At 63.4% G+C, this 461,373-nt stretch carries 410 protein-coding genes, 3 tRNA genes, 2 other RNA genes and 7 pseudogenes (1 of these 422 only partly in view); 225 read left to right on the forward strand and 197 right to left on the reverse strand.

What is annotated here, in order from left to right:
* The coding region (locus B9A15_RS00005; protein ID WP_139798124.1) for a cupin domain-containing protein at positions 1-123 on the forward strand (123 nt) is incomplete at its 5' end.
* 81 nt (positions 124-204) lie between these two features.
* Here the strand turns inward: B9A15_RS00005 and B9A15_RS00010 are convergent.
* The 3 pseudogenes from B9A15_RS00010 to B9A15_RS00020 all read right to left on the reverse strand — a co-directional run.
* Positions 205-447, reverse strand: a pseudogene (locus B9A15_RS00010) (transposase); the annotation flags it as partial.
* Between the two features lie 34 nt (positions 448-481).
* Positions 482-1,870 (reverse strand): annotated as a pseudogene (locus tag B9A15_RS00015) (IS256 family transposase).
* Positions 1,871-1,948: 78 nt separating this feature from the next.
* Positions 1,949-2,499: pseudogene (locus B9A15_RS00020) on the reverse strand (transposase); the annotation flags it as partial.
* Between the two features lie 44 nt (positions 2,500-2,543).
* On the opposite strand from B9A15_RS00020, the pseudogene B9A15_RS00025 reads away from it, so the two are divergent.
* The 3 genes and pseudogenes from B9A15_RS00025 to B9A15_RS00035 form a co-directional block, all read left to right on the forward strand.
* A pseudogene (locus tag B9A15_RS00025) lies at positions 2,544-2,720 on the forward strand (integrase core domain-containing protein); the annotation flags it as partial.
* Between the two features lie 69 nt (positions 2,721-2,789).
* Positions 2,790-3,199, forward strand: a pseudogene (locus tag B9A15_RS00030) (ATP-binding protein); the annotation flags it as partial.
* A 517-nt stretch (positions 3,200-3,716) separates the two neighbouring features.
* Entirely contained in the window at positions 3,717-4,634 is a 918-nt protein-coding gene (locus tag B9A15_RS00035; RefSeq protein ID WP_084407735.1) for a site-specific integrase, read from the forward strand.
* Between the two features lie 85 nt (positions 4,635-4,719).
* On the opposite strand, the gene B9A15_RS00040 is transcribed toward B9A15_RS00035, so the two are convergent.
* Positions 4,720-4,794 (reverse strand) — tRNA-Val (locus B9A15_RS00040).
* Positions 4,795-5,017: 223 nt separating this feature from the next.
* On the opposite strand from B9A15_RS00040, the gene B9A15_RS00045 reads away from it, so the two are divergent.
* From B9A15_RS00045 to B9A15_RS00065, 6 genes are all read left to right on the forward strand, one after another.
* Positions 5,018-5,362, forward strand: a complete 345-nt coding sequence (locus B9A15_RS00045) for a hypothetical protein (RefSeq protein WP_084407737.1) — start codon at positions 5,018-5,020, stop codon at positions 5,360-5,362.
* 91 nt (positions 5,363-5,453) lie between these two features.
* Entirely contained in the window at positions 5,454-7,439 is a 1,986-nt protein-coding gene (locus tag B9A15_RS00050) for an AAA family ATPase (protein ID WP_084407738.1), read from the forward strand.
* Positions 7,436-7,603 (forward strand): hypothetical protein, encoded by a 168-nt coding sequence (locus tag B9A15_RS22770; protein WP_170923113.1) that lies wholly within the window; start codon positions 7,436-7,438, stop codon positions 7,601-7,603. Before B9A15_RS00050 ends, B9A15_RS22770 begins: the two co-directional genes overlap by 4 nt.
* 10 nt (positions 7,604-7,613) lie before the next feature.
* Positions 7,614-7,889: a hypothetical protein gene (locus B9A15_RS00055; RefSeq protein ID WP_084407740.1), complete on the forward strand. Its 276-nt coding sequence runs from the start codon at positions 7,614-7,616 to the stop codon at positions 7,887-7,889.
* Complete coding sequence (locus tag B9A15_RS00060; protein ID WP_084407742.1) at positions 7,870-8,061, forward strand: hypothetical protein; 192 nt, start codon at positions 7,870-7,872, stop codon at positions 8,059-8,061. The genes B9A15_RS00055 and B9A15_RS00060 overlap by 20 nt, the downstream gene beginning before the upstream one ends.
* Before the next feature lie 50 nt (positions 8,062-8,111).
* A complete protein-coding gene (locus tag B9A15_RS00065) occupies positions 8,112-9,065 on the forward strand; it encodes a metallophosphoesterase (protein WP_084407744.1) in 954 nt (317 codons plus the stop codon).
* A gap of 62 nt (positions 9,066-9,127) precedes the next feature.
* Here the strand turns inward: B9A15_RS00065 and B9A15_RS00070 are convergent, their stop codons facing one another.
* Genes B9A15_RS00070 through B9A15_RS22775 form a run of 3 tightly spaced genes read right to left on the reverse strand, consistent with a single transcriptional unit; the run spans position 9,128 to position 10,243 of the window.
* The gene (locus B9A15_RS00070; RefSeq protein ID WP_139798125.1) at positions 9,128-9,397 is read right to left on the reverse strand and encodes a hypothetical protein; all 270 of its coding nucleotides are present in this window, start codon (positions 9,395-9,397) and stop codon (positions 9,128-9,130) included.
* Between the two features lie 53 nt (positions 9,398-9,450).
* Positions 9,451-9,642 carry a hypothetical protein gene (locus tag B9A15_RS00075; RefSeq protein ID WP_139798126.1) on the reverse strand — a complete coding sequence of 64 codons (192 nt, stop codon included), beginning with the start codon at positions 9,640-9,642 and terminating at the stop codon, positions 9,451-9,453.
* Positions 9,643-9,667: 25 nt separating this feature from the next.
* The gene (locus tag B9A15_RS22775) at positions 9,668-10,243 is read right to left on the reverse strand and encodes an AcrIF11 family anti-CRISPR ADP-ribosyltransferase (protein WP_170923114.1); all 576 of its coding nucleotides are present in this window, start codon (positions 10,241-10,243) and stop codon (positions 9,668-9,670) included.
* A 97-nt stretch (positions 10,244-10,340) separates the two neighbouring features.
* Here B9A15_RS22775 and B9A15_RS22780 point away from each other — a divergent pair, with 97 nt between their 5' ends.
* Positions 10,341-10,496: a hypothetical protein gene (locus B9A15_RS22780; RefSeq protein ID WP_170923115.1), complete on the forward strand. Its 156-nt coding sequence runs from the start codon at positions 10,341-10,343 to the stop codon at positions 10,494-10,496.
* Between the two features lie 119 nt (positions 10,497-10,615).
* Here the strand turns inward: B9A15_RS22780 and B9A15_RS00085 are convergent, their stop codons facing one another.
* The 12 genes from B9A15_RS00085 to B9A15_RS00140 form a co-directional block, all read right to left on the reverse strand.
* On the reverse strand, positions 10,616-11,392 hold the full coding sequence (locus tag B9A15_RS00085; RefSeq protein WP_084407750.1) for a Rha family transcriptional regulator: 777 nt from the start codon (positions 11,390-11,392) through the stop codon (positions 10,616-10,618).
* Positions 11,393-11,598: 206 nt separating this feature from the next.
* Positions 11,599-12,738, reverse strand: a complete 1,140-nt coding sequence (locus tag B9A15_RS00090) for a GGDEF domain-containing protein (protein WP_244556743.1) — start codon at positions 12,736-12,738, stop codon at positions 11,599-11,601.
* An 83-nt stretch (positions 12,739-12,821) separates the two neighbouring features.
* Entirely contained in the window at positions 12,822-13,166 is a 345-nt protein-coding gene (locus B9A15_RS00095; RefSeq protein ID WP_084407754.1) for a hypothetical protein, read from the reverse strand.
* Positions 13,163-13,717 carry a hypothetical protein gene (locus B9A15_RS00100; RefSeq protein ID WP_084407756.1) on the reverse strand — a complete coding sequence of 185 codons (555 nt, stop codon included), beginning with the start codon at positions 13,715-13,717 and terminating at the stop codon, positions 13,163-13,165. The genes B9A15_RS00095 and B9A15_RS00100 overlap by 4 nt, the downstream gene beginning before the upstream one ends.
* Positions 13,717-14,106: a hypothetical protein gene (locus B9A15_RS00105; RefSeq protein WP_084407758.1), complete on the reverse strand. Its 390-nt coding sequence runs from the start codon at positions 14,104-14,106 to the stop codon at positions 13,717-13,719. Before B9A15_RS00105 ends, B9A15_RS00100 begins: the two co-directional genes overlap by 1 nt.
* A gap of 106 nt (positions 14,107-14,212) precedes the next feature.
* Positions 14,213-14,602, reverse strand: coding sequence for a hypothetical protein (locus B9A15_RS00110; RefSeq protein WP_139798128.1), 390 nt, complete (start codon positions 14,600-14,602; stop codon positions 14,213-14,215).
* Positions 14,602-14,964, reverse strand: coding sequence for a hypothetical protein (locus tag B9A15_RS00115; RefSeq protein ID WP_084407761.1), 363 nt, complete (start codon positions 14,962-14,964; stop codon positions 14,602-14,604). Before B9A15_RS00115 ends, B9A15_RS00110 begins: the two co-directional genes overlap by 1 nt.
* Before the next feature lie 2 nt (positions 14,965-14,966).
* Positions 14,967-15,242, reverse strand: a complete 276-nt coding sequence (locus tag B9A15_RS00120) for a hypothetical protein (RefSeq protein ID WP_084407763.1) — start codon at positions 15,240-15,242, stop codon at positions 14,967-14,969.
* On the reverse strand, positions 15,239-15,535 hold the full coding sequence (locus B9A15_RS00125) for a hypothetical protein (RefSeq protein ID WP_139798129.1): 297 nt from the start codon (positions 15,533-15,535) through the stop codon (positions 15,239-15,241). Before B9A15_RS00125 ends, B9A15_RS00120 begins: the two co-directional genes overlap by 4 nt.
* 229 nt (positions 15,536-15,764) lie before the next feature.
* Positions 15,765-16,322: a hypothetical protein gene (locus B9A15_RS00130; protein WP_084407767.1), complete on the reverse strand. Its 558-nt coding sequence runs from the start codon at positions 16,320-16,322 to the stop codon at positions 15,765-15,767.
* Between the two features lie 84 nt (positions 16,323-16,406).
* Positions 16,407-16,619, reverse strand: a complete 213-nt coding sequence (locus B9A15_RS00135) for a hypothetical protein (RefSeq protein ID WP_084407769.1) — start codon at positions 16,617-16,619, stop codon at positions 16,407-16,409.
* Positions 16,616-17,674 carry an N-acetylmuramidase domain-containing protein gene (locus tag B9A15_RS00140; RefSeq protein ID WP_084407771.1) on the reverse strand — a complete coding sequence of 353 codons (1,059 nt, stop codon included), beginning with the start codon at positions 17,672-17,674 and terminating at the stop codon, positions 16,616-16,618. The genes B9A15_RS00135 and B9A15_RS00140 overlap by 4 nt, the downstream gene beginning before the upstream one ends.
* Before the next feature lie 624 nt (positions 17,675-18,298).
* Here B9A15_RS00140 and B9A15_RS00150 point away from each other — a divergent pair.
* Complete coding sequence (locus B9A15_RS00150) at positions 18,299-22,192, forward strand: bifunctional DNA primase/polymerase (RefSeq protein WP_084407775.1); 3,894 nt, start codon at positions 18,299-18,301, stop codon at positions 22,190-22,192.
* Between the two features lie 39 nt (positions 22,193-22,231).
* Here the strand turns inward: B9A15_RS00150 and B9A15_RS00155 are convergent, their stop codons facing one another.
* The 27 genes from B9A15_RS00155 to B9A15_RS00280 form a co-directional block, all read right to left on the reverse strand.
* Positions 22,232-23,278: a hypothetical protein gene (locus tag B9A15_RS00155; RefSeq protein ID WP_084407777.1), complete on the reverse strand. Its 1,047-nt coding sequence runs from the start codon at positions 23,276-23,278 to the stop codon at positions 22,232-22,234.
* 12 nt (positions 23,279-23,290) lie between these two features.
* On the reverse strand, positions 23,291-23,728 hold the full coding sequence (locus B9A15_RS00160; protein ID WP_084407779.1) for a hypothetical protein: 438 nt from the start codon (positions 23,726-23,728) through the stop codon (positions 23,291-23,293).
* Positions 23,725-25,677: a hypothetical protein gene (locus tag B9A15_RS00165; RefSeq protein ID WP_084407781.1), complete on the reverse strand. Its 1,953-nt coding sequence runs from the start codon at positions 25,675-25,677 to the stop codon at positions 23,725-23,727. The genes B9A15_RS00160 and B9A15_RS00165 overlap by 4 nt, the downstream gene beginning before the upstream one ends.
* Positions 25,678-25,681: 4 nt before the next feature.
* A complete protein-coding gene (locus B9A15_RS00170; protein ID WP_084407783.1) occupies positions 25,682-26,212 on the reverse strand; it encodes a hypothetical protein in 531 nt (176 codons plus the stop codon).
* Positions 26,212-28,797: a phage tail tape measure protein gene (locus B9A15_RS00175; RefSeq protein WP_084407785.1), complete on the reverse strand. Its 2,586-nt coding sequence runs from the start codon at positions 28,795-28,797 to the stop codon at positions 26,212-26,214. The genes B9A15_RS00170 and B9A15_RS00175 overlap by 1 nt, the downstream gene beginning before the upstream one ends.
* Before the next feature lie 3 nt (positions 28,798-28,800).
* Positions 28,801-28,941, reverse strand: a complete 141-nt coding sequence (locus B9A15_RS22785; protein ID WP_170923116.1) for a hypothetical protein — start codon at positions 28,939-28,941, stop codon at positions 28,801-28,803.
* A gap of 74 nt (positions 28,942-29,015) precedes the next feature.
* Complete coding sequence (locus B9A15_RS00180; RefSeq protein WP_084407787.1) at positions 29,016-29,543, reverse strand: phage pre-tape measure protein; 528 nt, start codon at positions 29,541-29,543, stop codon at positions 29,016-29,018.
* A 65-nt stretch (positions 29,544-29,608) separates the two neighbouring features.
* The gene (locus B9A15_RS00185) at positions 29,609-30,430 is read right to left on the reverse strand and encodes a phage tail tube protein (RefSeq protein WP_084407788.1); all 822 of its coding nucleotides are present in this window, start codon (positions 30,428-30,430) and stop codon (positions 29,609-29,611) included.
* 105 nt (positions 30,431-30,535) lie between these two features.
* A complete protein-coding gene (locus B9A15_RS00190) occupies positions 30,536-31,006 on the reverse strand; it encodes a hypothetical protein (protein WP_084407790.1) in 471 nt (156 codons plus the stop codon).
* Entirely contained in the window at positions 31,003-31,326 is a 324-nt protein-coding gene (locus B9A15_RS00195) for a head-tail joining protein (RefSeq protein ID WP_084407791.1), read from the reverse strand. Before B9A15_RS00195 ends, B9A15_RS00190 begins: the two co-directional genes overlap by 4 nt.
* Positions 31,323-31,511, reverse strand: coding sequence for a hypothetical protein (locus B9A15_RS00200; RefSeq protein ID WP_084407793.1), 189 nt, complete (start codon positions 31,509-31,511; stop codon positions 31,323-31,325). The genes B9A15_RS00195 and B9A15_RS00200 overlap by 4 nt, the downstream gene beginning before the upstream one ends.
* 2 nt (positions 31,512-31,513) lie before the next feature.
* A complete protein-coding gene (locus tag B9A15_RS00205; protein WP_084407795.1) occupies positions 31,514-32,671 on the reverse strand; it encodes a hypothetical protein in 1,158 nt (385 codons plus the stop codon).
* The gene (locus tag B9A15_RS00210; RefSeq protein WP_084407796.1) at positions 32,668-33,072 is read right to left on the reverse strand and encodes a hypothetical protein; all 405 of its coding nucleotides are present in this window, start codon (positions 33,070-33,072) and stop codon (positions 32,668-32,670) included. The genes B9A15_RS00205 and B9A15_RS00210 overlap by 4 nt, the downstream gene beginning before the upstream one ends.
* A 113-nt stretch (positions 33,073-33,185) precedes the next feature.
* Positions 33,186-34,154 carry a major capsid protein gene (locus B9A15_RS00215; RefSeq protein ID WP_084407798.1) on the reverse strand — a complete coding sequence of 323 codons (969 nt, stop codon included), beginning with the start codon at positions 34,152-34,154 and terminating at the stop codon, positions 33,186-33,188.
* Between the two features lie 67 nt (positions 34,155-34,221).
* Positions 34,222-34,596, reverse strand: coding sequence for a head decoration protein (locus B9A15_RS00220; protein WP_084407800.1), 375 nt, complete (start codon positions 34,594-34,596; stop codon positions 34,222-34,224).
* A 35-nt stretch (positions 34,597-34,631) separates the two neighbouring features.
* Positions 34,632-35,708, reverse strand: a complete 1,077-nt coding sequence (locus B9A15_RS00225; protein WP_084407801.1) for an HK97 family phage prohead protease — start codon at positions 35,706-35,708, stop codon at positions 34,632-34,634.
* A gap of 146 nt (positions 35,709-35,854) precedes the next feature.
* Entirely contained in the window at positions 35,855-36,862 is a 1,008-nt protein-coding gene (locus B9A15_RS00230; RefSeq protein ID WP_084407803.1) for a hypothetical protein, read from the reverse strand.
* Positions 36,863-36,910: 48 nt separating this feature from the next.
* Positions 36,911-38,473, reverse strand: a complete 1,563-nt coding sequence (locus tag B9A15_RS00235; protein ID WP_084407805.1) for a phage portal protein — start codon at positions 38,471-38,473, stop codon at positions 36,911-36,913.
* Positions 38,470-38,730 carry a hypothetical protein gene (locus tag B9A15_RS00240; RefSeq protein ID WP_084407806.1) on the reverse strand — a complete coding sequence of 87 codons (261 nt, stop codon included), beginning with the start codon at positions 38,728-38,730 and terminating at the stop codon, positions 38,470-38,472. Before B9A15_RS00240 ends, B9A15_RS00235 begins: the two co-directional genes overlap by 4 nt.
* Positions 38,730-41,054 (reverse strand): terminase gpA endonuclease subunit, encoded by a 2,325-nt coding sequence (locus tag B9A15_RS00245; RefSeq protein ID WP_170923117.1) that lies wholly within the window; start codon positions 41,052-41,054, stop codon positions 38,730-38,732. Before B9A15_RS00245 ends, B9A15_RS00240 begins: the two co-directional genes overlap by 1 nt.
* Positions 41,051-41,662, reverse strand: a complete 612-nt coding sequence (locus tag B9A15_RS00250) for a hypothetical protein (protein WP_084407808.1) — start codon at positions 41,660-41,662, stop codon at positions 41,051-41,053. The genes B9A15_RS00245 and B9A15_RS00250 overlap by 4 nt, the downstream gene beginning before the upstream one ends.
* 367 nt (positions 41,663-42,029) lie before the next feature.
* A complete protein-coding gene (locus B9A15_RS00255) occupies positions 42,030-42,434 on the reverse strand; it encodes a hypothetical protein (RefSeq protein ID WP_084407809.1) in 405 nt (134 codons plus the stop codon).
* The gene (locus B9A15_RS00260; protein ID WP_139798131.1) at positions 42,431-43,363 is read right to left on the reverse strand and encodes a hypothetical protein; all 933 of its coding nucleotides are present in this window, start codon (positions 43,361-43,363) and stop codon (positions 42,431-42,433) included. Before B9A15_RS00260 ends, B9A15_RS00255 begins: the two co-directional genes overlap by 4 nt.
* 144 nt (positions 43,364-43,507) lie before the next feature.
* On the reverse strand, positions 43,508-44,242 hold the full coding sequence (locus B9A15_RS00265) for a hypothetical protein (protein ID WP_084407812.1): 735 nt from the start codon (positions 44,240-44,242) through the stop codon (positions 43,508-43,510).
* A gap of 316 nt (positions 44,243-44,558) precedes the next feature.
* Entirely contained in the window at positions 44,559-45,143 is a 585-nt protein-coding gene (locus B9A15_RS00270; protein ID WP_139798132.1) for a hypothetical protein, read from the reverse strand.
* Positions 45,140-45,502, reverse strand: coding sequence for a hypothetical protein (locus tag B9A15_RS00275; protein WP_084407816.1), 363 nt, complete (start codon positions 45,500-45,502; stop codon positions 45,140-45,142). Before B9A15_RS00275 ends, B9A15_RS00270 begins: the two co-directional genes overlap by 4 nt.
* Before the next feature lie 308 nt (positions 45,503-45,810).
* Entirely contained in the window at positions 45,811-46,152 is a 342-nt protein-coding gene (locus B9A15_RS00280) for a hypothetical protein (RefSeq protein WP_084407818.1), read from the reverse strand.
* 55 nt (positions 46,153-46,207) lie between these two features.
* Here B9A15_RS00280 and B9A15_RS00285 point away from each other — a divergent pair, with 55 nt between their 5' ends.
* On the forward strand, positions 46,208-46,471 hold the full coding sequence (locus B9A15_RS00285; RefSeq protein WP_139798133.1) for a hypothetical protein: 264 nt from the start codon (positions 46,208-46,210) through the stop codon (positions 46,469-46,471).
* Here the strand turns inward: B9A15_RS00285 and B9A15_RS23580 are convergent.
* Entirely contained in the window at positions 46,428-47,081 is a 654-nt protein-coding gene (locus tag B9A15_RS23580; protein ID WP_084407821.1) for a hypothetical protein, read from the reverse strand. The genes B9A15_RS00285 and B9A15_RS23580 overlap by 44 nt on opposite strands.
* Positions 47,082-47,388: 307 nt before the next feature.
* On the opposite strand from B9A15_RS23580, the gene B9A15_RS00295 reads away from it, so the two are divergent.
* The 13 genes from B9A15_RS00295 to B9A15_RS00350 all read left to right on the forward strand — a co-directional run bounded on the left by B9A15_RS00295 (position 47,389) and on the right by B9A15_RS00350 (position 54,477).
* Positions 47,389-48,096: a hypothetical protein gene (locus B9A15_RS00295; protein WP_084407823.1), complete on the forward strand. Its 708-nt coding sequence runs from the start codon at positions 47,389-47,391 to the stop codon at positions 48,094-48,096.
* Complete coding sequence (locus B9A15_RS00300) at positions 48,093-48,524, forward strand: hypothetical protein (RefSeq protein WP_084407825.1); 432 nt, start codon at positions 48,093-48,095, stop codon at positions 48,522-48,524. The genes B9A15_RS00295 and B9A15_RS00300 overlap by 4 nt, the downstream gene beginning before the upstream one ends.
* A gap of 83 nt (positions 48,525-48,607) precedes the next feature.
* Positions 48,608-49,258, forward strand: a complete 651-nt coding sequence (locus B9A15_RS22790) for a hypothetical protein (RefSeq protein WP_170923118.1) — start codon at positions 48,608-48,610, stop codon at positions 49,256-49,258.
* Between the two features lie 133 nt (positions 49,259-49,391).
* A complete protein-coding gene (locus B9A15_RS22795) occupies positions 49,392-49,730 on the forward strand; it encodes a helix-turn-helix domain-containing protein (protein ID WP_170923119.1) in 339 nt (112 codons plus the stop codon).
* A gap of 91 nt (positions 49,731-49,821) precedes the next feature.
* Positions 49,822-50,544: a hypothetical protein gene (locus tag B9A15_RS00310; protein WP_084407829.1), complete on the forward strand. Its 723-nt coding sequence runs from the start codon at positions 49,822-49,824 to the stop codon at positions 50,542-50,544.
* Positions 50,541-50,939, forward strand: a complete 399-nt coding sequence (locus B9A15_RS00315) for a hypothetical protein (protein WP_084407831.1) — start codon at positions 50,541-50,543, stop codon at positions 50,937-50,939. Before B9A15_RS00310 ends, B9A15_RS00315 begins: the two co-directional genes overlap by 4 nt.
* Before the next feature lie 35 nt (positions 50,940-50,974).
* Positions 50,975-51,286: a hypothetical protein gene (locus B9A15_RS00320; protein WP_084407832.1), complete on the forward strand. Its 312-nt coding sequence runs from the start codon at positions 50,975-50,977 to the stop codon at positions 51,284-51,286.
* Positions 51,287-51,354: 68 nt separating this feature from the next.
* Positions 51,355-52,548: an HAD domain-containing protein gene (locus B9A15_RS00325; RefSeq protein WP_084407833.1), complete on the forward strand. Its 1,194-nt coding sequence runs from the start codon at positions 51,355-51,357 to the stop codon at positions 52,546-52,548.
* A 110-nt stretch (positions 52,549-52,658) separates the two neighbouring features.
* On the forward strand, positions 52,659-53,069 hold the full coding sequence (locus tag B9A15_RS00330; protein WP_084407834.1) for a hypothetical protein: 411 nt from the start codon (positions 52,659-52,661) through the stop codon (positions 53,067-53,069).
* Between the two features lie 50 nt (positions 53,070-53,119).
* Positions 53,120-53,566 carry a hypothetical protein gene (locus B9A15_RS00335; RefSeq protein ID WP_139798134.1) on the forward strand — a complete coding sequence of 149 codons (447 nt, stop codon included), beginning with the start codon at positions 53,120-53,122 and terminating at the stop codon, positions 53,564-53,566.
* A complete protein-coding gene (locus tag B9A15_RS00340) occupies positions 53,563-53,814 on the forward strand; it encodes a hypothetical protein (RefSeq protein ID WP_084407836.1) in 252 nt (83 codons plus the stop codon). Before B9A15_RS00335 ends, B9A15_RS00340 begins: the two co-directional genes overlap by 4 nt.
* A gap of 181 nt (positions 53,815-53,995) precedes the next feature.
* The gene (locus tag B9A15_RS22350; RefSeq protein WP_139798135.1) at positions 53,996-54,232 is read left to right on the forward strand and encodes a hypothetical protein; all 237 of its coding nucleotides are present in this window, start codon (positions 53,996-53,998) and stop codon (positions 54,230-54,232) included.
* On the forward strand, positions 54,229-54,477 hold the full coding sequence (locus B9A15_RS00350; protein ID WP_084407839.1) for a hypothetical protein: 249 nt from the start codon (positions 54,229-54,231) through the stop codon (positions 54,475-54,477). Before B9A15_RS22350 ends, B9A15_RS00350 begins: the two co-directional genes overlap by 4 nt.
* Positions 54,478-54,544: 67 nt before the next feature.
* On the opposite strand, the gene B9A15_RS00355 is transcribed toward B9A15_RS00350, so the two are convergent.
* Complete coding sequence (locus B9A15_RS00355) at positions 54,545-55,807, reverse strand: DNA cytosine methyltransferase (RefSeq protein ID WP_139798136.1); 1,263 nt, start codon at positions 55,805-55,807, stop codon at positions 54,545-54,547.
* A 77-nt stretch (positions 55,808-55,884) separates the two neighbouring features.
* Between B9A15_RS00355 and B9A15_RS00360 the strand changes: the two genes are divergently transcribed.
* From B9A15_RS00360 to B9A15_RS00370, 3 genes are all read left to right on the forward strand, one after another.
* A complete protein-coding gene (locus tag B9A15_RS00360; RefSeq protein WP_084407843.1) occupies positions 55,885-57,012 on the forward strand; it encodes a restriction endonuclease, SacI family in 1,128 nt (375 codons plus the stop codon).
* A 337-nt stretch (positions 57,013-57,349) separates the two neighbouring features.
* Positions 57,350-57,694: a hypothetical protein gene (locus tag B9A15_RS00365; RefSeq protein WP_084407844.1), complete on the forward strand. Its 345-nt coding sequence runs from the start codon at positions 57,350-57,352 to the stop codon at positions 57,692-57,694.
* The gene (locus B9A15_RS00370) at positions 57,694-58,809 is read left to right on the forward strand and encodes a site-specific integrase (RefSeq protein WP_084407846.1); all 1,116 of its coding nucleotides are present in this window, start codon (positions 57,694-57,696) and stop codon (positions 58,807-58,809) included. Before B9A15_RS00365 ends, B9A15_RS00370 begins: the two co-directional genes overlap by 1 nt.
* An 11-nt stretch (positions 58,810-58,820) precedes the next feature.
* On the opposite strand, the gene B9A15_RS00375 is transcribed toward B9A15_RS00370, so the two are convergent.
* From B9A15_RS00375 to B9A15_RS00385, 3 genes are all read right to left on the reverse strand, one after another.
* Positions 58,821-59,432, reverse strand: a complete 612-nt coding sequence (locus tag B9A15_RS00375; protein WP_084407848.1) for a GTP pyrophosphokinase — start codon at positions 59,430-59,432, stop codon at positions 58,821-58,823.
* On the reverse strand, positions 59,429-60,448 hold the full coding sequence (locus B9A15_RS00380; RefSeq protein WP_084407850.1) for a hypothetical protein: 1,020 nt from the start codon (positions 60,446-60,448) through the stop codon (positions 59,429-59,431). The genes B9A15_RS00375 and B9A15_RS00380 overlap by 4 nt, the downstream gene beginning before the upstream one ends.
* Positions 60,449-60,787: 339 nt before the next feature.
* The gene (locus B9A15_RS00385; protein ID WP_084407852.1) at positions 60,788-61,411 is read right to left on the reverse strand and encodes a DUF922 domain-containing Zn-dependent protease; all 624 of its coding nucleotides are present in this window, start codon (positions 61,409-61,411) and stop codon (positions 60,788-60,790) included.
* Between the two features lie 264 nt (positions 61,412-61,675).
* Between B9A15_RS00385 and folP the strand changes: the two genes are divergently transcribed.
* The 13 genes from folP (at position 61,676) to guaD (ending at position 75,742) form a co-directional block, all read left to right on the forward strand.
* The gene (gene folP, locus B9A15_RS00390) at positions 61,676-62,572 is read left to right on the forward strand and encodes a dihydropteroate synthase (protein ID WP_084407854.1); all 897 of its coding nucleotides are present in this window, start codon (positions 61,676-61,678) and stop codon (positions 62,570-62,572) included.
* A complete protein-coding gene (gene folK / locus B9A15_RS00395; RefSeq protein WP_084407856.1) occupies positions 62,566-63,093 on the forward strand; it encodes a 2-amino-4-hydroxy-6-hydroxymethyldihydropteridine diphosphokinase in 528 nt (175 codons plus the stop codon). Before folP ends, folK begins: the two co-directional genes overlap by 7 nt.
* 267 nt (positions 63,094-63,360) lie before the next feature.
* On the forward strand, positions 63,361-63,729 hold the full coding sequence (gene uraH / locus B9A15_RS00400) for a hydroxyisourate hydrolase (RefSeq protein WP_084407857.1): 369 nt from the start codon (positions 63,361-63,363) through the stop codon (positions 63,727-63,729).
* A gap of 2 nt (positions 63,730-63,731) precedes the next feature.
* Positions 63,732-65,234 (forward strand): xanthine dehydrogenase small subunit, encoded by a 1,503-nt coding sequence (gene xdhA, locus B9A15_RS00405; RefSeq protein ID WP_084407859.1) that lies wholly within the window; start codon positions 63,732-63,734, stop codon positions 65,232-65,234.
* Positions 65,234-67,636, forward strand: coding sequence for a xanthine dehydrogenase molybdopterin binding subunit (xdhB, locus tag B9A15_RS00410; RefSeq protein WP_084407861.1), 2,403 nt, complete (start codon positions 65,234-65,236; stop codon positions 67,634-67,636). Before xdhA ends, xdhB begins: the two co-directional genes overlap by 1 nt.
* Positions 67,637-67,700: 64 nt before the next feature.
* On the forward strand, positions 67,701-67,958 hold the full coding sequence (locus tag B9A15_RS00415) for a type II toxin-antitoxin system HicA family toxin (protein ID WP_084407863.1): 258 nt from the start codon (positions 67,701-67,703) through the stop codon (positions 67,956-67,958).
* Complete coding sequence (locus B9A15_RS00420; RefSeq protein WP_084407865.1) at positions 67,955-68,293, forward strand: type II toxin-antitoxin system HicB family antitoxin; 339 nt, start codon at positions 67,955-67,957, stop codon at positions 68,291-68,293. Before B9A15_RS00415 ends, B9A15_RS00420 begins: the two co-directional genes overlap by 4 nt.
* Before the next feature lie 9 nt (positions 68,294-68,302).
* Positions 68,303-69,136 (forward strand): xanthine dehydrogenase accessory protein XdhC, encoded by an 834-nt coding sequence (gene xdhC, locus B9A15_RS00425; protein WP_084407867.1) that lies wholly within the window; start codon positions 68,303-68,305, stop codon positions 69,134-69,136.
* 41 nt (positions 69,137-69,177) lie between these two features.
* Positions 69,178-70,731 carry an ABC transporter ATP-binding protein gene (locus B9A15_RS00430; protein ID WP_210190456.1) on the forward strand — a complete coding sequence of 518 codons (1,554 nt, stop codon included), beginning with the start codon at positions 69,178-69,180 and terminating at the stop codon, positions 70,729-70,731.
* Complete coding sequence (locus B9A15_RS00435; protein ID WP_084407870.1) at positions 70,731-71,849, forward strand: ABC transporter permease; 1,119 nt, start codon at positions 70,731-70,733, stop codon at positions 71,847-71,849. The genes B9A15_RS00430 and B9A15_RS00435 overlap by 1 nt, the downstream gene beginning before the upstream one ends.
* Before the next feature lie 2 nt (positions 71,850-71,851).
* Positions 71,852-72,769 (forward strand): ABC transporter permease, encoded by a 918-nt coding sequence (locus B9A15_RS00440; protein WP_170923137.1) that lies wholly within the window; start codon positions 71,852-71,854, stop codon positions 72,767-72,769.
* Between the two features lie 139 nt (positions 72,770-72,908).
* Complete coding sequence (locus B9A15_RS00445) at positions 72,909-74,018, forward strand: BMP family ABC transporter substrate-binding protein (protein WP_084407874.1); 1,110 nt, start codon at positions 72,909-72,911, stop codon at positions 74,016-74,018.
* A 320-nt stretch (positions 74,019-74,338) separates the two neighbouring features.
* Entirely contained in the window at positions 74,339-75,742 is a 1,404-nt protein-coding gene (gene guaD, locus B9A15_RS00450) for a guanine deaminase (protein WP_425292937.1), read from the forward strand.
* Positions 75,743-75,866: 124 nt separating this feature from the next.
* On the opposite strand, the gene B9A15_RS00455 is transcribed toward guaD, so the two are convergent.
* The 8 genes from B9A15_RS00455 to groES form a co-directional block, all read right to left on the reverse strand.
* Positions 75,867-76,559, reverse strand: a complete 693-nt coding sequence (locus B9A15_RS00455; RefSeq protein WP_170923120.1) for an Isoquinoline 1-oxidoreductase subunit — start codon at positions 76,557-76,559, stop codon at positions 75,867-75,869.
* A 211-nt stretch (positions 76,560-76,770) separates the two neighbouring features.
* Positions 76,771-78,936: a xanthine dehydrogenase family protein molybdopterin-binding subunit gene (locus tag B9A15_RS00460; RefSeq protein WP_084407876.1), complete on the reverse strand. Its 2,166-nt coding sequence runs from the start codon at positions 78,934-78,936 to the stop codon at positions 76,771-76,773.
* Between the two features lie 5 nt (positions 78,937-78,941).
* On the reverse strand, positions 78,942-79,400 hold the full coding sequence (locus B9A15_RS00465; RefSeq protein WP_084407878.1) for a (2Fe-2S)-binding protein: 459 nt from the start codon (positions 79,398-79,400) through the stop codon (positions 78,942-78,944).
* Positions 79,401-79,722: 322 nt separating this feature from the next.
* The gene (locus tag B9A15_RS00470; protein WP_084407880.1) at positions 79,723-79,905 is read right to left on the reverse strand and encodes a CsbD family protein; all 183 of its coding nucleotides are present in this window, start codon (positions 79,903-79,905) and stop codon (positions 79,723-79,725) included.
* A gap of 190 nt (positions 79,906-80,095) precedes the next feature.
* Positions 80,096-82,132, reverse strand: a complete 2,037-nt coding sequence (locus B9A15_RS00475; RefSeq protein WP_084407882.1) for a sensor histidine kinase — start codon at positions 82,130-82,132, stop codon at positions 80,096-80,098.
* 198 nt (positions 82,133-82,330) lie between these two features.
* Positions 82,331-83,101 carry a sulfite exporter TauE/SafE family protein gene (locus B9A15_RS00480; RefSeq protein WP_084407884.1) on the reverse strand — a complete coding sequence of 257 codons (771 nt, stop codon included), beginning with the start codon at positions 83,099-83,101 and terminating at the stop codon, positions 82,331-82,333.
* Positions 83,102-83,389: 288 nt separating this feature from the next.
* Entirely contained in the window at positions 83,390-85,042 is a 1,653-nt protein-coding gene (gene groL, locus B9A15_RS00485; RefSeq protein WP_084407886.1) for a chaperonin GroEL, read from the reverse strand.
* An 89-nt stretch (positions 85,043-85,131) separates the two neighbouring features.
* Positions 85,132-85,428 carry a co-chaperone GroES gene (gene groES / locus B9A15_RS00490; RefSeq protein WP_084407888.1) on the reverse strand — a complete coding sequence of 99 codons (297 nt, stop codon included), beginning with the start codon at positions 85,426-85,428 and terminating at the stop codon, positions 85,132-85,134.
* A gap of 515 nt (positions 85,429-85,943) precedes the next feature.
* Here groES and B9A15_RS00495 point away from each other — a divergent pair.
* Entirely contained in the window at positions 85,944-86,813 is an 870-nt protein-coding gene (locus B9A15_RS00495) for a TIGR01459 family HAD-type hydrolase (RefSeq protein ID WP_084407890.1), read from the forward strand.
* A 16-nt stretch (positions 86,814-86,829) separates the two neighbouring features.
* A complete protein-coding gene (locus B9A15_RS00500; RefSeq protein ID WP_084407892.1) occupies positions 86,830-87,816 on the forward strand; it encodes a bifunctional riboflavin kinase/FAD synthetase in 987 nt (328 codons plus the stop codon).
* Between the two features lie 13 nt (positions 87,817-87,829).
* Here B9A15_RS00500 and B9A15_RS00505 read toward each other — a convergent pair whose 3' ends face one another.
* Positions 87,830-88,087, reverse strand: coding sequence for a hypothetical protein (locus tag B9A15_RS00505; RefSeq protein WP_084407894.1), 258 nt, complete (start codon positions 88,085-88,087; stop codon positions 87,830-87,832).
* A 361-nt stretch (positions 88,088-88,448) separates the two neighbouring features.
* On the opposite strand from B9A15_RS00505, the gene ileS reads away from it, so the two are divergent.
* A complete protein-coding gene (gene ileS, locus B9A15_RS00510; protein WP_084407896.1) occupies positions 88,449-91,529 on the forward strand; it encodes an isoleucine--tRNA ligase in 3,081 nt (1,026 codons plus the stop codon).
* Between the two features lie 283 nt (positions 91,530-91,812).
* Positions 91,813-92,490 carry a hypothetical protein gene (locus B9A15_RS00515; RefSeq protein WP_084407898.1) on the forward strand — a complete coding sequence of 226 codons (678 nt, stop codon included), beginning with the start codon at positions 91,813-91,815 and terminating at the stop codon, positions 92,488-92,490.
* Positions 92,491-92,859: 369 nt separating this feature from the next.
* On the opposite strand, the gene B9A15_RS00520 is transcribed toward B9A15_RS00515, so the two are convergent.
* Together B9A15_RS00520 and B9A15_RS00525 are read right to left on the reverse strand one after the other, a co-directional pair.
* The gene (locus B9A15_RS00520; protein WP_084408384.1) at positions 92,860-94,437 is read right to left on the reverse strand and encodes a gamma-glutamyltransferase; all 1,578 of its coding nucleotides are present in this window, start codon (positions 94,435-94,437) and stop codon (positions 92,860-92,862) included.
* A gap of 14 nt (positions 94,438-94,451) precedes the next feature.
* Positions 94,452-95,213 carry an IclR family transcriptional regulator gene (locus B9A15_RS00525; protein ID WP_244556744.1) on the reverse strand — a complete coding sequence of 254 codons (762 nt, stop codon included), beginning with the start codon at positions 95,211-95,213 and terminating at the stop codon, positions 94,452-94,454.
* Between the two features lie 218 nt (positions 95,214-95,431).
* On the opposite strand from B9A15_RS00525, the gene B9A15_RS00530 reads away from it, so the two are divergent.
* The 8 genes from B9A15_RS00530 (at position 95,432) to B9A15_RS00565 (ending at position 106,060) form a co-directional block, all read left to right on the forward strand.
* A complete protein-coding gene (locus tag B9A15_RS00530; RefSeq protein WP_244556758.1) occupies positions 95,432-96,988 on the forward strand; it encodes an ABC transporter substrate-binding protein in 1,557 nt (518 codons plus the stop codon).
* 106 nt (positions 96,989-97,094) lie between these two features.
* The gene (locus tag B9A15_RS00535) at positions 97,095-98,036 is read left to right on the forward strand and encodes an ABC transporter permease (protein ID WP_084407904.1); all 942 of its coding nucleotides are present in this window, start codon (positions 97,095-97,097) and stop codon (positions 98,034-98,036) included.
* Entirely contained in the window at positions 98,036-98,938 is a 903-nt protein-coding gene (locus B9A15_RS00540) for an ABC transporter permease (RefSeq protein WP_084407906.1), read from the forward strand. Before B9A15_RS00535 ends, B9A15_RS00540 begins: the two co-directional genes overlap by 1 nt.
* Positions 98,938-100,623, forward strand: a complete 1,686-nt coding sequence (locus B9A15_RS00545; protein ID WP_084407908.1) for an ABC transporter ATP-binding protein — start codon at positions 98,938-98,940, stop codon at positions 100,621-100,623. The genes B9A15_RS00540 and B9A15_RS00545 overlap by 1 nt, the downstream gene beginning before the upstream one ends.
* On the forward strand, positions 100,620-102,146 hold the full coding sequence (locus tag B9A15_RS00550) for a M81 family metallopeptidase (RefSeq protein WP_280173769.1): 1,527 nt from the start codon (positions 100,620-100,622) through the stop codon (positions 102,144-102,146). Before B9A15_RS00545 ends, B9A15_RS00550 begins: the two co-directional genes overlap by 4 nt.
* A gap of 55 nt (positions 102,147-102,201) precedes the next feature.
* The gene (locus B9A15_RS00555) at positions 102,202-103,365 is read left to right on the forward strand and encodes a M20 aminoacylase family protein (RefSeq protein WP_084407910.1); all 1,164 of its coding nucleotides are present in this window, start codon (positions 102,202-102,204) and stop codon (positions 103,363-103,365) included.
* Between the two features lie 110 nt (positions 103,366-103,475).
* Positions 103,476-104,618: a M20/M25/M40 family metallo-hydrolase gene (locus B9A15_RS00560; protein WP_425292938.1), complete on the forward strand. Its 1,143-nt coding sequence runs from the start codon at positions 103,476-103,478 to the stop codon at positions 104,616-104,618.
* Positions 104,615-106,060, forward strand: coding sequence for an amidase (locus tag B9A15_RS00565; RefSeq protein ID WP_244556745.1), 1,446 nt, complete (start codon positions 104,615-104,617; stop codon positions 106,058-106,060). The genes B9A15_RS00560 and B9A15_RS00565 overlap by 4 nt, the downstream gene beginning before the upstream one ends.
* Position 106,061: 1 nt before the next feature.
* On the opposite strand, the gene B9A15_RS00570 is transcribed toward B9A15_RS00565, so the two are convergent.
* Complete coding sequence (locus tag B9A15_RS00570) at positions 106,062-107,201, reverse strand: aromatic ring-hydroxylating oxygenase subunit alpha (protein WP_084407912.1); 1,140 nt, start codon at positions 107,199-107,201, stop codon at positions 106,062-106,064.
* A gap of 72 nt (positions 107,202-107,273) precedes the next feature.
* Positions 107,274-108,251 (reverse strand): agmatinase, encoded by a 978-nt coding sequence (gene speB / locus B9A15_RS00575; protein WP_084407914.1) that lies wholly within the window; start codon positions 108,249-108,251, stop codon positions 107,274-107,276.
* Between the two features lie 176 nt (positions 108,252-108,427).
* On the opposite strand from speB (B9A15_RS00575), the gene speB (B9A15_RS00580) reads away from it, so the two are divergent.
* A complete protein-coding gene (gene speB, locus B9A15_RS00580) occupies positions 108,428-109,480 on the forward strand; it encodes an agmatinase (RefSeq protein WP_084407916.1) in 1,053 nt (350 codons plus the stop codon).
* Positions 109,481-109,528: 48 nt separating this feature from the next.
* Here the strand turns inward: speB (B9A15_RS00580) and B9A15_RS00585 are convergent, their stop codons facing one another.
* From B9A15_RS00585 to B9A15_RS00610, 6 genes are all read right to left on the reverse strand, one after another.
* On the reverse strand, positions 109,529-110,275 hold the full coding sequence (locus B9A15_RS00585; RefSeq protein ID WP_084407917.1) for a histidine utilization transcriptional repressor HutC: 747 nt from the start codon (positions 110,273-110,275) through the stop codon (positions 109,529-109,531).
* Between the two features lie 47 nt (positions 110,276-110,322).
* Complete coding sequence (locus B9A15_RS00590) at positions 110,323-111,114, reverse strand: amino acid ABC transporter ATP-binding protein (RefSeq protein ID WP_084407919.1); 792 nt, start codon at positions 111,112-111,114, stop codon at positions 110,323-110,325.
* Positions 111,111-111,779, reverse strand: coding sequence for an amino acid ABC transporter permease (locus B9A15_RS00595; protein WP_084407921.1), 669 nt, complete (start codon positions 111,777-111,779; stop codon positions 111,111-111,113). Before B9A15_RS00595 ends, B9A15_RS00590 begins: the two co-directional genes overlap by 4 nt.
* Positions 111,776-112,420, reverse strand: a complete 645-nt coding sequence (locus B9A15_RS00600; protein WP_084407923.1) for an amino acid ABC transporter permease — start codon at positions 112,418-112,420, stop codon at positions 111,776-111,778. Before B9A15_RS00600 ends, B9A15_RS00595 begins: the two co-directional genes overlap by 4 nt.
* A 359-nt stretch (positions 112,421-112,779) precedes the next feature.
* Positions 112,780-113,622, reverse strand: coding sequence for a transporter substrate-binding domain-containing protein (locus tag B9A15_RS00605; protein WP_084407924.1), 843 nt, complete (start codon positions 113,620-113,622; stop codon positions 112,780-112,782).
* Positions 113,623-113,816: 194 nt separating this feature from the next.
* Positions 113,817-115,193: a formimidoylglutamate deiminase gene (locus tag B9A15_RS00610; RefSeq protein ID WP_084407926.1), complete on the reverse strand. Its 1,377-nt coding sequence runs from the start codon at positions 115,191-115,193 to the stop codon at positions 113,817-113,819.
* Between the two features lie 106 nt (positions 115,194-115,299).
* On the opposite strand from B9A15_RS00610, the gene hutI reads away from it, so the two are divergent.
* From hutI to B9A15_RS00645, 7 genes are all read left to right on the forward strand, one after another.
* Positions 115,300-116,559, forward strand: a complete 1,260-nt coding sequence (gene hutI / locus B9A15_RS00615) for an imidazolonepropionase (RefSeq protein WP_084407928.1) — start codon at positions 115,300-115,302, stop codon at positions 116,557-116,559.
* 8 nt (positions 116,560-116,567) lie between these two features.
* Positions 116,568-118,097 (forward strand): histidine ammonia-lyase, encoded by a 1,530-nt coding sequence (hutH, locus tag B9A15_RS00620; RefSeq protein WP_425292939.1) that lies wholly within the window; start codon positions 116,568-116,570, stop codon positions 118,095-118,097.
* Positions 118,097-118,912, forward strand: coding sequence for an N-formylglutamate deformylase (gene hutG / locus B9A15_RS00625; protein ID WP_084407931.1), 816 nt, complete (start codon positions 118,097-118,099; stop codon positions 118,910-118,912). The genes hutH and hutG overlap by 1 nt, the downstream gene beginning before the upstream one ends.
* Positions 118,913-119,008: 96 nt before the next feature.
* Complete coding sequence (gene hutU / locus B9A15_RS00630; RefSeq protein ID WP_084408392.1) at positions 119,009-120,676, forward strand: urocanate hydratase; 1,668 nt, start codon at positions 119,009-119,011, stop codon at positions 120,674-120,676.
* Between the two features lie 615 nt (positions 120,677-121,291).
* Positions 121,292-123,478 (forward strand): methyl-accepting chemotaxis protein, encoded by a 2,187-nt coding sequence (locus tag B9A15_RS00635; RefSeq protein ID WP_170923121.1) that lies wholly within the window; start codon positions 121,292-121,294, stop codon positions 123,476-123,478.
* Positions 123,479-123,788: 310 nt separating this feature from the next.
* Positions 123,789-124,547, forward strand: a complete 759-nt coding sequence (locus tag B9A15_RS00640) for a Bax inhibitor-1/YccA family protein (protein WP_084407935.1) — start codon at positions 123,789-123,791, stop codon at positions 124,545-124,547.
* Positions 124,548-124,769: 222 nt separating this feature from the next.
* On the forward strand, positions 124,770-125,333 hold the full coding sequence (locus B9A15_RS00645) for a GNAT family N-acetyltransferase (protein ID WP_084408393.1): 564 nt from the start codon (positions 124,770-124,772) through the stop codon (positions 125,331-125,333).
* A 117-nt stretch (positions 125,334-125,450) separates the two neighbouring features.
* Here the strand turns inward: B9A15_RS00645 and leuD are convergent, their stop codons facing one another.
* Positions 125,451-126,056, reverse strand: coding sequence for a 3-isopropylmalate dehydratase small subunit (gene leuD, locus B9A15_RS00650; RefSeq protein WP_084407937.1), 606 nt, complete (start codon positions 126,054-126,056; stop codon positions 125,451-125,453).
* Positions 126,057-126,186: 130 nt separating this feature from the next.
* Here leuD and B9A15_RS00655 point away from each other — a divergent pair, with 130 nt between their 5' ends.
* The 3 genes from B9A15_RS00655 (at position 126,187) to B9A15_RS00665 (ending at position 128,608) form a co-directional block, all read left to right on the forward strand.
* Entirely contained in the window at positions 126,187-127,059 is an 873-nt protein-coding gene (locus B9A15_RS00655; RefSeq protein ID WP_084407938.1) for an HpcH/HpaI aldolase/citrate lyase family protein, read from the forward strand.
* Positions 127,060-127,102: 43 nt separating this feature from the next.
* On the forward strand, positions 127,103-127,309 hold the full coding sequence (locus B9A15_RS00660) for a DUF1737 domain-containing protein (RefSeq protein WP_084408395.1): 207 nt from the start codon (positions 127,103-127,105) through the stop codon (positions 127,307-127,309).
* Positions 127,310-127,444: 135 nt separating this feature from the next.
* Positions 127,445-128,608 carry a fumarylacetoacetate hydrolase family protein gene (locus B9A15_RS00665; protein WP_084407940.1) on the forward strand — a complete coding sequence of 388 codons (1,164 nt, stop codon included), beginning with the start codon at positions 127,445-127,447 and terminating at the stop codon, positions 128,606-128,608.
* Positions 128,609-129,075: 467 nt separating this feature from the next.
* On the opposite strand, the gene B9A15_RS00670 is transcribed toward B9A15_RS00665, so the two are convergent.
* Positions 129,076-138,153 (reverse strand): apolipoprotein A-IV repeat region-like domain-containing protein, encoded by a 9,078-nt coding sequence (locus B9A15_RS00670; RefSeq protein WP_170923122.1) that lies wholly within the window; start codon positions 138,151-138,153, stop codon positions 129,076-129,078.
* 528 nt (positions 138,154-138,681) lie between these two features.
* On the opposite strand from B9A15_RS00670, the gene B9A15_RS00675 reads away from it, so the two are divergent.
* Positions 138,682-139,089, forward strand: a complete 408-nt coding sequence (locus tag B9A15_RS00675; RefSeq protein ID WP_170923123.1) for an Hpt domain-containing protein — start codon at positions 138,682-138,684, stop codon at positions 139,087-139,089.
* Positions 139,090-139,321: 232 nt separating this feature from the next.
* On the forward strand, positions 139,322-139,642 hold the full coding sequence (locus tag B9A15_RS00680) for a 2Fe-2S iron-sulfur cluster-binding protein (RefSeq protein ID WP_084407946.1): 321 nt from the start codon (positions 139,322-139,324) through the stop codon (positions 139,640-139,642).
* 68 nt (positions 139,643-139,710) lie between these two features.
* Here B9A15_RS00680 and B9A15_RS00685 read toward each other — a convergent pair whose 3' ends face one another.
* Positions 139,711-140,385 (reverse strand): HAD family hydrolase, encoded by a 675-nt coding sequence (locus B9A15_RS00685; RefSeq protein ID WP_084407947.1) that lies wholly within the window; start codon positions 140,383-140,385, stop codon positions 139,711-139,713.
* A 181-nt stretch (positions 140,386-140,566) separates the two neighbouring features.
* Here B9A15_RS00685 and rpiA point away from each other — a divergent pair, with 181 nt between their 5' ends.
* The 6 genes from rpiA to dusA all read left to right on the forward strand — a co-directional run bounded on the left by rpiA (position 140,567) and on the right by dusA (position 147,139).
* Positions 140,567-141,262, forward strand: coding sequence for a ribose-5-phosphate isomerase RpiA (rpiA, locus tag B9A15_RS00690; RefSeq protein ID WP_084407949.1), 696 nt, complete (start codon positions 140,567-140,569; stop codon positions 141,260-141,262).
* Positions 141,263-141,424: 162 nt separating this feature from the next.
* Complete coding sequence (locus B9A15_RS00695) at positions 141,425-142,033, forward strand: DUF2059 domain-containing protein (protein WP_244556746.1); 609 nt, start codon at positions 141,425-141,427, stop codon at positions 142,031-142,033.
* 219 nt (positions 142,034-142,252) lie between these two features.
* Entirely contained in the window at positions 142,253-143,647 is a 1,395-nt protein-coding gene (gene gor / locus B9A15_RS00700) for a glutathione-disulfide reductase (protein ID WP_084407953.1), read from the forward strand.
* A gap of 70 nt (positions 143,648-143,717) precedes the next feature.
* A complete protein-coding gene (locus B9A15_RS00705) occupies positions 143,718-144,356 on the forward strand; it encodes a gamma-glutamylcyclotransferase family protein (protein WP_084407955.1) in 639 nt (212 codons plus the stop codon).
* Positions 144,357-144,523: 167 nt separating this feature from the next.
* Positions 144,524-145,903, forward strand: a complete 1,380-nt coding sequence (locus B9A15_RS00710) for a class II 3-deoxy-7-phosphoheptulonate synthase (protein WP_084408397.1) — start codon at positions 144,524-144,526, stop codon at positions 145,901-145,903.
* 189 nt (positions 145,904-146,092) lie between these two features.
* Positions 146,093-147,139 carry a tRNA dihydrouridine(20/20a) synthase DusA gene (gene dusA, locus B9A15_RS00715; protein WP_084407957.1) on the forward strand — a complete coding sequence of 349 codons (1,047 nt, stop codon included), beginning with the start codon at positions 146,093-146,095 and terminating at the stop codon, positions 147,137-147,139.
* A gap of 3 nt (positions 147,140-147,142) precedes the next feature.
* Here dusA and B9A15_RS23100 read toward each other — a convergent pair whose 3' ends face one another.
* Positions 147,143-147,862: a helix-turn-helix transcriptional regulator gene (locus B9A15_RS23100; RefSeq protein ID WP_210190457.1), complete on the reverse strand. Its 720-nt coding sequence runs from the start codon at positions 147,860-147,862 to the stop codon at positions 147,143-147,145.
* Positions 147,863-148,170: 308 nt separating this feature from the next.
* Here B9A15_RS23100 and B9A15_RS00725 point away from each other — a divergent pair, with 308 nt between their 5' ends.
* Positions 148,171-148,998, forward strand: a complete 828-nt coding sequence (locus tag B9A15_RS00725; RefSeq protein WP_084408401.1) for a sulfite exporter TauE/SafE family protein — start codon at positions 148,171-148,173, stop codon at positions 148,996-148,998.
* A gap of 9 nt (positions 148,999-149,007) precedes the next feature.
* On the opposite strand, the gene B9A15_RS00730 is transcribed toward B9A15_RS00725, so the two are convergent.
* The 3 genes from B9A15_RS00730 to B9A15_RS00740 all read right to left on the reverse strand — a co-directional run bounded on the left by B9A15_RS00730 (position 149,008) and on the right by B9A15_RS00740 (position 151,579).
* A complete protein-coding gene (locus B9A15_RS00730) occupies positions 149,008-149,718 on the reverse strand; it encodes a retropepsin-like aspartic protease family protein (RefSeq protein WP_084407959.1) in 711 nt (236 codons plus the stop codon).
* A complete protein-coding gene (locus B9A15_RS00735; protein ID WP_084407961.1) occupies positions 149,708-149,908 on the reverse strand; it encodes a DUF1289 domain-containing protein in 201 nt (66 codons plus the stop codon). The genes B9A15_RS00730 and B9A15_RS00735 overlap by 11 nt, the downstream gene beginning before the upstream one ends.
* Before the next feature lie 156 nt (positions 149,909-150,064).
* Positions 150,065-151,579 carry a sensor histidine kinase gene (locus B9A15_RS00740; protein ID WP_084407963.1) on the reverse strand — a complete coding sequence of 505 codons (1,515 nt, stop codon included), beginning with the start codon at positions 151,577-151,579 and terminating at the stop codon, positions 150,065-150,067.
* Positions 151,580-151,850: 271 nt separating this feature from the next.
* Between B9A15_RS00740 and B9A15_RS00745 the strand changes: the two genes are divergently transcribed.
* On the forward strand, positions 151,851-152,462 hold the full coding sequence (locus B9A15_RS00745) for a glutathione S-transferase family protein (protein WP_084408402.1): 612 nt from the start codon (positions 151,851-151,853) through the stop codon (positions 152,460-152,462).
* Positions 152,459-153,106: a uracil-DNA glycosylase family protein gene (locus B9A15_RS00750; RefSeq protein WP_084407965.1), complete on the forward strand. Its 648-nt coding sequence runs from the start codon at positions 152,459-152,461 to the stop codon at positions 153,104-153,106. Before B9A15_RS00745 ends, B9A15_RS00750 begins: the two co-directional genes overlap by 4 nt.
* A gap of 37 nt (positions 153,107-153,143) precedes the next feature.
* On the opposite strand, the gene tlpA is transcribed toward B9A15_RS00750, so the two are convergent.
* Positions 153,144-153,818 (reverse strand): thiol:disulfide interchange protein TlpA, encoded by a 675-nt coding sequence (tlpA, locus tag B9A15_RS00755; protein WP_084407967.1) that lies wholly within the window; start codon positions 153,816-153,818, stop codon positions 153,144-153,146.
* A gap of 30 nt (positions 153,819-153,848) precedes the next feature.
* On the opposite strand from tlpA, the gene argH reads away from it, so the two are divergent.
* From argH to B9A15_RS00775, 4 genes are all read left to right on the forward strand, one after another.
* Positions 153,849-155,249 carry an argininosuccinate lyase gene (gene argH / locus B9A15_RS00760; protein ID WP_084407969.1) on the forward strand — a complete coding sequence of 467 codons (1,401 nt, stop codon included), beginning with the start codon at positions 153,849-153,851 and terminating at the stop codon, positions 155,247-155,249.
* A 106-nt stretch (positions 155,250-155,355) separates the two neighbouring features.
* Positions 155,356-155,658: a hypothetical protein gene (locus tag B9A15_RS00765; protein WP_084407971.1), complete on the forward strand. Its 303-nt coding sequence runs from the start codon at positions 155,356-155,358 to the stop codon at positions 155,656-155,658.
* A gap of 155 nt (positions 155,659-155,813) precedes the next feature.
* The gene (gene lysA, locus B9A15_RS00770) at positions 155,814-157,091 is read left to right on the forward strand and encodes a diaminopimelate decarboxylase (protein ID WP_084407973.1); all 1,278 of its coding nucleotides are present in this window, start codon (positions 155,814-155,816) and stop codon (positions 157,089-157,091) included.
* Positions 157,092-157,209: 118 nt separating this feature from the next.
* A complete protein-coding gene (locus B9A15_RS00775; RefSeq protein ID WP_084407975.1) occupies positions 157,210-159,879 on the forward strand; it encodes a TIGR02302 family protein in 2,670 nt (889 codons plus the stop codon).
* A 507-nt stretch (positions 159,880-160,386) separates the two neighbouring features.
* Here B9A15_RS00775 and B9A15_RS00780 read toward each other — a convergent pair.
* The 5 genes from B9A15_RS00780 to secA form a co-directional block, all read right to left on the reverse strand.
* Positions 160,387-161,136 carry an ABC transporter ATP-binding protein gene (locus B9A15_RS00780; RefSeq protein WP_084407977.1) on the reverse strand — a complete coding sequence of 250 codons (750 nt, stop codon included), beginning with the start codon at positions 161,134-161,136 and terminating at the stop codon, positions 160,387-160,389.
* On the reverse strand, positions 161,133-161,939 hold the full coding sequence (gene cysW / locus B9A15_RS00785) for a sulfate ABC transporter permease subunit CysW (protein ID WP_084407979.1): 807 nt from the start codon (positions 161,937-161,939) through the stop codon (positions 161,133-161,135). The genes B9A15_RS00780 and cysW overlap by 4 nt, the downstream gene beginning before the upstream one ends.
* Positions 161,936-162,796, reverse strand: coding sequence for a sulfate ABC transporter permease subunit CysT (cysT, locus tag B9A15_RS00790; protein WP_084407981.1), 861 nt, complete (start codon positions 162,794-162,796; stop codon positions 161,936-161,938). Before cysT ends, cysW begins: the two co-directional genes overlap by 4 nt.
* 78 nt (positions 162,797-162,874) lie before the next feature.
* Positions 162,875-163,864 carry a thiosulfate ABC transporter substrate-binding protein CysP gene (gene cysP / locus B9A15_RS00795; protein ID WP_084407983.1) on the reverse strand — a complete coding sequence of 330 codons (990 nt, stop codon included), beginning with the start codon at positions 163,862-163,864 and terminating at the stop codon, positions 162,875-162,877.
* Positions 163,865-164,319: 455 nt separating this feature from the next.
* Entirely contained in the window at positions 164,320-167,055 is a 2,736-nt protein-coding gene (gene secA / locus B9A15_RS00800) for a preprotein translocase subunit SecA (protein WP_084407985.1), read from the reverse strand.
* A 332-nt stretch (positions 167,056-167,387) separates the two neighbouring features.
* Between secA and B9A15_RS00805 the strand changes: the two genes are divergently transcribed.
* The 6 genes from B9A15_RS00805 to B9A15_RS00830 all read left to right on the forward strand — a co-directional run bounded on the left by B9A15_RS00805 (position 167,388) and on the right by B9A15_RS00830 (position 171,513).
* A complete protein-coding gene (locus B9A15_RS00805) occupies positions 167,388-168,260 on the forward strand; it encodes a peptidylprolyl isomerase (protein WP_084407987.1) in 873 nt (290 codons plus the stop codon).
* 174 nt (positions 168,261-168,434) lie between these two features.
* Positions 168,435-169,676 carry a bifunctional glutamate N-acetyltransferase/amino-acid acetyltransferase ArgJ gene (gene argJ, locus B9A15_RS00810; RefSeq protein ID WP_084407989.1) on the forward strand — a complete coding sequence of 414 codons (1,242 nt, stop codon included), beginning with the start codon at positions 168,435-168,437 and terminating at the stop codon, positions 169,674-169,676.
* Positions 169,657-170,448 (forward strand): GNAT family N-acetyltransferase, encoded by a 792-nt coding sequence (locus B9A15_RS00815; protein ID WP_084407991.1) that lies wholly within the window; start codon positions 169,657-169,659, stop codon positions 170,446-170,448. The genes argJ and B9A15_RS00815 overlap by 20 nt, the downstream gene beginning before the upstream one ends.
* On the forward strand, positions 170,445-170,861 hold the full coding sequence (gene mutT, locus B9A15_RS00820; protein WP_084407993.1) for an 8-oxo-dGTP diphosphatase MutT: 417 nt from the start codon (positions 170,445-170,447) through the stop codon (positions 170,859-170,861). The genes B9A15_RS00815 and mutT overlap by 4 nt, the downstream gene beginning before the upstream one ends.
* 128 nt (positions 170,862-170,989) lie before the next feature.
* The gene (locus tag B9A15_RS00825) at positions 170,990-171,310 is read left to right on the forward strand and encodes a hypothetical protein (protein ID WP_084407995.1); all 321 of its coding nucleotides are present in this window, start codon (positions 170,990-170,992) and stop codon (positions 171,308-171,310) included.
* The gene (locus tag B9A15_RS00830) at positions 171,304-171,513 is read left to right on the forward strand and encodes a Flp family type IVb pilin (protein WP_084407997.1); all 210 of its coding nucleotides are present in this window, start codon (positions 171,304-171,306) and stop codon (positions 171,511-171,513) included. Before B9A15_RS00825 ends, B9A15_RS00830 begins: the two co-directional genes overlap by 7 nt.
* Positions 171,514-171,549: 36 nt before the next feature.
* Here the strand turns inward: B9A15_RS00830 and B9A15_RS00835 are convergent, their stop codons facing one another.
* Positions 171,550-172,461, reverse strand: a complete 912-nt coding sequence (locus B9A15_RS00835) for a methyltransferase domain-containing protein (protein ID WP_244556748.1) — start codon at positions 172,459-172,461, stop codon at positions 171,550-171,552.
* A 215-nt stretch (positions 172,462-172,676) separates the two neighbouring features.
* On the opposite strand from B9A15_RS00835, the gene B9A15_RS00840 reads away from it, so the two are divergent.
* The 4 genes from B9A15_RS00840 to B9A15_RS00855 are packed head-to-tail and all read left to right on the forward strand — an operon-like array spanning position 172,677 to position 175,201.
* Positions 172,677-173,426: a ComF family protein gene (locus tag B9A15_RS00840; RefSeq protein ID WP_084407999.1), complete on the forward strand. Its 750-nt coding sequence runs from the start codon at positions 172,677-172,679 to the stop codon at positions 173,424-173,426.
* A 48-nt stretch (positions 173,427-173,474) separates the two neighbouring features.
* The gene (grxC, locus tag B9A15_RS00845) at positions 173,475-173,732 is read left to right on the forward strand and encodes a glutaredoxin 3 (protein ID WP_084408001.1); all 258 of its coding nucleotides are present in this window, start codon (positions 173,475-173,477) and stop codon (positions 173,730-173,732) included.
* 33 nt (positions 173,733-173,765) lie between these two features.
* The gene (locus B9A15_RS00850; RefSeq protein WP_084408002.1) at positions 173,766-174,680 is read left to right on the forward strand and encodes a carbon-nitrogen hydrolase family protein; all 915 of its coding nucleotides are present in this window, start codon (positions 173,766-173,768) and stop codon (positions 174,678-174,680) included.
* Complete coding sequence (locus tag B9A15_RS00855) at positions 174,677-175,201, forward strand: DUF1178 family protein (protein WP_084408004.1); 525 nt, start codon at positions 174,677-174,679, stop codon at positions 175,199-175,201. Before B9A15_RS00850 ends, B9A15_RS00855 begins: the two co-directional genes overlap by 4 nt.
* Positions 175,202-175,461: 260 nt before the next feature.
* On the opposite strand, the gene B9A15_RS00860 is transcribed toward B9A15_RS00855, so the two are convergent.
* Both B9A15_RS00860 and B9A15_RS00865 read right to left on the reverse strand, forming a co-directional pair.
* Entirely contained in the window at positions 175,462-176,298 is an 837-nt protein-coding gene (locus B9A15_RS00860; protein WP_084408006.1) for a PhzF family phenazine biosynthesis protein, read from the reverse strand.
* A 137-nt stretch (positions 176,299-176,435) separates the two neighbouring features.
* On the reverse strand, positions 176,436-176,888 hold the full coding sequence (locus B9A15_RS00865; RefSeq protein ID WP_084408008.1) for a GNAT family N-acetyltransferase: 453 nt from the start codon (positions 176,886-176,888) through the stop codon (positions 176,436-176,438).
* A gap of 126 nt (positions 176,889-177,014) precedes the next feature.
* On the opposite strand from B9A15_RS00865, the gene B9A15_RS00870 reads away from it, so the two are divergent.
* A complete protein-coding gene (locus tag B9A15_RS00870) occupies positions 177,015-178,226 on the forward strand; it encodes an MFS transporter (RefSeq protein WP_084408406.1) in 1,212 nt (403 codons plus the stop codon).
* On the opposite strand, the gene B9A15_RS00875 is transcribed toward B9A15_RS00870, so the two are convergent.
* Entirely contained in the window at positions 178,193-178,879 is a 687-nt protein-coding gene (locus B9A15_RS00875) for a DapH/DapD/GlmU-related protein (RefSeq protein ID WP_084408010.1), read from the reverse strand. The two genes, B9A15_RS00870 and B9A15_RS00875, sit on opposite strands and share 34 nt — an antisense overlap.
* Positions 178,880-179,114: 235 nt before the next feature.
* Between B9A15_RS00875 and B9A15_RS00880 the strand changes: the two genes are divergently transcribed.
* From B9A15_RS00880 to B9A15_RS00895, 4 genes are all read left to right on the forward strand, one after another.
* Entirely contained in the window at positions 179,115-179,288 is a 174-nt protein-coding gene (locus B9A15_RS00880) for a hypothetical protein (RefSeq protein WP_210190458.1), read from the forward strand.
* 138 nt (positions 179,289-179,426) lie between these two features.
* Complete coding sequence (locus B9A15_RS00885) at positions 179,427-180,014, forward strand: SCO family protein (protein ID WP_084408014.1); 588 nt, start codon at positions 179,427-179,429, stop codon at positions 180,012-180,014.
* Positions 180,015-180,246: 232 nt separating this feature from the next.
* Positions 180,247-182,139, forward strand: coding sequence for a cation:proton antiporter (locus tag B9A15_RS00890; protein ID WP_084408016.1), 1,893 nt, complete (start codon positions 180,247-180,249; stop codon positions 182,137-182,139).
* Between the two features lie 3 nt (positions 182,140-182,142).
* A complete protein-coding gene (locus B9A15_RS00895) occupies positions 182,143-183,009 on the forward strand; it encodes a 50S ribosomal protein L11 methyltransferase (protein WP_084408018.1) in 867 nt (288 codons plus the stop codon).
* A 149-nt stretch (positions 183,010-183,158) separates the two neighbouring features.
* On the opposite strand, the gene B9A15_RS00900 is transcribed toward B9A15_RS00895, so the two are convergent.
* On the reverse strand, positions 183,159-183,362 hold the full coding sequence (locus tag B9A15_RS00900) for a hypothetical protein (RefSeq protein WP_084408020.1): 204 nt from the start codon (positions 183,360-183,362) through the stop codon (positions 183,159-183,161).
* A 328-nt stretch (positions 183,363-183,690) separates the two neighbouring features.
* Here B9A15_RS00900 and B9A15_RS00905 point away from each other — a divergent pair, with 328 nt between their 5' ends.
* Positions 183,691-185,511 (forward strand): aminopeptidase P family protein, encoded by a 1,821-nt coding sequence (locus B9A15_RS00905; protein ID WP_084408022.1) that lies wholly within the window; start codon positions 183,691-183,693, stop codon positions 185,509-185,511.
* Between the two features lie 30 nt (positions 185,512-185,541).
* On the opposite strand, the gene B9A15_RS00910 is transcribed toward B9A15_RS00905, so the two are convergent.
* Positions 185,542-186,030, reverse strand: a complete 489-nt coding sequence (locus B9A15_RS00910; RefSeq protein ID WP_084408024.1) for a BA14K family protein — start codon at positions 186,028-186,030, stop codon at positions 185,542-185,544.
* Positions 186,031-186,381: 351 nt separating this feature from the next.
* Here B9A15_RS00910 and B9A15_RS00915 point away from each other — a divergent pair, with 351 nt between their 5' ends.
* The 5 genes from B9A15_RS00915 to thiD all read left to right on the forward strand — a co-directional run bounded on the left by B9A15_RS00915 (position 186,382) and on the right by thiD (position 196,243).
* Positions 186,382-187,230, forward strand: coding sequence for a fumarylacetoacetate hydrolase family protein (locus tag B9A15_RS00915; protein ID WP_084408408.1), 849 nt, complete (start codon positions 186,382-186,384; stop codon positions 187,228-187,230).
* A 299-nt stretch (positions 187,231-187,529) separates the two neighbouring features.
* Positions 187,530-189,575 carry an alpha-1,4-glucan--maltose-1-phosphate maltosyltransferase gene (locus B9A15_RS00920; RefSeq protein ID WP_139798139.1) on the forward strand — a complete coding sequence of 682 codons (2,046 nt, stop codon included), beginning with the start codon at positions 187,530-187,532 and terminating at the stop codon, positions 189,573-189,575.
* 64 nt (positions 189,576-189,639) lie between these two features.
* Positions 189,640-192,972, forward strand: a complete 3,333-nt coding sequence (gene treS, locus B9A15_RS00925; RefSeq protein WP_084408026.1) for a maltose alpha-D-glucosyltransferase — start codon at positions 189,640-189,642, stop codon at positions 192,970-192,972.
* A complete protein-coding gene (glgB, locus tag B9A15_RS00930) occupies positions 192,969-195,200 on the forward strand; it encodes a 1,4-alpha-glucan branching protein GlgB (RefSeq protein WP_084408027.1) in 2,232 nt (743 codons plus the stop codon). The genes treS and glgB overlap by 4 nt, the downstream gene beginning before the upstream one ends.
* A gap of 221 nt (positions 195,201-195,421) precedes the next feature.
* Positions 195,422-196,243, forward strand: a complete 822-nt coding sequence (gene thiD / locus B9A15_RS00935; protein ID WP_139798140.1) for a bifunctional hydroxymethylpyrimidine kinase/phosphomethylpyrimidine kinase — start codon at positions 195,422-195,424, stop codon at positions 196,241-196,243.
* Here thiD and B9A15_RS00940 read toward each other — a convergent pair.
* Both B9A15_RS00940 and ubiG read right to left on the reverse strand, forming a co-directional pair.
* A complete protein-coding gene (locus B9A15_RS00940; protein ID WP_139798141.1) occupies positions 196,221-197,510 on the reverse strand; it encodes a DUF3095 domain-containing protein in 1,290 nt (429 codons plus the stop codon). The genes thiD and B9A15_RS00940 overlap by 23 nt on opposite strands.
* Positions 197,511-197,669: 159 nt before the next feature.
* Positions 197,670-198,422, reverse strand: a complete 753-nt coding sequence (gene ubiG, locus B9A15_RS00945; protein ID WP_084408029.1) for a bifunctional 2-polyprenyl-6-hydroxyphenol methylase/3-demethylubiquinol 3-O-methyltransferase UbiG — start codon at positions 198,420-198,422, stop codon at positions 197,670-197,672.
* A gap of 342 nt (positions 198,423-198,764) precedes the next feature.
* Between ubiG and B9A15_RS00950 the strand changes: the two genes are divergently transcribed.
* The 5 genes from B9A15_RS00950 to B9A15_RS00970 all read left to right on the forward strand — a co-directional run bounded on the left by B9A15_RS00950 (position 198,765) and on the right by B9A15_RS00970 (position 206,146).
* Positions 198,765-200,018 (forward strand): aspartate kinase, encoded by a 1,254-nt coding sequence (locus B9A15_RS00950; protein ID WP_084408031.1) that lies wholly within the window; start codon positions 198,765-198,767, stop codon positions 200,016-200,018.
* Positions 200,019-200,307: 289 nt separating this feature from the next.
* Positions 200,308-202,569 (forward strand): phosphoenolpyruvate--protein phosphotransferase, encoded by a 2,262-nt coding sequence (ptsP, locus tag B9A15_RS00955; RefSeq protein ID WP_425292941.1) that lies wholly within the window; start codon positions 200,308-200,310, stop codon positions 202,567-202,569.
* A 154-nt stretch (positions 202,570-202,723) separates the two neighbouring features.
* A complete protein-coding gene (prfA, locus tag B9A15_RS00960) occupies positions 202,724-203,800 on the forward strand; it encodes a peptide chain release factor 1 (RefSeq protein WP_084408033.1) in 1,077 nt (358 codons plus the stop codon).
* Positions 203,793-204,674: a peptide chain release factor N(5)-glutamine methyltransferase gene (gene prmC, locus B9A15_RS00965; protein WP_084408035.1), complete on the forward strand. Its 882-nt coding sequence runs from the start codon at positions 203,793-203,795 to the stop codon at positions 204,672-204,674. Before prfA ends, prmC begins: the two co-directional genes overlap by 8 nt.
* Before the next feature lie 380 nt (positions 204,675-205,054).
* On the forward strand, positions 205,055-206,146 hold the full coding sequence (locus B9A15_RS00970; protein WP_084408037.1) for a DUF4167 domain-containing protein: 1,092 nt from the start codon (positions 205,055-205,057) through the stop codon (positions 206,144-206,146).
* A 180-nt stretch (positions 206,147-206,326) separates the two neighbouring features.
* On the opposite strand, the gene B9A15_RS00975 is transcribed toward B9A15_RS00970, so the two are convergent.
* Positions 206,327-207,022: an SGNH/GDSL hydrolase family protein gene (locus B9A15_RS00975; RefSeq protein ID WP_170923124.1), complete on the reverse strand. Its 696-nt coding sequence runs from the start codon at positions 207,020-207,022 to the stop codon at positions 206,327-206,329.
* A gap of 218 nt (positions 207,023-207,240) precedes the next feature.
* Between B9A15_RS00975 and B9A15_RS00980 the strand changes: the two genes are divergently transcribed.
* The 4 genes from B9A15_RS00980 (at position 207,241) to rpsD (ending at position 213,354) form a co-directional block, all read left to right on the forward strand.
* Positions 207,241-207,855, forward strand: coding sequence for a GNAT family N-acetyltransferase (locus B9A15_RS00980; protein WP_084408041.1), 615 nt, complete (start codon positions 207,241-207,243; stop codon positions 207,853-207,855).
* A 272-nt stretch (positions 207,856-208,127) separates the two neighbouring features.
* Positions 208,128-210,752, forward strand: a complete 2,625-nt coding sequence (gene clpB / locus B9A15_RS00985) for an ATP-dependent chaperone ClpB (RefSeq protein WP_084408043.1) — start codon at positions 208,128-208,130, stop codon at positions 210,750-210,752.
* Between the two features lie 786 nt (positions 210,753-211,538).
* Positions 211,539-212,378 carry an aldo/keto reductase gene (locus B9A15_RS00990; RefSeq protein WP_084408045.1) on the forward strand — a complete coding sequence of 280 codons (840 nt, stop codon included), beginning with the start codon at positions 211,539-211,541 and terminating at the stop codon, positions 212,376-212,378.
* 358 nt (positions 212,379-212,736) lie between these two features.
* Positions 212,737-213,354: a 30S ribosomal protein S4 gene (rpsD, locus tag B9A15_RS00995; RefSeq protein WP_084408047.1), complete on the forward strand. Its 618-nt coding sequence runs from the start codon at positions 212,737-212,739 to the stop codon at positions 213,352-213,354.
* Positions 213,355-214,105: 751 nt separating this feature from the next.
* Here rpsD and B9A15_RS01000 read toward each other — a convergent pair.
* The 10 genes from B9A15_RS01000 to B9A15_RS01045 all read right to left on the reverse strand — a co-directional run bounded on the left by B9A15_RS01000 (position 214,106) and on the right by B9A15_RS01045 (position 226,020).
* The gene (locus B9A15_RS01000; protein WP_084408049.1) at positions 214,106-214,453 is read right to left on the reverse strand and encodes a response regulator; all 348 of its coding nucleotides are present in this window, start codon (positions 214,451-214,453) and stop codon (positions 214,106-214,108) included.
* 304 nt (positions 214,454-214,757) lie between these two features.
* Positions 214,758-216,413 (reverse strand): ABC transporter ATP-binding protein, encoded by a 1,656-nt coding sequence (locus B9A15_RS01005; RefSeq protein ID WP_084408051.1) that lies wholly within the window; start codon positions 216,411-216,413, stop codon positions 214,758-214,760.
* Between the two features lie 25 nt (positions 216,414-216,438).
* Complete coding sequence (locus tag B9A15_RS01010; protein ID WP_084408053.1) at positions 216,439-217,467, reverse strand: cation diffusion facilitator family transporter; 1,029 nt, start codon at positions 217,465-217,467, stop codon at positions 216,439-216,441.
* Positions 217,464-217,892 carry a type II toxin-antitoxin system VapC family toxin gene (locus tag B9A15_RS01015; RefSeq protein WP_139798142.1) on the reverse strand — a complete coding sequence of 143 codons (429 nt, stop codon included), beginning with the start codon at positions 217,890-217,892 and terminating at the stop codon, positions 217,464-217,466. Before B9A15_RS01015 ends, B9A15_RS01010 begins: the two co-directional genes overlap by 4 nt.
* Positions 217,889-218,143 carry a hypothetical protein gene (locus tag B9A15_RS01020; protein ID WP_084408057.1) on the reverse strand — a complete coding sequence of 85 codons (255 nt, stop codon included), beginning with the start codon at positions 218,141-218,143 and terminating at the stop codon, positions 217,889-217,891. The genes B9A15_RS01015 and B9A15_RS01020 overlap by 4 nt, the downstream gene beginning before the upstream one ends.
* 21 nt (positions 218,144-218,164) lie before the next feature.
* Positions 218,165-219,400 (reverse strand): ABC transporter permease, encoded by a 1,236-nt coding sequence (locus tag B9A15_RS01025; RefSeq protein ID WP_084408059.1) that lies wholly within the window; start codon positions 219,398-219,400, stop codon positions 218,165-218,167.
* A 2-nt stretch (positions 219,401-219,402) separates the two neighbouring features.
* On the reverse strand, positions 219,403-220,530 hold the full coding sequence (locus B9A15_RS01030) for a microcin C ABC transporter permease YejB (RefSeq protein ID WP_084408060.1): 1,128 nt from the start codon (positions 220,528-220,530) through the stop codon (positions 219,403-219,405).
* 181 nt (positions 220,531-220,711) lie between these two features.
* Positions 220,712-222,592 (reverse strand): extracellular solute-binding protein, encoded by a 1,881-nt coding sequence (locus B9A15_RS01035; RefSeq protein WP_084408062.1) that lies wholly within the window; start codon positions 222,590-222,592, stop codon positions 220,712-220,714.
* The gene (locus B9A15_RS01040) at positions 222,592-224,532 is read right to left on the reverse strand and encodes an extracellular solute-binding protein (RefSeq protein WP_244556749.1); all 1,941 of its coding nucleotides are present in this window, start codon (positions 224,530-224,532) and stop codon (positions 222,592-222,594) included. Before B9A15_RS01040 ends, B9A15_RS01035 begins: the two co-directional genes overlap by 1 nt.
* Before the next feature lie 249 nt (positions 224,533-224,781).
* Positions 224,782-226,020 (reverse strand): c-type cytochrome, encoded by a 1,239-nt coding sequence (locus B9A15_RS01045; protein WP_084408063.1) that lies wholly within the window; start codon positions 226,018-226,020, stop codon positions 224,782-224,784.
* 203 nt (positions 226,021-226,223) lie between these two features.
* Here B9A15_RS01045 and B9A15_RS01050 point away from each other — a divergent pair, with 203 nt between their 5' ends.
* Both B9A15_RS01050 and B9A15_RS01055 read left to right on the forward strand, forming a co-directional pair.
* A complete protein-coding gene (locus tag B9A15_RS01050; protein ID WP_084408065.1) occupies positions 226,224-226,952 on the forward strand; it encodes a 3-deoxy-manno-octulosonate cytidylyltransferase in 729 nt (242 codons plus the stop codon).
* 3 nt (positions 226,953-226,955) lie between these two features.
* Positions 226,956-227,951, forward strand: coding sequence for a prephenate dehydratase (locus tag B9A15_RS01055; protein ID WP_084408067.1), 996 nt, complete (start codon positions 226,956-226,958; stop codon positions 227,949-227,951).
* A 66-nt stretch (positions 227,952-228,017) separates the two neighbouring features.
* Here the strand turns inward: B9A15_RS01055 and B9A15_RS01060 are convergent, their stop codons facing one another.
* Positions 228,018-229,235, reverse strand: a complete 1,218-nt coding sequence (locus B9A15_RS01060) for an ABC transporter substrate-binding protein (protein ID WP_084408069.1) — start codon at positions 229,233-229,235, stop codon at positions 228,018-228,020.
* 198 nt (positions 229,236-229,433) lie between these two features.
* On the opposite strand from B9A15_RS01060, the gene B9A15_RS01065 reads away from it, so the two are divergent.
* Positions 229,434-230,189, forward strand: a complete 756-nt coding sequence (locus B9A15_RS01065; protein WP_084408071.1) for an SDR family NAD(P)-dependent oxidoreductase — start codon at positions 229,434-229,436, stop codon at positions 230,187-230,189.
* 16 nt (positions 230,190-230,205) lie between these two features.
* Here the strand turns inward: B9A15_RS01065 and recR are convergent, their stop codons facing one another.
* The 5 genes and pseudogenes from recR to ffs form a co-directional block, all read right to left on the reverse strand.
* Complete coding sequence (gene recR, locus B9A15_RS01070) at positions 230,206-230,811, reverse strand: recombination mediator RecR (RefSeq protein ID WP_084408073.1); 606 nt, start codon at positions 230,809-230,811, stop codon at positions 230,206-230,208.
* Positions 230,812-231,341: 530 nt separating this feature from the next.
* Positions 231,342-231,665: a YbaB/EbfC family nucleoid-associated protein gene (locus B9A15_RS01075; RefSeq protein WP_084408075.1), complete on the reverse strand. Its 324-nt coding sequence runs from the start codon at positions 231,663-231,665 to the stop codon at positions 231,342-231,344.
* 6 nt (positions 231,666-231,671) lie between these two features.
* Positions 231,672-232,307, reverse strand: a complete 636-nt coding sequence (locus B9A15_RS23710) for a hypothetical protein (protein ID WP_139798163.1) — start codon at positions 232,305-232,307, stop codon at positions 231,672-231,674.
* Positions 232,308-232,589: 282 nt separating this feature from the next.
* Positions 232,590-233,969: pseudogene (locus B9A15_RS23715) on the reverse strand (DNA polymerase III subunit gamma/tau); the annotation flags it as partial.
* Between the two features lie 243 nt (positions 233,970-234,212).
* Positions 234,213-234,310: signal recognition particle sRNA small type (gene ffs / locus B9A15_RS01085), an RNA gene on the reverse strand.
* A 112-nt stretch (positions 234,311-234,422) separates the two neighbouring features.
* Here ffs and B9A15_RS01090 point away from each other — a divergent pair.
* The 3 genes from B9A15_RS01090 (at position 234,423) to B9A15_RS01100 (ending at position 236,811) form a co-directional block, all read left to right on the forward strand.
* Positions 234,423-234,845 (forward strand): HIT domain-containing protein, encoded by a 423-nt coding sequence (locus B9A15_RS01090; protein WP_084408078.1) that lies wholly within the window; start codon positions 234,423-234,425, stop codon positions 234,843-234,845.
* Between the two features lie 34 nt (positions 234,846-234,879).
* Positions 234,880-235,806, forward strand: coding sequence for an NAD(+) diphosphatase (gene nudC, locus B9A15_RS01095; RefSeq protein ID WP_084408080.1), 927 nt, complete (start codon positions 234,880-234,882; stop codon positions 235,804-235,806).
* A gap of 402 nt (positions 235,807-236,208) precedes the next feature.
* A complete protein-coding gene (locus B9A15_RS01100) occupies positions 236,209-236,811 on the forward strand; it encodes a hypothetical protein (RefSeq protein WP_084408082.1) in 603 nt (200 codons plus the stop codon).
* A 230-nt stretch (positions 236,812-237,041) separates the two neighbouring features.
* Here the strand turns inward: B9A15_RS01100 and B9A15_RS01105 are convergent, their stop codons facing one another.
* Positions 237,042-237,764: a hypothetical protein gene (locus tag B9A15_RS01105; protein ID WP_139798143.1), complete on the reverse strand. Its 723-nt coding sequence runs from the start codon at positions 237,762-237,764 to the stop codon at positions 237,042-237,044.
* A 384-nt stretch (positions 237,765-238,148) separates the two neighbouring features.
* A tRNA-Ile gene (locus tag B9A15_RS01110) sits at positions 238,149-238,225 on the reverse strand.
* A gap of 394 nt (positions 238,226-238,619) precedes the next feature.
* On the opposite strand from B9A15_RS01110, the gene metH reads away from it, so the two are divergent.
* Both metH and B9A15_RS01120 read left to right on the forward strand, forming a co-directional pair.
* Positions 238,620-242,408: a methionine synthase gene (gene metH / locus B9A15_RS01115; RefSeq protein ID WP_084408086.1), complete on the forward strand. Its 3,789-nt coding sequence runs from the start codon at positions 238,620-238,622 to the stop codon at positions 242,406-242,408.
* Positions 242,409-242,458: 50 nt separating this feature from the next.
* Entirely contained in the window at positions 242,459-243,289 is an 831-nt protein-coding gene (locus B9A15_RS01120; protein WP_084408088.1) for a 3'(2'),5'-bisphosphate nucleotidase CysQ family protein, read from the forward strand.
* A 13-nt stretch (positions 243,290-243,302) separates the two neighbouring features.
* On the opposite strand, the gene B9A15_RS01125 is transcribed toward B9A15_RS01120, so the two are convergent.
* From B9A15_RS01125 to pepN, 4 genes are all read right to left on the reverse strand, one after another.
* Positions 243,303-244,085: a GGDEF domain-containing protein gene (locus tag B9A15_RS01125; RefSeq protein ID WP_084408090.1), complete on the reverse strand. Its 783-nt coding sequence runs from the start codon at positions 244,083-244,085 to the stop codon at positions 243,303-243,305.
* Between the two features lie 205 nt (positions 244,086-244,290).
* Positions 244,291-245,835, reverse strand: coding sequence for an undecaprenyl-phosphate glucose phosphotransferase (locus B9A15_RS01130; protein WP_084408092.1), 1,545 nt, complete (start codon positions 245,833-245,835; stop codon positions 244,291-244,293).
* Positions 245,836-246,054: 219 nt separating this feature from the next.
* The gene (locus tag B9A15_RS01135) at positions 246,055-248,409 is read right to left on the reverse strand and encodes a sensor histidine kinase (protein ID WP_084408094.1); all 2,355 of its coding nucleotides are present in this window, start codon (positions 248,407-248,409) and stop codon (positions 246,055-246,057) included.
* A gap of 133 nt (positions 248,410-248,542) precedes the next feature.
* Positions 248,543-251,191: an aminopeptidase N gene (gene pepN / locus B9A15_RS01140; protein WP_084408096.1), complete on the reverse strand. Its 2,649-nt coding sequence runs from the start codon at positions 251,189-251,191 to the stop codon at positions 248,543-248,545.
* Between the two features lie 214 nt (positions 251,192-251,405).
* Here pepN and B9A15_RS01145 point away from each other — a divergent pair, with 214 nt between their 5' ends.
* Positions 251,406-252,353 (forward strand): DMT family transporter, encoded by a 948-nt coding sequence (locus B9A15_RS01145; RefSeq protein WP_244556751.1) that lies wholly within the window; start codon positions 251,406-251,408, stop codon positions 252,351-252,353.
* Positions 252,354-252,357: 4 nt separating this feature from the next.
* On the opposite strand, the gene B9A15_RS01150 is transcribed toward B9A15_RS01145, so the two are convergent.
* Positions 252,358-253,236 (reverse strand): DUF1028 domain-containing protein, encoded by an 879-nt coding sequence (locus B9A15_RS01150; RefSeq protein ID WP_084408100.1) that lies wholly within the window; start codon positions 253,234-253,236, stop codon positions 252,358-252,360.
* A gap of 140 nt (positions 253,237-253,376) precedes the next feature.
* Here B9A15_RS01150 and B9A15_RS01155 point away from each other — a divergent pair, with 140 nt between their 5' ends.
* Positions 253,377-253,859 (forward strand): TspO/MBR family protein, encoded by a 483-nt coding sequence (locus B9A15_RS01155; protein ID WP_084408102.1) that lies wholly within the window; start codon positions 253,377-253,379, stop codon positions 253,857-253,859.
* Between the two features lie 49 nt (positions 253,860-253,908).
* Here the strand turns inward: B9A15_RS01155 and B9A15_RS01160 are convergent, their stop codons facing one another.
* Positions 253,909-254,118 (reverse strand): DUF2842 domain-containing protein, encoded by a 210-nt coding sequence (locus B9A15_RS01160; protein ID WP_084408104.1) that lies wholly within the window; start codon positions 254,116-254,118, stop codon positions 253,909-253,911.
* Between the two features lie 202 nt (positions 254,119-254,320).
* Between B9A15_RS01160 and B9A15_RS01165 the strand changes: the two genes are divergently transcribed.
* Positions 254,321-255,409, forward strand: coding sequence for a COX15/CtaA family protein (locus B9A15_RS01165; protein WP_084408106.1), 1,089 nt, complete (start codon positions 254,321-254,323; stop codon positions 255,407-255,409).
* A 132-nt stretch (positions 255,410-255,541) separates the two neighbouring features.
* The gene (locus tag B9A15_RS01170; protein ID WP_084408107.1) at positions 255,542-256,315 is read left to right on the forward strand and encodes a dienelactone hydrolase family protein; all 774 of its coding nucleotides are present in this window, start codon (positions 255,542-255,544) and stop codon (positions 256,313-256,315) included.
* Positions 256,316-256,374: 59 nt separating this feature from the next.
* On the opposite strand, the gene argC is transcribed toward B9A15_RS01170, so the two are convergent.
* Together argC and B9A15_RS01180 are read right to left on the reverse strand one after the other, a co-directional pair.
* On the reverse strand, positions 256,375-257,430 hold the full coding sequence (gene argC / locus B9A15_RS01175; RefSeq protein WP_084408419.1) for an N-acetyl-gamma-glutamyl-phosphate reductase: 1,056 nt from the start codon (positions 257,428-257,430) through the stop codon (positions 256,375-256,377).
* Between the two features lie 117 nt (positions 257,431-257,547).
* Positions 257,548-258,693 (reverse strand): DegT/DnrJ/EryC1/StrS family aminotransferase, encoded by a 1,146-nt coding sequence (locus B9A15_RS01180; RefSeq protein WP_084408109.1) that lies wholly within the window; start codon positions 258,691-258,693, stop codon positions 257,548-257,550.
* 194 nt (positions 258,694-258,887) lie between these two features.
* Between B9A15_RS01180 and B9A15_RS01185 the strand changes: the two genes are divergently transcribed.
* The gene (locus tag B9A15_RS01185; protein ID WP_084408421.1) at positions 258,888-259,145 is read left to right on the forward strand and encodes a type II toxin-antitoxin system ParD family antitoxin; all 258 of its coding nucleotides are present in this window, start codon (positions 258,888-258,890) and stop codon (positions 259,143-259,145) included.
* A gap of 5 nt (positions 259,146-259,150) precedes the next feature.
* Positions 259,151-259,438, forward strand: coding sequence for a type II toxin-antitoxin system RelE/ParE family toxin (locus B9A15_RS01190; RefSeq protein WP_084408111.1), 288 nt, complete (start codon positions 259,151-259,153; stop codon positions 259,436-259,438).
* A gap of 32 nt (positions 259,439-259,470) precedes the next feature.
* Here the strand turns inward: B9A15_RS01190 and speB (B9A15_RS01195) are convergent, their stop codons facing one another.
* Positions 259,471-260,433: an agmatinase gene (gene speB, locus B9A15_RS01195; protein WP_084408113.1), complete on the reverse strand. Its 963-nt coding sequence runs from the start codon at positions 260,431-260,433 to the stop codon at positions 259,471-259,473.
* A 294-nt stretch (positions 260,434-260,727) separates the two neighbouring features.
* On the opposite strand from speB (B9A15_RS01195), the gene dinB reads away from it, so the two are divergent.
* On the forward strand, positions 260,728-261,780 hold the full coding sequence (dinB, locus tag B9A15_RS01200) for a DNA polymerase IV (RefSeq protein ID WP_244556761.1): 1,053 nt from the start codon (positions 260,728-260,730) through the stop codon (positions 261,778-261,780).
* 57 nt (positions 261,781-261,837) lie between these two features.
* Here the strand turns inward: dinB and B9A15_RS01205 are convergent, their stop codons facing one another.
* Positions 261,838-262,866, reverse strand: coding sequence for a PAS domain S-box protein (locus B9A15_RS01205; RefSeq protein WP_280173770.1), 1,029 nt, complete (start codon positions 262,864-262,866; stop codon positions 261,838-261,840).
* 362 nt (positions 262,867-263,228) lie between these two features.
* On the reverse strand, positions 263,229-263,825 hold the full coding sequence (locus tag B9A15_RS01210; protein WP_244556752.1) for a TetR/AcrR family transcriptional regulator: 597 nt from the start codon (positions 263,823-263,825) through the stop codon (positions 263,229-263,231).
* Between the two features lie 103 nt (positions 263,826-263,928).
* On the opposite strand from B9A15_RS01210, the gene B9A15_RS01215 reads away from it, so the two are divergent.
* The 4 genes from B9A15_RS01215 to B9A15_RS01230 all read left to right on the forward strand — a co-directional run bounded on the left by B9A15_RS01215 (position 263,929) and on the right by B9A15_RS01230 (position 266,154).
* On the forward strand, positions 263,929-264,624 hold the full coding sequence (locus B9A15_RS01215; protein WP_084408118.1) for a PspA/IM30 family protein: 696 nt from the start codon (positions 263,929-263,931) through the stop codon (positions 264,622-264,624).
* Between the two features lie 57 nt (positions 264,625-264,681).
* On the forward strand, positions 264,682-264,972 hold the full coding sequence (locus B9A15_RS01220) for a YiaA/YiaB family inner membrane protein (RefSeq protein WP_084408119.1): 291 nt from the start codon (positions 264,682-264,684) through the stop codon (positions 264,970-264,972).
* A gap of 337 nt (positions 264,973-265,309) precedes the next feature.
* Positions 265,310-265,489: a 50S ribosomal protein L32 gene (rpmF, locus tag B9A15_RS01225; RefSeq protein WP_084408121.1), complete on the forward strand. Its 180-nt coding sequence runs from the start codon at positions 265,310-265,312 to the stop codon at positions 265,487-265,489.
* A gap of 143 nt (positions 265,490-265,632) precedes the next feature.
* The gene (locus B9A15_RS01230) at positions 265,633-266,154 is read left to right on the forward strand and encodes a GNAT family N-acetyltransferase (RefSeq protein WP_084408123.1); all 522 of its coding nucleotides are present in this window, start codon (positions 265,633-265,635) and stop codon (positions 266,152-266,154) included.
* 113 nt (positions 266,155-266,267) lie between these two features.
* On the opposite strand, the gene phaR is transcribed toward B9A15_RS01230, so the two are convergent.
* Positions 266,268-266,867 carry a polyhydroxyalkanoate synthesis repressor PhaR gene (phaR, locus tag B9A15_RS01235; RefSeq protein WP_084408125.1) on the reverse strand — a complete coding sequence of 200 codons (600 nt, stop codon included), beginning with the start codon at positions 266,865-266,867 and terminating at the stop codon, positions 266,268-266,270.
* A 321-nt stretch (positions 266,868-267,188) separates the two neighbouring features.
* Between phaR and B9A15_RS01240 the strand changes: the two genes are divergently transcribed.
* The 3 genes from B9A15_RS01240 (at position 267,189) to phbB (ending at position 270,286) form a co-directional block, all read left to right on the forward strand.
* Positions 267,189-268,373 carry an acetyl-CoA C-acetyltransferase gene (locus tag B9A15_RS01240; protein WP_084408126.1) on the forward strand — a complete coding sequence of 395 codons (1,185 nt, stop codon included), beginning with the start codon at positions 267,189-267,191 and terminating at the stop codon, positions 268,371-268,373.
* A gap of 87 nt (positions 268,374-268,460) precedes the next feature.
* The gene (locus B9A15_RS01245; RefSeq protein ID WP_084408128.1) at positions 268,461-269,351 is read left to right on the forward strand and encodes a patatin-like phospholipase family protein; all 891 of its coding nucleotides are present in this window, start codon (positions 268,461-268,463) and stop codon (positions 269,349-269,351) included.
* Between the two features lie 209 nt (positions 269,352-269,560).
* Positions 269,561-270,286 (forward strand): acetoacetyl-CoA reductase, encoded by a 726-nt coding sequence (gene phbB, locus B9A15_RS01250; protein WP_084408130.1) that lies wholly within the window; start codon positions 269,561-269,563, stop codon positions 270,284-270,286.
* 124 nt (positions 270,287-270,410) lie between these two features.
* Here phbB and B9A15_RS01255 read toward each other — a convergent pair whose 3' ends face one another.
* The 5 genes from B9A15_RS01255 to purL all read right to left on the reverse strand — a co-directional run bounded on the left by B9A15_RS01255 (position 270,411) and on the right by purL (position 275,309).
* Entirely contained in the window at positions 270,411-271,682 is a 1,272-nt protein-coding gene (locus B9A15_RS01255) for a multidrug effflux MFS transporter (protein WP_084408132.1), read from the reverse strand.
* A gap of 314 nt (positions 271,683-271,996) precedes the next feature.
* Positions 271,997-272,344 carry a Grx4 family monothiol glutaredoxin gene (gene grxD, locus B9A15_RS01260; RefSeq protein WP_084408134.1) on the reverse strand — a complete coding sequence of 116 codons (348 nt, stop codon included), beginning with the start codon at positions 272,342-272,344 and terminating at the stop codon, positions 271,997-271,999.
* Between the two features lie 69 nt (positions 272,345-272,413).
* Positions 272,414-272,632: a hypothetical protein gene (locus tag B9A15_RS01265; protein WP_084408136.1), complete on the reverse strand. Its 219-nt coding sequence runs from the start codon at positions 272,630-272,632 to the stop codon at positions 272,414-272,416.
* 94 nt (positions 272,633-272,726) lie between these two features.
* The gene (locus B9A15_RS01270) at positions 272,727-272,963 is read right to left on the reverse strand and encodes a BolA family protein (RefSeq protein ID WP_084408138.1); all 237 of its coding nucleotides are present in this window, start codon (positions 272,961-272,963) and stop codon (positions 272,727-272,729) included.
* Positions 272,964-273,065: 102 nt separating this feature from the next.
* The gene (gene purL / locus B9A15_RS01275; RefSeq protein ID WP_425292940.1) at positions 273,066-275,309 is read right to left on the reverse strand and encodes a phosphoribosylformylglycinamidine synthase subunit PurL; all 2,244 of its coding nucleotides are present in this window, start codon (positions 275,307-275,309) and stop codon (positions 273,066-273,068) included.
* Between the two features lie 209 nt (positions 275,310-275,518).
* Between purL and B9A15_RS01280 the strand changes: the two genes are divergently transcribed.
* The 4 genes from B9A15_RS01280 to B9A15_RS01295 all read left to right on the forward strand — a co-directional run bounded on the left by B9A15_RS01280 (position 275,519) and on the right by B9A15_RS01295 (position 280,894).
* Positions 275,519-276,067, forward strand: coding sequence for a tetratricopeptide repeat protein (locus B9A15_RS01280; protein WP_084408141.1), 549 nt, complete (start codon positions 275,519-275,521; stop codon positions 276,065-276,067).
* 154 nt (positions 276,068-276,221) lie between these two features.
* Positions 276,222-278,399, forward strand: a complete 2,178-nt coding sequence (locus tag B9A15_RS01285) for a DUF1217 domain-containing protein (protein ID WP_084408143.1) — start codon at positions 276,222-276,224, stop codon at positions 278,397-278,399.
* Positions 278,400-278,571: 172 nt separating this feature from the next.
* Entirely contained in the window at positions 278,572-280,362 is a 1,791-nt protein-coding gene (recJ, locus tag B9A15_RS01290; protein WP_084408145.1) for a single-stranded-DNA-specific exonuclease RecJ, read from the forward strand.
* 130 nt (positions 280,363-280,492) lie between these two features.
* Complete coding sequence (locus B9A15_RS01295) at positions 280,493-280,894, forward strand: tautomerase family protein (RefSeq protein WP_084408147.1); 402 nt, start codon at positions 280,493-280,495, stop codon at positions 280,892-280,894.
* Positions 280,895-280,911: 17 nt separating this feature from the next.
* On the opposite strand, the gene B9A15_RS01300 is transcribed toward B9A15_RS01295, so the two are convergent.
* The 4 genes from B9A15_RS01300 to B9A15_RS01315 all read right to left on the reverse strand — a co-directional run bounded on the left by B9A15_RS01300 (position 280,912) and on the right by B9A15_RS01315 (position 286,666).
* Positions 280,912-281,880 (reverse strand): ABC transporter ATP-binding protein, encoded by a 969-nt coding sequence (locus B9A15_RS01300; protein ID WP_084408149.1) that lies wholly within the window; start codon positions 281,878-281,880, stop codon positions 280,912-280,914.
* Entirely contained in the window at positions 281,877-283,841 is a 1,965-nt protein-coding gene (locus B9A15_RS01305) for a dipeptide/oligopeptide/nickel ABC transporter permease/ATP-binding protein (protein WP_084408151.1), read from the reverse strand. The genes B9A15_RS01300 and B9A15_RS01305 overlap by 4 nt, the downstream gene beginning before the upstream one ends.
* Entirely contained in the window at positions 283,838-284,782 is a 945-nt protein-coding gene (locus tag B9A15_RS01310) for an ABC transporter permease (protein ID WP_084408152.1), read from the reverse strand. Before B9A15_RS01310 ends, B9A15_RS01305 begins: the two co-directional genes overlap by 4 nt.
* Before the next feature lie 327 nt (positions 284,783-285,109).
* On the reverse strand, positions 285,110-286,666 hold the full coding sequence (locus B9A15_RS01315) for an ABC transporter substrate-binding protein (RefSeq protein ID WP_084408153.1): 1,557 nt from the start codon (positions 286,664-286,666) through the stop codon (positions 285,110-285,112).
* 432 nt (positions 286,667-287,098) lie between these two features.
* On the opposite strand from B9A15_RS01315, the gene B9A15_RS01320 reads away from it, so the two are divergent.
* Both B9A15_RS01320 and B9A15_RS01325 read left to right on the forward strand, forming a co-directional pair.
* Entirely contained in the window at positions 287,099-288,010 is a 912-nt protein-coding gene (locus B9A15_RS01320; protein ID WP_084408154.1) for a class I fructose-bisphosphate aldolase, read from the forward strand.
* Between the two features lie 172 nt (positions 288,011-288,182).
* On the forward strand, positions 288,183-288,629 hold the full coding sequence (locus B9A15_RS01325) for a thioredoxin family protein (protein ID WP_210190460.1): 447 nt from the start codon (positions 288,183-288,185) through the stop codon (positions 288,627-288,629).
* Between the two features lie 16 nt (positions 288,630-288,645).
* On the opposite strand, the gene B9A15_RS01330 is transcribed toward B9A15_RS01325, so the two are convergent.
* From B9A15_RS01330 to B9A15_RS01350, 5 genes are all read right to left on the reverse strand, one after another.
* Entirely contained in the window at positions 288,646-289,050 is a 405-nt protein-coding gene (locus B9A15_RS01330; RefSeq protein ID WP_084408155.1) for a c-type cytochrome, read from the reverse strand.
* A gap of 319 nt (positions 289,051-289,369) precedes the next feature.
* Positions 289,370-290,317: a carbohydrate kinase family protein gene (locus tag B9A15_RS01335; RefSeq protein ID WP_084408156.1), complete on the reverse strand. Its 948-nt coding sequence runs from the start codon at positions 290,315-290,317 to the stop codon at positions 289,370-289,372.
* A gap of 123 nt (positions 290,318-290,440) precedes the next feature.
* Complete coding sequence (locus B9A15_RS01340; protein WP_084408425.1) at positions 290,441-291,685, reverse strand: saccharopine dehydrogenase family protein; 1,245 nt, start codon at positions 291,683-291,685, stop codon at positions 290,441-290,443.
* 45 nt (positions 291,686-291,730) lie between these two features.
* The gene (gene nspC, locus B9A15_RS01345; RefSeq protein ID WP_084408157.1) at positions 291,731-292,834 is read right to left on the reverse strand and encodes a carboxynorspermidine decarboxylase; all 1,104 of its coding nucleotides are present in this window, start codon (positions 292,832-292,834) and stop codon (positions 291,731-291,733) included.
* 149 nt (positions 292,835-292,983) lie between these two features.
* On the reverse strand, positions 292,984-293,712 hold the full coding sequence (locus B9A15_RS01350; protein WP_342170041.1) for a DUF3750 domain-containing protein: 729 nt from the start codon (positions 293,710-293,712) through the stop codon (positions 292,984-292,986).
* Positions 293,713-293,832: 120 nt separating this feature from the next.
* Here B9A15_RS01350 and B9A15_RS01355 point away from each other — a divergent pair, with 120 nt between their 5' ends.
* Entirely contained in the window at positions 293,833-294,837 is a 1,005-nt protein-coding gene (locus B9A15_RS01355; RefSeq protein ID WP_084408159.1) for an asparaginase, read from the forward strand.
* A gap of 440 nt (positions 294,838-295,277) precedes the next feature.
* Positions 295,278-296,054: a histidinol-phosphatase gene (gene hisN / locus B9A15_RS01360; protein WP_084408427.1), complete on the forward strand. Its 777-nt coding sequence runs from the start codon at positions 295,278-295,280 to the stop codon at positions 296,052-296,054.
* A gap of 18 nt (positions 296,055-296,072) precedes the next feature.
* Here hisN and B9A15_RS01365 read toward each other — a convergent pair whose 3' ends face one another.
* Entirely contained in the window at positions 296,073-297,158 is a 1,086-nt protein-coding gene (locus B9A15_RS01365) for an alpha/beta fold hydrolase (RefSeq protein WP_084408160.1), read from the reverse strand.
* A 595-nt stretch (positions 297,159-297,753) separates the two neighbouring features.
* On the opposite strand from B9A15_RS01365, the gene B9A15_RS01370 reads away from it, so the two are divergent.
* Positions 297,754-298,224 (forward strand): Hsp20 family protein, encoded by a 471-nt coding sequence (locus B9A15_RS01370; RefSeq protein WP_084408429.1) that lies wholly within the window; start codon positions 297,754-297,756, stop codon positions 298,222-298,224.
* Positions 298,225-298,745: 521 nt separating this feature from the next.
* Here the strand turns inward: B9A15_RS01370 and B9A15_RS01375 are convergent.
* Both B9A15_RS01375 and B9A15_RS01380 read right to left on the reverse strand, forming a co-directional pair.
* Complete coding sequence (locus tag B9A15_RS01375; RefSeq protein ID WP_084408161.1) at positions 298,746-298,973, reverse strand: Rmf/CrpP family protein; 228 nt, start codon at positions 298,971-298,973, stop codon at positions 298,746-298,748.
* Positions 298,974-299,042: 69 nt separating this feature from the next.
* Positions 299,043-300,101, reverse strand: coding sequence for a threonine aldolase family protein (locus B9A15_RS01380; protein ID WP_084408162.1), 1,059 nt, complete (start codon positions 300,099-300,101; stop codon positions 299,043-299,045).
* Between the two features lie 525 nt (positions 300,102-300,626).
* Between B9A15_RS01380 and gltB the strand changes: the two genes are divergently transcribed.
* From gltB to B9A15_RS01410, 6 genes are all read left to right on the forward strand, one after another.
* Positions 300,627-305,348: a glutamate synthase large subunit gene (gene gltB, locus B9A15_RS01385; RefSeq protein WP_084408163.1), complete on the forward strand. Its 4,722-nt coding sequence runs from the start codon at positions 300,627-300,629 to the stop codon at positions 305,346-305,348.
* A complete protein-coding gene (locus B9A15_RS01390; protein WP_084408164.1) occupies positions 305,345-305,674 on the forward strand; it encodes a heavy metal-binding domain-containing protein in 330 nt (109 codons plus the stop codon). Before gltB ends, B9A15_RS01390 begins: the two co-directional genes overlap by 4 nt.
* 133 nt (positions 305,675-305,807) lie before the next feature.
* Complete coding sequence (locus B9A15_RS01395; protein WP_084408165.1) at positions 305,808-306,440, forward strand: glutathione S-transferase family protein; 633 nt, start codon at positions 305,808-305,810, stop codon at positions 306,438-306,440.
* 122 nt (positions 306,441-306,562) lie between these two features.
* Positions 306,563-306,868, forward strand: coding sequence for an antitoxin (locus tag B9A15_RS01400; protein WP_084408166.1), 306 nt, complete (start codon positions 306,563-306,565; stop codon positions 306,866-306,868).
* Positions 306,865-307,269, forward strand: coding sequence for a type II toxin-antitoxin system VapC family toxin (locus tag B9A15_RS01405; RefSeq protein WP_084408167.1), 405 nt, complete (start codon positions 306,865-306,867; stop codon positions 307,267-307,269). Before B9A15_RS01400 ends, B9A15_RS01405 begins: the two co-directional genes overlap by 4 nt.
* A gap of 105 nt (positions 307,270-307,374) precedes the next feature.
* Positions 307,375-308,829 carry a glutamate synthase subunit beta gene (locus B9A15_RS01410; protein ID WP_084408168.1) on the forward strand — a complete coding sequence of 485 codons (1,455 nt, stop codon included), beginning with the start codon at positions 307,375-307,377 and terminating at the stop codon, positions 308,827-308,829.
* Positions 308,830-308,900: 71 nt separating this feature from the next.
* On the opposite strand, the gene B9A15_RS01415 is transcribed toward B9A15_RS01410, so the two are convergent.
* Entirely contained in the window at positions 308,901-309,791 is an 891-nt protein-coding gene (locus tag B9A15_RS01415) for a MurR/RpiR family transcriptional regulator (protein ID WP_084408169.1), read from the reverse strand.
* A gap of 135 nt (positions 309,792-309,926) precedes the next feature.
* On the opposite strand from B9A15_RS01415, the gene B9A15_RS01420 reads away from it, so the two are divergent.
* The 7 genes from B9A15_RS01420 to B9A15_RS01450 all read left to right on the forward strand — a co-directional run bounded on the left by B9A15_RS01420 (position 309,927) and on the right by B9A15_RS01450 (position 317,726).
* Positions 309,927-310,754, forward strand: a complete 828-nt coding sequence (locus B9A15_RS01420) for an N-formylglutamate amidohydrolase (protein ID WP_084408170.1) — start codon at positions 309,927-309,929, stop codon at positions 310,752-310,754.
* A complete protein-coding gene (locus B9A15_RS01425) occupies positions 310,751-311,323 on the forward strand; it encodes a TRAP transporter small permease subunit (protein WP_342170048.1) in 573 nt (190 codons plus the stop codon). Before B9A15_RS01420 ends, B9A15_RS01425 begins: the two co-directional genes overlap by 4 nt.
* The gene (locus tag B9A15_RS01430; protein ID WP_084408172.1) at positions 311,320-312,648 is read left to right on the forward strand and encodes a TRAP transporter large permease; all 1,329 of its coding nucleotides are present in this window, start codon (positions 311,320-311,322) and stop codon (positions 312,646-312,648) included. Before B9A15_RS01425 ends, B9A15_RS01430 begins: the two co-directional genes overlap by 4 nt.
* A 53-nt stretch (positions 312,649-312,701) precedes the next feature.
* Positions 312,702-313,739, forward strand: a complete 1,038-nt coding sequence (locus tag B9A15_RS01435; RefSeq protein ID WP_084408173.1) for a TRAP transporter substrate-binding protein — start codon at positions 312,702-312,704, stop codon at positions 313,737-313,739.
* Between the two features lie 80 nt (positions 313,740-313,819).
* On the forward strand, positions 313,820-315,184 hold the full coding sequence (locus tag B9A15_RS01440) for a glutamine synthetase family protein (RefSeq protein ID WP_084408174.1): 1,365 nt from the start codon (positions 313,820-313,822) through the stop codon (positions 315,182-315,184).
* A gap of 8 nt (positions 315,185-315,192) precedes the next feature.
* Positions 315,193-316,566, forward strand: a complete 1,374-nt coding sequence (locus B9A15_RS01445) for an aldehyde dehydrogenase family protein (RefSeq protein WP_084408175.1) — start codon at positions 315,193-315,195, stop codon at positions 316,564-316,566.
* A gap of 14 nt (positions 316,567-316,580) precedes the next feature.
* A complete protein-coding gene (locus tag B9A15_RS01450; RefSeq protein WP_084408176.1) occupies positions 316,581-317,726 on the forward strand; it encodes an iron-containing alcohol dehydrogenase in 1,146 nt (381 codons plus the stop codon).
* 49 nt (positions 317,727-317,775) lie between these two features.
* Here B9A15_RS01450 and B9A15_RS01455 read toward each other — a convergent pair whose 3' ends face one another.
* Positions 317,776-319,866: a S9 family peptidase gene (locus B9A15_RS01455; RefSeq protein WP_084408177.1), complete on the reverse strand. Its 2,091-nt coding sequence runs from the start codon at positions 319,864-319,866 to the stop codon at positions 317,776-317,778.
* A 343-nt stretch (positions 319,867-320,209) separates the two neighbouring features.
* Here B9A15_RS01455 and B9A15_RS01460 point away from each other — a divergent pair, with 343 nt between their 5' ends.
* The 11 genes from B9A15_RS01460 (at position 320,210) to pcaD (ending at position 328,934) form a co-directional block, all read left to right on the forward strand.
* On the forward strand, positions 320,210-322,576 hold the full coding sequence (locus B9A15_RS01460; protein WP_084408178.1) for a putative monovalent cation/H+ antiporter subunit A: 2,367 nt from the start codon (positions 320,210-320,212) through the stop codon (positions 322,574-322,576).
* Complete coding sequence (locus tag B9A15_RS01465) at positions 322,573-322,992, forward strand: Na+/H+ antiporter subunit B (protein WP_084408179.1); 420 nt, start codon at positions 322,573-322,575, stop codon at positions 322,990-322,992. The genes B9A15_RS01460 and B9A15_RS01465 overlap by 4 nt, the downstream gene beginning before the upstream one ends.
* Positions 322,992-323,369, forward strand: a complete 378-nt coding sequence (locus B9A15_RS01470) for a Na+/H+ antiporter subunit C (RefSeq protein ID WP_084408180.1) — start codon at positions 322,992-322,994, stop codon at positions 323,367-323,369. The genes B9A15_RS01465 and B9A15_RS01470 overlap by 1 nt, the downstream gene beginning before the upstream one ends.
* Positions 323,370-323,374: 5 nt before the next feature.
* Positions 323,375-325,003, forward strand: a complete 1,629-nt coding sequence (locus B9A15_RS01475) for a Na+/H+ antiporter subunit D (protein ID WP_084408181.1) — start codon at positions 323,375-323,377, stop codon at positions 325,001-325,003.
* A complete protein-coding gene (locus tag B9A15_RS01480; RefSeq protein WP_084408182.1) occupies positions 325,000-325,473 on the forward strand; it encodes a Na+/H+ antiporter subunit E in 474 nt (157 codons plus the stop codon). The genes B9A15_RS01475 and B9A15_RS01480 overlap by 4 nt, the downstream gene beginning before the upstream one ends.
* A 2-nt stretch (positions 325,474-325,475) precedes the next feature.
* On the forward strand, positions 325,476-325,844 hold the full coding sequence (locus B9A15_RS01485) for a cation:proton antiporter (RefSeq protein WP_084408431.1): 369 nt from the start codon (positions 325,476-325,478) through the stop codon (positions 325,842-325,844).
* Complete coding sequence (gene mnhG, locus B9A15_RS01490; RefSeq protein ID WP_084408183.1) at positions 325,841-326,302, forward strand: monovalent cation/H(+) antiporter subunit G; 462 nt, start codon at positions 325,841-325,843, stop codon at positions 326,300-326,302. The genes B9A15_RS01485 and mnhG overlap by 4 nt, the downstream gene beginning before the upstream one ends.
* Positions 326,299-326,670 (forward strand): DUF423 domain-containing protein, encoded by a 372-nt coding sequence (locus tag B9A15_RS01495; protein WP_084408184.1) that lies wholly within the window; start codon positions 326,299-326,301, stop codon positions 326,668-326,670. The genes mnhG and B9A15_RS01495 overlap by 4 nt, the downstream gene beginning before the upstream one ends.
* Before the next feature lie 42 nt (positions 326,671-326,712).
* Positions 326,713-327,498: an SDR family NAD(P)-dependent oxidoreductase gene (locus tag B9A15_RS01500; protein WP_084408433.1), complete on the forward strand. Its 786-nt coding sequence runs from the start codon at positions 326,713-326,715 to the stop codon at positions 327,496-327,498.
* A gap of 34 nt (positions 327,499-327,532) precedes the next feature.
* The gene (locus tag B9A15_RS01505) at positions 327,533-328,015 is read left to right on the forward strand and encodes an NUDIX hydrolase (protein ID WP_084408185.1); all 483 of its coding nucleotides are present in this window, start codon (positions 327,533-327,535) and stop codon (positions 328,013-328,015) included.
* Between the two features lie 118 nt (positions 328,016-328,133).
* Positions 328,134-328,934, forward strand: coding sequence for a 3-oxoadipate enol-lactonase (gene pcaD / locus B9A15_RS01510; RefSeq protein ID WP_084408186.1), 801 nt, complete (start codon positions 328,134-328,136; stop codon positions 328,932-328,934).
* A 10-nt stretch (positions 328,935-328,944) separates the two neighbouring features.
* Here the strand turns inward: pcaD and B9A15_RS01515 are convergent, their stop codons facing one another.
* The 5 genes from B9A15_RS01515 to B9A15_RS01535 all read right to left on the reverse strand — a co-directional run bounded on the left by B9A15_RS01515 (position 328,945) and on the right by B9A15_RS01535 (position 332,808).
* On the reverse strand, positions 328,945-329,508 hold the full coding sequence (locus B9A15_RS01515; protein ID WP_084408187.1) for an NUDIX hydrolase: 564 nt from the start codon (positions 329,506-329,508) through the stop codon (positions 328,945-328,947).
* 4 nt (positions 329,509-329,512) lie between these two features.
* On the reverse strand, positions 329,513-329,812 hold the full coding sequence (locus tag B9A15_RS23720) for a type II toxin-antitoxin system RelE/ParE family toxin (protein WP_084408188.1): 300 nt from the start codon (positions 329,810-329,812) through the stop codon (positions 329,513-329,515).
* Positions 329,809-330,147 (reverse strand): type II toxin-antitoxin system ParD family antitoxin, encoded by a 339-nt coding sequence (locus tag B9A15_RS01525; RefSeq protein ID WP_170923125.1) that lies wholly within the window; start codon positions 330,145-330,147, stop codon positions 329,809-329,811. Before B9A15_RS01525 ends, B9A15_RS23720 begins: the two co-directional genes overlap by 4 nt.
* A gap of 111 nt (positions 330,148-330,258) precedes the next feature.
* Positions 330,259-330,993: a crotonase/enoyl-CoA hydratase family protein gene (locus B9A15_RS01530; RefSeq protein WP_084408190.1), complete on the reverse strand. Its 735-nt coding sequence runs from the start codon at positions 330,991-330,993 to the stop codon at positions 330,259-330,261.
* A 6-nt stretch (positions 330,994-330,999) separates the two neighbouring features.
* Positions 331,000-332,808, reverse strand: a complete 1,809-nt coding sequence (locus B9A15_RS01535) for an acyl-CoA dehydrogenase family protein (protein WP_084408191.1) — start codon at positions 332,806-332,808, stop codon at positions 331,000-331,002.
* Positions 332,809-333,075: 267 nt separating this feature from the next.
* On the opposite strand from B9A15_RS01535, the gene B9A15_RS01540 reads away from it, so the two are divergent.
* On the forward strand, positions 333,076-333,918 hold the full coding sequence (locus tag B9A15_RS01540) for a fumarylacetoacetate hydrolase family protein (RefSeq protein ID WP_084408192.1): 843 nt from the start codon (positions 333,076-333,078) through the stop codon (positions 333,916-333,918).
* Between the two features lie 176 nt (positions 333,919-334,094).
* Here the strand turns inward: B9A15_RS01540 and gcvP are convergent, their stop codons facing one another.
* The 4 genes from gcvP to B9A15_RS01560 all read right to left on the reverse strand — a co-directional run bounded on the left by gcvP (position 334,095) and on the right by B9A15_RS01560 (position 341,605).
* Positions 334,095-336,947 carry an aminomethyl-transferring glycine dehydrogenase gene (gene gcvP, locus B9A15_RS01545; protein ID WP_084408193.1) on the reverse strand — a complete coding sequence of 951 codons (2,853 nt, stop codon included), beginning with the start codon at positions 336,945-336,947 and terminating at the stop codon, positions 334,095-334,097.
* 144 nt (positions 336,948-337,091) lie between these two features.
* Positions 337,092-337,454, reverse strand: coding sequence for a glycine cleavage system protein GcvH (gcvH, locus tag B9A15_RS01550; protein ID WP_084408194.1), 363 nt, complete (start codon positions 337,452-337,454; stop codon positions 337,092-337,094).
* Positions 337,455-337,543: 89 nt separating this feature from the next.
* A complete protein-coding gene (gene gcvT / locus B9A15_RS01555; RefSeq protein WP_084408195.1) occupies positions 337,544-338,686 on the reverse strand; it encodes a glycine cleavage system aminomethyltransferase GcvT in 1,143 nt (380 codons plus the stop codon).
* Between the two features lie 636 nt (positions 338,687-339,322).
* Positions 339,323-341,605: a transglycosylase domain-containing protein gene (locus tag B9A15_RS01560; RefSeq protein WP_084408196.1), complete on the reverse strand. Its 2,283-nt coding sequence runs from the start codon at positions 341,603-341,605 to the stop codon at positions 339,323-339,325.
* A 369-nt stretch (positions 341,606-341,974) separates the two neighbouring features.
* Between B9A15_RS01560 and B9A15_RS01565 the strand changes: the two genes are divergently transcribed.
* On the forward strand, positions 341,975-342,772 hold the full coding sequence (locus B9A15_RS01565; RefSeq protein WP_084408197.1) for an SDR family NAD(P)-dependent oxidoreductase: 798 nt from the start codon (positions 341,975-341,977) through the stop codon (positions 342,770-342,772).
* A 48-nt stretch (positions 342,773-342,820) separates the two neighbouring features.
* On the opposite strand, the gene B9A15_RS01570 is transcribed toward B9A15_RS01565, so the two are convergent.
* Positions 342,821-343,642, reverse strand: coding sequence for an alpha/beta fold hydrolase (locus B9A15_RS01570; protein WP_084408198.1), 822 nt, complete (start codon positions 343,640-343,642; stop codon positions 342,821-342,823).
* A 145-nt stretch (positions 343,643-343,787) separates the two neighbouring features.
* Positions 343,788-344,612: a MipA/OmpV family protein gene (locus B9A15_RS01575; RefSeq protein WP_084408199.1), complete on the reverse strand. Its 825-nt coding sequence runs from the start codon at positions 344,610-344,612 to the stop codon at positions 343,788-343,790.
* A 480-nt stretch (positions 344,613-345,092) separates the two neighbouring features.
* Here B9A15_RS01575 and pyc point away from each other — a divergent pair, with 480 nt between their 5' ends.
* Positions 345,093-348,554 carry a pyruvate carboxylase gene (gene pyc, locus B9A15_RS01580; RefSeq protein WP_084408200.1) on the forward strand — a complete coding sequence of 1,154 codons (3,462 nt, stop codon included), beginning with the start codon at positions 345,093-345,095 and terminating at the stop codon, positions 348,552-348,554.
* Positions 348,555-348,715: 161 nt separating this feature from the next.
* On the opposite strand, the gene B9A15_RS01585 is transcribed toward pyc, so the two are convergent.
* Positions 348,716-349,075, reverse strand: coding sequence for a DUF2147 domain-containing protein (locus tag B9A15_RS01585; protein WP_084408201.1), 360 nt, complete (start codon positions 349,073-349,075; stop codon positions 348,716-348,718).
* A 423-nt stretch (positions 349,076-349,498) separates the two neighbouring features.
* On the opposite strand from B9A15_RS01585, the gene dnaG reads away from it, so the two are divergent.
* The 8 genes from dnaG (at position 349,499) to B9A15_RS01625 (ending at position 363,446) form a co-directional block, all read left to right on the forward strand.
* On the forward strand, positions 349,499-351,451 hold the full coding sequence (gene dnaG / locus B9A15_RS01590; RefSeq protein WP_084408202.1) for a DNA primase: 1,953 nt from the start codon (positions 349,499-349,501) through the stop codon (positions 351,449-351,451).
* A gap of 401 nt (positions 351,452-351,852) precedes the next feature.
* Positions 351,853-353,856 (forward strand): RNA polymerase sigma factor RpoD, encoded by a 2,004-nt coding sequence (gene rpoD / locus B9A15_RS01595; protein ID WP_084408435.1) that lies wholly within the window; start codon positions 351,853-351,855, stop codon positions 353,854-353,856.
* A 282-nt stretch (positions 353,857-354,138) separates the two neighbouring features.
* A complete protein-coding gene (locus B9A15_RS01600) occupies positions 354,139-354,564 on the forward strand; it encodes a YbjN domain-containing protein (RefSeq protein WP_170923126.1) in 426 nt (141 codons plus the stop codon).
* A gap of 155 nt (positions 354,565-354,719) precedes the next feature.
* Positions 354,720-355,031: an HlyU family transcriptional regulator gene (locus tag B9A15_RS01605; RefSeq protein ID WP_244556753.1), complete on the forward strand. Its 312-nt coding sequence runs from the start codon at positions 354,720-354,722 to the stop codon at positions 355,029-355,031.
* Positions 355,032-355,230: 199 nt separating this feature from the next.
* Positions 355,231-357,042, forward strand: coding sequence for a chloride channel protein (locus B9A15_RS01610; RefSeq protein WP_084408204.1), 1,812 nt, complete (start codon positions 355,231-355,233; stop codon positions 357,040-357,042).
* Between the two features lie 83 nt (positions 357,043-357,125).
* Positions 357,126-357,710 carry a Uma2 family endonuclease gene (locus B9A15_RS01615; protein ID WP_210190461.1) on the forward strand — a complete coding sequence of 195 codons (585 nt, stop codon included), beginning with the start codon at positions 357,126-357,128 and terminating at the stop codon, positions 357,708-357,710.
* A gap of 247 nt (positions 357,711-357,957) precedes the next feature.
* Positions 357,958-359,373: an FAD-binding oxidoreductase gene (locus tag B9A15_RS01620; protein ID WP_084408206.1), complete on the forward strand. Its 1,416-nt coding sequence runs from the start codon at positions 357,958-357,960 to the stop codon at positions 359,371-359,373.
* A gap of 116 nt (positions 359,374-359,489) precedes the next feature.
* The gene (locus B9A15_RS01625; protein WP_280173773.1) at positions 359,490-363,446 is read left to right on the forward strand and encodes an AsmA family protein; all 3,957 of its coding nucleotides are present in this window, start codon (positions 359,490-359,492) and stop codon (positions 363,444-363,446) included.
* Between the two features lie 239 nt (positions 363,447-363,685).
* On the opposite strand, the gene B9A15_RS01630 is transcribed toward B9A15_RS01625, so the two are convergent.
* From B9A15_RS01630 to ssrA, 4 genes are all read right to left on the reverse strand, one after another.
* Positions 363,686-363,925: a ribbon-helix-helix domain-containing protein gene (locus tag B9A15_RS01630; RefSeq protein WP_084408208.1), complete on the reverse strand. Its 240-nt coding sequence runs from the start codon at positions 363,923-363,925 to the stop codon at positions 363,686-363,688.
* A 46-nt stretch (positions 363,926-363,971) separates the two neighbouring features.
* Positions 363,972-364,178: a DUF4169 family protein gene (locus tag B9A15_RS01635; RefSeq protein WP_170923128.1), complete on the reverse strand. Its 207-nt coding sequence runs from the start codon at positions 364,176-364,178 to the stop codon at positions 363,972-363,974.
* Between the two features lie 14 nt (positions 364,179-364,192).
* On the reverse strand, positions 364,193-364,771 hold the full coding sequence (locus tag B9A15_RS01640; RefSeq protein ID WP_084408209.1) for an SspB family protein: 579 nt from the start codon (positions 364,769-364,771) through the stop codon (positions 364,193-364,195).
* 56 nt (positions 364,772-364,827) lie between these two features.
* Positions 364,828-365,200: a transfer-messenger RNA gene (ssrA, locus tag B9A15_RS01645) on the reverse strand.
* Positions 365,201-365,582: 382 nt separating this feature from the next.
* On the opposite strand from ssrA, the gene B9A15_RS01650 reads away from it, so the two are divergent.
* From B9A15_RS01650 to B9A15_RS01675, 6 genes and pseudogenes are all read left to right on the forward strand, one after another.
* On the forward strand, positions 365,583-366,377 hold the full coding sequence (locus tag B9A15_RS01650) for a thymidylate synthase (RefSeq protein WP_084408210.1): 795 nt from the start codon (positions 365,583-365,585) through the stop codon (positions 366,375-366,377).
* A complete protein-coding gene (locus B9A15_RS01655; protein ID WP_084408211.1) occupies positions 366,374-366,895 on the forward strand; it encodes a dihydrofolate reductase in 522 nt (173 codons plus the stop codon). Before B9A15_RS01650 ends, B9A15_RS01655 begins: the two co-directional genes overlap by 4 nt.
* Positions 366,896-367,132: 237 nt before the next feature.
* Positions 367,133-368,314 (forward strand): FtsH protease activity modulator HflK, encoded by a 1,182-nt coding sequence (gene hflK / locus B9A15_RS01660; RefSeq protein ID WP_084408212.1) that lies wholly within the window; start codon positions 367,133-367,135, stop codon positions 368,312-368,314.
* Positions 368,314-369,279: pseudogene (gene hflC, locus B9A15_RS01665) on the forward strand (protease modulator HflC); the annotation flags it as partial. The gene hflK and the pseudogene hflC, both read left to right, overlap by 1 nt.
* A gap of 260 nt (positions 369,280-369,539) precedes the next feature.
* The gene (locus tag B9A15_RS01670; RefSeq protein WP_084408214.1) at positions 369,540-369,725 is read left to right on the forward strand and encodes a DUF2065 domain-containing protein; all 186 of its coding nucleotides are present in this window, start codon (positions 369,540-369,542) and stop codon (positions 369,723-369,725) included.
* A 199-nt stretch (positions 369,726-369,924) separates the two neighbouring features.
* Positions 369,925-371,748, forward strand: coding sequence for a Do family serine endopeptidase (locus B9A15_RS01675; RefSeq protein WP_084408215.1), 1,824 nt, complete (start codon positions 369,925-369,927; stop codon positions 371,746-371,748).
* An 89-nt stretch (positions 371,749-371,837) separates the two neighbouring features.
* On the opposite strand, the gene B9A15_RS01680 is transcribed toward B9A15_RS01675, so the two are convergent.
* From B9A15_RS01680 to B9A15_RS01700, 5 genes are all read right to left on the reverse strand, one after another.
* Positions 371,838-372,776 (reverse strand): lipid A biosynthesis lauroyl acyltransferase, encoded by a 939-nt coding sequence (locus B9A15_RS01680; protein WP_084408216.1) that lies wholly within the window; start codon positions 372,774-372,776, stop codon positions 371,838-371,840.
* 37 nt (positions 372,777-372,813) lie between these two features.
* The gene (locus B9A15_RS01685; protein WP_084408217.1) at positions 372,814-373,848 is read right to left on the reverse strand and encodes a zinc-binding dehydrogenase; all 1,035 of its coding nucleotides are present in this window, start codon (positions 373,846-373,848) and stop codon (positions 372,814-372,816) included.
* 37 nt (positions 373,849-373,885) lie between these two features.
* The gene (locus tag B9A15_RS01690) at positions 373,886-375,166 is read right to left on the reverse strand and encodes a beta-ketoacyl-ACP synthase (protein ID WP_084408441.1); all 1,281 of its coding nucleotides are present in this window, start codon (positions 375,164-375,166) and stop codon (positions 373,886-373,888) included.
* A gap of 88 nt (positions 375,167-375,254) precedes the next feature.
* Positions 375,255-376,454 carry a beta-ketoacyl-ACP synthase gene (locus tag B9A15_RS01695; protein WP_084408218.1) on the reverse strand — a complete coding sequence of 400 codons (1,200 nt, stop codon included), beginning with the start codon at positions 376,452-376,454 and terminating at the stop codon, positions 375,255-375,257.
* Between the two features lie 177 nt (positions 376,455-376,631).
* The gene (locus B9A15_RS01700; protein ID WP_084408219.1) at positions 376,632-376,913 is read right to left on the reverse strand and encodes an acyl carrier protein; all 282 of its coding nucleotides are present in this window, start codon (positions 376,911-376,913) and stop codon (positions 376,632-376,634) included.
* 426 nt (positions 376,914-377,339) lie between these two features.
* On the opposite strand from B9A15_RS01700, the gene B9A15_RS01705 reads away from it, so the two are divergent.
* Entirely contained in the window at positions 377,340-377,831 is a 492-nt protein-coding gene (locus B9A15_RS01705; RefSeq protein WP_170923129.1) for a MarR family winged helix-turn-helix transcriptional regulator, read from the forward strand.
* 92 nt (positions 377,832-377,923) lie between these two features.
* On the opposite strand, the gene B9A15_RS01710 is transcribed toward B9A15_RS01705, so the two are convergent.
* From B9A15_RS01710 to lgt, 7 genes are all read right to left on the reverse strand, one after another.
* Positions 377,924-379,867, reverse strand: a complete 1,944-nt coding sequence (locus B9A15_RS01710) for a M23 family metallopeptidase (protein ID WP_084408221.1) — start codon at positions 379,865-379,867, stop codon at positions 377,924-377,926.
* Positions 379,868-380,141: 274 nt separating this feature from the next.
* Entirely contained in the window at positions 380,142-381,074 is a 933-nt protein-coding gene (locus B9A15_RS01715) for a ribose-phosphate pyrophosphokinase (protein ID WP_084408222.1), read from the reverse strand.
* 268 nt (positions 381,075-381,342) lie between these two features.
* On the reverse strand, positions 381,343-382,284 hold the full coding sequence (locus tag B9A15_RS01720) for a hypothetical protein (protein WP_084408223.1): 942 nt from the start codon (positions 382,282-382,284) through the stop codon (positions 381,343-381,345).
* 405 nt (positions 382,285-382,689) lie between these two features.
* The gene (locus tag B9A15_RS01725) at positions 382,690-383,841 is read right to left on the reverse strand and encodes a M24 family metallopeptidase (RefSeq protein ID WP_084408224.1); all 1,152 of its coding nucleotides are present in this window, start codon (positions 383,839-383,841) and stop codon (positions 382,690-382,692) included.
* A gap of 6 nt (positions 383,842-383,847) precedes the next feature.
* On the reverse strand, positions 383,848-384,651 hold the full coding sequence (pgeF, locus tag B9A15_RS01730; protein WP_084408225.1) for a peptidoglycan editing factor PgeF: 804 nt from the start codon (positions 384,649-384,651) through the stop codon (positions 383,848-383,850).
* A gap of 31 nt (positions 384,652-384,682) precedes the next feature.
* A complete protein-coding gene (locus B9A15_RS01735; protein ID WP_084408226.1) occupies positions 384,683-385,825 on the reverse strand; it encodes a class I SAM-dependent methyltransferase in 1,143 nt (380 codons plus the stop codon).
* A complete protein-coding gene (lgt, locus tag B9A15_RS01740; protein WP_084408227.1) occupies positions 385,822-386,712 on the reverse strand; it encodes a prolipoprotein diacylglyceryl transferase in 891 nt (296 codons plus the stop codon). The genes B9A15_RS01735 and lgt overlap by 4 nt, the downstream gene beginning before the upstream one ends.
* 360 nt (positions 386,713-387,072) lie before the next feature.
* Between lgt and B9A15_RS01745 the strand changes: the two genes are divergently transcribed.
* From B9A15_RS01745 to B9A15_RS01760, 4 genes are all read left to right on the forward strand, one after another.
* On the forward strand, positions 387,073-387,345 hold the full coding sequence (locus tag B9A15_RS01745; RefSeq protein WP_084408228.1) for an accessory factor UbiK family protein: 273 nt from the start codon (positions 387,073-387,075) through the stop codon (positions 387,343-387,345).
* A 265-nt stretch (positions 387,346-387,610) separates the two neighbouring features.
* Positions 387,611-388,114: a type III secretion system chaperone family protein gene (locus tag B9A15_RS01750; protein WP_084408229.1), complete on the forward strand. Its 504-nt coding sequence runs from the start codon at positions 387,611-387,613 to the stop codon at positions 388,112-388,114.
* A 4-nt stretch (positions 388,115-388,118) separates the two neighbouring features.
* Positions 388,119-388,955 carry a pyrroline-5-carboxylate reductase gene (proC, locus tag B9A15_RS01755; RefSeq protein ID WP_084408230.1) on the forward strand — a complete coding sequence of 279 codons (837 nt, stop codon included), beginning with the start codon at positions 388,119-388,121 and terminating at the stop codon, positions 388,953-388,955.
* 219 nt (positions 388,956-389,174) lie between these two features.
* The gene (locus B9A15_RS01760) at positions 389,175-389,531 is read left to right on the forward strand and encodes a tRNA-binding protein (RefSeq protein ID WP_244556754.1); all 357 of its coding nucleotides are present in this window, start codon (positions 389,175-389,177) and stop codon (positions 389,529-389,531) included.
* A gap of 46 nt (positions 389,532-389,577) precedes the next feature.
* Here B9A15_RS01760 and B9A15_RS01765 read toward each other — a convergent pair whose 3' ends face one another.
* The 13 genes from B9A15_RS01765 to B9A15_RS01825 all read right to left on the reverse strand — a co-directional run bounded on the left by B9A15_RS01765 (position 389,578) and on the right by B9A15_RS01825 (position 407,654).
* Positions 389,578-392,286 carry a nitrate reductase gene (locus B9A15_RS01765; RefSeq protein WP_084408232.1) on the reverse strand — a complete coding sequence of 903 codons (2,709 nt, stop codon included), beginning with the start codon at positions 392,284-392,286 and terminating at the stop codon, positions 389,578-389,580.
* Positions 392,287-392,325: 39 nt separating this feature from the next.
* Positions 392,326-394,083 (reverse strand): bifunctional protein-serine/threonine kinase/phosphatase, encoded by a 1,758-nt coding sequence (locus tag B9A15_RS01770; RefSeq protein ID WP_084408233.1) that lies wholly within the window; start codon positions 394,081-394,083, stop codon positions 392,326-392,328.
* Positions 394,084-394,179: 96 nt separating this feature from the next.
* Positions 394,180-395,028, reverse strand: a complete 849-nt coding sequence (locus B9A15_RS01775) for a formate/nitrite transporter family protein (protein ID WP_084408234.1) — start codon at positions 395,026-395,028, stop codon at positions 394,180-394,182.
* A gap of 52 nt (positions 395,029-395,080) precedes the next feature.
* Positions 395,081-395,446, reverse strand: coding sequence for a nitrite reductase small subunit NirD (nirD, locus tag B9A15_RS01780; RefSeq protein WP_084408235.1), 366 nt, complete (start codon positions 395,444-395,446; stop codon positions 395,081-395,083).
* The gene (nirB, locus tag B9A15_RS01785; protein ID WP_084408236.1) at positions 395,443-397,893 is read right to left on the reverse strand and encodes a nitrite reductase large subunit NirB; all 2,451 of its coding nucleotides are present in this window, start codon (positions 397,891-397,893) and stop codon (positions 395,443-395,445) included. The genes nirD and nirB overlap by 4 nt, the downstream gene beginning before the upstream one ends.
* Positions 397,894-397,970: 77 nt before the next feature.
* Positions 397,971-399,740, reverse strand: coding sequence for an ABC transporter ATP-binding protein (locus tag B9A15_RS01790; RefSeq protein WP_084408237.1), 1,770 nt, complete (start codon positions 399,738-399,740; stop codon positions 397,971-397,973).
* Between the two features lie 20 nt (positions 399,741-399,760).
* The gene (locus tag B9A15_RS01795; RefSeq protein ID WP_084408238.1) at positions 399,761-400,855 is read right to left on the reverse strand and encodes an ABC transporter permease; all 1,095 of its coding nucleotides are present in this window, start codon (positions 400,853-400,855) and stop codon (positions 399,761-399,763) included.
* Positions 400,856-400,941: 86 nt separating this feature from the next.
* Positions 400,942-402,330 (reverse strand): CmpA/NrtA family ABC transporter substrate-binding protein, encoded by a 1,389-nt coding sequence (locus tag B9A15_RS01800; protein ID WP_210190462.1) that lies wholly within the window; start codon positions 402,328-402,330, stop codon positions 400,942-400,944.
* A 353-nt stretch (positions 402,331-402,683) separates the two neighbouring features.
* The gene (locus B9A15_RS01805; protein WP_084408239.1) at positions 402,684-403,817 is read right to left on the reverse strand and encodes a CmpA/NrtA family ABC transporter substrate-binding protein; all 1,134 of its coding nucleotides are present in this window, start codon (positions 403,815-403,817) and stop codon (positions 402,684-402,686) included.
* Between the two features lies 1 nt (position 403,818).
* Positions 403,819-404,409 (reverse strand): ANTAR domain-containing response regulator, encoded by a 591-nt coding sequence (locus tag B9A15_RS01810; protein WP_084408240.1) that lies wholly within the window; start codon positions 404,407-404,409, stop codon positions 403,819-403,821.
* Positions 404,410-404,464: 55 nt separating this feature from the next.
* Complete coding sequence (locus B9A15_RS01815) at positions 404,465-404,926, reverse strand: MarR family winged helix-turn-helix transcriptional regulator (protein WP_170923130.1); 462 nt, start codon at positions 404,924-404,926, stop codon at positions 404,465-404,467.
* A gap of 304 nt (positions 404,927-405,230) precedes the next feature.
* Positions 405,231-405,728: an ureidoglycolate lyase gene (locus tag B9A15_RS01820; RefSeq protein WP_084408242.1), complete on the reverse strand. Its 498-nt coding sequence runs from the start codon at positions 405,726-405,728 to the stop codon at positions 405,231-405,233.
* 420 nt (positions 405,729-406,148) lie between these two features.
* On the reverse strand, positions 406,149-407,654 hold the full coding sequence (locus tag B9A15_RS01825) for a hypothetical protein (RefSeq protein WP_084408243.1): 1,506 nt from the start codon (positions 407,652-407,654) through the stop codon (positions 406,149-406,151).
* Positions 407,655-408,281: 627 nt separating this feature from the next.
* Here B9A15_RS01825 and B9A15_RS01830 point away from each other — a divergent pair.
* Positions 408,282-408,767, forward strand: a complete 486-nt coding sequence (locus tag B9A15_RS01830; protein ID WP_084408244.1) for a Pycsar system effector family protein — start codon at positions 408,282-408,284, stop codon at positions 408,765-408,767.
* A 97-nt stretch (positions 408,768-408,864) separates the two neighbouring features.
* On the opposite strand, the gene B9A15_RS01835 is transcribed toward B9A15_RS01830, so the two are convergent.
* The 4 genes from B9A15_RS01835 to B9A15_RS01850 all read right to left on the reverse strand — a co-directional run bounded on the left by B9A15_RS01835 (position 408,865) and on the right by B9A15_RS01850 (position 416,518).
* A complete protein-coding gene (locus B9A15_RS01835; protein WP_170923131.1) occupies positions 408,865-410,844 on the reverse strand; it encodes a TadE/TadG family type IV pilus assembly protein in 1,980 nt (659 codons plus the stop codon).
* 319 nt (positions 410,845-411,163) lie between these two features.
* On the reverse strand, positions 411,164-414,370 hold the full coding sequence (locus B9A15_RS01840; RefSeq protein WP_084408246.1) for an efflux RND transporter permease subunit: 3,207 nt from the start codon (positions 414,368-414,370) through the stop codon (positions 411,164-411,166).
* 4 nt (positions 414,371-414,374) lie between these two features.
* Positions 414,375-415,997: an efflux RND transporter periplasmic adaptor subunit gene (locus B9A15_RS01845; RefSeq protein ID WP_084408247.1), complete on the reverse strand. Its 1,623-nt coding sequence runs from the start codon at positions 415,995-415,997 to the stop codon at positions 414,375-414,377.
* A complete protein-coding gene (locus B9A15_RS01850) occupies positions 415,994-416,518 on the reverse strand; it encodes a GbsR/MarR family transcriptional regulator (RefSeq protein ID WP_084408248.1) in 525 nt (174 codons plus the stop codon). The genes B9A15_RS01845 and B9A15_RS01850 overlap by 4 nt, the downstream gene beginning before the upstream one ends.
* Before the next feature lie 226 nt (positions 416,519-416,744).
* On the opposite strand from B9A15_RS01850, the gene B9A15_RS01855 reads away from it, so the two are divergent.
* The 3 genes from B9A15_RS01855 to B9A15_RS01865 are packed head-to-tail and all read left to right on the forward strand — an operon-like array spanning position 416,745 to position 418,448.
* On the forward strand, positions 416,745-417,356 hold the full coding sequence (locus B9A15_RS01855; RefSeq protein ID WP_084408249.1) for a hypothetical protein: 612 nt from the start codon (positions 416,745-416,747) through the stop codon (positions 417,354-417,356).
* On the forward strand, positions 417,346-417,708 hold the full coding sequence (locus tag B9A15_RS01860) for a winged helix-turn-helix domain-containing protein (protein ID WP_084408250.1): 363 nt from the start codon (positions 417,346-417,348) through the stop codon (positions 417,706-417,708). Before B9A15_RS01855 ends, B9A15_RS01860 begins: the two co-directional genes overlap by 11 nt.
* A 38-nt stretch (positions 417,709-417,746) precedes the next feature.
* Positions 417,747-418,448 carry a di-trans,poly-cis-decaprenylcistransferase gene (locus B9A15_RS01865; RefSeq protein WP_084408445.1) on the forward strand — a complete coding sequence of 234 codons (702 nt, stop codon included), beginning with the start codon at positions 417,747-417,749 and terminating at the stop codon, positions 418,446-418,448.
* 114 nt (positions 418,449-418,562) lie between these two features.
* Here B9A15_RS01865 and fliI read toward each other — a convergent pair whose 3' ends face one another.
* Together fliI and flgF are read right to left on the reverse strand one after the other, a co-directional pair.
* Positions 418,563-419,912: a flagellar protein export ATPase FliI gene (fliI, locus tag B9A15_RS01870; RefSeq protein ID WP_084408251.1), complete on the reverse strand. Its 1,350-nt coding sequence runs from the start codon at positions 419,910-419,912 to the stop codon at positions 418,563-418,565.
* A complete protein-coding gene (flgF, locus tag B9A15_RS01875) occupies positions 419,909-420,634 on the reverse strand; it encodes a flagellar basal-body rod protein FlgF (protein ID WP_084408252.1) in 726 nt (241 codons plus the stop codon). Before flgF ends, fliI begins: the two co-directional genes overlap by 4 nt.
* 267 nt (positions 420,635-420,901) lie before the next feature.
* On the opposite strand from flgF, the gene motA reads away from it, so the two are divergent.
* The 18 genes from motA (at position 420,902) to B9A15_RS01965 (ending at position 436,824) form a co-directional block, all read left to right on the forward strand.
* Entirely contained in the window at positions 420,902-421,765 is an 864-nt protein-coding gene (motA, locus tag B9A15_RS01880; RefSeq protein WP_084408253.1) for a flagellar motor stator protein MotA, read from the forward strand.
* A 24-nt stretch (positions 421,766-421,789) separates the two neighbouring features.
* Positions 421,790-422,728, forward strand: a complete 939-nt coding sequence (locus B9A15_RS01885; protein WP_084408254.1) for a FliM/FliN family flagellar motor switch protein — start codon at positions 421,790-421,792, stop codon at positions 422,726-422,728.
* The gene (locus tag B9A15_RS01890) at positions 422,709-423,056 is read left to right on the forward strand and encodes a hypothetical protein (RefSeq protein WP_139798148.1); all 348 of its coding nucleotides are present in this window, start codon (positions 422,709-422,711) and stop codon (positions 423,054-423,056) included. Before B9A15_RS01885 ends, B9A15_RS01890 begins: the two co-directional genes overlap by 20 nt.
* 118 nt (positions 423,057-423,174) lie before the next feature.
* Positions 423,175-423,585: a flagellar motor switch protein FliN gene (fliN, locus tag B9A15_RS01895; RefSeq protein WP_084408256.1), complete on the forward strand. Its 411-nt coding sequence runs from the start codon at positions 423,175-423,177 to the stop codon at positions 423,583-423,585.
* Positions 423,586-423,592: 7 nt separating this feature from the next.
* Positions 423,593-424,639 carry a FliG C-terminal domain-containing protein gene (locus tag B9A15_RS01900; RefSeq protein WP_084408257.1) on the forward strand — a complete coding sequence of 349 codons (1,047 nt, stop codon included), beginning with the start codon at positions 423,593-423,595 and terminating at the stop codon, positions 424,637-424,639.
* Positions 424,640-424,716: 77 nt separating this feature from the next.
* Positions 424,717-425,805: a flagellar biosynthesis protein FlhB gene (gene flhB / locus B9A15_RS01905; RefSeq protein ID WP_084408258.1), complete on the forward strand. Its 1,089-nt coding sequence runs from the start codon at positions 424,717-424,719 to the stop codon at positions 425,803-425,805.
* A gap of 329 nt (positions 425,806-426,134) precedes the next feature.
* Positions 426,135-426,437 (forward strand): hypothetical protein, encoded by a 303-nt coding sequence (locus B9A15_RS22360; protein WP_139798149.1) that lies wholly within the window; start codon positions 426,135-426,137, stop codon positions 426,435-426,437.
* 1 nt (position 426,438) lies between these two features.
* Positions 426,439-426,888 carry a hypothetical protein gene (locus B9A15_RS01910; protein WP_084408259.1) on the forward strand — a complete coding sequence of 150 codons (450 nt, stop codon included), beginning with the start codon at positions 426,439-426,441 and terminating at the stop codon, positions 426,886-426,888.
* Between the two features lie 528 nt (positions 426,889-427,416).
* Positions 427,417-427,809 (forward strand): flagellar basal body rod protein FlgB, encoded by a 393-nt coding sequence (gene flgB / locus B9A15_RS01915; protein ID WP_084408260.1) that lies wholly within the window; start codon positions 427,417-427,419, stop codon positions 427,807-427,809.
* Between the two features lie 5 nt (positions 427,810-427,814).
* Positions 427,815-428,231: a flagellar basal body rod protein FlgC gene (gene flgC, locus B9A15_RS01920; RefSeq protein WP_084408261.1), complete on the forward strand. Its 417-nt coding sequence runs from the start codon at positions 427,815-427,817 to the stop codon at positions 428,229-428,231.
* 4 nt (positions 428,232-428,235) lie between these two features.
* A complete protein-coding gene (gene fliE, locus B9A15_RS01925; protein WP_084408262.1) occupies positions 428,236-428,565 on the forward strand; it encodes a flagellar hook-basal body complex protein FliE in 330 nt (109 codons plus the stop codon).
* Positions 428,566-428,921: 356 nt separating this feature from the next.
* On the forward strand, positions 428,922-429,704 hold the full coding sequence (flgG, locus tag B9A15_RS01935; RefSeq protein WP_084408264.1) for a flagellar basal-body rod protein FlgG: 783 nt from the start codon (positions 428,922-428,924) through the stop codon (positions 429,702-429,704).
* Between the two features lie 2 nt (positions 429,705-429,706).
* A complete protein-coding gene (gene flgA, locus B9A15_RS01940) occupies positions 429,707-430,162 on the forward strand; it encodes a flagellar basal body P-ring formation chaperone FlgA (RefSeq protein WP_084408265.1) in 456 nt (151 codons plus the stop codon).
* A gap of 8 nt (positions 430,163-430,170) precedes the next feature.
* Entirely contained in the window at positions 430,171-431,349 is a 1,179-nt protein-coding gene (gene flgI / locus B9A15_RS01945; protein WP_244556755.1) for a flagellar basal body P-ring protein FlgI, read from the forward strand.
* On the forward strand, positions 431,346-431,969 hold the full coding sequence (locus B9A15_RS01950) for a MotE family protein (RefSeq protein ID WP_084408267.1): 624 nt from the start codon (positions 431,346-431,348) through the stop codon (positions 431,967-431,969). The genes flgI and B9A15_RS01950 overlap by 4 nt, the downstream gene beginning before the upstream one ends.
* Complete coding sequence (gene flgH / locus B9A15_RS01955; protein ID WP_084408268.1) at positions 431,969-432,685, forward strand: flagellar basal body L-ring protein FlgH; 717 nt, start codon at positions 431,969-431,971, stop codon at positions 432,683-432,685. The genes B9A15_RS01950 and flgH overlap by 1 nt, the downstream gene beginning before the upstream one ends.
* Before the next feature lie 334 nt (positions 432,686-433,019).
* Positions 433,020-434,825: an acetolactate synthase 3 large subunit gene (locus B9A15_RS01960; RefSeq protein WP_244556764.1), complete on the forward strand. Its 1,806-nt coding sequence runs from the start codon at positions 433,020-433,022 to the stop codon at positions 434,823-434,825.
* A gap of 682 nt (positions 434,826-435,507) precedes the next feature.
* On the forward strand, positions 435,508-436,824 hold the full coding sequence (locus B9A15_RS01965; protein ID WP_084408269.1) for an MFS transporter: 1,317 nt from the start codon (positions 435,508-435,510) through the stop codon (positions 436,822-436,824).
* Between the two features lie 31 nt (positions 436,825-436,855).
* Here the strand turns inward: B9A15_RS01965 and B9A15_RS01970 are convergent, their stop codons facing one another.
* Together B9A15_RS01970 and B9A15_RS01975 are read right to left on the reverse strand one after the other, a co-directional pair.
* Positions 436,856-440,137 (reverse strand): DEAD/DEAH box helicase, encoded by a 3,282-nt coding sequence (locus tag B9A15_RS01970; protein ID WP_139798150.1) that lies wholly within the window; start codon positions 440,135-440,137, stop codon positions 436,856-436,858.
* A gap of 236 nt (positions 440,138-440,373) precedes the next feature.
* On the reverse strand, positions 440,374-440,832 hold the full coding sequence (locus B9A15_RS01975) for a nucleoside deaminase (protein WP_084408449.1): 459 nt from the start codon (positions 440,830-440,832) through the stop codon (positions 440,374-440,376).
* Between the two features lie 210 nt (positions 440,833-441,042).
* Between B9A15_RS01975 and B9A15_RS01980 the strand changes: the two genes are divergently transcribed.
* The 6 genes from B9A15_RS01980 (at position 441,043) to B9A15_RS02005 (ending at position 448,456) form a co-directional block, all read left to right on the forward strand.
* Positions 441,043-443,007, forward strand: a complete 1,965-nt coding sequence (locus B9A15_RS01980; protein ID WP_084408271.1) for a pseudouridine synthase — start codon at positions 441,043-441,045, stop codon at positions 443,005-443,007.
* 6 nt (positions 443,008-443,013) lie between these two features.
* Complete coding sequence (gene rsmD, locus B9A15_RS01985) at positions 443,014-443,568, forward strand: 16S rRNA (guanine(966)-N(2))-methyltransferase RsmD (RefSeq protein ID WP_084408272.1); 555 nt, start codon at positions 443,014-443,016, stop codon at positions 443,566-443,568.
* Between the two features lie 127 nt (positions 443,569-443,695).
* Positions 443,696-444,523, forward strand: coding sequence for a DUF3800 domain-containing protein (locus B9A15_RS01990; protein WP_210190463.1), 828 nt, complete (start codon positions 443,696-443,698; stop codon positions 444,521-444,523).
* A gap of 123 nt (positions 444,524-444,646) precedes the next feature.
* Positions 444,647-446,194: a M16 family metallopeptidase gene (locus tag B9A15_RS01995; protein WP_342170095.1), complete on the forward strand. Its 1,548-nt coding sequence runs from the start codon at positions 444,647-444,649 to the stop codon at positions 446,192-446,194.
* A 1-nt stretch (position 446,195) separates the two neighbouring features.
* A complete protein-coding gene (locus B9A15_RS02000; protein ID WP_084408452.1) occupies positions 446,196-447,533 on the forward strand; it encodes a M16 family metallopeptidase in 1,338 nt (445 codons plus the stop codon).
* 5 nt (positions 447,534-447,538) lie between these two features.
* On the forward strand, positions 447,539-448,456 hold the full coding sequence (locus B9A15_RS02005) for a patatin-like phospholipase family protein (protein WP_084408274.1): 918 nt from the start codon (positions 447,539-447,541) through the stop codon (positions 448,454-448,456).
* A gap of 37 nt (positions 448,457-448,493) precedes the next feature.
* On the opposite strand, the gene B9A15_RS22365 is transcribed toward B9A15_RS02005, so the two are convergent.
* Both B9A15_RS22365 and B9A15_RS02015 read right to left on the reverse strand, forming a co-directional pair.
* Positions 448,494-449,051, reverse strand: a complete 558-nt coding sequence (locus B9A15_RS22365) for a hypothetical protein (RefSeq protein WP_139798151.1) — start codon at positions 449,049-449,051, stop codon at positions 448,494-448,496.
* Between the two features lie 131 nt (positions 449,052-449,182).
* Positions 449,183-449,659 carry a hypothetical protein gene (locus tag B9A15_RS02015; RefSeq protein ID WP_139798152.1) on the reverse strand — a complete coding sequence of 159 codons (477 nt, stop codon included), beginning with the start codon at positions 449,657-449,659 and terminating at the stop codon, positions 449,183-449,185.
* A gap of 164 nt (positions 449,660-449,823) precedes the next feature.
* Between B9A15_RS02015 and ureC the strand changes: the two genes are divergently transcribed.
* Genes ureC through B9A15_RS22800 form a run of 3 tightly spaced genes read left to right on the forward strand, consistent with a single transcriptional unit; the run spans position 449,824 to position 452,509 of the window.
* Positions 449,824-451,536, forward strand: coding sequence for an urease subunit alpha (gene ureC, locus B9A15_RS02020; protein ID WP_084408454.1), 1,713 nt, complete (start codon positions 449,824-449,826; stop codon positions 451,534-451,536).
* A 21-nt stretch (positions 451,537-451,557) separates the two neighbouring features.
* On the forward strand, positions 451,558-452,094 hold the full coding sequence (locus B9A15_RS02025; RefSeq protein ID WP_244556756.1) for a DUF29 domain-containing protein: 537 nt from the start codon (positions 451,558-451,560) through the stop codon (positions 452,092-452,094).
* 13 nt (positions 452,095-452,107) lie between these two features.
* Positions 452,108-452,509 (forward strand): MliC family protein, encoded by a 402-nt coding sequence (locus B9A15_RS22800; RefSeq protein WP_210190464.1) that lies wholly within the window; start codon positions 452,108-452,110, stop codon positions 452,507-452,509.
* Between the two features lie 42 nt (positions 452,510-452,551).
* Here B9A15_RS22800 and B9A15_RS02035 read toward each other — a convergent pair whose 3' ends face one another.
* Positions 452,552-453,178 carry a hypothetical protein gene (locus B9A15_RS02035; RefSeq protein ID WP_084408278.1) on the reverse strand — a complete coding sequence of 209 codons (627 nt, stop codon included), beginning with the start codon at positions 453,176-453,178 and terminating at the stop codon, positions 452,552-452,554.
* Positions 453,179-453,605: 427 nt separating this feature from the next.
* Here B9A15_RS02035 and B9A15_RS02040 point away from each other — a divergent pair, with 427 nt between their 5' ends.
* The 3 genes from B9A15_RS02040 (at position 453,606) to B9A15_RS02045 (ending at position 454,649) form a co-directional block, all read left to right on the forward strand.
* Positions 453,606-454,352 (forward strand): Crp/Fnr family transcriptional regulator, encoded by a 747-nt coding sequence (locus B9A15_RS02040; protein ID WP_170923133.1) that lies wholly within the window; start codon positions 453,606-453,608, stop codon positions 454,350-454,352.
* Positions 454,339-454,470, forward strand: coding sequence for a hypothetical protein (locus B9A15_RS23585; RefSeq protein WP_280173771.1), 132 nt, complete (start codon positions 454,339-454,341; stop codon positions 454,468-454,470). Before B9A15_RS02040 ends, B9A15_RS23585 begins: the two co-directional genes overlap by 14 nt.
* A 94-nt stretch (positions 454,471-454,564) precedes the next feature.
* Positions 454,565-454,649, forward strand: a tRNA-Leu gene (locus B9A15_RS02045).
* Positions 454,650-454,690: 41 nt separating this feature from the next.
* Here the strand turns inward: B9A15_RS02045 and B9A15_RS02050 are convergent.
* The 4 genes from B9A15_RS02050 to B9A15_RS02065 form a co-directional block, all read right to left on the reverse strand.
* Positions 454,691-455,113, reverse strand: a complete 423-nt coding sequence (locus B9A15_RS02050; RefSeq protein WP_084408280.1) for an HIT family protein — start codon at positions 455,111-455,113, stop codon at positions 454,691-454,693.
* Positions 455,114-455,235: 122 nt separating this feature from the next.
* Positions 455,236-456,438, reverse strand: coding sequence for a GNAT family N-acetyltransferase (locus tag B9A15_RS02055; protein ID WP_139798154.1), 1,203 nt, complete (start codon positions 456,436-456,438; stop codon positions 455,236-455,238).
* A gap of 57 nt (positions 456,439-456,495) precedes the next feature.
* Positions 456,496-457,233, reverse strand: a complete 738-nt coding sequence (locus B9A15_RS02060) for a glycerophosphodiester phosphodiesterase family protein (protein ID WP_084408281.1) — start codon at positions 457,231-457,233, stop codon at positions 456,496-456,498.
* Positions 457,230-457,697, reverse strand: coding sequence for a RidA family protein (locus B9A15_RS02065; RefSeq protein ID WP_084408282.1), 468 nt, complete (start codon positions 457,695-457,697; stop codon positions 457,230-457,232). The genes B9A15_RS02060 and B9A15_RS02065 overlap by 4 nt, the downstream gene beginning before the upstream one ends.
* A 140-nt stretch (positions 457,698-457,837) precedes the next feature.
* On the opposite strand from B9A15_RS02065, the gene B9A15_RS02070 reads away from it, so the two are divergent.
* The 4 genes from B9A15_RS02070 to pyrH form a co-directional block, all read left to right on the forward strand.
* Complete coding sequence (locus B9A15_RS02070) at positions 457,838-458,680, forward strand: EipB family protein (protein ID WP_084408283.1); 843 nt, start codon at positions 457,838-457,840, stop codon at positions 458,678-458,680.
* A 187-nt stretch (positions 458,681-458,867) separates the two neighbouring features.
* Positions 458,868-459,653 carry a 30S ribosomal protein S2 gene (rpsB, locus tag B9A15_RS02075; RefSeq protein WP_084408284.1) on the forward strand — a complete coding sequence of 262 codons (786 nt, stop codon included), beginning with the start codon at positions 458,868-458,870 and terminating at the stop codon, positions 459,651-459,653.
* Positions 459,654-459,944: 291 nt separating this feature from the next.
* The gene (gene tsf, locus B9A15_RS02080) at positions 459,945-460,868 is read left to right on the forward strand and encodes a translation elongation factor Ts (RefSeq protein ID WP_084408285.1); all 924 of its coding nucleotides are present in this window, start codon (positions 459,945-459,947) and stop codon (positions 460,866-460,868) included.
* A gap of 185 nt (positions 460,869-461,053) precedes the next feature.
* Positions 461,054-461,373: the 5' end (the start) of a UMP kinase gene (gene pyrH / locus B9A15_RS02085; protein WP_084408286.1), read on the forward strand. The gene runs 400 nt beyond the window's last position; the window shows 320 of its 720 coding nt (coding positions 1-320); its start codon is at positions 461,054-461,056; its stop codon lies beyond the right edge, outside the window.

Consider the following 461,373-nt stretch of genomic DNA (forward strand, 5'->3'; position numbering starts at 1 on the left):
GGCTGCGTCCACCGGCTGCACAATCCCGGCAAGATCGACCTGAAGCTCATCGAGGTCCAGGTCGGCAGCTATACGGGCGAGGACGACATCGTGCGGATCGAGGATGTCTACGCGCGGAGTTAAAGTGCGTCGGAGATAGCTAGGAGCAGCTGCTAGAGCCTGCCATGGACCGGCGGCGAGTAGAGTGGTCTGTTTTAGCATGATTCAAACAAATGCGACCATGTGTAAACCTGTAAGTGTGCTTGCATAGCGTTCGTAATCCTTGACGAGGCGGCGAAAACGGGTCGCCCATGCGAAGGATCGCTCTACCACCCAGCGGCGGGGTAGGACGACGAAGCCCCGCTTGGCCTCCGGCAGACGGACAACCTAGAGTTCGACGCCGTTCTGGCTTGCTGCCGCGGTGGCCTTCTTTCCGGTGTAGCCCTGATCGACGAACGCCTTCTCGACGCGAGCTATGGCCGAAATTGGGTGATGGAGCCGATCAGGCGACGCGTTGATTTGCATCGGGAATGATCGCGACACCGTCGGCGAATTTGACGCCTGCGATGACCATCGGCAAGCGATTTTCGCCTTTCAGCCTTCGCCAGGTCTTCGAAGCCGCCATGACGAGCTTGAAGACCATGAGCTTGGCGGTCTTGTGCGACAGGGCGCCTTTCGTTCGCACGGTTCGGTGCCGGACAGTGGCGAAGACGCTCTCGATCGGGTTGGCCGTGCGCAAATGATCCCAATGTTCCGCCGGGAAGTCGAAGAAGGCGAGGAGCGCCTCGCGATCTTTCGTCAGGCAGTGGACGGCCTTCGGATATTTGACGCTGTTCGGCGGGAGAACAGTCCACTGGACTGTTCTCGTTCACCGCCTCACTCTCCTCGAACATCGCGATGGCAGCCTCGGCGCTGGCACGATCCGGCGCATCACGGACCTCTCGCAGATCGGCCTTCATATTCGGCTGCACCGACTTTGGGACCTTGTTCAGGACGTTCGTGACCTTGTGAACCCAACACCTCTGGTGCTTCGTTCCTGGAAAAATCTCATCGAGCGCCTTCCAAAAGCCCATGGCGCCATCACCGACTGCGACTTCAGGCGCGATGGCAAGTCCGCGAGCCTTCAGATCGACGAGGAGTTCGCGCCAGCTTTGAGTGCTCTCGCGCACGCCCATCTGGAAGCCGACGAGTTCTTTCTTTCCCTCCGGCGTCGCGCCGATGATCACCAGCATGCAGGCGGCGGCGTCTTCCATGCGTGCCTGGCGGTAGACGCCGTCAGCCCAGACGTAGACGTAATGGCGGGCGGAGAGATCGCGTCGCTGCCAGCGGTCGTAATCGCCCTGCCAGTCGTCCTTCAGCCGAGAGATCACCGACGGCGAAAGGTTCGGCGCGTCCTTGCCGAGCAAGGCTGTGAGCGCCTCTTGGAAGTCTCCCGTCGAAGGCCCCGCAGGTAAAGGACCGGCAGCAAGGCATCGAGGCTCGTCGTGCGGCGCACCCGTGAGGAGCGTTCGCGAAGCGAACGGATCGCACGTCGATCCGAGCGAGGAACGCATCGAGCGACATCGCGAGAGGCCGGCAGGACCGCAGAGGTGAAGGTGACGCGTTCGCTGCCGACGCCATCGCCGGCGCCACGATCGCGAACCTTCGCCCGCTTGACCGGAACCGGGCCGATGCCGGTCTGGATCGCTCGCTTCGGGCCGTGGCCATGGCGAACGAAACGAGCGCCACCATCGGAAAGTCGCTTCTCCTGCATCGCGGCGAGGAAGGCAGCGGCTTCCGCCTCGATCGCCTCGGCAAGAAGACGCCGGGCGCCGTCGCGCAGGACTGTGGTCAGGGGATCATCAATCGTGTCGGGATGTCGAAAGGCGGAAACGGTGCTATCCGCCGTCATGGGCGTATCGCTCCTACGGGAGGTTCTAGCAGGCTTGATCACCCGCCTCGATACGCCGCCTCTCTCAGACCGTCATCACCCAGCTTCCGCCATAGCTCTCTCGACGCTGCCGTCGGTCTCTGTCTTGATCGCTGGCGTTAATCGCGCGACCACATCCCGATTCCCCACATTGGCCGGCGTTGTCTCCAAGCCGATCGGATATCCGATCGTATCGGTGCCAAGATGGATCTTCGAGCCGTTCTTGCGTTTGGCACCGTCGTATCCGGCCCGCTCGCCGCTTTCGGGGAGGAGCGGAGCGTGCGACTGTCCAGAACCGCCGCCGACGGACCGGGTTCGCGTTCCGCGGTCATGCGCAGGACCGCGCGAAGATCGTCGGCGATGTCGACAAAGCAGTCCGCCGCGAGCCAGCGCTGCATCTGCTGATAGACAGCCGCCCAAAGCGGCAGGTCATGCGGCAAGAAGCGCCATGGGATGCCCGTCTTCACCACGTATCGCAACCCGTTGAAGACCTCGCGAAGGTCATGGTCGCGCTGACCGGCTTCTTCGTCGAGAAGCCGAAGATAGGACGCGACTAAAGCCCACTCTTCATCGGAAACGTCGGTCGGATCGGAGAAGCGACGGTCTGACATGATCAATCAACGCAAAACCATCAAAACCGATTCATAACAGGCTCTATGACAACGCTCTCGCTGAGACGATCAATGGCCTCTACAAGGCTGAGGTCATTCACCGACGCGGACCATGGCGCAGCTTCGAAGCGGTCGAATTCGCTACCTTGTCCTGGGTCGACTGGTTCAACAATCGCCGGCTGCTGGAGCCCATCGGCAACATCCCGCCGGCGGAAGCCTAGGAACGCTACTACGCCATGCTGGAGCAGCAAAACATAGCAGCGTAACTTAAACCAAACGGCCTCCGGCAAACCCGGGGCGGTTCAACCCATCTGGCGATCGCCATCGCCCGAGCCCGCATCCGCTCAGGCGCCTGGGGCCGCTTCTTCAACGTCGTCGACCTCGTCAACAAGCTCGAGGCGAAAGGACGGGCGGGCCGGCAGGGACGCATGGCGGACTACCTCACACGGTGGACTTCATCGTCCTCGACGAACTCGGCTATCTGCCGTTCGCCCAGTCCGGCGGCCAGCTCCTGTTCCACCTGATCAGCTGGCTCTACGAGCAGACGTCGGTGATCGTCACCACCAATCTCGCCTTCGGCGAATGGCCCTCGGTCTTTGGTGACGCCAAGATGACGACGGCACTCCTCGATCGGCTGACCCACCACTGCGACATCATCGAGACCGGCAACGAGAGTTGGCGCTTCAAGAACCGCCTCTGATCGACTGCCCTAGCGCCGTACGCAACGGCCTCGTCATCGCTTCGCCTATGGCTTCGCGATCACGAGGCCGTTGCGCATCCGACACCCGCGGAGGGGTCCCGTTTGAACGCCGATGAGGGGTCCCATTTCAAAGCCGTTTGCCAGCCCGCGTCCGTATGGCGGAAAGGGCGCCCGATCGACCCCGGCTTCCCAAGGTCGGAAACACGGCTGCGGCACTGGCCGCACTCGATCGCATCGGGAAGCGATCACACACATCCCGCTAATTAGCCCATCGGGATTGGCCGAGGGCATAGCGGAGAAGACCGCTAATACCGAGAAAACGTGAGCCCGCCCGCCTGTGGCTCGACGCTACACGCCGCAATCAGGATGGATCTATCCGCCAGGCCGCCCGCTGGGTCATCAAGGACGGTAAGAAGGCCGTTACGACGGGCTTCCTGGAAGCCGAGCGGGAGAGGCCGAAGAGGCCCTATCCGCATACCTCTACGACAGGCAGCGGGCGGCGCCCGAGAAGAACCGTATGGCGGAGGACGTCGGCTGCGCCGAGGTGATCCTGTCCTATGTCGAAGCCGCACTGCGTCGCGTCGCCGTTCCTGACGATCTTCGGATGCGGGCGAAGAAGCTGATCGAGTTCTGGGGCGACAAGCAGCTTTCGGATATTGGCGTGGACACCTGTGAGGCTTATGTCGAATGGCGGGGTAAGCTACCCTTTGCCCGCCGAGAGCTGGACGAGTTCCGAGCGGCGATCGCCAGGGCGCATGCACGCAAGCTCTGTCGCGACAAGCCGACCGTCACGATCCCGCAGAAGGGCAAGAGCCGTCGCGACTATCTGACGAGGGATCAGGCAGCCGCGCTTTTCTGGCATCTCTACAAGACCCGCAAGGTGCAGCACGAACACACGACGAAGCGCTTCCCAATGCGGCATATCGTGCCCTTCGTCCTGGCACCTCTCTACACTGGAACGCGCTCGCGTCGGATCTGGCAGGCCAGTCTGGTTCGCCAGGAAGGCCGGCCCTTTCTCGATCCGGAGTCCGGCGTCTTCTACTGCGCCTTTCCGGGCAAAGACGTGTCGGAGACGAAGCAAGCCGGGTCGATCCGCATCCCTGATCGTCTGAGGACTAACGCTCGTCGGTCGGCGAAGACGAAGACATATGTCTGCGAATATCGGGGCAAGCCATCGGACCCGAAGAAGGCTTTGGCCAAGGCATTCGATCAGGTCTTCGGCGAGGGGCATCCCTTCGTCCGACACTCCCTCCGCCACACCCGCGCGACATGGCTGCTCTGGGCCGGCGAGGATGTGGGCGACATCACGGCCTATCTATCAATGACTCGCGAGATGCTGATGAAAGTCTACGGGCACCAGCACCCAGATGCCAACAAAAACGTCGGGAAGGCGCTTTCGACGGGCAGGGCGGGAAGGCGCCGACCATCGATTTAGTTCGTTTCGCTGGCCGAAAAGGTGGTTGGCTTCTCAAGAGCCGATCACCATATCAGAAATAATCCAATGAAATCAGGCCAGTAAATGGTGGGCGCGACAGGGATTGAACCTGTGACCCCCTCGGTGTGAACGAGGTGCTCTCCCGCTGAGCTACGCGCCCGGTGCCTGCTCTGTAGGGGTTTGCGTGTTTCGGCGCAAGTCCCGATTTCACCGTCCGTTCCCGGTGATTTCCGACGTTTCGGTAAACATCGGTGGACGCGATCCCGGTTCGTTCGCCGATGGCGAATGTCACGCACGGCTGCCATAGCGCCACGAAATGTCACCCGTGTGCGACATTCCCCGACACCCGCCTCGCGCCAGCCGCCACCGCTATTCCGGAAGACATGACCGAAGACCGCGACCCCGACATCCGGACTGACGATCCCACGCACTACAGATTCCTGGCGCTCGTGAAACGCCTCGCCGGTGGGATCTATGTCGAGGAGACGATGTACGTCCTGGGCGTCGCGAAGCGCACCGCCGAGAGGTGGCTCGGCGGCAAACCGGTCCCTGATCCCGTGATTGAGCGCATGGAAGAGGCCGCGCCTCTCGTCGAGGACTTCCAGCGCGATCTCCACGCGCTCGTCGGCAGGCACCGGGAAGCGGGTCTGAGCGAACACCTGATGCGCCTCCGGATGCGCCAGTACTCGAAGACGCTCGCAGAGACCCCGGAAAAAGACGACGGGTAAGGACTTCTTAAGAAGTTCGCGCTAGCGTCCGAATTCCTTTGACCTCTCGCAGGGCCGGCTACGTCGGCAGGCGGGGAACCGGAGACCACCGATGGCCAAGAACCTCCGCCTCCTGGGCGGTGGGCGCGACGACGCGCCCGATGCCCTCATCCTCGACGACATCCACGACCTCGCGTCGGACATCCTCCACGCCGACGAAGACGATGACGACGATCCGGATCCCGGTCCCGATCTCCGTCCGTCGCAGCGCGTCGCGCGGATCGTGCTCGAGCGTTCCGGCCTGATGCATGCATTCCGCGACCGGATCGTTCTGGGCGTCCCCGGCGTCTGGCTCGTCGAGTGCGGCGCGGACGGCTGGACTAACACCGTTATCCGGACGATCGGGAAGTCGCTTCACCTCTCGTTCGACCACTACCAGTGGGGGCGCGGCTTCGACCTGTCGCTGCTCGCTCGCGCGGCCGATCTCGGCCGCCATATCATCATGACGCGGGATGACGACGACGATCCGTTCGACGACGAGATCCGGCTCTTCGCGCTCGCGGAATTCGACCTTCGCGACGACCGCCATGAAGACGTCGCACAGATCGTTTCCGATCATTTCGGGCGTCAGATCGACTGGCCGGCCGACCTTCCGGCGCGTCGGATGCCTTACCACGCCCTCGATTACGCTCTCGTCTATGGCGCCGACGAGGCGGCCGCCGAACGCCTGGTCCGCGTCCAGATCGCCGTCGAGGAGCGGAAGCGGGCCGAGTCGGCTATCAGGCGTGTGGAAGAGCAGGAGAAGGAAGCTGCCCGGAACGCCTCGCGGCGCGGCAGCGGCGGCAAGGTCGACATTCTGCGGCCGACTTCACCCCGCGTCGAGGACCTCGCGGGCTACGGTGACGCGGCACGCTGGGCGGCTGATCTCGTTGCGGACATCGCGGCATATCGCGCCGGCGAGATCGCGTGGAGTGAGGTTGACACGGGCGCACTCCTCGTCGGCCCGCCCGGCACGGGGAAGACCTTGTTCGCAAGCGCGTTGGCGGCATCCTGCGACCTGCCCATGATTTCCAGTTCTTTTGCTCAGTGGGCGGCGACGGGCGCGTCATATCAGTCAGACACGATCCGCGCGATGCGTCAGACGTTCGAAGCCGCCGCCGCGAACATCCCGCTTTTGCTCTTCATCGACGAAATCGATTCTCTGCCTCGCCGAGGCGTGTCGCCGAGGCACGACGACTACTGGCGCCCGATCGTCAACACCGCTCTCGAATGTTTTGACGGCACGCTTCGCACGGAAGGCATCGTCGTCATCGCGGCCTGCAACGACGCGTCCGGCCTCGACCCCGCGCTCCTGCGTTCGGGCCGCCTGGACCGTCGATTCGAGATCGCGTTACCGGATGCGGCCGCGCTCGCTCGGATCTTCGCGCACCACGCGCCCGATCTGCCGTCGTCGGCGATCGAACCGGTCGCGACGGCGCTCGCGGGTACGGCGTCGGGCGCAGACGTCGCGAGGTTCGCCAGGGAGGCGAAGAGGATCGCTCGGCGCGAGCGGCGTACCGTGTCTGGGGCCGATATCCTGAAGGTCGCGCTGCCGGCTGAGACGCGGACGCGGGAACTCGTCCTCAGGACTGCGATCCACGAAGCGGGGCATGCGATCGCGCTCATGCTGTCGGGTCATGTCCCGCGCGCCCTCTCGATCGTCGTGGACAGCCTGTCGGCGGGCCATGTCTCGTTCGATGTCGATAGCACCGCCGGCCGCCTCGCGGACGTCTACAGGATCGCTCTGCCCGCGCTCGCCGGCCGGGCGGCGGAAGACGTCCTTCTCGGCGAGCCCACGATCGGCGCGGCCGGCGACCTCGAGACCGCTTCCGGCCTCGTCGCCGGCCTGGACCGCGGAGGCCTCGGCGGGTTCCTTACGCCGGCGCAGCCGGACGGAGATCGCGTCGAGGCGAGGATGAGGAGGCTCTACGCGGAAGCCGTCATGCTCGTCATCCGGAACCGCGGGGCGATCATGGAGCTAGCGCACCTGGCCGTCGAACGCCGGGTTCTCGGAGAGGCTGCACTTCGCGAATTCGCGACGAAGAGGGGGCTGGCATGATCCTCCGTTTCGCCGTCGACTTACCGGACGACATCGAACCCCGCCTTCGCGAGATCGCGGAGCGCCGCGAAGTCCCGATCGAGCGCGTCATCGGCGAGGCGCTTATTCTCTATGTCGTGCACGCGTCACTCGATGAGACGCTGCGTGAGCGCAAGATCAACTGAGGGCATCGTCATGAAGATCACTCATAACGCCGGTGCTCGCGGGCGCCGCCAGGACGCCTTCACGATGGCATGCGAGGAGATCGCGGTCGATCCCGTCGATGCCGCTGCGGCGCTGACCGAACTCTTCGCCGCGCTCACCGAGCCCGGCCGGCGGGCGCTCCTTCACCTCGTCGTCGAAGGACTGCCGACGCGCGTCGACGAGGTCGTCGGAAACGACGTCAGCGCGTCACTACTCCAGATATATGACCGACGGATGGAGGCGCGCGATGCAGATCGAGATTCCTGAGGCCACGCTTGCCCGCCTCGCGGACATCCAGTCGCGCGAGGGCACGTCACCGGAAGAATTCGCGCAGACCGCTGTCGAAGTATGGAGCCAGTTTTCCATTGAAGACCGCAGGTATCTCGGCCTTGTCGGCATGAAGATATTGCTCGCGAAGATGCGGGTCCATTCTTGCTGAATGCCCGCGTATCGTCTCGTCGTCCGACACTCAAATAGGAATCATGTCGTATGACTAAGCTCCATATCCTTTCCGATCTGCACGACGACATCTGTGCTCCGGCCCTCCAGGTGCCCTTCGAGATCGAGGACGCCGGCGCGGACGTGATCGTCGTCGCCGGCGACATCGACGGCCGTCTTTCGACGCGCGGACGTCTCCTCCTGGAGGGCATTCGCCGGCGGCTGCCGAACACGCCCATCGTCGCCGTCGCCGGGAATCACGATTTCTGGCGCGGCTCTATCGACCGCGAGATCGAACGGACCCGCGAACGCCTGCACGACGACGGGATCCACATTCTCGACGGCGACACGGTCGTTCTCGCCGGCGTCAGGTTCGTCGGCGCGACGCTCTGGACGGACTACTGCGTTGCCGGCGACGATTTCGTCGCGAAGCGGCAGGCGGCCGCCGTCATGAACGACTTCCGCTACATCCGGACGGGCTCCGGCGCTGATCGCGGCCGCCTGCGCCCGGACCGGCTCCAGTCGCTGCACGCCCGCCATCGGAGGTACATCGAAGGTGTACTGGCCCAGCCCTTCTACGGCCCGACGGTCGTCGTCACGCACCACGCGCCGCTTGCGACGAGCCTGCAGCACGCCAAGGTCACGGAGCCCGAAGACGGGGCGTATGCGTCCGATCTCGGCGAGACGATCGCGCGCTACAAGCCGGACGTCTGGGTGCATGGGCATGTCCACGTCGCCCGCGATTATGACGTCGGCGAAACGAGGATCGTCGCGAATCCGAGGGGCTACACCTGGCGAGCGGGTGCGAGGTTCGGCGGCGGGCTGCAGTCTGAAGACACGGGTTTCGACCCGCGGAAGACGATCGATCTTCCGACCCCGGCGCCGCGCGAGGACCGAGCCGAGAAGCCCGAGGATCCGATGGCGGCGTTCAAGGCACTCGGAGACGACATCTCCTCCCGGCGATCGTCGCCGTCTTCGAGCGCGTCGCCGGGCTTCAGGCGCTGACGCTTACGCGCACCCTGGCGACGGTTTCGGCCGCCGCCCGGGGCCTTACGCGCACTTTAGCTTCAGCCGTGCCCTCCAGCAGCACCCGGCCGGCCGTACTCGCACTGAACGATCGCGCGAATCCGGACGACGAGATGCTCCGCGATCTCGCGCCTCGCGGCGTCGTAATCCTGTGGGCTGATCTTCGGACGGCCGGCAGAAATCCTTTGCAGGAGGTCAGGCGGGAGTTCGAGGATCGCCATCTGGATGATCGTCCGCATGTGCGTCGAGGTGTTGTCGGCCTTCTCGTCGAGGCGGCCGAGAGGACGGCGTGGGCGGGCGCGGCGTGACATGAAGAAGCCTCCGATTCGGTGAACCGGAGGCTAAACAATGTTCTTGTTTTGATCTAGCGGGTGGCAGCGCGGATGAGGGCGTCGCCGGCGGGCGTGAGGAAGTGCCGGCAGGAGCGAGGGTCGTATTTCGTCAATCCGCGGGCTTCGAGTTCGATCATGACCCGTGTCCGCTGCGCCGGCATAATGAAGTCGCCTAGGAAGCGTCTGAGCATGATGGCGTCTGCCTGTTCGTCGGTCATCGTCACCTCGAATCTTGAGCCATTCACGTTTTCAGCCGCAGATCTCAGAGTATCGGCCAACGTAGCGCCAGCCGGCATTCAGTTCGTTCTCGCGTTCGGCGAAGTCGACGATGTAGACGTCGCCCTGCTCATCCCAGTCCTTCACCGCCGTGTAGCCGGCACGACGTGCGGTCTGGGCGCGGATGCGCTGGAGTGCCCACGACGCCTTGCCGTCCTCGTCGACGAAGGCCTCCTCGTCGCCGCGAAGGATGTCGGTCGGATCGAACTCGCGCCGGACGAAGGCCCTGTCGTCGCCCTCGCACTCCATCTCGCGGCGGTCCTCGGCGGCTTCCCATGCCTGCGAGAAAATCTTCCGTATGTCGCGTTCGGCCTGCTCGTCGAGGTCGAGGCCGCGAGCGGCGATGTAGTCCCACTCGACGTCGAGGACGTGAATATGATCGCCGTCGATCGAGGTGACGTAAGCGCCTTCGCAGATAGCCTCCGCATCGTCGAGATCGGCTTCGACGCCAGTGAAGAAAAGGCAGCAATCGAAGGCCGCGTGAGCGTGGGCTTTCGTGACCTTGAGATCGGCGACCGGGGAGCAGTGGACGAGGTGGAGGGCGGTCATCTTGGGCGGTTTCCGTATTCGCGTCTTGATGTCCCCTTATATAAACGGTATCGTTTATCCGGTCAATAAGCGATATCGTTTATTTGAGGAGAATCGTATGGGAAGACCGGCACTGGACGTCTCGCCGACGGTCGTGCGGCTGACGACCGATCAGCGGGCGCGGATCGAGGCTCTCGTCGGAAAGCGGGGGCTGGCGGGGTTCATTCGTGCGGCGGTAGAGGCCGAACTCGAGCGCCGCGAGACCGGGAAATGAAAAGGCTCCCCGGAGGGAGCCTTCCGACCGCCTGTCCGGCGGCGACCGCTTGTGCAGCGGCTAACCTGTTCGATATGGGGCGGCGCGGGCGAGGTCGCAAGCGCCGCCGGTCTGGATCGTTAACCCGCCAGCCTCGCGTGGCCGAACAGGTCGGGCCAGCGTTCGATCACCTTCGCGAAATACTGCATCCCGGACGGCGTCACGAACGTCTGAAAGCGGGCCTTGTCGTCGACCATCGTGCACTTCACGTCGAAGATGCCCATCTTCTTATAGTGCGCCCGCGGGACCAGTGAGCCACCCTGGTAGAACAGGAAGTCGCGCTTCAGGTACTGGATGAACTTGTTCGGGCTCTGGTCGAGGATGCGAGCGGCGTTCTGCAGACCGTACAGGCCGTCGGCGCCAGCGAAGTCGTCGTAGAACTCGGTCTTCGGCGCGGCGACCTCGATCGCCTTCGCCTGCTGAGACACGGTCGCTTCGAGCGCGATGACTTTTTCGGTGTAGCCGAGAAGCAGGTTCCGGAGCGCGGTCGGATCGGAAAGGTCGGTCGGTCGACAGCGAAGTTCCTCCTCCATGCGGTTGAACGCCTCGATGTAGCCCATCTTCCACCGTAGGGCCTTCTGCCCCGTGAACCCCATGACGAGCAGCGAGAAACCGTCGCGGTTCATGTCGAAGTAGCGGTGGCGCTGGGCACCCGTATTCTCGTTCGCGTAGCACCCCTGCACAAAATGGTGCAGGGCCAGAGAGGGCTCGCTCGCGATCAGCGCGTCGATCGCGCGGAGGACGGTGCGATGCTCGCGATCGAAAACCTCGGCAACGACGCGCGAGTCCGCGAAAACTGCTCCGTCCCGGATGAAAACGACGGGCTCTTGCGATATGGTGAGGGCATCCTTGGTCATGGCTTACTCCATGGTTCGAGGTCAGGCCCGGATCCGGTGTTGACGCACCGCCCGGGCCGTTTCGTTTGCCTCTTCAGGATGCCCGATTCCCCGCACGAATCAAGCGCAACTCCCTGCAAAATATAGGGTTTCGCCGCCCGCTAGTTGCGTGCATGAAAAGCGAACGCTAACGCGATAGCGTTCCGTTGATGTGCTCAGTGAGCTAATCAGGCGGCCAATGCGATGGCGGACGATCCGGTGATCTCAGTCCGATCGCGACCGTTCTCCTTCGCCAGATAGACGGCTTCGTCCGCAGATGCGAAGAGCGCGTCGAAAGAGACGGATGACCCTGCGGCCGTGGCGACGCCGATGCTCACGGTGACCTGGCACGCCTTCCCGCCGATGTCGAAGGACGTCTGCCCGATCGTCCGGCGGATGCGCTCCGCGGCGGCGACCGCTTCCGGAGCATCCGTCTCCGGCAGCGCGACGAGGATCTCTTCGCCGCCGAAGCGGGCTACCAGATCGACGGAACGAACCGAGCGGGCGACGATGTCCGCGACGCCTTGCAGAACCGCGTCTCCGGCCGAATGTCCGTGGCGATCGTTGACGACCTTGAAGTGATCGATATCGAGGAGAAGGACCGACACCGGCGTGCGCGCGACTCGCGCCGTCGCGATCATTTCGGTGATCGTCGAGCGCATCTTCCGGCGGTTGACCAGACCCGTCAGCGGATCGGTGCTGGCCTGTCGCTCGAGGTGTGACGCCCGAGCGACTCTGTAATGCTCTTTCGCCAGGAATGTCCCGAAGATCACGACTCCGAGCGTGTCTATCGCCGCCATCGGCCCGATCGTGCGCATGAATACCGCCACGGCGTCAGGGTTCGGGACGGTAAGGATGAAAAGGAGCGGCACGTTGCTCGCGAGGCCGAGAAGCGCCAGCCGCCGCATGGAATAAGCCCTGCCGTTCCGAAAGACCAGCCAGGCGAACAGGACGCCGACGAGCGCCGTCGCCCAGATGTTGGCGATGCCGGGCCACATGCCCGCGCCGCCGGCGATGGCGCGGACGATCGAGGTCATGACCGAAGAGACGATCGCCGCCATCGTTCCGCCGAACGGTGCCGCGAGGACGAGCATGACGGCTCTAGGGTCGACCCGCAGCCCGGGCGCGAGTTCGACGGCGTTCGCTATGGAAAGAGAGGCGCCCGCACCAAATACCGCCCCGATCGCGAAGCTGCGGACGAGGGGCGTCGGCACGCGCCTGAGAAGCGTCCCGTACGACATCGTCAGGAGCGCGAATATTCCGATCGCGTTCACGACGCCGAGAAGAAAACTGGGAAGCACGTAACCCTCCATCTTATCGGAAGCCACGATACGTCCGGGACTGTTACGAAATCCTCCTCGTCCACTGAATTCGTATTGTAGATCGGCGACTTGATGATCCCGAGATCCGCTCAGCGGAGGTCATAGACCCCGCACATGTGCAGATCGCCGCCGCCCTGACGCAACCTCGGCGGCCGCCGTCGCTTCTCCGCGACTGTCGTCGTCACGACGGTCCGGCCGTCGCAGACGAGGCGATAGCCGTCCACGGTGACCGCGCTCGCGCCCCTCCGGATCCACCTGTGCAGCCTCGGCGGACAGACGAGGTCGCGGGCTTCCCGGACGGAGATCTCCAACGCGGCGCAGACCGCGAGAAGGCGGGCGCGGTCGTCGGCGGCGCCGGGGCAGAGGGCCGAGAAATCGACGTGGTGCACGCGCTCGAAGAAACGGACCGCGGCGTGATCGGTGACGGGGCTCATCGCAGGTCTCCGAGCGGGATGCCGAGGCCTCGATCGGTCGCGACGGCGCCCGGCGGTGGCAGCGGCAGCGGACCGAACGAGGCCACGACTTTCCGCCCCCAGACCCGGTTCCCCGCGTCGTCCAGCGTCCAGAGTTGGCAGGGCACGCGGACCGTCCAGGACCCGTCGCCGTCGGCGAGCTTGCTCGGGACAAGAGCGTAGTAGCCACGGATCGGGATCGTGTCGCCGGCCGCGCCCATGGTCTTGCCGGCTTGCGTCCCGTCCGGCCGGAAGAACGGCGAAGGCGGAGGAACGCCGACGTCGTCCGGATCCGAGAAGTCGACCCAGACCGGGCCCCGGCCGCTTTCGAGGTCGCAGGACAGAAGCTTAAGGACGTCGACGTCGACCACGACGCGATCGTGGCCGCTCTCGTCGACGAGGCGGCTGACCGTGTAGCCGGCCGGATCGGCATAGACCTGCGCCGGCGTCTGCGCGACGACGATGCCGGCGATCAGCGCGCCGGCGGCGACCAGGTAGGAGACGGGCGAGATGTGCTTAGCCTTCGCGCGCATCAGCCTTCCCCCCGCATCGCATCGACGAGGACGCGCAGGTGGATCAGTTGCCGCTCGAGTTCCCGCTGGCTCTGGCGGAGTTCGGAGACGTCCTGCCCGGCACGCTGCGCCTCGACGATGCGCGTCTTCATGTCGTCCGACAGACGCTCGGCCGTCGCACGAACTGCCTCGATCTGAGGCACGATCTCCTCGACGATCTTCAGCCGCTGATCGATCGTGTCGATCTGCGCAGACGACTGGCTCCCGGTGTCCCAGGCGTCGGAAATGTTGCTGACGAAGCCCCCGGTCGACGCGACGAGCGCGGCGATCGCCGTCAGAACGGCCGCGACCGTGCCCCACGCGAATGCGCGAGGCGCCGGCGGCGGCTGGTTGTTAGGATCCCCGCTCACTCTTCATATCCCCTCGTCGGGAACCGGACCGCGCCCCCGCGCATTGATCCGACACCCCTCCAGAATTCTCGAAGCCCGGCTTTCCCCTCAGCCGGGCTTCCTCGTTTCAGGCCTCGCGCTGCCAGCGCTGCCAGATGTTCATCGACGGTCGGACAAGCGTCGGCTTCTCGACGACCCCCGCCCGCCGGAGCTTCTCGTCCCGGAGATCATCTTCCGCGTTCCGCAGGTCGCGCTTCGCCCGATCGACGGCGCCGAGATATCCGGCGTCGCGGCCGCCATTGCGTTCGAGCCGCCGGCGGACCTGGCGGGAAGCGCCGGCCGGAGCGACTGCTCCGCGCGAGCGGATCTCGTTGAGCGTGGCCTTGGACGTCGCGGCGGCGGCCTCGAGATCGGCGATCGCGCGAATGGCGCGCCATTCGGGAGCGCCAGCCTCGTCCGTGAAGAGGCCGAACTCCATTCGTGGAAGCGGGCGATTGCTCCAAGACGCATCAACCATCACACGGCCTCCTGGAGCCCGGCTAGGCGACGAGCCTCGGCGTGGAGATCGTCCGCGGTCCGGGCCATCCTCGCCGCGTCCTTGCCGTCTCCGCCGATATCGCGCGACAGCCGATATGCGGCTGCCGCGGTCTCGAGCATCTCGCGGATGCGGGTATGGAGATCGATCGGGTCCTCGGTGGCTTCGGGTTCCGCCTGCTCGCGCTTCACGACCTCTTCGATCCCGCGCACGGTGAAGCGATCGTCGAATTCGAACTCGATGGACGAGACCGGCCGCGGCGGCAGCACGTAGCCCTCGGCGTCCGTGAACCCGACGAGCGGATGCTGCCCGTCGCGGTGTTCGACCGTGAATATCGTCTTCATGCTCACTCTCCTTCTGTCTGACGGCCGTCGCGCTCGACGATCGACCGGATTGCTGAAACCTTGCGCCGACAGTCCTCCCCGGCGGCATCCATCTCCACGACCCACCGCGCGACGTCGCTCTGCCTCGCGAGATCGCCCGCGGCCGGCCGGTCGCGGCACGCGAGAAGCTGAGGCGGGATCCGATCGGCGAGAGACGGCGGCGGCACCAGAACGGTCCGCGTCGTCGTGCAGCCGGAGATCGCGAGCGCGGTCGCGAGGGCGGCTAGGGCGCGGATCATGCTGCTTCCCACGCGTATCGCGCCGTCACCTCCGTCGAGATGAAGCAGTCGTCGGACGCCTGGTCGTAGACTGCCCGACGGACGACGACATCGCCCCCGGTATCCACCGCGACGAGAGTGCCCGGGGGGCTCTCGAACCAGTCTTCGCAATCCTCGGCTCTCGCGTTCCGACGGCATGCATAGTCGTCGGCGATCTCGCTTACGTCCTCGCCGAACGCGACGAGTTCGGGCTCGCTCTCGGTCGACAGGTCGGTGAAGAGCGCGTAGCCCATGATCCCCTCGAACTTCTTCATCGCGTTCCTTTCGATGTCGGCCGCCACGGCGGCATTGCGTGCGCGGAAAGCGAACGATACGGGCGTCTTCGCGTCGTTCATCCAAGAAACCATCCCAATATCAATGAGATAGCCGCCGTTATCGCGTAGCCTCCGATGGCGAGACAGGCGCCGCCGGCGCATAGACGGAGCCAGACGCGGCTCCACTCCGCGAGGTCGGAATCGGGGCGGCAGGTACAGCAGCGGCGGGTCATGCGGACCTCCTCGGGGCCGTCGGTGCGCATGTCAGAGAGACGCGGCCGCGCAGACGCTCTTCGAATTCCGGGCGTCCGAAGATGTCGGCGATCGCGACGTTGACGAGCGCGAGGCAGAGGCTTTCGCTCGGGATCTCGATGACCTTCTCGACGCGGCCTGCGACGACGCTGACGAACGTCCAGACTTCCGTGACGCCTTCGAACGTAGTCCTCGTCAGGCCGCGGATCGTGTCACGGAGCACGGGCGCGGTCGGCGCGTCGCGGTCCGTCCCCGCATCCTTGGCAATCCGGTCGCGAAGGCGGGCGATCTCGTCCTGCGCGGCGTCGGCGGCCGCTCTTTCGTCGGCGAGGATCATCAGCGTCTCGCGATGCGCGGATTCTGCGCCTCGACGGCGGGCTTCGGAGACCACGAGGCCGGCGCGAGCGTCGGCGAGGTCGGCTTCCGTCTCGACGAGGGAGACGCGGAGCGCGGCGGCGGCTGCCTGCTGGTAGACCGCGTAGCCACAGCACGCGAGAGCAGCGGCCGCGAGGGCGGCGATGACGTACTTGCTCACCAGTCGATCCCTTTCGAGGGGGCGCATTTGCGCATGAAGAGGAACCCGGCGACGGCCGGGGCGAGGACGACGAACGCGACGAACTCAGGCAGCATCGTCGGTCTCCCCATTCGCGATCGCGCGGTAGAAGCGGTGCGCCGGGATCCGGGTCGCTGCGGCGTCGGCGATCTCATCGAGGTCGTTCCAGGTGATCAGCGCGTCGTGGTCGACGATGCGGATACCGGATCGACTGTCGATAACGGACAGGTCGCCGTTGCCGAATGAGAGGTCCTCATCGTCTTCGAGACGGCGCGTCACGCGGACACCCCCTCGAACGTCCGGTTCGAGCGGATCCACTGCCAGGCGGCGTACCCCGCGGCCGCGACCCCGATCAGCCCGGCGACGGCGACTAGTCCGGATGCCGCGGTTTCGAAAACCGACGAATAGCCGGCCAAGGCGCCGATCTGGCCGGCGGCCGCCTCGATCGAGTCCTTCAGGCCGCCGATCGTCGCCGCCCCGCCGATCGCGCCGGCGACGGGCTCGACGTGCGGGATGTCCGTGAGCGATGCCTTGCCGACGTTTTCCTCCGGCGAAACCTTCAGCGCGGACAGCGACCGCAAGGTTTCTGGCCCGGCGACGCCGTCGACCGATAGGTTTCGGGACCGCTGGAACGCTCGGACGGCGGACCGGGTCGTCGGGCCGAAATCCCCGTCGACCCGGACGGCGTAACCGGCGCGGGCGAGCAATCCCTGAAGCTCGCGGACGCGGGCGCCCTTCGCTCCCATCCGGAGCATGCCGTCGGCGGACGCGACCTGGCCGCCGTAGCGCCGGGCGGCGGCCGCCATCTTCTCGTCGTAGCGGTTCGCGCGATAGCCGGGGCCGTTGTAGCCGCGGGCGAACGGCGACCACGCGCCGGTCGAGAGTTCATCGAGGAGGCCGAAGACGCGAACGTACCGCATCATGAGACGCGCCTGACCCTCGAGACCCGAGAGCGCTTCGCGGCGAAGAGCGTCCGCGGACGCAAAGCCGAGGCGCTGCCAATGGGCACCCATGACCTGCCCGACGCCCCACGACGTGCTTTCGATCGCGGCGTCGCGGTCGATCGCGATCGCGCGGTCGAGCATCTTGTAGCGGGCGGACATCGAGCGCGGGTTTTTCACCCGACCGGCCTTCGGATGTGCGAGGCCGACGGCCACGGCGCGATCGCGAGCGGCACCGGAGAGAAGCCGGTAGAGATAATGGCCTTCGAAGCGGATCGAACATGGGTCGTAGACGCCGGCGGATTCAACTTCGATGATCGCGGCGACATGGGCGGCCGGGACGCCGTATTCCTGGGCGAGTGCGGACGCGACTTCGTAGACACGGAAGTTCATGCCGCGACCCGCCGATCCGGAAGCGGCGGCCGCCCCACGCTGAGCACGACGGGCACGCCCAGAGTCTGCGAGACGCGCATTGCCGCCTCGACGCCGAGCGCTCGCGTATCGCCGTCGACGAACGCCCTCAAGTCATGCGTCCGCTGCCGCGTCCACCGCAGCCGCCTCGCGACGTCGGCATACGTCATCCCTCGACGGCGAATCTCGTCCCCAAGAGCCACCGACAAAGTCTCCAGAAGCGTCTCGACGGACGCCGGTCGTGCACGCATTCCCCAATTCACCCCTTCGCCGCCGGTCCCCACCGGCGCCGGACGAACCCGAGCGAATCGGAATTTCGTCCTATCGATCATGAGGATGCAGGTCCGCGAGCAAGGCGCAACCGGTTTATGTGCAATTCGATAGATTTTCTTCGTTAATACATGCCAACCGCCCATCGGATGGGGCGTCCGGCGTATTGGAACACGCCGTTGTTGATGTTGACAGCACTCAGAAGCGATGTTGACAAGCGTTTTTCTTGAAGACGGCTATTGCGGCAAGCCGAATCGCGGAGCATCTTGACGATAACGACGACCGGCAAACGGTCGCGCCGAATACAAGCTTCAGTTGTGTACCCCGCGGATCGAGATGTACGACGAACACGACCCCCGATATCTTCTAGGCGACCTCGTTGACCTCGACCCGATGGCCGAGCAGCCCCGTGCACCGCGCAAGCCGAGGTACCGGAGCGAGAGAGAGATTGCCGAAGAGGCCGCCACCGAGGAGGCCGCTCGCGCATATGCTCGCGATGCTCTCTCGATTCTCAAAGCGGCCGCCGGCGACGATTTTCCGGCCGACATCGAGATCGATCCGACGCCCGCAGACCAGGCGACTCCGAAGGAAAGCGCCGCCTCGGCGCCGAAGCCCACGCTGCCCGTCCGCCGCCCGGTCGATCTCGACGACGATGATGACGATTATGACGACGACGACTTCGGCGCTTTCGGCGCCGTCGCCGCGCTCGACGGCGAGGAGATCGTCTCGACGCGCTTCGGCGAAGTCATCTTCGGCTATCTCGGGCCGTTGATCGCGAAGAAGGGTTGGGCGGTCATCCCTCAGGAGCAGGATGGCAGGCGCCCGGCGAAAGTCGACGGCGAACGCCTGTCGTGGAAGAAGTTCCAGAACGAGGCTCCCGACGTCAAAACGGTCCGTCGCTGGGCGCGCCAGGCGATCGGCATGAACGCCGCGGTCGTTCTCGGTCGCGCGAGCGCGTGCACCTTCGTCGTCGATATCGACGTCACGGACGAGATGCTTTCGTGGTCGATCCAGAGTGCGGCCGACGAGCATCTCGGCAGAACGGAGTTCGTACGCGTCGGCAACTATCCTAAAGCCGCGATCTTCTACCGCGTCGCGTCTCCTGACCTCATTCCGCCGAATCGTTCGTTCCGTCTTCTCGAAGATGACGGCGAGACGCTTTCGGAGCATCAGATCGAGATACTCGGGCAGGGGCGCGTTCAGACCGTCAACGGCCGGCATCACAAGACCGAAGACCGCTTCTCATGGATGCGCGGCGCTTCGCCGTCGACGCACGGTCCCGAATCGGCGCCTCTCGTCACACCCGAGCAGATCGAGGCGTTCCTCGCGGCCGTCCAGGAGATCAGGCGGGTCAAAGGTCCGGCGTCCATGAAGCTCGATCCCGGCGTCGAGATCGAGTGGACCGCCGCGGCGGGCGACGTCGCGGTGCCGCGCATGCGGTCGCTGTCCGATGAATGGACGACCGACGCGGACGGGATCGTGGTCGACGGGCGCGAGAAATACCTGTTCGCGCTGGCACAGAGGACGTGCCTCGCGAACGCGCTGCTCTGCCGGACCCCGGAAGGGCGGCAGGCGCTGGTTGTGGCGGTGACGGCCGAAGCGGTTGCGAGGATCAAGACCGATCACAAGCGGCATTCCGGGTGGGTGCGGACCGAGGCGCGCAGGAAGACCTTGGCGGCCGCCGAGTTCGTCACGAACAACGGCATCATGCCGCGTCCGGTCGTTCCGGGACGCATGATCGAAAGGGCGCGGTCCGGGCCGAAGGGAATGACGTGGGCGGCGGAGAAGCGCGAGGTCGTCGAGCCGACGAAGGACGAGCGGAACGAGAAGCGCACGGAGGCGAGCGAGATCGTGTCGTCGACGATCCTCGACTTCCTGCTCGCATCGGCGGCATGGAACGCACTTCCGGAAGACGAGCGGCTCGACCCGATGAAGCTCCCGGCGTGGCTACTCAAGGCGAGCGCGTCGCTCGGTAAGACCACGAATCTTCTGAAGACGGCGCGCCGGAACGAGGTGCTGGAAGCGATCGTCTCGCTCAAGAACGAGCACGGGCGGTATCCGATCCTCATGATCCTTCCGCATCACCGGGTCGCGGCCGAGGTCGCTCAGAAGGCCGAGGACTTGGGCCTCGACGTCATCCACCACTATGGGCGCGCTCACGAACTCGGGGGATGCGCGAAGGATTACCGGGAGCGTGCCGAAGTCCTTCAGAGTGCCGGCATCTCCGCCTCGGGCGGGTGTCATACCGAACTCGTCGACATCCGAGGGGAGAAGCGCGACGTCTGGTGCCGCTTTCACCCAGAGAACCCCGATCGGCCGGCCGACGTACGGTCGTGCGCGTTCATCGAGCGCCTCGAAAAGCTCGACCGCTTCGACCTCATAGTGACCGTGCACGCGTACGGCACGTCGCCCGTACCCGAGAAGATGAAGAACGTCCGCGCGGTGGTCGTCGACGAGAGCATCGCCGGCAACCTCCTCGTCGAGCGGACGTTCGACCGAAAGGTCCTGCTCCGCGATCGCGCGACGCCGAGGCTGACGAAAGCCGAGAGGAAGGCGCTCTGCGGAGACGAGAACGCCGGCGAGAACGCGACGCTGAAGATCACGGCGGGCTGGCGCGACCAGCGCCGGCGGCTGGTGAAATCGGTCATCGAGGCTTGGGACGCACGCCGGGACGCGGCGGAGACGATCGCGTCCTCCCCGGAGCGTCTCGCCGATCTCGAGATCGCGCTCCGGATCTGCTCCCGCGCCCGGCAGTCGCCGGCGAAGGTCACGCCGCAGACGTCGCTTCGCGAAGCCATCGAGATGGCGGCCGCCGAGACCGGCGATATCGCGGAGTCGCTGGCAGAGGAACACCGGATGTGGAAGCTCCTCGACGAGCGCGTCCGGGAGATCCTGCAGCACCGCGGCGGAAACGAGATCGAGGACCTTCGATCCGACAACCGAGTCTGGCCGCTCGCGGACGGGAAGGTCCAGATTTCTTGGATCCGCGACTTCCGCTTCGCGGACAAGCCGGTCCTCTTCCTCGACGCGTCGGGCGACGAGGAGACGATGCGCGTCATACTCGGGGAGGATCGGACGTTGATCTGCAAGGACGCGTCGGTCCAGGCCGACTTCAGGACGACGCTGGTTCCGTCCCTCCGTCCGCTCGACGAGAACGGGCGATCGGCGAGAACGTGCACGTTCACCAAGTCCCGATACGTCGTGAAGGACAAGGATTCAGAATCCGTCCGCAAGGACAAGGCCGCGCTCCTCGCCGACACCCGCCGCGAGATCGTCGGGAAGGCGGCCGCATTCGGCGAAGGGCGGATCCTCGTCGTGACGCCGAAAGCGGTTCGCGAACTTCTGATCGACGGTTGGGCGGCCCCAGCGAACGTGGATTTCCTGCATTTCGGCGCGTTAAGAGGCGAGGACTGGGCCAAGCGCCACGCAGCGTGCCTGATCTTCGGCGTCCAGTATCCCAACCCCGTGTCGATCGACGGTCAGGTAGCGGCACTGGCGCATGCCGCGAGGTGCGATGAGGACCGCATAGATCCGAACGGCACCGGCACGATCGATGGCGAGCCGATCCCGTATCTGACGGAGAGCCGCCGGATTGCCATGCGGGACGGGAGCGACGTTTATCTCCCGACGATGACATATTCCGGAACGATCGGAAGACGTCTTCTCGGAGCGATCGCGGACGAGGAACTGACCCAGGCTGCGGCTCGCCTGCGCCCGATCTGGCGCGACGACCGCCCCTCCCTCTACATCTACGGCGACCGCGTCCCGGAAGGCATCGTTGTCGATGAGATCTCGTCGCTACAAGAGGAACTGGAGAAGGGCGCGGCCGCCACGCTCGAGGTCGCGATCGCCAAGGGCGGCTTGATAGCCGAGGACACCGTCGGCGAGAAGGATTTCTCGGCGTTCGTCCGAAGGATTTCCGGCAATGGGATCGTCAGCGCCGCCTTCTTCCGCCTCGCGGCTTCCGACGGCACGCAGGCATTCGTGCCTGGCTGGATGTCGGACGAGGAAGTCGAGGCCATCGCACGCGCGAGGTCCTCGACGATCGAGCACACCCCGAGGCGCCGGCCGGCCGACAAACCGCCCAAACCTCCGAAGCCACGCGAGCGGTCGAAGATGCTGGACGCGTTCCTCGGCTCGCGAGGATCCGGAGGCGACCCACCGGACGACTTCGACGACGACGAGGACTTCAACATTCACCCGCCGGAACTCGACGAGATCCCGTTCTGAAGTCAGGAGGCGGCGTATACGCCGTCTCCTGACCCCGGATCACGCGTTCTCGAGCGCGGCGATCCGGGTTTCGAGAGCGCGGATGTACGTGCGCAGGTCGACCACCGAGCCGTCGGCCTTCGAATGGAAAAGCAGGTGACTGATTCCCTTGGCCTGGGCGGCGTTGATGCCGACGCCCTGGTAGGGAAATCCGAAGGGCGTCCACACGCCGTTCATGACCGCGTTCCACGACGGGCGAGATGCGGTGTTCGAGGTGTGCGGATAGACGCATACCCAGAGCCCGTCGTTAATGCCGACCTGGTCGCCGCCGACGATGTCGCCGGCGCGATAGTCGACGCCCGTCGCCCATGCATCCCGGTAGGCCTCGTCCCACCAGTGGCCGGCAGCACCGCCGCCGCCGGACGCCTCCGGGTGGACGATCTCTTCCCAGCCCAGACTCTTGCGGCCGTAGACCTTTCCGTCGTCCGGAGCGTCAGGAATTCCGCCCGCGCCGCCCTCGGCATCGTCGCCCGGCTCGCCCTTGGCCGCCGACACCTGCCACCGGCCGGCCGCGAGGTCGTCCGCGAATACGCCGGCGACGTGGTCCGCGGCCGCGACGTAGGACGAGCCTTCGTGCGAAACGAGATCGAGGACGGAATAGTCCGTGCCGACCGTCCACGCACCGGCCAGCCGCAAGGATTTCCCCGGATCGCCGGGGTCTCCGTCGTTGCCGTCCTCGCCTCGACCGGCGAGCAAGACGAGCCTGCCCGCCGCGACGTCCGCAGCGAGATCACCGGCGACGTGAGCCGTCTTGACGACATACGACTCGCCGGCGGCTTGAACGAGATCGCCGGGGACATACGGAAGTCCGGGGGACCACGCTCCCCGGATGGACAGGGGCTTCGTCGGAAGGGTGATCGGCCCGATTTCCGTGCCGTCGGAATAGACGAACGTGACGTCCCCGCTCTCCGGATCCTGCAGGTATCCGCTGGCGTAGACGCCGCCGGCGGCCGCCTCGATCGCTGCCTTCAAGTTCGTAAGGTTCGTGTCCATTTCCGCAAAGGTCAGCGGAGCGCCCTTGGCGGTTCGCGTAAGAACTTCAACCATTTACCTACTCCTTCAGAACTCGTCGCTCGCCTCGAAGCCTTCGACCTCGAACACGCGGTCGAGCATGCTTTTCTCTTCCGGCTCGAGCTTCGTCTCGACCGTTCCGGCCAGCAGGCCGCCGGAGCCCTCGGTCGCTATGCCGGCATAGTCGACGCCGCGCTCGAGGCGGACGATCAGCCCCGTCGTGTCGACGGCGGATCCGATCCAGGCGCCCTCGGCATCGGTGATCCGGCGCAGGTGCTGTCGGGTCGCGGCAGGCAGTGGCGGCGAGATGTCGTAGCGATTCATCTCCGCCGCCGAGCCCTGCGTCTGCGGCGCATCCTCGAGCCCTGCGACAAGTGCTTTCACCGTCCGCGGCCGCGCGATCGATTTCGTTCGCCCCCGCACGGCGCGTTCTTCGGCGATACGGGCGACCAGGCGGCCGAGGCGTTTGCTCGTCGATGCACTCATGTCAGCAATACCCCCTGCGGGCCGCCGGCGAGCGCGCCCACGACATCGATCTCGCGGCGGATGGTATCCGTCGCTTCGAGCGGTTTCATGCGGACGACACCCCAGGTCGGCCGGATCACCGGCGCGTCCCGGATTTCTTTGCCATTGATCGCGAGCAGATTGGCGGCGGCGGTCTGCTCTTCACGCTGGCCGCCCTTTCGGACGGACTGCACGGACCACGTCGTTCTGAGGGCATTGACGGGCACCCGGCTTTCGACGGGGTCCGCATCGACGTACCATTCCATGCCCGATCGCGCCGAGAACCCGGAAGCGCCATAGCCGTCCGCGATGTAGCCGTCGTCCACGAAGGATTCGTCGTCGCCGCGTTCGGAGCCGTCGCCGAAGGACACGCCGACCTCGAGCGTGATCATCGGCGCGGACCGCTCGGGCCACGTCCATATCTTCGAGGTGACCCTGCCGATCATCGCGCGGTCTTCGACTTCGGACCATTTGCCGGGGAAGACGACGCTGTCGGCGCGGGTGACATGTGCCGCGTCCTGCCACCGGAATTGCAGGCTGACCCGCCTCGCGCGGAGACGCCGGAGCCCCTCTTTCCGGAGCCGGCACATCATGTGAGCGACGCACGCCTGGCCGCGGACGGCATCGATGAACGACGACATTGAGGGATAGACCGCCCACTCCTCCTCGATGCGCTCCCAGTAGGTACCGCCGGGCACGATGGCAGTCCGAAAGGATTTCCAGCCCGTGACGGACGCTGCCTTCCGCATGCCGAAGCCCGTCGAATAGTGAGCCTCGCGGCACCGCCAGATCTCGCCGTTGTAGCGGCGGACGGCTCCCTTTTCGTATTCCTGGCCGGGTTCGTATTCGGCGATCGTCGGGTCGCTGAACAAATCTTTCAGGGCGTACTCGACGACCTCGTCCTCGTCGTCCTCGATGCCGGTCTGCTGAATCGGCAGGTCGAGCGCCGCGTAGACGACCTCCTCGCGTTCCTGCGAGAAATCATACGACATGGCAAACGACTGCACTTCGACGCGCCACGCCCTCAGCGTGACGTCGCATTCGTGCTCGATCCGGACGATATCGCCCTCGTTCGCGGAATACGATTTCGACGCGGTCACGCCGGAGCGGTCGAGATGCTCCGATTCGTAGCGGGCGGCAAAGAAAACCCGGGGGCCCGAGATCTCGCGGATGTCGGACCTTACGCCGCCGTCGCCGGTGCTCCAGCCGGCGGCCGGCAACACCTGGATCGCCGACCCGATGTTGTTCGCGAACGAGGGATCGAGCGTGGTGAACGCGCCGATCGCCCAGCCGATGTCGCACGACCCAGACGCAGTCTGCTGCCACGACGCGACCAGCCGGCCCCTGATCGTCTTGCACGGCCGCCCGAACTCGCCGAGCCCGTCGCTGACCCGGCCGCCGGAGACGAGCGCCGTCGAGGTCATGTCGAGCACGCGCTCGCCCTCGACCTCGCCGACCGCGGCGATCGCGTGGGTCGCGGCGTCCACGTGCCAGACCTCGGACCGGCCGAGGAGGTATGCGGCAGGATCTTCAGGGTCCGCGTCCGAGAACAGAAGGTCCGTCTCCGGACCCTGCGATTTCGTGTCCTTGGCGAGCGCAAGGACGCGGTCGTCGATATCCTTCGGCGCGCAGAGAAAGGTCAAGGATTGCCGGGTGCCGAACAGGTCGGACGGCATTTCGGTCATGCGACCGCGAGCGAAAAGCATGGCGTCCGTCGGCAGACCGGTCGGGCTCCAGGAGGCAAGGATGCACTTCGGCGCGGTCGCGGCGAGGATGGAATACCCGGTCTGCCGTCGCTCGATCGTGAGTTCCGCATACTGGCCTTCGACCTCGCGGAGTTCGAGGCTGAAGCCGTCGTTCTGGGTCTCGCAGTGGACGGCCGGGTCGAACACAGTGTCTAGGTCTCGGACGTAGGCGACGAAGAGCCTCATCGGGTCAGCGCTCCGTCAATTCGAGGGTCCACGACTGCCCCGGTGCCGTCGTCTCAGCGCCCATTTCCGTGATGCCGAGGACCATGCAGTCGTAGGCCGGCCGATAGGAAACCGTCGTCCACCCGCCTCGGAACGGGATCGTAGCGATCCGGCCATTGACCGCGCTCTCGACTTCGATCCGGGGATCCATGGCGTCCGTCGCGTGGACGGTTCCCGGGACGGGATCGCGCGCGAGGGTGGCCGCATACTGACCGGGCGGGATGGTGACCGTCCGCCAGACGGACGACCACAGCGTCAGTTGCTGGCCGACGACGAGGTTGTCCGTGCTCGGGGTCCAGACGCGCTCGCCGTCGTTCGAGATGGAGATGTTGACCTTCTCGCCCCACGACGGCGCGAGACTGACCGCGGCGCCGTTCCAGGTGCGGGCGGTTTCGTATTCCCCGTCACGCGAATGCCGTTCGCGGGCGCCGACGAGGGCGCGGCGCGGGATGCGGAGGCCTGGAAAAAGGATGGAGATCTCGGGAAGGGCCTGCATCAGATTCCCCCGATCAGAAGCGACGTCGAGCGTAGAAGCTTGTCGGCCTCATCCTCGGTCGCTTCGAGGTTGACCGAAGCGTCCGGGAGGTTGAGCACGATGGGCGTCTTGTCGGACTTCACGGGCTTGTCGGCGACGGCTTTCGCCGCGTCTTCGACGGCCTGCTCGACCTTTCCGGAGTTGTCGAGCGCGGCGAGGAGGTCGGCGTTGCGCAGCGATTCCGACGACATCGAGTCCCGTTCGAAGCCCTCGCGCCCCATGAACCAGTCCGCGATACCGCGGCCCGCGACGCGAACGGGGTTGCTCTCCCCCTTCGCCTCGGTCAGGTACGATCCGCCGGGGATGTACTCGATCCACCCCCCGAGAGTGTCGCGCCAGTTCTTTACGAAATCGGCAACATATTGAAACTGCGGCAGGATATCCTTCAAGAGGTCGGCGATCCACTGCAGCCCGCTCGCGAGGTTGTCGATCCCCCAGTAGATGGCCGCCACCGCGGCGGCGATGACGAGCATCCATTTGCCGGCCGTCATCAGCGCGCCGCCGATCGCCACGTTTCGGAGGCCGAGCGCCGTCCTGAGCCACCGCCACTGGCGGCGGAACGCACGGATGCCGTCCAGAAGCTTGTTGATGCCCTGGATCATGCCGCCGATGGCGCCGATGACCTTCCTGAGAATGCCGAAGCCGAACAGCGCGAGGAAGAACGCCGCCGCCGCGTTGACGCCCAACCATTCCTTCGCGAGATCGTCCAGTTTCGGGATCGTTTCCTTGACCCACGTGCTGAACAACGCGAGCTTCTGAAGGAGAAAAGTGAACGCCTCGCCGAGTTCGAGGTTGGTGAAGATCGTGCGGATGTCTTCCATCCACTGGAAGCCTTCGGACGGTGCCTTCTCGCCTAGGAAGAAGACCTGCCTGATCGCCTCCGCGAACGCGCCGATCGCCGGCCACGTCTGCGCGAAAAGCATCAGGATTTGGCCCAGCGAGGTCTCCAGATTCGCGAAGCCGGTGCCGTCCGCGAGGCCCTTGTCGACTTCCTTCATGGCTCGATCGATGTACATCGCGACGTTGTAGATCGTGTCGAAAACCTGCTTGAAACGGGCCGCGACGCGGTCCTCGAGGTAAATCAAGAAGTCGTCGAACGTCTGCCGGAGAATTGCGACGCCGCGGCCAGCCGCTTGCCCGAGAGGCGTCTCGAGCGAGGCGGGATCGATGAAGTCCTGCTTGAACAAATTCCGGAAGATCATGCCGAGGTCGCGTGAGAACCCGGCGATATCGTCCGCGCTGCCGCCGGCGAGCCACTGGCTGATCGAGAAGCCAGTGGATTTCCGGATGAACTCGTCGATGATTCGCGAGAGGTCGAGGAGCGCCCAGCCGACCGAGATGAAGAGAAAGGCCAGCCCTTTGCCCACGATCCACGCCTGCCCGAGCCACCATTTTAGCGTGTAAAGCCAGTCGTTGACGACGCGAAGTTTCGTGGCTCCCTGACCAAACAGGGGCCCGTAGATGTCGAAGCCCGTGAAGACCTTGACGAAATCGCGCAGAAGCATCAGCGCCCGGATGAACGGCGACACGAAATACTTCTGGATGACTTTCGCGCGGTTCTGGGGGTTCCGAAAGAAAACCTCAAAGGATTTCATCAACCGTTCGAAGAACGGCGCGAACGTGAGAAAAAGCTCCCTCGCGAAGGCCTTGAAGACGAGAATCAAGTCGCTCATGTTCGAGCGGAATTTCATGATCGCGTCGATCTGCTCGCGGCTCACGAAAAGCTTGTCCCGCTTCCGGGCCTCGAACTCCTTTTGAAGCTTGCCGTAATCCTTACCGACCTTGTCGAAGAGTTCCGTCAGCTTCAGCGCGTCGCCCTCGCCGAAGATCTGGCTGAGCACGAAGAAGCGCTGCCCCTTGGACAGGCCCTGCATGCGCCTCGCGAGGTCGGTCATGACGTGAGAGACGTTGCGCAGCCGGCCGGATCCGTCCTTCGCCGAGACCCCCAATTTTTTGAAGATGGCAGCCATGTCCGACGAGGGATCAAGCGAATCTATCATCGCCTGGCCGAGGCCCTGCATCGAGCCCAAGACGTCGCCGAATGCTAAGCCCACGGTATCGCCCAGGTACTGCCATTCCGACGCGACCGCAGGATCTACGCCGAGCAGGCTCGAGGCCTGCCGAATTTCTTTCGTGTCTTGAAAAGTCAGGACACCGGCCAATCCCGCCGCACCGAGGGCGCCGAACCCCGGCACGAGCGGAAACGCGCCGTATGCCGCGCCGCCGGCAGCACCGAGCGCGGCCGCGATGGCTCCTTTCTTACTGAAAACCTGTCGGCCGACCGCGGCCACGGCTCTGCCGGCACCCCGCATGACGCTAGTGATCTGACGACCTGCGGCGCGGGCTTCCGTGCCTAGGCGGCGCATTCCGCGCGAGGCGGCCTGGAGACCCGTGCGCAACCCGTTGAAGGCGCGGCGGCCCATATTGCGGTCGGTGTCGCGCGAGACGCGGCGAGTCTCGTCCGAGAGGCGGCGCAGAGCGGCACGCACTTCTCCAAGGCCTTCCGCCCTGAATTTCGTGACAATGTCCGCAATGCGCTTTTTCACGGTCTACTCCCGGTCCCGGAAGAATTTCTTCCAGCCTTTCTCGTCGGCCTGCCCGAGCCGGGCCGCGAGGGCCGCGAGATCGAGGTCGCGATCGTCGTCCTCGCCGTCGATCAAGGAGGCGAAGAACACCTCGCCGATCGTCATCTCCGCGACCGGGTGCCCGCGCGCCCGCAGGCGGATCAGCGACTTCGCGAGGACGACTTCCGGCGACTTTCGCGTCAGGCCGCGGCCGGGACTTCCGCGGCTTCCGCCGGCTCTTCCGGCTTCAGCCCGAGTCGCGCCGCGATCCGGGCGAACCGGCCGAAAAAATCCGAGATACCGTTCGGCATCGTGAGCCCGATCACGGCTTCCAGCGCGAGGATGAGATCGTCGTCCGGCAATTCGGCGATCTTCGCGACCACTCGTTCGTCCCTCTCGCCGCCCATCGCCTTGGCGACGAGCACGCTGATCGCTTCCGGCCCCTCGTCGAGAAGCGCGGTGAAGAGAGCGGTCATGAGCTTCGCGTTGTCGTCGCGATCCTCGTCCTCTTCCTCGTCGCCGTCCTCGGTCACCATCATGCCGACCCACGACAGGATCAGGCTGCGAGCCGACGGGAAGCGACGGAGGAGGTTGATGAACTCCATGACCGTGATGCCGCGGACGATGATCGAGCCCCCGGACGAGAGTTTGACTTCCTCGCTCCTGCGGGCGCCGACGGCGGCGGTGAGAGCATCGTACGACGTCTGGAGAGCAGTCTTCTCGGACATGCGGTTTTCCTTCGGAGGGGGCGTGGGAAAGGACGGCGGAGCGGACCCCGCCGAAAGGATCGGGATCAGACGCCGCGCGTGATGCGGTCGATCGCGTAGCCGATCTCGAGGCCGGCCGGCTGGGACGTGTCGGGCAGGCATTTGCCGGTGAACGTGATGCTCGCGTTGTCTTCGCCGTCGGCCGCGAGAGGCACGTCGCCGTCCACGCGGATCTGGACGCGATTGAGCACGATCTCGGACTGCGGGCCGCGGCGCATGTTCTGCAGGAACTCGATGCGCACGACGATCGACGGGTTGGACAGGATCCCGAAGACCGGCGCGTCGGTGATCGCGTCGGCGTCATACGTGATCTGCACCGCAGCGGTCTCGCGGCCGTCCGGCTCGATCGTCACGGTGGCGCCGACCGGATGCGCGAGGATCTCGACGAAACCGCCCTCGCGGTCACACTTGTAGTGCGTGCCTTCGACGTACGTGATCGCGCCGGCGGCGTCCGTGACGAGGCAGTCCGTGATCTTGCGATGGGCGAGCCGGGCGATCTCGTCGACCGCGATCTTCGCGACGTCGACGACCTCGGCAGCGGCGGCCGCCTGCGAGATGGTCAGTCCGGAGGCCGATCCGTACATGAGTTGGCGGATGAGGCGCGGAAGCATGCGCGAGGCGAACGAGACGGAGACGTCGGCCTGGGTGACCTCGGAACCGGTCTTCGTGCGGATGGGATACTCGTTGCTGTAGTCGTCCGTCTCTTCGATCTCGAACGACAGATTCAGGCTTTCGTAGTCGCCGACCTTCTGCCTGATGTCGCTCCCCTCGATCGTGAAGAGCGCCTGGCCCTTGGGCCGGTACCGGAGGCTTTCGGAGAGCGGGCGAAAAGTCGGCGTGCCGGCCATGTGCGGGATCCCTCGTCGCGGTGGGACGGCCGCATCCTGCGACCGACGGACTGCATCGGGCGCACGCTCTCACGCGAGGCGCAGGGATATACCTGACGATCGGGGCTAGCGGACGAGCGCGGTCGCGTCCCCGCGGACGGTCCGGTACGCGACGTCGGCGGTCAGGACCTCGACGACGAGCAGTTCGTCGACGCCTTCGGCGAAGTCGTCGACGTTCGAATCGCCGATGATCGACATCAGGACGGGGATATCCTCGTCCCGGTCCATCGCGTCGATCGCAGACTCGATCTTGGCCGCGAGATCGCCCATGCGATCCTTCAGGTCCTGGGCGGACGTCTGGGCGTCAGCGCGATCCACGAACACGATCTCGACCGTCGTCGACCTGATCTCGCGTTCGTAGTCCGAGCCTCCCTCGGCCGGCTCGATCCGAGTCTGCTTCGGCATGACGAGGCAGACAGGGAAGGATTTCTCGTCCCACCCGAAGACGAAATCGCGGTGGACCGCGCGGAATTCCGGCACGGCCGTCCGGATGCCGGCGCAGACGATGTCGCAGACCTGATCGCGGACGTGCGTCATGCGGGTCGTCTCTCCGTCAGTTCGGCTTGCCAGAGTTCGTGCCGCCGGCGGATCTTCCGGATCCAGTAGCTCTTGCCGTCGACGCGGACCTCGTCGTGCGCGGAGGGCTCGCCGGCGACGTCGGCGACGGGGAACGAGACGCGCAGCGCGGACGACGTGAACGAGATGTCGGAGAGGTCCTTTTCCTGGTCCTCTGGCCCGCCCGTCAGGCCGGTCGGATACTCGACGCCGGCGACGACGACGATCGCGGGCGTCGCGAGGGCGGACGCGGAGACGGTCTGGGCGACCATATCGAAGAGGGGGTTGCGGAGCACGATCACTCCTCCGCAGGCGCTTCGAATGGGCCGGGGTGGAAGGTTCCGTCGGGGTGCCGGTACCAGCCGATCGCGACGCCGTCGAGGTCGCCGGTCTGCTCGACAGCGGCCGGGTTTTCGGAGCCGTAATCGTCGCGACCGACAATGATATTCGAAACGGCCTCGTCTTCGACGAGCAGGAAGAGTTTCATCTTCAGTAGTCCTTCAGGCGGCAGTAGTAGATATCGACGCATCCGTTGCCGCCCGCTCCGGATGGCGCGTTCGCCGTCGCGGTCGTGCTCGCCGATACGGCTCCGGCGGCAGCTCCGCCGCCGCCGCCGGGAAATCCGCCGGCTCCACCGTTTCGAGCGCTATTGTTGCTGTCCATCGAGACGCCGCCTCCGCCGCCTCCGCCGTAGTAGCCGGGATCGCTACTGCTGCCCGCACCACCCGCGGACGCATACCCGAAACCCATGCCGACGGACGGATACCCGCCGTCCTTGGAATAGGGCGAGGTATCGTTCCGGTGATCCTTGTCCTCGCGGCGGTATCCGCGGCCGCCGTACCCGCCGATCCCGTCGTATCTGGAATTGGCGTTCAGCGAGTAGCCGGCACCGCCGCCAGCACCGGGACCTTCGCCCCACGACCCGGACTGACCGACCGCCGGCGTGTTCGTGGCGACCTCCGCGCCCCGGCCGGGGATCGAGCGAGGATACGGACTCGGCATCTGCTGTTCGGAAATCGCGCGCGGGTCAGCACGGACCGTGGTGCCGCCGTAACCGTCGATCGTGTTCGCGTTCGGCGGCGTATTCCGGCCGCCGAGCGCTCGAAGCGTGCCGTAGGCGGGAGACGATACCGTCGTGTCGCCGCCGGCGTTCGAGACGACGCGATCCGAGGTTCCGGACGAGGCGGTCGCGGCCGCACCGCCGGCACCGATCGTCAGCGCGAATTTCGTCTGGGCTGCCGCCACCTCGACAAGAGGGATCATCCTCGACCGCGCGACCCGTCCGGGTGCGCCGCCGGAGGGCTGCCTGCTGCCGGGCGCCGTCGTGCCGATCGTCGCGCAGCCGCTCGCGCCGCCGCTGACTGCTACGAAGTAAACGTGCGTGGCGTTGGCGGGTGCGGCGGGCAGGACATCATAGTTGGTCGCCGACGCGGAGACGCGCACTGCGGAAATGACGGCAGGGGCCAGCGTGACGAGGTCGACCACGTCTTCCTTCAGGAGACGGGTGAAGACGTTCGATTGCAGCGACTCGATGCGCGTCGGGATCGCGCCCGGACCGTCGCCGTTGACCGTCTCGTCGAGCGCCTCGACGTTCGCGGCGAGCGCGGGATCGACCCCGGCGGCCGCTCTCGGCGGAATACCTCTCATCGACCGACTCCCGGCAGCAGGACACGGACAAGCGCGACCGCCGCAAGATCGGGCGTGGCGTCGGTCGGGTCGATCGCGAGCCAGTAGCGCGTGCGCGAGGCCTCCGACACGTCGCGATCCGTCCCCCAGGGCACGGTCCCCGGATCGACGGGGAACGAGGTGTCCATCTGCTCTTCCGTCGCCGGCGTGCCCGCGAGGTCGGCGCCGTCGGATGTCGAGCGGTAGACGACGCGGCGAGCATCGGAAGGCACGCGGACGAGGACGACGTCGTAGCCCTGCGAGTCGAGTTCGACCCAGTTCGCTCCGACCTCGAGGACGAACGCCGCGCCACCGAGCGGGAACACGTCGGCGGCCGCGCCCGCGGAGCCGATCGGCTGGCTGAAGATGCGTCGTCCGGACACTGGTCACCTCGTCGTCGGAAGGATTACTGGAAGGAAAAAGGCGCCGGACCGTAAAGCCCGACGCCCCACACGGCGGCCGTCCCCTCCCGACCGCCGGGCGTCGGCGTCGTCGATCAGGCGACGTTGAGCTTGATGATCGCTTCCGGGCGATCGAAGTAGTGAAGGAAGAACGACCACAGTTCGACCTCGAGGCCCTTGCCGTGAGGCAGTTCGTGTCGGGTCACGTATCGGTCGAGAACGTTGCCGAGATACTCTTTCGAGTCGCTCGGACCGTAGACCGTCTTCATGTGACCGTCGTAGATCGGCACCGCGTAGCAGTCGTCGGCGTCGAAGAATCCGCGGTGATACGGCACGATGTCGACGTTCGAGTTGATGCGGACGCCGGTGCGGCCGTCTTCCTGGGACGTCCAGTTGTTCCGGGCGTCGGAGGTCATGGCCTTGCGGTAGTCGCCGTTCTCGCTGAACGCGTGAGCGACGTCGGAACCGGAGACGATGGCGACGGAGGAGAGTGTGTCCCCGCCGAGCGCCTTCTCCATCGCGAGCTTCAGCTTCTCCAACTGCGGCGCGAGCGGCTTCGAAAGGTCGAGGTCGGCCTGCTGCTGCTGGACCTTCATCATGTCGTAGAGGTCGATCTCGAGTTCGCCGGACGAGTCGACGATCAGGCCTTTCATCGCGTTGGCGAGTTGGTGCTCGACAGTGACGTCCAGGTCGTCGTTACAGCCGGCGAGATACTGGTCGATCAGCGTCTGCGCGGCCATCTGCTGAGCCTGCCCGGTGAGGCCGCCGACGACGTTGAGGACCTCGTTGTAGCTCATGGTGAAACCCTCGGAATAACCGGGGATCTCCACCTTCACGGCCGAGCGCTTGGTGAGCGAACGCTGCGGGGCCGGTGCGCCGCGAGGCGTCGAGGGCAGCACCTTCACGCGCCCGTTGGACGAATTGATCTGAACGTCCGTGGTCGGCGAGCGCAGGGGCGTGCCGGCACGGAACGTCTTCGTCAGGACGTTCGGCTTGAACGGGCGCTTGATGACGGCCGCAGCCATCGTCAGCATGGTGAACGGAGCGAGTTCGAAAACGTCCATCTGAAGATCCCCCTCGGATCGGAATTACGGGCGGACGGCGATCCCCATCGCCGGCTGCGCGGTGTCGTTAGAGAACGATCTCGTTGCCGCCTTCGGGCTCGACGCGGATGTCCTTGGTTTCGAGATCGGCGATCAGGGTCGCGCGAAGAGCGTCCGTCGCGGCGACGTCGCCGGTGACGATCGGGAACGTCAGCAGGTTCTCGTTGACGATCGCCGGCCCACTCTTGATGATCGAGGTCACCTTCGTGCGGCCGCGATTGACTTCGTAGATCGTGACGCCGGCAGCGACGTCCGGATCGTTCGGATCCTGGACGACGGTTCCGGGCTGAACCGGCTTGTCGGCCGGCGCGGTGACCTCGATTTTGCCGCGGGTCCAGCGCGGATCGACTTCCCAGACGATGAACTCGCCGGCGCGCTTGCCTTCGTTGAGCCTGGTGAACATGACGCTCTTCCTTCGTTAGAGTTCGTTGCCGACGATCAGGCGCGAGCCTGCGAGCCGCGGAACGCGGCCGAATCCTCCCAGCGGAGATCCGCCAGGGTCATCTCGCGCGGCGAGCCGAGGTTGTGCCCGGAAGTCTCCGTCGAGTTGGACTTCGCCCGCATGCCGTTCATCGCGATCCCGCGAAGTTCGGCCAGGTCGGCGCCTGCCTTCTCGAACTCGTCGAAGGTGTCCTCGACGCCGTAGCGTTTCGCGGTCGTCCGGAGCCCGGCGATGGTCGCCTTCTCGGCGTCGGACCGTCCCGCCGGCTGACCGGCGACGGGCTGGTTCTGCGGAGCCGGAAGCGGGTTGCCGGCCGGCTTGCCGCGGGTGCCCTCGATGGCCTCGCGAGCGGCCTTGTCCTCAGGCGTCTCCGTCTTCGCGGCTTCGGCGAGAGCGGAACGGACGGACTCGGCGACGAGTGCCTTGATCTGGTCTTCGGTCATGTCGGACCTCTTCTGGTTCGGCTTGGGTTTCGCGGCGCGATGGGCTGCGACGATGTCGTGAGCGGACCGCATGATCTGGCTCGCCCCGTCGGCGGGAACGGGCACGACGGACATCTCCAGGAGTGTCCAGCGGGTGGCGGTGACGGTGAGACGGCCGGCGACTTCGGCGACCGCGTACTCGTCGATCGTGTAGCCGCAGGAGCCGTTAGCGATGACGCCCTCGCGGATGCCCTCGACGATGTCTGCGACGCTCTCGCGGGCGGACAACCCGAAGCGAGCGCGGATCTGCTCGCCCTCGACCTTGAAAGTGTCGGTCAGGCCGATGCCGATGATGGACTTGCAAGACCACCACTGATGAGAGTCGAGGAGATTGACGGTGCGGCCGGATTCCGCCGGCAAACGGCAGTTCGCGACGGGCAGGACCTCGTCGTACTCGACGACCTCGTCCTTGTCCCAGTCGTAGTAGTGGCGGACGACGGCGGTGGAAGTCGCGACGACCATCTCGATCGAGCCGTCGTTTTCGTCGAGCGTGTCGGGCTTGACCTCGGCAGCACGAAGGGCACGCGAGGTCGTCGGGGCGAATTTCTCGCCGCCACGCTTTTCGAGTGCTCTCTTCAGTGCCTTGGACACGCCGATATCCGTCGGAGAATTCCTATTCCGACGAAACGTCCCACGATCGGCGCAGGGATATACCTGACGGCGCTCAGGATCCTGCGAACGCCTTCTTCACGGCTCCGATAACCTCGGACCTCCGGGCGAGAAGAACGAACCCGAAGTTAGTGTGAGCCACCGTTCGAACGGAATTCGTAGTCCGGCAATACGAAACCACCCTCGTTCGAATAGCGCACTTCGTCGAGAAATTGCCCGAGGGAATTGGATAGAAACCAGTGCAACCTTACCGAGCCCACCAGATTACGGATCGCGGAAGGGGAATGAAGCCAATGGTCCGGGGCGTCGAAGTTTAGATTGTCTTTCACACCCAGAAGCCAGAAGGCGAAAGAATTCGGGAAACGATACATCCAGACCGGGTTATTCTCCGGGTCTCTCTCGGAGTTCTCTATGAACTCGTTGAGGCGCGCACCAGCCCATTCGGATGCCGCCTTATGGTCTTCGTTGGTAGGAAGTATCGCGCTCTCGTTCTGAAGGAAACATACGGAAGCGACGGCCGCATCAACGACATCGTCCAGATCACTGTAGGTTTCGTAAAGGGTTTTCGCGAATTCGAAATTATCGAGCGCGTCCTCCCGGGTCATTTCGAGATGCCAACTTTCGAGTTCCGGGCGCGTTCCACGCAAGCATCGATCCAGCAGTCGTTGAGCGATCATCCCATTAGCGCATTTTCGATAGGATTGATCGGTATGGCATGACCAAGCCAGCGCCTCGCAAGAGGATAGGAGAAATTCACGCGCACGATCGAGTTGATCGTCGTCTCTTGTCGGGGGCAGTATCAGGTAAGCTTCGTGCAGGGCGTGCATGTATCGATGTCGCTCATCCTGTTCGGATGGAAAGGATCGCAACAGTCGTTCGAGGAAGACTGATTCGTCTTCTATCTCGATCTCCTGATTCTTTATCGTACCCGACATCTCTGCAATCCTGCGCGAAAGTTCTTCGTTCTGCTCAGCGAGGTCGATATTGCGCATCTTCCGGCGTTGTAGGTCTTTCCGCAGGCTGAAGGCCCAGCGACTCATGCCGATGGCACTGCCTCCGGTCAGCGTGACGATCGCCGCCAGAGCGCTAACCGTCTGATTTTCACCGATCGTGGCAAGGAATTCCGAAGCCCACATAGACCCTCCTAGATTTAACCAAGAGGAACCTTAGATTGCATCAATAGATCAGTCCAGTTCGAGCACCGACGTATCTGCCTTAGCCGCCTCGACGACTTCCCGCTCGTGCTTTTCCTCGTCAGCCGTTTCTTTCGCGATCGACTGCGAGGTCGGAGTGCGGGTGGGATCCCATTTATCATCGGCGTCGAGTAGGCCGTTCTCGCGCCGGCGGCTGTAATCCTTGGCAGACAGTCGCGCGACCTCTTCGGACCGCTTCCCGAAATAGGACTTCGAGACGTAGGACGGCTCGACGATGCCGCGATCGGCGGCGTCCATCATAATCTTGAGTTCCTGCGTCAGGGCGGCGTGCTGGATGACCGGCCAGTCCCAGCCGTGATCGTAGATCTCCCAAGGCTTCGCGCCGGCCGGGGGCGTCCACATGCCCGACGCCATGGCGGCATCCACCCAGGACGCGAACATCGGGCGGAGCACCTGGTGTTCGGTTCCGTCCCGGCCGATCCCGGCCTCGCGCGAGACCGCCGCTGCCGCGATGCGCATGGCGCGTTCGGGCGCGTCCCGCCAGTCGCCGGTGACTTCGTAGACTGGAGCGCCGACCGAAGCCGAGATGGCGAGAAGCTGGAAGCGCAGCGCCTTCTCGAAATTCATCGGCTCGTCCTTGGGCTGGACTGTCTCGACGTCGAAACCGGCCGGCAGTTCGTGTCCGACGCCTGTGCCGAACGTGACGTCGCCGATCATGCGCTCGACGGTCTCCGCGTCCGGGAGCATGTCGTCGTCGAGATTCTCGTCGGAGCGCTTGAAAAAAACGGTCATGATTGACGCGATCTGCTTCCGCCGGCGCTCGGCGTCCTCAAGCGTCGACATCGCGATCGCGCGAAGGAAGGCGCTGGCGAGCATGACCTCGCCCCGAGGGCTGCCGGTCGGGCCGTCGAACAGATGAAAGACCTCGTCCGCCGGCACGACGATCGGCCGGCGCATGCGGAACCCCTCGGAGAGCGGGTGCTCCGTATGCATCGCGTAAGCGACCGGGCGGTCGAGATCGGTCATGATGCCGGCGGCGAACCGCTTGTCGTCGAACGCGAAGGATTCGTGGTCGACCGGTACGTAGTCGGACGTGAGCGTCTGGAACTGGATCGGCACGACCAGGCGTCTGGAGACCTCGGGATAGTCGAACCGGAAGCGCCGGCGGACGAAAGCTTCACCGTCTACGATCTTGTTGCCGTAGATATCGTCGCGGAGCATAGCACCGAACGACTTCGAGCCCGTCGTCGAGAAGCCGCTGCAGGACGCCTGCCAGAGTTCCTCGAGTTCCCGGAATTTCGACACGGGTCTCGGCCCGGTGCCGATATGGAGGCCTTTGAGGACGCGGACGAGCGACCGGATCCAGGCGTCGTTCCGGACGAGGTGCCTGGCGATCGCCTGCTGCTCGCGAAGGTACCGGATGCCGCCTTCGGGCGGGATCCGCGGAACGTTCGGGACGGCTGGATGATTCGCCGAGGCCTCGAACGGCGCGACCCGGCGGCCGCCGCCGAACGAGCGGACGAGGCCGTTCGACGGACGGCGAGACGACGGCTTCATCCCGACGGAGCGGCGAAGGAAATCCATGGCGCTCATTCGTAGTAATCCTTCTCCACGTTGATCCGGAAGGTCTTCATCTTCGTCTGCGGCCGCGCCCGGTCGAGCGTCTGACCGGTCTTCTGCTCATAGGCGCGGTAAAGGCGGTCGAGCGTCCGCATGGCGACGGCCGGCCTTTGCAGAGACACCGAGCCGCCGCCGCCGGGAGCGGAGATCTGGCTCGCTCCGGAGGAGATCTGCTTCTCGATCGCCACGATCGCGCGCTTCAGGTCGTCGGGGGTCCAGAAAACGTACATCACCAAAGTCCTTCCACTCGCGAGGCGGCCGGCCGACGAACGGCACGGACGCTCGAATTCTTCGGTTCGTCGATCAGCCCGGCCCGGCGACGGCGTTCAGCGCGATCGACAATGCGGATCGTCGGACCGGACGACTTCGGTACGCGAGGATCGGGCAGATCATTCGTCTCCACACGCTTGATGATCCGCTCCGCGACGCGCTGGGCGCGATCGACGACGCGGGCAACCCGAGATTCCTCGCGGGGAGGCAATGCCGTGTCCGTCGTATGCTCGGTCGACGGAGGATCGCCGGCTTCCTCCTCGTCGGGCGCAGGATCCTCGACCGCGGCGCGGGCGGCGAGCGCGGCCGCTACGGCGTCGGCCTCGACGCGTCCGATGGACTCGCGGATGCGGCGGTTGTTCTGCATCTCGAACATCGCGGCCGCGAGCGCGTAGACGCTGCAGTCGAGGGCCTCGCCGGTCTCGGTCTCCGAGATGCGCATCCAGCGGCTGAAGCCGGGGCGGACCTCGACTTCGTGCTCGGCGAGGAACGACGGGTAGAAGTCGGCGCCGAGTTTCGCCGAGAACTCCCAGCTTTCCGGCGCCGGCGACGGGATCGAGATCGTGCGGCCGATCGTATCCTTGATGCTCTGGGTGCCCAGGAACAGGAAAGGCCGCTTCTTCCGCAAGGAGATCGACTCCTTCGGCGGCAAGGCCTTCTTGCGGCTCAATCCTTCAGCGGCGCCGCGGACGGCGGTGACCGTCCGGGACCTGGGATGGGACGCGAACTCGAGGGCCTCACTGTTGAGATAACCGCAGTCGATGAACGTCCGTCTGGCCTTCAGGACCTCGCCTGAGGCCATCGTCCATTCGCGATCGAGATACTGCCAGATGATCTCGCAGCACTCCGGCGACATGGGTCGGATTTCGTAGACCCGCGGCCGGCCGGTGTGCTCATCGCGCTCGACGATCTCGGAGATGACCTCGCGGTGCAGCACGGCGATACGGCGGTTCCGGCCCATGCCGATCGTCACGATCTCGACGCGGGGCGGCTTGTCCGGGCGATGCAGATTGCCCTCCTGGACGTCCACGCCGTTGAAGACGTGCTCGACCCAGTCAGGGCCGTCGAACTCGCCGTAGTCGACGGCGCGGGCTTCGAGTTCGGAAGGCTCCGTCGTGCGGTTGACGCGAGGCTCCCACTCCTGCGCGAGCACCAGATTGACGAAATCCTGTTCGTATTTCTCCGGGTCCCGCTCCGCCTTGAGGTGGTCGGCAGCGATCGCCTTCCAGTGGCTCTGCGGATCCGTCGAGTAGGCCGCCCATGCGAAGAAGCCGACGTGCCCCGGTTCGGGCTTCGGGTTCGTCGCCCGGAACCGGCCCTTCTCCATCATGGAGACCTTGTCGATCTCTTCGATGTGGCCGTGGCACTCGCCGCATTCGTACCATGCGTCGTCGATCAGATCGTCTTCGTCGAGCGTGTAGCGGATGCCGGCGCCCCACTGACCCTCGCGGGACATCGCGCGGCGGACGTCCGGTTCGAACGCGATCTCGGTCTCGCAGTGCGGGCACGGCATGACGTAGATCCGCTTGTCCGACCGTTCGAATTCCATCGAGATCGAGCACGCGCCCTTCCGCGTCGGCGTCGAGCCGGCATAGAGAAGCGGCGCGGCATACTGCTGGAGACGCCGGCGCGCGAGCCCGAGTTTGTTGCCCTCGGAGTTCTTGGAGCGGTCGAGCCATTCCTTCGACGAGATCTCGTCCGCGAGGACGACGGAGCCCTTGATCGCGCGGAACGAGCCGTTGTTGCTCGCGGAGCGAAGCTGGATCGAGGCGCCGTTCGTCAGAATGATGTCGGACCACGCGTCCTGGACGCCGGCCTTCGTCCGCGGGCGCATCAGCGCACGGATCTTCGGCGACGCGAGCATGATCGGCATCAGCACCTTGTCGTGCAGGTCCTGCGCCGCGTCGTCCGAGCGTTCGTAGTAGATGACCGACTGTCCGAGATGGACGGCGACGTAGAGGATGATGATCGCCGACATCAGGGACGACCCGAATCTCGGCGGCTTCTTGAACGTGCCCTGCCGGACCATGAGCATGAACAGGGCGAGCAGGATCGCCGCCTGGACCGGCGACCATTCGATCTTTCCGGAGCGCTCGGAGACCTCGGTCGGCAGCACGATCCAGCCGTCCTCGCCGCTCGACCACTCGACGATATCGACCGGCTCGTTCGGGACGAGCGCGACCTCGGCCGCGAACGCCAGCGCGGACAGGAATATCTCGGCGCCGGGAGCGGCGAGGTCCTCGCATGCGCGTCGGTCGTCCGGAGTGATCTCGAATCGGCTCATGGCTGCGGCGGATCGAATCCCGGAAGCGTGTCCTGGATCGCCTTCGCGCCCTCCGCGAGCGCCGTCCGGCACTGCTTCAGAGCCTTCTCGCGCCATTCCAGCCGCTGCTTCTCCGGATAGCCGGCCATGTCGCGCACCAGACGCTCCGGAATGGCCATGATCGTCTGCCGGATCAGGCCGAGCGCGAGTTCGAAGGCGCCCTCGACAACGTAGCGCGGGACAAGGACCTCCGCCTTCTGCCCGACGGCGAGGCGCTTGATCTTGAGGTCCTCGAGTTTCACCAGGTCGGACGGCTTCATCGGTGCGCCGCCGGCAGTCTCGCCGGAAGCGACCTTGGCTGCCTCCTCGTCGCGGACGAACCGCTCACGCCAGCGGAAGACCTCAGCCGGATCGAGAAGCGTCGCCTCTCCGGACGAACCGTGATCCGCGACCGGACAGCCCTTGTCACCGATCCAGTCCGCGATCGTGCCGCGGTCACGACCGATGATCTCAGCGAGACGCGAGATCGAGACCCAATGCTGGGAGCGATCCGCGCCTGCCTCGGCGCGCTCGACGGCTTCCTCCTGCGTGCGGGACGGGCGCTTGAACGGGCGGTGGCGACGGGACACGGGACGGGCTCCGGGCGGACGGATGAATACCGCCGGAGCCTACGGTCGCGGGAGCAGGGATATCCCTGACGATGCAGACCTGCGGGGTCGGGAGCCGTCCGTTCGGGAAGCTAATCCAGCAGGTTCGCGCGCACGCGCACGCGCGAGTATTACCACGTCCCGAGGATTTTCATGCTCCGAACCTGCGGGTGCTGCGGGGTCGTTTGGAAAATTTTCGTAAGCGAAAACGCGTCTTGCCCCGCAAACCCCCCGCGTGGGGGCCTCCCCCCGTGGGGTCCCCCGGCGCTACAGGCGCCTGTTTCCGGGCCTTCCGCGCCCCACGACGCTCGTACGATGCCACGCATGCAGGGTCGGTGGGTCGCACTCATTATATATGCGCGTTCGCGTTCGTAGAATAATTTTGCTTTCGGCTATGCCCCGAAACCCATGCCCGGATGGCCGTCTCCCACGCATCGATGTAGACTTCAGGTTGTGCGGGCGCGGTGCCCCATGCCCGGTTCGACCGGATCCGCTCCCGGTTCTCGTCGTCCGTCAGGCCCGTGTCCCAGACGCCCATGACCTCGACCCTGAGATCGCCCGGCCAGAGTTTCCGGATCCTCTCCCGGGCGACGAGGTGCGACGAGTAGGTCCTGCGGGAATCGCGCCCGGTCGCCAGTACCCGGTGCCGGCATATGGCCTCGTCGCTTCCGAACTTCTTCCAGATGTCCCACCGATCGGTCGCCACACCCGAGGCGTCGTATCGATGCCAGGTCTCTCTCCACCCCGTCGTCATGACCCGCTCCTCGCGGCCGCGCGAGCCGCACGACGGGCCGCCGTCCTCATGGCCCCGATATCGGAGACATTCGCGCCCGACGCCCGCTCGACCATCCTGACCGCTCGGAAGATCCGAGTGCGCACCCTCATCGGCAGATACGATGCAGCATGGGTATGGCCGTCGTTCCAGTGCGGCGTCAGGTAGAGAGAGGGATATCGGCTCTTCTCGGCCGCCCAGACGACCAGTTTCAGGCCGCCTTTCTCCTGCCCCTCGCGGCGAGCCAGACGAAGCCAGAAGCCCGTCTTCTCCGACGATCGACCGTTCGGCTTTCCGAAGAACAAACCGTCGTAGCCCGTCTTGTCGCGCTCGTTCCGCCGTCTCGTCTTCAGACGCTTCTCCAAGGTGTCGGCCTGCTCCGTGGTCTTGCCGGCTTTCTCGTACTCCTCGCGCCGGCGCTTCTCGGTGCGGGCCTGTTTGAAGAGGCGCTTGAGATCGCGCCGCTTGAACGTCCCCTGCGGCGTCAGGCTGAGCCCGAGGCGGCGCATCCCGTCTTCGGTCGGGATGTAGTTGTAGGTCTCCGCGAACCCGACGTCTCCGGGCTCGCGTACGCCGTCGCTCTCGTCGAGCATGTACTTGAGATACGACGACTGGAGCCGCTGAACGGCGGTCGCCGCCTCGGGCTCGCGGCCGGCGCGGAATTTGCGATCGCGGGCGAAGACCGAGGACCGCTTCGATCCGGGGTTGATCTCGGTGAAGCGCGACGGACCTCCTTCGATAGCCGTCTTGAAGCGCCGGCCGGTCTGCCTCTGCGCGTCGATCGCGGTATCGTTGAGCGCGCCCTGCAGGGCCTGACCGAAGACCTTCTCCCCGAGGGCCTCATAAGCGGCCGCCGCCGCCTCGACGCTATCCTCGTCGATCTCGACGATGTTCTCCGTCCGCCTCGCCATCGTCAGCCCCCCGACGAAAAGAAAGCCGGCGCGAGACATGCTCGGCCGGCCGGAATTTGCTTCAGTTGCCAATACTCGCGGAGAGGATTGACGACACGCGGAATATAGGCGTTCGGGCCGCGAAAGTCGAGAGTCCGCAGCATCTTAGGCCGCTTCTTTCGGACGATTTCGGAGGGCCTCGATGCCCGCCCGGATGATCGCGGCTTCCTGTTCGTCCGGCACCGCGCTCCCGCACATGAACGACCCCGCCCACCGGCCGCGCCAGTAGCGTTCCTCGACGTCGAGGCGGGCGCTCTCGGGGACGAGCCACTCCAGGGCCTCGCGGATCCCCTTGAACCGTCCGTCGGCTGCGATCGCGGTCGACAGTTCGTCCCGAAGCGGCTTCCACGACCGGAGCGCTTCGTGCCTCGCATCGACGACCTCGACGAACGCCTCCCGCCACGCGGCCTCGCGATCGGCAGGACCGGAGCCGTCGAGGCGGCGGACGCGGCGTGTCGCGGTCGCGGAATTGATCTGCATGAACATGAGGGTCTCGCCGGCCGCGAGAGGAGGCTCGCCACGGGTCTCGAGGACGCGGACGCTGACCTTCGGGGTGAAGCCCCGGTAGACGAAGAACGGCGGCGAGGAGTTCCTCTGAACGGTCGGCATCAGCGCCTCCACGATGCCGTGGACGTGCCTCTTCGACGTCAGCGGCTTGCCGTCGGCGCCCTTGGCCTTGACGCGGCGTCCGAGAGCATCGCGAGCGGAATCGTCGCGGAGGGCGACGGTCTCCGTGATCGCCACTTCGTCGCCGGGCAGAAGCCGCAGGCAGTGCTCGTCCGTCCAGACCCGGTCGCGGCGGCTTTCGCCCTGGCTCGACGCTTCAACCCTCTCCGTCATCCTCAGCATCTCCGTTGACCCGCCCTGACAGCCCGAAGGGCCCGATACCCCTTGCAACGCCGAAACCGCCGCAGACCGTCGCCCTACATGCGCACAGCGAGCAAACTGCGAGCGTCGTATATAGTATCTCTTTCTCTTCGCAATTTGCTCAGAGAATAAAGTGAATGCGCGGGCGCAATTATATCGAGGGTCGGAAAAGCGTCAAGCGGATTCTGTCGCGACCCTCGAATAACGCCGCCCGGACCTGTCAGGATGCCCGCCGGAGCCATGTTCGACGCCGCCGCGACCCGAGACGATCCGGCGGCGTCCGTGCCCGTCAGGAGGCTCCCGGCGAGCCATGGGCGAGCGCGGCTCTCCGGTCCGACAGTGCGTCCCAGACCTTCGCTGCCCGCGTCATCGGGCGGCGGCCGCCGGGCTCGAAACCCGTCGCGTCCGCGATCATCCGGAGCCGGTCCCAGTGCCTGACCTCGAATCCTTCGGACCCGAGGTCGAGGTCGATCCCGATGAACTCGACCGCCGCCGCGACCTGCGCCGCCGTCATCGTCTCGACCGTGGCGCCGGCCGCGATCTCCGCCGCCCATTCCGCGGTCCTGTCGTCGGGTACCTCCCTGACCGGCTTCCGGTCGCGCTTCGAGGCCCGCTGCTCGCCGATGCCCTCGGAGCCCCGCAGCAGCCTCAAAGCCCTGGACGCGTCCGCCGCGCCCGCATGGAGGCCCTCGACGCGCCCGCGAGAGAGCGCGTCGTAGATGGCCCGCAGGCGCGTCAGATCGGCGTCCGCGTGCTTCCACGGGCGGCGGCCGGACGAGATCGACCGCAGGGTCTCGCGCGGCCGGCCGAGCAGGCTCGCGGCATCGTCTATGGACATTCCGAGTGTACGGAGGATAGGTCCGAGGTCGCTCACGCCGGGAACCTCCCTTCCACCCGACCGCGCTCCATCGCCTGTCCGGCGAGGGCGATGACGCGAGCGACGGAGGCGAGAGACGTGTCGACAGGCAGACCACCCATTGGCCAGCCGTCGGCGGTCTCGATCAACGAGCAGAGACCGCCGAATTCGAGGATGTGGAGCCTGATATCGGGATGATCGCGATGCGCGATGAACGTTCCCGTGTCGTCGCTAGAAGCGATCGTGAGCACGCCTTCTTCCGCAGCCCCGACGATCAATCGGGCCGCTTCTTCCGTCGCGATCGGCACTCGCTTGCCGATCGCGACGCTATCGTCCCAGTAGAGATCCCTTACAGTCCCGATAACCCGCTCACCCATATCGCTCGTCCTCGTTTCCCGCGATGACCTGTCCACCGCTGACGTACATAATATGTACATCATAAATGTACATATCAAGAGGCCAAGCGAAGAATATTCGACGGCGATCGCGAGGCGGCGTAATGCGGCGCCGACCTCGCGCGGACTCGGCGCCGAGGTCTGGATCGGCGATTCGATATTCCGGACCTGATACGGCGTATGAAGAAGTAACGGGGGCGAACCGCGTGAAGGACGATCACGCCGTATACGAAAAGACCCCGGCTCATTTCTAAGCCGGGGTCAGAACATTCAGTCGAGGAGGGCGTCGCTCAGAGCGAGAGCGGGCAGGCCTTTTCGTAGCGCCGCCGGTCCAGGGCGCCGCGGACCGTGCCGCTGGCGATCCCGGCGGGGGTCGTCAGGTAGCGCAGACGCCTCGCGACTTCTCTCCGTGCCTCGGCCTCGGGGTACTCTTGAAGGACGAGCCCGGCGACGGCGTGATCGACGATCTCTCGCATGAGACCTTCGCTGCCTGGCGTCTGCCTCAGGTGCTCGACGACGGCTTCGACGATGACCCGGTCGCATCTCCGGGTGTCCGGCCGACGCCAGTTAGCTTCCCGCCAGAGGCGGGTCTTTTCGGCTGCGAGAGCGCGTTTCCGGAGCGATGTTGACACGATTTTAACTCCTTCCGTGCTAGTAGAAGTAATTCAGATTTTAAGGAGTCCGCCGATGAGCATGGAAACGAAGATGATCGCCGGCGGCATCGGTCTCGCGTCGGCTCTCCACTCCGCGATGGTCACCGGTCAGGCCAATGCGGCCGCCCGCCGTCTGGCGGAGATCGATCAGAGCGGCGAGGAAGCCGTAGCGATCCTGACCGCCGGCCTCCGTCGCGAGCACGCCCGCCGCCTTCGGACGGAGGCCGCGCTCGCCGAGGCCCATGAGGAGATCGTCATGCTGCGTCAGATGCTGCGCTCGCGCGGCGTGCCTGCGTGATGAAGTCCTCGAGGCTGTAGTTGTCCCTCGCGAGGGACTTCGCCTGCTTATAGATCCGGTCGGGGTCCGGGTCGGAGTTGCCGCGCTCGCGCTCCCACCGCTGGAGCAGCGCGGCCCATTCCGGAACGTCGAGGGGCACCCCACGCTGCGGCTCGTCCATCGCCGGCAGCGTCGGGTGGCGCCGCTCGCCGGTGACATGCATCTGGAGCATGCTCGCGGGCGTCGAGGCGATCATGTCGAGGGCGTCGAGCCTATTCCGGAAGAGCCAATCGAGGATCCGCTTTTCCTCCGGATCCGCCGGGTCCAATAGCCCGGTCCCGACCCGGCGGTCCTGGCGCATCGCGTCTGCGGCCATGCGCACGCGATTGCCGAGAGAGGGCGGCAGGATCGGCATCCGTCGCACCGGCAGGTCGTCCTCTTCCTCCTCGGCCACCTCCTCACGCTCGATCCGCCCGACCTCAGCGGCCGCCCGGTCCGCCATCGGCGCCGGCACATACTCGCCCCCGGTCAGCCACGCGATCAGCATCCTGATCCGCTCCGCGAACGCCTCCACCAGGCTCCGCACCCTGTTCCGCGTCTCCTCGACGACGTCTTTCATTCCCTCGCGCATCCCGATTTCTCCTCGTTCCGACGCCCGATCGGCGCCTCGAAAAAAAAATATCGCGCGGGCCAGCAAGAAACCTCCCGTCCTACCGCAAGGAATCTACACCGCCCTGTTTATGGGGGCGGTAAAGGAATACGGTTTTCTGTCCGCAAGGATTAGAACTCAGGTCTAGATCGCCGTATACGACTTTTACGGGGCGGTATTCGCGATGTTGACAAGAGGCCAGGTACTTGAACGGTGAACACTGAATCTGCATTCTGTTTTCGAGGCCCTGTGAAAGGGGGTCGGAAATACGGTGCATGAGGGTGCGCATATGAAGATGCCAAGGTACACGGAAGCGGAACTGGCGCTGCTTGCTGAGCGGTGGGGTGCTGGCGACAGCGCGGACGAGATCGCTCTTGCGATGGGCCGGACGACCGGCGCCATCGCCTCGGCGGCATCGAAGCGCGGGTTCGTCGGCGCCGCTTCCCTGGGCGAGGCCGCCGTCGAACTCATAGTCGAGCGCGCCGCCGGCGGCTGGTCCCCGACACGTCTCGCACGTCAACACGGCGTCCACGTCGCCGTCATTCTCCGCGTTCTCGCGCTCGACGCGCGGAGGCAGGCCGGCGCGGGTCGGAAGTGGAAGCGCCTGACGAAGTCCGAAATCGAGGAATTCGTCCGTCTATCGCGCGAAGGGCTGGCGCCGGAGGAGATCGCCCGGCTCACGGGTCGCTGCGCGAAGACGGTTCAGATCCATCTGCGGGCGAAAGGCTCGAAAGGCTCAGTTGCTCCCGCGCTTCGTCCGGACATCGCCGCTGTCCAGTCCGGCATCGTCGAGATGCTCGTCCGCTTCCCCGGCGCGTGGACGACGGTCGATCGTATCGCGGCACGCCTCGGCGATCGCGGCCTCGACGGCTACTCCGTGGAGAGCGTCAGGCGCTGCGTGCGCCGGCTCCGCGACGAGGATGCGGCGATTCTGCCGGAAGGGTACGTCGTCGAGTCGAAGAAAAGGCTCGGCACGCGGCTCAGGAGGGCGGCATGACCGAAGCCCGTACGCCCCGGATCGCGAACTTCCGCGGCGTCCTGCCGTGCAACAACTTCCTCTACCCGACCGAATCCTGGAACGCCCAGCATGAGGTTCCGGAGGTCAAGTTCCATGACTGGCGGATGTTCGTGATCCATCTCGAAGACGGCCGCTGGGCGACGAACGGCTTCGTCTGGAACATTGCCGCAGGCGTCGATCAGCACGGCGATCCCTGCGTCTTCCCGAACCGCTCGAAGGCGATCCGTGCGTCTGCCGCCGCCCTCGTCGCTCGCGCCCGTTACCGGATGGGCCTCGAGCCCGGCATGACCTATCACGCGTCGTCCGAGCAGGGCGCGCTCGTCATCGACTGGGCTCGACGCGTCGTCGAGCGCGAGACGAAGGGGCGGACGCGGCAAATGGACCTGTTCGGAGGCGTCGCCGCATGATCCGGACCACCGACCCTCGCCAGATGTCCTTTTCGTTCGACCCGCCGAAGTCGATCCTCGCCGTTCTCGTCGACGCCGGTATCGTGCGCAGCGAGACCGAACTGATGTGGCAAGGCATCCCGAACGAGATCGACGCTCCGGCCCCGTCCCGCGCCTACACCGCGCCGATCCTCGTCTACGCCGGCCGTATGAAGTTATCCTACGGCGGCGACGGGCGCGACCATCTCTATCGCCTCCCTGCCGCTCATGTCGGGGCCACGACCCGGCGGGTGATGGACCTCCTCGGCAGCCGGATCGAGGAGAATCGTTCGGGCGCCGTAGTCGATCACCGACCGTGGTGGCACGCCGTCGACCTGATGTCGGACGAATGGCTTCCGCATCTGCTGACGACGCGGCACATGACCGAGGACCCGTGCATCGAGCGCGCCGTCGTGATCTCGCTCGAGTGCGGACCGAACCGCATCCGAGGCGACATCAGCCTCGCGACCGCGAGGACCGCGCTTGCGGAGATCGGTTCTGAAGAGCCCGATGACCGGTCGGTCGAACTGCTGCTCGATAAGAAGCGCTTCGGCGTCCACTACGCCGACGGATGGGTGATCAATCCGCACCATGCGCCGGGAACGGGCTGGGCCATGGTCCACGGGCTTGAAGACAAATGGATCCAGCGCGGCCGCGACGGGTTCCTGCGGCCGGCGAAGAAGCTCCTCGAGGCTCGCGGCGAGGTGCTGCAATGACGTGGACGCCCCTTACCATCCGCCGCCTCGTCCTCCTCGCGGACTGCGGCTTCAGCATTCGCGAGATCGCTTTCCTCACGGGTCTCCGGCGCACGCAGGTCGCCGGCAAGCTTCACCGAATTCGGAGGTCCTCATGAGCATCCTCGCTGACCGCCTCCGCACCGTCCGCGAAGCGCGCGACCTGACGCAAGCCGACGTCGCCCGCGCCACGAACCTCGATCTCAGGACCGTGCGGGCATACGAAGCCGCCGCGAAGACGCCGTCCGCCGGCACTCTCGTCCGCCTCGCGTCCGTCCTGGGCGTCTCTGTCGATTACCTTCTGGGCCTCGTCGACGAGCATTGCGCGCACGCTTCGGCCGAGCGGTTGGTGCCCGGTTTGTCGAGGCTGGACAGCCGCGATCTGGAGACGGTCGCGGACCTCGTCGGGAGGTTCCTCGCCGCCGCGGAGAGACGCCGCGATCGAGCCGCCTGAGAACATAACGATAGAGCCGGGCAGCCGGCCGAACTGTCCAGAAATGTCAGCAACTTAGAAACGCGCAGGATCGCGCGAACGGAGAGACTATATGAAAATGACACCCGATCAGCAGAGCCGGTACACGCCGTTCGCGGCGCGCGTCGTGCTCTTCTTCTTCAAGCATGCCGATCCGACACGGAGCCACTTTTTCGCTCCGTGCGTGCGCTCCGACGATCCTCATTCGACGACCTACGACGATGCGCTCGCACTCGGGATGACCTATGACGAGCGTAGCGGGGACCTCGGCACGAAGGATTTCGAGATCGCCGCCGCGTTCGCCCGGCGCGACGATGTCTTCGTCACCCAAGCGGCGGCGGAGGCTCTCGCCAAAGCGGGCCATCCAGTCGAATTCGATCTCACGAACGACGAAGGGCTCGAGATCTCGCGGGGAGATCGGGGTCGTATCCGGCGCCTCGCCGTCTCGACCCAGAAGGCGATCGTCGAACTGCGGACCGCGACCGAGGACGAGATCCGGGCCTGCTATCGCGGCTGTTGGGACCTTTCCGTTCTCGATTTCGACTTGGGGAAGACCAGGAACGACGAAGGGTTCTCGCCCGCCCACACGTGGATCGGGCATTTCATCACGTCGGTCGCGGGTCACCGCTATCCCAGGACGCTGAAAACGGACGCGTGGGCCGTTCGCCTCGGGCGGCACTATCGGAATCAGCTTTCCGAGGATCTCCAGTCCCGGATCCTGAGCAATCGTAAGAAAGACCGCGAGGTCAGGGAACGCGAACTGGCGGCCGTCGCCCTCGCGGAGGCTGCCGCATGACCACGTACCGCTACGACCTCTCCGTCGACGGCCGCGAGCACGTCGTCCTCGACCGCTCCTCTTGGCGCCTGACCGCGCCCGGCCTGCTGATCGCCAGCACCATGGAGGACGGCCGCCCGGCCGTCACTCTGGAGATCGATCCGGATCATAAGCACGCCGCCGTCTTCGAGCAGTTCCGCGGCCTGCGCCTGCCGACCGATCTCAGCGACACCAGGTTGCTCGACGGCGTCGTGTCCGTCCTACGCGGGCTTCCGGTCGCGTGGTGGGATCTTACCGCCCGGATCATCGGCGGCCGCGTGCCCGAGGATCCTGACCGCGAATTCCATCTCGACCTGTGGGCGCGGTGCGCGATCGTCGACCGCGTCTACCCGACAAGCGACCTACTGGCTGCCTGAAAATTCCCTCAACTCCCCAGAACAGGAAGAACACCATGAACGCCTCCATGCACGCACACTACGGCAATCGGATCGCTATCTGCGAGACCGCGTCCTCCGGCCGCCTTCGCGCCGTCGTCGTTCCGGCCGAGGACGTAGATCTCATGTCCCAGGTTGCCGAAGCGCTCGGCCACGGTGTCGAGGAATGCTCGTACTGCGCAGCCGGCGACACCGGACTTGTCCTCTTTGTCATTGCTCATGACTATGCCGGGCCCCTCGGCGACGGCTCCGACGAGGAGTTTCGGCAAGCCGCGACCGAATGGCTGATCGCAGGATACGTCCGCCGCGCGAGCGATCGTGCGGCCTGACCGGCCTGAATTTTCTCAAACGCCTGAACTGAAGACCGGCATGCGCCGGCAATCTGAAAGGAAGACCAATGGCAAAGCGCAAACTCATCAGCCTCGATTTCGACGGCGTCCTCCACGCTTACACATCGGGCTGGCAGGGCGCCGGCCTCGCGAACGACGCCCCCGTTCCCGGCGCTCTCGATTTCCTCCGCCGCATCGTCGAGGACGACCGCTTCGACACCGTCATCTCCAGCAGCCGCTGCGACCGCGAAGAGGGGCGCGAGGCAATCCGGACGTTCCTCGATCGGCACCTCGTCGAGGAGTTCGGCGAGGTCGTCGGGCTGACGGTCTCGGCCGGGATCAGGGTCGGCGACGGCACGAAGCCGCCGGCTTACCTGCATGTCGACGACAGGTGCATGCGGTTCGACGGGACGTGGCCGTCGCTGGACGAGATCGACGCCTTCAAGCCTTGGAACAAGCGTGACGACATCGTCGCGGCGGCCGCGGCTGCGGGCTGGAAGGCAAGCCCGGCGCCGCTCCACGCCGTCGTCTGCGGCATTCCGGAGACCACCTCGTCCGACCCGGACCTCGCCGCCCGCGTCCGTGAGGTCCTCGAGCCCTTCGCCGCGGTCGCGGACTACCATGACGGTCAGATGCTCGATGACGACCACGTGGTCCACGGCGTCAAACCCCACGACGGCGTGCCCACCTATATCCGCCTGCGGGACGTCCGGGCTGCGCAAGCGCTCCTTCGCGATCTCGCGCAGGAAGACGACGGCCACTCCGACGACCTCGCGGAGATCTCCTCCCGCGTGATTGAGACCGCCACCGCTCAGACCGTCGCCGACGTCCCTGCCACCCGGCCGATGGCCCTCCACGCCTGCGACTGCGGAAAGCCGTATTTCGCGCCCGAGCCGAGGGAGGCGTGCCCGGAATGCGCGGCGGCGGCTTCTGTTAAGAGGCGCTACGCGTTCGGGACGAATGCCGACGGGAGCGGCCTCGAACTCTTCTTCATCGAGAAGCATACGGACGACGCGTCCGCGAAGAGCGCTGCGCTCTCACTGCTGCAGAACGAGGTCTATCGCGAGGAGGGTCTCCGGTTCTGCGAGATCGAGAGCGACGCGGAGTTCGATCTCGAGGATGTGCCGGCCGGACTGGACGTTCTCGTCGAGGTCGGCCCGGAGGTGATCGACGGCTCCTACCGTCTGCGACCGAACCAGATCGTGCGCGTCGTCGCCGTCTTCGAGGAAGACCAGGAGACAAACGCGGAAGCGGCCGCGTAGGCGTCGTCTCTTTCTACCGCATCCCGCACTGTGAATGAGCGGGTCGCCGTCGGCGGCCCGTCCGCAACCGGACCGGCAAGGAAAACGCCGGCAGCGCAAAGGAATTCCCGATGGCGAAAATCGAAAAGCGGCGGCATCTCGCGGTCTTCGGCGAGGCCTTCTGTCTCATGAAATACCGCGAGCCCGTCGAGGGCGGACGCGTCGAGTGGATCTGGAACTCGCGAGACGGGATCACCCCGTTCTGCGTCCTCGACCCGGAGCAGGCCGGCCGCTCCCCCCGCGAAGGCGAGAAGCCGATCCTCTGGCAGCACATAGACTGGAAGGAGGACGTCTGCGTTCCGAACTGGATCCCGGCGGTCGGGTCACGGGTCTTCGCGAATATTCCCGATTACGATCCACAGAGGGACGGCCCGCATAACGTCGAGACCGTCGTCGTGGACGAGGAGATGCACGATCGGTTCCGGCAGCGGGCCGAATGGTTCCCGATCGTGGTCTCGCGCCGAGCCGGGAGGGTCGCATGACCCATCCCTTCAAGAAGCAGGCCTTCCGGCATGATAGGGCCTCCGGCGTCATGGGCGACTGCTACCGTACCGCTCTGGCCTGCGTCCTCGGCCTCGACCGGGACGAGATCCCGCATCTTTTCCAAGACAACCAGAACTGCGAAGGATTGGAATTCGATGCCCTCTACAACCGCGAACTCGCGAAGCGCGGGCTGACGACCGCGCAGTTCTGTATGGGGACCGACCTCGACCTCGCGCTCGAATGCATGTCGAAGTGGGTCGAGCCCGACACGTGGTGGATCCTGTCGGCGACGTCCGGCAACGACGAGAATCACGCGTTCGTCTGCCGCGGCGATGTCGTCGTGTTCGATCCGAGCCAGAACGACGCCGGCATCAAGGGCCCGACCTCGACCGGGCATTACTGGGCGACCGTCGTGACGGTGCGCGGTCCGGACCTTCCGGCCGACGCCTTCGCCGGCGTCGAGGTCTACCGGCGACGGGAAAGGAGCGCGGCATGAAGACCACCTCAATGTCGATCGCCGAATTTCTCGACCTCGACGACGAGGTCGAACGGTTTCTCGCCACCGATCCGGATCATCATGTGATCAAGCGCGGCATGTGCACCCTGACGATGCCTGGCAGCGACGAGCCGCTCTGGAAGGGCACCGTTCGAAACGTCGTGATCAGCCACGAAGACCCGGATCGCGAGATCCGCAAGGAGAAAGAGGACGGCCTGAAGGTCACGATCTTCAGGAGGATTTCATGACCGGGCCGCGCGACACCACCGGCCGGCCGTCGCCGACGTTCACCGTCCGGAGCGCTCGCCGTGGCGTGGTCGACTTTCCCACGCTCGACGAGGCGGTGGCGTCCGCGAGGCGGGCACTGCTGACAGAGATGCTCTGTGGCCGGCCGTCCGAGGTAACGATCTCGACGACGGGGAGGACGGCATGACCGATCGGAACTACCACGAATTCCACATACGCTTCTTCTGCGACTGCGGATGGAGCGTGGCGCCCTGGAAGGGCGACATCTTCTTCAGCCGGCACGAAGTCTGTCCGAAATGCGGCAGCGACCAAAGCGCATGGAAGAAGAAGGTCGTCCGTTTCGTCTACGTACGCACGGAGGAGCGCGGGTTCCTCGGGATCCCGAAGACGCGGACCATCTTCGAGGAGGCGTCGTCATGACCTTGCCTCCACTCCGCGCTCACCACCTCGTCCTCGACGTCCAGGCCGACGACGCCGAATCCCTCGCGCGGTCTCTGGAAACGATCGCTTTCGAGATCCGCACCGGGCGACTGACGATCGGCATGTCCGGCGGCCACGACTCGGGATGGATGCATTCATACGCGGTCGACGGAACGCGGACGCATGCCGACTGGGCGAGAGAACTCGATCGGTGGCTCGCGGAACGGAATGTCGAAGACGCCTGAAGACGAAACGGCTCCGCGTGGTGCGTCCGGAGCCGTTGCCATTCTTTCGCTATGCAACCGAAATCGCTCAGGTGGATGCACGGTTCGCGCGGGACTCGGTCCTGAAAGCCGTCGGAAGCCCCTGAGCGCCGCGTCCTTTCCCCGTTCCGGGGTGCGGCGCGTGATCGCCGACCATGTCGTGGTACGCTGCGGGGACATCGGCAAGGCGTTCGGGCGCAGGAACAGGAAGCTTCCTCGTCGGCATGAGTCGCAGCGGCGAGCGCGCGGCGTCGCCGAAGATCTGCCTACGGATCTCTCTCGCAAGGATCTCAGCGATTAGGGACGGCACCGCGTTGCCGAGCATCTTCTGCATCTCGGTGCGGCCGAACTCCATATGCAGATCGTCCGGGAACGTCTGCAGCCGGCATAACTCCTGGAACGTCAGTTTCCGGCTGTTCCAGTGAAAGGGGCCGATCGCCGATCCCGGCTGAGCCTGGATCGTCCATGACGGCATCCGCTTCGACAGCTTCAGGAGGAACGACCAGTACCGGGTCCGCCACCCGAAAAGAGGCATCCCTCCGCCTCGCGGGGTGTGATGCAGATAGTTCTCGCCCTCTGGGATGGTCGGAAGGAGATCACCCCACTTGCCGCCGACCTTCAGTCCCGTGAGATCGTTCGGCTCCGGCAGGTCGCCGATCGCGTCCCACGCCGTCATCACCGGCTCGCGCGGCTCGGCGAAGAGGTCTCCCTTGCCGCCGACGCTCGCATGTGTCGGCTCGGGGAATCGGAACTGCCTGCCGTCGCGCGCACCGACAAGGAACACGCGTTCCCGGATCTGCGGAACGCCGTACTCGACGCATTTGATGACGCGCCAGGTGGGCTGGTAATTCGTGCCGACGGCCTCGTTGACCTGTCGGATCCCCTCGAGAAGAAGTTGAAGGCCCTCGTCCTTTCCTTCGTAGGCGAGACCGCCGACGTTCTCGAGCAGGAACGCCTTGGGGCGCGTGTCCCGCAGGACACGAAGGTATTGCGCCAGCGTCTCCGCCCGAGGGTCGTCGAGGCGCAGGGTGTCGCCCCGGACCCAGTAGCTGGATTTCGAGAAAGGCTGGCATGGAGGCCCGCCGATAAGCATGTCCGGTTCGCCCGCCGCCAGACCGGCGTTCGCGAGTATGTCCTCGGACGACATCGTCGCGATATCGCCTTCCATCACGTTCCAGGAAGGGCGATTCGAACGCATCGTCCGGCAGGCGAAGCGGTCAAGTTCGAGTGCGACGCGGGTCTCGAAACCGGCTTCCTCGAAACCGAAGTCCAATCCGCCGATGCCGCTGAATAGACTGATCGTACTGAACACGCCGGACAATCTCCCTCCGGTAGGAATTCCTTAACCATGTCGGAGGAACGTGCCCCTGGACACGGGGGACGATCGACATGCTACGAATCGACAAGAAGGTTGCGGAAAGCATTCTTCGCCAACAAGCAGCCCTATCGGAAAACGATCCGGGAGACGAGGGCTGGGTCGACCGTGTCGAGGAGTTATCCAGACTTTGCGAAGAGGGCGGCGCCCGGACGCACGTCGCCTTCCTCGGGACCGCGCTGCTGGCCAAATCGGTCGATCGGCGCGCCGATCTGAAATGGATCAAGCCGAAGCTCGCCCAGGAGGGCGAGGCGCCCTTCGCATTCTCCGCCCGTACCCTTTCGGAGCGCGTTCTCGTTCCCGTATCGGCGGACCTCGGTATCCATATCGGCATGACGTCTCCGCAGCCGCTGAACAATCAGCCGTACTTCAGAATGTCCTACCTCGGCGACGGCACTCCGATCTCCGCGGCCGGCCGCCCCGCGTTCGATTACATGCTCGGGCTGATCGACGAACTCGGCAACCTCGACGAGAACGCTTCCCGCAACGCCCTGCGTGCCTTCGTTGGTGTCCGCAGGCGATATCAGCCGCGATACACGGAGCGAGAGGGCGAACTGGTCTTGACCCCGCGCGTGCTGTCCGAGACGATCGCCACGTTCGTCGGGCGCAGATCGGAAAACGGAAAGCGGGCTCAAGCGTGCGTGGCCGCGCTGTTCGACGTGGCGTTCGGACCGGAAAACGTCGACTCCGGTCGGATCAACGACCCGTCCCGCGACAAGCCCGGCGACGTGAGCGTCATGGACGGGGACCGGGCATTCAAGGCGATCGAGGTCAAGGACAAGCCGGTCTCGTTCAACGACGTGCAGATCTTCGGAAAGAAGGTTGTCGATATGGGCCTCGTCGACGCGGCCTACGTCATGGTCGCTCAGCGGCAGGAAGTTCTCGACCTTCCCGCCCTGGAGCGGTGGGCGGATGGCTTCGGATTGTCGCTACGTCTGTTCTACGACTGGGACGAACTCGTCGAGGAGGCTTTATACTGGTCGAGGTTGCCTGCCCGCGAGGCCGCGAAGGTCGCGGTCGAAAGGATTCGGATTCGCCTCATCAATGTCGAAGTCGAGCCCGCAAGTCTCGAAGAGTGGTACGACGATCTCGCGGAGCATTCCGCTCCAGAAGAGGCACCCGCCGCTGGCCCCCGGTTCTGAAGGTTTTCCCACACCACGTCTGCCTGGAACTGGGGTGAAATCCTTCCTGCAAGGGGGGAAACCATAAACCATCCGCTCGATGAACGCCTTGCGCGTTGCCGGCCGCAGGCATAGTCTTCGGATGTCGCGTCCTCGACGTGACCTCTAGATCGAGGGCAGTGCCCCACAAACCGGTTCTTCCGGTTACGAAGTCGGCCCCTCCGCAGGATCCTGCGCGAGGGGCTTTCGTTTACCTTCTTTCCGCTCTGCCGTTGAATGCCGCGCCGCTCAAGGAATAGAATCAGAATCAGCGAGGCAAGGGCCGGTTCCGCCGGCATGCCCGTACCGGAGACTCCGCATGACTTATCGCCTGGTCGTCGAGACGATGACGCTCCCCGATCTTTCGAACGCGATGCCTGACGAGCCGTTGCGCCTTTCCGAAGCCGTCTGGCTGCCGTCGCTCGGCAGAAGGATTTCAGAGAAGATTTTTCGGACCGCTATCGCGAACGGTGACCTTCGAGCCGAGAGGCTCGGCCGCACGCTCTACGTGACGCCGGCCGCGATCGCCGAATGGCGCGAGAACGCCGCGGTGACGCCGGCCGAACGTTCCCGAGCGCCGGAACCTCGACGCGACGACGGCAGGGCGGCCGCGTCCCGAGCGAAGGCGCGTTCGGCTCTCGCCGCTCTGAAGGACGCCCGCTGATGCCTCGCCGTAGCGCTCCCGCCCGGCTCTGGCTTTTCCGACCGAAGACCCGCGCCGGCGTCGTCCGCCAGGCGACATGGTACGTCAAGCACGGCGACAAGCGATTCTCCACCGGTTGCCTCGAGGACGATCGGGCGGGCGCCGAGGCGGCGCTGGCGGACTATCTCGTCCGGGCGGCCGCCGAGGAGGACGAGGTCCGCGATCGGCGCGCCGGCGAGGTCCGGATCGACGACGTGATCTCGCACTATGCCGCGGAGAAGGCCTCAGTCGCCAGGCCGCGCGAACTCGGCGCCCGGCTCGGACGTCTGTTGGACTACTGGGGCGAGATGACGCTCGACGAGGTGAACGCGAGAACGTGCAAGGCCTACGCTCGGCAGCGATCGACGGTGCAGGCGGCGAGGCGGGAACTCGAGGACCTCCGGGCGGCGATCCGGCTGTACGCGAGCGAGGGTCTGTGCCGCGAGATCGTCGTCGTCTGGGTACCGGAGAAGGCCCAGGCGCGGGAAGGATACCTGACCCGCGACCAGGCGGCGTCCCTTTTGTGGCACCTGTGGAAGACCCGGGCGAAGCAGGGGAACAAGAAGACGACGACAAGGACGCTCAAGCACGTCGCTCCGTTTGTTCTCATGGGAATCTACACCGGGACGAGGTCGAGCCGGATCTGGAAAGCGTCTTTCGTGCGCCAGCCAGGTCATCCCTGGATCGACGTCGAGAACGGTGTCTACTACCGAGCAGCACCGAGAGAGATCGTCGCCCGGAACAAGCGTGCCGGCGCGATCCGGATCCCGGGCCGGCTGCTCGTTCATCTTCGGCGGTGGGCCCGCGAGCGGGACTATCTGGTGGAATACCGTGGCAAGCCGGCGAACCCGAAAAAAGCGTTGTACCGCGCCTTCGACGACGTTTTCGGCGACGACCACGATTTCGTCGTCCACAGCCTGAGGCACACTTGTGCGACCTGGCTCATGTGGTCCGGAGGGAACGTCGACGACATCGCGAGCTTCCTCTCAATGTCCCGGAAGATCCTTTTGGAGGTCTACGGTCACCACCATCCCGACGCCCATCGGCTCGTCGGCGACCTTTTCATGAAGAAGCCGGGTGATAGAAAAGCAAGCTAGACACGAAGGCCCTAACCTTGCATTCGCTTCTCAAAAAGCTCGTTAAAAATGCGGTCCGCCCCCCAAGCTTGTGCAGAAGTGAAAGCTAGTTGCCGGTTTTCGTCGGGGTTCAATGGTTCAGCACCGGGCTTGTAGCCGAGATCGTGGTTTGCCTCGGACCATGCATGTTGAAATAGCGTCTTGATCTGAAGTTCGAAACATGCAGGGCGCATCGAGTCATCGACGTCCTCACTAACAACATCCATCGGCAACAACAGAATATGGTGTTTTCCGAAATATCCAAACTCCCATTCTTTCTGCGGTACAACGTTGCGCGACTCAATGGGACGAAAATACTTGAGGACAATTTCAGCAATACGTTCTACATCTGAAGTGTAGAACGTAATTATACGCGCTCCAATCTGGTCTTGTATCTGATGCAGCGGCTCATCGTACTTAAGCTTCCCATCTTTCATGATCTCAGCTTTTGCCACGAAGCGATCGATGCTCTTCGGTCTGGTTGAAATGCGGTCGACGCGCTCAACATCCACCAGTAAAGACCGTAGATATTCATCAAGTTTATTTGCTATCGGACCCAGCGCTTCATCGTGGCGTTTCGTGTATTCCGTTCTGACAGACGTCATCTGGTCTTCGCCAATTTCTCAGATACAATTTTCCCGGTCGTCGAGAACCTCGTTTCATCTTCGGATCCATCAACGGGTTCGATCGAAAAGATGTCGTTGAACTTGGCAGACTCCGCTGTCAGGACCGCGCCGCTATCCAACTCGATTGATTTGTAGGGCAAAACGCGGGCAAACTCGTCGCCACTGAAGACGAAAGTCTCTGCGGCTAAGTCGGATCTGCTGAACTGCGATCGCACGACTTCCGCAGTCCGTTCGTCAAAGCCATATCGATCAAAGAACGTTTCAGCGCTGGTGGACTGCCCATTGATTCCGCTTGCCAGTGTGGCGGCAGCGGTGATCTTCTGTTTGACATCGAGGTCCTTGGTACTCTTGACTGCGTCCTTTAATGCCAATGCAAGACGCCTCGTGCCTAAAGCAGGGGTGGTCAAAAGATCTGAAGCCAAGAATTCCTTCACCCAGTAATCCGATGTCTCGGCATCACGGCTGTTAATCTGTTTATCGACAGCAATACCACTCCAAAATCCAGCGGCCAACGAGGCATGTCGATATGCGACAGCCTTGTAGGAATGCGCATTCTTCATGAAGACGCGGTCAATGAATTCCACCGTTAATTCTTCTGCAGCTTCGTCAACGAGAACGCCGTTATTGGCTCGAAACCTCGAGACTACGACCTTATGATCGCTCCCTTCCTTTCCGCGGATAAGAAACATGAGGCCAAGGCCAGACCGCTTCGTAGTCACACCGGCTAGCCTCTCCGCCAGTGACCGGCCCTTCTCAATATCCGGAGCGGTAACGTAATCGACTAAGAGGGTTCGGCAGGGATTCTCCTGCTGACCGTCCTCCGCTTGTCTGAAAGCGATCCCGATGCTGCATTCGGTTTCCGCTCGATCGTAGATCTCATTCAACAGCGAGAACATCTTGCCCTCCTGCGGGACCGCGTTCCCTGTGATCGGGGCTGCGTCCTCTACTCCCTTGTTGGGATAAACAAGATAGGTGTGAATATTCTCGATCGGCATCGTTCCTCCCGAAGCTGTCGGGCACGTTACTAGCAGATCGGCTCGCTTGACCAGCGGTTGAAAGCATTTCGGTTTACATATCGGTGGACACGCCGGCCGCCCGTCGTCCGACATTACAGAAAGTTCATGTTTTTCAAGGGGTTTGGGGCTGAGATCTTGCCGTCGTCCGCGAGACTGTCCCTCGGTGTGAACGAGGTGCTCTCCCGCTGAGCTACGCGCCCATTGGCCGGTGAACGGCCGAATGTCGGCGGCTTATAGGCGTGCTGGGCGCGCCGCGTCAAGCGGCAACGGACCCGTAAAACGGCTTGTCACAGAACGGTGCTGAGTCCAGCCCGATCGTCAGCGCATTCCGGCTTCTTCCATGGACCTATTGAAGGCCCGGCGCAGGCGAAAATCGACCTCGCGTCCTTCGATCGTGTCGAATTCGATCTGTTTGCGCTCGTGTTCGGCGAGATAGCGCGACATCACCGTATTGGCCATCCGCTCCATGGTGGCGCAATCGCGTTCGGGCCTCAGATTGCGCAGGGCGCTTTCCATCCGCTTCTGGAAGTTGATCGCGATCTCGGCATGACGGCGCTCGTGGCGCGTGATGTCTTTCTCCAGCGTCTGCCAGATGAGCGCGGTGCGCGAATCGACGCGCTTGGGTCGGGCCCATTTCGGCAGTGTGATGTCGAGGGCGAGCGAGATCGTCGCGTCCTTGACCGCGCAGCCTTCTGGCACCCGCTTATAAGTCACCTCTCCATCGAATTTGACGGAGGTTGCGCCCGGATGGCGGCGCCCGGTCTGTTCGATGACCGGCCCGGCCCGGCTCAGGCTGTCGTCGAGTTCACTCAAGGTGGAGCCGCGAACGGCGAAATAGCGGGTCGATTGCTCGACCGAGCCGGCCATGGCTGGGCCGAGCCCGGCGATGGCGAGGCTCAGCATCCCGATGCCGCCGAGGGCGATGGCGAGAGGCCTTCCCATCTATGTCTCCTCCTGTCGCTGATCGCCAGATTTTACGCCTGCCGCCAGGATGCTATGCCGCGTACCGAAACTTCACAATGGCCGACGGCTTCTTCTTTTCGTGAAAGCGGAACAGGTTGCGCTTCTCGGCAACGCCCATTCTCGCTAAGCGGTCCGATACGCTATCGGGGCGGTGTCCTGTAAGATCGCGGGCGGCGTGTAAGCGTCTGGAACTCCGATCAAACGGATTCCCCAACAGAAGTCGAAAGAGGAAAGGGCAGTTCCATGACGGAGCTTTCGGGCGAGACGGGACGCTCGCCTTTATCGGTGATCGAGCCGCGCGGCGGGCGCTGGAAGGTCGGCCATGGCCGCTCCGTCGAGCTTGGCGAGACCGCCTGTATCATGGGCATCCTCAATGCGACGCCGGACAGCTTTTCCGATGGGGGGCGCTATGCCAGCGTCGAAGCGGCCGTCTCGCAATCCTTGAAGATGGTCGAGGCCGGCGCGACCATCATCGATATTGGCGGTGAATCGACGCGGCCAGGCGCGACCCCGGTCGATGCGGCCGAGGAGCAGCGGCGCATTCTCCCGGTCATCGAGGAACTGGTGCGCTGCTCCGATTGCCTGATCTCGGTCGATACCTATCGCTCAGAGACCGCGAGGCTCGCCGTTTCGGCCGGGGCGCATATCGTCAACGATATCTGGGGCGCTCAAAAGGACCCGGCGATCGCGAAAGTGGCGGCGGAGACCGGGGCAGGGCTCTGCCTTATGCATAATGGGCGCGAGCGCGAGACGTTGAAGGACGTCATCGAGGACCAGTTCCTCTTCCTCAGCCGGTCGATCGAGATCGCGCAGGAGGCTGGTGTGCCCAAGGCGGCGATCGTCATCGATCCGGGTTTCGGCTTTGCCAAGGACGGCCCGGAAAACATGATCCTGATGGCGCGGCTCCATGAAATCCGGGCGCTCGGCTATCCCATTCTCGTCGGCACCTCGCGCAAGCGCTTCGTGCGCACCGACCCCTCCGGTCGCCTGCCGGACCCGGATTTCGCGACGGCTGCGACGACAGCCTTCTTGCGTGAGCGCGGGGCCGATATCTTCCGGGTCCATGAGATCGCGATCAATCGCGACGCGCTTTTCATCGCCGATGCCATGCGCCGAGCGCTGAAAGGTGAGACATGGTGAGCTTGGCGCGCGCCGCACTTGGCCTCGGCGGCAATGTGGGCGACGTGCCGGCCTCCATGGCGTCGGCTTTGAAGGCGCTCGATGCAAGACCGGACCTGTCCGTCGCCAAAGTTTCACGGCTTTACCGCACACCCCCCTGGGGCAAGCTCGATCAGCCGGATTTCGTCAATGCTTGCGCGCTTATCGAAACCACACTATCGCCCCATGCGCTGCTCGATCTCTGCCTGCAGACGGAGCGCGCCCATTTGCGCGAGCGCGGAGAGCGATGGGGGCCGAGGACGCTCGACATTGATCTTCTCGACTATGACGGCGAGGCGATTTCGGACGAGAGGCTGACGCTTCCCCATCCGCGGGCCGGCGAGCGGGCTTTCGTTCTCGTGCCGCTTGCCGAAATCGCGCCCGATCTGCGGCTCGGTGGGCGCCCTGTCGGCGAAACGGCGCTCGCCATCGAACCTGAGGGTATCGAGCCGATGAGTTCGGACGGAGAATGGTGGCGCGTCGATGCTCGGTCGGTGGGCTAAGTGTTTACTTCAACAGACCGCGATCCCAAACGGCGGAACGCGGTCGCGAAGACGCAGCCGGACGCTTTGGAATCGCTTGCGGTTCTGCGCGATTGCGGTGCATCATCACCCGATTGATCGCGGCCTAACGGCTTTGGCCAAAGCTGCAAACAGCTTCCTGGGCAAGCTTTTGGGTCAAGAGTTTCATAAGGCCGGGGACGTGGCCGGCAGTCGGCGCCTCGCATGATTGTCGAAGACCCTTCCCCTTAGAGAATGGATGGCTGATCGATGGCGGAGAGCTCTTCGGGCACCCTGACGACCCATGTCCTCGATACGGCGACGGGTAAGCCGGCAGCCAAGCTGTCGCTTGCGCTCTATAAGCTGGACGAGGCGGGCAAGCGGCAAAAGATCCTGGAGACGCTCACCAATGACGATGGGCGGTGCGACGGGCCGCTTCTTTCGGGCACCGCGTTCGAAACCGGTGTCTACGAACTCGTCTTCGAAGCTGGCGCTTACTTCGAGACCCTCGGCCTCCAATTGCCGGAGCCGAAATTTCTGGACGAGGTCGTGCTGCGCTTCGGCATGGCCGAGCCGATCCATTATCACGTGCCGCTTCTCATCTCGCCCTTCGGCTATTCGACCTATCGGGGGAGCTGATCATGACGAGCGAAGCCCGGCCGATCCGCTTTCTTCTCAATGGCTCCGAGCGTTCCGTCTCAGGCGTTTCGCCGACGACCACTGTCCTGCAATATCTGCGCGAGAGCGAGCGGCTGACCGGCACCAAGGAAGGCTGCGCGGAAGGTGATTGCGGCGCCTGCACCGTGATGCTTGCAGAACCGGATGGTGTCGGCGGGATCGAGCGGCGCGCGGTCAATGCCTGCATCCAGTTTCTCCCCGCCATGAACGGGCGGGCGATCGAGACGGTGGAAGGTCTTGGCACCCATGGCGGCGCGGAAGGCGCCGAACGGCTCCGACAGGAGATGGTCGAGCGCCATGCGAGCCAATGCGGCTTCTGCACGCCGGGTTTCGTGGTCCAGCTCTTCTCCGGCTGGATGACCGGCGCGATGAAGGATCGGCAGTCGGTCAAGGATCTCGTTTCGGGTAATCTCTGCCGCTGCACCGGTTATGGTCCGATCATCGATGCCGGCGAGGCGCTGGCTGCAAGCGGTGCGCCAAGCGGTCAGACCGGCGATGCGGCGCTTGCCAAGACGCTTTCCGATCTCGAAGGGTCGGGGGTCTTTTCCTATTCAGCGCCCGGCACGGCCGGCGAAATGCGCTGGTTCGCGCCGACCAATGTGGACGATCTCGCCGACACCTATGCGGCCCATCCGGAGGCCGTGCTCGTTGCGGGCGCGACCGATGTCGGGCTTTGGGTCACGAAACAGCATCGCGACCTGCCGATCCTGATCGATGTCTCCAAGGTTCGCGACCTTACAATGGTCGAGGAGCGGCTCGGTAAGGTCTATCTCGGGGCCGGTGTCACCCATCGCAAGGCGAGAGAGGCGCTGGGCGACATCCATCCCGACCTGTCCGAAATGCTGCGCCGCTTCGCCGGATATCAGATCCGCAATGCCGGCACGGTCGGCGGCAATATCGCCAATGGCTCGCCCATCGGCGACCTGCCCCCTTGCCTGATCGCGCTGGGGGCCCGCCTGTTCCTACGCAAGGGCGACGACGTCCGGCTGATCGATCTCGAGAACTTCTTCATCGATTACGGCAAGCAGGACCGCGCGAAGGGCGAATTCGTCGTCGCCGTCGAAGTGCCGCGCCTTGAAGACGATCAGCGCTTCTTCGCCCACAAGATTTCGAAACGCTTCGATTCCGACATTTCCGCCGTCATGGCCGCCTTCCGGCTGACCTTCGATGGCGATGTCGTGCGCGAGGCACGCTTGGCCTTTGGCGGCATGGCGGGCGTGCCAAAACGGTCGAAGGCTGCGGAAGCCGCTCTCGTCGGCCGGCCCTTCGATGCGAGCGCGGTTGCGGATGCTCAGGTAGCGATGGAGAGCGATTTCAGCCCGCTCACCGACATGCGGGCGACGAGTGCCTATCGCCTGACGAGCGCGAAGAACCTCCTGAAACGGTTCCAGCTGGAATCGTCTGGCTCGGTCACCGGGCGTACCGCCGGGCCCGATGCGGCCCTTGATCTGGCGGGAGCGATCTGATGGACGAAACGCGCATTCAGGATCGCGGCCCGGCCGGAGAGCCCACGATTGCCGAGCTTCACGAAGGGGCCCCCGGAGACAAGCGCCCGATAAGGGGCGGGGTTCGTCAGAGACACGCCCATGACAGCGGTTTCAAACATGTCACTGGCTCCGCTCGCTATACGGACGACGAGCCGGACCTGCCGGGCACGCTGCAGGTCTATCTGGCCCCGAGCGAGAGGGCCCATGCGCGCATTCGGGCGATGGATCTGTCGGCGGTCCGCGCCGCGCCGGGCGTCGTTCTCGTCCTGACCGCCGAGGATATTCCCGGCCAGAACGACTATTCGCCGGTCTTCGGCGACGATCCGATCTTTGCCGAGGGTCATGTCTTCTTCGTCGGTCAACCGCTTTTCGCGGTCGCCGCCGAGACGATCGATGCGGCGCGCCGGGCCGCGCGGCTCGCCAAGATCGACTATGAGGACTTGCCCGCCGCGATCGGTTTCGATGCAGCGCTGAACTTTGCGGATGAGGTGGGCAAAGACCTTCTGCCGCCGCACACTATGCGGCTCGGCGATGTGGACGCGGCGCTGGAGACGGCGTCGAGGACCGTTTCGGGCCGGATCGAGGTCGGCGGCCAGGACCATTTCTATCTCGAAGGCCAGATCGCGGTCGCCCATCCCCTGGAGGATGGCGACGTCTTCGTGCGCTCCTCCACCCAGCACCCCTCCGAGGTGCAGCACAATGTGGCCAAGATGCTCGGCGTGCCCGACCATGCGGTGACGGTCGAGCTTCGGCGCATGGGCGGCGGGTTCGGCGGCAAGGAAAGCCAGCCGGCGCTGTTTGCGGCCGCTGCCGCGCTCGTTGCGGTGAAGACCGGACGGCCGGCCAAATGCCGGCTCGACCGGGACGACGACATGATCATGACCGGCAAGCGCCACGAGGTGCGGATCGACTATCGCGCTGGCTTCGACGCGGCCGGTCGGCTTCAGGGCGTTGCCTTCGACCAATTCGTTCGCTGCGGCTATTCCTCCGATCTCTCTGCGGCGATCGCCGACCGGGCGATGTTCCACGCCGACAATGCCTATGATCTGAAGGCGGCCTGCATTCATTCGCGTCGCCTCCAGACCCATACCGTCTCGAACACCGCCTTTCGCGGCTTTGGCGGGCCGCAGGGCATGGTCGGCATTGAACGGCTGATGGATCGCATCGCCTTCGAGACCGGTCTCGATCCCCTCGATGTGCGCAAGGCCAATCTCTATGCCGGCATCGGCGGAGAGCCCGGCGTCACGCCCTATGGCATGAAGGTCGAGGATTCGGTCGCGGGCGAGATCATCGAGGTCCTCGAAGTCTCGTCCGACTATCGCGCCCGGCGCGAGGCAGTGAAGGCGTTCAATGTCAGAAGCCCGATCCTGAAAAAGGGTCTGGCGCTGACGCCCGTCAAATTCGGCATCTCCTTCACCACCTCCCATCTCAATCAGGCGGGCGCGCTGGTCCATGTCTATAAGGACGGCTCGGTTCATCTGAACCATGGCGGCACGGAGATGGGGCAGGGGCTCTTCGTCAAGGTCGCCCAGGTCGTCGCCGAGGAATTCCAGATCGACATCGACAAGGTGAAGATCACCGCGACGACGACGGCCAAGGTGCCGAACACCTCGGCGACGGCCGCCTCCTCGGGCTCGGACCTCAACGGTATGGCGGCCCAGGCGGCGGCCCGCACGATCAAGACGCGGCTGATCGACTATGCCGCCGAGCGCTATCATGTGCCGAAGGACCAGATCGTCTTCGAGGCGAACCGGGTTCGGATCGGCAATGAGGAGAAGCGTTTTTCCGATCTCGTGGGCGAGGCCTATCTCGCACGGGTCTCGCTGTCCTCGACCGGTTTCTACGCAACGCCCGATATCCATTACGACCGGGAGAGCGCGAGCGGCAAACCCTTCTATTATTTCGCCTATGGCGCCGCCTGTTCGGAAGTCGTCATCGATACGCTGACCGGCGAATACAAGCTCACCCGCGTCGATATTCTCCACGACGTGGGCAAGTCGCTCAATCCGGCGATCGATCTTGGTCAAATCGAGGGCGGTTTCATCCAGGGCTTCGGTTGGCTGACCATGGAAGAGCTCTGGTGGGACGACAAGGGCCGGCTGAAGACCCATGCCCCCTCGACCTACAAGATCCCGACCGCCAACGACCGCCCGGACGATATGCGCATCGCGATCTGGGACAAGGGCGAAAACCGCGCCGAGACGATCTATCGCTCGAAAGCAGTCGGCGAGCCACCCTTCATGCTGGCGATCTCGGCCTTCAGCGCTCTGACCGACGCCGTCATCGCGGCGGGCGAGGGCCGGGCGTTTCCCCATCTCGACGCGCCCGCGACGCCCGAACGGGTGTTGCGGGCGGTGGAGGAGGTGCGGGCGAGATCGTGACGAGTGTTGTTGTGTCGATTCTGGTCTTTGCTTTGAAATGGTACTGTTTTATAGTACCAAATAGATGAGGAAGCGCCATCAACGGACCCTTGAGGCGATTTTTGCGCGGCCGGTCAGCGGGACTGTCCGATGGAGCGACATTGAAGCTTTGTTCGTCGAGCTCGGGGCCGTTGTGGAAGAGCGCGCGGGGTCTCGGATCGGCGTGCGCCTTTTCGGCGAAGTTCGCGTCTTTCATCGTCCACATCCTCGGCCGGAAACCGACAAAGGGGCGATCGTAAGCGTCAGACAGTGGCTGGAGTCTCAAGGGGTTAAGCCGTCATGAGCAATGTCATGGACATCGAAGGGCATAAGGCTGTGGTGACATTCGACTCAGAGATCGGAATGTTCAGGGGCGAGTTCATTGGCTTGACCGGCGGCGCTGATTTTTACGCGACGAGTGTCGACGGATTGCGAGAGGAGGGTCGTCTCTCCCTCGAAACTTATCTCGAAATGTGCGCGGAAGAAGGGATCGAGCCATTCCGCCAATTTTCGGGCCGGTTCAATGTTCGAATCGATGCTGGGTTGCATAAAGCCGCGGTCTCGGCGGCGAAGGCCCAAGCGAAGAGCTTGAACGAATGGGTCGGCGATGCCATTCAACGGGCCACCCGTGAGGGGTGAACGGCTTCCATGATAGGCCTCGCAGCCACGGCACAAGGTCTTCTGGAGAGAAGCACGCCGACGATCCTCGTGACCGTCTCGCAGGCGCTCGGCTCGACACCGCGTGAGGTGGGCGCATGGATGCTGGTCGGCGCGGACGACGTCGTCGGCACCATCGGCGGCGGCCGGCTGGAATTCGATGCGATCGATCGGGCGCGAGACATGCTCCAAAGCGGGGAAAGCGAGGCACAGACGGATGTGCCGCTCGGTCCCGAAATCGGGCAATGCTGCGGGGGCCGGGTGTCCTTGTCCTTTCGTCTTGAGGATGCGGCGGGCCTTGCCGCACTCCAGGCGAAGGCCGAGCGGGAAAGGGCCGGCCAACCGGCCGTCTTTATTTTCGGGGCCGGCCATACGGGGCGGGCCTTGGCGAAGGCACTCGCCGCTCTGCCGCTGGCCGTCACGCTGATCGATCAGCGTCCCGAGACGCTCAACGCTCTTCCGCACGCCATTCGATGCGAAGCGGCCGCCATGCCCGAGGCGTTGATTGAGACCGCGCCGCCGTCCTCGGGCTTCATCGTGATGACCCATGATCATGGGCTCGATTTCCTGATCACAGCGGCAGCCCTCGCACGCGAGGACGCCGCCTATGTCGGAATGATCGGTTCCGCGACCAAGAAGGCGCGTTTCGCCTCTTACCTCCGCGATCTCGGCCGCCCGTCCGATATCGAGCGTCTCACCCTGCCGATCGGGGCGAGCGCTCTGCGCGACAAGCGGCCGGAGGTCATCGCGGCACTGACCGCATCGGAGCTCCTCACGTGCCTCCTTTCCGCTCAACAGAAATCGCTGCCTCTTCGCTTGGCATGAGGCTCTTCGCAGTGCCATACTGTCCCTAAGACGGTTTGAGGATGATTCCGAACGCGATGACGCCGCGCCTGCAACTCTCCGGCATTACCAAGCGATTTCCAGGCGTCGTCGCCAACGAAGCCGTATCCTTTTCCGTGGCGCCCGGTGAAATTCACGCTCTTCTCGGCGAGAACGGCGCCGGCAAGTCGACCCTCGTGAAGATCATCTATGGCGTGCAGAAAGCCGATGAGGGGACGATTGCCTTCGACGGCCAACCCGTTTCGATCGGCTCGCCCAAGGAGGCGCGCGCGCTTGGCATCGGCATGGTTTTTCAGCATTTCTCGCTGTTCGAGGCGATGACGGTGCTGGAGAATATCGCTCTTGGCATGGACCATCCGCCGCCGCGGCGGGAGCTGGAAGCCAAGGTCCGCGAGGTTCTGAAGACCTATGATCTTGCGCTCGATCCCCATCGCGACGTCCACACGCTGTCGGTCGGCGAGCGCCAGAGGATCGAGATCGTTCGGGCGCTGATCCAGTCCCCGAAACTTCTGATCATGGACGAACCGACTTCGGTTCTGACGCCCCAGGAGGTGGAAAAGCTCTTCACTATTCTGCGTCAGCTGAAGCGCGAAGGTTGCTCGATCCTCTATATCTCCCACAAGCTGCACGAGATTCAGGCGCTTTGTGACGGCGCAACCATCCTGCGCGGCGGCAAGGTGGTGGGCACTTGCGATCCGACGCGTGAGTCCCCTCGCTCGATGGCCGAGATGATGATCGGCGGCAGTTTGAAGGATCTGTCGGGCAAGGACAATTGCGTCTATGGCGAGGAGCGTTTCGCCGTATCCCATCTCTCGGCGCCAGGCGAACCGCCCTTCGGGACAAGTCTCAAGGACATTTCATTCTCGGTCCGCTCCGGCGAGATCTTCGGCATTGCCGGCGTTGCGGGCAATGGTCAGAACGAGCTTCTCTCGGTTCTGTCGGGTGAGCGCAGCGATGACGTCGACGGTTCGATCCGCATGGACGGCCGCGAATTGACGGAGCTAGGTGTCGGCGCCCGGCGCAGGGCTGGGCTCGCCAGCGTTCCCGAAGAGCGGAACGGCCATGCGGCGGTGCCCACCATGACGCTCACCGACAACGCGATCCTCTCGGCGCGCGGACCGAAGGCTCTCGCCAGTGGCGGTATTCTGCGCACCGGACAGGCCCGCGACTATGCGAAGTCGGTGATCGATGCCTTTTCCGTCAAGGCGGTCGGTCCTCAGGCGCTTGCCGGCAGTCTATCCGGCGGAAACCTGCAAAAATTCATCATGGGCCGCGAGATCATGACCGCGCCGGCCGTCCTTGTCGTCTCCCAGCCCACATGGGGTGTCGATGCGGGCGCGGCCGGTTTCATTCGTCAGGCCATGATCGACCTCGTCGACAAGGGGGCTTCGGTCGTCGTGGTCAGCCAGGATCTCGACGAGCTTCTCGAACTCTGCGACCGTCTTGCGGTCATCAATGAGGGGCGCCTGTCGGAGGCGATGGATGTGGAGGGCATTTCCATCGATCGGATCGGCCTTCTGATGGGTGGTGTCCATGGCGAGACCCGTGGAGATCAGGCTCGGGAGAGCGCGGCATGATGGGATTTGCGCTCGAACCGAGACGGCAGGAAAGCCGGCTTGCTAACATCGCCGCGCCGGTCATCGCGGTGGCCGCGACGCTCATCGTCGGTGCGATCCTCTTCACCCTCTTAGGCCATGACGGCCTCGCGGCGGTCTGGCATATCTTCATCGCGCCGCTCTTCAATCCCTATCGTTGGCAGGATCTTCTGGTGAAGGCCGCGCCGCTCGCCATGATTGCGACCGGGCTTGCCATCGGCTTCAAGGCGAATGTCTGGAATATCGGCGGCGAGGGACAATACATTCTCGGCGGGCTGGCGGGCACCGGCGTCGCCTTGGCGACACTCGACATGTCCGGCGCCTGGATCCTTCCGGCGATGATCCTTGGCGGCATTTTCGGGGGCATGGCCTATGCGGCGATCCCGGCCTTTCTGAAGGTGAAGCTCGGCGTCAACGAGATCCTCTCCTCCTTGATGCTGAACTATGTCGCGATCCAGCTGCTCTATTATTTGATGCGCGGGCCGTGGAAGGACCCGATGGGGTTCAACTTCCCCCAGACGGCGATGTTTTCCGGCGATCAAACGCTGCCCTATGTGGTGCCGGGAACGCTCATCCATCTCGGCGTTCCAATCGCGGCCGCGCTGGCGCTGACGGCCTGGGGCGTCATGACCCGGACCGTTGCCGGGTTCCAGTTCCGCACGGTGGGCGCCGCCCCCAAAGCGGCGCGCTTCGGCGGCTTCTCTGCCTCCTCCACGGTCTGGCTGGCGCTTCTCATCGGCGGCGGCATGGCTGGGCTCGCCGGAATTCTGGAAGCGGCCGGACCCTTCGGACAGATGGTGCCGCAATTTCCGACCGGCTACGGCTATACGGCGATCATCGTCGCCTTTCTCGGCCGGCTCAATCCGCTTGGAATCCTCGTCGCGAGCCTGGTTCTGGCGCTCACCTATGTGGGGGGCGAGAGCGCTCAGACGGTGATCGGTCTGCCCTCGGCGGCGACGGGCGTCTTCCAGGCGCTCATGCTGTTTTTCCTTCTCGGCGTCGACATCCTGGTGCGCTATCGTCTGGTCCGGTTGGAGCCGGCGAAGAAGACGGAGACGGCGGAGGTCTCGGCGCCGAAGACCGGAGTTGCCCGCGCATGAACATCGATCTCTTGGTGGCGATCCTCATGACGATCGCGGGAGCGGCGACGCCGCTTCTCATCGCCGCGCTCGGCGAGCTGGTGGTCGAAAAGTCCGGCGTTCTCAATCTCGGTGTCGAGGGCATGATGCTGATCGGCGCGGTGACGGGCTTTGCCATCGCCGTATCGACGGGCATCCCGGCCCTTGGCGCGCTCGGCGCGATGATTGCCGCCGCGCTCGCCTCGGCGATCTTCGCTTTCCTCACTTTGTCCCTGATGGCCAATCAGGTGGCGACGGGCCTTGCCCTGACGATCTTCGGCACCGGCGTCTCGGCGCTGATCGGCGCGCCTTTCGTCGGCATCACCACCTCGACGCTCGGACCAATCTTTCCCGCCGCATTGGCGAATGATCCGATAGGCCGGCTCATTTTCGGCCATTCGCCGCTCGTCTATATCGGGCTCATCCTCACATTCGCGGTCTGGTGGTTCCTCAAGCACAGCAGGGCCGGGCTGATCCTGCGCGCCGTCGGCGAATCGGATTCGGCCGCCCATGCGATCGGGTATCCGGTCCTGAAGGTGCGCTATCTCGCCGTCCTGTTCGGTGGCGCGATGGCCGGGCTCGCCGGGTCCTATTATTCGCTGGTGCTCACCCCGATGTGGGCCGAGCGCCTGACGGCGGGACGCGGCTGGATCGCGATCGCCCTTGTCGTCTTCGCGTCCTGGCGCCCCGGGCGGGTGCTTCTCGGCGCCTATCTCTTCGGCCTCGTCATCACCATGGAGTTGCAGGCCAAGGCGGCCGGCTTCAACATGTTCGCGCCCGAATTCCTGGCAGCCCTTCCCTATCTCGCGACGATCGCAGTGCTCGCCGTCATCTCGGTCGCCAAGCGCGGCGGTGTCGCCGCGCCCGCCTGTCTCGGCAAGCCGTTTCGTGCGGCAGCCTGAAGGTCCGGGCTGGAAGAATGGGTCTCGGTTCTATGCCTGTCGGCGGCGCTTCACGAAACGATCGAGAGCATCGAGCGATGCGGTCTCGTCGCCAGGTGCTTTCATCCATCAGATCATCCGAATGAAGAGGAGCTCTCCCATGTTCGACATCACCAGACGCCGCCTTCTGTCGGCCAGCGCTGCCATCGCCTTCACGGCTGGTTCGGTCCTGCCGGCCGCCGCACAGAGCGGGACGAATGGCGAGGGCGTCGAGCCGCCGGTCAAGGCCGCCTTCGTCTATGTCGGCCCGGTCGGCGATTTCGGCTGGACCTATGCCCATGACCAGGCGCGCCAGTGCCTGGAAAAGAATCTCGGCGACAAGGTCGAGACGAGCTATGTGGAGAATGTCGCCGAGGGGCCGGACGCCGAGCGCGTGATCCGCCAGCTCGCCCAGGAAGGCAACGACATCGTCTTCACCACCTCGTTCGGCTTCATGAATCCGACCATCAAGGTCGCCAAGCAGTTTCCCGACGTGAAGTTCGAACATGCCACCGGCTACACCACCGGCGGCAATGAGAATATGGGGCTTTACAACTCGAAGTTCTATCAGGGCCGCGCCGTTCTGGGCACGATCGCCGCAATGATGTCGAAGAGCGGTAAGGCCGGCTATATCGCTTCCTTCCCGATCCCCGAAGTCGTCATGGGCATCAACGCCTTCCAGCTCGCGGCCCAGAAGGTGAACCCGGACTTCGAGACCCAGGTCGTCTGGGTCAATTCCTGGTACGATCCCGCCAAGGAGGCCGACGCCACCAACGCGCTCCTGTCCCAGGGCGCCGACGTGATCACCCAGCACACCGATTCCCCGGCGCCGCTCCAGGCCGCCGAAAAGGCTGGCGCCATCGCCTTCGGCCAGGCCTGGGACATGACGAGCTTCGCGCCGAACGCCCATATGACCGCGATCGTCGACCAGTGGTGCCCCTATTACACCAAGCGCGTCCAGGCGCTGCTCGACGGCACCTGGGAAGCCGACAATGTCTGGCTCGGCATGGCCGAAGGCGAAGTCGAAATGGCACCCTTCAACGACAAGATGCCCGCTGAGGTGAAGGAAGCCGCCCAGAAGATCGTCGATGAGACGAAGGCCGGCGAATACGAGATCTTCACCGGCCCGATCAAGGACCAGTCCGGCGAGGTGAAGATCCCGGAGGGTGAGGTGATCCCCGAAGGCGACCTTCTGAAGATGGACTGGTATGTCGAAGGCGTGAAGAGCTAAGACGAAGCTTAGCGTGGGGGCTCCGTCGACCGGAGCCCCTCGCTTCTGGATCGTCCACGGCAACCGTCCATCGTCGTCATCCGACCGATCCCATTCGAGGGGTGAACTCTTACGCCGCCTAGGCTCTTGCGCTCCATGTCCCGAGCTGGAAAGCTTCGACCACATCGTCCACAATGGGTCTTGGATGGAACGGCAACCGTGGCGCATTCACGGGAACAGGCCGGGTCACTGTCACCTGAGATGGAACCGGAGACGCGTGAGATGCTGGCCTTTTGGCTGAAGGCGGGGGAGGGTGTTCGGTTAACGAGCGCCGCAAGGCATTGATCGAGGCCGTCAAGACGGCCGGGCGACATCTGGCTTTGCGCGGGCGTATCCTGTCCTTCGAAGCCGATCCGGCGAGGGAGGGGCGGGGCGCCCTGCGCTATCATTCGGATGGTCTGATCCTGATCCGCGACGGCATTATTCGGGCTGTCGGCCCGGCGGCGGAGCTGTCGAGCCTGCTCGATCCCGAAACGCCGGTCCGCAACCACCATCCGCATCTCATCCTGCCAGGCTTCATCGACCCGCATCTGCATCTGCCCCAGACCCAGGTGATCGCCTCCTATGGGGCCGAACTTCTGGAATGGCTGCAGAAATACACCTTCCCGGAAGAGAGCCGCTACGGCAATCCGCGCATCGCCTCGGATGCGTCTCGCTGGTTGCTCGATACGCTTGCCATGAACGGGACGACCACGGCGGCGGTCTATTGCACCAGCCATCCGGTCAGTCTCGACGCCTTCATGGGCGAGTCCGAGCGGCGCGGCTATCGCATGATCGCCGGCAAGGTGATGATGGATCGCGGCGCGCCGCAAGCGCTCCTCGATACACCCCAGCGGGCCTATGACGAGACCAGGGAGGCCATCGCCCGCTGGCATGGAAAAGGCCGGCTCGAAGTCGCGATCACGCCGCGTTTCGCGCCGACCTCGACGGAAGCGCAATTGGAGGCGGCCGGCAGCCTGGCGGCGGACTATCCTGGCCTGCCGATCCAGACGCATCTGTCTGAAAACCAAGCCGAAATCGCCTATGTTGCCGAGCTCTTTCCCTGGAGCGCGGATTATACGGCCGTCTATGAGCGCTACGGCCTCGTGCGGGAGCGTGCGCTCTTCGGCCATTGCATCCATCTGAGCGAGCGCGAACGCGGCGCATTGGCCGAGGCCAAGGCGACGGCCGTCTTCTGTCCCACCTCGAACCTCTTTCTCGGTTCGGGCCTCTTCGACCGTGCGGGACTTCGGAAGGCCGGCATCCCCATCGGGATCGCGAGCGATATCGGCGGCGGCACCAGCTATTCCATGCTGACGACGGCGGCCGAAGGCTACAAGGTGCTGGCTTTGAGAGGCGAGAGGCTACCGGCTCTCGAAGCCTTCCACATGATGACGCGCGGCAATGCCGAAGCGATGGGGCTCGGTGCCGTCATCGGCCAGATCGCGGAAGGCTTCGAGGCGGATATCACCGTCCTCGACAGTCGCGCCACAGGACCGCTCTGCCGGCGCATGGACCGGGCCGAAACGCTGGAGGAAGAGCTCTTCGCCCTGATGATGCTCGGCGACGAGCGGTCGACGGTCGCCACCTATGTGGCGGGGCGGGCGATTTATCTCCGGCCTGAAACCGAACGGATCGGCACGGGTCTACAGGAGCATCCCTTCCGGCCCTCGAATGCTGGCGGGCTCGGAAGCGATCAGCAATAGGTCGCGAGCAGCGCCGATCGGACGAGCCGATCGACGCTCTTCGTGAGGGCATGATGTGATCGGAAAAGTCATATGACTTTTCCGATCACATCATGCAGCAAAACAAAGGTTAGAAGCGACGTCCTCACGGCGCCGGGCAGTGGGCGCCAGTCGCCGCCCAGGCCTTGTAGAGATCGCCGAAGGCTTCTTGCGTGCCAGGAACCGGCTCGCGGCCTTCGCCCGGGTTCCAGCCCCAGCCGACGAGGTCGTCTTCGGCCATATGCTCGATCAACTCGGCCAGGGTCTTGCCGCCATTGCGGTCGGTGTCTTTGATCTGCTCGCAGATCTCGCCGAGCGAACGACCTTGCCACGCCATCTCGATCGGCGCCAAGTGCCAGTTGGGGTTGCCCGGGATCGACAGGATATCCTCGGTCTGGCCGACGACCTTGACGTTCTCCGGTCCATGGCAGGTGTTGCACATCAGGCCGGGCACGCCGAAATTGGCGTCCCCCCGCACGACCGGCGGTTGATGCGGCGTCATCGCCATGGTCTGAAGCGGGACATTGCCGGCCGGATGGCAGTTCACGCATCGCGGATGGAGGAGCACCTTGCCGGTCTCCTCGAAGATCGCGATCGAGCGTTCCGTCTCGTCCTCGATGGCGTCGAAGTCGGATACGGGTCGCAGCTGAACGGTTTCGGCCTTTTTCTGCACGACGGGTTGTGAGGGCTCGGGCGCGGCGGGTGCCCGGTCCTGGGACCAGCCGGCGACCGGCGCCGCCGAGAGAAGCGCGCAGGCCGAAGCAAGAAGGCAGAAACGGGTGAGGGTCGTCTTGGTCAAGGCGCGAGCTCGCTCATTCGCGTCATGGGATCGGCCGGCACACCGGCGAGGCTGTCGATGCCATGACGCTGACGGTAAGGGAGTGGGCGGATCGGCAATTCCCCGCCCAGACATATTTGTGAGGCATTGGTCGGCCGGTTCCGTGCCGGACCTGAACGTCCAACCCTTGAAAGGTTTTGGTCCGTACCGGCACGTCACCGACCGATCGAGATCACACGCCGGCGGCCGACATGATCGGCAGCCGCGTCACCGGCTGACCGGTCAGGCGGCGCCAGGCATTGGCGACGGCCGGGCCGATCGGCGGCGTGCCCGGCTCGCCGACACCGGTCGGGGCCGCGCTCGATTCGATGATCGCCACCTCGACCTGCGGCATTTCGGAGATGCGCAGCGAGCGATAGTCGTGGAAATTCGACTGAACCACGCGTCCGCCGTCGCCAAGGGTCACCTCGTCATAGAGGATCGCACCAAGGCCGTAGCCGATGCCGCCTTCCATCTGCGCCCGGATGATGTTGGGATTGACGGCGACGCCGCAATCCACCGCGCACCAGACCTTATGGACCTTCGGACCGCCATCCTCGCCGATCGAGACTTCGGCGATTTCGGCCACATAGGTCGAGAAGCTCTTGTGGACGGCGACGCCGCGCCGGCGGCCATCGGGCAAGGGCGAGCCCCAATCGGCCATCTCCGCGACCTTTTCGAGCACGGCGCGTTCGCGCGCGTCGTCGGGCAGAAGCGCGAGCCGGCCTGAAACCGGGTCCTTGCCGGCCTTGTCGAGCAGCTGGTCGATGAAGGTCTCGACAGCAAAGCCGGTATGGGTGTGGCCGACCGAGCGCCACCACAGGATCGGCACGCCGAGCTTGGGCTGATGCGCCGTCACCCGCCGATTGGCGATCCGATAGGGCATGTCGGAGGCGCCCTCGACGCTGGTCGTGTCGAGCTCGTCCTTGTTCATGATCGACTGGCCGACGATCGACTGATCCCAGGCGACGATATTGCCCGCCCCGTCGATCGCGCCGCGCAGGGAGTGGACATAGATCGGACGATAGAAGCCGCCGCGAATGTCGTCCTCACGCGTCCACATATGCTTGACCGGGCGGGTCATGCCGGAGGCTTTGAAGACCTCGGCGGCCTCGCGCATATAGGGCGAGCCGAATTGGGCGCGGCGCCCGAAGGAACCGCCGGCCAGCTGCGTGTTGACGCGCACATTGGCCGGATCGACGCCGCACACCTCGGCGATCGCCGCCTTGTCCTGGCCGGGGAACTGCGCGCCATTATAGCAGTCGATCGAGCCGTCGGCCTGACGCATCAGAACGGCATCGAGCGGCTCCATCGGCGCATGGGCGAGGAAGGGGAAGACAAGATCGACCGACAGCGTGGTGATGCCGTCGCCATTCATCGCGCCGTCCACATCGCCCTCATTGGCCGCTTCCAGCCCTTGGGCGCCGCCGATCATCTGGCGATATTCCTCGTAGATCTCCTCGCTCGAGCGGGTTTCCGCCGCATCGAGATTCCAGTCGATCTTCAGGGCCGCCCGGCCCTTGAGGGCGGCGAAGGTGTTTTCGGCATAGACGGCGACCCCTTGCGGGATCGTCTTAATGTCGACGACGCCCGGCACCTTGCGCGCCTCCGTCTCGTCGACGCTCGCAACCGTCGCGCCGAACCGGTCGGGATGAGCGACAACCGCGATCAGCATGTCGTCGGCCAGGACGTCGAGCGTGAAGACGGCCGTCCCGTCGACCTTCGACGGCGTATCGAGCCTCGGCCGGTCCTTCCCGATCAGGACAAAGTCCTTGGGGTCCTTGAGGGTCGGCTCCGATGGCGCATCCATCGTCGCGGCCTTGTCGGCCAGCGAGCCGAAATCGCTCGAATGGCCGGATGCCTGATGGCTGATCACACCCTTGGAGACGGTGATCTCCTCGGCGGGGACTCCCCATTCGTCGGCTGCGGCGGCGACCAGCATGGCGCGCGCGGTCGCGCCCGCCTTGCGCATCTGATCGTAGGAATTGGCGATCGCCGTCGAGCCGCCGGTGCCCTGCAGACCGAAGGCGAGATTCTTGTAGATTTCGTCATCGGCAGGCGCCGCCTCGACGCGCATCTGGCTCCAGTCGGCGTCGAGTTCCTCGGCGACCAGGGTGGTGAGGCCCGTATAGGGGCCCTGGCCGAATTCGATATGCTTCGACAGCACGGTGACCGACGAGTCGGGCGCGATCCGCACGAAGGCGTTGAACGCCTTGGCCTCAGGGTTCTGCACATCCGCCGGTTCGCCCTGGATGAGATTGGCGGCCATGCCGCGCCCGGCGAGGGTGACGCCGATGACGAGGCCTGCCCCTTGCAGAAAGGCGCGCCGGCTCGGACGCAGGATTTCGTGACGACCCATAATCCTCAACCTTCCAGGCTCGAAGCCGCGTCGTGAATGGCCTGACGGATGCGCTGATAGGTGGCGCATCGACAGATATTGCCGGCCATGGCCGCGTCGATGTCGGCGTCGCTCGGCGCTGGATTCATCTGGAGAAGCGAGACCGCCGACATGATCTGGCCGCTCTGGCAATAGCCGCATTGCGGAACGTCGATTGCTGTCCAGGCGGTCTGCACAGCTTCGGCCTCGCGACCCGATACGGCCTCGATCGTCGTGACGCTCGATCCTTCGAGATCGGCGATCGGCGTGATGCATGAGCGGCGGGTCATGCCGTCCACATGGACGGTACAGGCGCCGCATTGGGCGATGCCGCAGCCATATTTGGTACCGGTAAGACGCTCAGCGTCGCGAATGACCCAGAGAAGCGGCGTCTCCGGATCGCCGTCGAAGCGACGCTCCTCGCCATTGAGTGTGAATGAAACCATGAAGCTGGTCCTCCCGAGCGAATGTCGGCTGTCGAGCCTCGGATAATCGGGCCCGATCAGTTTGGATGGCTTCTAGGGTAAAGATTTGTGGGGCAAGAGCAAGTGAGCCGGGCGAACCGTCGTGGGCGGGCCTTCGCGGTCCAAGTGCCTGTGCCGCAGGGGAGGAATCCCACGGGTCTTCCGGCCTTGCCTCGCTGGCGCCGGGTCAAATCGTTCCCCGACTGGAGGCAGGAAAGCATATCGAAAGCTGAAATATGAGCGAATGCTCAGAAACAAAAAGGGCCGCCCTTTTGGGGGCAGCCCTATCACCGAGCTTCAGAAATCAGTGCGTCTGGTCGTGGACGGCGTCCTTGACTTTGCCGTAATTCTTCTGGGTCTTGCCTTCGGCCTGATCGACGCGGCCTTCGGCTTCAAGGTCATGATTGTTGGTCATCTTGCCAACGGCTTCCTTGACCGAGCCACCCAATTCCTTGGCTGCACCCTTGATCTCGTTTTTATCGACCATGACTTTTAGCCTCCTTCAAAATCCTGCATTCTATCTTCGCAGGACTTGTGATCTTGTTCGGGTACAAAACGGCATTCGTGGCGATTCGTTCCCGACCAAGGAATGTCATTCATGGAATTTTCATACGCGTTTTCTCTGACCCATTGATCATCGTCGAGGCCAATGCCGGTGACGGACCGCGCCCGGCGCTCTATGGGGAAGCCTCACCGTCTTGCTCGGTGCGATCGGCCTCTTTCGAGGGGAATGAGAGGAGTATGCGAATGCCTCCCTCGGCAAGGTCGTGCTTGTCGAGGCTAGCCCCCAGGCTTGTCGTCATCGCATCGATGAGTTGGGAGCCGAAACCGGAGGAGGCCGCAGCGTGTTCGGCCTCGTGTGAAGCTGGCTCGTCATCCTCGCCCGTATTCGGCGACCGTTCGTAAGCCTTCGCGCCGTTGCGCATGGTTTCCGTCCAAACGAGATGGACGACGCCGTCATCGCTCTTCGACCAATCGACCGCCAAGCGCCCACCGTCTTTCGCCAGGGCGCCGTATTTCGCCGCATTGGTCGCCAGTTCGTAAAGGATGAGGCTGAGCGATCCCGCCTCGCCGCGGTCGAGGACAAGAGCCGGCCCGTCGAGCGTGACCTCGACCGAATCGAGATCGGCGAAGGGACGCACGATCGCTTCGACGATATCGCGCAATGGGGCGGTGGTCGGGTTCTTGGAGGTCGAATGAGCCCGCGACAGGGCGGCGATGCGGTCGCAGGCGATGCGTTTCAATTCCCGCGCCGAGCCCGCTTCGCGCGCCGAAAGCGTCACCAAGGCGCTGGTCATCGCGAATAGATTCTTGACCCGGTGGTCGAGTTCCTGGGCCAGAAGCCGCGAGGCTTCATTTGCCTCGGCGAGTTCCGCATTGACCTTGGCGAGTTCGCTCGTGCGTTCGTCCACCCGTCTTTCGAGGGCTTCCCCGGCCTGCCGCAATTCTGAGGTGAGCGCTTCATTGCGCGCCATGAATTCGCGCAGCCAGCGGGTCGCGCGCCGGACGGCGCGTTTGGTCCGTTCCAGCTCGGTGAAATACATCGAGGGAATCGCAACATCCTCGAAGCGGCCATCGGCGATCCGATCGGCCTGGGCGGCGAGCGCCTTGATGGGTCTGGTGACGGCGCGGGCAAAGAGCGCTCCGGCAATCGCCGTTAGGACCAGGACGAGCAGGGAGACGCCGAGGCCGAGATCGCGCACGCGCTTCAAGGGCGCGAGGATTTCGTCCTCTGGCAGATAGGTGACCACCGCCCAGGGAGTGCGTGAGCCTCGCAATCGCTGCACCGCGCCGCGCCACCAGCTGCCGTCGACCTCCACCCGGGCCAAACGGGCCTCGCCGGGTGCAAGGCTTTCGATGCCGCTCGGCAGGCTTTCGAAGACGGCGACGAGGGTCGGATCGCCGATCTCGTCGAAGCGCGCAAAGCGCGGCTCTTCGTCAGCCGTGCCCTCGACGATCACGGACGCATCGCGATGGGCGATGATGTCGCCATCCTCCGAGATGACGGCGGCCGAGCCATTCTCGCCGATTTCCAGGCTGTCCAGAAAATGGGATACCGCGTCGATCTCGATATCGATCCCGACGACACCGGCGAGCTTAGCGCTGGATGGATCGGTCACCGGGGTCGCGACCGTGATGCCGGGCCGTCTGGCGGAGAAAAAAACATAGGGCTTCGTCCAGACGACGGTGCCCGCCTTGACGGCGTCCTCGTACCAGATGCGTTGTCTTGGATCGAAGCTGTCGGCCGGGTCGTCGCGTTTCACGATCGGCTCGAACAAGGCGTTGTAATATGTCAGCTCGACCCTGCGGGTCGGCTGGGTGACGATGCGCTTCGATCGATAGGTGGCGCCGTCGACGCTGTGATCGCGGTTGACGAAGATGAAGGATCCGTCGCTGGCGCCGTAATAAATGCCGGAAAAATCGCTCTTGGAGCGAAGGATTTCATAGAAATAGCGGATCAGGCGATCGGGATCGGTCGCCGTCACGACCGCGCTTTCCGCCAGCCGCTGGGACAGGGCGGCCGCATCGTCGGCCGGGTCCAGAAAGCTCTCGGTGAAAGCCGTCGTATCCTGCGCGAATTTCTGCGTCAGCCGATCGCCATAGGAGAGGAGGACATCCTCGGAGGCGAATGTGGTGAGGCCGAAGATGACGACGATCGCGATAGCCTGCAGCGCAACGAGCATCAAAGGCAGAACGACGCGTAAGGACCGCATCTGTCGCTCTCCTTTCTACCCATCCGTCTGACGCACGCGCGACTCCTACGGCGAATCAGTTGCTCTCGGCAACAGATCAGTTTCCCGGTTTCGCCATTCATTACAGAATCGAAGCGCCGGCTCGCGAGACTTGGGATCATCCGTCATCGGTCTGGCCGCCCAATGAGATGAGGGCGGCCGGACGCGCGGTGCGTTCGGTCACGCCAGAAGCTGGAACACCTGGACGAGACCGAGACCGGTGATCAGCCCGCCGACGAGCCGCAGAAGAACCCGCTCGGGTAGGCGCTTGACGATATAGCCCGCAAAGGGCGCAGCCGCGACGCCGCCGACCACGAGGCCGAGAATGGCGATGCCGTGGGATGCCAGATCGCCGGCTTCATCCCAATGGCCGCTGAGGAGCGCGACGAGGAAAGTCAGTGACACCGAAAGCGTGACGACGAATTCGGCCGTGTTGACCGTTCCGATGACGTAACGTGGCGCACCGCCGGCTCCGAGAAGGCCGGTGGTGACGACCGGCCCCCATCCGCCGCCGCCGACCGAGTCGAGAAAGCCGCCGGCGAGGCCCAGCGGGGGAACGACCGGAGCCGGGACCGGCCGGCTCGGGATTTTCCGAAAAGAGCGGGTGATGAGATAGATCCCGATCAGCGAGAGATAGGCGGCCACATAGGGGCGCATGACCGAGCCGGAAAAGCTGGTCAGCACATAGGTGCCGGCGACCCCGCCCAGCACACCGAAGGGAACGAGCCGCCAGAACAGCTTCCAGTCGATATTGCGGTGAATCGCATGGGCGGTGCCCGAGGCGGCCGTGGTGAAGAGTTCGGCCGTATGAACCGAGGCAGAGGCCGTTGCAGGCGGGACGCCGAAGGACAGAAGGACCGTCGAGGAGACGACGCCATAGGCCATGCCGAGAGCTCCGTCGACGAGCTGGGCCAGACCACCGACGAGGAGAAAGAGAAGGAATTCAGCCATAACGGCCTCCAAGGGACGAAACGGCGCAAGTCAGCCTGAAGACGGTCTGACTTTATAGGAAATTTCGTTCGACCTTCGGGCCATCGGCAACGCGATTATCGCGTTTTTCCGCCGTTTGAGAGTGCGCGGGGGGGAGCCCTTCCTGGCCGGCCTCTGGGCGAAGGGTGATCGATGCGTTTTACCCTTCGAAGCGCTGGACGTCACAACACGATCTCCCGCGCACAAAAAAGGGCGGCCCCGAAGGACCGCCCCGATCGATGTGCTTCTTTGGGGAAGCGGGAGACGGACTTAGAAGTCCATGCCACCCATGCCGCCCATTCCACCCATGCCGCCCGGCATGCCACCGGCACCGGCCGACTCCTTCTTCGGAGCCTCGGAGATCATCGCCTCGGTGGTAACGAGCAGGCCGGCGACCGAAGCCGCGTCCTGGAGAGCCGAACGGACGACCTTCACTGGATCGACGATGCCCATCTGGATCATGTCGCCATACTCGCCCGTCGCGGCGTTGTAGCCGTAGGAGAGGGACTCGTTCTCGAGGATCTTGCCGACGACGATCGAGCCTTCCGCACCGGCGTTCTGTACGATCTGACGGATCGGAGCCTGAAGCGCACGGCGGACGATGGCGATACCGGCGTCCTGATCGGCGTTGTCGCCCTTCAGGTCAACAGCGTTGGAAGCGCGCAGCAGCGCGACGCCACCACCGGCCACGATGCCTTCTTCAACGGCCGCGCGGGTCGCGTTGAGGGCGTCGTCGACGCGGTCCTTCTTCTCCTTCACCTCGACCTCGGTCGCACCGCCGACGCGGATGACGGCAACACCGCCGGCGAGCTTGGCCAAGCGCTCCTGGAGCTTCTCGCGGTCGTAGTCCGAGGTGGTCTCCTCGATCTGCGCCTTGATCTGACCGACGCGGGCCTTGATCTGCTCGCCTTCACCGGCACCATCGACGATGGTGGTGTTCTCCTTGGTGATGGAGACCTTCTTGGCGCGGCCGAGCATGTCGAGGGTGACGTTCTCGAGCTTGATGCCGACGTCCTCGGAGATGACCGTGCCGCCGGTGAGGATCGCGATGTCCTCGAGCATGGCCTTGCGGCGATCGCCGAAGCCCGGAGCCTTGACGGCCGCGATCTTCAGGCCGCCACGCAGCTTGTTGACGACGAGCGTGGCAAGAGCCTCGCCCTCGACGTCCTCGGCGATGATCACCAGCGGCTTGGACGACTGGACGACCGATTCGAGAACCGGCAGCATCGCCTGCAGGTTGGAGAGCTTCTTCTCGTGGAGAAGGATGTAGGCGTCCTCGAGCTCGGCGACCATCTTCTCGGCGTTGGTCACGAAGTAAGGCGACAGGTAGCCGCGGTCGAACTGCATGCCTTCGACGACTTCGAGCTCGGTCTCGGCGGTCTTGGCTTCCTCGACGGTGATGACACCCTCGTTGCCGACCTTCTGCATGGCGCCGGCGATCATCTCGCCGATTTCCTTCTCGCCATTGGCCGAGATGGTGCCGACCTGAGCGACTTCGTCGGAGGTGTCGATGGAGCGAGCGGCGGTGCCGAGCGCGTCGACGACCTTGGCGACGGCCTTGTCGATGCCGCGCTTGACGTCCATCGGGTTCATGCCGGCGGCAACGGCCTTGGCGCCTTCCTTGACGATCGACTGGGCGAGAACGGTTGCCGTGGTCGTGCCGTCACCGGCCTTGTCGTTGGTTTTCGAGGCCACTTCGCGCACCATCTGGGCGCCCATGTTCTCGAACTTGTCCTCGAGCTCGATCTCTTTGGCGACCGAGACACCGTCCTTGGTGATGCGCGGAGCGCCGAAGGACTTGTCGATGACGACGTTACGACCCTTCGGGCCGAGGGTCACCTTCACCGCGTCGGCGAGGATGTCGACGCCGCGCAGCATGCGCTCACGCGCGTCGCGGCCGAACTTTACGTCTTTTGCTGCCATGTTGAATTCTCCCAAGCGCGCCTTTCGAGGCCTGCGCCGTCTAGAGTTTTCGTCTGTGCTGGAATGCGAATTCGACGATCGGGGTGGCGTTAGGCCACGACGCCCATGATGTCGGATTCCTTCATGATCAGAAGGTCTTCGCCATTGAGCTTGACCTCAGTGCCGGACCACTTGCCGAAGAGCACGCGATCGCCAGCCTTGACATCCAGAGGGACGACCTTGCCGGCCTCGTCGCGAGCACCGGAACCGACGGCGATGATCTCGCCTTCCTGCGGCTTTTCCTTCGCGGTGTCCGGGATGATGATGCCGCCAGCGGTCTTCTCCTCGGATTCCACCCGGCGAACAACCACGCGGTCATGCAGGGGACGGAAGTTCACAGCTGCCATATTCGTTGAACCCTTGTTGACGGTTTGGCCGGGTCCGATCTCGGCACCCGGCGGAACAGCTTTTAGCACTCATCTTCGGTGAGTGCTAACGAGCGCTGAGATAGGAGATGGGGAGACGGGCCGTCAAGAAGTCGAGAGCGAAAAATTTCGTGCCCTCTTCCCTTCACGTGGCGACGCGAAGGGGGCTTTGCAATGGGCTTTCGGTAAGCCCTTGATCGGGTTGAATGCAGCGGTATCGAGTCATCGCCCCGCCGCCGAAAAGCCCATCCTTTTCAGCTCATGACCAGCCTCCTCCCCGAAGCCAACATGGCCGGAGATGCCCCACCGAAGGGCAAAGCGGACAGCATTCGATCGGCGGTTTCAGCTTTGCCCGCGCGGCCCACGCTTGACCATGGCGGTCGGCTGCCCCTAATCGCAAGAAGACCAGCGAGTGGGCCGGACGTGACGCGACCGTCTGCTTTAAAGACGAATCGTCGACGGAGCAGACCCTCGGCGCCAAGCAAGGGAAGCGGCCAATGCGCGAAAGCGACACCGGAGCGGACGAGACGCGCGGCACCTGCCGAAAAATCGAGAGGCTCGACGAATTCGTCGGCTCCTACGGAGCTGTCTTCTGCGATGTCTGGGGCGTCGTCCACAACGGCGTCGCGAAGCACCCGGCTGCCGAGACGGCCCTTTCGGCCTTTCGCAAGCAGGGCGGCAAGGTGGTGCTTCTCACCAATTCGCCACGGCCGAGCAGCGGCGTGATCACACAGCTCGATGCGCTCGGCTTCGATCGCGAGGCCTATGACGGCGTGGTCACCTCGGGCGATGCGACCCGTGCCTTGATCGCGCGCAGTGAAGGGCCGTTCTATCATATCGGTCCCGAGCGCGACCTCGATCTCTTCGCCGATCTCGACATCAAGCTGACCGGTTCCGACGAGGCGCGCGCCGTGATCGTCACAGGTCTTTTCGACGACACGGTCGAAAGTCCTGACGACTATCGCGACAGTCTTCGCGCGATCCGTGAGCGCGATCTCACCATGATCTGCGCCAATCCCGATATCGTCGTTCATCGGGGCGAGGACCTCATCTATTGCGCCGGAGCGCTCGCCCGCGAATATGCTGCGATCGGCGGTCATGTGGATCTCGCCGGGAAGCCGCATCGGCCGATCTATGAATTGGCCGCCGAGAGCCTTGGCGAAGGCATAGGTCCGATCCTGGCGATCGGCGACGGCATGATGACCGATATCAAGGGCGCCGGTGCCTTCGGGATCGACGCGCTTTTCGTCACCGAGGGCATCCATGGCGACGAGCTTGGCATGGCCGATCCGACGCCCGCCCGCGTCGCCGAACTGCTGGCCGCCAACGGCGTCTCGGCGCGCGCCTTCATCCCGACTCTGCGTTGAGACTACGGCGCGCTCCATGACGGCTTCGAATTTCCTGCGTATCGGCCAGCTTTCGGATCTTCCCGACGAGCTTGTCGGCGGCGTTGTCGCCATCGGCAATTTCGACGGGGTGCATCGCGGCCATCAGGCGGTGCTCGGCAAGGCCGAGGAAATCGCCAATGCGGAAGGCCTGCCGCTTCTGTGCCTGACCTTCGAGCCCCATCCGCGAACGGTCTTTGCGCCCGACAAGCCCGTCGCCCGCCTGACGCCGGCCCCGATGAAGGCGCGGCTCTTGCAGCATCTCGGCTTCGACGGCGTCTTGGAGCAGCCTTTCACCCGTGAATTCGCCGGGCAGGAGCCTGACGCCTTCGTGCGGACCATCATCGTCGATTCGCTGCGCGCCGCCCATGTGGTGGCCGGCTTCGACTTTCATTATGGCGCCAAGCGCGGCGGAACGCCGGTAACGCTTGCCGAAGCGGGCCTCGCCTATGGCTTCGGCGCGACGCTCGTCCCAGCCTTTCACGACGAAGCCGGCACCGTCATATCGTCGAGCCGGATCCGAGCCGCTTTGCGGGAGGGGAAGGTCGAGGAGGCAGCCGGGCTCTTCGGCTACCGGTTCACCATTGCCGGCGAAATCGTCCATGGCCGCAAAGTCGGCCGGACCTTGAACTATCCGACCGCCAATCTCGTCCTTGCCGACGATCTGCTGGCCCATGGCATTTATGCGGTGCGTTTTCGGCGGGCCGATGGCAGTTTCTATGACGGCGTTGCAAGCTATGGCCGTCGCCCGACCTTCGACGACGGGGCGGCTCTCTTCGAGACCTTCCTCTTCGACTTTTCCGGCGACCTCTATGGTGAGATGGTCGATGTTTCGATTGTCTCGCGTCTTCGGGGCGAGGAGAAATTCGACAGTGTCGAGGCCTTGATCGCCCAGATGGATCGCGACGCGGAAGAAGCGAGGGCGGTTCTATCGGCCGCAAAACCGCTTTCCGCGCTCGATCGGGCGGTTGCCTTCGAAGGCTGAGGCTAAATTCTGATCAGGTCCTGCGCTGCGGTGGTCGACGCTCGTCCGGCGTGTCCCAGCCCAGCATCAGGACGATGCCCATCTGCGCCGACGAGAATGTCAGCCCGAGGGCCGCGACGGGCAAAAGATATATTGCCGGGGCAAGGTCGGAGCGGGACAGCAACCCGCCGAAGCCGTTCAGGTCGAGAAGGCAGAGGCCCGCGACGAAAAGGGCGGCGGCGCTGAAGCCGACGATCGAATGGCGTAGAAGAAAGCGCATGAGGTCGGCCATGACGTTTCGTCCCTTCGTCCAACGGATGATGCCTGGACAAGTCTGCCGGTGTTGGCCGGTTCCGGTCGATGTGGTTGGTCGTCACTGGTCGAGCATGCCCCTTGACGCCGCGTTCTTCCCATTAGCGCCGTGACTTGATAAAGGCCGGCCCCATGAGCAAGCTTCGGCGCCTTGGCGCAACGACCATACGAATTAGCCGCCCGGCCTTCCGTCCGCTCGCCTTGAGGGCTTGAGCGGGGAGGGACCGGGCTTGACCGCGCCGCGCGACCCGGCCAGGCGGCCTCGTCGTGCTTTTTCATTTAAAAGCCGCCGAGTTCGGGCGAGAAGCGCCCGCTGCGGCCCATCCGACGGTTGATTGACGATGAGCGAGACCAAGACGCCTGAAACGGGTAGCGTCGACTATTCCAAGACCCTGTTTCTGCCCGAGACGGATTTTCCGATGCGCGCCGGCCTGCCCAAGGCCGAGCCCCAATGGATCGAGACCTGGGACAAGACCGGGCTCTATAAGCGCTTGCGCCAAGAGAGCGCGGGCCGGCCGAAATACGTCCTTCACGACGGCCCGCCTTATGCCAATGGCAATCTCCATATCGGCCATGCGCTCAACAAGATCCTGAAGGACGTCATCACCCGCTCCTTTCAGATGCGCGGCTATGACGCCAATTACGTGCCCGGCTGGGACTGCCACGGCCTGCCGATCGAGTGGAAGATCGAGGAGCAGTATCGCGCCAAGGGGAAGAACAAGGACGAGATCCCGGTCAACGAATTCCGTCAGGAATGCCGCGACTTCGCCGAGCATTGGGTGAAGGTCCAGACGGACGAGTTCCGCCGCCTTGGCGTCGAGGGCGATTTCGAGAAGCCCTATCTCACCATGGCCTATGACGCGGAAGCCGTCATCGCCGGCGAGCTTCTGAAATTCGCCATGAGCGGGCAGCTCTATCGCGGATCCAAGCCGGTGATGTGGTCGGTGGTCGAGCGCACGGCGCTGGCGGAAGCAGAGGTCGAATATCACGACCATGAGTCCGATACGATCTGGGCGGCGTTTCCGGTTCGCTTCGCAGTGCGCGACGGCGCTGAAATGTCGCCGCTCAGCAATGCCTCTGTCGTCATCTGGACCACGACGCCCTGGACGATCCCCGGCAACCGGGCGATCGCCTATTCGCCGCGCATCGCCTATGGCCTTTATGAAGTGACGGCGGCCGAGAACGACTTTGGTCCCCAGGCCGGCGCGAAATATATCCTGGCGGACGCGCTTGCCGCGAGTGTCTTCGAAAAGGCGAAGCTTCAGGCGACCCGCATTTCCGATGTCTCGGTCTCCGATCTGGAAGGCCTTGTCTGCGACCATCCGCTCAAGGGCCTTGGCGGCGGCTACGAATTCGCCGTCCCGCTCATCGCCGGCGACCACGTCACCGACGATGCCGGTACCGGTTTCGTCCACACCGCGCCCGGCCATGGCCGCGAGGATTTCGACGCCTGGATGGACATGCGCCGCGATCTGGAAAAGCGTGGCATCGAGACGGCGATCCCCTTCACCGTCGACGATGACGGCTTCTACACCAAGGACGCGCCGGGCTTCGGGCCGGATGCCGAGGGCGGGCCTGCGCGCGTCATCGACGACAAGGGCAAGAAGGGCGATGCCAACAAGCGCGTCATCGAGGCGCTGATCGCTCGTGACAATCTCGTCGCCCGAGGCCGGCTGAAGCATTCCTATCCCCATTCCTGGCGCTCCAAGAAGCCGGTCATCTTCCGCAATACGCCGCAATGGTTCGTCCATATGGACAAGGACCTTGGCGGATACGGGATGGAAGGCGGCTCGCCGCACCCGGCCGAAGGCCGCGAGCCCGAACGGGCGTCGGCCGGTCAGGCCGCCCCCGCGGAGCGAAGCCGCGCAAGCGGCGACAGCGTGAGCGAAGAAAACTCGGACACGCTGCGCAACCGCGCCTTGAAGGCCATCGACGAGACGCGCTTCGTGCCCGCCTCCGGCCAGAACCGCCTGCGCGGGATGATCGCCGACCGGCCGGATTGGGTCCTCTCGCGTCAGCGCGCCTGGGGCGTGCCGATCTGCGTCTTTGTCGACGAGGATGGCGAGGTCTTGAAGGACGAGGCGGTCAATGATCGCATCCTGGAAGCCTTCCGCGAGGAGGGCGCCGACGCCTGGTTCGCCGACGGGGCCAAGGAGCGCTTCCTCGGCAACGGGCACGATGCGTCGAAATGGACCATGGTCCGGGACATTCTCGACGTCTGGTTCGATTCCGGCTCGACCCATGCCTTCTGCCTGGAAAAGCGGCCCGACCTGAAATGGCCGGCCGATCTCTATCTCGAAGGCTCTGACCAGCATCGCGGCTGGTTCCATTCCTCGCTTCTGGAATCCTGCGGCACGCGCGGTCGGGCGCCGTATGACGCCGTCCTCACCCATGGTTTCGTCATGGACGAGGAAGGGCGCAAGATGTCGAAGTCCCTCGGCAACACGGTGACGCCTCAGGATGTCATCAAGGAATCGGGCGCCGATATCCTTCGTCTCTGGGTCGTCTCGTCCGATTATTCGGAGGATCTGAGGCTCGGCAAGACGATCCTGCAGACCAATGTCGACAGCTATCGCAAGCTGCGCAACACGATCCGCTGGATGCTCGGCACGCTCGCCCATGACGAGGGGGAGAGCGTTCCCTTTGCCGAGATGCCGGAACTCGAACGGCTGATGCTGAACCGGATCGCCGAGCTCGATGAGCTGGTCCGCAAGGGCTACGACGCCTTCGACTTCAAGCGCATCTCGCGGGCGCTGCTCGATTTCGTCGTGGTGGAGCTTTCGGCCTTCTATTTCGACATCCGCAAGGACGCGCTTTATTGCGACGCGCCGTCTTCGATGCGGCGCAAGGCGGCGCTGCAGGTGGTGCGCACGATCTTCGATCATCTGGTGACCTGGTTCGCTCCCATGCTGCCCTTCACCATGGAAGAGGCCTGGCTGTCGCGCTATCCCCAGGCGGAATCTGTCCATCTGGAACAGTTCCGCGACGTGGACCCGGCCTGGAAGGACACCAAACTCGCCGAGCGCTGGCAGGCGCTGCGCCGGGTTCGCCGGGTCGTGATGGGAGCCCTGGAAGAAAAGCGCCGGGAGAAGGTGATCGGCTCCTCGCTGGAAGCCTGGCCGACGATCTATCTCGCCGACGAGAGCGTCGAAGCGCTGGTGCGCGAGCGAGACTTTGCCGAGATCGCCATCACGTCTGGCGTTCGTATCGAGGCGGGCGAAGGGCCGGCCGATGCCTTCCGGCTGCCGGACGTGGCCGGTGTCGCGGTCGTCTTCGACAAGGCGCATGGGGCCAAATGCGCCCGCTCCTGGAAGATCACCGGCGATGTCGGGTCCGATCCGGACTATCCAGAAGTCTCCAAGCGCGATGCGGCCGCCTTGCGTGAGCTGAAGGCGCTCGGTCGGCTCGAAAGCGTCTCCTGATCTTGAGCGTTAACAAAGTTACCGATTTGTTGCCCAGTGGCCGCAAGCGGCTTCTTTGCAACAGGCTTCGAAAGCCTTAAGCCTTCTCCCAATCTCGCCTGATTTCTCTGTCAGGCGAGATTGGAGCCGGGTTCGACGAGGGGTGGCCGGCGTCAAGGATCTGCAGCAGTGGCCAGAATTGGCGGGATGGCCGCCGCGCTGCATCGATACGAAATGACCGGACGGGGCCGATGATCGGCGATACGTCCGGCCCGGGGACCAGGCCGAGGGGGCTTTTCGCGAGATGATCTCGACCACCATTCGCATGGGAGCGGCGATGGCGTTCCTTCTGGGCGCTGCCAGCCTCTCCGGCTGCATGGGGCCGACCTATGGCACCGGCAAGAGCCAGGGCGAGACGCTCTTCGACGATCTCAACAATATGGTCTCTCTAGGCGGATCATCCGACGCGCAGCCGGTCTCCTATTCGCCGCGCTCCGAATTGGTGACCCCCGAGAACACAAAGGTTTTGCCGGCGCCCCAGGCGGCGCGCGCCGATTCCTCCGGCGTCGAATCGCCCGAGCAGCGCTCGGCGCGGATCCAGGCCGAGGCCTATCAGGGTGATGGGCCGATCCCGGCCGACGTGGCGACGAGCCGTAAGGCAAACGTCCCCGACGGCTATCTCGATCGCACGCGCGGCGACGGATCGTCCTTTATGCGCCGCCGAGAGCGCGACATTGAGGAGCCTTTGTCGCCCACCGAGCTGCGCAGCCGCGGCGAACTGATCCGCGAGCGGATCACTCAGCGCTATCAAGGCTCGCCCCAGAACCGTCGCTTCCTGTCCGAGCCGCCGACGACCTATCGCAAGCCGGCCGAGTCGGCTCCGATCGGGGATCCGGGCGTCGACGAGGAGGTGAAGGCGCGCCGTCTGAGAGGCAATTCCTCCTCGCTTGGCTCCAAGATCAGCGATCTTCTGCCCTGGTAAGCGGGGTCGGTGCGCCTGACCCGGCCACTATCGACTTGATCGCCATCGGTCGGTCGAGCCCGTAGGCGGCCGGCGGGCCATCTTTGGGCTTGCTGGGTCACGTGAATGCATAAGAGGTTTGGTCGCAGCCATTGAGACCGGTCGTCATCCTCGGCCCACCAGGGCTTAGGACCCATGCCTCGAACGCGGCTTACATCCACAGACGATTGCGGTCCGCTTCGTGATATCCTTAGGCGGAATGCCGTTCTGACGGTGATGGCATGGGGCCCCGCTCTCTTGCGAGAGCGAGGATGACGAAGCGTCGGAGGAATCGGTCTCACCTTCGAACTCTGCAGGCCCGAACATGACTTCCGAACTGACGCAGCAGGACTAAACGAACCGCTCCACGGACCTCTCCGCCACCGCGTCTCCCCATGGTGAGGTCGGTTCGGCAGCGCCGAAATTGATGTCTGCGCGCCGCATGACCCCGGCCGGGCAAGCGAACGCGTAGGGGAAGGGGAGTCGGGGCACGGCTTTGACCGTATGATCCTTTCCGAGTTCGGCCAGGATATCCGGTCCCAGCGCCTCGTCGGCGATCACTGTCTTTCCGCCGGAGACGTCGATGCGCGGCGCATGGAAGGCCGTGTCGAGGTCGTTATCGAGCGCCAGCATGCGAAAAGCGAGCTGGGCGACGGCCGGAAGGATCTTGCGGCCACCCGAAGCGCCGATGGCAAAGCGGGTCCCGTCCTTCTCGCCGATCGCCGGGCAGACATTCATCAGGCAGCTCTTTCCGGGGCTGAGAGAATTCGGCCGGCCCTGTTCGGGGTCGAACCACATGATGCCGTTGTTGAGGAGAAGCCCGGTCGAGGGCGAGACCACTTTAGAGCCGAAGATCGACAGAAGCGTCTGTGTCATCGCGACCATGTTGCCCTGCCGGTCGACGATGGAAAAATGCGTTGTCGAACCCGGCGCTGCCGGGCTTTCGTGATCGCCCATGGTCGCAAGCCTGTGTTCATAGGCGCCGGACAGCGCCGTGGCCATCGCCGATAGACGCTCGCCCTCGCTTGGTTTCGACCCAAGCGCCTCCAGCCGCGCGAAACTGTCGGCGAGGGTCGGTCCCGCCGTCAGCCTCGGCGTCATATGGCAGCGCCCGCCAAAGGCCTCGATCGAAAGCGGATCACCGAGTTCGGCGCGATAATCCCGCAAATCCTCATAGCGCAGCGAGCCGCCTTTCTCCGTCACGTCCTTGGCAAGTGCCCGCGCGACGTCGCCATCCTGCATTTCGCCAGGCCCATTGGCGGCGATCGTCGCCAGCGTATCGGCCATACGAGCGTTTGGCAGGCGCAGATCGGTGAGGGCGGTCCAGGCGCCGACCGGCGGCCAGGTACCGTCTTCGAGAAAGAGCGCTGCGGCGTCGGGATCCTTTGCGAGGGCGCGCGCTGCCGATGCAATGATCAGGCCGGCATACCAGTCGACGCTCAGCCCCTTGCGCGCCAGATCGGCCGAAGGCGCGACGAGATCGCGCCAGGGCATCCGGCCCCAGCGCCCATGGGCTGTCCCGATCCCCGCCACGACGCCGGGGACGGCTACAGCGCTCGCCCCTTCCAGATTGCGGTCGTCCACCACGCGCTTCCAGGGAAAGAGATCGCCGGCGATCCCTTCGCCGGAGAGGGGAAAGTCGCGGATGTCGAGGCCCTTCGGGGCGCGCATTCCATATGAAAGGGCATAGGGGCGCTCCTCGTCGGCCCGCCAGACCATCATCGCGCCGCCCCCGGCCGGGCCGCTCATCCAGGGTTCGAGAACACCGATCGAGAAACTGACAGCGACGGCCGCGTCGATCGCATCGCCGCCGGCGGCGAGCACCTCAACGCCGATCTCCGAGGCGATGCGATGTTGCGAGGCGACGATCCCGCCTTGCGAGGAAACGGCCGGCTTTCGGACGATCTGAGATTGGGAGAAGTTGTTCATGGTCGTCCTCTGCTTCATCCGATTGCGTTCGCCACATCGCGCAGGCGCGGCATGACGTCCTCCCGCAGCCTTTCGCGGGTCCAGACCGTGCCGCTGACCGAACAGTGAATGGCGCCGCCGGGCTCGCCATTGCGATTGACGGCGACAGCCAGCGCGAGTTCGTTCATCTGCAATTCGTTCTCCGCGATCGAGTAACCGGTCTCGGCCGCCTCCTCGACAAGTCGTTTCACCGCCTCGCGGTCCATGGTCGTTTGCGAAGTGAAGCGTTGCATCGGCCATTCTTCGATGGCGCGCTGGCGCTCGCCGGGCTCGCGCAAGGCCAGCATGACGCGCCCGCTCGACGTGTTGAGCGCTGGCACGCGGCGTCCGATGATCATCGCGGCATAGCTGGTGCGAGAGCTCGGGAGGCGCGCCGTATAGACGATGTCGGTACCATCAAGGCGGGAGAAGTTGATCGTCTCGCCCAGCGCCTGACGCAAATCGATGAGGCGCGGCATCGCGCTCTTCACCAAGTCGTCGGACCAGAGATAGCGGTTAGCGAGCTCGGTCATGCGGATCGAGGGGCTGAAGCGCTTGGTCGTCGCGTCCTTGTCCAGATAGCCCAGCTGATGCAGCGTCGTCGTCAGCCGCTGCACGCTGGAGCGGTCGAGGCCGGTCTCGATCGATAATTCCGTCAGGCCCAGCCGGGCCTGTTCAGGTCCGAAAGCTTCCAGAACGCGCATCGCCTTTTCGAGCGAAGCGACGAAATGGCTGTCTGTTCGCCGCGCTGGTTTCACATCCATTCCGCATTGCACAAAAATTGGTCGGAGAAGGCGGTTGACGTTATCGTAGACATGTTTTTAGGATATCTCAATCCGCAAACGATTATCGCATTGCGCTAATTGTCCCCGCTTCCGCCCACTGGCCGCTTTGGCCATCTCACCTGGAGAAGCCTTGCATGTCGTATCTTCCCACAGCTTCCGCCTTTAAGCCGTCCCGGCTTTTCCGGGCGGCCATGTTGGCATCCTGCGTCGCATTTGCGGGGCTGTCCGCGGCTCCAGTTGACGCGCAGGAGATTCGCGCTGTCATGCATTCGGGAATTCGCGTCCTCGATCCGGTGATCACCACGGCGCATATCACCCGCAATCACGGCTACATGATCTACGACACGCTGCTCGGCATGGACGAGAATCTGAAGCCGCAGCCGCAAATGGCGTCATGGGAGGTGTCCGACGACGGCCTGACCTACACCTTCACCCTGCGCGACGGGCTGAAATGGCATGACGGCGCGCCGGTGACGGCGAAGGACGTGGTCGCCTCGTTGAAGCGCTGGGGCCAGAAGGACGGCGGCGCCCAGATGATGTTCAAGTCGGTCGACAGCCTCGAGGCGACCGACGACAAGACCGCTGTGCTGAAGCTCAAGGAGCCGTTCAACTACGTGCTCGAACTGATGGCCAAGCCTTCAGGGCTGCCGACCTTCATCATGCCGGAACGCGTCGCCAACACCCCGGCGGGCGAGACGATCACGGACTATACGGGCTCGGGCCCCTTCAAATTCGTCGAGGCTGAATACGAGCCGGGCGTGAAGGCGGTCTATGAGAAGAACGAAGACTACGTCCCACGCGACGAGCCGCCGAGCTGGACCTCGGGCGGGAAGGTCGTGAATGTCGACAAGGTCACCTGGGTCACGATGCCCGACGTGCAGACGGCCGTGAACGCGGTCAATGGCGGCGAGATCGACTATCTCGAACAGGTGCCCTTCGATCTTCTTCCGATCCTCCAGTCGAATCCCGAGCTCACTGTCGAAGTGGTGAGCCCGCTCGGCTATCAGACGATGGGGCGGCTGAACTGGTTGAACCCGCCTTTCGACAATGTGAAAATTCGCCAGGCGGCGATGCTCGCCCTGGGCCAGCAGCCGATCCTTGCGGCGCTTGTCGGCAACCCGGAATATATGGACGAATGCGGCTCGATGTATGGCTGCGGCACGCCCTTCGCTACCGATGCGGGCGACGAGATGATCATGGACGGCCCGCAACCGGAAAAGGCCAAGGCTCTGCTCGACGAGGCCGGCTATGACGGAACGCCCATCCTTCTAATGCAGCCGACCGACGTCGCCGCGCTGACGGCCCAGCCCGTTGTCGCCGCGCAACAGCTCCGCGAGGCCGGCTTCACCGTCGATATGCAGCCGATGGACTGGCAGACCCTCGTCACCCGCCGCGCCAGCCAGGCCCCGGTCTCGGAAGGCGGCTGGAACATGTTCTTCACCAACTGGATCATCCCGGAGGTGTGGAGCCCGATCAACAACCCGATGCTGAACGGCGGCGGCAAGGAGGCTGCCTGGTTCGGCTGGCCGGACGATCCCAAGCTCGACGAGTTGCGCACCGAGTTCGCCCAGGCGACGGACGAGGCCGAGCAGAAGAGGATCGCGGCCGAGATCCAGAAACACGCCTATGAGGTCGTGAACTACATCCCCGTCGGCGAATACAAGATTCCGTCCGCCATCAGCACAAAGCTGACGGATATGGTCAAAATGCCCGTCCCGGTGTTCTGGAACGTGAAGAAGGCCGAATAGGCCTGCCTCGAGCCGAAACGCGCATGTCCTCGCCGCCCTGCGGCGGGGACATCGACAAGGGTGCCTGACAAGGGTGCCCCCTAAGCATTTGAGCGGGGCCCTGATAATGCTTGCTTACATCATCCGACGCATCCTCGCCTCGATCCCGGTGATGATCGTCGTCGCGCTCTTCGTCTTCCTCCTGTTGCGGCTGACGCCGGGCGACCCGGCCGCGATCATTGCCGGCGATATGGCAACGCCCGCCCAGCTCGAACAGATCCGCCAAAATCTCGGCCTCAACGAGCCGCTCGTCACCCAATTCATTACCTGGAGCGGTCAGCTTCTATCCGGTGATTTTGGCCGTTCGCTGATCTCCAAGACGCCGGTGCTGACGCTGATCCACCAGCGCCTCGAGCCGACGCTCAGCCTTGCGATCGTCACCATGCTCTTCACGCTTCTTCTGTCGATTCCGATGGGCGTGGTAGCGGCGTGGCGGCATGGGACGCTGACGGACAGCGCGATCATGGCGATTTCGGTTCTCGGCTTCTCCATTCCGGTTTTCGTGACCGGCTATATCCTGATCCAGATTTTCGCGATCGACATGCGCGTCTTCCCGATCCAGGGCTTCCGGAGCATCTTTGACGGCTTCTGGCCCTTCTTCGAGAGGATCGTCCTGCCGGCCCTGACGCTCGCGACGATCTATATTGCGCTGATCGCCCGCATGACCCGCGCGGCCATGCTCGATGTTCTCGGCGAGGACTATATCCGTACCGCCCGCGCCAAGGGATTGTCCGAGCGTATCGTCTTATTCCGCCACGCGCTGCGCAATGCCGCCGTGCCGATCCTGACCGTGGTCGGCACTGGCTTCGCGCTGATGATCTCGGGCGTCGTCGTCACCGAAAGCGTCTTCAACCTGCCCGGCCTCGGCCGCCTCACCGTCGATGCGATTCTTGCCCGCGACTATCCGGTGATCCAGGCGCTCATTCTCCTGACCAGCGGCATCTATGTCGTCATCAACCTCCTGATCGACATCTCCTACGCGTTCATGGACCCGAGGATCCGCTACTGATGGCTGACGAAACGACCACAGCGGCTACGGGACCGGGGGCAAAGCCGGTAGTCCGCCGCAACCTCTTGCCGAGGATCGATCTGGCTTCCCTCAAATTTGCCCCGACGCTTGCCGCCATCATTCTCGGCCTTATCGTTCTCGCTGCCGTTTTCGCGCCGCTGATCGCGCCCTATGATCCGATCAAGATGGACCCGATGGCCCGTCTCGGCGCGGCGAGCTTCGCCCATCCCTTCGGCACCGATGGTTATGGCCGGGACGTCTTGTCGCGAACCCTCTATGGCGCGCAAACCTCGCTGATCGTCGGGCTCGGCGCCGCTTTCGTGGCAGTTCTGGTCGGTCTGCCGCTCGGCCTGTTGTCCGGCTTCTTCCGCGTGCTCGACGCCGTGCTGATGCGCGTCATGGACGGGCTAATGGCGATACCGGCGATCCTGCTTGCGATCGCCATCGTCGCGCTCGTCGGATCGAGCCTCTGGACCGTGCTCGTCGCGATCACGATCCCCGAAATTCCCCGCGTCGTGCGCCTGGTGCGCTCGGTCGTCCTGTCGGCCCGCGAGGAGCCTTATGTGGAGGCCGCGATCGCCGTCGGCTCCAGCCTGCCGAAGATCATGTGGCGGCATCTGACGCCGAACACCATCGCCCCGCTCATCGTTCAGGCGACGTATGTCTGCGCCTCGGCGATCCTGACCGAGGCGATCCTTTCCTTCCTCGGCGCGGGCATCGGCACCGAGACCCCGTCCTGGGGCAACATCATGTCGGAGGGGCGGCTCTATTTCCAATTGAAGCCGGGCCTCATCTTCTGGCCGGGCCTCTTCCTCTCTCTCTGCATCCTCTCGATCAACATTCTCGGCGACACCGCCCGCGATGTCATGGACCCGAAGCTCGGAAAGAAGAGGAAGGCCTGATGACAGGACAGGAGACGAACGATCGGAAGGGCGATGTCCTCGTGGTCGAGAATCTCGTCGTCGAGACGGGAGGACGCAGGCCGGCCCCTATCCTCAACGGCGTGTCGCTTCGGGTCGCGCCCGGCGAGACGGTCTGTCTCGTCGGCGAAAGCGGCTCCGGCAAATCGGTGACGTCGCTGGCCACGATGGGGCTCTTGCCCAAGGGCGCGCTCGCGGTCAGTTCCGGGCGGATTCTCGTCGAAGGCGAGGATGTCGTCTCGGCTTCCCCGTCCCGGCTTCGCCAGTTGCGGGCCACGCGCATGTCGATGATCTTCCAGGAGCCGATGACCGCGCTCAATCCGGTGCTGACCATTGAACGGCAGTTGGAAGAGGTCTTGAGCGCCCATTCGCAAATGAGCGGCGCAGAGCGGCGCAGTCGCATTCGCGACATTCTCTCCCTCGTTCGCCTGCCGGATGTCGAGCGCATGTGCCGCTCCTATCCGCACCAATTGTCGGGCGGCCAGCGCCAGCGCGTGATGATCGCCATGGCGCTCGTCCTCGAGCCGAAGCTTCTGATTGCCGACGAGCCGACGACCGCCCTCGACGTGACGACCCAGAAGGAAATCCTGAAGCTCGTCGCCGACATTCAGAAGCGGCTCGGTACCTCGGTCCTCTTCATCACCCATGACATGGGCGTCGTCGCGGATATCGCGGACCGCGTCTATGTCATGCGCCATGGTAATATCGTCGAGGACGGGCCGATCGGGGACATTCTCAAGGACCCCAAGCGCGATTACACGCGCAATCTCCTCACCGCCGTTCCGGCATTGCATCCGCGCGAGGCAAGGGCCCGGATCTCGAACGAAGTCGTGCTGTCCACCACCGAACTCGGCATGACCTACGGCGCTTCGTCGCTGTTCAGAAAGCGCGCGGGAACGGTCGCGGCGAAGGACGTCAATCTGACCCTGACGCGGGGGCGCACGCTCGGCGTCGTCGGCGAGAGCGGCTCGGGCAAATCCACGGTCGCGCGCTGCGTCATGCGGCTGATCGATCCGACCGAGGGCAGCATCCGCCTGCGCAATCAGGAGATCGCGGGGCTTTCGCGCCGGGCCTTGCGGCCGGCTCGCAAGCGCATTCAGATGATCTTTCAGGACCCCAATCGCTCGCTCAATCCGCGCCTGACCGTGGGGGACAGCATCACCGAGGGGCCGATCAATTATGGCGCCTCGCCGGATGCGGCGCGCACGCGGGCCAAGGAGCTTCTCGAACTGGTCGGGCTGCCGGCCGACGCCATCGACCGGCATCCGCATCAATTTTCCGGCGGCCAGCGCCAGCGCATCGCGATCGCCCGCGCGCTCGCCATGGAGCCGGATGTTCTCGTCGCCGACGAAGCGGTGTCGGCGCTCGACGTCTCGGTCCAGGCCCAGGTGCTCGACCTTCTCGACGACATCCAGGCAAGGCTCGGTGTCGCGCTGCTCTTTATCACCCATGATCTGCGCGTGGCGGCCCAGATCTGCGACGATGTCGTCGTCATGCAGCACGGGCGCATCGTCGAATATGGGCCGACAGCCGAAGTCCTCGGCCATCCACGCGAGGCCTATACGCGCGAACTGATCGAGGCTGCGCCCGGTCGTCACTGGGATTTCCCGAACTTCCGCCCGCTTCCGACGCCAAGCGGCGGGCCCGTCGACGGAGCCACCCTGTGACGGATCGCGAGGATGTCCGTCCGCCGCGCATCGCCGTCGGCGGTTTCATGCACGAGACCAATACCTTCGCGCCGAGCAAGGCGGGGCTTGCCGCTTTCGAACATGGCGGTGGCTGGCCGACCATGGTTGAAGGGGCCGCAGTCTTCGAAGCGCTTCGCGGCGTCAATATGGGCCTTTGCGGCTTCATGGCGGAAGCCGAGCGGTGCGGCTGGTCGCTCGTGCCCACCCTCTGGACGGCCGCTAGCCCCTCGGCCCATGTAACCGAAGAAGCCTTCGAGACAATCGCGGAGACGATCGTTGCGGGGATCAAGGCGGCACTCCCCGTCGATGCCGTCTATCTCGATCTCCATGGGGCGATGGTGACCGAGCATCTCGACGACGGGGAGGGCGAGCTGCTGTCGCGGGTGAGGGCGGTTCTCGGCCCCGACATTCCGCTCGTCGCGAGCCTCGATCTTCATGGCAATGTCACGCCGCAAATGGTCGAGACGGCCGACGCGCTGATCGCCTATCGCACCTATCCCCATGTGGATATGGCCGAGACGGGGCGAAGGACTGCGGTTCATCTCGCACGCCTCCTCAAGGGCGAGCGGCACGAAAAGGCCTTCCGCCAGATCCCCTTCCTCATCCCGATCGCCTGGCAGTCGACGGATATGGAGCCCAACGCCTCGATCTATGGCGGCTTGCCCGGGATCGAGACCGCCGACGTCGCCTCCGTCTCCTTCCTCTGCGGCTTTCCGGCGGCCGATATTCCCGATTGCGGACCGTCGGTGCTGGCCTATGCGTCGACAAGGCAAGCGGCCGAAAGCGCGGCGCAACGGATCGCCAGTCAGGTGGAGGCGAAGCGCTCCGCCTTCGCCGGCACCTCTTTCGAGCCGCTGGAGGCGGTGCGTGAGGCGATGCGGATCGCGAAAGATACCAAACGGCCGGTCGTCATCGCCGACACCCAGGACAATCCTGGCGCCGGTGGGGATTCCAACACGACAGGCATGCTTCGCGCTCTCATGGAAGCCGGCGCGAGCCGCGCGGCGATCGGCGTCCTTTGCGACCCGGCGGCTGCGAAAGCCGCTCATGAGGCTGGTCTCGGCGCGCGGTTGACGCTGTCACTCGGCGGCACGTCGGGCGTTCCGGGCGATGCGCCTTTTTCAGGCACATTCGACGTGACGGCGCTCTCCGATGGGGCGTTCGTCGCGCCCGGCCCCTTTTATGGCGGCGCGCGGATGATGCTCGGACCTTCCGCCTGCCTGTCGATCAGCGGGGTGAGTGTCGTCGTCGCCTCGGCCAAGGCTCAAGCCGCCGATCGCGAGATGTTCCGCTTTGTCGGGGTGGAGCCCGAAGCTCAGGCGATCCTGGTCGTCAAAAGCTCTGTCCATTTCCGCGCCGATTTCGCGCCGATTGCCGAGACCATCCTGACGGCGACGGCACCGGGGCCGATGCCCCTGTCGCCCGCCTCTTTGCCCTTCACCAAATTGCGGCCCGGCGTCGCCCTGACGCCGGACGCTTCGGTCGCCAACGCTGCCGGCTGACGAACACCAAGACAAGGCGGGCCCGCCGTCGATGCAGCTCGCGAGGAGACGAACCATGACCATCATCCCCGAAATCGAAAGCTTCAAGGCCGATCTGACCGCGATCCGTCACGACCTCCACGCCCATCCCGAAATCGGCTTCGAGGAGACGCGCACCGCCGCGATCGTCGCCGAAGCGTTGAAATCCTATGGCCTCGACGAGGTTCATACGGGGCTCGGCGGGACCGGCGTCGTCGGCATCCTGAAGGGCGAGGGCGGAGCGGGGCGGCGCATCGGCCTTCGCGCCGACATGGACGCCTTGCCCATGGACGAACTCACCAATCTTCCCTACCGCTCGACAAATCCCGGCCGGTTCCATGGCTGCGGCCATGATGGACACACGACCATGCTGCTCGGCGCGGCGCGCTATCTTGCCCGCAATCGCGATTTCACCGGTACGGTCGTCTTCGTCTTCCAGCCGGCGGAGGAGGGCCTTGGCGGCGCAAGGGCGATGCTCGCCGACGGGCTCTTCGAGCGCTTTCCCTGCGACGAGATCTATGGGCTTCACAACATGCCCGATCTCGACATCGGCGAGGTCGCGGTGTTTCCGGGCAAGGCGATGGCCGGCGCGAGCTTCTTCGACATTGCGATCAAGGCGCGAGGGAGCCATGCGGCCATGCCGCACAATTCCAAGGACGCCATCGTCATCGCCATGGCGCTCGCCCAGAACCTTCAGACCATCGTCAGCCGCAATGTCGAACCCTTGAAGCCGGCGGTTCTGTCGATCACCAAGATGAATTCGGGCTCCGCCTATAACGTGATCCCGGAGGAAGCCTCGCTCGCCGGCACGATCCGCTTCTTCCACGACGATGTGGGCGAGTTGGTGCGGACCAGGATGCGCGAGATCGCGGCGGGCGTCGCCCAATCCTATGACTGCCAGATCGATGTCGACATTCGCGACGTCTTCACGGTTCTCGAAAACGACGAGGCGGCGACCGAGGCCTTGCGCGAGGCGGCCGCCGAGATCGTCGGCACCGACCACGTCATCACCGAGCCGCGCCCGACCATGGGCAGCGAGGACTTCGCCGACATGCTGAAGGCCGTTCCCGGCTCCTATTGCTGGGTCGGCCATGGCGGCACGGTGCCGCTCCACAATCCCGGCTTCATCCTCGACGACGAGATCCTGCCTATCGGGGCGAGCCTTCTCGCCCGGATCGCTGAGAAGCGGCTTGCGGCTTAATGAGCGGGCGAGGCATCGGCCCGTCCTGCGGCGCGCTCAATGAAGCGCTCGACTTCGAAATCTTTCGAACGGTAGCCGGTGCAGGCTGAATTGATCAAACGAGGACTGACATGACGATCGACGTAAATACCGTGCCCCTCGATCCCGAAGCCATGCTGACGGGGCTGAAGCGCTGGGTCGAACTCGAAAGCCCGACCTATGACAAGCCTTCGGTCGACAGGATGACGGCGATGGCGGCCGAGGACATGGAGGCGATGGGCTTCAATGTCGAGGTCATTCCCGGCCCGGAAGGGCTCGGCGATTGCGCGAAGGCGTCTTTTCCCCATCCGAAAGCGGGCGAGCCCGGCGTCTTGATCATGGGCCATCTCGATACGGTCCATCCGCTTGGCACGCTGGAGAAACTGCCCTTCCGCCGCGAGGGCAACATCTGCTGGGGACCGGGCATCTGCGACATGAAGGGCGGCAACTATGCCGCGATCAGCGCCATCAAGGCGCTGGCGGAGATGGGCGTCGAGACGCCGCTCCCGGTTCATGTGCTTCTGACCTCGGACGAGGAGATCGGCACGCCGGGCACCCGCGCCTTGATCGAGGCGGAAGCGGCCAAGCACAAATATATCCTCGTGCCCGAGCCTGCCTGGGGCCGCAACACGGTGGTGACCGGCCGCTATGCCATTGCCCGCTATCATCTGACCGCCATGGGCCGCCCGAGCCATGCCGGGGCGGCGCTGAAAGCCGGCCAGTCGGCCGTCAAGATGATGGCCCGTCAGCTTCTCGCCATCGAGGACATGACGGACGACGACTGCACCTTCTCCGTTTCGGTCGTCCATGGCGGCCAATGGGTGAACTGCGTGCCGACGATCTGCCGTGCCGAATGCCTGTCCATGGCCAAGCGCCAAAAGGATCTCGATCGCGGCACGGAGCGAATCCTGGCCTTCGACAAGCGCGAGGCCGACGGCACCGGCTTCTTCGTCGAAAAGAGCGTCGTGCGGCCGGTCTGGGAGGCAAGCGCGGGGACGATGGATCTCTTCGAGCGCGCCAAGCGCATTGCCGGAACCATCGGCTTCCCGCTCGCCAATGCTAGCGAAGGTGGCGGCTCGGACGGCAATTTCACCGGGGCGATGGGCCTGCCGACCCTTGACGGGCTCGGCGTCGTCGGCGCCGACGTTCATACGCTGAATGAGCATATCGAGGTGGACAGCCTCGCCTCGCGCGGCCGGCTGATCGCCGGGCTCCTGGCCGAGCTCGGCGCGTGACGCCCTTCGGCGCGGACGGTCGGCTGATCGGCCCTCAGGGCGCGCCCGTCCCGGCGATCTGCGCGATGGATGCCGGCGAACTCGTGCGCCAAATCAAGGCGCGCGCGCTTTCGGTCGAGGAGGTGGTGACTGCCTTTCTCGATCGGATCGAGGCATTGAACCCGACCTATAACGCGATCGTCTCGCTGCGACCGCGCGAGGCGATCCTGGCGGAGGCGCATGAGGCCGACCGGCGCCTTGCTGCCGGCGAGGCCGATGGCGCGCTCTACGGTCTGCCCGTCGCCATCAAGGATCTCTCGCCAACCAAGGGGCTGACGACCACCTTCGGCTCGCCAATCTTTCGCGATTTCGTGCCGGATGAGGATGGGCTTGCCACCGCCCGCATGCGCGCGGCGGGCGCGATCATCATCGGCAAGACCAACACGCCGGAATTCGGCCTCGGCTCACACAGTTTCAACGAGGTGTTCGGCGCGACCGGCAATGCGTTCGATCCCGCCCGCTCGGCCGGCGGGTCGAGCGGCGGCGCGGCCGTCGCGCTCGCCTTGCGCATGCTCCCGATCGCCGATGGCTCGGATATGGGCGGCTCCTTGCGCAACCCGGCCGCCTTCAACAATGTCTATGGCCTGCGACCTTCCTTCGGCCGGGTGCCGAGCCTGCCGGCGGGCGATGTCTTTTCCGCCTCGCTCGCGACCGACGGCCCGATGGCGAGAAGCGCGGACGATCTTGCCCTACTGCTCGACGTCCAGGCTGGGCCCGATGCGCGTCAGCCTTTGTCCTCGGGCCTGTCGCCGATCGATGGCGTTTCGAACTTTGACGCCGGAGTGGTCCGGATCGGCTGGCTTGGCGATCTTCAAGGGCATCTCGCCATGGAGGCGGGCATTCTCGAGACCTGCGAGGCGGCGCTGGGACGTATTCCTCGCAGCACTGTCGAGACGGCCGAACTCGGTCTTGATCCAGAACGCCTTTGGCAGAGCTTTTCCGCCCAGCGCCATGGCGTCATCGCCGCCCGCTATGGCGATCTCTTCGCCGACCCGGATAAGCGGGAGTTACTGAAGCCGGAAATGCAGTGGGAGATCGAGAACGGCCTGAAGATGTCAGCCATGGCGCTGCACCGGGCCTACGACACCCGCACGGCCTGGCATTTGCGGCTGCTGGCTCTCTTCGAGCGCTTCGATGTCCTCGCGCTTCCGGCCGCGCAGGTCTGGCCGTTCCCGATCGAATGGCGCTGGCCTCCGGAGATCGCGGGGCGATCCATGGACAGCTATCATCGCTGGATGGAATGCGTTGCCCCGGGCACCTTGTCGGGATGCCCGGTTCTTGCGCTGCCGGCAGGCTTGCGCGGCGGTCTTTCCACCGGCGTCCAACTGATCGCGCCGTTTGGGCGCGAGGCCGATCTTCTGGCTTTGGCGAAACGCTACGAGAGGCGGGACATGACGGGTTGATCTACCGCCCGTTCACCCGGCGCGAGATATATTGCGCGAAGTCGAAATTCGGGCGCTCCAGATGGGAGAGCGGGCCGGCTTCGGCGAGGCGTCCGAGCAGGCCGCGATAGACGCGTTCGGTGCAGCCACGATCCTCGTCATTGACCTTTTCAAGCATAGCCTTGACGGTTTCGAGCTGGGCCGGCGCGCTCGGATCGGCCATATAATGCGGAGACATGCCGCCGCCCCAGAGGATGCGCACCTGGCCCGGGCCTTCCGGGTGGAGGCTGAGATACCAGAAATAGCCCGGCGTGATGGAGATCATCAGCGAGGGATAGATCGCAAAGAGCCAGGTCGTGCGGCGCTCGTCGCCCTGAAGCCGCGTGTCGTTGGGGTGAGCCAGCGCGAGCGGCACCGCGTCGTTGCGCAGGATCGTGTGCCAATTGAAGGCGTCCTTGCCCTCCGGCAGAACCATCTCGTTGATGTCCGTCGAACCGCCGATCGTGGCGCGGTGGCAGATCGGAAGGTGGTAGCTCTCCATGAAATTCTCGGCGAGCACCTTCCAGTTCGTGTCCCAGAGGTGATGCTCACGGAAGGTCTCCGAATAGCTCGCGAGATCGAGATGTTCGATCATCGCCGCGGCCTCGGCGAGTGTCTCGGAGGGCGGCGGCGTGTCCGGATCGAGCGTCACCATGATGAAGCCGAGCCATTCCTCGCAGCGCACTTCCGGCAGCCTGACGTCCGACTTGCAGAAACTGTCGTTGCGGGTCATGGCCGGGGCGCCGCGCAGCGAGCCGTCGAGATTGTAGGTCCAGGCGTGATAAGGGCAGACGATCGCGCGGGTGTTGCCGCGCCCTTCGAGCAGCACCGACATGCGATGGCGGCAGACATTGGACATGGCGCGCAGGGCGCCGTCCTTGTCGCGCAGGACGATGATCGGCTCGCCAGCAATCTCCAGGGTCAGATAGTCGCCCGGCTCCTTCAAAGCATCGACGCGGCCGGCGCAGATCCAGTCTTTCGAGAAGATGTGTTCGAGCTCGAGCTGCAGGAACTCGTCGGACATATAGACCGAACGCGGCATCGCCCGCGCGCTCTCGAAGGGGACCGAGACATTGGCCGCAAGCTCGTCCGCCGCCGTTCGAACAGGCGCATGGATGTTCATGGCCGAACTCCTTCGACTGGAATAGGTCTATGCATAATGATGCATCGCATGGCTGATTTGCGCAATGGGCGATCAGACATCCAGCGGCGCTCTACCCGACTTCTGAGCGTTCATCGTCTCCGCCATGACGCAGAGGAGCTCGAATATCATCGTCGCCCCCGTCAGCGCCGTCAGGCCGCTCGGATCGAGCGGCGGCGAGACTTCGACGATATCGGCGCCGACGATGTTGACGCCCGACAGCATGCGCACGAGGCTTTGGGCTTCGAAACTCGTAATGCCGCCGATTTCCGGGGTGCCGGTTCCGGGCGCGAAAGCGGGATCGATGACGTCGATGTCGAAGGAGACGTAGGTCTCGTCCGCGCCCGCCAGCGCTTTCGCCTCGGCCATGACATCGGCGAGGCCGCGCTCGCGCAGCTCCTCGATGAAGATGAGGCGGATGCCCACGTCTCGCGCCCAGTCGTAATTGGTGGCGTGCGAAATCGCGCCGCGCAGGCCGATCTGGATCATGCGTTTGGGGTCGAGAAGCCCCTCTTCGACGGCGCGGCGAAAGGGTGTGCCGTGATTGTATTTCGTGCCGAAGATTTCGTCATACGTATCGGTATGGGCGTCGAAATGGATGAGTGCACGTGGGTAGCCCTTATGGAGCCCCCGCAGGATCGGGAGCGTGACCAGATGATCGCCGCCCGCCGTCAAGGGCCGGGCGCCGTTCTTACGAATGTCCTCGAAAAAGAGGGCGATCGAAGCGAGGCTTGCATCCTTGTCCACCGGGTTCACCGGCGCATCGCCGCAATCGGCAACGCGCAACAGGTCGAAAGGCGAGGTCAGGCTGGCATGGTGAACCCGGCGGCAGAGGCTCGACTGGTTGCGGATTTCGCGCGGCCCGTGGCGCGCGCCGGTGCGGTTGGTCGTGCCGCCGTCGAAGGGCACGCCGACCAGCGCGATGTCGACCTCGGCCGGCGTCGCGGCGGGAAGCCGCATGAAGGTCGAGGTGCCGGCAAAGCGGGGAATGGCGCCGGCATCGAGAGGCTGGAAGCGGGAGAGTTCTGACATGGGGCGGGGGCCTCGATGAAGGGAACGGGGCTGAGATCGGGGGCGCGAAGGTGCTTATGAGGCTCAGCGCGGCCAAGGGGACTCATCTTGCAAGAATGCCGGCTTTGCCGTTCAAGTCGATGGTGCGACGCGAAAGCGTCTTGCGCTGCAATTTGTGTGAAAGGGATCGGGCACTCATGGACGAGACGAAGCTGAGCGACCTTCGCAAACGCTATGCGGGCGAGAATGAGCGCGCGATCTACGATCCCGGCTTTGCCGCCGTCGCCGACCGCCTCTTCGACAAGAAGGGCACGCGCGTCGCCCCCTATGCCGGTCTGCCGACGCTGCTCGACGTGCCTTATCGCGCGGTCGATTGGTCGGCCCTGGATCTTCCCGGCCTCGATGTGGCGCTGATCGGCGTGCCAATGGATCTCGGCGTCACCAATCGCAACGGCTCGCGCTTCGGGCCGCGCGCCTTGCGCTCGATCGAGCGCGTCGGACCTTATAATCATGTCCTGAAAACCATGCCGACCCATGAACTCACCGTCGCCGATATTGGCGACGTGCCGTTCCGCTCGCGTTTCGACGTGGCCCTTTCTCATGCCGATATCGAGGACGCGACGAAGAAGATCCTGTCGACGGGCGCCATGCCGCTCTTCGTCGGGGGCGATCATTCCATCTCGCTGCCGATCCTGAAGGCGATCGGCGCCGAGCGGCCGGTGGGCATGATCCATATCGATGCCCATTGCGATACGTCGGGCCCCTATGAAGGCTGCAAGTTCCATCATGGAGGCCCGTTCCGGCAAGCCGTTCTCGACGGGGTTCTCGATCCCGAGCGCACCACCCAGATCGGCATTCGCGGCTCCTCCGAATATCTTTGGGAATTCTCCTATGAGAGCGGGATGACGGTCATCCATGCCGAGGAGATCGCCGCACTCGGCATTCCTGCCATCGTCGAAAAGGCGCGGGCGGTCGTGGGTGACGGCCCGGTCTATCTCTCCTTCGATATCGACAGTCTCGATCCGGCCTTTGCGCCCGGCACCGGCACGCCCGAGATCGGCGGTCTGACGACGCGCGAGGCGCAAGCGATCCTGCGCGGCCTTGCCGGGCTCGACATGGTCGGCGGCGATGTGGTCGAGGTCGCGCCCCAATATGATGCGACGACGAACACCGCTCATGCCGGGGCGCAGATGTTGTTCGAACTCCTGAGCCTCGCGCGGCTGTCCAAGCGGTTCCAAAACAAAAGCTGAACCAACCCGCCCCGATCCGCCGTTCGCCATAGCCTCGCAGGCCATTCCTCAGATTGCCTGCGAGGCAAAACGAGCCGAGACTTCATGATCGGTGCCGGGATAGGTCAGACTGACGGCCGTCACCGGGACGGCATCGATCGTCGTGCGACGGAAAATCGTCAGGCAGGGGTCGCCGGGTTTGATCAAGAGGCGATCGGCGATGTCCTCGTCGGCAGCGATCGCCCGAATGCGATATTCTGCGTCTGACCAGGGAACCTTCGAGACAAGCCACGCACCGGGCGACAAGGTCTCGAAACTCTCGGTTTCAGCTTCCGGCACGGTGCCGAGATTGATCAGCCGATCCTCGAAACAGAAGGGCTGGCGAGCCGCGAAATGACGGCAGATCACGGCGAGGACGCGGGCTTCCGTGCCCAGCCGTTTCGCCTCGAAGGGCTCGGGCAGGCGGACCTCGCGCGAGAGAATCTCGTAGTGATAGGGCAGGCCCAGCGCTTCGACCTCGGAGCGGATGTCGACGATGGTCATGATCGCCGTGTGGGACTGCGGCCGCTTGACGAAGGTGCCGGCCTTGCGCCTCCGTTCCACGAGGCCGGCCGCTGCGAGTTGGGTCATGACCTTGTTGACGGTCATGCGCGAGCAGCCAAAGTCCTTTGCGAGATCCTGTTCGAAGGGCACCTGCGTTCCCGGCGGCCACTCCCCGGACAGGATATGGCCTTTCAGCTCGTCGAGAATCGTCTGATGCAGGGAGCGTCGCAGCGACTTGGGCTCGTCTTGTTCGGGATTCTGGGCTGCAGCCATGGACTGGATTCTATCATCTCCGGCTGCGATTCGTCCTTCCATCTTCATTAGACGAGGGTCGCCGCGCCACGATCGAGATAGGTTTCGAGGAATTGCTGCAGCCGGGGATGGCGCGGGGTTCCGAAAATCTCCGAAGGCGGGCCATCGAGCAGCAGCTTGCCTTCGTCGAGGAAGACGATCTTTTCGCCGACGCTGGCCGCAAAGCCGATTTCATGGGTGACGACGATCATCGTCATGCCGCCACCGGCGAGCTCCCGCATGACGTTGAGGACTTCGCCGGTCAGCTCGGGATCGAGCGAGGAGGTGGGTTCGTCGAAGAGGAGGATGTCCGGCTCCAGCGCCAGCGCGCGAGCGATGGCGACGCGTTGTTGCTGGCCGCCGGAGAGTTCGGACGGGTAGTGATGGCCGCGATCGTCGAGCCCGACGCGGGCGAGCTGCGCCTCGCCGATCGCATTGGCCTCCTTGCGTTTCATGCCGCGCACCGTGACCAGCGCTTCCGTCACATTGCCGAGCGCGGTCATATGCGGCCAGAGATTGAATTGCTGAAACACCATGCCGATGCGCGAGCGCACCTTGCGGATGTCGCTCTGGGGCAGGCGCGTGCGCTTGCCGTCGCCAGTCTCGGCAAAGCCGAGCGGCTGGCCGTTGATCTCGATGGTCCCCGACGTCGTCTCTTCGAGAAAGGCGATGCAGCGCAGAAGCGTCGACTTGCCGGAGCCGGAGGGGCCGAGCAGGCAGGTGGTCGAGCCCTGCGGCACGGAAAGGTCGATCCCCTTCAGAACCTCGGTCTTTCCGAACGATTTGTGGACGTCGCGGACCGTGACGGCGGATCGGGTCATGAATGGGCGAACCTGAATTTGGACAATCTGGCCTCGGCGATCCGCCCGAGAAAGCCGGACAGTTCGACCAGGAACCAGTAGAAGAGCGCGAGCAGAAGCATCGCCTCGACGAAGGCATATTGCTGCGAGCCGATCGCCCCGACAACGAGGGTGAGTTCGGGCACGGTGATGATCGAGAGGATTGCGGTCTCCTTCATCATCAGGATCGCCATGTTCACGCATTGGGGCAGGACGAGCATGGTCATTTCCGGCACGAGAATGCGCCGGATGATCTGGCCGCGCGTCAGCCCGACGCATTCTGCCGCCTCGATATGGCCGACGGGAATGGCGTTATAGCCGGCGCGAAAGATCTCGCTGTAATAGGCGGTGGAATAGACCGTCATGCCGAGAAGACCGGCCGGGATCGGATCAAGCGACAGGCCGATGAAGGGGCCACCGAAGTAGAGAAGAAAGAGCTGCACGAGAAAGGGCGTGCCGCGGATGATCTCGACGAGAAGCCGCAAGAGAAGGTCGAGCCAGAGCGGGCCGTAGCGCCGCAAGGTCGCGACGCCGAAGCCGAGAAAGACGGCGAGGACGTTCGAGACGATCCAGATCCAGACCGTGACCCAGAAGGCGGCGAGGATCTCCGGCATCCGGGCAAAGATGAGGCCGAAATCGATACTCATGCGCGGCCCTCCGTCTTCAGCATGCGCTCGGCGAGCGAGCCGCCCCCTGCGATCGTCCAGCAGATGACGAGATAGATCCCGCCGGCCACCGAATAGAAGAGGAGCGGTCGGAAGGAGGAGGCCGAAAGGTTCTGCGCCATGCGCGTCAGCTCGATGACGCCGACCACGGAGACGAGGGAGGAGGCTTTGAGGATCAGGATCGCTTCATTGACGAGGGCGGGCAGGGTCAGGCGGAAGGCGATCGGGGCGCGGATTCGCGTCAGCTGCTTCCAAGGGCTCATGCCGACCATGTCGGCGGCTTCCAGAAGACCGCGCGGGACGGACTGGAATCCGCCGCGCAAATTCTCCGCCTGATAGGCGGCGGTGCAGAGGGAAAGACCAGCGATCGCCGCAACGACGCTCGGCACCATGATACCAAGGGCCGGCAGCAGATTGTAGATGAGAAGAAGCTGGACCAGCAGAGGCACGCCGCGAAACAGGCTCACATAGAGCCTTCCCGGGATGCTGAGGAGTTTGTTCGGCGAGAGCTTCGCCGCACAGACCATGAGGCCGATCGCAAAACCGATCATGATCGAGACTGCGCTGAGAAGAACGGTCTTGCCTGCCGCCCACAGCATCAGTTCGAAGAGGCGCATCGACATGGGGGATCAGCTCATCCTGTGTGGTGTCGGCCAGGAGCTTGGAGACGGCGGGGCGTCAAGCACATTGGGGCATTCTATGTGCCGAGGCCGTCCAGAATGGACACGAACTCCGGAACTTCGCCAGTATCGGGACGGCGCCCGAGAATGGCGAAGCGGAGAGGCAAGCGCCTGGGATGCCCGCGATTGCGGACGCTGATAACCGGTTAAGATAGAAGTCCAACGAGCTTGTGCGATACAAGCGAGTCTCGTTAGGGAAGCTCAAGGAAGGCGCCTTGTTTCGAATATTCGGCGCCGTCCGGTAGCGCGGGGCAGGAGAGCCCTCGCGCATGGCGAGACGAAGTCCCGCACCTCCTATCCGATCACACGTTTGGATCGGTCACTTCGTCCGGCGTCTCGAAGGACTGGCCGAACCACTTCTCCTGAAGCTTGGCGAGGCGTCCATCTTCCTTGATCTTCATCAGCGCGGCGTTGACGGCGTCGAGGAGGGACTGATCTTCCGGCTTCTTGGTGCCGATATAACCAAAATAGGTCTTGAGGCCGAAGGGCGGCAGGACGGTCGCGAAGACTTCCGGCTGTTGTTGGGCGAGATAGGCGATGTTCGGCAGCGAATTGGCGACGGCGGCGATGCGGCCGGCGGCGAGATCGGCATAGGCCTCGTTATAACCGACATATTCGCGCGTTTCGATGGGCTCGGGCAGTGTCTTGCCGAATTCCTGGACCTGAGCAAGCTGCGCGGTCGCCTTGCCGGCGCCGACGAGTTTGCCGGCAATGTCTTCCGGCTTCTCGATCGAATCGTCTCCGGCCTTCTTCAGGATCGCGACGGTCGCTTCGGCGATCGGGGTCAGGAAACGATAGCGCTCCATGCGCGCCTTGGTGATGGTGGCGGGGCCGGCGACCATGTCGAACTGGCCGGCTTCGAGGCCCGGAAACACGCCTTCCCAGGGCAATTCGACCCATTTGATCTCGACGCCCATCTCCTTGCCGATCTCCTCGAAGAGATCGACATTCAGTCCGGCATGGGTGCCAGTCTCGTCAATGAAATCGAAGGGGGCGAAGGCCGTCTCGGTGCCGACGGACAGGACGCCAGCGGACTTGACCCGCTCCAGCGAATCCTGGGCGAAGGCGGAGACGCTTCCGGCCAGCGAGACGCCGACGGCGAGGGACAGGCCGAGGGCCGCTTTCAGGAACAGGCGCTTTTGCATGGAATCGACCTCTTGGGTTTCAATCTCGGAGCGCCCTCATCGGCCATTCGGTTCGGCGGAAGCGGGCTGGCGATATGCCTAGACATATCGAAACGCGTCTCTTTCAGAATGTCAATTCATGTGCAGCTTGCAAAGAGGCTAGTTTTTCATCAGCCGCAGATTTTTGGGGATCGAGCGAGCAAAGCGCGATCAGATTACAGCCGGTGCGACAGCCGCTCGATGGCTGAGCGGAAACGCACGAAGATCGCGTCACTCGCGAGGTGCCGGCCAGCCTCCACCTGTTTGCGGCCGAGAGCCCAGACCTTGTCGATCGGCGAGCGACTGGCCCCGAAGATGAAGGCGTCGAGAAGCGAGTCGCCTTTGCGCCCGATAAGGGCCGGGTGATTGGCATCGAGCGAGACGAGATCGGCGAGGGCGCCGGGCTGGATGCCCGCTTTGCCTTCGATGCCCGTTGCCCGCGCCGCGCCCTTCAAGGCCGCTTCGAAAAGCGTGCGCCCATTGGAGGCGCCATGGGGAGCGATGATGTTTCGAGCGCGATGGAAGAGCCGCTGGGCATATTCCAGCTGCCGCAATTCGTCGGCGACGCCGATCAGGATGTTGGAATCGCTTCCCGTCCCGAACTGTCCGCCAGCCGCCAGAAAGTCCGGCGCGTTGAAGACCCCGTCGCCGAGATTGGCTTCGGTAACGGGGCAGAGGCCGGCGACGGCTCCGCTTTGCGCCAATGAGACTGTTTCATCCGCCGTCATATGGGTGGCATGGATCAGGCACCAGCGTTGATCGACGGTCTCGTTTTCCAGGAGCCATTCGACGGGCCGCTGGCCGCTCCAGGCGATGCAATCCTCGACCTCTTTCACCTGTTCCGAAATATGCATGTGAAAGGGCGCGTGCGGACGGAGGCTCGCGGCAAAGCTTACCTCTTCAGGCGTTGCCGCGCGCAGGCTGTGAGCCGCGACGCCGAGACACGCGCCTTCGAGCCCGGAAAGCTTGGCTTCGCTGGCGTCGAGAAGATGAGCGAAGCCTTCGCGATCATTGATGAACCGGCGTTGGCCGTCGCTTGGCCGCGCGCCGCCGAAATCGGAATGGGCATAGAGAACCGGAATGAGCGTCAGGCCGAGACCGGCCGTCTGGCTGGCCTCGACGATCGAACCTGCAAGCTCGGCCCGATCGGCATAGGGCGATCCATCCGGCGCGTGGTGGAGATAATGAAATTCGCCGACGCGGGTGAAGCCGCCTTCGAGCATCTCGGCATAAAGCTGGGCAGCCACCGCCGAAACATCGTCTGGATCGAGCGTCAGCGCGACGCGATACATGAGATCGCGCCAGGTCCAGAAGGTGTCGCGCCCCGGCCCGCGCACCTCCGCAAGTCCGGCCATGGCGCGCTGGAAGGCATGGCTGTGAAGATTGGCCATGCCCGGCAGTAGGATATCGACCCTTTCGTCGCCCGGTGCCGGCTGGCAGCCGGTTTCGACGGCCGCGATTGTTGGGCCTGAGAGCATCACCCGCACATTGTCGGCAAAGCCATCCTCCAGGAGGGCCCTTTTCGCGTGGATCGCCGTCGGCTTGCTGCTCATGGATTCTTCGTCCTTCTCCGGTTTCGGCGGCTGACCGACTTGCGCGTCAATCTAATATGTCTATACATAGAAAGAAGAGTGAGCGATCCGCAAGGGAGGCTTCAACATGGCCGATCAGCGAAGCGATCCAAATGGGATTGTTGGGGACGGCGCGGCCGAGACGGTGACCCTTTGGCGCGATCTCAATCTAGCGACCATGGCCGGCCCCGAGGGTGGCATCGGCCGGATCGAAGCGGGGGCGATCGTCACCAAGGGCGGGAGCATCGTCTATGCCGGACCTGAAGCCGATCTCCCGGAAATGGCGGGTGAGGCGATGCGGATCGTCGAAGGTGAGGGGCGTTGGGCAACGCCCGGTCTCGTCGACTGCCATACCCATCTCGTCTTTGCCGGAAATCGGGCGAAAGAATTCGAGCAGCGTCTTGCGGGCGCCTCCTATGAGGAGATCGCGCGGGCAGGCGGCGGTATCGTCTCGTCCGTGCGGGGTGTTCGCGCAGCGAGTGAGGATGACCTCGTCACTGCAACTCTGCCGCGTCTCGATGCCCTGATCGCTGAAGGTGTGACGACGATCGAAGTCAAATCAGGCTATGGGCTCGACACGGCAAGCGAGCTGAAATCCCTGCGCGCCGCCCGCCGCTTGGCGAAGGCACGCGATGTCGAGGTTCTGACGACATTTCTCGGCGCCCACGCCCTGCCGCCGGAGGCGAGAGGCGACAAGGGCGCCTATATCGAGACCGTTTGCCGCGACATGCTTCCGGCGGTCGCTGCCGAAGGTCTGGCGGATGCCGTCGACGGCTTCTGCGAAGGTATCGCCTTTTCGCCCGACGAAATTGCCCGGGTCTTCGCTGCCGCCAAAGCCCATAACCTTCCGATCAAGCTCCACGCCGAACAGCTGTCGGATCTCGGCGGCGCGGCACTCGCCGCCCGTCATGGCGCGCTTTCGGCCGATCACCTTGAATATCTGTCGGAGGAGGGGGCGCGGGAGATGGCGAAGGCCGGAACCATTGCCGTTCTTCTCCCCGGCGCCTTCTACTTCATCCGCGAGACGCGCGTGCCGCCAATCGATCTGATGCGCCGACATGGCGTTGCGATCGCACTCGCCACCGACTGCAATCCCGGCACCTCGCCGCTCACCTCGCTTCTCCTGACCATGAACATGGCGGCGACCTTCTTCCGCATGACGGTGGACGAATGCCTTCTCGCTGTCACCCGAAATGGGGCGAGGGCGCTGGGGCTCCTGGCCGAGATCGGCACATTGGAGGCCGGCAAGCGGGCCGACTTCTGCCTTTGGGACATCGATGACCCGGCCGAGCTGGTCTACCGGATCGGCTTCAATCCGCTTTACCGACGCGTTCGAGGTGGCAAATGAGCGAGGCGATGCAACTGACCCCTGGCCATGTGTCGCTTGCCGACTGGCGCGCGATCTATCGTGGTGCGATCCCGCATCTCGTCCATAGCGCCTGGAGCGTCGTCGAGGCGAGCGAAAGAGCCGTCTCGCGCATCCTGCAAAAGGGCGAGCCGGTCTATGGCATCAATACGGGCTTTGGAAAGCTCGCTTCGGTGCGGATCGGCGACGAGGATCTCGAAGTCCTGCAGCGCAATATCGTGCTCAGCCATGCGGCCGGCGTCGGTGCGCCTGTGCCCCTGCCCATTGCCCGGCTGATGATGGCGCTGAAGCTTGCCAGCCTTGGACGTGGCGCGTCCGGCATCAGCATTCAGACCCTGTCATTGCTCGAGGCGATGCTCGCCCATGATCTCATCCCCGTGATCCCCTGTCAGGGCTCGGTCGGTGCGTCGGGCGATCTCGCGCCGCTCTCCCATCTGGCGGCGGCGATGATCGGCGTCGGCGAGATCGTCGTGAATGGGCGGACGCTGCCGGCTGCGGACGCCTTGCGCGAGGTGGGTTTGGAGCCGGTCGTTCTGAAGGCCAAGGAAGGGCTCGCCCTTTTGAACGGCACCCAGTTTTCCACTGCCAATGCCCTGGCGGGGCTGTTCGACGCCGAGACGCTGTTTCAAGCCGCTCTCGTCACCGGCGCGCTCTCGACCGATGCGGCCAAGGGCTCCGATACCCCTTTCGATCCGCGCATTCATGCCTTGCGCGGCCATCGCGGCCAGGCGGAAACGGCGGTGATCCTTCACGATCTGATGGCCGGATCGGCGATCCGCGCCTCCCACCGCATCGACGATCCGCGCATCCAGGACCCCTATTGCCTGCGCTGCCAGCCCCAGGTGATGGGCGCCGCGCTCGATCTCTTGCGCCAGGCGGCAGTCACGCTTCTCACCGAGGCAAATGGCGTCTCCGACAATCCGCTGATCTTCGCGGAAACCGACGAAGCCTTGTCGGGCGGTAATTTCCACGCCGAGCCCGTCGCCTTTGCCGCCGACATGATCGCTTTGGCGATCTGCGAGATCGGATCGATCTCAGAGCGTCGTGTCGCCATGTTGGTCGATCCCGCTTTGTCGGGCCTGCCGGCCTTCCTGACGCCGAAGCCGGGGCTGAATTCCGGCTTCATGATCCCCCAGGTGACCGCTGCCGCCCTTGTTTCGGAAAACAAGCAGAAGGCCTATCCAGCGAGCGTCGATTCCATCCCGACCTCGGCGAACCAGGAGGATCACGTCTCCATGGCCGCCCATGGCGCAAGGCGCCTGCCGGACATGGCCGAAAACGCCATGAAGGTCATCGCGATCGAGCTTCTGGCAGCGGCCCAAGGCTGCGATCTTCTCGGCGGTCTGGCGTCGAGCGAACCATTGGAACGCGTGCGCGCGCGTCTTCGCAAAGAGGTTCCGACGCTTGTCGAGGATCGGCATTTCTCGCCCGATATCGAGGCAGCTGGCGCGTTGGTGGCGAGCGGTGCGTTGGCGGAAGCGGTCCGCCCGATCGTGCTTCCCGCCCTGGAGGCGGCGTGATGGCGGATTGGCTGACAATCCGGCGGGGGGCGGCGCCGCTTGTTGTGTCGCTGCCGCATACGGGCACCGAAATCCCCGAGGATTGCCAAACTGGGCTGGTCTCCCTGTGGCTCGCCCGGCGGGACGCCGATTGGTGGATCGACACGCTCTACGACTTTGCCGCCGAAATGGACGCCACCGTCGTTCACACGGCGATCTCCCGCACGGTGATCGACGTCAATCGCGACCCTTCCGGCGTCTCGCTCTATCCCGGTCAGGCGACGACCGAGCTTTGCCCGACGACCACCTTCGATGGCGAGCTGCTTTATGAGGAAGGCCGCGAGCCTTCGACCGAAGAGATCGAGCGGCGCAAGGCGCGCTATCATGCGCCCTATCACGAGGCGCTGAAGGTCGAGATCGCCCGGCTGCGCGCGATCCATCCAACGGTCGTGGTCTATGACTGCCACTCGATCCGCTCGCGCATTCCGCGTCTCTTCGAGGGTGAGTTGCCTGTCTTCAATATCGGCACCAATTCGGGGCTCTCATGTGCTCCCGACTTACAAGCGCGGATCGAAGCCATCACGGCGGCGAGCGGTTTTCCCAGCGTCTCGAATGGCCGCTTCAAGGGTGGCTACATCACCCGTTCGCTCGGTGCTCCCGAAGCCGGTATTCATACCGTCCAGATGGAGCTCGCCTGCCGGGCCTATATGCCGGAGCCCGAGAGCATGCCGACGCCGGAGACTTGGCCGACGCCCTACGACGCGGCTTATGCCGACCCTTTGCGAGAGAATCTGAAAGCCATTCTGACCGCATGTCTCGGCTTTGCCGAGGCCTGATTGCGGCGTGCAAAATGCGCTTTGAGCGAGGCGAAGAGGGATCGATCGCCTCGTCATTGACCCGACCTAATGCTGCCATCCGAGGACGCCCGACCCATGACCCGCATCGACAATTCCCGCACGATCCGCAGCCCGCATGGCACCGAGCTTACGGCCAAGAGCTGGCTGACCGAAGCGCCAATGCGCATGCTCATGAACAATCTCGACCCGGATGTGGCGGAAAAGCCCGGCGAACTCGTCGTCTATGGCGGTATCGGCCGGGCGGCACGCGACTGGCAGAGTTTCGATAAGATCGTCGAGAGCCTGAGGGGTCTCGAAGCCGACGAGACGCTTCTCGTCCAATCCGGCAAGCCGGTCGGCGTCTTCAAGACCCACAAGGACGCGCCGCGCGTCCTCATCGCCAATTCCAACCTCGTGCCCCATTGGGCGACATGGGACCATTTCCACGAATTGGACCAGAAGGGCCTTGCGATGTACGGCCAGATGACGGCCGGCTCCTGGATCTATATCGGCAGCCAGGGCATCGTGCAGGGCACCTATGAGACCTTTGTCGAGATGGGGCGCCAGCACTTTTCCGGCGATCTCTCCGGCAAATGGATCCTGACCGCGGGGCTTGGCGGCATGGGCGGGGCGCAGACCCTGGCCGCCACCATGGCCGGCGCCTCTTGCCTCGCCGTCGAATGCCGGCCCTCCTCGATCGAGTTTCGCCTGCGCACCCGCTATGTGGACGTTCAGGCCAAGGATCTCGACGACGCTCTGGCGATCATCGAACAAGCGACCAAGGATAGGAAGCCGGTCTCCGTCGCCCTTCTCGGCAATATGGCGGAGGTGTTGCCCGAACTCGTCCGGCGCGGCGTCAAGCCGGACATCCTGACCGACCAGACTTCGGCCCATGATCCGGTCAATGGCTATCTCCCCGCTGGCTGGAGCCTGGCCGAATGGGAGGAGAAGCGTGAGCGTGACCCCAAGGCCGTCGCAAGGGCAGCCAAGGCCTCGATGGCCCTTCATGTGAAGGCGATGCTCGATCTCTATAAGGCGGGCGTGCCGACGGTCGATTATGGCAACAATATCCGTCAGATGGCGCTGGAGGAGGGGGTTGCCGACGCCTTCGCCTTTCCCGGCTTCGTGCCGGCTTATATCCGCCCGCTTTTCTGCCGCGGCATCGGCCCCTTCCGCTGGGCGGCGCTGTCGGGCGACCCGGAGGACATCTATCGTACCGATGAAAAGGTGAAGGAGCTTCTGCCCGACAACGCCCATCTTCATCGCTGGCTGGACATGGCGAGGGAGCGGATTTCCTTCCAGGGCCTGCCGGCCCGCATCTGCTGGGTCGGTCTCGGCGATCGCCATCGCTTGGGCCTGGCTTTCAACGAGATGGTCGCCAAGGGCGAGTTGAAGGCGCCGATCGTGATCGGCCGCGATCATCTCGATTCCGGCTCGGTCGCTTCGCCGAACCGCGAGACGGAGGCGATGAAGGATGGCTCGGATGCCGTTTCCGACTGGCCGCTCCTCAACGCCCTTCTCAACACGGCCTCCGGCGCGACCTGGGTCTCGCTCCATCATGGCGGCGGCGTAGGAATGGGCTTTTCCCAGCATTCCGGCATGGTTGTCGTCTGCGACGGCAGCGAGGAGGCGGCAGCGCGGGTCGGCCGTGTTCTGTGGAACGACCCTGCCACCGGCGTCATGCGCCATGCCGACGCCGGCTACGAAGAGGCGATCGACTGTGCCCGCGACAAGGGCCTCGACCTGCCGGGAATCTTGGGGTGAGAGCTGGGCGAAAACGCCGAGAATGGCGGGGATTGGTGACGATCCCCGTGTCTGGCTGGTGACACTCGCTATAGGGTCGTCCAGCTGAATACGGGGCCGGGCGTTCCTGAGGTCACTTGTCGCGCCCGGACCAAGCAGCTTTTGGCTGCGTTTCTGGCGCGGGTTCTCATGCTCCCGGAGGAGTGACTTTCGTGCGGCTTCCAGCTCCACCTGTCGATCGGCAGGAAGAGCTTCAAGTCCTTTTATCGGCGCTTGTCGAACCATCGACATGGCGTCGACGGGCAATCCTGAGAAACTTGGCAAGGTCCTTTCGCCCCCCGGCGGCTCGTCTCCACCAAGCGGACCGCGTCATCTGCGAATTGCTCGACAAACCGGCGCTGCCGTCTGCCCGCCAAATGCTCCTCTGTCAGCCTAAAGAGTCTCCATTTTCCTGACCCAACCCCTGTGGCTGAAGGGATTCAACCAGCCTGTGGATTTCCCCGTAGCGCGGAAAACGAACAACTCCGGGTAAAGCAATTTTAATAAAACGAGCTTCAAATATGCGTTACTTATCATAGTTCAAAAACGCCCAGATGGTCTGGTGTGGAATGGGCGATGGCATCCAAGGAAAAATCGATGCGCCTGAAAGATGTTCCTGTCGGCCTGCGCCTTGTCGCGACGCTTCTCATACCGACGGTCCTGCTCGTCCTGGTCGCTCAGGATCAACTTAGAGCGTCCTGGGGCCGCTATACCCATATGTACGAGCTCCGTGACGCGGCCAAGGAGATCGAGATCGTTTCGAACTTCATCCATGCCTTGCAGATCGAGCGCGGCACTACGGCCGGCTTCCTTGGAAGCGGCGGCACGATGATGGCCGACGCCATGCGCAAGGCGCGGATGACAAGCCACGACATCCATGAGGTCTTCGAAAGCGTCGAGGATCGGATCGAACAGGCCGGCGACCAATATGCCACGCCGCTCATGCAGCGCGTCGATCCCATGACGCATGAAGGCTTGGCGAATATTCGCAAAAACGTCGATGCGTTAGCGGCAACGCCGCAAGAGGCCTTCACCTTCTACAGCGAACTCATCGAGGGTCTCTTGGCCATGGCCGTCTCCCTCCATCATGGTGTGGACGACATGGCGATCGCGACGCCGCTTTCCGATTTTACGATGCTGCTGCATGCGAAGGAATTCGCGGGCCAGGAGCGGGGTCTTGGGGCCGGCGCCATTGCAGCCGGGCACTTTTCCTTGGAGCACTATTTCCTGTTCGCCGAGTTGGGTGGCAAGGAAGACGCGCTTATCGATCTTTATTATGAAGGCGTTGAGCCGGTATTCGCCGATGATGCGAGAAAGCGTCTCGCAGCCTCACGCGAGGCGATGGTCGAGATGCGCCACGCCATGATTCGAAATGGCGAAATGACAGACCTGTCCCGATTCGATCCCGGCGAGTGGTTCGAAATCGCGACGACCCGCATCTCGGTCCTGAGGGACCTGGCTCAGGAAACCATCCACCGCATCGAGGACAAAGCCGCCGCTCTTGGCGACGAAGCCTATGCCAACTTCGTGCAACGGGCATTGATCGCTCTTTTCGTGACGATTCTCGTCGGGGGCGTCACATTTGTTCTCGCCAGATCGATATCGAACCCCTTGCGCGCCTTGTCGCAGAGCCTGAAGGCTCTGCTGGAGGAAAGCAGCGAGCTGACGGGCGTCGACGGGACGCGGAAGGACGAGTTCGGCGAGATGGCTCGTACCGTGCAGGACATCATTGCCCAGACCGAGGAGCGTGTCCTGCGCGAGGCCGAGGAAGAGGCCGGGCGCCTTGCCGAACGTGAGCGCGTCCGAGCGGCGACGGATGCCGAACGAGCGGAGACCGCAGCCGCGTCTCTGAAGGCGGTGAACGAGCTCGGAAAGGCGCTTCAGAGCTTGTCGGAGGGCGATCTCAGCTATCGGATAAAGACCCATTTCGCCGAGATGTTCGAGCCTCTCCGCCTGAACTTCAATCGCTCGCTCGATGCGCTTGAGAACGCGATGGGCGGGGTGGCCGAAGTCTCCGGTGCGCTTCGCTCGAATACCGACGAACTGCATGTTGCGGCCGATGATCTTGCCTGGCGTACCGAACAACAGGCCGCTTCCTTGGAAGAGACCGCTGCGGCGCTCGCGGAGATCACACAAACCGTTTCCGAAAGCACGAAACGAGCCGAACATGCCGGGCAACTCATCGCCCAGACCGCTTCGCAGGCTGAGCAGTCCAGCGCGATCGTTCGTGCGACGGTCGAGGCGATCCAGGCCATCGCGGCCTCGTCGGAAGACATTACCCGCTTCGTCGTCGTCATCGACGAAATCGCCTTCCAGACCAATCTTCTGGCGCTGAATGCCGGCGTCGAGGCCGCGCGGGCGGGCGAATCCGGCCGGGGCTTCGCCGTCGTCGCGAGCGAGGTTCGCGAACTGGCTCAACGCTCGGCCGATGCGGCCAAGCAAATCAAGGACCTTACCAGCCGGTCCGTCACCGAAGTCTCGAACGGTGTGTCCTTGTCGGAGAAAACCGGATCGGCGCTTTCCGGCATTTTGGAGCGTGTCGAAACCGTCCACAACGAGATGGAGGCCTTGGTGTCGTCCGCGAGATCACAGGCAACCGCGCTCGTCGAAACCAAGCAAGCCATCTTCCAGATGGATCAGACGACACAACAAAATGCGGCGATGGTCGAACAAACGACTGCGGCAACCACCAATCTCGCCGAACAGACCAGGATGCTCGACGCGAGAGTCGCAGGGTTCAAATTGTCCCGCAGACAGTCCCTCGGCCGCGATATGGCCGCTTGACGGCCTCATCGTATGACCGAGACATCCGGTCCCGAACGTGTCAGGCGCGGTGCCCTGTCAAACAGAGGGCGCCCCGTTCCGGCGCATCGCTGATCCTGTCGACGCGGCGTTAACGAAACTCACGTCGAAGTCATCTTTCAGGGCGCGAAAAGGCCGGTTTTGCTCGGGCTCATATCTTGTTCCATGCGGATTGAAACCGCATATTACACTTGGATCGCTGGGCGTCCCGCCAGCGGCGCCACCGCCACCGAGGGTCCAAGCTTGGAGGGCGGACACCGGACGGGACACTCGAGATAAGGATTTCACGAATATGGCTGACTATCGGAATTCCAGCATGCGCTCGGTGCCTGCTGCCGGTACGAGAGCGGACATCGATCAGGGCCTGCGCAGCTACATGCTGAAGGTCTACAATCTGATGGCAGGTGGTGTCGCTCTGACCGGCGTCGCGGCCTATGCCATGTATATGTTGTCCTTCGTAACCAACGATGCAGGCGATATCGTCGGGCTGACGCAGCTCGGCAATACCCTGTTCAACACGCCGCTGAAGTGGGTCGTCATGCTCGCTCCGCTCGGCATGGTGTTCTTCCTGTCGTTCCGCATCAATAAGATGAGCGTTGCGGCTGCGCAGGCGACCTTCTGGGTCTATGCCGGTTTGGTGGGCGTGTCGCTCGCCTCGATCTTCGCCGTCTATACCGGCGAATCGATCACCCAGGTCTTCTTCATCACGGCGGCCACCTTCGGTGCCCTGTCGCTCTTCGGCTATACGACCAAGCGCGACATTTCGGGCTGGGGCTCGTTCCTCTTCATGGGTGTGATCGGCATCGTGATCGCCATGGTGGTGAACATCTTCCTGGCGTCTCCGGCGCTGCAATTCGCCATTTCGGTCATCGGCGTTCTCGTCTTCGCCGGCCTGACAGCCTATGACACGCAGCAGATCAAGGAAATGTACTATGAGGGCGACGGGTCTGCCGTTGCTGGCCGCAAGGCCGTGATGGGCGCCCTGCGCCTCTATCTCGACTTCCTCAACATGTTCCTCATGCTGCTGCAGCTCTTCGGCAACCGCGAGTAGTCGCGGCTCCCGACAGGGATCGAGAGATGAATGATCGGGGCGGCCTTCGGGTCGCCCTTTTCGTTTGGGCGCCGGTTCCTCGACGTGGCGAATGTCGAAGGGGAACGCAGCGGGATCGGCTCTGGCGATCGGAGCGGCCAATCCGGCTCTTTCGCCCAAGCCATGGCTCGGCTAATCGAAGAGCAACGCCATCGATGAAGGCTGCGAGAAGCGCCCATGAGTTTGACCTTGACCGTCCGTGCGGCAACGCTGACCGATCTCTCGGCGATCACAGCGATCTATGAGGACGAGGTGCTCAATGGCACCGCCACCTACGAGCTGACACCGCCGGACGAGGCGGAAATGACCAAGCGTTTCGAGGGTCTCGTCGCGGCCGGTTATCCCTATCTCGTTGCTGTGGACGAAGGCGGCGCGATCCTAGGCTATGCCTATGCGGGCCCGTTCCGCACCAGGCCGGCTTATAATTGGTTCGTGGAGGATTCGATCTATCTGGCTCGAGAGGCGCGCGGACAGGGAGTGGGCAGCCAGCTCCTTTCCGAGCTTCTCACCCAATCGCAGGCCAAGGGCTTTCGCCAGATGCTCGCCGTCATCGGCGGGGCGGAGAATGCCGGCTCGATCCGTCTCCATGCCAAGGCCGGTTTCGAGATGATCGGCACGATGAAGGCGACGGGGCTGAAATTCGGACGCTGGGTGGACACGGTTCTCATGCAGCGCCCGCTTGGCGACGGCGCGACGACGATCCCCAATCCGGACGTGTTTCCAGGACCCATCGGACGACAGGCCTGATGCGCGGCTCAACCGACGCCTGATCGCGGGCTCACTGGCGATGTCTTGCAAGGCGGATCGGGCATCATGAAAGATGCCCGATCATATCTCGATCGTCTGGACGCGGACGGCCCTAATTCACGCCCAGGGGCGGCGCTCGGCGAGCTTGTCCTCATAGGATGAGATGACGTCGGCGCGCTCCAGCGTCAGGCCGATCTCATCGAGACCGTTCAAAAGGCAATGCTTGCGGAAGGGGTCGATCTCGAAGCTGATCTCGCCGCCATCGGGGCCGCTGATCGTCTGGTTTTCCAGATCGACGGTCAGGCGCGCATTGGCGCCGCGCTCGGCATCGTCCATCAAAAGCGCCAGCTGCTCGGGCGTCACCCGGATCGGCAGAATGCCGTTCTTGAAGCAGTTGTTGTAGAAGATGTCGGCAAAGGAGGTGGAGATCACGCAGCGAATGCCGAAGTCGAGAAGCGCCCAGGGCGCGTGCTCGCGCGAGGAGCCGCAGCCGAAATTGTCTCCGGCGACCAGGATCTCGGCCTGGCGATAGGCCGGCTTGTTAAGCACGAAATCGGTGTTCTCGGACCCGTCCTCATTGTAGCGCAGCTCCGCGAAGAGGCCGGTGCCGAGACCGGTGCGCTTGATGGTCTTCAGATAATCCTTCGGGATGATCATATCCGTGTCGACATTGACGATCGGCAGCGGCGCGGCGATGCCGGTCAGGGTCGTGAACTTCTGCATAGGTCTGGCTCCTCGCGTCCCGTCTCTTTGCCAGAGCGATTAGCATCTCGGCGATCGGAGGCAAAGTCGAAGGCGAGGGGAGGCGTCCGCCCGGATTGTCATCGCCGCATCCTTCAGCCATGAACCGGCCATGCAAAGCACCATTCGACCCCGCCGATCCGTCCTCTTCGTGCCCGCCGCCAATTCCCGCGCGCTGGAGAAATCCGACGGGCTGAGACCCGACGGTTTGATCTATGACCTTGAGGATTCCGTCAGTCCCGAGGAGAAGCCCGCCGCGCGCGAGCGATTGCGCGATCATCTCGAGGGAAGCGCTTTCTCAGGCGAACGGATCGTGCGCATCAACGGTCTCGACACACCCTGGGGTACCGAGGATTTCCTGATGGCGCGGGGCGCCGGCGTCGATGCAATCCTCTTGCCCAAGGTGGAAACGGCGCGTGTGGTGCGCCAGCTCGTCGATGCGCTGAAGGACACCGATGCGCCGGACAGTCTGAAACTCTGGGCGATGATCGAGACGCCGCTCGGCATTCTCGATGCCGGCTCGATCGCCGCCGAGGGCCAGGGACGGCTGGGCGCTCTCGTCGTCGGGCCGAACGATATCAAGCTCGCCACCGGCATCCGGCCGGATGCCGCCCGCAGTGAGATGCTCCCCTGGCTCATGCAGATCGTGCTGGCGGCCAAGGCTCACGGCCTTTCGGTTCTCGATGGCATCTACGGCGATTTCCGCGACACGGACGGCTTTGCCGACGAATGCGCGAGCGCCCGGCGCATGGGCTTCGATGGCAAGACGCTGATCCATCCGTCCCAGATCGAACCTGCGGAAGTAGCCTTTTCTCCCTTGCCCGAAGCGGTGCGCTGGGCCGAAACCGTCATTGCGGCCTTCGAGCGGGAGGAAAATCAGGGCAAGGGCGTGATTGGCCTCGACGGGCGGATGGTGGAGCGCCTTCATCTCGTCGAGGCGACGCGACTGATCGCCTTGCGCGATGCGATCGCCCACCGGGCTTGATCTCGCCTGCTCGCAGGCTTCCCTTCAAACGGATGATACGACCATGAAACTCTATCGCTTTCTCTCAGGGCCGGACGATTCCAGCTTTTGTCATAAGGTCTCGCTCGCCCTGTCCAAGGGCTGGGAGCTTCATGGCTCGCCGACTTATGCCTTCGATGCCGCCGCCGGCGTCATGCGCTGCGGTCAGGCGGTGACCAAGGTGGTCGAGGGCAAGGACTACGATCCTGAGATGAAGCTCGGCGAGCAATAGGCCTGATGATAGGACCACGGGCCCGACCAAGGGCTTACGGGCTGCGAAAGGATCGGCCGTCGCCATTGTCAGCATCCGTTATCTTCGCTAACCGGCAGGCAAAGGCCGGGCAACGGCGAAGGAGAGGACAGAAGCATGGCGAACGAATCGATTTTGCCGGAGACGGGCCAAGGCCATTTCGTGGGGCGCGTCTTTCGGTCCGACATGGCGGGTCCGTCGGTCGTCACGATCCGCGACGGTCGGGTGATCGACGTCACGTCGAAGCAGATCGCGACAACGCGCGACCTTCTGGAACACGCCGACCCGGCTGCGGTTCTGGACGCCGCGAAGGGCGAGGATATCGGTAGCCTGGACGAGATCGCCTCGGCCTCGATCGAGCCCCAGGGCGAAGGCGATCTTCCCCGGCTTCTGGCTCCTTGCGATCTGCAATCGGTGAAGGCCTGCGGCGTCACCTTTGCGCGCTCCATGCTGGAGCGTGTGATCGAGGAGCGTGCGGCCGGCAATGCCGACCTTGCCGCCGAAATCCGCGAAAAGGTCTCCGGCATCATCGGCGAGAGCCTGCGCGACATCAAAGCCGGCTCCGATGAGGCGGGCCGGATCAAGACGATTCTCGTAAAAGAGGGTCTCTGGTCGCAATATCTGGAAGTCGGCATCGGTCCCGATGCCGAGGTCTTCACCAAGGCGCCGGTTCTGGCTTCGGTCGGCTGGGGCGCCTCGGTCGGTCTCAACCGCATCTCGCGCTGGAACAATCCCGAGCCCGAAATCGTCCTTGCCGTCGACAGCCATGGCAAGGTCAAGGGCGCCGCGCTCGGCAACGACGTCAATCTGCGCGACGTGGAAGGCCGCTCGGCGCTTCTTCTCGGCAAGGCCAAGGACAACAACGCCTCTTCGTCCATCGGCCCCTTCATCCGCCTCTTCGACGAGACTTATGAGATCGAAGACGTGCGCTCGGCGGAACTCTCGATGACCGTCAAGGGCGAGGATGGGTTCGTGCTCAAGGGGCGCAGCTCCATGAAGGAGATCAGTCGCGATCCGCTCGATCTCGTCCGCCAGACGATCGGTGGCCACCATCAATATCCCGATGGTTTCCTTCTCTATCTCGGCACGCTCTTTGCCCCGGTCGAGGATCGCGGCGAGACGGGGCAGGGCTTCACCCATCATATCGGCGATGTTGTCACGATCGCCGAGGCCAAGCTCGGCAGTCTGCGCAACACCGTCCGCTATGCCGACGAGTGCCCGCCTTGGACCTTCGGGACCGCGAGCCTGATGCGCAATCTCGCCGCGCGGGCGCTCCTCTAGAGCACGATGCCGAGAAGTCGCATGACTTTTCGCGTCACATCATGCGGCAAAACAAAGACTTAGAGCGAAATCACGATTCCGATTTATCGCATTTCGCTCTAGTCCCTTTGCGCCGTTTCATAGATGAGCGCGGAGTCTTCAGGGCTTAAAAGAAAAAGTGAGGCCCCCGACGCTTCGTCAGTCTCGGCCACCGTGCCTCCGAAAACCTCACATTGTCTCGCGAAAATAAAACAGTCGGGGTGACATAGACGCTCCGACCTATCCCCATGGGGAGACGTGCGGCCCTTATACCTCTTTGGGAGGCGACGAGGGTTTCGCCGCTTTTGGTATCGTGCCGTTTGCGGTGGGACGGGAGCCGATTCCCTCTGGGACGCCAAGCGCTTGAATGAGCAGGCGTCGTCGTTCACCGCTCGGGCAGCCGAAGGGCCCAGGAGACCGATGGTTTCCTGGGCCCGTCCGTTTAAGCATCAACCGTCCAGGCGACCCGAAGCATGGGCAAGCATCGTATAGACCTTGCCCCGTTCCGACAGCAGATAGTTGCGCGTCAGATCCACATTGGGGTCGCGGCGAGCCGTCTCGGCCATCAGGCTCTCGAAATCCGCCACATAGCGATCGACGACCGACTTGAACTCCGGATCGCGCTGATAACGACGACGGACAGTGTCGAAGGTCTGTTGGCCCTGAAGGGTGTAGAGGCGACGGGTGAAGACGTTGCGCTCGCCGCGGCGATAGCGCTGCCAGAGATCGGTGGCCGACGCGGTATCGACGGCGCGAGCCATCTCGACGCTCAGCGAACCGAGCTGTTCCCGGGCGGCCGAGCTGGCTTGGCCTTGGGACCCAGGTGGGCTTGTTTCGGCCGGCGATGCGGCGTTGCGAGCGGCTTCCTCTTCCTCCTGCGAAGCGCGGCGTAAGAGATCGGATACCCAACCGCGTCCCTGAGGCTCGGGCGGGCGATCCGCGGTCTCTTCCGGCGATGTCTGCATCACCGGCCGTTGCGGCGCGCCTTGCGGCTCGCGCAACGGTGCGGCTGGCTGCGCGGCGGGGGCTCGCGTTCCATAGGTCGACGCGGTGCCCGAAGAGCGCGGCGCCGGCGGCGGACCCTGAAGCGGGCGAGACGAGGTGGCGCCGCCTCCGTAAGCTGACGAACCCCGATCGGCCGTCGGCTGCTGGGGCCGCGGCGCCTCCCTGCTAGGTGTCGGCTGCTGGGGCCGGCTCATCGAGGTGTCGCTGCCACGCAGATCCCGGGCAAGATTCCCATCGGTCAGGAAGGAGGCCGCGAGCTGCTCCTCGAAATCGCCTTCGTCGAACTCGCCCTGCGAAGCGACACCCCGATCCGCCGCCGGCCGTTCATCCACAGGCGGCTCGTTTCGCGACGGGGTCCGAGCGGGAGCAGGGCTTTCCATACGCGGTTCCGCCTCACGGCGCGGGGGCTGGCTCGGCCGCTGCGATTGCGGTTGGGCCGGGCGCGAGGCGGCCGGAGCGGACGATGCGCGCGACGGCGCGGGGGCGACGTCGATCGCACTGCCGGTCCGCTGAACGATCTCCGAAAGATCCCGCAGGGCGCGGATCTGATCGGACACGGCGCGGCGCATGGCCTCCGTGCTTTCGCGGGTCTCCTCGGGCAGCTGGAAGACGCCTGAACGAATCTCGGCGCGCGCCGAAGACAGCTCCTCTCGAATGACCTGCGCCGTGCGGCGGACCTCGTCGGTGGCGCCTTCGAAGCGGTTCGCTGCATCCTGGATCGCCGCTTCCACGGCCGAGCGGATATCGGCGGCCGTTGCGCGCGAACGCTCCTCGGTTTCGGCAAGCCGGCGATCGGTTTCGTCGAGCATGCCGCCGACCTCTGAGGAGAGGCGGGCCGCAAGGCTGCGTGAGCGCTCTTCCGTCTTGTCGAAGAGCCCGCCCATGAGGCCCTCGAAGGAGCGCAGCATGCCGCCGATCTCCTCGGACCGGGCGACGAGCCCGCTCGACAGCTCTTCCAGACCGGTGCGGCCGTTGTCCAACGTCTCCCGCAGCCGGCCTTCGCTCGTCTCGATGAGGCGAACCGCCTCGCCGAGGGCCGAGCCATGTTCGGCAAAGCGATCGACGACGGAGGCGACCTTCGAGAAGGCGCCAAGCGAGAGCTGGTCCAGCCGTTCCAGATTGTTCTCCAGCATGCGCGAGGAGAGGGCGATCTGGTTGGAGGCCTGCTCGGCGGCCTGGGTAAAGCGATCGCCTGAAGACTGCAGCGAGGCATCGATCGCCGACAGATTGCCTGCGGCATCGTCGACGAGGCGGCGCACCTGACCGGAGGTCTGGGCAAGGCGGCCGATCAGATCGTTGATCTCGCCGGTCAGCCGGTCGCGCAGATCGGAGACGTCGGCGACGGTTCCGGTCGCACGCTGGTCGAAGGCCGAGAGCACGTCCTCGGCGGCGCGGGTGAGCGCCTCGACGGTCTCTTCGGTGCGTCGGCCGAGCGTTGCGACGATGGCGGTGTTCTCGGTGCGCAGGCGCTCCGACGCATCGCGGCCTGCCGTCTCGATGGCGGAGGCAAACAGACTGCCATCCTGGCCGATGCGATCCAGAAGCGGACGCGCATTGCTGTCGAGATATTCGACGAGCTGGCCGATTTCGGCGCTGCGTGTGCTGAGGAGCTCGGCAAAGCCCTGCATGCGCTGGTCGAGATCGCTTCCGAGCATGCGCGTGCGATCGGCAAATCCGCGTTCGCTTTCGCCCAGACGCTGGGTGAGTTCGGTATCGAGAATATGGCGGATTTCGCCGGAGCTGGCCGAGAGCGCGGCCGACAGGTCGCGCGTGCGATTCTCCAATTCCTGGCTGAGAAGACGCCCGCGAGCGGCAAGCTGGCGTTCGGTCTCGCCAAGGCGGTTGGAAAGCTCTTCGCCCAGCGTGCCGGCGGCCTCGAAGAGCTGGGCACGAGCCCGCTCGGTTTCGCTGCGGATCGTGTCCGAAATGCCGGAGAATTGGCCGGACAGCTCGGCGCTTCGCGCCAGTAGCTCCTCGCGCGCTTGATCCGCATCCTGAACGAAGGACTGGGACAGGCCGACAATGTCGCCGCGCAGCTGGCCCGCCACCGTCGTTGCTTCCAGGCGAAGCGAATCGGAGGCATTGGCGATCTCGGCCCGAACACGCTCGGCTGCCTCGCGCAACTCGCCCGCCACGGCATTGTTCGCGATCATCTCGCCGAGCTGGGCCGAGACGACGCTCAGTTCCTCCGAGAAGCGCTGCGCCCGGTCTTCGAGCGTCTTGGCCGCAGCCTCCGTCTCGTCACGCAGGCGATAGGACGCACCGGACAGACGCCGGGACAGTTGATCCGTCTCCTCGCGAAGCGCGAGCTGGCTCGTCTCGGCGCGCTCGCGCATGCGGGTGGCCGCGGCCTCGATCTCGGCGGCGATCGCTTCGGCCTGTTCGCGCATCGCATCGCGGCCCGACAGGCCACTCTCGGCGATCCGCGTTTCGGCGGCCCGCATCATCTCCTCGAAACGCTGGGCGTTCGTCTCGAATTCCGAGGCGACGGCCAGCGAGACGTTGGAAAGGGTATCGGCGAGCGCCATGCGCTGGCCGGCCAAGCCCTCGCGCACGGTCTCGACCTCGCGGTGCATGTCGCCGGCCAGATTGGCGACGGTGCGCGCGAGCTCCTGCGCCTCGTTCGAGAAGCGGCTGCGCGACTGCTCCGAGAGCTGGCGCAGAACCTCGGTCGCGCCCTTGATGTTCTCGGCGATGCGGTCGCCTTCGCCGACCAGCGAAGTTCCGGCTTCGCCGGCTCGCGCCGAAAGGTCTTCGGCCAATCCGCGCAGACGATCCGACAGACGGTTTGCCTCTTCCTCGATCTGGCGGCGTGCGGCCTCGCCGGAGGCGGCGAAAAGGGTTTCGATCCCTTCGAGATCGGCACCGAGCCGGCTGGTCTGGTTCTCCCAGCCCTCGCGGATCTCGCCGACTCGCTCGGTCATGGTCTGCATCGCCTCGGCGATCGTCTCGCGGATCGTATCGGCGATCGTGCGGGCGCGGGCATTGAGCGTGCGCTCGACATTTTCGAGGCCGCGTTCGAGAGCGGTTGAAATCGCCACGGCCCGATCGTCCAGCGACCGGGCGAGGGCGGTCGAGCCCTCGTTGAGGGCGCTGACGATGTCGCCGCGTCGCTCTTCCAGGGCTGCCGAGACATTCGCGACGCTTTCGTCGATCGCACGGCGGACCTCGTCGCCGCGATCGCCGAGCGTGGCGGCGGCGGCGCGCGAGGCGTCTTCCAGAACGGCTGCCAGATTGTCGCGCCGATCGTCGAGAAGACGGGCGAGTTTCAGATCGGCTTCGATCAGCGCTTCGGATATGGCGCCGACACGCTCCTCGATCGTATGGGCGATCGCCGTGCGCCCGCCCGACAATTCCTCGGAGATCGCTTGGCGACGTTCGTCGAGACCGCCGAGAAGGGTCCCCTCGGACGCTGCGACGAGGGCCGCGAGCGAGCCGAGCCGATCATCGAGCCCATCGACCAGGATCGCACGCGCCTCATCGAGAACTGAGCGCAGCGATTGCGCCTTGCCCTCGAAGCCCTGCTCGATGACGGCGATGCGGCCGGCCACCTGTTCGGCAAGGCTGCGGGCCCGCTGGTCAAGGTCCTCCATGAGGTTGGTTTCGCTCGTCTGCGCAATCTCGCGCAGCTGGCGTGTCCGCTCGTCGAGCCCGCTGACGACCGTTGAAAGCGCGCCTTCGATCGCCTGGATCTGGCGCTCGGCGCTCTCGCCGATCTGGTCGGAGAAGGCGCCGCGACGCTCGTCGATCTCGGAGCGGAACCGATTGGTCTGCTCGTCGAGCCCCGACGTGATCGCCGCTCGCGTCTCCTGCAGCACATTGCCGAGTGCCGAAACGCGCTCGGAGATATCGGCAGCGATCGCGGCCGCGGTTTCATCGAAGCCGCCGCTCAAGGTCGAAATCCGTTCGTCGAGCGCGGAAATCATGCGCTCGCGCACCTCTTCCGTGATCGAGGCGAGGATCTGCGTCCGCTCTTCCAGAGCTGACTGCATCGCGTCCGTGCGGCCTTCCAGGCCTGAGAGGAAGTCGCCGCGCGCGGTTTCAAACGAGCGCTCGCTCGCCGAGAGTCGGTCGGAGAGCTGCGAATCGAAGCTGCCCGCCTGTTCGGAAAAGCGCGACAGGAAGCGGCCCGATTCCTCCTCGAGCCCGGACAGGAAGCGAATGCCTTCGCTCTGAATCGACTGGTTGAGGCGGCTCGTGCGGTCGGCGAACAGCATAGCGATCGCTTCGATCCGCTGGTCGAGACCGTCGGCAAGGCCCTCGCGGCTCTTTTCGACAAGGGTCTCGATCGCACGGCCCCGCTCTTCCAGAAGCGCTGCCAGCTGGTCCTGCTTGTCGTCGAGGCCGCGCGCCATGATGCCATCGGCCGCGCCAAGAAGCGTCTCGATCCGTTTGACGGTCTCTTCGAGCGTCGCGTTCATCTGGCCGGTTTGGGATTCGAGGCCCGACAGAAGCGTCTGGGAGGACAAGGCAAGGCTCGCCTCGATATCCTCGCTGCGCTCCGTGAGGAGCTTCTCGATCGCGCCCGAGCGGCCCTCCAGAACCGAGCGAACCGCGTCGGTGCCGCGCTCCATGGAGGCGTCGATCTCCGACTGGCGTTCAGCCAGAAGTTCCTCGAGCCGGGCTGCGGCGGTGACCAGCGCCGAGGCGATGAGCTGGGTGCGTTCGCGCAAGGCGTCGATCCGGGAGCCGGTCTCCGAATCGAGACGCTGCAGGCCGGCATCGATCGAAGTCGCCAATTCGTCGCGGCGCTGTTCGAGGACGCCGGAGATCGCGCCGAGCCTTTCGTCGAGAAGGCTGCGGATCTCGGAGGCGCGGGCCTCGAAACTCGCCTGGCGGTCGTCGAAGGTGCCGGCGATCTGGCCTGAGCGGGCGTCGAGAAGCGTCGCGAGATCGGTCAGGCGCTCGTCGAGCAGGCCGCGCATGGCCTCGGCCCGTTCCTCGAAACCGGAGCGACCGCGCTCGAAGCTTTCGTCGATGGCGCCGGTGCGCTCGGCGAGCGTGCCGGACAGGGAGGCAAGCCGCTCGTCGAGAAGCCCGCGCAGCTGATCGGCGATCGAATCGAAGGCCGTGCGGCGTTCGTCGATCGTCGCCGCCAAAGCGGCTTCGCGATTGGAAAAGGTCTGGTCGATCCGCGACTGACCTTCGCCCAAAAGCTGGGCGAGGCCGTCGAGCCTTGCATCGATCAGCGAACCGAGCTCGTCGGCCTTTCGGTCGAAACCGGACTGGCGTTCGTCGAAGGCGTTCGCGATCTGGCCGAAGCCGGCATCGAAGACCGACGCGATATCGGTCAGGCGGCGGTCGAGTTCACTCCGGAGGCCTTCGCCTCGGCTCTCGAAGCCGCGCTCATGGGTCTCGAAGGTTTCCTCGATGCGCGATTGGCCGGCATCGAGCACCCTGGCGAGCCCATGGAGGCGCTCCTCGAGGCGCTGACGGAAGCCCTCGGACTGGGTCTCGAAGCGGGACTGGCGATCGTCGAACAGGCCGGCGATCTGACCCGAGCGTGCGTCGAGAAGCGAGGAAATTTGGCCGAGCCGCTCGTCGAGCTCGCCGGCAATCGTCTGAACACGCTCTTCCAACAGGGTTTGGCGGTCGTCGAAGGTGCCAGCGAGGCGTCCCTGACGGTCTGAAAGGAGGGCGTTCAAGCTCTCCAGCCGCTGATCAAGAAGCACGCGCATCTCGCCTGCCTGGCGATCGAAGACCTCCTGGCGCTCCTCGAAGCTCGCGCGGATGGCGGCAACCGCGTCGTCGGCACGGGCCGCGATCAGCCCTTGGCCGCTCTCGAAGGCAGCGACGATCTGGCCCTCATGCTGGTTCAGCATGGTGCCAAAGCCCGACAGGCGCTCGTCGAGAAGGGCGCGGAGCTGGCTGGAGCGCTGGTCGAGAAGGGCATCGGCCGCGCCGACGGCCTCGCCGGTGCGGGCAGCGAGAACCTGATGGCCTGCCTCGAAGGCGGCGACGATCTCCTGGGCCCGTTCGGCCAGAGCGCGGGCGAATTCGCGCGAGCGCATTTCGAGCGATTCGGAGATGCGGCGCGTCGCCTCCTCGATGATGCGGCTGCGCGCGTCGAGGGCTTCGACCAGATTGCCGCCGCGTTCGCCCAGCGCCTTGTCGATGGCTTCGAGGCGCCGGTCGAGATCGCCCAGCGTTCGGGTGTTGGTGTCGGAGAGGAGGGCGGCCGCGCGCTGGGTGCGCTCGTCGAGGCTTTCCTCGATGGTGGTGAGGAAGCGCTGGGAATGGGCATCGAGTTCGCCCCGGCGCGTGTCGATGCTCTCGGTCAGGCGAGTGAGGTAGACCTCGTCGCGCTCGCCGATCTCGACAAGACGCTCGGCAAAGGCGCCGTCGAGCTGGGCGAGGAACTTCTGGGCTTCGCCGGCAAGGCCCTGGAGCCGCTGATCGAAAACCGATGCGAGTCCGGTGAGGAACTGGCCCGTCTCGGCCGAAAGCTGAGCACCGCGTGCCTCGAAAAGGCCGGACATGGACTCGCCCGTCGCCAGCATCCGCCGATCGAAGGCGTCGGTCTGGGCTTCCAGGCGCGACAGGATCGTTTCGGAGCGCTGATCGAGCCCGTCCGAATGGGTCGTCAGGCGATCGTCGATCTGGGTGATGAAGCGATGGGTCTTGCCGTCGAGCTCCTCGCTGCGATGGTCGATGACGCGGTCGAGATCGCCGAGGAAGCCCCCGCTCTTTTCGGCGAGCTGGCGAAGACGGTCCTCGAAGGCCGCTTCGAGCCCGGCGAGGAAGGTCTGGGTCTCGACGCTCATCGAGACCGAGCGCTCGTCCAGCGCCTCGGTGAGATCGGTCAAGAATTGCTGACTTTCGCCGGTCACCTTCGCCGACCGGTTGGCGAGCAGTCCGCTCATCGCTTCGCCGGAGGCGATCAATCGCTGCTCCATCTCGGCGCCGATGGCGCTGAGGCGGGCTGCGAGCTCGTTCGAACTCGCATCGAGCGAGGCCGCGCGCTCTTCGAGAAGCGCGGTGATGCGATCGCCGGAAACGGTGATCCGCTCCTCGACATCGGTGCCGATGCGCGAGAGGCGCTCCATCAGCCGGTCGGAGCGCTCCGACATGGAGGCGAGCCGCTGGTCGAGTTCGCCAGCGACCTGTTCGCTGGTCAGCGCCAGCTGGGCCGTCGCCTCCTCGCCGCTGCGGGTGATCCGCTCGATCAAGGCCTCGCTATTGGCGGCTAGGCGGCCGCCGATCTCGCTCGAGCGCTCGTCGAACAAGGCGGCCATCTGGTCGCTGCGTTCGGAAAAGTCTTCCGCGAGCGCCTTGGAACGGTTGTCGAAGAGCGCGGTAAAGCGCTGGGAGGCTTCCTCGATCCGTTGCAGGATCTGTTCGGAGGCCTGATCCACATCGGTCACGAGGCGTTCGTGAGAGCCGACCACGGAGGAGCGCAGCCGCTCGGCATGGGTTAGCATCGCCTCGCGCTCGGTACCCAGATCCTGGACGAGGCTGCGGATCTTCGCCTCGTTGTCGGCATAGGCCCGCTCGAGGGCGGAGACTTCCGTGTGAACGACGCTTTCGAGTTCGGCCGTGCGGGACAAGGCGCGTTCGACGCTGTCGCCGAGCGAGGCCACTTCGCGACGCACCGCCTGGCCGACGCCTGCGATCCGCTCGGTCGCGACCGTTTCCGGCTCGATCAGCTTGAGCGCAACTTCGGCCAGAGACCGGCTCATCAGACGCAGATCGGCCGAACGGCGGATCATCAGCGCGAAGGCAAAGAAGAGAAGGACCGGAATGAAGGCGCCGGCCACCACGAGGGCGAGATCGATCTGGCGGGTCGGGTCCATCGCCGCCTCGGCGACCGGGAACAGCGAATCGCCGTAAAGCTCGAAGGCGATAAAGCCGGCGAGCCCGACCCAGACGAGGGAGACGGCGAGCGCGATCCAAATCGGCATGCGCGAGGCGCGTCGCGACAGAATGGCATCGGCCATGACGGCCGTGCGGCGTTCCTCGTCATTGGCGGGTCGCTGGCTATAGGCACGGGGCGGGGCGCGCTCGCCCGCATCGCCGGAACGCGGGGTTTCGCCGCGCGCGCCGGCGGGGCGGGCGTCCGGCTTTACGGCATCGGATTGATCGTTGGTCGCAGGAGGGGTGCCGGTGGCGCTTGCGGAAGAATTCTGAGCCGCCCGCCCCATTGCCGGATCGGAGACAGCCTTCGCCGAAGGCGTCTCGCTGCTGGACGTCGAGGAGCGTTTGGAGACGAAATCGCCAGCGGTCGCCGCACGGCTGCCGCTGCTGGCCGGGGCCGGCACATCCGCTTTTTCATCGTCGTCCGCGCGGAATTCGTCTGCGGTCTCGCTGAGCTGGCGCTCGAAATCCTCGAAGGAGAAGTCAACATCCGTCGAGGCGGGATGGCTGGTTTCGTCGAAGGATGCGTCTGCATCCTGGCTGGTTTTCGAAGGCTCGTCCCAATCGGTCTGGCGATCCGAACGCGAAGTCAGGTCGGCTTCGAGCGCGGCTTCCAGCTCGTTCACCGCCTCGTCGCTGAGTTCGTCGTAGGCTTTGGTCTTCGACATCGCCCTTGCGCCTTCATACTCGTTACTCGCGCTCCGGCTCATGAACCTTCCGGCCGGTCGATCCGGCATCGATTCATGGCTTTCGCTGCCTCGGGCGGAAGAGGGATGCTTCGCCGGCCGAAACTCACCCCTACTCTAACCCTTTGATTCGTCGCAATCTCTCTTCACGAGATACCGCGCGCCTTCAGCGGTTTTCCACTTTTAGACGTCACGCATGCCGGCCCGATTAAAGACCAGATACGCCCAGTTTTATCGTAGTAAGCTCTATAGCCGAAAGAAACCGTAAATCGCCGCAATCGGTACAAGTTTAAATATACGGTTAACGGCATGACAGGAATTTACACGAAAGATCCCCGCGAGGGGGCGAGTTCGAATAGCGCCGGACCCGACAGCGTCCTTCCCTGTGTGCGCGCCGGAGCCTTAACGCTTCGCAAAGCCTGTCATCGGAAAATCTCGCTTCAACGGCCCCGAAAGTCCTGGGCTCGATCGTTGTCTTGTCAGCGGAATGGGCGAGCGGAGGAGCGAGGCGTGGCGAAGGCAAGCAAGAAAGCGGTGGTCGAGGCATCGGGCCGATCGGTCGCAGACCGTCCTCATCCGATGGAGCTGCTTTCGATCGATGCTTCGTCTAGCCCGATCGATCTTGCGCATCTGAGAGAACAGACCTGCGGCGATGCCGGGCTCGCGCGGGAAGTCATCGTCATGCTGGCCGACCAGATCGCAATGGCTGAGAGGCAGCTCCCCTCGCTCTCCCCGGAGGGGAGGGTCCGTCTGGCCCATGGGCTCAAGGGCGCAGCACGCAATATCGGCGCGTTTCGGCTTGCCGCCGCCGCCGATTGGATGGAGGCTCGCCCCTTCGAGGCGGATGCCCTGGCAGCCTTCGTCGGCGAGATGGACCTGGCCCGCCAGATGGCCGTCGAGCTTTCCAGATCGTCCTGACATTCGCAGGGTCGACGTTCTTCAGGCGCGCCGGCATGTTGACAGATGCGGCGGGCCCGAAGATAGCTTCCGCTCGAATGAAGTGCGGGCGCACCCAAAGCCTTCCCTGCCCACAAGGGTTGAGCACGCCGGGTCGTGCCTGGCGGCGTTACAGGCCGGCAAAGTTCAAACGGTCGAGCTATTCTGGAAAGCCGTTTCGCCGATCACTCAAGACAGGGACACTCCGATCGCAATGCCGAAGCTGATCTTCGTCACACCCGAGGGCGAGCGCATGGAAGTCGATGCCCAGAAGGGCACGACCGTGATGGAAAACGCCGTCCGCAACGACGTGCCGGGCATCGAGGCCGAATGCGGCGGCGCCTGTGCCTGCGCGACCTGCCATGTCTATGTGGACGAGGCCTGGCGCGAGACGGTGGGCGAGCCCGAGGCGATGGAAGAGGATATGCTGGACTTCGCCTATGAGCCCCAGCCGAATTCCCGCCTGTCCTGCCAGATCACGGTCACCGACGCGCTGGACGGCCTTGTCGTTACGGTACCCGAGAAGCAAGCCTGACAGATTGAGGTCGCGCAGCAGCTCCGGATGGTTGCAATCGTCTTTTCTAGGCGATTAAGCGCTCTTTCCTATCGATCCTTGAAGAGCTCCATCGCGAGATCAATCGTCAGCTCGTCGTAATGACCGATGACGCAGCTTGCGCCCGCCCGGGCCGCCTCGTCTGGCGCATAGCCGAAATCGACGAGGATCGAGGGGATCGAAAGGGCGCGGGCCGCAGCGACGTCGGTGAGCGTATCGCCGATCATGATGGTCTTTTCGGCGGAACCGCCGGCTCGCTCGATCGTGCCGCCAAGATGCCGTGGGTCCGGCTTCATGGCGGGGAAGGTATCGGCCCCGCAAATCGCCGCGAAACGCGGCACAAGCTTAAGTTCCTCCAAGAGCTTGCGCGCCAGACGTTCGGTCTTGTTCGTACAGACGGCAAGGCGCCATCCGGCCCCCTCCAGACGATCCATCGCCGCGACAACCCCCGGAAAGGGCCGCGAGACGTCGGCGATATGCGCCTCGTAAAACGAGAGGAAAACCGGCAGATGGGCTTCGACGCCCTCCGCGTCGATCGGCCGGCTGAAATGATGATAGGCGGCGCGCAGCATGGCTCTTGCGCCATGGCCGGCATGGGGGCGCACCAGATCGAGCGGCATCGGCGGCAGGCCGTCTTGCGCGAGGCAATGATCGAGGCTCGCCGACAGGTCTGGCGCGGTATCAACGAGGGTCCCGTCGAGATCGAAGACGGCGAGTGGAGGCATGGGAAAGACCGGCGTTCTGGGGTGAGATGAACGGAATAGCGGTTCCTTACCGCGCGGCGCCCGGCACTTCAAACAAGGGGCGATGCGGTCGACAACGGCCCTTCGAGCCGGTAGAGCCGTGACGCGTCCGATCGAACGGACGGCACCGGATATGCGCCTTTTAAGGCCAGGGAGGTTCTCGATGGCGGACGCTGCGGCACTCAAGCGTCAGGCGGCCGAAGCGGCCTTTGCCGATCTCGAAGAGGGGATCAATCTCGGGATCGGGACGGGATCGACGGCCGAGGCCTTCATCCGCGTTCTCGGCGAGCATGTGCGCGCCGGCTTTAAGGTGGCCGGGGTCGCCACCTCGCAGCGCACCGATCGTCTCTGCCGCGAGCTCGGCATTCCCATGCGCACCCTCGACGAACTGCCCATTCTCGACGTCACCGTCGATGGTGCCGACGAGGTTGATGGAAAGCTGCGTCTGATCAAGGGCGGCGGCGGCGCGCTTCTGCGCGAGAAGATCGTCGCCCATGCCTCGGCGAAAATGATCGTCATTGCCGACGAGACGAAGCGGGTGGAGACGCTGGGCGCCTTTCCCCTGCCTATCGAGGTCAACGGGTTCGGCCTGACCGCGACGTTTCTTTCCATCCGGCGCATCGCCGAGACCATGGGCCTGTCTGGCGAAATCATCTTGCGGAAGGTCGGAGACGACCCCTTCATCACCGACAGCGGGCACCTGATCCTCGATGCATCTTTTGGCCGCATTCCGGACCCAGAAGCCATGAGCGCCGCGTTGCACGCCGTACCGGGCATCGTCGAGCACGGCCTGTTCATCGGGATGTGTTCCGAGGCCGTTTTGGCCGGTCCGAACGGCGTGGAGCGGCTGAAGTCCTGACGCGGATCGTGGCGACCGCCCCTTTGGAGAGGGTGGGCGCCGACCCGCCTCAGGTCTCGTAAGGGCGGTTTGGACAATTTTCGCCATGCTTGATACCTCATGGCCCAGCCGGAAACGGCCCGGCATCGGTGTGCCGGGCAAAGACTTCACGGAGATCGAACCTTGTCGATTGTCTCATATTTCCGGGCGGCTCCCGCCCTTGTCGCGACTCTGTCCCTGACGCTGGCGGCACCCGCCTTCGCACAGGATCAGGCGCAGCCGGCCAAGGCCGCCGCGCCGACCGAGGCGCAGCCCGAGATTTCCGAGAGCCATCTCGAAGCGGCCCGCGCGGCGGTCGATGCCATCGGTGCAACCGACGAATTCGACAATATCCTTCTCAACATCGCGACCCAGACCAAGGCCGAGTTCATTCCGAACAATCCGAACCGTCAGGCCGAGATTTCGGAAATGGTCGACGAAAAGGCGCTGGAACTCGCCTCGCGCCGGGCCGATCTCGAGGCCGAGGTCGCGCGGGTCTATGCCCGCGTCTTCTCCGAGGACGAATTGCGTCAGATCGCCGCCTTCTACGGCTCCGAGGCCGGCAAGAAGCTGATCGAAAAGGGACCGGAGGCAACGCGCGAATCCATCGCCGCGGCGCGGGTCTGGTCGAACGGCATCATGCGCGATCTGCGTCAGGCCTCGATCGAAGGCATGAACGAGCTCTTCGGCGAGGCCGACGATGCCGGCACTCCCGGCACGGCCGAGGGTGAGGCCGCAACGGCCAACCAGTAAAGCTTCTATCTGTTTGCGCCCTTTGCGGTCCGGCCGATGCGGTCTGGCGAGGCAGAGGCGCAAACGCCCCATCGGACCGGCGGCCGGATGCGAGAGCATCGTCGGCCGCCTTTTTTCATTCAAGCCATCGTCAGGAGCGCGAGACACGCTTCGTCTGGTGCCTGGCGCCTGACGCGTTATAAGGCCGTCAAAGACATCCACACGAGAAGGACGCCTCGGATGGCAAGCTACGACTACGACCTCTTCGTGATCGGCGGCGGATCGGGGGGCGTTCGCGCGGCTCGTCGCGCGTCCATGCTCGGCAAGCGCGTCGCGATCGCGGAAGAATACCGCTATGGTGGAACCTGCGTCATTCGCGGCTGTGTGCCGAAGAAGCTGATGGTCTATGCCTCGCAATTCTCGGAAGCCTTCGAGGACGCCGCCGGCTTCGGCTGGTCGGTCGGCCCGCGCGAGTTCCACTGGGACAAGCTGATCGCGGCCAAGGATCACGAGATCGACCGGCTGGAAAAGGTCTATCGCGCCAATATCGAAAAGGCCGGGGCCGAGATCCTGAACGATCGCGCGACCTTCGAGGGGCCGCACGAGATCCGGCTCGAGAACACCGGCAAGATCGTCACCGCCGAGACGATCCTGATCGCCACCGGCGGACGGCCGAACCAGCATGCGGCGCTTCCCGGCGCCGAACATTGCCTGACCTCCAACGAGGTGTTCCACCTCACGCGCCAGCCGCGCAAGCTGGTGATTCTCGGCGGCGGCTATATCGCGGTCGAATTCGCCAACATCTTTCTCGGCCTCGGCAGCGATGTGACGCTGGTCTATCGCGGCCAGGAAATCCTCCAGGGCTTCGACGACGATCTGCGCCATGAGCTGCATCAGGCCATGGCCAAGAAGGGCATGTCGGTGCGCTGCAAGGAGACGTTCAAAGAGGTGCGCCAGAAGGCCGACGGTCGCTTCGAGGTCCATCTCGACAGCGGCGAGGTGCTCGATGCCGACGAGGCGCTTCTTGCCATTGGGCGCCAGGCCAATACGGTCAATCTCGGCTGCGAGAAGGCCGGGGTCGAGCTCGATTCGCGCGGCGCCGTCGTCGTCGACGATTATTCCCGGTCGAATGTGCCGCATATCTTCGCCATTGGCGACGTCACGCACCGGGTGCAGCTGACGCCGGTCGCGATCCATGAGGCGATGTGCCTCGTCGAGACGGTCTTCAAGAACAATCCGACCAAGCCGGATTATGACACGATCCCGACGGCGGTGTTCTCCCAGCCCGAGATCGGCACGGTGGGCCTGACCGAGGCGAAGGCGGCTCAGACCTATGACGAGATCGCCGTCTATCTCGCCAAGTTCAAGCCGATGAAGAACACCCTGTCGGGCCGCGACGATCGGATGATGATGAAGATCATTGCCGAGACCGGCACCGACAAGGTCGTCGGCGTCCACATTCTAGGACCCGATGCCGGCGAGCTCTCCCAGGTTCTCGGCATCGCGGTGAAGGCGGGGCTGACCAAGGCACAGTTCGATGCGACGATGGCGGTCCACCCGACGGCGGCCGAAGAGCTCGTGACGATGTACGAGCCGAGCTACATCATCCGCGCCGGCGAGCGCATCGCCGCCTGAGGCGGGGCTCCGCCAATTCGCCTCGCCGAAGGGCTTGCGCCGAGGGGCCGGCTTTGTCATCTGCCGGCCCATGACCCTTATTCACGACGATCATCCCGACCTTGCCAAGCTTGCCGCCGAGGGGCGCGTCGTCGCCTATTTCGGCTATGGCTCCCTGGTGAATCCGCGCACGTTGCGCACGAAGTTTCTTGGCATTCGCCGGGCCGAGGCGCGCGGCTGGCGGCGTTTCTGGCTGCCGCGCGGCGAGGCGGCCGAGATGGCGCTGCTCTCGGTCCAGCCGGTGCCGGAAGCCTCGGTGCATGGGGTCGTCGTCTACGATCTCGCCGATCATCTGCCGGCGGTGGACGAGCGGGAGGCAGGCTATCACCGGAAGACCGTCGAGCCGGACAAGCTGACCATCGAGGCGGCGCCCGAGGCCGAGGTTCCCGTCCATATCTACGAGGCGAGCCGGGGCGCGAGCGATGCCCATGACCTCGGATCGATGATCCTTCAAAGCTATCTCGACGCGGTGATGCAGGGCTTTCGCTCGCTTTATGGCGATGATGGTCTCAGGCGCTTCGTGAGCGAGACGGAGGGGTTCGAGACGCGCATCGTCAAGGATCGTGCAGCGCCGCGCTATCCGCGCCCCGTAGCCCTCGGGCCGGGCGAGGCCGAGCTGTTTGATCGCCTCGCCGAGGCACGCGGTGCGCGTTTCGTCGAGGGCGACTGAAAGCCCTGCCTTTCGAAAGATGACAAGCGCGCTCGAACATGCTTAAAGGCGCGCCAACCTTGGCGGTCACCCAGTTCAACCCGAACCTGCCGCAAGGGTCTCAGAACGCGAACAACCGAAAAAAGGACAGCGACCGGCTGGTCGGGCCGGAGCGGGAGATTTGGATCATGGCCGAGACTTGGACACCGTCGAGCTGGCGCAATCTGCCGATCGAGCAGGTGCCGGACTATCCCGATCCGAACGCTGTTCGCGAGACCGAAGCGCGGCTGGCGAGCTTTCCGCCGCTCGTGTTTGCAGGTGAGGCCCGCAAGTTGACGCGTTCGCTCGGCGAGGTTGCGGAGGGCCGAGGCTTCCTGCTCCAGGGCGGCGACTGCGCCGAGAGCTTCGCAGAACATGGCGCGGACAATATCCGCGACTTCTTCCGCGCTTTCCTGCAGATGGCGATCGTCCTGACCTTCGCCGGCACCCAGCCGGTGGTCAAGGTCGGGCGCATTGCCGGCCAGTTCGCCAAGCCCCGCTCGTCGGGAAGCGAGACCAAGGACGGCAAGACGCTGCCCTCCTATCGCGGCGACATCATCAACGGCATCGAGTTCGACGAGCAGTCGCGCATCCCCAACCCCGATCGGCAGGTCGAGGCCTATCGCCAGTCGGCGGCGACGCTCAACCTTCTGCGCGCTTTCGCGCAAGGCGGCTATGCCAATCTCGACAATGTCCATCAGTGGATGCTCGGCTTCGTCTCTGGCTCGCCGGAGGCCCAGCGCTACCGCCAGCTCGCCGATCGCATCACCGAGACGATGGGCTTCATGCGGGCCATCGGCATCAGCGCGGAGAACCAGCCGGCCCTGCGCGAGACAGACTTCTTCACCAGCCACGAGGCGCTGCTTCTCGGCTATGAAGAGGCGCTGACCCGGCGCGACTCGACCTCTGGCGACTTCTACGCGACCTCCGGCCATATGATCTGGATCGGCGATCGCACGCGCCAGGAGGACCATGCCCATGTGGAATTCTGCCGTGGCATCAAGAACCCGATCGGCCTGAAATGCGGCCCCTCCATGGAGGCCGACGGCCTTCTGCGGCTCCTCGACAAGCTGAACCCGGAGAACAAGGCGGGCCGCCTGACGCTGATCACCCGTTTCGGGCACGAAAAGGTCGAGGCGCATCTGCCCAAGCTCGTCCGCGCCGTCGAGCGCGAGGGCCGCAAGGTCGTTTGGTCCTGCGATCCGATGCATGGCAACACGATCTCCCAGAACGGCTACAAGACGCGGCCTTTCGACCGCATTCTCTCGGAGGTCCAGGCCTTCTTCGACGTTCACCGGGCGGAGGGTTCCCATCCGGGCGGCATCCATATCGAGATGACCGGCAAGGACGTGACCGAATGCACGGGCGGCGCCCGTCCTGTTCTCGCCGAGAATCTGTCGGATCGCTACCACACCCATTGCGACCCGCGCCTCAACGCCAATCAGGCGCTGGAACTCGCCTTCCTGGTGGCCGAGCTTCTGAAGAAGGACGCCGAGGCCCATGGAGCGGCGAAGACGGCCGCCGCTTGAGGCTGCGGTTTTCCAACCCACTCTGACAGCGAGATTGAACTGGCGGCTCGTCTCGGGCCGCCTTTTCCGTTTTATAACACCAGTCTCCGGTTCTGACCGATGGCCGGTGGCATGAGCCCCTGTGGCGCTTGAACCTCAGCGACCCAATGCGTCTGCATGTGGGGTCGCTGGTCATTATGGTGAGCGACGATGAACGGCATCCGTTCGAAAGATTCTGTCCAAGCTCTTTCCGCTCATCAGCGGGCGTCACGTTTTGCCGTCGCTCCGATGATCGACTGGACGGATACTCATTGTCGCTTTTTTCACCGGCAGTTGAGCGCCCACGCGCTGCTCTACACCGAAATGGTGGTGGCGGATGCGATCATTCATGGGCCACGGGAGCGGCTCTTGAGCTTTAATGCGGCCGAGCATCCCGTCGCGCTCCAACTTGGCGGCTCGGACCCGGAAAAGCTGTCGCGAGCCGTTCGGATCGCGTCCGACTACGGCTATGACGAGTTCAATTTGAATGTCGGCTGTCCGTCGGACCGCGTGCAGTCCGGCACATTCGGCGCCTGTCTGATGCGCACGCCAGATCTCGTCGGCGAGTGTTTGGTGGCGATGCGCGAGGCGGCGGGCGAGACGCCGGTCACCGTCAAATGCCGCATCGGCGTCGACGATCAGGACCCGGAGACGGCCCTCGACGCGCTGGCCGATGCAGCCGTCGAGGCCGGGATCGGCACGATCTGGGTCCATGCCCGAAAAGCCTGGCTCCAGGGGCTCAGCCCGAAGGAAAATCGCGACATCCCGCCGCTCGACTACGCCCGCGTCGCGCGGCTCAAAGCGCGTTTGCCCGAGATTTTCGTCGGGCTGAATGGCGGGTTGAAGACCCTCGACGAGGCCGAGGCTGCAATGGGAGAGGGCGGGTTCGACGGCGTCATGCTCGGCCGTGCCGCCTATCAGACGCCGGATTGTCTGACCGAGGTCGACAGTCGATTCTACGGCGCCGAGAGGCCTGATTCCTTCGACTATGCTGCGCTGATCGAAACCATGATGGCCTATGCCTCGGGCCACATGGAAGCCGGCGGGCGCCTCAATCACGTGACGCGGCATATGGTCGGCCTCTTCTCCGGCCAGCCCGGGGCACGGCGCTGGCGTCAGATCCTGTCCGAAGGGGCAAGCCGCCGGGACGCGACGCCGGACCTCATCCGCGAAGCCTTCGAGGCGGTCGATCTTTCAGGCGATCGCGAAGCGGCCTGACCCTCAAGGATTGATCGCGCCGCGCATCAAGGCCAGCGCCACCGCATGATCGCGGGTCTGTGCCCCGAGCTTCTGGCGGGCATTGCGCAGGTGGAATTCGATCGTGACCACGCTGACGCCGAGCCGCTGAGCGATCTCCGCAATCCGCAGGCCCGACGCGACAAAGGCAAGGCAATCGCATTCGCGCGAGGTCAGGCGCGACGCATCGTCCGGCTGGCGGACCTCCTCGGGCTTCAATCCGGACGCGATAAGTTGCGCGCCCATAACGAGATCGGTTCGATGACGCTCGAAGGTCTTCAGGAAGCCCTCTCGGCCGAGCGAACTCAAGATGTTGAAGCCGCAGCCGCGCCCGAGGGGGTGACGCTTGACGGTGATCGACGAGCCCGTCTTCAGGCCGCTTTCTTCGCCGAAGGCTTCGATGAGCGCCCGCTCGCCCTCCGATAGCTCTGGATGGTCCTTGGCGAAATCCGCACCGGTGGGGCAGGGGCGAAGCGTCTTGAAACATTGCTGAAGCGGGTCCGGCCGCCGCGTCAGCCCGACCGAGTGGGAATGACGCTCGATCGACGGATGGCTCCACAGCGCCTTCGGGCGTTCGATGCTGGAGAGATCGAGAAAATAGACCCCGTCGATCCCGAAGTGGCGGAAATAGCGTACCCCCGCTTTCCAGACGGATGCCGGATCGTCCAACGCGTCCAACTGGTCGATGAGATCCAGATAATCCATGAACGAACACACGCATCGATCTTGCCGTTGTGCCCACTCCACCTGCCACTGCCTTGGAGGAGCCCCAAACGCCATGACGGAAGATCATGGAAAATCATCAGATTCTGTCGAAGCCTGAGGTTTTCCATAGGTCACCCTTCCTATCTACAGTGCTAACCCATGACTGGCAACGGGAGCCGGCGACGGGTTATCAGCCCCGAGACCCGCCTCCGCTCTCCGTTGCCGACGGCGTTGCGGAAGAAGGGGGGCGTCAAAGCTTCGGCGAAAAGCCGTGCAACCGGCCGGGCTTTTTGCTCTATGAAGCGGGCATGAGCGCTTTCTCCGATCCGTCCTCGCTTCTTGGTCTTGCTTTCGGTCTGGCGCTTGCCGCCGCGTTGGCGGGCTTTCTCGCGGGCCTTTTCGGGATTGGCGGCGGGGCGATCTATGTCCCTGTGCTCTACCAGACCTATCAATGGCTCGAAGTGCCCGAGAGCGTCGCGATGCATCTCGCTGTCGGCACCTCGATCGCGATCATCGTCCCGACCTCGCTGCGATCGCTTCTCGCCCATCTCAAACGCGACGCCGTGGATCGAAAGCTGCTCAAGGAATGGCTCGTCGCCGTCCCCCTTGGCTCGATCGCTGGGGCGCTTTTCGCCGCCGATGCCTCTTCGGCCTCGCTGCGAGGCATTTTCGCGGTCCTGGCCGGTCTCATCGGGCTGAAGCTCCTGGCCGGTCGAATCACATGGCAGATCGGTCAGGACTTGCCAGGCCTCGCCGGACGTTCGCTGGCTGGGCTTCTCATCGGCTTTCTTTCGGCCCTGATTGGGATCGGCGGCGGCGTTCTCAACAACACCTTCATGACGCTTTACGGGCGACCGATGATCCAGGCGGTCGCCACCAGCGCCGGCGTCGGCGCGCTGATCTCACTTCCGGGCCTCGTTACCTATATTCTCGGCGGGTGGGACGATCCCCTGCTGCCAGCCCTCTCGCTCGGCTATGTCAGCCTCTCGTCTGTGGCTTTGATCGCGCCGGTCTCGCTGATCGCCGTTCCGATGGGGGCGAGCCTCGCCCATCGCCTGTCGCGGCGCCATCTGGAGATCGGCTTCGGCCTCTTTCTCCTGATCGTCGCGGCCCGGTTCGCCTACAGCCTCGCCTGATCGGTCGGGTCAGTCCGTCAGGACGAGCCGGTCTCCGCGAAAGTCGTAGGAGGTGAGCGTATCCAGAAAGCTCATGCCGAGAAGGACGGTGCCGAACCCTTCGCCCTCGGTGACGGCAGCGCGCACATTGTGGCGCACGATGTCGCCCACCTCGACCGTCTCCAGAAAGACCGGCGCCGAGCGCGTCATGCCGTTGGCGGTCATCACATAATCGGAAAAAGAGAGCCGGCTGGTGTCGATGCCGAGGCTTTCCGCCGTCGGTTTGTCCATCGCGACGACGGACGCGCCCGTATCGACCATCAGTGAGACGGACCGTCCGTCGATCTCCCCGGAGAGATGGAAATGCCCGTCGCTGCCGCGCACGGCCATATATTGTGCCTCGCCGTCGCCCGAATTGAGCGAGACCAGGGAGCCGGGCACGAGCACCGCCATGATGCGGTTCTTCGCCGCCTCGAACTCCGGGGCGAAGGCGTAGGCGCCGATCACCACCAGAAAGATCGCCGCCCAGATGGCGGCATTCTTCAAGGCCGCGCCCAGCTGCACGCGACTGAACAGAAACAGGCTCGCACCAAGGACGACGCCCCAGGTGCCCAGATAAGCGAGTTCGGCGAACTGGCCCTCCGGCAAACCGGCGATCATGCCGTCCTGATTCGTCAAAAGGGCGAGGAGGGCGACACCGAGAATGGCGAAGACGACCCAGAGCAAAGTGTCACGCCCCATGATCGCCTCCCGGTGCGGACGCCCAATCGGCGGAGCGGATGCGGGAGGGAAGCTCGGCCATGACGGCGCGCCGGCTCGCTCGATCCAAAGTCGGCCAGGCTGCGATTTCCGCGCCCGTTCGCCCGCAACCCCGGCAAAGCCCCGAATGGGGATCGAGAACACAGATCTGGATACAGGGTGTGTCGGTCATTCGCCCTTTCCGCCGTCGCGCATGTCGCCAATGCGCTCTGTCCGTTGCCGAAAGGCATATGGCGAGGCTTGCGCCCTGCCACAAGCCGATGGGAACCCCGTTCGGGGCGTCTCCTATGATATCCGGCGGGAAGGGCCGGAGGGCCGGATATTGGCATCAGACCGCGTCGAGCGCCGGCATGACTTCAAGGACGCGGGTGTGCGGGAAGATCGCGATGGTCTCGGTGCCCTTGCCCTGGCGCGAGATCAACTCGAACTGGCCGTCATGCAGTTTCACGAGCGCCTGGACGATCGGCAGGCCAAGGCCGGTGCCCTGTTCGGCGTTCTTGATGGCGTTGGAGCCCTGGCCGAAAGAGGAGAGGACTGTCGGGATCTCGTTTTGCGGAATGCCGGGCCCGTTGTCGCGGATCGAGGCATATTGGCCGCCGCCCGCCGTCCAGCCGACCCTCAGCGCGATGTTGCCGCCCTTCGGCGTGAACTTCACCGCGTTCGACAGGAGATTGAGAATGATCTGGCGCAAGGCGCGCTCGTCGCCCCAAAGCGCCGGAAGGTCGGGTTCGAATTCGCCGGCGAGGCGGATGCCTTTGGTTTCCGCCCTGAGCCGGACGGTCGAGAGGCACTCATTGGCGACCCGGGTGAGGTCGACCGCCTCTTCGTTGAGCGTGTAGCGACCAGCCTCGACCCGTGAAAGATCGAGGATCTCGTTGATGAGCCCTAGAAGGTGCTGACCGGAGGAATGAATGTCCTGGACATATTCCTTGTAGGAGGGATTGCCGATCGGTCCGAGAATCTCGTTCGAGATGACTTCGGAAAAGCCGAGGATCGCGTTGAGCGGGGTGCGCAATTCGTGGCTCATCGTCGCCAGAAACTGGGACTTGGCCTTGCTGGCGTCTTCCGCGTTCTTGCGCGCTTCGTCGGAGAGAATGCTCGCCCGCTCCAACTCCCCGATGAGCTCGTCCTTCTCGGCCTGATGGCGGATCGAGGCGATCGCGCTGCGCCGCAGGATTTCGGCGACGCCCGCAAAGAAGGGGACCGCGCCGGCTAGAACGGCGTTCATCGTGGCCGCAACAGGCGAGGCGTCGGCGAAGGAGCGCAGGAGGAGGACGGCCGCGAGCGGCCCGAAGGCGACGAGCACGGCAAAGCGCAAAGTCGAGGAGATCATCGCCGTCATCGCGATCGCGAAGGTCAGCACCGCGAATTGGAAGATCTCGAATCGCAAGGGCCCGCAATCGGGACAATCGAGAAACAGGAGATAGGACCAACACAGGCCGACCATCAGATGGCCGAAGAGAAAGCGACCGCTTGTCGGCAGCTCGGCATCGAGCGGAGAGCCATTCGGTGCCGCTTCGCGGCGTTTGGCGAAAAGGACGAGTAGAAGCGTTGCCGCCAGCGTGACCCCGGTCCAGGCCATGGCCGGCAGCGGACCGGTGAGGAGCGAAAGGCCGAAGCCGACCAGGATCACCGGCACGGGCAGGAAGATGGCCGCCGCGCGCAGCTGATGGATGTGCTGGGCGACGAGGGCAGCTTCGAGAAAAGAGGGCGCGCGCCGACCCTTGCCGAGGCGCTTGCGCGCCTGACGCACGACGCTTCCGGTGCTCGAAACGGCCGGGTCCGCCCGTCTCCCACGGGACGGCGCTCGGCGCTCGGAAAAGGACGGCAGGGCAAGCGACATGGGCAGCGAAAGTCTCGGACGTGATACAAGCGAGCGGTTCGCATTCTGTTGCGAGACCCTTAAAGAAATGCCTTAAGGAACCGAGAAGATTTTGCGCCGGGCTGCATTCTTCGCGCTTGCTCGCTGAGAATGCCGGCCTCTCTAGCCGCACCAGCTCTACCCGCGCGAAGCCCGAACTGGCTGGACAGATTGACCTTTGATCATGTGTCTCTGGACCCTTCGTCCGGCGACCGCATATCCCTCGTCCGAGCCAAGCATGGGAGACGGGTCGATGAAGCTCTATGACGGCGGCCGGGCGCCAAATCCTCGGCGGGTTCGTATGTTTCTCGCCGAGAAGGGGATCGAGGTGCCGATGGTGCCGGTCGATATGGCGAAGGGCGAGCATTGGAGCCCCGAGATCGCGCGTCTCAATCCGCTCAAGCGGCTGCCGATTCTCGAATTCGACGACGGGTCGATCCTGACCGAATCAATGGCGATCTGTCGCTATTTCGAGGCGCTGCATCCCGAGCCGAACCTTTTCGGTGAAGACCCCCTGGAAATCGCGACGATCGAGATGTGGAACCGGCGGGCGGAGTTCGAGCTGTATACCGCCGTGCAGGCGGTCTTCCGGCACGGCCATCCGGGCATGGCGAAAGCCGAGCCGCGCCAGATCGCCGAGTGGGCCGATCTCAATCGCGACCGCGTGATCGAGGCGCTGCAACTTCTCGACGACCGGCTCGCGGAAACCGAATATCTCGCCGGCACACGCTTCTCGGTCGCCGACATCACCGCTTTCGTGTCGATCGAACTCATGAAGGCGATCAAGACGAGCGTGGCGGAGGAGATGGCATCGCTGCGGCGCTGGCACGCGGCGATGCTCGAACGGCCGAGCGCGAAGGCATGAGACGAGGCGAGTCGCCGGCGTCGAAATCCACTGAAGACGCGACCGTTCTTCAGCGGATCATTCGCGGCTGTCGCATCTGCGCCGAAGAGCCGATCGGCGCGCCCCTGCCGATCGAGCCCAACCCTGTCCTGGCTCTGTCCTCGACGGCGCGGATCCTCATTGCAGGACAGGCGCCGGGCAATCTCGCTGACAAGACGACGAAGCCCTTCAACGACCCTTCTGGCGTGCGGCTGAGGGACTGGCTGGGGATCACGCCGGAAATCTTCTACGATCGCTCGCGCATCGCGATCCTACCCATGGGCTTCTGCTTTCCAGGCTATGACGCGAAGGGGGGCGACAAGCCGCCCCGCAAGGAATGCCGGCTGACCTGGCACGAGCGCGCCATGGCCGCGATGCCGCAGATCGATCTGGTCCTCGCCATCGGGCTCTATGCCCAGCGCTTCCACATTGCCGACGGGCAGGGGAGAACGCTCGCCGAGACCGTCGGAAATTGGCGTCGAATTCTGGAGAGCGGCGGGCGATTCGCGCCCGTCATGCCGCTGCCCCATCCGTCCTGGCGCAACAATGCCTGGCTGAAGCGAAATCCCTGGTTTGCCGAGGACCTGCTGCCGACCTTGAAAGCGAGAGTCGCCGAACGAATTTAGCGCGCAATGCGCTATCCCGCCCGACGATCGGCTTTGATCACGCGGTCGGTGTGCTCTGCGCCTTCTTCACCGCATCGATCATTTCGATCGCATCGGGGCTCGCCCATTCGGCCGGGCCGTTGACCAGGCCCCGCGCGCAGCCCTTATCGTCTACGATGATGCTGACCGGCAGGCCGAAGGCAGCGCCGCGCTGCTTCAGCTTGGTAAAGACGCCCATCGTCTCGTCGTGGAAGAAGGGCAGGGCGGTCAAATTCGTCTCTTCATAGAACGCCTTCGGCTTTTCGTCCGAACCCTGATCCACATTGATCGGAATGACGGCGAAGCTTTCGCCGCCCTCCTGTCGTTCCAGCGCGTCAAGCGCCGGCATTTCGGCGCGGCAGGGCACGCACCATGTCGCCCAGAGATTGACGAGGAGCGTCTTGCCCGAAAAGTCGCCGAGCGTGATTGGCTGCCCGTCGGTGTCGTCGAAGCGAAGGGATGAGAGGTCGAAGGGTTCGGCGACGGGCTGCACCGCCGCGACCTCGCCACGGGACGTCTCAGAGATCGCCGTCGCGATCGCCTCATTGGCCGCACAGCTCGAGGCGACCTCGGCGTTGCTTTCGAAGCCTTGCGTCACGTATATGACGCCCGCGCCCGCAACGAGGCCGCCGATGAGGGCGACCGCCGCGACGAGGGCCATCCGCCGCCCGTTCGAACCGTTTCTTTCGGACATTCTTTTCTCTCAGAGCCTCTCGAACATTCCATGAGCCAGACGACCAGCAACGAGATGTGGGGCGGCCGCTTCGCCTCCGGACCCGACGCGATCATGGAGGAGATCAACGCTTCGATCGATTTCGACAAGCGGCTATATGAGGAAGATATTGCCGGTTCGAAAGCCCATGCTGTGATGCTTGCCGATCGCGGCATCATTTCGGCCGAAGACTGCGACAAGATCGTAAAGGGTCTCGAATCGATCCGCGTCGAGATCGCCGAAGGTCGCTTTGCCTTCTCACGGGCCCGCGAAGACATCCATATGAATATCGAGGCGCGATTGGCCGAGCTGATCGGTCCCGCCGCCGGCCGACTTCATACGGCCCGTTCGCGCAATGATCAGGTCGCCGTCGATTTCCGGCTCCATGTGAAGACAGCGCTGCAGCGCTTCGAGGCTGGGCTTGTCGAGTTTCTCCGCGCACTGGTCGACAAGGCCGAGGCCCATGCGGATACGGTGATGCCGGGTTTCACCCACCTCCAGGTCGCCCAGCCCGTCACCTTCGGCCATCATTGCCTGGCTTACGCCGAAATGGCGGCGCGCGATCTGGGTCGCTGTCGCGACGCGCTTGAGCGCATGGACGAATGCCCGCTCGGCGCTGCCGCACTCGCCGGCACCGGCTTTCCGATCGATCGCCACCAGACGGCGGCCGCCCTCGGCTTCCGCGAACCCACCCGCAATTCGCTCGATACGGTCTCCGACCGGGATTTTGCGCTGGAATTCCTCTCCTTCGCGGCGATCGCCGGCACCCATCTGTCGCGCCTCGCCGAGGAGATCGTGATCTGGTCGACGCCGCAATTCGGCTTCGTGCGCCTGTCCGATGCCTTCTCGACCGGCTCCTCCATCATGCCCCAGAAGCGCAATCCGGACGCCGCCGAGCTGGTGCGGGCCAAGCCGGGCCGCATCAATGGCGCGCTGATTTCGCTTCTGACGGTGATGAAGGGCCTGCCGCTGACCTATTCCAAGGATATGCAGGAGGACAAGGAACAGGTCTTCGACGCGATTGATTCGCTCCAGCTCGCCCTTGCTGCAGCGACCGGCATGGTCCGCGACCTCGTCGTCGACGTGGAGGCGATGCGCAAGGCCGCCGGCCATGGCTTTTCCACTGCGACCGATCTTGCCGATTGGCTGGTGCGCGAGGCGGGGCTTCCCTTCCGCGAGGCTCATCACGTGACGGGCCGGGCGGTGTCGATGGCCGAAGAGCGCCGGATCGGCCTCGCCGATCTGCCGTTGGACGACTTGAAGTCGCTCAATCCGGCGATCACCGAAGACGTCTTTTCGGTCCTCACCGTCGAGGCCTCCGTTGCCAGCCGCAAGAGCTTCGGCGGAACGGCGCCGGACAATGTCCGAGCCCAGATCGCCGTCTGGCGCGAACGGCTTGACCTCGAAGGCTGAAGGGACATTGCCTTCGATGTGTTGCGGTCCGGCGGATGCTTTTGCCTCGCGGAGCCGCTATGCAGGGGGCAGGATGACCAAGGGAACGCTCTCAAGGCGGAGAAGCATGATGATCGCACGCATGGCGCGCAGGGGCAGGCCCGCAATTCTCCTCATCGCTCTGGCTGCCTTGGCCGGCTGTGGTGTGAAGAACCTGCCGCAGGCGCCGGGAAGCGACAAACCGCCGGTGGCCGTTGTCGAGACCGAGGCGAGCGGCGCGACGCTTCTGTCCGGCTCGGCTTCGACGACGCCGACGATCGGCTCGACGCCTGTCGCGACCGTCTCGTCGGAGAACGCCGTGAGCCCGGCCGAGGTGCAGCGCAACCCGAACGCCTCCAACGGCTTCATCCTCGATCCCCTCTTGAACTGATCGCACCGGCGCGGCCTTACCGTCGAGCGGTTCGACGACCGCTCCCTGACAACGCTTTCTAAAAAGGGGCGGGGCCGATCGACAGTGCCTGAGAGACGAGCTTACGCCAATCGAACCGCGAAGGCGGTCATTTCCGCTTTGGTCTTGGGATTACGATGAACCATTTCGACTTTCGCGACGGGCATCTTCATGCCGAGGACGTGGCGATCCGGGCGATCGCCGAGGAAATCGGCACGCCCTTCTACTGCTATTCGACGGCGACGCTGGAGCGCCATTACCGGGTTTTCGCCGAGGCGTTCGCCGATATCGACGCGCTCGTCTGCTATGCGCTGAAGGCCAATTCGAACCAGGCAGTGATCGCAACCCTCGCGCGTCTGGGCGCCGGCGCCGACGTCGTGTCCTCGGGCGAACTCCTGCGCGCGCTCAGGGCCGGCATTCCGGCCGAGAAGATCATGTTCTCCGGTGTCGGCAAGACGCGGGCCGAGATCGATATGGCGATCGCCAGCGGCATCTTCTGCTTCAATGTCGAATCCGAACCCGAACTGGACATGATCTCGGCCCGTGCGGCCAGCGCCGGACGCACGGCACACGTCTCCTTCCGCATTAATCCGGATGTGGATGCGCGCACCCATGCCAAGATCTCGACCGGCAAGAAGTCCGACAAGTTCGGCATCGACTTCGAACGTGCAGAGAGCGTCTATGAGCGAGCCCGTTCGCTTCCGGGCATCGAGGTCACCGGCATCGACATGCATATCGGCTCGCAGATCGTCGAGCTCGAACCCTTCGACCAGGCCTTCGACCGACTGGCCGAACTCGTGCGCCATCTGCGCTCCAAGGGCCATACGATCAGCCATGTGGATCTTGGCGGTGGTCTCGGCGTCCCTTATCGCCGCGACAATGCGCCGCCACCCGAACCGCCGGCCTATGCCGAGATCGTCAAGCGCCATGTGCGCGATCTGGGCTGCAAGGTCGTGTTCGAACCGGGCCGTCTGATCGTCGCCAATGCCGGCATTCTGGTCTGCCAGGTCATCTATGTGAAGGAGACCGGCGAGAAGACCTTCGTCATCGTCGACGCGGCGATGAACGATCTCATTCGGCCGACGCTCTACGACGCCTGGCACGATATCCAGCCCGTCGACGACCCGGGCGCTGCCGATCATATCGTCGCCGATATCGTCGGGCCGGTCTGCGAGAGCGGTGATTTCCTGGCCAAGGATCGGACCATGCCGGCCGTGAAGGCGGGCGATCTTCTCTTCGTTTCCTCGGCGGGAGCTTATGGGGCGGTTCAGTCCTCGACCTACAATACGCGTCCGCTGGTCGCTGAGGTCCTGGTCAAGGGCGATGATCATTCGCTTGTGCGCCCGCGCCAGACCGTCGACGAACTCATCGGTCTCGATCATCTCCCAGACTGGCTGGAAGGCGAGCACGGCTGATCCCAGGCGGCCCCGCTGAGCGGCTCTTTAGAGCACGCTGCTTCACACTCCCGTCAGACGCCTCGCATCGGCCCTCAAAGCTGATAGGATGGGGAATGGCAGCCCTCAGCGAGGAACTATGGCCGAAGACACGCGACCACGGACATGGAGCGGGATTGCCCGCATTGCCGGCATACGCCGTCTGACAAGACTGGCGATGCTCGTCGAGCGGCTCTGGCCGCTCGTCCTGTCGGTCGCCTGCGTGATCGCCCTGTTTCTGACGCTGGCCTGGTTCGGTGCGTTTGCAGCCATGCCCTTCGTGCTGCGGATCGGCGTTCTCGCCCTGTTTCTCGCCGCCCTTTGCGCCGCTGTCTGGCTGAACCGATCGGTGCGCCTGCCGAGCGGTGAGGAGGTGGACGCACGGATTGAGCTTTCGAGCCGACTGGCCCATCAGCCTTTGCGCACCCAAAGCGACCGTCTGCCGTCCGGCGACGACGCCTTTGCCTCGGCGCTTTGGCGCGAGCATCAGCGGCGCATGGCCGAGAAGCTGAAGCATCTCGCCGGCGGTTCCCTGCGGACCCGGACCGAGCGCCTCGACCCTTACGGCCTGCGCGCCCTCGTTCTACTAGTCTTCGTAACCAGCTTCGCCTACTCGCTGGGGCCCGGCGGTGGACGCGTGGCCGACGCCTTCGTCTGGCCGCGCGATGCTCTGCAGATCGCGGAGCGGCGCGTCGACGCCTGGGTCACCCCGCCGGCCTATACGGGCCGCGCGCCGGTCTTCCTGGCCGGCCCCTCGATTGAGCCCCGGAACGCGGACGCACCTCTGACCGTGCCAGAAGGCAGCACCCTGTCGGTCCGGGTTTCCGATGGCAGCGACATTTCCTTCTCCTTCCAGCCGGATCGCAGCGACGCGGAGACCTTGCGGGTTCTGCCGAGCGGGCAGGGCGCGTCGAATGGCGCCGCTGACGCGAAGGGGACGAGTCCGGCGCCTGCTGCCTCGGGCAATGCGCAGCCCGCGGGGCCGGCGGCCTATGAGCTGGCGCTGACTGAAAGCGGAACGGCGCGTCTGGAGACCTCGCTTTCGACTTTCGGCGAATGGCCGGTCGTGGTGACGCCGGACAACGATCCGACCATCGAATTTACCGCTCCGCCGAAGGCCGACCGGACCGGCGCCTTGGAACTCGCCTACAGGGTCGGTGATGACTTTGGCGTCAAATCCGGCCAGGCCGAGATCGTCGTCGATGACGATCAGGTGGCAGCCGATGCGCGCCCGCTCTTCGATCCGCCGGAAATCCGTCTGACCCTGCCGCGCCGGACCCAAGGAGAGGCGGAGGCGCGCACGTCGGCCAATCTTCAGGAAAGCCCCTATGCCGGCGCCAAGGTCGCGTTGACACTCGTTGCGACCGATGATGCGGGCCAGACCGGACGCTCGCGCACCGAACAGGTCACGCTTCCCGAGCGCCGCTTTTCGAACCCCTTGGCGCGTGCTGTCGTCGAGCAGCGGCGCATTCTGGCGCTCGATGCCAATGCCGCGCCGCGCGTCGTCGACATGCTGGATGCGATCACGCTTCATGGCGACACCTTCATCGAAAACGCCGCCGATTACCTCGCGCTGAAGGCGGCCCGGACCCGCATCGCCACGGCCTATAACGACGAGGGGCTGATCAGCGCTGTCGACTTCCTGTGGGAGATCGCCCTCGGCATCGAGGACGGCAACATGTCGCTCGCCGAACAGCGATTGCGCGATGCCCGCGAGCGTTTGTCCGAAGCTTTGGAAAACGGCGCGTCGGATGAGGAAATCGATCAGCTGATGCAGGAACTGCGCGAGGCGATGCAGGAATATATGCAGGCGCTCGCCGAAGCCATGCAGAACCAGCCGCAAAGCCAAATGCCGATGGCCGACATGCAGGAGATCCGGCCGCAGGATCTCGATCGGCTCTTGGATCAGATCGAGGATCTCGCCAAGTCCGGCTCGAAGGAGGCCGCTCAGCAGCTTCTCTCCGAACTGCAGCGGATGATGGACAGCATGCAGGCAATGCGGCCCGGCCAACAGATGCAGCAGGGCCAACAAAGCCCCATGCAGGAGCAGATGAACCGTATGGGCGAGCTCCTGCAGGAGCAGCAGCGCCTGATGGATGAGACCTATGATCTCGGCCGCCAGCGCTATCGCCAGGAGCAGGAGAGCCGCCGCCAGCCCATGCCCGGCGAGCCGCGCGATCGCGGCCAGCCGCAACCCGGTGAACAGGGTCAGAACCAGGAGGGCGCCGGCGAGCAGCTGAGCCAGGAACAGATCGAAGAAATGATGCGCCAATTGCAGGAGCGCCAGGGCGCGCTGCAGGAGCAGCTCGAACAGCTGCAACAGGAGTTGCAGGCGCAAGGGCTGCAGCCCTCCGACGATCTCGGCGAGGCGGGCGAGGCGATGGGCCAGGCGGAAGGTGCGCTTGGGCAAAGCGACGATGGCGAGGCGGTCGGCCAGCAGGGCCGGGCGATGGAGGCCATGCGTCGAGGTGCCCAGGACATGATGAACCAGATGCAGGCCATGCAGCAGGGCCAGCCGGGACAGCCCGGGCAGCCGGGCGGTCAGCAGGGGCCCGGCATGCAGGGCCAGCAACAGCAGTCAGGCCGCGATCCGCTCGGCCGACAGCGCCAGACCCAAGGGCCGCAATTCGGCCAGGATGTCGGCGTGCCTGACGAAATCGACGCCCAGAGAGCGCGTCAGATATTGGAGGCGATCCGCGAGCGTCTGGGCGATCAGCTCTCCCCCGATATGGAACGCCGTTATCTGGAGCGCCTTCTCCAGACGCCGTGATGGAAAGATATGGCATCCGGGTGATCAGGCCGGTGCCCTATCAAAGCCCGCACTACCTTCAGCGTGTTGAAATCTGTAATCGCGAAGCGATTAGGCCCAATGCGTCGTCTCATAAGCCATCATCGGGGCTGCAGAGTTTGAAGGTGAGACCGCTTCTCCCGACGCTTCGTCATCCTCGCGCTCGAAGAGTGGGGGGACCCATGCCATCACCGTCAGAGCGGCATTCGGGCCGAGGAATTGCAGGAAGCGGACCGCAATCGTCGGCGGATGTGAGCAACTCTTGAGGCATGGGTCCCCGACCCTTAAGGGCCGAGGATGACGAGAGGTATCAATGGCAGCGCCTAGACCTCTTATGCATTCATCTGACACAACAGGATCAGAGCGCCGGGCGCTCAATCAAGATCGCCTGGCGCTCTTTAACTCTTTGATAACGCGCCGGGTTGTCGAGAAACCGGTATCCACTTTTTCGCCCGGCACTCTGAACGAATTTCGTATGGCTGGTCGGCCTCAGATCGTCCAGTCGGGGGCGGTCGGGCCGAGCCCCAGGAAACTTTCGACAAAGGGCGTCGCCGGGCGTGCGCGAAGTTCGTCGGGCGTGCCGATCTGCTCAATCGCGCCGTCGCGCATGACCGCGACCCGGTCGGCGACCTCGAAGGCCTCCGCCTGATCATGGGTCACGAGGATCGCGGTGACGCCGACTCTCTGCTGAAGGTCGCGGACGGAGCGGCGCAGATCGCGGCGCACCAGAGCATCGAGCGCCGAAAAGGGTTCGTCCAGAAGGAGAAGGCGCGGGCTGATGGCAAGCGCTCTCGCCATCGCCACACGCTGGCGCTGTCCGCCCGACAGCTGGGCTGGATAGCGATCGCCGAGACCCGCCATGTCGATCATCGCCAGGAGCTCCTCGACCCGGGCCTTGCGATCGGCCTTGGAGGGGCGCTCCGCACGATCCATGACGCGCAGGCCGAAGCCGATATTGTCGGCGACCGACATATGCCGGAACAATGCATAGCTCTGAAACACCATGCCGAAGCGGCGGCGGGCGGCCGGCACGCTCGTAATGTCCTCGTCATTTAGAACGAGCTTCCCGCGATCGGGCGCGGTCAGGCCGGAAATGATGTTGAGAAGCGTCGTCTTGCCGGAACCCGAGGGCCCGAGGAGAGCGAGAAATTCCCCATCCTCGACGCTCAAGGAGACGTCGCCGAGGACCGCGGACTTCCCATCGAAGGATTTGCTGACGCGATCGATCTCAAGGCTCATGTGGCAGCTCCCCGCACGGGATGAACGAGCGCGATCAGGCCGCGCAGGACGAGGGTGATCAGCGCCAGGAAGGCCAGAACCGTCGCCGCCGCGAACGCGCCGGTCGTATTGTAGTCGTTGTAGAGAAGTTCGATCTGTAAGGGCAGCGTCATGGTCTGGCCTCGGATTGCGCCGGAGACGACGCTGACGGCGCCGAATTCGCCAATGGCCCGCGCGGTCGCCAGGATCGCGCCATAGACCAGCGGCCAGGTGATGTTCGGAAAGGTGACAAAGCGGAACATCTGCCAGCCGCTCGCCCCGAGGGTGAGCGCGGCGCGCTCCTCGTCCTCGCCCGCGACCGAGAGAACCGGCAGCACTTCGCGCACCACGAAGGGGCATGTGACGAAGAGCGAGACGAGGACGATGCCGGCCAGATTGAACATCAGCTGGATGCCATAAGGCTGCAACGCGCCGCCGACCGGCCCATAGGCGCCATAGACAAGCAGGAAGCAGAGGCCGGCGACGATCGGCGAGATCGCGAATGGCAGTTCGATGAGGACGAGCAGAACCCGGCGGCCGGGAAAGCGGAACCGCGCGATCGCCCAGGCGGCGCAAAGGCCGAAGACGATGTTGATCGGGACGACAATCAAGGCCGTCACGATGGTGAGCATGATCGCCGAGCGTGTTTCCGGCTCGCTGACGGCTGCCAACCAGACGCCGAAGCCCTCCGCGAAGGCTCTCGCGAAGATGACCGCGACCGGCATGACGATGACGACGAGGGCGAAGAGAATGGCGATGGCGATGAGGAGAGGACGCGCGCTCACGATCCACCCTCCAGCCGGCGATAAAGCCGCGTCTGCGCGACATTGATGAGAACGAGAAGGACGAGCGACAGAGCCAGCATCGTTCCGGCGATCGCAGAGGCGGCGGGATAGTCGAATTCGTCTAGGCGGATCATGATCAGGAGCGAGGCGATTTCGGTCTGATAGGGTATGTTGCCGGCGATGAAGATGACGGCGCCAAACTCGCCGAGGCTGCGCACGAAGCTGAGCCCCGTCCCGGTCAGGATACCTGGCGAGAGCTTCGGCAGGACGATGCTGATGAAAGTCTGCCAGCGCGAAGCACCGAGCGTCCAGGCCGCGGCTTCTTCATCCGGATCGAGCTCTTCGATCAGAGGCTGGATGGCGCGCACCGCGAAGGGCACCGAGGTGAAGGTCATGGCGATGACGATGCCCCACCAACTATAGGCGATCTGGAGTCCGAGCGGCGCGATGAGGCTGCCGATCCACCCATCCTTCGAATAAAGCGCGACGAGCGCGATGCCCGCGACCGAGGTCGGTAGGGCGAAAGGCAGATCGACCAGCGCATCCAGTGCCGAACGCCCGAAAAAGCGATAGCGAACCAGCACCCAGGCAAGGATCAGCCCGAACAGACCGTTGACGAGGGTCGCAAGGGCGGCCGCGCCGATCGTCACGCGCAGGGCCGCGAGCGTGCGCTCGTCGCTCATGACGGCCAGATAGTCCGACAGCCCCAATTGCGAAAGCTGCCAGCCGAGGCCGGCCAGCGGCAGGAGCACGATCAGCGTGACGAAGGTCACGGAGACGCCCAGCGTCAGGCCGAAGCCCGGAAAAGGCGATCGGCGGCGGCGAAGGGCATCGAGAGGCGTCTGTAAGATCGGCATATCAGCGGCTGTCAAAGGCGAACACCCACCCCCGAAAGCGCACGGGGATGGGTGTTCGCGTCACCTTGAGGGATGACCTTACTGGCGCTGGAGTTCGTCGAGAACACCGCCAGAGGCGAAATGGGTTTCCTGAGCCTGCTCCCAAGATCCGAAGACATCTTCGACCTTGAAGAGCTCGACCTCGGGGAAGCGGTCGGCATTGGCCTTCACCACCGCCTCGTCATGGACGCGGTTGTTGAAGGAGGCGAGGATTTCCTGCCCCTTGGTCGAATAGAGGAAGTTGAGATAGTCGCGGGCGATCTCCTCGGTGCCGCGCTGGCTCGCGACCTTCTCGACGATAGCGACCGGGAATTCGGCCAGCAGCGACTGTGCCGGAACCACGGTTTCATAGCCTTCGGTCTGTCCGGCGATGTTGAGCGCCTCGGCCTCGAAGGTGACGAGGACATCGCCGATGCCCCTTTCGGTGAAGGTGGTCGTCGCGCCGCGCCCGCCCGTGTCGAAGACTTCCACATTGTTCAGCATCTTCGTCATGTAATCGCGGACCTTGGCCTCGTCGCCGCCAAACTCGTCCATCGCCCAGGCCCAGGCGGCGAGATAGGTGTAGCGGCCATTGCCCGAGGTCTTGGGATTCGGAAAGATCACCGACACGCCTTCGCGCGCGAGATCGTCCCAACCGTCGATATCCTTCGGATTGCCCTCGCGCACCATGAAAGCCGGCAGCGAATAATAGGGCGAGGCGTTGTTCGGGAACTGCTGCTGCCAGTCTGACGCCACGAAGCCGTTCTCGGCCAGGATCTCGACATCCAGCACCTGGTTGAAGGTCACGAGATCGGCCTGCAGCCCTTGAAGGATGGCACGGGCCTGTTTGGAGGAACCGGCATGGCTCTGATTGATCGTCAGCGGAGCAGCGTCCGCGCCGCGCTGTTCGAGGAAGGCCGGGTTGATCGCGGCATAGAGCTCGCGGGCAATGTCATAGGAGACATTGAGGATGTCTTTTTCCTGTGCCTGGGCCGGCCCGGCCAGGGTGCCACCGATCAGGGTCAAGGCGGCCGCGAACTGACGAAACATGATCTCTCCTTCAACGCTCGGTCAGACTGCGAGATACGCAAGCTGGCCTGCGTTGCAATCCCCTTCTCCTCAATGAAAAATAGCCATCCGCCTCGAGCTTGAAGAATAGGACCGCGTTCCACGAAAGCGCGTTCCATTGGAACGCGAAGGACGATGAAATGCGTCTGGGTCCGTGGCTTTGTCGGCTTGTCGACGGCCGCAAAATCGAGTGAGTCGGTGCGCGCTGGTGGCAGCCGGAGCTCGTTGTCCAAGAATGCTCACCAACAAAAAAGACGCCTCCTTTTGGGAAGACGCCTTCTTCATATTGCTTTAAAACATCGGCATCAGGCCATGGCGATGCCATCAAGTGTCTCATACGAGATCCGTTTGATCGCTTCGCGATCCGGATTTTTGGAGCCGCTCAAGCGCCGCGTGGGCTTTGATACGGCGGCCGACTGAACCAGCCGGACACCATATTACGCATAAGCCCCGTGGCAGTGCTTGAACTTCTTGCCCGATCCGCAGGGGCAAGGCTCGTTGCGGCCGACCTGACCCCATGTGGACGGATCGTTCGGATCGACGCGCAAGCCGTCGGCGGCGGCGGGCGTGAAGTTCGCGGTCATCCGTTCGCCGCCATTGCCGAACTCGTCCTCGCCGGTCGTCGCATCGACATGATGCCCTTCGACCTCGGGCGGCCGGAGGTCCATCTGAGCATCCTCGGGGCGTACGATCTCCACCTGCATGAGCTGGGTAGTCACGCGCTCGCGCATATTGCCGAGCATGGACTGGAAGAGCTCGAAGGCCTCCGACTTGTACTCGTTGAGCGGATCGCGCTGGGCATAGCCGCGGAAGCCGATGACCGAGCGCAGATGGTCGAGATTGACCAGATGCTCGCGCCAGAGGGCATCGATCGTCTGGAGCACGACCGAGCGCTCCACATAGGTCATGACGTCGGCGCCGAAGCGCTGGCGCTTGTCCGCGATATGGGCGTCGGCGGCTGCCGTCATGCGCTCGCGAATGTCGTCCTCGGCCACACCCTCTTCCTTGGCCCAGTCGACGACCGGCAGGTCGAGATTGAGGATCTGGCGGGTGTCGTCGCGCAGGGCCTCGGTGGTCCACTGCTCGGCATAGGTGCGCTCGGGAATATGCCGACGCACGAGATTGTCGATCGTCTCGTGGCGCATGTCCTCGGTGGTCTCGGAGACCTCCTCGGGATTAGCCTCCATCAGCTCAACGCGCTGGTCGAAGATCACGCGACGCTGATCGTTCATCACGTCGTCGTATTTCAGAAGGTTCTTGCGGATGTCGAAGTTGCGCGCCTCGACCTTCTTCTGCGCCCGCTCCAAGGCCTTGTTGATCCAAGGATGGACGATAGCCTCACCCTCTTTCAGACCGAGCTTCTGCAGCATGCCGTCCATCCGGTCGGAGCCGAAGATTCGCATCAGATCGTCCTGGAGGGACAGATAGAATTTCGAGCGGCCCGGATCGCCCTGGCGGCCCGAGCGGCCGCGCAGCTGGTTGTCGATGCGCCGGCTTTCGTGGCGCTCGGTGGCGAGAACGTAGAGACCGCCATTGGCGATCGCCTGTTCCTTCAGCCGCTTGACGTCGGCGCGGATCGCCGCCTCGCGCTGATCGCGCTCGGGGCCTTCCGGCATGTCCTTCAGCTCCATGCCGATGCGCATCTGCGGATTGCCGCCGAGCTGGATGTCGGTGCCGCGGCCCGCCATATTGGTGGCGATCGTCACCGCGCCGGGAACGCCGGCCTGGGCGACGATATAGGCTTCCTGCTCGTGATGGCGGGCATTGAGGACGTGGAAGTCCTTGAGGCCGTCGCGCTTTAAGCGTTCGGCCAGAAGCTCGGACTTCTCGATCGAAGTGGTGCCGACCAGGATCGGCTGGCCGCGCGAATGAGCCTCGCGGATTTCGGCGCTGATCGCTGCGAATTTCTCGTCGAAGGTCCGATAGACCTCGTCATCCTCGTCGATACGCGCGATCGGCAGATTGGTCGGGACCTCGATGACGTCCAGGCCGTAAATGTCGCCGAACTCGGCCGCTTCTGTTTGCGCCGTCCCGGTCATGCCGGACAGCTTCTTGTACATGCGGAAATAGTTCTGAAAGGTAATCGAGGCGAGGGTCTGGTTCTCGGGCTGGATCGTCACGCCTTCCTTGGCCTCCAGCGCCTGGTGAAGGCCTTCGGAGAAGCGTCGGCCGGGCATCATGCGGCCCGTGAACTCGTCGATGATGACCACCTCGTCATTGCGGACGATGTAGTCCTTGTCGCGCTGGAAAAGCGTATGGGCCTTCAGCGCGTTGTTGACGTGATGGACGATCGCGACATTCTCGATGTCGTAGAGTGAGGCGCCCTGGAGATGGCCGGCCTCTTCCAGCATGCGCTCCAGCTTCTCCGTGCCGCCTTCGGTGAAGGTGACGGCGCGCTGCTTCTCGTCGAGTTCGAAATCCTCCGCGTTCAAAGCGGGGATGAAGCCGTCGATCGTCTTGTAGAGATCGGAGCGGTCGTCGAGCGGGCCGGAAATGATCAGCGGCGTGCGCGCCTCGTCGATGAGGATCGAATCCACCTCGTCGACGATCGCGTAATGATGACCGCGCTGGACCATCTGCGCGCGCTCATATTTCATGTTGTCGCGCAGATAGTCGAAGCCGAGCTCGTTATTCGTGCCATAGGTGACGTCGCAGGCATAGGCCGCGCGGCGCTGGGCGTCCGACATGCCATGGACGATGACACCCGTGGTCAGACCAAGGGCGCGATAGAGGCGCCCCATTTCCTCGGCATCGCGGCTGGCGAGGTAGTCGTTCACGGTCACGACGTGAACGCCCTTTTCCTCCAGCGCGTTGAGATAGACAGCAAGGGTCGCGACCAGGGTCTTGCCTTCGCCAGTCTTCATCTCGGCGATGGCGCCGCTGTTGAGGACGATGCCGCCGATCATCTGAACGTCGAAATGCCGCATGCCGAGCGTGCGTTTGGAGGCCTCGCGGACCAGGGCGAAAGCGGGGACGAGCAGGTCGTTCACCGTCTTGCCGGAAGCGAGCTGGGCCTTGAACTCGGCCGTCTTGCCGCGGATCTCCGCGTCGCTCAGCTTGGAATAGTCGTCTTCGAGGGCCGCGATGGCTTCGATCTGGCTGCGGTGGCGTCGGACGAGCCTGTCGTTCGAACTTCCGAGCAATTTGCGGGCGATGCCGCCGAGACCCAGCATGGACCGGTCCTTCTCGTCACTGTTTACGATGTGCCGGTGACTCCCGCACCGGTCCAAGAGACCGGCCGCCGCTTCGTTCCCGAAGCACCCGCCCTTCGGCGACGGGAGCCTTCAAACTTTCAGGAAGGCGGCTGGACTTTCGGGACGGGCGAGAGATAAGAGGGCCCCAAACCGATGTCAACGGCGGGTTCCGGGCTTGCCCATGCGATCCCGCTCGCGACTCGGGCTGCCTCGATTTTCCGGCTGGCCGGGACCGCTCTCACCTCGGGCAATACGGCGCCCATCCGGGGACATGACGAGATAAACACTGCCAAAAGGACGACGACATCCTCATGCGCACCATCTCCCGCACGGCGCTTCTCGCCGCGATCCTGGCGACGGGCACGCTTGCCGGCGCACCGGTCTTCGCTCAGTCGAAGGTGATCGCCACGGTCGGCTCCGACGAGATCACCGAGGCCGATCTGGCCGCCGCTGAGGCCGAGATCGGCGAGGATTTCCGGCAGGTGCCCGAAGAACAGCGTCGTCTGGCCGTTCTCTCGGCGCTGATCGACATCAAGGTTCTGGCAGCCGAAGCCGAGAAGGCCGACCTTCAGGACGATCCGACCGTTGCCGGCCAGCTCGACTTCCTGCGCGATCGCACGCTTCACAACGCCTATTTCGAGAAGAACGGCGTCGATGCGGTGACCGACGAAGAGCTGAAGGGGCGCTACGACAAGGAGATCGCGGCGCTCGAGCCGCGTGAGGAAATCCATGCGCGTCATATTCTTCTGAAGACCAAGGAAGAGGCCGAGGCGGTCATCGGTGAGCTTCAGAACGGTGCCGATTTCGCCAAGGTCGCCGAAGAGAAGTCGACCGGTCCGAGCGGGCCCAATGGCGGCGATCTCGGCTTCTTCTCGGCCGGCCAGATGGTGCCCGAATTCGAGAAGGCCGCCTTCGCCCTCGAGCCCGGCTCGATCACGAGCGAGCCTGTCCAGACTCAGTTCGGCTGGCACGTGATCAAGGTCGAGGAAAAGCGTCAGGCCCAGCCGCCGAGCTTCGAGGAGGTCAAGGACCGCATTCGTCAGCTCGTCCTGCGCGATAAATACCTCCAGCTCGTCAAAGAAGCCCGCGACGAGATGCCGGTCGAATACGTGGATCCGGAGATGAAGTCGCAGGTCGAGGCCATCGAGTCCGAGATCAAGGCGCGCGCCGGATCTGCCGAGTAAAGGTAAGCGGTCCGGGCCGCTCAGGCCGGACCGCCCCTGGTGGGACTGGGCCGATCTGCGATCGAAGGATTGGCGGTCTGCCTCGCCCGCCCGCCCTCTTGGCGTTGCCTCGGGCCGGCGACGATCGGCCCCATCGCCTGATCATGCTGCTTTGAACGAGGAAAGCCCGCCGCCATGGCCCACGCCGTCTCTCCGCTCGCGCCGAAATCCATCCCCAATGCGCCCGGTCTCGAGGGCGTCAGGATCGCGACCGCCTCGGCCGGCATCAAATATAAGGGCCGGACCGATCTGATGGTCATGGTCTTCGACGAGCCGGCGGCGGTCGCCGGCGTCTTCACGACCTCTAGATGTCCGTCGGCCCCAGTCGACTTCTGCCGCGCCAATCTGGTTCATGGGCGCGCCCGGGTTCTCGTGGTCAATTCCGGCAATGCTAATGCCTTTACGGGCAAGAAGGGCCGTGAATCGACGGCTGCGACGGCGAAAGCGGCGGCCGAGGCGGCGGGATGCGAGGAAAGCGAGGTGTTTCTCGCCTCGACGGGCGTCATCGGCGAACCGCTCGACGTCTCGCGCTTCTCCCATCTTCTCGGCGATCTCGCCAAGGAAGCCATACCCGGCCGTTGGCGCGAGGCTGCCGAAGCAATCATGACGACGGACACCTATCCGAAGCTCGTCACCCGCCAGGCCGAGATCGGCGGGACCACGGTCACCGTCAACGGGATCGCCAAGGGCGCGGGCATGATCGCGCCGGACATGGCGACGATGCTGTCCTTCCTCGCAACGGACGCGCCGATTTCGGCGCCGGTTCTCCAGAGCCTCCTGCGCGAAGCCGTCGAGCCGAGCTTCAATTCCGTCACGGTCGACAGCGATACCTCCACCTCCGACACGCTGCTCCTGTTCGCGACGGGACGGGCTAAGGGGCGCGGCTGCCCAGAAATCACCGATGCTGCGGATGAGCGCCTTGGCGGCTTTCGCGAGGCTTTGAAGGGGCTGCTTCTCGACCTCGCACGCCAGGTCGCACGCGACGGCGAAGGCGCTCGCAAGGAAATCGTGGTGACGGTCGAGGGCGCTCTGAGCGATGCGGCGGCCAAGCGGATCGCGCTGTCGATCGCCAATTCGCCTCTGGTCAAGACGGCGGTCGCCGGCGAGGATGCCAATTGGGGCCGCGTCGTCATGGCCGTCGGGAAGGCGGGCGAAGAGGCGGACCGCGATCGCCTCGCGATCCATTTTGGCGATGTGCGTGTCGCTTTCGAGGGCGAGCGCGATCCGCACTATTCGGAAGCGGCCGCGAGCGCGGTGATGAAGCGGGAGGAAATCCCGATCCGCGTCGAACTCGGCCTCGGGTCCGGGCGCTGGACCGTCTATACCTGTGACCTGACGAAGGAATATGTGGCGATCAATGGCGATTACAGAAGCTGACTCGGCCTCCAAGCTCGCGGTGATCCGCCGGCTGGAAGCCGTGGGCTTCCGGGCTTTCCCTGCCACCCATACCGTCTTCGACGGCACCTGGGCCGTGCGGCTCACGCCGGCCTTTCCGGCCAAGCGCCTGAATTCGGTCAATCCGCTCGATCCGTCCGATCACGCTCGCATCGCCGAGCGGGTCCAGGCGGCCGAGCGTCGCTTTGCCGAAGCCGGTCGCTCGCTGGTCTTCCGGCTCTCCCCGCTGGCCTCGCCCGAGCTCGTCGCCTTTCTCGACGACGCCGGATTTCGTGCCTTCGACGAAACGCTGGTCATGACTTGCGATTTGGAGAAGGCGGACTTTGCCGATCTCGTCGACCGGATTCCGATCCATGACGTCCAGCGCTATGTGGCAGCGAGCCTTGCCGTTCACGAGCGCCCCGCCTCTCTCGGCAATGGCCTTCAGCGCATTTTGGAGGACATCGCTCCGCAAAAGGCGATGTTTGTGCGCCAGGAGGCTTGTGGTTCGCCCGAAGCTGTGGCGCTAGCAATCAACGAGCGCGAGCTTGCCGGTATCCTCGACGTCGCCGTCGCCAAGAGCCGACGCGGCCATGGCATCGGCCGCGATCTCGTTCGCACGGCGCTGCGTCATGTGCATCTGCGCGGCGCCAAGACTGCTTGGGTTCAGGTGGAGGCCGACAACGAGGCGGGCCTGAGGCTCTATCGCTCGCTCGGCTTTTCGGAAGCCTATCGCTACATCTACCGAGCCCGGTTCGAGACGGAGCGCTCATGAGTGCGAATGCGCGAAAGATCTTGCTCGTCGCGGCGTGCGCGCTGATCGATGCCGATGGGCGGCTCCTTATCGCCCAACGGCCAGAGGGCAAGTCTCTGGCCGGTCTCTGGGAGTTTCCTGGAGGCAAGGTCGAGCCGGGTGAGACACCCGAGGAGACACTGATTCGGGAGCTGCGCGAGGAACTCGGCGTCGAGACGCGCGAGGCCTGTCTCGCCCCGCTGACCTTCGCCAGCCACAGCTATGACGACTTCCACCTCCTGATGCCGCTCTATGTCTGCCGACGCTTCGAGGGGATTGCGCGCGGCGAGGAAGGCCAAGCGGTGAAGTGGGTGCGCGCGAAGGACCTGAGGTCCTATCCCATGCCGCCGGCCGACGAGCCGCTGATCGCGCCGCTGATCGACCTTCTCGGTTGAGAAACGAAGGCCGATTTTTGAGGCTGACGCTCAGACCCGTCGGAGACAGCCGCAGAGAATTTGTTAAATCCTTCCTAAGACTCCTCCGGCCATAATGAACCCGCAGGGGAAAAGTCTGTGAGGACGGCATGACCGAGTTCGAAATCCGCAACGACAAAGACGACGATCTCGATCTCGCGCGCCCGGTCGCGGAATTCCGCAATGCCCTTTTGCGGGCAAGCCTTCTCTTCGGTGTCGTCGCCCTTGCTCTCGGCCTCGTCATCCTTCCGTCGACGGGGGAGCGAAGCGGCAGCCTGTTCGCTTCCAACCGGCCGAATATCGACATGATGACCACCGGCTCGATCGAGCCGAACGGATCTGGGACCTACCGGGTCCAACGCAGTGTTTTGCAGCCGAGCGGCGGGGCCTGTTTCGTCTTTCAGGATGGCGGGAGACGAGGCTCATGTTGAAACTCCTGTTCAACCAGATGAGCCTTCGGTTTTCGACCGTTCGTATGAAGCGCTTCATCGCGGACGAACGGGGTGTCACGGCCATCGAATATGTTCTGATCGCCGGCATCATGGCTGTTGCGGTTGCCGCATCCTTCAGCCGGATCGCCCCAGCTTTGAAGATGGTCGCGGACACAGTCGAGGCTGCATTGCTCGGCAAATAGGCCGAAAGCCAACGGATCGTACAGGCTTTCGCGTGCCTATGATCCGTTGCCGGGAGACAGCGCGTCTTTCAAGCTCGCCTTGGCGCTGCCCGGCCTCAGCGGCTTCTGCTGGCTTTCATGCGGTACCCAGCCCGAGAGATAGACGATCTCGAACGTTGCCCGAACGCGTCCATCCGCGTCGGCAAAGCGTTCGGCATAGATCTCCGCCGCGCGGAGAAGCGTCTCGCGGCGCAGAGGCCGGCGCGAACGCTCGGACAGCATGTTGGACAGCCCCATCTGCCGCAGATCTCGACCGAGGGCAAAAAGCGAATCGTAGCGCACCGTCAGCCGGTCCATATCGGTGACCGGAAGCGCGAATCCGGCCCGCTGCAAAAGTCCCCCCATATCGCGAATGTCGGGAAAAGGGGCGACACGGGGCGAAGCGCCACCCACCGTTTCGGTCTCGGCATGCAACAGCGACTGTCTGAGCTCCGTCAGACTGTCGCCGCCCAGAAGCGCGGCTGAGAACAGTCCGTCCGGCTTCAGAGCGCGGCGGATCTGAATGAGGGTCCCCGGCGTGTCATTGGTCAGATGCAGAGATAGATTTGAGACGACCAGATCGAGGGAGGCGGGCGCCAGTGCCAGCGCCTCCTCGTCGCCGACGAAGCCGAGAGAGGTGGGCGCAAGAAGTTCGGCATGGGGGCTCATCGCGACGACGGTTCCCACATTGGCCAAATCGGCGAGGCGCTCGGCGAGGTGACCGCTAGGATCGTCGATGTCGAGCGCGATCGCAAAGTCGCGTTGGGTCACGCTGAGGCGATCGGCGAGTTCTTCAGCCGCCGCGCGGTAGAGAAAGTCGCTGGCGGCAAGGGACCGGTCGCGATGGCGCCGTCGCCGCCTTTCGGTCATCAGCTGACGGTCGAAGAGCCGCACCGTGCCCGCATCGTCCATCCCCGCGCGTTCGCTCATAGCTTCCTTTCCCGCCATCCGCATTTCATATAGGCACCGCTTCGCCCAGCGGATATGGTGCGCTCGCCCGCATCGCATGCGAGATCGCGCCAGTCGAGAACCGCGGCAGCCGACGTGCTGCCTTGCATGAGCCGTAACGCGGGCCGGACGCGCCTTCTTTCGCGAGGGATCGAATGGCCCCGGAGGCAGCGCCTATGGTGAGGAGGCCGGCTCTGATGAACATTTTTCGGCGCGGGACGGCGCTTTTTGCCAGTGGCTTCGGACGGCTCATCTTCCCCCCCGTCTGTCCGGGCTGCCAGACGGCCCTGCGCGATGCGCATGCGGTCTGCCCCACATGCTGGTCAACCTTGCGCTTCATCGAGCGTCCCTTCTGCGAGGTGCTTTGCCTGCCCTTCGCCTACGACCTCGGCCATGGGTTCCTGTCGGCCGAAGCGATCGCCGATCCGCCGCCTTTCAGGCGCCTTCGAGCCGCCGTCCTCTATCAGGATCTCGCCGGCCGGCTCGTCTCCTCTTTAAAATACGGCGACCGCACCGATCTCGTTCCCCTAATGGCCGGTTGGATGCGCCGGGCCGGTGCCGAGCTTCTCGATAAGGCCGAAGTGATCGTTCCGGTTCCCCTGCACAAGGGCCGGCTTTGGGGGCGGCAGTTCAATCAGTCGGCGGAGCTCGCCCGCCTCGTCGCCCATCACAGCCGGACGGCTTACGCGCCGCTTGCCCTGCAGCGCGTCAAGGCGACGCGAAGCCAGGTGGGCCTCGGGCCGCAGCAGCGCCGCGACAATGTCCGGGGGGCCTTTCGCGTGCGCGATCAGCGCCGCTTCGAGGTCGAGGGCAAGCATGTTTTGCTGATCGACGACGTCTATACGACGGGCGCGACGGTCAGTGCGGCGACGCGTGCGTTGAAGCGGGCCGGTGCGCGGGAAGTGGATGTGCTGACCTTCGCCCGGGTTGCGACGCGCGAAGGCTGACGCCATATCGCTATCCAACGATTCATCCCGAGGGAAACGGCCGATCCGATGTCCGACGTTACGATCTACACCCGCCAGTTTTGCGGATTTTGCAGCCGCGCCAAGACGCTTCTCGACCAGAAGGGCGTGACATACGAGGAGAAGGACGCGACCGCCTCGCCGCAACTGCGCCAGGAGATGATCGAACGGGCAAAGGGCGCGTCGACCTTCCCGCAGATTTTCGTCGGCGAGACCCATGTGGGTGGCTGCGACGATCTTTTCGCTCTGGACCGGGCCGGCAAGCTCGATCCGCTTCTTGCCGCCTGACGCTTTAAGAGATCCGCCGGAGACTTCGCACCGATGACCGTCTTTCGCGCCGCCGTCCTGCAGATGCGTTCCGGTACCGACCCGGAGGCCAATGCGAGGGATTTCGCGGCCCTGGTCGAGGAGGCGGTCGCGGCCGGCGCGACCTATGTCCAGTCGCCGGAAATGACCAATATGGTCCAGCGCGATCGCGCCGGACTGATGGCCAAGCTCAAGAGGGAAGCAGACGATCCCGTCGCGAAACGCGCCGCCGATCTCGCGCGCGCCCACGGCATCACTATCCATGTCGGCTCGATCGCCGTCGATCTCGGTGACGGCCGGGTGGCCAACCGCGCGCTTCTCTTCGGCCCCGACGGCCAGCGGCTCGGCGCCTATGATAAGATCCACATGTTCGACGTCGATCTCGACAATGGCGAGAGCTGGCGCGAGTCGCGCACCTATCGACCGGGCGAGACCGCCGGCATCATTGATCTTCCGGTCGCGGAAGGGGGCGCGTGCTTTGGCCTGGCCATCTGCTACGACATGCGCTTCCCGCATCTCTTCCGCGAGGAGGCGATGGCGGGGGCGGAGGTGCTGACCGCGCCGGCCGCCTTTACCCGCCAGACGGGCGAGGCCCATTGGCATGTTCTACTTCGGGCGAGGGCTATCGAGAATGGTGCCTTCGTCATCGCTGCCGCCCAAGGCGGCATCCATGAGGATGGCCGTGAGACCTATGGCCATTCGCTGATCGTCGACCCCTGGGGCCGGGTGCTGGCGGAAGTCGACGGCGATGCGCCGGGGATCGCCGTTGCCGATATCGATCTGGCACGCGTTGCCGAGACGCGGGCCAAGATCCCGAATCTCAAGAACGCCCGCGCCTTCGACGCCGGCAATCGCCGCATCACGGTCACGGGCGCGATCGGTCCGGCAGAGGGCGCGCACTCGCAGCGCGAGCCGGAGACCGCCTCGTGATCCATTTCGACCTTCGCTGCGAGGGCGGACATCGCTTCGATGGCTGGTTTCGATCGGGCGCCGATTTCGAACGGCAGATCACGCTTGGGCTCGTCGCTTGTCCGACTTGCGCGAGCGTCAAGGTGGAGAAGGCGCTGATGCGGCCGGCGGTTGCTCTGAAATCCGCACCGGCGCCGGTCGAGACCCCTCAAACGAGCGAGCCGACGTCACCGGCAGGACCGTTGCCAGCGGGCCCGGTGGCGGCCAAGCCCCAAGAGGCTCACGCCGTCGCGGGGCCTGAAGCGCCTGCCGCGGCGGCCATGGCTAAGCTCTATCAGGCGCTCCAGGCGCATGCGCGCGTCGTGCGGGAGAAAGCGGAGAATGTCGGGCCGCGCTTTGCCGAAGAGGCGAGGCGCATCCATTATGACGAAGCCGAGAAGCGCGGCATCTATGGCGAGGCGACGCGACAGGAGGTCGAAGCACTCCATGAGGAGGGGATCGTCGCCGTCCCCCTCCCGCCTTTGCCGGAAGACCACAACTGATCAGGGTTTAGAGTGAAACGCGACCAAGTTGGGTGGCATGTTCACTCTAACCTCTTGTTTGTCGTAAGCCGTGGTCCAAAAAGTCGATCAACTTTTTGGCGTCTTACTCTAGGGCAGCCTGTCTGAACGGCGTTTAGCCGGTGCTCGGCACGGCGACCGAGAAAGACGAGGCGTCGAAGCTATCGCCTTCACGATCAAGTCGCTGAATGCGGTCGAGCGTTGTCTCGTGTTCTATGAACTCAAGCCGACGGACCGTTTCGTCAGGCGGTCGCGCCTGCCGGAACACGGATCGTTCCCGTCAGATAGAGGACCGCTTTGCCGGAAATGACCACGATCTCGCCCTCCAGTCGGCAGGTGAGATCGCCGCCACGCTCTGAGACCTGGCGGGCGGCGAATTCGGTCTTGCCGAGGACCGCCGCCCAATAGGGAACGAGCGAGCAATGAGCCGAACCGGTGACCGGGTCTTCGTCGATGCCGGCTTTTGGCGCAAACATGCGGCTGACGAAATCGAGCCCCGATCCGGATGCCCCCGGTGCGGTCGCGATGAGATTGCGCGGTGGCAGCCTCCCGACCGCCCGCATGTCGGGCCGCAGAGCCTCGACCTCTGCGGCGGTTTCGAAGACGGCGAGATAGGAGGTGTCGTCCTGGGCGACGAATTCGACGACTTCGCGCGGGCGGGCGCCAAGGGCCTCGGCGACCCCTTCCACATCGCGATCAAGGCCTTTCGGACGGATGGGAAAGCGCATCGAGAAGATGCCATCCGGGTTACGGGTCACGGTCAGATCGCCTGCTTGTCGGGTCCCGAAGGTCAGCGTTTGTGCATTCTCGCCAAGGCATTCGGTGATGACGAAGGCGGTTGCGAGCGTCGCATGGCCACAGAGCGGCACTTCGATCGTCGGCGTGAACCAGCGCAGGTCCCACCGCCCATCGCCCGCCGGCACGAAGAAGGCGGTCTCGGCGAGATTGTTCTCCGCCGCGATCGTCTGCATCAGCGCGTCGGGCAGCCAGGATTCGAGCGGTACGACGGCGGCCGGATTGCCGGCAAAGAGCCGGTCGGTGAAGGCGTCGACCTGATAGATCGGCAGGCTCTCGGACATCAATTGGTCATCCCTCTCTCGACGCTTAGTGCAATTGGTAGCCAATGCCGACAAAGCGGCTCAAGCGCCGTCATGTGTCGGTGACAGAGCGATGTGTGGCGGGGGCAATCCGTGAACCTTGCCCCGCCTCGCGGATTTCACCGGATATATTGGATGAAGTCGCTCTTGTGGGCGATGCGGTCGTAGAGGGCGCGCGCGGTGTGATTGTGCTCCTGGGTCAGCCAATAGACCCGCGAGACCCCTTCCGCGTCCGCCGCGTCGTAAACGGCCTCGATCAGCCGGCGGCCGAGGCCCGTTCCGCGCCTATCGGGATCGACGAAGAGATCCTGCAGATAACAGACATTCTCGATCCGCCAGCCATGGCGATGGAAGAGGTAATGACCAAGCCCGACCAGCTTACCGTCCGCTTCCGCGACCAGGCCGCGAAACTCGTGCTCCTTGCCCGAAAGCAGGCGCTCGAAGCTCGATCGATAGACCTCTTCCGGCAGCGACGTCTCGTAGAAGATCAGATAGCCGGTCCAGAGCCGGCGCCATTCGGCTTCGTCGGAGCGGCGCAAGGGGCGGATTATCGGCTCGATGGATGGTGTCATCGAAGGTCTCCTGAACCGTCGCGAAATCACGAACGGACTTTCTCTCAAAGGGTCATGGTGTCAGGAGAGGCATGACTCGCTATGTGATCACCGCGAGCTTTTTCGTTTTCTAGGATGATCCTTCCCATGACCGCAAGCACCGAGACGGGCAGCGGAGCGGAGACCGACGCTCAATCGCAACGGATCGGGCTCGCTCTGACGACATTGTTTGCCGTCGCCTGCGGGGCCCTCGCCGCCAATCTTTATTATGCCCAGCCCCTGGTCGCGCTGATCGGGGCCGACACCGGTCTGTCCGTTTCGGCCGAGAGCGTCATCGTGACGGTCGCCCAGATCGGTTACGCGATCGGCCTCGTCTTTCTCGTACCGCTCGGCGATATTCTCGAGAACCGCAAGCTGATCCTCGCCACGATGGGGCTGAACGTGGTGAGCCTCGTCGGTCTGGCGTTGGCGCCGGGGCTCGCCTCGCTCTTTGCCATGATGCTCGTCGTCGGAATCACTTCCTGCGCCGCGCAGATGATCGTCCCGCTCGCCGCCAATCTCGCCCCGGCCGCCGAGCGCGGAGCCGTCGTCGGGAATGTCATGACCGGGCTTCTTGGCGGCATTCTCCTGGCGCGGCCTGTGGCGAGCTTTCTTGCCGACTATATCAGTTGGCGTGGCGTCTTCGCCGCTTCGGCCGCTCTCGTCGGTCTGGTGCTGCTCGTCGGTCTCCTGCGTCTGCCCGCCCGGACACCGACCGTGGGCAAGGGCTATGGCGAACTCATCGGCTCGCTTGGCAAGCTCTTTGCGAAGCAGCCGGTCCTCAGGCGCCGTGGGCTCTATCATGCCAGCATGTTCGGTGCCTTCTCCCTGTTCTGGACGGCCGCGCCGATCATTCTGTTTCGCGAGCCCTTCAATTTCTCATCGACGCAAGTCGCGCTCTTCACGCTTGCCGGCGTCTTCGGCGTCTTTGCCGCTCCCATTGCCGGACGGCTCGCCGATCGGGGCCATACGGTCATCGGAACCACGATCGCGATTTCGCTGGCGGTCCTCGCCTTCGTGCTCGCCTGGTTCGGGGAGACCGTGTTCTGGCCCCTGCTTCTCGCCGGTGTCGTTATCGATCTCGGCGTTCAAGCCAATCTCGTCTTCGGCCAGCGCGAGATCTACGAACTCGACGCCTCGATCCGCAATCGCCTGAATTCGGTCTATATGACGACCTTCTTCCTGGGCGGCGCGGTCGGCTCGGCTTTGGCGAGTCCGCTTCTGGAAACCTTCGGCTGGACGGCCGTCTGCCTCGTCGGGGCCGGGGCGCCAGCGCTCTCGCTTCTCTATTTCGTCTTGGTCGACGCGAAAGGGTCCTGAGCCTCCCATTTGTCGAGAAAGGCCTCGACGGGAAGCGCCGCCATATCGGGACAGGCTTCGAAGAGCGTGTCGATCGGCCAGTCCCACCAGGCGAGCGCGAGAAGGCGCTCGGCGATCGACGGATCGAAGCGTGAGCGCAAGACTCGAGCGGGGACGCCTGCAATGATCGCGTAGGCGGTGACGTCCCTCGTCACCACCGCATTGGCGCCGATGACCGAGCCGGTGCCGATGGTCACGCCGGGCATGATGACGGCATTCTGCCCGATCCAGACATCGGCGCCGATCGTCACGCGGGCCGCCCGCCGGGTATCGCGAAACCCTTGATCGACCGGGCGCCAGCGGAAATACTCGTTGGGGCGATAGGCGATCTTATGGGTGGTCACTCGGTCGAGCGGATGGGCGAGGGCATTGATCCGCGCATTCGGCGCGATCGAGCAGAAAGGGCCGATCGAGGCGTAAGTCGCCTCGCCGCCCGGCTCGAAATAGGTGAAGGCACCGATCTCCACGTCACGCAAGGTCACGCGAGGCCCGATCTCCACATAGTCGGCAAGCTTGCAACTCTTCAGCGAGGCGGATGGGTGGATCTTCGGCTCCTTGGGCCGAAACCGCAATTCCAGATGCGATGGGTCGGCCTCAGGATCATAGTCGGGCATGGTTCGGTTCCGGGTGAGGCGGTCATTCGCGAAAGCGGCAATGCGACCTCGTATCAAGCTTTGCCGCACCGGCACAAACAGACATCGGTTCAAAGAACGGGGCAGCGGCTTTGTTTGTCTGGGTCTGGTTACCGACGCCGGACTTGTGCCAACGGACTTGTTAAGCTCCGCAGAGTTCCCTCCACGCTGCTATAATTGATTGGTGTAACGATTGTTTTGGTTCTATCAAATGATCATGAATGATTCGGCCAGAACCCTTCGAGCCACTCGATGGCTCGCCGCTTTCGGTATCTGCTTCGTCGTGATCGGTGTTGCCGGGCTCGCTTTCGAGGCGGCGCTCGGCTGGATGAAGCATGGCGAGCGCATTTTCCTCGATACGCTCGCCGCCGGCTGGGCCTTGTGCTTCTGAAGGCCGCAGCGCTCCACACTCGATCTTGAGGGGAGCCGCCCGGCTCTTTGTCGATTCATTTGCCGAGCTATGATACCGGCAAGGGCCAATCGCCCGGTGAAGGGCAACGTCGAACGCGAAAGAATTGCGGCACCTCCCATGAAAGCACTTCGTATCGGTCTCTGGATCGTCGCGGCCCTTCTGGCGGGCGCGACAGCTGCGCTCTTCTTCACCCAGGCCCATCGCGGCACGGCGCAAAGCGGTCAACCATTCGGATCGCCGTTTCAACTCGTCGATCAGAATGGCGAGACGATCACCGAAGCGGCGCTCCAGGGACGGCCCTCGGCCGTCTTCTTCGGCTTTACCCATTGCCCTGAGGTCTGCCCGACGACCCTTTACGAGCTCTCCGGCTATCAGCAGAAGATCGTGGAGGAGGGCGGCGAGCCGTTTCAGATCGTCTTCGTCACCGTCGATCCCGAGCGCGACACCCCGTCCGTCCTGAAGGAATATGTCGAAGCCCTGACCAAGGATGTCCGCGCCGTCACCGGCGATCCCGAAAAGGTCGCTTCCATGCTAAAAGCGTGGGGGATCTATTCGAAGAAGGTCGGCGACGGCGACGATTATACGATGGATCACACGGCGACGACCTTCCTCATCGACGACGAGGGCCGGCTGGACGGGACCATCTCTTACGACGAGAATCCCGAGACGGCGCTCAAGAAGCTGGAAAAGCTGACCGGCGTCTGACCGCCTTTTGGTCGACGCGGTCGATCGGCTTGGCCGATCCTTCGTGGCTGCATCTTTCCGGTCGGCGGAACAAGCCTAGAATCCATTCCTTCCGACATCGATTGGCTTCGAGGGGCTCTCTCGCGCTCTGTTCGAGATGTTCTCGAAGCCGATCCGTGCGATGATGCGCGGTGCTTTCTGCACTATCGATAAACCGTGCCGGTGCTCCGCGCCCGATCCGACTGGGACATGAATGCAAGATCTCGCCCTCCAACTCGCGTTGATCGGTTTTGCCGGCATCGCGTCCCAGTGGCTCGCCTGGAAGCTGCGGCTTCCGGCGATCGTCCTTCTTTTCGCCGTCGGTCTTTTGTTCGGGCCGCTGACCGGCGCCATGAACCCCCGCAACGATTTCGGCGATCTCTATACGCCGCTGGTCTCGACCGCCGTCGCCATCATCCTGTTCGAGGGCGGGCTGACGCTCAATTTTCGCGAGATCCGTGAGACCTCGACGGCGGTGCGCCGCATCGTGCTGTTGTCCGGCCCCATGGTCTGGCTCCTGACGGCGCTCGCAGCCCATTATGTCGGCGATCTGTCCTGGCCGACCTCGCTCGTCCTCGGTGCGCTTCTCGTCGTCACCGGGCCGACCGTGATCATGCCGCTTCTGCGCCATGCCAAGCTCAAGGCCCGGCCGGCATCGATCCTCAGATGGGAAGCGATCGTCAACGATCCGCTGGGCGCGCTCTTCGCGGTCATCTGCTTCGAAGGCTATCTCGTCATCCATGGCCAACACGCGGCTGAAGGTCTGGTTCTCGACGTGATCTTCGCGCTGGTGATCGCGATCGGCGGCGGCATCGCGGCGGGCAGGGCGCTTGGCTGGCTCTTCACCCGCGGCCATGCGCCGGAATATCTGAAGGCGCCGATCCTTTTCGCCGTCGTCGTGGCGATGAATGCGCTCACCAATCTCGTCCTGGAAGAGGCGGGTCTTCTGACCGTCACCGTCATGGGCATCACCATGGCCAATGCGCGCATCTCCAGCCTCAACGAGCTGAAGCGCTTCAAGGAGACGATCACCATCCTGCTCGTTTCAGGTCTCTTCATCGTGCTGACCGCCTCGCTTGAGGCGGAGACGATCCTGAGCCTGGAATGGAAGGCCGTCGCCTTCATCGTCGCCGTGCTCTTCATTATCCGTCCGCTCGCCATCGGCCTGTCGACGATCGGCGCCGGGCTCGACTGGAAGGAGCGGCTTCTAGTCTCCTGGATCGCGCCGCGCGGTATCGTCGCCGTTGCGGTCGCCGGCCTCTTCGGCGCGACGCTCACCAATCTCGGCGTGGCCGATGGCGACCGCATGATCGCCTATACCTTCGCCGTGGTTGCCGCCACGATCCTTCTTCACGGTTTCACCCTCGGCCCCCTCGCCAAGCTTCTCGACCTCAAAGCGGCTGCGCGGCCAGGCGTTCTCCTCGTCGGAGCCTCGCGCTTCACCATCGCGCTCGCTCGCCGGCTGAAAGCCCAGGAAGTGCCGGTTCTCATCGCCGATTCCAACTGGTCGCGGATTTCCGAGGCCCGACTTGCCGAGGTCGAGACCTGGTATGGCGAGATCCTGTCGGAAGCGGCTCACCACAATCTCAACCTGTCGCGCTTCGACCATATGATCGCCGCGACCGACAATGACGCCTATAATGCACTGATCACGACGGACTTTGCCCCGGAAATCGGCCGTTCCGACGTTTTCCAGATCGGCGAGACCGGCGAGTCGGAGCGCCGCTCCATGAGCTTCACGATCGGCGGTCTGCCGCTGTTCAAGCCGGGCAAGAGCTTTGCGCAACTGCGCGATCTCGTCGTCGATGGCTGGAACTTCCAGGCGACACGGCTGACGGATGAATTCAGCTATAAAAAATTCGTCGAGACGCGGGTAGAGGGAACGCAGATCCTTCTCTGGATCAAGCCCTCCGGTGCCCTGGTCTTCGCGTCGAGCGAAGGGTCGGGCGATCCGGTCGAAGGCGATACAATCATTTCTTTTGGTCCGCCACGAGCGGACCGCGATCAGGAAAAGATCGCCAAGGCGACGACGACGGACAAGGATGTCCGAGCCGAACGGGCTCGCCGCACCATTGAAAGTGTCAAGCGAAAAGCGCAAACGCTCTGATCCATGCAGATACGTTACTTCATTCAGGGGCCCAAGGCAGATGCCGAGGGCTGGTACGCCGCGCTGGAGACGGCCTTCGAGGACGAGGGCTCGCCTCTGGCCATCACCGAAATCGACGAGGCCAAGCGCCTTTTCGAGGCGTCGGCCTATCTCGATGTGGACGAGGGCGATGACCGCGCGGCGGATTTCGCCGAAGCGATCGGTGTTGCGACGGATCGCGTGGGGCGAGAGGATCTGCCGGACAAGGACTGGATGGCCGACGTTCTCGCCGGGCTGAAGCCGGTGCGGGCGGGGCAGTTCCTCGTCCATGGCGCCCATGACCGTGACAAGGTGCGGCCGAACGATCTGTCGATCGAGATCGAAGCCGGCATGGCTTTCGGCACCGGGCATCACGGAACCACGGCCGGCTGTCTGACGCTCATCGGCGAAGAGGTGCGCCGTCGCAAGCCGCGCCGGGCGCTCGATCTTGGAACGGGCAGCGCCGTGCTCGCCATCGGTCTCGCCAAACTGGCCCGGATGCCGGTGCTTGCCACCGACATCGATCCGGTTGCCGTCAAGGTTGCGGCCGACAATGTACGCGAGAACGGCGTGGCTGGACTGGTCTCATGCGTCGAAGCGACAGGATTTCGCTCGGGTCAGGTTGCGACAAAGGCGCCATTCGATCTGATCGTTGCCAATGTCCTGGCAGGTCCTTTGCGGGCCATGGCGCCCGATTTCGCCCGCCATCTCGCGCCGGGCGGACGCGTCATTCTTTCGGGCATTCTCACGGAACAGCGCTGGTCTGTTCTGGCAAGCTTCGCGACGCAAGGGCTGTATCATCGCCGCACGCTGACAATGGGCGAATGGGTGACGCTGCTCCTGTCGCGTTGATGTATCGACGACAGGGGCGTTCGGGGCAAGAAAAAGGCCCGCTTCCGTGGATCGGAGCGGGCCCTTAGCGGTCGAATGCGGAACGTGTTTTGTGCCGGTCGCGCCACGACGCCTCAGCATGAGGCGCCCATTCGGCCGACCACCGTCAGTCAACGCTTCGGTGCGTCACCCTCGAACAGCGTGCCGCGATCGCTGTTTTCGAAGTCGATACCGTGGAGCGCGTAGTTCTGCGCGATGTAGCGGCGAACCTGACGCTCGCGGCCTTCCATCACACGGTCGAACATGGTGCGCATCACGCCCTTCGACTGGCGGGTCTTGCGCATGGAAAGATCGGTGAAGGTCGTCGTTGCCATGATGAAAATCCTCTCGGCTGGCAGGGCTAGCCTCCCTGGCAACCTATATGCGCCTTGGCGCGAGCCTGAGCTAGGCGGCTGGCTGCATAGCTCCCGCCCGTCTGCTGCAATGCAGCAATTCGCCGGATTCATCGTCGCGTAAGAATAGGTCGTTAGGGTTGACGGTTTGCTTTCGCTGCCATCGCGGCGGCTCCTGAGAGATTGTGCCTCGATCGCCGGTCCATGGTCGCTTTCCGCTCTCCGCCTTCCAGTCGCAATGAGGGCTCGCAGTGACGTCGGCGCTGGGATAGGGTTTGCCCATTCCCCTTCCTCGATCCGCGAGCCATTCATGTTTCAAAGTTTTGACGATGTCAGCGATTCCACCGAGACCCGGCAGCGCATCGAGGCGCTCCGCAGCCGGTTCGACGCGCTCGGCATCGATTGCTTCGTCGTGCCGCGGGCCGATCGCCATCAAAACGAATATATCCCCGAAAGCGAAGCGCGGCTCGCCTGGCTGACCGGATTTACGGGCTCGGCGGGCACCGCGGTCGTTCTCGCCGATCGGGCCGCGCTCCTGTCGGACGGACGCTATACGATCCAGATGCGCGAGCAGCTCGACCTCGACATCTTCGAGCCGGTCTCCAGCGTCGAGACCTCGCTCGAAGCCTATCTTTCCGAACATGCCAAGGGCCTTGCCATCGGCGTCGACCCCTGGCTGACGACGATCGCGGGTCTCGAACGTCTCAAACGCACCTTGGACAAGGTCGGGGGCAGGCTCGTTCGGCTTAACGACAACCCGATCGACAGTCTGTGGCAGAACCGGCCAGCCGCTCCCGCCGCCCCCTTGCGCCTTCATGACGAAGCGCTGGCGGGCCGGACGGTGCGCGAAAAGCTCGACGAGATCGCCGGACGCATTGCCGAGGCCGGCGCCGATCTGACGGCCTTGACCGACCCGGCCTCCGTCGCATGGACCTTCAACATCCGGGGCAGCGACGTCGCCCACACGCCTCTCGTCCTGTCCTTCGCGATCATCCGCGCCGATGGCACCGCGACCCTCTTCGTCGACGAGGGAAAGGTCGGGGCGGAGGAAGCGCGCCATCTCGCAGCGCTCGCAACGCTGCGGCCCTATGAGGCCTTTGCCGACGATTTCGCCAAGGCGGCGACGAATGCCAAGGTCGGGCTCGACCGCAATCTGGCCGCGGCGGCGCTGGCCGAGATCGTCGAAAAGGCGGGCGGGAGCGTCGTCGCGCTCACCGATCCGGCAAGCCTGCCGCGCGCCACGAAGACGGCGGCCGAGATTGCCGGCAGCCGGGACGCCCATCGACGGGACGGGGCGGCGATGGTCGCCTTTCTCGCCTGGCTCGACGATCAGGCGCCGGGCAGCCTCGACGAGATCGGCGCCGCCAAACGCCTCGAAGCCTGCCGTGTCGCGGCCGGCGAGGCGGCGCAGCGCCCCCTGCGGGATATTTCCTTCGATACGATCTCAGGCGCCGGGCCCCATGGCGCGGTCGTCCATTATCGGGTCTCCGAGCGCTCCAACAGGATGCTGCAGGCTGGCGAACTCTATCTGGTCGATTCGGGTGGCCAGTATGAGGACGGTACGACCGACATCACCCGAACCGTGCCGATCGGCGAGCCGACCGACGAGATGCGACGGATGTTCACGCTCGTCCTCAAGGGAATGATCGCGATTTCGACGGCGCGGTTTCCCAAAGGCACGCGCGGCGTCGATCTCGACGCGCTCGCACGCATCGCTTTGTGGAAGGCGGGCTGCGACTACGCCCATGGCACCGGCCACGGCGTAGGCGCCTTTCTGGCGGTGCATGAAGGGCCCCAATCGCTGTCCCGGCGCGGCATGGTTGCTTTGGAGCCGGGCATGATCCTCTCCAACGAACCCGGCTACTACAAGGAAGGCGCCTACGGCATCCGTATCGAGAATCTCGTTCTGGTCGAGGGACCGGCGCCCATAGCGGGAGGCGACGCGCCGATGCTGGGCTTCGAGACCCTGACCCTTGCCCCCATCGACCGCCGCCTCATCGATTTCTCGCTGCTTTTCGAGGAGGAGCGCGTCTGGCTCGATGCCTATCACCGGCGGGTGGCAGACGAGCTTACACCCTTTGTGACGCCGAGCGAGGCTCAATGGCTGAAAGGCATGACGGCGCCCTTGTGAGCGCCGTCTCCTGACATTCGTGTCGCCGGCTCAGCGGCAGACCCGGCGCGGGCCGTGATAGGGCTGATAGGTGCCCGACCGGGCGTCGAAGGAGCGGTACTTGGCGGCGCAATAGCGATACCAGGCGCCGCTCCCGCGAGGCGGGGCGCCATAGGCGGGCGCCACATAGTGCTGGCGAGCCGGGCGCACGCGATAGAGCGGACGTGGCTCGTAGCGATTGTAGCGCGGCTGGCTGGCGATCGCGGCGCCGACGCCGAGCCCGACGATACCGCCGATGATCGCGGCCGCCGCGGCGTCGTTGCGCCGATGATGGCGATAGCCCCTGTAGCCCCGATACCCTCGGTGGCCGCGATAGCCGCCATGTCGGTAATGGCGCCCGCCGCGCCAATAAGGGTCGGCTTTCGCTTGGCTGATACCGAGGCCGGGAAGCTGCATGCCGGCCGGCATTGTGGCCGGTGCAAGCGAGAGAGCCAGGGCGACAGCCAATGTCTTGACGGTTAACGATTTGAAGATGGACATGATCGTTTCCTCCGATCCAAGTGTCCCAATGAGGCCGATTGGCACGTGAACGCTGCCTGAACGGATGAACGCGGACGGCATGGGACGAGCGATAATGATGTGGCAGCTTGACCTTCTCGGGAAGAGAGCAAGCTGTTGGTCAACGAAAAGGTGAGCGGCGGCTCGCCCCCCCCCCCCAAGCCTCCGGTTCATGATCGGAAGCGTTGGGGCTAAGCCCGGGTGGCGCTTGAACGCCTCAGCGGCCCGATGCGCGAGCATTTTGTGCCGGTAGAACGTTCGAGCACGGCCGTTTTCCGCAGGTTTTGGCTGGATGCGATCATGCCTCCGGCCCTCTTGAAAGGAGCCCATATCATGCGACTGGTCCGGTTCGGCGCGCCCGGCGAGGAGAAGCCCGGTCTCATCGACGACGAGCATGTCCTGCGCGATCTCTCCCATGAGATCGACGACATTGCCGGGTCTGTCCTGTCGCGCGACGGGCTCGCCCATTTGGCGTCGCTCGATCCCAAAAGCCTGCCCAAGGCCGATCCGTCCCATCGGCTCGGTCCGCCGGTCGGACGCATCGGTCACTTCCTTGGGATCGGACGCAATTACGCCGAGCATGCGAAGGAGACCGGCGCGGAAACGCCGACACAGCCGCTGCTCTTCTCCAAGGCGCCCTCCGCGATCGGCGGGCCCCATGACGACATCATCATGCCGAAGGACGCGACGAAGCTCGACTACGAGGCCGAGATCGCAATCGTCATCGGCGAGGAGGCGCTCTACGTTTCCGAGGCAGAGGCGATGGATCATGTGGCAGGCTTCTGCTTGTGCAATGACGTGACCGAACGCACCTTTCAGAAGGATCGCGGCGGACAGTTCATCAAGGGCAAGAGCAGTCCCGGCTTCGGCCCACTCGGCCCCTGGCTCGTCACCAAGGACCGGATTGAAGACCCGCAGGCGTTCGACATCTGGCTCAATGTGAATGGCGAGCCGCGCCAGAAGGGGACGAGCGCCGACATGATCTTCTCCTTTGCGACCCTCGTCTCCCATATCTCGCATTTCATGAAGCTGATGCCGGGCGATGTCATCACGACGGGAACCCCGGCCGGTGTGGGCGCGGGCATGAACCCGCCACGCTTCCTTCAGGTCGGCGATATCGTGACGCTTGGTGCGAGCGGGCTCGGCGAGCAGCGGCTCGTCGTCGTTGAGCGGAAGAGCTGACACCGACGATCTCGATCTCAGTTTTCTGCCGAGGCGCGATGGTTGTCGCGCCTCGGTCTTCCTGCGCCCGTCATTTTCGCCATGTGGTTCAAGTGTCACCCGTTCCGATGGAACGGGGGCTAGCCTTCAGCCATTCGTTGCTTTGAGCGATTCAGCGTCAAAATCTCAAGGGAACGCGGCCCTGCGCCTGGAAATGCGAGGCTCGCCCTCTATCCCTTTGATGGATGCACGACGTCGCATGCGACCTCCCACCGGGGTCGTCGGCACTCGAAACGGGATTCGAACCGAAGGGGCATGCCATGGCAGAGGCCACTGACGCGCCACGCGCGACCAAGAAGAAGGCAGGCCGCCGGTCCGCCGAGAGCGAGGCGGCCTTGATGGCCCTCGCCGAAAACCGCTTGGCGATCGAGGGCGTCACGCCTGAAATCGACGGAGGCCGCTTCGCGGTCAAGCGCGTCGAGGGCGAGGACCTCACCGTCTCGACCGATGTCTTTTCCGACGGCCACGACAAGATTGCTTGCGCCGTCGTCTATGGGCCAGCGACAGCCGATAAATGGAGCGAGACCCCGCTTGCCTTTGTAGAGAACGACCGCTGGGCCGCGACCATCCGCTTCGACAAGGCCGGACCCTATCGCTATTCCATCATCGCCTGGCGCGATCTCTACGCGACATGGCGGGACGAGGCGAAAAAGAAGCGCGACGCCGGCAAGCTGACTGATCTGGAACTGACCGAAGCGCGTGAACTGGTTCGCGCCGCTCAAGGCTCCGGCCGTGGCTCCAAGGCAGAGCAGAAGGGGCTTGTGAAGCTTCTCGAACGGCTCGAGAAAATGGCCGAGCGCGGCGATGGCACCGGCCAATATTCGCTGATGATGCAGGAGGAGACGATCGATCTCCTGAAGGCGGCTGGCCACCGCACCAATCTATCGCGCTATCCGGGCAATATTCCCGTCTGGGTGGATCGGCCTCGGGCGGCCTTCTCGGCCTGGTACGAACTCTTCCCGCGCTCCCAGTCCGGCGACGTGAACCGCCACGGCACCTTCGACGACGTCATCAAGCGCCTGCCGGACATTCAGGAAATGGGCTTCGACGTCCTGTATTTTCCGCCCATTCACCCGATCGGCAAGACGAACCGCAAGGGCAAGAACAACACGTTGACACCGGCCGAGGACGATCCGGGCAGCCCCTATGCCATCGGGTCGCCCGAAGGCGGCCATGATGCGATCCACTCGGAACTCGGCACGTTCGAGGATTTTGCGCGGCTGATTGCGGCGGCGAAAGACCATGGGCTGGAGATCGCCATCGATTTCGCGATCCAGTGCTCGCCCGACCATCCCTGGATCAAGGAGCATCCGGAATGGTTCGACTGGCGGCCGGACGGCACGATCAAATTCGCCGAGAATCCGCCGAAGAAATACGAAGACATCGTCAACGTCCATTTCTATCGCGGCGCGCTGCCCTCGCTCTGGTACGAGCTGCGCGACATCTTCCTGTTCTGGGTGGAGAAGGGCGTCAGCATCTTCCGCGTCGACAACCCGCACACCAAGGCGTTTCCGTTCTGGGAATGGGTGATCGCGGAAGTGCGCAAGGTCGAGCCGGGCGCTATCTTCCTCGCCGAGGCCTTTACTCGGCCCAAGGTGATGAAGCGCCTCGCAAAGGTCGGCTACAACCAGTCTTATTCCTATTTCACCTGGCGCAACGAAAAGTGGGAGCTGGCGGAGTATCTGACCGAGCTGACGCAAGAAGAATGCGGCGAGTATATGCGCCCGAACTTCTTCGTGAACACGCCGGATATCAACCCGATCTATCTGCAGACGAGCGGACGTCCGGGATTTCGCACGCGGCTTGCGCTGGCGGCCACGCTCGGCGGCAATTACGGCGTCTATTCCGGCTTCGAGCTTTGTGAATTCCTGCCGGTCCCCGGGAAGGAAGAATATCTCAACTCGGAGAAATACGAGATCCGCGCCTTCGATTGGAAGGCGCCGGGCAATATTCGCGACGACATCGCCTTCTTCAATCGCCTGCGCAACACCGAAGGCGCGCTGCAATCGTTCCGCAATCTCGCCTTCTACAATTTCTGGAACGACCAGATCCTCTATTACGGCAAGCGGACGCCGGACCTGTCGAGCTTCCTTCTCTTCATGGTCAATCTCGACCCGCATCATGCCCAAGGCGGCCATTTCGAGGTGCCGCTTTGGGAGTTCGGCCTTGGCGACGGGGATACGGTTCGCGCCGAAAACCTCGCCAGCGGCCAGGCGGTCGCCTGGCACGGCAAGGTTCAGCACTGGTGGCTGAACCCGGAGGATTGTCCCTATGCCGTTTTCAAGATCAGCCCGGAACCGGCCTGACGGCGCGCGCCCCTGCGCTTTTGCCGAAAGCCGACCTGAAGTCCGAGGAGCCTAACGAGACCCCATGAACGAGATCGTCACCGCCGCACAGCTGGAGCAGACCCATGGACCCAATCCGGACGCTCCGGATTGGTACAAGGACGCCATCATCTATCAGCTGCATGTGAAAACCTTCGTCGATTCCAATGGCGACGGCGTCGGCGACTTTCCGGGTCTCCTCTCGCGCCTCGATTATATTCAGGAGCTGGGCGTCACGGCGATCTGGCTTCTACCTTTCTATCCCTCGCCTTTGCGCGACGACGGTTATGACATCGCCGATTATCGCTCGGTGAACCCCTCCTATGGCAATCTGGAGGATGTCGAGCGGCTGATCGAAGAAGCGCACAAGCGCGGCATGCGCGTCATCACCGAGCTCGTCATCAACCACACCTCGGACCAGCATCCCTGGTTCCAGGCGGCGCGGCATGCACCGAAGGGCTCGCCCGAACGCGACTTCTATGTCTGGGCCGACGACGATAAGGGCTACGATCTCACCCGCATCATCTTCACCGACACCGAGACCTCCAACTGGAGCTGGGACCCGGTCGCCCAGCAATATTTCTGGCACCGCTTCTTCTCGCACCAGCCGGACCTCAACTTCGACAATCCGAAGGTGATGGAGGAAGTGCTGTCGGTCATGCACTTCTGGCTCGACAAGGGCGTCGACGGGCTTCGGCTCGACGCGATCCCCTATCTCGTCGAGCGCGAAGGCACCAACAACGAGAACCTGCCCGAGACCCACGACGTCCTGAAGGCGATCCGCGCCGATCTCGACAAGCACTATCCGGATCGCATGCTGCTCGCCGAGGCGAACCAGTGGCCGGAGGATACTCGGCCCTATTTCGGCGAGGGCGACGAATGCCACATGGCGTTCCACTTCCCGCTGATGCCGCGCATGTATATGGCGCTCGCCCAGGAAGACCGGCATCCGATCACCGACATCATGCGCCAGACGCCGGAAATTCCGGAAAATTGCCAGTGGGCGATCTTCCTGCGCAATCACGATGAACTGACGCTCGAAATGGTGACGGAGGAGGAGCGCGACTATCTCTGGTCGACCTATGCCTCCGACACACGCGCCCGCATCAATCTCGGCATCCGCCGACGCCTGGCCCCGCTCATGGGCAATGACCGGCGCAAGGTCGAGCTTCTCAACGCGCTTCTGATGTCTATGCCCGGCACGCCCGTCGTCTATTATGGCGACGAGATCGGCATGGGCGACAACTACTATCTCGGTGATCGCGACGGTGTCAGAACGCCCATGCAATGGTCCGCCGACCGCAATGGCGGCTTCTCCCGCGCCGATCCTCAGCGGCTTTATCTGCCGGTGATCCAGGACGCCGTCTATGGCTATCAGGCGGTCAATGTGGAGGCCCAGTCCAACAACCCGGCCTCCCAGCTCAACTGGACCCGGCGCCTGATCCAGGTGCGCCGGACGAAGGAGGCTTTCGGGCGCGGGGAAATCACCTTCCTCTTGCCGTCCAACCGCAAGATCCTCGCTTATCTGCGCGAATATGGCGACGAACGCATCCTATGCGTCGCCAATCTCTCGTCCTCGGCTCAGGCGGTCGAACTCGATCTGTCGGACTACAATGGCTATCAGCCGATCGAAATGTTGGGGCTTTCGGCCTTCCCGCCGATCGGCAGCCTGCCTTATATGCTGACCCTGCCGGCCTACGGCTTTTTCTGGTTCGATCTCGTCGATCCCTCCGCCGCCAAGGGCTATGTCGCTGGCCCGGTCGCGCTGCCGGCCTTTTCGACCCTTGTCTCGCCGGGCGATCTGAAGGCGACGATCGGCGGGCGCAATCTGACCGAGCTGAAATCCGTCCTGCCGAGCTTCATCGGCAACCAGCGCTGGTTCGCCGGCAAGTCGGCGCGCCCGAAGCGGCTCGACGTCTCCGTGCTGGGAGCGCCAAGCGAAGAGTCCCGCCGCCATCTCTTGGCCGAGGTGATCGTCGGAAGCGAGGAGGGCGAAGATCGCTATCTCCTGCCGCTCGGTGTTCGCTGGGGCGAGGATCAACTCAGCGCCGGTGCGCCAGATTTGCCCTACACGATTGCGCGGGTGCGCCAGGGTCCGAATATCGGCGCTCTGATCGACGGAACGCGCTCGGCCGATCTCGCCCGCATGGCCATTAAGGCGATGGCCGATGGCAAGGATGTGGATCTTTCCAACGGCAAGCTCGTCGTCACGGCTTCTGGAAGCCAGAAAGAGGCTTTGGCGCGCACGCTCGAAGTCGAACCTGATGCGATCCGCGTTCTGTCGGGCGAGCAGTCCAACACCTCGCTCTTGGTGGGGACCGAGGCGATCCTGAAATATTATCGCCGCCTGCGTGACGGCATCCAGCCGGAACTCGAAGTCACGCGCTTCCTGACCGAAAAGACCGAATTCGACGCCGCGCCCGCGCTTCTCGGCGCGATCGAACTGGTTCGCTCCGACGGCAGCCGCACAGCGGTCGCAGCCCTGTTCGAGCAGATCCAGAACCAGGGCGATGCCTGGTCGGTCGTTGTCGATGCGCTTGCCCGCTATCTGCGCGATCACGCCTATGCCTCGCAGCCGATCGCGGACGAGAATCTGGAGGTCGGCGCCATCAGCGAGCCGAAGCTGCAGATCCAGATCGATCCGGCCGAGGTTCTCGGTCGGCGTACCGGCGAGATGCACGCCGCGCTCGCCACCCGCACCGGAGATGCGGCCTTCGACCCCGAGCCGCTGGACGACGAGACCTACATGACCCTCGTTCGCGACGCCAAGCGCGAGGCGGGCGAGGCGCTAGCGATCCTGGCCGAGGCCAAGCCCAATCTGCCCCAGGAGGAGCTTGCCGATGTCGAGCGTCTTCTCGGCGCCGAGAAGGACATTCTCACCTGGTTCGACCGGTTCGGCGGCCTCAAGGTGAACACCCATCGCACTCGCATCCATGGCGACTACCATCTCGGCCAGGTTCTGGTGGCCAAGAACGACGTGGTCATCCTCGATTTCGAGGGTGAGCCAGGCCGCAGCCTGGAGGAGCGGCGGGAGAAAACCTCGCCGCTGCGCGACGTCGCCGGCATGGTCCGCTCTTTCGACTATGCAGCCTTTGCCGCACGCGACCGGGCCGGGCCCGTCGACGAGGCGACGGCAGAGCGGTTGCGCGACATGGCGGTGTCCTGGCGTGACGAGACGACGGACTCTTTCCTGAAATATTGGAGCGAGGCGTCGGGAATTGCGTTGGACGACGAAGCGACGGCGCAACTGCTCGATCTCTTCGTTCTGCAGAAGGCGTTCTACGAGCTGCGCTATGAGGCGGCCATGCGTCCGGCATGGCTGTCGATCCCGCTTCGCGGGATCATTGCTCTCCTCGAGAAAAGACAGGTCCTGAAATGAGCTTTACGAACGACAGTACGAAAGCGGGTGCGGTTGATCATCGGCCGGACGAGCATCAGGCCTGGGAGATCGGCCGGGGGGTCCATGGCGATCCCTTTGCGATCCTCGGCCGCTTCCCCGTCGAGGGCGGATCGATCGTGCGCGTCTATCGACCCGGCGCCCATTGGGCATCGGTGATCGATGGCAGCGGCAAGCTGCTTGCCGAACTGGAGCCTTTCGGGCCCGAGAGCTTTTTCTCCGGCTTCGTGCCGGGGCTGAAAGCCGGCGAGCCTTACCAGATGCGCTATTCTCATGGCGGCGGCGAGCCTTGGGAGGAGGAGGACCCCTATCGCTTCGGCCCGATCCTCGGCGAGCAGGACGTCTATCTCCTCGCCGAGGGCAATCACTATCGCATGTATGAGAAGCTCGGCGCTCATCCGACCACCATGGAAGGGGTCGAGGGCACGGCTTTCGCCGTCTGGGCGCCCGGCGCACGCCGTGTATCCGTTGTCGGCTATTTCAATTCCTGGGATGGCCGCCGCTCGGTCATGCGCAAACGCCATGAATGCGGGGTCTGGGAACTCTTCATCCCGAAGATCGGCAAGGGTGAGAGCTACAAATACGAAGTGATCGGCGTCGACGGCAATCTGCAGCCGCTCAAGGCCGATCCGGTCGGCTTCCGCCAGGAGATCGCGCCTCACACTGCCTCGGTCGTCAACGGACTTGTCGAGCATGAGTGGAAGGACCAAGCCTTCCAGTCCCATGGCAGCGACTGGCAGGATCGCGAAAAGCCGATTTCGATCTATGAGGTTCATCTCGGCTCTTGGCGCCGGGGCGCCGACAACGAGTTCCTCGACTATGACGCGCTCGCCAAGGAACTCGTCGCCTATGTGAAGGAGATGGGCTTCACCCATGTGGAGTTCCTGCCGGTCTCCGAACATCCCTTCTATGGATCCTGGGGCTATCAGCCGATCGGCATGTATGCGACGACCTCGCGCTACGGCTCGCCGGAAGCCTTCGCCCGTCTCGTCGACGCGCTTCATCAAGAGGATATCGGCGTCATCCTCGACTGGGTTCCGGGCCATTTCCCGACCGACGTTCACGGCCTGGTGCGCTTCGACGGCACCGCGATCTACGAACATCCCGATCCGCGTCGCGGCTTCCACAAGGATTGGAACACGCTGATCTATGATTACGGCCGGCCCGAGGTGAAGAACTACCTCGTCGCCAATGCCCTTTATTGGCTTGATCAGTTTCATATCGACGGTCTGCGCGTCGATGCGGTCGCCTCGATGCTCTATCTCGACTATTCGCGCAATCACGGCGAATGGGAGCCCAACATCCATGGCGGGCGCGAGAATCTCGAGGCCATGGCCTTCCTGAAGGACACGAACGAGCGCGTTGGCGAATATTATCCGAAGGCAACCACCCATGCCGAGGAGTCGACGGCCTTTCCGGACGTCTCGCGGCCGACCTATGCGGGCGGTCTTGGCTTCCACTTCAAGTGGAATATGGGCTGGATGCACGATACCCTGCATTACATGCAGGAGGACCCGGTCAATCGGCGCTATCACCATCACCACATGACCTTCGGGATGGTCTATGCCTATTCGGAGAACTTCGTCCTGCCGCTCTCCCATGACGAGGTGGTCTACGGAAAGGGTTCGCTGATCGGCAAGATGCCGGGTGACGACTGGCAGAAATTCGCCAATCTCAGGGCCTATTTCGGCTTCATGTGGACCCATCCGGGCAAGAAGCTGCTCTTCATGGGCGGCGAATTCGCCCAGTGGCGGGAGTGGAACCACGACCAGTCGCTCGACTGGCATCTCCTGGAAGAGGAGGGCAGCCGCCACAAGGGTGTTCAGACCCTCGTGCGCGATCTCAACACCCTCTACCGGGAGATCCCGGCACTCCATCAGCTCGATTGCGATCCCGCCGGCTTCGAATGGGTCGACACCTCCAATGTGGAGGAAAGCGTCATCGCCTTTCTGCGCAAGGATCGCGAGGGGCGTTCGGTGCTGATCGTGTCGAACTTCACGCCGATCGCCCGCCATGGCTACCGCGTCGGTGTTTCGAAGGATGGGCATTGGGCCGAGCGGCTGAACACCGATGCCGAGGTTTATGGCGGCTCGAATGTGGGCAATCTCGGCGGCGTCGAGGCCGAGGAACATTCGGTGCATGGGCGGCCATATTCGATCGCACTGACGCTTCCGCCCCTCGCCACCATCGTCATGGTTCACGAAGCCTAACGCAAATCGCGAATGTAAGTCAGTCTCATCAAGACGTTATTCATGCTTCGTCAAGGCCCGCCCCTTTGGGGCTGGCCTTGATGAGTTTTTGATCTTAAAAGGTTTTTCGGCTTTTCGGCCGCGTGTCCGAAGGCCGCGAGGGGGAGAGACCGAAGCAAGGGACAAACGGAATCGGCGCCGCTTAGGACGGGCTATGCCGACCGACGGCAAGGGGACAAGACTTGGCGCGAATACCGAATGTCCTATCGATCGCAGGCTCCGACCCTTCGGGCGGCGCCGGCATTCAGGCCGATCTCAAATCCATGTCCGCCAATGGCGCCTATGCCATGGCGGCGATCACGGCGTTGACCGCTCAGAATACCCAAGGGGTATCCGGTGTCGAGTCGGTCGCGCCCGCCTTCATCGCCGCTCAGATCGACGCGATCTTCGACGATATCCGTGTCGATGCGGTCAAGATCGGCATGCTTGGCACGGCGGAGATCGCCCGCATCGTGGCGCGGGCGATCGAACGCCACGCCCCGGCGATCGTCGTGCTCGATCCGGTCATGATCGCTAAAGGCGGAAATCCGCTGATTACGGACGAGACGGTCGAGGTGATCCGCACCGATCTCGTCCCGCTGTCGACCATGATCACGCCGAACATTCCCGAGGCTGCCGTGCTTCTGACGGAAGCCCCCATCCGGGAATCGCGGCGCATGGAGGCCGCTGCCACGCGGCTTCTGGCGCTCGGATGTCGCTCGGCGCTTCTCAAAGGCGGTCATCTCGAAGATGGAGAGGGCTCGCCGGACGTCCTAGCCAGGCCAGATGGAACCCATCGTTTCGAGGGGACCCGGATCGCGACCAAGAACACCCACGGCACGGGATGCAGCTTGTCCTCGGCGCTGGCCGTCCAGCTCGCGCTGGGATTCGACGCGGTCGAAGCCGTGTCGCGCGCCAAGGCCTATGTAAGCGGCGCGATCGCGGCCGCCGATCAGCTGGAAGTCGGCAGCGGTCACGGTCCGACCCATCATTTCCACGCGATCAACCCGTTTCCGCCTCTTTAAGACGGGAATCGATGCTCTCAGGACGTAGGGCTTTCTCCACCTTCTCGAAGGCTGCGCGGGCGGCGAGCGTATAGCCGCCCATTGCGCCATCGACGAAGTGGACGTGATCGGACCGGCTGGGCGTCGGCACGAAACAGGTGACGAGGGCGGAGCTTTGACGATGAACGCCGCCCCGCGCTGTCCCCGCCATCCGCCCGGCCTCGATCGCCGCTTCGATTTTGTCAGCGGTCTCGGTGCTGCAATCGAGTGTCAGAAGCAGTCCGTCGTCGAACTTGCGAAAATCGGAATTGCGCACGAGCTGTTCGCGGTAACGCTTCGGATCGAAGCCACCCAAGGGGCGGGCGCGCTTGAAGATAGCATGAGCGACGAGGGTCCGGATGGCGACGAAACCAAGGGCGACCCAATGGGGCAGACGCCGGCTGGCGGCGACCGTGTGGGCTTCGATCTCAAGGCCTGACGGCGGCCAGCGCTGCTTGAGCGTCTCGTCCGACACCGGTGGCGCGTCGGCCTCGTCCGACTTCGCGATCGCGAGGATTTTAGAGACGAGAGCCTCGAAGCCCGCATCGTCCGTGTCCGCTGTGGGAAGAACGATGACGGAAAGAATGGTGCCGTTCTTGGCCGGGACATCGGCGAAGCGGCAGGAGAGGCCGGTGAGGTCGGGCCGCGCCTCGTCGGGTCCATGAGGGTCGAGGCTGTTATGACCGGCCTTCATCCAGGCTTCGGCGAGCGCCAATCCGCCGCCCGAAAACATCGTATAGGCCACGTCTTCGGAGGCCGCGAAACGGGCGACCCGGACGTCGCGTCCGGCGGCGCGCAAGATGCCGATCTCGAACGCCGCGATGCGCAGCTCGAAGCCGAACGCGTCCCGCGCCCAGCCCGCCACCGCGCGAAGCGCTTCCCGGCCTTTCTCAGCCTCGCCGGGGGGAAGGGCGAAGCCGGCGCCGTCGCCGGCAAAGACGAAGGGAAAGGCGCGCTCGGGAAGCGCGTTCGAAACGGCGGCGATCAATGCGGCGGCGACCGTGTTGACGGCCTTGTACTGGCCGGCCGCGATCACCTCGCTCGATCCCCGAATGTCGGCGACCCCGACCATCCAGTCGTCGGGCAGGGGCGTATAGATGTCGGCCGAACGCAGGGCTTCGAAATTGGAAATGGCGGGTAGCGCCTCGAAGAGATCGAGGCCGGACGGGTCCGTCCCTGGCATTCCCGGCTTCGGGGCGAGGCAATCGGCGTCTTCCGCCATCCCCTCGTGAGACCTGTCTGCCGCCATGCCTCGCGCCCCCGATCGCCGCTGCGAAATGGTCTCATGAGCAACAGGGTCTCGACAAGACGGCCTGCGTTCACGCCCGCTTCAACCCTGCGGGACGCCAAGTTCGCCCCTCGGCAAAGCATCCGCCTCAGACGCCGGCGCCCGGCCGGGTGCCTGGGATCAGACCTCCGGCTGCCGCGCCACCGTCATGTAGTTAACCGACGTATCGGAAGACCGCCGCCAGGCATCGGCGAGCGGGTGATAGACGACGCCCATCTCCTCGATCACCGTCATGCCGGCCGCGCCGACCGGCCCGGCGATTTCCTCGGGCCGCACGAGCTTTTCATATTGATGCGTGCCTTTAGGCAGCCAGCCGAGCACATATTCGGCGCCGACAATGGCGAAGGCGAGCGCCTTGGCCGTGCGGTTGATCGTGGCGACGAAGAGAAGGCCGCCCGGCCTGACCATGTTGGCGCAGGTGGTCAGGAAGAAGTCGACGTCCGAGACGTGCTCGACAATCTCCAGCGCGAGCACGACGTCGAAGGTCTTGCCCTCGGCCGCGATCGCCTCGGCGGTCGTCGCCCGATAGTCGATGTCGAGGCCGCTTTCGGCAGCATGGAGCTTGGCGACCTCGATATTGGTCTCGGAAGCGTCCGCTGCCGTGACCTCGAAGCCGAGCCGGCGCATCGGTTCGGCGATGAGGCCGCCGCCGCAGCCGATATCGAGAAGCGTCAGTCCGGAGAAGGGTTTCGTCTCGTCGAGCGGACGATTGAAGTTCATCGCCACCTGCTCGCGGATCGCATCGAGGCGAACCGGATTGAACTTGTGGAGCGGCTTGAACTTGCCCTTCGGGTTCCACCATTCGGCGGCGAGCCGCGAGAACCGCTCGATTTCGTCCCGATCGATCGAGCTGGCGCCTTCGGTGGTCGACATCGTGTGAAGCTCCTTGCTTCGCTCTTTCCCTTGAACCCTGCTGTTCGCACCATCCGTGCGCCGAGGAAAGCCCCGCTAGGGTCTGGTCCGACAGCTAGGGCGAGACGCCGCGTCCTTCCATGGCCAAGGATGCCGCAGGGGTGACCGGGAAAAGGCACCAGGTCAACGATCGGCAAAGCGATGCCGCTGCGACATTGTCAAACGGTTTCGGCTCGGTTAGGGAACCGCCGACCCAAAGGGCCCGAATCGTGGGCTCTTTCGGGGTCTTTGTTCCGATCCTGTTCCGTCGGGGTCCAGCCTTAAGCTGGCGCCGCGGCCGTATGAAGACCGTCAAGACCGCCCATGGCCCGTCTCGTTCTGAAATTCGGTGGCACGTCCGTCGCCGACCTCGACCGCATCCGGAACGTGGCCCGGCATGTCAAACGCGAGGTCGATGCCGGTCACGACGTTGCCGTCGTCGTCTCCGCAATGGCCGGCAAGACCAACGAACTCGTCGCCTGGTGCCGCGAGGCGAGTCCGCTGCATGACGCCCGTGAATATGACGCCGTGGTGGCGAGCGGCGAGCAGGTGACGGCCGGGCTCCTGGCGATCACGCTGCAGAATATGGGCGTCAATGCGCGCTCCTGGCTCGGCTGGCAGATTCCGCTGAAGACCGACGGTTCCCATGGCGCGGCCCGCATCGCCGAGATCGACGGCTCCGAAATCGTCCGCCGGTTCGGCGAGGGGCAGGTAGCGGTCGTCGCCGGTTTCCAGGGCATTGCGCCCGACAACCGCATTTCGACCCTCGGCCGGGGCGGTTCGGACACTTCGGCCGTTGCGCTGGCCGCCGCGCTGAAGGCCGACCGCTGCGACATCTATACCGATGTGGACGGCGTCTATACCACCGACCCGCGCATCGAGCCGAAGGCGCGCCGCATGGCCCGCATCTCCTTCGAGGAAATGCTGGAAATGGCCTCGCTCGGCGCCAAGGTTCTACAGGTGCGGTCGGTGGAACTGGCCATGGTCCATAAGGTGCGCACCTTCGTGCGTTCGTCATTCACAGACCCGGATGCGCCCGGAATGGGGGATTTCGACAATCCGCCGGGCACGCTCATTTGCGACGAGGAAGACATCGTGGAACAAGAGGTCGTCACCGGTATCGCCTATGCCAGGGACGAGGCGCAGATCTCGTTGCGGCGCGTGTCCGATCGTCCGGGCGTCGCCGCCGCGATCTTCGGGCCGCTCGCCGAAGCGGGCGTCAATGTGGACATGATCGTCCAGAACGTGTCCGAATCCGGCGCCTATACGGACATGACCTTCACCGTGCCGGCCGGCGACCTTGCGAAGGCCAAGGACGTTCTCGACAAGGCCAAGGCCGAGATGCAGTACGAAGTGCTGCAGAGCGAGAGCGGCCTCACCAAGGTGTCGGTCATCGGCGTCGGCATGCGCAGCCACACGGGTGTCGCCGCCACCGCCTTCAAGGCGCTCGCCGATCGCGGCATCAATATTCGCGCGATCACGACGTCGGAGATCAAGATCTCAATTTTGATCGATGGCGACTATACGGAGCTCGCCGTGCGCACGCTCCACGCCGTCTATGGTCTGGACAAGGCCTGATCATAGAGGACCCATGTCGCTTGACTGCGGCCGGCCAGGCGCCGTCCCTCGCGAATGCTGTTGTGATCGCGACTAAGAGTTGAGTTTTCGTCTTGGCGGTCAACGGTCTTGATGACCGATTGCCGCCTCGTTAAAGACAGCCGTAAGAGAGCCGGTCGACGAGAGAGGGTGGAACACACCCATCGGGTCGATAGGGCGACGGGGGCACACAGGGCGGTGGCGGAGCCATGGATCGGCGTTTGTCGGTCAATCGGCTGAACTGGCGTTCGGGATACGGAAGACTCGCGTGATCGGAAGCGACATCTCAGGTCCGCGCGTTCTGATGCGCAGCATTCGAGCGCTGATGGCCGATACGCTCGACCGGCAGGCTCGCCTCGACAAGATCGTGCAGCTGATTGCTGAGAACATGGTCGCCGAGGTCTGCTCGCTCTATGTTCTGCGGGCCGATTCCGTCTTGGAACTCTACGCCACCGAGGGCCTCAACCCTGGCTCAGTGCATCTGGCGCAATTGCAGCTTGGTCAGGGTCTCGTCGGCACGATCGCGGCCACTGCCAGGCCTCTCAACCTGTCTCAGGCCCAAGACCATCCCGCCTTCACCTATCTCCCGGAAACAGGCGAGGAAATCTACAAGTCTTTCCTCGGCGTGCCGATCTTGAGGGCAGGACGGACGCTGGGCGTCCTGGTCGTGCAGAACAAGTCGGCGCGGCAATATCGCGAGGAGGAGTCCGAGGCGCTCGAAACGGTCGCGATGGTCGTCGCAGAGATGATCGCGGCCGGTGGCTTGGAAGGGCTGCAGCGGCCGGGCGTCACGCTCGATCTCTCGCGCCCTGTGAGCTTCGAGGGCGTGACGCTCTCCGACGGGATCGGCCTTGGCCGTGTCGTGCTCCACGAGCCGCGCGTCGTCGTCACGAACCTCTTCAACGAACATGCCGAAGACGAGGTTCTCCGGCTGAACGACGCCTTGGCCGAGCTTCGCCTGTCGATCGAGAACATGCTGGCGCGCCGAGACATTGCGGCGGAAGGCGAGCATCGGGCGGTGCTCGAAGCCTATCGGATGTTCGCCCATGACCGGGGCTGGGTGCGGCGCCTGGAAGAGGCGGTGCGCAACGGGCTGACGGCGGAGGCGGCGGTCGAGAAGGTTCAGTCGGACATGCGCGCGCGCATGATGCATCTGACCGACCCTTACATCCGCGAGCGGATGCATGATTTCGACGATCTCGCCAATCGGCTTCTTCGTCAGCTGATCGGACGCGTCGATGGCGCGATCGACGAAATCGACGACGCCATCGTCATTGCGCGCAATATGGGCGCGGCCCAGCTCCTCGATTATCGCCGCGAGCGCCTGCGCGGCCTCGTTCTGGAAGAAGGCGCGGCGACCAGCCATGTGGTCATCGTTGCCCGTGCGCTCGGCATTCCCGTGGTCGGCCAGGTGACGGGCGCGGTTTCCATGGCCGAAAACGGTGACATGGCCATCGTCGACGGCGAGGATGGTCAGGTGCATTTGCGCCCGATGTCCGATGTCGCCGAGACCTATGCCGACCGTATCGACTTCCGAACGCGGCGCCGTGAGCGCTATGCGGGGCTTCGCGACAAGCCTTGCGTCACGCGCGACGGCGTCCGCATCGATCTGCAGATGAATGCCGGCCTGCTCGTTGATCTGCCGCAGCTCGCCGAAGCGGGCGCCGAGGGGATCGGCCTCTTCCGCACCGAGCTTCAGTTCATGGTCGCCTCGACCATGCCGCGAGCAAGCGATCAGCAGCGGCTTTATACGGCGGTTCTGGATGCGGCGGGCGACAAGCCGGTGACCTTCCGCACACTCGATGTGGGGGGCGACAAGCTTCTTCCCTATCTCGCACAGCTCCAGGAGGAGAACCCCGCGCTCGGCTATCGCGCCGTGCGCCTCGCGCTCGACCGGCCCGGCTTGATGCGCACCCAGCTGCGGGCGTTGATGAAAGCGGCGGCGGGTCGCGAATTGCGGATCATGTTCCCGATGATTACCGACGCCGCCGAATTGCGTGCTGCGCGAGAGCTTGTCGATCTGGAGCGGGCTCATCTCCATCGCTTCGGCCATGAGAGTCCGAAAGCGGTCAAGATCGGCGCGATGATCGAGGTACCGGGATTGCTCTATCAGCTCGACGAGGTGATGGCGCTTCTCGACTTCGCCTCGGTTGGCTCGAACGATCTCTTCCAGTTCTTCAACGCGGTCGATCGCGGCAATCCGCGGGTGGCCAATCGCTTTTCCGATCTCTCTCCAGCCTTCTTGAGGGCGCTGAAGGATATCGTCGATGCCGGGCATCGGCATGACGTGCCGGTGACCCTATGCGGTGAGATGGCCGGCCGTCCCATCGCGACCATGGCCCTCGTGGCGATCGGTTTCCGCTCGATCTCCATGGCGCCGCCCTCGATCGGCCCAGTCAAGTCGATGCTTCTTGAACTTGATGTCGGCGCGGTCCGTGCGATCGTTGAGCGGCATCTTGCATCGCAGGCGCCGATGGCCGATCTAAAGGCCGAGCTCGCTGATTTCGCACGGGCGGGCGGCGTGCCGATCTAGCGAGGCTGGTCCGACCAGCTGCGCTTCGCTGTCCTTCCAGCTTTATGGGAAGGGAGCGAGACGCCCGACGGCCAATTGTGGGACGGCGTTCCCACAATTCGGCTGGCTTGAAGACATTCCCAAAGCCGATACCTGTTTCGAAAGCGTCAATTGCATGGCCAGTCTGCCGACCGCGACCCTCAACGAGATCCTGGCCCGCTTCGCCCATCTGGAAGCGGAAATGGCCAAAGGACCGGACCATGCGGTTTATGCCAAGCTTGCGGCCGAATATTCCTCGCTCGAAGAGGTCGTCGGCGCGATCCGCGAATTCCGCTCGCTGGAGACCGAACTCGACGATGCGCGCGCGCTTCTCGCCGATCCTGGCGCCGACCGCGAGATGCGGGCTCTTGCCGAAGACGAGATTGACGATCTGAAGGAGCGGCGCGAAGGCCTTCGCGAGCGCATCCAGCTTCTCCTCCTGCCCAAGGACGCGGCCGACGCCAAAGGCGCCATCCTGGAAATTCGCGCCGGGACCGGTGGCTCGGAAGCCGGCCTTTTTGCCGGTGATCTTTACCGGATGTATCAGCGCTATGCCGAGCTTAACCGCTGGAAGGTGGAGGTTCTGTCGGCGAGCGAAGGTGAGGTCGGCGGCTATAAGGAAGTCATCGCGGCCATTCGCGGTCCGAGTGTCTTCTCGAAGCTGAAATTCGAATCCGGCGTTCACCGCGTCCAACGCGTGCCCGAAACCGAATCGGGCGGGCGCATCCACACCTCCGCCGCAACCGTTGCCGTCCTGCCGGAGGCCGAGGACATCGATATCGACATCCGCCAGGAAGATATTCGTATCGATACGATGCGTGCCTCAGGGGCCGGCGGTCAGCATGTGAACACCACCGATTCGGCTGTCCGCATCACCCATTTGCCGACGGGCATCGTCGTCACCTCGTCGGAAAAATCCCAGCATCAGAACCGTGCCCAGGCGATGCAGGTGCTCAAGGCCCGGCTCTACGACATGGAGCGCCAGAAGGCGGATGAGGAGCGTTCGGCCGCGCGCAAGAGCCAGGTCGGTTCGGGCGATCGGTCGGAGCGCATCCGCACCTATAACTTCCCGCAAGGGCGCGTGACCGACCATCGGATCAATCTGACGCTCTACAAGCTCGATCGGGTCATCGAGGGCGAGATGGACGAGCTCGTCGACGCGCTGGTCGCCGAGCATCAGGCGCGTCAGCTCGCGGCCGTCGCCGATGGCTGAGCCGGATCGGCCGGAGACGGTTGGGGACTGGCTGAAGGCCGGGGCCGCAAAGCTTTTGGCGGCCGGGCTTGAAACCGATCATAGCCTCGATTCGCGGCTTCTTCTTGCCGAAGCCGCGGGCCTTCCACCTATGGAGCTTTCGTTGAATCGCCGCTCGGTGCTGTCCGATGATGCGGGCGAGCGCTTCGCTCGCCTTCTCGATCGACGGATCGCTGGCGAGCCGGTCTTTCGCATCATCGGGAGACGCGGTTTCTACGAGCACGAATTCGACCTGTCACCGGAGACGCTGGAGCCGCGCCCGGATACCGAGACGATCGTTGAAATGGCGCTGGAGGTGCTCTCGGCGCGTGCCGCAGCGGGGCAAGGCTGTTGTTTCGCTGATATTGGCACAGGAACCGGCGCCATCGCGATTTCTATCCTTTCGGCTCTCGGCGAGGCCAGGGCAATTGCATCCGATATCGCGCCGGGCGCGCTTCTGACCGCCCGCACGAATGCAAGCCGCATTGGCGTATCGGACCGCCTCATGCTGGTGCGCACGGATTTTCTCGCTGGCATCGGCGGCCCGCTCGATTGCGTGATCTCCAATCCACCCTATATTCGACATGCTGATATTGATGGGCTGGCGGCGGAGGTTCGTTTTCACGATCCGATGGCCGCTCTCGACGGCGGCGAGGATGGGCTCGATGCTTATCGGGCTTTGGCCGCAGATGCTGCCCGCGTCCTGCGCGACGATGGCTCCGTGCTCCTCGAGATCGGCCAAGGCCAGGAACACGATGTTGAGATGCTCTTTGCTGCGGCTGGATTCTCATTGGCCGAAGCACGATCCGATCTGACGGGCATTCCGCGCGGCCTTCATTTCACGCGGCTTCGGTAACGCATCGAGTAAACAGATATGCGGCTTCAATGCATCGGACCGCGCTGAAAGAGGCTGCAAAAGCGATAAAGGCACTTGTGACGCGACGATTTCCTGACTAGGGTTTCGTCAAACAGCGGAAATTTTACGAGGGGCGTCCCGATCGGTTCGGATCGCTAGCGATCCTAGATCGGTGACAGGCAACGTGTCGCGCCAGACGAGCGCAGACCGTTGGGGGCCGGAGGTGCGCGACAAACGCCCGGCATAAGCGAAGCTGATTCATTTCGTTCGCGGTCTCGACGAGACGATGACCGCACAACCGGGCATGGCGATGCCCGCTCTCTCAAATCGACAAGAGGGGCTGACCGGCATGGATCCGGTCACCATGACACAGGAAGAGTATGAGGCCAGGACAGCAGAAGAACCGTATGCGCGGACGCGGACGCAAGGGTCCCAATCCGCTGACCCGGAGCTATGAGTCGAACGGTCCTGACGTTAAGATTCGCGGCACCGCCCAGCATGTGGCCGAAAAATATTCCACGCTGGCGCGCGATGCCGCAGCATCCGGCGACCGCGTGATGGCCGAGAACTACCTCCAGCATGCGGAGCACTACAACCGGATCATCGCCTCGGCCCAGGCGCAATCGCAGCCGCAACGCGACGATCGGGACCAGCGCGAGGATGACGAGGATGATGAGGACGGGACGGATTACGTCTCCGAGCGTCATGATCGCTCCAATGATCGCCAGGATCGGAACGATCGGAACGACCGCCAGGATCGTTTCGAGCGCCGCGACCGCGACAACAATCGGGACAATGGTGGCCGCGACCGGGATACCGGGCGCGATCGTGACGGTCATCGCGATGGACAAGGCCGTGATGGGCAGGGTCGCGATGGTCAGGACCGCAGGGATCGCCGTAACAATCGCGATCAACGCGACAATCAGGATCGCCGGGATCGCAATCGGGACCGCGATGACGAGGGTCAGCGTCCCCGCCGCGATCGAGACCGTGACCGCGAGCGCGAAATCGTCGCCGAACAGCCCGTTCCAGGAACCGGCCCGCAGCCGGTGATCGTCCATAGCGAAGAGGCGCCGAAGCCCGCCGCCATGGAGGCCGAGGCGGCCGACAACCGCGTTGCTGAGGCGGAGCCGGTCGCGGCGCGCTCGAGTGCTGCGGAAGAAGCGCCTGCCAAGGCTCGTCGCGAGACCGTATCCAACGAGGCCGAGGCTTCAGCCGACGCGTCCGCGGAAACGACGGAAGAGGGCGAAGTGAAGCCACGCCGCCGGGGCCGTCCGCGCAAGAGCGAGACCGGTACGGCGACGCCTGCGAAAAAGACGACAAAGGCTACAAGCGCGGACGGCGAGGAAAAGCCGAAGCGCAAGCCCGGACGTCCGCGCAAGACGGCCAAGAGCGATGACACATCGTCGTCTTCCGATGGCGGTGAGGACGACGGCCATATGCCGGACTTCCTGCTGGCATCGAACGGCTGATACGGTGTCCGACTGTTTCAGTCGGGCTCCGTAGCGAAGCCCGCGCGGTGCTTGAGCGGCTTTGATCGTCTTCCAAGGATGGTCTGCTGACGCCCGACAAAGTCTCGACCATGACAAAAGGCACCGCGAACCGATCGCGGTGCCTTTTGTCTTTTTTGCGCTGAATGAATGCTTCGATGTTCAGTCGGTCTTGGTGTTGACTTCCATCGCGTCGCCGAGTGCCTCGATCATCATCGGAACCAGATATCGCTCCGCCGCCGCAAGGCTGGGATGCAGCCCGTCCGGCATCTTGGCATAGGTCGCGTCGCCCCAATTTGGCGTCACGTCGATCAGATGGACGTCGAGATCGGAATCGTTGGCAAGACGCCTGCGAAGATCGTAATAGGCGTCGAGGTTCGGCCGGTCGGCGGCGTGGGGCGTGCCGGGCACGATCGGGTTCATCGTCATGAGGAAGATATCGACATCGGGATCGGCCGAGCGAAAGGCTTCGACGATATGACGGATATTCGCTTCGCTCTCTTCGAGTGAGATATCATAGGGCGAATAGGCGTCGTTCATCGCATATTCGATCGTGACGACCTCGGGGTGAAGGGCGACCGCATCGTCGAGCACATATTGGATGCCGTCTTGCGAGGACCCACCGCTGATGCCCTTGTTGACCACGGTCACAGGTTCGCCCAGGCGCTCTTCGAGCCCCTTTTCCAAGGCGACCTGCCAGTTCTTCTGCGGATCGGGATCGGCAGCCGTCAGGCTGGTTCCGAGCGTGACGACGAGATGATCGGCGGCAGAATTGCCGGCCAAGGCAGGCTGGCCCATGAGCGCGCCGACGATGATGAGGCCGAGACCGTTGAAGGCCCCCTTAAGCGACGCCTTCAACTGCGTCCTGATCCGCCGACGAAGGTGCTCGATCCTGTCGCTTCCTTTGGGCAAAGCCATCATACGTCTCCTTATCCAATGCCGGCAGCCGCGAGAAAACGGGCAAGACGAGGCGCCCCGATCGCCGCGCCATTGGCAGGAAGACCGTGGCTGTGGCAAATGCAAGCCCGTTCCGGCTTCGGCCTATCTCTCGATCCCTGATGCGCAAGACGTTACCCATGACGCTCCCCGATGGCTTCACCGACATTCCGCCCGGCAAAATCGCCGCGATCGCGACGATCCTCGAATGCCGCTGTGCCCCGAGCGGTGAGCCGGCGCCGGCCGCTTCGCCGAACTGGCGTTTCGAGCGCGTCGACCGGCCGGAGCTTGGTTGGTACGTTGCCTTGCTTCGAAAAGTCGGGACGGCGCATCTCTGGTATCAACGCTTGAGCCTCGGCGATGCGGCGATCGCCGCGAAGATCGGCAATGAGGCGACCGTGATTCACGTTCTCTTCGACGGGGACACGCCGATGGGGCTTGCCGAACTCGACCTATCCGAGCCGGGCAGCGCCGAACTCGTCTATTTCGGCGTCGTATCGGATTTGGTCGGAACGGGTGCCGCGCGCTTTATGATGGACAGGCTGTTGCGCTTCGCCTTTGGTCTCGACATCGACCGGCTCTGGCTCCACACCAATACGATCGACCATCCCAAAGCCATGGGCTTTTATCGCCGGGCCGGGTTCTCCCCTGTTCGCCAGATGCTCGAACTCGCCGATGATCCCCGCCTTCTTGGCCTCTTCGACCGCGAGTCCGCGCCGCAGGTGCCCATATTCGAGCCGAACGGCCGCGACTGATATGAGCGGCTCAGGATGCTGACGCATCGTGCCGCTGAAACGGTCACGCGCCAAGCGGCCCGGACCCCGACGCGAGCGCGTGCTGGTCCGTAGGGTCCGTCGCGCTCTCCGTAACATTTTTGCAACAATAACACCTGAGACCTCTTCCGCCCTGGCGGCGGCGATCCCATATTCGTCTCGAACGGTTCGCCGAAACGGGGACCGTCTCATCCGACGACATCCGCCGATGCCTTCGAATGAATAAGGGTCGGGCCGGAGAAGGGAGAGATCTAATGAATATCGAGAAATACACCGAACGCGTTCGCGGCTTCATCCAGGCCGCCCAGACCCTCGCGGTTTCGCGCGATCACCAGCAGTTTGCGCCCGAACACCTTTTGAAGGTGCTTGTCGACGACGAGGAGGGCATGGCGGCCGGCCTGATCGAGAAGGCGGGTGGGCGACCGCAGGACGTGCGTCTGGCCGTCGATGCCGCGCTCGACGCGATGCCGAAGGTCACCGGCGGCTCGGGCCAGATGTATCTGGCGCAGCCACTCGCAAAGATCTTCGCCACGGCCGAAGACATCGCCAAGAAGGCTGGCGACAGCTTCGTCTCCGTCGAGCGGCTTCTGCTTGCCATGACGATCGAGAAGAGCGCCAAGACCGCCGACATCCTGAAGAAGGCTGGGGTCACGCCGAGCGGGCTGAATACGGCGATCGAAGCGCTTCGCAAGGGCCGCACCGCCGACACGGCTTCGGCCGAATCCGGCTATGACGCCTTGAAGAAATATGCCCGTGACCTGACGGCGGTCGCCCGCGAAGGCAAGCTCGATCCTGTGATCGGCCGCGACGACGAAATCCGCCGCACGGTGCAGGTCCTGTCCCGCCGCACCAAGAACAATCCGGTGCTGATCGGCGAGCCAGGCGTTGGCAAGACCGCGATCGCGGAAGGCTTGGCGCTGAGGATCGTCAATGGCGACGTGCCGGAGAGTTTGCGCGACAAGACGCTGATGGCGCTCGACATGGGCGCGCTGATCGCCGGCGCGAAATATCGCGGTGAGTTCGAGGAGCGTCTGAAGGCCGTCCTGTCGGAGATATCGGCGGCGGCCGGCGGTGTCATCCTGTTCATCGACGAGATGCACACGCTGGTCGGCGCGGGAAAGGCGGATGGGGCGATGGACGCGTCCAACCTCCTGAAACCGGCGCTCGCCCGCGGCGAATTGCACTGTATCGGCGCGACGACGCTCGACGAGTATCGCAAGCATGTGGAGAAGGACGCAGCGCTCGCGCGGCGTTTCCAGCCGGTCTTCGTATCGGAGCCGACCGTTGAAGACACGATCTCCATTCTGCGCGGCATCAAGGAGAAATACGAGCAGCATCATCAGGTGCGCATCTCGGACTCTGCCCTGGTCGCTGCCGCCCAACTGTCCAACCGCTACATCACTGACCGCTTCCTGCCGGACAAGGCGATCGATCTGGTCGACGAGGGCGCCGCGCGCCTTCGCATGCAGGTTGATTCCAAGCCCGAAGCCCTCGACGAGATCGACCGCCGTATCATGCAGCTGAAGATCGAGCGCGAGGCCTTGAAGAAGGAGACGGACGAGGCGTCCAAGGATCGGCTGGAGCGCCTCGAAGGCGAACTTGCCAATCTCGAGGAAGAGTCCGATCGGGTCACCCAGGCTTGGCAGGCGGAAAAGTCCAAGCTCGGCCGGGCGGCCGATCTGAAGCGTCAGCTCGACGAGGCCCGCAACGAACTCGCCATTGCCCAGCGGCGGGGCGAATTCCAGCGAGCCGGCGAACTTGCCTATGGCGCCATCCCCAAGCTCGAAGCCGAGTTGAAGGAGGCCGAGGCGCGCGATCAGACTGGCAATGGTGAGACCATGGTCGAAGAGACCGTCACACCCAGCCATATTGCCCAGGTCGTCTCACGCTGGACCGGCATTCCGGTCGATCGGATGCTTGAAGGCGAGCGAGACAAGCTGCTCAGGATGGAGGATGCGATCCAGAAGCGGGTCGTCGGTCAGGGCGATGCGGTGCAGGCGGTCAGCCGCGCGGTGCGCCGTGCGCGGGCCGGGCTGCAGGACCCGAACCGGCCGATCGGCTCCTTCATGTTCTTGGGCCCGACGGGCGTCGGCAAGACCGAGCTCACCAAGGCGCTCGCCCGTTTCCTCTTCGACGACGAGGCGGCGATGGTCCGGCTCGATATGTCGGAATTCATGGAGAAGCACTCGGTCGCTCGTCTGATCGGTGCGCCTCCCGGCTATGTGGGCTATGAAGAGGGCGGCGCCCTGACCGAGGCGGTTCGCCGCCGGCCTTATCAGGTGATCCTCTTCGACGAGATCGAAAAGGCCCATCCAGATGTCTTCAACGTGCTTCTGCAGGTGTTGGACGATGGGCGCCTGACGGACGGACAGGGGCGGACCGTCGACTTCCGCAACACGCTGATCATCATGACCTCGAATCTCGGCGCCGAATTCCTGACGGCCCTCGGTGAGGACGAGGATGCGGAAGCGGCGCGCGAGCATGTGATGGGCGTCGTCCAGGCGACCTTCCGACCGGAATTCCTGAACCGTGTCGACGAGGTGATCCTGTTCCATCGGCTCCATCGCTCCGAGATGGGCGCGATCGTCGACATCCAGATGGGACGGCTCGAAGCTCTGTTGGCCGAGCGCAAGATCCGCATCGAGCTCGACGGCGAAGCGCGCGAGTGGCTGGCCAAGAAGGGTTACGACCCGGCTTATGGCGCTCGTCCGCTGAAGCGCGTCATTCAGCGCGAGGTGCAGGACCCGCTGGCCGAGGAGATCCTGCTCGGCCACATCAAGGACGAGGATACGGTCAAGGTCACGGCCGGTTCGGAGCGGCTGATCTTCCATGTGGTCGGCTCCAAGGCGAACGCGTCCGGCGATCGGGTCGCCGCATGACCGCTCAATGAAGAAAACCGCGTCCGGCGATATAGGCCGGACGCGGTCTTGAACTTGTCCTGACGTTCGATCGCTTGAGGGCCGGTCATCGCGAAACGACCGATCCGGGAGTCGGACGGTTCGGTCTGATCGAACCCTGCGGGCCCGACCCCTCTCGGTTTGGGTCTGAGGTGCGGGATTGTCATCACGCGTCTCATACCGCCGGACGAATGAATCGACCCCCTTGTGTCAATCCACGTCCAGCGAAGGGCTTATACGGAATCCGTTTGATCGCTTCGCGATACGAATTTTTGAAGCCGCTCAAACGCCGCTCGGGCTGCCAGCGAACATTCGAAAGCGATGCTTTCATGTGTCCGCTGGTATCAGGCGCTGTCAGCCACGCATCGTAATTCTCGGTAAACGTGCCTATGGGATCCACACATTTTCTCGGAACGGTGGTCGGGAAGGACGAAGCACCGGAAGGATCGGCTTTGCGACCAAGCCACCGCCTGCGAGCGCGCAACGCGTCGTGTGGCCCGAATCGGAATCCACAAGCCGCTCTAACCTCTTGTTCTAGCGCATGAAGATGCTGGAAAAGTCGTGTGACGCTTCCCCTTCATGCTTGGCCGTCCTATGAGCGACCTGTAAGGCGGCGCTTTGTTCGATGCGCTTTCGGACGCCTATCACCGTCACATTCGGCCATTCAGAACCTGAATTGGTAAGCAAAGAAACATATACGTAACCCATTTTCTCACTTTACCTGATAACGAGATAAAATGAATCGATTGAAACGCAGAGGCCGACAGCATGCGCCGCATTGAGCTCTTCGACACCGTCGAGGTGCCGGTCATAGGGCAGGGTACATGGCGGATGGGTGACGACATCCGTCAACGAGACGAGGAGATTGCATCTCTCCGCCTGGGTATCGACCTTGGCATGACACTGATCGATACCGCTGAGATCTATGGGGGCGGTCGCGCCGAAAGGCTCGTCGGCGAAGCGATCGAGGGGCGCCGCGACGGGGTGTTTCTCGTCTCCAAGGTCGCCGCGCCCAATGCCACGCTGGAGGGAACGATCGAAGCCTGCGAGGCGTCGCTCAATCGGCTCGAGACCGACCGGATCGATCTCTATCTCCTTCATTGGCGCGGTTTGACACCTCTTGAGGAAACCATCGAAGCCTTTGAGAGGCTGCGCGATGACGGCAAGATTCGCTATTGGGGTGTCTCGAACTTTGAGCGCCAGCATCTCGAACCTGTTGTGACCGATGCAGAATCGGCAGTGCGACCGGCGGTAAATCAGCTCTTCTTTTCACTGGAAGAACGCGGCATCGAATATCAATATATCAATTGGTTGGCGTCCTGCGGCATTGGTGTGATGGCCTATACGCCGTTTGGCGAGCGCGGCACGCTCATCGATCACCCGGTGCTGGCCCGGATCGCAAAGCGCCATGGCGCGACGTCGGCTCAGATCGCCCTGGCTTTCGTCATTGCTCGCCCGGGCGTCATGGCGATCCCCAAGGCGAGCGACCCGCGACATGTACGCGAGAACGCAGGCGCGGCCAATATTGTGTTGAGCGAGGAGGATTTCGCCGAGATCGACGCTGCCTTCCCGCCGCCACGTCGGCGAAAGCCTCTCGCGATCATTTGATACGAAATCCGCGGGCGTCGTGAAGGCGGCGCCTCGCCACGCCTGCGCGCCGCGCCCGTTGTTCAACACGGGTGCCCGGCTCGATCGGCCGAGCCCGATCCGCCTTCAGAAAGAGTCCAAGTCCAGTGATCCAAGGCGTTGCGGGGCGAAACGCTTGACATCAATGTGTCATAGGGTTAGCACGCCCCGACTGCCCGGCGAAGCGCCGGCTGCGGTTTCAAAACGTGTCCCGTGAGCGAACTCGGTCAAGCGCCCAGATCGTTCTGTCGGTCCGCCAAAGATGCGGACAGAGGAGGGCGCGTTTCCTGTCAGCCCGGAGGCAATGCTTCCGGGTCTTTGTTTTGTTGAAGGAAATGCGATGAGCAAGCGCCAATCGACGAAGTACAAGATCGATCGCCGCATGGGCGAAAACATCTGGGGACGCCCGAAGTCCCCGGTGAATCGCCGCCAATACGGCCCGGGCCAGCATGGCCAGCGCCGCAAGGGCAAGATGAGCGACTTCGGTCTGCAGCTTCGCGCCAAGCAGAAGCTGAAGGGCTATTACGGCGACGTCCGTGAGAAGCAGTTCCGCAAGATTTATGAAGAGGCTGCGCGCCGGAAGGGCGACACCTCCGAGAACTTGATCGGTCTGCTCGAGAGCCGTCTCGACGCCGTCGTCTATCGTGCGAAATTCGTGCCGACGATCTTCGCGGCGCGGCAGTTCGTCAATCACGGCCATGTCAATGTCAACGGCCGCCGCACGAACATCCAGTCCTATCAGTGCAAGCCTGGCGACGTGATCGAGGTCCGCGAGAAGTCCAAGCAGCTGACGATCGTTCTGGAAGCGGTCGGCTTGGCCGAGCGCGACGTGCCCGACTATATCGAGGTCGATCACAACAAGATGGTCGCCACCTATCGCCGGATTCCGGGCCTTCACGACGTGCCTTATCCGGTCCAGATGGAGCCGAACCTCGTCGTCGAGTTCTACTCGCGCTGACGATCGGTGGGGCGCTTTGAAGCGTCCTTTAAGAGAGTTCGCGGTCTTGCGGCTGTTTCGCCCACGGCGATCCGCCCCGAAACCGCCCTCGCATCTCGCTTTAAGAGCATTCGAAGGCCGCCGCACCGGGCGGCCTTTTTTGCATTTCGGCCTTCAAGCACCAGGCGAAAAATGGGGAGCCATCTTTGGCTTCCCTGTGCGGTATCAAGGCGATCAGGAGCTTTGGGCGATGCCGATTGATCGCCTGATGCTTGAACGGCGACCCCGTTTCGTAAAAGGAAAAAAGACGTTGCCTCGCCGGATCATAAGAGATCGGTAACCGCCTTTGGTTACCAATAGGCAGACGGCGAAGCCGAGACCCGGATCAAGGTCACGCGTACCGGGTCGAACCCCGTCCTCGCACAGAAAAGCCGCGCCCCATGTGCGCGGTTTTTCTACGCCAGCGTTTCGCATAACTCGCCGACTGGGTCGGCACGAAGACAGCGAGGTCGGTTGGCTTTGTTCCACCCGGCGCAAGCCCAGGGTCAGACGCCTCGCCAAGAGACTTCATGCTTGGCAAAGGGCAGCGGAAAAGCTGGCGTTCTTCGTGAATGCGGAATTGTCAGCCCATGCCCGACCGATATCGACGTGATCCGTCCCAAGCGGGACGGGTGTGACGTTCGGCGCTGATAGTGGCGGGGATATTTCCAGCCGAAAGGCTTAGTTAGTCTGAAGGCGAGCGATGGAGGACGGAATATCCGTCCCTCAACGATCAGGCTTGGGCCGACAGCGGCGAGAGCAAAGCGGCGATGTCCGCCGGCTGAAAGGGCTTGCGGACCTTCGGGACCTGCGCATAGGTCGAAGGCAAGCGGTCGACAGCGCTCGAGACGAAACAGTAGGGTACGTTGCGGCGCGTCAGTTCCTGAGCGAGCGGCAAGGATGTTTCTCCGGGATCGCGCAGTTCGATATCGAGAAGAGCGAAATCGATGCCCTGGCTCAGTTCGGCGACGGCCTCGGCAAGCGTATTGGCGAGACAGACATCGGCTGGCAAGGCATCGCGAACGACATCTTCCAAATCCATCGCGATCAGCGGCTCGTCTTCTAGAATGAGGATGCGCATGGTTTGGTCCCTTTCTCGTCACTGCTAACGGTCTGGGTAATGTGAAGTTGCATGCGCCATGAAGATTTTTGGAAAAGATGAAACAGTTAGACTTTGTTAACTGTCTCAATTGGTCTTCTCATTCTTCGGCTTACTGAATAAGCGCGTCAGTAACGGATCATGCACGAACGGTCCGCCGGGCTTTGGATTTCGTCATCCAGGGCCAAACAATGATGTCGCCCTTGAGACGAACGCCTCGACCGACATTTCGCGGCACTTTCACCGCGATGGCCCGGACTTCTCGTTCCGCCGTCAATGTCCCGATTTATTGCGAAACCGAGCCCTTATGCGACACTTCGATGTCGAAGGCAGCCGCCATCAGTGCCTTGGTATAGTCGGTCTGCGGAGCATTGAAGATCTGATCGGCCGGGCCGCGCTCCATGACCTTGCCGTTGCGCATAACGATCACTTCGTTGGCAAGCGCACGCACGACCTTCAAATCATGGCTGATGAAGAGATAGGCGAGATCGTGCTTCTTCTGGAGATCGCGAAGAAGATCGACCACCTGGGCCTGAACGCTCATGTCGAGGGCCGAGGTCGGCTCGTCGAGCATCACGAAGCGCGGATTGAGGACCATAGCCCTTGCGATGGCGATGCGCTGGCGTTGGCCGCCTGAAAACTCGTGAGGAAACCGAAACCGCGTCGCCGGATCGAGGCCGACCTCGCCCATGGCCGCGACGACGCGGGCGTCGCGCTCCTCCTTTGTCAGCTTGGGCGCATGGATCGCGAGACCTTCGGCGATGATATCCGCGATCGGCATGCGCGGGCTGAGCGAGCCATAGGGGTCTTGGAAGACGATCTGAATGCGATCGCGCAACGGTTTCATTTGCCGAAAGGTGAGTTCGTCGATCCGCTCGCCGTCAAAGCGGATGTCTCCTCGCGAAGAGATCATTCGGGTCAGCGCAAGACCGAGGGTCGTTTTGCCCGATCCCGATTCTCCGACGACCCCGACGGTCTGTCCGGCTCGAACCTCGATGTCGATTCCGTCGACCGCCTTCACGTGATCGGTGACACGGCGAAAGAAACCGGTCTTGATCGGGAACCACACCTTCAAGTCCCTGGCCTCCATCACGAGCGGTGCATTGGCGTTGGCCGCCGGCGGGCGTCCTTTTGGTTCGGCCGCCAGAAGGTGCTTGGTGTAGTCGTGCGACGGTTCGGCGAAGATGCGGGCGGTCGGTCCCGTCTCGACGATCTTTCCGCGATACATCACGCAAACCCGATCGGCGATTTTGCGCACGATGCCGAGGTCATGGGTGATAAAGAGCATCGCCATGCCGCGCGTTTCCTGGATCGTCTTCAAAAGCTCCAGGATCTGGGCCTGCACGGTCACGTCGAGAGCTGTGGTCGGCTCGTCGGCGATCAGCAGATCGGGCTCGTTGGCGAGCGCCATGGCGATCATGACGCGCTGGCGCTGGCCGCCGGACAATTGATGCGGATAGGCTGCGAGACGCTTTTCCGGCTCGCGTATGCCGACCTGATGGAGTAGCTCGAGCGTGCGCTCACGCGCCGCCTTCTCGCTAAGGCCGCGATGGATCTTAAGAACCTCGCCGACCTGACGCTCGATCGTGTGAAGCGGATTGAGCGAGCTCATCGGCTCCTGGAAGATCATGGAGATGCGGTTGCCGCGCGTCTTGCGCATGGTCTCGTCGGAGGCCGAGAGAAGGTCGGTGCCGTCGAAGGTGATCACACCGCCGGGATGGTAGGCGGCAGGGTAGGGCAGAAGTTTCAGGATCGACATGGCAGAGACCGACTTGCCGGAGCCGGACTCGCCGACCAGCGCGACGGTCTCGTTGCGTCCGATCGAGAAGGAAATGCCATCCACTGCCGTCTGGACCCGGCCACCTTGCGTGAAGGCAACCTGCAAGTCGTCGACGGACAGGAGCGGATCGTTGGCGTTCGCCTCGGCTGCGGTCTTCGTCACGGCGCGTTGATCCTTGTTGGCTCGGTCAGGCGGGTTTCGTCAGAGCGTCCTCACCATGGGCGGCGCCATGGTGGGTATGACGGTGCCCGGCATCGGCATGGTGATGAGAGTGAGCGCCGGGTCTTTGCAGTCCCTCGTCTGCGCAGCGCCCGAACTCGATCTCGACCGTTGCATGGCCGATCGAAAACCGAGATTTCAATTCGCGCTTGATCGCACGGGTGATCTGCGTCCCGTCCGCGCCTTCGGCGATGCAGGCATGGAGCGTGGCCATGGGCCGCTCCGGGGTGATCGACCACACATGGACATGGTGAACGCTTCTCAGGCCATCCACCGCCTCGACCAGCGCCGGCTCCAAATCCTTGACGGCGATGGTCTTCGGCGTGCCTTCCAGAAGCACATGGCCGGCATCGCGCACCAGCCGATAGGCCGAGACGAGGATGATGAGGGAGACGAGGACGGACAGGATCGGATCGATCGGGGTCCAGCCGGTCCAGAGGATGACGCCGGCGGCGATGATGGCCGCGACCGAGCCGAGAAGATCGCCGAGCACATGAAGCACGGCGCCGCGGATGTTGAGATTGTCCCGATCCGCCGAATGGAGCACGAAGAAGACGGCGATATTGACGATCAGACCACCGACGGCGATCGCCATCATCGTGCCGCCCATCACCTCGGCCGGGTTCATGAAGCGTCGGATCGCTTCCACCACGATGAAGCCGGCGATGACGAACAGCGCGAGCCCGTTGACGAAGGCGACGAGAACCTCGAACCGGTCATAGCCATAGGTGCGGTCGGCATCGCCCGGCTTGCGCGACAGGCGGAAGGCGAACCAGCCAAGGGCGAGCGCTGCGAAATCGGTCAGCATATGGCCGGCATCGGCGAGAAGCGCGAGCGACCCGGAGACGAGGCCACCGACGACCTCGGCGATCATGAAACCGCCGGTCAGGACCGCTGCGATCGCGATCTGCCGCTCGTTCGCGCCATGGGAATGGCCTTTGAAGCCGTGATCGTGGTCATGGCCGGAATGATCGTGATGGGGGTCGTGGGGGTTCATGAGTAACCAACGTCATTCAGCTGATCGAGCCTCACCTGGCTCAGACTGGCTGGCAGTTTCAATCTCTGATCGGAAGAGACGAAGATGGCGCACTGCGTGTGCATCGCCGTGGCGATATGAATCGCGTCCGGCAATTTGTTGGGAAATTTCGCTCTCAAACCCGCAGACGCACGCAAGATCTCACGATGAACGGGGATGACCGTCAGAAGCTCCCCCGACTGAAGCAAACGTTCGTAAAGCGACGCCATCCGCATATTCGCCTGCTGCAATGGCTTCACCAAGAGTTCTGCCAGCGTGATCTCGCTCGTAAACAAAGTGGCGTCCCGAGACGCAATTCGATCGACGAACGGCTCGAAGGCGCTGCCTTTCATTTCGATGAGAGCGATGAAGACATTCGTGTCGATGTAATAACGTAGCGTCTTCAATCCCACTCGTCCCGCAATTCGCGGATGCGCGCCACAGCTTCATCGATGGTCGTGTTCCGATCGGCACCAACGCCGGCGAACTGCAATAGTGAACGCTTCCGGCGTTCGATCATATCCTCGCTCAGTGGCGGCTTGGACGCTTCGCCCTCATAGGTCAGCGTCACCTCCGTCCCAGGGGCAAACTTGGCGCGGATATCGGCGGGAAGTTCGCTGGCTTCCACCTTGAGGACGATCTTCTGCATCTCACCCATGGCTTTCGACCTCTTTCCCCATCACCCGAAACTCTTCCTCGGATCGAAGGCGTCGCGCACGGCCTCGCCGACGAACACCAGGAGTGACAGCATCAGGCTTATCACGAAGAAGCCGGAAAAGCCGAGCCAGGGCGCCTGGAGGTTGTTCTTGCCCTGAGCCAGAAGCTCGCCCAGCGAGGGCGAGCCGGGCGGCAGGCCGAAGCCGAGAAAGTCGAGCGAGGTCAAGGTGGTGATCGAGCCGTTCAGGATGAAGGGCAGGAAGGTGAGCGTCGCCACCATCGCATTGGGCAGAAGATGACGCCACATGATGGTGAGGTCGCCGACACCCAAGGCGCGAGCCGCGCTCACATATTCGAAATTGCGCGCCCTCAGGAACTCGGCCCGGACGACGCCCACAAAAGCGACCCAGGAGAAGAGCAGCATGATGCCGAGCAGGATCCAGAACCCTGGGGGCAGGATCGCGGCGACGATTAGGAGGAGATAGAGGACGGGGATCGAGGACCAGATCTCGATGAAGCGCTGGAAGATGAGGTCGGTCCAGCCGCCGAAATAGCCCTGCACGGCGCCGGCCGCGACCCCGATCACGGCCGATGCCGCCGTCAGGACGAGGCCGAACAGAACCGAGATGCGGAAGCCGTAGATGAGCCTCGCCATGACGTCGCGGGCCTGATCGTCCGTCCCGAGCCAGTTCATATTGCCGAAGGTGCAGTTCTTGTCGTTCACCCCGTCGGGATAGCGGGCGCAGGCCTCTTCGTCGGTGAGAAGCCATGACGGCGGCGAGGGAGCCGGCGACGGGATCTCGTTGTTGACGGTCTGATAGGAATAGCGGATCGGCGGCCAGATCATCCAGCCATTGGCCTCGATCTCGTCCTGGACGAAAGGATCGCGATAATTGGTGACCGGCAGAAAGCCGCCAAAGACCTCTTCGGGGTAGTCGACGAAGACCGGATAGTAGAATTCGCCCTTGTAATCGACGAGGAGCGGCCGGTCATTGGCGATGAATTCGGCAAAGAGCGTCACCACGAAGAGGATGGCGAAGATCCAAAGAGACCAGTAACCGCGCCGATTGGCCTTGAAATTCTGCCAGCGGCGGCGATTGAGCGGCGACAGGCGAGGGCGCTTCACCTCGCCCGGGGCCGGGGCCTCCTGGGCGATGCCGCTCGTTTCCTCACGCGCGATCTCGGCGGCTCGGGCCTCGGGATTCGTCCCGGTGTGGTGCGGATCGTTCTTGAGGCGATCTTTCAGGGCGTCATCCATGATCAGACCTCACGGCTTTCGAAATCGATGCGCGGATCGATCCAAGTATAGGTGAGATCGGAGATGAGCGTCGCCACGAGGCCGATGAGCGAGAAGATGTAGAGCGTGCCGAAGACCACGGGATAGTCTCTGCGATAGATCGATTCGAAGCCGAGCAGGCCGAGCCCATCGAGGGAGAAGATCGTTTCGATGAGCAGCGAGCCGGAAAAGAAGGCCGAGATGAAGGCACCCGGAAAGCCGGCCACGATAATCAGCATGGAATTGCGAAAGACATGGCCATAGAGCACCCGGCGCTCGGTGAGGCCCTTGGCCCGCGCCGTCGTCACATATTGCTTGCGGATCTCGTCGAGAAAGGAATTCTTGGTGAGCAGCGTCGTCGTCGCGAAGGCCGAGAGCGACAAGGCGATCAGCGGCAGAGTGAGGTGCCAGAAATAGTCGGGGATCGTCTGGGTCACGCAACGCGGCAGATCGGCGGAGGCCGACCAGAGTGCGCACCAGTCGCCGCGCACGCCGTCGGACAACAGCCCGCGCAAGGGGAACCAGTCGAAGAAGGAGCCGCCGGCGAAAAGGACGATGAGGAGAACGGCGAAGAGAAAGCCGGGGATCGCATAAGCGACGATGACGATGCCCGAGGTCCAGATGTCGAAGGTCGAGCCGTCCTTCAGGGCTTTTCGAATGCCGAGCGGGATCGAGATCAGATAGGACAGAAGCGTGATCCAGAGCCCGAGCGAGATCGAGACTGGCATCTTTTCCAGGATCAGGTCCCAGACGGAGATCGAGCGGAAATAGCTCTCGCCGAAGTCGAAGCGCGCATAATTCCAGAGCATCAGGCCGAAGCGTTCCAGAGGCGGCTTGTCGAAGCCGAATTGCTGTTCCAGCCGGGCGATGAATTCCGGGTCTAGCCCCTGCGCACCGCGATAGGAGGAACTGTCGCCTCCGCCACCCGAGCCGAAGTCGCCTCCACCGCCCGAAACCCGGTCCGTGGCACTGCCGGCATCGCCCTGAAGCGTCGCGATCACCTGTTCGACCGGGCCGCCGGGCGCGAATTGGACGACGATGAAGGAGATGGCCATGATGCCGACAAGGGTCGGGATCATCAAAAGCAGTCGGCGAAGAATATAGGCGCCCATAAGGGGATCGCTTCTCCAGTCTCGATGACGGTCCGAACGACGAACCCACTGCGTTGGGACGTCGGTCCCGACCTCTCCTACGCTGTTATGGCCCTCGACCGAAAGGCGAATTCTCGCGGGCGCTCAAAGAGCGGGCCGGGACGCCGCCCGATCGGTCGGCATCCTCCGGCCAGCCGCTTGCTCAGGCCTTGCCGATCGCTCGAGCCTTTTCTTCGTCGAACCACCAAAGGCTTTCGACCGGCCAAGCATAGTCGGGTTTGGTCTCGCGATGGCCGAACATGTCCCAGAACGCCGCGCGATGGACACCAGCATTGATGTTGGGCAGCCAGTCAAGGCGCCAGCGCAGGACGCGGTCGAGGGCTCGCATGAGTGTGACGAGGTCTTCGCGGGAGGTGACGGTGGTGACCTTCTCGATCAAGGCGTCGACGGCTTCGCTTCGCATGCCGGGATAATTGTAGGCGCCTGACCGATCTGCGGAATCAGAACCGAAAAAGAGCGACAGGCCTTCGCGGGTGGGCGTCGCGACCATTCCGAAGGCCGCGAGGATCATGTCGAAATCGAAGTCGTTGACCCGTCTTTGATATTGAGCCGCATCGACCATGCGGATCGAGGCATCGACGCCGATGGCCCTCAAGGTTTCCATGAACTTGGCATAGACGCGCTGCTGTTCGGCGCCATAGGTGAGATATTCGAGGCGGAACTGCTCGCCCGCCTCGTTCTGCATCCGATTGCCGGAGAGCCGCCAACCGGCTTCACCAAAGAGACGGACCGCCTCGCGCAAGACCTTTCGGTCGCGCCCCGAGCCGTCGCTCACCGGCTGGACCCAGACGGGGCCGAACACTTCGTCTGGAACCTGTCCCCGGAGAGGTTCGAGCAAGGCGAGCTCCGCCGCGCTGGGCTCACCCTTCGCGACGAATTCCGAGCCCTCGAAGGGCGAATTGGAGTGGTTACGAAGGCCGAAGAGAAGGTTCTCATTCGTCCATTCGAAATCGAAGCACATATTGATGGCGTGACGGACGGACGCATGGGCGAAACGCTCGCGCCGCTGGTTCAAGGCCCAGCACTGAAAGCCGGGCCGTTTCTCGTCCGGAAATTCTTCCAGCTTGACGGCGCCCCGCTGGACCGCCGGAAAGGCGTATTCCGTCGCCCAGTCCTTGGTTGTGAACTCCTCACGAAAATGAATGAGCCCCTTCTTGAAGGCCTCGAGTGCCGGCTGGCGATCGCGAAAGAAGTCGATCCTGAGCGTTTTGAAGTGATTGAGGCCTTTGGCAAAGGGAAGATTCTTTGCCCAATAGTCCTCGCGCCGCTCATATTCGATGAATTTGTTGAAGTCGTATAGGCCGATGGCAAAGGGGCCGGAGCCGGGTATCGCTTCGGAGGACACCGTTGCCAGATCCTTGTCGGCGAAGAAAGCCGCCGGCAGGATCGGCATGCCGAGCGCCGACAGGGCGTCCTGGTAATTCTGCCGTTCGGACATGATGATACGCACCGTCCGGTCGTTCTCGGCCGCCACGCTCACGACATTGCGCAAGACGACGACAAGGCTCGGGTGCCCCTTCTCCTTGAGCGTCTCATAAGAGAAGACGACATCTGCCGCGGTGATGGGTTCACCGGTCGCAAAGCGTGCTTCAGGCCGAAGGATGAAGGTGAAACCATGCCGATCGGGTGACAGCGTGACACTCTCGGCCACCGCGCAATAGAGCGAGTCCGGCTCGTCCAACGAGGATATCACGAGGGCGTCGTAGAGCGACTCCATGCGCGGCGGTGCATTGCCTTGCAGAACGAAGGTGTTCAGTGTGTCGAAGGTGATCGGCGACTGGTTCAGCACCCAATTGGGCACAGAGAAGTTCAGCTGCCCGCCCTGCGGCGCGTCCGGCGTCGCGTAGTCGAAATGGGTGAAGTCCGGGCCGTATTTCAGCTCGCCAAAGGCCGAGAGGCCGTGAAGGGGCGTGCCGGTCGGAACATTGGCAAGCGCATCGCGCAAGGGGAGGGCGGACGCTGCGGCCGCGCCGAGCACGAGCTGGCCGAAACGGCGGCGGGTCAAATGGGTCAGCGCGGTCATCAGTTGGTCGATGCCCCTTCAGCCGTCTCCGCATCCCGCGTCCACCAGGAGAAGGGGTCGAGCCCGGCATAGTCGGGATGATCGTCCGGCATCTGCAGTTTGTCCCAATAGGCGATCCAGTCTTCCGCTTTGTACCATTGGGGGACGACGTAATATTCCCATTGAAGAACACGATCGAGCGCGCGGGTCGCCGCCACGAGGTCTTCGCGAGTCTTGGCATAGACGATGTCGTCGATGAGTTGATCGATCGCCGGGTTCTTGATGCCGGAAAAATTGCGGCTTCCCGGCGAGTCGGCGGCCTGAGACGACCAGAAGTCCCGTTGCTCGTTGCCCGGCGACATGGACTGCGGATACATCTTCATCCCGATCATCTCGAAATCGAAATTGCGCATGCGTTCGGTGAACTGGTTGGAATCGACGATGCGGATGTTCGTCGTGATGCCGAGACGTTGCAGATCGCGCGCATAGGGTTCGAGGACTCGGGAGTCGGTCGGATCGTCTCCGAGCATTTCGATCGAGAAGGGCTCACCGGTCTCGGCATTGACGAGTTTGGTGCCCCGGCGCTCATAGCCGGCTTCCTTGAAGAGCTCGAAAGCTTGCCGCAGATAATTGCGTGCAGCGGCCGGGTCCGAATAGTCCGGCAGGGTGAATTCCTCGGTGAAGACCTCCTCGGGGATTTTACCGCGCAACGGTTCGAGGAACTTCAATTCGCCTTTGTTCGGAAGGCCCTTGGCAGCGAGCTCGCTATTCTGGAAGTAGCTCTGCTGACGCTCGTATAGGCCGTAGAACAGAGTCCGGTTCATCTCCTGGAAGTTATAGATGAGCGTCAGCGCCTCGCGCACCCGCCGGTCCTGAAATTTTGGCAAGCGCAGATTGATCACATAGGCCTGCATGGAGACGACATTGCCGTCCGGCACCGTCATCTGCTTGACCTGGCCGCTTTTTACAGCCGGAAAATCATATTCGGTCGCCCAACGCCGCGAAATGTTCTCGACCCGGTAGTCGTCGATCCCGCCCTTCTTGAAGGCTTCCCAAGCCGCGTTCTGATCGCGGAAATAGGTGAAGTTCAGGGTGCCGTAATTATAGCGGCCGACCCGCGTCGGCTGGTCCCAGCCCCAATAGTCCGGCACCCGCTCCCAGGTGATCGAGGCGCCAGGCTGGAAAATCTTGATCTTGTAGGGCCCGGAGCCGAGCGGTGGCTCCAGCGTCGGCTGCGTGATGTCGCGTGGCTTTCCGCTGGCGTCCGTGCCCTCCCAATAATGCTTGGGCAGAATGGTGAGATCGCCGATGATATGCGGCAGTTCTCGATTGCCGGTCTGGTCAAAGGTGAAGGTCACCTCCCGCTCGCCGGTCTTCTCCGCCTTTTCCACATTGCGGTAATAGGCGTTCCACTGGGGATGCAGCTCCTTCAGCCGGTTGAAGCTCCAGATCACGTCCTCAACTGTGATCGGCTCCCCATCGTGCCATTTTGCATTCGGGTTCAGCCGGTAGGTCGCGGAGGAATAGTCGGCCGGATAGCGCATCGCCTCGGCGATCATGCCGTGGGAGGTCGAGGGCTCGTCCGGCGATTGCTCGAACAGCGTGTCATAAAGATAGCCACCGCCGAAATTCGGAAGACCCGCGGCCGGCGTGCCGCGCACGATGAAGGGATTGAAGCTGTCGAAGGATCCGAGGGCCGCCGAGTTCAGCGTTCCGCCCACCGGCGCATCCGGATTGACGTAATCATAGTGCTCGAAGCCGTCCTGATATTTGGAATCGCCAATCAGCGACTTGGTGCTGAGCCACTCCTGTGCATGCGGCGTTTCGCTCGACGATGCTTCGGTAGCTGTCGCCTTATCCTCCTGGGCAAAGCTCGGTTGGCAACCGAGGAGGCAGAAGCCGAAGGCGGACAGGACAAGGCGGCGGGTCAGGCGAAAACCGGTGGACGGCGTCGACGGCAAGGGCGACCTCCTGGACAAGGTTTCGATCGTCAATTCGTTAAGCGTCACCGAACCTTATGTCGTCTTCGTGGTCCGGATGTCACGTGACGAAACTGTCATTTTGTCCAGCCCTCGGACGAGTTGCACGCAGTAAGAGCGCTCCGCAATTTTCTTGGAGTGCGTCGCGCATTCGGTGGCCTTCGTCCAAACGAACGAAAACCCCGGCGCACGGGCACCGGGGTTTCCTGAAATCGATCAAGCGAGCCCAGATCAGTTGCCCGACTTGGAGCCGTCCTCGCCGAACTGAGCCAAATAGGCGATGACGTTCTGAATGTCTTCCTCGCTCTTCAGGCCCGGGAAGGACATCTTGGTGGAGGGCACGACCGCTTTCGGGTTCTCCAGCCAGGCGGTCAGCTCTTCGACGGTCCAGGTGGGATGCTCGGCAGCATAGTCCTTCAGGCCTTGGCTGAAATTGTAGCCTTCGACCTGGGCGATCGGCTCGCCGACAATGCCGTTCAGCTCCGGTCCGATCTTGTTGGCGGCGCCTTCGCCCACCGCATGGCAGGCCTTGCAGCGGTTGAAGACCTTCTCGCCAGCCGCCGGATCGCCGGTGATGGCGGCCGGGGTCGCAGCGGCGGTCTCGGTCTCGCCGGCCGGTTCACTATTGGCGGCACCAGCCGCAGCTGCGCCCTGTTCGCCGGAGGCGCTCGTGTCGCCGCCCGTCGGGGCCGCAGGCGCATTCTCTTCCTGGATTTGAGCGGCCGGTGGGTTCGGACGGGTCTCTTCGCTCATGACCGGTGCCGTCTCCTGGCCGGGCATCGCAGCCGCGGTCTCGGTGTCGGTCGTGCCCGGCGCCTGAGCGTTGGTCTGGTCCTCGGGGTTCGACGGGTTGGTCTCGGTGCCCGGCGCCTCGACGCTCTCACCTTCGGTCGCAGCGGTTTCCTCGGCGGCGGGCGCCTCGGGCAGCGGAGCCGGGTTGGCGGCGAGCGACCGCAGATAGGCGATCGTATCGGCGCGGTCGGCGGAGTCCTTGATGCCGGCAAAGCCCATCTTGGTGCCGGAGATGTAGCCCTTGGGGTTCTCGAGGAAGTGGTCGAGATGCTCGTAGTCCCAGACCACGGAGCCGCCTTCGGAGAAGTCGGTCATCGCCTGCGAATAGTCGAAGCCGGCATGGGACGCGATCGGACGATTCACGACCTCCCAGAGGCCCGGTCCGATCTTGTTCTCGCCGCTTTCGGCGGCCGAGTGACAGGCCGAGCACTTCTTGAAATCGGTCGCGCCAGCCTCGGCGCTGGCCGTCTGGAGCCGCGCGGCGATCGGCGCCACGGTCTCCTCGGCAGCTCCGCCGCCATCGCCGCCTTCTTCCGGTTCGGCAACCGCGACCTCGTAGCCCGGCGTCTCGGGGGCTTCCGAGTGGAAGATTCCCTCGGCGACGAGGCTACCGCCGAACATCAGGAAGACGACGCCCAAACCGGCGCCTACGATCTTGTTGGCCTCGAGCGAATTCATTGGCGGGACGACCCTCATCATCATGAAGCCGGCCGGGCGCCGGCGTCCGCAAAATTGCGCGGACCGTAGGTGTTTTGCGTGTTCAGGGCAACAGCGGTAAGAGGCGCTGCGGCTCGGACCTTTTGTCACCACGAGCGCTCGTCATCAAGCGGCGAAAGTCGAACATTTCCAAATTATCCTGCCTCGCAGTATCGGTGCCTTTCATGACTTGCCTTGTTCTCATCCCTGCCCGGATTGGCTCGACACGCTTGCCACGCAAGGCTTTGGCCCCGATTGCCGGGCGGCCGATGATCGTTTGCGTCGCCGAACGCGCGGCGGCTGCGGCGATCGGTCGTGTCGCGGTGGCAACCGATTCGAACGAGATCGCCGAGGCGGTTTCAAAGGCTGGTTATGAAGCCGTGATGACGAGCGAGGCCCATCAGTCCGGCTCCGACCGCATCCACGAGGCGCTCGGAAAGCTCGATCCGGGCGGCGCGGTCGAGACGATCGTCAATCTTCAGGGCGATCTGCCCACCATCGAGCCCGACGCCGTCCATCAGGTGCTTCGCCCCTTCGAGGACCCCGGTTGCGACATCGCGACCCTCGGCGTCGAGATCGCAGACGAGAGCGAGAAGACCAATCCGAATGTGGTGAAGATCGTCGGCTCGCCGATCGCCGAGACGCGGCTTAGAGCCCTCTACTTTACCCGCGCCACGGCCCCTTATGGCGAGGGGCCGCTTTTCCATCACGTCGGCATCTATGCCTATCGCCGCCAAAGCCTCGAACGCTTTGTCTCGATGCCACCCTCTGTTCTGGAGACCCGCGAGCGCCTCGAACAGCTGCGCGCGCTCGAAGCCGGCATGCGTATCGATGCCGAGATCGTCTCGACTGTGCCGCTCGGGGTCGATGCCCCGGAAGACCTCGAAAAAGCCCGCCGCATTCTGGAAGCCTGACCGATGACCGACACCGTGACCACCCATCCAGCCGCCGACGAACGCCGCCCGATGATCGCCTTCCAGGGCGAGCCCGGCGCCAATTCCGACATGGCGGTGCGCGCCGTCTTCGGCGAGGCCTATGACGCGCTGCCCTGTCCGTCCTTCGACGATGCCTTCGCGGCGCTGAAGAACGGCGTTGCCGAGCATGAGGGTGAGATGCGCCGCGTCGAGCGGGCGATGATCCCGATCGAGAATACGCTGGCGGGGCGCGTCGCCGACATTCATCTGCTGATGCCCGATTCGGGACTTCAGATCGTCGGCGAATATTTCATGCCGATCCATTTTCAACTGATGGTGCTGCCGGGCGTGACCCGCGACGAGATTCGCAGCGTTCATAGCCATATCCACGCCCTTGGCCAGTGCCGTAAATATATCCGGTCGAATGGCTGGAAGCCGCAGGTCGCCGGCGATACGGCGGGCGCCGCCCGAGAGGTGTCCGAAAGCCGTGATCGCAGCCGCGCCGCGCTCGCCCCGCGCTTGGCCGCCGATTATTACGGGCTCGACATTTTGGAGGAGGATGTGGAGGACGCGGCGAACAACGTCACGCGCTTCGTCATTCTCGCCAATCCCGACCAGCAGGCTTTCGCCGATCCCGAGGAGCGGCGATTGAGCCTTTGGGCAGCGCGCGAGCCCTCCATCGGAGAGGATGGTCGCAGCTATCTGTCACGCGATACGGTGACGACCTTCGTCTTCCGGGTCCGCAACATTCCGGCCGCGCTCTATAAGGCGCTGGGCGGCTTTGCGACCAACGGCATCAATATGACGAAGCTGGAGAGCTACCAGCTCGGCGGCTCCTTTGCCGCGACCCTCTTTTATGCCGATGTGGAAGGTCATCCCCACGATCCGGCGCTGGCAAGGGCGCTGGAGGAGCTGCGCTTCTTCTCGGCCGAGTTCCGCAATCTCGGCGTCTATCGGGCCTCGAGCGACCGGCAGATGCTGCTTCTGCCGGCCGAATAGGTCGAAGTCTCAAGGGGTAAGGCGGGAAGGGCGCGTGATCTGGCGAGGCACGCATCCCCCTTCGCCTCAACTGCCGTAGCGCTTCAGCCATTCCTCTTCGATGCGGGTCATCCAGGAGGCGTGCGGCTCGGGAAGAACCGGGCCGAGTTCGCCCGGGGCGAGCGTCGCGACGCCCCGGTCGATCGCCTCGAAGGCCGCCCGATCTTCCGCCGGGAGCTTGTTCATCGCAAGAACGGTCGGATCACCCCAGATGGCAGGATCCTCCTTGCGCAACTGCGCCTCTGGCGAGATCAGAAAGTTCGCGACGACCATCGCGCCTTCCTTCGAGCCGGAATTATAGGGAATGGCCACGAAATGGGTGTTGCCCAGCGTGCCGCCCGAAAAGGTGAAGGAGCGGACCGTGTCCGGCATTTCGCCATTGGCGATGCCTGACGAAGCTTCGGCCGGGTTGAAGGCGAAGATGATGCCGAGCTCGCCATCGGCCAGAAGCTGCTTCATGGCGGGGTAGTTCTGCGGATAGTCGCGGCCCGAGCGCCAGAGGACCGGGTCGAGCTGATCGAGATAGGCCCAGAGCGGCGCCGTGACCTCCGCGAAATTCGCCTCGTCGACGGGTTTCTGCAGGACGCTCGGGTCGGCCGTCGTTTCGATCAGGATCTGCTTCAGGAAGCTCGACCCGATGAAATCGGGCGGAGCGGGATAGGAGAATCGGCCGGGATGAGCCTTGGCCCATTCCAGCAGCTCATCGGCCGAATCCGGCATGGTGTCGAGGGACCCGAATTTGGCGGGATCGGTGAAGAAGACGAGTTTGGCGCCGCCCCAGGGGCTCTCCTGGCCGTTGGTGGGTTGGGTGAAATCGGTTGTCACGCTCGGATTGTCGGTGTCCACATAGCGCCAGTTCGGCAGCTTGGTGGCAAATCCGTCCGACAGAAGGCTTTGCTCCTGCATCGAAACGAAATTCTCGCCATTGATCCAGATGAGATCGATGCCACCATCTTCGTCCTTCCCGGCCGCCTTTTCGGCGACGACCTGGGCAACCGCATTGGCGGTGTCGTCGAGCTTCACATGGTCCAGCGTTACGCCGTAGCGCTCCTTCACTTCGCCCGCGACCCATTCGATATAATCATTGATGTTCTGCGAGCCGCCCCAAGCGTTGAAATAGACGGTCTGGCCGTCCGCCGCTTTTACGACCGCGTCCCAGTCGGAGGCGTTCGGGGTCTCGGCTCCCGCGGCCAGCGGAGTCGCCGCCAATACCGCGCCCGCCAAAATCGCCGTCAGTCGTCGCATCCTGGATCCTCTTGCTTTGTGCCTAGACTGTTGTCGGCGCCGAACCGGCACCGCTCATGTGACAGTGTTTGCGGCTCGCAGTGTCAAAGGCAACCGGATAGGCTATGACCGGGCCGGCGGATGACCTTGAAGTGATCCTGCCTCGGCGATCGCCGCCAGACGGCCGGCGATGCCACACCCGAACGGAGACGCCAAGAAATGTCGGAAACCGCCCGAGACGACCGCAAGACGCTGGTCCTCACCGGTGCCTCGCGCGGCATCGGTCATGCGACCGTCAAGCGCTTCTCCCGCGAAGGCTGGCGGGTGATCACCTGTTCGCGCCAGGAATTTGCCGATAACTGCCCGTGGCCGGCTGGCCCGGAAGACCACATCCGCGTCGATCTGTCCGACCCGGAGGATGTGGGATACGCCATTTCCGAGATCCGCCGCCGTCTGGAAGCGAATGGCTCGACCCTCAACGCTCTCGTCAACAATGCGGGCATTTCGCCGAAGGGTGAGAACGGCACACGGCTCGATTCGATTCGCACGCCGATGCATGTCTGGCGCGACGTCTTCCAGGTGAATTTCTTTGCCCCGATCATGCTGGCGCGCGGCCTCATCAAGGAGCTTCAGGCGGGCAAGGGCTCGATCGTCAATGTCACCTCGATCGCTGGAAGCCGCGTCCATCCCTTTGCCGGCACCGCCTATGCCACGTCGAAATCGGCGCTGAACTCGCTCACCCGTGAGATGGCGGCCGATTTCGGCCCCGCCGGCATCCGGGTGAATGCCATCGCGCCGGGCGAGATCGAAACGGCAATCCTCTCGCCAGGCACGGAAAAGATGGTCGAGAACATTCCCCTGCGCCGCCTCGGACAGACATCGGAAGTCGCCGACGTCATCTATTTCCTCTGCTCGTCGAACTCGACCTATGTCACCGGCGCCGAACTCCACATTAATGGTGGCCAGCACGTTTGAGCGTTGGATCGGCGCTCTATAAGGCGGTGCGCGAGCGCATGGCGGCAGCGAGCGTCCCGTCGTCGAGATAATCGAGCTCGCCGCCGACCGGAACGCCATGGGCGAGGCGCGTCGCCTTCACCTCGAGGCCGGAGAGCTGGTCCATGAGATAATGGGCGGTGGTCTGGCCTTCGACCGTCGCATTGACCGCGATCACCAGTTCCTTGACCCCGCCTCGGCTGACCCGCTCAACCAGCTGGCGGATCGTCAGATCTTCGGGGCCGACGCCTTCGAGGGGCGACAGGACGCCGCCGAGAACATGATAGGCGGCATTCAGCGCCTGGGCGCGTTCCAGCGCCCAAAGGTCGGCCACGTCCTCCACCACCACGACCACCGACTGATCGCGCGTAGGATCGCGGCAGATGGTGCAGGGATCACTCGTGTCGATATTGCCGCAGACCGAGCACTCGCCGACCTTTTCCAGCGCATCGGCCATGGCGGCGGTCAGCGGGCGCAGGATCTGTTCCCGCTTCTTGACCAGCTGAAGCGCGGCGCGCCGCGCCGAGCGGGGACCAAGACCGGGAAGCTTGGCGAGCAGCTGAATGAGACGCTCGATTTCCGGTCCTGCGATTGTCTTGGCCATGGGGTCTCGGACGATTCTTGAGCACTAGAGCGCCGGGCGAAAAAGTGGATACCGGTTTTTCGACAACCCGGCGCGTTATCAAAGAGTTGTAGGGCGTCGGGCGATCTTGGTTTATCGCCCGACGCTCTAGGACCAGATGGCGGTCTCCGGGCTGGGATTGTCAGGGCGCTTTTTGATGATGGGGGAGGCGTGAAACCCCTCATATCCTGGTCGGCAATCGGCGTCCTTTAAGAATAGAGTCGGCAGGTCCCACATCCCGCAGCCGTCATTCTCGGCCCCCGTGCCGAGAATCCAGGCGTGGTGCTTTAGGAACAGCTCAACGCTGCCACCCGTCACCGACTAGGTATTTACGAGCGCCGCCCTGGATTCTCGGGACAAGCCCGAGAATGACGATGCTTCAATGAGCGAGACCTCTTCGGGGCTGTCGTTGCCGCCAAGCAAGGCGGCGGACAGAACGCTCAAGCCGGACATTACGCGTCTCGAAAAATCGTCGCCCATGCACCGAATTCGACTCTGAACGCGCTCGCCCCTTAGAACGGAAACTTCATTCCGGCCGGCAGATTGAGACCGGCGGTCAGGGCTTGCGTCTTCTCCTGCATGGCGAGTTCCAGCTTGCCCTTGGCGTCGTTGTGGGCCGCGACGACGAGATCTTCCAGGATGTCGCCTTCGTCCGATTTGATCAAAGACGGGTCGATGGACAGGCTCGTCATTTCGCCCTTGCCGGACAAGGTGACGGTGACGAGGCCGCCGCCCGACTGGCCGCTCGCCGTCAGCTCGGCCATCTCTTCCTGCAGCCCGGCCATCTTTTCCTGCATGGCCTTGGCCTGCTTCATCATGTTCATAAGGTCTTTCATCGGGCTCTAGAACTCCAGGTCAAAATCGTCGTCCCCATCCTGCGGCTCGTCGTCGAGATCGGCGAAGGGGCGTTCATCGAACCGGATATCGTCGTCCGACAGGCTCTCGTCCAGGGGGGCTGATGCCTCCATCGCGTCCAATGTGTCACCACCGGTGACGAATTCCGCCGCCGTCTCGCTCACCTCCGCCTCGCCCTTCAAGCGGACATCGGCGATCTTGGCGCCGGGAAAGGCTTCGAGGATCGCGGCAACGGCCGGGTCCTTGGCTGCATCGCTCAACAGGGCGCGGCGTTTGGCGATCCGCTCTTCCTCGAGCGTCGGGGTCTTGGCGTCGCTGACAAGCGTGATGACCCAGCGCTCGCCCGTCCAGTCATGGAGGCGCTTGGTCAGCTCGCTGACGAGCGGCGAGGGCGCTTCGTCGACGAGGCCGATCTCCAGGCGGCGCGCTTCCATCTTCACCGGGCGGATATAGCGGCGCAGCCAGGCTTCGAGCCGCGAATCGCGCTTGTCCTTAGCGAGCGCGACGAGGGCCAGAAAGCTCGTGATCTCGACGGCGGGGCCTGTCTGCCTCTGGGGCTGGGTGCCTGGCGACAGAGGGCTCGGATCGCCGGCAATGGTCAGTGACAGCGGCTTGGAGCGCATGCGCGCGACCGGAGCCGAGACGGCAGCCGCGACCGGGCGGTTGTTCGCCGATGTGGCCTCGCTTTCGGCTTCGGTCTCGATTTTGGTCTCGGCGATAGCGATCGGGCGTTCGTCCGCCGGTGTCGAAGCGGGAACAGGGGCAGCGGCTGCGGACCCCAGATCGGAACGCTCGGGCTCTGTTTGAGAACGGGCCGCCACTTCAGCAAGCTTTTCGGCCGCCGCTCTTCCGGACGTAGCTGATGGGGCGTCTTCGATGGCGTCCGCCTTCGTCCCCGTGTCGGCGGTCTCGGCCTTCGCAGCAGGCACGGGCGAGGGGGACGCCGCTGAACGCGCTGCCTCCGGCGCGTTCATATTATCCGGCATCGCACGCGCCTTGGGCGCAAAGGCAGGCTCGGGCTTCGCCGAGCTCGCCGTCGCGCTCGTTGCGGACCCTCCCGCGCCCGAATTTGGCGTCGAGCTGCTCGGTTCAGGCAGAGCCTCCGAGCCCTTGGTCTTCAGCAGCCGCAAAAGATCGTCGGGCGAGGGGAGGTCGGCCGCATGGGCGATGCGGATCAGAGCCATTTCGGCGGCCTGACGCGGCGAATCGGCGTTGCGGGTCTCGTCCAGCGCCTTCAATAGCATTTGCCACACCTGGCCGAGGGTGCGGATCGACAGCGATTGGGAAAAGGCGAGGCCGCGCTCGGCCTCCTCCGGCGCGATCGCCGCGTCTTGCGCGGCTTCCGGCACATAGCGAAGCGTCGTGACCAGATGAGTGAAATCGGCGAGATCGGCGAGAACCACGGCGGGATCGGCGCCCGAGGCGTGCTGGTCGCGCAACTCCTTCAGGGCCGCCGAGGCATCGCCCTTCATCACCTGTTCGAAGAGATCGACCACCCGAACCCGGTCGGCAAGGCCAAGCATGTCGCGCACGGCCTTTGCGTCCACATGGCCCGCGCCATGGGCGATCGCCTGATCGGTCAGGGACAGGGAATCGCGCACCGAGCCCTCCGCCGCACGGGCGATCAGCCGCAGGGCGTCGTCGTCGATGCCGACCGCCTCCTTCTCCGCGATCCCCTTCAGATGGGCCATCAGCGTCGCCGAATCGACGCGTCTCAAGTCGAAACGCTGACAGCGCGACAGGACGGTGATCGGGACTTTGCGGATTTCGGTCGTCGCAAAGACGAATTTCACATGTTCGGGCGGCTCTTCGAGCGTTTTGAGCAGGCCGTTGAAGGCCTGGGTCGAGAGCATGTGGACTTCGTCGATGATATAGACCTTATAGCGCGCCGAAACCGGCCGATAACGCACCTGGGCGATGATCTCGCGAATGTCGTCGATGCCCGTATGGGAGGCCGCGTCCATCTCGACGACGTCCACATGGCGACCTTCCATAATCGCCTGACAATGAATGCCAGGCTCTTCCATATGAATCGTCGGCTGGTGGATGGCGTCCGTCTCGTAATTCAGCGCGCGGGCGAGAATACGAGCCGTCGTCGTCTTGCCGACGCCGCGCACGCCCGTCAGCATCCAGGCCTGGGCGATGCGGCCGGTATCGAAGGCGTTTGTCAAGGTCCGGACCATCGGCTCCTGGCCGATGAGATCCTTGAAGGAATGAGGCCGATATTTGCGAGCAAGAACCCGGTAAGCGGCCTTTTCCTCGGTCTTGGTAGCGGTGTCGCTCATGCGCGCCCCTCCTGCGGCAGAGGCGGTCGGCGGATCGGGGCTGTCGAAGGAAGATCGGGCATCGCAAGCCTTGGCCGATGATGAGACGTGGTTTCGCATTCCGTTCTGCGGCGGAAGCGTGTCGGGCGCAACCCTTCGTGCCGAAGGGCAAAGCGCGCTTCGACCACCGCCGGGTGCCGCCATCCAGCAACTGCGCGCCTGATGCAAGCGCGCTTGCGAGACGCGAAAAAGATTGGGGAAAGGGTGGGAGGCTGGCACGGTGACCCGTGCCCGGCTCGTTGGGGCTGCTTCCTTCCGGACCTGACCCGGTTGGCGAGTGGCGACGTCCACCACCAACCTCCCGAGGCTCCATATGTTCGATCGGCGCCCTAATTGCAACCCGGGCGCCGACGTGTCGGCTGCGAAAGAGGCGGACACGATCGATGGACAGTTTCAGATCCGGGGAAGATACGCATGACGACGACGAGGCCGTTCGAGCTCGATCCACGCCTCAAGGCCGATACGCTCGCCATCACGAAGCTCGGCCTTTGCGAATTGCGATTGATGAACGATCGGCGATGGCCGTGGCTTCTGCTGGTCCCCCAGCGCGCCGGGGTCAGCGAATTCTTCGACCTCACGCCTCTCGACCAGACCATGCTGAGTTTCGAGGTCGGGCTGGTGGCAAAACCCTTCAAGGCATTGACCGGCTGCGATAAGCTCAACATCGCGACCATCGGCAATGTGGTCAGCCAGTTTCACTGCCATATCGTCGCCCGAAGCGACGGCGATCCCAACTGGCCGCGCCCCGTCTGGGGTTTCGGCTCGGTCGAACCTTACGAAACCGAAGCCGCCAAGGCTTTCATCGACGACATTTCCCGGGTGGTGATGCCCGTCTGAGCGCCCCTGTTCGAATGCCCCAGCATGGAAGACCATGGACAATTTCGAGAGTTCCGCCCATCGCATGGGCTTTGCCGCCAACGATCTGGCTCGCGATGCCGAAACGCGGAGCGAGCAAAGCCTTGCGGATGCGCTCGCCGCGCCCGGCGGGCTCTATTATCTGAAAAGCGAGGAGGGCTGGCTCTGTCAGGCCGCGTCCGGCACGCCGGAGCCGGTCTTTTCGCGCGAAGCGGCCAGTCCGCTGGTCGATCTCGGCCATGCAGTCCTCCTCGGCTGGGACGCCGCACGCCGGCCCCATATCGCGGCGCCGCTTGCGAGTGGACGAGGCCTTGCCGAGGATGTGAAGGCGATCGATCTTCGCTCTCTCGCCATGCAGGCGGTTCTCTCGCCCGAGGTCGAAGGGCGGCTCGGCCAGGCCCAGCATCTTCTCCTCTGGCACGGCGCCAACGGCTTTTGCGCCCGCTGCGGCGGCAAGACCGCGAGCGAGGCGGGCGGCGTGCGCCGGCGCTGCACGGCCTGCGGCGACATCGTCTTTCCACGCATCAATCCGGTGACGATCATGCTGGTCCATGACGGCGCCGGCCGCTGCATTCTCGGCCGCCAGCCGCAATTTCCCGAACATTTCTGGTCCTGTCTCGCCGGTTTCGTCGAGGCCGGCGAAACGCTGGACGACGCGGTGCGCCGCGAAACCTTCGAGGAAGCAGGCGTCACCGTCGGCGAGGTGGCCTATCACAGCAGCCAGCCCTGGCCCTTTCCCGCCAATCTCATGATCGGCTGCCTGGCTTTGGCGACGAGCACGGACATCGTCTTCGACGGCGTCGAGCTCGAAGCCTGCCGCTGGTTCGACCGAGACGAAGTCCGCGCCATGCTGGACGGCCGGCACCCGGACGGCCTGCTGGTGCCCAAACCCTTCGCGATCGCCCATCATTTGATCCGGGCTTTTGCGGAAGGGGAGCGGTGAGGGGGATCGATACAGTCAATGAGCATAGGGGGGCGTGATAGTTGGGGTTGATCGGCCGAGGGGCTTTGTCGCATCCGGTCCCGGTGGCCTCCTGGCGAGCACGCTCTGCGACGGGTTGAAACGTGGAGGCTGCTCGGATGGTGCCGGTTTCGGTCCCCTCAAATGGGGACGCTCAGAAATAGGCAAAAATCGATTTTGCGCTTGTTCGCTTTATGAGTGGACGGTTCTGAGCAGGCTGAAGCAGAATACTACGAAAATGTTTCAGAAACGAGCTTTGATAGCGTCATGGTGATCCAGGCAAATGTCTTCGATGTATGCCTTCCTATGAGAAATTTGATACGAGCTATCGCAGACACAAGTAGTTAAGCCTATGCTTGGACGATTGCCGAAGAGGAGGAGAATATGGATTTTACGGTGTCTGCGCTGACGGGAGCCGCCCGGGTAGGCGTCCAAGTAATAGTATCGCAGAAGCAGCCCGTTCTTGAGATATACCAAGATATCAGAAATGAATTTGCTCCGCCCTTCGATATTGAGCACCGTAATAGCACAAATACAAAGGTGATTCGCGTTGATAAACACCGTTTCCAAGAAATTAGTATATCTTTTACGTCAGTAAATATCGGCGGCAGCCGAGCTGAAAACGTTCATTTCGAATTGTCGGGGAAATTCCAAAGGCACGAGCCGAGGCAGGAATGGCCTAGAACGTTCCAGGCCGTTATCAGGCAGCTCGCTCCCGGACAGGCTCTTCACTTAATGCAACTTCAGACGCACGATTTAGAAGAGTACGAATATGAGGAACAGGCGAACGGGCTAAAGGTCGGAAAATCAATTCGAAATAAGACAGACACGCTCACCATCGCGATGCATTATGACGGTCCGGATACGTGGTGGAACCGTATATTTCGCTGGCCTCGACGTCTTCAAGGCCTCAAACAGTTCTCTTCTTCTTTCACCTTTGATCCAATGGTATTACAGGAATTGCCGCCTCCAAAATACAATGGGTAAAACTTACTCCATTTTCTAACGCGACAATCTTCAAGAGAGCTGGAGTGCATGCAAATCAAACGACAATGACCAGCATACCTAGATCGCGGAAGAGATGAAATCCCTAAAACAGAATTGCCAATTCTGTTTCAGGGAGAGCTAACCGGGGAAGCCGCCGTTCTGAGCAGATATTAGATGGGTGGCCGATCCATATTCCTTACCTTCGCCTAAGGCCGGTTGCGTGGATACGTCTATCTCTGCCGCTTAATACGATCGAAAATGTATCGAGAACCGGGATCTTGTTCGATATCCAGAGGTCCGAGATCGATGATAGGTGACGGATCTTTAGATGCGGCAAACTCTTCGAACTTCGATGGGAAGGCTTGGTTGTTGACCAGCGCGACGACTGCAACGCCTGGAACAGTGAACCTCCATGAATTCAGACCGAGAAATCGTCCTCGAGAAGGCATCGATATTATGTCGATGCGTTCTTTACGGAGACTTTCGGAAGGTCGCAGCAGCAGTAATTTATAAGGCCAGTCCATACCGCGAAATATAAAGTCTTCGATCGGTTTTCGGTGCGTCCCCAAGCTGAGACCAAGAGCTTTCCCCTGACTCGACACGACGTGCCGCCAGATGACGGATAGAGCGAACTTTCCAAGGAAATCGGGTTTTGGGTTGGGAACGAAGATCAAGTTCCCGGCTTCGTGAAAATTTGCCGAAAGCGCGGAGGCACGACGCGCAAAATCGACACCGTAGGTGTCGGAGAAGAGAAGAGCTTTCTCGTGCGCTCCGCACAAAAGATACTCCGAGATGCCGCTCTGGCTATGTGTCCAACCGTTCCTATTCGAGTAGCCGACGACCAAATGTTTTTCGTTCTGCCGGATGTCATGGGCAAATGCCCTCGGCACGATGTGGGTCTTCACACAAGGATCGCCACACAGCACGCATTTTTCAGGTCTGGTTCCGCCCATCCCATTCTTCCATCAGAAGCCTCCTGGCGAAGGTAACTCTCTCTACTCGGATCGAGCCATGCTCGAAAGAAGATGAATTTTTTACGGCATGTTCTCACCGTCCTATAATGGGCCTTATGCCCTTGCGCGCCAATTTCCAACTCAGCAGCCCTAACGCTCAACCTACCTTGTGACGGTAGGTCTCAGCGACGCGGAGACAATGGCTCCTTTATGAGGGCGGCCATCGCCGACATTCAGGGGAAAGGGCTGGGAAATGCGCAAGTTGAAGATGTTTGGGCCGAGCCGATACGAGATTGTGCTGCTCTTTGCCGCCTGTTCGGCCGGCGCCCTGCATCTGAAATGGCTGCTTTGACGGCTTCGACTTGGCCGACGGCGCGGGGAAAATGGTGGGCCCGGAGGGACTCGAACCCCCAACCAAGCGGTTATGAGCCGCCGGCTCTAACCAATTGAGCTACAGGCCCCACGCCACATGTCGCGTAAATGAAAAAGCGGCGACCGGCAAGATGGGGCCGGTGCCCGATATGCGAATGAGGCATAGGGCGGCAAATTCGCGGCGGGCCCTGGCGGCGGGGGGCTAGAAGAGCGCGGACGAGTGGGCAGGATGGCGGCTTGCAAGTCCGGCCACAGCGCATCATTTGTTGACATAAGCATATCTTTATGTGATGCGCGGGCGAGGCTGTCGCCATGCGCTTTCAGGCATGCGATGAAGGTTTCGAACGATCGGGCCGTTGTTCGGGCGCCCTCCCGCCAGCCGGATGGGGGGATGACCACGCGGCCGAGCCCGTTGCCAAGCCGTGCCGATCGGTGCGCGGCCGGGGAGCGGGGCAATCACTTCGTCTGACAAAGGGTTCCGCCATGTCCTCAACGACAGATCAGCTTTTCGGACCCCTCACCGAAGGCCGCAATCCGGCCGAGGCGGAGAAGGCGCTGCGACAGGCGGCGGCCGAGCGCATTCTCATTCTCGACGGGGCCATGGGCACCGAGATCCAGCTTCTCGGCCTGTCGGAGGACGATTTTCGCGGCCATCGCTTCGGCGCCTGCGAGTGCCATCTCCAGGGCAATAACGATCTTCTGAACCTGTCCCAGCCGAAAGCCATCGAGGACATCCACTACGCCTATGCGATCGCGGGCGCCGATATTCTCGAGACCAACACCTTCTCCTCCACCTCCATCGCCCAGGCCGACTATCAGATGGAGGATCAGGTCTATGAGCTGAACCGGGACGGCGCGCGGCTCGCCCGCCGCGCCTGTCTGCGCGCGGAGGAAAAGGACGGTAAGCGCCGCTTCGTCGCCGGCGCGCTCGGGCCGACGAACCGCACCGCCTCGATTTCGCCGGATGTGAACAATCCCGGCTTCCGTGCGGTGACCTTCGACGATTTGCGCCTTGCCTATGGCGAGCAGCTGCGCGGGCTCATCGATGGCGGCTCGGATCTGATCCTGATCGAGACGATCTTCGACACGCTGAACGCCAAGGCGGCGATCTTCGCCTGCGAGGAAATCTTCATCGAAATGGGCGTTCGCCTGCCCATCATGATCTCGGGCACGATCACCGATCTCTCGGGCCGCACCCTGTCGGGCCAGACGCCGACCGCCTTCTGGCATTCGGTGCGCCATGCCAAGCCCTTCACCATCGGCCTCAACTGTGCTCTCGGTGCCGCCGCCATGCGCGATCATCTGGCCGAGATTTCGGGGGCGGCTGACACGCTCGTCTGCGCCTATCCGAATGCGGGCCTCCCCAACGAATTCGGCGAGTACGATCAGAGCCCGGAAGCGATGGCGAAGGAAGTCGAGACCTTCGCAAAGAAAGGCCTCGTCAATGTGCTCGGCGGCTGCTGCGGCTCGACGCCGGATCATATCGCGGCGATCGCAAAGGCCGTTGCCGGTCACAAGCCGCGCGTGCCGGCGAAGCAGAAGCCGCTGATGCGCCTGTCGGGGTTGGAGCCCTTCACGCTGACCAAGGAGATTCCGTTCGTCAATGTGGGCGAGCGGACCAATGTCACCGGCTCGGCGCGCTTCCGCAAGCTCGTGAAGGAAGGCGATTACACCGCTGCCCTCGATGTGGCGCGTGATCAGGTGGAGAACGGCGCCCAGGTCATCGACATCAATATGGATGAGGGCCTGATCGATTCCGAGCAGGTGATGATCGAGTATCTGAATCTCGTCGCCTCCGAGCCCGATATCGCCAAGGTGCCGGTGATGATCGATTCCTCCAAATGGGAGGTGATCGAGGCGGGCCTCAAGCGCGTCCAGGGCAAGGCGATCGTCAATTCGATCTCGCTGAAGGAAGGCGAGGAAAAGTTCATCGAGCAGGCGCGGCTCGTCCGGGCCTATGGCGCGGCCGTCGTCGTCATGGCCTTCGACGAGACCGGCCAGGCCGATACGAAAGCCCGCAAGGTCGAGATCTGCACGCGAGCCTACAAGATCCTGACCGAGACGGTCGGCTTGGCCCCGGAAGACATCGTCTTCGATCCGAACATCTTCGCGGTCGCCACCGGCATCGAGGAACATGACAATTACGGCGTCGATTTCATCGAGGCGACGCGGGAAATCCGTCAGACGCTGCCCCATTGCCGTATCTCGGGCGGCGTCTCGAACCTCTCCTTCTCCTTCCGCGGCAACGAGCCGGTCCGCGAGGCGATGCACGCCGTCTTCCTCTACCACGCCATCCAGGCGGGGATGGATATGGGTATCGTCAATGCGGGTCAGCTCGCCGTCTATGAGACGATCGATCCGGAGCTGAAGGACGCCTGCGAGGACGTCGTTCTCAACCGCAAGCCGAAGACCGGAACCAGCGCGACCGAGAACCTTCTGGAGATCGCCGAGCGCTATCGCGGCCAGGGCGGCGCCAAGGGGCGCGAAAAGGACCTGTCTTGGCGCGAGAAGCCGGTCAAGGAGCGCTTGAGCCACGCTCTCGTCAACGGCATCACGGAATTCATCGAGGCCGATACGGAGGAGGCCAGGCAACAGGCCGAGCGCCCGCTCCATGTTATCGAAGGCCCGTTGATGGACGGTATGAACATCGTCGGCGACCTCTTCGGCGCCGGCAAGATGTTCTTGCCTCAGGTGGTCAAATCGGCCCGCGTCATGAAGCAGGCCGTCGCCTATCTCCTGCCTTACATGGAAGAGGAGAAGGAGGCGGGCGGCGAGCGCCGGACCAATGGCAAGATTCTGATGGCGACGGTGAAGGGCGATGTCCACGACATCGGCAAGAACATCGTCGGCGTCGTTCTCGCCTGCAACAATTACGAGGTCATCGATATCGGCGTCATGGTGCCGTCGGCGAAGATCCTGGAGACGGCGAAGGCGGAAGGCGTCGACGTCATCGGCCTGTCGGGTCTGATCACGCCGTCGCTGGACGAGATGGTCCATGTGGCCTCGGAGATGGAACGCGAGGGCTTCGACATCCCGCTTCTGATCGGCGGGGCGACGACCAGCCGCGTCCATACGGCGGTGAAGATCCATCCGGCCTATGCGCGGGGCCAGGCGATCCACGTCAATGATGCAAGCCGCGCCGTCGGCGTCGTGTCCTCGCTTCTGTCGAAGGAGACGCGGGACGGCGCCATCGCCAAGGTGCGCGAGGAATATGCCAAGGTCGCCGAGGCCCATGAGAAGTCCGAGCGCGACAAGAAGCGGCTCCCGCTCGCCGATGCCCGCGCCAACGCCCTGAAGATCGACTGGTCGAGCTATGAGGCGACGAAGCCGAGCTTCTTCGGCACCCGTGTCTTCGACGATTGGGATCTCGCCGATCTCGCCGAGGCCTTCGACTGGACGCCCTTCTTCCAGACCTGGGAGCTGAAGGGTCGCTTCCCGGGCATCCTCGACGATGCGGCCCAGGGCGAGACGGCACGCTCGCTTTATGCCGACGCCCAAGCGATGCTGAAGCAGATCATCGAGGAGAAGTGGTTCCGCCCAAAGGCCGTCATCGGTTTCTGGCCGGCCAATGCTGTCGGCGACGATATCCGTCTCTTTGCGGACGAGACGCGCAAGACCCATCTGGAGACGTTCTTCACGCTTCGCCAGCAGCTGACGCGGCGCGGCGACCGGCCCAATCTCGCCTTGTCGGACTTCGTTGCGCCGGAAGAGGGCGGGAAACCGGACTATGTGGGCGGCTTCGTCGTCACGGCCGGCATCGAGGAGGAGGCGATCGCCAATCGCTTCGCCAAGGCCAATGACGACTATGCCTCGATCATGGTCAAGGCGCTCGCCGACCGCTTCGCTGAAGCTTTCGCCGAGCGCATGCACCAGCATGTCCGGAAAGAGTTCTGGGGCTATGCGGCCGACGAGACCTTGTCCAATGAAGAGCTGATCACCGAGGTCTATCGCGGCATCCGGCCGGCACCGGGCTATCCAGCCCAGCCCGACCACACGGAGAAGGACACGCTGTTCCGTCTTCTGGATGCCGAGGCGGCGATCGGCGTGAAGCTCACGGAATCCTATGCCATGTGGCCAGGGTCCTCCGTGTCAGGTCTTTATATCGGCCATCCAGAGGCTCATTATTTCGGTGTCGCTAAGATCGAGCGCGACCAGGTGGCCGACTATGCGAGCCGCAAGGGCATGGCGATCGAAGAGGTGGAGCGTTGGCTGGCGCCCGTCCTTAATTATGTCCCGAAAGCCTCGGAGGTTCGGGCCGAAGCGGCCGAATAGCGCGCGGAAAAGCAAACGTCCCGACGGACACGGACAGAGAGACTTTCGCCATGCAGAGCGAGACATCGATCCATCTCGCTTTGGCAGTCGAAGCTGTGCGCGCGGGCATGGCGGCGATCCAGGCGCTCGATGGGGACTTGTCGATCGAGCGGAAGTCCGATCGTAGCCCGGTCACCAAAGCCGATCGCGCGGCCGAAGCGGCGATCGTCGCGATCTTGTCTCGGGCCAGCAATCTCCCGATCGTCGCGGAGGAGGCAGTCTCCGAGGGGCGGATCCCGGAACCGGCCAGCCGCTTCTTCCTAGTCGATCCGCTGGACGGAACGCGCGGCTATATTTCAGGGCGTGCTGACTACACGGTCAATGTCGCGTTGGTGGACGGCGGTGTTCCGATCGTAGGCGCCGTCGGCGTTCCGCAAGTCGGTGATATCTATGGCGGCAGTCTGGAAGAGGGCGCCTTTCTGGAACGCGCCGGTCGGCGCCGGTCGCTCCATCCGCGCAAGGCGCGGGAGCGCTTGACGGTGGTTGCCAGTCGCGATCACATGTCCAAAGAGACCGAAACCTATGTCGCCTCCCTTGCCATCGGCGGGTGGCAGGGTGTCGGCTCGTCCCTCAAATTCTGCCTGCTCGCCGAAGGCCGGGCCGATCTCTATCCGCGTTTCGGACGCACGATGATGTGGGATACGGCGGCAGCGGATGCGGTTCTGCGGGCGGCGGGCGGCATTGCGCTCGGCTTCGACGGCCGGCCTCTGTCCTATGTCATGGGCGACGGGCGCGCCGATCCTCTAGCCAATCCCGACTTCATCGCGATGGGCGATCCGTCTCTTGCGCGGCGCCCAGGTGTCTTGCCGGAGGGGATCAGCGTCTCTGAGGTCCCTGGCTGAAACGCTGGCGTGATCAAGCGGCCTTGGCCAGATTCACGCCGCCGCGCGGGGCCGGCGCTGCGGGCTGATGGGCGGCGATGAAGGCCCGATTGCGGCCGGCATTCTTGGCTTTGTAGAGAAGCTCGTCGGCGCTCTTGTAAATTTCGGCGAAGGCATGTTCGCTGTCGAAAAAGGCGCCGCCGAGACTGACCGTCAGGTCGACCTCGGCGCCATCGTCGAGTTCGGCGGGGCTGCGGGCGACGCCGAGGCGGATGCGCTCGGCAAAGGCCAGGAAGCTCGACGGATTGGACGACTGGAGGAGGATTGCGAATTCCTCGCCCCCCATCCGGGCGACGACGCCATAGTCGCCGGTCACATCGCGCAAAATATTGGCCAGATGGCAAAGCGCCTCGTCACCGGCGGGATGGCCCAGCCTGTCGTTGATCGCCTTGAAGCCATCGATGTCGATCAGGAGAAGCATACGCAGGGCAGGACCCTGAACCCCTGTCGCACAACGCTTGGCGAAGATTTCGGTGAAGGCGGCCCTGTTCATCAGGCCGGTCAGCTGATCCTCGTGGGAGCGCCGCGTGGCTTCGCGGTTGAGTTCGCGCAGGTCCCTCATCTTGCGAAAAACGAAGGCAAAAAGCGGTGCGGAGAGAACCAGAGCGACGATCGAGGACGTGATCATCGCCTTGCCGAGAATGATGGCGCCTTCGCTCTGAAAGACGGCGTAGGTCACGAGATTGCTGAGACACAGGCAAGACAGGCTGCCGACGCCGACGTTCTTCAACACATTGATCTTGCCAGGATTTGCCATGACCGCTCCGAACCGAATATCCGCCGAACACCACCGGCAAACCGTTGCGTTCCATGCCTTTCAAGTACGATTATGAATTCGATCGTTGATCATCGGATTGCGATGATGGTTACAATTCTATCGATCCCGAACAGATCCCAGTTTAGTGAAGACATCTTCCAAAAAACGGTCATTCGGGATGGCGCGCGAAGAGTGCTAACACGTCTCAATAGGCGCCCTCGGTCTTCGACACGAGGCTGATGGGCGTCATGATGAGGATGTAGATGTCGAGAAGCAGCGACCAATTCTCGATGTAATAAAGGTCGTGCTCATAACGCTTCTTCAGCTTTTCCGGCTGGTCGATCTCGCCACGCCAACCCTTGATCTGAGCCCAGCCGGTGATGCCCGGCTTTACCTTGTGACGACCGAAATAACCATCGACGATCGCCGTGAAGGTCTCGTTTTGGCTCGATTGGGCGTGGACGGCATGGGGCCGAGGGCCGACAAGGGACAGCTCGCCGCGAAGCACGTTGAAGAGTTGCGGCAGTTCGTCGAGCGAGCTCTTGCGAATGAAATTGCCGACGCGCGTCACCCGCTTGTCGCCTTTGGTGACGATCTGCTTGGCGTCCGGATCGCTCATATGATGATAGAGCGAACGGAACTTGAAGACCTCGATCGTCTGATTGTTGAAGCCATGGCGCTTCTGACGAAATAGGACGGGGCCCGGCGAATCGAGGCGGACGGCGAGAGCGGTCAGAATGAAGACGGGCGAGAGGGCGATGATCGCAAGGCTCGCCACGACGATGTCGAAGATGCGCTTGGCGATCCAGTCCCAGTCGGCCAAAGGGCGATCGAAGACGTCGATCAGCGGAATCTGCCCGATGAAGGAATAACTGCGCGGGCGGAATTTCAGCTCTGAGGAATGGGCCGAGAGACGGATATCGAGGGGCAGAACCCAAAGCTGCTTCAAAAGCGCGAGAAGCCGCTGCTCGGCCGAGAGAGGCAGGGTGACGATCAGCATGTCGATCCGCGCCTTGCGCGCGAAGGTGACGAGCTCCGAGATGGTGCCGAGCTTGGGATAGCCCGCGACGATGGGGGGCGAGCGGCGATCGTCGCGGTCATCGAAGATACCGCAAATGCGGATGTCGGAATCGGGCTGGCGTTCGAGATTGCGGATGAGTCCCTCGGCATTCTTGCCGCCCCCGACGATGACGGCGCGTCGTTCCATCCGCCCGTTGCGCGCCCAGTGCCGAATGCGCGAGCGCAGGATCAGCCGGCCGATCGAAAGGGCGCAAACGCCGCTAACGGCCCAGCCGCCGAGAAACAGCCGAGAATGGACGACGTCGCCATAAATGAAGAAGAGCGCGGCCGCCATGGTGACGATGGCTAGGGCCCATGCGATGGCAGGGCGCCATAGCTGGCTCATCGAGCCGCGAAGGACCGACATGCGGTAACCGCCGAATGCCCCGATCGCAACGACGCCGAGGCCGGCGCCGACGATAATCATCAGGATGTAAGAGGTGAGGAAAGGGGTTCGGATGCCGACATGGCCGGCGAGAAGCAGAAAGCCACCGAGGGCGAGAAGCGCACCTTCCACGCCGCGCCAAAATCCGGTGACGAGACGCGGCGTCAGAAAGTCACTGCGGTAATGCTCGGCAATGCGAGCGGCGAGGAAATTGAGCTCGCTTTGCTGGCCCGAGAGATCGCCGCCCGGCTCGAACGCCTGGACGGCCTTGGGCGAGAACGGCATGGGATCGTTGAAATGCTTCATCGCGGCGGTCCCGGTTCCGGTGCGGTCGCCGTCGGCTCAAGGGCGCGTTTCTCCAGGAGACATACGCGTCAGCGACGGGTCATTGAGAACGACCCTAAGTCATGCAAGCCTAATAAATTGCTTTCTCCAGGCGGGACGTGGCGCGGATCGGTGAAATGACCGCTGCCACCGACTGTTCAATAATCGAATCGCATCGCGAGGGTCGCGCTGCCGCGCTCGTCACGCGACCAGAGCCGGCTCCAGCTTTGGGTTCGCCTGGAGCGTGAGCGGCGCCTGTCCTTCGAGGGGGAGGCGGATCGTCACGATCGTGCCTTCGCCGAGCGTCGAGGCGATGCGCATCCGTCCGCCGTGAAGCTCGATGAGCGAGCGAGCGATGGCGAGGCCGAGGCCTGTGCCCTTCTTATTGCGGGTGAGCTCGCATTCGGTCTGTTCGAAGGGGCGGCCGAGCTTGGCGAGCGCCTCGCGCGCGATGCCCTGTCCGTGATCGGCGACGGAAATGATGGCTGCCTTGCCGCGAGCTTTCGCCTCGACACGGACCGTTCCGCCCGGCTCGCTGAATTTTACCGCGTTGGACATCAGGTTGAGAAGCACCTGCTTGATGGCGCGCTTGTCGGCCTTGAGGACGATGTCCTCGGCCGATGTCATCTCGATCGTGACGTTGCTGCGCCCGGCCGGGATGTCGATGATGCGCGTCGCCTCGCCGACCACGTCGGTCAGGGCGAAGACCTGCGGGGAAAGCTGGATCCGCCCCGCCTCGATCTTCGCCATGTCCAGAATGTCGTCGATCAGTCGCAGAAGGAATGCGCCGCTGTCGTGGATGTCTTCGACATATTCGGCATATTTCGGCGATCCGAGCGGGCCGAAGGTGCCATGGCGCAGGATTTCCGAGAAGCCGAGAATCGCATTGAGCGGCGTGCGCAACTCGTGGGACATATTGGCGAGGAACGTCGTCTTCGCACGCGAGGCGATCTCGGCTCGGTTCTTCTCGACCTTGAAGCTGGCATTCAGCTCCTGAAGCTGGGCGGCCTTGCGTTCGGCGTCGCGCTTGGTGTCCGTCAGGTCGCGAATGACCGCCATCAGACGGCGCTCGGATTCGTGCAGACGCGACTGCTGAAGCTTGAGCTGGGTGACGTCCGCGCCGATGGAAATGAAGCCATTGCGCGTGTGACGCTCGGATAGAAGCAACCAACGACCGTCCGGCATCAAAATTTCGGAGGCGCGTTCGCCTTCCTGGAATGTCGGGCTGGTGATGCTGCGGCTCTCGATCGGCTTGCGGCTCTTCTTGATGATCGCACCGAGATGCGTGCCTTCCCGGGTGTCGCCTTCCGTCAGCCCGAAGATCGCGCGGTATTTGGAATTGCACAGGACGATCCGATCGTCCTCGTCACACAGAACGAAGGTCTCGGAGATATTCTCGATGGCGCTGTGCAGCTGGCGATGGGCTTCGCTCGTCTTCTCGGCCAGCGCCTGCTGGTCACTGACGTCGACGGCGATGCCGACCATGTGGATGTCGCCGTTGCGGGTGCGCGTGATCTCGGCGCGGGCGCGTAGCCACATATAGTCGCCGTGCTGGCGACGGATGCGGAAGGTGTGATCCACATGGCTGGCTTTTCCGGCGATGACGCCTCGGGCGATCCGCAGGGGATTGGCGTCCTGGGGATGAAGGAGAGGCTCGAGATCGCGAAAGCGCATCGGCTCCTCGCGGGGACGCATGCCGAGCATTTCGTAGAAGGAGGGTGAAAGATAGACGCTGCCGCGTGCCACGTCCCAATCCCACAGACCGCAATGGCCGAGGCAGAGCGCCGTGTCGACGAGATCGTGGGTCTCCTGATAGAGCGCATCCGCGTCCTGGGCGCGGCCTGCTTGTCGGAAATAGGCGTAGAGGATGACGAGCAGAATGAGGCTCGTCAGGGCAAAGAGCGTGACATTGACCGAGACGTCGCGCTTCCAAGTCGTCAGATAGTCGTCCGTCTGAAAGATCGTGACGAGGCCCAACTCGTCGTCGAGCTTGGCGCTGGCGGTCAGGACGTCCTCGCCTCGGTAGTCGCCAGAGATGATCGTGGCACGATAGCCGAGGCTCAGTCGCTTCTTGGCAATGCCGAGAGTGCCGGCGAGATCATTACCGATCAGACCTTCCAGTCCCGGCATGGTCTGGACGATCTTGCCCGATTGGTCGCTGACGACGATATGGCGCCCGGCTTCCAGAAGCTCGGCCGGAAGACCGCTGGTCAAAAGGGTCTGGAGCGCTTCCAGCTTGTTGTTCGCGGCTTCGGCGCCGCTGCTTTCGGCGACCAACAAATGCGCGGCGATCAGAAGGTCGCGACGCACATCGCTCTCCAGCATGTCCCGCTGTTCGGCCAGCGCGGCGAAACGAATGAGCGCCGCGACGGCCAGAAAGGTGAGAATGAGAATGGGGATGGCTTGCCGGAGAAGGCGCTCCGACCCGACGATGCCACTATAGGCCGGCTCTGCAAGCACGCGGGCATAGCCCTTGACGCCGTGCCTGGATTCCAGCGGATACCCTATTTTAGACAATAGGATACCCGCCGACGCGAAGATCGCGTCAGCCCGCATGTTCAACACCCCGTAGCCGCATCATAGTGATTCGGAACACCGCACGTCCGAATCACTTGGAATTCATCAGAGCCGAATCAGCTTGTCCATAGCTGACGACGGGGTAAATTTTTCTCGGCAAGCCTTGACGGCACTAGGCCAAGGTTCTGTCCACAATGTCCTTCAAGTCTGTGGACAACTGTGGCATCGCCGCCAATTTCCTCAGGGTCATCTCGGCCGCCTCGCAGCGTGTCGGCTCCAAGGTGCGCCAGGCGCGAAAGGCCGTGGCCAGACGCGCTGAAATTTGGGGGTTGATCGCGTCAAGTTCGGCAAGACGATCCGCGACCCAAGCATATCCAGCGCCATCGGCTCTGTGGAAAGCCACCGGATTTAGTCCCGCAAAGGACCCGATCAGGGACCGGGCTCGATTGGGATTCCGTAACGTGAATCGCGGATGCGACAACAGTGTGTTCACTTTTTCTAGTCTAGACGCGCCCGGCGCTGCCGCCTGGATCGCGAACCACTTGTCGAGCACGAGATCGTCGCGTTGATGCCGATCGTAGAAGGCCGCAAAGGCATCCTCCGTCTCCTTCGCATCGGGAAAGCGGAAGGCGAGGATCGTCAGCGCCGCTTGGCGATCGGTCATGTTGGAGGCGCGTGCAAAGCGCTCCGCTGCCCGCTGGGGCGAGCGATCGGCCAGGCAGAGATAGCCGAGGGCGCCGTTGGCAAGAGCCCGTCGGCCCGCACTCTCGGCGTCCGGCGAGAAGGCCTCGTCGGCGGGCGCGCCCGCGACGAGCCGCGCAAAGACCTCAGAACCGGTGTCGGCGATTTGTTGACGGGCCGCGTTCAAGGTTTCGAACACGGCGTCGGGATCAACATTGCGCCCGATGAGACGCGCGACTTCCGCCTCGCCCGGCAATGCCAGGATCTGCGCCCGGAAGGCCGGATCGAGAGCGTCGTCACCAGCGCTCGACACGATGGCGTCGACAACGCCCGCCGAAAGCGGCGTGGTGTTTTCCGAGGCGGGCTTGGCAGAGGCTGCCGCCAGCGTCTCGCCGAGAAGGTCGTTGAGAATGCGCCAGCGGTTGAACGGGTTCGGATCGAGGCGCGCGAGCGCGATCCGGTCGGCCTCGCTCTGCTCGTGCTTCAAGGTGACAGGCGCTGAAAAATCCCGGAGGACCGAGAGATAGGGTTTGCCGCCGACATTCTCGAAAACCAGCGTCTCGTTGGCTTCGGAAAGGTGGACGACACCGTCCAAAAGCTCGGCGCCATGGCTGGGGCTCACATCACGATCCTCGCCATTCGGCCCGACAAGGCCGAGACGCACCGGCATGAGCATCGGCTCCGTGCCTGTTCCCGCCGCACCCTGTTCGAGCGACTGGCTGAGCGTCACGGTGTAGCGGTCGGACGCCTCCTCGTAACGCTCCTCGACGGTCAGCGTCGGGGTCCCGGCCTGATGGTACCAGAGCGCGAAACGCGACAGATCGGTGCCGGTCGCATCCTCGAAACAGGTCAGAAAGGCCTCGATCGTGGCCGCCTCGCCATCGTGCCGATCGAAGTAAAGGTCCATCCCGGCGCGAAAGCCTTCTTCGCCGAGAAGGGTGGCGATCATGCGGACCAATTCGGCGCCCTTGTCATAGACCGTCGCCGTATAGAAGTTATTGATCTCGCGATATTCTTTCGGGCGGACAGGGTGCTGGAGCGGGCCCTGATCCTCTGGGAACTGCAGGCTCTTCAATCGGCGCACCGAGCCGATGCGCTGAACCGTTCGCTCGCGCTCGTCGGCCGAGAATTCCTGGTCGCGATAGACCGTCAGGCCTTCCTTGAGACAGAGCTGGAACCAATCGCGGCAAGTGATGCGGTTGCCGGTCCAGTTGTGGAAATATTCGTGGGCGATGACCGTCTCGACGCCGGCATAGTCCTGGTCGGTCGCCGTGTCCGGGTCGAGAAGAACATATTTGTGGTTGAAGACGTTGAGACCTTTGTTCTCCATCGCCCCCATATTGAAGTCGGAGATCGCGACGATGTTGAAGACGTCGAGATCGTATTCCCGGCCGAAGCGGCGTTCGTCCCATGCCATCGAGCGCTTCAGGGCGTCCATGGCATAGACGGCCTGGGACGAGCGTCCCTTTTCCGTATAAATGCCGAGGGACACATTGCGCCCGCCTGAGGTCGTGAAGCTGTCCGAAAGGAGTTCCAGGTCTCCTGCCACCATGGCGAAGAGATAGGCCGGCTTGTTGAACGGGTCGTTCCAGACCGCATAATGGCGCCCGCCTTCGAGCTCCCCGGTATCGGCGGGATTGCCATTGGACAGCAGCACCGGCGCGGCCTGTCTGTCGGCCTCGATCCGCACCCGGTAGGGGATGAGGACATCCGGGCGGTCGTAGAAATAGGTGATACGGCGGAAGCCCTCCGCCTCGCATTGGGTGCACCAGACGCCGTTCGAGCGATAAAGCCCCATCAGCTTGGTGTTGTCTTCGGGCACGATCTCGGTGCCGATCGTCAAAGTGAAGCTGCCTGACGCGGGGCAATCCCTGACGGTCAATTGATCGGGGGTCGCATCGAACCGGTCGGAGGCGAGCGTCTCGCCGTTCATCTCGATGCTGATCAGGCGGAGTTCGTCACCGTCGAGCACAAGCGGTGCATCCGGCGCCGTATTCGGGCGACGATGAAGGGTCAGCTCGGAGACGATCTCGGCCCGGCCTTCGAACAGGCGGATCGTCAGAGCGACGCTCTCGAAGACGAAGTCGGTCTCGCGATAATCGGACAGCTTGACGGTCTGGCCGGTGTCGGTGCGCAGCATGAACGGTTCCTTTTCAATCTTCGAGCTTAGGTAGACAGGACCCTCGCGCTTTGCAATTTGGGTAAGGGTCGGCGCTTCTGCGAGCGCAGGGGCGAAAGGCCCCGCGCGCCGGGCGCCAGATCAAGAAGCGGATCGGGTTCGAGGCCGAACGTCGGGGAGGGGCGGCGGCCTTAGAAGGCCATCTCCCGCGATCTGCGTGAAAGAAAGTCGCTCCATGGCGTTGCCACCACAATCGCCCGTCGAAAGCCCTATGCGGGGCATTCTCCTGAAACTCGTCTCCATCCTCTGCTTCGTCGCGATGCAGACGGCCATCAAGGCGGCGGGCGACGAGGTTCCGGCTGGCGAAGTGGTGTTCTTCCGCTCCTTCTTCGCACTCCTGCCCGTCGCGCTTTATCTCGCCTATCTGAAAGGCCTGACAACGGCCCTGCGCACCGACGACCTCAAAGGCCATCTCTGGCGCGGCTTCATCGGCGTCACCTCGATGGTGCTCGGCTTTTATTCGATCACCAAGCTGCCCTATCCCGAATGGATCACGATCAACTATGCGACGCCACTCATTACGGTGGTGCTGGCCGCCCTGTTTCTCGGGGAGACGGTGCGCGCCTATCGTTGGACGGCGGTCGCAGTCGGGCTGTGCGGCGTCGCCGTCGTCACCCTGCCGCGCTTTACGATCGGCGGTGAGGCGCTGGAGGCCGCTGAGATTTCGGGGATCCTCGCGGTCCTCGGATCCTCGATGGTCGCCGCCATCGCGATGATCCAGGTGCGCAAGCTCGCACAGCGCGAGGCGACGGCGACGATCGTCCTCTATTTCACCCTGACCTCGACCTTCTTCTCGCTGTTCACGGTCCCCTTCGGTTGGATCGCCACCAGCCCGAGCCAGACGGCGCTGCTGGTGACCGCCGGCATTTTGGGCGGGATCGGTCAGCTGCTTCTCACATCCGCCTATCGCTTCGCCGACACCTCGACCATCGCGCCCTTCGAATATTCCTCGCTCATTCTGGCGATCATGATCGGCGCCTTCCTCTTCGCTGAGCCGGTCAGCCTCTGGACGGTGACCGGCGGGGCGATCGTGGTGGCGGCCGGTATCTTCATCATCTGGCGTGAGAGCCGCCTCGGTCTCGAACGACGCAAGGCGCAGCGAGCGCGCACGCCCGGCGCCTGAGCATTTACACGCCATGCTTGGCCTTGATGTCGGCGAGAACCTCCTCGTCGATCAGGGCGTCGTCGCGGATGCGATTGTCGTAGTTCTCCTGACCCATAAAGCGGGCCATGGCCGCGATCTCGGCCTCGCCCCAGCCATTCGCTGTGGGCTGATCGAGAAGCCCTCCGCGTTTGAGAACGCCTTTGAGATAAGCGGCCGTCGCTTCGTCGATCGGCCGAACTTTGGTGGGGTCGGAGGAAAAATAGGACAGCTTGTGAAGCTGGTAGCAGCGGGCCAGTTCGTCGATCGGTTGGTCATGGTCATAGACGGAGATATCGACCATCCGACCGCTTCGCCCGCCATAGCCGCCGCCGGCCTTCACGACGAGAACACCGGCCGCCTGTTGTCCGCGAAACTCGCCGCCGGCGTCGCGCCCAGCTGCAAGCGCCGTGATCAGCCTTTCGGCAAGATCGCCGGACGCTTCCTCGAACCCCGTCGTCATGGCCCTCAGGACCCCGTCATTGGAAAGGGAATTGCCGATGGCGACGCAATGGGTCCCGGCAAGCCCGCCGCTGACGCCCAGCCAGCCGGCGATCTCGGCGCCGGTATGAAAGGCCGCAGAGCCGTCGAGCCCCATCGCCGCGATCTGGCGCTGGCCACTGGCCGCATCGCTGCGGGTCAGAATGGCGATCGCGTCCTCGGGCGTTGCGCCAAGACGCATGAGGTCCAACCCGTCGCGGCCATGATCCGGATTGGAAAAGGCCTGGGTGTGAATCATTCCGGCGCGCGCGTCGCCATGAAGCACGATCGAGGCGACACCGGGGAATTTCGATTGGACGGCACCGCCGACGGCGCCGCTCTCAGGGTCAAATCCGATGATCGAATAGGTCATGGCAAAGGACATAGGGTTCTTTGAAAAAGCCCCAATGCCGTTTTGGATGATCGATATGAAAGCGCGCGAGGCAAGCCGGGAAAGCTTCCACCTTGCATTCGTGGCATAAAGGCCGATCTTCGGTGAACCATCACTCCCGATACGGGTGGCCCATGTCGCTTCCTTCGATCCTCAGCTTTCTCGTCTTTCTCGCCATCGTCTTCGCGGTTGCGATGAGCGGGGCCATCTTCCGGCCGGGTCCCTGGTATGAAAAGCTGGATAAGCCGGGTTGGACGCCGCCGAATTGGGCGTTCCCGGTTGTGTGGTCCGTCCTTTATGTGATGATCGCCATCGCCGGCTGGCGGGTGTTCGAGGCCGTCGGGCTCGTCGCTTTGCCGTTTGCGATTTATGGGTTGCAGCTGATCGTAAACGCTGCCTGGTCGTTCTTCTTCTTCGGGCTCAGGCGGGGCGATCTCGCTTTCGTGGATGTGATCCTTCTCTGGCTGTTGGTCGCCGCCAATATTGCCCTGTTCTATCCGATCGATGTGACGGCCGGGCTGCTTCTCGCCCCCTATCTCGTCTGGGTGACGATCGCGTCTTGCCTCAATTTCTCGGTCTGGCAACGCAATCGGGCGAGTTTTTCGCGCACGGCGTGAGGCGGTCGCAAGCCGTCATTGGGCCCGGGTCCCTCGCTTGAGGCGTCAGTCAGCGCTTGGGCGGGGTCTCCATCCATTTGATGACCCACATGGCCGGCAGCACCCACAGAAAGCCGGAAAATAAGAAATAGGCCAGATGCACCCAGCCGCTCGATTCCGCCAAATAGGTGGACGCGATCGCCGTGGCGAAGAGGGCGTAGACGAGGACGAGGAACAGGATCACGAAGGTCCCGATGAATTTCTTGAGCCGGACGGGCATGATGCTCCTGGCAGTTCGACGAGCGGTCCACAGGCTCGATCGAGCCTTCATTCGCTCTCTATGGCAAGCCGGGCCGAGCTTTTGAACCCTTTCGGCTCTGCGACGCGGCGAAGCGGGCCTCATCGGACCTGAAATGGCTCTGGAGGCCTTGCGACCACGCGCCGCTTGCGGCGACGCGAAAATGGGGGCAAAGCACCGGCCCATGAGCACAGCCACCTTCGAGACGGTCGATGTGTCGGCCGATGAACCCTATGCCCGTAATCGCTTCGCCATCCGCGTCTGGCTGACGGTGGTGGCGATCATGGTCGTCTCGCTCGTCGTCGTCGGCGGCGCGACGCGGCTGACCGAATCGGGCCTGTCCATCACCGAATGGAAGCCGATCCACGGGGTCGTTCCGCCGCTCTCGGCCGCCGAGTGGCAGGAGGAGTTCGAGCTCTATAAGCGCATTCCCCAATATCAGGAGATCAATCGGGGCATGAGCCTTGATGCGTTCAAGACGATCTATTGGTGGGAATGGGCGCACCGGCTTCTGGCGCGGGGCGTGGGCATCGTCTTCGCGCTGCCTCTGGCCTTCTTCTGGCTGACCGGACGCCTCGAACCCTTTCTCAAGCCGCGGCTTTCGGCCGTTTTGGCACTCGGGGCCGTGCAGGGTGGTATCGGCTGGTGGATGGTCTCTTCCGGCCTCGTCGAGCGCACCGATGTAAGCCAATATCGCCTGGCGACCCATCTGACGATCGCCTCGATCATTCTGGCCTCGACCGTCTGGATCGCCGATGGGCTGAAGCGCCGGCCGATCGTCGCCCCGCCCACCGCCGGGTCGCTGCCGGTCGCGCTCTTCATCGTCGGCCTCGCCTTGCTGCAGATCTATCTCGGCGGGCTCGTCGCCGGGCTCAATGCCGGTCTCATCTACAACACTTGGCCGCTCATCGACGGCGCCTTCATCCCCTCCGGCCTATTCGCCATGGAGCCGGCCTGGCGAAGCCTGTTCGAGGATTATCTGACGGTGCAGTTCATGCATCGGATGACGGCCTATACGCTGTTCGCCGTGGTGCTCATCCATGCGCTCGCCGCTCAGCGCCTGTCGCCCGGCACGCGGCACGCCCGCTCGGCCTGGATCCTCGTCGGTGCGGTTCTCGTGCAAGCCTTGATCGGCATCACGACCCTGCTTCTCGTCGTGCCGATCGGCTGGGCGCTGCTCCATCAGCTGTTCGGCATGGTCGTGCTCATCCTCGCGGTCGCCCATGCGCGCGGGCTGAAAGGCGAATATCCGCGACCGGCTTTTGCCCATTGAGAGCCCTCGCAAAGCCCGTCGCTTACGAAGCTTTGATCGATGTTTGAAGGGAGCCCGCGTTTCGAGCGGTTCTCATGACCCCGAGCCGTCTTACTCTCTGTCCTGACCGAAACGGATTGGGAGAGATGGATCATGGGCAGAGCAAGCCACGGCCTGAAGGCGACGACGTCGAGCATTCTTCTGTTGATTGGAACGTCCCTCGCCAGCGCCGGCGAGACTGTCGATTATTCGGCCGATGGGGCGGACTATCAGGGCTATTACGCGCCGGCCTCGGGCGAGGCGAAGGGGCTCGTCCTCGTCATTCATGACTGGGACGGCCTGACAGACTATGAAGAACGCCGCGCCGATATGCTCGCCGAAATGGGCTATGACGCCTTTGCTCTCGATCTTTACGGCGCCGGCAATCGGCCTGAGACGACGGATGCCAAGAAGGCTGAAACCGCGAAACTCTATGACGACCGCGAGGCGATGCGGGCGCGCATCCTTGCCGGCCTCGAAACTGCGCGGGAGCGCTCGAGCAGCGATCAGGCGGTGGTGATGGGCTATTGCTTCGGCGGAGCGGCGGTTCTCGAACTCGCGCGATCGGGGGCGGCTGAGGACGTCGCCGGCTACGCGACCTTCCATGGCGGGCTCGCAACGCCCGAAGGTCAGAGCTATCCGGCCGACACGGCGCCGATCCTGATCGCCCATGGCGGCGCGGACACGTCGATCCCGATCTCGGACGCCGCCGATCTCGCCCGCACATTGGAAGAGGCCGGCATCACCTATGGGCTCCACGTCTATTCCGGTGCCCCGCACGCTTTCACGGTCTTCGGCTCCGACCGCTATCAGGAGCGGGCGGACGAGAATTCCTGGTCGGTGTTCCAGGCGTTTCTAAGCGACAATCTCGGCGCGAGCGAAGGATAAGCTGCGTGTCATTGGCGGTCGCCCTTCCCCTATAAGCCGGGAAGGGCGGCCGCAGTGACTCACGGAAACAGCGGCAGCTGCTTCAGGCCCATCGTCTCTTCAAGCCCATAGGCGATGTTGAAGTTCTGCAGGGCCTGGCCTGCCGAGCCCTTCACCAGATTGTCGAGCGTCGAGATGACGATCGCCCGGCCTGGAATGCGGTCTGGCACGACGTTCATTGCGACATAATTCGAGCCGCGCACCATCTGGGTCTGGGGCAGGACGCCCTCGTCGAGCACGGTGACGAAGGGGTCTGACGCATAGGCGTCGATGAGAAGCTGGCGCAGATCGGCGGCGCTCGCACCCTGGTTCATCCGCACATAGGAGGTCGTCAACTCGCCCCGGCTCATGGGGATAAGATGGGGCGTGAAATTGACCCTCAGACCGTCGAGGCCTGCCGCGAAACCGATCTCCTGCTCGATCTCGGCGCTGTGGCGGTGCTTGCCGACCGAATAGGGCGACAGGCCTTCGCCCGCTTCGCAGAAGAGCGTGTTTTCCTTGAGGCCCCGCCCAGCGCCCGAGACGCCGGACTTCGCGTCGATGACGATGTCGGTCGCGTCGATCAGGCCGCTCTTGGCGAGCGGCACCAGGGAGAGGAGCACGGCGGTCGGATAACAGCCCGGACAAGCGACGAGCCGGGCCTTGGCGATATCGTCGCGATAGAGCTCGGTCAGGCCGTAGACGGCCTCGGGCTGAATGTCCGTCGCCACATGATCGAGCCCGTACCACTCCTTATAGGCAGCCGGATCCTTCAGCCGGAAATCGGCCGACATGTCGAGGATCTTCACATGCGGGTGGGACTGGAAGATCGACTTGGTGATCGCCTGGGTCGTGCCATGAGGCAGACCGCAGAAGACCGCGTCGACCGAAGACCAGTCGGCATCGTCGATGGTGACGAGATCGGGCAGGGTGACGTGGGAGAAATGCTTGAAGACCGCCTTCATCGGCTTGCCGGCATGGCTGTTCGCCGTCAGCGTCGTGATCTCGATCTTCGGATGGGTATAGGCGAGGCGGACGAGATCGGCGCCCGTATAGCCGCTCGCACCGAGGACTCCGATCCTGATCTTGTCCGCCATTTCATCCATCCTTCTCTATCCGTCGTCCGGCCGCTGCCGCTCGCGCGCGGCACGGTTTGGCCGCCGCGTTTAACGCAAACTGGCGTCAGGTGTAAGACGCTTGCGTGAAGCGATCTGTCAGGCCTTCAAGGCTGACAGCAGCGCGTCGACCACCCGGTCCTGGTTCGCTTCGTTCAAGTAAGCATGCATGGGCAGGCTCAACACCTCGTCGGCCAGGGCATCCGTCGCGGCGAGCTTGCCGCCCGTCACCGGATAGGGCTCATAGGCCGTCTGGCGATGCAGCGGCAGCGGATAATAGATCGCCGTCGGCACGCCCTTTTCGCGCATGGCGATCTGGATCGCGCCCCGCTTTTCGGGCTTGGGCAGGCGCACCGTATATTGCGCCCAGGTCGAGACCGCGCCCTCAGCGAGCTGTTGCGGGATGACGGCGTCACCCAGCCGCTCGCCATAGCGCCTGGCGATTGCCATGCGGGCCTCGATCTCATCCGGGAAGATCGCAAGCTTTTCCAGAAGAATCGCGGCCTGAAGCGTGTCCATGCGGCCATTCATGCCGATGCGCACGCAGTCATATTTGTCCTTGCCCTGACCGTGAATGCGAAGGGAGCGCATGACATGGGCCAGCTCGTCGTCATCGGTCTGGACCGCGCCGCCATCGCCATAACAGCCGAGCGGTTTTGCCGGGAAGAAGCTTGTCGCGACCACGTCGGCCCAGCGGCTCGACATCTGACCGCCGACCGTCGCGCCATAGCCTTGCGCTGCGTCTGAAATGAGCTTCAGGCCTTCCCGGTCGCAGATCGCGCGGATCGCGGCATAGTCGGCAGCCTGGCCGAAGAGGTCGACGGCGATGACGATCCTCGGCTTGAGGCGACCCTCGCGCTTGCAGTCGGCGATGGCCGCTTCCAGCGAGACCGGATCCATATTCATCGTCGCCCGGTCCACATCGACGAAGTAGGGGACGGCGCCGAGCCAGGCGACGACTTCCGCCGTCGCGGCGAAGGTGAAGGAGGGGCAGAAGACCGCATCGCCTGTTCTCAGGCCCCAAGCCATCAAGGGCAGCGCCAGGGCATCGGTCCCGGAGGCGCATGACAAGGTGTGTTTCATCCCGCCAAAGGCCGAGAGCTCGTCTTCCAGCTGAGCGGTCTCCGGGCCCATGATGTAGGCGCCGTGATCCAGCACGGCGGCCATGCGCGCGTCCACCTTGGCGCGAATGCGGGCCTGCTGGGTGGCAAGATCGATGAAGGGAAGCGGCGCGGTCTGGGACATAAGCGGTCGAAACCTTTGGTCTGTCGGGCGGGTTCGGATCCGTCGAGTGAACCAGATCGGCCGGTGCCGCCACTCAAAATGTGTGTCAGCGCCTAACGAGGCCGCGAGTCGAGATGATGGCGGGATTGTCGGTTGGCTTGCGATCCTGGCAAACTTTGCCAAAATCGAGTGGTCGAATGCAAAAAGGGCCGATCATGGCAACGATGAATATCTCCTTGCCGCAGCCCATGAAGGCTTGGGTGGAGGCTCAAGCCGACAGTGGGCGCTACAGCAATGCCAGCGACTATGTCCGCGACCTCATTCGGCGTGACCAGGAACGGGCCGCGAAGATCAACGCGATGGAGCGCCTCGTCGCGGAAGGCCTCGAGAGTGGCATCAGCGAACGCACGATGGCGGAGATCGAAGCAGACGCGGTAAAGAGCTGGAAGGATAATCCACCACAGATACGCTGATCGAGATGGGCTACCGGCTCACGAGAAAGGCCGCCGACGATATCGAGCGTCTTTATGTTGAAGGCGCGGAGATTTTCGGTCTTCACCAAGCCGCATCCTATCATCGTCGGCTAACCGGGGTGTTGGAGATGCTGGCGGCCAATCCCAAACTCGCCCGACTTCGTTCCGAAATGACGCCAGCCGTTCGGGTTCATCCGCATCGCGCGCATCTCATCTTTTTTATCGAAGAACCCGGCGGCATTCTCATCGTTCGCGTTCGTCACGGGCGCGAGGATTGGGCCGAGGGCTCTTGAGTCCTTTTGTTTCCGTCTTGGTTGAACTCGTCTCAACGCCCCTTCTTCTCCGCCAGATTGCCCAGAACATAAAGCGCGACCGTAGCGCCGGCGATGGCGGTGATGTCGGCGTGGTCGTAGGCAGGCGCGACTTCCACGACGTCGGCGCCGACGAGCTGAAGGTTCTTCAGATGATGGAGCACCGCGAGGATCTTGGCCGATGACGGCCCGCCCGAGACCGGCGTTCCCGTGCCGGGCGCGAAGGCGGGGTCGAGGCAGTCGATGTCGAAGGAGAGATAGACATTCGTCCCGCCAGTGCGCTCATAGATCGCCTCGGCGATCTGCGTCGCGCTCATCTCCTCGATCTCGTAGCCGTGGAGGATCTGGAGGCCGCAAACTTCCGGCGCATGGGTTCTGATGCCGATCTGGATCGAGGTCGCCGGATCGATGAGATCGTCCTCCACCGCGGCCTTGACGAAGGAGCCGTGATCGACGCGCCTGTGTCCCTGAGCGTCCTTCGCCAAGGGCCAAGTGTCCTGATGGGCATCGAACTGGACGAGCGAAAGCTTGCCGTGGCGGGCCGCATGGGCCGTGAGGAGCGGATGGGTGATCGAATGATCGCCGCCGAGCGTCAGGAGAAAGCCGGTCTTGGCGAGGAGGTCCTCCGCTTCGGCCTCGATCAGCGAATGGGCGGTTTCGGGCAGGCGATAGTCGAGGAGACAGTCGCCATAATCGGCGACCGACAGCGCTTCGAAGAGGTCGGCATGGAAGGGATATTGCGGGTCGTTGTCGAAGATCGCCGAGGCCCGGCGCATGGCCTGGCAGCCAAAGCGGGCGCCGGGGCGGTTGGAGACGGCCGCGTCGAAGGGCACGCCCCAGACGGTGACGTCGGTGCCCGCCACGTCCTTGGTGAATTTGCGCCGCATGAAGGAGAGGGCGCCGGCATAGGTCGGGTCGGAGGCCGCCCCCGTCATGTCCGTTGCGGTGAAAGCGTGGTCGATCGATTTGGCGGCCATGCGGCTCCCTCGGTGAAATGAAGATCGTGGTCTTGCTCGCGCTTGGGGACTTAGGGGAGACGAATTGACATGGGAGACCCGATCGCGGCGTCTGAACGGCACGACAATCACCGACGCGACTCGGCAGGGCGCCTCGCAGGAGCATGAGGATCGGAACCGCTAAGAGCGATGGGTGCTGAGTCAGACCTTTCCGGCCAAAACGAATCACGGCCCGTCTCGCTTGAGACAGGCCAGGGGCGCAACTCTTCAGAGGGGCTGCCGCCGTCGCCGCCGCGCAAGATCATCCATATCGACATGGACGCCTTCTACGCATCGGTCGAGCAGCGCGACGATCCAACGCTGCGGGGCAAACCCGTAGCGGTCGGCGGGTCCCGCGAACGCGGGGTCGTTGCCGCCGCAAGCTATGAGGCCCGCCAATACGGCGTGCGCTCCGCCATGGCGTCGGTCACGGCCAAGCGCCGATGCCCGGACCTCATCTTCGTCAAGCCGCGTTTCGAGGTCTATAAGGCCATCTCTCAAGAAATCCGCGCGATCTTCGCCGACTATACGCCCCTGATCGAGCCGCTTTCGCTCGACGAGGCTTATCTCGACGTGACCGAGAATTTGAAAGGGATAGCCTCGGCGACCCAGATCGCCGAAGAGATCCGAAAGACGATCCGCGAGGCGACGAGCCTGACCGCCTCGGCGGGCGTCTCCTACAACAAGTTTCTCGCCAAGCTCGCCTCGGACCATCGCAAGCCCGACGGGCTCTTCGTCGTGACGCCCGCCATGGGGCCGGCCTTTGTCGAGACCTTGCCGATCGGCCGCTTTCATGGTGTCGGCCCGGCGACCGCCCGAAAGATGCAGGCACTCGGCATTGAGACCGGCAAGGATCTGCGCAATTGCTCGCTCGCCTTTCTCACCGAACGCTTCGGCAAGGCCGGCAGCTATTATTACGGCATTTCCCGCGGCATCGACGAGCGGCCGGTGCGGGCGAACCGCATTCGCAAATCCGTCGGAGCGGAAAACACCTTCTTCGAGGATCTCTATCGCTTCGAGGCCATGGCCGAGGCCTTGAAACCGATCATCGCGAAGGTCTGGCGCCATGCCGAGACGAGCGGCGTGCGCGGGCGGACCGTGACGCTGAAGGTGAAGTTCGCCGATTTTCGGCAGATCACCCGAAGCCAGTCGAGCCGCGATCCGATCGCATCGATCGAGGCGCTGGAGGAGGCCTCGCTTTCGCTTCTCGGCCCGATCCTGCCGGTTGAGAAGGGGGTTCGGCTTCTGGGGGTAACCTTGTCCTCTTTGAGTCCGGTGGCGGAAAAGGGATCGGGCGCAAGCGAGACGCAGTTCAGCCTGCCGTTCTGATTTATCTGAGATGCAAGGCCGCGCCAAATTGCCAGCGGCGGGCTCAGGCCATCGGCCTCAACGGTCGTTCAACGGATCGTAAATTACGGTCTCGGCCGGCGCTATGATTTGCCAGAAGAGGCCATGAGGCTGGAATTCGAGTCGTGCCGTGCCGTCCAAGCTGGCTTCGATCTGCCGCGTGATGAGCCTCGTCCCGAAACCGACTTTTTCGCGCGGATGAGGGATCGGCCCGTCCTTTTCGCGCCAGGTGAGCGTGAAGCGCTCGCTCTCCAGCTGCCAAGCGAGAACGACATGGCCCTTGCTCTCTTTCAAGGCGCCATGGCGGCGAGCATTGGCAAGCAGCTCGTGAAGAGCGAGGCCGATCGACTGGGCCGCCGCCGGCCGCACGGTGAGCGCGGGACCATCGAAGGAAACGCGCGGTCTTTCGCCTTCGAGGAGCGTATCGAATGTGTTGCGGGCGAGCGCCGCCATGTCGACGCAGCGCCAATCGCCTTCGATGATAAGGCTCTGATTGGTCGAAAGGGCTTGAAGGCGATCGGCGAACCGCGCGCGATAGTCGGCGATGTCGTTCGCCTGGGTTTGGAAGGCGATTGCCTGCACGACACCGAGAAGGTTCTTCGAACGGTGATTGATCTCCATCAGCAGCGTCTCGACATGCCGCTCGTAGCGTCGCCGGTCGCTGATGTCCCGCGCCACCTTGGAGGCGCCGACGATACGGCCGCCACGGTCGCGCAGGGGAGAGATCGTCACTGACAGGTCGAGAAGCCGCCCATCCTTCGCAAGGCGCATGGTTTCGTAATTCTCGATCCGCTTTCCGCTGGAGATACGAGCGAGAATATCGTCTTCCTCATGCTGGCGGTCGGCCGGGATCAGCGTGCGGATCGAGCGTCCGATCATTTCCTGGGCGCTGTAGCCGAACAGGCGCTCGGCCGCCCCGTTCCAGCTCGTGACGATGCCGTCCAAGGTCTTGCTCAAGATCGCGTCCTGGGAAGAGGTCACGATTGCGGCGAGAAGCCCCGTCGTTTGCTCGTCGGCGAAAAAAAGGGCGGCGTCCGTCGAGGACTCGAGCGATGATGGACCTGACACGAGCGGCTCCGATGATCTTTCTCGGTTATTATTCGCTTCCGATGAAATCGCCAATGGTTCTTTGAGTCGTTCCGCCGGTCATGGTCAAGTCGTGAACTCTGCGCGAGCCGAACGCCTCGATAAGTGGGCGACTCGTCTGAAAAAGCCACCATGATCATTAGTTTGGATATCGGTCGCCGCAATGAGAGCCGTTTTAGGTTGACGGCCTATGGCAGAGGTCGTCGGCGATGGGGCACATACCTCCGGCGAATCCTGGCGGGAATTGCTGTTTTCCATCCGAATGAGGGATATAGCGTTGTTCCAAGGCGCGTCATCACCGCCGCGCAGACATCGTCTTTTGTTCAGTCACGATCGAACGACGCTCACAGCTGGGCCGTCGTCATCCGCCTGACGAGCGTCCTCAATTCATGGGCGAGGGGGTCACCGGACAGGCCGATCGTGCGTTCCTCCAAGCTGAGCGTCACGATGCCGTGCACCGCTGCGAAAAGCGCTTGGGCGCGGGCCGCTAGATGCGCCTCGTCCAGCTCGGTTTCGATCGCGCGAAGGGGCTCGGCAATGAGCCCCACCAGCGAACGCTGCTGTTCGCGATGCCAATCCGGGATCGTCGTATCGGCGAGGGATGCGGCATCGAACAGCGCGAACCAAAGGGCCCGGTGCTCGCCGGCGAAATCGAGATAGGCGAGCGCCAGGGCTTCCAGGCGTTCCCGCGGATCCGTACCCGCTGCCGACACGGCCGCGCTCAGGCGCGCCTCCAACGCGTCCAGCGTCTCGCCATTGACGTGGATAATGAGGTCCTGGAGGTCGGCAAAGGCGTTGTAGAGACCGCCTAACGCGCATCCGGCGTCACTGGTGATGTCGCGCGCCCGAAGGCCGCGAACCCCTTGCGCCTCGATCCGCTTACGGGCCGCGACGATGAGGCGTGCCTTCAACTCTTCGCGCTTGTCACTGCGTGCCGCCACGTCCACTCCTCTAAAAATTTGAACGATGTTCATTTTGGTCTTGAACATCGTTCATCTTCTGCTAGCTTGCAATTCATGAACAACGTTCAAGGAAGGCTCTGCCATGTGGAAGGCATTTATGACCCTCATGCGCGGCGAGGCAAACGACCGGGCCGAAAGCGTGATCGATGCGAATGGCATCACCATTTTGCGCCAACGGATTCGCGAGCTTTCAGCCGGCCTGTCTCGGGCGCGCGCAGCGGAAGCGCTGACCCGGAACGAGCATCGTCGGGAGGTTGCGCGCCGGGATGCGATCTCGACCCGGATCTCCGATCTGGAGGCCCGTGCCTTGGCAGCGATCGAGAAGGGCGAAGAGGGGTTGAGCCTCGAAGCCGCTGAGGCGATCGCCGGTCTCGAGGCCGATCGCGACGCGGCCGCAAAGACGATCGCGGTACTGGAGGGTGAGCTTTCCCGACTTGCTCGCGCCATTGCCGATGCCAGCCGGCGAATCAGGGAATTGGGACGCGGCCTGCAACTCGCCGATGCAATGGGCAAGACGGCTTCGCTTCGCCGCGACACGGTCACCGGCGCGCATCATGCGACGCTTGGCGAAGCGGAGGCCACGCTGGCTCGCCTTCTGCGCGGCGCGGAGGATGCCCGCGCCATCGCCGACAATCTCGACATGGACGACGGTCGCGATCCGGCGGATCGCCTTTCCGACAAGCTGGCTGAAAAAGGCTGTGGCCCGGCCCGCCGCACCAGCGCCGAGTCTGTCTTGGAGCGGCTGAAAGCTCGCTCGTCGACGGCCGGGGCGGCCTGATCGCGCCCATTTCGACCGACATTCAACCGAACACACTCTCATCAAGGACCAAAACCGATGAACCAGATTAGCTACAATCCCCGCGCGACCCGTCCCTGGAAGCTCTTCACTGCGGCGAGCTTCGCCCTTGCGGCCGTGATGAACGCCGGCGGCATCTACTTCATGGAAGCCAGCTTCGCGGCAAAGGGATTTTATGCCATGGCGACCCTCATGCTGCTTCATACGGCCGTCTCCTTGACGAAGCTCTTCCGCGACGAAGAGGAATCGAGTCGCATGGTCAGCCGGATCGAGGAAGCCCAGACCGAGCGCCTCTTGCGGCAGGCCGCCGAGGAACGGGATGCCGCGTAAGACACGGTCTCAGAAAAAACGATCCGGGGCGGGCCGACGGGGCCCGTCTCGAACGCATCAGTCTCCGACCTTTAGCGACAGAAGCGGGCGAAGGGCGGATCGAGGTGTCGGACCTCTTCCCAAAACCTCCCAGCTTTGCTATGGCAACCGGGATTTCCCGTCACGGTGAAGCCATGCAGTCGCCCTTTCGAGGTCGGAGCGGCTTTGCGACGTGGAACGTTGCGGGGCGCAGTCACGGCGGTCCGGAACGCATCGTTTTGAAGAACAGCTTCGGTCGGGCACCAGCCGGTTAGCAATCGGTCGCAAAGTGCCTGCCCATGGAAGAACGGAGCATGAGATGGCCGTACCCAAACGGAAGACTTCCCCGTCCAAGCGCGGCATGCGCCGCTCGGCAGACGCGCTGAAGGCCCCGACCTATGTCGAGGACAAGAACTCGGGCGAGCTTCGCCGTCCGCACCATATCGATCTGAAGTCCGGCATGTATCGCGGCCGTCAGGTTCTCGAAGCCAAAAGCTGAGCTGGCGGCTGGAGCAGCGCTCCACGCGATCGGCGACGAGGATGAATTGACGATAAGGTCGATTCTGCGCTCCGTTGACCATCGAGACGAATGAGGGGGCTGATGTCGAAGGACATTGGCCCTTTTTCAGTGAGCCATTCCCCATGCAGCCTGTGTCCCTATCGAGCGAACGCCTTCTCCTTCAGCGTGCACGGCTCGATGACTTCGAGGCCTATGCGACCCTCTGGTCTCATCCCGAGGTTCTTCGCCACATCGCGCCGGGAGGCTTCACGTCGGAGCGCTTGTTCGAGCGCTTCCTGAAGGCGGAAGGCTGTTGGAGCTTCTTCGGCTTCGGCTATTTCATGATGCGCCTCAAGGAAACCGGCGAACCGATCGGGCAGATCGGTTTTCAGGAGGCACGGCGCGAGATCGTTCCATCCATCGCGGGCACGCTCGAAGCCGGTTGGTTGATCCATCCGGATCATCAGGGGCGCGGCTTTGCCGGCGAGGCCGCTCAAGCTCTGTTTGCTTGGGGCAGCAGGAGGTTTTCCGGTCGACGCGCGACCTGCTTCATCTCACCCGACAATCCGTCCTCGATCCGCATTGCCGAGAAGCTCGGTATGCGACGTCTCACAGATACGGCCTATCAAGGCGATCCCGTCATCATTTTCGAGCGCGAGTTATAAGTCTGTCACAGACAGCGGAATTTGGCGGCCTGACAAGCCGAGGAAAGCCGGGCGTTCGATACCCGGCTTCCCCTCTCAGACTCTGTTGGCTCGAGTGACCGAGTCCTTGTCGCCTACTCGTCCTTCTTGTGGTCAAGGGCTTCGAGCCGCTTTTCCATGGCCGCGAGCTGGCGGCGCATGGCATCCAACTCGTCGCTCTCGCGCCCGCCCGCCTGATGGGGGGACGGAGCCTCCTGCGAATCGCGGGGCATGGTGCCGCCCGCGACAAAAGGATTGAACATCGTCATCGCCTGGCGGAACATTTCGGTGTTGCGGCGCACCTGGGCTTCCATAAGCTCGATCGGCGTCTTGCCCATGGTCTTGGTCATGGTCTCGCGAAAGACTTCCTGCTCTTTGGCGAAAGCGCTCATGGACTGTTCGAGATAGCTCGGCACCACCATCTGCATCTGGTCGCCGTAAAAGCGGATAAGCTGGCGCAGAAAGGAGATCGGCATCAAGGTCTGGCCGCCCTTGTTCTCCTGCTCGAAGATGATCTGGGTCAGAACAGCATGGGTGATGTCTTCGCCGGTCTTGGCATCCTGAACGACGAATTCCTCGTTGTTCTTGACCATGGTGGCGAGATTTTCGAGCGTCACATAGGTGCTCGTCCCGGTATTATAGAGCCGACGGTTGGCATATTTCTTGATGACGGTGACGTCGCTGTTCTTGGCCATGCTTTCGCCTCCCAGAGCAGAACGAGAACGGTGAGGCGCAGCATCGTCGTTGGATCTTATTGCGCTGCGCAGCATCAGGAGTGGCACAGTTTGCGGTGCATTCCAAACCGAATTCTTCGGCCAAGACAAGCCGGTGAAGGCGAGGGGGCTTAATCCGGGTGCCGATGCCTGCTTTCCCTGCGCAATCAGCCAGTGATGTCGCATCGGGTGCGATTTGACTTCCCCGAGGGGAAGCGTCCAAATCCCTTCCCGAGGGTTGCGGGTCTTCCATATTCGCGCCAGCAACCGGGAAACGATAACGAAGATCTAGGGAAGGGCATCATGAGCAACACCGAATCGATCGTCATCGCAGGCGCGGCCCGCACCGCCGTCGGCGCCTTCAACGGCGCCTTCGCGACCGTTCCGGCTCACGAGCTAGGCGCGGCGGCGATCAAGGAAGCCCTGTCTCGCGCCAAGGTCGATCCGAGCGAGGTCGACGAGGTGATCATGGGCCAGATCCTGACCGCCGCGCAGGGGCAGAACCCGGCGCGCCAGGCCGCCATGATGGCCGGTTGCCCGAAGGAGACGACCGCCTGGGGGCTGAACCAGCTTTGCGGCTCGGGTCTTCGCACGGTGGCCATCGGCATGCAGCAGATCGCGCTGGGAGACGCCGACATCATCGTCGCCGGCGGCCAGGAATCCATGTCCCTCGCCCCTCATGCGCAGCATCTGCGAGCGGGCCAGAAGATGGGTGATTTGAAGCTCATCGACACCATGCTGAAGGACGGCCTGATGGATGCCTTCAATGGCTACCATATGGGCAACACGGCAGAGAACGTCGCTCGCCAGTGGCAGCTGACGCGCGAGACCCAGGATGAGTTCGCCGCAAAATCACAGAACAAGGCCCAGGCAGCGCAGGAAGCCGGCAAGTTCCAGGACGAGATCGTCCCCTTCACCGTGAAGGGCCGCAAGGGCGACACCGTCGTCGATAAGGACGAATATATCAAATACGACGTCACCGCCGAGAAGATCGGCAAGCTGCGCCCGGCTTTCGACAAGGAAGGCACGGTGACGGCCGGCAATGCGTCGGGCATCAATGATGGCGGTTCGGCCGTCGTCTTGATGAAAGAGTCCGAGGCGGCGAAGCGCGGCATCACGCCGATGGTGCGCATCGTCTCCTGGGCGACCGCCGGCGTCGATCCGGCGATCATGGGCACCGGCCCGATCCCGGCCTCGCGCAAGGCGCTGAAAAAGGCCGGCTGGTCGGTCGACGATCTCGATCTCGTGGAAGCGAACGAGGCCTTCGCCGCCCAGGCCTGCGCGGTGAACAAGGATCTCGGCTGGAACCCGGACATCGTCAACGTCAATGGCGGCGCGATCGCGATCGGCCATCCGGTCGGCGCGTCGGGCAATCGCATCCTCAACACGCTTCTGTTCGAAATGCAGCGCCGCGGCGCCAAGAAGGGCCTTGCCACCCTTTGCATCGGCGGCGGCATGGGCGTCGCCATGTGCTTCGAGGCGATGTAAGCTTTTGTCGATTGAACGTTAAACGACCTCGGAAAGCCGCCGCTTGGCGGCTTTCTCCGTTTTAAGGGGACCATGGCATGATGATTCATGGATGACGATATCATCGCTCAGGGCCTTGATCGCGCTGCCCAAAGGCCGGCCTTTGAACAGCTTGTCTTCTCGGGCGGCGGCACGCGCTGTTTCTGGCATGGCGGCTTTCTGAAGGTCGCCTGCGATCCGCTGCGCCTGGATCCCGTTCGCGTGACCGGTGCGTCCGGCGGCGCGCTCTCTGCTGCCTGTTTCATCGGCCGGCGCGAGGACAAGCTCCTCAGCGTAATGGGAGCCGCCTTCGAGGATCTCGACGCCAATGTCAGCCAATCCTTGAACGAGCTTCAGGAAGACGGGCTGACGCCCCATCAACGCATTTATCGTGAAGTCGTGAGCGAGGTTCTGGATCGCGACGCGATCCAGGCGATCGCCGAAGGCCCGTCCTTCCAGGTCCTGATCGCCCATCCGCCGACGGAGACATGGCCAAAATGGTCGACCTTCCCGATGATGGCGGCCTATCTCGTCGATCTTGCTCTCCGCTCGACGCCGCATGTGGAATATCCCGAAAAGCTCGGGGCCGATAAGACGCTCGTCGATGCGCGCCAAGCCGCGCGGGAGGGCAAGCTCGTGGACCTGATCTGCTGCGCGGCCGTCATCCCGCCGGTCTTCAATGTGGAAGGGTGGAAAGGGCGGAAGGTCATCGATGGCGGCATGACCTCGAAGGCGCCGATGCCCAAACCCGATATTGGGCGAACGCTGATTCTCCTCACGCGACGTTTCCGCAACCTGCCGAACGACGCGCGGCGCCTTTACGTCCAGCCGTCGGAGGCCGTTCCGGCTGACAAGATCGACTTCACGGACCGCCAGAAAATCGAGGCGACCTGGGCGGCTGGGGAGGCCGATGCGGAAAATTTCCTGGCTAAGAACGATGGTGCAATGCACTCGGTCTAGTCAGCCGGTCATCTCGGCCCTACCGTTTCCCGCATGCCGTTGGGCGGTTCGAATGCCATTTCGAGCAAAGCGCGGCGTAACGGGGCAAGACGATTGCAAGGTGGCTCCCCGCTGCCGGATCATCGAGCCTGACAGACCAAGGCACCGGATGCCCGTCCGGAGCGAAACTCGGACCCCTATCCGGGCAGTTCAAGCGGAGGACAATCTTCATGGGACGTATCGCCATCGTCACCGGCGGAACCCGCGGCATCGGCGCCGCCATCTCGAAGGCGCTCAAGGAGGCCGGCCATACGGTGGCGGCCACCTATGCCGGCAATGACGAGAAGGCGAATGCCTTCAAGGAGGCAACGGGTATAGCCGTCTATAAATGGGATGTCGGCTCCTTCGAGTCCTGCTCGGAAGGCATTAAGAAGGTCGAGAGCGAGCTCGGACCGGTCGAGATTCTGGTCAACAATGCCGGCATCACCCGCGACGCGCCCTTCCATAAGATGACCGCCGAGCAGTGGAAAGAGGTGATCGACACCAATCTGTCGGGCCTTTTCAACATGACGCGTCCGGTCTGGGACGGCATGCGCGAGCGCAATTTCGGCCGCATCATCTCGATCTCGTCGATCAACGGCCAGAAGGGGCAGTTCGCTCAGGCCAATTACGCGGCTGCCAAGGCCGGCGATATCGGCTTCACCAAGGCGCTCGCCCAAGAAGGCGCCCGCAAAGGCATCACGGTGAACGTGGTCTGCCCCGGCTATATCAACACCGAGATGATGAGCACCATTCCAGACAAGGTGATGAATGAGGTCATCCTGCCGCAGATCCCGGTTGGGCGCCTTGGCGAGGCCGAGGAGATCGCCCGCTGCGTCGTCTTCCTGGCCTCCGACGATGCCGGCTTCATCACCGGATCGACCCTTTCGGCCAATGGCGGCCAGTACATGATCTAATTGGCTTCTGAAGAAGACCGGCTGAGCCTTTAGGCGGGCGTCTTTCGGGGCCTTAAATCGGAATAGTGAGACAGAGTGCAGTGGCGCGCGAACAATCCGGTTCGCGCGCCGCTGGTTTATCCGATCACTCGGCCGCTTCGTCCTTGACGATCTCCGTGCCGCGCCGCCGATGACGCCGCTGGAAGAGCGAACCGTCGGCCAGGGTGGCGCAGATCGTCGAAAGCGTGGCGAGGATCGCAAAGCCGATCAGCAGCGGCACGATCGAACCGTCATAGAAGGAGCCGAGAACGGCGCCGAAGAGCCCGCCGCCGAAGGTCTGCATGAAGCCGAGGACCGAGGAGGCCGTGCCCGCCACATGGCCGAGCGGGTCCATGGCGAGCGAGTTGAAATTCGTCCCGATGAAGCCGAACAGACAGAAGTTGATCGTCATGACCGGCACGAAGAACCAGATCGGCGTCGCCCCGCCCAGCTGATAAGCGACGACCCCATGAAAGAGGGCGAGCCCTAGAAAGGCGAGCAGCGCCGTATGTGAGAGGCGCCGCATGCCGAAGCGCTCCACCAGCCTCGAATTGAGGAAGGAGGCGAGCGCCATGAACACCGCCGTCAGCGAGAAGACGAGAGTGAAATAGGGGCCGAGACCGTAGGTCTGCGTATAGATCTGTTCGGCCTGATTGATGAAGCCGAACAGGACGCCGAAGATCAGCGATGTCGCGACCGTGTAGCCGAAGGCGACGCGGTTGGTGAGCACGATTCGGAACGCTTCGAAAATCCGCTTACCGGTCAGCTCACGCTTATCTTTCGGATGCAGCGTTTCAGGCAACCGAACATAGGCCCAGATGCCGACAGCGATCGCGAACAGACCGACGACGATGAAGATTTCGCGCCAGGTGCCGAACAGCATGATGCCTTGGCCGATGTTGGGCGCGATGACCGGGATCGCCATGAACACCATCATGACAAGCGACATGACGCTCGCCATGCGTCGCCCGCCAAAGCAGTCGCGCACGACCGAGATCGCGATGACGCGCGTCGCCGCCGCGCCGATCCCCTGAATGGCTCGAAGCGCCAACAGGACCTCGAAGCTCGGCACGAAGGTCGAGACGAGGGCGGTCACGATATAGATCGCAAGACCGGCGAGGAGGATGGGCCGTCGTCCGAAGCGGTCCGACAGAGGGCCGAACAGAAGCTGTGCGCCACCGAAGCCGAGAAGATAGGCCGTGATGACGAGTTGGCGTTGATTCTCGTCGGAGACGCCAAGGGCCGTGCCGATATCCTGGAGGGCCGGAATGAAGATGTCGATGGCAGCCGCGTTCAGCGCCATCAGGCTGGCGATCAGGGTGACGAGCTCCCAATAGGGAAGGCCTCGCGTTTCGGCATGCGGCGACGCGTCGGACATGATTCGGCTTTCACTGGTTTCCCAAGCGCCATGCCGTGCGCGGACACCGGCAGACGCTACAGGTCATATGAGAGGTCGCATCGAACAGGAAGGACGCGGCTGACGCGCGATCGATCCAATGCTGTAACGTCTGTTAATTGTTCGCAGGTGCGAAAAACGCAAGCCCTTACCGACGTTGCCCGCCACAACATTGCGTCAACGGCTATTCAACGACAAAGGCCCGCGGCGAGGCGGGCCCTTGAAGAATGCGACGCTCGACCGGTCCATAAGCGCTGAAGCCGATCTTGTCGCCAATCCGATGGTCGGGAAAGAAATCAGCCGTTCGCGGCGGCCGGCGCGGCCGTTGCGATCCCGTGCTCTTCGAAGAAACCCTTCAACTCACCGGCCTGGAACATCTCCCGCATGATATCGCAGCCGCCGACGAACTCGCCCTTCACATAGATCTGGGGAATGGTCGGCCAGTCGCCATATTCCTTAATCCCCTGGCGGAGATCGTCGGAAGTGAGCACGTTCACGCCCTTATATTCGACACCTAGATAGTCGAGGATCTGCACGACCTGTCCGGAAAAGCCGCATTGCGGGAAAGCCGGCGTGCCCTTCATGAAGACCACGACGTCGTTCGTCTTCACTTCGTTGTCGATCCAGTCCTGAATTCCGCTCATGTCATCGATCCTTTTCTCGTCAGCCTGAAAGCCGCTGGCCGGCTGTTTCGCGTCGGCCGATAAAGGCCTTCAGGCCTGTTCCAATTTGGCGATCCGCGCATCGTGGGAGATGAGCCCGCCCCGTGTCTCAGCCAGGAAATAGGCAATTCCGGAGACGGCGTTTTCAAGCGAATCAAGCCGTTCGTTCACCACATCGAAGCGGGAATTCATCTCGCTCCTGAGGTCGTTGATCTCGCCACGCATAATGCGAAGCTGTTCGAGAACCAGATTGCCGACTTCGTCCGTCATGGGTGTCACCTCGCTTCGAATGGATCACACGTCCAGATGTGAAATCATAACCTGACCGAGGTCTTCTTCGAAAGCTCAGCTTTCAACGCGCCATTCAGCTTGCCGGGGCACTCGTCTGCAGCGCGAGCGCGTGGAGTTCGCCGCCCATATTCCCTTGAAGAGCCTTATAGACCATCTGGTGCTGCTGCACACGCGACTTGCCCCGAAAGCTCTCGGAGACGATCTCGGCGGCATAGTGGTCGCCGTCGCCCGCCAGATCGCGGATCGTCACCGACGCATCGGGGATGGCCTCCTTGATCATGCGTTCGATGTCGGTGGCATTCATCGGCATCGTGTCAGCTCTCCCCAGTTTTCTTGGTCTCGTTTGGTCGAAGATAGGCGTCGCACGCCCGATCCGCAATCGAGCGTGCTCGCCAAGTCATGCGAGGCTATCTCAGGCTGCGGCGGCCGGCTCGATGATCTCGCCGGACATGAAGGCCGGGAACCAGCTTTCATGGGCGCGCGTCAGATCGGCGACGGGGCGATTGATCAAGCCTTCGACATTAAAACGCTCGCCGCCGACGGTGCCGAGTTTGCGGAGGGGCACGCCTTCGGCTTTGGCCGCTGCCTCGACGGCGTCCATGTCGCCGGCCTTGAGGGCGATGACGTAGCGGGCCTGATCCTCGCCGAAAAGCCGGGCATGGGCGGGGCCGTCCCCGACGGACACGCGCATGCCGAGGCCTGACGCCATGCTCATTTCCGCGAGCGCGATGGCGAGCCCGCCATCGGAGAGATCATGGCAGCCCTCGACGGTCCCCCGACGGATGAGGCCGCGAACGAAATCGCCGTGGCGCTTCTCCTTATCAAGGTCGACCGGCGGCGGCGCGCCTTCCTCACGGCCTTCGATCTCGCGCAAGAAAACGGAGGCGCCGAGATGGGTGCCGTCGCCGCCGACGAGGACAAGGACATCGCCCTCCGCGATGCGGCCGATGCCAGCAGTCTTGGTGCGATCCTCAATGAGCCCGACGCCGCCAATGGTGGGGGTCGGCAGGATCGCCTGGCCGAAGGTCTCGTTGTAAAGCGAGACATTGCCCGAGACGATCGGGAAGGCGAGCGCCGAACAGGCCGCGCCGATGCCTTCGATCGCCTTGACGAAGACGCCCATCAGCTCCGGCTTTTCCGGATTGCCGAAATTAAGATTGTCGGTCGCTGCCAGCGGCTCGGCGCCGACGGCGGTCAGATTGCGCCAGCATTCGGCAACCGCCTGAGCCCCGCCGCGATAGGGGTCGGCATCGCAATAGCGCGGGGTGACGTCGGACGAGAAGGCGAGCGCCTTCGTCGGGTGCCCATCGACGCGCACGACGCCGGCATCGCCCCCGGGCCGCTGGAGGCTGTTGCCCTGGATCAGCGTGTCATATTGCTCGAAGACCCAGCGGCGGGAGGAAAGGTCGGGGGAGCCCAGGAGCTTGACGAGCGCCTCGCCATAATCGGCCGGCTCGCCGATCTCCTCGGCCTGGATCTCAGGCCTCGATTCGGGCGCGGTCCAGGGGCGGTCATATTCCGGCGCCTCGTCGCCCAGTTCCTTGATCGGCAGGTTCGCGACTTCCCGGCCTTCCCAGAGAATGCGGAAGCGCTTGTCGTCTGTGGTGCGCCCGACGATCGCGAAGTCGAGGCCCCATTTCACAAAGAGAGCCTCCGCTTCCTCGCGCTTGTCCGGGCGCAGAACCATGAGCATTCGCTCCTGACTTTCCGAGAGCATCATCTCATAGGCGGTCATCTTCGCCTCGCGCACCGGCACGGTATCGAGATCGAGCTCGATGCCGAGATCGCCCTTGGCGCCCATTTCAACCGCCGAGCAGGTCAGGCCCGCCGCGCCCATGTCCTGGATGGCGATGACGGCGCCGGTCTGCATGAGTTCGAGACAGGCTTCGAGCAGGCATTTTTCGGTGAAGGGGTCGCCGACCTGGACGGTCGGGCGCTTCTCCTCGATGGTCTCGTCAAATTCGGCCGAGGCCATGGTCGCGCCGCCGACGCCGTCGCGGCCGGTCTTGGCGCCGAGATAGACGACCGGCAGGCCGACGCCTTCGGCTTTCGAGTAGAAGATGGCGTCGGTCTTGGCGAGACCGGCCGCAAAGGCGTTGACCAGGCAATTTCCGTTGTAGCGCTTGTGGAAATTGACCTCGCCGCCGACAGTCGGCACGCCGAAGGAGTTGCCATAACCGCCGACGCCGGCGACGACACCGGCGACGAGATGGCGGGTCTTGGGATGATCCGGCTCGCCGAAGCGCAGCGCGTTCATCGCCGCGATGGGGCGCGCGCCCATGGTGAAGACATCGCGAAGGATGCCGCCAACGCCCGTCGCTGCGCCCTGATAGGGCTCGATATAGGATGGATGGTTGTGGCTCTCCATCTTGAAGACCACGCAAAGCCCGTCGCCGATATCGACGACGCCGGCATTCTCGCCCGGCCCCTGGATGACCCGCTCGCCTTTCGTCGGCAATGTCCTCAGCCAGCGCTTGGACGACTTGTAGGAACAATGCTCGTTCCACATGGCCGAGAAGATGCCGAGTTCGGTGAGCGTCGGTTCGCGGCCGATGAGCGCGAGGACGCGCTCATATTCGTCCGGTTTGAGGCCATGGGCGGCGACGAGGTCCGGGGTGATCGCGGGCTCAAGGGTCATGGAGCGATGTCTTTCCATCGAAATCAAGCGTCGAGACGCCTGTTAGCACCGCTCAGGCCCAGGGACAAAGGTTTGAAGAGCGCTCTCGCGCAATGAAAACGGATCGAAGGCGTCGCGATCCCCGTGAGACCAATCATCACAGCCGCGCGCCCCCTGTGGACAGGGTGACCAGGGACGGCGAAACTTCGTGAAGCTTCGCATGGATCGCTTTTCGGGAGGAGGGGCCGATGAAGGCGTTTGCGCGCTCGCTCAGCATTCTGGTTTTGGCGTCAGGCGTCGCCGCCGGGACGGCCGGTTCCGCACTCGCCGTCTTTTCCGGCGAGATGAGCCCCACCGTCCGCTCCGGCGACGGCGACTATGCCGACGGGATGGAAGCCTTTCGCGAGGAAGACTGGCCCGCTGCGATCACCGCCTTCTCGAAGGTCGTCGAGCGCCGCCCCCATCACGACAATGCCTGGTCTCTGCTCGGCTTCTCGTTGCGCAAGAGCGGCAATCACGAGCGGGCGCTCGATGCCTATGGGCGCGCTCTTTCGATCAATCCCCATCATCGCGGAGCGATGGAATATCTCGGCGAAGCCTATCTCGATCTCGGCCGGCTACGCGATGCAAAGATCCTTCTCTTGAGGCTCGGCGACGAATGCCGCCGCGTGGCCCTGACCGTCTCCGATGGCGACTTCGAGGACGGTTGTTCCGAATATGCGACCTTGAAGGCGTCGATCCAATCCTACGAGCGCGATCCGGAAGCACGCGTCGAGCCCGTCGCTCAAGAGTGGTGAAACAGGCAACGCAGATCGAACCGAATCGCTCGCCTCTCTTCAATTCTTCCCAGCTCGTTAAGCCCTACATCAGATTTTGCTGCCATAGATCGCAAGAATGAGAAGCGGCGGGCGGCGACGATGGCCGCGCGCTTTCGCGTGATGGAGCCGTCCGATGTTGTCGACCTTCCTGAACTACCAGCTCTATACGCGCGACATGACGCGGACGCTGGATCGGATCGCATCGGACCCTGTCGCCAAGCGTGAGGCCGAATATTACCGAGAAAATATCGGCAAGGTGTCGTCCGTCGACGAGTTCATGGACGATTACCGGCTCTACTCCTACGCGATGAAGGCCTATGGGCTGGGCGACCAGATCGACTCGCGCGCACTCATCAAGAAGGTGCTGCAAAGCGATCTGAGCGATCCCAAGAGCCTCGCCAATAGATTGGCAGACGAGGCCTATCGCGACCTCGCCAACGCGTTCACCTTTGCTGCAACTAAGAGCGAGCCGGTCGCGCAGACCACCTATCAGACCGACGCCATCGTTGACGCTTATTCGGAACATCGTGTTCGTCAGGCCGCAGCCGTTTCATCGAACGCGAAGACCTTCATGGACTCGATCGGCAAGATCGAAGATGTCGATCAGTTCCTGGCAAATGATTTGCTCTATTCGATGTCGCTTGATGCCGTCGGCATTGAGAAGAAATTCGCTTCAAAGAGTTTCATTCGTGAGGTGCTTACAGGGCAAGCTCCAATCCTGGCTGAAGAAGAGGCTGATGGAATTGGACCTCATCTTCTTCTTCGCAAAATGTTCACCTTCGAAGCCGATGGCGCTGCCCCCGCTGGAGGTGTCATGGATACGCTGAAAGCAAACAACTTCATTTCAGTTTGGTTTAAAAGGCAGGATCTAGACAGTAGTCCAGCCGCCGCTTCCTATGATGTCAAATATTACGAGGAGAAGCTCCCATCTCTGACGAATGTAAGCGATCTACTCAGCGATCAGCGACTGTTTAAGGTCGTAATGACGAGTGTCGGGCTGGATCCCTCCATCGAGTCAGCATCCTTTGCTGCCAACATCTTGGTTAGCGATCCAGACGATCCCGATAATCCGCTGGCCCTGCTTCCGGACGAGACGGCTGAGCAAAAGGCCCGTAAGCTCGGCTACACCACGCTTCGCGATCTGTTCAAATTCGACGCTGACGGCAACGTGCTTCCAGGCGAGCCGGCACAGACAGCCGGCCAGACGCAAGAGCTCACGAACGCCTATCTAAAGAATTACGCGAAGGGCACTGAGTTCGACGACAAAATAGCGACATCTTCATTTAAGGGTAGTATTTCGTCCGTGAAAACGGCGAATGACGTCATCGGGAACGAGGCGCTTTACAACTACGTTTTGGAGGCTTTGGATCTCGATCCTGCGTCCGAGGATAAGCTGAAGATCTTGAAAGTGCTTCAGAGCGATCCCAGTGACCCGCGGTCCTATGCTCGAAGTTTGCGGGATGATCGCTACACCCGTCTGGCCGGCGCCTTCAATTTCGACGACCGTGGCCGGGTGACGACCCAGCGAGCCGTGCAGACGAACACCAATCAGGCCGAGACGATTGAGCTTTATTCGCGAGCTAAGCTGACCGAGAACGCAACGGAGAGCGATCGCGAAGCAATCGCCGAGGCGGCTAATTCCTATCGCACTGAATTGGCAAAGATCGTCACGATCGATGATTTTCTCAAAAACACAACCGTGATCGATTATGCAAAGCCCGCTTTCGGACTTGAAGAGGAAAAAATAAGTGCTGAAGAATTGCGTAAGATCGTCACTAGCGATGCGTTTGATAAAGAAAGCTATGTTAACACCCTCGGCGATAAGCGGTATGTTAAGTTCGCCTTGGCTTTCGCGTTTGAGTCGGATGGCAGTATTTCCCGGGACGCCGGCGGTGTGCAGACGGGTGCTGATTTCGTTACGACTCAGGACAACTATCTCCGTCAGTTGATGGAGGAAGAAGCGGGTGCCGAAAACGAAGGCGTGAGATTGGCGCTCAATTTTCGTCGGAAAGCGCCTGATGTTTCGAATTATTACGAATTTCTGGCCGATCCAGCGATGTTGAAAGTCGTTCAGACGGCTCTTGGCCTACCGACGGAAAGTGGCCAGGCCGAGATCGACACGCAGAAGAGGATGCTCGAAAAGCGCCTCGACATCGAGTCACTTAAGGATCCGAAGGAACTGGAGAAGTTCATCAATCGCTTCCTCGCGCTTTACGATCTGGAAAACGGTAGCGCAGACGCCAACTCTGGCACGGCCGCGCTGAGTATATTGGGAAGCGCTGGCGGTGGGGGACTGCTTGGGATATTCTGAAGGCATGTGCTTGGCGTAAGCGAGCCATCGTAAGTTAAGTCCTGGATCGGAGCCGAGAGGCATATATCGGGCTGGCAGAATTGGCGCCGACGCATTGTTGTCGAACTGGATATGCCTGCCTATGACCCTTCCTCGCTTGCGCCTGTCCTGATCGGCTCTTATTGACGCCGTCATGGTGGAGCATGGACGGGCATTTCTTGGCGTCGAGCGTTCGCTCGGCGGACGGCGGTGGCAAGCGGCGCTTGACGATCGTGGCGAGGCGCGCGCACTGGCGATGACCCAGAAACAGGGGCTCTCCGAGATCGTCGCGCGCGTGCTTGCCGCGCGGGGGGTCAAGGAGGACGAGGCCGCGCGATTTCTGGAGCCGCGCCTGCGCGATCTGATGCCGGACCCCTCCGTCCTCACCGATATGGATGCGGCGGCTTCTCGCCTCGCCGATGCCTGTGGGCGGGGCGAACGCGTCGCAATTTTCGGCGATTACGATGTGGACGGGGCCTCCTCGGCCGCGCTTCTGTGGCGCTATCTGAAGCATTTCGGCATCGACGCCCGCATCTATATTCCCGACCGCATCACAGAGGGTTATGGGCCCAATCCCTCTGCCATGCGCGAACTCGCCGACGAGGCGAGCCTCGTCGTCACGGTCGATTGCGGGACGGCGGGGATCGAGGCGATCGAGGCGGGGCGGAAAGCCGGCGCCGATATCGTCGTTCTCGACCATCATCAGGCGGGTGTGGAGCTTCCGCGCGCGAACGCCCTCGTCAATCCCAATCGTCAGGACGACGTTTCGGGTCTTGGCCATCTCTGCGCGGCCGGTGTCGTCTTCATGACGCTCGTGGCGGCGAGCCGCGAACTGCGCCGACGCGGCCGGTCGAACCGCGATCTGCCCGATATCCTCGCTTGGCTCGATCTCGTCGCCCTCGGCACCGTCTGCGATGTGGTCCCGCTCGTCGGGCTCAACCGGGCTTTCGTCGTCCAGGGCGTGAAGATGATGCACCGCCAGGACAATGCGGGCCTTGCCGCGCTCGCCCGCGTCGCCCGGCTGTCGGGACCGATCGAAGCCCATCATCTCGGCTTTCTCCTCGGGCCGCGCATCAATGCCGGCGGGCGCATCGGCGATGCGGCTCTTGGCAGCCGACTTCTTTGCCTGGACGAGGGCGCGGAGGCCGACGCGCTGGCCGATCGGCTCGATGCCCTCAACCAGGAACGTCAGGCGATGGAGCAGGTGATGCTGCGCGAGGCCGAGGCTGCCGTTCTCGCCGAGATTGGCGAGGGTGATGCGCCCGCCGTTCTCGTCACGGCCTCGGCCGATTGGCACCCAGGCATTGTCGGCCTCATCGCGGCACGTCTGAAGGAGCGCTTCCGTCGTCCGGCTTTCGCCATCGCGTTCGGGCCTGATGGGCGGGGAAGCGGCTCCGGCCGCTCCATCCCGGGCGTCGATATCGGGCGGCTCATCCGCCTCGCTGTCGAGGAGGGCCTTCTTGTCAAAGGCGGCGGGCATCAGATGGCGGCGGGCGTGACGATCGATCGCTCGCAACTGGGCGATTTCCGCGCCTTTCTCCTGGAGCGTGCCCGAGAAAAGGTCGAGGCCTTGAGCGCTGGTGCCGCGCTTCATCTGGACGGCACGGTAACGGCGGGCGGCCTTCAGACGGAGCTCTATCGCTCGATCGAGGCGGCCGGCCCCTTTGGTCAGGGCCATGAAACGCCGGTCTTCGCGCTCGCCGGCCACAAAATCACCTATGCTTCGGTCGTCGGCAACGGCCATGTGAAAGTGAGCTTTCAGGGCAAGGACGGCCGCACGGCAGACGGGATCGCCTTCAAACAGGCCGAAAGCGAGATCGGACAGCGCTTGCTGGCGCGCGGCGACCGGCTGGTTCACCTGGCCGGCACGCTCTCGCTCGATCGGTTTCGCGGCAAGGAAGCCGTCCGCCTGCGCATTCTCGATGTCGCCGAGGCGATAGGCTGAGAGGGCTGGTCTCGCATCACAGGAACTGATCGGCGGCATTCGCCGAATGAATTGGCGGTAACTGACGCGCCTCGCCACATCTCTTCCCCGGGCCGCGCTTTTCTTGGCCCATCACGCGGGAGATGCCGCCATGCCCTTCATTCATGTTCGCTATTCGGGCGAAAGCCTGTCCGTAAAGGCGATCGAAGCTCTGCGATCGACCATTCTGGACGAGATGGCATCGACGATGCACAAGGTGCGGGACCTGACTTCGGTCCTCATCGAGCGCGTCGAAGGAGCCGACTGGACCGTTGGGGGAACGATCCGCATGAGCGCCGCCCATGTGGAAGCGATTGTGACGGCTGGGACCAATAGCGAGGCGGAGAAAGCGGCTTTCATTGCGGCCGTCTATGGCCGGCTTGCCGAGCTTTTCGGGCCGAACCTGTCGGAGGCGACCTATGTGGTCGTGCGTGAGGTGCCGTCGGTCTCCTGGGGCTATGGCGGGCGAACCCAGGAAGCCCGGCGCCTCGAACGGGATGGCGCGAAGGCCTGACGAGCGGCCCGGAGATCTCAATCCGCCGGCAAGGGATGCAGGCAGGCGGCGCGGTGATCGTCGCCGCGCGCCTTTGCCTCCAGGGGCGGATCGATGCGCCGGCAATCCTCTTCCACGCGCGGGCAACGCTCGGCAAAGGCACAACCTGAAGGCGGATTGTAGGGATCGGGCAGTTCGCCCGTGTCGCCGCCGGCTCTCAGCCTTTGCTTGCCCGGCACCGGCGCGGAATTGAGGAGGAGATCGGTATAGGGATGAAGGGGCGCGGCGAAGAGCTTTCGCGAAGGCGCCGTCTCGACCACCCGGCCGAAATACATGACTGCGACCCGGGTCGCCACGCTCTCGATCACCGCCAGATCGTGGGAGATGAAGACATAGGTGAGGTCCCGCTCGCGCTTCAGCCGATCGAGAAGGTTCAGCACCTGGGCCTGGACCGAGACGTCGAGCGCCGAGACCGGTTCGTCGAGAACCACGACGTCCGGCTCGGCGGCGAGCGCTCGCGCGATCCCGATCCGCTGCGCCTGCCCACCGGAGAATTCATGGGGATAGCGCACCAGGAAATCCGGATTGAGATTGACCGCCTCGCAAAGGTCGGCGAGCCGCTTTTTGCGCTCCGAGCCGTTCAGCCTAAGCAGATGCTTCATTGGCGCTTCGAGGATCTGACGGATCGTATGGCGCGGATTGAGCGAGGAAACCGGGTCCTGAAAGACATACTGGACGCGGGCGGCGAGGGCCTTCGCGCCGCCTTCGGTCAGGTCCTTGCCGTCGAGGCGGATCGCTCCCTCGCTCGGCCGGTCGAGCCCGACCAGCATGCGGGCGAGGGTCGACTTGCCGCAACCCGATTCTCCGACAATGCCGAGCGTTTCGCCGCGTTTGAGGTCCAGCGAGACCCCGCGCACGGCGGTCAGCTGCGGCTTCGTCGTTCCGAAGATCGTCCGCCCGCCACCGAAGCGGCGCGTGAGATCGCGAATTTCGAGCATGTCGCTCATGCGGCACCTCGCAAAGCGTCGCCGGGCGAAAGTGGATGGAGGCAGCGTGCTTCGATCCGGCCTCGAATGTCGCGCATGGCGATGTCGCCGGAGCGGCAGTCGGCGGCCGCGCGTGGACAGCGATCGGCGAAGGCGCAGCCATCGGGCAGGTCATCGACGGGGGGCGGCCGGCCGGGAATGGCGTCGAGCCGGCGTTCGGGCTCGCCCATCACGGGCACGCAGTCGATCAGCATGCGCGTATAGGGATGAGCCGGATTGGCCATGACCTCGGCGGTCGGGCCGGTCTCGACGATGCGGCCGGCATACATGACCGCGACGCGGTCGGCGATTTCCGAGACGACACCGAAATCATGGGTGATGAAGAGCACCGCCGTTCCGCGCTCCCGGCGCAGGCCGTCGAGCAATTTGAGAACCTGGGCCTGGACGGTGACGTCGAGCGCCGTCGTCGGCTCGTCGGCGATGATCAGCTTCGGATCGTTGGCAAGCGCCATGGCGATGGAGATGCGCTGGCGCAGGCCACCGGAGAGTTCGTGCGGATAGGCCTCCATCCGCGCTTCCGGATTGGGAATGCGAACCTGGCGCATGAGATCGAGTACCTTGGCGCGTGCTTCGGACCGGTCGAGAGGCTGATGGGCCCGGATCGCCTCGGCAATCTGATCGCCGACCGGAAAGAGCGGATGGAGCGTGGCGAGCGGGTCCTGGAAGACATAGGAGACGGCACCGCCGCGAAGAGCGCGAAGCTCTTTGTCCGAGACGGCAAGGAGATCGTCGGTTTCGAAGAGGACCTTGCCGCCGGTGATCCGGCCGGGCGGGGAGGGCACGAGGCCGGTGAGGCTCATGGCGGTGACCGACTTGCCCGAGCCCGATTCGCCGATCAGGCCGAGACATTCACCCGGGCGGATTGAAAGGTCGACGCCGCCGACGGCCCGATGAATGCTGCGGCCGATACGGAACTGGGTTTCCAGCCCCTTCACGTCGAGCACCGCGTCCGAGGTCTCATCCTTTTTCGTCTCTGGCCAGCGGCGGTTCTTTTCCACCGCCGTGCGGGCCGAAGGCTTCGCGAGCGCCCCGGCCTTGAGGCGGGGATCGAGGACGTCGCGAATGCCGTCGCCGAGAAGATTGATCGACAGGACCACGAGGAAGATCATCAGGCCCGGGACGAGCGAGACGAAGGGCGACGTGAACAGCACCTTGCGCCCTTCGCCCAGCATCGAGCCGAGATCGGCCTGGGGCGGTTGGGCCCCGAGGCCGAGAAAGGAGAGGCCCGCCGTCTCCAGGATCATCCAGCCGACGGTGGTCGACAGCGTGATGACGATGGTCGGCAGGACGTTGGGCAGGATCTCGCTCGCGACGATCCGGACCGGGCCCTTGCCGGAGAGGCGCGCGGCATCGACGAATTCACGCCTTGCGAGGCCCACCGTGATGCCGCGAATATTACGGGCAAAGAAGGGCACGTTGACGATGGCGATCGCATAGAGCGCGTTGATGAGGCCTGGGCCCAGAACCGCGACGATGGCGAGCGCGAGGAGGATGTAGGGAAAGGCCATCATCAGATCGATGAAGCGCATCAGAAGCTGGTCGGTGCGCCCGCCCGCATAGCCGGCGATCAGGCCGATCAGCGATCCGGCAAAGGCGGCGATCACCGAGGCCGACAGGCCGACGGCAAGCGAGACGCGCGTGCCCCAGAGAAGACGCGAGAGCATATCGCGTCCAAGCGCGTCGGTGCCGAGGAGATGGCCGTCGCTCAAGGGTGGCGCCAGGCGATTGGCCGGGTCCGTCGCGTTCGGATCGGCGAGCGGCAGAAGCGGGGCGAGAAGCGCCGATGCAACCACGAGCACGAGGACCACGAGGCCGAAGGCGGCCAGCCGATTGTTGAGAAGAAGTGCAAAGGCGGAGGGTCGGCGCGGCCGCGCCTTGCTCTTCTGTGCTTCGGAAGGGGATGCGATCGCCGTCTCGCTCATTTCAGCCTCGGATCGATCACCACCTGGAGGACGTCCGCCGCCAGATTGAACAGGACATAGGATGCGGCGACGACGAGGACGCCGCCCTGGACGAGAAGGATGTCGCGCTGGGAAATCGCGTTGACCAGCATCGCGCCGATGCCCGGCCATTGGAAAACGGTCTCGATATAGACCGCGCCGCCGAGAACGAAGCCGGCCTGGATGCCGATAACCGGGATGACCGAGACGAGCGCGGCCTTGAAGGCATGGACATAGATCACCCGCCGCTCCGAAAGGCCTTTGGCGCGGGCGGTGCGGATGAAGTCTTGGCGCAGCACTTCGAGCATCGCGGTTCGGGTCAGGCGGGCGATGACGCCGGTGGCGACGACGGCGAGCGTGACAGCCGGCAGGACGAGATGATGGAGAATGTCGAGGAAGCCGCCGCCGCCATAGACCGCCTCCATACCGCTCGCCGGAAACAGCCGGATCTTCACCGCGAAGAAGAAGATCAGGATGAGGCCCAGCCAGAAGGAAGGAACGGAAATGCCGATGAGAACGAAGAGGGTGATCGCCTTGTCGGCGAAGCCGAACTGGCGGACTGCCGAGACGATGCCGGCGAGAAGGCCGAAGATCGAGGCCAGCAGAAGCGAGGCGCCGGCGAGGATCAGGGTTGCCTGAAAGCGTTCGAGAACTTCGTCGATGACCGGTCGATTGAGCGCGTAGGACCGGCCGAAATCGCCCTGCAGCACACCGGAGATCCAGGCGAGATATTGCTGGGGCAGGGATTTGTCCAAGCCGAGATCGGCGTTGAGGGCCGCGACATTCTCGGGCGTCGCGAAGGAGCCGAGGATCGCCGTCGCCGGATCGCCGGGAATGAGGGCGATCATCAGGAAGACGATGATCGACAGGCCGAAGAGAACGGGTATGGCCGCGAGGAGGCGCTTGAGGATGATGGTCGTCATTGGTCCGCCCTGGGTGAATCGATCACGCAACTCGTCATTTCGTGTCTCGCCTCGCTTCAGCTGCGAATGACATTCATGCGGGCATGAGGATCGCTCATCGAATGTAGCCGGCTATCGATCATATGGGGCGGCTGATATTGCTGTCGATCACCGAGAGAGAAAGATTTCAAATCCTAGGTTCGAAGGGGAGATGCGATCAATCTGGATCGTCATTGCGTTCTAAGCCTTCGTTTTGCCGCATCATCCTCTCGCCCTGCGCCATCGCCGGCGATCAAGCGCGCTGCGCAGCGCAGAGCGAGTAACGATCAGGACTGCGACAGATCCGGCCTATCCCTTGCTCACATCCTTCAGGATCAGAAGGAAGCTCGGCTCGAGCGAGAAGTTCTGCACCTCGGCGCGGGCGACCGCATTCTGCTTCCAATTGGCGACGAAGGCCCAGGGCGCGTCGTCATGGACGATCTTCTGCACCTCATTATAGAGGCGCCCGCGTTCGGCCTGATCGGTCGTCCGGCGGGCCTCGTCGAGAAGCTTGTCCACCTCTGGATTGGAGTAATAGCCGGAGTTGAAGCCACCTTCCGAGGGCATCGCATCGCTGCGCAGCGCGAGGAAGGGCAGGGTGTCCGGGTCATTGGTCATCCAGGCCATCTCGGCCATGTCCGCCTTGCCTTCGAGGCCCGGATTCACATTCGACAGGAAGGTGTTCCACTCATAGGTCTCGATCTTGGCGTTGAGGCCGACTTTCGCGAGATCGGCCTGAATGGCGGTTGCCATCGCCACCGGATCGAGCATGCCAGAGCCGCCCTCGGTGACGTAGAAGGTGAGGTCCGCCCCTTCCGCGCCCGCTTCCTTGATCAGCTCGCGCGCCTTGTCGGGATCGTAAGGATAGGGCTCGACCGAGCCGTCATTGGCCCAGGCGAAAGCTGGCGGAATCGGGCCGGCCGCGATGTCGGCGGTGCCCTGCAGGACGTTTTCAGTCAGTGCCTTCTTGTCGATAGCGTAATTGACCGCCTGGCGCACACGCTTGTCGGCGAAGGGGCCGTTCTTGGTGTTGAGGATGAGGAACCACAAATGCGGGCCCGCCTCCTCATAGACCTTGAAGCTCGGATCGTCGCGGAAGGTCTGAAGGCTGTCCGGCGGGACCTCGACCATGACGTCGAGACCGCCCGACAGCATCTCGGCCACGCGCGTATTGGCGTCCGTCACGGGACGGAAGACGATGGCTTCGAGGGGCGGCGCGCCCTCCCAGAAATCGTCGTTGCGGGTGACGACGACGCGCTGATTGGCCTCCCACTCCTCGAATTCGAAGGCCCCGGTGCCGACCGGGTGGCGGCCGAAGTCCTGGCCATATTCCTTCACAGCCTCCGGCGAGACGATCAGGCCCGTTGGATAAGCAAGATTGGAGAGGAAGGGCGCAAACGGCTCCTTCAGCTTGAATTCGACCGTGTGCTCGTCCTTGGCTGTCACCGTATCGACCTGGGAGAAGAAGAAGGCGAGGGGGAAGGGCCCTGTGTCGTGATAGGGATGATCCTCCTTCAGCATGCGCTCGAAGGTGAACACGACCGCATCGGCATTGAAGGGCGTGCCGTCCTGGAAGGTCACGTCGTCACGCAGATTGAAGGTGTAGAGCGTGCCGTCCTCCGAGATCGTCCAGTCGGTGGCGAGCGCCGGCTCCACTTCCAAAGTGCCCTTCTTGAAGCGCACCAGCCCGTCATAGAGATTGACCACGATCCGAAAATCGTTGCTCGCCGTCACCGCTTGCGGATCGAGGGATTTTGGCTCGGCGATCTGTCCGACGAGAAGAACGCCGGGCGGCGTCTGCGCACCGGCTGCGCCGGAAAATAGGATGGCGAGGGCCGCGAAGGCGGCGGCGAAGAGTCGTCTCATGAGGGCTCCTCTGGATGAATGCGGCTCGATCGTCGCTCGATCGGATAGATAGGCCCATGCGCGGCAGGGCAACCCGCATCGTGATGCATGAAGGCGGCGCAAGCGGCGCGGCAGAGTATGGGCATGATTCTATCGACCGAGGGTCGGTCCGTCGACCTTACGGTCCCTTGGGCAGGGTGGGATAAAACCCAGCGCTCTTCCATAAGTCCCGCCGATCGCAGGAATTTCGGCGCTCGTCCATTCATCAATCAAGTTGATTTTTAGTTTTGCCAGGGTCGAACGAAGAACTTGGCGGCGAGCGCTCTGGTCTAACCGATTTTAATGGTGGTCTCGCCTTCTCAATGGCTGGACGCAGGATCAGGAGACCGGCAAAAGACCTCCCAGCGGGGCATTGTCCCCGGCATCTTTGGCCGCTTTGAAGGAAAGTGCTTCATGCTGAGAACGGAAACCGTCCGCAATATTCTCTCCTGGTACGAAGGCGAGACACCAGGATTGAAGGCGAACCTCTCCCGGCTCCTGATGCATGGCCGGCTTGCCGGCACGGGCCGCCTTGTCATTCTGCCGGTCGATCAGGGCTTCGAACATGGGCCGGCGCGCTCCTTCGCACCCAATCCCGTCGCCTACGACCCCCATTATCTCTATGAGCTCGCCATCGAATCGGGCGTTTCCGGTTATGCGGCCCCCCTCGGCCTTCTGGAGCAGGGCGCGGACACCTTTGCCGGCGAAGTGCCGCTCATTCTGAAGCTCAATTCCGGAAATTCGCTGGTGTCCGGCAATGACCAGGCCCTGACGGGAACGGTGGAGGACGCCATGCGGCTCGGCTGCGTCGGCATCGGCTTCACCATCTATCCGGGCGCCGAATACTCCTATGAAATGATCGAGGAGCTGCGCGAGCTGAGCCACAAGGCCAAGTCCTGCGGCCTGATCTCGGTGGTCTGGTCCTATCCGCGCGGCGGCAAGGTCACCAAGGAAGGCGAGACCGGCCTCGACATCATCGCCTATGCAGCGCATATGGCCGCGCTTCTCGGCGCCACCATCATCAAGGTGAAGCTGCCCTCCGGCCATATCGATCTCGACGCGGCGAAGTCGACCTACGAGAAATATCCGATCGACCTCAACGATGCGGCGGCGCGCGTGAAGCACATCATGCAGGCCTCCTTCAATGGCAAGCGCATCGTCGTCTTCTCGGGCGGCGCGGCGAAGAACACGTCCGAGCTTCTCGAAGAAGTGCGCGCCATCCGCGATGGCGGCGGCAACGGCTCGATCATCGGCCGCAACTCCTTCCAGCGCTCCAAGGAAGAGGCGCTCAAGCTTCTGTCCGACGTGATGGACGTCTACGCCTGAGTACAGCCGGGCGAGGGTGGATCGCTTCCGCTCTCGACTTTGGGAAATTTTCGAGGCCCTGCGCTTTTGCCGGCGCGGGGCCTATAATGCGTCAATGAGCGATCAAACCCGCATAGGGGCGCAACGATTTGTGACGGCTGGTGCCAAGTGCCCCTCTGACTGGGCCTGTCTGATGAGGCCTTTATGGATCGCGCTCGTCCTGCTGGTCATTCCGATCTCGGCCCGGGCTGCCGAGCTCCTGATGTTCGAGCAGGATGGCTGCCCTTTCTGCCGAAAATTCGACGAAGAAATCGCGCCCGATTATCCGCGAAGCGAGGCCGGGCAGGCGGCGCCGCTGAGGCGCGTCAATATCTTCGAGGATCGCCGCGGCGGCTATGACGATCTGATGCCGGCCGTCTTCACGCCGACCTTCGTTCTCGTCGACGATGAAGGCCGCGAGGTGGGGCGGCTCGAGGGTTATCCGGGGCGCCGATATTTCTATCCCGAGATCGAGCCCATGATCAAAAGGCTCCGCCGGGCGCCTGAAACCTCCGCGACCGAGGAGTCAGGCGAAGACGCCAAAATCGCCGATTCTCCAAACGCAAACGGCGCGGGACGATCGCCCGCGCCGATGAAATGACGTCGCAGAGGGCTTCTTACTGAGCCTGCGTGCCGTCTTCGTTGAACGTCTTCAGATAAGCGATGACGTTCTTCAGGTCCTCTTCCTTCTTGAGGCCGGGGAACGCCATCTTCGTGCCCTTTACCGTCCCGCGCGGGTCGGAGAGCCAAGTGGTCATCAGCTCGTCGTTCCATTCCGGCTTGTCGGCGGCCCACTCTTGGAAGGCATTCGAGAAGCTATAGCCCTCGACCTCGCCCGGCTTCTCGCCGAACACGCCGTTGAGCTCGGGTCCAATGCCGTTCTTGGCACCTTCGCCGACCTTATGGCAGGCCTTGCAGCGGTTGAAGACCTTCGCACCGGCATCAGCATCCTGAGCGAGAGCCGGAGCCGAAACGGAGAGAGCCAAGCCGAGGCCGGCGGCGAAATAGGTCAGTTTACGCATGATTCCTCCCGAGGAAGTTCGTTCATTGAACACGGCCGGGCCGGGCGGGCACACCCACCAACGGCCCCGAACGGCGCCGAGCACACCATATGCGCGCTTCCCCAAGCTTTACAATCGTTCCAAGGAGTAAAGCCTGTTCGTTTCTCCGATCGGGTAAAAAATCCCATCCGTTCCGGCGTACCCGATAGAACCTGCGATCTCCGCACCGCGGCTTCGCCACGACTGGCGAATCCTATGCCGCCAAGAGCGGCGCAGGACGCCTTTCGCGGCATTTTGCCCTTCGGGTTATCGGCGCCCTCAAAAAACGCGACTTCGACGCTCAGAGATCCGCAAGACCAAGATCAGCCCGCCGCGGCAGATCGGCGCCGAGCCGCGAACAGGTAACGGCGGCGGCGCGAATCGCGAAGGCAAGGAGCGCGTCGAGGTCTGCGGCGCCAGCCGATTGCAGACCATCACGCGACAGACGGCCATTTTCGATGAGCCAGGCGATCAACGCGGCTTGAAACGTGTCGCCGGCTCCAACCGTATCGACGACGGCGACCGACAGCCCCTCGGCCTCGGCGCGAAGGCCGTTCTTCAAGGCGGCAACCGCGCCATGCTCGCCGCGCGTCACGACGGCCGCTTCCGCGCCGAGATCGAGCCAATCGCTCAAGACTGCGTCGATCGCACGTCCTGGATAGAGCTGTTCGAGGTCCTCTTCGCTCGCCTTGACGAGAGTGGAAAGGGGAACGAGTTCGCGAACCTTGGCGCGCCAGAGATCGAGATCGGGCTCGATCGAGGCCCGGATATTGGGGTCGTAGGAAATGAAGCGACGGCCCGATTCCTGCTTTGCGAGCTTTGCAAGCGCCGAGGCGGTCGGCTCGGTCACCGTCGAATAGGAGGCGAGGTGAATGCCGAGAAGCTCGTCAGGGAAGCTTGCCGGCACTTCATCGGGCTCGATCGAGCGATCGGCCGTGCCCTCGATATAGAAGTCGTAGCTCGCCGAGCCGGCCTCGCTCAAAGAGACGATGGCGAGCGTCGTGTGCCGGTCGGTCGGGATCGCGAATTCCCGGCCAATCGCCTCTCGATCCATGAAGCCGGTGAGCCGCTTGCCGAAGATGTCGGAGGACAATTTGGTGAAGAAGGAGGATTGATGGCCGAGGCGGGCAAGACCCAAGGCCACATTCAGCGGCGAGCCGCCGACGCGGCCCTTCAGTCCGATGGTCGCGACGTCGGTCTCCGGGTCGGCAAAGACATCGAACAGTGAATCGCCACAGGACAGATACATGGCGGACGCTCCTCCTTCGGGCCGGTCGGGAGGTTTGCCGCTAGCAGGAAGTGCGCCTGAGGGAAAGGCGGAAGCGGCAGCGACCCGCCGCTTCCGGTTCGTGTTCGAGCGTCGAGGGCCGGCTCAGGCGGCGAGATCGAGCGCCTGATCCTCGCCATTCACCTGGACCGATGTGGGCAGGCCGAGCTCCGCCAGAAGTCCCAAGAAGGGCTTCGGCGGCAGGTCTTCCACATTGACCATCTTCTTCACGTCCCAGGTGCCGTCGGCGATGAGGAGCGCGGCCGCGACCGGCGGCACGCCGGCGGTATAGGAAATGCCCTGGCTGCCGACCTCGCGATAGGCGTCCTCGTGATCGGCCACATTATAGATGAAGACCTCGCGGTCCTTGCCGTTCTTCTTGCCTTTCACGAGATCGCCGATGCAGGTCTTGCCCTTGTAATTCGGGGCGAGCGAGGCCGGGTTCGGCAGGCAGGCCTTCACCACCTTCAGGGGTACGACCTCCTGGCCCTCGGCGGTCGTTACCGGCTGTTCGGAGAGAAGGCCGAGATTCTTCAAGACCGTGAAGACCTGGACATAGCGCTCGCCGAACCCCATCCAGAAGCGCACATCGGCTTGCGGGTAACGGGCCGAGAGCGAATGGATTTCGTCATGGCCGGTCATATAGGTCGGCCGCTTGCCCACCACCGGCAGATCCCATTCGCGGGGCACCTCGAACATCTTGTTCGTCTGCCAAGCGCCGTTCTGCCAGGAATAGACGACGCCGGTGAACTCGCGGAAATTGATCTCCGGGTCAAAATTTGTCGAGAACCATTTGCCGTGGTCGCCGGCATTGACGTCGACGATATCGATCGAGGTGATCTCGTCGAGATATTCGTCCTCGGCAAGCCGCGCATAGGCGTTGACGACGCCCGGATCGAAACCCGCGCCGAGGATCGCCGTGATGCCGGCCTTCTCCACCTCCTCTCGGCGTCGCCACTCGTAATTGCCGTACCAGGGCGGCGTCTCGCAGATCTTCAAGGGATCTTCGTGGATCGCCGTGTCGATATAAGCAGCGCCAGTTCGGATGCAGGCCGAGAGCACCGACATGTTCACGAAGGCCGAGCCGACATTGATGACGATCTCGGACCCCGTCTCTTCGATCAGACGGACCGTCGCATCGATGTCGAGGGCGTCGAGAGCGTGGGCCTTGAGAACGCCGTCGGTCTTCATGGCCTTCTTCTCATGAACCGAGGCGACGATCGCCTCGCATTTCTCCACCGTGCGCGAGGCGATATGGATGGCGCCGAAACGGTCGTTGTTGCGGGCGCATTTATGGGCGACCACCTGCGCGACGCCGCCGGCGCCGACGATGAGAACGTTCTTCTTCATGGCGTGCATTCTCCCCAAAAGGACCCAGCTTTCGATCCAAGTGCCTTACGAGAGGCTGTTTTCGTAGTCGTCATAGGTGAATTGCCGCGCGACGCGGATGGTCCCGTCGCGTCGGCGGATGGCGATCGACGGCATGTTGACGCCGTTGAACCAGTTCTTCTTGACCATGGTGTAACCGGCCGCATCCTGAATGGAGATGCGATCGCCGATTTCCAAGGGCGTCTCGAAAGAGAATTCGCCGAAAACGTCGCCTGCGAGGCACGACTTGCCACAGACCATGATGCGGTGAGGGCCGGTGTTCGGCTCGATCTTGGCGCTCTCACGGTAGATGAGGAGGTCGAGCATATGGGCCTCGACCGACGAATCGACGACAACGAGATCCTTGCCGTTATGAAGCTTATCGAGAACGGTGACTTCCAGCGTCGTCGTCTTGGTGATCGCCGCCTCGCCGGGCTCCAGATAGACCTGGACGCCATAGGTCTCGGCAAAGGCCTTCAGCCGCGCCGCGAGCTTTTCCAGCGGATAGTCCTTGCCGGTGAAATGGATGCCGCCGCCGAGGCTCACCCACTCGACCTTGTGGAAGAGATCGCCGAACCGAGCCTCGACCTTCGCCAACAGATCGTCGAAAAGGGCGAAATCGCCGTTCTCGCAATTGTTGTGGACCATGAAGCCGCTGATCTTGTCGATCACCGTCTCGACCCGCGCCGGATCGTGCTCGCCGAGCCGCGAGAAGGGCCGCGCCGGATCGGCAAGATCGAATTCGGAAGACGAGACACCCGGATTGAGCCTGAGGCCACGGACGATGTTGGCGCTTTGGGCCTCGAAGCGGGTCAGCTGAGAGATCGAGTTGAAGATGATCTTGTCGGCATGACCGACGACATCTTCGATTTCGTCGTCGGAATAGGCGACCGAATAAGCATGGGTTTCGCCGCCAAAGCGCGTCTGGCCGAGCCGAACCTCATTGAGCGAGGACGAGGTCGTGCCGTCCATATGCTCGCGCATCAGATCGAAAACGCCCCAGCTTGCAAAGCATTTCAACGCAAGCAGCAGCTTGGCGCCAGACAATTCGCGCAGGCGGTCGATGACGCGCAGATTGTCCGCCAGGCGCGCTTCGTCGATGAGATAATAAGGCGTCTTCAATTCGGACATGGTTGAGGCCTTCTTCCGCAACAGGCAGCCGGCTCGCAAAAATCGATCCGGCGGGAAGGGTCTTGAGATTTCGCCGGGGGTTTAGGCAAGCTGGCTTCCGGGCGCAAGTCGCCGGGTGGGACCGTTTGGAAATCAAGAAAGGCTTGCCGTTAGCCAACCGTCCCGAAGGCCGGAACCTTCAGTTTAAGGTCGAAGGGATCGAAGCCCGCGACGAGACCGAGAATATTGATCTCGAAGCCGACATCGCGCCCGACCGCGAGCCCCGCATAGCCCCAGAACGAGAGGCGCAATTCGCCGCGCTCCGTGTCGAGGGCGAATAGAGAGCCGTCGACCGGATAATCGCGCCCGACCGCCGCCGGCGGCAGAAACGCGCCGAGGCCCGGAACCCTGCGCATGACATAGGCGACGAAGCTATTGGAATTTGGCCCGGGAAAGATCTGGTAGTCGCCGCGATGGGAATAGGGATAGGCGGCGATCGCCGCTTTCACGCGCGGGATGAGCGTCTCGGCTGCCTCTCCGTGGAATTCGGCGACCACATAGGGCTCGTTGGAATACCAGCGGGCATCGGGCGCCCAATTGTTCGTCTTGATCGGCTCGCCCCAACCGGCCTTGTCGAAACGCTCGTATGACTGTCGACCGGCTTCCTTCATCACGATCCACGAATGCTCCGACACCGCGCCTTTCAGGCCGCCGGTTCGGGCCGCCAGAATATAGAGAGCCGGCTCCCTCAACTCGCTTGCCGGCGGAAGAAGATGGGCCGAAGTCCAGTCCGCCGCGCGCCAGGATCGCGGATGGTCGCCCACCAGCCAAAGCCCGGCGGACACAGCCGCCGGCAGCACGAAGACGAGGAGGAAGGCGACGAAGACGAAGCGAAGCATTCTCATGAAGCGTTTCAAAGACCCTCTCAGCGCACTGGAAGCGGCGGTCATGGCTTGGTAGAGGAGCGCGCCGGAGCGCGTCGCCCGGCAGTATCCGGGTTCTTAAGGAGTCGCGCGGCCATGGAAAATCCCGTTCTCGTGGAAGTGACCCGAGGCGACCTCGTCGAGAGCTTCCATCGCGGCGCCTTCGCGCTGGTGGAAGCGGACGGTCGGGTCGTCGCATCGGCCGGCGATATCGAGCGCCCGGTCTTTCCGCGATCCGCGATCAAGGTCTTCCAGGGGCTGCAACTCATCGAGAGCGGCGCGGCCGATCGCTTCGAACTGTCACAGGAGGAGTTGTCGCTCGCCTGCGCCTCCCATTCAGGGGAGCCGGAGCATGTGCGCCTTGCCGCCGGGATGCTCGCCAAGGCCGGGCTCGGCGAGACGCGGCTCGAATGCGGCTGTCATTGGCCCTTCGATCTGCCCGTCGCGCTCGATCTCGCGCGCTCGGGGGAGGCGCCGGGCCCGCTTCACAACAATTGCTCGGGCAAACATGCGGGCTTTCTCTGCACGGCCGTTCACTTAAGCGAAGAGCCGGCTGGCTATGTGGGCGCGGCTCACCCGGTCCAGATGCGAGCGCGAGAGGCGATCGAGGATTTGACCGGTGAAAGGCTCGGCGCGGATGTCTGCGGAACGGATGGCTGTTCGATACCGACCTATGCCGCGCCGCTCAGAGGTTTTGCGAAAGGCTTCGCGAAGCTCGTCTCGGGGCAAGGCGTCGAGGCCTCCCGTTCTGCCGCCGGCAAGCGCCTCATCGAGGCCTGCATGGCGGAGCCTTTCGCCATGTCCGGCACCAAGCGCGCCTGCGCCGCGCTGATGGACGCCGCGCCAGGCCGCGTCTTCGCCAAGACCGGCGCGGAAGGCGTCTTTTGCGGCGCGATCCCGGAACTCGGGCTCGGTTTCGCGCTCAAGATCGATGACGGCACGACGCGAGCGAGCGAGGCGCTGGTGGCGGCCGTCGTCGCGCGCGCCTTCGCCGATGCGGATGCCGGCTTGGCCGAAACCTATCGGGAGATAGGTTTCAAGACGCTGCGCAATTGGGAGAAGACCGAAGTGGGCGCAATTCGTCCGGTGCTTGACGCTTGAAGCCTGTCAAAGACATGCCGCATTGCCGCGACGAATTGGTGCGGCGTGTCAAAGGCTCCGGATTGACGACCTGTCATCAAAGCGTCACTCTGACCATGCCAGAGGCGGAAAGGGAGCATCCGATGGAGCCACCCCAGCAGGAAGCCGCGTAGAAAGCCTTTCAAGGGTCTGTCGTCGGGGACGAGGCCGAGCGGCATATAGACTGACGGAACTCGGGAGCGGCCGATGAGCTGCCGGAGTCGTGGAACAGGCTCAACCAGAGCCGCTCTTCCGAGGTTTACCTGAATTTTTGCTCGTAAGCGAAAGACGCTTTTTGGCCTGGTCGCGGATCATCGCGGGCGGGAATTTTGGTATGGACGTCTTCCTTCGCCGTGTCTTTCGACATCCTCTTCCGCTATGTCGAGGTCTATCGAGATCCGACGAGCGAAAGGCGCACGACCATGGCGAACCCCACCGATTTCGAAACGCTTCTCGCCTTGGCCGATGCCGCCGATCGCGAAACCCTTCCACTCTTTCGCACGGTGCTCGGCATCGACAACAAGCGACCCGCCGATTTCGATCCGGTGACAGAGGCGGACCGGGCTGCCGAACGCGCAATTCGCGAGGCGATCGAAGCGCGTTTTCCCGCTCATGCCATTTTGGGCGAAGAATATGGATCGACCGGCACCGGCGACAGCCGCTGGGTGATCGATCCGGTGGACGGGACCCGCGCCTTCATCGCCGGCGTGCCGGTCTGGGGCACGCTGATCGGCTATTGCGAAGCGGGGCGGGCGGTCGCCGGCATCATGTCCCAGCCCTTCACCGGGGAGCGCTTTCTTGCCGGTTTTGAAGGCGCGGAGCTTCGTCGCGGCGAAACGCGCACCCCGTTGAAAACGCGTGAGACGACGCGCCTCACAGATGCCGTCCTCTTCACGACAACGCCGCGGCTGTACGAGGGACAGGCGCTCAAGGCCTTCGAACAGCTGGAAGACACGGCCCGCCTGACTCGCTTTGGCGTCGATTGCTACGCTTTTGCCATGCTTGCGGCGGGACATGCCGATCTCGTCGTCGAGACCGGTCTGCAGCCTTACGACATCGTTGCCCTGATCCCGATCATTGAGGCGGCCGGGGGCGTGATCACGACCTGGCAGGGTGGACGGGCCGAGGACGGCGGAAATGTCGCCGCCGCCGCGACACCTGAGCTGCACGCCACGGCGCTCGAGATCCTCAACGGCTGATCGGTCCGATTGGCACGACTACTCGGCAGCCTCTGCCGACGATCGTGCATTGTCGCCATCGGCTTTCATCCCGTCCGCCCAAGCCGCATCGGCTGGATCGGGAAACGGAAGCGCTTCTGAGAAGAAGGTCTCCATCGCGGCCAGAAGCGGTTCGCGGTGGCGGTCAGCCTCTTGCAAGAGTTCATGGCGCGCTCCCGGCAGCGTCAGGCTGGAGGCCGTTCGCATGCGCCAGGCCAGTTGCTCGGCAGCAGGGGTCGAAACGACCCGGTCTCCGCCTGCGCAAACGAAGAGCGTCGGGATCGACAGGCGGGCGACGACGTCGGAGCGCTGCAGGCGCCGCATCGCACCGGTTACCGCCGCGAGCCAGCCGACCGTGGGCGGCCCGACGAAGAGTTCCGGATGACTTTCGGCCAGATGCCGATTGCGGGCAAAGCGCCTTGGATCATGGGTGAGGGGGTTTTCGGCCGGCGTTCCCATATTGCCGGGTAGAACGGCGCGCCGAACGGGTAGATGGCCAAAGCCAAGGAGCCGCAGGCTTAAGGCCACGAAACGCATGAGGCCCAGCGGCGGCGAGCCGGGCGGCAGAGCCACGAAGGGGCCCGATAGAACCATCCGTTCGATGCGGTTGGTCAGTCTCTCGGACGCCGACAGGGCGACCAGCGCGCCGGAGGAATGGGCCAGAATTGCGTAAGGCGGGCGACAATCCGGCAGCAAGAGATCGTGGATGACGGCTTCGAGATCGTCGACATATCCCTTGAACCGCCGCACATAGCCGGCGCGGCGCCCGTCGCCCGGACGGGGCGGCCGTCCACGCTCGCCCTTGGCGGGTCGCGACGCCGATCCGCCCTGGCCGCGCCAGTCGAAGGCCGCCGCCATGAAGCCGCGCCGATTGAGATCGGCCATGGTCTCGAAATATTTCTCGATCGTCTCGTTGCGCCCCTGGAGGATCAGCACGGTTCCGCGTGTCGGCCCGTCCTTAGGCGCCGAGACTGCGCAGCGCAGGCGGACTTTGTCGGCGGTGGTGACTTCGACAGCCTTCAGGCCGGGCGGGGGTGGATTGTCGTTAAGAAGGGCGAAATCGCTCGCCGAAACATGCGCGGTCATCTGAAAAACGTCCGAAGTGGCGAAGGCGATGGCTGCGCATCGGCCGATACGGCCCGTTCTTCTATCCCTTGATCGGGAGCAAGGTCAAAGCGATCGGCGTTTGGAGGGGAAGTGCGCAGGGACTGCGCCAGACGAAAAACCGGGAGCCCCGTTTCCAAGGCTCCCGGTTCGAGCGGCCACGGCGGAAGGGACGGGACGCCGCGACCGTTTCTGCGACCAACCGAAGACGAAAGGCTCGAGGGCTTTTCGCAGTGGCTGGTCCGGTGCGCCCGAGACGTCTGTTCGCTGCGAGAGGGGCGGGGGATGCAGATGTCTCGCAGGAACGCCTCGTTCGGTTCATGCCTTTTTGAACGACGGCAAATGAACGCCCCTGGAAGACGCTGTTCATCGATCATTCAGAAAAACGTTAGCGATCAGGGTCTTGCGAGAAAAATGCAGAAATGGATCGAAGCGCTCTTGAACTCGAATTCGGTTCAAACCATCTCAATTCCGTGGCCGCCAAACGGGGCCACTCATCGGACGGCGCCGCCGGTTTTCGGGGCGCGATTGCCGATCATCGATACGCTTTAAAGTTGCTCTTTTGGAGGACATGAACATGCGTCACGTCGACTTTGCACCGCTCTATCGCTCGACCGTTGGTTTCGACCGCCTCTTCTCGATGCTCGACAACATGTCGCAGCCCGACAATGGTCAGACCTATCCGCCTTACAACATCGAGCGGACGGGCGAGAACGCCTATCGCATCACCATGGCCGTCGCGGGCTTCGGCGAATCCGACCTTTCCATCGAGTCGCGTGAGAACACGCTGACCGTGAAGGGCGAGAAGGCCGAGACCGAGGGCGACAACGAGGTCGAATATCTCCATCGTGGCATTGCGGGCCGCGCTTTCGAGCGCCGCTTCCAACTGGCCGATCATGTGGAGGTGAAAGGGGCGAGCCTGAAGAACGGCCTACTCCATGTGGATCTCGTCCGGGTCATTCCGGAGGCCATGAAGCCGCGCAAGATCGAGATTTCGGTCGCCGACAACAACAACGACTCCAAGCAGATCGAGGCCAACGCCGCCTGATTTTGCATTTTGGATTTTCCGCTATTTCGACGGCGCCCTCTCGGGCGCCGTTTTTATGGGACGATCCGGTTGGAGCATGATGCGGGAGAGTTGCATGACTTTTCCGACCGCATCAAGCTATAAAACAAAGACTTAGCGGGAAATGGCGATCTCGATTCACAGTACGCTACACTACGATCGAGCGCAGTCGGCGACTTGACCGCAAAGCCGCCATTTTCGACGCTTCGTCATTCTCGGCCACCGTGCCGAGAATCCAGAAACGTCTGCAAAAAGAGTGGCTTCATCGACGCACTGGATGCTCGGGACTGAGCCCGAGCATGACGAGCGCGTTAAAAGCGAATATCCCGTATCTGAGGTGCCGAGGCGTCGATACAGGTTGTTCGACGCAAGTGTGGCATATCTCGTCCCGATTTCTCGCCTTTCGCTCTGAAATGCGGGGCCTTCCGCCCCTTTCGAATGAAAAAAAGCGCGATGACCAGAAGATCATCGCGCTCCCAATACCGCTCTAATCGTTCGAGCGATCAGCTTTCATGCGCTTGGGATCGGCCAAGATGCGTCGCCCGTCCGGCATCCTTCATCAGGCTTGCCGGTGGTTCGCCGTGGCTCTTACGCTCGTCGGCCTGACGCGCTTCGGTCCAGCCGGACATCCATTCGGCCCGGAAACTCGATCCCACGGGGTATTCGCAGGACGACATCGGGTGGTTGTGTGCAAAGGCCAGCTTGCCTTGTTCATAGGCTGTTGCGGACATGACGGTTCCTCCTTTTTATCGGCCCGTCGTGACAGGGCGGGCCGTGTCGATAGGAGGAATGTGGACCCGTCAGGCGCCGGCTTCAATACTATCCGCGAATCGGTCGACATCGCTCTCGCTCGTCGACCAACTGGTGACGAGACGGGCCAGCATCTCGTCCGGTCCGATCAGATCATGGGCGTCATGGGGCGGATTCCAATCGTAGAATACCGCGCCTTTGGTCCTGAGGCGCTCGGCTGTGGCCGTCTCGATGACCGCGAAGATCTCGTTGGTGACGGTCGGCCAGGCGAGGCGCGCATGGGGGCTCGCATCGATCGCCGAACGCAGGCGATCGGCCATCCGATTGGCGTGAGCGGCAAGATCGAGCCAGAGCCCGTCGTCGAGATAGGCCATGAACTGCGCCGCGACGAACCGCGTTTTGGAGAAAAGCTGAGCGCCGCGCTTGCGGATATAGGGAAATTGCGAGGCCTTGGCCGGGTCGAAGACGACGATGGCCTCGGCACACCAGCAGCCATTCTTGGTGGCGCCAAATGAGAGAATGTCGACGCCGCGCTTCCATGTCATCTCCGCCGGCGACTGACCGGTGGCGACGAGACCGTTGGCGAATCGGGCACCGTCCATATGGAGCGTCAGCCCCTTGCCGCGCGTGACGGCGGAGATCGCGTCGAGCTCATCGCTCGTATAGAGAGTGCCTACCTCGGTCGGCTGGCTGACCGTCACCGCCATGGGCTGGCCGGCATGGACGAAGTCCGGCTTGAAGCGCTCAAGCTCGCGCTTCAGCCGCACCGGATCGATCTTGCCCGCCGAGCCGTCGACCGGCGCCATTCGTGCGCCATGGGTGAAGAATTCCGGCGCGCCGCACTCATCTTCAATGACATGGGCTTCGCGATGGCACAGGACCACGCCGCCCGGCCGGTTGACCGAGGCGAAGGCAAGCGAATTAGCTGCCGTGCCCGTCCCCACGAAGAAGACGGCGACCTCGCGTTCGAAGAGTTCGTCGAAGCGCTTCTCGACGGCCTTATCGAGATCGCTGGTGCCGTAGGCGGCGGCCATGCCCTCCCCATGGCGGGCGAGAGCATCGTTGACGGCGGGATGGGCGCCGGACCAATTGTCGGAAGCGAAGATCATGGGCCAAGCGCTATACGCCTCCTAGCTTCGGTGCAAGATGGGGCACCCCCGCCGCAATGACGGCGAGAGCCCCACGATGCCGACAAAGCGCGACGGCGATTTTTCGCCCCGGCGCGCCTTCATCGCGAAAGGGACTCGTCCAAAGCGCGACGGCGATTTTTCGCCCCGGCGCGCCTTCATCGCGAAAGGGACTCGTCTGACTAGTTCGAGGCCCCGCTTGCCGAGCGTTTCAAACTCTGCCATATTCCGCGCAATTAGGACAGCTATGCTGACTTATTTCGAGCCGGTCGGGCGCGGAACGGGTGGCGTTGCGCCCATGTGTCCGGGGATGGCGGCCGGCCGTGCGACATCGGGGATGGCCGAGGCGGCGATCCTATCGCATAAGGTGGTCCCGAGGACGAGCCGATCTTCGGCAGCGGAATTTGCAATCGTAAGGATGGCCGAATGCTCAACGGGCCGGCATCCGCATAAAAGTGTGCGCCGCTCGCATGTCAGCGAGCTGGAGCGCGACAGGGAGACGACGCGATGACGAAGCTTACGCCATCAATCGCCGTTGGAGGCGCCGGTGCGCCGAAAGCCGCCGAGACTTGCGCGCAGGAGTTCGACCGGGCACGGCCGAGCCGCGTCGGTCTTTACGATCCGCGCAACGAGCACGACGCCTGCGGCGTCGGCTTCATAGCGCATATGAAGAACCAGGCGTCTCACTCGATCGTGGAGAAGGGTCTCGAAATTCTCGAGAACCTGACCCATCGCGGCGCTGTCGGCGCCGATCCGCTGATGGGCGACGGCGCCGGCATGCTGGTGCAGCTGCCCCATGGCTTCTTCAAGGCGGTGATGGCCGAACAGGGCATTGATCTGCCCGAACCCGGCCATTACGGCGTCGGCCATATCTTCATGCCGCAGGACGCCCAGCTGCGGGCCGCGATCGAAACCCTCGTCGAGGAGGTGATCGCGGCTGAGGGCCAGACCGTCATTGGCTGGCGCGATGTGCCGGTCTCCAATGAGAGCCTGTCCAAGGCGCCGGAGATCGTCGCCACCGAGCCGGTCCACCGCCAGCTCTTCATCGCCCGTTCGCCGGCTCTGTCCTCCGACGACGAGTTCGAGCGTCGGCTCTATATCCTGCGCAAGGTGATCTCGAACCGGGTCTATGCGGAATACGACACGCGGGACACGGGCTTTTATCCGGTTTCGCTCTCCTCGCGCACCATCGTCTATAAGGGCATGTTCCTCGCCTATCAGCTCGGCGCCTATTACGCCGATCTGAAGGACGAGCGGTTCCAGTCGGCCCTGGCGCTGGTCCATCAGCGTTTTTCCACCAACACCTTCCCGTCCTGGAAGCTGTCGCATCCCTATCGGATGGTTGCCCATAACGGCGAGATCAACACGCTGCGCGGCAACGTCAACTGGATGGCAGCGCGTCAGGCTTCGGTCGATTCCGAGCTCTTCGGCAACGACATCTCCAAGCTCTGGCCGATCTCCTATGAAGGCCAGTCGGACACCGCCTGCTTCGACAACGCGCTCGAATTCCTGGTCCAGGGCGGCTATCCGCTGTCTCACGCCATGATGATGCTCATCCCCGAGGCCTGGGCCGGCAACAAGCAGATGTCGACGGAGACCAAGGCCTTCTACGAGTATCATGCGGCGCTGATGGAGCCCTGGGACGGGCCGGCCGCCGTCGCCTTCACCGACGGGCGCCAGATCGGCGCGACGCTCGACCGCAACGGGCTTCGCCCGGCACGCTACATCGTCACCGACGACGATCTCGTCATCATGGCGTCGGAAGCCGGCACGCTCGCCGTCGACGAGGCCAAGGTGGTCAAGAAGTGGCGCCTGCAGCCGGGCCGCATGCTTCTGATCGATCTCGAAAAGGGGACGATCGTCTCCGACGAAGACGTCAAGAAGGAGATCGCCGGCGGCAACCCTTACAAGGACTGGCTGAAGAACACCCAGATCATCCTCGAAGATCTGAAGCCCGTCGCGCCGCGCGCCTCGCGCTCCGACGTGTCGCTGCTCGATCGCCAGCAGGCTTTCGGCTACACGATCGAGGACACGCGCGCTTTGATGGCGCCGATGGCGACGACCGGCCAGGAGGCGATCGGCTCCATGGGCACCGACACGCCGATTTCGGCGATGTCGTCCCAGCCCAAGCTGCTCTACACCTATTTCAAGCAGAATTTCGCCCAGGTCACCAATCCGCCGATCGATCCGATCCGCGAGGAGCTGGTGATGAGCCTCGTCTCCTTCATCGGGCCGCGGCCGAACATCTTCGATCTGGAAGGCTCCTCCCGCAAGAAGCGGCTGGAAGTGCGCCAGCCGATCCTGACCAATGGCGATCTCGAAAAGATCCGCAATATCGGTCACACCGAGGATCGCTTCGACACCAAGACCATCGACATGACCTATCCGGCCGAACAGGGCGCGGCGGGCATGGGCGGCGCCTTGGACCGGCTCTGCGAGCGCGCCGAGGCGGCTGTCGTCGGCGGCTACAACATCATCATCCTGTCCGATCGCCAGGTCGGCCCGGACCGTCTGCCAATCCCGGCGCTTCTCGCCTGCGCGGCGGTCCATCACCATCTCATCCGCAAGGGCCTTCGCACGGCGGCGGGTCTCGTCATCGAATCGGGTGAGCCGCGCGAGGTCCATCACTTCGCCTGCCTCGCCGGCTACGGCGCCGAGGCGATCAATCCCTATCTCGCCTTCGACACGCTGCTTGCCATGCACGCCAAGGGCGAATTCCCGCCCGAGGTGGATCCGACCGAAGTCGTCACCCGCTACATCAAGTCCGTCGGCAAGGGGCTTCTCAAGGTCATGTCCAAGATGGGCATCTCGACCTACCAGTCCTATTGCGGCGCCCAGATCTTCGACATTGTGGGTCTCAATTCCGATTTCGTGAAGCGTTACTTCACCGGAACCGCGACGACGATCGAGGGCATCGGCCTCGACGAGGTCGCCAGCGAGAGTGAAGTCCGTCACGCGGCCGCCTTCTCCGACGATCCGGTGCTAGCCAAGTCCCTCGCGGTCGGCGGCGAATACGCCTATCGCATGCGCGGCGAGAAGCACCTCTGGACGCCGGATGCGGTGGCGACGCTTCAGCATGCGGTGCGCACCGACAGCTGGGAGCGCTATCAGGACTTCGCCCGCATGGTGAACGAGGCGGCGACGGATCAGCAGACGATCCGCGGCCTCTTCCGCATCCGCTCGGCCGAGGAGATGGGCCGAAAGGCGATTCCGCTCGATGAGGTGGAGCCGGCGAAGGATATCGTCCGGCGCTTTGCGACCGGCGCCATGTCCTTCGGCTCGATCTCGCGCGAAGCCCATACGACGCTTGCCCGGGCCATGAACCGGATCGGCGGCAAGTCGAATACGGGCGAGGGCGGCGAGGAGCCAGATCGCTTCCAGGTGATGCGGGACGGCTCGCCGAACCCGGAGCGCTCGGCCATCAAGCAGATTGCCTCGGGCCGCTTCGGCGTGACGACGGAATATCTCGTCAATGCCGACATGCTGCAGATCAAGGTCGCGCAAGGGGCAAAGCCCGGTGAGGGCGGCCAGCTGCCCGGCCATAAGGTCGACGCGACCATTGCCAAGACCCGCTTCTCGACCCCCGGCGTCGGCCTCATCTCGCCGCCGCCGCACCATGACATCTATTCGATCGAGGATCTGGCCCAGCTGATCTACGATCTGAAGAACGTCAATCCGGCGGCCGACATCTCGGTCAAGCTGGTGTCGGAGGTCGGTGTCGGCACGGTGGCGGCCGGTGTGGCCAAGGCGCGCGCCGACCATATCATCGTGGCGGGCTTCGACGGTGGCACGGGCGCCTCGCCGCTCACCTCGATCAAGCATGCCGGCTCCTCCTGGGAGATGGGCCTTGCCGAGACCCAGCAGACGCTGGTTCTCAACGGTCTTCGCTCGCGCGTCTGCCTGCAGGTGGATGGTGGCCTGCGCACCGGCCGCGACATGATCATCGGTGCGCTGCTGGGAGCCGACGAGTTCGGCTATGCGACGGCGCCTTTGATCGCTGCCGGCTGCATCATGATGCGCAAGTGTCACCTCAACACCTGCCCCGTCGGCGTCGCGACCCAGGACCCGGTCCTGCGCAAGCGCTTCAAGGGCACGCCCGAGCATGTGGTGAACTACTTCTTCTATGTGGCGGAAGAGGCGCGCCAGCTCATGGCCGAGATGGGCGTGCGCTCGCTCGCCGAGCTGATCGGCCAGTCCGAATGGCTCGACAAGAAGGAGGTCATCGACCACGCGAAAGCCAAGGGTCTCGACTTCACGGGCATCTTCTACAAGCCGAAGGCCGAGCCCGAGGCGATGCGCTGGACCGAGCGCCAGAAGCATCCGATCGACGAGGTCCTCGATCGCAAGCTGATCGCCGAGGCGGAGGCCGCCTTGACCAGCCGCCAGAAGGTCGAGATCGAGACCGCGATCACCAATGTGGACCGGTCGGCGGGCGCGATGCTGTCGGGCGAAGTCTGCAAGCGCTTCGGTCTGAAGGGGCTTCGCAACGACACGATCTCGGTGAAGCTGACTGGCACGGCTGGGCAGAGCTTCGGCGCCTTCCTTGCCCATGGCGTGACCTTCGACCTTCAGGGCGAAGCGAACGACTATGTCGGCAAGGGTATTTCCGGCGGCAAGCTCATCGTGCGGCCGGGGCCGAACTCGAAGATCATTCCCGAGGAATCGATCATCGTCGGCAATACGGTGCTCTACGGCGCGATCTCGGGCGAGTGCTATTTCCGGGGGGTTGCCGGCGAGCGCTTCGCCGTCCGCAATTCGGGCGCGATTGCCGTCGTCGAGGGCGTCGGCGACCATGGCTGCGAATATATGACCGGCGGCGTCGTGGTAATTCTTGGCCAGACGGGGCGCAACTTCGCGGCCGGTATGTCCGGCGGCGTCGCCTATGTCTTCGACGAACTCGGAGACTTCGCCGAGCGTTGCAACATGGCCATGGTCGATCTGGAGCCGGTACCGGAAGAGGACGATCTCCTGGAGAAGCTTCACCATCACGGCGGCGATCTTCAGCATAAGGGCCGGGTCGACGTCTCCTCCGACATGACCCGCCATGACGACGAGCGGCTCTTCCAGCTGATCTCGAACCATCTCCATTACACCGGTTCCGGCCGGGCCAAGGAGATGCTCGACAATTGGGAGCATTACCGGCCGAAATTCGTGAAGGTCATGCCGGTCGAATATCGTCGGGCGCTGCAGGAGATGGAGCGTATGCGCATGGGTGTGGCGGCGGAATGATCGTCTCGACCACTCCGACCCTCGAAGGGCGGCGGATCGTCGCCTATCATGGCGTGGTGACCGGGGAGGCGATCCTCGGCACCAATGTCTTTCGCGATTTCTTCGCCTCGATCCGCGACATCGTCGGCGGGCGGTCCGGCTCCTACGAAGCCAGCCTTCGCGAGGGCCGCGAGCTTGCCCTCGGCGAAATGGCCGAGGAGGCGCGCCGTCTCGGCGGCAATGCCGTGGTCGGAGTCGATCTCGATTACGAGAACATCACCTCTGGCAACAACTCGTCCTCCATGCTGATGGTCGTCGCCTCCGGCACGGCCGTCACCGTCGAATAGGGTGCCGACACGCCGGGTCAGTCATTTGTGATGGCCTCTTTGGGCAAGCGGCAATCGCCGGTTGCCCTGTTGGCACTAGTTCGCGCCTCGCGGCCGCCATTCGGTGGCCGGCAAAGATACGAGGACAGAATCTATGGCCGACATTAAGCTCTGGGGTTTCGACGGTTCGACCTATGTGCGCACCGTCAAAATGCTGCTGAACGAAAAGGGCGTGAGCGACTACGAACAGGTCCCGGTCAACGTGCTCGAAGGCGAGCCGAAGAGCGAGGAGCATCTGAAGCGCCACCCCTTTGGAAAGGTGCCCGTCCTCGATCACGACGGCATGCGCATCTACGAGACAGCGGCGATCTGTCAGTATCTCGATACGGTTCTGCCGGGCCCATCACTTATCCCATCCGACCCGAAGAACCGGGCGCGGATGGATATGGTGACGAACATCGTCGACTCCTACGCTTACGGACCCATCGTGGGCGGTGTGGTCGCCTATCATCTCTTCCCGGACTTCGTTGGCGGCAAGGATGACGGGGCCCACCGCCGGGGCAAGGAGAACGCCCGCAAGGCGCTGGTGGAGCTGATGCGGATTCGCGGTGGTGACGCGTTTCTCGCAGGTGACGAGATCTCGCTCGCCGATCTCTATCTGGCGCCGCTCGTCGCCTATATCGCGATGACCCCCGATAAGGACGAGTTCTTGAGCATCGACGGGCTGGCCGATTGGTGGGGAGAAGTGTCGGATCGAGAGAGTTTCAAGGCGACCGATCCGTCCTGATTCGATCAACTTGTATGGGAGATCTGACCGGCTTAGATTGCTGGCATATGCCAGTGGCATATGCCGGTTCGCATGGATCGGACTGGTTCCCGACTCAGTGCTTGGTCGAAGGAGATGCGTCCATGGCCGAAGTGAAAGAAAGGCGCGCAAAGATTTTTCGCAACGGCCGCAGCCGGGCCGTGCGGATTCCGGCGGAATTCGAGCTGAACGCTGAGGAGGTCATCCTGCGCCAGTTGGCGACTGGAGAGATCACGATCTCGCCGATGTCAGCCAACGAGAAGAACAAAGCCTTTCAGCAGATGCTGCAGCGCTTTGCCGCGGAGGAGGCCTTAGGAACGGAGGACGAATTCCCGCACATCGATGACGGTGACATGTTGCCTCTCGACGAGACCAATCTTGGCGCATCTCCAGGCAATGACGAGAGATGATTCGCTTCCTATTGCACACGAACGCGTTCAGCGAATTGACGAAATCGAAGAGCGGTCCGGTAGGGAACAGGATAATGGATCACGGTGTGGATGTCTGCGGGATCAGCATCATCACCGCGGCGGAAGTTCACTATGGCGCTGAATGGCGCTCGAGCAAACGGCTTCTTCGGCGGATCGATGAGATCTTGGACTATCTCTCCGTGTTGCCATTCGAGTCGCCGGCCGATCGCGTTTACGGCCGTCTGCGTGCCCATTTGCGCCGCAATGGTACGCCGATTGGCCCGAACGACCTTCTGATCGCGGCGCACGCGCTTGCGCTGGACGTCGTTTTGGTGACAGACAACGAGAAGGAATTCTCGCGCGTGCCGAACCTTCGGATCGAGAATTGGCTGAGGGGCTGACGCCGGCGCCAAAATCATTTTAGAAGGGTTTGAAGCGCGTCTTGTTGCGGCGCACCGGATGGGTGCTGCGCTTTTTGTGTGGAACTGAGGTGGATAGAGACGGACATGGGTAAGGTAACCGGCTTTCTCGAAATCGATCGGCAGACGCCGAAATATCAGCCGGCCTCCGATCGAATCCGGCATTTCCGCGAATTCACCCTGCCGATGTCGGATCCCGAGGTCGCCAAGCAGGCGGCCCGTTGCATGGATTGCGGCATTCCTTATTGCCACGGGCCGACGGGCTGTCCGGTTCACAACCAGATCCCGGACTGGAACGATCTCGTCTATCAGGGCGATTGGGACGCGGCGATCCGCAATCTCCATTCCACCAACAACTTCCCGGAAGTGACGGGGCGCATCTGCCCGGCGCCTTGCGAGGAAGCCTGCACGCTCAACCTGGAAGACGTCCCCGTGGCGATCAAGACGGTCGAGCAGGCGATCGCCGACAAGGCCTATGAGGCGGGCGCAATTCAGCCGCAGCCGCCGAAAGAGAAAACCGGCAAGCGCGTCGCCATCATCGGCTCGGGCCCTTCAGGGCTTGCCGCCGCCCAGCAACTCGGCCGAGCCGGGCACGATGTGGACGTTTATGAGCGCGAGTCGAAGCCGGGCGGCCTGATGCGCTACGGCATTCCCGACTTCAAGATGGAAAAGCACTATATCGACGCCCGCGTGAAGCAGATGGAAGGCGAGGGCGTCAGCTTCCATTGCGGTGTCAATATCGGCGTCGACAAGACGGTCGAGGAGCTTCTCTCGACCTATGACGCGGTTCTTTATTGCGGCGGCGCCGAGAAACCCCGCGACGCGGGGATCGATCGCGAGGGTCTGGCCGGCATCTATGACGCGATGCCCTATCTCGTGCAGCAGAATCGGCGCGTGGCGCGCGAGAACATCGATTCGACCGGTTGGCCGGAAGAAGAAATCTGGGCGGCGGGTAAGCATGTGGTCGTCGTCGGTGGCGGCGATACTGCGTCCGACTGCGTCGGCACCGCCTTCCGCCAGGGCGCGGTGAAGGTTACCCAGCTCGATATCCGCCCGCAGCCGCCGCAGACGGAGAACAAGCTGACCGTCTGGCCCTATTGGGCGACCAAGATGCGCACCTCGTCCAGCCAGGCGGAAGGCGCCGTCCGCGAGTTCCAGATCGCGACGCTCGCCTTTGTCGGCGAAGATGGCGTCCTCACCGGCGTCAAATGTGCCGAGGTGAACGAGAAGCGCGAGCCGATCGCCGGCACCGAATTCGTCATCAAGGCCGATCTTGCCTTCATCGCCATCGGCTTTGCCGGACCCTTCGAGACAGGTGTGCTGGCGGAGATGGGCGACAAGCTCGCCACTCGCACCGACCGGCGCGGCAATGTCTCGGTTGAGGCGAATGACGAGGCCTACAAGACCTCCGTCGACAAGTTCTACACGGCGGGCGATGTGCGCCGAGGGCAGTCGCTGGTGGTTTGGGCGATCCGCGAGGGCCGTCAGGCCGCCCGTGCGATCGATCTCGATCTGATGGGCCAGACGACGCTGCCGCGCTGATCGCAGGTCACCTGCGCCAAACTGTGCAGAGGCGCAGAGGGCCTTTGCTTGATTGTTTTTCAATGGCGGCGTTATGCGCCGCCATTGTCATGTCCGCCGCCAAATGTGCCGAGACAATCGAACATGTCTTCGAGCTCGTCCACCCGTTTGCGGCTGACGGACCAGAGCCGGTTCGAGACTTCGGCGATCAGAGCTTCGACCAGAAACATCAACGTCATGGTCGAGTCCCAACTGGTCAGCGCTTCGACATTGGCTGCAAAGACATGGTTCGCATGGCTCGAGACCGGCGAGCCCCACTGGTCGGTAAAGAGCACGATCTCCGCGCCGCGCTTTTGCGCGAGTTCGGCGATGAGCGGATAGTCGCTCTGATAGCGTCGGATATCGAACAGGACGAGGATCGAGCCGGGACCGAGATCGAGAAGGGCATGGGGCCAGAGATGGGCCGAGGTGCCCATTTGCGAAACGCCCGGGCGTAAGATGTGCAGATGGTTGTGGAGATGGTCGGCCAATGTGCGGGTGATCCGCCCGCCGGCGATCAGCACCGAGCGCTGCGTGTCCGACAACAACGCCGCGACCTGATCGAAGGTCGAAAGGTCCAAGGCATCCAGCGTCGCCCGCAAGTTAGCCGAGACGAGATCGCCGAACTGATTCACGGTATGGCGATCGGATCCCCGCGCATGCCATTCGGCGTGTTTGGACGCGGGCTTCTTGACCTGTTCGGAAACCTCCTGGCGCATGACCTCCTGCATGGCGGTGAAGCCGTCATAGCCAAGCTTGCGGGCCATGCGCACGATCGTCGGCGTCGAGACGCCCGCAATCTCGGCAAGGCGAACGGAAGATTGAAGCCCGGCGGCCGGGTAATCGGCAAGCAATGTGGCGGCGAGCTGGCGTTCGGAGGGGGTAAACTGATCCATCGCGCGGCGGAGCCGTAGCGCAAAGGATTCCCGACTGGGTTCACCCATGACACGGCCCTCCCGAGCCTCACGCAAACAGGTGGAATGCGACCAAAGCGCGTATCCTCCAACAAACTATGAGACTGTGAAGAGAATTCTACAAGCGGCTTGACAGAATGCGTCCTCCTGTAGTGATCTTTTCATATGCAGGACAGCGCCACGCCCAATTCTTTCGCATCTGCAGCATCCGGCTCCGTCCTGAACGCGAGCGGAGCGGCACCGTTGGTGCTGGTCTGCGAACATGCCAGCCCTTTCATACCGGAGGTCTTCGGCCGGCTCGGCCTCGATGAGGAAAGCGCATCGGCCCACATCGCCTGGGACCCAGGCGCGCTCGATGTCGCTAAGGCCATGAGCGAAGCGCTCAATGCGCCTCTCGTGGCTGCCAACTATTCCCGCCTCCTTTACGATCTGAATCGGCCGCCGGAGGCTGCGACCGCCATGCCGGAGCGCAGCGAGACCTACGACGTTCCGGGCAATCGCGACCTTGATGATGCGGCCAAAAAAGAGCGTATCGCGGCGCTGTATCATCCCTTTCACGCGCTGGTTGCCGCGACGATCGAGGATGTCCAGAAGCGGTCCGGTCAGGCGCCGGCGCTCGTCACCATTCACTCCTTCACGCCGGTCTATTTCGGCCAAAAGCGAGAAACCGAGCTCGGCATTCTCTTCGACGCCGATGATCGGCTTGCACAGCTGATGCTGGCGCGCGCGCCGGGCTTTACGCGGCTGACGGCCGAGCCGAACCAGCCCTATTCGCCGGCTGACGGCGTTCTCCACACGCTGGAGATGCATGGCGCCGAGAAGAACCTACCGCGCGCGATGCTCGAAATTCGGAACGACCTCGTCGCGACGAAGGCCGCAGCCGACCTCGTGGCGGGTGAGCTTGCCGGCCTTCTTGCCGAGACGATGGCGATAATGGACCTTGAAACCGGCCGGCTTTCGCGCCCGGCCCCAAAGGCGAGGGCGGTCTGGTGAGGTTTCTTCGCAGCTATATCCGCTTCGTCGACGAGGTGAATTATCGGATTGGCCGGATAGCCATGTACGGTCTCTTCGCGATGATGGCGATCCTTCTCTGGTCGATCATTTCCAAGGCGGCCTTCTCGCCCTCGCTCTGGACGCTCGAAGCGGCGCAGTTCGCGATGGTGGCCTATTTCTTCTTCGGCGGTCCTTACGCGATCCAGATGGGATCGAATGTCCGCATGGACCTTCTTTACGAGAACTGGTCTCTTAAAAAGAAGGCGGCGGTGGATGCGATCACCATCTTCTGCCTGATCGCCTATCTGTTCGTGCTGCTCTGGGGCGCCTGGGCGAGCTTTTCCTATTCGATCGAATATGGCGAGCGCAGCCGCTCGATCTGGCATCCCTATCTCTGGCCGATCAAGCTCGCCCTCGTCGTCGCGACGATCCTGATGATCGCCCAGGCAGTCTCCGAATTCTTCAAGGACATCCTGCGCCTTTCCGGCGAGACGCCGCCCGGCCGCAATCCCGGCGATCAGCATGACGATCCAGCGAGCCGAACGGTCGGCGAGGAGACCGGCCGATGAGCTATGATCTGATTGCCATCACGATGTTCGCCAGCCTGATGGTGCTGCTGCTGACCGGTCAGCGCGTCTTCGGAGCCATCGGCTTCGTCGCCGTCATCGCGGCGCTCGCGCTCTGGGGCGATCGGGGCGGTTTCGACCTCGCCTTCGCCCAGGCGATCAAGGTGATGCGCTGGTATCCGCTTCTGACCGTGCCGATGTTCATCTTCATGGGCTATGTCCTCTCGGAATCGCGCATCGCCGACGATCTTTACCGCATGTTTCATGTCTGGATGGGCGGCATTAGCGGCGGTCTCGCCATCGGCACGATCGGGCTCATGGTCCTGATCTCCGCGATGAACGGCCTGTCTGTTGCCGGCATGGCGATCGGCGCAACCATAGCCTTGCCCGAGCTCTTGAGGCGATCCTACGACAAGCGAATGGTGACCGGCGTCATACAGGCCGGCTCGTCACTCGGCATCCTCGTGCCTCCCTCGGTGGTGCTCGTCCTTTATGCGATGATTGCGCGCCAGCCCGTCGGCCAGCTCTGGCTTGCCGGTGTATTTCCGGGGCTCCTTATGGCGGGGCTCTTCATCCTCTATATCGCGATCCGTTGCCGGATTTCGCCGGAACTCGGGCCTGTGCTGCCCGCCGCCGAACGGGCCGCCGTGCCCCGCGCCGAGAAGTTGCGGCTCCTGGGCGCTGGCATTCTGCCGCTGGTCGTCTTCGCCGTGATGATCGTTCCCTTCGTCAGCGGCTGGACCTCGCTGGTTGAAAGCTCCGTCGTCGGCGCGGCCGCCGCCTTTATAGCGGCCGTTCTGAAAGGGCGGATGACGAAGGCGGTCTTCGAGGTCAGCGTGCGACAGACGCTCGCCATCACCTGCATGTTCATGTGGATCATCACCGCCGCTCTCGCCTTCGGCGCCGTCTTCGACGGGCTTGGCGCGGTGCGGGCGATCGAGACGCTGTTCACCGAGCAGCTCGGGCTCAATCCGTGGGTGATCCTGATCCTGATGCAGCTGTCCTTCCTGGTGATGGGGACCTTTCTGGACGACACCGCCATGCTGGTCATCGTGGCGCCACTCTACGTGCCGCTCGTCGACCATCTCGGCTTCGATCTCGTCTGGTATGGCGTCCTCTACACGATCACCTGCCAGATCGCCTATATGACGCCGCCCTTTGGCTACAATCTCTTCCTGATGCGCGCCATGGCGCCGCCGGAGATCTCGCTGACCGACATCTATCGGTCCATCGTGCCCTTTGTTCTCATCATGATCCTCGCCCTCGCTCTCGTCATGGCCTTCCCGCAGATTGCTCTGTGGCTGCCGGCCGAGATCTACGACCTCTAAAACCCAGAGATCGGTCGGAGCCTTGCCGGCCGGAACCCGAACGGAGAGATGACATGACGACAAGACGCAAGTTTTTGACGAGCGCTGCTCTCGCGGCCCCGGCGACTCTCGCAGCCCCCTCGATCCTCAGAGCGCAGGAGCCGATCCGCTGGCGGTTCCAGACCTATGCGGGCGCCGCGCTCGGTGAACATGTCACCAAGCCGATCGTGGATTACATCAACAAAAACGCCAATGGCGAGTTGGAGATCGAGCTCTACAACGCCGATCAGCTCGTCCCGACCGGCGAGCTGTTCCAGGCCCTTCAGCGCGGCACGATCGACGCCGTCCATTCCGACGACGACTCCATGGCCTCGCCCACTCCGCTCCGGGTCTTCGGCGGCTATTTCCCCTTCGCCACCAAGTCGATTCTCGACGTTCCGGTGCTCTTCAACCAATATGGCCTCGCCGATATCTGGCGCGAGGAATATGACAAAGTTGGCGTGCAGTGGCTGTCCTCGGCCGGCCAGGACCCCTGCAACTTCAACACTAAGAAGGAAATCACATCGCTCGCCGATCTCGAGGGCTTGCGGCTCTACACCTTCCCGACCGCCGGCCGCTTCCTGCAGCAATTCGGCGTCGTACCGGTCAATATTCCTTACGAAGACGCGGAAGTCGCCGTCCAGACCGGCGAGCTCGACGGCATGGCCTGGTCCGGCATCACCGAGGATTACACGGTCGGCTGGGCGGACGTCACCGACTACTTCCTGACGAACAACATCTCCGGCGCCTGGATCGGGTCCTTCTTTGTCAACAAGGATCGCTGGGCCGAGCTGCCGGAGCATCTGAAGTCCGTCGTCATGGCCGGCATCGAGGCGGGGCATTTCTACCGCAATCAGTGGTATTGGGGCGGCGAAGCGCGTCTGCGTGCGACGGGCGACAAGCTCGCTTTGCGCACGGTGCCGGCTGCGGAGTGGAAAACGGTCGAAGACGCCGCCGTCAAGTTCTGGGACGAGATCGCGCAAGAAAGCGAGACCCATCAGAAGGTCGTCGATATCTTCCGCCAATACAACCAGGTCATCAACGCCGCCGGCGCGCCTTACACCTTCGATTGATCGCGCAGGTTTTCGATCGATGATCGGACGGCTCCTGAAATGGGGGCCGTCCTTGCTTTGAGCCTCGCATGGAGATGAGAATGGCCGACGGATTGTCTTTCAGCGCCCTTAAGGAGAAGGTTCGAGAGGGGACGATCGATACGGTGCTCGTTTGCATGGTCGACATGCAGGGGCGCTTGATGGGCAAGCGGTTCCACGCCGAGGAATTCGTAGAAACGGCCCATCACGAGACCCATTGCTGCAACTATCTTCTGGCGACCGATCTCGAAATGGCGACGCCTGACGGCTATGCCTCGACAAGCTGGCGTCAGGGCTATGGCGACTATGTTATGAAGCCGGATCTCTCGACGCTGAGGTTGATGCCCTGGCTCGAGGGAACGGCGATGGTGCTCTGCGACGTGCTCGATCATCACCATCACGAGCCGGTGCCCCACTCGCCGCGAGAGATCCTGAAGCGGCAGATCGCCCGTCTGAAGGCTCATGGCCTGACGCCGATGATGGCGACGGAGCTGGAATTCTTCCTTTTCCGCCACTCCTATGGCGATATCCAGCGCTCCGGCTTTCGCGATCTTGAGCCGATCAGCCTCTACAATGAGGACTATCACATCCTCCAGACCACCAAGGAGGAGCATGTGATGCGCCCCTTGCGCAACACGCTGCGCAAGGCGGGTATTCCGGTCGAGAACTCCAAGGGCGAGGCGGAGACGGGCCAGGAAGAGCTCAACATCCGCTATGCCGAAGCGCTGCTTTGCGCAGACCATCATACAATCGCGAAACACGCGGCCAAGGAGATCGGCTGGGCCAAGGGCCATGCGGTGACCTTCCTGCCCAAATGGCACCACGCCAAGGTCGGCAGCGCCGCCCATATTCATATGTCGCTGATGAAAGACGGATCGAACGTCTTTCACGACCCTGACGGCGAGCACGGCATGTCCGAGACCATGCGCCATTTCATGGCCGGCCTCATCGCCTATGCCGCCGATCTGACGGTCTTCCTCGCCCCTTACGTGAACAGCTACAAGCGCTTTGCAAAGGGAACCTTCGCGCCGACCAAGACCGCTTGGTCGATCGACAATCGCACGGCGGGCTTCCGGTTGGTGGGCGAGGGGACGAAGGCCGTGCGCGTCGAATGCCGGATACCGGGCTCCGACATGAACCCCTATCTCGCCCAGGCCGCCATGCTGGCGGCGGGGCTGAAGGGGATCGAGGACAAGCTGACCTTGGAGCCGCCGGCCGGCGGCGACATGTATGAGAATGACAGCGTGCCGGAAATTCCGCGCACGCTGCGCGCGGCGACCGAGACCTTGCGCAGCTCGTCGCTTGCCCGCGAAGCCTTCGGCGAGACAGTGGTTGCGCATTACGTGCGCTGCGCCGAATGGGAACAGGAAGAATTCGACCGCGTGGTCACCGATTGGGAAATCGCGCGCGGCTTCGAAAGAGCTTGAGGACAGTCATGAATACCGCGAAATGCATTTCGCCGATCGACGGCACGGTTTACGCCGAGCGCCCCTATGCCTCTCTCGATGAGGCAAGGGCGAAGATCGCGGCGGCGCGCAAGGCGCAAGCCGCTTGGGCGGCAAGGCCGTTGGAGGAACGCGTCGCGCTGGTCTCGGCGGGCGTGAAGCGCATCGGCGAAGAGACCGAGCGGATGACGACGGAGCTTGCCTGGCAGATGGGGCGGCCCGTGCGCTACGGCGGCGAGTGGGGCGGCTTCAAGGAGCGCGCCGACCATATGGCGAAGATCGCCAAGGACGCGCTCGCCCCGACGATCGTGGAGACGAGCGAGGCGGTCGAGCGCCGCATCCTGCGCGTTCCCCATGGCGTCGCCTTCGTCATCGCGCCCTGGAACTATCCCTATCTCACCGCCAACAACACGATCGGACCTGCCCTGATCGCCGGCAATGCCGTCATCCTCAAACATGCCGCCCAGACGCTGCTCGTGGGTGAGCATCTGGTCGAGGCCTTCACCAAGGCGGGCGTTCCGGAAGACGTCTTCGTCAATCTCGTTCTCGACCATCAGACGACGGAGACGTTGATCGGCGAGCGGGCCTTCGACTTCGTCAACTTCACCGGTTCGGTCGCCGGTGGCGCCGCGATCGAGAAGGCGGCGGCCGGCACCTTCACGCCCCTCGGGCTGGAACTCGGCGGCAAGGATCCCGGCTATGTCCGCGAAGACGCCGATGTGGAAACCGCCGTCGCGATCCTCATCGACGGCGCGATGTTCAATTCCGGCCAATGCTGCTGTGGCATCGAGCGCATCTATGTCCATGAAAGCCTTTACGACGCCTTCGTCGAGAAGGCCGTCGAGATGGTGAAGGGCTATAAGCTCGGCAATCCGCTCGATCAGGAGACGACGATCGGACCGATGGCTCACAAGCGCTTTGCCGAGACGGTCCGCGGGCAGGTGTCCGAGGCGATTGCGGCGGGCGCAAAGGCCCATCTCGAACCCTTCGAGGGAGACGACGGCGGCGCTTATGTCTCGCCGCAGGTGCTGACGAATGTCGACCATTCCATGCGGGTGATGATGGAGGAGACCTTCGGTCCCGTCGTCGGCATAATGAAGGTCAAGGACGACGAAGAGGCGATCGGCCTGATGAATGACAGCCCTTACGGCCTGACCGCTTCGATCGTCACAAGGGACGCGGAGGCCGCCGGTCGGATCGGCGAGCGCCTGCGCACCGGTACCGTTTTCATGAATCGCGCCGACTATGTGGACCCGGCCCTTTGCTGGACCGGCTGCAAGGACACCGGCCGGGGCGGGGCCATGTCGGCGATTGGCTATCAGAACCTCACCCGCCCGCAATCCTTCCATCTCAAGAAAGCGTAAGAGCCGAGACTTCCATGACTTTCACCGCCAATTGGTCCTATCCGACAGCCGTGCGCTTTGGTGCGGGACGCATCAAGGAAATCGGCGCCGCCTGCGAGGCGGCGGGCATGAAGCGCCCGCTGCTTGTCACCGATCGCGGCCTTGCCGACATGGACGTGACGAAGACGACTCTGGCGCTCCTGCGCGATGCCGGCTTCAAGGCCGATCTTTATGCCGAGGTCGACCCCAACCCGACCGACCGCAATGTGGATGCGGCGCTCAAGGTCTATCGCGAGGGCGGCTATGACGGCGTCGTCGCCTTTGGCGGCGGCTCAGGCCTTGATCTTGGGAAGACGGTCGCCTTCATGGCCGGCCAGACGCGCCCGCTCTGGGATTTCGAGGATATCGGCGACTGGTGGACCCGCGCCGATCCGGCCGGCATTCATCCGATCGTCGCGGTGCCGACGACGGCCGGGACCGGCTCCGAGGTGGGCCGCGCCGGGGTCATCACCAACACCGAGACGAATGAGAAGAAGATCATCTTCCATCCGAAGATGCTTCCCGCCGTCGTGATCTGCGATCCGGAACTCACCATCGGCCTGCCGCCCAAGCTGACGGCCGGCACGGGTCTCGACGCCTTCGCCCATTGCGTCGAGGCTTATTCCTCGCCGCATTTCCACCCGATGAGCCAGGGCATCGCGCTGGAGGGCATGCGCCTCGTCAAGGATTATCTGCCCCGCGCCTATCGGGACGGGACGGACATCGAGGCGAGGGCGCAGATGATGGCCGCCGCCGCCATGGGCGCGACCGCCTTCCAAAAGGGGCTCGGCGCGATCCATGCGATCAGCCATCCAGTCGGCGCCATGCATCACACCCATCACGGCATGACCAATGCCGTCTGCATGCCGGCCGTCCTGCACTTCAATGCCGAGGCGATCGAGGGTCGGTTCACGCTGGCCGCTGCCTATCTCGGGATCGAGGGCGGCTTCGCCGGATTTCAGGCCTTTGTCGACACGTTCAACGATGCGCTCGGCGTGCCCAAGACCCTCACCGAGCTCGGCGTGAGCAATCCCGATATCGATGCGCTGACCCGTTCGGCGCTCGCCGATCCGTCCTGCGGCGGCAATCCGATCACCATGACCGAAGAGAATACGAGAGCGCTGATCGAAAGCCTGCTTTGATCGAGTGCTGGGCCCCGCTTTCGATAGAGAACGGGGCCCAGCTTTGAGCTTACCTGGCCTTGCCCATGACTTTCAGGGCGAAGGCATAGACATAAGCGACCTCTTCGAGCCGAGAGAACCGGCCCGAGGCGCCCGCATGGCCCGAATCCATATTGGTGCGGAAGATGATCGGGTTGTCGTCGGTCTTCATCTCGCGAAGCCGGGCGACCCATTTCGCCGGCTCCCAATAGGTCACGCGAGGATCGGTGAGGCCGGCCATGACGAGCATCGGCGGATAGGCCTGCGCCTTTACATTGTCATAGGGACTGTAGGAGGCGATGACCTCGTAATCCTCGCCTGAAAGGATCGGATTGCCCCATTCAGGCCATTCCGGCGGCGTCAGCGGCAGCGTGTCGTCGAGCATGGTGTTGAGGACGTCGACGAAGGGCACCTGGGCGACGATCGCGCCGAAGCTGTCCGGTGCCATATTGGAAACGGCGCCCATCAGCATGCCGCCGGCCGAGCCCCCTTGCGCGACGATGCGCTCATGGCTCGTATAGTTTTCCGCCGCCAGATAGTCCGCCGCCGCAATGAAGTCGGTGAAGGTGTTCGCCTTGTTGCGCCGCCTGCCCGCATCGTACCAGCGGAAGCCCTTGTCCTTGCCGCCGCGAATATGGGCGATCGCATAGACGAAGCCGCGATCGACCAAGGACAGGCAATTGGTGTTGAAGGACGCCGGGATGGTGATCCCGTAGGAGCCATAGCCGTAAAGCAGCAGCGGTGCCGAGCCGTCGAGCGGCGTGTCCTTCCGGTAAAGAAGCGAGATCGGCACAGTCTCGCCATCCTTGGCCGGCGCGAAGACCCGGCGGGTGACATAGGCCTCCGGGTCGTGGCCGGAGGGCACTTCCTGCGTCTTCAACAGGGTGCGCTCGCGGCTTTCCACGTCGTAGTCGAAGGTCTGCCCCGGCGTCGTCATCGACGAATAGGAGAAGCGGACGAGGGTCGTATCGTATTCGTAGGTGCCGAGAAGGCCGAGCGAATAGGCCTCTTCCGCAAAGGCGATCGCATGTTCCTCGCCGTCGGACAGCCGGCGAACGACGATGCGCGGCAGCCCGTCGCGCCGCTCCAGCCAGATCAGGTGGCGCTTCAGGATCATGTGACTGATGATCATTCGCCCGTCTTCATGGGGGACGAGATCGCGCCACTGGCTGCGATGGGGCGCGTCGACCGGCGCCGTCACGATCTTGAAGTCGTGCGCGCCATCGACATTGGTGCGGATGTAGAGGGTGCCGTCGCCCTCGTCGACGTCGTATTCCACCGCCGTCTCGCGTTCCGCGATCAGGCGCGGCTCGGCGGCCGGGTTCGAGGCCGGTATGAGCCAGCATTCGGACGTTTCGTGGTCATGAATGTCGATGACCACATATTCGTCCGACTGGGTCTTGCCGACACCCATGAAGAAACCGGCATCGGTCTCTTCATAGATCAGGGCGTCATTGGCGGGATCGTCGCCGATCCGGTGGTAGCAGAGGCGGCTCGGCCGATGATTGGCGTCGAGGCGCGTATAGAAGAAGCCGTTCGAACGGGCCGACCAGACACCGCCCCCGCCGGTGTCCTCGACGACGTCTGCGAGATCCTCTCCGCTCTCGATGTCGCGGACCTTCAGCGTGTAATATTCCGAACCCTTGTCGTCATAGGCCCAGGCAAGCAGCTTGTGGTCGCCCGAATGGCTGGCGCCGCCGACTGAGAAATAAGGCCGATTGGCGCCTTCCTTCTCGGCGTCGAGCAGAACGGTCTCCTCGCCGCCCTCGCGCGGCCGGCGGATGAATTTCGGATATTCGGCTCCCGCCTCGTAAGCGATGCCATAGGCCCATTCGCCATCGGGGGAGGGCACGGAGGAGTCGTCCTCCTTGATGCGCCCGCGCATCTCGCCGATCAGCGTCTCGCGCAGGGCCTCCGTGTCGCCCATGATGGATTTCGCATAGGCGTTCTCGGCTTCGAGATGGGCGCGGATCGCCGGATCGAGGACGTTCGAATCCTTGAACACCTCCTGCCAGTTCGGGGCGCGCAGCCACGCATAGTCGTCGGTGCGCTCGATGCCGTGACGCGTGTCGAGCGTCGGGCGGCGTTCGGCCTTTGGGGGAAGAGACGGTGTGTCGGACATGGAGCTTTCTGGATTCGGCGAGGTCGGCGCTCACCCGAAGAGGGACAAAGATTCGCGGCGATCTTAGCGATTGCGCCCCTCCGGGCCAAATCGAAGGGCTGCAGTCGCGCGAATTGAACTCCACCTGATTAGAATGTGACCGCGTGGCGAAGATCGCCGGACACCGCTAATCCCCTGAATTCGCGGAAAGATCGCCAGATCGTCGGCGATTGTCCCGTGTCCGCTGAGTGTTTTCGGGTCTCGTCCCCTCCTTGCCGCAAGAGGCCTCGGTTTCTATGACTGTCGGAGAGCGTGCGCCGCAAAAGCGCATGAGACCGATGCGCGTGATGGGGACCGGCTGCGAATGGACGGATTGAACGGCTTCGATGCCGATCTCGGATATCTGGCACTCGCACTTCCCTTCATCGCAGCCGTCTTGGCTCCACTCTTAACGCGCGTGATGAAGTCTCATGCGGCTTGGCTTCTCGCCTTGGCGCCCGCCGGGGCATTCTGGATCTTCCTATCGGGTCTTCGGGAGGTCGCCGAGGGCACGGTCCATCGCTTCGGCTTCGAATGGATTCCGTCCTTCGACATCGATTTCTCGTTCCGTCTGGACGGACTTTCGCTGATCTTCGCCCTTCTCATCACCGGGATCGGCACGCTGATCATCCTGTATGCCGGCGGCTACATGAAAGGGCACAAGGATCAGGGGCGGTTCCTGTCCTTCATGCTGATGTTCATGGGCGCCATGCTCGGCCTCGTCCTGGCCGACGATCTGATGACGCTCTTCGTCTATTGGGAGCTGACCTCGATCACCTCCTTCCTGCTGATCGGCTTCGATCACACGCGGGAGAAGGCGCGGCGCGGCGCGGTGCAGGCGCTCGTCATCACCGGTGGCGGCGGTCTGGCGCTGCTTGCCGGCTTCATTGTCATTCGTGAGGTGACGGGCCTGACCTCGATGTCGGACATCCTGGCGGCTGGGGACGTGCTGCGCCAGAGCGCTGCCTACCTTCCGATCCTGATTCTGGTCCTTTGCGGCGCCTTCACCAAGAGCGCGCAGATGCCGCTTCACGTCTGGCTTCCCAATGCGATGGAGGCGCCGACCCCGGTCTCGGCCTATCTCCATTCCGCGACCATGGTGAAGGCGGGCGTCTATCTCCTGATGCGCATGCAGCCGGCGCTGGGCGACACCACGCTCTGGATGACGATCCTGCCCGCCTTCGGCGGCGTCACCCTCGTCATGGGCGCGCTGCTCGCGGTGCGCGCGACGGACATCAAGATCACGCTCGCCTATACGACGGTGGCCTCCCTCGGCCTCCTCGTCATGCTGATCGGCGTGTCCTCGGAAACCGCGATCATCGGTGCGACTCTCTATCTCATCGCCCACTCGCTCTTCAAAGGCGGTCTTTTCATGGTCGCCGGCTCGGTCGATCATGGGGCCCATACCCGCGAGATCGACAAGCTCGGCGGTCTCGCGCGGTCTATGCCGGTTACATTCCTAGCCGCTATGCTTTGCGCTCTGTCCATGGGCGGCGTGACGCCCTTTATCGGCTTCCTTGCCAAGGAAGAGATCTATCACGCCGTCGAATATGCCGACCCCTATTATATCGCGATCGCCGCCGCCGCGATCCTCGGCAATGCGCTGATGTTCGCCGCCGCCTTCATCGTCGCTCTCAAGCCCTTTGTCGGGTCGATGCCGGCAGAGATCCATGACCCTCATGAGGGCGAATTGCGCATCTGGCTGGGCCCGCTCGTCTTGGGCGTCCTGTCGGTCGTCGCCGGTCTCTATTACGGGGTCTATCACGAGTTCTTCTCCTCCCCGATGGCTTCGGCCGCCTATGGCGAGGCTGTGGAGATCGAGATTGGCTGGGTACCCCATCTCAACCTCGCTTTCGCTCTCTCGATGGCGACCATCGCGCTCGGCATCGCCATCTATGTCGGCTCCGCCGCCTTGCGCGCCGTCCTCTCCCGGATGCTCGCCGCGATCGGTTGGGGGCCGGATATGGGCTTCGACCAGGCCATGCGCGGTCTTGTCCGCTTCGCCTCCAAGGTCACCAATCTCATCCAGTCGGGCCGTCTCGATTATTACATGACCACGGTCGTCGTCGCCGTCGTTGTCGCTCTGTTTGCCTCCATGTGGCTCGCCGACGGCTTCCCCGAGATGCCGACGATTCCGCAGATCAAGATCTATGAATGGATCGTCCTCGGCCTCATCCTTCTGGGCATCCTGGCTGTTGTCATCGCCAAGGATCGGCTGACGGCGATCGTCTCGCTAGGTATTCAGGGTTTTGCCGTCGCCTTGATCTTCATGCTCCAAGGCGCACCCGATCTCGCCTTCACCCAGTTCATGGTGGAGACCCTGTCGGTCGTGATCCTCGCGCTCGTCATGACACGCTTGAAGCTGTCGCCCGCCGATCATCGGCCCTTGCGCGAGAAGCTGCCCGACGCGCTCCTGGCGCTCGCCGGCGGAGCGGGCTTCGGACTCTTCCTGCTCGCCGTCATTCAGACGCCCTTCGATTCCACGCTCTCGGACTTCTTCGAGCGCTACAGCTACGCCATCGCCCATGGCCGGAACATCGTGAACGTCATTCTCGTCGACTTCCGCGGTGTGGATACGATGGGTGAGATTGCGGTCGTCATGACCACCGGCCTTGCCGTATTGGCGCTGATCCGCATTCGCGTCGGCCGGAGAGGGGAGCGAACCATCGACCCGCTGGAGAAGACCCCATGAGGACGATCATCTTCCGCTTCACGGCGCCCTATCTGACGAGCCTGATGGTGCTGTTCTCGATTTTCGTGCTTCTGCGCGGCCACAACGAGCCGGGCGGCGGCTTCATCGGCGGTCTCATCGCCGCCTCGGCCTTTGCGATCTATGGCATTGCCTGCGGTGTCGCGCCGGTGCGTCGTGCGCTCTATTTCCACCCGATGACCCTGGCCGGCGGCGGGCTGATCCTGGCGGTTCTGTCCGGCGTGCTTTCGATCGTTTTCGGCATCGAGTTCCTGACCGGCCTTTGGGCCTTTCCGACCTTCCTCGGAACGGAAGTTGCGCTGTCGACCCCGCTCTTCTTCGATATCGGTGTCTATCTCGTGGTCGTCGGAGCCATTTCGACCATCGCGCTGGCGCTTGAGGAAAGGGAGGACGACTGATGGAGGTCGCGCTCTGTTTTGTGGTCGCGGCGCTCTTTGCTGTCGCGCTCTATCTGCTTCTCTCAAAGCACATCATCCGGATGCTTCTCGGCGTCGTTCTTCTCGGCAATGCGGTGAATCTCCTGATTTTCACCAATGGCCGGATCGGACCGATCGCGCCGCCGATCATTCCCGATGGCGCTGAGGTTCCGCTGGAAGCTGTGGCCAACCCTCTGCCTCAGGCGCTGATCCTGACGGCGATCGTCATCTCATTCTCCTTCTTCGCCTTCCTGCTGGTGCTCGCCTACCGAGCCTATCAGGACCTGCAAACGGACGACACGGACCGCATGCGCGTCGCAGAACCCGAGGACGAGGGGCTGCCGCCCCTCGGATACTGACCACGATGGCGACAGAGAGCCTTTCCGCCCTCAAGGCCGAGGCGATGACGCAGGCGAGCGTCGCGCCGATCGACTATGCCGTCATCATGCCGGTGATCGTCTGCTTCCTCTTCGGCGCCGCGCTCTTGATGATGCGCAAGAAGGTCGCCTGGCATCCGATCGTTGCAATCCCCGGTCTCGTCTGCCTTCTTGCCGCCGATCTCGCGCTCTTATGGCGCGTGGCGACCGGCGGGCCGGTGACGATGATGATGGGCGGCTGGAAGCCACCCTTCGGCATCGCCTTCACCGCCGACATGATGGGCGCGATCTTCGTGACCGTTGCCGGCTTCGTGGCGCTTTGCGCCGGCATCTATGCGACGGCCAGCGTACCGGGCAGCGAACGCCGCTACGGCTTCTTCCCGTTCCTCTTCCTCATGATGGGCGGCGTGTCGGGCGCCTTCGTCACCGGCGACATCTTCAATCTCTATGTCTGGTTCGAGGTCCTGCTGATCGGCTCTTTCGGGCTCTTGATCCTCGGCTCCCAGCACGAGCAGCTCGACGGCGCGACGAAATACTGCTTCCTCAACCTCGTCGGAACGACGCTCTTCCTGATCGCCACCGGCTATCTCTACGGGATCTTCGGCACGCTTAACATGGCCGACATCGCCGAGAAGGCTAAGGCGATGGAGGATACGACCCCGATCTTCACATTGGCCGTCCTCTATTTCGTGTCCTTTTCGATGAAGGCGGCCGCTTTTCCGTTGCAGAGCTGGCTGCCAGCTTCCTATCACACGCCGCGTTTCGTCACCTCGGCGCTGTTCGCGGGTCTGTTGACCAAGGTCGGCGTCTATGCGGCGATCCGGGTGCTGCTCATGCTGTTCCCGCCCGAGCGCGCTGAGATGGCGCCGCTTTTTGCCTGGGTTGCTGCGCTCACCATGGTTTTTGGTGCCTTCGGCGCGCTCGCCCAGAGCGATCTCAGGCGTTTCCTGAACTATGCCGTGATCGTCGGCATCGGAAACATCATGGTCGTGCTCGCGCTTCCCGCCGCCGTGCCGGGGGAGGGCGGTTTGGCCATGTCGGTCGGCCTCTCGGGCGCGATCCTCTACGCCGTCCATTCCATCGTCGTGATGACCGCGCTCTATCTCGCGGCCGGCGTCGCGGCCCATCTTGCCGGCACCTCCTCGCTGCATGAAATGGGCGGGCTGTGGCGCAACAACCCGCTCTTTGCGGCGGTGATGCTCGTGCTCCTCTTCGCCGTGTCCGGCCTGCCGCCCTTTTCCGGCTTCTGGCCGAAGGTCGCGCTGGTGCGGGCGACGATCGCTGGCGACCTGCCCTGGCTCGCCGCATCTATCCTGGTGTCGGGCTTCTTGCTGACGATCGCCAGCGCGCGGGTCTTCGCCCTTGGCTTCTGGCGTCCTTTGCCGGCGGCCTCAGCTGCCGACACGCGCGCCGAGAAGAACGCGATCGTCGCCGAGCGCTTCACGGCGGCTGGTCCCGAAAAGGCCTTGTCGGCGATCCCGCTTCTGGCGCTCTGCAGTTTCGTGGTGATCGCAGGCGTCTGGCCGCAATGGCTGCTCGATCTGACCGATGCGGCGGCAAACGGCATCATCGATCCGGCCCCCTATATCACGTCGGTCTTCGGAGGCGTGCGATGATCCTTTATCTCATCAATCTCCTGTTGGCTCTGGTTTGGGTGGTCGTCAGCGGCTCCTTCACACTCGTCAATCTGATTTTCGGCTTCGTCTTGGGCGCCGCGGCGCTTTACCTGATCCGTGAACAGGTAGGCGGTGTCGGTTACATGCAGAGGGCCGGGGCGATCGCCAAACTCGTCCTCTTCTTCTTTATGGAGCTTCTGAAGTCGGCCTGGCGCGTCGCGATCCTCGTTCTGAGTCCGAGGGTGGACATCAAGCCCGGCATCTTCGCCTATCACCTCAAAGCCGATCAGGATTTCGAGATCACGCTTCTCGCCAACATGATCACACTGACGCCCGGCACCCTCTCGGTCGATGTCTCGGAAGACCGTTCGACGCTTTACGTCCATGCGCTCGACTGTTCCGATCCGGACGGGGCCAGAGCCGACATCGCCGATGGATTCGAGCGGATGATCCTGGAGGCCTTCCGATGAACATGACGGATCTCGCCACCCAAATTTACGAGGTCGCCATCGACATTTCGCTGGTGCTTCTGGGTCTTGCCTTTCTTCTCACGACGTTTCGGATCGTTCGCGGCCCGACCCTGCCTGATCGCGTCCTCGGCCTCGACATGCTCACCAGTGTGGCGATCGGCTTTATTGCAATTATCGGCATCGACACGGGCTACACGCTTTATGTCGATATCGCGATCGCGCTGGGTTTGGTCGGGTTCCTCGCGACCGTCGCCTTCGCGCGCTTCATCCTGGCCAGGGGGCGCACTGAGGAGGATCAGCTCAAGGATCTGCCCTTCAAGAATCCGAATGAGCAGGGCCAGGCGATACCCAAGACGGAGAGACGCTCGTGACGGCCTTGTTCTATCTCGTCGAGAGCGCCCTCGTCCTTATCGGCTCGACCTTCATTGCCCTGGCCGCGCTCGGCGTCGTGCGCCTCCCGGATGTCTATACGCGCATGCATTCGGCCTCGAAGGCTGGCTCGGTCGGCTCCGGTCTCATCCTTCTGGCTTTGGCGCTGAATTCCGAAGCGCTGCCGGAGACGCTGCGCGCTCTGGCGGCGATCTTCTTCTTCCTGCTGACCGCGCCGATTTCGGCCCATCTCCTTGCCAAGGCGTCCTATACCGTCGGTTACAGCATGTGGCCCGGTTCAGTGCTCGACGAAATGCCGGAGGTGAAGGCGACGACGCGTCGTTCCGATACCCCGCCGACGTCACCCGATGAGATGTCCGATCATGCGGCCGGTGAAACCGTCTCGCGCCGAAGCGAGAGGCGGCCGCGCATCCGCTGGAGTGAGATCCGCCGCACGTGACGAAGATTGCGCATAGGCTCTTGATCGCCACGGCCGGCGTCTTCGGCGCCGCGGGCGTGGCCGGGGCTGCCTATGCGGCCCATGGAACGGCTAATTCGATGCTTGCCGCGACGGCGGCAGGCATGCTTCTCGTCCATGCACCGGCACTTCTGGCGCTCGCGATTCTGGTTCGGCAGGATTGGCGCGCTGTCGGCTTTGCTGGCCTTGGCTTGGGTCTCGGCACCGCTTTGTTCTCGGGCGATCTCTTCGCGCGCATCTTGTTCGGAGACCGGCTGTTCGCCAATGCTGCGCCGATTGGTGGCACGGTCATGATCGCAGGCTGGCTGATCGTAGCCCTGGGCGCGCTCCTTCCGCCGAAAGGCCGCTGACATTTCGCCTCGCTCCCTATCGAGGCTGGGAAAGGAATGCCGATGACGTCGTTCGATCGCAGCTTGTTCGAAGGGCGCGTCGTCGCCGTCACCGGGGCTGGCAGAGGCATCGGCGCGGCGGTCTCCGCCGCCTTTCTCGCCTGCGGCGCCCGCGTCATCGCCCATGCCGGGCGCGGCCTCGAACATGCCGAGGTCGATCTTCTGCCCCGGCTTTCCCCCGGCGAGCGGGATCGGCTAACCCTTCTCACCGCGGATTTTTCCAAGCCGGGCGCCGGACGCAGCCTGGGCGAGACGATCGCGGCCGAATGCGGCGGTCGGCTCGATGTCCTCGTCAACAATGCCGGCACGATGGGGGGACGCTTTCCCGCCGATGAGATCAGCGCCGCCGAATTCGATCGGGTGATCGATCTCAATATCCGCTCGGTCGTCGAACTCACCACGGCGCTGATCCCCGCCCTGCGCGCGGCACAGGGCGCCGCGATCGTCAGCACGTCCTCGATCTCGGCGACGACGGGCGGCAGCGCGGGCTCCTCGCTCTATTCGGCGTCGAAAGCCTTCGTCTCCACCTGGACCCGTGCGCTCGCAAGAGAGCTTGCGCCGGACGCCATTCGGGTCAATGCGGTTTCGCCGGGCACAATCATGACCGATTTCCACCGACGCTATTCGAGCCAGGAGAAGCTTGACAAGACGGCGGACTCCATTCCGCTGAAACGTCTCGGCACGGCCGAAGATTGCGCGCCGGCCTATCTCTTCCTCGCCTCATCCGCTCTCTCGGCCTATGTCACCGGTCAGATCCTGGAGATCAATGGCGGTCAGTTCATGGGCTGAAGCCACGCCTCGGCCAGAATGAGGGAGAGTGCCGATGGCAAAGGGTGCCGAACAGGCGCGACAGCCGAAGATCGGGGTTCTCGCCGTCACGATCCGCGAGGGTTCGGTCCTCCTCGCGCGAAGACGCAACGAGCCCGATGCCGGGCTTTGGGGCTATCCCGGAGGCCATCTGGAATGGGGCGAAAGCCTGAAAGCGGCCGCTTGCCGCGAGCTTTTCGAAGAGACTGGCGTTACGGCTCGCGCCAACGAGATCCTCACGCAGATCGAGGTAATCGAGCCTGACGCCGACGGAACTGTCGCGTTTCATTATCTCCTCGTCGCCATTCTCTGCCACTATGAGACCGGCGAGGCGCTCGCTGCCGACGATGTCCTTGATGTTGCTTGGGTTCCCGTGAAGCGCGTCTTGGATCGGGCCCTGCCGACCAGTGCGGATGTCGATAGCGTGCTGCGGCTTGCTCTTGGCGACGAGATTGACATGGTCGACGATGTACAAGGCGAAAGCGCGCCGGAAGCGTAAGATGGGCGGGCCGATCTTAACAGCCCATGCAAGACCCTGTTCCAACAGCTGACCGGTTTCCATTCCTTGCCCGGCCGATAGATGTGTTGAAGAGCGACGCCTGGCAGGAGGGGACCGCATGCATTTCGTCACCGTCAACGACATTGCAATCCACGCCGAACTGACGGCGGGGGCGAGGCCTGGAAGCCAGACGCTGGTCTTCGTCAACTCGCTCGGGACCGATTTCCGCATTTGGGACGCCGTGGTGGCGACACTCGGCGGCCGCTTCACCACCTTGCGCTATGACAAGCGCGGCCATGGCCTCTCTGATGTCGGCGCAACGCCCTATCGGATGGACGATCACATCGCCGACCTCGCCGCGCTGATGGATCGCTTCGAGCTTCGACGCGCCGTGATTGTCGGCCTCTCCGTCGGCGGGATGATCGCGCAAGGGCTAGCGAGGTCGCGTCCCGATCTCGTGGAGGCGCTCGTCTTGTCGAACACGGCCCATAAGATCGGCGACCGCGCGACCTGGGATCAGCGGATCGATACCGTGGAGCGGGACGGCATTGGGGCGATTTGCGAAGGTGTGATGGAAAAATGGTTCACGCCCGACTTCCGACGTGAGGACAACCCGGCCTTTCGGGGCCATCGAAACATGCTCCTGCGGGCCTCCGGTGAGGGCTATATGGCAACATGCAACGCCATTGCCGACACCGATTTCACCAAAGAGGCGCCGCTGATCGACGTTCCCACCCTCTGTATTGCGGGAGAAGAGGATGGCTCGACGCCGCCCGATCTCGTTCGCTCGCTTGCGGACCTCATCCCCAATGCGCGCTTCGCTCTCATCGAAGCGGCGGGGCATATTCCGAATGTTGAACGACCGGAGGCTTATGCGAATGAGATCGAACGGTTCCTGCAAGAATGCTCGGGCCGTTAAGTCGGCCGCGCTACATCCGATCGACACCTAGCCGCTCGCCGCTCGGCATCCGGCTGCCCGTCTCTCCATCGGGATTGGAAAAGGGGATCGGCGGAGCACCCGCCTCCGCCTCCCGGTCATGGCCGAGAGCCCAGTGGACCGAGGGGAAGGCGAGCTCGTCATATGGGATTTCGTCCTCGGCAAAGAGGCGAACATCCAGGCTCTCAGGGCCGGCTGCAAAGCCCGGCTCGGCAAGGCTTGCTCGATAGATGAGCTGAACCTGGCTGATGCGCGGGACGGAATAGACCGCAAGAAGCCTTTCGATCGCGAGAGTGGCGCGAGCCTCTTCGCGGGCCTCCCGTCGCGCGCCGTCTTCCGGTGTCTCATTGAGCTCGAGATAGCCGGCGGGTATCGTCCAGAATCCCCGGCGCGGCTCGATCGCCCGGCGGCAGAGCAAAATGCGCCCGTCATGGCGCACGACCGAGCCGACGACGATCTTCGGGTTTTCATAAGCGACGAAGCCACAAGTGTCGCAGACCTTGCGGGCGATGTCGTCGCCTTCGGGGACGGTGAGGGAGAAGGAGGGGTCGGCCATGGGCCTATAAATGGTCCGGCGCGTTCATACGGGAATGGAGGATGCGGACGATGAGGCATCGTCCGTCTGCGTCAAAACGGCCATAAATGACATGGGCACCGATTGGGCGCTTCCAATAGTTCTTGTTTCCGATCGTGTGGGATCGTGTTCGCAAACGGCCTGATGCGACCTCTTCGCAGGTCCGCTGGATGGTGTTAAGGTAGGTTGAGGCCTGGTTGGCGCCGAACAGATGCACGCTGTAGCGAACAATCGCTCGAAGATCCGCCTCTGCCCGATCCGAATAAAGAGGCGGACGTAAACTCACCGACCGCGGCTCACATCTTTTGCATCCGCTTCGACCACCTCATCAAAAAGACGCTTGAAGTCGACTGGGTGGTAGTTTCCGCTTTGCTCACCGGCCTCTAGCGCCTCACTGATGGCCCGGTGTTCGGCCTCAGTCTGGGAGAGTACGTCGAAAGTAGCGTCGACATCGTCTGCATCATCCGCAGAAAAAGAGGGCATGCCTGTTTCGCGTGCCTCCAAGAGGCGCAAGCCGGCCTCGACGACTTCGCTCGCTGAAGCAAAGCTGCCTTGGTCGAGCTGCCTGTCGATGAAATCTTCGAAATGATCGGTCAATTCGATGGTCTTGGCCTGGGGCACGCTGGGTCCTCCGAAGGGATCGCGACGCAAAAAAGAATAGGCCCCCACAGGCCGAGTTTCAACGGATGACGGTCGGCGCCTGATAACCCCATTGCGCGACCTCACAGGCCGTCATTTCTTCAAGAATGCCTCGAAGGCGCGGCGGGCTTCGGGCGAGACGAGGCGCTGGGAGAAGAGCGTGATCTCTTCCTCGATCCGCGCTTTGATCTCGGCCTTGTCGCCCCGCAGGAGGCGCTTGGCGATACCGATCGCCTCTGCGGGCTTGGCCGCAAGCGTCTGCGCCGCCGTCAGCGCAGCCGCGTCCGGATCGTTCTCGACGACCTTCGTGACGAGTCCAGCCGCTCTCGCTGCTTCCGCATCGAAGGTCTCGCCGATCGCAAGAAGCGCAAAGGCGCGCTGATGGCCCATCAGGCGCGGTGCGAGAAGGCTGGAGGCAGCCTCCGGCGTCAGGCCCAGATCGGCGAAGGGTGTGCGAAAGACGGACTGCTTCGAGGCGACGACATAATCGCAATGCATCAGCAGCGTTGTGCCGATGCCGATCGCCAGCCCGTCGACCGATGCGACGAGCGGCAGGGACAGATCGACGATCGCATTCAAAAAGCGACCGATTTCCTGTGGCACCTCGCCGCCGCTCGCGACGGCCAGGAAATCGGCGAGGTCGTTGCCAGCCGAAAAGGCGCCCGACTGTCCGGCAATGAGAACGACCTTCACGTCCTTGGTGCCCGCCTCCTCCATGGCCTCGGCGAGCGCTGCATACATGGCCCGCGATAGGGCGTTTTTCTTCTCCGGCCGGTTGAGGCGCAGCGTCAGTACGCCGTCGGCGATGCTTGTTTCGATTGCGCTCATAAGGTGTCAGGCCTCCAGACCGATGGCGATGCGCGCCGCCGCGAGGCTGGCCGCACCCTGGCGGACCTGAGCGCACAACGCATTGGTCTCGGCAAGAAGGTTCTCGGCCATGAAGCGGGCAAGAGCGGTTCTCTGACCCTCCGGGTCCGCGGCCAACGCGCTCTTGGCCAGATAGACGCCGCCGGCTGTCAGGCCGAAGAGACGCAGATAGGGCGTTGCGCCCGCCAAGGCGGTCTCCATGTCGCCCTTGTCCAGTGCATTGCGCAGGAAAGCGGTCGCGCTAGAGAGATCGCTCAAAGCATGATCCAGCATCTCGGCCGTCTGACCGAAGCTCGGATCGTTCTTCGTCTCCACCGTTTCGACCACCGCGCGCAATTCGAGCATATAGTTCTCGAAGGCCGCGCCCTCGGACAGGCCGATCTTGCGGGTGACGAGGTCGATGGCCTGGATGCCGTTCGTGCCTTCATAGATCGGCGCGATGCGGGCATCGCGCAGAAGCTGGGCGGCGCCCGTCTCCTCCACATAGCCCATGCCGCCATGCACCTGCACGCCGAGCGAGGCGACCTCCACGCCAATATCGGTGGAGAAGGCCTTGGCGACCGGCGTCAAGAGTGAAGCGCGCTCGGCCCAGGCCTTGGAAGCGGTCGGATCGCCGGCCGTTGCTTTCGCCCTGTCGCCGGCATGGCCGCAGGCATAGGCGATGGCGCGGCAGGCCGCCGTCAGCGCCTTCATGGTGAGCAGCATGCGCGTGACGTCCGGATGCTCCGCGATCGGCGTCATCGCGCCGCCGGCTTCCGAATTGTCCCGCGCAAGCCGCGTCGAGCGGCCCTGACGGCGCTCATGGGCAAAGCGAAGCGCCTTCTGCGTCGCGGCCTCCGCTATGCCGACACCCTGGATGCCGACGAGAAGCCGGGCATTGTTCATCATGGTGAACATGCAGGCGAGACCGCGATTCTCCTCGCCGATCAGCCAGCCGATCGCGCCCGGCGCCTCGCCCTCGGCCGAGCCGTCGCCATAGATCATCGTGCAGGTCGGCGACCCATGCAGGCCGAGCTTGTGTTCGAGGCCGGCGCAGATGACATCGTTGCGTCGACCGAGCGAGCCGTCGGCCTCGACCAGCATCTTCGGCACGAGGAAGAGCGAAATGCCCTTCACCCCCGCCGGGGCGTCGGGGAGGCGGGCCAGCACGAGATGGACGATATTGTCAGTGAAGTCATGCTCGCCATAAGTGATGTAGATCTTCTGGCCGAAGATCCGGTAGGTGCCGTCGCCGACCGGCTCGGCGCGGGTCTTCAGGGCGGAGAGATCCGAACCCGCCTGAGGCTCGGTCAGGTTCATCGTCCCCATCCATTCGCCCGAGACGAGCTTTTCGAGATATCGCTGCTTCAATTCGTCGGAGCCGTGGCTCTCCAGGGCTTCGACCGCGCCGGTCGTCAGCGTCGGGCCGATGGCGAAGGACATGGAGGCCGAATTCCACATCTCGGCCGCCGCGACCGCAAGCGACATCGGCAGTCCCTGGCCGCCATGGGCTTCCGGACCGGTCAGGCTGTTCCAGCCGCCATCGATCCATTCGCGATAGAGTTCGCGCCAACCTTTCGGCGTCGTGACCTTTCCGCCTTCAAGACGGGTGCCTTCCCGGTCGCCGGAGGCCGAAAGAGGTGCGATGCGTTCCTCGGCAAAGCGGGCCGCCTCGGCAAGGATCGCTTCCAGGAGATCGGGCGACAGCTCGCCTGTCTCCCCTTGATCCATCGCCTCCTGCAGCCCCGCCACATGACGCAAAGCGTGAGAAATGTCCTCGACGGGTGCTGAATACATGGTTTTCCTCCCTTGCGGCTCGCGGCGAGCCGTCGGCCCTCTTAGAGCGTGAGGTCACTCGACATGGCGACGAATGACGGGTTTGCCGAGGAGCAGCTTCATCGTCAAGCTTAGCGTTTCATATGGATAAGACCGGCCATGTCCCAATGCCGGGGCGTCGATAGCCGGCGCCGAAATTCATTGCAAAAACAAGTCCTCCTCATGTCCGTGACGCGGAACCGAAGCCTGGAGCTGATAGTTTCAGATCGTGACCATGGAGGCGTGTGAATGCGGTTCGTTCGGTTCGGTGCACGCGGTGCCGAGAAGCCCGGTTTGATCGACGAAGGCGGAACGATCCGCGATCTCTCTGGCAGTGTGGACGATTTGTCGGGCCATGCCCTCGATCCGGCACGTCTGGACGCGCTGTCGCGTCTCGATGTGACTACGCTTCCCGCCATTCCTGCCGATGTCCGCTTGTGCAAACCAGTCGGGCGGATCGGTAAGATCGTGGGGGTCGGACCGAATTTTCCCGTCGCAGCGTCCTTGGCCGGCTTCAAGGTCAATCCCGAGCCGACCTTGTTCCTAAAAGCGTCGACCGCCGCATGCGGGCCGAACGATCCGATCGAGATCCCGCGCCTTGCGACGCGAGTCGATTGGGGCGTGGAGATCGCCGTCGTCATCGGGCGCATGGCGAAATCGATCGAGATCGAAGGCGCCTCATCGGTCATTGCGGGCTATTGTCTGGCGAACGACCTCTCCGAGCGAAACCATCAATTGCAGCGCGGCGGACAGTGGACCAAAGGCAAGAGCCACGACACATTCTGTCCGCTCGGGCCCTGGCTCGTCACGCCGGACGAGGTTGGCGATCCCGGATCGATCGACCTTTTCCTTGAGGTGAACGGTATTCGTCAGCAAGAGGGCGCGGCGGCCGACATGATCTTCAAGATCCCCTATCTCGTCTCATACGTCTCGCGCTTCATGCGCCTGGAGCCCGGCGACGTCATTTTGTCGGGCACGATCGGCGGGGTCGGGCTGTCCTACGATCCGCCGCGCTTCCTTAAAGCCGGAGACCGGCTTCGTGTTGGCGGGACCAAACTCGGCGAGCAGGAAATGATGTGCCGCGACGAATAACGGCGGATGCGTCATGGCCCTTGAGCTGAAGCTGTGCGGGACAGGCGGCGCCACCACGTGTCAATCGTCGGCCCCGTCAACGACACCGCCCATAGGCTCGCATTGATCTCTCGCAAAAAAGCCCTCGGTATCGCCGGATATCGAGGGCTTTGATGAGAAAGACTTGGCCGCCGCGATTACTCTGCCGCTTCCTGATAGGCCTCCATGGGCGGGCAGGAGCAGACGAGATTGCGATCGCCATAGACATTATCGACGCGGTTGACCGGCGCCCAATATTTATCGACGCGGAACGCGCCCGGCGGGAAGCAGCCTTCTTCGCGCGAATAGGGCCGATCCCAAGCTCCTACGAGATCCTCCACCGTATGCGGCGCGTTCTTTAGCGGGTTGTTCTTCGGATCCATCGTGCCGTTTTCGATGGCCCTTGCTTCCTCCCGGATCGCCAGCATCGCATCGCAAAACCGGTCTATCTCGGCCTTCGTCTCGCTTTCCGTCGGCTCTACCATCAAGGTGCCTGCCACCGGCCAGCTCATGGTCGGAGCGTGGAAACCGCAATCGATGAGGCGCTTGGCCACATCGTCCACGGTAACGCCCGCGCTCTCCTGAAGAATGCGCGTATCGATGATGCATTCATGAGCAACGCGCCCCGTCGCCGATTTGTAGAGGACGGGATAGGCGCCCTCCAGCCGCTTGGCGATGTAGTTGGCGTTGAGGATCGCGATCTTGGTGGCCTGGGTGAGACCGGCCCCGCCCATCATCAGGCAGTAGCTCCAGGAGATCGGCAGGATGGAAGGCGAGCCGAAGGGCGCCGCCGAGACCGGTCCCGCCTCGCCGCCGGTCGAAGGGTGGCCGGGCAGATGCTGGGCCAGATGGGCTTTCACCGCGATCGGGCCCATGCCGGGGCCGCCGCCTCCATGGGGAATGCAGAAGGTCTTGTGGAGATTGAGGTGGCAGACATCGGCGCCGATATCACCGGGCCGAGCGAGGCCGACGAGAGCGTTCATATTCGCGCCGTCGAGATAGACCTGGCCACCATGCTCGTGAACAATGGCGCAGAGATGGGCCACATGGGCCTCGAAGACGCCATGGGTCGAAGGATAGGTGATCATGCAGGCGGCGAGCTTATCGGCATGGGCCGCGGCCTTCGCCTTGAAGTCCTCGACGTCGATATCGCCATTGTCGGCCGAGCGCACGGGCACCACCGTCATGCCGACCATTTGGGCAGAAGCCGGATTGGTGCCATGGGCCGAGGTCGGGATCAGGCAGACATTGCGATGCCCCTCGCCATTGGCCTGATGATAGGCGCGGATGGTGAGGAGACCGGCATATTCGCCTTGCGCGCCGGAATTGGGTTGCATCGATACCGCGTCGAAGCCTGTGATCTGGCAGAGCTTGTCCGATAGATCGTCGATCAAGGCTTTGTAGCCGAGGGCCTGATCGGCGGGGGCGAAGGGATGCAGCTCGGCGAATTCCGGCCAGGTGATCGGCAGCATCTCGACCGTCGCGTTCAACTTCATCGTGCAGGAGCCGAGCGGGATCATGGCGCGATCGAGGGCAAGATCGCGATCCGAAAGCCGGCGCATATAACGCGTCATCTCGCTTTCGGCTCGGTTCATGTGGAAGACCGGATGGGTCATGTAGTCGGTCTGGCGCAACGCATCGTCGGGCAGACGCCATTCGGGTCCGAAATCGGACGCCTTCAAATCGCCGCCAAAGGCACGCCAGACCGTCTCGATCACGTCCGGCCGGGTGCGTTCATCGATGGTGATGCCGATGCGATCCTTGCCGATGGGGCGCAGATTGACGCCGCCGGCGAGCGCGGCGTCGAGAATGACCCGCTGCAGCTTGCCGACTTCGATCGTGATCGTGTCGAAGAAGACATCCGGCTCGATCGTGTAGCCAATGGCTTCGAGACCTGCCGCCAGAAGCGAGGCGCGGCTATGCACCCGCTGGGCGATCGCCTTGAGGCCCGTGGGCCCATGGAAGACGCCGTACATCGAGGCCATGACGGCCAGCAGCACCTGGGCGGTGCAGATATTGGAGGTCGCCTTTTCCCGGCGGATATGCTGCTCGCGGGTCTGAAGCGACAGGCGGTAGGCCCGGTTGCTTCGTGAATCGACCGATACGCCGACGAGGCGGCCGGGCATGGAGCGCTTATGGGCGTCCTTGACCGCCATATAGGCGGCATGGGGGCCGCCATAGCCCATGGGCACGCCGAAGCGCTGGGTCGAGCCGATGGCGATATCGGCGCCCATTTCGCCCGGCGATTTGAGAAGGGCCAGCGACAGGGGATCGGCGGCCATGACCGCGATGGCCTTTTCGCCATGCAGGCTCTCGATGAGCTTCGAGAAATCCCGCACATGACCGTAAGTACCGGGATATTGGACGATCGCGCCGAAAATTGCTGCGGGGTCGAGATCGGTGAACGGATCGCCGACGGTGATCGTCCAGCCGAGCGGTTCGGCGCGCGTCTTCAAGACCGCGATCGTTTGGGGATGGCAGTTCTCGTCGACGAAGAAGAGATCCCGTCCCGATTTCGACAGACGATGGGCCATGGCCATGGCCTCGGCCGCGGCCGTGCCCTCGTCGAGGAGCGAGGCATTGGCGACGTCGAGTCCCGTCAGATCGGAGATCATCGTCTGGAAGTTCAACAGCGCTTCGAGCCGGCCCTGGCTGATCTCTGGCTGGTAGGGCGTATAAGCCGTGTACCAGGCCGGATTTTCCAGGATGTTGCGCTGGATGACCGGCGGTGTGATCGTGCCGTGATAGCCTTGGCCGATGAGGGAGACGAGGTTCTTGTTCTTGTCGGCGGTCGCGCGCAGGGCGTCGAGCGCCTGGCGCTCGGTCATGGGCGGGCCGAAATCGAGCGGTGCCTTTTGACGGATGGAAGCCGGCACGGTTTCGTCGATCAGCGCATCGAGGCTAGAGGCCCCCAGCAGCTCGAGCATCGCCGCTACCTCCGAAGGGGAGGGGCCGATATGCCGGCGGTTGGCGAAATCATAGGGGTCGTAATCGGTATATTCGAAACGCATGCGATTGGCCTTGTTCGAAGATCTGGTGGACGGGCGCATCGAGACGATGCCGGGCCCCCGCCGCTCTTCTTGTTGGCGTATGCCGCGCAGGGATGCGGGCATACGTTCCGTCCGGGTTTCTAGAAAAATCGACCGCCGCTGCGGTCAGGCGATCATCGCCTTGTAGGCGTCTTCGTCCATCAGGGCGTCGAGTGCGGCTTTGTCGGCAAGCTTCAGCTTGAAGAACCAGCCATTGCCCTGGGGATCGGAGTTCACGATCGACGGATCGTCGGCAATCGCCGGGTTGATCTCGACGATCTCGCCATCGAGGGGAGCATAGACCTCTGACGCCGCCTTGACCGATTCGACGACGGCCGCATCATCGCCCTTGGAGAGAGCCTTGCCCACCTCGGGAAGCTCCACGAAGACGAGGTCGCCAAGCTGTTCGGCGGCATGGGCGGTGATCCCAACCGTCGCCACATCCCCTTCGACGCGCAGCCATTCATGCTCTTCCGTGAATTTCAGCATCCTCGGTCTTCCTCGCTCATGCGTTTGGGCGGTCGCGGCCCGTCTGATCGGCGAACCGATCGAGAGGGCGCGAGCCGATCGATCCGGTCTCAGCGCCGCTTGTAATGCGGCTCGACAAAGGGCGTGGGGGTGACGGTAACGGGGATGCGTCGTCCCCTGAGATCCGCAAACAGTCGTGTGCCCGATTCCGACTGCTTCAGGGGAACGTAGCCCATCGCGACCGGCGCCTCCAGTGTGGGGCCGAAACCGCCGGAGGTGACACGTCCGATCGGCTCGCCGCCGTCTTCATCGGCGAAGAGTTCGGCCCCGGCGCGCACCGGGGCTCTGCCTTCCGGTTTGAGGCCGACGCGGCGGCGGGACGGGCCATCGGTCAATTCGGACAGAATGCGATCCTCGCCCGGAAAGCCGCCCGCCCGCTCACCGCCGGGGCGGCGAACCTTCTGGATCGCCCATTCGATCGCCCCTTCGACGGGCGAGGTCGAACGATCGATGTCGTTGCCATACAAGCAGAGCCCGGCTTCGAGCCGCAGGGAATCGCGAGCGCCGAGGCCGATCGGCTCGACGGCGTCCATATCGAGCAAGGCGCGCGCCACATCTTCGACCCGCGAGGCGGGTACGGAAATCTCGAAACCGTCCTCGCCGGTATAGCCCGAGCGCGAGACGATCGCCGGAGCACCGAGAAGATCGACGCTGCGCACGTCCATAAAGCGCATTTCGGACACTTCCGGCGCGAGCATCGCCAGGGCGATTTCCGCCTTGGGACCCTGAAGGGCGATCAATGCGCGATCGACGAGCTCTTCGACCTCGCATTTGCTTGAAAGCTGGTCCTTCAGATGGGCGACGTCCTCGGCCTTGCAGGCCGCGTTGACGACGAGAAATAGATGGTCGCGGCGATTGGCGATCATCAGATCGTCGAGAATGCCGCCCGTCTCGTCGGTGAAGATACCGTAGCGCTGACGTCCCTCCTTCAGCCCGAGAATGTCGACGGGAACGAGCCTCTCCAAGGCAAGAGCTGCATCCTCGATCGCGCCGGATTTCGGGCGTATCGCCACCTGGCCCATATGGGAGACGTCGAAAAGGCCCGCGGCCGCGCGGGTGTGAAGATGCTCCTTCATCACCCCGGCGCTGTATTGCACCGGCATCTCATAGCCGGCGAAGGGCACCATCTTGCCGCCGAGCGAGCGGTGCAGATCGTAAAGGGGCGTGCGGTTCAGCGGTGTCGGTTCGGCCAAGCGAATCTCCTCGTGACGATTCAGGTCTTCGGATCGAAGAGATTCGTATATTTTTGCGCCTTGTCCGCAAAGGCCACGAAGGCACTGCCACGGCCTTCAGGAAGGCAATCTGATGATCTCGACCTGATAGAAATGGAACTTTTTGTCACACCAAGCGCTCTACGGCCGATAGTTTTGTCCGTTGCCATGTCGTCGGAACGCTCGGTTTTGCAAAGGGAACCGAGCCAAGGCGAAGGACAGCGGATGAATCGCTTAAAGGTTCGGTCCGGCGCCAGAGAGAGGGCAGTCGTTCCGCATCGGAAGGGAAGATCGGGTCGATCCCATGTCTCCCCTCACGGCAAGGAGGAAGCCAGTGGTGCGTAGCATTATCTATATCGTCGGTCTCGTCGTCATCGTTCTTGTCATTCTGAGGCTCGCGGGCCTTGCCTAAAGCGCTGGGCGAAAACGTGGGACCCGATTCTTCGGCCACCTGACGCGCCTTCAAGGCCATTAGGATGATCGGGCGAAACCGATTGATCGCCTGATGCTCAGACGGCCTATCGATGGATCAGCAAGACATGAAAGAGGCGCCGTCCGGCAAGACGGCGCCTCTTTCGTTCGGTGGGTCTTTCGGGCGGATCGGCTTGAAACCCGCGATCAGCCGCCGAAGATGCGGTTGAAGAGCGAGCGATCCTCGACGCGCTCCTGAACGACGACGCCCGGGGGAGGCGGGGTGTCGTAGAAGCGGCCGTCGCCGCCATCCTCGAAATTGCGACGTGGGCTGCGCTGCCCCGTCTGGGCGACATAGTCGTTCTGCTCTCCCGCTATACTGGGATCGTAGAAACCACCGTCGGAATAGGTGCCGTCATCCGCCCCGTTTTCGGCGGTGAGCGCGCCGCTGTGCTCGCCGATGCGATAGTCGCCAGGAAGCGGCGTTGCTGGCAGTCCTTCATGGGCGGCGGTCATGAATTTGTGCCAGGCTTCGGCCGGCAACGATCCGCCGGTCACCTTCTGCATCTTGGCGCCATTGTCGTTGCCCAGCCAAACACCGGCGACGAGGTTCGAAGTGTAGCCGACGAACCAGGCATCCTTGAAGTCGTTCGTCGTCCCCGTCTTGCCGCCGGCCTCCCAGCCTTCGATGGCGGCTCTGCGACCCGTTCCGGCCGAGACGACGCGCTTCAGCATGGCGTTCATCATCGCGACCGTGTCGGGATCGACGATGACGGGCGGCACTTCCGCACCCCGCTCCCACAACACCTTGCCGTCTTCGGTGGTGATGCGGTTCACCAGATGCGGCTTGGCCTGGTAGCCGCCATTGGCATAAGGGGCGAAAGCGCCGGTCAGTTCGAGAAGCGAGACCTCGGACGTTCCAAGCGCGATCGAGGCGTTGTCGCCGATCTCGGACTTGATGCCCATCCGGTTCGCCGTCTCGATGACCGACGCCGGACCGACCCGGTCGATCAGCTGGGCGGCGATGGTGTTGAGCGACTGGCGGAGCGCGTCGGCGACGCTCACCGGTCCGCGATAGCGATTGTCGTAGTTGGAGGGCGTCCAGTTTCCGATCCGAACCGGCTCGTCCATCATCACCGTTTCGGGGCGGAATCCCTGTTCGATGGCGGTCTGATAGACGAAGGGCTTGAAGGCCGAGCCCGGCTGACGCCTCGCCTGGAAGGCGCGATTGTATTGGCTCTGGGCATAGTCCCGGCCGCCGACGAGGGCCCGGATCGCGCCGGTGCCGTCTATGGCGACGAGCGCGCCCTGCGAGACGTTCTGACGAGCGCCATCGACGGTTTCGCGGATGGTCTTCTCGGCGACCTTTTCCAGGTCCATGTCGATCGTCGTCTCGACGACGACGTCATCCTTCACCTCGCCGATTAGGGACTTGATGTCCTGCATGACGACATCGGCGGCGTAGTTTTCCGCGCCGGTCCAATAGCTCTTGGCCTTGGTCGGCTTCTGGGCGAGGCCCGCCTGATACTCCTCGTCGGTGATCTCGCCTTCCTGGCGCATGGCCGCGAGAACGACGTCGGCGCGGTCCTTGGCGGCTTTCGGATCGCGGGCCGGCGACAAGCGTGAGGGCGCCTTGAGGAGACCGGCGAGAAGCGCGGCCTCCGGCAGCGTCACTTCGGCCGCGCTCTTGTTGAAATAGCGCCGCGCCGCCGCCTCGACGCCGGTCGCGCCCGAGCCGAAATAGACCCGGTTGAGATACATCTCCAGGATCTGGTCTTTGGTGAATTTCTGCTCGAGCCAAAGCGCCAGGATCGCTTCCTGGATCTTGCGCTGGATGGTCTGGTCGGGATTGAGGAAGATGTTCTTGGCGAGCTGCTGGGTCAGGGTCGAGCCGCCCTGAACGGTCGAGCCGGCCTGATAGTTCTCGACCGCCGCGCGCAGGATACCGATCGGATCGACGCCGAAATGATCGTAGAAGCGCCGGTCCTCGATGGCGATGACCGCTTGGGGAATATAGGGGCTCATCTCGTCGAGCGAGACTTCCTTGCCGCCGGTCAGGCCGCGATTGGCCAGAAGCCGGCCGTCGACCGAGACGATCTTGACGTTGGGCGGCCGATCCGGGATCGCCCAGGCTTCCTGCGGCAGCTTGATGGCGAAATAGCCGACGATCGCCGCAACCGCGAGCGCGCCCCAGATGCCGAGCGCGAAACAGGTGCGGACCAGATGGCCGAAGAAGCTGCGCCGGCGGCGCGGCGGCTGGCCGCCGGACCCGCCTGAACCGGATCCACCGGAGCGCGATTTGGACCCGCCGAACAGGGAAAAGCCGCCACCCTGCCGCTTCTTGGCTTGTTTGGGCGCCCGCCTCGTCTTGCGATCATTGGCCGCGAGTGGAACGGCCCGATCATCCGCGCTGACGTGAAAATCGCCGCGATCGCCACCGGTTTCCGCCCCGAAGGTCGGTTCGATGCGTTCCTGCCGTCTGGCCGCCATCAAGCCTCGTCCTGCCTTCACGGTGATCGGATCGGCGAGCGCGCACCCCCATAAGATGCCGCGTTCCTTGCCGATCGGCCGATTGCCGTTCCCCTCAAGTCTCGCGGTTCGCCACGCGCATCACCCATTTTGGCAAAGGCAAGCGACCGCAGTGCTTTCCAAACCTTTAAATACGGCGATTTAACGGGGCATGAACCGATTGTGGCAGGGGTGGGGCAAGCTTGGCAGGGAAGGCGATAGGCTGACGCAGCCCCGATTGCCGCCGGAAGTCCGTCATCTAGGTGAGGGGCAAGCTCGACGGCCGATGCGTTCCCGCGAGGGAATCCGAGCCACCGAACCCCAAGAGCCTGCTATCTCGGAGTTGCCTTCATGCAGATCGATCTATCAAAGAAGACCGCCATCGTCACCGGCTCGACCGCCGGTATCGGACTAGCCGCTGCCGTCGGATTGGCGCGCGCCGGCGCCCATGTGGTCGTCAATGGCCGCAGCGAGGACCGCGTCGAAACGGCGGTGCGTCACGTGTTGGCCGAAGTTCCGGGCGCGCACGTCTCGGGCGTTGCCGCCGATCTCTCCAGTGCCGAGGGTGTCGAAAGCGTTGTGAAGGCCGTGCCCGAGGTCGACATCCTGGTGAACAATGTGGGCATTTTCGGCCCCAAGCCCTTCTTCGAGATCGGCGACGACACGTGGGAAGCTTTCTTCCAGCTTAACGTCATGTCGGGCGTGCGCCTTGCCCGTTCTTTGATGCCGTCCATGATGGAGCGCGGCTGGGGCCGGGTCGTCTTCCTGTCGTCGGAATCGGCCCTGAACATCCCCGCCGACATGATCCAATACGGCTTCACCAAGACCGCCGTCCTCTCGCTCTCGCGCGGGCTCGCCAAGCTTGCCGCCGGCAGTGGCGTCACGGTCAATTCGGTGCTTCCCGGCCCGACCTATTCGGAAGGCGTCGGCGAGATGCTGAAGGACATGGCCGAAGAGAAAGGCCTTTCGATCGAGGAAGCGGGGACGGAATTCGTCAAATCCGAACGCCCGTCATCGATCATTCAGCGGCCGGCGAGCGTCGAGGAGGTCGCCAACATGATCGTCTATGCCTGTTCGAAAGAAGCCTCGGCGACCACCGGTGCGGCTCTGCGCGTCGATGGCGGCGTGGTCGATTCGATCGTGCCGTGAGGGTAGCGGAGCCCTTGCCGTGAGATGATCGGCAAGGGCTCGCCCGATTCATCCTCGCGCGAAGGTGGCGAGGTCGTCGACGAGGCGCTCCTGTTCCGTGAAATGGAGGCCATGGGGTGCGCCCTCATAAACATGGAGCGTGGAGGCGGGAATCATCTCGGCCGCGCGCTTGGCCGAGGCCGCGAGGGGAACCGTCTGATCCTTGTCGCCGTGAATGACGAGCGTCGGAACGGTGAAGGCCTTCATGTCGTCCCGAAAATCGGTGCGGCCGAAGGCGTTGACGCATTCGATCGTCGCCCGCAGCGATCCCTTCAGGGCCATGGACTGCGTCCAGTCGAGATAGTCCGAGGATGGCGAGGTCGACAGCATGGAGGCGCCATAGAACTGCTTGCCGAAGCTGGCCAGGAACGCCGGCCGGTCCTTCTTCAATTCCGAGATGAAGCCATCGAAGATCGAGGGATCGACGCCGTCGGGATTGCTCTCGTCCTGCGCCAGATAAGGCGTGACGGCGGAAACAAGGACGACCTTTGCGAGGCGCTCGGCCTTGTGTCGCTTCATATAGCGCGCAACCTCGCCGCCACCCATGGAGAAGCCGACGAGCGTGGCGTTGCTCAGCTCGAGATGGGTCAGAAGATCCGCGAGGTCGTCGGCGAGCGTATCATAGTCGTAGCCGCTGCCAGGCTGATCGGAGCGTCCGAAGCCGCGCCGGTCATAGGCGATGGCTCGGAAACCGCGATCGGCGAGTTCATGAGCCGTATAGTCCCACATATCGGCGTTGAGCGGCCAGCCATGGACGAGGACGACCGGCCGGCCCTGGCCCCAGTCCTTGTAATAGAGGTTCACGTCGTCGCGAGTGGTGACGAAGGGCATGAGCTTTCCTTTCTCGAATTCGAGATGTCTGCGAGCCCAACGAAAACGCCCGCCGCAACGTTGCGACGGGCGCGATGATGGCATGCCTTAATTCGGCAAAAGCCGCGAGACGTGGAAAACCTCGTTTCGACCTCGATCGCTGTTCTTAGAACAGGTCGAGCGAAAAGCGCTTGGAGAGGCCGAGGCCGAAATAGAACTGGTCGTCGTCACCGGCTTTCGTCACGACCGGCGAATCGCCGGCATCGCCCACGAGCCTCTCCCAGGAGGCGTCGGCGGTGACGAACCAATCGGTGATGACCTCGTAGCGCGCCGAGGCCTTGACGCCGACGCTCTGGAAGCCGCCCTCGGCCTCATAGACGTCGAACCGTCCGCCCGAGCGCACGAACTCTTCTGGGCTGACGGAGAAATAGTCGCCCATATAGTCGGAAGAGGCGAGGGAGGCGGTCGGGCCGGCCTTCAGCTCGATGCGGTCGGTCGGGCGCACGATGAGATTAGCGCCGATGTCACCGGTCACGCCTTCCGCCCCGCCGAATGCATACCGCACGGCGCCGTAGACCTCCGCATAATCCCAGGTGTAGCTGGCCTTCAGGCCGATCTCATAGGTGTCGTCCACCTTGTCGAGACCGAACAGGTCACCGCCGTCGCGCTCGCCAATATATTTGAACGAAGGTCCGATCGAGAATCCCCGGCCATCCGGCCCGCCGAAGGAGCCGAGCCCCGGCAGGTTCAGATATTCGACAGAGAATATCGGATAGAACGAGCCCTCATAGTCGTCCGAGCCGAGATAGTCGGGCTGGTAAGCGCCGCCCAATCCCAGCTCGAAGACGAAGTCCGCTCCACCATAATCGTAGGCGGCTGGCGCCGGCTCGGCGGGATTGGGATCGTAAGGCGCGTAAACGTCCGCCGCCCCAGCCGGAAGAGCCGTGGCAAGTAGAATGGCGAGGGCTGAGGCGGCGAAACGCAAATGCATGACCTGATACTCCAGCGACCGCGTCCGTTGATTGTGTTGTCCAAGCGCGGAGTTGACCTCCGCCGCTCCTGGCGCGGCTTGCGGGTGAGATTGGAGCGCTCGGGCGCGAAGCTCAATTCACACATGTTTGGAAATCAACGTGAAAGCCGCCTTTGTGACCCTTGCGTTGCACCGAGGGCACAGGCTCGGGCCTCGCGATCTGGGATCGCAGGGCAGAGACAACTGCACCAGCTGCGCATGCAAGGCACAATAGCCCTGCGCCCGCCGGTCCCGCTAATTGGAACTCCCTCCGTCAATCGCTCGGCGCGGCATGAAAGACACCCTACCCATTCGGGTGATGCCTGGTCGTCGTCCGATGAGCTGAGGCCTCCCACTTCGCACTTGCGGAAAGTCGGGCGCCGCAGCAATCTACGGCGTCTGCGTGTGGGCCGTTTGCCGCACCTGACTGAATGTCATGCCATAGTGGGAAGGGAGTGCTCCTTGGCCATCCGTAAGATCCTCGTCGCCAACCGGTCTGAAATCGCCATCCGCGTGTTCCGCGCCGCCAATGAGTTGGGGCTGAAAACGGTGGCGATCTGGGCGGAAGAGGACAAGCTCGCGCTGCATCGTTTCAAGGCGGACGAGAGCTATCAGGTCGGTCGCGGTCCCCATCTGCCGCGCGATCTCGGTCCGATCGAAAGCTACTTGTCCATCGACGAGGTGATTCGTGTCGCCAAGCTGTCGGGAGCCGACGCGATCCATCCCGGCTACGGTCTTCTGTCGGAGAGCCCGGAATTCGTCGATGCCTGCCATGAGGCAGGGATCACCTTCATCGGCCCCTCGGGCGATACGATGCGCCGGCTCGGCAACAAGGTCGCGGCCCGCAATCTGGCGGTCGAGGTGGGCGTTCCGGTGGTGCCGGCGACCGAGCCCTTGCCCGACGACATGGCACGCGTCCGCGAAATGGCGGCCGAGGTCGGCTTTCCGGTGATGCTGAAAGCCTCCTGGGGCGGCGGTGGTCGCGGCATGCGCGTCATCCGCGAGGAAAAGGACCTCGAACGCGAGGTGACCGAAGCCAAGCGCGAGGCGAAGGCCGCCTTTGGCAAGGACGAGGTCTATCTCGAAAAGCTGGTCGAGCGCGCCCGCCATGTGGAGGTCCAGATCCTCGGCGACACCCATGGCAATGTCGTCGACCTCTTCGAGCGCGACTGCTCGATCCAGCGGCGCAACCAGAAGGTCGTGGAGCGCGCCCCGGCTCCCTATCTCAATCATGAGCAGCGCCGGGAACTCGCCGGTTATGCCCGCAAGCTCGCCGATGCGACGAATTATGTCGGCGCCGGCACGGTCGAATTTCTGATGGATGCCGATACCGGCGCCTTCTATTTCATCGAGGTCAATCCGCGGATTCAGGTCGAGCACACCGTCACCGAGGAGGTGACCGGCATCGACATCGTCAAGGCGCAGATCCATATCCTCGACGGTTATGCGATCGGCACGCCCGAATCAGGGGTCCCACGCCAGGAGGACATCAAGCTCAACGGCCATGCCCTCCAGTGCCGGATCACGACCGAAGATCCCGAGCAGAACTTCATTCCCGACTATGGCCGGATCACCGCCTATCGCGGGGCGACCGGCTTCGGCATCCGGCTCGATGGCGGCACCGCATACTCCGGCGCGGTTATCACCCGCTTCTACGACCCGCTTCTGGAAAAGGTGACCGCCTGGGCGCCGACGCCGGAGGAAGCGATCGCGCGCATGGACCGTGCCCTGCGTGAGTTCCGCATCCGGGGTGTCGCGACGAACCTCACCTTCCTCGAAGCGATCATCAGCCACCCGCAATTCCGGGACAATTCCTACACCACAAAATTCATCGACCAGACGCCGGAGCTGTTCCAACAGGTCAAGCGCCGCGACCGGGCGACCAAGCTCCTGACCTATCTGGCCGACGTCACGGTCAACGGCCATCCCGAGACGAAGAACCGGGCACGCCCCTCCGCCGATCACGCAGCGCCCGTCGCGCCGATCTTCGACGCGCCCATCGCCGACGGCACGCGCCAGAAGCTGGACGAGCTCGGACCCAAGGGTTTTGCCGACTGGCTGAAGGCCAAGCCAGAGGTGATGCTGACAGACACGACCATGCGCGACGGGCATCAGTCGCTGCTGGCCACACGCATGCGCACCCATGACATTGTCTCGGTCGCCGAGGCCTACGCGCGAGGCCTGCCCCAGCTCTTCTCGCTGGAATGCTGGGGCGGCGCGACCTTCGATGTCGCCATGCGCTTTCTGACGGAAGATCCGTGGGAACGCCTCGCCATGATCCGCGAGCGGGCGCCGAACATTCTGCTGCAGATGCTGCTGCGCGGCTCGAACGGCGTCGGCTACACCAATTACCCGGACAATGTGGTCAAGCGCTTCGTGGCGGAAGCCGCCAAGGGCGGGGTCGACGTCTTCCGGGTCTTCGACTGCCTCAACTGGGTCGAGAACATGCGCGTCTCGATGGACGCGGTCTGCGAGGCGGGCAAGATCTGCGAAGGGACCCTCTGCTATACGGGCGACCTCTTCGATCCCGACCGTTCGCAATACGACCTCAAATACTATGTCACCCTCGCCAAGGAGCTGGAGGGGGCCGGGGCCCATATCCTCGGCGTCAAGGACATGGCCGGCCTGTTGAAGCCGGCGGCCGCGCGCGTCCTTTTCAAGGCGCTCAAGGACGAAGTCGGTCTGCCGATCCACTTCCATACCCACGACACCTCCGGCATCGCGGCATCGACCGTTCTTGCCGCGGTCGAATCCGGTGTCGACGTCGTCGATGCGGCGATGGACGCTCTGTCCGGCAACACGTCCCAGCCCTGTCTCGGATCGATCGTCGAGGCGCTGAAGCATTCGGATCGCGATCCGGGCCTCTCGGCCGAAGCGATCCGGCGCATCTCCTTCTATTGGGAGGCCGTGCGCAATCAGTATGCCGCCTTCGAGAGCGATCTGAAAGGGCCGGCCTCGGAGGTCTATCTCCATGAGATGCCGGGCGGCCAGTTCACCAATCTGAAGGAGCAGGCGCGCTCGCTGGGCCTTGAAACCCGTTGGCACCAGGTCGCCCAGACCTATGCCGATGTGAACCGCATGTTCGGCGACATCGTGAAGGTGACGCCGTCCTCGAAGGTCGTCGGCGACATGGCGCTGATGATGGTGTCCCAGGATCTGACCGTCGCCGATGTGATGGACCCGGCTAAGGAACTCTCCTTCCCCGAATCGGTCGTCTCCATGCTCCATGGCGATCTGGGGCAGCCGCCTGCCGGGTGGCCGAGCGAGTTGCAGAAGAAGGTGTTGAAGGACAAGGCTCCGATCACCGTTCGGCCGGGCTCGCTTCTGAACGACGCCGATCTCGACGCGGAGCGGGCGAAGATCGAGGAGAAGCTGGAGCGCGAGGTGACGGAGCCCGAATTCGCCTCCTACCTCATGTATCCCAAGGTCTTCACGGACTTCGCCATTCTTCAGGAGACCTATGGGCCGGTCTCCATGCTGCCCACGCCCTCTTACTTTTACGGCTTGGAGCAGGACGAAGAGGTGCTGGTCGACATCGAGCGCGGCAAGACGCTTGTCGTGCGCAATCTCGGCAGCGGCGAGACCGACGATCAGGGCATGCGCACGGTGTTCTTCGAGCTGAACGGCCAGCCGCGCCGCATCAAGGTGCCGGATCGGGCCAAGGGCGCTGCCGGCGGCGGCGTCAAGCAGAAGGCCGACCCGACCAACCAGAACCATGTGGGTGCGCCGATGCCGGGTGTCGTCTCGACGCTGGCCGTCGCGGCCGGCCAGTCGGTGAAGGCGGGCGACGTGCTCTTGTCCATCGAGGCGATGAAGATGGAGACGGCGATCCATGCCGAGCGCGACGGCACGATCGAGGCGGTCCATGTGACTGTCGGCGCGCAGATCGACGCCAAGGATCTCCTGGTGGTCTACGCGGCTTGATATGGCGACGGCCGGGCCCCGATGAGGCCCGGCCGACTCGCTTCAGGCGAAGCCCAACGTCGTACGAAATCCGTTTAATCGCTTCGCGATAACGGATTTCAACACGCTCACGCTCCGCGCGGGCTTTGATGTGGCACCAGCCTAATCAGCCGGATGCCGTATCAGATCTTCGTCCAAGTCTGGGTCTTGCAGAAAATCTTCAGCGCACAGCCGGTGAGCTTCAGCGTCTTGCCATTGCCGGCAATCGTCGCAGACCCTTGATAGGATTTTTCGTCGCGCGGATCGATCACGGTGCCGGTGTAATCGGTGCCCGAGCCGCGCATGGTTCCGACCGACTTGCCTTTATGCTCGCCGGAAATGACCTGCGCGCAAAAGGCATTGCCGCATGCCGAGACTTTTACAATCCCGCCGCCGGGCGCTTTCCACTGGCCGACAATGGGTTCGGCGGCATTGGCTGTGCCTGCCAGACCGGCCGAGGAGATGAGGGCTGTGAAGGCGAGGGCGGTGAGAGATCGTGTCATGTTATAAGTCCGTTTCTATGGCTGTTCGTCGCAAGACCGGCCTGGCCAGACGATCTGTCGCTTCTGCCTGTGGTCGATATGGCCGCAGTTCCGCCGGGAAAAAGACACCATTTTATGGCGCCGCGCCCGGCAAGTATAGAAGCGCAGACGGCGTGCCGATTTGGAAAAGCGTCGCAGTCCCGATCGGCCGGTGCTTTGCTTGTCTCAATGCGGGAGGCGGTCTTCTGTTTCGTGGCAAGTTTACGAAAGGTTCGGGAAACGGATTTCAAAACACTTCGTCGTGAACCATTTTCGCCTCCAAGAGATCCCCCTTCGGGTGTCCTTAGCCTTCCCGTCTAAACCTGTCTGCCGGTAAAGCACGCCGCGTCTCCGTCGGCACGAGAAATATCCCAATCAGCCGCCGGAATCGGTTAGAGCAGACGAATGCGCTTTCCGCCCTCCTTTCTCGACGATATCCGTGCCCGCGTTCCGATTTCGGACGTGATCGCCAGGCGTGTCTCCTGGGATCGCCGCAAGACCCGCAGCGCCAAGGGCGATTGGTGGGCCTGCTGCCCGTTCCATGGCGAAAAGTCACCCTCCTTCCACTGCGAGGACGACAAGGGCCGCTATCACTGCTTCGGCTGCGCCGCTTCCGGGGATCACTTCCGCTTCCTGACGGAACTCGAAGGGATGAGCTTTCCCGAAGCGGTCGAACAGGTCGCGGGCATGGCGGGTGTGCCGATGCCCGAACGCGATCCGCAAGCCGAGAAGCGGGAGGAGGCGCGCGCCACCATCCTCGACGCGCTAGCCCATGCCTCAGCCTTCTTTCGCGAGCGGCTTCAGGAGAACGAGGGCGCCAAGGCGCGGGCCTATCTGCGCGATCGCGGCCTCACGCCTCAAACGCAGAAGCGCTTCGGTATCGGCTATGCGCCCGATAGCCGCAATCGCCTGAAGGAGTTTCTGGCGGGCAAGGGCGTCGGCAAGGCGGAGATCGAGGCGGCCGGCCTCGTCGTTCATGGCGACGACGTTCCGGTATCGTTCGACCGGTTCCGCGACCGCATCATGTTCCCGATCCTCGATGCGAGCGAGCGATGCGTGGCCTTTGGCGGTCGGGCCATGTCGCCGGAGGCACGGGCGAAATATCTGAATTCGCCGGAGACGGACGTCTTCCACAAAGGCACGATGCTCTACAATCTGGCCAATGCGCGCCGCGCCGCGCGCAATGCCGGAACGCTCGTCGTCGTCGAAGGCTATATGGACGTCATCGCCCTGGCCCAGGCCGGCATCGAGCACGGCGTCGCTCCGCTCGGCACGGCGCTGACCGAAGGGCAAATCGAGCTTCTCTGGCGCTCGGCCGGCGAGCCGATTCTCTGTTTCGACGGAGATCAGGCGGGCTTGAAGGCGGCGCACCGCGCGGCTGATCTTGCCTTGCCGCTCTTGAAGCCGGGCCGCTCGCTTCGCTTCGCGCTTCTGCCGAAAGACAAGGACCCGGACGATCTCGTGCGAGATGGCGGACGCGGCGCCATGGAATCGGTGTTGTCGTCCGCAACGCCGCTTGCCGACCTTGTCTGGTCGCGCGAGACCGCGGGCGTTGTCTTCGACACGCCCGAGCGACGGGCCGATCTTGAGCATCGCATGACGCTTCTGATGCGTCAGATCGGCGATGAGAGCGTTCGCCGCCATTATCTCGATGATCTGAAGAGCCGGCTTTCGGCCTTTTTCGGCGCGCCGGTCCGGTCCTCGCAGCGCGGCGGCGGACGGCGCGGTGAGGGCGGTCAGGAGCGCTATGGTGGAGGCCAAAGGCAGAACCGCGGCGCACCGGGCGCACGTCAGGCCATATCGGACCGGCTCGCGCGCTCGTCGCTTTTGCGTGGCGGTGCCCAGCCACAGGTCGGGGCTTCGATGCGCGAGATCGCCATCGTGGTCGGTTTCATCAATCATCCGCTCCTGATCGAGGAGGCCTTCGATTATTTCGCCGATCTGGAAATCGACGCGGCCGATCTGTCGCGCTTGCGCTCCAGCGTCCTCGATCTTTACGCCGAGCGCGCGCCAGGCGATCGCGACACCATTCTCGACGGTTTGCGCCGGGCTGGGACAGTGGAGATCTTCGAGCGCTACGAAGCCAAGGCCCGGCTCGTGCGGCTCTGGCCGGTTCTGCCAGACGCCGCGCCGGAGGATGCCCGCGAGGCGCTGCGCCAAGCGCTTCATCTGCAGCATCGGTTTCGTGCGCTCGGACGGGAACTCGCCCAGGCCGAGCGCAGGCTTGGCGAAGAGCCGGACGAGGCCGCCTATGAGCATTTACGCGCGGTGAAAGCGGAAATCGAACGGGTGGAGACGGTGGAAGCGCTGATCGAAGGGTTCGGCGTCTTGTCGGGACGCGTTTCAAAGGCCATGTAAGATCAGGAGACGCTGGCGAGCCGAAGCTGAATGAGGACACCGCCCTCTCGAAAGACGGCTAGACCGCGTTTAAAGGGAAGATCGTGTCCGGTGTGACACAAAGAACGGACGAATCGGTTCACCGAGGCGGCATCCGAGCGTTGCCAAGTGCCGTTCGACTCCTCATATACGGGATCAGAGCGATTACGCCTTGATCCCGAATGCCTGAAATTCGGCCAAAGCGGGTCCGGCGAGCAAGTCGTGAGTGTCGAAAACGGGCACCGGCCTTACGGCGAAGAGTTTTATGGTTAAGGCGGCGTTAACGCCCTCTGGCGCATGGTCGTAACGCGCCGTCCGCCCCATATGGTTCGGCTCGGACGATGAGTCTGCCATACGGCACATGATATCGGAGAATGAAGCGCATGGCGACAAAGGTCAAAGAGAGCGAGGCCCAGACGGACGAGCGCGCCGAGGCCGCACCCGACGGGCCCTTGCTGGACCTGTCCGACGACGCCGTCAAGAAAATGATCAAGGCCGCCAAGAAGCGCGGCTTCGTCACCATGGACAAGCTCAATTCGATGCTGTCCTCCGATGACGTGACCTCCGATCAGGTCGAGGACCTGATGGCCATGTTGAACGACATGGGCATCAATGTCGTCGAGGACGACGAAGAGGGCGAGGCCGAGAACGACAACGAGGAGCAGTCCTCCGAGTCGACCGAGGTCGCAGAGACCCAGACGACCGCTGTTGCCACTGCGCAGAAGCGCGAATCGGGTGACCGGACGGATGATCCTGTGCGCATGTATCTGCGCGAGATGGGATCGGTCGAGCTTTTGTCCCGCGAGGGCGAAATCGCCATCGCCAAGCGCATCGAGGCCGGCCGCGAGACGATGATCGCCGGGCTCTGCGAGAGCCCGTTGACCTTCCAGGCGATCATCATCTGGCGCGACGAGTTGAACGACGGCAACATCCTTCTGCGCGACATCGTCGATCTCGAAGCGACCTATGCCGGGCCTGAGGCGAAAGCGCCAAGCGTTCAGCCGAATGGTGAAGGCGTGACGACATCCGAAGCCGCCAATAGCGGCAATGGCGAGGGTAATGCCGATGGCATGCCCGGCGGTGATGACGACGAGGACGAGGACGATCTGGAAAATAATCTGTCGCTCGCCGCGATGGAAGCCGAGATCCGTCCGCAGGTCATGGCGACCTTCGATCTGATCGCCGAGAGCTATTTCCGCTTGCGCAAACTGCAGGATCAGCAGGTCGAGAACCGGCTGGCGGCGCAGGGCACGCTCTCTCCGGCCCAGGAGAAGTCCTACAAGAAGCTGAAGGAAGATCTCGTCACGGCGGTCAAGAGCCTGTCGCTCAACCAGAACCGTATCGACGCCCTGGTCGCCCAGCTTTACGACATCAACAAGCGTCTCGTCGGCAATGAGGGGCGTCTTCTGCGGCTCGCCGAGTCCCATGGCGTCAAGCGCGAGGAGTTCCTGCGCGAATATCAGGGCTCTGAGCTCGATCCCAACTGGACGCGCCGCGTCGCCAATCTTTCCGGCAAGGGCTGGCTGAACTTCGTCCAGAAGGACAAGGGCGGCATTCAGAATTTGCGCACCGAGATCCAGAATCTGGCGACCGAGACGGGCCTCGAAATCACCGAGTTCCGCCGCATTGTCCACATGGTGCAGAAGGGCGAGCGCGAGGCGCGGCAGGCCAAGAAGGAAATGGTCGAGGCCAATCTGCGCCTCGTGATCTCGATCGCCAAGAAATACACCAATCGCGGCCTGCAATTCCTGGATCTTATCCAGGAGGGCAATATCGGCCTGATGAAGGCCGTCGATAAGTTCGAATATCGCCGCGGCTACAAGTTCTCGACCTATGCCACCTGGTGGATCCGGCAGGCGATCACCCGTTCGATCGCCGATCAGGCCCGCACGATCCGCATTCCGGTCCATATGATCGAGACGATCAACAAGATCGTGCGCACCTCGCGCCAGATGCTCCACGAAATCGGCCGCGAGCCGACGCCGGAAGAATTGGCCGAGAAGCTCGCCATGCCGCTCGAAAAGGTCCGCAAGGTCCTGAAGATCGCCAAGGAGCCGATCTCCCTCGAAACCCCGGTGGGCGACGAGGAGGATTCGCATCTCGGCGACTTCATCGAGGACAAGAACGCCGTCCTGCCGATCGATGCGGCGATCCAGGGCAATCTGCGCGAAACGACGACCCGCGTCCTCGCTTCGCTGACGCCCCGCGAGGAACGCGTCCTTCGCATGCGCTTCGGCATCGGCATGAACACTGACCACACGCTCGAAGAGGTCGGCCAGCAATTCTCGGTGACGCGCGAGCGTATCCGTCAGATCGAGGCCAAGGCCCTGCGCAAGCTGAAGCACCCGTCGCGCTCGCGCAAACTGCGCAGCTTCCTCGACAGCTGATCGATCGCTAGCCCGCTTGTGAGCGAAAAAGCGCCATGATAACTCAAGGTTACGCGGCGCTTTTTCTTGCGGGTCACTCTCATGAACAGCCTGAAGCAATCCCTTTTCCTCGGAATCTGCCTGTCGATCGGCGTTTCGGGCAGTGCTTTCGCGCAAACCACCTTAGGGGGGAGCGAGAGCAAGCCGGGGCTGGGCGCCCCTCTTGGCGAGACGCCTCCCGCGCCCGTCCGGCCGATGACTGCCCCTTCGGCGGCGCCCCAGGCCCCGAAGGCTCCGGCCCCGATGCCCCAGGCGGCTGCCGCTTCGAACAAGGTGGAGGCGGCCGAACCGCAATCCATCGTCGATGCGCTCCAAGCCCTCGGCTATCGCGCCCAGCTCGGCACCGACGACAATGGCGACCCGCAGATCCAGTCGACCGTCGACGGCTCCAACTATACGATCTGGTTCTATGGCTGCAACCAGGGGGCGGGCTGCACCGACATCACTTTCAGCATCGCCTTCGATATGCCCGATGGGACCGATCTCGAGACGGTCAATCTGTGGAACCGCGAGCGGATCATGGGTCGCGCTTATCTCGATGACGAGAACGACCCGTATCTGGACCATTTCATCGTGACGGTCGGCGGGATCGGCCGTGAAACCTTCGACCAGATCGTCGCGAATTGGAGCACGACCGTCGCCGATTTCAAGGATCGGATCGGCTTCTAAAGGCGATGCCGGCGGGGCGCGCCTCGCGTCGGTGCGCCCGATCGAAGGCAGTTCAGCCTGTTGTCTCCCATTAGGACCGGTCTCTCTTCCGCATAGGCCCGGTCCGCCTCGTTGGGCGGGACGTCATAAGACAGGGCCCTATGTGACGAGCGCGAATGGTCACGATCAAAGCGGGAGACGCCATGTCCTTTCTCAAGCGCCTTTTCGGCGGAGGCGAAACCAAACCGGCAGCTGAACTGCGCGGGGAGGCGGAAACCTATGAGGGTTTCACCATCACACCGGCGCCAATGGCTGAAGCCGGCCAATTCCGCCTCTCGGCGACCATTGAGCGCGAGGTGAATGGAGAGATGAAGACCCACCGCCTCGTTCGCGCCGACCTCTTCCCCGATCGCGCCTCGGCGGAAAGTGCGGCGTTGCAAAAGGCGCGGCGGGTGATCGACGAGCAGGGAGTCAAACTGTTCGATTGACGCGGCCCTTAATAGCGCCTGTCACGCTTCGGCGATGGCGAAGCAAGTCACGGGCGCTTGTAGCCATTGGTCCTCGAAGACCGGACGAATATCGTCCGCAGTCGGGATATCCTGGAAATACCCCTTGGCTTGGAACTGATTCGGAGTCTAAGAGGGCGCCTATTCAGCCTTTTCGATCCATTCAGCCGCCGAGTTCGTCATGTCCGCCGTTGCGCCCGCCGCCCCATCTCCCGCGCCAGCCGCAGGAGGAGAGGGGGAGGGGCCGGCCGCGCGGGAGGTCAAGCTCCCGGTTATGTTGATCCTGGCGATGGTCGTCGGCGTCGTTGCCGGCGTCGGCGCGATCGTCTTCAAATATCTGATCGCCTTCATTACCAATCTCGCCTTCTACGGCGTCTTTTCCTTTCGCTTCGAACCATTGGAATACGGCCCGGAAAGCGCATGGGGCCCGGGGATCATCCTCGTGCCGGTCATTGGCGGCCTGATCGTCGTCTGGCTGGTTCGCACCTTCGCGCCGGAAGCCAAGGGCCATGGTGTGCCGGAGGTGATGTTCGCGATCTATCACAAGAGTGGCGACGTTCGGGGCATTGTCGCCTTGGTGAAGTCGCTGGCCTCAGCGATCTCCATCGGCACCGGAGCGTCGGTAGGCCGCGAAGGGCCGATCATTCAGATCGGTTCGTCCTTCGGCTCGACCTTTGCCCGCGCGCTCAATCTGGTTCGTCCGCAGAAGATCACTCTTCTATCGGCCGGCGCGGGCGCTGGCATCGCCGCGACCTTCAACACGCCGCTGGGCGGCGTGCTCTTCGCCTCCGAAGTGCTTCTCCCCGAAGTGTCGGCGCGAACTTTTCTGCCCGTCGTCGTCGCCACCGCGACCTCCACTTATGTCTATCGCGTCGCGATGGGCATTGAATCGGCCTTCATCGTGCCGCTCGGTGGCCTGCCGGATCAGGCGGTCAATGGCTGGGAATTGGCCCTTGCGGCGGTTCTCGGAGTTATCATGGGCGTTGCCGCCTGGATGTTCGTGCGCCTCCTCGCCTGGTCGGAAGACGTTTTCGAGGAGTCCAAGCTCAATCCGTACGTCCAGAATGTCGTCGGCATGTTGATGGTCGGTTGCGCCGGCTATGCCTTCTATCTCGGAACCGGCCAATATCACGTGATGAGCGTTGGCTATGCGACGATTCAGGACGTGATTTCCGGCGGTCTCCTGTCGGTTGGCCTGCTTATGCTACTCTTTGCCGGAAAACTTATCGCCACTTGCATCTCGCTGGGCTCTGGCGCCTCTGGTGGCGTCTTCTCACCCAGCCTCTTTATGGGGGCGACGCTCGGGGGAGCGATCGGGCTCTTGGGCAATATGGCAATTCCCGATAGCGGCCTTTCTATCGAGACCTTCGCGATCATCGGGATGGGCGCCATGGTCGGCGGCGCGACCAGCGCGGCAATGACGGCGATCGTCATGATCTTCGAAATGACCCGGGATTATCAGATCATCCTGCCGCTGGTCATTGCGGTCGCCATCGCCATCGGTGTGCGCCGCAGCCTGTCGATCGCCGATATCTATACGATCAAGCTGCGCAGCCGCGGGCGCGCGATCCCGACCGACCGCACCACCAACATGTATCTCGTCCAGCAGGCGAGCGAGGTGATGGCGACCAACTTCACCGTCCTGCCGCAGGATATGCGCGTGACCGAAGCCCTGCGTCGGATCGACGTCGCTCAAACACGTGTGATCATCACCGATGGCGTGCGCATCACTGGTTTTGTGCGCTTCGGCACGATCCCCTATCAGCCGGACCGCTTCGCCAATCAGACCTTGGCCGATATCGGCTCGACGGATTTCGTTATCGTGACCGCCCGGGACAATCTGAACACGGTCATCACGCGGATGAACAGGCGGGGGCGCTCGACCGCGATCGTCGTCGGCCCGGCCCGCGGCATCCCCCGCGCCGACGATATTCGCGGAATCATCGCGCGCGAAGAGGTCGCCAATGCAGTGGTGAGAAACCACTATGGCTGATTGCGGATCCGGATGGGCCGGGCTGTTCGCCGGCCCGTTGGGCCGTTATAGTCGCGCCCATGTCGGCCCTTTCGAAAGACCCCTTGATCGGTGAAGGCTCCGCGCCGCGAACCACGCAGGCGGCCGAAGGCTTGCGGCGCCGCCGCTTCACTGTGGATGAGGTGACCGCTTTCGTCGAGCACGGTCTGATCGACGATAGGGAACGGTTCGAGCTGATCGGCGGCGAGATCGTGCCGATGTCGCCAAAGGGCCTCTTCCACGAGCGGCTGAAGACCGCGCTGAATATCTATTTCGTCCGCGCCTTGCCGCCCGGTGTCCTCGTTTCGCAGGAAACGACCTTCTATCTCTCGGAGGATACGTTCCTCGAGCCGGACTTCGTCTTTTACGAGGAGGCTGACGGGCTGGAGAAGCTCAAGGGCGAGACCTGCCTTCTGGCCGTCGAGGTCGCCGATTCGTCCCTGTCCTACGACCGTGGGCGCAAGGCTGATCTTTATGCCTCCTTCGGCTTGAGGGAGCTTTGGGTCGTCGATGTGCGGCCCCGCTCCATCCGCGTCTTCCGCAAGCCGACGCCGACGGGCTACGCCAATGTCTCGGATGTGGCCGGCGATGCAGCGGTCAAAGCGCTGAACGTTCCTGCCCTCGAACTGACGCTCGCCTCTTTCGACTGACGGGCATCCTATAAAGCCGATCAGGTGGCCTATCAGTCACCCTCTTCTTCACGATGACGCGGCTCGGCGACTGTTTTGCCAGTCTTTCCCGGCACTTCCCTGCCATGTATAAGATGCTGAACGGAGCTGCGGCGCCGGCGTGACGGCGGGCATCGTCTCGCCCATTCGGCGCTGTGAGCAAGGTCGCAGCGGCGTCGGACAATGTGGATCGGCCGTCCGATCTGGAAGCGCAAGGGAGCAGGACATCATGGCACTCGCCGACATCATCGCCGAACAACGGCCGGCCCGTCCAGGAACGCCGGATGCGCTTGCCGATTTGCGCGTGACCTTCGGCGATCGCCTTGTCACCGGCGAGGACGTCCGACGCGCCCATTCCCATGTGACGACTTATATTCCGAGCCAGTTGCCCGATGCGGTGCTCTTTGCCGAAAGCGAGGCGGAGATCCAGGATCTCGTGCGGATTTGCGCCAAGCACGGCATGCCGATCGTGCCGTTCGGAACCGGCTCTTCGCTCGAAGGCCATGTGAATGCCCCCTTTGGCGGTGTCAGCGTCGATCTTTCGCGCATGGACCGCGTCCTTTCGGTCAATCCCGGCGATCTCGACTGCACCGTGGAAACGGGCGTCACGCGCGAGGCGCTGAACAGCCATCTTCGCGATACCGGCCTGTTCTTTCCGATCGATCCGGGCGCCAATGCCTCCCTGGGCGGTATGGCGGCGACGCGGGCCTCGGGCACCAATGCGGTGCGCTACGGGACCATGCGCGACAATGTCATCGGCCTCACCGCCATCATGGCGGATGGTACGCTGGTGCGTACCGCGCGGCGCGCCAAAAAGACGGCCGCTGGCTATGATCTCACCCGTCTTCTTGTCGGTTCCGAAGGCACGCTTGGCATCATCACGCGCCTCAATCTGAAGCTTTATGGCATACCCGAGACGATCCTTTCGGGCGTCTGTGCTTTTCCCGATGTGACGAACGCCGTGAACGCCGTGATGCAGATCGTGCAGATCGGTGTGCCCGTCGCGCGGATCGAGCTTCTCGACGCTCTTTCCATCCGGGCAACCAACACCCATGCCGGGATGACCTTGCCGGAGACGCCCCATCTCTTCGTCGAGTTTCATGGCTCGCCCGCTTCGGTCGAGGAGCAGGCCGAGCTCTTTGCGGCGATCGTCGAAGACAATGGCGGTGGGTCTTTTCAATCGGCCTCGAAGGCCGAGGAGCGTTCGCGCCTGTGGAAGGCACGGCACGACTTCTATTGGGCCTCGATGTCATTGCGTCCCGGCGCCAAGGCGATCGCGACCGATGTCTGCGTACCGGTGTCGCGTCTGGCTGACTGCATCGACGAGACGCGCGCCGACGCAGAAGCCGTGGGCCTGCTGGCGCCGATCGTCGGCCATGTCGGCGACGGCAATTTCCATGTCACGCTGTTGATAGATACGGCGGTTCCTGCCGAGATCGATAAGGCGGAGGCCTTCATGGCGCGCCTCGCCGAGCGAGCGCTGGATATGGACGGCACCTGCACGGGCGAACACGGCGTCGGACAAGGAAAGCGTGGTTACCTCAGCCGTGAACTCGGACCGGCGGTCGATGTGATGCGGGCGATCAAGACGGCCCTGGACCCGCAGAACATCCTTAATCCCGGTAAGATATTCACGTCGCAATAGCCTCGCTCTCCCGGCGTTCCGCCTCGATCCTCGACAATCGGGGCGAAGTCTGGCCTATCGGGTGAGGAAAGGGCGCCAACGGAATCAGGGTTGCGGAAGGGGAAAGGAGCGACAAGCTGGTCAGAGCCTTCGTCTTCTTCGGCGGCCTTCTCGTCCTGATCCTGTCGGCGGCGCTGATTGCCCCATTCTTCGTCGACTGGACCGCCTATCGCGCCGATTTCGAGCGCGAGGCTTCTCGCATCATTGGGCGTGAGGTCAAAGTTTCGGGCGCGGCTTCCGCGCGTCTTTTGCCCTTTCCGTCCGTGACTTTCGAGGATGTCACTGTTTCTGGGGGCATAGGCGACCAGCCGGTCATGACGATTGACCGCTTTCGCATGAATGCCGAACTCGCACCCTATCTCTCCGGCGAAATCCGTATCTTCTCGATGCAATTGACGCATCCGGTGCTGACGCTTGTCGAGGGTGTGCCGCAACCGTCGATCTTCCCGCTGCCGGCGCCGCGTGTCCCGACCGGGGCCGAAGTCGTTTTGGAAGATGTCGAGATCGAGAACGGCTCGATCGTCTTCAAGGACGCCGCCAAGGCCGAGACGGCACGATTGTCGAATATCGAAGCGGGCTTTTCCGCCGAATCACTTTCCGGGCCCTTTTCCGGAGCGGGCACCTTCGAAAGCCTTGGCGACAGGATCCGCTTCGATCTGACGACGGGCCGCGCCGAGGATGGACAGGCAACCCCGGTGCGGGTCAGTCTGACGAGCCCGGCCCAATCGGCGCGGCTGGATCTCGACGGTCGGTTGAAATCGGAAGAGGGCACTTCGCTCTTTGAAGGACGTCTGACATACGCCCAGCCGCAGCCGCGTATCCCTGATCCGAATGCAGGCGCCGACGTCTTTGCGTCAATGGATGGCGATGCCAGCGCTTTGCGTGGGTCTGTCGCGCCAGATGCTCCCGAAAAGCCGCCAGTGCGCGCGGAAGCTCAGGTGATCTTTCGCGGCGACCGCATCACCACGGACGCGCTTCGGGTCGAGGTCGGGCCGCGTGGGAGCCCTTATGTGCTGACAGGCGGCGGTCGGGTCGATCTCGTCCCGACGCCGCGTTTCGATCTGTCGCTCGAAGGTGAAGCCTTCAATGTCGACGCGCTGGCCGGGGCCGCGCCTGCGACGTCGGACGATGACGGGGCGCCGCCCACCTTGTCCGAGCGCCTTGCCAATCTTCGTTCGGTCCTCATCGATATCCCCAAACCCGCAATCGCGGGCTCGGTCAGGCTGACGCTGCCCGTCGTCACGCTCGGCGACACCACGGTCCGCAATCTGGCCTTTGCCGCCGAGCCCGAAACCGGCGGATGGCGTCTTGCCGATCTCTCGGCCGAATTGCCAGGCCGGACGACAGTCGCGGCGGACGGCCTTCTGGCCCTCTCCCCAAGCTTGGCCTTCACCGGTGATCTCAGCGTTGCATCGGCTCAGCCCTCGGGTTTCTCCGACTGGTTGACGGGAAGGGTCGATCCGGCCATCCGTGCGCTGCCGCGCGCCGCCCTTTCGGCCCGCGTCGATCTGACGGCGGATCGACAGACCTTGCGTGATCTCACACTCGATCTCGGCGGCGATCCGATTACCGGGGCGATCGATCGGCTTCCGAGGCGCGGAAATGGGCGCCTCACCGCACGGCTCGAAGGCGGAGCGGTTGATCTCGACGCCTTGCGTGCGCTCGCATCCGTCGTTGTGGGGCCAGATGAGGCTATCGCCTCGGTCGCGCGATACGATGTTGCCTTGAAGGCCGGTCCCGTAAAGGCCGGCGCCGTAGAGGCTCAGGCCATCGACCTCGATCTCCTTTATGACGGCGAGACCCTGGCCATCGCCAAGCTCGATGTCGACGGCTTGGCAGGCGCCTCCTTCGAGGCCAGCGGCCGATTGACCGATCTTCAAGGCGATGCGCTCGGCCTCATCGAACTGACTTTGTCTTCCAACGACCCGGAGGCTTTTCTCGCCTTCTTGGATCGCATGCGGCCCGGCACGCCGCTGGTCGAGACCCTGCGCCGGCGGGCGAGGGCGCTTGCGCCGCTCGATGTGACGGGAGAAATCGAATCGATCGATCGCGGGGAAGGGCGCCCGACCCTGCTTCTGCGCCTCGACGGCACCGCCGACGAGACCCGCCTCGATTTTTCCGCCGCGATCGAGAACGGATTCTCCGCCATTCGCGACAGCGGGCGGGTCGGTCTCGAATTGCGGTTGGAGAGCAATCGGCCGCAGGGCATTCTGGCTCAGCTCGGGCTCGATGGGGGGCAAGCGGCTTCGCTTGAAGGGCCGTTGGAAGCGGAGATGTCGGTCTCCGCATCGGCCACCGGTCCAGCGGTCGTCAGCGCCAGCCTCCATGGACCCGACACGGACGCAAATCTCGAAGGGGTTCTCGATCTCGAAAATGCCGGGGTTCGCAGCGCCGATACAAGCCTTCGCCTGACCAGCGCGTCGCTTCTTCCCTGGCTCACCGCCCTGAATGTCGATGTCGGTCAGAGCTTCATGGATTTGGGGCCTCTGGGCGCTGATCTCTCCGGAAGCGTGATCTATGAAGGCCGTCGCTGGCGGGTGGTGGAGCTTTCGGGCCAAGTGGGCGCAACCGGCATCGAGGCCGATCTGGAGGGCTCCGCCGAGGCCGGCCTTTCGGGAAGCGTTCGCGTTGATCGACTGTCGCTGCCCTGGCTCGCGGCTCTCATCTACGGCGCTGAGCCCTTGGCGGAGGGGCCGGAAACTTGGAGCCGGGCGGCCTTCGGCCGCTCGCGCCTTCCCGACCTTTCCTATGACATCGCTCTGAAGACCGATCGCATGCCGGCCGGCCCCGTCACTCTCGATGGGGTCGGGACCCGTATCGTGGGGACCGGCGACGAGCTTGCGCTGCGGGGCCTCACCGCCGAGATCGCGGGTGGCCGGATCGCTGGCGACATCACCATGCGCAATCTGGCCGGGCTCGGCGGCATGAGCGCCGACCTCAGAGCGGACGAGTTGGCGCTTGCCGCGCTCGCGCCGGCCCTTTCGACGGGTCCCAATTCCGATGTCACCGTCACGGCGAAGCTTGACGCGTCGGCCCAGTCTGCGGCCGGCCTCGTGGCGAATCTGACCGGGGCCGGAACGCTCGAAGTGGTCGATTTCCGTCTGCCCGGCATCCCCGTCGACCCACTGCCCGCGGTCCTGGCAGCCGCCGATGCAGAAGATTTTTCAGCTGATAGCGGAACGTCAGAGGCTTGGCAGGCCGCGACCGAAAGCGCGTCCTTCCCGGTTTCGCGTCTCCTGACCGACTATACGGTCGCGGGCGGGCGCGCGGTTCTCTCGCCCGTGACCGTATCGGCCGAGGGCAGCAAGCTGACGATCACGGCCAATCTCGACCTTGCCGCGTTGAGCCTCTCGAGCGATCTGACATTGGCGCTCGATCCAGACGAGGCGGAGGTTGCGGGGGCCGATCCCGTCGTGCGCTATCGCATCGAAGGCGCGCCGGGCGACCTCTCCGTGACGCGCGATACGGCGGCGCTCGCCAATTTCCTGTCCGTGCGCGCGCTGGAGCGCGAACAGGCGCGGGTCGAAGCGATGCAGGAGCGGTTGGAGGAGACGTTGCGTCTGCGGCGGGAGGCGCGCTTCTATCGCTGGCTGGATCGGCGCGATGACGAACGGGCCAATCCGCCTCCAGCCGATGACGCTTCGATGCCCGATTCTGGTAATGAGGCCTTGCCGGACGCGGGGACGGCCAGATCGGAAGAAACCGCGCGGGGCAATGAGCCGGTTGTCGCCAAACCGAACGCGCAAGCTGGCAGCGAGAGCCCTTCACCGGCCGCCGCTGCAGAATCCAACGCAGCGGCTGAGCCGCAGGTTTCTATAATCCCAAACAGCCGGCCCTCGCCGCCCTTCGCCACTTCCAACGCAAGTCGCCGCGAGACGACAACGCGGCCATCGCCGCCAGCAGCCCGCGAGGCGCCCGTTCCGGCACCCAAGGTCGATTTCGGTCGAGCCGGCGCATCGGTTCCGTCCACAGGGCGCGAGGATTTTCAATCGCTGCCTGGGGTTCAAGACCCCCTACAATTCCACATTCGGTGAGACGGCCTTCATCGTGTCGTTGTCCTCACACAAAAAGCTTCGGAACTGATCACGTCATTATCGGTGGGGTTTCCGCTTGAAGGATCTTTGAGAAGACCCGCAGGACTGGATCATCGGGATGTGTGGAAATCGCGGACACGATAGTCGAGAATGACGAGACATCGAGGGTATCGGCTTTGCGAATGCAGGCGCCGAAGCAGTGCCGACCTATCTCGCGCACTATACGAGACGTGACCGATTCAGAGCGCGGCATCTTTCTTCGTGTTCCCGATCCGCGCCAAGGCGTCTTCCAAAAGGTGAACGCGAATAGCGGAGGAGAGATTGGTCTCGGGATCGCGCGTTTCGTCGATGAGCGCAACATAGTCGGCGGTCGAGCGCCCTGCCTCCTCGGCGACCATGGTCAGGCGCAGCCAAAAGGCGTCTTCCAGGGTAATCGAGGTGCGATGGCCCCGAATCGCGAGTGAGCGTTTGATGGTCACCGCCTGGCGTCCAAATCTAAGAGCACAAGCGTGCTGACCGGTATGATCAAGACGAATTGTCCGAAGGCGGCACTTGCGTGCCATTGCGTTGATGGCCGTCGAGGCGGGCTTCGGCTATTGCCTGCTCTTTCGCCCTGCGCGTCTTTTCCGGCTTGCTTTGTCCATGGCGGGCGCGATTTGCGTCAGCCTCTGCCTCTCGGACCTGACGATCCCGGCGCTTTCGCGCCTGTCTCAGATTGACGATCTCGGCCATGGGCCGCTCGCTGATCAGGTCTTTTTGCGGAAGGCGTCGAGGGAAACGACTTCCGCATCCTTGCGGGGCTCGTCGCTTGTCTCGCCGTCCTCGGCATCGCCTTCCCGGTTGGAGGCGGCCGCGCGGTTGCGCTGGGGCAGAGGGGTGGCGGAAGAGGCCGTCGGCGGCAAGACCGATTCGATGCCGTCCGTCTCCTCGTCCTCGTCGAGATTTTCGTCGGTGTTCGCCGCTTCCGCCCCGCGAACGTCGAATTCCAGTTCGAAATTGACCGACGGATCGTAGAAACCGCGCACCGCCGCAAAGGGGATGAGGAGCTTTTCGGGGATGTCGGAGAAGGACAGGCCGACCTCGAAGGAGGTCTCGGTGACCTTCAGATCCCAATATTGATGCTGAATGACGATCGTCATCAGGTCGGGATATTTCTCGCGCAGACGCGAGGACACTCGCACGCCGGGCGCTGCCGTCATGAAGGTGATGAAGAAATGATGATCGCCGGGCAGACCGGTCTTGGCGACTTCGCCTAGAACCTTGCGAATGACGCCGCGCAGGGCATCCTGCGCGAGAACATCGTAGCGAATAAGGTCCTGACTCATCTCGGCGTCCTGATCCGATTCCTGCGGGGCCCCTGCTTATGAAAGGCCGACAAAAGAGTGGAGGCTTCTGTTGCCAGGCGCCTCCGAGCCCCGCCTAGAAGTGCGAACCCCCAGGACTTGAATTGAAGCGATCGCGCTGCTTACGCAGCGAGACGTGCTTCCGCATAGTTGTCGTTGGCAACTATTGATACGGCCCGATAACGGCGGAACCATGCCGAGCGAAAATTCGATCTTTACGCCCTCGTCGATCCTATTTCGCCCCCGCCAGATCGCAACCGCGCCTCCGAAGAGGCGCGCTGCTGTGATCTGGTGGAGGCGCCGGGTACCGCCCCCGGGTCCGAAAGGTTTATTTCATCGAACGTTTATCGCCATAGTCGGCGCGAAGCCGACGACCGCAATATAGGCGGACGGGCACGGTCTGAAAAGGGGATTGCGTATCGCCGTCCAGTTCGAATCGGGCTTTATCGTCCAAAGATTGGTTGATGCCTGGATATCGCGCCCTTCGTCGTCAAAGAGCAAGTTGTCGCTTAAGCGCCAGAGCATCCGGGAGTCGTCATGATGGCAGCTCTATGAAGTCCGAGCGAAACGTCGATCCGGCCTTGAATTTGCGTATGGGTTCGCGCGAAACGCCGCAAGAGCGGCCCCTTGCTCCAGGAGACCGCGTCGCCGGTCGCGTTGCTCCCTCATATGGACTTCCGCTTTCGACCGTGGAATCCGTGCGGTCAAGATTATGTGGTCGGCGCCGATCGGACGCGACGGGCGCCGCAGGACCGCATCAAAGGGGAAGCCCTGCGCAAGCAATGGGACGATCATGCGGCAATATCTCGATCTTCTTCAAACGGTTCTCGAAACCGGCATCGATCGCGGCGACCGCACGGGAACGGGGACGCGCTCGATCTTCGGCCATCAGATGCGTTTCGATCTGGCGCAAGGCTTTCCGCTTCTGACCACCAAAAAACTCCACATCCGTTCGATCGTTCACGAGCTTCTGTGGTTCTTGAAGGGCGATACCAATATCGCCTATCTCAAGGCGAACGGCGTGAAGATCTGGAACGAGTGGGCCGACGAGAATGGCGATCTCGGCCCCGTTTATGGGTCTCAATGGCGATCCTGGCCCGATTATAACGGTGGCCATGTGGACCAGATCGGACAGGTCGTGGATGCGATCCGCAGGACGCCGCATTCGCGCCGACTGATCGTCTCGGCTTGGAACCCTGCGCTTGTCGACGAGATGGCGCTGCCGCCCTGCCACTGTCTTTTTCAGTTCTACGTGGCCGAGGGACGGCTCTCCTGCCAGCTCTATCAGCGCTCGGGCGACATCTTCCTGGGTGTGCCCTTCAATATCGCCTCCTATGCCCTGCTGACGGCGATGGTTGCCCAGGTGACCGGGCTGAAGCCTGGCACCTTTGTCCATACGCTGGGCGACGCGCATATCTACCACAACCATTTCGAACAGGCCCGGCTGCAGCTGACCCGCACGCCTGGGCCTTTGCCGGTGCTCAAGCTCAATCCCGAAATCGCAGATCTCTTCGCCTTCCGCTTCGAAGACATCGCGATTGAGAATTACGAAGCGGCCCCGCATATCGCCGCGCCCGTCGCCGTATGATCGAGGGGCTGTCAGTCGTCGCCGTCGTCGCTGCGGCCGAGAACGGCGTGATTGGCAAGGACAACGCCATGCCCTGGCATGTGCCGAGCGATCTCAAGCATTATCGCGCTGTCACCATGGGCAAGCCGATGATCATGGGGCGGCGAACGCTGGAATCGATCGGCCGTTGTCTCGACGGGCGCGATACGATCGTGCTGACGCGCCAGAATATAAGCCCGGTCAAGGGAGCGATTCTCGCAAAAGACCGCAATGAGGCTGTGGAAAAGGCGGCTCATGCGGCCCGATCACGCGGCGCGAACGAAATTGTCATCGCCGGCGGGGCCGAGATCTATCGGCTGTTTTGGCCCTTGATCGACCGGATCGTCATGACGCGCATCCAGGCGAGGCCCGAGGGCGACACGTTCTTTCCCGACCTCGCGCCCGGAGATTTCATGCGTCTTTCGTCTGAGCCTCGGCTGCGCGGCGAGAGGGATAGCGCTGCGACACGTCTGGAAATCTACGAACGGCGCAGCGCTTAAGACCATATTGCGAAGGCCTTCGCTCGCCGAGGCTTTATTCATGACTTGCAAAGGACTGAAGGCGACCTTCGCTTGATCGGCGCCGTTCGCCGCTGTCTTTTGGAAGGTGTATCTGCGAATTGGTCGCGGTCGCGTTGAAAGCGGATTTTCCAATTCCTATAAGACTTGCAGCGGGTGTGCAGTGACGGACCATCCGGTCCCAAGTCATGGTTTCCGAATCGTTTTGAAAGGACTTCGATGCCCTGGAGCAATCAAACCGGCAATGGCGGTTGGAAAGGCGGCGGTGCCGGCAATGGGGGTGGCCCGTGGGGGCAGCGGCCTCAACCACCACGTCCGGGCGGTGGTGGCCCCAATAACAGTCCCGATCTGGAGGACATCCTGCGTCGCGGCAGCGACCGTCTTCGCCGCGCCATTCCCGGCGGTGGTGGCGGTTCGGGCGGCGGAGGCGGCGGCGCGGCGGCGATCGCGCTTCTCGTCGTACTCGGCCTCGGCGTTCTGTGGTTGTTCAAGGCCGTCTATACCGTCCAGCCGGACGAGGTCGGCGTTGAGATGCTCTTCGGTAAGCCGAAGCAGGAGCTCGCCCAGCCGGGCCTTCACTTCATCATGTGGCCCTTCGAGACGGTCGACACGGTTCCGGTGGTCGAAAGCCAGATCACGCTTGGCTCAAACCAGCGCGGCGACAATTCCGGTCTGATGCTGTCGGGTGATCAGAACATCGTCGATGTCCAGTTCGCCGTTCTTTACCAGGTCGACGAGCCGGCCAACTATCTCTTCAATGTCCAAGACCCAGTCGCGATGGTCCAGCAGGTGTCGGAAAGCGCCATGCGCGAGGTCGTGGGTCGCCGTCCGGTTCAGGACGTCTTCCGCGATGATCGTGCCGGGATCGCCGAAGAGGTGCGCTCCATCACCCAGGACACGCTCAACGAATATGGCGCGGGCGTTCGCATCAACGCCATCTCGATCGAGGACGCGGCGCCGCCGCCTCAGGTCGCGGACGCCTTCGACGAGGTGCAGCGCGCCGAGCAGGACGAGGATCGCTTCATCGAAGAGGCTAACCGCTATCGCAATCAGCAGCTCGGTCAGGCGCTGGGCGAGGCGGCGCAGGTCCGTGAGGACGCCGCAGCCTATAAGAACCGCGTTGTCCAAGAGGCCGACGGTGAGGCGCAGCGATTCTCCGCGATCTTGGAAGAATATGTGAAGGCACCGGACATTACCCGCAAGCGCCTCTTCCTGGAGACCATGGAGAACATCCTGCGCAACTCTAACAAGATCATCATGGAGAACGGCGAGAACGGCCAGGGCGTCGTGCCTTACCTGCCCTTGAACGAATTGCAGCGGCAGACCTCTTCATCCAACTCCAACGCGAATGGCGCGCGCAGCGCCTCGCGTAACACCAACACCCAGGGGACCTCCAACTGATGGCGAACCGCTTCTACGCTCTCATCGCCCTTGTCGCGGTCGCCGCTCTGCTCCTTTGGAATTCGATCTTCATCGTCAATGAGAAGGAACAGGCGATCGTTCTGAGGTTCGGCGAAATCCAACGGGTCGAGCAGCAGCCTGGCCTTTATTTCAAACTGCCCTTCTCCTTTGCGGGGGCGGACAATGTGCAAATGCTGCCCGATCGGCTTCTGCGCTTCGATCTCGATGATATCCGCGTGCAGGTCTCGGGTGGCCGCTTCTATGTGGTCGACGCCTTCATGGTCTATGAGATCGCCGATGCGGCGCGCTTCCGACAGCAGGTGTCGGGCTCGATCCCGCAGGCCGAGCAGCGGTTGCGCACGCGTCTGGATGCGGCTCTGCGTCGGGTCTATGGTCTGCGGGGCTTCGAAGCGGCGCTTTCCAACGAGCGCGGCGAGATGATGCGGCAGGTGCGCGACGAGATCCGTCCCGACGCCGCCTCGCTCGGCATTGAGATCGCCGATGTCCGCATTCGCCGCACCGACCTGACGGACGAAGTCTCCCAACAGACCTATGAGCGCATGCAGGCCGAGCGCCTAGCCGAGGCCGAGCGACTGCGGGCCCGTGGCCAGGTCGCGGCGCGCGAGATCCGCGCCGGTGCCGACCGCGAGGTGAGCGAGACGCTGGCATCCGCTCAGCGCGAATCGGAAATCGTGAAAGGTCAGGGCGATGCGGAGCGCAATCGTATCTTCGCCAATGCCTTTGGCGCCGATCCGGAGTTCTTCGACTTCTATCGGTCGATGAACGCCTATCGTCAGGCACTGGAAAACTCCGGTACGACCATGCTCCTGTCGCCGGATTCGGAGTTCTTCCGCTATTTCCGCTCCGACAATGCCGGCGGTCAAAGCGGAAGCCTGGCGCGGCCTGCGCCGTTGATCCAGCCCCAGGGCACGGGCGCTTCGTCGAGCGGCGCGTCGCAAGGCGAGAACCAGGCTTCGACGTCGGCAACGCCAGAGAATGGCACCGAAGCATCGGCTGAAGCTCCGGTCTCGTCCGATACGGCCGCCGATGCCGGCAGTGTTCCCGGTGTGGCGCAGCCGGGCGTGGACGAGGCACCGGCGACCCCTCAAGCGGGCGCCTCCACGGCTAGCGATGCGACCCCTGTGCCGGCGGCCGGAACCGAAGCGGGCGATGCAAGCGGCCAGACGGCACCAGCATCGAACAACACCCCGGCGCTCGCCAGCCAGTGACGGAGTTCATCACGGCCCTCGGTCTCGTTCTCGTGATCGAGGGCATTCTATATGCTGGTTTCCCTGGCTTGGCGAAGCGCATGGCGCGTCAGGCCACCGAGACCCCCGAGAGTTCCCTGCGCCAGGCCGGGCTTTTTGCCGCTATCGGCGGTCTCCTGCTGATCTGGCTCTTCAAGCGATAACGAATGGATCGGGGCGCATCACGACGCGACCATGGCTTCACGCTTTGTCGAGAACCGGCTTTCATGCTTGAATTCGCCATGATCTTTCGGTGCCATCCGGCATGACGCGCAAAGCGGGGCTCGACATCGGGCTGGTGGCGACTTGTCCCGGCTTCCTCCGCTTTCGCGAAACAGACCCTTTGACGAGACGGAAGTCCTCATGACCGTTCGCCTGACGCGCCTTCTGGCCGCCGCCACTCTCACCCTTTCGACGGTCGGTGGCCCGTCGGCCTTCGCGCAAGGCGTAGCGCCGAGCGAGGCTTCGCCTTTGGGCGAATCGGAATCGGCCCCGCCGGCCGCGACGCCTAGTCCGTTGCCGCCCGCCCCGCCGGAGATTGCCGAGCCTGAGGGGCCAAGCGCGCCGAGCAACGACAGTGCACCAATAGGCACGGTCGAAGGCGAGGGGGCAAACCCCGCCGAGACACCAGCACCGCCCGAGGGCGAGCCCGACCCGGCCCAGCAGGAGGCGGTCGTTCCAGCGCTGCCCGTGCCTCCGGCCAAGACCGATCCAGCCAATGACGGCCCGACCGTCGTCGCCGAGCCCCCGACATCCCCCTCGACGCCGGCCTTTCAGCCGCCGCCCTCCGTCGCTGATCTCGCCGAGGGTCTTCTCGACGCGGTCGTGAACATCTCGACCGCTCAGCGGATCGAACAGGCCGGGCGCGGCATTCCGCCGCTCGAAGCGCCGGAAGGCTCGCCCCTGCAGGATTTCTTCGATGATCTTCTGAAGGGCGACGATCAGAGCGGGCGACGGGTTCAGTCGCTCGGCTCAGGCTTCGTCATCGATCCGTCGGGCGTGATCGTGACGAACAATCACGTCATCCAAGACGCCGACGAGATCACGGTCAATTTCGCCGACGGCTCGCAGCTCGACGCCGAGCTCGTCGGCCGCGATCCGAAGACCGATCTCGCTGTCCTGAAGGTGGAGCCGGAAGAGCCGTTGAAGGCGGTGGCCTTCGGCGATTCGGACGGGGTTCGCATCGGCGACTGGGTGATGGCGATCGGCAATCCTTTCGGCCTCGGCGGCTCGGTCTCGGTCGGCATCGTCTCGGCGCGCGGGCGCAATATCAATGCCGGCCCCTATGACAACTTCATCCAAACCGATGCGGCGATCAATCGCGGCAATTCCGGCGGTCCGCTCTTCGACATGAATGGCGACGTGGTCGGCATCAATACGGCGATCATCTCGCCGACCGGTGGCTCGATCGGCATCGGCTTTTCGATCCCCTCCAATCTTGCGGTCAATGTCGTCGATCAGCTGCGCGAATTCGGCGAGACGCGGCGCGGCTGGCTCGGCATCCGTCTGTCGGCCGTGACCGACGACATCGCCTCCGGCCTTGGGATCGGCGAGACGCGCGGCGCGGTGGTCATGGGGATCATCCCTGGTGGCCCCTCCGACGACGGTTCGCTGAAGGTCGGCGACGTGATCGTCGGTTTCGACGGCAAACCGGTCGAATCGTCGCGCGATCTGCCGCGCATCGTCGCCGAAACGCCAGTCGGCAAGACGGTCGAGGTCGATATTCTGCGCAAGGCGAGCCGAGACGCGGATGCCGAGCCGACAAGTGTCGAGATCACGCTCGGCCGTCTCGAAGAGGGCGAGAAGCTGATGGCTGAGGCCGAAGGCGCGCCTTCGGGCGAGGAGACAGACAGCGCCGAAAGCGAGACGCCGGGGAGCGAAAGCGAGGATCGCGATGTCCTCGGCATGACGCTTGGCGCGATCGATGATGCGGCTCGCGAGACCTACGGCCTCGATGCCGATGCGAAAGGCGTGTTAGTGACGGCCGTCGAGGCCGGCTCTGGTGCGTCCCAAAAGGGCATCGAGCCCGGCATGACCATTCGAGAGATCGCGCAGGAAGAGGTGTCGACGATCGACGAGGTCACCGAGAAGCTCGCCAGCCTTCGTGAAGAGGGGCGCCGCAATGCGCTGATGCTGGTCGCCGCGACCGACGGAGCGCTGCGCTTCATCGTCCTGCCGTTGGAATAGGGAAGCGTTGCCGGTTCGGGCGGTTCGATCCGCTTGGGCCGACGCGCGGCAACGAATAAATGCGGGCAGGTCTCGGACCGCCCGCGTTTCTATTTGGCGAGACGCTTTTTCTGGTTCCAACGATCGTGGAACCACATCCATTGTTCGGGATGCTCGCGCACCCAGCCCTCGACGATATCGTTGAGGGCCTGGCAGCTCGCCTCGATATCGATCTCGCCGGCTGCGTCGCGCGGCAGATCGAGGCGTGGGAAGAGTTCCAGCCGGTAGCGCCCGTCTGCGAGGCGGATCGAGCGCGCCGGATAGACTTGGGCGTCATATTGCCGGGCGAGTTTTGGTAGAAGCGGATTGGTCTTGCATTCGAGCCCGAAGAAGGTCGTCTTCACGCCGCCGCGCAGGAATTTCTGATCGGTCAGCATGCCGACCGAGCTGCCTTTCTTCAAAATGCCGGCGAGGTTCCAGACCGCTCCCGCTTTGGACGGCACGAGATGACCTCCGGCCGTGCGCCGTGCCGACAAGACCCGCTCGGCCACATAGCGGTTGTTGGGCTGTCGGAAAAGGGCAGTGAATTCGAGATCGAAGGCCGCCGCGCCAATGGGCAGAAGTTCGAAACAACCCAGATGCCCGGTGAAGAAGATGAACGGGCCTTTGCGCTCCCTGAGTTCGATGAAGGTGTCGATCCCCGAGACCTCGATCCGCCCTTCGCCGGGCTTGTCCGGATCAAAGTCGAACAGGTGGTCGAGATAGACGAATTCGGCGGCCATGCGCCCGATCTGACCCCAATTGTCGCGCGCGACACGGTCGATCCACTCGTCGCCCTTCTCGGGAAAGGCCCGCTTCAGATTGTGGAGGGCGAGCTTGTGCCGCGATGACAGGGGACCCAGCAGCCTCGCCGAGCGATCAGCAAGGCGCAGCCCGGTGTCAGGCGGTAAAAGGCGCACGATCGCCAGCGCGCCGAAGAGCAGCTTGGCGGTGACATAGTCGCCGGCGCGCTTTGCGCGCAGCAACGTCTTGGCGATACGAGGATTCATGGCGCTGTCTTTGGCAATCGGGGGCGCGCGCTGGCGCTCACGCCTCGGCGATCTTCAGGACGATCTTGCCGAAGACCTGACGGCTTTCCATCCGCTCCAGAGCGACCGAGATGTCGTCCATGCCGATCTCGGTGTCGATCACCGGCGAGACGATGCCGCGCGCCATCTTCTGCATGGCATTGGCCATATTCTCCATCCGGCAGCCGAAGGAGCCGAAGAATTTCAGCTGCTGCTGGAAGAGCATCATCAGATTGACCTCGGTCGACACACCGGATGTCGAGCCGCAGGTGACAAGCCGTCCGCCGCGTTTGAGGACGAGCATCGAGCCGGCGAAGGTGTCCTTGCCCACATGTTCGAAGACGACGTCGACGCCCTTCTTCTTGGTCAGTTTGCGAGTCACGCCCTCGAAGCGGTCGCTTCGGTAGTTGATGACGTGGTCTGCGCCGAGCGCCTTGGCGCGCTCGATCTTATCGTCCGAGCCAACGGTCGTGATCACGGTGCAGCCCATCTTCTTGGCGAGCTGGATGGCGGCCGAGCCGATGCCGGAGCCGCCGGCATGGACGAGGATCGTCTCGCCGGGTTCGAGCTTGGCATTGTCGAACAGCATGTGCTCGACCGTGCCGAAGGTGACCGGGGCGAGCGCTGCGGCGACCGGCGAACAGCCGGGAGGCGCTGGCACGAGAAGCCGGGCAGGCAGGTTCACCTTCTCCTGGGCGAAGCCGTCGAGATGGAAGCCGTGGACGCCGGAGACATGCTCGCAGAGATTGTCGCGGCCTTCGCGGCAGGGCTTGCAGAGGCCGCAGGTGCGAGCCCCATAAATCGAGACGAGTTGACCGGGAAGCACCGAAGAGACGCCGGGTCCGATCGCTTCGACGAAGCCGGAGGCCTCGGCGCCGACCACAAGCGGCATCTTGCGCTTGGCGAATGCCATGCCGCGCCAGCCCCAGACGTCGATATGATTGAGCGCGACAGCCGCGATCCGCACCGTCACCTCGCCCGCCTCAGGGGCGTCCGGTTCCGGCAGATCCACCTGTTTCAGCTCGCGGTCACCGACGAGTTGCAATGCGTGCATGAGGCCTTGGTCTCCTGTCTGTCTCGCTTGGTGCCTATCAGGCCGCACGGCCAAAGACGAGGCAGGCATTCTGGCCGCCGAAGCCGAAGGAATTCGACAGGACCGCCGAAATCTCCGCCTTGCGGGCCGTGTTGGGCACGGTGTCGAGTTCGATCGCCGGATCGGGATTGTCGTAATTGATGGTCGGCGGCAGCAGGCTTTCGCGCAAGGTGAGGATCGAGAACACTGCCTCGATCGCGCCGGCGGCCGTCAGCGTATGGCCGATCATCGACTTGTTGGAGGAGATCGGCGTCGTGGTCAGAGCATCGCCGAAGACGGCGCGCAGGCCCGTCGCTTCCATCCGGTCGTTTTCAGGCGTCGAGGTGCCATGGGCGTTGATGTAGTCGATGCCCTCCGGCGTCAGCCCCGCATCTTCGATGCCGGCCTTGATGGCTCCGATGATGGGCGAGCCGTCGGGCTTGGACCGCGTACGATGGAAATCATCCGCCCGCTCGCCGCAGCCGAGAATAAGGCCGTGGACCTTGGCGCCGCGCGCACGGGCCGAGGCAAGGGATTCGAGCACCAGCGCGCCCGCGCCTTCCGCCATGACGAAACCATCGCGGTCCTTGGAAAAGGGTTTGGAGGCCTTTTCCGGCACCGCATTGTTGGTCGAAAGCGCCGAGAGCAGCGAGAATCGGATGAGCGATTCCTGGCTGATCGAGCCGTCGGTGCCGATGGCGACCGCCCGCTCGGTCTCGCCGCGGCGGATCGCCTCGACGCCGAGCTGGATGGCACTCGCGCCGGACGCGCAAGCCGTCGACAGGGTGATCGGCAGGCCGCGCGTGCCGAGCCGATCGGCAAGAAGCTCCGAGATTCGGCTGCATTGGGTGGAATGATAGATGGAAGCGTCCGGATGCTGGCGCGCGATTTCCAAGAGCCGATCGTAGCCGGCTTCCTCCCGCTCGGCCGCGCTCAGCCGATCGAGCGCGAGACGAAAGCGCCACTCCATCTCAACGGGCGGAGCCGCGAGAAAGAGGGGGCCGGCGAAATCGTCGTCCGGCAGACCCGCCATCCCGATCGCTTCCGACCCGGCAGCCTCGGCCATCCGGTAGGAAAGGTCGACCGAACTCATCGGCTCGTCGCCCATGAAATCGACCGAGCCGGAAATTGTCGTCCTGAGTCCCTCAGTCTCGAAGCGTTCGATCCGATGAATACCTGAAACTCCGCCGGTCAGCTTTTCCCAATTCGCCTCGACGCCTTTGCCGAGGGAGGAGACGACGCCAAGGCCGGTGACCGCGATGATCGGGCGGCCGAGATGGTCGAAATCGCTGGCGCTCATACTATTCGTCCTGATGTCTTCGGGGCTGCCCGAGGATTCAACGGGCGCCGCGCGAATAATGTCCGTTTCCCGAAAGATTCGGGCGGTCTTAGTCGCCGTCCGCGGCTTCGAGATGGCAGGCCCCTTCGGCATGAAGATGGCCGATCGAGGTCACGACCGCGCGTTTCGGGGCGCCGGCTGGCGCGCGCTCATGCTCGGGGTCCGTCACCGAGAAGCGGGCACCCTCATGGATGGCGGCCGCGGCCAATGCGACGCCCATCGGCATTTGAGCCTCGAAGCCATGGCCAGTCAATGTGCCATAGGCGATGCGTGCGGCGTTCGGATAGGCTTCGTTGAGCGCGTCGATCTCGGCGCCATCAATGCTTGCGAGCCCGCTCGCGCCGGACAAAACCAGCGTGTCATCCGCATTCTCGATCTTCGGCAAAAGGCGTGAGAGCCGTGTCTTCATCCCGTCTCCCTCGCGCCGTCCGCGATCGCCTTCGACCTGCGTCAGCTTAGCATAGGCGCGGGCGCCCCGCGCCTCGGCATGTTCGCGCGATTCCAGCACGAGAAAGGCGCCGACGCTGCCGACCGCGATCCCGTCCTGGCCTGCCTGGCGGGCAAAGACGGGCTTCCATTCGCCCTTCAGCATCAGTTCTGCGAGATCGAAATTGAGGATCAGATCCTTGCGCTCGGCCGAAAAGGCGCTGCCGACCAAGGCGATCTCGCTCTGACCGCTGGCGATCCGGGCTCGCACCGACTGAAGCGCGGAGATGCCGGCCGCTTCCTCGCCCATGAAGGTGCGCGAGGAGCCAGTCACTTTGTGGACGATGGAGATGTTGCCGGCCAGAAGATTGGAAAGCTGGGCGAGGAACAGCGTCGGGCGCAGCTCCGTCGAGAGCGTCTCGTTGATGACGCGCTCCACATCGTCGGTCTTGCGTGCGCGCTCCATCACCATGGCGTCGACGCTCATGTCGCGCTCGCCGCCGCCCGCCGCGACCACCATGTCGATGGTCGAGCGCGCGCCCTCGTCAGCCGGCACGCCGGCGTCTTCAAGCGCAAGGCCCGCCGCATAGGTGCCAAGCCGCTGCCATGTCTCCATCTGGCGCTGATCGCCGCGCTTGGGGATCTGCTTCGACCAGTCGATCTGAGGCAGAGGATGGACCGAATAGGGGGCGTAGGCTTCACGCTCGAGCGAAGGCTGAGGAGCGTCAGCCGTGAACCGTTCGAGATGGGCGGCGACGCCTTCTCCCAGAGAGGAGACGAGGCCGATGCCGGTGACGAGAACGTCGCGTTGGGGTCTAGGCATGCGGATGGCCGGCTTCGTGTATGGCCCGACCGGAACGGGCGAACGCCCGCCTCATCCGGTTTCTGGGCTCGAGAGATAAAGTGGTGCGGAACCGGTCGATGTCCCGCCCCTCGGGATGGATGGCGCCTCGTCAAAACGGTCCGGCGTTGCCCGGACCCGGCGCAAGCGATCGCTGGTTCAGGCTGTTTTGGCGGCCCTGAGTTCGTCGATTTTGGCGCAGAGATTTTTCAGAACGAAATATTCCTCGGTCGCCGCCTCGCCCTCATTGACCTCCTGGGTCCATTTCTCGAGCGGGATCTTGATGCCGAATTCCTTGTCGATCGCAAAGACGATGTCGAGGAAGTCGAGGGAGTCGATGCCGAGATCGTCGATGACGTGGCTTTCGGGCGTGATGGTGTCGCGTTCGATCTCGCTCGTCTCGGCGATGATGTCGGCGACCTTGTCGAATGTGGAAGACACTTGTGTTCTCGTTCTCGGATCTTGATCGAAAATTCGGATTTCCGCGCAGCTATAGGGAATCGAATGCCGAAAGCAAAGCGATCCCGTCGATCTGGCGTCGCTGGACGGCTGTGCAAACGTCTCTGCCGCCTCGGTCTGTAGCACATGCGCAACCAAATCGGCCCGTCGCGTCCCGCCCTGGGAGGCGGTCGATCGAACAGCCCGTCTTTGCCCGGCCGGTGTCTCGTTCTTCTTGATCCTTCATCAAGGCCTTCGGACCTGCGGATGCAATAGCAGAGGCGTTGCTCTTTGCGCTCGAAGGCTTGTCGGAGAAGGAAAGAGACAATCGAGATGATTGGGAATGCAACATATTTCTATCGAACGACGTTTGCTCTTCCATCAGACTTCGGTGACTGGGCGATGGATGGAAGGAGCGGTGCGACCTCTATGACGGCGACATCGAAAACGAGCGAGACAATCGTCCTGACCAATCGGATTACCCGGATTGCGACACGATTCAGCCGGGTCACGGCGCAGATCTTCCGAGACGATTATGGCCTGACCATGCCGGAATTCTGTGTACTTTCGATACTTGGCTCGAGTGACGACGCCATCTTCACCACGTCGTCCGCCATCGTCGACTCGACGGCCATGGACAAGACGAAGGTGAGCCGCGCCGTTTCGTCGCTCGATCAGCGTGGCTGGGTCAGCCGCGCGCGCGGAACGGATGATCGCCGCTTCGAACATCTCACTTTGACTGATGCGGGACGCAAGGCGTTTCACAATCTGATGCCGAAGGTGCGGCAGGCCGAGCTTTCCTTGCTTGCATCCATCGACAAATCGGACCTTGCGGCGATCAATGCCGCGCTCCTCGCACTCGAACGCGCTTGCGGCTATGAGGCGGCCTTGCCCGACGCCGCAACGTCACCTCGGCAGTAAACGGCCCCAATCCTCGCGTCGTCGAATCGCGGAGTTGGACTGTCGACGCAAAAGCGACCTACCTTGGCGCATCCTCAAGAAAACCAACTGGATCAGCGAGCTGCCACCAGGGGGGCGTCGAAGCGTTCGTTGATGAGCGTGTCGATCCGGTCGCGCTCCACGATGAAGGCGGCCAGATCATCGCCCTTCAGGACCTGGTCGGCGCCGACCTTGATCCGCATCGGGTCCAGCTTCTTGCTGTTGACGTGAACCTCGTAGTGAAGGTGGTTGCCTGTCGACAGGCCCGTCGATCCCACATAACCGATGACTTGACCTTGGCGCACACGCGAGCCGACTTTCAGGCCCTTGGCGATGGCCGACTGGTGGGAATAGGTCGTCTCATAGCCGTTCGCGTGCTTGATTTCGGTGTGCCGCCCGTAGCCGCTCGACCAGCCGGTCTCGGTAATGACGCCATCTGCCGCCGCTAGGATGGGCGTGCCTCGCGGCGCGGCCCAATCGACACCCCAATGGGGGCGTACATAGCCGAGCACCGGGTGTTTGCGGCCCGTTGAGAAGCCCGACGAAAAGCGGCCCTGGGTGACGGGTTTTCGAAGAAGGAATTGCCGGGCACTGCGGCCTTCGGGATCGAAATAGGTCGCGCGATCGGAATCCTTGGGCTTGAAGCGGTAGAATTTGCGAACCGTGTCGCCAAGGGTGACCGAAACGAACAGGATGTCCGAATTGGAACCGGAGGCATCGTCTTCGTCGTCCATCGAATAGAACACGGACAGACGGTCGGTCGGCAGAAGTTTGGCCTGAAGATCGATCTCGCTAGCCAACATGCGGGCAATTTCCCCGCACATGTCGAGATCGAAGCCATAGGCGAGGGCGGCTTGATAGATGCCGTCATAAACGCTTGGCATATCGGCCCTGAGCGGCGCCTCTGCCTCGCGCTCGTCGAAAATGGCGGAGATCGAATCGCCCATCTCCGGCGCTGAGGCTTGTTCGTAAGGCCCGTCCCGTGTGGCGGCAACCGTCGCGATATGTGTCTTGCCGCGATAGGCCGACAGGCGCACGACGGTTCGCTCTTCGCCGACGGTCTCGATGCCGACCCGGAGCGCGTCCTCCGCCTTCAAGCCTTCGCCGCCGAGGAGCTCGCTGAGCGTCTTGACCGCGTCGCTTACCTCTATGCCCTGTTCCGAGATCGGCTCCATCGCGTCGGCAACGCTCATAGCACGACGCAGGGGCACGACCTCTTCGTAAAAGCGCGGATGACGTTCGACACGCTCAGGGGGAGAGAAGGAGACGTTTTCCTCGATGATGCGGAAGGCCGAACCCGGCTCATATTCCTGGGGCTCAGGCGAGAGGCCGAAGCGGAAGGGGTCGACCGTGTTGAGCGAGGCGACCTGGACGGGCTCATAGGCCAGGGTCGGCATCACTTGGCGAACGAGGCGTTCCGAATCGGCTGCGCTTGGCGGGGCGCCCTTCTCATAGCTCGCCTCGTCGAAGGCGAAGTCCGACATTTTGAGCTTGATATCCGTCTCGACGCGCGAGCCGTAGATCTGGGAGGCGACGATGGCCGGAGCCTTGTCGTCGCTCGGCGAAGCCTCGTCCTGGGTATCGCCGGAGAGGATCGTCAGAGGATCGAAGGACGGATACTCCTTGGCGACCGGATGGCGGGCTGCCAGCAGCATGTTCACGAAGCCAAAAGGCCGGGTCGATATGATGTCCTGATCGCCCTCGCGAACGATGGTCGACAATTCCACCACCTGACGGGATCGCGCGAGGGGAAGCGCCGTGGCGACGACGCGCCCGCCCTTTTCGAGCCGCTCGTGGATATTATGGGCTAGGGAGGCGATCGGCGCGGACGGCATGACGGCGCCGCGATGCCCTTCGAGGGCTGCAGACAAAGCGATGCCCATCAGCGCGGTCGAAGTCACCCCTGTGAGGAGCGTCCCCGCTAGCCAGCGAAGCGATACCTGCCTTCGATCGGGCTTGCGCCGGCGGTCCGCCAAAAGCGGCGGCTCGTCTCCGAAAGCCAGATTCGTATAGACCAAGATCGAAGTCCCCTTCTTCCCCGCTCACGCCCTTGTGCGAGAAAAAGGGCGAAAGCAAGAAATCCGCGGTGATGGCGCGGGCGAAAAGCCGAAACCCAAGGTTTCGGCGATTCGCCGCGTCGGAACGAGATACGTGCTCGTCGGGCGATCACACCATATCACGCAATGTCATGAACCTTTACCGCCAAAACGGCGAAAGCGCACGCGGCAATTGGAGGCCGGCGCCTTCGAGCGAGACAAGTTTCCTGGTGTGGAGAACAGGCCTGCTGAATTGTCAGTCGAAGAGGCTCGAAACCGATTCTTCCGAGGCCGTTCGCTGGATGGCCTCGCCGAGGAGATTGGCCGTCGTGACGATGCGGATATTGGGCGTGTCGCGGATGGCCTTGGTAGCCATGATCGAATCGGTGACGACTAGTTCCTTGAGGCTGGAGGCCGCGATCCGGCTCGCCGCGCCGCCGGAGAGCACGCCATGGGTGATATAGGCTGAAACGCTGCTCGCCCCCGCCTTCATCAGAGCATCGGCCGCGTTGCAGAGCGTGCCGCCCGAATCGATGATGTCGTCGATCAGGATGCAGTTGCGATCGGTCACGTCGCCGATGATGTTCATCACCTCGGACTCGCCCGGCCGGTCGCGGCGCTTGTCGACGATGGCGAGCGGAGCATCGAGGCGCTTGGCGAGCGCGCGGGCACGAACCACGCCGCCGACATCGGGCGAAACGACCATCAGATTGGACAGGTCCCGGTGCTCCTTGATGTCACGCGCGAGAAGCGGCACGGCAAAGAGATTGTCAGTCGGAATGTCGAAGAAGCCCTGGATCTGTCCGGCATGAAGATCGAGCGTCATCACACGATTGGCGCCGGCCTCGGTGATCAGATTGGCGACGAGCTTGGCCGAGATCGGCGTGCGTCCGCCTGCCTTCCGATCCTGCCGGGCATAGCCGAAATAGGGAAGGACGGCCGTGATGCGGCGAGCCGAGGCCCGGCGGAGCGCATCGATGATGATGAGCAACTCCATCAGGTGGTCATTCGCCGGATAGGAGGTCGACTGGATGACGAAAACATCCTCGCCGCGAACATTCTCCTGGATCTCGACGAAGATCTCCTGATCGGCGAAGCGGCGCACCATGGCCTGACCGATCGGCAGTTCGAGATAGCGGCCGATGGACTCGGCAAGAACGCGATTGGAGTTGCCGCTGAATAGTTTCATCGCGTCCGTCACCTGGTTCGACTGGTGGTGCCCACCGCTTTCAGCGGGCTGACGCGTCCGGCATCGACGCCGAGCGCTTTCGTGGGGCTCATAGCAATCTGCCGGGAAACTTCAAGCCGCTGCAGTGCACACACTTAACGACAATTCCCAGTCCGTCGCATACGACATGCCTGTCTCAGGCAGGTCGGTCGAAGCGAGTTCATGCCGTAAACCAGCGGGTTGGAGGCAGGTTCTCATCTTAATTCGCAAGTTTAGCGACAGACCAAGGTCATCCGGTTCCCGCTTGGAAGGCCCGCGCTTCCTGAAGGGTGGTCGCGGCGACTTTGTCGAAGATCGATTTGTCGACGCCCGCCCACGGATCGCCGCCGGTCGTCGCGAAACGCTCCTGGCCCTGAATACGATGGATGCGCTGGTCGTTCTCGTCGAGCACGTCCCAGACATAGACGAGAACCGACTCACCGCCGTCCTCGAAGGTCGAGAAATAGCCTTTCAGGCGGACCTGTGCCCGCCCATCCGCCGCCGGACGGATAACGACCCGTTGGCTCGCCGCGGCATCGGAGAGGGAGCGCGCGAGAATATTGGCCTTATCGTCCGGCGCGCCAACAAGCGGCAGAAACTGGACTTCGCTCGTTCCTTGCGGCTGGAGTGCGGCCGTTCGCGTCGGCGGCTCCTGAAGCGTCGGCTGGCCGGCGAGCCCGCCCCCTTCGTCCGGCATCGGCGCGGCGCCCGTATCGTCGGAAGCGGCCAGTGCGGGCTCTTCCGCCGGGCCAGGCTCCTCGTCGATGCGCGGCAAACGGCGAGAAGACTGGGCCGCTGGCGTTTGCAGGGACGGTTCGGAGGTGGCCGCGGCCGAGGGCGGCGCAAGAAGCGCACCACGCGTCACGGCGTTTTGCTGAGCCTGCGACGCGCCGATCGTCGGGGCTTGATAGACCGGCTCGGCTGGGGCCGCCGAGGCATAATTTGGTTGATAGAGCGGCTCGTTCTGCAAGGCCTGCGCTGCGGCCATCTCGGCGTCCGAGACGCGGCCGACCGGATTGCCGACCCTGACGGGCGCCCCATAGGTGGAGGAACTGCCGATCGGTGCCGGCGGAATCGGCCCGTCCGGACCGAAGCCCATGCCCGCATCCGGTCCGGTGCAGGCCGACAGCACGGCCGGCGTAAGGGCGCAGACCAGAAGCGCCCGGGGAATGGTTCTTCGGGTGGCCGTCACGTGTGTCCTGGCTCCCCCTCTCTGAAGCAGGGCCGGAGAGGGGCTTTGCGCGCCCTGCCGATCCCCTGGACCTCGGCTGTGCCACCCCCCATCGGGAGGATCGGTTCGCCGTCGACGTTACATGCTCCGACGCGCCCTCATGCACGCCGCAAGCCCGGTAAATGCGCCGGCAGGGCCTCTGAGCGCGTCATGCGTCAGCCCGTTTCAGCACGCGCGGCATCCTAGCGGGCTGCGCAAACCGAGATCGCGAAGCGATCGCTCGGATGAGACACGTCTGCCCGCCGGGTCTGCCGACATATGCTTAGGATTTGCAGAAAAGCGTTGAGGGAGCGTGAAGACCGTTGGCGCAAATTCGCCGGCCGAGCCGGGCGATCGAGGATGCGTGTCCGGATCCTCGCCCGATCTTTATCCGAGAAGATCGAGATCGAGGGGGAGCTTCGAGAAGGGCTCCGGCGCACCGGAGGTGGTGAGATAGGTTCGACCAAGCGTCATCGCGGTTCCGGTATCGGAATCCATAATGATCACATGGCCGAACAGCGTCATATTCGGGAGAATCTCGGCTGGATTCCCGGCATAGAACATCGGCGTATCCATCCAAGTCGGCGCATAGCGCGCCCCAAGCGAATAGCCGCAGGCCGACAGGCGATGGCGGACCAATTCGTGGCTCTCCATCACGCCGGCATAGGCGTCGAAGACATCGCCGAAGGTGCTGCCCGGCCGCATGACCTTTTCCATCGCTTCGAGCGCCTCGACGGCGGCTGCATGAAGCTCCAGATGCCGATCGCTGGGGCTGCCCAGGATGAAGGTGCGGATGAGCGCGGCATGATATTGCGCTTTCACGCCGGCCCATTCCAGCGTCAGCTGGTCGTCTTCCTTCAGCCGGGTGCGGCCCGACTTGTAGCGGCAGAGGAGCGCGTCGGGGCCCGAGCCGATGACGAAGGGATTGGCCGGATAGTCGCCGCCCTGGCGTAGGATCTCACTCTGCATCGCGGCGAGGATCTCGCCCTCGTCGGCGCCCGATTTGATCAAGGGGCGGGCGATTTCATAAGCGTCGTCGGCGAGCCTGGCCGCTTCCCGCACATGGGTGATCTCGGCCGGCGATTTCACCGACCGCAGCGTCGAGACCAGATAGGAGGCATCTCTAAGGGAGGCGAAAGAGCCGAGCCGCTCCTCCAGCGCCTTGCCATTGGCGGCGGTCAGCCCGTGGGTCGCCCATTCGACGCCGATCTTCGCACCGAGAAGATCCATGTCGTCGAGCATGTCGCGAAGCTCGATCAAAGGGTCGGCGCCGCTGCGGTCTCGCCAGACCACGACTGTCTCGAGTGTGGACGTGTTGCGCGCCTGACGAAGATCGGCGGAGCGGGTCAGTAGACGCATTTCGCCGTCCGACTTTACCACGAGGCATTGGAAGAAGCAGAAGCCGAATGTGTCGTAGCCCGTCAGCCAATACATCGACTCTTGGGCAAACAGCATGAGCGCGTCGAGTTTGTCCTCGGCCATGCGCGCGATCAGGCGCGCCTTTCGGCCCTCGAATTCCTCGGGGGAAAAATGCAGCATGGACCCTCAGCCTTGGATCGCGATCGCGGACAATTGGCGGCCGTAGTCGGGCTCGCCGCGATGGGTGGTGCGGCGGAACGAGAAGAACCGCTCGTCGCCATAGGTGCATTGGCCGGTAAAGGCTGCCGAGACGCCGGCACTCTTCAGCCGGGCAACGATGAGACCGGGCAGGTCGAACTGCCGTTTGTCGGGCGAGACGCCGGGAAAGAAGAAGCGCTCGGCCTGGCGACCGGCGGCCGCCACCGCCTCTTCCATCCGTTCGACGCCGACCTCGTAATTCTTGCGCGTGATGGTGGGGCCGAGAACGGCCTTGATCGAGGCGCGCACGGCGCCAAGGCTTTCCATGGCCTCGATCGTCGCCTCGATGATCCCGCCAGTCGCGCCCTTCCAGCCCGCATGGGCGGCGCCGACGACGCGCGCCTTGGCGTCGGCAAAGAGGATCGGGCCGCAATCGGCGGTGACGATGCCGACCGCGAGGCCGGGCGTCGCGGTGACGACCGCATCCGCTTTCGGCCGCTCCTCTCCAAAGGGCGCATTGACGATCACGGCGGTCGGCGAATGGATCTGCCAGGGTGTCGCGAGCCGATCAGGCCCAAGGCTCAAAAACGCCAGGGCGCGCGCGCGATTCTCGGCGACGGCAGCCCCATCGTCCTTCGAGCCGATGCCGCAATTCAGCGATCGATAGATGCCTTCCGACACCCCGCCGAGACGCGTGAAGAAGCCATGGGTGATCGCATCGCCAAAGGCGTCGCTTCTCACCACCTGGTCTTGCGTGAGCGCCAAGGCGCCGGTCGTTGCCGCATCCATCATGGGTAAATGGTGGGTGAGGGGCGGGGGGAAGTCAATTGGCGAACCCATCGCCGGGACGAAGAGTGAAGGGCGGCAGGGGCAAGGGGGCCGAGGCGACCGCGAGGATTTTGAAAAGGTCGCCCATGTCCTTCGGTCCATTGCCCGCGAGGCGCTGGACATCGGCCCGGATCGCCTCGCGCCCAGCCTCGCCGAGCGGTGCGCCCAGGCGGCCGGCGCGCTCTAAAAGCCCTAGCGAGAGCAGGAACGGCCCTTGACCGACCAGAGGCGCGACCGAAAGACCTTTATCGGCAAAGCATGCCGCTAGCCGGGCGAAATCCACATGGCTCGTCAGATCAGCCTCGCCAGGGCCATCCAGCACCGACACGTAACGATGCTCGGACATGGCCTGAAACGTATCGCCGAAGCCGGTCATCCCATGGCCGTAATCGATGAAGAGACCAGCGCCGCCATGGGTGGCAAGCCGTTCTGCAAGTGTCGAGGCAAGCGCTTCGCGCGCCGGCGAGACTTCCAGGATCGCGCCCTCTTCGGAATGCGGCAGAGGCTTGGCCGAGTTTGCGGCAATTCCGGCGATCGCTTCCGCCTCATCGGCCTCAAGCGGAATGATGACGAATTCGAGTGCGCCTTCCCCGTTCAGTCCAATGCGTCGCTCATGCCATTTCCCTTGCTGATGGACGAATTGCCGGATGGCGATGGCGTCGAACAGCTCGTTGGCGACGACGATCGCCGGCAGAGTTTCCAACTCTTCCACGCCGCGCACGCGCTTGATCGGCAGGTCGAAGCCTTCGAGCTTGACCGCCTGCAACGCGGCCAGTCTTTCGCTCGTTTCTACCAAACGAATACGGGAGGCCGCCATGCAATGGGGGGCGCTCTTTCGAAGGGTGCGCAGCATATCGGCCATCAGCGTGCCGCGTCCGGGCCCGATCTCGGCGAGAAGAAACGGGTTCGGCGCGCCAAGTCCCTCCCAGGCGGCCGCGACCCAGGCGCCGAGGAGTTCGCCAAACATCTGGCTCACCTCCGGCGCCGTGACGAAATCGCCCCCTCGGCCAAAGGGTTCGCGGCTCGAATAATAGCCGTGCCGACGGTCGAAGAGCGCGATCTGCCAATAGCGCTCGATCGATATCGGCCCCCTCGCTTCGACTTCTTTCGCGATTCGACCGAGTAGCGGCGTCGTCACGCCGATCCCGCCGTTTCGGCTTCCGCGCGTTTGGCGATGAGGCGTGGATCGCTGGCGTGGGAATGGTATCGCGCAAAGGCCATGCCCCAGAGGCCAATGAGGAGCATCGGCAGGGACAGGACCATGCCCATGGTCAGCCAGCCGCCCATCAGATAGCCGAGCTGGGCGTCGGGCATGCGGAAGAATTCGACGAAGATCCGAGCGAGTGCATAGCCGGCGAGAAACAGGCCGCCGACAAAGCGAGGACGGGAGAACATGCCGAAGCCATGGGTGGCGATGCGCAGGATGATGAAGAGAACGATCCCCTCCAGCGCGGCCTCGTAGAGCTGGCTCGGATGGCGCGTCTCGGGGCCGGCCATCGGGAAGGCCATCGCCCAGGGCACGTCGCTTGGCGCGCCCCACAATTCGCCATTGATGAAATTGGCGATGCGGCCGAAAAAAAGGCCGAAGGGCACGCAAGCCGCCGCAATGTCGAGCATCGACCAGAGCGGGACCTTGCGGACTCGGCAGAAGAGCGTGATCGCCAGAACGACGCCGATCAGACCGCCATGAAACGACATGCCGCCTTCCCAGACCCGGAAAACGTCAAGTGGATCGGCGAGATAGCGTGGCAGATCGTAGAAGAGGATGAAGCCGAGTCGTCCGCCCAGCACGATGCCGAGGGTGATATAGAGGATGAAGTCGTCGACCTCGGTCTTCGTCACCGGCGAGATGCCGTCCGGCCATAGTTTGGGATTGGCGGCGATCGCCCGGCCATAGAGCCAGCCGCAGAGAATGCCGGCGACGTAAGCGAGCCCGTACCAGCGCAGCTGCAGAATGCCGAGATCGAGAAAGACAGGGTCGATCTGCGGATAGGTCAGCGCGCCGAGGGCGGGAAATGCGAGCATGAAGCGCGGGTCTCCTCAAGGCGGTCGATTGGATCGGCGGCCTGCTGCTTCGGGGTGTTTAATCGCGGCGGACCTTGGCGAGGCGGCGTGACAGGGTCAAGACGGGCATGGCCGGCAGCCGCCTTTCGTTCACCGAGCTGTGACGAGACAATGGGCGGGCGAGCGCGGTCATTTTCAGTCGATTGGACGCGCCAAAGCGCAAGCGCGTCTTCACGCGTCATTGTCCTGAAGGCTCCGAGCCTCTACCTCCTTCATACGACAGGCTCGATCGCGAGCGCGTTGCACCCGCTTGCCGATACGGCGGCGGGAAACCCTATGTGTGCTGGCCTGGCCGCACCGACAGACCGATGAGGACGAGACATGCGCCACGAAAGCCGACCCAACCGCTTTCTCGACGAATTCGCCCGCGTCATGACCGATGCGGCGGGCGCCACCCAAGGGGTTCGGCGCGAAGCCGAGACCTTCTTCCGCTCGCAAGGGGAGCGGATGATGAGCCAGCTCGACCTCGTTCAGCGCGAGGAATTCGAAGCGGTTCGCGAAATGGCCTCCAAGGCCCGGGCCGAGAACGAAGCTCTCAAGGCGCGGATCGCGGCCCTCGAGGCCAAAATCTCGGGGCAATCGAACCAATCCTGAGACTTATCCACAGGGTTTCAACAGTGATCCACGATTTCCACGGCGGGGCCTAAGGCCCTGTCGAGACTCTGTCATCAGGCCCGGCTGACCTTAAGGTTGCCTGGCCTCGGAGAATGAGAGTTGTGAAAAAAGTGTAACCGGCCTTAAGCGCCGGAGTCCTCGTCTGTATGCTGAAAGACATGGGTGATTCGTCGATGGCGGCGACGGGCGCCCAGGCGGGTTCCCGGAAAGGGGCTCGCGAAATGCGGCAAACGAGGACCCTTCAATGACATCACTTCACGACATCGAGGGCGCGAGACATTCGCACCCCGTCGACACGATCGAATGGGTCGCGGCGGCGCGCGACTGGACCTTCGAACGCTCCTGCGAGGACGAGCTGGCCCTGACCGTGTCAGGCGTCTGGACCCATTATGCGGTGTCCTTTTCCTGGATCGTCGATCTGGAGGCGCTGCATCTGGGCTGCGCCTTCGATTTGAAGGTCCCGATGCACCGGCGCGACGAGATCATGCGGCTGATCGCGCTGGTCAACGAGAAGCTGGTGCTCGGCCATTTCGACTATTGGGAATCCGAAGGCGCGATAATGTATCGCCACGCTCTGCTTCTGGCCGGCGGCGCCGACGCGACCGGCGCCCAGGCCGAGCGCATGCTGACCTTCGCGGTCGAGCAGTGCGAGCGTTTCTACCAGGCTTTCCAATTCGTCATCTGGGCCGAGAAGAAGGCAGGCGAGGCGCTATCGGCGGCGATGTTCGATACGGTCGGGGAGGCCTGAGATCATGCTCCAGTCCGGCGAACGCATCCTCGTCCTTGGCGGCGGCAATATGGGCTGTGCGCTGATCGGGGGATGGCTCGACGCCGGGCTGGCTCCCGAGGCGCTCCTCGTCGTCGATCCCAATCGCGGCGAGGCCCTTGGAAAGCTCATCGAGCGCTATGGCTTTCGCCACGAAACCGAGACCCCGGCTGATTTCGCCCCGACAGTGGCGCTTCTCGCGGTCAAGCCGCAGATGATGGGCGATGCTTTGCCGCCTTTGAAGGCGGCGCTGTCGCCCGAGACGCTGATCGTCTCCATTGCGGCCGGCACGACGGTCGCGGCGCTGTCCAAGCATCTCGGCGAAGCGGACGGCCATGAGCGGCCGATCGTGCGGGCCATGCCCAACACGCCATCTCTTATCGGCCGGGGCATCACCGGCGCTTATCCGAATGGGCAAGTCTCCGAGGAGCGTCGGGCTGTCGCCGATACACTTCTGGCGGCGAGCGGCCCGGTGGAATGGGTCGACAGCGAAGCGTTGATCGACGCGGTCACCTCGGTGTCCGGCAGCGGTCCGGCCTATGTCTTCCATCTCGCCGAATGCATGGCGAAGGCGGGCGAGGCCATGGGGCTTCCCGCCGATCTCGCCATGCGGCTTGCCCGTCATACGGTGGCAGGCGCGGGGGAATTGATGATCCGCTCCGACGAGACGCCGGCTAAGCTTCGCCAGAACGTGACCTCCCCGAACGGGACGACCCAGGCCGGGCTCGAAGTCCTGATGGACGATTTCACCGGCCTGCCGCCGCTCGTCGAGCGCACCGTGCGCGCTGCGCGAGACCGGGCCGTTGCACTGTCGAAGGACTGATACGGTGTCCGACTGATTCAGTTGGGCTTCGTATCAAAGCCCGCGCGGCGTGTGGGCGGCTTTAACAGCCGTATCGCGAAGCGATCAAACGGATTTCGTATGAGGCGGGCGTTTCGGAGCGAAGCGCCAACCCCCCTTTGGCTGGATCGTAAATTGTCGCTTGGGCGGGGCGCCGGTCAGCACCATCGCTGGTCAGCGCCGAAGAGAGGATCAGGAATCGTGGCAGGCAAGGACCCGGAAGCACAGATCGGCTTCGACGACTTTCTCAAGGTGGACGTCCGGGTCGGAACGATCCTCACCGCCGAACCCTTCCCCGAAGCGCGCAAGCCGGCGATCAAGCTGACCATCGATTTCGGCGAACCCATCGGCGTGAAGAAGTCCTCGGCGCAGATCACCAAGCATTACACGCCGGAGGCGCTTGTGGGGCGCCAGGTGATGGCGGTCGTCAATTTTCCGCCCCGTCAGATCGGGCCGATGAGATCGGAAGTTCTGACCCTCGGCGTACCCGATGCCGAAGGCGAGGTCGTTCTCCTGCGCCCGGATATCGAGGTTCCGAAGGGCGGACGGCTCTACTGACGCCGGCCATCTCGATGCGAGAGTGCCCGAGGGTGCCGCTCCGGCCTCAAGCCTCGGAAAGCTCGGTCTCGGCCGGCTGCGGCTCGGCTCTTTTCGCATCCACGATCGCCTTGATCTCGCTCCGGCAGGAACCGCAATTGGTGCCGGCCTTCAGATGCCGACCGACGGCCTCGACCGACAGGGCCTGACCGGAGACGACGGCCGCCGCGATCTCGTTGACGCCGATCGAGAAGCAGGCGCAGACGATCGCGCCGGGGTCCGGCCTGTCCGCGCCGGTGCGACCGGCCAGAAGATGGGCGCGGGAGACGCCGGTCGCCTCGCTCGCTCTAGCGTCCGCGTCGATCTGGCCGACGGCCCAGTTTCGGGCGACGGCGACCGGCTCGCGCGCGATCCAGAGCGCGCCGACAAGGCGGCTTCCTTCGAAGGCGGCGAAGCGATGGGTGCCGGTCTTCGCATCGCTATAGGCGACGAATTCGGCCTCTTGCGAGGGCGCGATGATATGGCGCGCAAAGTCCGCCGCATCGCCGAGAACCTCGAGCCCGGCAAGCTCCGTTCGCCAGCCGGCACCCGTGCGGGCGGTGACCAGATAGTCCGACGCGCTTGTTTCGGGGCGGTTCAGGCTGACGGCGAAGCCGTACCAGCTTGCGCGAAAGCGAGAGAGGGTGACGGGCGTGTTCTTCAGGCCCGGCTGGCCGGATATTGGGTCGAAGGACGGGCGCACGACCGCGTCGATCCGCCCGGTTCCGGCGAATTCTCCGCTCCAATGGATGGGCACGAAGACAGAGCCACGCATTTGTCGTTTCGTGAAGAGACAGCGCACCGTCGCAGAGCCATGGGCCGAGCGGATCGTGACGAGATCGGCCGGCTTCAAGCCAAGCTGCTTGCCGTCTTCGGGATGAAGCTCGGCGAAGGGCTCGGCGATATGGGCCGAGAGCCGCGCGCTGCGGCCGGTTCGGGTCATGGTGTGCCAATGATCGCGCACCCGTCCCGTATTGAGGACGAATTCGCCGTTCGCCGCCGTCTCCCGGACCGGTGCGCGGACCGCGACGAAGCGGGCTCTTCCATCAGGATGATAAAAGCGACCATCGGCGAAGAAGCGCTTTTCGCCAATTTCGTTGTCGGACGCTTTCACCGGCCACTGTACGGGGTCCAAGGCGTCGTAGTCATCGCTCGCGAGCCCAGCGAGGCCGCCGATATCGAAATCGCGGCTCCCCTCGTTGCGATAGGCCGAGAGCCTTGCATGTTCGTCAAAGACCTCGGCCGCATTGGTGAAATCGAAGCCGGAAAAGCCCATGCGCCGACCGACCTCGGCAAAGATAGCCCAATCGGGCCGCGCTTCGCCGGGCAGCGGCAGGAAGGGGCGCTGACGCGAGATGCGGCGCTCGGAATTCGTCACCGTCCCATCCTTCTCGCCCCAGGCGGCGGCCGGCAGCGCCACATGGGCAAAGGGCAGCGTGTCGTTGCGCGAGACGACGTCGGAGACGACGACCAGCGGGCAGGCGGCGAGCGCGGCCTTCACTCGGTCGGCGTCCGGCATCGAGACGACCGGATTGGTGCCGGCGATCCAGATCGCCTTGACCTTGCCGGTCTCGACCGCCCGAAACAAGTCGACAGCCTTCAAGCCGGGCTTTCGCGCAATGTTCGGCGCCTGCCAGAATTCGCCGACAAGCGCTCGGTCGTGCGGGTTCTCGATCGCCATATGGGCGGCGAGCTGATTGGCGAGACCGCCGACCTCGCGCCCGCCCATGGCATTGGGCTGGCCGGTAATGGAGAAGGGCCCCATGCCCGGCCGCCCGATCCGACCCGTGGCGAGATGGCAATTGATGATGGCATTGACCTTGTCGGTCCCGCCGACCGATTGGTTGACGCCCTGACTATAGACAGTGACGACCTTCTCCCGCGCCGTGAAGAGATCGTAGAAGGCTCGGATCTCAGCTTCGCCGAGCCCTGTCGCGGCGGCGACCTTGGCGACGGGGAAGGCGCGCGAGGCGCGCAAGGCGTCGACGAAGCCCTCCGTGTGGCGCGCGACGAAGTCGCAGTGGACGGCGCCGCCCTCCGCGATCGCGTAAAGGAGGCCTGAAAAGAGGGCCGTGTCCCCATCGGGTTCGATCGCCAGATGCATGTCGGCGATCTCGGCGCTGGCGGTGCGGCGCGGATCGATCAGAACGATCTTCATGGCGGGACGGGCCGCCTTGGCGGCGGCGAGGCGCTGATAGGTGACCGGATGGCACCAGGCAAGATTGGAGCCGACGAGGATGACGAGATCGGCCTCTTCGAGATCGCGATAAGTTCCGGGCACCGTATCGGCGCCGAAGGCTCTGCGGTGGCCAGCAACCGAGGAGGCCATGCAGAGCCGGGAATTGGTGTCGATATTGCCGGAGCCGATGAAGCCCTTCATCAGCTTGTTCGCGACGTAATAGTCCTCGGTCAGGAACTGGCCGGAGACATAGAAGGCGACGGCATCCGGCCCGTCTTCTGCAATGACCCTGGAAAAGCCCGACGCGACGCGCTCCAGCGCCTCGTCCCAACTCGCCAGCCTGCCATCGACCCGCGGCGAAAGGAGGCGGTCCTCCAGCCCGATCGTCTCGCCTAGCGCCGAGCCTTTCGAGCAGAGCCGGCCGAAATTGGCCGGATGTTCGGGATCGCCGACGATCGAGACGTTGCCATCGGCCTCAGGGGTCGCCAGTACGCCGCAGCCGACGCCGCAATAGGCGCAGGTGGTGCGGATCGTCCCGGTCGTCGGCTTCATGTTCATCTGTTTGATGTCCTTCTTCGAACGGGCCGGGTGCGCCACTCAACCTGCCGCAAGGGCGGCGAGCGCGATGAAAAGGGCAATCGCCAGACTGAGAGAGAGCCCTTGCCAGAAACGCAGCGGGTCACGCTCGGCGAGGGCCAAGCCGCGCTTGTCGACAAAGGCGGGATTGGGATGGGTCAGATCGTGGAGGAATTCCGCGATGTCGCCATGGCGTTTCTCCGGGTCGATGGCGACGGCCTTCTTCAGCGCGCCTTCGATCCAGTCCGGCACGTGGCGATCCTCCGACCCCGCCGGACGATAGGCGAGCCGTCGCTGGTCGCGTCGGGTGCGCGTGCGGGTAACGTCGAGGCCGTAGGGCAGCCGGCCCGTCAGCATTTCGTAGGTGAGGACGCCGAGCGAGAAGAGGTCCGAGCGCTCGCGTCCGACCGAGCCGAGAAAGGCTTCCGACGCCGCATATTGGAGTGTCCCGACCGGCGCCTCGGCCATGGCGACGGCGCGGCCCTCCTCAACGCCCGCGACCCTTGCTGCGCCGAAGTCGATCAAGGTGACATGGCCGTCCGCGTCGAGAAGGACGTTTTCGGGCCGCAAGTCCTGATGGACGATCTGGCGGCGATGCAGGGCGAGAAGACCCTTGCCGATGCCGATGACGATATCCTGAACGCTTTGGAGGTCCGGCGCCGGGTGGTCGCGCATCCAGTCCTTGAGCGTGCGACCCTTGACGAGCGCCATGGTCGTATAGAGCGCAGAGCGCGGGCGCTTTCGCGGATGGGCCTTCAGGAGATGGGGGTTAGAAACCCGCGCGGCGATCCATTCCTCCATCAGGAAGCGTCTGCGCGCGGTGGCGTCGTCGCGAAGATCGGAGGCGAGAATCTTCAGCGCGCAGCGCTCGCCGCTCGCCGCCTCGCGCGCCTGAAAGACATGGCTGCGCGCGCTCGCATGCAGGAGTTCTTCCAGATGCCAGCCGTCCAACCTGTCGCCGACGGATGGCATGATGGAAGGAGGCTCCAGATCGGCCTCGGCAAGGTTTTCGGCGGCGTCGATCTCGGGCAGCCGATCGACGCGCACGATCTGGATGGTGATGTTGTCCCGGCTGCCGGCCGCCAGCGCGTCGGCGGCAATCGTCCTCGCCGCGCCCGGGAGATCGTTATGGCCGCGTCGCAGCGCGCGGGCGAGATCCGTCGGCGCCAGAACCTCGTGGACACCGTCCGTCGTCATCAGGAAGACGTCGCCCTCGACGAGATCGAGGGCGCGATAATCAATCTCCACATGGGCGCCCATGCCGAGGGCGCGCGCGAGATAGGAGCGCTCGGCGGAGAGAACGAGCCGATGATCCTCGGTCAAGGTTTCGAGGCTCTCGCCCACCAGACGGCTGATCCGGGCATCACCGACATGGAAGAGGTGAGCCTTGCGCGCTTTCAGGACGAGGGCGCTGAAGGTGGTGACATGGCCGCGATCGGGGCCGCGATCGAGATCGGCCGCCGTGCCCGAGGCAATCCGGGCCCGGCGTGTCTCGCCATGGAGCCAGGAATTGGTCGCCGCGATGACGCGGCTTGCCGCGGTCTTGGCCGTCCATGCGTCGGAGGTCGCGTAATAATCCGTGAGGAAGCTTCTGACGGCGGATTCGGCGGCAATGCGCCCGAAGGCGGAGGACGAGATGCCGTCGGCAATGGCGATCGCGATGCCCTTCAGGGCAAGGGCTGGTCCATCCGGGATGATCGCGCCGTGGAAATCCTGGTTCTCGGCCTTGGCGCCCTTGTCGGAATATTGACCGATGGTGATGGCGAGTTCGCTGGCCATGGGACGTGTTCGCCGATGCCGAGTGAGAGACGGGAAAGGTCCGAAGGAGAGGCGAGCCCGGCCTTGGCCGGGCCCGATGCTTGATGGGTCTGTCGCTTATTCGGCCGGCTGGGCCGAGAGCGGGCTGACCGGACCGGCGGCCGCGCGGGCCTTCTTCGAGCCGTAATGGGTCGAATAGAGCGTTGCGCCAACAAAGGTCAGGCCGCCGACGAGATTGCCGATCACGGTCGGGATCTCGTTGTAAAGGAAGTAGTCCGTCCAGGTGAACTGACCGCCGAGGAAGATGCCGGACGGGAACAGGAACATGTTCACGATGGAATGCTCGAAGCCGAGATAGAAGAAGACGAGGATCGGCATCCACATGGCGATCACCTTGCCGGACACCGAGGTCGACATCATCGCCGCGACGACGCCGGTCGAGACCATCCAGTTGCACATGACGGCGCGGATGAAGAGCGTCAGCATGCCGCCGAAGCCGGCCGCGGCATAGCCGAGCGTGCGGCCTTCGCCGATATGACCGATCTTCTGGCCGACCGCGTCCGGCGCATGGGTGAAGCCGGTGGTGAAGATGATCGCCATGAAGAGCGCGACGGTGAGGGCGCCGGCGAAATTGCCGCAGAAGACGAGACCCCAATTGCGCAGCAGGCCTTTCACGTCGCAGCCGGGACGACGGTCGAGAAGCGCGAGCGGGCAGAGGGTGAAGACGCCGGTCAGAAGATCGAATCCGAGCAGATAGAGCATGCAGAAGCCGACCGGGAAGAGCAGGGCGCCGATCAGCGGATTGCCGGTGTTGACCGTGACCGTCACGGCGAAAGCGGCGGCAAGCGCGAGGATCGCGCCGGCCATATAGGCGCGGATGAGCGTATCCTTGGTGCTCATCATGATCTTCGCCTCGCCGGCATCGACCATTTTGGTCACGAATTCCTGGGGTGCGAGATAGGACATTCGAGAAGTCTCCTTGGTGTCTGGCGTCTGTCGTTTCGATGAGGAGGTCGGATTATTCGGCCGCGACCGGATAGGGCGCTTCGGCGCTCGCCTCTGTCAGCGACAGCTCGATCGCGCTGGTCTCGGGATCGATGCGAACCGAAAAGGCGCGGACAGCGCCCTCGTCGGGACCCAACACCTTCCCGCTCTTCAGCGAGATGACCATGTTGTGGAGCGGGCAGGTGACGGAGGTGTCGTGGACGATGCCCTGGGAGAGCGGGCCGCCCTTGTGGGGGCAGCGATCCTCGATCGCATAGACCTCGTCATCGGCCGTGCGGAAGACGGCGAGCCGGCCGAAGGGCGTCAGCACGCAGCGCGCGCCGAGCTTCGGAATGTCGGTCAACTGGCCAATCCTGTGCCAAGATTTCGCGCTCGTCATTCCGCTGCCTCCTTGAAGCTGGAGAGATCGGCCATCGGCCGGAATTCATGGGCGGCGACGGCGCCGCTCGCCCGCTCGGCCCAGGGGTCCTTGCGGTAGAAGGTCTGGCTGTAGGCGAAGCGGTCGAAATAGTGGCGGCGCTTGTCCAGATCATCGACGATGGCGGCCTTGATGGAGTCCATGCCGACCCGCTTCAGCCACTTGTACATGCGCTCCAGATAATGGCCCTGCTCGCGATAGAGCTGGACGAGGGCGACGATGACTTCGAAGGCCTCGTCCTCGGTCGCGACCTGCGTCAAGACTTCCGTCCCCTTGATGTCGAGGCCGGCCGCGCCCGCAAAATGGATCTCGTAGCCGGCTTCGGTGCAGATCACGCCGACATCCTTGCAGGTGGCCTCCGCGCAGTTGCGCGGACAGCCGGAGACGGCCATCTTCACCTTGCCGGGTGTCCAGGAGCCCCACATGAACTTCTCGATGCGAATGCCGAGGCCAGTCGAATCCTGCGTCCCGAAGCGGCACCAGTCGGAGCCGACGCAGCTCTTCACCGTTCGAAGCGCCTTGCCATAGGCCGCGCCCGAGACCATGCCGGCAGCGTTCAGATCGGCCCAGACGGCGGGCAGATCCTCTTTCTTGACGCCAAGCATGTCGATGCGCGCGCCGCCGGTGCATTTGACCGAGGGGATGTCGAATTTCTCGACCACGTCTGCGATCGCCCGCAGCTCCTTGGCGCTGGTCATGCCGCCCCACATGCGCGGGACGACGGAATAGGTGCCGTCCTTCTGAATGTTGGCGTGGACGCGCTCATTGATGAAGCGCGACTGCTTGTCGTCAACATATTCGCCGGGCCAGTCAGCGACGAGGTAATAGTTCAGCGCCGGGCGGCATTTGGCGCAGCCACAGGAGGTCTTCCATTCGAGCTCCTGCATCACTTCGGGGATCGACTTCAGCTCTTTCGCCTTGATCAGACGCCGCACATCGCCATGGCCGAGATCGGTGCAGCCGCACATGGGCTTGACGGCATTGGGGTTGAAGCTGTCGCCAAGCGTCAGCGCCATCAATTGCTCGACGAGGCCGGTGCAGGTGCCGCAGGAGGAGGACGCCTTGGTGTGGGCGCGCACGTCGTCGAGCGAGGTCAGGCCTTTTTCGGTAATCGTGCCGGTGATCTTGCCCTTGCACACGCCGTTGCAGCCGCAGATCTCCGCATCATCCGGCAAGGCTGCAACGGCCGCCATAGGGTCCAGCGGGGACCCTCCCTGATAGGCTTGGCCGAAGATCAGGGTCTCGCGCATCTCCGAGACCGGCGTGCGGTTCTTCATCAGGTCGAAGAACCAGTTGGAGTCGCTAGTATCGCCATACATGACGGCGCCGACGAGCCGGTCACCTTCGAGAACGAGGCGCCGATAGACGCCCTTGGCCGGATCGCGCAGCACGATTTCCTCGCGCCCTTCGCTTTCCGCAAAATCGCCGGCCGAGAAAAGGTCGCAACCCGTGACCTTCAGCTTGGTGGAGAGCTCCTTGACCGAAAAGCGCTCCTCCTCGTCGAGAAGCGATTTCGCCACGACCTTGGCCTGCTCGTAGAGGGGTGCGACGAGGCCGAACAATGTCCCCTCGAATTCAACGCATTCGCCGACGGCGTAGATGTCGGAGTCGGAGGTCCGCATGGTCGCATCGACCGTGATCGCGCGGCCGACCTCGAGCCCGGCCTCCTTGGCGAGTTGGACCGAGGGACGGATACCGACCGCCATGACGACCAGCTCCGCCTCGATGACCGTGCCGTCGGCAAGCTCGACGCCTTCCACATGGGACGTGCCGAGAATTTTCTGGGTCGACGCCTTGGTCAGGACGGCGATGCCGCGCCGTTCGAGATCCTTCTTCAGGAGATAGCCGGCGGCCTCGTCGAGCTGGCGCTCCATCAGATGGCCGGCCAGATGGACGACGGTCACGTCCATGCCGCGAAGGCGCAGGCCGGCGGCCGCTTCCAGTCCCAACAGCCCGCCGCCGATGACGACGGCCTTGGCGCCGGGCTTGGCGGATCTCTCGATCATGATGTTGGTGTCGTCGAGATCGCGATAGGCGATCACGCCGGGAAGGTCGCGCCCTTCGACCGGAACGATGAAGGGGACGGAGCCGGTGGCGACGATCAGCTTGTCATAGGGCACCTCGCCCTTTTCGCCGACCACGACCTTCCGGGCGCGGTCGATCGCGACGACCTTCTCGCCGAAGCGGCAGGTCACCTGGTTGTCGGTGTACCAAGCCTCGTCATGGGTGACGATGTCCTCGTAGCTCTTCTCGCCGGACAGGACCGGAGAGAGCATGATGCGGTTGTAATTGCCGCGCGGCTCGGCGTTGAAGAGCGTGATCTCGTAGGCCGTGGGGTCGGTCTCGAAGAGATGTTCGAGCACCCGGCCCGAGGCCATTCCAGCGCCGATGACGACGAGTTTCTGCATGGGAATTCCTTTCGATCGGCTCATGATCGATCTTCGGGATGGGCTTTTCGCGCCCGTGCTTTGGGGAGACTGAGGGCTCATGCGGCTTGTTGCCTCGATCCGCTTTCGCCCTTGGCCGCTTCGGCGTCGTTTGCTTCGGCCGGCTTCTTGCCATGGGCGCCGGTCTCGTATTCCTCGAGGAAGCTCAGAAGCTGCTGGCGATAGAGGTAGTAATCGGGATGTTCGAGAAGCGCCTTGCGGCTGCGCGGGCGCGGCAGGTCGACTTTCATGATCTTGCCGATTTTCGCCATCGGACCGTTGGTCATCATGACCACGCGATCGGCGAGAAGGATCGCCTCGTCCACATCGTGGGTGACGCAGATCGCGGTGACCTGGGTGCGCTTCCAGACATCCATCAGAACGTCCTGCAGCTCCCAGCGCGTCAGGCTGTCCAGCATGCCGAAGGGCTCGTCGAGCAGGAGGAGCTTCGGAGACAGGGCGAAGGCGCGGGCGATGCCCACACGCTGCTTCATGCCGTTGGAGAGATCGGCGGCGCGGCGATGCATGGCATCGCCGAGGCCCACGCGGTGGAGGTAATGCTCGACGATGTCGCGGCGCTCGGCCGGCATTGCGTTCGGATAGACCCGGTCGACGCCGAGGGCGACATTCTCGCGCGCCGTCAGCCAGGGCATGAGGGAGGGGGCCTGGAAGACGACGGCGCGATCGGGCCCGGCGCCCGAGACCTCGCGCCCATCGAGAACGATGCCGCCGGAGGAGATGTCGTTGAGCCCCGCCGCCATGGACAGGACCGTCGACTTCCCGCAGCCCGAATGGCCGATCAGCGAGATGAACTCGCCCTTCTCCATCTTCATGTCGAAGCCGTCGACGACGGTCAGCGGGCCCTTTGGCGTCGGATAGGTCTTGCGGACCTCGAAGAACTCGACGAAGCCGCGCTCGATCGGCGAATGGGCGGCCTTCAGATAGGCTGCGGGGAGATCGGGTGACGGGGTGCGCTTCTTTGCGTCGAGGCTGATCGGGACGACATTGGGCAAGGCGACCGCATCGCCGGCCTCCTCACTCGCATGGCGGCCCTTTTCCATCAGATAATTGGTCACGTCCCGGCGCAGGCGCTTGAAGGTTTCGTCGCTGTTCATCGCCGTGCGCTCGCGTGGATGGGCGAGCGGTACGGAAAATGACGGCCCGAGCTTGGCGCGGGGGCCGGGGTCGAGCGGAATGATGCGGTCTGCGAGAAGGATCGCCTCGTCCACATCGTTCGTGATCAGGATGATCGTCTTCTTCTCAACCTGGCTGATCGCAGCGAATTCGTCCTGGAGTTTGGCACGGGTCAGGGCGTCGAGAGCGGACAGCGGTTCGTCGAGAAGCAGGATCTCCGGCTTCATGGCGAGCGCTCGGGCGACAGAGACGCGCTGGCGCATGCCGCCGGACAGTTCCGCCGGCTTGCGGTCGGCCGCATGGGAGAGGCCGACCATTGCGATGTATTTCTCGACGAGGGCCTGGCGCTCGGCCTTCGGGGCTTTGGCAAAGACGGAATCGACGGCGAGAGCCACATTGCCGCGCACCGAAAGCCACGGCATCAGGGAATAGGACTGGAAGACCAGACCGCGCTCGGGGCCGGGGCCTTCGACCTTCGCGCCCCGCATCAGAATGTCACCCTCATCCGGCGCGATCAGGCCCGCCAGCAGCGAGATCAGCGTCGTCTTGCCCGAGCCGGAGAAGCCCACGATCGCGACGAACTCGCCTTCCTTCACGGACAGGTCGACGCCACTGAGGATCTCGGCGCGGGTCTTGCCCTCGCCATAGGACTTCGACACCGACTTCATCTCGATGATCGGGGAGGCATGGGTCATGGTCGCAAGCTCCCTCAAGGTCAGCGGGTCGAGGAGAAGGTGAAGGCGGCCTGGAGGGCGGCCATGATGCGATCGAGAGCGAAGCCCACGATGCCGATGGTGATGACCGCGACGATGATACGGGCGAGCGAGTCCGAGGAGCCGTTCTGGAACTCGTCCCAGACAAACTTTCCAAGGCCCGGATTCTGGGCGAGCATCTCGGCGGCGATCAGCACCATCCAGCCCACACCGAGCGAGAGGCGAAGGCCGGTGAAGATCAGCGGCATGGCCGAGGGCAGGACGAGCTTGGTGATTGTCTTGGTCGTCGACAGCTGCAGAACCTTGCCGACATTGACGAGGTCCTTGTCGATCGAGGCGACCCCGAGAGCCGTATTGATGAGGGTCGGCCAGAGCGAGCAGAGCATCACAGTTATCGCCGAGACCACCATCGACTTCGGCAGGGCATCAGACGCGTTCACATAGAGCGCCGAGACAATCATGGTGACGATCGGGAGCCATGCGAGCGGCGAGACCGGCTTGAATATCTGGATCAGCGGGTTGAGCGCGCCATTGACCGTCTTCGACAGACCGCAGGCGATGCCGAGTGGAACGGCGACGATCGTGGCGAGCAGAAAGCCGAGAAACACGGTCTTCAGGCTCGTCAGGATCTGTTCGGGATAGGTCGGCGCGCCGGTATAGGGCCGGATCTGGACGCGATCCGCATAGCCGGCCGCGATCAGCTTCTCGTTGCGCGCTTCCTGGCGCTCGTAGAAGGCGGCCTTGTCGGCCTGGGTGCGCTGCCAATCGGCATAGAGCGATCCCATCTGGTCGGCCACCTGAACCGGGCCGGGCACCGAGCCGAGGGAAGTCTGAACCTGGGGCGCGAGCGCTGCCCAGAGAGCCAGGAAGGCGAGGATGCCCAGGATCGGGACGATCAATCCCTGCCAGATGGCCTTCATGTTTGAGCGCGGATCGTCGCCGGCGGCGATCTTCATCAGGGGGACCGCCCAGCCAAGGCCGATGGCCGTCAGGGGGCTGCTCAAACGGGAGATGCGCATCATGCGGTTTTCGCGCTTGGCTGCGCGGCGCTCTTCGGCGCTTGATGCGGCGTCCACGAAGTCGGAGGCGAGAGCCATGGGGAACGACCTGTCACGTCTTGAGAAGGATGGATGAAGCGTTGGGAGGAGACGCCGCCCGTCTGGCGGCGCCCCGTCCGGCATCGTCAGTTGGAAGCAAGGCTCGCGACGGTCTCGTCGCCCTTCAGGCCGATCCCGAATTTGGCGAGATAGGCGTTCGGCGTCTTGCCGTCATATTCGATGCCGTCGATGAAGGCAGAGGTCGCCGGCTTGTAGCCGTCCGTCTCGCCGGGGATCTCGGAGGCCTCGATCAGACCGTCCTCGATCAGTGCGTCGGCCGCGGCCCGGTAGATGTCCGGCTTGTAGACGCTTTTGGCGACCTCGTCGTACCAGCTGTCGTCCTTCGGCTCGGCGATCTGACCCCAGCGACGCATCTGGGTGAGGTACCAGACGGCGTCGGAATAGAAGGGATAGGTCGCGAATTTGTCGAAGAAGATGTTGAAGTCCGGCGCCGGCCGCTTGTCGCCCTTCTCATATTCGAAGGTGCCGGTCATGGAATTGGCGATGACCTCGGCGTCGGCGCCGACATATTCGGGCTTGGAGAGGATCTCGACCGCCTCGGCGCGGTTGGCGCCGTCATTTTCGTCGAGCCATTTGCCGGCTCGGATCAGCGCCTTGGTGACGAGGATCGCCGTGTTCGGGTTCTCGTCGACGAATTTCGCCGTCATCCCGAAGACCTTTTCGGGATTGTCGTTCCAGATGTCGTGATCGGTGATGACCGGAACGCCGATGCCCTTGAAGACGGCGGCCTGGTTCCAGGGTTCGCCGACGCAATAGCCCTGGATCGTGCCGGCTTCCATGGTGGCCGGCATCTGCGGCGGCGGGGTGACGGAGAGGAGAACGTCGGCCTTGATCTGACCGGAGGTGTCGGAGGGCGAATAGAAGCCGGGATTGAGACCGCCGGCGGCGAGCCAGTAGCGTAGCTCGTAATTGTGGGTCGAGACCGGGAAGACCATGCCCATATTGAAGGGCTTTCCTTCCGACTTGTAGCGCTCGACGACCGGCGCCAGCGCCGCCGCCGAGATCGGATGCTCCGGCTTGCCGTCGGCGCCGGTCGGGATGTTCGGCTTCATCTCTTCCCAGACAGCGTTGGAGACGGTGATCCCGTTGCCGTTGAGGTCCATCGAGAAGGGCGTGACGATATGGGCTTCGGTTCCGTAGCCGATCGTTGCCGCCAGCGGCTGGCCGGCCAGCATATGCGCGCCGTCGAGCTCGCCCGTGATGACTCGGTCAAGAAGAACCTTCCAGTTCGCCTGGGGCTCGAGCGTCACGTAAAGGCCCTCGTCCTCGAAGAAGTGCTTCTCCTTGGCGATGGCGAGCGGGGCCATGTCGGTCAGCTTGATGAAGCCGAAGGTCAGCTCCGCCTTTTCCGGAAAGATCATCTCGGCCATCGCCGAGGTCGAAGTGCCGGCAAGCGCCAGAACGGCGAAGGCGCCCAAAAGCATACGGCGGTTGATCGACGACGGATGGAACATCAGGCAAAGCTCTCCTGTTGCCGGACTCGCTCGCGCGACCGGGAGATCATGTAGAGGTCAAGAAAAAAGGCTGCCCGACCATCCGGTCGCGAAGATCGAACTTCGCGTTCACTCGAAGGGTCGGCAGCCTTTGCCGTGGTGGCGTCCGCCGTTGGGCGCCGGTTCGGTCCGTTTTGGACCTGGGAGACTTCAGCCGTCTTCGACCTGTCTCTGGAAACCTTCTATACGGCAGCCACAACTGCGTTGCAATGCAACAGACGAGAAAAGCGCAGAAAAAATAGTCGCTGATAAATTATGCTCAAGGTTTGGTCAGTTTGGAGATCTCTGAGGCAGTCGACTTGCCCAATTCCGTATCATTTGGAGCGATCGAAGAGACCTTCGGGCCAATGATTCTGATCATTCAGCGTGGCTTCTTTGATTGCCGAGTCGCTCGGCTCAAGGCTCAGTGCCTTGTCATAGAGATCAGGTCGAAAGACGGTGCGAACCGCATGTCGCGCAGCATCGGACTCGGTGACCTGACGCCAGCGCACCATCTGGCTCAGCATCCAAAAACCATCGGACAGGCGAGGGCGGTTCGCGTCGTCGGCAGCGAAGATCATGAAATCCTCGATGCTCTGCGCCTCGCCCGGCGCCACCTCCAAAAGCCCGGTCAGGGCGGGGACGAGATCGCGAGGCGCGACCCCGATATGGCCGGCGTCGGCCAGGAGGTCGGCGAGTTCGGCATGGTGTTCCGACGCATCGCACCACACGGCCGCGTCGTGAAGCGCGCGGATCAGCCGATCGAGCACCTCTGGCCGTTCAGCGGCAAAACGGGCTGAAACGCCCAGCACCTTTTCCGGGCTGCGCCGCCAGATTTCGGCCTTCGTCGTCACGATCCGGCCAGCGCCGCGACGCACGGCGATCGTGCTCCAGGGCTCGCCGACGCAAAAGCCGTCGATCTGGCCCGAGGCGATCGCATCGGGCATCAGCGGCGGCGGTACGACGGTGATGTCCACCTCGCGGTCGGGTTCGATCCCGCAGGCGGCGAGCCAATAGCGCAGATCGTAATTGTGGCACGAATGGGCGTGGACGACCGCAAAGCGGCCACGGCGCGAGGCGCTGCGTTCAAGGCGCACAAGCGCTTTGGCGAGCGCCATGCCGGCGGCGGCCGGTCCGTCGTCCCGCCAGCCTGTCTCGGCCATCAGCTCGGCGAGGAGCGGCGAAACGGTGACGGCGTTGCCGCCGAGGGCCAGGACCATCGGCGCGACGACGGGCGCCGAAAGCGGCGCTATGCCGAGATTGGCGGCAATCGCCATCGGCGCCAGCATATGGGCGCAGTCGAAATGGCCGACCCCCATCCGGTCCCGGATCGTTGCCCAGGACATTTCACGGTGGAGATGGAGCCGGATGCCGTGGTCCTCGGCGAAACCGAGGCGCGCCGCCGTGACGAGAACGGCTCCGTCGAGGAGCGGCAGATAGCCCGCATGAACGTCGTCGAGACCAGGCATCTCAGCTGTCCCCCAAAAGTGTGTAGGCGCTGACCAGGGCTTTGGCGACGTCGGCGATGCGGCGGTTCTCGTTCATCGCGCTGCGCCGCAGGAGGCGATAGGCTTCGTCTTCCGTGATCTTGCGGGCATCCATCAAGATGCCCTTGGCCCGGTCAATCACCTTGCGGTCGGCCAGTTCCGATCGAGCCTCCTCCAATTCGCGGCTGAGGCGATGAAAGGCGTTGAAGCGCGAGATCGCCATGTCGAGAATGGGCTTGACCCGCTCCTTCTTCAGCCCGTCCACAACATAAGCGGAGACGCCCGCTTCGACCGCTGCTTCGATGGAGGCCGAATCTGAGCGGTCGACGAACATGGCGATCGGCCGTTGCACCGATCGTGACATCTGAAAGAAGTGTTCGAGCTGATCGCGATTGGGGTTCTCGAGATCGACGACGATGACGTCGGGATTGATCTCCTCAATGCGCCGGACGAGGCCGAACATCTCGCTGACGACCTCGACGCGGGCGTAGCCGGCCTCGAGGAGGCTTTCCTCGATGATGGCCGCCCTTGCGCGATTTTCGTCGACTACCAGAATCGTCAAAGCCGGACTCATGACCGGATTTATGCACGGGCGCGAAATAGCCGCAATGCCGAAAGTTTGAGCCTGCTTAATCGCTGGGCTTCTCTGCGTCGTCGATCGGCCCACCGGTCGAGCGCAGGAGAAGCTGAAGACTGCGTTGCAGTGTCTGGCGCTCCGCATCCTCCAACATTTCGACCGCCTCGACGATCCCGCTTAAAGGGTCGCGCTTTAAAAGCACTCGCCCTTTTTCGGTCAAGGCTAGCCGCTCAGCACGGCCGCGTCCGATCGTTCCCTGCTTTTCGAGAAAGCCTTTACGGATCAGCGTTCTGACCGTTCGGGCGACAGCGCCGGAGGCAAGGCCTTGAAATCTCGCGAGGTCGATCGCGGTTCGCAGATGGTCCGGCGCCGAGTTCACATAGCGCAAGGCCGCCCATTGCGCCGGGAAGAGGCGAGCGGCGTAGCCTTGCGAATGCATTCGGCGCGCGAGTTGCTCGAGCAGGCTCGAAATTCGTTCCGCCGAGACCGTCTCGCTGTCCATATCCGATTTCATCGCACCGCTCTCAACGCCATACGCCATCCACGAAAGACACGCCGAAGACAGGCCCCGGGTTCCCCTCATCTTGGAGACCCACGCGAGCACGGATCATCGACTAAATCGCAATAGCGCGTTCGATCTTTCATCGGAAGCGAACTTACGCGAAAATCGCAAACAGAAGTAGCGATCGAGGTTTTCATACGAATAATTCATGTTCGATTCTTCACGTCAGGCACGCGATCTCGATGATATCCCGCCTATCGTCGACCGCCGAGCGGGGGGCAAGAGCCGAACACGGTCGAAGCAGTGCCTGTCCGTTTTAGGTCAAGGCGTTGATCGCGTAGGGTTCGGGATAGTCGGCCTCTTCCAGATTGGCGTCGTTCGATCCTCGATCCAGGACGAGAAAGTCCGAGACATCCCCAAGAGCCAGCAGCGGATGATGCCAGGTGCCCTTAGCGTAGGATACGCCCTGAGTTTCGGAGGCTAGAAAGGCTTGTGGCTCTCCGGGCCGGCCCGCCATGTCTTGCGCCACGACCACGAGATAGGGCCTGCCCGCCAGAGGCATGAATGCTTGGCTGCCAAGCGGATGGCGTTCCATCATGCTTATGCGGATCGGCAGGACGAACGGCTTGCCGCGAAAGATCGAGATGATCGGGCGGCCGCCCTTGTCAGACACGTCCACCGGCGCGATGTCGTGAAAACGGGTCGTCGTGCCCTTGTTGATGAGGTGGATTTCCGAGGCGTTGTCCGTTTCAATGACCTCGCCGAAAGGGCGAAAGGCGTCGGCGGTCAGGGTGATCGGCAAAAGCGGCTTCATATCCTCACCTTTCCATCTGGTGCGAACTCCGTATCGCGAAGCGATCAAACGGATTTCGCACCAGATGGAAAGGGCTGTCGACTGATCGAAACGTTGATACCGTTCGTTATCCTCGGCCCCTCAGGGCTAGGGACTCACGCCCGAACGCCGTTCACAATCGCAAAAGGATCGCGGTATGCGGCTTGGTCTGCCTAGACCCGATTGCCGCTTCAGATGGGGGCGGCACGGGTCCCCTGGCTCTTCGAGCGGGAGGAGAGCGAAGCGTCCAGGGGGCTTGCCTTCACTTTTGAGCCTGCAGACACGGCGTTCATTTATGAATCGACGCGGTGGGACTAAAAGCACCGGACGCTATGACGCGCCTATTGGCGGCGACCACTGAAAGAGGATCGCCGACGTTCCGTTCGACGCGACCGATCAGGATCAGGCGGTCCTTGCGAGCGCATCCTCTCGTTCGCTCGCGAGGCTCTCGGGCCCGTCTTCGAAGCTTGGCGATCCGATGAGATGTTCGATCCCGTCAATGAAACTTTCGCTGCCGAACGTCTCATCCATTTCCAGAGGCTCCGATAGAAAGCCGAGCGCTTCGTCATCGGCGTCCTGCGTGACGAAGGCGTTTTCCTCCATCCGGGCAAGGAGCTTTCGAAGCGGGGTGGTCATTGGCGGGTATCGGGCGATCAGGGTGGATAAGGCTTTATGAGCCTGGTCGAAGGTCGCCTGGCTCATCTCGGCGCCGGCGATCGCCATTTCGATGAGGTCGGCGACCGCCTCGCCCGCCCGGCGGGCGACGAATTGGATGGCGGCGTTCTGACGATCCCTCTCGCGATGGGCGAATTGTTCCGCGCTTTCCTTCGGCTTTTTCGCGATTGGAGAGGGCAAGGCTTCCGGCATATCGGGTTTCGGACGCTTTGCTTCGAAACGCGCAAAAGCCTCGCGCTCGATCTCGGCCAGAGGGACGCTCTCTGTGGGTTTGAAGCTGGCAGCGTGGAGGGGACGCGCCTTGGCTGGCTTCTGTCGATGTTGGCTCAAGCGGCTTCGGCTTGCCCGGGTGCCGCCGCTTCGAAAGCCGGCCGTCGGATTTGAGTGAGCAGGCTTGAGTTCGGCCACATCTACGAGAAGCTCGGCGATCTTCTCGCCGCGCTCGCGCCAGATGGCTTCTGCCTTCGGTATCACGCGCTCGCTCAAGAGACTTCGGAACACACTCGTCTTCAACAGATGGACGAGCCAGGCGAAGGGCATGGAGCCTGGACCTTGGCGATAGGCCGCTTCGATCCCATGGGCGTGATGGGCAAGGCGATCCCACCGGGTGGAAAGCCCGTCGCGTTCCCGCTCGTTCGGATGCGTCGGAACGGCGGGCAGGGCAAAAAACGCCATGTCGCCGCCAAACCGCTGTTTGATCGTCTCGAGGTCTTTCGCGATCGCCTGAAAGGGTTTGGAGGAAAACAGCGATCGTTTGTTGCGGATGGCATTCGATGCATGGGTCGCACTGGCGTGCAGCTTCTCGAAGATTGCCGAGGCGCTTTCGCAGATCTCCGTCGCCGTCATCCGATCCGCGGTCTCCGTAGCGATCGCCTGAACCCGCTCTATGACCCGCGGCGGAACCGCAAAACGCATCAAATCGGCCGCATCCTCGGGGTTTTCGCTGTGGCAAGCTGCGAGGACGAGCCTCTGCAAGGCGTCCAGATTGTCCTCGCCCGAACGTGGCGCGGCAAAGGGGATGCCTTCGGCGGTGCAGCCATCGATACAGAGAATGAGGTCGAGCTTGTCGCGAATGTCCGGCGTGACATAGGGGAGATAGGCTTCGATCTCCTCGGGCTGCTCGGCCGCCATGCCATTGATCGCGGCGCGGACCTTGAAGACGCCCTTGTCGAGCGTTGCCACGACCCGGATCGTGTTCCCCTTGATCTCGAATTCGACGAAACACTCTTTCATGGAGCGATCCAATCTCTCTGCGTTAAGAGCAGCATGTGACGTAAACTGCCGTTCGCGCCGTCTCCTCGGATGCGCGAGCACCGAAAGACAGGTCCGAGCGGTTTTTTCGTAGCTCAAGCGACAACGCGGCATCGAACGAAGGATTCGGTGCGCGGATATCGTCTCAAACTATCGCTCGGAGTTTCAAAATTCGATTGACGGGGCTGCGGCCTTTTTATGATGCCGAGCAAAGGGTTACCTGCTGAGTTCAAATTGTCGACGAAGTTGATCGACGTGCCGGTCCGGCGCTGATGCGGCATCGCTCGCGCGATGTCATTGGAGGCGATGTCTGTGAGTTCCGTCTGGTGGGCTGGAACAGGGTCGACAAAAGCTGTCGAGCGTGTCGTCGCCGCTACGGACTTTGCCGCAGCATTGGGTCAATGCTCCGCTTCAGAGCATCGAAGGGGATCGGAACGGTTCGTCCGATGCGTTGACAATCAATCGCTTGAAGCGAGCGCGTGGGACGAAGGAGCCAGGAAGCCGAGCATGGCTGGCGCTCCCTCGTCTGGCAGGTTCGATTAGAGCGTCGCCTTCACCCGAGGACGAGGCTCGGCCTTCTGGGGCATGGCGCTAGCCTTGGAGTGTCGGATGTCGGACAGGCATCTCGTGCATCTCGTCGAAGCCAATCGGGTTTTCGCCGATCAGATCAAGACCGCCGATCAGAAGGCGGCTTATATCTTCACTTTCGTGCTGGCCCTCGTGGTCTGGTCGGCCGAAACGCGGCGATCCTTCAGCCTGGAGCATCTGAGCGCGGCAGGTTTCGTGCAGCTTATCGCGAGCTTCACCTTGATGGGCTCCATTCTCTGCGCCTTGATTTCCGCCATCTGCGTGGTGCTGCCGCGCTCTCGGCCTGGCTCGAGCGTCCTTTTTTGGGGTGCTTGGCCGCAAGCGGGCGAACGGCTTTGCGAGGCCCGCAAGAGCGACGATCCGAGTTTCGTCTTCGACGATTATCTTCAGAACACCCGGACGCTCGCCGATATCTGCCAAGCGAAATATCGCCTGGTTCGTTTCGCTTTCCGGTCCATGCTGGTCGTCGTAGCCAGCTATGTGATGATGCTCGTTTCGTCCGGATGAACGGCCGTGCCGCTTGTCGCAGGCGGTGACTCAAGGGTCGTCGGCTTGAAATCTCCAGTGTCGAGGGGCCGGCCGAAACGGCCGGCGCTCCAGTCGATTATCGCGCGATCCGCAGGCTTGAGACCTCTTCGGTGATCTTGCCGAAGGCGGCGATCAGCTGGTCCTTGTTCGCCGCATCGTAATAAAGCTTCTTCGTCGGATCCGTCAGCCCGTAGGACGCGCAGTCTTCCAGAAGCGACTTCGTCGGCGATTGATCGGACACGTCGAAGGCGATGGTGAAAATGATGACGCCGTCCGTTCCGTCCGGTTCGCGGTGATCGTCCTTGATATTCTGGCAAAGCGCCTTTGTAATCTTGTTCATGCGATCGTTCAGATCGGCGCCGCGCTTGCCGCTCGATGTGCCGGGCGCGGTGGTGAACAGTCGACCATCCTTGGTGTTGCCGCGCGGCTCCTGAACCGTCGCATAGCCGAACATGCTGTAGATCGAGTTGTTCTCATTGTCGACGTCGACGGGCGATCCATTGCTATAGCTCGGATTGAGCGTGTTCTCACCGTCGGTCATCAGAACGATGGCCTTCAGATTGCTCTCTTCGCTCCAGCTGTTGCCCTCGGTGAAGGGTTGCGTCGGAGTGACCAGACGCCAACCCCAGGCCAGCCCTTCCGGGATGTTGGTCGCGCCTGCGGCCTGCATCTCCCCCAAGGCAGTCTGAACGGCGCTTTCGGATACACTGAGCGGCGTGAGTGGCTTCGAGTTGCAGGAACTGTTCGGTCCGCCGTCAGTCATGGATTTCAAGTTACGCTCGGTGCTCATCAGGTATTTGTTGACGTCGGCCTGCGAGCCGCGAGCGACGTCCTCCCTGTCATTGGCCACACCGTAGCGCGGATTGGCTTCCTGGTTCGGCGCCGTTCTCGACCAATCATACGAACTGATCGACTCCGGTTCCATGTAATTGCCGTCGAACATCGCGGGCAGATAGTTGTTGTCGAGACCGGACCAGTAGCCCCGCTCGTCAGGCGCAAAACTGGGGACGAAGAGCGTATCTGGATTGGAACTCGACGGCGCGGCATCGGTGATGGCCAACCCGCCGGGACGCGCCTCGACACATCCGGCCCAGCCGCCAGGAAAGCGCTGCTGACCGTCCTGATAGGTTCGATACGCGACCGGCCAGCACCGTTTGGCCCAATTCTTCCATCCGCATGTCGAATAGCCGGACACGACCTTGGCGTTATCGTATAGCCATTGGCGCGTGAGAATCTGGCCGTCGGAAACTCGCACCCATCGCTGTCCCTCCTTCTTGGCGAGTTTGGTTCCGTCGTAGTCCTGCCAACGGCCCCAATCGAGATTCTCGTGATGAATCGAGGATTCGCCGAAGCGGTCGATCCAATCGGCATTCTGATAAGCCTTGCCGACATTCACCGCGCTCGAAAAGGGCACGATGCCGATGCGCACCGGCGGTTCGCCGACGGCCTCGGAATTAACGGCCATCAGATCCTTGACCAAGCTCTCCGCCGCATCCTTCAGCTTGTCGAGCTTGGACTGCCCATTGGGCGCCGAAGTGTTGGGAACGCCTTCAGCCCATGCCATCGAGCCAGAATTGTCTAGGACGAGCGCCATGTCGATCGAGCGATTCTCGATGACGATTTGGGTTCTCACCGTAATCGGAAGCGGATCCCAGTTGAGCGTGCCATTCGACACATATCGCAGCGCATTGGCGAAAAGAGCCTTGTAGTTCCGCGTCGCCGACAATGTCAGGACGCGGTTGCCGGCGATCTTCTCGATCCCTTCGTAACGTAGAACCGTATCCTGGCGGCGTTCGTCGCTGATATTCTCGAAGAAAAAGGCGTCGGCGATGGACTTCAGCCCCTGCTCGTCGAGTGCGCCGGCCCGTCGCGCCGCCACGAGCGCCGCCTTGTCGATCGAGCTCTGAATTTCCTGCTCGGCCATGACCGCGCCGCCGAAATCAACCGCGGAGCCTGCGCCGAGCACGAGAATAGGAAGAACGAGGGCAAAGATCATCGCGACATTCGCATTGGCGTCGCGAAGCCAACGGCGGACGAGGGCGACAGGGTGCATCATGCAAAGCTCCATGGCCGGTGGAGCGCATGCTATGCGTTAAAAGCTTATAAGCATTTAAGAATACAATATTCTTTCTTGATATCGTCCGGGCCTCGTCCTCACCCAGGGCGTGCAGATTTTCTCTCGAAAATCGCGGTGCCGGATTGGCGCTTTCATACGAAACGCGTTTGATCGCTTTGCGAAACGGATTTCCAACCCGCTCAAGCGCCGCGCAGGGTTTGATACGGAGCCCGATTGAATCAGTCGGACACCGTATCATTCATATGCAGCGCGGCATGCGTATCGGGACGGCCCCCGTCCGAGACAAGGGCCGTCGTCCTTATTCCGCCGGCGCGAGGGTGCCTTTCCGGCGCCTGTGAAACCGGCGGAGCGGATCGCCGAGGCGGGGGCTTGGCGCATCATGGCCCATACGCCTGCGAATGAAGGCGATCACACATTCGCCGAGCATGAGGAGGGCAGGGGTCAGCACAAGCGTCAGCAGCGTCGCGAAGGTCAGGCCGCCGGCGATCGCAGCTGAAAGCTCCGTCCACCATTGGGTCGAGGGGGCGCCGAACTCGATATCGCGGTTAAGGAAGTCGACATTGGCGCCCATCACCATCGGCACCAGGCCGAGAACCGTGGTGATCGATGTCAAGAACACCGGTCGCAGTCGTTGCGCGCCGGTTCTGAGCAACGCTTCCAGCGGCGGCTGTCCGGATTTGCGCAGGTCGTTATAGGTGTCGATCAGCACGATATTGTTGTTCACGACGATGCCCGCCAGCGCGATGACGCCGATACCGCCCATGACGATGCCGAAGGGACGGCCCGTCACGAGCAGGCCATAGAACACCCCGGCAGTCGAGAAGACGATCGCGCTCATCACCAGAAACGCCTGATAGATCGAGTTGAACTGGGTCACCAGGATGATGAACATCAGAGCCAGTGCGACCCCGAAGGCACCGGTCAGGAAGTTGGCGGCCTCTGCCTGATCTTCGGCTTCGCCGCCGAAGGTGTATTCGACGCCGGCCGGCAGATCGGCCTTTTCGAGCGCCGCCGTCAGCTTTTTCACCTGATCGTCGACGAGCAGGCCCTCGGCCGCATCCGCTTCGATGCTCATGACGCGCCGCTGATCGATGCGCAGGATCGTGCCGACTTTCGGTGCCGGCTGGAAGGAGACGAAATTGCGGATCGGCACCAGCCCTTGGGCCGTCGGGATGCGGAGATCCTCCAGCCGTTCGAGCGTCCGGTCGCCGGCCGGGAAGCGCACGCGGATCGGCACCTCGCCGTCGCCACTGGCATCCTCGGGGCGATAGTCCGACACCTCGATCCCGGCGGTCAGCAGCTGCACGGCCTGGCCGAGAAGGGAGACGTCGGCGCCGTAGCGTGCGGCTTCCTCCCGGTTCACCGACAGCTGCCATTCAACGCCCGGAAGCGGACGCGTATCGGTGACGTTCTCATAGCCGCCGATCTCATCCATCAGACCGCGAACCTTTGCGACCGCCTTGGAAAGCTGGTCGAGGTCCGGACCGTTCAGCTTGAGGTTGATCGGTTTGCCGGAAGAGGGGCCGTCCTGCTGCTGTTGAACCTGGATGGTGATGCCGGGAATATCGGCGACCCGCGCCCTGACGTCGTCGAAGATTTCGACTGCGCGGCGCCGCTTGTCCCAATCATCGAGTTCGAGCTGGATCGTGCCGATGACGTCGGTGCCGAGCTGGCGCGCGCCGCCCTCCGAGAGGGTTCGGGCATAGACGCTATCCACCTCGTCGAGATCGAGAAGTCGGTCTTCGACTTGGCGAACGAGCGCGTCCTTTTCCCAGATCGAGAAATTGTCCCGAGCCCGCACCTGGACCTGGGCGAATTCGGGCTCGATCGAGGGGAAGAACTCGACGCCGCGACCATATTGGGCAAAGCCGTAGAAGCCGCCGACCAGAATGGTGATGGCGATGACGAGGGTGGCGAATGGGGCTTTGACCGCCGCGTTCAGAACCCTTAGATAGCCGCCCGTCCAGCCGCCGATCGTTGAAAGGTCGCCGTTCTCTGCCGCCTCGAGCGCCTGTCGCTGCTTGATCGGCAGCGGCTGAGCCTTGCCGATCACGCCGCCGAGGACGGGGATAAAGATGAGCGCCATGAAGAGCGACGCCGTCAGGGTGATGATCACCGTCAGCGGCAGGAACTTCATGAATTCGCCGACAATGCCCGGCCAGAAAAGAAGCGGCAGAAAGACCGCGAGCGTCGTCGCCGTGGAGGCGATGATCGGCCAGGTCATGCGTTTTGCAGCCTGCTTATATGCCTCGCGCGGGCTCGCCCCTTCCAGAAGCCGCCGATCGGCGAGCTCGGTCGTCACGATCGCCCCATCGACCAACATGCCGACGACGAGGATCAGGGAAAACAAGACGATGATGTTCATCGTGAAGCCCGCCATCCAAAGGATCGCGATGCCGGCGAGGAAAGAGCCAGGGATCGACAGCCCGACAAGGATCGAGGTTCTGAGGCCAAGCGCCGCCACGATGACGATCATGACGAGGACGATCGCCGAAATGACGTTGTTCTCGAGATCCGTCAGCATGGAGACAACCTGCTCGGACTCGTCCTGCAGATAGCCGACATGGACCGTTTCCGGCCATGCTTCTTGATGCTGGGCGACGACGGCGCGCACCGCATCGACCGTCTCGATGATGTTTGCGCCCGAACGCTTCTTGACCTCCAGCGCCAGCGACGGCTGACCGTCGATGCGGGCAAAGCCGTCCGGGTCCTGGAATGTGCGCCGGGCTACGGCGACATCCTTGAAGGTCAGAACCGTCGAGCCGTCGACCTTGATCGGCATGTTGAGAACGTCGGAGACATCTTCGACGAGGCCGGGCACTTTGAGGACGATCCGGCCGGCCCCGGTGTCGATGGCACCGGCGGCGATCAGGCGGTTGTTGCGGGTAATCTGATTGACCAACTGATCGAAGGAGATGTTGTAGGTCTCGAGCACCGTTGGATCGATCAACACCTCCATCAGCTCGTCGCGATCGCCGCCGATATCGACTTCCAGAACGCCCGGTGCCGCCTCGACATCGTCCTTCAGATCGTTGGCGAGTTCCACCAGGGTGCGCTCAGGGATCGGGCCCGAGAGAACGACGGTCAGGATCGGGAAGAGCGAGGTGTTGATCTCGGTGACGACCGGTTCGTCCGCCTCGGCCGGAAGATTCGGCTGGGCGCGATCGACCGCGTCCTTGACGTCGGTCAGCGCTTCGTCGGCATCGAAACCGGCCTCGAACTTCAGCTGAACTGAGGCAAAGCCCTCATAGGCGTGCCCTTCCAGCTCGTCGAGGCCGGAGAGCGACGCAAGCTCGGTCTCCAACGGCTTTACGATCAGGCGCTCGGCATCCTCCGGCGAGATGCCTTCGAGGGCGGTCGAGACATACATCACTGGGATCGGGATGTCCGGCTGGGATTCCTTTGGGATCGCGCGATAGCCGACAATGCCGGCGACGATCACCAGGCATAGGAACAGAAGGATCGTCCGCGTCCGGTCGAAGGCGCCGTCGATGATCGAATTCATTCGCTCAGTTCCCCTCCGATCCGATGGCACCGAGCGCCGAGGCAAGGGCGCGGGCGAAGGCCTCGGTCATGGTCCCGGTCGCCTCCAGCCCGTTGTCGGACTGAAAAGCGCCGATGGCGCTGCGGGTGGCGCTGCCCATCACGCCGTCGGCGGGGCCAGTCTCGTATCCGAGGCGGGACAAGGCTTCCTGTGCAAGACGCACGATCTGCGAATTGGGCGCGCCGTTTTCGTCGAGGCCGCCCATGAGGGCAGCGGTCTTCAAAACCTCCGCCGGATTGACGGCGCTCAGCGAGGATTGCGGCCGTTCGTCCCCAGACGCGGCCTGGGATGAGTCATTTTGGTCGTTGGGCGCCGCTCCGGCGGGGTTCATCAGGCCGGATGGCTGTGTGGCCCCTTGATCGTTCGAAGAGACCGCGCCTGGCATGGCGATCTCGGAGTTCACCGCACCGGGCGAGGCAGGACTGACCCCATCGCCGCTTTTGGGCGCGATCGGGCGAACAGTTTCACCGTCCGACACGAAGCCCTGACCGACCGAGATGATACGCAGCCGCTCCGGCAGGCCGGTGACCCAAATCCCGTTGGTCTCGGCGCGAACGAGCGTCGCGGGATAAAAGCCGACCCGGTTGTCCTGCTCGACCGCTTTGACGCCGAGTTCGCCGTCCGGACCGAGCGCGAGGATGGCTGCCGACAGGAAATGCGAAGGCGTCTCGCCGACGGGGATGCGCACCTGAGCGGAAATGCCGGCCGGAACGTCGCGATCGGGGTTGGGGATCGTCACTTCGACGGGGAATGTGCGCGTCGCCGCGCTGGCATTGGACGCTACATAGGTCACCTCGCCTTCGCGCGTCACGCCCGTGATGAAGGTCACGCTCGCTTTCTGCCCGCGCTCGACGCGGCCGACGTTCTGCTGGGCGATCTGAATGTCGACGGTCAGCGGATCATTGTCGATCTGGGTGCCGACCTCGGCGCCCGCCGTGACAAACTCACCAATATCGAGATCGAAATCCTCCAGAACGCCGCTGATTGGAGCGCGGATTTCCGTATCGCCGCTCGCTTGGCGCACCGTGGCAAGGGCGGACTCGGCGACAGCGAGCTCGGCTCGAGCCGAATCCAGCTCGGCCCTCGTGGCATAGCCGCGATCGGCCAGACCCTTCACGCGGTCGAAGTCGCCCTGTCGGCGCGCAAGCTCTGCTTCTGCCTGGGCTATCTGCGCGGCGCGGTCGTCGAGGGCGATCTTCGCGACAAGATCGCCCTCCTGAAGGAAATCGCCCTTGCGGACCTCGACGCTCTCCACCGTGCCGCCGACCTTGGCGCGGATCGGCGTCTGCCGATCGGGCAGGGCCTGGCCTTCGGCCGCGACGAATTGCGTGACGGGCCGTGCGACGGACTCGAAGGCTTCGACGGTGAATGGTTCGCGCGCCTTTTCGGCTGTTGTCTGCTTGGGCGCCTCGGGCGGCTTTTCGGCAAGCATTCCCGAACTCATCCATCCGACGAGCCCCAGCACGAACAGAAAGGCGAGCCAGCCGGCCTTGGAGCGTGGCTCCTTCGCCGGCCTTTCGCTCGCTTCGGGCGCCTGCTGGCCTGGCTGCTCGACAGCCTTGGCATCGCGGGTGTCTTCGCTTGTCATCGTTGGACATCTCCATGAGAAGCCCGGACAATCGGCGCTTCCGCGGCCAGACGGACGGCGAGTGCCTCCAGGGTGGAAATCATTTCGGTGAAGAAGTGGCGGGTCGCGGCGATGCGCCCGCACCCATCTCCGTGGTCTGGAAAGTCCGCACAAGTCTGCTCGACCAGCTCGCTCGTCTCGCGCATGCGCGCGGCGACGCCTCGAATCATATTGACGAAAGGCTGATCGGACAGGCGGAAGAAGTCGCGCCGCTCCCCGTCATGGCGAACGCGCTCGATGAGCCCGTCACGCTCCAACAGGCGGGAATTGGTCGAGATCGAGGCGCGGCTGACGCCAAGACGCTCGGCAAGTTCCGAAAAGCTGATTGGCCCGACCTCGACGAGCATCAGGCCGAACAGGCGGCCGGAAATTCGCGGCATGCCTTCGGCCTCGAAATGGTCGCCCATTCGCTCGATGAAGCGATCGCAAGCCTTGGCAGCTAGTTCGGACCGGAACGCGGTGGGATCGGGAGCAAGATTCATGGGCCGCAAATACGGACAGCCCCTCGTTCATTCAAGGCTGAACGCAAAAAATTGTTCAGCCGTTACTGAACGACTGATCGCATGGGACAAATATCGCGTCGTGATCATTTTGCGCGGCTTCGGTTCCGGGATCAGACGAGCCCGGCGCTCTCGAACGGTTATCGTCTCTTGAAATCTATTGGGATTGCAGTATACTTTGTAATACAAAGTCATTTAGGGAAGCCGAATGGATCATCGGAAGGCGCTTGCCGACATCGACGATATCCGCAACCAACTCGCGGCTTCGACAACGTTTCGGGGCTTCGGTCCCGCTGCGCTGACGGCGACGGGTGGGCTCGCCCTCCTCATGACGCTTCTTCAGGCGACTATGCTGGCGCCCATGGCGGCCGATCCCATCGCCTTTTTCTCCTCTTGGATCGCCGTTGCGGTCGTCGCGACCGCGCTGATCGGGGCTGAAATGCTGGTGCGCTCCCGGCGCCATCATTCTGGCCTCGCCGATGCGATGATCCTGCAGGCTGTACAGCAATTCCTGCCGTCAGGCGCAGCAGGGGCCGCGATCGCGGCTATCCTTCTCCGTTTCGCGCCCGACGCGGTCTGGATGCTCCCCGGCCTCTGGCAGATCCTTGTCGGGATCGGCATCTTCTCCGCTGCACACTCTTTGCCGAAAGCCGCAAATCTCGGCGCGGCCTGGTATTTTATCGCCGGCTGCGTGGTCCTTATGCTGGCTAGCCAAAGTCATGCGCTCTCGCCTTGGGCGATGGGCATTCCCTTCGCCGTCGGACAATTGCTCATGGCCGCCGTCATCTTCCTTGCAGGCGGGGATAACGATGCCGACTAAGCCCGCCGCTCCTTATGCCTATGACGGTCTCGATCGGGTGATCCATGAAAAGGCCCGCCTTGGAATCATGACCTCTCTGATTTCGCATCCGAAGGGCTTGTCCTTCAACGATCTGAAGACGCTTTGCGGCCTGACCGACGGCAATCTCAGCCGCCATGCGCAGGTTTTGGAAGAGGCGGGTCTCGTGCGCATCGACAAGCGCTTCGAAGGCAAGCGACCGATGACAACCGTGAGGCTGACCTCAGCGGGCCGCCAGCGCTTCGTCGATTATCTATCGGTGCTGGAGGCTGTGGTTCGAGACGCGGCGAGTGCTGCGGGCGAAGACGATGTTCCCGACGGGGTCGGGGCCTGAAACAGACAAGACCTTTTTATTTGACTGGAGGCTTTATGATGCAAAATGCATTCGAATCCAAACCCCATATCGGAACCATCATGGATGGCAATGGCCGCTGGGCCGAGGCACGCGGCCTGCGGCGGAGCAGCGGGCATGAGGCCGGCGTTCGGGCCATCCGCCCCATCGTCGAAGCGGCCGCTGATGCCGGCGTTGGCACGATGACGCTCTATGCCTTCTCCAGCGACAACTGGAAGCGCCCGCAAAAGGAAGTCGACTTCCTCATGCGCCTTTTGAGGCGCTATCTCGATGAAGAGATCGAAACGCTGAGCCGCAAAGGCATTCGCGTCAGCCTGATCGGACGCCGCGATCGGCTTCCCGACGGGACGGCTTCCCGAATTTCGAAGGCGGAAGCAAAGACCGTGACCGGGGCCAGGCTCCATTTGAGGATCGCCTTCGACTATTCGGCGCGCGAGGCGATCGTCTCCGCTGCCCGCCGCGCGTCGCCTGCGATCGATCGGGAGGCATTCTCGGCAACGATCTCGGGCGATGGAGCCGGCGACGTCGATCTCCTGATCCGAACCGGCGGCGAGCAACGCCTCAGCGACTTTCTCCTCTGGGAATGCGCCTATGCCGAGCTCCTGTTCGTCCCAACCATGTGGCCGGACTTTGAGCCAAGCCATCTGAGCGCGGCACTCGCCGAACTTACCAAGCGTCAGCGCCGCTTCGGCGGGTTGGCCTCCGACGCGGCGGCGGCGTGAGCGCTGCTAAACACATGGCGCGGCCTTCTGCGGAACCATCGAAAGATCAGGGGTCCATGACGCGATCGTCCGAAGTGTCGGCCGCTCTACAACATCCACCATTTTCGCCGGCCGTCATCGGCCTTTCGGCTTGTCCTTGTTGGGCGTCATCACACGCTTCAGCGTGGCGCTCAGATCGTCGAAGGGGCGGGCCGAGCGTTCGTCGTCGGGACGTTGCGACAGGAAGTCGTACATATGCGGGACGAGATCGACCGCCTGGTCGAGGGTCTGATCATTGCCGCGCTGATATCCGCCGAGAAGCCGCAGATCCCGCGTGTCTTCGAAACGCGATGTCATCGCGCGAAGCCGGGTGACGAGTTCGCGCTCCTGGGCGCTCCAGGCCTTGTCGGCGAGGCGTGAGATCGATTTCAGATAGTCGACGGCCGGAAAGCGGCCCTGTTCGGCAATCGCCCGGTCGAGAACGATATGGCCGTCCAGCGTTCCGCGAATGGAATCGGCGACCGGGTCGTTGTGGTCGTCGCCATCCACCAGAACGGCATAGATGCCGGTGATCGTGCCGGAGCCTTCGAGACCAGGCCCGGCCCGCTCCAGAAGCTGCGGCAATTCGGAGAAGACGCTCGGCGGATAGCCGCGCGAGACGGGCGGTTCGCCTGCCGCCAGCGCCACGTCACGGGCGGCATGGGCAAGGCGCGTCACGGAATCGACGATAAGAAGGACGTCGTCGCCCTGGTCGCGGAAATATTCGGCGACGGCGGTCGCCGTGCGCGGTGCGAGGCGCCGCATCATCGGACTCTCGTCGCCGGTCGCGACGATCGTCACCACCTTGTCGAGATGGCCGTCCATCGTTTCTTCGAGAAATTCCCGCACTTCACGCCCGCGTTCGCCGACGAGCGCGACGACCACCGTGTCGAAGCCCTTGGCCTGGGACAGCATGCCCATCAGGGTGGATTTGCCGACACCGGAGCCGGCGAAGATGCCCATGCGCTGGCCTTTGACCAGCGGGGTGAACAGGTCGACGACGCGAACGCCGGTCGGAACCGGCTTCGTGATGCGGCCGCGTTTCAGCGCCGGCGGGGGCGGGGCGTCGACGGCACGCATTTCCATGCCCGTCACGACCGGGCCACGATCGTCCTGAGGGCGACCGAAGGCATCGAGCACGCGGCCTTTCCAACTCGTATCGGGAGCGATCGCGAAGGGGCCGATCTTGCGGGCGGGGGAGCCGACGCCGCGCGTGAAACGATTGCCATAGGGCTTGACTGTGAGCCAATCGGAATCGATCCGCACCACCTCGCCGAATTCTTCGCCATTCTCGCCCGGGCAGCCGATACAATCGCCGAGCTTGACGAAGGGGGAGAGGCCGGAGACGCGAAAGGCCTGGGGGCCGACGTCGACGATCCGGCCCGAAATCGACAGGATCGGTGCATCGAGGCCGCCAGAGGAATCCTGATGGGAAGCGAAGGTCACGAGCTGGCTCCGAGCGTGCGAATCGCTTCGGAAAGCGACTGATCGTTGGTGTCGACAACCTTGGCCGCGCTCTCGAAGGCGCGCTGCAAGGTGATGAGGCGGGTCATCTCCATGATGGGATTGACGTTCGCTTCTTCAACATAGCCCTGAACGACGCTGTCGGAGGTGAATTCGACGACGGGTACGCCAGGTCTGTCGGAGCGGACGCCCGAGGTGTCGGCACGCGACAGATTGGCCCCTTGCGGGATGCGGAAGAGGCCGATGGCGCCGACTTGCTGGCCGTTCTGATGGATCATGCCGCCCGCCGAGACGACGATCGGACCACCGGCCGGATCGATCTGGAGCGGTGCGCCACCGGAATCGACGAGCGGCCGCCCGGTCAATGTCTGCAGCGTGCCTTCGGGCGTGACCTCCATACGGCCGTCGCGCGTGTAGATGAGGCCGTTCTGTCCCTGATAGGCGAAGAAGGCCTCCCCTCTGACGGCGAGATCGAGAGGGTTGCCCGTCTGGGTCAGGGCACCCGATTTGTTGGAGAGATAGGTTTCGCCCTCGGTCACGAAGGCAACGGGGTCGGGCGCGGTGCGCGAGAGAAGCTCCTCGAAACGGACCTCCTCGGCTCGAAAGCCGACCGTGCGGACATTGGCGAGATTGTGGGCGAGCGTCTCGAGACGCTTTTCCATCGCAATCTGGCCGGAGAGGGCTACGGGAAGGGACGTTTCCATGGGTGATCGGACCGTCGATATCGGGTTGCGACAAGGAGGAACGGCACCATCGAACGGACATCCGCCGCACTCTCGCCCATTCGGGTTCAAGCGCAAGACGAAAGCGCGCAAGGGCCGCCCTTGAGGCCCGTTTTCGGCGCCGACCCTTGCCCCAGCCTGTGAGGCACGGTCACGAAACGGCGAAGCTTAAACTTCGACGGTCTCCATCAAGCTCCGCACAAGCGCTCTTCCTTACCGCTCACCTTACAAATTCAATGTGAGGGTTCCATGGGTATTCTCTTAGGCATGGTCGTGGTGCTCGGCTGTCTTCTCGGCGGCTTCGTAGCGATGGGCGGCCATCTGGATGTTCTCGTCCAGCCCTTTGAATACGTGATCATCTGCGGCTCGTCCTTGGGCACGTTCCTTGTCGCCAACCCGCCCAAGGTCATCAAGGACTGCGGCAAGGCGATCGGCGAAGCCTTCAAGAATGCCGTGCCGAAGCAGAAAGACTATCTCGAAATTCTCGGCCTTCTGCATCAGCTGATGCGCGAGATGCGGTCCAAGTCGCGTTCCGAGGTCGAGGCGCACATCGATGCCCCTGCGGAATCAACGATCTTCCAGGCCTATCCGTCCATTCTGAAGGACAAGCAGAAGCTCAACTTCATCTGCGACTATGTTCGTCTGATCATCGTGGGCTCGGCAAGGAGCCACGAGATCGAGGCCCTGATGGAAGAAGAGATCGAAACCATCACCCACGATGCCATGAAGCCCAAGCACGCCCTGCAGGACGTGTCCGACGGTCTGCCCGCACTCGGCATCGTCGCCGCGGTCCTCGGCGTCATCAAGGCCATGGGCGCTCTTGACCAGTCGCCGGAGATCCTGGGTGGGCTCATCGCGGCGGCCCTCGTCGGTACGTTTGCCGGCGTTTTCTTCTCCTATGGCGTCGTCGGCCCGATCGCTTCGAAGATCAAGTCAGTGCGTGAGAAGAAGTGCCGCGTCTACATCACCATCAAATCGACCCTGATCGCTTATATGAACGGCGCCATGCCGCAGGTCGCGATCGAATATGGCCGTAAGACCGTATCCGCCTATGACCGTCCGACGATCGACCAGGTCGAGGCCGAGACGCTCGGCGGTGGAGCAGCGGCCTGAGCCGCGTGACGAAGGGAGCGGACGATGAGCAACACCGCCGCCGTGGAAACCACGACTGACATCGGCGCCCGCCTGAGAAATGCGGCGCAGGTCGAACCGTCACGCCTGCCCCGTCTCAGCCTGATCGGCGAGAAGACGGCGGTCGCCACGGGAGAGGATTTCGACCGGCTGTCGATCAAGGATGCGGAGGTCGTGTTTCTCGGCCTCGATATGGGGCCTCGGCCCGACGCAGAGGACGAGGACAACGCCGATCAGCTCGTGGCGAGCTTCAAGAGCCGGCGCTTTGCCCGGCCCTCCTTTATGTCCGTGTCGAAGAGCTTCGTCGAAAGTGCGATCCAGATCTTCTTCGGCGCGGCTCCGGCGCGCGAGGGAAGTCCTGAGCGAGCCTTGACGGATCTCGACAAGGCCGTCGTGAAGATGGCCCTCCAGACGCTGCTCTCGCAGTTCGACAAAGCGCTTCGCGATGTCGATCAGGCGGGCTTGAGCTTCGGAAGCTTTGCCGAACCCGAGCAATTCGGGGACGTCTTCGGCGGGCTGGATGAATCCTTCGTCCTGATGCGCTTCGAAGTGGCGCGGGGCGAGGCCAAGCATGTGATCACGCTGGCGCTTCCGAACGCCTATGTGGCGCTCATCCGGCGCAGCCTGATCGTCATGCCGGAGCCGCCGCAGCCTTCGCCCGACGAAGCCTGGACCGAAGCCATCGAGCGCAATTTCGAAAAGTCCGATCTCAACCTCGAGGCGGTTCTGGCCCGCAAGAAGGTTCCGCTCTCGATGGTCGCGCGCTTCCGGGTCGGCCAGACCCTTGCGCTGGAGACCGGCGTTGCGGAGGCCATCGCGATCGAATGCGAGGGCAAGCCCCTCTTCAAGGCGCAGGTGGGCTTTGCCCGCGAGTCCTACGTCGTCCGCTTCGACAAGCGGATCGACCCGACCCAGGAGTTCATCGATGGGATCCTTGCTGATTGACGCGGTCCTAATGGTCGCGCTCGTCGTCACCGCCGTGAGAAGTGGGCGGATGTATCGCGAGCTGAAGTCCTTGCGCGAATCCGAGAGCGGGCTTGCGGCAGCGCTCGCCGAGTCGGAGCGTTCGCTCAACAAGGCCTGCGAGGCGGTGATCGCGCTCAAGCATGATGGGCTCGACACGATGCGCCGTCTGGAGGCCGAATCGAACCGGGCGGCGGAAGTCGGCCTGCGTCTCGCCAGCCTCGTGGAGCGCGCCGAATATCACACCGGCACCAGCCGGCGTCCCGCCGCACCTGCGGCCCTGCCGGCCGATCTTGCAAAGGCCTCTTAGGACATCGTCTTCCCCGATGGCAGCTTCACACCAGACTGCCACGGTAACCATGGTTTATCGACCCGCCGGCATGACGACCGGGCGAAGGGTCTCCAATCAATCAGGAGAATGACACTCCATGAGCGACCCCAACGAATTCGACGGCAACGAGCTCGATCTGCCGGATTCCCCCTTCTCCTTCGATTCGGACGATCGCGACGACATCGAGGATGATGACGACGGACAGCCGGATTTCCGAGGCGCCGACGAGATCGACATCGATCTCGTGATGGACGTGGCGGTGACGATGCAGGTCGTGCTCGGCTCCTCACGCATTTCCGTCGCCAATCTCCTCAAACTCAATCGCGGCTCGGTCGTGAAGCTCGACACCAAGGTCGGCGATCCGGTCGACGTCGTCGTCAACGGTCGCGTGATCGCTCGTGGCGAGATCGTGGTTCTCGACAAGGAGGAGCAGCGCTTCGGCGTCACGCTGACCGAGGTTGCGACCCCTGGGTCGAACCTGAAGGCGAAGAAGTCGAAGGCGGCCTGATTTCGCGATGACCAGCCTCGCTCGCTACTCGGAAGACCTCGAAGTTCCGCCCTTGTCGGGCGGTGCGCGCGCGGCCGTGCTCCTCCTGGCGCTCGGCTCCGAAGGCGCTTCTCGGGTTCTCAAGCACATGGCGCCGAACGAGATCGTCGCTCTGCGCCAAGCCGCGGCATCGCTGAACGAGGTTTTGCCGGAACAGATCGAAGCCGTGGTCGAGGAGTTTTCCGACACCTTCAAGCGCGGCCCGATCTTCCCCGGACCGTCTCAGCAGATGACGAAGCTCCTGAAGAGCGCTTTGACGGAGAACGAGTTCCAGTCGCTGTTCCCCAACGAGCGTCAGGACGACATCGACCGTATTCTCTACGCCGACACCCGGAATGTCTGGGAAGCGATGGCGGAGATGGAGGGCGCGGTTCTGGCCGGCAAGCTGTCGGGCGAGCATCCCCATATCGTCGCGTTGCTTCTCTCAAAGCTTCCGAGCGACGTCGCCGTCACGATCATCAAGGCGTGCGATCCGTCGATGCGCAACGACATCATGCGCCGGATGCTCATGGTCAAGCCGCTGGCGGCTCCTGTCCAGGCATTGTTCGAGACACATGTGCGCGAGGCCTATCTGGTCACCGGCGATGATGCGGACAATGGCTCCAGCCATATGATGCTGGCCAATGTCATCAACCGGATGGACAAGACCGACGGCAACGAGCTCATCGAGGTCATCGAGACGGACATGCCCGAGGACGCCGAACAGCTCAAGAAGCTGCTCTTCGCCTTCGAGGACATCCCGACAATGCCGGCCCGTGCGCGACTCACTTTGTTCGACGGCATTGCCGCGGACACGGTCATCATGGCCCTGCGCGGGGCGGACGAGACGATCCGCGAGTCCGTGCTCGCGGCGCATGGCGCCCGTGCACGCCGCATGATCGAGGCCGAACTCGGCCAGAACGTCCAGCCGCTCAAGCAGGACATCGATGCGGCTCGCCGCGAGATCGCCAATCTCGCGCTCGAGATGGCAGGGGCGGGCACGATCCAGCTCAGAGACGAAGAGGGATCGGAATGATCGGGTTCGATCGGCATTTTGCCGCTCGACCGGTCGGGGTTTCACGGAACGTCAACCGATTTGCGGGCTAATCGGCCGTGGCGGAGAGCGAAGATCGAGCCTCGAAGACCGAGGAACCGACAGAGAAGAAGATTCGCGACACGATCGAGAAGGGCAACCTTCCGGTTTCGCGCGAAGCGCCGATCCTGGCGTCTTTTCTGGCGACGATGGCGTTCATCGCCTTCGAGGCGCGGCAGGCGGGAAGCCGTCTTGCCGAAAGTCTCGAGACGACGTTCGACAACCCTCTCCAGTGGGATCTGGAGACGAGCAGGGATGCCCTTCATGTCCTCTCGGTTCTGGCCAGCCAGAGCGCTGCCTTCGTCCTGCCCGCCGCGATCTTCTTCGCGGTCGGCGGCATTCTTTCATCGATTCTGCAAAATCCGCCTCAGATCAATTTCGAGCGGATCAAGCCCAAGGCTTCGAACGTTTCACCCGTCTCCGGTGCCACGCGCATCTTCGGCCCTAAGGGCCTGACGGAATTCGGAAAAGCCGTGTTCAAATTCATCATGATCGGCGCCGTCGTCAGCTCAGTGCTCGTCAGCAACATCTCGGCGATCATGCAGACGATGCATTCCGATCCCGTCCTTTTGCCGGAACTGATTCTCTCGCTCGCGATGAAGCTTCTGTCGGGCGTTGCGATCGCGACCATCCTTCTGGTGGCGGCCGACATCGCACTGACGCGTTTCCATTGGCGGCGCGATCTGCGCATGTCCAAGCAGGAAATCAAGGACGAGATGAAGCAGTCCGAAGGCGATCCGATGGTCAAGCAGCGCCAGCGCCAGATCGCCCGTGAGCGCACCCGCAAGCGGATGATGGCAGCCGTGCCCCAGGCGACGCTCGTCATCGCCAATCCGACCCACTACGCCATCGCGCTGCGCTATACGCGCGAAGAGGGCGGCGCCCCCGTTGTTCTGGCCAAGGGTACCGATCTTGTCGCCTTGAAGATTCGCGAGATCGCCGAGGAGAACGAGATCCCCGTGATCGAGGACAAGCTTCTCGCCCGCTCAATGTATGAGCATGTCGAGATCGATCAGATGATCCCGCCCGAATTCTACAAGGCGGTCGCCGAGCTCATCTATTATCTCCACACCCGAGGCGGCAGCAAAGTGGCACTCGCCACCGCTTGATCCGCGTGATGGCGTCGCGGCCTCGACGGACGGGGTCGCACGCATGTCGCTACGGCCCATGCGCATCGCATATGGACGAAGCGGGTCCCGCGAATAGTGGAGGATGCGGGAACCTTGTGCTCGCGTATCTACATCTAAGCTGTTCACATGGTTCGGGGAAGGCAGGAGGCATAGAACGTCAACTGTGACATTTCGCCGACGAAATCCGGCGGTCTCGAGGCAGGCTGTGACGCTCGCCAGGCCGTTGAAGGGTCGTCGGGTGAAATCGCAAAGGGCGTATCGCGTCGAGGGATCGACGGATACGGACAGTCAAGGGAAAGCGGTACAGTATGGCGTTGATCGAGGCACCGATGGAGAGGGTGAAGAGCTTGCCGCACGGCGCCTCTGAGCGACAGGGTGCTTCGCCGCAAAATCGTCTTGGACCCAAACTTCCGTCTGCTTCGGCGCAATTCTCCAGACTTCGCCTCCTTAGCCGTGACGCCTCGTCGATCGTCCGGCATGCAGCTTCGAACGCAAGCGTCTCCGTCGTCGAACTTGCCAATCCACCACGATATGACAACGTGGTTTCAGTCGTGCCAACGGGCAGCGACCGTGCGATCCTTGTTTCTCGCAAGAGTGAGCTGACGGCCTGAGATGCTGGACATCAAAAAACGCACGACCCTGGTCCGGGAAAGACTTCTGGCTGATGCTATCCGCGAATTCGTCGCCGAGCTCCGCCTCGTCGACGTTGTGGACTACATCGCCTATCTCCGGCTGGAGCATTACGGAAATATCGCCGACATCGTCTCGTCTTCGGCGGAACTGACCTTGAAGCCGAACGTCTTGCGCTTTGCCAACTCCGGCGACGTTCGTGTCACCTGGGCAACGCCGCCGATCGTCTGTCTGGCGCTTGAACTCCAGCACCAGGACCTCACCGCGCATTTTCGTCTGGAACTTGGCGCCTCGACCGCCGCCGTCGACATCACCTATGTCGACTTTGCCGGACATGGCGATGCCGATGACGCCGAAGAGCAGCGGCGATTCCGCAGCATCCTTGCCGATGCCCGGCTTGAGCGAACGAGCCCTCGCGAACGTCACGATTGAGGCGGGCGAAAGCCTGCTTCCCGGCTCGGGCAGCGCGCATTGGCAGCAACGTCTCTCTTGATCGTTGCGAATGGCAATTGTTCAGCGCCGCGCTTGGCTATGTCTCGAATCTGGTCCCGCTTAACGATAGGCCGGCGTCTTGCCCAAGCGGCGCGGGCTCCACGCGGGGCCACGAAGGAATGAAGCCGCTTCAGTGGCGCTTCCTGGCAGCCAGGAGGATGAGGGCCGCAGACCACCAGATTGCCGGATCGGATATCCTGCGCAAGCTCTGCTCCAGCCATCTCGATCTTTCCTGAAATACCGGCTTCGAGCGACTGGATTCAAGCTCCAACATCCATCCTGGTATGTAATATACTACTAATGAGAGCGTTCCGCGATCGGCGCCCGCGTTAATGTTTCCGGCATAAAGATTAAGAGTGACCCAGCGTAGCAGCGGGTTCTTAACTCTTTCGAAACGTCTTCAGCTTCGGACAAGCGCCTTTCCCTAGAACAACGGGCAGAACAAAGAACCCAATTTCGGGGCCCGTCATGGATCAGGTCTATCTCTTCGGACTCGCTTCCGACCGCGCCTCCTGGCTCTCGCAGCGCCAGGCGACGGTCGCCGAGAACGTCGCCAATGTGAACACGCCCGGCTACAAGGCCAAGGACATCGCCTCCTTCGAGTCGGTTCTGGCCGACACGGGCATGAGCCAGCGCGCCTCCGATCCGCGCCATCTCGCCGGCTTCGGCGAAGGCTCCGGTCGCGAGCGGCCGACAGCGGACCGGCTCGACGCCAACACCTGGGACGTCAAGCATTCCGGCAACTCCGTCGCCATTGAAGAAGAGATGCTGAAGGCCGGCGAGGTCTCCCGCGACTACTCCCTCAACACCAGCATCGTGAAGTCCTTTCACCGCATGCTGATGATGACCGTGAAGGGCTGAGCGCCATGGCCGATCCTCTCGTCACCACGCTGAAGATCGCGTCCAGCGGTCTGAACGCCCAGTCCACTCGTCTGCGCGTCGTCTCAGAAAACGTCGCGAACGCCCAAACGACCGGGGCGACGGCCGGCAGCGATCCCTATCAGCGCAAGACCGTCACCTTCGGCTCGACCCTCGACGAGATCACGGGAGCGAGCATCGTCCGGGTCGCCGATATCGGCACCGACGATACGCCTTTCGTCGAGGAATATGATCCAGGAAATCCAGCGGCCAATGCCGACGGCTATGTCAAGCGTCCGAACGTGAACATGCTCACCGAAATGATGGACATGCGTGAGGCCAACCGGTCCTACGAAGCCAATGTCCAAGTGGTGAAGCAGGCTCGCGAAATCATCAACATGACCATCGATCTTCTGAGGAGCTGAGCCCATGATCCCTGCCATCGGATCCTCCTTCGCCACCAACTCCACCATTGCCCCGTCGAACACGCCTTCGGTTTCGAGCGGCGTCGCCCCTTCGAGCGGCGCCTCGTCGGTGGATTTCAACGAATTCACCGAGGTGCTCTCCCGCGTCATGGTCGACGCCGTCGACACCATGAAGTCTGCCGAGGCGACCTCCATCCAGGGCGTCAACGGCAAGGCCTCGACCCAGGCCGTCGTCGAAGCAGTGATGAGCGCGGAGCGCACGCTCCAGACCGCCGTCGCGGTCCGCGACAAGGCCGTTGCCGCCTATATGGAACTGTCGCGCATGGCGATCTGATCGCGACCCTGACGCGGACGGTTCGCCGACCGGGCCAGGGTTTGACGGCAGATCGCGGACGGAGCGAAGCGTCGCGGAAGTCCTATGAATAAGGCGGGCCATCGCTCCGCAACCGGCTTTGACATGAGGTCGAAGCCGCCAGCACCGGTCTCACCGGCGCGGGAAGCTGAAAGCGGATCTGACTTCCGCGACCTGAAACGGCATGAGCCTCGCCGCGAAGCGACAGCCTTCGCGCCACCATATGCCCATGGGGTCCAGCTGCCGGGCATGGGCGACAAGAAACCATTCGAAACCATCGAGGCCGAGCGCAGAGGGTGCCCTTTCGGAGCACATCTTTCGCACGGAAGGAGACAGCCATGCGGGCACTTGCGATCGCGGCGACGGGTATGAACGCCCAGGAGACCAATGTCGAGGTCATCGCCAACAACATCGCCAATGTGAACACGACGGGCTACAAGCGCGCCCGGGCCGAGTTCACCGATCTCCTCTATCAGGTGGAGCGCGCGCAAGGGGTCGCGGCTCAGGGCGCCGAGGGTGTGGTGCCGGAGGGCGCGCAGCTCGGGCTTGGCGTCCGGCTCGCCGCCATCCGCAACGTCCATCTCCAGGGCTCGTTGCGCGAAACCGGCAACAAGCTCGACCTCGCCATCAACGGGCAGGGCTGGTTCCAGATCCAGGGGCCAGGCGGCGATACGCTCTACTCGCGCGACGGCGCGTTCAACACCAATGCGCAAGGCCAGCTCGTCACGCTCGACGGCTTCCTGGTCGAGCCGAACATCACCATGCCGGCCAACACGACCGAAGTGGTCGTCAATTCCAGCGGCGAGGTCTTCGCTCGGGTCGAGAACGAGCTTCAGACGGTCGGCAATCTCTCGCTCGTCACCTTCGCCAACGATGCGGGCCTTCATGCCGAGGGCGGCAACCTCTTCCGCGAGACGGTCGCCTCCGGCGCGCCAGTTGCCGGCATTCCGGGCGATCCGGGCTATGGCGTCATTCATCAGGGCTATCTCGAAGACTCCAACGTCGATCCGATCAAGGAAATCTCCGAACTGATCTCGGCCCAGCGCGCCTATGAAATGAATTCGAAGGTGATCTCGGCCGCCGACGAGATGGCGAGCGTCGTCTCCAAGGGCATTCGCTGATCATGGCCCGCTTCAAGCGCTTCCTGTTTCTCGCCGCCGCCTCCTGTCTTTCGACGGCGGCTTTGGCCGCCGAAGTCGATCTGCCGGTTCCGAGCGCCGTGGTCTATGCCGGCAAGGACGTGCTCTCGGCGGGCCTCGGCACGCGCAGCTTCATCGTCAAGGACGAGAAGCTCTCCCTTTTCGTCTCCGATCCGAGCGAATTGCGGGGCAAGGTCGCGCGCCGGCGCCTGGTGCCGGGACAGGCGATCCGCCTCAGCGATCTGACCACCGCCGATTCGGTCAAGGCCGGAATGCCGGTGATGCTCGTCTATCAGGCCGCCGGGCTGACGATCACCGGCCTCGGCACCGCGCTTCAGTCGGGCGCGGAAGGCGAGGTCGTTCAGGTCCGCAATATCGACAGTGGTATCACCGTGTCCGGCGTCGTCGACTCCGACGGCTCGGTCCAGGTGCAAGGATGAGGCCTATCGTGCCCCGCCGTTTTCTCGCAAGTCTCTTCGGCGCCATTCTGGCGCTTGCGCCGGTCGCCGAAGCGGCGGACTATGTCGCTTATCCCGGCCCGAGCGCGACACCTTATGTGCGCGGCAATCCGGAAGATGCGCTCGGCTCCGTTCGCATCAAGGACATCACCTCTGTGCGGGGCGTGCGCGGCAACCAGCTGGTCGGCTATGGTCTCGTCATCGGCCTTCAGGGCACGGGCGATTCCATGCGCAACTCGCCCTATACCGAGCAGTCGCTGCAATCGATGCTCGATCGTATGGGCGTCAATATTCGGGAACAGGCATCGGGCAGCAAGAATGTCGCGGCCGTGACGGTCACGGCCGAATTGCCGGCCTTCATCGGCACTGGTTCACGCATCGACGTCACGGTCTCCTCGCTCGGCGATGCCAAGTCGCTGCTCGGCGGCACGCTGATCATGACGCCGCTCTATGGCGCCGATGGCGAGATCTATGCCGTCGCGCAGGGGCCCATCGCGGTCACCGGCTTTGCCACGGAAGGGGCGAGCGAGACGCTCTCCCAGGGTGTGCCGACCACCGGCCGCATTCCGAACGGTGCGTTCGTCGAGCGCGAGGTGCCGGGTTCGTTCAATGACGACGGCCAGCTTTCGATGGAGCTCTCCAATCCCGACTTCAAGACCATGATCCGCATGGTCGATCTCATCAACGCCTATGCCAGCGAACGCTGGGGCACGCCCGTCGCCCGCGAAGAGGACTATCGGACCGTCCAACTGGAGCGGCCCGGCAATATTTCGCCCGTGCGCTTCCTCGCCGAGATCGGCGATCTGAGGATCGATCCGGATCAGACCGCCAAGGTCGTGATCGACGAGCGGACCGGGACGATCGTGATCGGCCAGAACGTCCAGATCTCCACGGTTGCCTTGACCCACGGCAATCTGACGGTTCGCGTGTCCGAACTGCCGCAGGTTTCTCAGCCCAATCCCTTGGCGAACGGCCAGACCGTGGTGACCTCGGAGACGATCGTCAATGCCGATCAGCAAGGTGGCAACTTCGCCTTCGTCGGCGGCACCGATCTCGACACCGTGGTGCAGGGCCTCAACCGCATCGGCCTCAAGCCTTCGGGGGTCATCGCGATCCTTCAGGCGATCAAGACCGCCGGTGCCCTTCAAGCTGAATTGGTGGTGCAATGATTGCTCTCGACCGCTTCGCCCGAACTCAGGCTCTGACGGCGCTGGCCTTGGCTCTATCCCTGTCTTGTGCTGGCACGACCTTCGCGTCCGAGGCGACCAAGCACTCCAAGAGCCCGCCGGAGCTCCCACCGCAAGAGCTGCGCATCGTCGACGAAACCACCGGGGCACCGGTTGAGGCCAAGCCGACGAGCGAGGTCGAGAACTATTGTCTCAACATCGCCGACAAAGCGCAGGACGCCCGTTACGCCATCCAGGAAAAGCAGCTTCGCGAACTGGAAGGCGAGATCACCTCGCGCATCGACGAGTTGGAGACGCGACGGGCCGAGTATCAGAAATGGATGGAAGAGCGGAAAGCCTTCCTGGAATCGGCCTCCACCGTCGTCGTCGACATCTATTCGAAGATGAAGTCCGATGCCGCCGCGCCGCAGCTTGCCAAGCTCGGCACCGAGAATGCCGCGATGATCCTCGTGCGCCTCAAGCCACGTCAGGCGAGCGACATTCTTTCGGAAATGGAGCCGGCGGTCGCCGCGGAAGTCGCCAAGCTCATCGTCGAAAAGACGTCTTCGGATACCAAGAGCGACGAAGCCGCGGGCGACAAGGTCGCGGAGAACCAGCACTGATGCGCCTTACCCTTCGCCCCCTCGCTGCCTGCGCCGTCCTTGCTCTTCTCTCGGCCTGTTCGACGGCGCCGGAGAATGCGATGAAGGAGCCGGCACTGTCTCCGGTGGGCTCCGGCCTCTATCAATATCCGAGCCTCGTTCAGCCGGCTGCCTTCCCGAGAGGCGGGCCGCGTGGCAAGCATTCGCTCTGGTCCGACGACCGGGCCGACTTCTATCACGACCCGCGCGCCCTGTCGGTCGGCGACATCGTGACGGTCCGGATCAACATCAAGGACGAGGCCTCCTTACGCAACGCGACGGATCGGACCCGTGAATCGAAGGTCGGTGCCGGCCTGAGCCTGGCCGGTGCCCTCGGCGAATGGGTCCTACCGGATGTCGGCGTCGATCTGGAAGCCGACGGCAAATCCGATGCCAAGGGGGCAGGGCGCATCTCGCGCTCGGAAGACATCAAGCTCTCGGTCGCGGCGGTCGTCACCCAGGAACTGCCGAACGGCAATCTGATGATCTCCGGCCAGCAGGAAATGCGGGTCAATTTCGAGGTGCGCGTCCTGTCGATCGCCGGCATCATCCGTCCACGCGACATCTTGGCCGACAACACGATCGACTATGACAAGATCGCGGAAGCGCGCATCTCCTATGGCGGCCGTGGCCGGGTAACCGACGTCCAGCAGCCACAATGGGGCCAGCAGGTCTACGACGTCGTCGCACCGTTCTGACGCCTGTTTCAGCCAATAAAACAAGGCCGGGTACCGCTTGGACGGCGTCCGGCCTTTTGCCGTGGTGCCTAGCTGGCCGGGGAGAGCACGACCCGCTTGTTGTCTGGCGGATCGAAAAGGCGTTGACGAACGATAGGGAAAGGCATAGCGTCCGCCACCATGACCAACACGACCATCATCGTACTTGTAGGGATGCGCACACGCGAAGCGGTTTGAACCGCTCGGCGAATGCCACGTGTGCGCGAATGACCAAGGGCCCGAGTGGCCCTTTTTTCATGCGCCGACGCCGGGACGAAACATGGATGGCCCGGTGCTGGAGGAGATCGGGCAGGACATGGACATCATGACGACGGACACTTTCGAAATAAGCGAACCCCGGGAAATGACTGGGGCCGAAATGGTCGTCCAGGCGCTGAAGGACAACGGCGTCACGGACATCTTCGGCTATCCGGGCGGCGCGGTGCTTCCCATCTATGACGAGATCTTCCAGCAGGAGGCGGTTCGCCACATTCTCGTGCGCCACGAGCAGGGCGCCGGCCATGCGGCCGAAGGCTATGCCCGCTCCACCGGCAAGCCCGGCGTCATGCTGGTCACCTCTGGCCCTGGCGCGACCAATGCGGTCACCGCGCTGCAGGATGCGCTGATGGATTCGATCCCGCTGGTCTGCATCACCGGCCAGGTTCCGACGACGCTGATCGGCTCGGACGCGTTCCAGGAATGCGACACGGTCGGCATCACGCGCCCCTGCACCAAGCACAACTGGCTGGTGAAGGACGTCAATCAGCTGGCCCGCGTCCTGCACGAGGCGTTTCACGTCGCAACGACCGGCCGTCCCGGCCCGGTCGTCGTCGATATTCCGAAAGACGTTCAGTTCGCGACCGGCTTCTACGCGCCGCCGCCGCCCGATCAGGTTCATGAGAGCTATCGGCCGAAACTCTCGGCCGACGAGGCCAGCATCAAGGCGGCGGTCGAATTGCTCGCCTCGGCCAAGCGCCCGATGATCTATTCGGGTGGCGGCGTGATCAATTCCGGGCCCGAAGCGACGCGCCTCTTGCGCGAGCTCGTCGATCTGACCCGCTTTCCGATCACCTCGACCCTGATGGGGCTCGGCGCCTATCCGGCTTCCGGCAAGTCCTGGATGGGTATGCTCGGCATGCACGGCACCTATGAGGCCAATCTCGCCATGCATGGCTGCGACGTCATGCTGTGCGTCGGCGCGCGCTTCGACGACCGCATCACGGGCCGGCTGGACGCCTTCTCGCCCCATTCGCGCAAGATCCACATCGATATCGACCCCTCTTCGATCAACAAGAATGTCCGCGTCGATCTGCCGATCATCGGCGATGTGGGCCATGTGTTGGCCGATCTGGTCAAAGCTTGGAAACAGAGCGGCGCCAAAACCGACGAAAAGGCGCTCGCGGGCTGGTGGACCGAGATCGAGAAGTGGAAGGCGCGCAACTGCCTTGCCTATCGGCCGAACAACGACGTCATCATGCCGCAATATGCGGTTCAGCGGCTTTACGAGGCGACGAAGGATCGGGAGACCTATGTGTCGACCGAGGTCGGCCAACATCAGATGTGGGCAGCCCAGTTCTACGGCTTCGAGGCACCGAACCGGTGGCTCACCTCCGGCGGTCTCGGCACCATGGGCTATGGTCTGCCGGCTTCTATCGGAGCTGCGATCGCGCATCCGGACGCGCTCTCGATCTGTATCGCGGGCGATGCCTCGGTGCTGATGAATATGCAGGAGATGTCAACGGCGGTTCAGCATTCGGCGAACGTCAAGATCTTCATCCTGAACAACCAGTATATGGGCATGGTGCGCCAGTGGCAGCAGTTGCTGCACGGCAATCGCCTGTCGCACTCCTATACGGAAGCGCTGCCGGACTTCGTGAAGCTCGCCGAGGCTTATGGAGCCGTCGGTCTGCGTTGCGAAAAGCCGGGTGATCTGGACGATGCGATCGACGAGATGCTGAAGGTCGACGCCCCGGTCCTCTTCGACTGCCGCGTCGCCAATCTCGCCAACTGCTTCCCGATGATTCCCTCGGGCAAGGCGCATAACGAGATCCTCCTGCCGGAGGAGGCGACCGACGAAGCCGTCGCCAATGCGATCGACGCCAAGGGCAAGGCGCTGGTCTAAGTCGGGCTTGGTGAGACGAGAATACGCCGAGCGGTCAAGGCCGCTCGGCGTGGGCTCCTAGCAAGTCTCCGGAACGTGCTCTACGATTTTCTGCCCAGAACCTGCGACAAACCAAATCGATAATCATATGAAGTGTTGGCCTGTCCTGGTCGCACGACGGCTTCTTCAAGCGGCATCTATCGAATGCTCGGCACTCGAAGGTCTGGCGCTGACTTTCATTGAGATCGTCATGCTCGGGCTCCGTCCCGAGCATCCAGTGCGCCGATGAAGCCGCTCTTGTTTCAGACGTTTCTGGGTTCTCGGCATGATGGCCGACAATGACGATGCGTCGAAGTGTTCTGCTTCAAGATCAACTCGCCGTCTGTGACCGAGCGTAGTCTGCTGTCTGGCCGGCGAGCGAATGTCTGCCGAGGGGCTACCCACACCACCTACCAATGGCTTTGCCGGTGTTCTGAACGAGCCGAGGCACACACCTTCGAGAGCAGGCGACGGCGAAGAGCAACGACGCATCGCCGCCAGCCGCGTCGCTTTTCCAAATGCCCGCGTCCCTTTTATCCTTTCCGTGTCGGCAGCCTTTTCTCTATCCTTTAGCGGTGTCGAGCTGTCGGCTCGAGGGCAAGGGGAGCCCTCCAAGGCGGCATGGGGTCCGTCTGTGATGGGGCGTCGAGGGAGCAGACAGCCGATGTTCAACGTCTTGTCCGGTATTTGGGCGCTTCTGATCGGTATCGTCCTGATCATGCTGGGCAACGGCATGCATTTCACCCTCATCGGTCTGCGCGGTGGCATCGAGGGCTTTTCCGCGACCGAACTCGCCATCATCACCTCGGGCTATTTCGTGGGTTTCCTGTCCGGCGCGCGGTTCACGCCCTCGTTGATCCGCCGGGTCGGCCATGTGCGTGTTTTCGCCGCGCTTGGCAGCTTCATGTCGGCGGGGTTGATCAGCTTCCCGCTCCTGACCGAGCCCTGGGCCTGGACCGTGCTGCGCCTTCTCATCGGCTTTTGCATGTCCGGTGTCTATGTAACTGCCGAAAGCTGGCTGAACGATGCCTCGACCAATGAGACACGGGGCAAGGTACTGTCCGCCTATATGATCTCGCAGACGGTCGGGATTATCGGCGCGCAGGGCCTGCTCAATCTCGGCGATCCGGCGACCTCGGTTCTCTTCATCGGCGCCTCGATCCTTGTTTCGATCTCCTTTGCGCCCATTCTTCTGACCGTGTCGCGGGCGCCGACGACCGATGTGACGCGCCCGATGCCGCTCCGAGCCCTGTTCTCCGGTTCGCCGCTCGGGACGATCGGCATTTTCCTGCTCGGCAGCGTCTATGCGACCCAATCGGGCATGGGTGCCGTCTTCGGCTCGCTGATCGGTATGACGGCGGCTGAGATTTCGCTATTCATCGCCATGCTCTTTGCCGGCGCCCTGGTGCTGCAATATCCGATCGGCTGGATATCGGACCGGGTCGATCGTCGGCTCGTGATCTTCGCGGTCTCCGTGATCGGCGCCATATCCTGCCTGTTCGGCTGGATTGCCGGGGGCGGGATCGTGGCGCTTCTGATCGCGGCCTTTCTCGCCGGCGGCATGACGACGCCGCTTTACGCGCTGTTTCTCGCACATACCAATGACTTCCTGTCGGCCGAGGACATGCCGGCCGCATCCGGCGGTCTCGTCTTCACTTTCGGCCTCGGCGCGATCATCGGCCCGCTGGTCACCGGCTGGGCGATGCAGGGTGCCGGTCCCTTCACCTTCTGGCTGGTCCTGAGCCTCAGCTTCGCGGCGATCGCGCTTTATGCGCTCTATCGCATGACCCAGCGTTCCGCTCTGCCGGCCAGCCAGACCGACAGCTATATCGGTGTCGTGCCCACGACCTCTCCGGTCGCCGTCGAGGCCGCGAGTGCCTGGGCGGTGGAGCAGGCGGAAGCGCAGACGCAGGACGAGGTGAAGCCCAACGACGGCGAGGACGAGGCCGAGACCGGCACCCGCCAGCAAAGCCCGGCCTAATGTCGCGGCCGGCTGATCGATCCTCGCCTCTTCAGCCGCTAGCCTCTATCAGCATCGTCTCCAGGCGGTCGAGAACGTTCGTTGCGTGGTCGACCCGGTTGGCTTCCTCGCTTCCCGGCGCTGGGAAGATAAGGCGCTGTTTCGACCAGCGGATCGACGCCGTGTCGTCTTTGTCCTGATCATCGAGTTTCAACGCTTCCAGCTTTTGAACGCTCTCAGGCGTCAGGCTGAGCGCTGTCGCTTTGGGGCCGAAATCGAGCTTCGTCACGCCCAATTCAGCGCATCGCAGCCGCAATTCGGCGAGTTCGAAGCTTGTTTCGAGCGTTTTCGGCATGGATCCGAAACGATCCTCGATCTCGGCCTTGAGCTCTTCCAAAGTCGCCATGCCGTCGACGCGCTCCAGAAGCAGCGCGAGCTCGATGCGCATATCCGGCTCTGGCACGTAATCGACGGGGATCGAGGCTGAAAGCCCCAGCGAGACCACCGGGCGGAGCTCGATCTTACCGGGCCCGCCTTCGGCAACGCCGATCGCCTGTTCCAGCATCTTGCGATAAAGGCCGATGCCGATCGTCTGGACATGGCCGGCCTGTTCGTCGCCGAGGAGTTCGCCTGTCCCGCGCAGGTCGAGATCGCGGGCGGCGATGTCGAAGCCGGCGCCGAGCGTGTTGAATTCGACGAGCGCCTTCAGGCGCTTCTCGGCGTCTTCGCCGATCTCCTCCGTTGCGTCCGTTGTCAACAGGACATGGCCGCGCCTGACGCCGCGCCCGACACGGCCGCGCAGCTGATGCAGCTCGGCAAGGCCGAAGCGATCGGCCCGGCAGACGACCATGGTGTTGGCATTGGCGACATCGAGCCCACTTTCGACGATGGTCGTTGCGAGAAGGATGTCATAGTCACCTTCGGAGAAGGCGAGCATCGCATCCTCGACCTCGTCGGCCTTCATCTTCCCATGCAGCGTGACGACACGCTGATCGGGCACGAGCTCCGCGATCTTGTGTTCCATGGGTTCGAGGTCGTCGATGCGCGGGCAGACGACGAAGCTCTGGCCCTGGCGGGCATGTTCCTCTGCCAGCGCCTTGCGCACCTTTTCATCGTCGAAGGGGCCGGTCTCGGTTCGCACAGGGCTTCGGCGGATGGGCGGGGTCGCGATGATCGACAGATCGTTCAGCCCGACAAAGCCGGCCTGGAGGGTGCGCGGGATCGGGGTCGCGGTCATGGCGAGACAGTGAAGTCCCTCGGCCAGCGCCCTCATTTGCGCCTTTGCCTCGCTGCCGAAGCGCTGTTCTTCGTCGATGACGACAAGTGCCAGATCGTTGAATTCGAGGCTTTCGGAGAGGACGGCATGGGTGCCGATAACGATTTTCGCCTTGCCCGTCTTCAACGCCTCTTTCGCGGCTTCGGCCTCCTTCTTCTCGACCAGTCGGGACAGGCGGACGACGTCGACATTCTGCGGCGCGAAGCGTTCGGCGAAGCTGCGATAATGCTGCTGCGCAAGCACCGTCGTCGGTGCGATGACAGCGACCTGCCTGCCGGAAAACACTGCGGCCGCAGCCGCGCGCAGCGCCACTTCCGTCTTGCCATAGCCGACATCGCCGCAGATCAGCCGGTCCATCGGCCGCCCGGCGGCAAGATCGGCCAGGACATCGATGACCGCGTTATTCTGATCCGGTGTCAGCTCATAGGGAAAACGCGCGCAAAAGCGCTCGAAAGAGACCCGATCGGGCTTGATGGCCGGAGCCTTCGCATTGGCCTTCTCCTTCAAGCGCTTGACCATCGCGTCGGCTGTCGACGCGATTTGCTTGAAGACGTCGTCGCGCCGTTTTTCCCAGCTTTGTCCCTTCAACGTGTCGAGGGCGACGTCGCTGGACGGGCCACCATAACGCCAGACCGCGCCGATATCGTTCATCGGCACGAGCAAGGTCTCGTTCTTTCGGAACTTGAGAACCAGAGCCTCGCCGGCTTCTTCGCTCCCCGTTCCGCTTGGATCGATCGGGGCAACACCTTCGAGAATGGCGACGCCATGCTCGATATGGACGACCTTGTCGCCAATGAAGAAGGTGTCGATCTCGGCGCTGAATGGGACGTCCGATACCTTGGCCGACGCGGCGGCCTTCTGGCCTTCCAAATCCTGCAGACTGACGACGACGATGTCGCTCTCCGGGGCAATGAAGCCTTCGTCGATCGCTGCCTCGAATAGGAGAAGGGCTCCAGGCTTTGCCTTGGAGATCTCCGCCCAGCTTTCGATCGTTTCGAATTCGGCGCCGAGCGTTTTGGACGCCCGCCTTGCTGTCGATTTGAGATTGCGGCCGGCTCGTCCCGCAAGCACGAGCCGATAACCCTCGTTGAGCCAAGCCTTGGCGGCTTTCGAGAAGGCCTTGAAAGGTTGACGCTCCATGGCGAAGATCGGCACGGAGAGATCGGCCTCGACATCGCCGACAAGCGCATTCAGGCGATCGCGCAAGGCCTGGTCCCAGGCCGCTCGGTCCAGATGGTCGGATCGGATCGCATGGGCCTTGGCGCCTTCGCCATCGATTGCGGACAGGGCCGCAAAGACTTCCTCGGCGCGAAGATCTGCTCCTTCTTCGAGAATGATCTCGGCGTCTGGCAGTCCATCGAAAAGGCTCTCGCAGGCGTCGTAATGGCGACATAAGAATTGCGGCGCACCGACTGCTTCATCATCGGCCCTCTGCGCTTCTTGGCTCCGATCGTCGTCGTCGGATGCTCCGTCGCATCGCCCGATAATCTCGCTCGCTGCATCGACGATAAGCCGATCGGTCTCGGCAACCGATCGCTGGCTGATCGGATCATAGGAGCGGATCGCGGTGACGGCACCGTCTTCATGCTCGATTCGGCAGGGGCGCGGCGCTGCCGCCGGGAAGATCTCGACGACTTTTCCCCGGAAAGCGGCTTCGCCCGCCTCGTCCACCCGCTCGTCAAGCCAATAGCCGAGAGCTGAGAGCCTCGATTTGAGTGTTTCGAGTTCGATGGTCTCGCCGACGGCAATCTCGAGATGCATCGCCTTCGTGACCGAGCGAGGCGGTACCTTTCGGATCAGCGCTGCCGGCGTCGTAATGACGACCGAGGGCCTGTTGTCCGGATCGCGAAGCCATCGCAGCATCGCCATCCGATTGCCGGCAATCGCCGCCGTGACGGGCAGCCCGTCGCCCGGAAAGCCGTCGGGGGCCATGAATTCGCAGACCGAGCCCGGTTTCGACAGAAGGCTCGCCAATCGGAAGATGTCCTGCCGCCGCCGTCCGGTTTCAGCAATATAGATCAAGGGTTTCGTCTCATCCGCCACACGCTTTGCGATCATCGCGGCAATCGTCCCTATGGGGTGACGCGGATAGACGGGTTTCGACCAGGTCTTGGAGGCTTTGTTCGTCGGCGAGTGATGCAAGCGTCGATCTCCGATGGCTGACCATGGCGAACGGTCAGGCCACCGAAACGATCCAGCCTTCGGGACGATTCCTTTTGATCAGTGGGTCCATAAGGCCGGGCCATAACGGCGTCGGCCGACCGCGCTTTGAATTCAGATGGTCGGACCTCCGCTTAGGGAACCCGTTTGCCCTTGAAAAAACGTCTCAGAATTTCGGCGCAATCGGTTTCGGCGAGGCCCGAATAGACCTCTGGCGCATGATGGCATGTGCTTTGCGAGAAGAAGCGTGGGCCTGTCTCGACGGCGCCGCCCTTTTCGTCGCTCGCGCCGAAATAGAGGCGGCGGATGCGCGCGAAGGAGATGGCTGCCGCGCACATGGCGCAGGGCTCCAGCGTCACATAGAGATCGCACCCGGATAGGCGTTCCGAGCCTAGCGCGGCGCAGGCTCGGCGAATGGCGAGAATTTCCGCATGGGCGGTCGGGTCGTTCAGGGCCCGCGTTTCGTTTCCGGCCCGCGCGACGATCGTGCCCTCTCGGACGATGATCGCGCCGACGGGTGTCTCGTCGCGCCCTGCTGCTGCGCGGGCCTCGTCGAGGGCCGCCTCCATGAAACTTCTCTTGCGCTCGCTCATGATGGCCAGGCTTTGCTTTGCCGGCCTGTCCGGGCATCGTTCATTGCGGGCTCCGACGGGTTTTCTCGTTTTCATGACGATGATTCGGTGATAGAGGCATGGCCAGAACGGCGCCAGAGTGCGCCGACCGATCCCCGACATTGAAGACCGGCCGCCGAACGCGATGCGACGGCGACAGGGGCGGCAAGATCGCTCCAGATTAGGCATGACATGAGTGACGATCAGGACGGCCGCTCGACACGCGGCAACAACGCATCCGGCGGGCGCGGTCCCGGCCGAGGTTCAAGGCCCAGTGGCGAAGGGCGCTTCGGTGCTGGCGGTCGCGGCAACCGGCCGGGCGGCGACGCTCGCACGGGTCGCCCTGGCGGCAAGCCCTCCTTTCGCCCGCGTGGCGAAGGCGGCGAGCGAGCCGAGGGGGAAGGGGCCGGCGGCGGTGAGGGTCGCAAATCCGGGCCTCGTTCGGGCGCTTCCAAGCCCTTTACGCCCAAGAGCCGGGGAATGATGTCCCATGGCGCCCCCCGCACAAGGGATGGGGAGCGCGGCGAGGGCGGCGCGCGCAAACCCAGAAGCTTCGGCAAGCGCGACCATCCAGCCGCCGGCGAGGGCGAGACCCGTCGCGCTCCACGCGAATTAAGCGAAACCGGGGAGGGCCGGCCGCACCGGCGCGAGGGGCGTGCCTTTGGCGGAAAGCCGCGCCGGGACGGCGAGGGACCGCGCGATGGCGGGTTTCGGCGCCGGGAGGACGGGGATCGGCCGCGCGGCGAGCGCTCCGAGCGTCCCGCGTTCCGCAAGGAGGGCGAGGGATTTCGGCCTCGGCGGGACGACGCCCGCCCACAGCGCTCCGACGATCGCAGGCCGCGCGAGGACGCGCGCCGGCCTCGTGAGGAGGCCGCCCCGACCGATACGATGCGCATTGCCCGGCGCCTCGCGCGCGCCGGCATCGCCTCGCGCCGCGATGCCGAGGGCATGATCGCCGACGGTCGGGTGAAGGTGAACGGCAAGCTGATCGACAGCCCGGCCCTCGATGTGAAGGCCAGCGACCGTATCGAGATCGACGGAACGCCCTTGCCGGCCTCCGAGCGCACCCGGCTCTGGCTGTTCCACAAGCCGGCCGGAACGGTGACGACCAACAAGGATCCGGAAGGCCGCCCAACGGTCTTCGATCGCCTGCCCGACGACATGCCGCGCGTTCTGACCGTCGGCCGTCTCGACATCAACACCGAAGGCCTGCTTCTCCTGACCAATGACGGCGGGCTTTCCCGTGTCCTGGAGCTTCCCTCCACGGGTTGGCTGCGGCGCTACCGCGTGCGCGCCCATGGCGAAATCAATCAGGCGCGTCTCGACGAATTGGCGCAAGGCATCGCCATCGATGGCGTCTTCTACGGGGCGATCGAGGCCGTGTTGGATCGGGAACAGGGCCACAATGTCTGGCTGACTCTCGGCCTTCGCGAGGGCAAGAACCGAGAGGTCAAGAAGGTGCTCGGCCATCTCGGCCTGGAAGTGAACCGCCTGATCCGCCTGTCCTTTGGCCCGTTCCAGCTCGGCGATCTGGCCGAGGGCGCGGTGCGCGAGGTTAAGGGCCGCACCCTGCGCGACCAGCTCGGCGATCGGCTGATTGAGGAAGCCGGAGCCGATTTCGACGGTCCGATCACCAAGCCCTTCTCCAACAAGGCCGTCGAGACCGAAGGGACCCGTGGGTCTCGCCGCACGAGCGATTGGGTTTCGGCCGGCGGCGCCGCGGCGCCGAACCGCAAGAAGTTCGGCGAGAAGAAGCGTGAAAGCGCTTTGGAGCGCCTCGACACGCGCCCGCGCCGGAACGAGCGTCCGGGCGGCGGCAAGGGTGGTCCGGGCGCAAAGCCTGGCTTCAAGCCGCGCGGCGATCGAAGTGAACGCGGCGACGAGGCATCGGGCGAGCGCGCAGCGAAGCGTCCCGGCATCGGCGCGGCCGGTCGGCGCAACACCAATGTCTGGATCGCGCCGGGCGCACGGCCGGAGGGAAAGAAGCGGATCGAGGCCAAGCAGCGCTCCGCCGAATCCGCTGCCGGCGAGGATCGTCCAAAGCGGGGCCCGGCGCGGCCCGCGCCGGTCTCCGGCCGCAACACGCCGGGACGGGGCGGACCGGGCGGCAAACCGGGACCTCGCGGCGACCGTCCGCGCGGCCCGCGCAAGGACTGACCGGCCATGCGGATCGTCGGCGGTGAATTTCGCGGGCGAAAGCTCGCGACGCCTGAAGGTCACACGATCCGTCCGACGACGGATCGCACCCGGGAAACCGTCTTCAACATGCTCAGCCATCGGACCGGGTTCCGGCTCGATGGCGCAAGGGTGCTGGACCTCTTTGCCGGCACGGGCGCCCTCGGCTGCGAGGCTTTGTCGCGCGGCGCGCGCTTCTGCGTCTTCATTGAGGAGAGCGTCGAGGGTCGGGGGCTGATCCGACAGAACGTCGAGGCCTTCGGCCTGACCGGGCGCTCTAAGATTTATCGGCGCGATGCGACACGCCTCGGCGGCGTCGGGACCTTCGAACCCTTCGATCTGCTTCTGGCTGATCCCCCTTATGGCAAAGGCCTTGGCGAGAAGGCCCTCGTCTCCGCCCGCGATGGCGGTTGGCTGAAGCCGGACGGCCTCGCTGTCATCGAAGAGGCTGGCAATGTCGCCTTCGAGACGCCCGATGGGTTTTCGCTGGAGGACGAGAGGTCGATCGGCGAGAGCGTCGTTCGGTTTTTTGTCTTAAGCTGATTTGCGGCTTGATTGGAAAAGTGAAAAGCACTAACTATGGATTGTTGCATCGTTATAGATGCGCAAATTCCGAGGCCCGCGCTGTGCGCGGGTCTTCGTGTTTTCCGGGGGCATGGTCGGAGCTCACGTGAACTTCGTCGTTTATCTTGACGAATTTGGGCACATTGGGCCCTTCATTTCCCGCGCTCACTCGCATTACAATGAAAGCCCAGTCTTTGGGTTAGCCGGCCTCGTCTTGCCGGTAGAGCAAGTGCGCCATTTCGGAACATGGTTTTTCCAGCGTAAGCAGGAGTTGCTAGCCTGGGAAATCGAGCGGGCTCAAAAACATCCCGCGCTCTGGGAAAAGAAGGGCTCATCTCTCTATACTCTCAATAACGTCGAAAAATATTCAGAATTGCGCAAATTCACCAACCGCTTTATGAATAAGATCGAAAATGTTGGAGGTTACGTCTTTTATGTGGGTGTAGAGAAGACAAGCTCTCCAGAACAGCATGACGCGAATGCGCTTTATGTCTCGATTTTACGTGAAGCGATCAAGCGATTGGATCAATTTTGTGAAGACGACATTGGCGGAGATACCGGCTTCTTGCTGGTATTGGATGAACACGATCAGCGCGAGCGACTTGTGAGCGCTGCAGCGCAGGCGATGTATCAAGCCGGAGAGCCGAGACGTCACCTTATCGAGCCTCCCTTCCAGGTCGAGAGCCATCGATATCAGACAGTCCAGGCGGCTGACTGGATCGCCGGGCTGACGGGACGAATAGCTGCGATTTGGGCAAAACCGGACGAATATGCAGATTGGCTGCCCATCAGACGTTACTTCGAGGCGCGTTTGAACCGAGCGGCGCTTAGAAGTGGAGTCAGAACCGGTGGGCACGCACGGTTCGAAGACGGCCAGACCGATCTCATCGTACAGATCGCTGAGGAAATTGGGCGAACAGATCGACAGCGGTAAATTTCACTTTAGGGGTGTCGTGTTGATCGCATCTTCCTAACGAAACCGTAATTGGCGTGCATGCCCTGCCTCCGCCATATGGTGGTGCACAGCTTTTCGTAAGACGAGGCAGGGATTTCATCGTTGATCCAACAGTTTGTACGCAGCGCCAAAGCGACGAGCGTCCTGGCGGCACTCGTCGTCACGGCTCCGTGTTTTGCCGCCAGCCCATCCGAACAGGCACCGATTAGCGTCGGCGATGCCGCCATCCCCGATGAGCATGTGACGAGTTTCACGCTGGATAACGGACTCCAGGTCGTCGTGCTGCCGGATCGCCGGGCGCCTGTCGTTACCCAGATGATCTATTACAAGGTTGGCGGCGCGGACGAGGCGCCGGGTGAGAGCGGCGTTGCCCATTTTCTCGAACATCTCATGTTCAAGGGCACGAAGACCCATCCGGAAGGCGAGTTCTCGCAGAAGGTCGCCGAGATCGGCGGTCAGGAAAACGCCTTCACCACGGACGATTATACGGGCTATTATCAACAGGTTCCGTCCGACGCGCTGGAAATGGTGATGAGCTACGAGGCGGACCGAATGTCCAATCTCGTCCTCACCGACGAGGTGGTTCTGCCTGAGCGGGACGTTATCCAGGAAGAACGGCGCATGCGCGTCGGCAACGAGCCGGGTGCGAAGCTTTCGGAAATCGTCCAGGGCACGCTGTTTCTCAACAGTCCCTATGGGACGCCCGTCATCGGCTGGCCGGAGGAGATCGCGAGCCTGACGCGCGAGGACGCAATCCGCTTCTACGACAAATATTATACGCCTTCCAATGCCGTCCTTCTGATCGCGGGCGACGTTTCGGTCGACGAGGTGCGGGCGCTGGCGGAAAAGACTTATGGCCAGATTGCCGAGCGCGCCGAGGTCGGTCCGAGACTGCGCCCGCAGGAGCCTGAGCCGATCGCCGAGCGCAGCGTGACCTTGCGCGACGAACGCGTCACCCAGCCCTCCTTCCAGACCAATTATCTCGTCCCATCCGCCACGAGCGGGGAGCCCGGCGAAGCCGAGGCGCTCGACATTCTGGCCGACATCCTCGGCGGCGGAACGACGAGCCGGCTCTATCGCGATCTGATCATCGACAAGGGCATCGCGGCCAGTGCTGGCGCCTATTATTCCGGGGCCGCGCTCGATGATACGCGTCTTGTTCTCTATGGCAGCCCGCGCGGCGATGCCTCGCTCGACGAGGTCGAGGCCGCCGTCGAGGCCGAAGTTGCGCGCCTAGTGAAGGACGGCATCACGAAAGAGGAGCTCGAGCGCTCTAAGAACCGGGTGCGCAAGGGCGTCATCTATCTTCGCGACAGCCAGACCGCGATGGCTCGGCGCTTCGCGACGGCGCTGGCCACGGGCCGGACGATCGAAGACGTGGAAAAATGGCCCGAGCGCATCGAGGCCGTGACCATCGAAGACGTCAACCGCGCCGCTCGCACCTATCTGAAGCCTGAACGCTCGGTGACCGGCTACCTTCTGCCGGCGGACGAAAGCAGAGCGGCCGCCGACGGCGCAAATCTGGCCGATCCGGCTCAGAGGAGCGAGGCCGGAGGGGATCGCGATGGAGTGCCATCGCAGACCAAACCATCCGTCGCGGCATCGAACGATGTTCGCGCGGACGGTGAAGGAACGAGCGGAGGCCTTTGATATGCGGACGATTATGACGAGCGCCACCCGGCGCATGCCGAAGCTGGCCGCGGTCTTTTCCCTGGCCCTTGTCTCGCTCTGGCCGCTCTCGGCCGAAGCGGTCGATATCCAGGAGGTCACGAGCCCCGGCGGCATCAAGGCGCTTCTGGTGGAAGACCATACCAATCCGCTGATCGCCATGGATTTCGCGTTTCAGGGCGCCGGATCAACGCAGGATCCGGAAGGGAAGGCGGGCCTTGCCAATCTCCTTTCGGGGCTTCTGGATGAAGGCGCGGGCGACATCGAGAGCGAAGCCTTCCAGACCCGCCTCGACGATCTCGGCGTCTCGCTCGGCTTCGATGCGAGCCGCGACGACTTCACCGGCAGCATCACGGCGATCACCGACTTTTCTGACGAAGCCTTCGACCTTCTTCATCTGGCGCTGACCGATCCGCGCTTCGACGAGGAACCGGTCTCGCGGATCAAGGGCCAGATCGCGACGCGCATCATTTCGCAGGAGAACGATCCCGGGACGCTGGCCGGCGAGGCCTTCCGCAAAAGTCTTTTCGCCGATCACCCCTATGGCCGGGACAGTGATGGAACGCTGGAGACCCTGCGGTCGATCGCGCCCGGCGATCTTCAGGACTTTCGTGCTCGGGCATTTGCCAGGAACAATCTCGTCGTCGGCGTCGTCGGCGATATCGATCCCGAACGCCTCGGAAAGGTGCTCGACAACGTGTTCGGCGATCTGCCGGAGACGACCGGGCTGACGCCGGTGGCAGACGTGCAGCCAACTTATGGCGACCGCGTTTCCGTCGATCTCGCGATCCCCCAGACCACCATCCAGTTCGCCCTGCCGGGGGTCGAGCGCGACGACAAGGATTTCTTCGCCGCCTATCTGATGAACCACATTCTCGGCGGCGGCAGCTTTTCTTCTCGGCTTTATGAGGAGATCCGCGAAAAGCGGGGCCTCGCCTATGGGGTGAGTTCGTATCTCGCCTCCTACGACCATGCCGCCATCCTGGGCATTTCCACCGCGACGCGAGCCGACGCGGCCGAGGAGAGCATTGCTATCATCCGCAACGAGATCGAGCGTATGGCGACGGAAGGTCCGACGGCGGACGAACTCGCCAAGGCCAAGGCCTATGTGAAAGGCTCTTATGCCGTTCGCAATCTCGACTCTTCGGGCGCGATCGCTAAAACTCTCGTCGGCATCCAGCTCGACGATCTCGGCACCGATTACATCGATCGGCGTCAGGATCTGATCGACGCGGTCACGTTGGACGAGGTGAAGGCGATGGCGAAGAAACTTCTGACGGTCGAGCCGACCGTCATCACCGTCGGTCCGGCGGGAGCCTGACCGGAGTGGCGCCGCGGATCGGACTCGCGCTGGGGGGCGGTGGCGCTCGCGGCATCGCCCATATCCATGTGCTTGCGGTTCTCGACGAACTCGGCCTCGTGCCCACACGCATCGTCGGCTCCTCGATCGGCGCGATCATGGGAGCCGGCTATGCAGCCGGTCTCTCGGCACAGACGATCAGCGACTATGTCACCGAGAGCTTCGCCGACATGCCGAAGGTCATCTCGCGGCTTTGGCAAACCCGCCCGCCGAGCTTTCAGCATTTCATGGCGGACGGCGGCCTGCGCATCGGCCAGCTCAACGCTGAGCGGGTCGTTCGCGTGTTCCTACCCGACGATCTTCCAGAGACCTTCGAGGAGCTTCGCACGCCCCTCGGCGTCATGGCGACCGATTTCTATCGGCGTCTGGAATGCGAACTCGATAGCGGCGATTTGTTCTCGGCCCTTGCGGCCTCGGCCGCCATTCCGGCCGTCTTCCGGCCGGTCAAGCGCCAGGGGCGGATCCTGATCGATGGCGGCATCTACAATCCGCTGCCCTATGACCGCTTGCGCGATCACGCCGATATTCTGATTGCCTGCGATGTGAATGGCGGGCCGGAAGGCGATCCGTCGATCGTACCGGCAACGATGGAGGCGATGGTCGGTGCGTCCCAATTGATGATGCAGTCGATCATCGATCTGAAGGTGAAGGTCGCGCCGCCCGACATTCTCGTCAGGCCTTATGTCTCCCCGTACCGCGTCCTCGATTTCATGCGCAGTGATGAAATTCTTTTGGCCACCCTATCGATCAAGGACGGTCTGAAGCGTGCGATCGCCGGTGCGATCGAAGCTCGTGAGAAGGGTGTCGATAACCGGTCGCTCGCCATCGTCGAAGGCGCCACGGCCTCCCATCCCCATGGGCTTGGCACGCAAGCGGCGGAGTAGAACGCCGCCACCTCGTCATCCAGTGATCATGAAGGGATCATTCCCCGATTTTCGGCGTGGCGCTCGGGGCGTTCTGGAGACCTGAACGGATATTGCCGAGATCGATGCCAACGGGCGGCTCTGGAATTCGATAGTCGGCATTGCTGCCAGCGCCGGGCGTCGACTGGAAGTCGCTGCCGCTCTCGCCGCCGAAGCTCGTCACCGAGGATGTACCCGTCTGGCCGCTCCTGGCCAGCGCATCGGCATTGATCGAGTTGATGGTGGAGGACCCTTCCGTGGCGGTGAGGCTGTTCTGATCGGATGGCGATTGTGTCGCGCCCGTCGATCCGAGTCCCAGATCGCCGCCCGTGGAGCCGATCGAACTCGTTCCGGAGGACATGGAATCGTTCGACAGCGAGCCGGACATGCCCGGAGACGTCGATGACAGACCGCTTCCCGTCGCGCTGCCGCCGATCGAACTGCTGGTCGAGGCGCCACCAGTCTGGATGCCGCCTGTCGCGCTTCCAGTCGTCGAGCCGACGCCCGAACTGATCTGAGCCATGGCGGGGCTCGCCCCGAGGGCCAGAGCGACGGTTAGAAGGCTGAAATGGCGCATCGGTCCTGTCCTCATTCGCGTGCCGCAGTCTAAAGGTGACAGACTTATCATCGTCGGTCGTCAAGACAATCGGTTTCAGAAGATAAGCGGCGAGACTGCTCGAGGTTCCGACAAAGGTCCTCGCACTCGGGTCAGCGCCGAATGATCGCGCGCCCGCCTTCCGCCGGATGCCGTCGCCCGCGGCTTTCGGTTCCGGAAATGCTGGAGCCGCCGATCGCGGAGGGCCCTTGCCGCGAATAAAAGTCCGCGGCCGGATTGCTCAGGCCTGAACGCCCCTGGATCGCTTGCTCGGTGGCGGAGTTGCCGGCTTGGGGCTGCGGAACCTTCGGTTTCAGATAGCTGTCGTCGAACTCGCGACCATATTGCCGCTCCAAGACCGTGTCGCCGAAAACCTCCGCATTCGGAATGCGAAGGCCAGAGGAGGGCGGTGGCGGCGCGCCGACGATCCTCTGCCCGGTGCTGGACGTTCCCGGAAGGGTACCCGCCGGACCGGGCCCGAACGGTTGGGCGGCGCTCTCGCCGATCGAGACGGCTGAGACGCCGCCCAGACCGGTCAGTCCGATAACGAGGGAAAGGGCGAGCGATGGGCGCGCCCACCGAGGGGTCACGAGATCGCTGTGAAATCTTTGGGCGGGGTTTTTGGCCATTGCCGATCGATATGGGGCCTTTCACGGATTCAGGGAAGACAAGCCTTCGCGAGGTGCTTATTCTGAAAGCGAAGCGGTCAAATGCCGCTTTGTCGATCAAGCGCCTTATTCCCGAGAGGACGTCCATGCCCGCCACGATCTCCCGCGCCTCATATGCCGCCATGTTCGGTCCGACCACTGGCGACAAAGTGAGGCTGGCAGATACCGAATTGTTCATCGAGGTGGAGAAGGACTTCACCATCTATGGAGAAGAAGTGAAGTTCGGCGGCGGAAAGGTGATCCGCGACGGCATGGGCCAGTCGCAGCATTCCAGAGCGGATGGCGCGGTCGACACCGTGATCACCAACGCCCTTATTCTCGACCATACTGGCATCTACAAGGCCGATATCGGCCTGAAGGATGGCCGGATCGTCGCCATTGGCAAGGCCGGCAATCCCGACACCCAGCCGGGCGTCGATATCATTATCGGCCCCGGCACCGAGGCGATCGCGGCTGAGGGCAAGATCGTCACCGCCGGCGGTTTCGACAGCCACATCCACTTCATCTGCCCGCAGCAGATCGAGGAGGCGCTGTTTTCGGGCGTCACCACCATGCTCGGCGGCGGCACGGGACCGGCCCATGGCACGCTGGCGACGACCTGCACGCCGGGGCCCTGGCATCTGGCGCGCATGATCCAGGCAACCGACGTCTTTCCGATGAATCTCGGCTTTTCCGGTAAGGGCAATGCCTCACTGCCGGCGCCGCTGATCGAGATGATCAAAGGCGGCGCCTGCGCCCTGAAGCTGCATGAGGACTGGGGCACGACGCCGGCGGCGATCGACAATTGCCTGTCCGTCGCCGACGATTTCGACGTCCAGGTGATGATCCATACGGACACGCTGAACGAATCCGGTTTCGTCGAAAACACGGTCGACGCCTTCAAAGGCCGCACGATTCACGCTTTCCACACCGAAGGGGCCGGCGGGGGCCATGCGCCGGACATCATCAAGGTCTGCGGCCTGCCCAACGTTTTGCCGTCTTCGACCAATCCGACGCGGCCCTATACGGTGAACACGCTGGAAGAGCATCTCGATATGCTCATGGTCTGCCACCATCTCGATGCCTCGATCCCCGAGGACATCGCCTTTGCCGAAAGCCGCATCCGCAAGGAGACGATTGCGGCGGAAGACATCCTCCACGACATGGGAGCCTTCTCGATCATCGCGTCGGACTCACAGGCGATGGGCCGCGTCGGCGAGGTCATCATCCGAACCTGGCAGACCGCCGACAAGATGAAGCGCCAGCGGGGCCGTCTGCCCGACGAGAGCGGTGAGAACGACAATGTTCGCGCCAAACGCTATGTGGCGAAATACACCATCAATCCGGCGATCGCCCATGGCATGTCCAAGGAGATCGGCTCGATCGAGGTCGGCAAGCGCGCCGATCTCGTTCTCTGGGATCCGGCCTTCTTCGGTGTGAAGCCGATGATGGTGCTTCTCGGCGGCATGATCGTCGCGGCGCCCATGGGCGATCCCAACGCCTCCATCCCGACGCCCCAGCCGGTCCATTACCGGCCGATGTTCGGCGCCTTCGGCAAGGCGGTCGGCGCGTCCGGCGTCACCTTCGTCAGCCAAGCGGCGATCGAGGACGGGCTCAAGGAGTGGATTGGCTGCGACAAGACGTTCCTGGCGGTCGAGAACACCCGCGGCGGCATCTCCAAGGCCTCCATGATCCACAACAGCGCGACCCCGACTGTCGAGGTCCATCCCGAGACCTACGAGGTCCGCGCTGATGGTGAACTCCTCACCTGCGAGCCGGCGAAGGAACTTGCCATGGCCCAGCGCTATTTCCTCTTTTGATCGGGCCGCTCGCCGATCTTGATGATGGAGCCCGGAATAATGTCCAAGTTGCAGTGGGACCGGCGATCGGACGACGTGGTCTCACCCGACCCGCAGGTGCCAACGATCGATCGACGGGCATCAGCGGCGACCCATCGCGGAGATTTCTTTCTCTGGGCCAACGAACAGGCGCTGGCGCTCAGCGAGGGGCGCTGGGACGCGCTGGACGTCGCGAATCTGGTGGACGAGGTGCACGATTTGGGTCGATCGCAGAAGCGTGAGATCAGTTCGCGGACGACGGTCCTGCTTCAGCATTTGCTCAAGTGGAAATTTCAGCCGAAAGGCCGATCAAGCAGTTGGAGAGGAACGATCCGCGAGCAGCGGCGTGCGCTCAACGAAGAACTCGACGACAGCCCCAGCCTGCGTCCTTACGCGCTCGAACAGATCTCGAAGACCTATGATATCGCTCGGGACAAGGCTGCGGGCGAGACGGAACTCAACCCCGATATTTTTCCCGATGCCTGCCCTTTCACCATGGACGAATTGCTGGATGACTCCTTCTATCCGGAAGAGACGTGAAGAACAGGGCGGGATGCGCCGGCTGTATTTTCGGCGTTGGACGCCTGTGCGGTGCCTGAGCGTCGTCGGCGCGATGCTCGTGGCGATCGGCGGCACGCCCCATGCTCACTCGGAAACTGTGTCGCTCGACCTCGATGGTCCGGTCGACCGCCAGAGCGTCGCCTATGAGTGCCGCGCCTCGGCTGACGCGCAGCCCACCTCCTTGAGCGTTGAATATCTCAACATGCCGACGAACAACCTGGCGATCCTGCCCGTCGAGGGCAGTCCTCGCTTGTTCGTCTCCACTCTCTCGGCCTCGGGGGCGAAATATGTGTCCGGCGAATGGGTGTGGTGGACCAAGGGCCCACGTGGCGATCTCTATAGCGAGCGGCGAAAAGAGTCATCCGAGACGACCGTCTGCCGCGTGACACGCTGAGGCGAGAGTTGGCGCGAAAGGGCAGACGGGTGTCGTTTCGTCTTAGCCACTGAGCCTTGTTGCCGATTCGTGCAGGACGGGCCGATAGCCATTGCGAAGGGCGGCGAGGCTCGGTAGCGGTGTTAGGACTGGCACGAGCCCGGACGGCCTCGGCTCGGTCTTGTCATATCCCGATGGTCGGTAACGAAGACGGTTCTTTCCAAGGATTAGCCAGCTTTCGTTCTCCATTCGGATAAAGGCACCGTCGGGCAGCGTCTCGGCGGCAAGCCCCGCACGGCTCGGCGCTTTGGTGCGTTTGTCGATTCGCATCCGATGCAGAGCGTCATCCATCGCCTTTGCCGACATCGGCTCCTTGCCCGGCCCGGCAAAGGCGGCCTGAAAGGCCTTGAAGGCCTCTCTGCGGCATTCGGCGCAGGGGCGATGGCCGGCTGCCAGAGCCACCGCTTCGTCGAGAAAGAACAATTCGGTATAAGCACCTTTGGACATCATTTCACGCTGCCGACCGGCGAAGACAAGGCGGCAGATGATCCAATGCTTGTGGCGCCAGCGCGCCGAGCCGAGCTGTTTGGTCTCATCATGCAGAATGCCGCGATTGCCCATGAAGAGGCCGGAGCGAGATGGGTGCGCGACAAAGTCGCCTTCCGGCGTTACCCGGTTCTGGAGCGGCATGACGATCTTCCAGTTACCATGAGAAGTCAGCGAGGGCGGGCGACTGCTTTGATACGAAATCCGTTTGATCGCTTCACGGCACGAATTTCCAAGTCGCTCGAGCGCCGCGCGGGCTCTGATACTCGGCACGGCGAGAAGCCCCGCTTCCGCCGCGTCTCAGTTTACAGCAATGCACTGGCGCGGATGGGCAATTGCGCACTGAGTCCCAAGCCATCCTATCCCGCTCACGTCTGGACGTTCGAATGACGTTGAGGAAACGCCTTTCGCTCAAGTGGCGTGATGCGCCGGAGGTTATCGTCGCCCCTTGGCGAACCATGCCAAGCTACAAATATTCTCAACTGAAACGGCCAAGCCATTAACATATTTTGTTTCGCGCGATGGCGGAAGCGGGGAGGTATCGCCGACCACCCGCAACGCAGATAACACCTTGCAGAACCCGCTCATTCTTCGCCTTTCCCATCCCGTCGATCTCTCCAGTGATGACCGCGCCGTGCTTCAAGCCATCACATCGGATACCCGCGAGGTTCCGCGGCGGACGGATATCATCCATGAGGGCGATCGGCCGGACTGCGTCCGCGTTGTGATGGAGGGCATCGCCTGCCGCTACAAACTTCTGCGCGACGGAAGCCGTCAGATCACGGCCTTCCTGGTGCCCGGCGATCTATGCAATCCGCACATCACCCGTCTGCAGGAGATGGATCACGGGATCGCCTCGGTCTCTCCTTGTATGATCGTCGAAATTCCGCCGAGCACGATCACTAAACTCGCGAGCCGGCATCCGCGCGTGATCGACGGGCTGGTCTGGGCAAGTCTTGCGGACGAATCGGTGATGCGGGAATGGATCGTCGGGCTCGGCCGTCGCATGGCCGACCGGAACATGGCGCATCTCATCTGCGAGCTCTACACGCGGCTGGAGGCGGTCGGACTTGTCGAGGATCGGTCCTTCCATATGCCGATCACCCAGAACGAGTTGAGCGACGCGCTGGGCATCACCACGGTCCACACCAATCGAACTATGGCCGATCTGCGCGATCGCGGACTGATCGCTTTCGAGGGACGTTGGCTGAGGGTTCTGGATCTGGCCGGCCTTCGCGATCTCGGTCAGTTCAATCCGCAATATCTCCACCTTAGGCGTCAGCGGTCGGGGAGCGATCTCGAAAATGGCGAAGTTTGAGAGCGCGAGCTTGCCAGAGCGCTGGGCGAAAAAGGGGCGCGGGCTTCGCGGCCATCCGGCACGGGATCAAGGCAATCAAGCGCATCTGGCGATGCCGATTGAACACCTGATGCTCTGACGCCATCATTGCCTAAGCGTCTTGGAAAATGAGCGCCTCGGCCATGACGAGAGGCTGGCATCACCCGCTGCGATCGAGTAGCGTTTCGGCGATTGCGGGCGTGGCGGAACCGGTAGACGCACGGCACTTAAAATGCCGAGCCGCAAGGCGTGCGGGTTCGAGTCCCGCCGCCCGCACCAATCTCTGACGACGATACTCTTCTAGCTGAACCGCCACGTCCTCAATCCAGGGCGGCGCGGATGGCTTCCGCATCGGCCTTGATCGTTTCTTGATCGACCTCGCCCATGGCATGCTTTTTCAGCGCGACGCCCTCATAGATCGGGATGATGTGGATGTGGAGGTGGAACACGGTCTGGCCGGCCGGCGCTTCGTTATACTGGATGACGCGGACGCCATCGGCCGCAAAGGCCGTCTTGGCGGCATTGGCGAGCTTGCGCACAACGGGCATGGCGGCCGCAAGAGCCTGGTCGGACGCATCGAGAAGGTTGCGGGATGGCGCCTTCGGGATCACCAGGCAGTGGCCTTTCGATTCCGGCATAATGTCCATGATGGCGAGCGTGTTCTCGTCCTCATAGAGCTTGATGGCTGGGATATCACCGCGAATGATCTTGGCGAAGATGTTGCTGTCGTCATAGGTCGTCATGTGGGTCCCCCAAAGAAGGCCGATTCCGATCGGCGCGCGTCATCTGGACATTAGCGGGACGGCCTCGGATTTCCATGAGTGTCACCCTTGGAAGGGGCGCCGATTTAGCTCTTTCGCAAAGGTCAATCGCCCTTCCTGAAGGGCGTGTGTCCGCCGAGAATGGCGCCGATCTCGTCAACTTCCATGCGCTCGGCTTCCAGATAATCGGAGACCGCCGCTCGCAAGCCGGGATGGCGGATGTGATGGGCCGAATGGGTGGTCACCGGTTCGTAGCCTCGAGCGATCTTATGCTGCCCTTGTGCGCCCGCCTCGACGACCGCGAGCTTGTGCTCGATCGCGAAATCGATGGCCTGGTGGTAGCAGACCTCGAAATGCAGGAAAGGATGGTCCTCGATGCAGCCCCAGTTGCGGCCATAGAGCGTTTCGGCGCCGATGAAATTGAGCGCGCCGGCAATATAGCGCCCCTGGCGCCGGGCCATCACCAGCAAAATCCGGTCGGCCATGCGCTCGGAAATCAGACTGAAGAAGCGCCGATTGAGGTAGGGCCGACCCCATTTGCGGCTGCCTGTATCCATATAGAATTCGTAGAAGGCGTCCCAGGCGCGCTCGGTGAGATCGCTTCCCGTCAGCCACTCGATTTCGATGCCGTTCTCGATTGCGCTCGCGCGTTCCTTGCGCAGATTTTTGCGTTTGCGCGAGGCGAGCTGCTCCAGGAAATCTTCGTAGCTGTCATAGCCTCGATTGAAGAAGTGGAATTGCTGATCCGTTCGGTGCAGCCATTCGGACGACTCCATGACGGTGAGATCGGCTTCGGTCAGGAATGTCGCATGGGCGGAGGATACGCCGGTCTGATCGCAATAGGCTTCGAGCCCTTGCACGAGCGCATGGCGCCGAAGTCCGGCCTCCTCCCCATGTCCGACGAGGAGCCGAGGCCCCGTCGCCGGCGTGAAGGGTACGGAGAGCTGGAGCTTCGGATAATAGCGCCCGCCCGCCCGCTGAAAGGCGTCGGCCCAGCCATAGTCGAAGACATATTCGCCTTGGCTATGGCTCTTCAGATAGGCCGGCGCGATGGCGAGGATCGCGCCCTCGCTATCTTCCAGAACGAGATGTTGCGGTATCCATCCGGCCCGCTCGCCGACGCAAGTGCTGTCTTCGAGCGCCGAGAGAAAGGCGTGGGACAGGAAGGGATTGGCGGGCTTCGGCTGTTCTTCGCCGCCGGGGGCAGTCTCGGCCAATGCGTCCCAGCGCTCGGCGGGGATCGATTGGATGGCGTCGACGACGCGTAGCGATAACGTAGCCCTGTCGGGCTGCCGGTCCATGGTCATGGGCAAGGACTTATGGAGCCGTGCCCATGGCGGCAAGCGCTTCTCTTTGCCGCGTCGTCAAATCGAGGGGCGAAAGCCTTCGAATGTGATCTGATCCGCCGTTTGACGCGCGCGGCTCGCTTCGGCCTCGCTGCGAATGGTCCAACAAAGAATGTGGAGGCCCCGCGCGGCGACCTCGTCAAGAAAGGCGTTGGGCATCGCCGCGTGATCATAGGAGACGAAGTCGAAGCCCTTGGCCAGAGCATCGTCATGGGCCGAGAGCTCGTCCGGTTGGCTGCCCTCTGCCGTCAGCCCGACAGGAACGCTCGAAGGAGCACGGCCTCGGCATGCATCGACCAGACCATAATCAAAGGACATCAGGGCTAGCGGACCGTCATAATTTTGAAGCGCTGCGACGACGGCTTCGACGAAGCCGGTCGCGTCGCGCTCCGGACAAGCTTTGAGTTCAACAAGCAGCGGCACTCGGCCCGCAACGAGAGCGAGCAACTCCGCGAAGAGTGGTACAGGCTCGTCGGTCCCACAGAGCGTCAAAGCCGTGGCCTCTTGCGATGTCAGGTCGCGAACCGAGCCAGAACGGCCTGTCAGCCGCTCGAGCACGTCGTCGTGAAAGACGATCGGTACCCCGTCCGCGCAGAATTGCAGATCGCATTCGATCCCGTAGCCCGCTTCGATCGCGGCATGGGCGGCGGCAAGCGAGTTCTCGGGCACCGAGCGGTTGCCGTCATGCAGGCCGCGATGGGCAAAGGGCAGGGCGGTCAGCCACCTGGCCTTAACGGACGGGGTGCGCCGGGTCATTGGATTTCGAACAGCGCCTCGATCTCGACCGGGGCATCCAGTGGCAGCGCCGGGACGCCGACCGCCGAGCGGGCATGGCGCCCGATGTCGCCGAGGATCTCGACCATGAAGTCGGACGCGCCATTGGCGACCTTGTGCTGTTCGGTGAAGCTCGCCTCGCTGGCGACGAAGACGGTCAGCTTCAGGAGACGGCCGAGCCGGTCCCAGTCGCCGCCGAGCGCTGCCTTGGCCTGGGCGAGAATGTTGATGGCGCAGAGTTTGGCGGCCTTTTGGCCGTCTTCGAGGGAGACGGTGCCGCCGAGCTTGCCGGTCATGGCGAGCTTGCCGTTTTCCATCGGCAGCTGGCCCGATGTCTGCAGGCTCGTCCCGAAATGGACATAGGAGACATAATTGGCAGCGGGTGCTGCGGCGTCCGGCAATGTGATACCGGCTTCCGAAAGCCGCGATTCGATCGTATGGGCCATAATGTCCTCGTGTTCTGGCCGTCGAGGGCCTGTTGCGTTGCGCAGGGTGCCTATCGCGCCACTGAGGGCATCGGCGTCGAGCAGCCCCGATTTTTCGGAAAGGCCTAGCCGATAGGCGGGTGGAGAGAAAGAGTTTCCAAATGATCCTACGCCTGATTTCCATCCTTCTTGCCGGCGGTGCCGCTTGGGTCCCGAACGCCGCCGCTGCGGTCGATCTCGTCCCGCATCGGGCTGTCTATGATGTGAGCCTTGCGGGAGAGCCCGCCGATATCGATTCGGTAGAAGGCCGTATCGTCGTGGAGATGACCCGGCCGGACTGCGAGACCTTCGAACTCGATTATCGCTTTGTGGCGCGCTTCATCAGTCCGCAGGACGTGGTGGTCACCGATCAGCAGACCAAGGCGAGCGAGACACGCAGGGGCGATCGCTTCACCTTCGATATGAAGACCTATGTGGATGGCACCGAGAGCCAGCGCTCGGTCGGCACTGCGACCTCCAGCGGCCAGACGACGATGGTCGCCTATGAGGCGCCCACAGTCGAGACCGTCGATATTCCACTCGCCGCTTTCCCCGTTGCCCATACGCGCACGCTCATTGCCGCAGCCGAGGATGGCGCCTTCGTCCATGAAGCCGCCATCTTCGACGGCGATCCCGATGCGCGCAAGCTGACACGCTCGACGGCCATCATCTCGGCGGCACCGGCCAAGGACGGTGAGGCCGGGGCGGGCGATCCAGACGAAGCCGCGAAATTCGCGCAACGCCTGGATGGCCTCGATCGCTGGCGCGTCTCCGAAGCCTATTACAGCGGCGCCGAGCAGGCCGACGCCGAGCCCGATTTCCGCACCGCCTATACGCTCTATGCCAATGGCGTCTCCGACGACCTCACCCTCAGCTTCCAGGGTTATTCGCTTCAGGGGCGCTTGAACGAACTGACCTATCTCGACGCACCCGCCTGCGAAGCCGGTGAGATTGAAAAGGGGTGATGACACCCCCATAAAGGGACGAGCGGCGCAGCGCCCGGCTTGCCTTTTGGCGGCGGATGGGGTACCGGCGCCCTCATTCCACACACGGGAACCGGACGGCACGCGTCTTTTCGCGAAGGCGCTTCCGTCCACCGGTGGCGAATTCTTCGCTCGATCCCGTGGAGGCTTAACCGGAAAAGGCAAGACAATGGCACTTCCCGACTACTCCATGCGCCAGCTTCTCGAAGCCGGCGTTCACTTCGGTCACCAGACCCATCGCTGGAACCCGAAGATGGCTCCGTACATCTTCGGCGCCCGCAACAACATCCATATCCTGGATCTGGCGCAGACCGTTCCGCTGCTTCATCGCGCCCTTCAGGCCGTGTCCGACACGGTCGCGCGCGGCGGTCGTGTGCTCTTCGTCGGCACCAAGCGCCAGGCGTCCGATCTCGTCGCCGACGCAGCCCAGCGTTCGGCCCAGTACTACGTCAATGCCCGCTGGCTCGGCGGCATGCTGACAAACTGGAAGACGATTTCCCATTCGATCCAGCGCCTGCGTCGTCTCGACGAACTCCTGGCCGGCGAAGCCCAGGGCTTCACCAAGAAGGAGCGTCTGACGCTGACCCGCGAGCGTGACAAGCTCGAGCGCGCCCTCGGCGGTATCCGCGACATGGGCGGCGTGCCGGACATGATCTTCATCATCGACACCAACAAGGAGTCGATTGCGATCGACGAGGCGCGCCGGCTCAATATCCCGGTTGTCGCGATCGTCGATTCCAACTGCGATCCCGCACGTGTCGACTATCCGATCCCGGGCAATGACGACGCCTCACGCGCCATCGCGCTCTATTGCGACTTGATCGCTCGCGCCGCCGTCGACGGTATCGCGCGCCAGCAGGGCGACACGGGCATGGACATCGGCGCCATGGAAGACGCGCCGGTCGAGATGCTGGACGAGGCGCCGGCTGAGCAGGCGAACGACGCCGCAGCCTAACGGCCAAGGTCGGAACGGCGCCTCTGGCGCCGTTCTCGTTTCATGGCCCGGATGCAGGCCCTTGTGGGCCCTGGCATCGGACATCAGTGTTCCGCACGCCATGTCGTGCGGTAATCAGGACGTCACATTTCTGGCGCACCCGTTCCAGCAAGGGCAGGTGCGCCGACTCGCGCCTTCGGACCGGATGCGGTCGCTCATGGCAGCGGGCTAGGTGTGGCGACACAATTTTTTCCGGCCGCAGGAGGGAAAGCGCCTTCCGGGGCCGCCAGTCTCATATGGACAGAGGACGATATGGCTATCTCCGCTTCGATGGTGAAGGAACTGCGCGAGAAGACCGGCGCAGGCATGATGGACTGCAAGACCGCGCTCGCCGAGGCCAATGGCGACATGGAGGCCGCGGTCGATTGGCTTCGCGCGAAGGGTATCGCCAAGGCTGACAAGAAGTCCGGCCGCACGGCAGCCGAAGGTCTCGTGGGCGTTGCCGCCGACGGCGCCTCTGCGGTCGTGGTCGAGGTCAATTCCGAGACGGACTTCGTTGCGCGCAACGAAGCCTTCCAGTCGCTCGTCAAGACGGTCGCAGAAGTTGCTCTTACGACCGACGGAACGGTCGAGGCCGTCTCCGCCGCCGCCTATCCGGGCGCTGGCAAGCCGGTGGGTGACGCCGTAAAGGACGCCGTCGCAACGATCGGCGAGAACATCCAGCTGCGCCGTACGGCCAAGCTCTCGGTCGGTGAGGGCGTCGTCGCCACCTATATCCACAACCAGGTCGTCGACGGTCTCGGCAAGCTCGGCGTGCTCGTCGCCATCGAGTCGGCTGGCGACAAGGACAAGATCGCCGCGTTCGGTCGCCAGGTCGCGATGCATGTGGCTGCGACGAACCCTGTCGCCCTGTCGCCGGATCAGGTTCCGGCCGAGACGGTCGAGCGTGAGCGCGCGATCTTCTCCGAGCAGGCGCGTGCGTCGGGTAAGCCGGAAAACATCATCGACAAGATGGTCGAAGGCCGCCTCCGCAAGTTCTACGAGGAAGTCGCTCTTCTCAAGCAGGCCTTCGTGATCAATCCCGACCTCACGGTCGAGAAGGCGCTCGAAGAGGCGGCTAAGGACTTCGGCGCTCCGGCCAAGATCGTCTCCTTCGTTCGCTTCGCTCTCGGCGAAGGCATCGAGCGCGAGGCCAGCGATTTCGCGGCGGAAGTGGCGCAGGCCGCCGGCCGCTGAGACCTCTTTCGGTTTTTCGAAATTCGGGCGTCCGCTTCACAAGCGGGCGCCCTTCCTGTATCGCAAGGAACCGCGTCGTTTGGCCGGGCCTTGCGATGCTTGATGCGGCCAACTGTCGATGTCGATGGCGTTTTTGCCGGACCTGTCCGGCCCTTGAGACATGCGGCGGGCGAAGCGGGTAGGCAATGACTTCGGAGATCAGATATCGCCGCGTCCTTCTGAAGGTGTCCGGCGAAGCGCTGATGGGCAGCCAAGGTTTCGGAATCGACGTAGCGGTCGCGGACCGTATTGCAGGCGACATTGCGGAAGTGCGTCGGCTAGGCGTCGAGATCTCGGTGGTCATCGGCGGTGGCAATATTTTTCGCGGGGTCTCCGTCGCCTCGAAGGGCGGCGACCGTGTGACCGGCGACCACATGGGCATGCTCGGCACCGTCATAAACGCGCTCGCGCTCCGCACCTCGCTGAACAAGATGGGCGTTGAATCCGTGGTTCTATCCGCGATCGC

Source organism: Fulvimarina manganoxydans (assembly GCF_900176465.1).
Taxonomy (GTDB): domain Bacteria; phylum Pseudomonadota; class Alphaproteobacteria; order Rhizobiales; family Rhizobiaceae; genus Fulvimarina; species Fulvimarina manganoxydans.

Coding starts and splice junctions, on each gene's coding strand:
- B9A15_RS00035 (WP_084407735.1), top strand. CDS start 3,717: ATGGCGGAGGACGTCGGCTGCGCCGAGGTGATCCTGTCCTATGTCGAA.
- B9A15_RS00045 (WP_084407737.1), top strand. CDS start 5,018: ATGACCGAAGACCGCGACCCCGACATCCGGACTGACGATCCCACGCAC.
- B9A15_RS00050 (WP_084407738.1), top strand. CDS start 5,454: ATGGCCAAGAACCTCCGCCTCCTGGGCGGTGGGCGCGACGACGCGCCC.
- B9A15_RS22770 (WP_170923113.1), top strand. CDS start 7,436: ATGATCCTCCGTTTCGCCGTCGACTTACCGGACGACATCGAACCCCGC.
- B9A15_RS00055 (WP_084407740.1), top strand. CDS start 7,614: ATGAAGATCACTCATAACGCCGGTGCTCGCGGGCGCCGCCAGGACGCC.
- B9A15_RS00060 (WP_084407742.1), top strand. CDS start 7,870: ATGCAGATCGAGATTCCTGAGGCCACGCTTGCCCGCCTCGCGGACATC.
- B9A15_RS00065 (WP_084407744.1), top strand. CDS start 8,112: ATGACTAAGCTCCATATCCTTTCCGATCTGCACGACGACATCTGTGCT.
- B9A15_RS00070 (WP_139798125.1), bottom strand. CDS start 9,397: ATGTCACGCCGCGCCCGCCCACGCCGTCCTCTCGGCCGCCTCGACGAG.
- B9A15_RS22775 (WP_170923114.1), bottom strand. CDS start 10,243: ATGACCGCCCTCCACCTCGTCCACTGCTCCCCGGTCGCCGATCTCAAG.
- B9A15_RS22780 (WP_170923115.1), top strand. CDS start 10,341: ATGGGAAGACCGGCACTGGACGTCTCGCCGACGGTCGTGCGGCTGACG.
- B9A15_RS00085 (WP_084407750.1), bottom strand. CDS start 11,392: ATGACCAAGGATGCCCTCACCATATCGCAAGAGCCCGTCGTTTTCATC.
- B9A15_RS00095 (WP_084407754.1), bottom strand. CDS start 13,166: ATGAGCCCCGTCACCGATCACGCCGCGGTCCGTTTCTTCGAGCGCGTG.
- B9A15_RS00100 (WP_084407756.1), bottom strand. CDS start 13,717: ATGCGCGCGAAGGCTAAGCACATCTCGCCCGTCTCCTACCTGGTCGCC.
- B9A15_RS00110 (WP_139798128.1), bottom strand. CDS start 14,602: ATGGTTGATGCGTCTTGGAGCAATCGCCCGCTTCCACGAATGGAGTTC.
- B9A15_RS00115 (WP_084407761.1), bottom strand. CDS start 14,964: ATGAAGACGATATTCACGGTCGAACACCGCGACGGGCAGCATCCGCTC.
- B9A15_RS00120 (WP_084407763.1), bottom strand. CDS start 15,242: ATGATCCGCGCCCTAGCCGCCCTCGCGACCGCGCTCGCGATCTCCGGC.
- B9A15_RS00125 (WP_139798129.1), bottom strand. CDS start 15,535: ATGAAGAAGTTCGAGGGGATCATGGGCTACGCGCTCTTCACCGACCTG.
- B9A15_RS00140 (WP_084407771.1), bottom strand. CDS start 17,674: ATGAACTTCCGTGTCTACGAAGTCGCGTCCGCACTCGCCCAGGAATAC.
- B9A15_RS00150 (WP_084407775.1), top strand. CDS start 18,299: ATGTACGACGAACACGACCCCCGATATCTTCTAGGCGACCTCGTTGAC.
- B9A15_RS00155 (WP_084407777.1), bottom strand. CDS start 23,278: ATGGTTGAAGTTCTTACGCGAACCGCCAAGGGCGCTCCGCTGACCTTT.
- B9A15_RS00160 (WP_084407779.1), bottom strand. CDS start 23,728: ATGAGTGCATCGACGAGCAAACGCCTCGGCCGCCTGGTCGCCCGTATC.
- B9A15_RS00165 (WP_084407781.1), bottom strand. CDS start 25,677: ATGAGGCTCTTCGTCGCCTACGTCCGAGACCTAGACACTGTGTTCGAC.
- B9A15_RS00170 (WP_084407783.1), bottom strand. CDS start 26,212: ATGCAGGCCCTTCCCGAGATCTCCATCCTTTTTCCAGGCCTCCGCATC.
- B9A15_RS22785 (WP_170923116.1), bottom strand. CDS start 28,941: ATGACGATCGGCGAGGTGTTCTTCGCCTCCTTGATCGACGGCGAGGAC.
- B9A15_RS00180 (WP_084407787.1), bottom strand. CDS start 29,543: ATGTCCGAGAAGACTGCTCTCCAGACGTCGTACGATGCTCTCACCGCC.
- B9A15_RS00185 (WP_084407788.1), bottom strand. CDS start 30,430: ATGGCCGGCACGCCGACTTTTCGCCCGCTCTCCGAAAGCCTCCGGTAC.
- B9A15_RS00190 (WP_084407790.1), bottom strand. CDS start 31,006: ATGACGCACGTCCGCGATCAGGTCTGCGACATCGTCTGCGCCGGCATC.
- B9A15_RS00200 (WP_084407793.1), bottom strand. CDS start 31,511: ATGAAACTCTTCCTGCTCGTCGAAGACGAGGCCGTTTCGAATATCATT.
- B9A15_RS00205 (WP_084407795.1), bottom strand. CDS start 32,671: ATGAGAGGTATTCCGCCGAGAGCGGCCGCCGGGGTCGATCCCGCGCTC.
- B9A15_RS00215 (WP_084407798.1), bottom strand. CDS start 34,154: ATGGACGTTTTCGAACTCGCTCCGTTCACCATGCTGACGATGGCTGCG.
- B9A15_RS00220 (WP_084407800.1), bottom strand. CDS start 34,596: ATGTTCACCAGGCTCAACGAAGGCAAGCGCGCCGGCGAGTTCATCGTC.
- B9A15_RS00230 (WP_084407803.1), bottom strand. CDS start 36,862: ATGTGGGCTTCGGAATTCCTTGCCACGATCGGTGAAAATCAGACGGTT.
- B9A15_RS00235 (WP_084407805.1), bottom strand. CDS start 38,473: ATGAGCGCCATGGATTTCCTTCGCCGCTCCGTCGGGATGAAGCCGTCG.
- B9A15_RS00240 (WP_084407806.1), bottom strand. CDS start 38,730: ATGTACGTTTTCTGGACCCCCGACGACCTGAAGCGCGCGATCGTGGCG.
- B9A15_RS00245 (WP_170923117.1), bottom strand. CDS start 41,054: ATGAGCCGATTCGAGATCACTCCGGACGACCGACGCGCATGCGAGGAC.
- B9A15_RS00255 (WP_084407809.1), bottom strand. CDS start 42,434: ATGACGACGGGGTGGAGAGAGACCTGGCATCGATACGACGCCTCGGGT.
- B9A15_RS00260 (WP_139798131.1), bottom strand. CDS start 43,363: ATGGCGAGGCGGACGGAGAACATCGTCGAGATCGACGAGGATAGCGTC.
- B9A15_RS00265 (WP_084407812.1), bottom strand. CDS start 44,242: ATGACGGAGAGGGTTGAAGCGTCGAGCCAGGGCGAAAGCCGCCGCGAC.
- B9A15_RS00275 (WP_084407816.1), bottom strand. CDS start 45,502: ATGGGTGAGCGGGTTATCGGGACTGTAAGGGATCTCTACTGGGACGAT.
- B9A15_RS00285 (WP_139798133.1), top strand. CDS start 46,208: ATGAGCATGGAAACGAAGATGATCGCCGGCGGCATCGGTCTCGCGTCG.
- B9A15_RS23580 (WP_084407821.1), bottom strand. CDS start 47,081: ATGCGCGAGGGAATGAAAGACGTCGTCGAGGAGACGCGGAACAGGGTG.
- B9A15_RS00295 (WP_084407823.1), top strand. CDS start 47,389: ATGAAGATGCCAAGGTACACGGAAGCGGAACTGGCGCTGCTTGCTGAG.
- B9A15_RS00300 (WP_084407825.1), top strand. CDS start 48,093: ATGACCGAAGCCCGTACGCCCCGGATCGCGAACTTCCGCGGCGTCCTG.
- B9A15_RS22795 (WP_170923119.1), top strand. CDS start 49,392: ATGAGCATCCTCGCTGACCGCCTCCGCACCGTCCGCGAAGCGCGCGAC.
- B9A15_RS00310 (WP_084407829.1), top strand. CDS start 49,822: ATGAAAATGACACCCGATCAGCAGAGCCGGTACACGCCGTTCGCGGCG.
- B9A15_RS00315 (WP_084407831.1), top strand. CDS start 50,541: ATGACCACGTACCGCTACGACCTCTCCGTCGACGGCCGCGAGCACGTC.
- B9A15_RS00320 (WP_084407832.1), top strand. CDS start 50,975: ATGAACGCCTCCATGCACGCACACTACGGCAATCGGATCGCTATCTGC.
- B9A15_RS00325 (WP_084407833.1), top strand. CDS start 51,355: ATGGCAAAGCGCAAACTCATCAGCCTCGATTTCGACGGCGTCCTCCAC.
- B9A15_RS00330 (WP_084407834.1), top strand. CDS start 52,659: ATGGCGAAAATCGAAAAGCGGCGGCATCTCGCGGTCTTCGGCGAGGCC.
- B9A15_RS00335 (WP_139798134.1), top strand. CDS start 53,120: ATGGGCGACTGCTACCGTACCGCTCTGGCCTGCGTCCTCGGCCTCGAC.
- B9A15_RS00340 (WP_084407836.1), top strand. CDS start 53,563: ATGAAGACCACCTCAATGTCGATCGCCGAATTTCTCGACCTCGACGAC.
- B9A15_RS22350 (WP_139798135.1), top strand. CDS start 53,996: ATGACCGATCGGAACTACCACGAATTCCACATACGCTTCTTCTGCGAC.
- B9A15_RS00350 (WP_084407839.1), top strand. CDS start 54,229: ATGACCTTGCCTCCACTCCGCGCTCACCACCTCGTCCTCGACGTCCAG.
- B9A15_RS00360 (WP_084407843.1), top strand. CDS start 55,885: ATGCTACGAATCGACAAGAAGGTTGCGGAAAGCATTCTTCGCCAACAA.
- B9A15_RS00365 (WP_084407844.1), top strand. CDS start 57,350: ATGACTTATCGCCTGGTCGTCGAGACGATGACGCTCCCCGATCTTTCG.
- B9A15_RS00370 (WP_084407846.1), top strand. CDS start 57,694: ATGCCTCGCCGTAGCGCTCCCGCCCGGCTCTGGCTTTTCCGACCGAAG.
- B9A15_RS00375 (WP_084407848.1), bottom strand. CDS start 59,432: ATGACGTCTGTCAGAACGGAATACACGAAACGCCACGATGAAGCGCTG.
- B9A15_RS00380 (WP_084407850.1), bottom strand. CDS start 60,448: ATGCCGATCGAGAATATTCACACCTATCTTGTTTATCCCAACAAGGGA.
- B9A15_RS00385 (WP_084407852.1), bottom strand. CDS start 61,411: ATGGGAAGGCCTCTCGCCATCGCCCTCGGCGGCATCGGGATGCTGAGC.
- folP (WP_084407854.1), top strand. CDS start 61,676: ATGACGGAGCTTTCGGGCGAGACGGGACGCTCGCCTTTATCGGTGATC.
- folK (WP_084407856.1), top strand. CDS start 62,566: ATGGTGAGCTTGGCGCGCGCCGCACTTGGCCTCGGCGGCAATGTGGGC.
- uraH (WP_084407857.1), top strand. CDS start 63,361: ATGGCGGAGAGCTCTTCGGGCACCCTGACGACCCATGTCCTCGATACG.
- xdhA (WP_084407859.1), top strand. CDS start 63,732: ATGACGAGCGAAGCCCGGCCGATCCGCTTTCTTCTCAATGGCTCCGAG.
- xdhB (WP_084407861.1), top strand. CDS start 65,234: ATGGACGAAACGCGCATTCAGGATCGCGGCCCGGCCGGAGAGCCCACG.
- B9A15_RS00415 (WP_084407863.1), top strand. CDS start 67,701: ATGAGGAAGCGCCATCAACGGACCCTTGAGGCGATTTTTGCGCGGCCG.
- B9A15_RS00420 (WP_084407865.1), top strand. CDS start 67,955: ATGAGCAATGTCATGGACATCGAAGGGCATAAGGCTGTGGTGACATTC.
- xdhC (WP_084407867.1), top strand. CDS start 68,303: ATGATAGGCCTCGCAGCCACGGCACAAGGTCTTCTGGAGAGAAGCACG.
- B9A15_RS00430 (WP_210190456.1), top strand. CDS start 69,178: ATGATTCCGAACGCGATGACGCCGCGCCTGCAACTCTCCGGCATTACC.
- B9A15_RS00435 (WP_084407870.1), top strand. CDS start 70,731: ATGGGATTTGCGCTCGAACCGAGACGGCAGGAAAGCCGGCTTGCTAAC.
- B9A15_RS00445 (WP_084407874.1), top strand. CDS start 72,909: ATGTTCGACATCACCAGACGCCGCCTTCTGTCGGCCAGCGCTGCCATC.
- B9A15_RS00460 (WP_084407876.1), bottom strand. CDS start 78,936: ATGGGTCGTCACGAAATCCTGCGTCCGAGCCGGCGCGCCTTTCTGCAA.
- B9A15_RS00465 (WP_084407878.1), bottom strand. CDS start 79,400: ATGGTTTCATTCACACTCAATGGCGAGGAGCGTCGCTTCGACGGCGAT.
- B9A15_RS00470 (WP_084407880.1), bottom strand. CDS start 79,905: ATGGTCGATAAAAACGAGATCAAGGGTGCAGCCAAGGAATTGGGTGGC.
- B9A15_RS00475 (WP_084407882.1), bottom strand. CDS start 82,132: ATGCGGTCCTTACGCGTCGTTCTGCCTTTGATGCTCGTTGCGCTGCAG.
- B9A15_RS00480 (WP_084407884.1), bottom strand. CDS start 83,101: ATGGCTGAATTCCTTCTCTTTCTCCTCGTCGGTGGTCTGGCCCAGCTC.
- groL (WP_084407886.1), bottom strand. CDS start 85,042: ATGGCAGCAAAAGACGTAAAGTTCGGCCGCGACGCGCGTGAGCGCATG.
- groES (WP_084407888.1), bottom strand. CDS start 85,428: ATGGCAGCTGTGAACTTCCGTCCCCTGCATGACCGCGTGGTTGTTCGC.
- B9A15_RS00495 (WP_084407890.1), top strand. CDS start 85,944: ATGCGCGAAAGCGACACCGGAGCGGACGAGACGCGCGGCACCTGCCGA.
- B9A15_RS00500 (WP_084407892.1), top strand. CDS start 86,830: ATGACGGCTTCGAATTTCCTGCGTATCGGCCAGCTTTCGGATCTTCCC.
- B9A15_RS00505 (WP_084407894.1), bottom strand. CDS start 88,087: ATGGCCGACCTCATGCGCTTTCTTCTACGCCATTCGATCGTCGGCTTC.
- ileS (WP_084407896.1), top strand. CDS start 88,449: ATGAGCGAGACCAAGACGCCTGAAACGGGTAGCGTCGACTATTCCAAG.
- B9A15_RS00515 (WP_084407898.1), top strand. CDS start 91,813: ATGATCTCGACCACCATTCGCATGGGAGCGGCGATGGCGTTCCTTCTG.
- B9A15_RS00520 (WP_084408384.1), bottom strand. CDS start 94,437: ATGAACAACTTCTCCCAATCTCAGATCGTCCGAAAGCCGGCCGTTTCC.
- B9A15_RS00530 (WP_244556758.1), top strand. CDS start 95,432: ATGTTGGCATCCTGCGTCGCATTTGCGGGGCTGTCCGCGGCTCCAGTT.
- B9A15_RS00535 (WP_084407904.1), top strand. CDS start 97,095: ATGCTTGCTTACATCATCCGACGCATCCTCGCCTCGATCCCGGTGATG.
- B9A15_RS00540 (WP_084407906.1), top strand. CDS start 98,036: ATGGCTGACGAAACGACCACAGCGGCTACGGGACCGGGGGCAAAGCCG.
- B9A15_RS00545 (WP_084407908.1), top strand. CDS start 98,938: ATGACAGGACAGGAGACGAACGATCGGAAGGGCGATGTCCTCGTGGTC.
- B9A15_RS00555 (WP_084407910.1), top strand. CDS start 102,202: ATGACCATCATCCCCGAAATCGAAAGCTTCAAGGCCGATCTGACCGCG.
- B9A15_RS00560 (WP_425292938.1), top strand. CDS start 103,476: ATGACGATCGACGTAAATACCGTGCCCCTCGATCCCGAAGCCATGCTG.
- B9A15_RS00570 (WP_084407912.1), bottom strand. CDS start 107,201: ATGAACATCCATGCGCCTGTTCGAACGGCGGCGGACGAGCTTGCGGCC.
- speB (WP_084407914.1), bottom strand. CDS start 108,251: ATGTCAGAACTCTCCCGCTTCCAGCCTCTCGATGCCGGCGCCATTCCC.
- speB (WP_084407916.1), top strand. CDS start 108,428: ATGGACGAGACGAAGCTGAGCGACCTTCGCAAACGCTATGCGGGCGAG.
- B9A15_RS00585 (WP_084407917.1), bottom strand. CDS start 110,275: ATGGCTGCAGCCCAGAATCCCGAACAAGACGAGCCCAAGTCGCTGCGA.
- B9A15_RS00590 (WP_084407919.1), bottom strand. CDS start 111,114: ATGACCCGATCCGCCGTCACGGTCCGCGACGTCCACAAATCGTTCGGA.
- B9A15_RS00595 (WP_084407921.1), bottom strand. CDS start 111,779: ATGAGTATCGATTTCGGCCTCATCTTTGCCCGGATGCCGGAGATCCTC.
- B9A15_RS00600 (WP_084407923.1), bottom strand. CDS start 112,420: ATGTCGATGCGCCTCTTCGAACTGATGCTGTGGGCGGCAGGCAAGACC.
- B9A15_RS00605 (WP_084407924.1), bottom strand. CDS start 113,622: ATGCAAAAGCGCCTGTTCCTGAAAGCGGCCCTCGGCCTGTCCCTCGCC.
- B9A15_RS00610 (WP_084407926.1), bottom strand. CDS start 115,193: ATGAGCAGCAAGCCGACGGCGATCCACGCGAAAAGGGCCCTCCTGGAG.
- hutI (WP_084407928.1), top strand. CDS start 115,300: ATGGCCGATCAGCGAAGCGATCCAAATGGGATTGTTGGGGACGGCGCG.
- hutH (WP_425292939.1), top strand. CDS start 116,568: ATGCAACTGACCCCTGGCCATGTGTCGCTTGCCGACTGGCGCGCGATC.
- hutG (WP_084407931.1), top strand. CDS start 118,097: ATGGCGGATTGGCTGACAATCCGGCGGGGGGCGGCGCCGCTTGTTGTG.
- hutU (WP_084408392.1), top strand. CDS start 119,009: ATGACCCGCATCGACAATTCCCGCACGATCCGCAGCCCGCATGGCACC.
- B9A15_RS00635 (WP_170923121.1), top strand. CDS start 121,292: ATGCGCCTGAAAGATGTTCCTGTCGGCCTGCGCCTTGTCGCGACGCTT.
- B9A15_RS00640 (WP_084407935.1), top strand. CDS start 123,789: ATGGCTGACTATCGGAATTCCAGCATGCGCTCGGTGCCTGCTGCCGGT.
- leuD (WP_084407937.1), bottom strand. CDS start 126,056: ATGCAGAAGTTCACGACCCTGACCGGCATCGCCGCGCCGCTGCCGATC.
- B9A15_RS00655 (WP_084407938.1), top strand. CDS start 126,187: ATGCAAAGCACCATTCGACCCCGCCGATCCGTCCTCTTCGTGCCCGCC.
- B9A15_RS00660 (WP_084408395.1), top strand. CDS start 127,103: ATGAAACTCTATCGCTTTCTCTCAGGGCCGGACGATTCCAGCTTTTGT.
- B9A15_RS00665 (WP_084407940.1), top strand. CDS start 127,445: ATGGCGAACGAATCGATTTTGCCGGAGACGGGCCAAGGCCATTTCGTG.
- B9A15_RS00670 (WP_170923122.1), bottom strand. CDS start 138,153: ATGTCGAAGACCAAAGCCTACGACGAACTCAGCGACGAGGCGGTGAAC.
- B9A15_RS00680 (WP_084407946.1), top strand. CDS start 139,322: ATGCCGAAGCTGATCTTCGTCACACCCGAGGGCGAGCGCATGGAAGTC.
- B9A15_RS00685 (WP_084407947.1), bottom strand. CDS start 140,385: ATGCCTCCACTCGCCGTCTTCGATCTCGACGGGACCCTCGTTGATACC.
- rpiA (WP_084407949.1), top strand. CDS start 140,567: ATGGCGGACGCTGCGGCACTCAAGCGTCAGGCGGCCGAAGCGGCCTTT.
- gor (WP_084407953.1), top strand. CDS start 142,253: ATGGCAAGCTACGACTACGACCTCTTCGTGATCGGCGGCGGATCGGGG.
- B9A15_RS00705 (WP_084407955.1), top strand. CDS start 143,718: ATGACCCTTATTCACGACGATCATCCCGACCTTGCCAAGCTTGCCGCC.
- B9A15_RS00710 (WP_084408397.1), top strand. CDS start 144,524: ATGGCCGAGACTTGGACACCGTCGAGCTGGCGCAATCTGCCGATCGAG.
- dusA (WP_084407957.1), top strand. CDS start 146,093: ATGAACGGCATCCGTTCGAAAGATTCTGTCCAAGCTCTTTCCGCTCAT.
- B9A15_RS23100 (WP_210190457.1), bottom strand. CDS start 147,862: ATGGATTATCTGGATCTCATCGACCAGTTGGACGCGTTGGACGATCCG.
- B9A15_RS00725 (WP_084408401.1), top strand. CDS start 148,171: ATGAGCGCTTTCTCCGATCCGTCCTCGCTTCTTGGTCTTGCTTTCGGT.
- B9A15_RS00730 (WP_084407959.1), bottom strand. CDS start 149,718: ATGGGGCGTGACACTTTGCTCTGGGTCGTCTTCGCCATTCTCGGTGTC.
- B9A15_RS00735 (WP_084407961.1), bottom strand. CDS start 149,908: ATGACCGACACACCCTGTATCCAGATCTGTGTTCTCGATCCCCATTCG.
- B9A15_RS00740 (WP_084407963.1), bottom strand. CDS start 151,579: ATGTCGCTTGCCCTGCCGTCCTTTTCCGAGCGCCGAGCGCCGTCCCGT.
- B9A15_RS00745 (WP_084408402.1), top strand. CDS start 151,851: ATGAAGCTCTATGACGGCGGCCGGGCGCCAAATCCTCGGCGGGTTCGT.
- B9A15_RS00750 (WP_084407965.1), top strand. CDS start 152,459: ATGAGACGAGGCGAGTCGCCGGCGTCGAAATCCACTGAAGACGCGACC.
- tlpA (WP_084407967.1), bottom strand. CDS start 153,818: ATGTCCGAAAGAAACGGTTCGAACGGGCGGCGGATGGCCCTCGTCGCG.
- argH (WP_084407969.1), top strand. CDS start 153,849: ATGAGCCAGACGACCAGCAACGAGATGTGGGGCGGCCGCTTCGCCTCC.
- B9A15_RS00765 (WP_084407971.1), top strand. CDS start 155,356: ATGATGATCGCACGCATGGCGCGCAGGGGCAGGCCCGCAATTCTCCTC.
- lysA (WP_084407973.1), top strand. CDS start 155,814: ATGAACCATTTCGACTTTCGCGACGGGCATCTTCATGCCGAGGACGTG.
- B9A15_RS00775 (WP_084407975.1), top strand. CDS start 157,210: ATGGCCGAAGACACGCGACCACGGACATGGAGCGGGATTGCCCGCATT.
- B9A15_RS00780 (WP_084407977.1), bottom strand. CDS start 161,136: ATGAGCCTTGAGATCGATCGCGTCAGCAAATCCTTCGATGGGAAGTCC.
- cysT (WP_084407981.1), bottom strand. CDS start 162,796: ATGCCGATCTTACAGACGCCTCTCGATGCCCTTCGCCGCCGCCGATCG.
- cysP (WP_084407983.1), bottom strand. CDS start 163,864: ATGTTTCGTCAGTTCGCGGCCGCCTTGACCCTGATCGGTGGCACCCTG.
- secA (WP_084407985.1), bottom strand. CDS start 167,055: ATGCTGGGTCTCGGCGGCATCGCCCGCAAATTGCTCGGAAGTTCGAAC.
- B9A15_RS00805 (WP_084407987.1), top strand. CDS start 167,388: ATGCGCACCATCTCCCGCACGGCGCTTCTCGCCGCGATCCTGGCGACG.
- argJ (WP_084407989.1), top strand. CDS start 168,435: ATGGCCCACGCCGTCTCTCCGCTCGCGCCGAAATCCATCCCCAATGCG.
- B9A15_RS00815 (WP_084407991.1), top strand. CDS start 169,657: ATGGCGATTACAGAAGCTGACTCGGCCTCCAAGCTCGCGGTGATCCGC.
- mutT (WP_084407993.1), top strand. CDS start 170,445: ATGAGTGCGAATGCGCGAAAGATCTTGCTCGTCGCGGCGTGCGCGCTG.
- B9A15_RS00825 (WP_084407995.1), top strand. CDS start 170,990: ATGACCGAGTTCGAAATCCGCAACGACAAAGACGACGATCTCGATCTC.
- B9A15_RS00830 (WP_084407997.1), top strand. CDS start 171,304: ATGTTGAAACTCCTGTTCAACCAGATGAGCCTTCGGTTTTCGACCGTT.
- B9A15_RS00835 (WP_244556748.1), bottom strand. CDS start 172,461: ATGAGCGAACGCGCGGGGATGGACGATGCGGGCACGGTGCGGCTCTTC.
- B9A15_RS00840 (WP_084407999.1), top strand. CDS start 172,677: ATGAACATTTTTCGGCGCGGGACGGCGCTTTTTGCCAGTGGCTTCGGA.
- grxC (WP_084408001.1), top strand. CDS start 173,475: ATGTCCGACGTTACGATCTACACCCGCCAGTTTTGCGGATTTTGCAGC.
- B9A15_RS00850 (WP_084408002.1), top strand. CDS start 173,766: ATGACCGTCTTTCGCGCCGCCGTCCTGCAGATGCGTTCCGGTACCGAC.
- B9A15_RS00860 (WP_084408006.1), bottom strand. CDS start 176,298: ATGTCCGAGAGCCTGCCGATCTATCAGGTCGACGCCTTCACCGACCGG.
- B9A15_RS00865 (WP_084408008.1), bottom strand. CDS start 176,888: ATGACACCATCCATCGAGCCGATAATCCGCCCCTTGCGCCGCTCCGAC.
- B9A15_RS00870 (WP_084408406.1), top strand. CDS start 177,015: ATGACCGCAAGCACCGAGACGGGCAGCGGAGCGGAGACCGACGCTCAA.
- B9A15_RS00875 (WP_084408010.1), bottom strand. CDS start 178,879: ATGCCCGACTATGATCCTGAGGCCGACCCATCGCATCTGGAATTGCGG.
- B9A15_RS00880 (WP_210190458.1), top strand. CDS start 179,115: ATGAATGATTCGGCCAGAACCCTTCGAGCCACTCGATGGCTCGCCGCT.
- B9A15_RS00885 (WP_084408014.1), top strand. CDS start 179,427: ATGAAAGCACTTCGTATCGGTCTCTGGATCGTCGCGGCCCTTCTGGCG.
- B9A15_RS00890 (WP_084408016.1), top strand. CDS start 180,247: ATGCAAGATCTCGCCCTCCAACTCGCGTTGATCGGTTTTGCCGGCATC.
- B9A15_RS00895 (WP_084408018.1), top strand. CDS start 182,143: ATGCAGATACGTTACTTCATTCAGGGGCCCAAGGCAGATGCCGAGGGC.
- B9A15_RS00900 (WP_084408020.1), bottom strand. CDS start 183,362: ATGGCAACGACGACCTTCACCGATCTTTCCATGCGCAAGACCCGCCAG.
- B9A15_RS00905 (WP_084408022.1), top strand. CDS start 183,691: ATGTTTCAAAGTTTTGACGATGTCAGCGATTCCACCGAGACCCGGCAG.
- B9A15_RS00910 (WP_084408024.1), bottom strand. CDS start 186,030: ATGTCCATCTTCAAATCGTTAACCGTCAAGACATTGGCTGTCGCCCTG.
- B9A15_RS00915 (WP_084408408.1), top strand. CDS start 186,382: ATGCGACTGGTCCGGTTCGGCGCGCCCGGCGAGGAGAAGCCCGGTCTC.
- B9A15_RS00920 (WP_139798139.1), top strand. CDS start 187,530: ATGGCAGAGGCCACTGACGCGCCACGCGCGACCAAGAAGAAGGCAGGC.
- treS (WP_084408026.1), top strand. CDS start 189,640: ATGAACGAGATCGTCACCGCCGCACAGCTGGAGCAGACCCATGGACCC.
- glgB (WP_084408027.1), top strand. CDS start 192,969: ATGAGCTTTACGAACGACAGTACGAAAGCGGGTGCGGTTGATCATCGG.
- B9A15_RS00940 (WP_139798141.1), bottom strand. CDS start 197,510: ATGGCGGCAGACAGGTCTCACGAGGGGATGGCGGAAGACGCCGATTGC.
- ubiG (WP_084408029.1), bottom strand. CDS start 198,422: ATGTCGACCACCGAAGGCGCCAGCTCGATCGATCGGGACGAAATCGAG.
- B9A15_RS00950 (WP_084408031.1), top strand. CDS start 198,765: ATGGCCCGTCTCGTTCTGAAATTCGGTGGCACGTCCGTCGCCGACCTC.
- prfA (WP_084408033.1), top strand. CDS start 202,724: ATGGCCAGTCTGCCGACCGCGACCCTCAACGAGATCCTGGCCCGCTTC.
- prmC (WP_084408035.1), top strand. CDS start 203,793: ATGGCTGAGCCGGATCGGCCGGAGACGGTTGGGGACTGGCTGAAGGCC.
- B9A15_RS00970 (WP_084408037.1), top strand. CDS start 205,055: ATGAGGCCAGGACAGCAGAAGAACCGTATGCGCGGACGCGGACGCAAG.
- B9A15_RS00980 (WP_084408041.1), top strand. CDS start 207,241: ATGACGCTCCCCGATGGCTTCACCGACATTCCGCCCGGCAAAATCGCC.
- clpB (WP_084408043.1), top strand. CDS start 208,128: ATGAATATCGAGAAATACACCGAACGCGTTCGCGGCTTCATCCAGGCC.
- B9A15_RS00990 (WP_084408045.1), top strand. CDS start 211,539: ATGCGCCGCATTGAGCTCTTCGACACCGTCGAGGTGCCGGTCATAGGG.
- rpsD (WP_084408047.1), top strand. CDS start 212,737: ATGAGCAAGCGCCAATCGACGAAGTACAAGATCGATCGCCGCATGGGC.
- B9A15_RS01000 (WP_084408049.1), bottom strand. CDS start 214,453: ATGCGCATCCTCATTCTAGAAGACGAGCCGCTGATCGCGATGGATTTG.
- B9A15_RS01010 (WP_084408053.1), bottom strand. CDS start 217,467: ATGAACCCCCACGACCCCCATCACGATCATTCCGGCCATGACCACGAT.
- B9A15_RS01020 (WP_084408057.1), bottom strand. CDS start 218,143: ATGGGTGAGATGCAGAAGATCGTCCTCAAGGTGGAAGCCAGCGAACTT.
- B9A15_RS01025 (WP_084408059.1), bottom strand. CDS start 219,400: ATGGATGACGCCCTGAAAGATCGCCTCAAGAACGATCCGCACCACACC.
- B9A15_RS01030 (WP_084408060.1), bottom strand. CDS start 220,530: ATGGGCGCCTATATTCTTCGCCGACTGCTTTTGATGATCCCGACCCTT.
- B9A15_RS01035 (WP_084408062.1), bottom strand. CDS start 222,592: ATGACCGCGCTGACCCATTTGACCCGCCGCCGTTTCGGCCAGCTCGTG.
- B9A15_RS01045 (WP_084408063.1), bottom strand. CDS start 226,020: ATGAATTCGCTCGAGGCCAACAAGATCGTAGGCGCCGGTTTGGGCGTC.
- B9A15_RS01050 (WP_084408065.1), top strand. CDS start 226,224: ATGACTTGCCTTGTTCTCATCCCTGCCCGGATTGGCTCGACACGCTTG.
- B9A15_RS01055 (WP_084408067.1), top strand. CDS start 226,956: ATGACCGACACCGTGACCACCCATCCAGCCGCCGACGAACGCCGCCCG.
- B9A15_RS01060 (WP_084408069.1), bottom strand. CDS start 229,235: ATGCGACGACTGACGGCGATTTTGGCGGGCGCGGTATTGGCGGCGACT.
- B9A15_RS01065 (WP_084408071.1), top strand. CDS start 229,434: ATGTCGGAAACCGCCCGAGACGACCGCAAGACGCTGGTCCTCACCGGT.
- recR (WP_084408073.1), bottom strand. CDS start 230,811: ATGGCCAAGACAATCGCAGGACCGGAAATCGAGCGTCTCATTCAGCTG.
- B9A15_RS01075 (WP_084408075.1), bottom strand. CDS start 231,665: ATGAAAGACCTTATGAACATGATGAAGCAGGCCAAGGCCATGCAGGAA.
- B9A15_RS23710 (WP_139798163.1), bottom strand. CDS start 232,307: ATGCGCTCCAAGCCGCTGTCACTGACCATTGCCGGCGATCCGAGCCCT.
- B9A15_RS01090 (WP_084408078.1), top strand. CDS start 234,423: ATGACGACGACGAGGCCGTTCGAGCTCGATCCACGCCTCAAGGCCGAT.
- nudC (WP_084408080.1), top strand. CDS start 234,880: ATGGACAATTTCGAGAGTTCCGCCCATCGCATGGGCTTTGCCGCCAAC.
- B9A15_RS01100 (WP_084408082.1), top strand. CDS start 236,209: ATGGATTTTACGGTGTCTGCGCTGACGGGAGCCGCCCGGGTAGGCGTC.
- B9A15_RS01105 (WP_139798143.1), bottom strand. CDS start 237,764: ATGGGCGGAACCAGACCTGAAAAATGCGTGCTGTGTGGCGATCCTTGT.
- metH (WP_084408086.1), top strand. CDS start 238,620: ATGTCCTCAACGACAGATCAGCTTTTCGGACCCCTCACCGAAGGCCGC.
- B9A15_RS01120 (WP_084408088.1), top strand. CDS start 242,459: ATGCAGAGCGAGACATCGATCCATCTCGCTTTGGCAGTCGAAGCTGTG.
- B9A15_RS01125 (WP_084408090.1), bottom strand. CDS start 244,085: ATGGCAAATCCTGGCAAGATCAATGTGTTGAAGAACGTCGGCGTCGGC.
- B9A15_RS01130 (WP_084408092.1), bottom strand. CDS start 245,835: ATGAAGCATTTCAACGATCCCATGCCGTTCTCGCCCAAGGCCGTCCAG.
- B9A15_RS01135 (WP_084408094.1), bottom strand. CDS start 248,409: ATGCGGGCTGACGCGATCTTCGCGTCGGCGGGTATCCTATTGTCTAAA.
- pepN (WP_084408096.1), bottom strand. CDS start 251,191: ATGCTGCGCACCGACACCGGCCAGACCGTCAAGCTGTCCGATTATCGC.
- B9A15_RS01145 (WP_244556751.1), top strand. CDS start 251,406: ATGGCGTTGCCACCACAATCGCCCGTCGAAAGCCCTATGCGGGGCATT.
- B9A15_RS01150 (WP_084408100.1), bottom strand. CDS start 253,236: ATGTCCTTTGCCATGACCTATTCGATCATCGGATTTGACCCTGAGAGC.
- B9A15_RS01155 (WP_084408102.1), top strand. CDS start 253,377: ATGTCGCTTCCTTCGATCCTCAGCTTTCTCGTCTTTCTCGCCATCGTC.
- B9A15_RS01160 (WP_084408104.1), bottom strand. CDS start 254,118: ATGCCCGTCCGGCTCAAGAAATTCATCGGGACCTTCGTGATCCTGTTC.
- B9A15_RS01165 (WP_084408106.1), top strand. CDS start 254,321: ATGAGCACAGCCACCTTCGAGACGGTCGATGTGTCGGCCGATGAACCC.
- B9A15_RS01170 (WP_084408107.1), top strand. CDS start 255,542: ATGGGCAGAGCAAGCCACGGCCTGAAGGCGACGACGTCGAGCATTCTT.
- argC (WP_084408419.1), bottom strand. CDS start 257,430: ATGGCGGACAAGATCAGGATCGGAGTCCTCGGTGCGAGCGGCTATACG.
- B9A15_RS01180 (WP_084408109.1), bottom strand. CDS start 258,693: ATGTCCCAGACCGCGCCGCTTCCCTTCATCGATCTTGCCACCCAGCAG.
- B9A15_RS01185 (WP_084408421.1), top strand. CDS start 258,888: ATGGCAACGATGAATATCTCCTTGCCGCAGCCCATGAAGGCTTGGGTG.
- B9A15_RS01190 (WP_084408111.1), top strand. CDS start 259,151: ATGGGCTACCGGCTCACGAGAAAGGCCGCCGACGATATCGAGCGTCTT.
- speB (WP_084408113.1), bottom strand. CDS start 260,433: ATGGCCGCCAAATCGATCGACCACGCTTTCACCGCAACGGACATGACG.
- dinB (WP_244556761.1), top strand. CDS start 260,728: ATGGACGCCTTCTACGCATCGGTCGAGCAGCGCGACGATCCAACGCTG.
- B9A15_RS01215 (WP_084408118.1), top strand. CDS start 263,929: ATGTGGAAGGCATTTATGACCCTCATGCGCGGCGAGGCAAACGACCGG.
- B9A15_RS01220 (WP_084408119.1), top strand. CDS start 264,682: ATGAACCAGATTAGCTACAATCCCCGCGCGACCCGTCCCTGGAAGCTC.
- rpmF (WP_084408121.1), top strand. CDS start 265,310: ATGGCCGTACCCAAACGGAAGACTTCCCCGTCCAAGCGCGGCATGCGC.
- B9A15_RS01230 (WP_084408123.1), top strand. CDS start 265,633: ATGCAGCCTGTGTCCCTATCGAGCGAACGCCTTCTCCTTCAGCGTGCA.
- phaR (WP_084408125.1), bottom strand. CDS start 266,867: ATGGCCAAGAACAGCGACGTCACCGTCATCAAGAAATATGCCAACCGT.
- B9A15_RS01240 (WP_084408126.1), top strand. CDS start 267,189: ATGAGCAACACCGAATCGATCGTCATCGCAGGCGCGGCCCGCACCGCC.
- B9A15_RS01245 (WP_084408128.1), top strand. CDS start 268,461: ATGGATGACGATATCATCGCTCAGGGCCTTGATCGCGCTGCCCAAAGG.
- phbB (WP_084408130.1), top strand. CDS start 269,561: ATGGGACGTATCGCCATCGTCACCGGCGGAACCCGCGGCATCGGCGCC.
- B9A15_RS01255 (WP_084408132.1), bottom strand. CDS start 271,682: ATGTCCGACGCGTCGCCGCATGCCGAAACGCGAGGCCTTCCCTATTGG.
- grxD (WP_084408134.1), bottom strand. CDS start 272,344: ATGAGCGGAATTCAGGACTGGATCGACAACGAAGTGAAGACGAACGAC.
- B9A15_RS01265 (WP_084408136.1), bottom strand. CDS start 272,632: ATGACGGACGAAGTCGGCAATCTGGTTCTCGAACAGCTTCGCATTATG.
- B9A15_RS01270 (WP_084408138.1), bottom strand. CDS start 272,963: ATGCCGATGAATGCCACCGACATCGAACGCATGATCAAGGAGGCCATC.
- purL (WP_425292940.1), bottom strand. CDS start 275,309: ATGGAAAGACATCGCTCCATGACCCTTGAGCCCGCGATCACCCCGGAC.
- B9A15_RS01280 (WP_084408141.1), top strand. CDS start 275,519: ATGAAGGCGTTTGCGCGCTCGCTCAGCATTCTGGTTTTGGCGTCAGGC.
- B9A15_RS01285 (WP_084408143.1), top strand. CDS start 276,222: ATGTTGTCGACCTTCCTGAACTACCAGCTCTATACGCGCGACATGACG.
- recJ (WP_084408145.1), top strand. CDS start 278,572: ATGGTGGAGCATGGACGGGCATTTCTTGGCGTCGAGCGTTCGCTCGGC.
- B9A15_RS01295 (WP_084408147.1), top strand. CDS start 280,493: ATGCCCTTCATTCATGTTCGCTATTCGGGCGAAAGCCTGTCCGTAAAG.
- B9A15_RS01300 (WP_084408149.1), bottom strand. CDS start 281,880: ATGAGCGACATGCTCGAAATTCGCGATCTCACGCGCCGCTTCGGTGGC.
- B9A15_RS01305 (WP_084408151.1), bottom strand. CDS start 283,841: ATGAGCGAGACGGCGATCGCATCCCCTTCCGAAGCACAGAAGAGCAAG.
- B9A15_RS01310 (WP_084408152.1), bottom strand. CDS start 284,782: ATGACGACCATCATCCTCAAGCGCCTCCTCGCGGCCATACCCGTTCTC.
- B9A15_RS01315 (WP_084408153.1), bottom strand. CDS start 286,666: ATGAGACGACTCTTCGCCGCCGCCTTCGCGGCCCTCGCCATCCTATTT.
- B9A15_RS01320 (WP_084408154.1), top strand. CDS start 287,099: ATGCTGAGAACGGAAACCGTCCGCAATATTCTCTCCTGGTACGAAGGC.
- B9A15_RS01325 (WP_210190460.1), top strand. CDS start 288,183: ATGAGGCCTTTATGGATCGCGCTCGTCCTGCTGGTCATTCCGATCTCG.
- B9A15_RS01330 (WP_084408155.1), bottom strand. CDS start 289,050: ATGCGTAAACTGACCTATTTCGCCGCCGGCCTCGGCTTGGCTCTCTCC.
- B9A15_RS01335 (WP_084408156.1), bottom strand. CDS start 290,317: ATGTATCTGTCCTGTGGCGATTCACTGTTCGATGTCTTTGCCGACCCG.
- B9A15_RS01340 (WP_084408425.1), bottom strand. CDS start 291,685: ATGAAGAAGAACGTTCTCATCGTCGGCGCCGGCGGCGTCGCGCAGGTG.
- nspC (WP_084408157.1), bottom strand. CDS start 292,834: ATGTCCGAATTGAAGACGCCTTATTATCTCATCGACGAAGCGCGCCTG.
- B9A15_RS01350 (WP_342170041.1), bottom strand. CDS start 293,712: ATGCTTCGCTTCGTCTTCGTCGCCTTCCTCCTCGTCTTCGTGCTGCCG.
- B9A15_RS01355 (WP_084408159.1), top strand. CDS start 293,833: ATGGAAAATCCCGTTCTCGTGGAAGTGACCCGAGGCGACCTCGTCGAG.
- hisN (WP_084408427.1), top strand. CDS start 295,278: ATGGCGAACCCCACCGATTTCGAAACGCTTCTCGCCTTGGCCGATGCC.
- B9A15_RS01365 (WP_084408160.1), bottom strand. CDS start 297,158: ATGACCGCGCATGTTTCGGCGAGCGATTTCGCCCTTCTTAACGACAAT.
- B9A15_RS01370 (WP_084408429.1), top strand. CDS start 297,754: ATGCGTCACGTCGACTTTGCACCGCTCTATCGCTCGACCGTTGGTTTC.
- B9A15_RS01375 (WP_084408161.1), bottom strand. CDS start 298,973: ATGTCCGCAACAGCCTATGAACAAGGCAAGCTGGCCTTTGCACACAAC.
- B9A15_RS01380 (WP_084408162.1), bottom strand. CDS start 300,101: ATGATCTTCGCTTCCGACAATTGGTCCGGCGCCCATCCCGCCGTCAAC.
- gltB (WP_084408163.1), top strand. CDS start 300,627: ATGACGAAGCTTACGCCATCAATCGCCGTTGGAGGCGCCGGTGCGCCG.
- B9A15_RS01390 (WP_084408164.1), top strand. CDS start 305,345: ATGATCGTCTCGACCACTCCGACCCTCGAAGGGCGGCGGATCGTCGCC.
- B9A15_RS01395 (WP_084408165.1), top strand. CDS start 305,808: ATGGCCGACATTAAGCTCTGGGGTTTCGACGGTTCGACCTATGTGCGC.
- B9A15_RS01400 (WP_084408166.1), top strand. CDS start 306,563: ATGGCCGAAGTGAAAGAAAGGCGCGCAAAGATTTTTCGCAACGGCCGC.
- B9A15_RS01405 (WP_084408167.1), top strand. CDS start 306,865: ATGATTCGCTTCCTATTGCACACGAACGCGTTCAGCGAATTGACGAAA.
- B9A15_RS01410 (WP_084408168.1), top strand. CDS start 307,375: ATGGGTAAGGTAACCGGCTTTCTCGAAATCGATCGGCAGACGCCGAAA.
- B9A15_RS01415 (WP_084408169.1), bottom strand. CDS start 309,791: ATGGGTGAACCCAGTCGGGAATCCTTTGCGCTACGGCTCCGCCGCGCG.
- B9A15_RS01420 (WP_084408170.1), top strand. CDS start 309,927: ATGCAGGACAGCGCCACGCCCAATTCTTTCGCATCTGCAGCATCCGGC.
- B9A15_RS01430 (WP_084408172.1), top strand. CDS start 311,320: ATGAGCTATGATCTGATTGCCATCACGATGTTCGCCAGCCTGATGGTG.
- B9A15_RS01435 (WP_084408173.1), top strand. CDS start 312,702: ATGACGACAAGACGCAAGTTTTTGACGAGCGCTGCTCTCGCGGCCCCG.
- B9A15_RS01440 (WP_084408174.1), top strand. CDS start 313,820: ATGGCCGACGGATTGTCTTTCAGCGCCCTTAAGGAGAAGGTTCGAGAG.
- B9A15_RS01445 (WP_084408175.1), top strand. CDS start 315,193: ATGAATACCGCGAAATGCATTTCGCCGATCGACGGCACGGTTTACGCC.
- B9A15_RS01450 (WP_084408176.1), top strand. CDS start 316,581: ATGACTTTCACCGCCAATTGGTCCTATCCGACAGCCGTGCGCTTTGGT.
- B9A15_RS01455 (WP_084408177.1), bottom strand. CDS start 319,866: ATGTCCGACACACCGTCTCTTCCCCCAAAGGCCGAACGCCGCCCGACG.
- B9A15_RS01460 (WP_084408178.1), top strand. CDS start 320,210: ATGGACGGATTGAACGGCTTCGATGCCGATCTCGGATATCTGGCACTC.
- B9A15_RS01465 (WP_084408179.1), top strand. CDS start 322,573: ATGAGGACGATCATCTTCCGCTTCACGGCGCCCTATCTGACGAGCCTG.
- B9A15_RS01470 (WP_084408180.1), top strand. CDS start 322,992: ATGGAGGTCGCGCTCTGTTTTGTGGTCGCGGCGCTCTTTGCTGTCGCG.
- B9A15_RS01475 (WP_084408181.1), top strand. CDS start 323,375: ATGGCGACAGAGAGCCTTTCCGCCCTCAAGGCCGAGGCGATGACGCAG.
- B9A15_RS01480 (WP_084408182.1), top strand. CDS start 325,000: ATGATCCTTTATCTCATCAATCTCCTGTTGGCTCTGGTTTGGGTGGTC.
- B9A15_RS01485 (WP_084408431.1), top strand. CDS start 325,476: ATGACGGATCTCGCCACCCAAATTTACGAGGTCGCCATCGACATTTCG.
- B9A15_RS01500 (WP_084408433.1), top strand. CDS start 326,713: ATGACGTCGTTCGATCGCAGCTTGTTCGAAGGGCGCGTCGTCGCCGTC.
- B9A15_RS01505 (WP_084408185.1), top strand. CDS start 327,533: ATGGCAAAGGGTGCCGAACAGGCGCGACAGCCGAAGATCGGGGTTCTC.
- pcaD (WP_084408186.1), top strand. CDS start 328,134: ATGCATTTCGTCACCGTCAACGACATTGCAATCCACGCCGAACTGACG.
- B9A15_RS01515 (WP_084408187.1), bottom strand. CDS start 329,508: ATGGCCGACCCCTCCTTCTCCCTCACCGTCCCCGAAGGCGACGACATC.
- B9A15_RS01530 (WP_084408190.1), bottom strand. CDS start 330,993: ATGAGCGCAATCGAAACAAGCATCGCCGACGGCGTACTGACGCTGCGC.
- B9A15_RS01535 (WP_084408191.1), bottom strand. CDS start 332,808: ATGTATTCAGCACCCGTCGAGGACATTTCTCACGCTTTGCGTCATGTG.
- B9A15_RS01540 (WP_084408192.1), top strand. CDS start 333,076: ATGCGGTTCGTTCGGTTCGGTGCACGCGGTGCCGAGAAGCCCGGTTTG.
- gcvP (WP_084408193.1), bottom strand. CDS start 336,947: ATGCGTTTCGAATATACCGATTACGACCCCTATGATTTCGCCAACCGC.
- gcvH (WP_084408194.1), bottom strand. CDS start 337,454: ATGCTGAAATTCACGGAAGAGCATGAATGGCTGCGCGTCGAAGGGGAT.
- B9A15_RS01560 (WP_084408196.1), bottom strand. CDS start 341,605: ATGGCGGCCAGACGGCAGGAACGCATCGAACCGACCTTCGGGGCGGAA.
- B9A15_RS01565 (WP_084408197.1), top strand. CDS start 341,975: ATGCAGATCGATCTATCAAAGAAGACCGCCATCGTCACCGGCTCGACC.
- B9A15_RS01570 (WP_084408198.1), bottom strand. CDS start 343,642: ATGCCCTTCGTCACCACTCGCGACGACGTGAACCTCTATTACAAGGAC.
- B9A15_RS01575 (WP_084408199.1), bottom strand. CDS start 344,612: ATGCATTTGCGTTTCGCCGCCTCAGCCCTCGCCATTCTACTTGCCACG.
- B9A15_RS01585 (WP_084408201.1), bottom strand. CDS start 349,075: ATGACACGATCTCTCACCGCCCTCGCCTTCACAGCCCTCATCTCCTCG.
- dnaG (WP_084408202.1), top strand. CDS start 349,499: ATGCGCTTTCCGCCCTCCTTTCTCGACGATATCCGTGCCCGCGTTCCG.
- rpoD (WP_084408435.1), top strand. CDS start 351,853: ATGGCGACAAAGGTCAAAGAGAGCGAGGCCCAGACGGACGAGCGCGCC.
- B9A15_RS01600 (WP_170923126.1), top strand. CDS start 354,139: ATGCCCCAGGCGGCTGCCGCTTCGAACAAGGTGGAGGCGGCCGAACCG.
- B9A15_RS01605 (WP_244556753.1), top strand. CDS start 354,720: ATGGTCACGATCAAAGCGGGAGACGCCATGTCCTTTCTCAAGCGCCTT.
- B9A15_RS01610 (WP_084408204.1), top strand. CDS start 355,231: ATGTCCGCCGTTGCGCCCGCCGCCCCATCTCCCGCGCCAGCCGCAGGA.
- B9A15_RS01620 (WP_084408206.1), top strand. CDS start 357,958: ATGGCACTCGCCGACATCATCGCCGAACAACGGCCGGCCCGTCCAGGA.
- B9A15_RS01635 (WP_170923128.1), bottom strand. CDS start 364,178: ATGGCCGAGATCGTCAATCTGAGACAGGCGCGAAAGCGCCGGGATCGT.
- B9A15_RS01640 (WP_084408209.1), bottom strand. CDS start 364,771: ATGAGTCAGGACCTTATTCGCTACGATGTTCTCGCGCAGGATGCCCTG.
- B9A15_RS01650 (WP_084408210.1), top strand. CDS start 365,583: ATGCGGCAATATCTCGATCTTCTTCAAACGGTTCTCGAAACCGGCATC.
- B9A15_RS01655 (WP_084408211.1), top strand. CDS start 366,374: ATGATCGAGGGGCTGTCAGTCGTCGCCGTCGTCGCTGCGGCCGAGAAC.
- hflK (WP_084408212.1), top strand. CDS start 367,133: ATGCCCTGGAGCAATCAAACCGGCAATGGCGGTTGGAAAGGCGGCGGT.
- B9A15_RS01675 (WP_084408215.1), top strand. CDS start 369,925: ATGACCGTTCGCCTGACGCGCCTTCTGGCCGCCGCCACTCTCACCCTT.
- B9A15_RS01680 (WP_084408216.1), bottom strand. CDS start 372,776: ATGAATCCTCGTATCGCCAAGACGTTGCTGCGCGCAAAGCGCGCCGGC.
- B9A15_RS01685 (WP_084408217.1), bottom strand. CDS start 373,848: ATGCACGCATTGCAACTCGTCGGTGACCGCGAGCTGAAACAGGTGGAT.
- B9A15_RS01690 (WP_084408441.1), bottom strand. CDS start 375,166: ATGAGCGCCAGCGATTTCGACCATCTCGGCCGCCCGATCATCGCGGTC.
- B9A15_RS01695 (WP_084408218.1), bottom strand. CDS start 376,454: ATGCCTAGACCCCAACGCGACGTTCTCGTCACCGGCATCGGCCTCGTC.
- B9A15_RS01705 (WP_170923129.1), top strand. CDS start 377,340: ATGACGGCGACATCGAAAACGAGCGAGACAATCGTCCTGACCAATCGG.
- B9A15_RS01715 (WP_084408222.1), bottom strand. CDS start 381,074: ATGAAACTATTCAGCGGCAACTCCAATCGCGTTCTTGCCGAGTCCATC.
- B9A15_RS01725 (WP_084408224.1), bottom strand. CDS start 383,841: ATGCTGCATTTTTCCCCCGAGGAATTCGAGGGCCGAAAGGCGCGCCTG.
- pgeF (WP_084408225.1), bottom strand. CDS start 384,651: ATGATGGATGCGGCAACGACCGGCGCCTTGGCGCTCACGCAAGACCAG.
- lgt (WP_084408227.1), bottom strand. CDS start 386,712: ATGCTCGCATTTCCCGCCCTCGGCGCGCTGACCTATCCGCAGATCGAC.
- B9A15_RS01745 (WP_084408228.1), top strand. CDS start 387,073: ATGCGCCACGAAAGCCGACCCAACCGCTTTCTCGACGAATTCGCCCGC.
- B9A15_RS01750 (WP_084408229.1), top strand. CDS start 387,611: ATGACATCACTTCACGACATCGAGGGCGCGAGACATTCGCACCCCGTC.
- proC (WP_084408230.1), top strand. CDS start 388,119: ATGCTCCAGTCCGGCGAACGCATCCTCGTCCTTGGCGGCGGCAATATG.
- B9A15_RS01765 (WP_084408232.1), bottom strand. CDS start 392,286: ATGAACATGAAGCCGACGACCGGGACGATCCGCACCACCTGCGCCTAT.
- B9A15_RS01770 (WP_084408233.1), bottom strand. CDS start 394,083: ATGGCCAGCGAACTCGCCATCACCATCGGTCAATATTCCGACAAGGGC.
- B9A15_RS01775 (WP_084408234.1), bottom strand. CDS start 395,028: ATGTCCTATCTCGCACCCCAGGAATTCGTGACCAAAATGGTCGATGCC.
- nirD (WP_084408235.1), bottom strand. CDS start 395,446: ATGACGAGCGCGAAATCTTGGCACAGGATTGGCCAGTTGACCGACATT.
- nirB (WP_084408236.1), bottom strand. CDS start 397,893: ATGCAGAAACTCGTCGTCATCGGCGCTGGAATGGCCTCGGGCCGGGTG.
- B9A15_RS01790 (WP_084408237.1), bottom strand. CDS start 399,740: ATGACCCATGCCTCCCCGATCATCGAGATGAAGTCGGTGTCGAAGTCC.
- B9A15_RS01795 (WP_084408238.1), bottom strand. CDS start 400,855: ATGGCTCTCGCCTCCGACTTCGTGGACGCCGCATCAAGCGCCGAAGAG.
- B9A15_RS01800 (WP_210190462.1), bottom strand. CDS start 402,330: ATGTTCCATCCGTCGTCGATCAACCGCCGTATGCTTTTGGGCGCCTTC.
- B9A15_RS01805 (WP_084408239.1), bottom strand. CDS start 403,817: ATGCCTGGTCTCGACGACGTTCATGCGGGCTATCTGCCGCTCCTCGAC.
- B9A15_RS01810 (WP_084408240.1), bottom strand. CDS start 404,409: ATGAGTCCGGCTTTGACGATTCTGGTAGTCGACGAAAATCGCGCAAGG.
- B9A15_RS01815 (WP_170923130.1), bottom strand. CDS start 404,926: ATGAAATCGGATATGGACAGCGAGACGGTCTCGGCGGAACGAATTTCG.
- B9A15_RS01820 (WP_084408242.1), bottom strand. CDS start 405,728: ATGAAGCCGCTTTTGCCGATCACCCTGACCGCCGACGCCTTTCGCCCT.
- B9A15_RS01825 (WP_084408243.1), bottom strand. CDS start 407,654: ATGAAAGAGTGTTTCGTCGAATTCGAGATCAAGGGGAACACGATCCGG.
- B9A15_RS01830 (WP_084408244.1), top strand. CDS start 408,282: ATGTCGGACAGGCATCTCGTGCATCTCGTCGAAGCCAATCGGGTTTTC.
- B9A15_RS01835 (WP_170923131.1), bottom strand. CDS start 410,844: ATGATGCACCCTGTCGCCCTCGTCCGCCGTTGGCTTCGCGACGCCAAT.
- B9A15_RS01840 (WP_084408246.1), bottom strand. CDS start 414,370: ATGAATTCGATCATCGACGGCGCCTTCGACCGGACGCGGACGATCCTT.
- B9A15_RS01845 (WP_084408247.1), bottom strand. CDS start 415,997: ATGACAAGCGAAGACACCCGCGATGCCAAGGCTGTCGAGCAGCCAGGC.
- B9A15_RS01850 (WP_084408248.1), bottom strand. CDS start 416,518: ATGAATCTTGCTCCCGATCCCACCGCGTTCCGGTCCGAACTAGCTGCC.
- B9A15_RS01855 (WP_084408249.1), top strand. CDS start 416,745: ATGGATCATCGGAAGGCGCTTGCCGACATCGACGATATCCGCAACCAA.
- B9A15_RS01860 (WP_084408250.1), top strand. CDS start 417,346: ATGCCGACTAAGCCCGCCGCTCCTTATGCCTATGACGGTCTCGATCGG.
- B9A15_RS01865 (WP_084408445.1), top strand. CDS start 417,747: ATGCAAAATGCATTCGAATCCAAACCCCATATCGGAACCATCATGGAT.
- flgF (WP_084408252.1), bottom strand. CDS start 420,634: ATGGAAACGTCCCTTCCCGTAGCCCTCTCCGGCCAGATTGCGATGGAA.
- motA (WP_084408253.1), top strand. CDS start 420,902: ATGGGTATTCTCTTAGGCATGGTCGTGGTGCTCGGCTGTCTTCTCGGC.
- B9A15_RS01885 (WP_084408254.1), top strand. CDS start 421,790: ATGAGCAACACCGCCGCCGTGGAAACCACGACTGACATCGGCGCCCGC.
- B9A15_RS01890 (WP_139798148.1), top strand. CDS start 422,709: ATGGGATCCTTGCTGATTGACGCGGTCCTAATGGTCGCGCTCGTCGTC.
- fliN (WP_084408256.1), top strand. CDS start 423,175: ATGAGCGACCCCAACGAATTCGACGGCAACGAGCTCGATCTGCCGGAT.
- B9A15_RS01900 (WP_084408257.1), top strand. CDS start 423,593: ATGACCAGCCTCGCTCGCTACTCGGAAGACCTCGAAGTTCCGCCCTTG.
- B9A15_RS22360 (WP_139798149.1), top strand. CDS start 426,135: ATGGCGTTGATCGAGGCACCGATGGAGAGGGTGAAGAGCTTGCCGCAC.
- B9A15_RS01910 (WP_084408259.1), top strand. CDS start 426,439: ATGCTGGACATCAAAAAACGCACGACCCTGGTCCGGGAAAGACTTCTG.
- flgB (WP_084408260.1), top strand. CDS start 427,417: ATGGATCAGGTCTATCTCTTCGGACTCGCTTCCGACCGCGCCTCCTGG.
- flgC (WP_084408261.1), top strand. CDS start 427,815: ATGGCCGATCCTCTCGTCACCACGCTGAAGATCGCGTCCAGCGGTCTG.
- fliE (WP_084408262.1), top strand. CDS start 428,236: ATGATCCCTGCCATCGGATCCTCCTTCGCCACCAACTCCACCATTGCC.
- flgG (WP_084408264.1), top strand. CDS start 428,922: ATGCGGGCACTTGCGATCGCGGCGACGGGTATGAACGCCCAGGAGACC.
- flgA (WP_084408265.1), top strand. CDS start 429,707: ATGGCCCGCTTCAAGCGCTTCCTGTTTCTCGCCGCCGCCTCCTGTCTT.
- B9A15_RS01950 (WP_084408267.1), top strand. CDS start 431,346: ATGATTGCTCTCGACCGCTTCGCCCGAACTCAGGCTCTGACGGCGCTG.
- flgH (WP_084408268.1), top strand. CDS start 431,969: ATGCGCCTTACCCTTCGCCCCCTCGCTGCCTGCGCCGTCCTTGCTCTT.
- B9A15_RS01960 (WP_244556764.1), top strand. CDS start 433,020: ATGGACATCATGACGACGGACACTTTCGAAATAAGCGAACCCCGGGAA.
- B9A15_RS01965 (WP_084408269.1), top strand. CDS start 435,508: ATGTTCAACGTCTTGTCCGGTATTTGGGCGCTTCTGATCGGTATCGTC.
- B9A15_RS01970 (WP_139798150.1), bottom strand. CDS start 440,137: ATGATCGCAAAGCGTGTGGCGGATGAGACGAAACCCTTGATCTATATT.
- B9A15_RS01975 (WP_084408449.1), bottom strand. CDS start 440,832: ATGAGCGAGCGCAAGAGAAGTTTCATGGAGGCGGCCCTCGACGAGGCC.
- B9A15_RS01980 (WP_084408271.1), top strand. CDS start 441,043: ATGAGTGACGATCAGGACGGCCGCTCGACACGCGGCAACAACGCATCC.
- rsmD (WP_084408272.1), top strand. CDS start 443,014: ATGCGGATCGTCGGCGGTGAATTTCGCGGGCGAAAGCTCGCGACGCCT.
- B9A15_RS02000 (WP_084408452.1), top strand. CDS start 446,196: ATGCGGACGATTATGACGAGCGCCACCCGGCGCATGCCGAAGCTGGCC.
- B9A15_RS22365 (WP_139798151.1), bottom strand. CDS start 449,051: ATGCGCCATTTCAGCCTTCTAACCGTCGCTCTGGCCCTCGGGGCGAGC.
- ureC (WP_084408454.1), top strand. CDS start 449,824: ATGCCCGCCACGATCTCCCGCGCCTCATATGCCGCCATGTTCGGTCCG.
- B9A15_RS02025 (WP_244556756.1), top strand. CDS start 451,558: ATGATGGAGCCCGGAATAATGTCCAAGTTGCAGTGGGACCGGCGATCG.
- B9A15_RS22800 (WP_210190464.1), top strand. CDS start 452,108: ATGCGCCGGCTGTATTTTCGGCGTTGGACGCCTGTGCGGTGCCTGAGC.
- B9A15_RS02035 (WP_084408278.1), bottom strand. CDS start 453,178: ATGCCGCTCCAGAACCGGGTAACGCCGGAAGGCGACTTTGTCGCGCAC.
- B9A15_RS23585 (WP_280173771.1), top strand. CDS start 454,339: ATGGCGAAGTTTGAGAGCGCGAGCTTGCCAGAGCGCTGGGCGAAAAAG.
- B9A15_RS02050 (WP_084408280.1), bottom strand. CDS start 455,113: ATGACGACCTATGACGACAGCAACATCTTCGCCAAGATCATTCGCGGT.
- B9A15_RS02055 (WP_139798154.1), bottom strand. CDS start 456,438: ATGACCATGGACCGGCAGCCCGACAGGGCTACGTTATCGCTACGCGTC.
- B9A15_RS02060 (WP_084408281.1), bottom strand. CDS start 457,233: ATGACCCGGCGCACCCCGTCCGTTAAGGCCAGGTGGCTGACCGCCCTG.
- B9A15_RS02065 (WP_084408282.1), bottom strand. CDS start 457,697: ATGGCCCATACGATCGAATCGCGGCTTTCGGAAGCCGGTATCACATTG.
- B9A15_RS02070 (WP_084408283.1), top strand. CDS start 457,838: ATGATCCTACGCCTGATTTCCATCCTTCTTGCCGGCGGTGCCGCTTGG.
- rpsB (WP_084408284.1), top strand. CDS start 458,868: ATGGCACTTCCCGACTACTCCATGCGCCAGCTTCTCGAAGCCGGCGTT.
- tsf (WP_084408285.1), top strand. CDS start 459,945: ATGGCTATCTCCGCTTCGATGGTGAAGGAACTGCGCGAGAAGACCGGC.